The 454,700-nt window shown below is 74.2% G+C and carries 433 protein-coding genes, 5 tRNA genes and 3 pseudogenes (2 of these 441 cut by a window edge); 223 read left to right on the forward strand and 218 right to left on the reverse strand.

Features of this window, described 5'->3' with window-relative positions:
- A protein-coding gene (locus DMP15_RS02000; protein WP_337825386.1) for an acyltransferase family protein crosses the window boundary here: on the reverse strand, positions 1-510 show its start. 1,644 nt of this gene lie to the left of the window's left edge; only the first 510 of its 2,154 coding nucleotides appear in the window; the start codon lies at positions 508-510; its stop codon lies off the left edge, out of view.
- A 329-nt stretch (positions 511-839) separates the two neighbouring features.
- On the opposite strand from DMP15_RS02000, the gene DMP15_RS02005 reads away from it, so the two are divergent.
- Together DMP15_RS02005 and DMP15_RS02010 are read left to right on the forward strand one after the other, a co-directional pair.
- Entirely contained in the window at positions 840-4,064 is a 3,225-nt protein-coding gene (locus DMP15_RS02005; protein ID WP_337825387.1) for an arabinosyltransferase domain-containing protein, read from the forward strand.
- A gap of 55 nt (positions 4,065-4,119) precedes the next feature.
- Positions 4,120-6,024: a glycosyltransferase gene (locus tag DMP15_RS02010; RefSeq protein WP_337825388.1), complete on the forward strand. Its 1,905-nt coding sequence runs from the start codon at positions 4,120-4,122 to the stop codon at positions 6,022-6,024.
- A 109-nt stretch (positions 6,025-6,133) separates the two neighbouring features.
- Here DMP15_RS02010 and DMP15_RS02015 read toward each other — a convergent pair whose 3' ends face one another.
- From DMP15_RS02015 to DMP15_RS02030, 4 genes are all read right to left on the reverse strand, one after another.
- Positions 6,134-9,061: an arabinosyltransferase domain-containing protein gene (locus DMP15_RS02015; protein ID WP_337825389.1), complete on the reverse strand. Its 2,928-nt coding sequence runs from the start codon at positions 9,059-9,061 to the stop codon at positions 6,134-6,136.
- Complete coding sequence (locus tag DMP15_RS02020) at positions 9,058-11,061, reverse strand: glycosyltransferase (protein ID WP_073573801.1); 2,004 nt, start codon at positions 11,059-11,061, stop codon at positions 9,058-9,060. The genes DMP15_RS02015 and DMP15_RS02020 overlap by 4 nt, the downstream gene beginning before the upstream one ends.
- Before the next feature lie 181 nt (positions 11,062-11,242).
- On the reverse strand, positions 11,243-12,370 hold the full coding sequence (locus DMP15_RS02025) for an iron-containing alcohol dehydrogenase family protein (RefSeq protein ID WP_312888648.1): 1,128 nt from the start codon (positions 12,368-12,370) through the stop codon (positions 11,243-11,245).
- Positions 12,355-13,467, reverse strand: coding sequence for a mandelate racemase/muconate lactonizing enzyme family protein (locus DMP15_RS02030; protein ID WP_073573800.1), 1,113 nt, complete (start codon positions 13,465-13,467; stop codon positions 12,355-12,357). The genes DMP15_RS02025 and DMP15_RS02030 overlap by 16 nt, the downstream gene beginning before the upstream one ends.
- A 170-nt stretch (positions 13,468-13,637) precedes the next feature.
- On the opposite strand from DMP15_RS02030, the gene DMP15_RS02035 reads away from it, so the two are divergent.
- Entirely contained in the window at positions 13,638-14,420 is a 783-nt protein-coding gene (locus DMP15_RS02035) for an IclR family transcriptional regulator (RefSeq protein ID WP_073573799.1), read from the forward strand.
- 7 nt (positions 14,421-14,427) lie between these two features.
- Here DMP15_RS02035 and glf read toward each other — a convergent pair whose 3' ends face one another.
- Positions 14,428-15,654 (reverse strand): UDP-galactopyranose mutase, encoded by a 1,227-nt coding sequence (gene glf, locus DMP15_RS02040; RefSeq protein ID WP_073573798.1) that lies wholly within the window; start codon positions 15,652-15,654, stop codon positions 14,428-14,430.
- 109 nt (positions 15,655-15,763) lie between these two features.
- On the opposite strand from glf, the gene DMP15_RS02045 reads away from it, so the two are divergent.
- The 4 genes from DMP15_RS02045 (at position 15,764) to DMP15_RS02060 (ending at position 22,838) form a co-directional block, all read left to right on the forward strand.
- Positions 15,764-17,848: a DUF6541 family protein gene (locus DMP15_RS02045; protein ID WP_073573797.1), complete on the forward strand. Its 2,085-nt coding sequence runs from the start codon at positions 15,764-15,766 to the stop codon at positions 17,846-17,848.
- A gap of 134 nt (positions 17,849-17,982) precedes the next feature.
- Positions 17,983-20,199, forward strand: coding sequence for a DUF6541 family protein (locus DMP15_RS02050; RefSeq protein WP_337825390.1), 2,217 nt, complete (start codon positions 17,983-17,985; stop codon positions 20,197-20,199).
- 27 nt (positions 20,200-20,226) lie between these two features.
- Positions 20,227-20,991, forward strand: a complete 765-nt coding sequence (locus tag DMP15_RS02055) for a class I SAM-dependent methyltransferase (protein WP_337825391.1) — start codon at positions 20,227-20,229, stop codon at positions 20,989-20,991.
- A 2-nt stretch (positions 20,992-20,993) separates the two neighbouring features.
- Positions 20,994-22,838 carry an arabinofuranosyltransferase gene (locus tag DMP15_RS02060; RefSeq protein WP_337825392.1) on the forward strand — a complete coding sequence of 615 codons (1,845 nt, stop codon included), beginning with the start codon at positions 20,994-20,996 and terminating at the stop codon, positions 22,836-22,838.
- Positions 22,839-22,842: 4 nt separating this feature from the next.
- Here DMP15_RS02060 and DMP15_RS02065 read toward each other — a convergent pair whose 3' ends face one another.
- Entirely contained in the window at positions 22,843-23,238 is a 396-nt protein-coding gene (locus tag DMP15_RS02065; RefSeq protein ID WP_253067717.1) for a VOC family protein, read from the reverse strand.
- 118 nt (positions 23,239-23,356) lie between these two features.
- Between DMP15_RS02065 and DMP15_RS02070 the strand changes: the two genes are divergently transcribed.
- Entirely contained in the window at positions 23,357-24,919 is a 1,563-nt protein-coding gene (locus DMP15_RS02070; protein ID WP_083657992.1) for a hypothetical protein, read from the forward strand.
- Here the strand turns inward: DMP15_RS02070 and DMP15_RS02075 are convergent.
- Entirely contained in the window at positions 24,912-25,796 is an 885-nt protein-coding gene (locus DMP15_RS02075) for a glycosyltransferase (RefSeq protein WP_073573792.1), read from the reverse strand. The two genes, DMP15_RS02070 and DMP15_RS02075, sit on opposite strands and share 8 nt — an antisense overlap.
- Before the next feature lie 72 nt (positions 25,797-25,868).
- On the opposite strand from DMP15_RS02075, the gene DMP15_RS02080 reads away from it, so the two are divergent.
- Positions 25,869-26,936 carry a hypothetical protein gene (locus DMP15_RS02080; protein ID WP_073573791.1) on the forward strand — a complete coding sequence of 356 codons (1,068 nt, stop codon included), beginning with the start codon at positions 25,869-25,871 and terminating at the stop codon, positions 26,934-26,936.
- 9 nt (positions 26,937-26,945) lie between these two features.
- On the opposite strand, the gene DMP15_RS02085 is transcribed toward DMP15_RS02080, so the two are convergent.
- Genes DMP15_RS02085 through pseB form a run of 3 tightly spaced genes read right to left on the reverse strand, consistent with a single transcriptional unit; the run spans position 26,946 to position 30,473 of the window.
- Positions 26,946-28,346: a lipopolysaccharide biosynthesis protein gene (locus tag DMP15_RS02085; protein ID WP_337825393.1), complete on the reverse strand. Its 1,401-nt coding sequence runs from the start codon at positions 28,344-28,346 to the stop codon at positions 26,946-26,948.
- 13 nt (positions 28,347-28,359) lie between these two features.
- Positions 28,360-29,490: a DegT/DnrJ/EryC1/StrS family aminotransferase gene (locus DMP15_RS02090; protein WP_100879172.1), complete on the reverse strand. Its 1,131-nt coding sequence runs from the start codon at positions 29,488-29,490 to the stop codon at positions 28,360-28,362.
- Positions 29,490-30,473, reverse strand: coding sequence for a UDP-N-acetylglucosamine 4,6-dehydratase (inverting) (gene pseB, locus DMP15_RS02095; RefSeq protein WP_062399211.1), 984 nt, complete (start codon positions 30,471-30,473; stop codon positions 29,490-29,492). The genes DMP15_RS02090 and pseB overlap by 1 nt, the downstream gene beginning before the upstream one ends.
- A gap of 39 nt (positions 30,474-30,512) precedes the next feature.
- Here pseB and DMP15_RS02100 point away from each other — a divergent pair, with 39 nt between their 5' ends.
- From DMP15_RS02100 to DMP15_RS02145, 10 genes are all read left to right on the forward strand, one after another.
- Positions 30,513-31,277, forward strand: coding sequence for a cytidylyltransferase domain-containing protein (locus DMP15_RS02100; RefSeq protein ID WP_073573846.1), 765 nt, complete (start codon positions 30,513-30,515; stop codon positions 31,275-31,277).
- A 2-nt stretch (positions 31,278-31,279) separates the two neighbouring features.
- On the forward strand, positions 31,280-32,803 hold the full coding sequence (locus DMP15_RS02105) for a bifunctional UDP-2,4-diacetamido-2,4,6-trideoxy-beta-L-altropyranose hydrolase/GNAT family N-acetyltransferase (RefSeq protein ID WP_073573788.1): 1,524 nt from the start codon (positions 31,280-31,282) through the stop codon (positions 32,801-32,803).
- 70 nt (positions 32,804-32,873) lie between these two features.
- A complete protein-coding gene (locus tag DMP15_RS02110) occupies positions 32,874-33,455 on the forward strand; it encodes a biotin transporter BioY (protein ID WP_073573787.1) in 582 nt (193 codons plus the stop codon).
- A complete protein-coding gene (locus DMP15_RS02115; protein WP_073573786.1) occupies positions 33,452-34,774 on the forward strand; it encodes an AMP-binding enzyme in 1,323 nt (440 codons plus the stop codon). The genes DMP15_RS02110 and DMP15_RS02115 overlap by 4 nt, the downstream gene beginning before the upstream one ends.
- Entirely contained in the window at positions 34,771-35,898 is a 1,128-nt protein-coding gene (locus tag DMP15_RS02120; RefSeq protein ID WP_073573785.1) for a thiolase family protein, read from the forward strand. Before DMP15_RS02115 ends, DMP15_RS02120 begins: the two co-directional genes overlap by 4 nt.
- Complete coding sequence (locus DMP15_RS02125) at positions 35,895-36,572, forward strand: energy-coupling factor ABC transporter ATP-binding protein (protein WP_073573784.1); 678 nt, start codon at positions 35,895-35,897, stop codon at positions 36,570-36,572. The genes DMP15_RS02120 and DMP15_RS02125 overlap by 4 nt, the downstream gene beginning before the upstream one ends.
- Complete coding sequence (locus DMP15_RS02130; RefSeq protein WP_073573783.1) at positions 36,569-37,210, forward strand: energy-coupling factor transporter transmembrane component T family protein; 642 nt, start codon at positions 36,569-36,571, stop codon at positions 37,208-37,210. Before DMP15_RS02125 ends, DMP15_RS02130 begins: the two co-directional genes overlap by 4 nt.
- A 30-nt stretch (positions 37,211-37,240) precedes the next feature.
- Positions 37,241-37,489 (forward strand): type II toxin-antitoxin system Phd/YefM family antitoxin, encoded by a 249-nt coding sequence (locus DMP15_RS02135; RefSeq protein ID WP_073573782.1) that lies wholly within the window; start codon positions 37,241-37,243, stop codon positions 37,487-37,489.
- A complete protein-coding gene (locus tag DMP15_RS02140) occupies positions 37,473-37,856 on the forward strand; it encodes a type II toxin-antitoxin system VapC family toxin (RefSeq protein ID WP_073573781.1) in 384 nt (127 codons plus the stop codon). The genes DMP15_RS02135 and DMP15_RS02140 overlap by 17 nt, the downstream gene beginning before the upstream one ends.
- A gap of 13 nt (positions 37,857-37,869) precedes the next feature.
- Entirely contained in the window at positions 37,870-38,724 is an 855-nt protein-coding gene (locus DMP15_RS02145) for an alpha/beta fold hydrolase (protein ID WP_062399200.1), read from the forward strand.
- Here the strand turns inward: DMP15_RS02145 and DMP15_RS02150 are convergent.
- Positions 38,721-39,161 carry an RrF2 family transcriptional regulator gene (locus DMP15_RS02150; RefSeq protein WP_073573780.1) on the reverse strand — a complete coding sequence of 147 codons (441 nt, stop codon included), beginning with the start codon at positions 39,159-39,161 and terminating at the stop codon, positions 38,721-38,723. The genes DMP15_RS02145 and DMP15_RS02150 overlap by 4 nt on opposite strands.
- Before the next feature lie 164 nt (positions 39,162-39,325).
- Between DMP15_RS02150 and DMP15_RS02155 the strand changes: the two genes are divergently transcribed.
- On the forward strand, positions 39,326-40,450 hold the full coding sequence (locus DMP15_RS02155; RefSeq protein WP_073573779.1) for an oxidoreductase: 1,125 nt from the start codon (positions 39,326-39,328) through the stop codon (positions 40,448-40,450).
- A gap of 9 nt (positions 40,451-40,459) precedes the next feature.
- Here the strand turns inward: DMP15_RS02155 and pseI are convergent, their stop codons facing one another.
- Both pseI and DMP15_RS02165 read right to left on the reverse strand, forming a co-directional pair.
- Entirely contained in the window at positions 40,460-41,518 is a 1,059-nt protein-coding gene (pseI, locus tag DMP15_RS02160; protein ID WP_073573845.1) for a pseudaminic acid synthase, read from the reverse strand.
- Positions 41,519-41,528: 10 nt separating this feature from the next.
- The gene (locus DMP15_RS02165) at positions 41,529-42,530 is read right to left on the reverse strand and encodes a putative sugar O-methyltransferase (RefSeq protein WP_073573778.1); all 1,002 of its coding nucleotides are present in this window, start codon (positions 42,528-42,530) and stop codon (positions 41,529-41,531) included.
- Positions 42,531-42,659: 129 nt separating this feature from the next.
- On the opposite strand from DMP15_RS02165, the gene DMP15_RS02170 reads away from it, so the two are divergent.
- The 4 genes from DMP15_RS02170 to DMP15_RS02185 all read left to right on the forward strand — a co-directional run bounded on the left by DMP15_RS02170 (position 42,660) and on the right by DMP15_RS02185 (position 47,013).
- On the forward strand, positions 42,660-43,337 hold the full coding sequence (locus DMP15_RS02170) for a glycosyltransferase family 2 protein (RefSeq protein WP_083657989.1): 678 nt from the start codon (positions 42,660-42,662) through the stop codon (positions 43,335-43,337).
- A gap of 17 nt (positions 43,338-43,354) precedes the next feature.
- On the forward strand, positions 43,355-43,816 hold the full coding sequence (locus DMP15_RS02175) for a DUF2304 domain-containing protein (protein WP_304580010.1): 462 nt from the start codon (positions 43,355-43,357) through the stop codon (positions 43,814-43,816).
- Between the two features lie 196 nt (positions 43,817-44,012).
- The gene (locus tag DMP15_RS02180; protein WP_073573775.1) at positions 44,013-45,992 is read left to right on the forward strand and encodes a DUF6541 family protein; all 1,980 of its coding nucleotides are present in this window, start codon (positions 44,013-44,015) and stop codon (positions 45,990-45,992) included.
- 76 nt (positions 45,993-46,068) lie between these two features.
- Positions 46,069-47,013, forward strand: coding sequence for an NAD-dependent epimerase/dehydratase family protein (locus tag DMP15_RS02185; RefSeq protein WP_073573774.1), 945 nt, complete (start codon positions 46,069-46,071; stop codon positions 47,011-47,013).
- 69 nt (positions 47,014-47,082) lie between these two features.
- Here the strand turns inward: DMP15_RS02185 and DMP15_RS02190 are convergent, their stop codons facing one another.
- From DMP15_RS02190 to DMP15_RS02200, 3 genes are all read right to left on the reverse strand, one after another.
- The gene (locus DMP15_RS02190) at positions 47,083-48,156 is read right to left on the reverse strand and encodes a decaprenyl-phosphate phosphoribosyltransferase (protein WP_161152499.1); all 1,074 of its coding nucleotides are present in this window, start codon (positions 48,154-48,156) and stop codon (positions 47,083-47,085) included.
- A 4-nt stretch (positions 48,157-48,160) separates the two neighbouring features.
- On the reverse strand, positions 48,161-48,742 hold the full coding sequence (locus DMP15_RS02195; protein ID WP_301549059.1) for a phosphatase PAP2 family protein: 582 nt from the start codon (positions 48,740-48,742) through the stop codon (positions 48,161-48,163).
- 156 nt (positions 48,743-48,898) lie between these two features.
- Positions 48,899-49,738: an HAD hydrolase family protein gene (locus DMP15_RS02200; RefSeq protein WP_161152498.1), complete on the reverse strand. Its 840-nt coding sequence runs from the start codon at positions 49,736-49,738 to the stop codon at positions 48,899-48,901.
- Between the two features lie 66 nt (positions 49,739-49,804).
- On the opposite strand from DMP15_RS02200, the gene DMP15_RS02205 reads away from it, so the two are divergent.
- Positions 49,805-50,929, forward strand: coding sequence for a nucleotide disphospho-sugar-binding domain-containing protein (locus DMP15_RS02205; protein ID WP_073573771.1), 1,125 nt, complete (start codon positions 49,805-49,807; stop codon positions 50,927-50,929).
- A 20-nt stretch (positions 50,930-50,949) separates the two neighbouring features.
- On the opposite strand, the gene DMP15_RS02210 is transcribed toward DMP15_RS02205, so the two are convergent.
- Genes DMP15_RS02210 through DMP15_RS02220 form a run of 3 tightly spaced genes read right to left on the reverse strand, consistent with a single transcriptional unit; the run spans position 50,950 to position 53,389 of the window.
- Positions 50,950-51,402, reverse strand: coding sequence for a DUF350 domain-containing protein (locus DMP15_RS02210; protein ID WP_083474448.1), 453 nt, complete (start codon positions 51,400-51,402; stop codon positions 50,950-50,952).
- A 52-nt stretch (positions 51,403-51,454) separates the two neighbouring features.
- On the reverse strand, positions 51,455-52,621 hold the full coding sequence (locus DMP15_RS02215; protein ID WP_062399176.1) for a glutathionylspermidine synthase family protein: 1,167 nt from the start codon (positions 52,619-52,621) through the stop codon (positions 51,455-51,457).
- 3 nt (positions 52,622-52,624) lie between these two features.
- Entirely contained in the window at positions 52,625-53,389 is a 765-nt protein-coding gene (locus tag DMP15_RS02220) for a hypothetical protein (protein WP_202416630.1), read from the reverse strand.
- A 243-nt stretch (positions 53,390-53,632) separates the two neighbouring features.
- Here DMP15_RS02220 and DMP15_RS02225 point away from each other — a divergent pair, with 243 nt between their 5' ends.
- Both DMP15_RS02225 and DMP15_RS02230 read left to right on the forward strand, forming a co-directional pair.
- Positions 53,633-54,910, forward strand: a complete 1,278-nt coding sequence (locus DMP15_RS02225; RefSeq protein ID WP_157818400.1) for a septum formation family protein — start codon at positions 53,633-53,635, stop codon at positions 54,908-54,910.
- Between the two features lies 1 nt (position 54,911).
- Positions 54,912-55,262: a metallopeptidase family protein gene (locus DMP15_RS02230; RefSeq protein WP_208623007.1), complete on the forward strand. Its 351-nt coding sequence runs from the start codon at positions 54,912-54,914 to the stop codon at positions 55,260-55,262.
- Positions 55,263-55,265: 3 nt separating this feature from the next.
- On the opposite strand, the gene DMP15_RS02235 is transcribed toward DMP15_RS02230, so the two are convergent.
- The 3 genes from DMP15_RS02235 to DMP15_RS02245 are packed head-to-tail and all read right to left on the reverse strand — an operon-like array spanning position 55,266 to position 57,879.
- Positions 55,266-56,012, reverse strand: coding sequence for a histidine phosphatase family protein (locus DMP15_RS02235; RefSeq protein ID WP_157818399.1), 747 nt, complete (start codon positions 56,010-56,012; stop codon positions 55,266-55,268).
- Positions 56,009-56,956: a prephenate dehydratase gene (gene pheA / locus DMP15_RS02240; RefSeq protein WP_100879150.1), complete on the reverse strand. Its 948-nt coding sequence runs from the start codon at positions 56,954-56,956 to the stop codon at positions 56,009-56,011. Before pheA ends, DMP15_RS02235 begins: the two co-directional genes overlap by 4 nt.
- A 14-nt stretch (positions 56,957-56,970) precedes the next feature.
- Positions 56,971-57,879, reverse strand: a complete 909-nt coding sequence (locus DMP15_RS02245) for a hypothetical protein (protein ID WP_083657987.1) — start codon at positions 57,877-57,879, stop codon at positions 56,971-56,973.
- 129 nt (positions 57,880-58,008) lie between these two features.
- On the opposite strand from DMP15_RS02245, the gene DMP15_RS02250 reads away from it, so the two are divergent.
- Entirely contained in the window at positions 58,009-58,779 is a 771-nt protein-coding gene (locus tag DMP15_RS02250; protein ID WP_073573767.1) for a DUF2470 domain-containing protein, read from the forward strand.
- A 7-nt stretch (positions 58,780-58,786) separates the two neighbouring features.
- Here the strand turns inward: DMP15_RS02250 and DMP15_RS02255 are convergent, their stop codons facing one another.
- Both DMP15_RS02255 and DMP15_RS02260 read right to left on the reverse strand, forming a co-directional pair.
- Positions 58,787-59,110, reverse strand: coding sequence for a DUF3817 domain-containing protein (locus tag DMP15_RS02255; protein WP_073573766.1), 324 nt, complete (start codon positions 59,108-59,110; stop codon positions 58,787-58,789).
- The gene (locus DMP15_RS02260) at positions 59,107-59,685 is read right to left on the reverse strand and encodes a hypothetical protein (protein ID WP_337825394.1); all 579 of its coding nucleotides are present in this window, start codon (positions 59,683-59,685) and stop codon (positions 59,107-59,109) included. The genes DMP15_RS02255 and DMP15_RS02260 overlap by 4 nt, the downstream gene beginning before the upstream one ends.
- 174 nt (positions 59,686-59,859) lie before the next feature.
- On the opposite strand from DMP15_RS02260, the gene DMP15_RS02265 reads away from it, so the two are divergent.
- Both DMP15_RS02265 and DMP15_RS02270 read left to right on the forward strand, forming a co-directional pair.
- Positions 59,860-60,693: a CPBP family intramembrane glutamic endopeptidase gene (locus DMP15_RS02265; RefSeq protein WP_073573765.1), complete on the forward strand. Its 834-nt coding sequence runs from the start codon at positions 59,860-59,862 to the stop codon at positions 60,691-60,693.
- A gap of 107 nt (positions 60,694-60,800) precedes the next feature.
- Positions 60,801-61,337 (forward strand): ferritin, encoded by a 537-nt coding sequence (locus DMP15_RS02270; RefSeq protein ID WP_083657986.1) that lies wholly within the window; start codon positions 60,801-60,803, stop codon positions 61,335-61,337.
- A gap of 65 nt (positions 61,338-61,402) precedes the next feature.
- On the opposite strand, the gene DMP15_RS02275 is transcribed toward DMP15_RS02270, so the two are convergent.
- A complete protein-coding gene (locus DMP15_RS02275) occupies positions 61,403-62,332 on the reverse strand; it encodes a DUF5926 family protein (RefSeq protein WP_073573764.1) in 930 nt (309 codons plus the stop codon).
- Between the two features lie 21 nt (positions 62,333-62,353).
- Between DMP15_RS02275 and DMP15_RS02280 the strand changes: the two genes are divergently transcribed.
- From DMP15_RS02280 to DMP15_RS02290, 3 genes are all read left to right on the forward strand, one after another.
- Positions 62,354-63,592, forward strand: coding sequence for a cytochrome P450 (locus DMP15_RS02280; RefSeq protein WP_337825395.1), 1,239 nt, complete (start codon positions 62,354-62,356; stop codon positions 63,590-63,592).
- Positions 63,593-63,749: 157 nt separating this feature from the next.
- Positions 63,750-64,460 (forward strand): hypothetical protein, encoded by a 711-nt coding sequence (locus tag DMP15_RS02285; RefSeq protein WP_073573762.1) that lies wholly within the window; start codon positions 63,750-63,752, stop codon positions 64,458-64,460.
- Between the two features lie 152 nt (positions 64,461-64,612).
- Positions 64,613-65,044 (forward strand): hypothetical protein, encoded by a 432-nt coding sequence (locus tag DMP15_RS02290; RefSeq protein WP_073573761.1) that lies wholly within the window; start codon positions 64,613-64,615, stop codon positions 65,042-65,044.
- Positions 65,045-65,650: 606 nt separating this feature from the next.
- On the opposite strand, the gene DMP15_RS02295 is transcribed toward DMP15_RS02290, so the two are convergent.
- The 14 genes and pseudogenes from DMP15_RS02295 to DMP15_RS02360 form a co-directional block, all read right to left on the reverse strand.
- A complete protein-coding gene (locus tag DMP15_RS02295; protein WP_157818396.1) occupies positions 65,651-66,559 on the reverse strand; it encodes a DUF4328 domain-containing protein in 909 nt (302 codons plus the stop codon).
- Between the two features lie 123 nt (positions 66,560-66,682).
- Entirely contained in the window at positions 66,683-67,012 is a 330-nt protein-coding gene (locus DMP15_RS02300; protein WP_062399145.1) for a rhodanese-like domain-containing protein, read from the reverse strand.
- Between the two features lie 436 nt (positions 67,013-67,448).
- Positions 67,449-69,041 (reverse strand): annotated as a pseudogene (locus tag DMP15_RS02305) (solute symporter family protein); the annotation flags it as partial.
- Positions 69,038-69,379 carry a DUF485 domain-containing protein gene (locus DMP15_RS02310; RefSeq protein WP_100879141.1) on the reverse strand — a complete coding sequence of 114 codons (342 nt, stop codon included), beginning with the start codon at positions 69,377-69,379 and terminating at the stop codon, positions 69,038-69,040. The pseudogene DMP15_RS02305 and the gene DMP15_RS02310, both read right to left, overlap by 4 nt.
- 216 nt (positions 69,380-69,595) lie before the next feature.
- A complete protein-coding gene (locus DMP15_RS02315; RefSeq protein WP_161151579.1) occupies positions 69,596-71,353 on the reverse strand; it encodes a sodium/solute symporter in 1,758 nt (585 codons plus the stop codon).
- A complete protein-coding gene (locus DMP15_RS02320) occupies positions 71,350-73,764 on the reverse strand; it encodes a hypothetical protein (RefSeq protein WP_337825396.1) in 2,415 nt (804 codons plus the stop codon). Before DMP15_RS02320 ends, DMP15_RS02315 begins: the two co-directional genes overlap by 4 nt.
- Entirely contained in the window at positions 73,761-74,609 is an 849-nt protein-coding gene (locus DMP15_RS02325; protein ID WP_174525578.1) for a LytR/AlgR family response regulator transcription factor, read from the reverse strand. Before DMP15_RS02325 ends, DMP15_RS02320 begins: the two co-directional genes overlap by 4 nt.
- A 171-nt stretch (positions 74,610-74,780) precedes the next feature.
- The gene (locus DMP15_RS02330; RefSeq protein WP_073573836.1) at positions 74,781-75,668 is read right to left on the reverse strand and encodes a S49 family peptidase; all 888 of its coding nucleotides are present in this window, start codon (positions 75,666-75,668) and stop codon (positions 74,781-74,783) included.
- Positions 75,669-75,791: 123 nt separating this feature from the next.
- Positions 75,792-77,003 (reverse strand): sensor histidine kinase, encoded by a 1,212-nt coding sequence (locus DMP15_RS02335; RefSeq protein WP_238589740.1) that lies wholly within the window; start codon positions 77,001-77,003, stop codon positions 75,792-75,794.
- A gap of 32 nt (positions 77,004-77,035) precedes the next feature.
- Positions 77,036-77,914: a DNA-formamidopyrimidine glycosylase family protein gene (locus DMP15_RS02340; protein WP_100879139.1), complete on the reverse strand. Its 879-nt coding sequence runs from the start codon at positions 77,912-77,914 to the stop codon at positions 77,036-77,038.
- 8 nt (positions 77,915-77,922) lie between these two features.
- Complete coding sequence (locus tag DMP15_RS02345) at positions 77,923-78,318, reverse strand: hypothetical protein (RefSeq protein WP_301549056.1); 396 nt, start codon at positions 78,316-78,318, stop codon at positions 77,923-77,925.
- A gap of 152 nt (positions 78,319-78,470) precedes the next feature.
- Positions 78,471-79,031 carry a cupin domain-containing protein gene (locus DMP15_RS02350; RefSeq protein WP_100879138.1) on the reverse strand — a complete coding sequence of 187 codons (561 nt, stop codon included), beginning with the start codon at positions 79,029-79,031 and terminating at the stop codon, positions 78,471-78,473.
- A gap of 53 nt (positions 79,032-79,084) precedes the next feature.
- The gene (locus DMP15_RS02355) at positions 79,085-80,332 is read right to left on the reverse strand and encodes a cytochrome P450 (protein ID WP_253068946.1); all 1,248 of its coding nucleotides are present in this window, start codon (positions 80,330-80,332) and stop codon (positions 79,085-79,087) included.
- On the reverse strand, positions 80,329-80,610 hold the full coding sequence (locus DMP15_RS02360; protein ID WP_073573834.1) for a DUF4326 domain-containing protein: 282 nt from the start codon (positions 80,608-80,610) through the stop codon (positions 80,329-80,331). The genes DMP15_RS02355 and DMP15_RS02360 overlap by 4 nt, the downstream gene beginning before the upstream one ends.
- Before the next feature lie 124 nt (positions 80,611-80,734).
- Here DMP15_RS02360 and DMP15_RS02365 point away from each other — a divergent pair, with 124 nt between their 5' ends.
- Positions 80,735-81,220: a MarR family winged helix-turn-helix transcriptional regulator gene (locus tag DMP15_RS02365; RefSeq protein ID WP_073573755.1), complete on the forward strand. Its 486-nt coding sequence runs from the start codon at positions 80,735-80,737 to the stop codon at positions 81,218-81,220.
- Positions 81,221-81,222: 2 nt separating this feature from the next.
- On the forward strand, positions 81,223-84,036 hold the full coding sequence (locus DMP15_RS02370) for an MFS transporter (protein ID WP_337825397.1): 2,814 nt from the start codon (positions 81,223-81,225) through the stop codon (positions 84,034-84,036).
- A gap of 69 nt (positions 84,037-84,105) precedes the next feature.
- Here DMP15_RS02370 and DMP15_RS02375 read toward each other — a convergent pair whose 3' ends face one another.
- Both DMP15_RS02375 and DMP15_RS02380 read right to left on the reverse strand, forming a co-directional pair.
- Positions 84,106-85,914, reverse strand: a complete 1,809-nt coding sequence (locus DMP15_RS02375) for a gamma-glutamyltransferase family protein (RefSeq protein ID WP_073573753.1) — start codon at positions 85,912-85,914, stop codon at positions 84,106-84,108.
- Between the two features lie 39 nt (positions 85,915-85,953).
- Positions 85,954-87,681 (reverse strand): TM0106 family RecB-like putative nuclease, encoded by a 1,728-nt coding sequence (locus tag DMP15_RS02380; protein WP_337825398.1) that lies wholly within the window; start codon positions 87,679-87,681, stop codon positions 85,954-85,956.
- A gap of 156 nt (positions 87,682-87,837) precedes the next feature.
- Here DMP15_RS02380 and DMP15_RS02385 point away from each other — a divergent pair, with 156 nt between their 5' ends.
- Positions 87,838-88,725, forward strand: a complete 888-nt coding sequence (locus tag DMP15_RS02385) for a DUF6474 family protein (RefSeq protein ID WP_161152047.1) — start codon at positions 87,838-87,840, stop codon at positions 88,723-88,725.
- Between the two features lie 108 nt (positions 88,726-88,833).
- Here the strand turns inward: DMP15_RS02385 and DMP15_RS02390 are convergent, their stop codons facing one another.
- Genes DMP15_RS02390 through DMP15_RS02400 form a run of 3 tightly spaced genes read right to left on the reverse strand, consistent with a single transcriptional unit; the run spans position 88,834 to position 91,433 of the window.
- On the reverse strand, positions 88,834-90,237 hold the full coding sequence (locus tag DMP15_RS02390; RefSeq protein ID WP_161152048.1) for a dihydrolipoyl dehydrogenase family protein: 1,404 nt from the start codon (positions 90,235-90,237) through the stop codon (positions 88,834-88,836).
- Between the two features lie 53 nt (positions 90,238-90,290).
- On the reverse strand, positions 90,291-90,950 hold the full coding sequence (locus DMP15_RS02395; RefSeq protein WP_161152049.1) for an SDR family oxidoreductase: 660 nt from the start codon (positions 90,948-90,950) through the stop codon (positions 90,291-90,293).
- Positions 90,951-90,977: 27 nt separating this feature from the next.
- Positions 90,978-91,433, reverse strand: a complete 456-nt coding sequence (locus DMP15_RS02400) for a DUF4442 domain-containing protein (RefSeq protein ID WP_337825399.1) — start codon at positions 91,431-91,433, stop codon at positions 90,978-90,980.
- A gap of 188 nt (positions 91,434-91,621) precedes the next feature.
- On the opposite strand from DMP15_RS02400, the gene DMP15_RS02405 reads away from it, so the two are divergent.
- The 3 genes from DMP15_RS02405 (at position 91,622) to DMP15_RS02415 (ending at position 94,541) form a co-directional block, all read left to right on the forward strand.
- On the forward strand, positions 91,622-92,650 hold the full coding sequence (locus DMP15_RS02405; RefSeq protein ID WP_073573748.1) for an NAD(P)-dependent alcohol dehydrogenase: 1,029 nt from the start codon (positions 91,622-91,624) through the stop codon (positions 92,648-92,650).
- Between the two features lie 83 nt (positions 92,651-92,733).
- On the forward strand, positions 92,734-93,801 hold the full coding sequence (locus DMP15_RS02410; protein WP_073573747.1) for an amidohydrolase family protein: 1,068 nt from the start codon (positions 92,734-92,736) through the stop codon (positions 93,799-93,801).
- Complete coding sequence (locus DMP15_RS02415; protein WP_337825400.1) at positions 93,798-94,541, forward strand: iron-sulfur cluster assembly protein; 744 nt, start codon at positions 93,798-93,800, stop codon at positions 94,539-94,541. The genes DMP15_RS02410 and DMP15_RS02415 overlap by 4 nt, the downstream gene beginning before the upstream one ends.
- Positions 94,542-94,625: 84 nt before the next feature.
- Here DMP15_RS02415 and DMP15_RS02420 read toward each other — a convergent pair whose 3' ends face one another.
- From DMP15_RS02420 to DMP15_RS02440, 5 genes are read right to left on the reverse strand one after another with little or no spacing between them, the layout of a single operon-like run.
- Positions 94,626-95,378, reverse strand: a complete 753-nt coding sequence (locus DMP15_RS02420) for a class I SAM-dependent methyltransferase (protein ID WP_337825401.1) — start codon at positions 95,376-95,378, stop codon at positions 94,626-94,628.
- A gap of 32 nt (positions 95,379-95,410) precedes the next feature.
- Positions 95,411-95,752 (reverse strand): TfoX/Sxy family protein, encoded by a 342-nt coding sequence (locus DMP15_RS02425; RefSeq protein ID WP_161152569.1) that lies wholly within the window; start codon positions 95,750-95,752, stop codon positions 95,411-95,413.
- Positions 95,753-95,769: 17 nt separating this feature from the next.
- Positions 95,770-96,912, reverse strand: coding sequence for a 5-methyltetrahydropteroyltriglutamate--homocysteine S-methyltransferase (locus DMP15_RS02430; RefSeq protein WP_337825402.1), 1,143 nt, complete (start codon positions 96,910-96,912; stop codon positions 95,770-95,772).
- A gap of 60 nt (positions 96,913-96,972) precedes the next feature.
- A complete protein-coding gene (locus tag DMP15_RS02435) occupies positions 96,973-97,752 on the reverse strand; it encodes an enoyl-CoA hydratase/isomerase family protein (RefSeq protein ID WP_073573743.1) in 780 nt (259 codons plus the stop codon).
- Between the two features lie 18 nt (positions 97,753-97,770).
- Positions 97,771-98,553, reverse strand: coding sequence for an IclR family transcriptional regulator (locus DMP15_RS02440; RefSeq protein ID WP_073573742.1), 783 nt, complete (start codon positions 98,551-98,553; stop codon positions 97,771-97,773).
- 51 nt (positions 98,554-98,604) lie between these two features.
- On the opposite strand from DMP15_RS02440, the gene DMP15_RS02445 reads away from it, so the two are divergent.
- Positions 98,605-99,231 carry a uridine kinase gene (locus tag DMP15_RS02445; RefSeq protein ID WP_073573741.1) on the forward strand — a complete coding sequence of 209 codons (627 nt, stop codon included), beginning with the start codon at positions 98,605-98,607 and terminating at the stop codon, positions 99,229-99,231.
- A gap of 139 nt (positions 99,232-99,370) precedes the next feature.
- On the opposite strand, the gene DMP15_RS02450 is transcribed toward DMP15_RS02445, so the two are convergent.
- Positions 99,371-99,456 (reverse strand) — tRNA-Leu (locus tag DMP15_RS02450).
- 263 nt (positions 99,457-99,719) lie between these two features.
- Between DMP15_RS02450 and DMP15_RS02455 the strand changes: the two genes are divergently transcribed.
- The 10 genes from DMP15_RS02455 to DMP15_RS02500 all read left to right on the forward strand — a co-directional run bounded on the left by DMP15_RS02455 (position 99,720) and on the right by DMP15_RS02500 (position 111,478).
- Positions 99,720-101,051 (forward strand): DUF3662 and FHA domain-containing protein, encoded by a 1,332-nt coding sequence (locus DMP15_RS02455; RefSeq protein WP_161152737.1) that lies wholly within the window; start codon positions 99,720-99,722, stop codon positions 101,049-101,051.
- A gap of 112 nt (positions 101,052-101,163) precedes the next feature.
- Positions 101,164-101,637, forward strand: a complete 474-nt coding sequence (locus DMP15_RS02460) for an FHA domain-containing protein FhaB/FipA (protein ID WP_073573739.1) — start codon at positions 101,164-101,166, stop codon at positions 101,635-101,637.
- 134 nt (positions 101,638-101,771) lie between these two features.
- Positions 101,772-103,112 carry a protein phosphatase 2C domain-containing protein gene (locus DMP15_RS02465; protein ID WP_161152736.1) on the forward strand — a complete coding sequence of 447 codons (1,341 nt, stop codon included), beginning with the start codon at positions 101,772-101,774 and terminating at the stop codon, positions 103,110-103,112.
- Complete coding sequence (locus DMP15_RS02470) at positions 103,112-104,599, forward strand: FtsW/RodA/SpoVE family cell cycle protein (protein WP_161152735.1); 1,488 nt, start codon at positions 103,112-103,114, stop codon at positions 104,597-104,599. The genes DMP15_RS02465 and DMP15_RS02470 overlap by 1 nt, the downstream gene beginning before the upstream one ends.
- Positions 104,596-106,065 carry a peptidoglycan D,D-transpeptidase FtsI family protein gene (locus tag DMP15_RS02475; RefSeq protein ID WP_073573737.1) on the forward strand — a complete coding sequence of 490 codons (1,470 nt, stop codon included), beginning with the start codon at positions 104,596-104,598 and terminating at the stop codon, positions 106,063-106,065. Before DMP15_RS02470 ends, DMP15_RS02475 begins: the two co-directional genes overlap by 4 nt.
- Before the next feature lie 40 nt (positions 106,066-106,105).
- A complete protein-coding gene (locus DMP15_RS30265; RefSeq protein WP_376772591.1) occupies positions 106,106-107,854 on the forward strand; it encodes a serine/threonine-protein kinase in 1,749 nt (582 codons plus the stop codon).
- Positions 107,851-109,815: a Stk1 family PASTA domain-containing Ser/Thr kinase gene (gene pknB / locus DMP15_RS02485; protein WP_161152433.1), complete on the forward strand. Its 1,965-nt coding sequence runs from the start codon at positions 107,851-107,853 to the stop codon at positions 109,813-109,815. Before DMP15_RS30265 ends, pknB begins: the two co-directional genes overlap by 4 nt.
- Positions 109,816-109,835: 20 nt before the next feature.
- The gene (locus DMP15_RS02490) at positions 109,836-110,471 is read left to right on the forward strand and encodes an aminodeoxychorismate/anthranilate synthase component II (protein WP_073573735.1); all 636 of its coding nucleotides are present in this window, start codon (positions 109,836-109,838) and stop codon (positions 110,469-110,471) included.
- 207 nt (positions 110,472-110,678) lie between these two features.
- A complete protein-coding gene (crgA, locus tag DMP15_RS02495; protein WP_020626195.1) occupies positions 110,679-110,939 on the forward strand; it encodes a cell division protein CrgA in 261 nt (86 codons plus the stop codon).
- 101 nt (positions 110,940-111,040) lie between these two features.
- Positions 111,041-111,478: a PH domain-containing protein gene (locus tag DMP15_RS02500; protein ID WP_161152432.1), complete on the forward strand. Its 438-nt coding sequence runs from the start codon at positions 111,041-111,043 to the stop codon at positions 111,476-111,478.
- Positions 111,479-111,632: 154 nt separating this feature from the next.
- Here DMP15_RS02500 and DMP15_RS02505 read toward each other — a convergent pair whose 3' ends face one another.
- Complete coding sequence (locus tag DMP15_RS02505; RefSeq protein ID WP_337825403.1) at positions 111,633-112,745, reverse strand: rhomboid family intramembrane serine protease; 1,113 nt, start codon at positions 112,743-112,745, stop codon at positions 111,633-111,635.
- A 37-nt stretch (positions 112,746-112,782) separates the two neighbouring features.
- Positions 112,783-113,328, reverse strand: a complete 546-nt coding sequence (locus DMP15_RS02510) for a peptidylprolyl isomerase (RefSeq protein ID WP_062399093.1) — start codon at positions 113,326-113,328, stop codon at positions 112,783-112,785.
- Positions 113,329-113,371: 43 nt separating this feature from the next.
- Here DMP15_RS02510 and DMP15_RS02515 point away from each other — a divergent pair, with 43 nt between their 5' ends.
- Positions 113,372-113,776, forward strand: a complete 405-nt coding sequence (locus tag DMP15_RS02515) for a hypothetical protein (RefSeq protein WP_073573733.1) — start codon at positions 113,372-113,374, stop codon at positions 113,774-113,776.
- Positions 113,777-113,802: 26 nt separating this feature from the next.
- Here the strand turns inward: DMP15_RS02515 and DMP15_RS02520 are convergent, their stop codons facing one another.
- Positions 113,803-114,963, reverse strand: coding sequence for an alpha/beta fold hydrolase (locus tag DMP15_RS02520; protein WP_161151866.1), 1,161 nt, complete (start codon positions 114,961-114,963; stop codon positions 113,803-113,805).
- Positions 114,964-115,197: 234 nt separating this feature from the next.
- Between DMP15_RS02520 and DMP15_RS02525 the strand changes: the two genes are divergently transcribed.
- On the forward strand, positions 115,198-115,749 hold the full coding sequence (locus tag DMP15_RS02525) for a hypothetical protein (protein WP_161151867.1): 552 nt from the start codon (positions 115,198-115,200) through the stop codon (positions 115,747-115,749).
- Positions 115,750-115,848: 99 nt separating this feature from the next.
- On the opposite strand, the gene DMP15_RS02530 is transcribed toward DMP15_RS02525, so the two are convergent.
- From DMP15_RS02530 to DMP15_RS02555, 6 genes are all read right to left on the reverse strand, one after another.
- Complete coding sequence (locus DMP15_RS02530; RefSeq protein ID WP_062399087.1) at positions 115,849-116,409, reverse strand: GNAT family N-acetyltransferase; 561 nt, start codon at positions 116,407-116,409, stop codon at positions 115,849-115,851.
- Positions 116,410-116,471: 62 nt separating this feature from the next.
- Positions 116,472-117,230 carry a dihydrofolate reductase family protein gene (locus DMP15_RS02535; protein ID WP_161151874.1) on the reverse strand — a complete coding sequence of 253 codons (759 nt, stop codon included), beginning with the start codon at positions 117,228-117,230 and terminating at the stop codon, positions 116,472-116,474.
- A gap of 2 nt (positions 117,231-117,232) precedes the next feature.
- Complete coding sequence (folP, locus tag DMP15_RS02540; RefSeq protein ID WP_083657976.1) at positions 117,233-118,099, reverse strand: dihydropteroate synthase; 867 nt, start codon at positions 118,097-118,099, stop codon at positions 117,233-117,235.
- A gap of 87 nt (positions 118,100-118,186) precedes the next feature.
- Positions 118,187-119,188 (reverse strand): esterase/lipase family protein, encoded by a 1,002-nt coding sequence (locus DMP15_RS02545; protein ID WP_337825404.1) that lies wholly within the window; start codon positions 119,186-119,188, stop codon positions 118,187-118,189.
- A gap of 322 nt (positions 119,189-119,510) precedes the next feature.
- Positions 119,511-120,719 carry an acyl-CoA dehydrogenase family protein gene (locus DMP15_RS02550; protein ID WP_337825405.1) on the reverse strand — a complete coding sequence of 403 codons (1,209 nt, stop codon included), beginning with the start codon at positions 120,717-120,719 and terminating at the stop codon, positions 119,511-119,513.
- A 32-nt stretch (positions 120,720-120,751) separates the two neighbouring features.
- Positions 120,752-121,282, reverse strand: coding sequence for an SCP2 sterol-binding domain-containing protein (locus DMP15_RS02555; protein WP_062403970.1), 531 nt, complete (start codon positions 121,280-121,282; stop codon positions 120,752-120,754).
- 98 nt (positions 121,283-121,380) lie between these two features.
- Between DMP15_RS02555 and DMP15_RS02560 the strand changes: the two genes are divergently transcribed.
- The 3 genes from DMP15_RS02560 (at position 121,381) to DMP15_RS02570 (ending at position 123,257) form a co-directional block, all read left to right on the forward strand.
- On the forward strand, positions 121,381-121,986 hold the full coding sequence (locus tag DMP15_RS02560; RefSeq protein ID WP_337825406.1) for a TetR/AcrR family transcriptional regulator: 606 nt from the start codon (positions 121,381-121,383) through the stop codon (positions 121,984-121,986).
- Positions 121,987-122,390: 404 nt separating this feature from the next.
- Entirely contained in the window at positions 122,391-122,759 is a 369-nt protein-coding gene (locus DMP15_RS02565) for a hypothetical protein (protein WP_337825407.1), read from the forward strand.
- A gap of 111 nt (positions 122,760-122,870) precedes the next feature.
- Complete coding sequence (locus DMP15_RS02570; RefSeq protein WP_161151872.1) at positions 122,871-123,257, forward strand: hypothetical protein; 387 nt, start codon at positions 122,871-122,873, stop codon at positions 123,255-123,257.
- Positions 123,258-123,370: 113 nt separating this feature from the next.
- On the opposite strand, the gene DMP15_RS02575 is transcribed toward DMP15_RS02570, so the two are convergent.
- Both DMP15_RS02575 and deoC read right to left on the reverse strand, forming a co-directional pair.
- On the reverse strand, positions 123,371-125,056 hold the full coding sequence (locus DMP15_RS02575; protein ID WP_337825408.1) for a hypothetical protein: 1,686 nt from the start codon (positions 125,054-125,056) through the stop codon (positions 123,371-123,373).
- Between the two features lie 81 nt (positions 125,057-125,137).
- The gene (gene deoC, locus DMP15_RS02580) at positions 125,138-125,860 is read right to left on the reverse strand and encodes a deoxyribose-phosphate aldolase (RefSeq protein ID WP_161151802.1); all 723 of its coding nucleotides are present in this window, start codon (positions 125,858-125,860) and stop codon (positions 125,138-125,140) included.
- Between the two features lie 169 nt (positions 125,861-126,029).
- Between deoC and DMP15_RS02585 the strand changes: the two genes are divergently transcribed.
- A complete protein-coding gene (locus tag DMP15_RS02585) occupies positions 126,030-126,494 on the forward strand; it encodes an STAS domain-containing protein (RefSeq protein ID WP_337825409.1) in 465 nt (154 codons plus the stop codon).
- Here the strand turns inward: DMP15_RS02585 and DMP15_RS02590 are convergent.
- On the reverse strand, positions 126,470-127,918 hold the full coding sequence (locus DMP15_RS02590; RefSeq protein ID WP_073573722.1) for a flavin-containing monooxygenase: 1,449 nt from the start codon (positions 127,916-127,918) through the stop codon (positions 126,470-126,472). The genes DMP15_RS02585 and DMP15_RS02590 overlap by 25 nt on opposite strands.
- 151 nt (positions 127,919-128,069) lie before the next feature.
- Here DMP15_RS02590 and DMP15_RS02595 point away from each other — a divergent pair, with 151 nt between their 5' ends.
- Positions 128,070-128,255: a hypothetical protein gene (locus DMP15_RS02595; protein ID WP_337826667.1), complete on the forward strand. Its 186-nt coding sequence runs from the start codon at positions 128,070-128,072 to the stop codon at positions 128,253-128,255.
- A 62-nt stretch (positions 128,256-128,317) separates the two neighbouring features.
- On the forward strand, positions 128,318-128,512 hold the full coding sequence (locus DMP15_RS02600) for a hypothetical protein (RefSeq protein WP_073573721.1): 195 nt from the start codon (positions 128,318-128,320) through the stop codon (positions 128,510-128,512).
- A gap of 4 nt (positions 128,513-128,516) precedes the next feature.
- Here the strand turns inward: DMP15_RS02600 and DMP15_RS02605 are convergent, their stop codons facing one another.
- The 3 genes from DMP15_RS02605 to DMP15_RS02615 form a co-directional block, all read right to left on the reverse strand.
- The gene (locus tag DMP15_RS02605) at positions 128,517-130,223 is read right to left on the reverse strand and encodes an ATP-binding SpoIIE family protein phosphatase (protein WP_073573720.1); all 1,707 of its coding nucleotides are present in this window, start codon (positions 130,221-130,223) and stop codon (positions 128,517-128,519) included.
- Between the two features lie 84 nt (positions 130,224-130,307).
- Positions 130,308-131,474, reverse strand: coding sequence for an RNA polymerase sigma factor (locus DMP15_RS02610; RefSeq protein WP_217266841.1), 1,167 nt, complete (start codon positions 131,472-131,474; stop codon positions 130,308-130,310).
- Positions 131,471-131,878, reverse strand: a complete 408-nt coding sequence (locus tag DMP15_RS02615) for a YciI family protein (RefSeq protein WP_073573719.1) — start codon at positions 131,876-131,878, stop codon at positions 131,471-131,473. The genes DMP15_RS02610 and DMP15_RS02615 overlap by 4 nt, the downstream gene beginning before the upstream one ends.
- A gap of 122 nt (positions 131,879-132,000) precedes the next feature.
- Between DMP15_RS02615 and DMP15_RS02620 the strand changes: the two genes are divergently transcribed.
- Entirely contained in the window at positions 132,001-132,429 is a 429-nt protein-coding gene (locus tag DMP15_RS02620) for an SRPBCC family protein (RefSeq protein WP_100879109.1), read from the forward strand.
- 18 nt (positions 132,430-132,447) lie between these two features.
- Here DMP15_RS02620 and DMP15_RS02625 read toward each other — a convergent pair whose 3' ends face one another.
- Positions 132,448-133,332: a helix-turn-helix transcriptional regulator gene (locus DMP15_RS02625; protein WP_073573718.1), complete on the reverse strand. Its 885-nt coding sequence runs from the start codon at positions 133,330-133,332 to the stop codon at positions 132,448-132,450.
- A gap of 184 nt (positions 133,333-133,516) precedes the next feature.
- On the opposite strand from DMP15_RS02625, the gene DMP15_RS02630 reads away from it, so the two are divergent.
- Both DMP15_RS02630 and DMP15_RS02635 read left to right on the forward strand, forming a co-directional pair.
- A complete protein-coding gene (locus tag DMP15_RS02630) occupies positions 133,517-134,230 on the forward strand; it encodes a DUF3159 domain-containing protein (protein WP_083657975.1) in 714 nt (237 codons plus the stop codon).
- A gap of 42 nt (positions 134,231-134,272) precedes the next feature.
- Complete coding sequence (locus DMP15_RS02635; protein WP_073573717.1) at positions 134,273-135,265, forward strand: SDR family oxidoreductase; 993 nt, start codon at positions 134,273-134,275, stop codon at positions 135,263-135,265.
- Positions 135,266-135,553: 288 nt separating this feature from the next.
- Here the strand turns inward: DMP15_RS02635 and DMP15_RS02640 are convergent.
- From DMP15_RS02640 to dnaA, 11 genes are all read right to left on the reverse strand, one after another.
- A tRNA-Ala gene (locus DMP15_RS02640) sits at positions 135,554-135,629 on the reverse strand.
- Between the two features lie 36 nt (positions 135,630-135,665).
- Positions 135,666-135,776, reverse strand: coding sequence for a DLW-39 family protein (locus DMP15_RS02645; protein WP_208820446.1), 111 nt, complete (start codon positions 135,774-135,776; stop codon positions 135,666-135,668).
- Positions 135,777-135,816: 40 nt separating this feature from the next.
- Positions 135,817-135,890: transfer RNA gene (locus DMP15_RS02650), tRNA-Ile, on the reverse strand.
- Between the two features lie 95 nt (positions 135,891-135,985).
- Positions 135,986-136,708, reverse strand: a complete 723-nt coding sequence (locus DMP15_RS02655) for a DUF3566 domain-containing protein (protein WP_304580005.1) — start codon at positions 136,706-136,708, stop codon at positions 135,986-135,988.
- A 97-nt stretch (positions 136,709-136,805) separates the two neighbouring features.
- The gene (gene gyrA, locus DMP15_RS02660) at positions 136,806-139,316 is read right to left on the reverse strand and encodes a DNA gyrase subunit A (protein ID WP_073573716.1); all 2,511 of its coding nucleotides are present in this window, start codon (positions 139,314-139,316) and stop codon (positions 136,806-136,808) included.
- A 49-nt stretch (positions 139,317-139,365) separates the two neighbouring features.
- Positions 139,366-141,432, reverse strand: coding sequence for a DNA topoisomerase (ATP-hydrolyzing) subunit B (gene gyrB, locus DMP15_RS02665; RefSeq protein ID WP_073573715.1), 2,067 nt, complete (start codon positions 141,430-141,432; stop codon positions 139,366-139,368).
- A gap of 509 nt (positions 141,433-141,941) precedes the next feature.
- Positions 141,942-142,658, reverse strand: a complete 717-nt coding sequence (locus DMP15_RS02670) for a DUF721 domain-containing protein (protein ID WP_322789684.1) — start codon at positions 142,656-142,658, stop codon at positions 141,942-141,944.
- Between the two features lie 57 nt (positions 142,659-142,715).
- Complete coding sequence (recF, locus tag DMP15_RS02675) at positions 142,716-143,903, reverse strand: DNA replication/repair protein RecF (RefSeq protein WP_073573714.1); 1,188 nt, start codon at positions 143,901-143,903, stop codon at positions 142,716-142,718.
- A gap of 36 nt (positions 143,904-143,939) precedes the next feature.
- Positions 143,940-144,884, reverse strand: coding sequence for a phosphogluconate dehydrogenase (NAD(+)-dependent, decarboxylating) (gene gnd, locus DMP15_RS02680; RefSeq protein ID WP_073573713.1), 945 nt, complete (start codon positions 144,882-144,884; stop codon positions 143,940-143,942).
- A 116-nt stretch (positions 144,885-145,000) separates the two neighbouring features.
- Positions 145,001-146,155 (reverse strand): DNA polymerase III subunit beta, encoded by a 1,155-nt coding sequence (gene dnaN / locus DMP15_RS02685; RefSeq protein ID WP_073573712.1) that lies wholly within the window; start codon positions 146,153-146,155, stop codon positions 145,001-145,003.
- Positions 146,156-147,197: 1,042 nt separating this feature from the next.
- A complete protein-coding gene (gene dnaA, locus DMP15_RS02690; RefSeq protein ID WP_073573711.1) occupies positions 147,198-148,961 on the reverse strand; it encodes a chromosomal replication initiator protein DnaA in 1,764 nt (587 codons plus the stop codon).
- Positions 148,962-149,468: 507 nt separating this feature from the next.
- On the opposite strand from dnaA, the gene rpmH reads away from it, so the two are divergent.
- The 8 genes from rpmH to DMP15_RS02730 all read left to right on the forward strand — a co-directional run bounded on the left by rpmH (position 149,469) and on the right by DMP15_RS02730 (position 154,868).
- Entirely contained in the window at positions 149,469-149,606 is a 138-nt protein-coding gene (rpmH, locus tag DMP15_RS02695) for a 50S ribosomal protein L34 (RefSeq protein WP_020622600.1), read from the forward strand.
- A gap of 27 nt (positions 149,607-149,633) precedes the next feature.
- The gene (rnpA, locus tag DMP15_RS02700; protein ID WP_073573710.1) at positions 149,634-150,020 is read left to right on the forward strand and encodes a ribonuclease P protein component; all 387 of its coding nucleotides are present in this window, start codon (positions 149,634-149,636) and stop codon (positions 150,018-150,020) included.
- Between the two features lie 41 nt (positions 150,021-150,061).
- Positions 150,062-150,427: a membrane protein insertion efficiency factor YidD gene (gene yidD / locus DMP15_RS02705; RefSeq protein ID WP_073573709.1), complete on the forward strand. Its 366-nt coding sequence runs from the start codon at positions 150,062-150,064 to the stop codon at positions 150,425-150,427.
- Between the two features lie 40 nt (positions 150,428-150,467).
- Complete coding sequence (gene yidC / locus DMP15_RS02710) at positions 150,468-151,613, forward strand: membrane protein insertase YidC (RefSeq protein ID WP_073573708.1); 1,146 nt, start codon at positions 150,468-150,470, stop codon at positions 151,611-151,613.
- A 155-nt stretch (positions 151,614-151,768) separates the two neighbouring features.
- Positions 151,769-152,260 carry a Jag family protein gene (locus DMP15_RS02715; RefSeq protein ID WP_100880756.1) on the forward strand — a complete coding sequence of 164 codons (492 nt, stop codon included), beginning with the start codon at positions 151,769-151,771 and terminating at the stop codon, positions 152,258-152,260.
- The gene (gene rsmG / locus DMP15_RS02720; protein WP_062399027.1) at positions 152,257-152,931 is read left to right on the forward strand and encodes a 16S rRNA (guanine(527)-N(7))-methyltransferase RsmG; all 675 of its coding nucleotides are present in this window, start codon (positions 152,257-152,259) and stop codon (positions 152,929-152,931) included. The genes DMP15_RS02715 and rsmG overlap by 4 nt, the downstream gene beginning before the upstream one ends.
- A gap of 70 nt (positions 152,932-153,001) precedes the next feature.
- Entirely contained in the window at positions 153,002-153,895 is an 894-nt protein-coding gene (locus DMP15_RS02725) for a ParA family protein (RefSeq protein WP_100879102.1), read from the forward strand.
- Between the two features lies 1 nt (position 153,896).
- A complete protein-coding gene (locus DMP15_RS02730; protein WP_337825410.1) occupies positions 153,897-154,868 on the forward strand; it encodes a ParB/RepB/Spo0J family partition protein in 972 nt (323 codons plus the stop codon).
- Between the two features lie 2,436 nt (positions 154,869-157,304).
- Here the strand turns inward: DMP15_RS02730 and DMP15_RS02735 are convergent.
- Complete coding sequence (locus DMP15_RS02735) at positions 157,305-158,255, reverse strand: D-alanine--D-alanine ligase family protein (RefSeq protein WP_179761491.1); 951 nt, start codon at positions 158,253-158,255, stop codon at positions 157,305-157,307.
- Between the two features lie 89 nt (positions 158,256-158,344).
- Positions 158,345-159,715, reverse strand: coding sequence for an aminotransferase-like domain-containing protein (locus tag DMP15_RS02740; protein WP_237454203.1), 1,371 nt, complete (start codon positions 159,713-159,715; stop codon positions 158,345-158,347).
- Positions 159,716-159,987: 272 nt separating this feature from the next.
- Between DMP15_RS02740 and DMP15_RS02745 the strand changes: the two genes are divergently transcribed.
- Positions 159,988-160,677, forward strand: a complete 690-nt coding sequence (locus DMP15_RS02745) for a GNAT family N-acetyltransferase (protein ID WP_253068370.1) — start codon at positions 159,988-159,990, stop codon at positions 160,675-160,677.
- Between the two features lie 86 nt (positions 160,678-160,763).
- On the opposite strand, the gene DMP15_RS02750 is transcribed toward DMP15_RS02745, so the two are convergent.
- The 8 genes from DMP15_RS02750 to DMP15_RS02785 form a co-directional block, all read right to left on the reverse strand.
- Positions 160,764-161,924, reverse strand: coding sequence for an N-acetylmuramoyl-L-alanine amidase (locus DMP15_RS02750; RefSeq protein WP_073573702.1), 1,161 nt, complete (start codon positions 161,922-161,924; stop codon positions 160,764-160,766).
- Positions 161,925-162,126: 202 nt separating this feature from the next.
- On the reverse strand, positions 162,127-162,453 hold the full coding sequence (trxA, locus tag DMP15_RS02755; RefSeq protein ID WP_020622767.1) for a thioredoxin: 327 nt from the start codon (positions 162,451-162,453) through the stop codon (positions 162,127-162,129).
- A 50-nt stretch (positions 162,454-162,503) separates the two neighbouring features.
- Complete coding sequence (gene trxB, locus DMP15_RS02760; protein WP_253068369.1) at positions 162,504-163,517, reverse strand: thioredoxin-disulfide reductase; 1,014 nt, start codon at positions 163,515-163,517, stop codon at positions 162,504-162,506.
- 183 nt (positions 163,518-163,700) lie between these two features.
- Positions 163,701-164,228 (reverse strand): hypothetical protein, encoded by a 528-nt coding sequence (locus DMP15_RS02765; RefSeq protein WP_337825411.1) that lies wholly within the window; start codon positions 164,226-164,228, stop codon positions 163,701-163,703.
- A gap of 119 nt (positions 164,229-164,347) precedes the next feature.
- The gene (locus DMP15_RS02770) at positions 164,348-164,860 is read right to left on the reverse strand and encodes a sigma-70 family RNA polymerase sigma factor (RefSeq protein WP_337825412.1); all 513 of its coding nucleotides are present in this window, start codon (positions 164,858-164,860) and stop codon (positions 164,348-164,350) included.
- 77 nt (positions 164,861-164,937) lie between these two features.
- Positions 164,938-166,701 carry a protein kinase family protein gene (locus tag DMP15_RS02775; protein ID WP_337825413.1) on the reverse strand — a complete coding sequence of 588 codons (1,764 nt, stop codon included), beginning with the start codon at positions 166,699-166,701 and terminating at the stop codon, positions 164,938-164,940.
- 228 nt (positions 166,702-166,929) lie between these two features.
- A complete protein-coding gene (locus DMP15_RS02780; protein WP_337825414.1) occupies positions 166,930-169,218 on the reverse strand; it encodes a DUF6049 family protein in 2,289 nt (762 codons plus the stop codon).
- Positions 169,215-169,763: an NUDIX hydrolase gene (locus DMP15_RS02785; RefSeq protein ID WP_202417219.1), complete on the reverse strand. Its 549-nt coding sequence runs from the start codon at positions 169,761-169,763 to the stop codon at positions 169,215-169,217. Before DMP15_RS02785 ends, DMP15_RS02780 begins: the two co-directional genes overlap by 4 nt.
- A 196-nt stretch (positions 169,764-169,959) precedes the next feature.
- Here DMP15_RS02785 and DMP15_RS02790 point away from each other — a divergent pair, with 196 nt between their 5' ends.
- The 3 genes from DMP15_RS02790 (at position 169,960) to DMP15_RS02800 (ending at position 172,809) form a co-directional block, all read left to right on the forward strand.
- The gene (locus DMP15_RS02790; RefSeq protein ID WP_100879093.1) at positions 169,960-171,444 is read left to right on the forward strand and encodes a CCA tRNA nucleotidyltransferase; all 1,485 of its coding nucleotides are present in this window, start codon (positions 169,960-169,962) and stop codon (positions 171,442-171,444) included.
- Positions 171,445-171,585: 141 nt separating this feature from the next.
- A complete protein-coding gene (locus tag DMP15_RS02795; protein ID WP_073573695.1) occupies positions 171,586-172,182 on the forward strand; it encodes a YqgE/AlgH family protein in 597 nt (198 codons plus the stop codon).
- A gap of 117 nt (positions 172,183-172,299) precedes the next feature.
- A complete protein-coding gene (locus tag DMP15_RS02800) occupies positions 172,300-172,809 on the forward strand; it encodes a DUF427 domain-containing protein (RefSeq protein WP_337825415.1) in 510 nt (169 codons plus the stop codon).
- A gap of 35 nt (positions 172,810-172,844) precedes the next feature.
- On the opposite strand, the gene DMP15_RS02805 is transcribed toward DMP15_RS02800, so the two are convergent.
- A complete protein-coding gene (locus tag DMP15_RS02805; RefSeq protein WP_174565832.1) occupies positions 172,845-173,330 on the reverse strand; it encodes an SdpI family protein in 486 nt (161 codons plus the stop codon).
- A gap of 207 nt (positions 173,331-173,537) precedes the next feature.
- Between DMP15_RS02805 and leuS the strand changes: the two genes are divergently transcribed.
- Both leuS and DMP15_RS02815 read left to right on the forward strand, forming a co-directional pair.
- Positions 173,538-176,399, forward strand: a complete 2,862-nt coding sequence (gene leuS / locus DMP15_RS02810; RefSeq protein WP_337825416.1) for a leucine--tRNA ligase — start codon at positions 173,538-173,540, stop codon at positions 176,397-176,399.
- A 46-nt stretch (positions 176,400-176,445) separates the two neighbouring features.
- Positions 176,446-177,201 (forward strand): hypothetical protein, encoded by a 756-nt coding sequence (locus DMP15_RS02815; RefSeq protein ID WP_100879091.1) that lies wholly within the window; start codon positions 176,446-176,448, stop codon positions 177,199-177,201.
- A 153-nt stretch (positions 177,202-177,354) separates the two neighbouring features.
- Here DMP15_RS02815 and DMP15_RS02820 read toward each other — a convergent pair whose 3' ends face one another.
- The 6 genes and pseudogenes from DMP15_RS02820 to DMP15_RS02845 form a co-directional block, all read right to left on the reverse strand.
- The gene (locus DMP15_RS02820; protein WP_337825417.1) at positions 177,355-177,810 is read right to left on the reverse strand and encodes a HEPN domain-containing protein; all 456 of its coding nucleotides are present in this window, start codon (positions 177,808-177,810) and stop codon (positions 177,355-177,357) included.
- A complete protein-coding gene (locus DMP15_RS02825) occupies positions 177,807-178,562 on the reverse strand; it encodes a UPF0158 family protein (protein ID WP_073573691.1) in 756 nt (251 codons plus the stop codon). Before DMP15_RS02825 ends, DMP15_RS02820 begins: the two co-directional genes overlap by 4 nt.
- Before the next feature lie 50 nt (positions 178,563-178,612).
- Positions 178,613-178,852, reverse strand: coding sequence for a hypothetical protein (locus DMP15_RS02830; protein WP_253068613.1), 240 nt, complete (start codon positions 178,850-178,852; stop codon positions 178,613-178,615).
- Positions 178,853-178,939: 87 nt separating this feature from the next.
- A pseudogene (locus DMP15_RS02835) lies at positions 178,940-179,071 on the reverse strand (DUF1707 SHOCT-like domain-containing protein); the annotation flags it as partial.
- Between the two features lie 142 nt (positions 179,072-179,213).
- Positions 179,214-180,032: pseudogene (locus tag DMP15_RS02840) on the reverse strand (DMT family transporter); the annotation flags it as partial.
- Complete coding sequence (locus tag DMP15_RS02845) at positions 180,029-180,163, reverse strand: hypothetical protein (protein ID WP_255497419.1); 135 nt, start codon at positions 180,161-180,163, stop codon at positions 180,029-180,031. The gene DMP15_RS02845 and the pseudogene DMP15_RS02840, both read right to left, overlap by 4 nt.
- An 82-nt stretch (positions 180,164-180,245) precedes the next feature.
- Here DMP15_RS02845 and DMP15_RS02850 point away from each other — a divergent pair, with 82 nt between their 5' ends.
- Positions 180,246-181,160 (forward strand): LysR family transcriptional regulator, encoded by a 915-nt coding sequence (locus DMP15_RS02850; protein WP_073573689.1) that lies wholly within the window; start codon positions 180,246-180,248, stop codon positions 181,158-181,160.
- Here the strand turns inward: DMP15_RS02850 and DMP15_RS02855 are convergent.
- From DMP15_RS02855 to DMP15_RS02870, 4 genes are all read right to left on the reverse strand, one after another.
- Positions 181,129-181,848: an SDR family oxidoreductase gene (locus tag DMP15_RS02855; RefSeq protein ID WP_337825418.1), complete on the reverse strand. Its 720-nt coding sequence runs from the start codon at positions 181,846-181,848 to the stop codon at positions 181,129-181,131. The two genes, DMP15_RS02850 and DMP15_RS02855, sit on opposite strands and share 32 nt — an antisense overlap.
- Before the next feature lie 74 nt (positions 181,849-181,922).
- Positions 181,923-182,525, reverse strand: coding sequence for a C40 family peptidase (locus DMP15_RS02860; RefSeq protein ID WP_073573687.1), 603 nt, complete (start codon positions 182,523-182,525; stop codon positions 181,923-181,925).
- Between the two features lie 365 nt (positions 182,526-182,890).
- Positions 182,891-183,970 (reverse strand): inositol-3-phosphate synthase, encoded by a 1,080-nt coding sequence (locus DMP15_RS02865; RefSeq protein ID WP_073573686.1) that lies wholly within the window; start codon positions 183,968-183,970, stop codon positions 182,891-182,893.
- A 1-nt stretch (position 183,971) separates the two neighbouring features.
- Complete coding sequence (locus DMP15_RS02870) at positions 183,972-184,616, reverse strand: PadR family transcriptional regulator (protein ID WP_073573685.1); 645 nt, start codon at positions 184,614-184,616, stop codon at positions 183,972-183,974.
- A gap of 194 nt (positions 184,617-184,810) precedes the next feature.
- Here DMP15_RS02870 and DMP15_RS02875 point away from each other — a divergent pair, with 194 nt between their 5' ends.
- From DMP15_RS02875 to DMP15_RS02890, 4 genes are all read left to right on the forward strand, one after another.
- Entirely contained in the window at positions 184,811-185,206 is a 396-nt protein-coding gene (locus DMP15_RS02875; protein ID WP_073573684.1) for a DUF5318 family protein, read from the forward strand.
- Positions 185,207-185,500: 294 nt separating this feature from the next.
- The gene (locus DMP15_RS02880) at positions 185,501-187,930 is read left to right on the forward strand and encodes a transglycosylase domain-containing protein (protein WP_337825419.1); all 2,430 of its coding nucleotides are present in this window, start codon (positions 185,501-185,503) and stop codon (positions 187,928-187,930) included.
- Positions 187,931-188,061: 131 nt separating this feature from the next.
- Positions 188,062-189,663: a glycosyltransferase family 87 protein gene (locus DMP15_RS02885; RefSeq protein ID WP_337825420.1), complete on the forward strand. Its 1,602-nt coding sequence runs from the start codon at positions 188,062-188,064 to the stop codon at positions 189,661-189,663.
- Positions 189,664-189,797: 134 nt separating this feature from the next.
- Positions 189,798-190,475, forward strand: a complete 678-nt coding sequence (locus DMP15_RS02890; RefSeq protein ID WP_073576122.1) for an NUDIX hydrolase — start codon at positions 189,798-189,800, stop codon at positions 190,473-190,475.
- A 389-nt stretch (positions 190,476-190,864) separates the two neighbouring features.
- On the opposite strand, the gene DMP15_RS02895 is transcribed toward DMP15_RS02890, so the two are convergent.
- On the reverse strand, positions 190,865-191,632 hold the full coding sequence (locus DMP15_RS02895; protein ID WP_179761498.1) for a deoxyribonuclease IV: 768 nt from the start codon (positions 191,630-191,632) through the stop codon (positions 190,865-190,867).
- 505 nt (positions 191,633-192,137) lie between these two features.
- Between DMP15_RS02895 and rpsF the strand changes: the two genes are divergently transcribed.
- The 5 genes from rpsF to dnaB all read left to right on the forward strand — a co-directional run bounded on the left by rpsF (position 192,138) and on the right by dnaB (position 195,816).
- Positions 192,138-192,452 (forward strand): 30S ribosomal protein S6, encoded by a 315-nt coding sequence (gene rpsF, locus DMP15_RS02900; protein ID WP_073576120.1) that lies wholly within the window; start codon positions 192,138-192,140, stop codon positions 192,450-192,452.
- A gap of 11 nt (positions 192,453-192,463) precedes the next feature.
- Positions 192,464-193,012 (forward strand): single-stranded DNA-binding protein, encoded by a 549-nt coding sequence (locus DMP15_RS02905; RefSeq protein ID WP_073576119.1) that lies wholly within the window; start codon positions 192,464-192,466, stop codon positions 193,010-193,012.
- Positions 193,013-193,066: 54 nt separating this feature from the next.
- Entirely contained in the window at positions 193,067-193,303 is a 237-nt protein-coding gene (rpsR, locus tag DMP15_RS02910) for a 30S ribosomal protein S18 (protein WP_020623471.1), read from the forward strand.
- A 14-nt stretch (positions 193,304-193,317) separates the two neighbouring features.
- On the forward strand, positions 193,318-193,764 hold the full coding sequence (gene rplI / locus DMP15_RS02915; protein WP_073576118.1) for a 50S ribosomal protein L9: 447 nt from the start codon (positions 193,318-193,320) through the stop codon (positions 193,762-193,764).
- A gap of 642 nt (positions 193,765-194,406) precedes the next feature.
- Positions 194,407-195,816 carry a replicative DNA helicase gene (dnaB, locus tag DMP15_RS02920; RefSeq protein WP_062403954.1) on the forward strand — a complete coding sequence of 470 codons (1,410 nt, stop codon included), beginning with the start codon at positions 194,407-194,409 and terminating at the stop codon, positions 195,814-195,816.
- A gap of 102 nt (positions 195,817-195,918) precedes the next feature.
- On the opposite strand, the gene DMP15_RS02925 is transcribed toward dnaB, so the two are convergent.
- A complete protein-coding gene (locus tag DMP15_RS02925; protein WP_073576117.1) occupies positions 195,919-196,257 on the reverse strand; it encodes a DUF3040 domain-containing protein in 339 nt (112 codons plus the stop codon).
- A gap of 170 nt (positions 196,258-196,427) precedes the next feature.
- Positions 196,428-196,946 carry a dTDP-4-dehydrorhamnose 3,5-epimerase family protein gene (locus DMP15_RS02930; RefSeq protein ID WP_073576116.1) on the reverse strand — a complete coding sequence of 173 codons (519 nt, stop codon included), beginning with the start codon at positions 196,944-196,946 and terminating at the stop codon, positions 196,428-196,430.
- Positions 196,947-197,141: 195 nt separating this feature from the next.
- Between DMP15_RS02930 and DMP15_RS02935 the strand changes: the two genes are divergently transcribed.
- Positions 197,142-198,302 carry a class I SAM-dependent methyltransferase gene (locus tag DMP15_RS02935; protein ID WP_337825421.1) on the forward strand — a complete coding sequence of 387 codons (1,161 nt, stop codon included), beginning with the start codon at positions 197,142-197,144 and terminating at the stop codon, positions 198,300-198,302.
- A 64-nt stretch (positions 198,303-198,366) separates the two neighbouring features.
- The gene (locus DMP15_RS02940) at positions 198,367-198,729 is read left to right on the forward strand and encodes a BlaI/MecI/CopY family transcriptional regulator (protein ID WP_062398947.1); all 363 of its coding nucleotides are present in this window, start codon (positions 198,367-198,369) and stop codon (positions 198,727-198,729) included.
- A 49-nt stretch (positions 198,730-198,778) separates the two neighbouring features.
- Here the strand turns inward: DMP15_RS02940 and DMP15_RS02945 are convergent, their stop codons facing one another.
- Together DMP15_RS02945 and DMP15_RS02950 are read right to left on the reverse strand one after the other, a co-directional pair.
- Complete coding sequence (locus DMP15_RS02945; RefSeq protein ID WP_073576114.1) at positions 198,779-200,398, reverse strand: SDR family oxidoreductase; 1,620 nt, start codon at positions 200,396-200,398, stop codon at positions 198,779-198,781.
- A 44-nt stretch (positions 200,399-200,442) separates the two neighbouring features.
- Positions 200,443-201,888 carry an AI-2E family transporter gene (locus DMP15_RS02950; protein WP_083658712.1) on the reverse strand — a complete coding sequence of 482 codons (1,446 nt, stop codon included), beginning with the start codon at positions 201,886-201,888 and terminating at the stop codon, positions 200,443-200,445.
- Between the two features lie 541 nt (positions 201,889-202,429).
- On the opposite strand from DMP15_RS02950, the gene DMP15_RS02955 reads away from it, so the two are divergent.
- Together DMP15_RS02955 and DMP15_RS02960 are read left to right on the forward strand one after the other, a co-directional pair.
- Positions 202,430-202,906: a hypothetical protein gene (locus DMP15_RS02955; RefSeq protein WP_073576113.1), complete on the forward strand. Its 477-nt coding sequence runs from the start codon at positions 202,430-202,432 to the stop codon at positions 202,904-202,906.
- Positions 202,907-203,575: 669 nt separating this feature from the next.
- Complete coding sequence (locus DMP15_RS02960; protein ID WP_073576112.1) at positions 203,576-204,811, forward strand: D-arabinono-1,4-lactone oxidase; 1,236 nt, start codon at positions 203,576-203,578, stop codon at positions 204,809-204,811.
- Between the two features lie 15 nt (positions 204,812-204,826).
- Here DMP15_RS02960 and DMP15_RS02965 read toward each other — a convergent pair whose 3' ends face one another.
- Together DMP15_RS02965 and DMP15_RS02970 are read right to left on the reverse strand one after the other, a co-directional pair.
- Positions 204,827-206,152 carry an amidohydrolase family protein gene (locus tag DMP15_RS02965; RefSeq protein ID WP_337825422.1) on the reverse strand — a complete coding sequence of 442 codons (1,326 nt, stop codon included), beginning with the start codon at positions 206,150-206,152 and terminating at the stop codon, positions 204,827-204,829.
- 1 nt (position 206,153) lies between these two features.
- Positions 206,154-206,798, reverse strand: a complete 645-nt coding sequence (locus DMP15_RS02970) for an NYN domain-containing protein (RefSeq protein WP_073576110.1) — start codon at positions 206,796-206,798, stop codon at positions 206,154-206,156.
- Positions 206,799-206,865: 67 nt separating this feature from the next.
- Between DMP15_RS02970 and paaI the strand changes: the two genes are divergently transcribed.
- The gene (gene paaI, locus DMP15_RS02975; RefSeq protein ID WP_073576109.1) at positions 206,866-207,315 is read left to right on the forward strand and encodes a hydroxyphenylacetyl-CoA thioesterase PaaI; all 450 of its coding nucleotides are present in this window, start codon (positions 206,866-206,868) and stop codon (positions 207,313-207,315) included.
- A 7-nt stretch (positions 207,316-207,322) separates the two neighbouring features.
- Here the strand turns inward: paaI and DMP15_RS02980 are convergent, their stop codons facing one another.
- The 4 genes from DMP15_RS02980 to DMP15_RS02995 form a co-directional block, all read right to left on the reverse strand.
- Positions 207,323-208,414, reverse strand: coding sequence for a nitric oxide synthase oxygenase (locus DMP15_RS02980; protein WP_301549258.1), 1,092 nt, complete (start codon positions 208,412-208,414; stop codon positions 207,323-207,325).
- 817 nt (positions 208,415-209,231) lie between these two features.
- The gene (gene trmB, locus DMP15_RS02985) at positions 209,232-210,044 is read right to left on the reverse strand and encodes a tRNA (guanosine(46)-N7)-methyltransferase TrmB (protein WP_073576108.1); all 813 of its coding nucleotides are present in this window, start codon (positions 210,042-210,044) and stop codon (positions 209,232-209,234) included.
- The gene (locus tag DMP15_RS02990) at positions 210,037-211,035 is read right to left on the reverse strand and encodes a glycosyltransferase family 2 protein (RefSeq protein WP_202417942.1); all 999 of its coding nucleotides are present in this window, start codon (positions 211,033-211,035) and stop codon (positions 210,037-210,039) included. The genes trmB and DMP15_RS02990 overlap by 8 nt, the downstream gene beginning before the upstream one ends.
- Before the next feature lie 56 nt (positions 211,036-211,091).
- Positions 211,092-211,919, reverse strand: a complete 828-nt coding sequence (locus DMP15_RS02995; RefSeq protein ID WP_235975560.1) for a glycosyltransferase family 2 protein — start codon at positions 211,917-211,919, stop codon at positions 211,092-211,094.
- Between the two features lie 390 nt (positions 211,920-212,309).
- On the opposite strand from DMP15_RS02995, the gene DMP15_RS03000 reads away from it, so the two are divergent.
- Together DMP15_RS03000 and DMP15_RS03005 are read left to right on the forward strand one after the other, a co-directional pair.
- Positions 212,310-212,972: a hypothetical protein gene (locus DMP15_RS03000; RefSeq protein WP_073576106.1), complete on the forward strand. Its 663-nt coding sequence runs from the start codon at positions 212,310-212,312 to the stop codon at positions 212,970-212,972.
- Positions 212,962-213,240, forward strand: coding sequence for a DUF6802 family protein (locus DMP15_RS03005; RefSeq protein WP_073576105.1), 279 nt, complete (start codon positions 212,962-212,964; stop codon positions 213,238-213,240). The genes DMP15_RS03000 and DMP15_RS03005 overlap by 11 nt, the downstream gene beginning before the upstream one ends.
- An 8-nt stretch (positions 213,241-213,248) precedes the next feature.
- Here the strand turns inward: DMP15_RS03005 and DMP15_RS03010 are convergent, their stop codons facing one another.
- Positions 213,249-213,701 (reverse strand): hypothetical protein, encoded by a 453-nt coding sequence (locus tag DMP15_RS03010; RefSeq protein WP_073576104.1) that lies wholly within the window; start codon positions 213,699-213,701, stop codon positions 213,249-213,251.
- 88 nt (positions 213,702-213,789) lie between these two features.
- Positions 213,790-214,374 (reverse strand): TetR/AcrR family transcriptional regulator, encoded by a 585-nt coding sequence (locus tag DMP15_RS03015; protein WP_073576103.1) that lies wholly within the window; start codon positions 214,372-214,374, stop codon positions 213,790-213,792.
- A 148-nt stretch (positions 214,375-214,522) separates the two neighbouring features.
- Here DMP15_RS03015 and DMP15_RS03020 point away from each other — a divergent pair, with 148 nt between their 5' ends.
- From DMP15_RS03020 to DMP15_RS03045, 6 genes are all read left to right on the forward strand, one after another.
- Positions 214,523-216,142 carry an MFS transporter gene (locus tag DMP15_RS03020; RefSeq protein WP_083658710.1) on the forward strand — a complete coding sequence of 540 codons (1,620 nt, stop codon included), beginning with the start codon at positions 214,523-214,525 and terminating at the stop codon, positions 216,140-216,142.
- A gap of 204 nt (positions 216,143-216,346) precedes the next feature.
- A complete protein-coding gene (locus DMP15_RS03025) occupies positions 216,347-216,697 on the forward strand; it encodes a hypothetical protein (protein ID WP_073576155.1) in 351 nt (116 codons plus the stop codon).
- A 387-nt stretch (positions 216,698-217,084) separates the two neighbouring features.
- Positions 217,085-218,911 (forward strand): phosphoenolpyruvate carboxykinase (GTP), encoded by a 1,827-nt coding sequence (locus tag DMP15_RS03030; protein WP_062398923.1) that lies wholly within the window; start codon positions 217,085-217,087, stop codon positions 218,909-218,911.
- A gap of 250 nt (positions 218,912-219,161) precedes the next feature.
- Positions 219,162-221,345, forward strand: coding sequence for a carbon starvation CstA family protein (locus DMP15_RS03035; protein WP_202416704.1), 2,184 nt, complete (start codon positions 219,162-219,164; stop codon positions 221,343-221,345).
- The gene (locus DMP15_RS03040) at positions 221,342-221,521 is read left to right on the forward strand and encodes a YbdD/YjiX family protein (protein ID WP_073576102.1); all 180 of its coding nucleotides are present in this window, start codon (positions 221,342-221,344) and stop codon (positions 221,519-221,521) included. The genes DMP15_RS03035 and DMP15_RS03040 overlap by 4 nt, the downstream gene beginning before the upstream one ends.
- A 348-nt stretch (positions 221,522-221,869) precedes the next feature.
- Complete coding sequence (locus tag DMP15_RS03045; RefSeq protein WP_073576101.1) at positions 221,870-223,963, forward strand: hypothetical protein; 2,094 nt, start codon at positions 221,870-221,872, stop codon at positions 223,961-223,963.
- Between the two features lie 3 nt (positions 223,964-223,966).
- On the opposite strand, the gene DMP15_RS03050 is transcribed toward DMP15_RS03045, so the two are convergent.
- Positions 223,967-224,305, reverse strand: coding sequence for a DUF3024 domain-containing protein (locus DMP15_RS03050; RefSeq protein ID WP_073576100.1), 339 nt, complete (start codon positions 224,303-224,305; stop codon positions 223,967-223,969).
- A 122-nt stretch (positions 224,306-224,427) separates the two neighbouring features.
- Here DMP15_RS03050 and DMP15_RS03055 point away from each other — a divergent pair, with 122 nt between their 5' ends.
- From DMP15_RS03055 to DMP15_RS03070, 4 genes are read left to right on the forward strand one after another with little or no spacing between them, the layout of a single operon-like run.
- Positions 224,428-226,407, forward strand: coding sequence for a serine hydrolase domain-containing protein (locus DMP15_RS03055; protein WP_073576099.1), 1,980 nt, complete (start codon positions 224,428-224,430; stop codon positions 226,405-226,407).
- A 35-nt stretch (positions 226,408-226,442) separates the two neighbouring features.
- Positions 226,443-227,756, forward strand: a complete 1,314-nt coding sequence (locus tag DMP15_RS03060) for a sensor histidine kinase (protein ID WP_073576098.1) — start codon at positions 226,443-226,445, stop codon at positions 227,754-227,756.
- Positions 227,753-228,412: a response regulator transcription factor gene (locus DMP15_RS03065; RefSeq protein ID WP_100879076.1), complete on the forward strand. Its 660-nt coding sequence runs from the start codon at positions 227,753-227,755 to the stop codon at positions 228,410-228,412. Before DMP15_RS03060 ends, DMP15_RS03065 begins: the two co-directional genes overlap by 4 nt.
- Positions 228,413-228,438: 26 nt before the next feature.
- Positions 228,439-229,020: a peroxidase-related enzyme gene (locus tag DMP15_RS03070; RefSeq protein ID WP_073576096.1), complete on the forward strand. Its 582-nt coding sequence runs from the start codon at positions 228,439-228,441 to the stop codon at positions 229,018-229,020.
- Here DMP15_RS03070 and DMP15_RS03075 read toward each other — a convergent pair.
- From DMP15_RS03075 to DMP15_RS03085, 3 genes are read right to left on the reverse strand one after another with little or no spacing between them, the layout of a single operon-like run.
- Positions 229,017-229,778 (reverse strand): amino acid ABC transporter ATP-binding protein, encoded by a 762-nt coding sequence (locus DMP15_RS03075; RefSeq protein ID WP_301549049.1) that lies wholly within the window; start codon positions 229,776-229,778, stop codon positions 229,017-229,019. The genes DMP15_RS03070 and DMP15_RS03075 overlap by 4 nt on opposite strands.
- Positions 229,775-230,695, reverse strand: coding sequence for an amino acid ABC transporter permease (locus DMP15_RS03080; RefSeq protein WP_073576095.1), 921 nt, complete (start codon positions 230,693-230,695; stop codon positions 229,775-229,777). Before DMP15_RS03080 ends, DMP15_RS03075 begins: the two co-directional genes overlap by 4 nt.
- A complete protein-coding gene (locus DMP15_RS03085; protein ID WP_083658709.1) occupies positions 230,688-231,623 on the reverse strand; it encodes an ABC transporter substrate-binding protein in 936 nt (311 codons plus the stop codon). Before DMP15_RS03085 ends, DMP15_RS03080 begins: the two co-directional genes overlap by 8 nt.
- A 209-nt stretch (positions 231,624-231,832) precedes the next feature.
- Here DMP15_RS03085 and DMP15_RS03090 point away from each other — a divergent pair, with 209 nt between their 5' ends.
- From DMP15_RS03090 to DMP15_RS03110, 5 genes are all read left to right on the forward strand, one after another.
- On the forward strand, positions 231,833-232,198 hold the full coding sequence (locus tag DMP15_RS03090; RefSeq protein ID WP_073576094.1) for an antitoxin: 366 nt from the start codon (positions 231,833-231,835) through the stop codon (positions 232,196-232,198).
- A 227-nt stretch (positions 232,199-232,425) separates the two neighbouring features.
- Positions 232,426-233,640 carry a pyruvate dehydrogenase (acetyl-transferring) E1 component subunit alpha gene (pdhA, locus tag DMP15_RS03095; RefSeq protein ID WP_208623003.1) on the forward strand — a complete coding sequence of 405 codons (1,215 nt, stop codon included), beginning with the start codon at positions 232,426-232,428 and terminating at the stop codon, positions 233,638-233,640.
- Between the two features lie 15 nt (positions 233,641-233,655).
- Positions 233,656-234,621, forward strand: a complete 966-nt coding sequence (locus DMP15_RS03100; RefSeq protein WP_100880748.1) for an alpha-ketoacid dehydrogenase subunit beta — start codon at positions 233,656-233,658, stop codon at positions 234,619-234,621.
- A gap of 10 nt (positions 234,622-234,631) precedes the next feature.
- Positions 234,632-236,392, forward strand: coding sequence for a dihydrolipoamide acetyltransferase family protein (locus DMP15_RS03105; RefSeq protein ID WP_100879074.1), 1,761 nt, complete (start codon positions 234,632-234,634; stop codon positions 236,390-236,392).
- Between the two features lie 69 nt (positions 236,393-236,461).
- Positions 236,462-236,992 (forward strand): FxsA family protein, encoded by a 531-nt coding sequence (locus tag DMP15_RS03110; RefSeq protein ID WP_083658707.1) that lies wholly within the window; start codon positions 236,462-236,464, stop codon positions 236,990-236,992.
- Positions 236,993-237,163: 171 nt separating this feature from the next.
- On the opposite strand, the gene DMP15_RS03115 is transcribed toward DMP15_RS03110, so the two are convergent.
- The gene (locus tag DMP15_RS03115) at positions 237,164-237,343 is read right to left on the reverse strand and encodes a hypothetical protein (protein WP_179761509.1); all 180 of its coding nucleotides are present in this window, start codon (positions 237,341-237,343) and stop codon (positions 237,164-237,166) included.
- Between the two features lie 263 nt (positions 237,344-237,606).
- Between DMP15_RS03115 and DMP15_RS03120 the strand changes: the two genes are divergently transcribed.
- The 4 genes from DMP15_RS03120 (at position 237,607) to DMP15_RS03135 (ending at position 242,457) form a co-directional block, all read left to right on the forward strand.
- Positions 237,607-238,797: an ATP-binding protein gene (locus DMP15_RS03120; RefSeq protein ID WP_062398897.1), complete on the forward strand. Its 1,191-nt coding sequence runs from the start codon at positions 237,607-237,609 to the stop codon at positions 238,795-238,797.
- Between the two features lie 197 nt (positions 238,798-238,994).
- On the forward strand, positions 238,995-239,315 hold the full coding sequence (locus DMP15_RS03125; protein ID WP_043276256.1) for a GroES family chaperonin: 321 nt from the start codon (positions 238,995-238,997) through the stop codon (positions 239,313-239,315).
- 125 nt (positions 239,316-239,440) lie between these two features.
- Positions 239,441-241,936 (forward strand): VanW family protein, encoded by a 2,496-nt coding sequence (locus DMP15_RS03130; protein ID WP_208623002.1) that lies wholly within the window; start codon positions 239,441-239,443, stop codon positions 241,934-241,936.
- A gap of 95 nt (positions 241,937-242,031) precedes the next feature.
- On the forward strand, positions 242,032-242,457 hold the full coding sequence (locus tag DMP15_RS03135) for a CBS domain-containing protein (protein WP_073576089.1): 426 nt from the start codon (positions 242,032-242,034) through the stop codon (positions 242,455-242,457).
- A gap of 67 nt (positions 242,458-242,524) precedes the next feature.
- Here the strand turns inward: DMP15_RS03135 and DMP15_RS03140 are convergent, their stop codons facing one another.
- Positions 242,525-244,363 carry an acyl-CoA dehydrogenase gene (locus DMP15_RS03140; protein ID WP_073576088.1) on the reverse strand — a complete coding sequence of 613 codons (1,839 nt, stop codon included), beginning with the start codon at positions 244,361-244,363 and terminating at the stop codon, positions 242,525-242,527.
- A gap of 207 nt (positions 244,364-244,570) precedes the next feature.
- Between DMP15_RS03140 and DMP15_RS03145 the strand changes: the two genes are divergently transcribed.
- Together DMP15_RS03145 and DMP15_RS03150 are read left to right on the forward strand one after the other, a co-directional pair.
- A complete protein-coding gene (locus tag DMP15_RS03145; protein ID WP_139282846.1) occupies positions 244,571-245,797 on the forward strand; it encodes an N-acetylmuramoyl-L-alanine amidase in 1,227 nt (408 codons plus the stop codon).
- Positions 245,798-245,859: 62 nt separating this feature from the next.
- A complete protein-coding gene (locus DMP15_RS03150) occupies positions 245,860-247,047 on the forward strand; it encodes a class I SAM-dependent methyltransferase (RefSeq protein WP_073576086.1) in 1,188 nt (395 codons plus the stop codon).
- On the opposite strand, the gene DMP15_RS03155 is transcribed toward DMP15_RS03150, so the two are convergent.
- Positions 246,978-247,613, reverse strand: a complete 636-nt coding sequence (locus DMP15_RS03155; RefSeq protein WP_073576085.1) for a TetR/AcrR family transcriptional regulator — start codon at positions 247,611-247,613, stop codon at positions 246,978-246,980. The two genes, DMP15_RS03150 and DMP15_RS03155, sit on opposite strands and share 70 nt — an antisense overlap.
- A 117-nt stretch (positions 247,614-247,730) precedes the next feature.
- Between DMP15_RS03155 and DMP15_RS03160 the strand changes: the two genes are divergently transcribed.
- Positions 247,731-249,380, forward strand: a complete 1,650-nt coding sequence (locus tag DMP15_RS03160) for a GMC oxidoreductase (RefSeq protein ID WP_073576084.1) — start codon at positions 247,731-247,733, stop codon at positions 249,378-249,380.
- On the opposite strand, the gene DMP15_RS03165 is transcribed toward DMP15_RS03160, so the two are convergent.
- The gene (locus DMP15_RS03165) at positions 249,373-250,005 is read right to left on the reverse strand and encodes an IspD/TarI family cytidylyltransferase (protein WP_337825423.1); all 633 of its coding nucleotides are present in this window, start codon (positions 250,003-250,005) and stop codon (positions 249,373-249,375) included. The two genes, DMP15_RS03160 and DMP15_RS03165, sit on opposite strands and share 8 nt — an antisense overlap.
- A 106-nt stretch (positions 250,006-250,111) precedes the next feature.
- Between DMP15_RS03165 and DMP15_RS03170 the strand changes: the two genes are divergently transcribed.
- Entirely contained in the window at positions 250,112-252,712 is a 2,601-nt protein-coding gene (locus tag DMP15_RS03170) for a helix-turn-helix transcriptional regulator (RefSeq protein ID WP_083658705.1), read from the forward strand.
- 9 nt (positions 252,713-252,721) lie between these two features.
- Here DMP15_RS03170 and DMP15_RS03175 read toward each other — a convergent pair whose 3' ends face one another.
- Positions 252,722-253,513, reverse strand: a complete 792-nt coding sequence (locus DMP15_RS03175) for an SDR family NAD(P)-dependent oxidoreductase (RefSeq protein WP_073576083.1) — start codon at positions 253,511-253,513, stop codon at positions 252,722-252,724.
- Between the two features lie 145 nt (positions 253,514-253,658).
- Between DMP15_RS03175 and DMP15_RS03180 the strand changes: the two genes are divergently transcribed.
- Positions 253,659-254,108, forward strand: a complete 450-nt coding sequence (locus DMP15_RS03180) for a MarR family winged helix-turn-helix transcriptional regulator (protein ID WP_073576082.1) — start codon at positions 253,659-253,661, stop codon at positions 254,106-254,108.
- Positions 254,109-254,126: 18 nt separating this feature from the next.
- Here the strand turns inward: DMP15_RS03180 and DMP15_RS03185 are convergent, their stop codons facing one another.
- The 4 genes from DMP15_RS03185 to DMP15_RS03200 form a co-directional block, all read right to left on the reverse strand.
- A complete protein-coding gene (locus DMP15_RS03185; RefSeq protein WP_337825424.1) occupies positions 254,127-255,605 on the reverse strand; it encodes a dynamin family protein in 1,479 nt (492 codons plus the stop codon).
- Positions 255,602-257,431: a dynamin family protein gene (locus DMP15_RS03190; RefSeq protein ID WP_337825425.1), complete on the reverse strand. Its 1,830-nt coding sequence runs from the start codon at positions 257,429-257,431 to the stop codon at positions 255,602-255,604. The genes DMP15_RS03185 and DMP15_RS03190 overlap by 4 nt, the downstream gene beginning before the upstream one ends.
- Positions 257,432-257,597: 166 nt before the next feature.
- Positions 257,598-258,389 carry an IniB N-terminal domain-containing protein gene (locus DMP15_RS03195; protein ID WP_337825426.1) on the reverse strand — a complete coding sequence of 264 codons (792 nt, stop codon included), beginning with the start codon at positions 258,387-258,389 and terminating at the stop codon, positions 257,598-257,600.
- A 122-nt stretch (positions 258,390-258,511) separates the two neighbouring features.
- Positions 258,512-259,327: a hypothetical protein gene (locus DMP15_RS03200; protein ID WP_337825427.1), complete on the reverse strand. Its 816-nt coding sequence runs from the start codon at positions 259,325-259,327 to the stop codon at positions 258,512-258,514.
- A 241-nt stretch (positions 259,328-259,568) separates the two neighbouring features.
- Between DMP15_RS03200 and DMP15_RS03205 the strand changes: the two genes are divergently transcribed.
- The 10 genes from DMP15_RS03205 (at position 259,569) to DMP15_RS03250 (ending at position 268,196) form a co-directional block, all read left to right on the forward strand.
- A complete protein-coding gene (locus DMP15_RS03205; RefSeq protein WP_337825428.1) occupies positions 259,569-261,602 on the forward strand; it encodes an Hsp70 family protein in 2,034 nt (677 codons plus the stop codon).
- A gap of 284 nt (positions 261,603-261,886) precedes the next feature.
- Complete coding sequence (locus tag DMP15_RS03210; protein WP_139282844.1) at positions 261,887-262,219, forward strand: hypothetical protein; 333 nt, start codon at positions 261,887-261,889, stop codon at positions 262,217-262,219.
- A gap of 79 nt (positions 262,220-262,298) precedes the next feature.
- Complete coding sequence (locus DMP15_RS03215) at positions 262,299-263,111, forward strand: DMT family transporter (protein WP_139282843.1); 813 nt, start codon at positions 262,299-262,301, stop codon at positions 263,109-263,111.
- Between the two features lie 9 nt (positions 263,112-263,120).
- A complete protein-coding gene (locus DMP15_RS03220; RefSeq protein WP_337825429.1) occupies positions 263,121-263,843 on the forward strand; it encodes an alpha/beta fold hydrolase in 723 nt (240 codons plus the stop codon).
- A 43-nt stretch (positions 263,844-263,886) separates the two neighbouring features.
- Complete coding sequence (locus tag DMP15_RS03225) at positions 263,887-264,225, forward strand: MmcQ/YjbR family DNA-binding protein (protein ID WP_073576074.1); 339 nt, start codon at positions 263,887-263,889, stop codon at positions 264,223-264,225.
- 15 nt (positions 264,226-264,240) lie between these two features.
- Positions 264,241-265,194, forward strand: a complete 954-nt coding sequence (locus DMP15_RS03230; RefSeq protein WP_073576073.1) for a ketopantoate reductase family protein — start codon at positions 264,241-264,243, stop codon at positions 265,192-265,194.
- A complete protein-coding gene (locus tag DMP15_RS03235) occupies positions 265,191-265,835 on the forward strand; it encodes a maleylpyruvate isomerase N-terminal domain-containing protein (RefSeq protein WP_073576072.1) in 645 nt (214 codons plus the stop codon). Before DMP15_RS03230 ends, DMP15_RS03235 begins: the two co-directional genes overlap by 4 nt.
- A 264-nt stretch (positions 265,836-266,099) precedes the next feature.
- Positions 266,100-266,990: a hypothetical protein gene (locus tag DMP15_RS03240; RefSeq protein ID WP_337825430.1), complete on the forward strand. Its 891-nt coding sequence runs from the start codon at positions 266,100-266,102 to the stop codon at positions 266,988-266,990.
- A 144-nt stretch (positions 266,991-267,134) separates the two neighbouring features.
- On the forward strand, positions 267,135-267,767 hold the full coding sequence (locus DMP15_RS03245; RefSeq protein ID WP_100880745.1) for a pyridoxamine 5'-phosphate oxidase family protein: 633 nt from the start codon (positions 267,135-267,137) through the stop codon (positions 267,765-267,767).
- A gap of 54 nt (positions 267,768-267,821) precedes the next feature.
- Positions 267,822-268,196, forward strand: a complete 375-nt coding sequence (locus tag DMP15_RS03250; protein WP_073576068.1) for a hypothetical protein — start codon at positions 267,822-267,824, stop codon at positions 268,194-268,196.
- 207 nt (positions 268,197-268,403) lie between these two features.
- Here DMP15_RS03250 and DMP15_RS03255 read toward each other — a convergent pair.
- A tRNA-Gly gene (locus DMP15_RS03255) sits at positions 268,404-268,474 on the reverse strand.
- A gap of 163 nt (positions 268,475-268,637) precedes the next feature.
- On the opposite strand from DMP15_RS03255, the gene DMP15_RS03260 reads away from it, so the two are divergent.
- Genes DMP15_RS03260 through DMP15_RS03270 form a run of 3 tightly spaced genes read left to right on the forward strand, consistent with a single transcriptional unit; the run spans position 268,638 to position 271,635 of the window.
- Positions 268,638-269,819, forward strand: coding sequence for a UDP-N-acetylglucosamine 2-epimerase (locus DMP15_RS03260; RefSeq protein WP_073576067.1), 1,182 nt, complete (start codon positions 268,638-268,640; stop codon positions 269,817-269,819).
- A 26-nt stretch (positions 269,820-269,845) separates the two neighbouring features.
- On the forward strand, positions 269,846-270,430 hold the full coding sequence (dcd, locus tag DMP15_RS03265; RefSeq protein WP_062398841.1) for a dCTP deaminase: 585 nt from the start codon (positions 269,846-269,848) through the stop codon (positions 270,428-270,430).
- A 47-nt stretch (positions 270,431-270,477) separates the two neighbouring features.
- Complete coding sequence (locus DMP15_RS03270) at positions 270,478-271,635, forward strand: hypothetical protein (RefSeq protein ID WP_337825431.1); 1,158 nt, start codon at positions 270,478-270,480, stop codon at positions 271,633-271,635.
- Between the two features lie 60 nt (positions 271,636-271,695).
- Here the strand turns inward: DMP15_RS03270 and DMP15_RS03275 are convergent, their stop codons facing one another.
- On the reverse strand, positions 271,696-274,170 hold the full coding sequence (locus DMP15_RS03275; protein ID WP_179761527.1) for a heterodisulfide reductase-related iron-sulfur binding cluster: 2,475 nt from the start codon (positions 274,168-274,170) through the stop codon (positions 271,696-271,698).
- 512 nt (positions 274,171-274,682) lie between these two features.
- On the opposite strand from DMP15_RS03275, the gene DMP15_RS03280 reads away from it, so the two are divergent.
- Genes DMP15_RS03280 through DMP15_RS03310 form a run of 7 tightly spaced genes read left to right on the forward strand, consistent with a single transcriptional unit; the run spans position 274,683 to position 282,669 of the window.
- Positions 274,683-274,961 (forward strand): hypothetical protein, encoded by a 279-nt coding sequence (locus tag DMP15_RS03280; RefSeq protein WP_020622502.1) that lies wholly within the window; start codon positions 274,683-274,685, stop codon positions 274,959-274,961.
- A 3-nt stretch (positions 274,962-274,964) separates the two neighbouring features.
- On the forward strand, positions 274,965-275,654 hold the full coding sequence (locus DMP15_RS03285; protein ID WP_337825432.1) for a hypothetical protein: 690 nt from the start codon (positions 274,965-274,967) through the stop codon (positions 275,652-275,654).
- Positions 275,641-278,733 carry an ATP-binding protein gene (locus tag DMP15_RS03290; protein WP_337825433.1) on the forward strand — a complete coding sequence of 1,031 codons (3,093 nt, stop codon included), beginning with the start codon at positions 275,641-275,643 and terminating at the stop codon, positions 278,731-278,733. Before DMP15_RS03285 ends, DMP15_RS03290 begins: the two co-directional genes overlap by 14 nt.
- The gene (locus DMP15_RS03295; protein WP_073576063.1) at positions 278,730-280,637 is read left to right on the forward strand and encodes a hypothetical protein; all 1,908 of its coding nucleotides are present in this window, start codon (positions 278,730-278,732) and stop codon (positions 280,635-280,637) included. The genes DMP15_RS03290 and DMP15_RS03295 overlap by 4 nt, the downstream gene beginning before the upstream one ends.
- Entirely contained in the window at positions 280,627-281,223 is a 597-nt protein-coding gene (locus DMP15_RS03300; protein WP_062398831.1) for a hypothetical protein, read from the forward strand. The genes DMP15_RS03295 and DMP15_RS03300 overlap by 11 nt, the downstream gene beginning before the upstream one ends.
- Entirely contained in the window at positions 281,220-282,245 is a 1,026-nt protein-coding gene (locus DMP15_RS03305; RefSeq protein WP_073576062.1) for a C40 family peptidase, read from the forward strand. Before DMP15_RS03300 ends, DMP15_RS03305 begins: the two co-directional genes overlap by 4 nt.
- Before the next feature lie 28 nt (positions 282,246-282,273).
- On the forward strand, positions 282,274-282,669 hold the full coding sequence (locus tag DMP15_RS03310; protein ID WP_237454045.1) for a hypothetical protein: 396 nt from the start codon (positions 282,274-282,276) through the stop codon (positions 282,667-282,669).
- Between the two features lie 187 nt (positions 282,670-282,856).
- Here DMP15_RS03310 and DMP15_RS03315 read toward each other — a convergent pair whose 3' ends face one another.
- From DMP15_RS03315 to DMP15_RS03330, 4 genes are all read right to left on the reverse strand, one after another.
- On the reverse strand, positions 282,857-283,678 hold the full coding sequence (locus tag DMP15_RS03315) for an ESX secretion-associated protein EspG (RefSeq protein ID WP_337825434.1): 822 nt from the start codon (positions 283,676-283,678) through the stop codon (positions 282,857-282,859).
- A complete protein-coding gene (locus tag DMP15_RS03320; protein ID WP_337825435.1) occupies positions 283,675-285,036 on the reverse strand; it encodes a WXG100 family type VII secretion target in 1,362 nt (453 codons plus the stop codon). The genes DMP15_RS03315 and DMP15_RS03320 overlap by 4 nt, the downstream gene beginning before the upstream one ends.
- 25 nt (positions 285,037-285,061) lie before the next feature.
- Positions 285,062-285,397: a PE domain-containing protein gene (locus DMP15_RS03325; RefSeq protein WP_073576058.1), complete on the reverse strand. Its 336-nt coding sequence runs from the start codon at positions 285,395-285,397 to the stop codon at positions 285,062-285,064.
- A gap of 80 nt (positions 285,398-285,477) precedes the next feature.
- Positions 285,478-286,044 (reverse strand): DUF3558 family protein, encoded by a 567-nt coding sequence (locus DMP15_RS03330; RefSeq protein ID WP_073576057.1) that lies wholly within the window; start codon positions 286,042-286,044, stop codon positions 285,478-285,480.
- A gap of 253 nt (positions 286,045-286,297) precedes the next feature.
- Between DMP15_RS03330 and dnaK the strand changes: the two genes are divergently transcribed.
- The 4 genes from dnaK to DMP15_RS03350 all read left to right on the forward strand — a co-directional run bounded on the left by dnaK (position 286,298) and on the right by DMP15_RS03350 (position 290,676).
- Entirely contained in the window at positions 286,298-288,163 is a 1,866-nt protein-coding gene (dnaK, locus tag DMP15_RS03335) for a molecular chaperone DnaK (RefSeq protein ID WP_073576056.1), read from the forward strand.
- A gap of 38 nt (positions 288,164-288,201) precedes the next feature.
- Positions 288,202-288,900: a nucleotide exchange factor GrpE gene (gene grpE / locus DMP15_RS03340; protein ID WP_073576148.1), complete on the forward strand. Its 699-nt coding sequence runs from the start codon at positions 288,202-288,204 to the stop codon at positions 288,898-288,900.
- Positions 288,901-288,988: 88 nt separating this feature from the next.
- A complete protein-coding gene (gene dnaJ / locus DMP15_RS03345) occupies positions 288,989-290,215 on the forward strand; it encodes a molecular chaperone DnaJ (RefSeq protein WP_073576055.1) in 1,227 nt (408 codons plus the stop codon).
- A 5-nt stretch (positions 290,216-290,220) separates the two neighbouring features.
- Positions 290,221-290,676: a heat shock protein transcriptional repressor HspR gene (locus DMP15_RS03350; protein ID WP_304580136.1), complete on the forward strand. Its 456-nt coding sequence runs from the start codon at positions 290,221-290,223 to the stop codon at positions 290,674-290,676.
- A 29-nt stretch (positions 290,677-290,705) separates the two neighbouring features.
- On the opposite strand, the gene DMP15_RS03355 is transcribed toward DMP15_RS03350, so the two are convergent.
- Positions 290,706-291,896, reverse strand: a complete 1,191-nt coding sequence (locus DMP15_RS03355) for an MFS transporter (protein WP_237453792.1) — start codon at positions 291,894-291,896, stop codon at positions 290,706-290,708.
- A 267-nt stretch (positions 291,897-292,163) separates the two neighbouring features.
- Here DMP15_RS03355 and DMP15_RS03360 point away from each other — a divergent pair, with 267 nt between their 5' ends.
- The 4 genes from DMP15_RS03360 to DMP15_RS03375 all read left to right on the forward strand — a co-directional run bounded on the left by DMP15_RS03360 (position 292,164) and on the right by DMP15_RS03375 (position 296,379).
- The gene (locus DMP15_RS03360) at positions 292,164-293,720 is read left to right on the forward strand and encodes an ABC transporter substrate-binding protein (RefSeq protein ID WP_337825436.1); all 1,557 of its coding nucleotides are present in this window, start codon (positions 292,164-292,166) and stop codon (positions 293,718-293,720) included.
- Positions 293,717-294,658: an ABC transporter permease gene (locus DMP15_RS03365; protein WP_073576052.1), complete on the forward strand. Its 942-nt coding sequence runs from the start codon at positions 293,717-293,719 to the stop codon at positions 294,656-294,658. The genes DMP15_RS03360 and DMP15_RS03365 overlap by 4 nt, the downstream gene beginning before the upstream one ends.
- On the forward strand, positions 294,655-295,512 hold the full coding sequence (locus tag DMP15_RS03370; protein ID WP_073576051.1) for an ABC transporter permease: 858 nt from the start codon (positions 294,655-294,657) through the stop codon (positions 295,510-295,512). Before DMP15_RS03365 ends, DMP15_RS03370 begins: the two co-directional genes overlap by 4 nt.
- Positions 295,513-295,575: 63 nt before the next feature.
- Positions 295,576-296,379 (forward strand): TauD/TfdA family dioxygenase, encoded by an 804-nt coding sequence (locus DMP15_RS03375; protein WP_073576146.1) that lies wholly within the window; start codon positions 295,576-295,578, stop codon positions 296,377-296,379.
- 69 nt (positions 296,380-296,448) lie between these two features.
- Here DMP15_RS03375 and DMP15_RS03380 read toward each other — a convergent pair whose 3' ends face one another.
- Positions 296,449-297,621, reverse strand: coding sequence for a globin domain-containing protein (locus DMP15_RS03380; RefSeq protein WP_174565877.1), 1,173 nt, complete (start codon positions 297,619-297,621; stop codon positions 296,449-296,451).
- A gap of 315 nt (positions 297,622-297,936) precedes the next feature.
- On the opposite strand from DMP15_RS03380, the gene DMP15_RS03385 reads away from it, so the two are divergent.
- The 9 genes from DMP15_RS03385 (at position 297,937) to DMP15_RS03425 (ending at position 306,200) form a co-directional block, all read left to right on the forward strand.
- Positions 297,937-298,746: a pyridoxamine 5'-phosphate oxidase family protein gene (locus DMP15_RS03385; protein ID WP_073576050.1), complete on the forward strand. Its 810-nt coding sequence runs from the start codon at positions 297,937-297,939 to the stop codon at positions 298,744-298,746.
- A 12-nt stretch (positions 298,747-298,758) separates the two neighbouring features.
- A complete protein-coding gene (locus DMP15_RS03390) occupies positions 298,759-298,929 on the forward strand; it encodes a hypothetical protein (protein WP_161151954.1) in 171 nt (56 codons plus the stop codon).
- Positions 298,930-299,147: 218 nt separating this feature from the next.
- The gene (gene clpB / locus DMP15_RS03395; protein ID WP_073576049.1) at positions 299,148-301,781 is read left to right on the forward strand and encodes an ATP-dependent chaperone ClpB; all 2,634 of its coding nucleotides are present in this window, start codon (positions 299,148-299,150) and stop codon (positions 301,779-301,781) included.
- A 50-nt stretch (positions 301,782-301,831) separates the two neighbouring features.
- Positions 301,832-302,164, forward strand: coding sequence for a YbaB/EbfC family nucleoid-associated protein (locus DMP15_RS03400; RefSeq protein WP_073576048.1), 333 nt, complete (start codon positions 301,832-301,834; stop codon positions 302,162-302,164).
- Positions 302,161-302,499 (forward strand): type VII secretion target, encoded by a 339-nt coding sequence (locus DMP15_RS03405; RefSeq protein ID WP_073576047.1) that lies wholly within the window; start codon positions 302,161-302,163, stop codon positions 302,497-302,499. Before DMP15_RS03400 ends, DMP15_RS03405 begins: the two co-directional genes overlap by 4 nt.
- On the forward strand, positions 302,496-303,368 hold the full coding sequence (locus tag DMP15_RS03410) for a WXG100 family type VII secretion target (RefSeq protein WP_073576046.1): 873 nt from the start codon (positions 302,496-302,498) through the stop codon (positions 303,366-303,368). The genes DMP15_RS03405 and DMP15_RS03410 overlap by 4 nt, the downstream gene beginning before the upstream one ends.
- Before the next feature lie 81 nt (positions 303,369-303,449).
- On the forward strand, positions 303,450-304,097 hold the full coding sequence (locus DMP15_RS03415) for a hypothetical protein (protein WP_062403935.1): 648 nt from the start codon (positions 303,450-303,452) through the stop codon (positions 304,095-304,097).
- A 96-nt stretch (positions 304,098-304,193) separates the two neighbouring features.
- Complete coding sequence (locus tag DMP15_RS03420; RefSeq protein ID WP_100879036.1) at positions 304,194-305,162, forward strand: SDR family NAD(P)-dependent oxidoreductase; 969 nt, start codon at positions 304,194-304,196, stop codon at positions 305,160-305,162.
- 30 nt (positions 305,163-305,192) lie between these two features.
- Complete coding sequence (locus tag DMP15_RS03425; protein ID WP_100879035.1) at positions 305,193-306,200, forward strand: adenosine deaminase; 1,008 nt, start codon at positions 305,193-305,195, stop codon at positions 306,198-306,200.
- A 1-nt stretch (position 306,201) separates the two neighbouring features.
- On the opposite strand, the gene DMP15_RS03430 is transcribed toward DMP15_RS03425, so the two are convergent.
- A complete protein-coding gene (locus DMP15_RS03430; RefSeq protein ID WP_083658700.1) occupies positions 306,202-307,800 on the reverse strand; it encodes a flavin-containing monooxygenase in 1,599 nt (532 codons plus the stop codon).
- Positions 307,801-307,952: 152 nt separating this feature from the next.
- On the opposite strand from DMP15_RS03430, the gene DMP15_RS03435 reads away from it, so the two are divergent.
- Genes DMP15_RS03435 through DMP15_RS03445 form a run of 3 tightly spaced genes read left to right on the forward strand, consistent with a single transcriptional unit; the run spans position 307,953 to position 309,927 of the window.
- Positions 307,953-308,726, forward strand: coding sequence for an SDR family NAD(P)-dependent oxidoreductase (locus DMP15_RS03435; RefSeq protein WP_073576043.1), 774 nt, complete (start codon positions 307,953-307,955; stop codon positions 308,724-308,726).
- On the forward strand, positions 308,723-309,283 hold the full coding sequence (pyrE, locus tag DMP15_RS03440) for an orotate phosphoribosyltransferase (RefSeq protein ID WP_073576042.1): 561 nt from the start codon (positions 308,723-308,725) through the stop codon (positions 309,281-309,283). Before DMP15_RS03435 ends, pyrE begins: the two co-directional genes overlap by 4 nt.
- The gene (locus tag DMP15_RS03445) at positions 309,280-309,927 is read left to right on the forward strand and encodes a TrmH family RNA methyltransferase (RefSeq protein ID WP_337825437.1); all 648 of its coding nucleotides are present in this window, start codon (positions 309,280-309,282) and stop codon (positions 309,925-309,927) included. Before pyrE ends, DMP15_RS03445 begins: the two co-directional genes overlap by 4 nt.
- A gap of 47 nt (positions 309,928-309,974) precedes the next feature.
- On the opposite strand, the gene DMP15_RS03450 is transcribed toward DMP15_RS03445, so the two are convergent.
- The 3 genes from DMP15_RS03450 to DMP15_RS03460 form a co-directional block, all read right to left on the reverse strand.
- A complete protein-coding gene (locus tag DMP15_RS03450) occupies positions 309,975-310,961 on the reverse strand; it encodes a DedA family protein (RefSeq protein ID WP_337825438.1) in 987 nt (328 codons plus the stop codon).
- Positions 310,962-311,030: 69 nt separating this feature from the next.
- Positions 311,031-311,375, reverse strand: coding sequence for a hypothetical protein (locus DMP15_RS03455; protein ID WP_073576040.1), 345 nt, complete (start codon positions 311,373-311,375; stop codon positions 311,031-311,033).
- On the reverse strand, positions 311,372-312,058 hold the full coding sequence (locus DMP15_RS03460; protein WP_073576143.1) for an RNA polymerase sigma factor: 687 nt from the start codon (positions 312,056-312,058) through the stop codon (positions 311,372-311,374). The genes DMP15_RS03455 and DMP15_RS03460 overlap by 4 nt, the downstream gene beginning before the upstream one ends.
- 192 nt (positions 312,059-312,250) lie before the next feature.
- Between DMP15_RS03460 and fbaA the strand changes: the two genes are divergently transcribed.
- The 7 genes from fbaA (at position 312,251) to DMP15_RS03495 (ending at position 318,200) form a co-directional block, all read left to right on the forward strand.
- Positions 312,251-313,279 carry a class II fructose-bisphosphate aldolase gene (fbaA, locus tag DMP15_RS03465; RefSeq protein WP_073576039.1) on the forward strand — a complete coding sequence of 343 codons (1,029 nt, stop codon included), beginning with the start codon at positions 312,251-312,253 and terminating at the stop codon, positions 313,277-313,279.
- Between the two features lie 71 nt (positions 313,280-313,350).
- Entirely contained in the window at positions 313,351-313,764 is a 414-nt protein-coding gene (locus tag DMP15_RS03470) for a DUF3151 domain-containing protein (RefSeq protein WP_073576038.1), read from the forward strand.
- A 5-nt stretch (positions 313,765-313,769) separates the two neighbouring features.
- Positions 313,770-314,915 (forward strand): FUSC family protein, encoded by a 1,146-nt coding sequence (locus tag DMP15_RS03475; protein WP_304580134.1) that lies wholly within the window; start codon positions 313,770-313,772, stop codon positions 314,913-314,915.
- A 120-nt stretch (positions 314,916-315,035) separates the two neighbouring features.
- Positions 315,036-315,713, forward strand: a complete 678-nt coding sequence (locus DMP15_RS03480; RefSeq protein ID WP_073576037.1) for a lysophospholipid acyltransferase family protein — start codon at positions 315,036-315,038, stop codon at positions 315,711-315,713.
- A gap of 119 nt (positions 315,714-315,832) precedes the next feature.
- Positions 315,833-316,315 (forward strand): DUF3558 family protein, encoded by a 483-nt coding sequence (locus tag DMP15_RS03485; protein WP_337826668.1) that lies wholly within the window; start codon positions 315,833-315,835, stop codon positions 316,313-316,315.
- Between the two features lie 72 nt (positions 316,316-316,387).
- Entirely contained in the window at positions 316,388-316,765 is a 378-nt protein-coding gene (locus DMP15_RS03490; RefSeq protein WP_337825439.1) for a hypothetical protein, read from the forward strand.
- 10 nt (positions 316,766-316,775) lie between these two features.
- Positions 316,776-318,200 carry a WXG100 family type VII secretion target gene (locus tag DMP15_RS03495; protein WP_337825440.1) on the forward strand — a complete coding sequence of 475 codons (1,425 nt, stop codon included), beginning with the start codon at positions 316,776-316,778 and terminating at the stop codon, positions 318,198-318,200.
- Here the strand turns inward: DMP15_RS03495 and DMP15_RS03500 are convergent, their stop codons facing one another.
- Positions 318,201-318,782, reverse strand: coding sequence for a hypothetical protein (locus DMP15_RS03500; protein WP_301549044.1), 582 nt, complete (start codon positions 318,780-318,782; stop codon positions 318,201-318,203).
- A gap of 204 nt (positions 318,783-318,986) precedes the next feature.
- On the opposite strand from DMP15_RS03500, the gene DMP15_RS03505 reads away from it, so the two are divergent.
- On the forward strand, positions 318,987-320,261 hold the full coding sequence (locus tag DMP15_RS03505) for an adenylosuccinate synthase (RefSeq protein WP_073576033.1): 1,275 nt from the start codon (positions 318,987-318,989) through the stop codon (positions 320,259-320,261).
- Between the two features lie 18 nt (positions 320,262-320,279).
- Here DMP15_RS03505 and DMP15_RS03510 read toward each other — a convergent pair whose 3' ends face one another.
- From DMP15_RS03510 to nth, 5 genes are all read right to left on the reverse strand, one after another.
- Positions 320,280-321,476, reverse strand: coding sequence for an MFS transporter (locus DMP15_RS03510; RefSeq protein WP_073576032.1), 1,197 nt, complete (start codon positions 321,474-321,476; stop codon positions 320,280-320,282).
- Positions 321,477-321,546: 70 nt separating this feature from the next.
- A complete protein-coding gene (locus tag DMP15_RS03515; RefSeq protein WP_073576140.1) occupies positions 321,547-322,746 on the reverse strand; it encodes a MarP family serine protease in 1,200 nt (399 codons plus the stop codon).
- Positions 322,747-322,748: 2 nt separating this feature from the next.
- Positions 322,749-323,495 (reverse strand): NUDIX hydrolase, encoded by a 747-nt coding sequence (locus DMP15_RS03520; protein WP_167379074.1) that lies wholly within the window; start codon positions 323,493-323,495, stop codon positions 322,749-322,751.
- Positions 323,492-324,163: a TlpA family protein disulfide reductase gene (locus DMP15_RS03525; protein ID WP_208622998.1), complete on the reverse strand. Its 672-nt coding sequence runs from the start codon at positions 324,161-324,163 to the stop codon at positions 323,492-323,494. The genes DMP15_RS03520 and DMP15_RS03525 overlap by 4 nt, the downstream gene beginning before the upstream one ends.
- Complete coding sequence (gene nth, locus DMP15_RS03530) at positions 324,160-324,891, reverse strand: endonuclease III (protein WP_304580140.1); 732 nt, start codon at positions 324,889-324,891, stop codon at positions 324,160-324,162. Before nth ends, DMP15_RS03525 begins: the two co-directional genes overlap by 4 nt.
- A 352-nt stretch (positions 324,892-325,243) precedes the next feature.
- Between nth and DMP15_RS03535 the strand changes: the two genes are divergently transcribed.
- From DMP15_RS03535 to DMP15_RS03550, 4 genes are all read left to right on the forward strand, one after another.
- A complete protein-coding gene (locus tag DMP15_RS03535; RefSeq protein ID WP_043282623.1) occupies positions 325,244-325,492 on the forward strand; it encodes a hypothetical protein in 249 nt (82 codons plus the stop codon).
- Positions 325,493-325,654: 162 nt separating this feature from the next.
- Positions 325,655-326,329, forward strand: a complete 675-nt coding sequence (locus tag DMP15_RS03540; protein WP_020628211.1) for a Crp/Fnr family transcriptional regulator — start codon at positions 325,655-325,657, stop codon at positions 326,327-326,329.
- Between the two features lie 41 nt (positions 326,330-326,370).
- On the forward strand, positions 326,371-327,633 hold the full coding sequence (locus DMP15_RS03545) for an MFS transporter (RefSeq protein WP_073576031.1): 1,263 nt from the start codon (positions 326,371-326,373) through the stop codon (positions 327,631-327,633).
- The gene (locus DMP15_RS03550; protein WP_073576030.1) at positions 327,630-328,322 is read left to right on the forward strand and encodes an HD domain-containing protein; all 693 of its coding nucleotides are present in this window, start codon (positions 327,630-327,632) and stop codon (positions 328,320-328,322) included. The genes DMP15_RS03545 and DMP15_RS03550 overlap by 4 nt, the downstream gene beginning before the upstream one ends.
- Here DMP15_RS03550 and DMP15_RS03555 read toward each other — a convergent pair.
- From DMP15_RS03555 to DMP15_RS03575, 5 genes are all read right to left on the reverse strand, one after another.
- A complete protein-coding gene (locus DMP15_RS03555) occupies positions 328,319-329,071 on the reverse strand; it encodes an amino acid ABC transporter ATP-binding protein (RefSeq protein ID WP_073576029.1) in 753 nt (250 codons plus the stop codon). The genes DMP15_RS03550 and DMP15_RS03555 overlap by 4 nt on opposite strands.
- Positions 329,068-329,736, reverse strand: a complete 669-nt coding sequence (locus DMP15_RS03560; RefSeq protein ID WP_062398750.1) for an amino acid ABC transporter permease — start codon at positions 329,734-329,736, stop codon at positions 329,068-329,070. The genes DMP15_RS03555 and DMP15_RS03560 overlap by 4 nt, the downstream gene beginning before the upstream one ends.
- Positions 329,737-330,489 carry an amino acid ABC transporter substrate-binding protein gene (locus DMP15_RS03565; RefSeq protein ID WP_337825441.1) on the reverse strand — a complete coding sequence of 251 codons (753 nt, stop codon included), beginning with the start codon at positions 330,487-330,489 and terminating at the stop codon, positions 329,737-329,739.
- A gap of 107 nt (positions 330,490-330,596) precedes the next feature.
- On the reverse strand, positions 330,597-331,385 hold the full coding sequence (locus DMP15_RS03570) for an MBL fold metallo-hydrolase (RefSeq protein WP_100879021.1): 789 nt from the start codon (positions 331,383-331,385) through the stop codon (positions 330,597-330,599).
- Positions 331,382-332,188 carry an NUDIX hydrolase gene (locus DMP15_RS03575; RefSeq protein ID WP_083658696.1) on the reverse strand — a complete coding sequence of 269 codons (807 nt, stop codon included), beginning with the start codon at positions 332,186-332,188 and terminating at the stop codon, positions 331,382-331,384. The genes DMP15_RS03570 and DMP15_RS03575 overlap by 4 nt, the downstream gene beginning before the upstream one ends.
- Positions 332,189-332,240: 52 nt before the next feature.
- On the opposite strand from DMP15_RS03575, the gene DMP15_RS03580 reads away from it, so the two are divergent.
- Entirely contained in the window at positions 332,241-333,134 is an 894-nt protein-coding gene (locus DMP15_RS03580; protein WP_073576025.1) for a Gfo/Idh/MocA family protein, read from the forward strand.
- A 34-nt stretch (positions 333,135-333,168) separates the two neighbouring features.
- Here DMP15_RS03580 and DMP15_RS03585 read toward each other — a convergent pair whose 3' ends face one another.
- The 4 genes from DMP15_RS03585 to DMP15_RS03600 are packed head-to-tail and all read right to left on the reverse strand — an operon-like array spanning position 333,169 to position 337,382.
- Positions 333,169-336,168 carry a hypothetical protein gene (locus DMP15_RS03585; RefSeq protein ID WP_337825442.1) on the reverse strand — a complete coding sequence of 1,000 codons (3,000 nt, stop codon included), beginning with the start codon at positions 336,166-336,168 and terminating at the stop codon, positions 333,169-333,171.
- Positions 336,169-336,191: 23 nt separating this feature from the next.
- Positions 336,192-336,755 carry a hypothetical protein gene (locus DMP15_RS03590; protein WP_073576023.1) on the reverse strand — a complete coding sequence of 188 codons (564 nt, stop codon included), beginning with the start codon at positions 336,753-336,755 and terminating at the stop codon, positions 336,192-336,194.
- Between the two features lies 1 nt (position 336,756).
- On the reverse strand, positions 336,757-337,215 hold the full coding sequence (locus tag DMP15_RS03595) for a RidA family protein (RefSeq protein ID WP_073576022.1): 459 nt from the start codon (positions 337,213-337,215) through the stop codon (positions 336,757-336,759).
- Complete coding sequence (locus tag DMP15_RS03600; RefSeq protein WP_139282840.1) at positions 337,212-337,382, reverse strand: DUF4177 domain-containing protein; 171 nt, start codon at positions 337,380-337,382, stop codon at positions 337,212-337,214. The genes DMP15_RS03595 and DMP15_RS03600 overlap by 4 nt, the downstream gene beginning before the upstream one ends.
- 165 nt (positions 337,383-337,547) lie before the next feature.
- Between DMP15_RS03600 and DMP15_RS03605 the strand changes: the two genes are divergently transcribed.
- Both DMP15_RS03605 and DMP15_RS03610 read left to right on the forward strand, forming a co-directional pair.
- Positions 337,548-338,600, forward strand: a complete 1,053-nt coding sequence (locus DMP15_RS03605; protein WP_073576021.1) for an ArsA-related P-loop ATPase — start codon at positions 337,548-337,550, stop codon at positions 338,598-338,600.
- Positions 338,597-339,736, forward strand: a complete 1,140-nt coding sequence (locus DMP15_RS03610) for an ArsA family ATPase (RefSeq protein ID WP_100879014.1) — start codon at positions 338,597-338,599, stop codon at positions 339,734-339,736. The genes DMP15_RS03605 and DMP15_RS03610 overlap by 4 nt, the downstream gene beginning before the upstream one ends.
- A gap of 295 nt (positions 339,737-340,031) precedes the next feature.
- Here the strand turns inward: DMP15_RS03610 and DMP15_RS03615 are convergent, their stop codons facing one another.
- Both DMP15_RS03615 and DMP15_RS03620 read right to left on the reverse strand, forming a co-directional pair.
- Positions 340,032-340,709, reverse strand: a complete 678-nt coding sequence (locus tag DMP15_RS03615; RefSeq protein WP_253069165.1) for a class I SAM-dependent methyltransferase — start codon at positions 340,707-340,709, stop codon at positions 340,032-340,034.
- 18 nt (positions 340,710-340,727) lie between these two features.
- Positions 340,728-341,090 (reverse strand): WhiB family transcriptional regulator, encoded by a 363-nt coding sequence (locus tag DMP15_RS03620; RefSeq protein WP_083658695.1) that lies wholly within the window; start codon positions 341,088-341,090, stop codon positions 340,728-340,730.
- A gap of 155 nt (positions 341,091-341,245) precedes the next feature.
- On the opposite strand from DMP15_RS03620, the gene DMP15_RS03625 reads away from it, so the two are divergent.
- From DMP15_RS03625 to DMP15_RS03650, 6 genes are all read left to right on the forward strand, one after another.
- Positions 341,246-343,639 (forward strand): penicillin-binding protein, encoded by a 2,394-nt coding sequence (locus DMP15_RS03625; RefSeq protein WP_304580133.1) that lies wholly within the window; start codon positions 341,246-341,248, stop codon positions 343,637-343,639.
- A 95-nt stretch (positions 343,640-343,734) separates the two neighbouring features.
- Positions 343,735-344,460 carry a hypothetical protein gene (locus tag DMP15_RS03630; RefSeq protein ID WP_139282839.1) on the forward strand — a complete coding sequence of 242 codons (726 nt, stop codon included), beginning with the start codon at positions 343,735-343,737 and terminating at the stop codon, positions 344,458-344,460.
- A 127-nt stretch (positions 344,461-344,587) separates the two neighbouring features.
- Complete coding sequence (locus tag DMP15_RS03635) at positions 344,588-345,862, forward strand: MFS transporter (RefSeq protein ID WP_304580139.1); 1,275 nt, start codon at positions 344,588-344,590, stop codon at positions 345,860-345,862.
- Positions 345,859-347,010 carry a DNA polymerase III subunit delta' gene (locus tag DMP15_RS03640; protein WP_073576015.1) on the forward strand — a complete coding sequence of 384 codons (1,152 nt, stop codon included), beginning with the start codon at positions 345,859-345,861 and terminating at the stop codon, positions 347,008-347,010. Before DMP15_RS03635 ends, DMP15_RS03640 begins: the two co-directional genes overlap by 4 nt.
- Complete coding sequence (locus DMP15_RS03645) at positions 347,003-347,509, forward strand: 2'-5' RNA ligase family protein (RefSeq protein WP_337825443.1); 507 nt, start codon at positions 347,003-347,005, stop codon at positions 347,507-347,509. The genes DMP15_RS03640 and DMP15_RS03645 overlap by 8 nt, the downstream gene beginning before the upstream one ends.
- Positions 347,510-347,565: 56 nt before the next feature.
- Positions 347,566-347,639: transfer RNA gene (locus DMP15_RS03650), tRNA-Thr, on the forward strand.
- 265 nt (positions 347,640-347,904) lie between these two features.
- Here DMP15_RS03650 and DMP15_RS03655 read toward each other — a convergent pair.
- The 5 genes from DMP15_RS03655 to DMP15_RS03675 all read right to left on the reverse strand — a co-directional run bounded on the left by DMP15_RS03655 (position 347,905) and on the right by DMP15_RS03675 (position 353,534).
- Positions 347,905-348,978, reverse strand: a complete 1,074-nt coding sequence (locus DMP15_RS03655) for a CdaR family transcriptional regulator (RefSeq protein WP_073576013.1) — start codon at positions 348,976-348,978, stop codon at positions 347,905-347,907.
- 51 nt (positions 348,979-349,029) lie between these two features.
- Complete coding sequence (locus tag DMP15_RS03660; protein WP_174565876.1) at positions 349,030-349,992, reverse strand: alpha/beta hydrolase; 963 nt, start codon at positions 349,990-349,992, stop codon at positions 349,030-349,032.
- 85 nt (positions 349,993-350,077) lie between these two features.
- On the reverse strand, positions 350,078-351,253 hold the full coding sequence (locus DMP15_RS03665; RefSeq protein ID WP_073576012.1) for a serine hydrolase domain-containing protein: 1,176 nt from the start codon (positions 351,251-351,253) through the stop codon (positions 350,078-350,080).
- A gap of 408 nt (positions 351,254-351,661) precedes the next feature.
- Positions 351,662-351,841: a hypothetical protein gene (locus DMP15_RS03670; RefSeq protein WP_073576011.1), complete on the reverse strand. Its 180-nt coding sequence runs from the start codon at positions 351,839-351,841 to the stop codon at positions 351,662-351,664.
- A 106-nt stretch (positions 351,842-351,947) separates the two neighbouring features.
- Positions 351,948-353,534, reverse strand: coding sequence for an AMP-dependent synthetase/ligase (locus DMP15_RS03675; RefSeq protein ID WP_337825444.1), 1,587 nt, complete (start codon positions 353,532-353,534; stop codon positions 351,948-351,950).
- 109 nt (positions 353,535-353,643) lie between these two features.
- On the opposite strand from DMP15_RS03675, the gene DMP15_RS03680 reads away from it, so the two are divergent.
- Complete coding sequence (locus DMP15_RS03680) at positions 353,644-354,633, forward strand: NADP-dependent oxidoreductase (protein ID WP_202417518.1); 990 nt, start codon at positions 353,644-353,646, stop codon at positions 354,631-354,633.
- On the opposite strand, the gene DMP15_RS03685 is transcribed toward DMP15_RS03680, so the two are convergent.
- Positions 354,620-355,819 carry a PucR family transcriptional regulator gene (locus tag DMP15_RS03685; RefSeq protein ID WP_337825445.1) on the reverse strand — a complete coding sequence of 400 codons (1,200 nt, stop codon included), beginning with the start codon at positions 355,817-355,819 and terminating at the stop codon, positions 354,620-354,622. The genes DMP15_RS03680 and DMP15_RS03685 overlap by 14 nt on opposite strands.
- A gap of 109 nt (positions 355,820-355,928) precedes the next feature.
- Between DMP15_RS03685 and DMP15_RS03690 the strand changes: the two genes are divergently transcribed.
- Positions 355,929-356,945 (forward strand): polysaccharide deacetylase family protein, encoded by a 1,017-nt coding sequence (locus tag DMP15_RS03690; RefSeq protein ID WP_337825446.1) that lies wholly within the window; start codon positions 355,929-355,931, stop codon positions 356,943-356,945.
- On the forward strand, positions 356,942-357,712 hold the full coding sequence (locus DMP15_RS03695) for an SDR family oxidoreductase (RefSeq protein WP_337825447.1): 771 nt from the start codon (positions 356,942-356,944) through the stop codon (positions 357,710-357,712). Before DMP15_RS03690 ends, DMP15_RS03695 begins: the two co-directional genes overlap by 4 nt.
- A gap of 391 nt (positions 357,713-358,103) precedes the next feature.
- On the opposite strand, the gene DMP15_RS03700 is transcribed toward DMP15_RS03695, so the two are convergent.
- From DMP15_RS03700 to DMP15_RS03710, 3 genes are all read right to left on the reverse strand, one after another.
- Positions 358,104-358,571, reverse strand: coding sequence for a hypothetical protein (locus DMP15_RS03700; RefSeq protein ID WP_337825448.1), 468 nt, complete (start codon positions 358,569-358,571; stop codon positions 358,104-358,106).
- A 448-nt stretch (positions 358,572-359,019) separates the two neighbouring features.
- Positions 359,020-359,286, reverse strand: a complete 267-nt coding sequence (locus DMP15_RS03705; protein ID WP_073576004.1) for a metal-sensitive transcriptional regulator — start codon at positions 359,284-359,286, stop codon at positions 359,020-359,022.
- Between the two features lie 102 nt (positions 359,287-359,388).
- Positions 359,389-360,027, reverse strand: a complete 639-nt coding sequence (locus DMP15_RS03710) for a TetR/AcrR family transcriptional regulator (RefSeq protein ID WP_337825449.1) — start codon at positions 360,025-360,027, stop codon at positions 359,389-359,391.
- A gap of 101 nt (positions 360,028-360,128) precedes the next feature.
- On the opposite strand from DMP15_RS03710, the gene DMP15_RS03715 reads away from it, so the two are divergent.
- The 10 genes from DMP15_RS03715 (at position 360,129) to DMP15_RS03760 (ending at position 369,044) form a co-directional block, all read left to right on the forward strand.
- Positions 360,129-360,710: a hypothetical protein gene (locus DMP15_RS03715; protein ID WP_337825450.1), complete on the forward strand. Its 582-nt coding sequence runs from the start codon at positions 360,129-360,131 to the stop codon at positions 360,708-360,710.
- 290 nt (positions 360,711-361,000) lie between these two features.
- A complete protein-coding gene (locus DMP15_RS03720) occupies positions 361,001-361,375 on the forward strand; it encodes an ArsR/SmtB family transcription factor (protein ID WP_073576002.1) in 375 nt (124 codons plus the stop codon).
- Positions 361,376-361,406: 31 nt separating this feature from the next.
- Positions 361,407-362,840 (forward strand): substrate-binding protein, encoded by a 1,434-nt coding sequence (locus DMP15_RS03725; protein WP_100878994.1) that lies wholly within the window; start codon positions 361,407-361,409, stop codon positions 362,838-362,840.
- A 125-nt stretch (positions 362,841-362,965) separates the two neighbouring features.
- Positions 362,966-364,510: an amidase gene (locus DMP15_RS03730; RefSeq protein ID WP_337825451.1), complete on the forward strand. Its 1,545-nt coding sequence runs from the start codon at positions 362,966-362,968 to the stop codon at positions 364,508-364,510.
- Positions 364,507-365,211 (forward strand): nitrile hydratase subunit beta, encoded by a 705-nt coding sequence (nthB, locus tag DMP15_RS03735; protein ID WP_337825452.1) that lies wholly within the window; start codon positions 364,507-364,509, stop codon positions 365,209-365,211. Before DMP15_RS03730 ends, nthB begins: the two co-directional genes overlap by 4 nt.
- A gap of 3 nt (positions 365,212-365,214) precedes the next feature.
- Complete coding sequence (gene nthA / locus DMP15_RS03740; protein WP_100878991.1) at positions 365,215-365,847, forward strand: nitrile hydratase subunit alpha; 633 nt, start codon at positions 365,215-365,217, stop codon at positions 365,845-365,847.
- The gene (locus tag DMP15_RS03745) at positions 365,844-366,251 is read left to right on the forward strand and encodes a nitrile hydratase accessory protein (protein ID WP_062398650.1); all 408 of its coding nucleotides are present in this window, start codon (positions 365,844-365,846) and stop codon (positions 366,249-366,251) included. Before nthA ends, DMP15_RS03745 begins: the two co-directional genes overlap by 4 nt.
- Before the next feature lie 519 nt (positions 366,252-366,770).
- Entirely contained in the window at positions 366,771-367,718 is a 948-nt protein-coding gene (locus DMP15_RS03750; RefSeq protein ID WP_073575997.1) for a manganese catalase family protein, read from the forward strand.
- Positions 367,719-367,972: 254 nt separating this feature from the next.
- Positions 367,973-368,320, forward strand: a complete 348-nt coding sequence (locus tag DMP15_RS03755) for a hypothetical protein (RefSeq protein ID WP_062398646.1) — start codon at positions 367,973-367,975, stop codon at positions 368,318-368,320.
- Positions 368,321-368,648: 328 nt separating this feature from the next.
- Positions 368,649-369,044 (forward strand): hypothetical protein, encoded by a 396-nt coding sequence (locus DMP15_RS03760; protein WP_073575996.1) that lies wholly within the window; start codon positions 368,649-368,651, stop codon positions 369,042-369,044.
- A gap of 61 nt (positions 369,045-369,105) precedes the next feature.
- Here DMP15_RS03760 and DMP15_RS03765 read toward each other — a convergent pair whose 3' ends face one another.
- From DMP15_RS03765 to DMP15_RS03780, 4 genes are read right to left on the reverse strand one after another with little or no spacing between them, the layout of a single operon-like run.
- The gene (locus DMP15_RS03765; protein WP_217266902.1) at positions 369,106-369,570 is read right to left on the reverse strand and encodes an acyl-CoA thioesterase; all 465 of its coding nucleotides are present in this window, start codon (positions 369,568-369,570) and stop codon (positions 369,106-369,108) included.
- Positions 369,567-370,280: an alpha/beta hydrolase family protein gene (locus tag DMP15_RS03770; RefSeq protein WP_083658690.1), complete on the reverse strand. Its 714-nt coding sequence runs from the start codon at positions 370,278-370,280 to the stop codon at positions 369,567-369,569. Before DMP15_RS03770 ends, DMP15_RS03765 begins: the two co-directional genes overlap by 4 nt.
- Positions 370,281-370,300: 20 nt before the next feature.
- Positions 370,301-372,829 (reverse strand): cation-translocating P-type ATPase, encoded by a 2,529-nt coding sequence (locus tag DMP15_RS03775; RefSeq protein WP_337825453.1) that lies wholly within the window; start codon positions 372,827-372,829, stop codon positions 370,301-370,303.
- Between the two features lie 15 nt (positions 372,830-372,844).
- Positions 372,845-373,411, reverse strand: a complete 567-nt coding sequence (locus DMP15_RS03780; protein ID WP_139282838.1) for a Chromate resistance protein ChrB — start codon at positions 373,409-373,411, stop codon at positions 372,845-372,847.
- 85 nt (positions 373,412-373,496) lie between these two features.
- Between DMP15_RS03780 and DMP15_RS03785 the strand changes: the two genes are divergently transcribed.
- Together DMP15_RS03785 and DMP15_RS03790 are read left to right on the forward strand one after the other, a co-directional pair.
- A complete protein-coding gene (locus tag DMP15_RS03785; protein ID WP_073575993.1) occupies positions 373,497-374,471 on the forward strand; it encodes an aldo/keto reductase in 975 nt (324 codons plus the stop codon).
- A gap of 108 nt (positions 374,472-374,579) precedes the next feature.
- On the forward strand, positions 374,580-375,470 hold the full coding sequence (locus DMP15_RS03790) for a hypothetical protein (protein ID WP_337825454.1): 891 nt from the start codon (positions 374,580-374,582) through the stop codon (positions 375,468-375,470).
- A 66-nt stretch (positions 375,471-375,536) separates the two neighbouring features.
- Here DMP15_RS03790 and DMP15_RS03795 read toward each other — a convergent pair whose 3' ends face one another.
- The 11 genes from DMP15_RS03795 to DMP15_RS03845 form a co-directional block, all read right to left on the reverse strand.
- Complete coding sequence (locus DMP15_RS03795) at positions 375,537-376,136, reverse strand: alkaline shock response membrane anchor protein AmaP (RefSeq protein ID WP_179761582.1); 600 nt, start codon at positions 376,134-376,136, stop codon at positions 375,537-375,539.
- On the reverse strand, positions 376,136-376,681 hold the full coding sequence (locus DMP15_RS03800) for a DUF6286 domain-containing protein (protein WP_337825455.1): 546 nt from the start codon (positions 376,679-376,681) through the stop codon (positions 376,136-376,138). The genes DMP15_RS03795 and DMP15_RS03800 overlap by 1 nt, the downstream gene beginning before the upstream one ends.
- Positions 376,678-377,193, reverse strand: a complete 516-nt coding sequence (locus tag DMP15_RS03805; protein WP_337825456.1) for an Asp23/Gls24 family envelope stress response protein — start codon at positions 377,191-377,193, stop codon at positions 376,678-376,680. Before DMP15_RS03805 ends, DMP15_RS03800 begins: the two co-directional genes overlap by 4 nt.
- 5 nt (positions 377,194-377,198) lie before the next feature.
- A complete protein-coding gene (locus DMP15_RS03810) occupies positions 377,199-377,411 on the reverse strand; it encodes a hypothetical protein (RefSeq protein ID WP_062398628.1) in 213 nt (70 codons plus the stop codon).
- 67 nt (positions 377,412-377,478) lie between these two features.
- Positions 377,479-377,880: a hypothetical protein gene (locus DMP15_RS03815; protein WP_073575989.1), complete on the reverse strand. Its 402-nt coding sequence runs from the start codon at positions 377,878-377,880 to the stop codon at positions 377,479-377,481.
- Entirely contained in the window at positions 377,877-378,341 is a 465-nt protein-coding gene (locus tag DMP15_RS03820) for an Asp23/Gls24 family envelope stress response protein (RefSeq protein ID WP_073575988.1), read from the reverse strand. The genes DMP15_RS03815 and DMP15_RS03820 overlap by 4 nt, the downstream gene beginning before the upstream one ends.
- Before the next feature lie 278 nt (positions 378,342-378,619).
- Positions 378,620-379,093, reverse strand: coding sequence for a hypothetical protein (locus tag DMP15_RS03825; protein WP_100878979.1), 474 nt, complete (start codon positions 379,091-379,093; stop codon positions 378,620-378,622).
- Between the two features lie 109 nt (positions 379,094-379,202).
- Positions 379,203-380,018 carry a class I SAM-dependent methyltransferase gene (locus tag DMP15_RS03830; RefSeq protein ID WP_073575986.1) on the reverse strand — a complete coding sequence of 272 codons (816 nt, stop codon included), beginning with the start codon at positions 380,016-380,018 and terminating at the stop codon, positions 379,203-379,205.
- 106 nt (positions 380,019-380,124) lie between these two features.
- Positions 380,125-380,670, reverse strand: coding sequence for a L,D-transpeptidase (locus DMP15_RS03835; RefSeq protein ID WP_073575985.1), 546 nt, complete (start codon positions 380,668-380,670; stop codon positions 380,125-380,127).
- 316 nt (positions 380,671-380,986) lie between these two features.
- Positions 380,987-381,313, reverse strand: coding sequence for a putative quinol monooxygenase (locus DMP15_RS03840; RefSeq protein ID WP_337825457.1), 327 nt, complete (start codon positions 381,311-381,313; stop codon positions 380,987-380,989).
- 105 nt (positions 381,314-381,418) lie between these two features.
- Entirely contained in the window at positions 381,419-382,465 is a 1,047-nt protein-coding gene (locus DMP15_RS03845) for an NAD(P)-dependent alcohol dehydrogenase (protein ID WP_434094403.1), read from the reverse strand.
- Positions 382,466-382,694: 229 nt separating this feature from the next.
- Here DMP15_RS03845 and DMP15_RS03850 point away from each other — a divergent pair, with 229 nt between their 5' ends.
- The 7 genes from DMP15_RS03850 to DMP15_RS03880 all read left to right on the forward strand — a co-directional run bounded on the left by DMP15_RS03850 (position 382,695) and on the right by DMP15_RS03880 (position 387,093).
- Positions 382,695-383,804, forward strand: coding sequence for a hypothetical protein (locus tag DMP15_RS03850; RefSeq protein WP_073575982.1), 1,110 nt, complete (start codon positions 382,695-382,697; stop codon positions 383,802-383,804).
- 17 nt (positions 383,805-383,821) lie between these two features.
- Complete coding sequence (locus DMP15_RS03855; protein WP_179761587.1) at positions 383,822-384,349, forward strand: PadR family transcriptional regulator; 528 nt, start codon at positions 383,822-383,824, stop codon at positions 384,347-384,349.
- 56 nt (positions 384,350-384,405) lie between these two features.
- Positions 384,406-384,855, forward strand: coding sequence for a DUF1707 SHOCT-like domain-containing protein (locus DMP15_RS03860; protein ID WP_073575980.1), 450 nt, complete (start codon positions 384,406-384,408; stop codon positions 384,853-384,855).
- Positions 384,842-385,249, forward strand: a complete 408-nt coding sequence (locus DMP15_RS03865; protein ID WP_337825458.1) for a hypothetical protein — start codon at positions 384,842-384,844, stop codon at positions 385,247-385,249. Before DMP15_RS03860 ends, DMP15_RS03865 begins: the two co-directional genes overlap by 14 nt.
- A 31-nt stretch (positions 385,250-385,280) precedes the next feature.
- Positions 385,281-385,913 (forward strand): class I SAM-dependent DNA methyltransferase, encoded by a 633-nt coding sequence (locus DMP15_RS03870; protein WP_073575978.1) that lies wholly within the window; start codon positions 385,281-385,283, stop codon positions 385,911-385,913.
- A 14-nt stretch (positions 385,914-385,927) separates the two neighbouring features.
- Positions 385,928-386,311, forward strand: coding sequence for a hypothetical protein (locus DMP15_RS03875; protein ID WP_073575977.1), 384 nt, complete (start codon positions 385,928-385,930; stop codon positions 386,309-386,311).
- 377 nt (positions 386,312-386,688) lie between these two features.
- Positions 386,689-387,093 carry a transglycosylase family protein gene (locus DMP15_RS03880; protein ID WP_308292840.1) on the forward strand — a complete coding sequence of 135 codons (405 nt, stop codon included), beginning with the start codon at positions 386,689-386,691 and terminating at the stop codon, positions 387,091-387,093.
- Positions 387,094-387,149: 56 nt separating this feature from the next.
- On the opposite strand, the gene DMP15_RS03885 is transcribed toward DMP15_RS03880, so the two are convergent.
- The 4 genes from DMP15_RS03885 to DMP15_RS03900 form a co-directional block, all read right to left on the reverse strand.
- Positions 387,150-388,301 (reverse strand): acyl-CoA dehydrogenase family protein, encoded by a 1,152-nt coding sequence (locus DMP15_RS03885; RefSeq protein WP_337825459.1) that lies wholly within the window; start codon positions 388,299-388,301, stop codon positions 387,150-387,152.
- Complete coding sequence (locus DMP15_RS03890; RefSeq protein WP_337825460.1) at positions 388,298-389,308, reverse strand: TIGR03617 family F420-dependent LLM class oxidoreductase; 1,011 nt, start codon at positions 389,306-389,308, stop codon at positions 388,298-388,300. Before DMP15_RS03890 ends, DMP15_RS03885 begins: the two co-directional genes overlap by 4 nt.
- 1 nt (position 389,309) lies before the next feature.
- Positions 389,310-390,197 (reverse strand): alpha/beta hydrolase, encoded by an 888-nt coding sequence (locus DMP15_RS03895; protein ID WP_337825461.1) that lies wholly within the window; start codon positions 390,195-390,197, stop codon positions 389,310-389,312.
- Positions 390,198-390,262: 65 nt separating this feature from the next.
- Entirely contained in the window at positions 390,263-390,733 is a 471-nt protein-coding gene (locus tag DMP15_RS03900; RefSeq protein ID WP_073575973.1) for a MarR family winged helix-turn-helix transcriptional regulator, read from the reverse strand.
- A gap of 57 nt (positions 390,734-390,790) precedes the next feature.
- Here DMP15_RS03900 and DMP15_RS03905 point away from each other — a divergent pair, with 57 nt between their 5' ends.
- Entirely contained in the window at positions 390,791-391,642 is an 852-nt protein-coding gene (locus DMP15_RS03905) for an alpha/beta fold hydrolase (RefSeq protein WP_073575972.1), read from the forward strand.
- Here DMP15_RS03905 and DMP15_RS03910 read toward each other — a convergent pair.
- The gene (locus DMP15_RS03910; protein ID WP_100878966.1) at positions 391,632-392,240 is read right to left on the reverse strand and encodes a class I SAM-dependent methyltransferase; all 609 of its coding nucleotides are present in this window, start codon (positions 392,238-392,240) and stop codon (positions 391,632-391,634) included. The two genes, DMP15_RS03905 and DMP15_RS03910, sit on opposite strands and share 11 nt — an antisense overlap.
- Before the next feature lie 20 nt (positions 392,241-392,260).
- Between DMP15_RS03910 and DMP15_RS03915 the strand changes: the two genes are divergently transcribed.
- On the forward strand, positions 392,261-392,974 hold the full coding sequence (locus DMP15_RS03915; RefSeq protein ID WP_337825462.1) for an alpha/beta hydrolase: 714 nt from the start codon (positions 392,261-392,263) through the stop codon (positions 392,972-392,974).
- Here the strand turns inward: DMP15_RS03915 and DMP15_RS03920 are convergent, their stop codons facing one another.
- The 3 genes from DMP15_RS03920 to DMP15_RS03930 form a co-directional block, all read right to left on the reverse strand.
- Positions 392,975-393,892, reverse strand: coding sequence for an alpha/beta hydrolase (locus DMP15_RS03920; RefSeq protein WP_337825463.1), 918 nt, complete (start codon positions 393,890-393,892; stop codon positions 392,975-392,977).
- A gap of 220 nt (positions 393,893-394,112) precedes the next feature.
- Complete coding sequence (locus DMP15_RS03925; RefSeq protein WP_337825464.1) at positions 394,113-396,209, reverse strand: chorismate-binding protein; 2,097 nt, start codon at positions 396,207-396,209, stop codon at positions 394,113-394,115.
- A gap of 58 nt (positions 396,210-396,267) precedes the next feature.
- The gene (locus DMP15_RS03930) at positions 396,268-396,924 is read right to left on the reverse strand and encodes a nuclease-related domain-containing protein (RefSeq protein WP_073575967.1); all 657 of its coding nucleotides are present in this window, start codon (positions 396,922-396,924) and stop codon (positions 396,268-396,270) included.
- Between the two features lie 73 nt (positions 396,925-396,997).
- Between DMP15_RS03930 and DMP15_RS03935 the strand changes: the two genes are divergently transcribed.
- Positions 396,998-397,498 carry a J-domain-containing protein gene (locus DMP15_RS03935; protein WP_073575966.1) on the forward strand — a complete coding sequence of 167 codons (501 nt, stop codon included), beginning with the start codon at positions 396,998-397,000 and terminating at the stop codon, positions 397,496-397,498.
- Positions 397,499-397,552: 54 nt separating this feature from the next.
- Here the strand turns inward: DMP15_RS03935 and DMP15_RS03940 are convergent, their stop codons facing one another.
- Genes DMP15_RS03940 through DMP15_RS03955 form a run of 4 tightly spaced genes read right to left on the reverse strand, consistent with a single transcriptional unit; the run spans position 397,553 to position 399,450 of the window.
- Complete coding sequence (locus DMP15_RS03940) at positions 397,553-398,041, reverse strand: SRPBCC family protein (protein WP_073575965.1); 489 nt, start codon at positions 398,039-398,041, stop codon at positions 397,553-397,555.
- Entirely contained in the window at positions 398,031-398,357 is a 327-nt protein-coding gene (locus DMP15_RS03945) for an ArsR/SmtB family transcription factor (protein ID WP_073575964.1), read from the reverse strand. Before DMP15_RS03945 ends, DMP15_RS03940 begins: the two co-directional genes overlap by 11 nt.
- A 20-nt stretch (positions 398,358-398,377) precedes the next feature.
- A complete protein-coding gene (locus DMP15_RS03950) occupies positions 398,378-398,887 on the reverse strand; it encodes a hypothetical protein (RefSeq protein ID WP_337825465.1) in 510 nt (169 codons plus the stop codon).
- Entirely contained in the window at positions 398,884-399,450 is a 567-nt protein-coding gene (locus tag DMP15_RS03955) for a DUF1707 SHOCT-like domain-containing protein (RefSeq protein ID WP_083658687.1), read from the reverse strand. The genes DMP15_RS03950 and DMP15_RS03955 overlap by 4 nt, the downstream gene beginning before the upstream one ends.
- A 168-nt stretch (positions 399,451-399,618) precedes the next feature.
- On the opposite strand from DMP15_RS03955, the gene DMP15_RS03960 reads away from it, so the two are divergent.
- From DMP15_RS03960 to aroQ, 3 genes are read left to right on the forward strand one after another with little or no spacing between them, the layout of a single operon-like run.
- The gene (locus tag DMP15_RS03960; protein ID WP_337825466.1) at positions 399,619-400,992 is read left to right on the forward strand and encodes a sensor histidine kinase; all 1,374 of its coding nucleotides are present in this window, start codon (positions 399,619-399,621) and stop codon (positions 400,990-400,992) included.
- Positions 400,989-401,657: a response regulator transcription factor gene (locus tag DMP15_RS03965; RefSeq protein ID WP_073575961.1), complete on the forward strand. Its 669-nt coding sequence runs from the start codon at positions 400,989-400,991 to the stop codon at positions 401,655-401,657. Before DMP15_RS03960 ends, DMP15_RS03965 begins: the two co-directional genes overlap by 4 nt.
- A 4-nt stretch (positions 401,658-401,661) precedes the next feature.
- Positions 401,662-402,135: a type II 3-dehydroquinate dehydratase gene (gene aroQ, locus DMP15_RS03970; RefSeq protein WP_217266903.1), complete on the forward strand. Its 474-nt coding sequence runs from the start codon at positions 401,662-401,664 to the stop codon at positions 402,133-402,135.
- 139 nt (positions 402,136-402,274) lie between these two features.
- Here the strand turns inward: aroQ and DMP15_RS03975 are convergent, their stop codons facing one another.
- On the reverse strand, positions 402,275-402,685 hold the full coding sequence (locus DMP15_RS03975) for a VOC family protein (protein ID WP_073575959.1): 411 nt from the start codon (positions 402,683-402,685) through the stop codon (positions 402,275-402,277).
- A gap of 125 nt (positions 402,686-402,810) precedes the next feature.
- Between DMP15_RS03975 and DMP15_RS03980 the strand changes: the two genes are divergently transcribed.
- Positions 402,811-403,803: a Gfo/Idh/MocA family protein gene (locus DMP15_RS03980; RefSeq protein WP_073575958.1), complete on the forward strand. Its 993-nt coding sequence runs from the start codon at positions 402,811-402,813 to the stop codon at positions 403,801-403,803.
- A gap of 1,334 nt (positions 403,804-405,137) precedes the next feature.
- Positions 405,138-406,607: a peptide MFS transporter gene (locus tag DMP15_RS03985; protein WP_337825467.1), complete on the forward strand. Its 1,470-nt coding sequence runs from the start codon at positions 405,138-405,140 to the stop codon at positions 406,605-406,607.
- Positions 406,608-406,673: 66 nt separating this feature from the next.
- On the opposite strand, the gene DMP15_RS03990 is transcribed toward DMP15_RS03985, so the two are convergent.
- Together DMP15_RS03990 and DMP15_RS03995 are read right to left on the reverse strand one after the other, a co-directional pair.
- Complete coding sequence (locus DMP15_RS03990; protein ID WP_062398562.1) at positions 406,674-406,952, reverse strand: hypothetical protein; 279 nt, start codon at positions 406,950-406,952, stop codon at positions 406,674-406,676.
- Between the two features lie 553 nt (positions 406,953-407,505).
- Positions 407,506-408,369 (reverse strand): NmrA family NAD(P)-binding protein, encoded by an 864-nt coding sequence (locus DMP15_RS03995; protein WP_073576124.1) that lies wholly within the window; start codon positions 408,367-408,369, stop codon positions 407,506-407,508.
- Between the two features lie 134 nt (positions 408,370-408,503).
- On the opposite strand from DMP15_RS03995, the gene DMP15_RS04000 reads away from it, so the two are divergent.
- Complete coding sequence (locus DMP15_RS04000; RefSeq protein ID WP_083658715.1) at positions 408,504-409,511, forward strand: cupin domain-containing protein; 1,008 nt, start codon at positions 408,504-408,506, stop codon at positions 409,509-409,511.
- Positions 409,512-409,883: 372 nt separating this feature from the next.
- On the opposite strand, the gene sigJ is transcribed toward DMP15_RS04000, so the two are convergent.
- Both sigJ and DMP15_RS04010 read right to left on the reverse strand, forming a co-directional pair.
- Positions 409,884-410,750, reverse strand: coding sequence for an RNA polymerase sigma factor SigJ (gene sigJ / locus DMP15_RS04005; RefSeq protein WP_073575955.1), 867 nt, complete (start codon positions 410,748-410,750; stop codon positions 409,884-409,886).
- A 1-nt stretch (position 410,751) separates the two neighbouring features.
- Positions 410,752-411,798, reverse strand: a complete 1,047-nt coding sequence (locus tag DMP15_RS04010) for an FAD-dependent oxidoreductase (RefSeq protein WP_073575954.1) — start codon at positions 411,796-411,798, stop codon at positions 410,752-410,754.
- A gap of 107 nt (positions 411,799-411,905) precedes the next feature.
- Here DMP15_RS04010 and DMP15_RS04015 point away from each other — a divergent pair, with 107 nt between their 5' ends.
- Together DMP15_RS04015 and DMP15_RS04020 are read left to right on the forward strand one after the other, a co-directional pair.
- The gene (locus tag DMP15_RS04015; protein ID WP_073575953.1) at positions 411,906-412,643 is read left to right on the forward strand and encodes an SDR family oxidoreductase; all 738 of its coding nucleotides are present in this window, start codon (positions 411,906-411,908) and stop codon (positions 412,641-412,643) included.
- Between the two features lie 68 nt (positions 412,644-412,711).
- Positions 412,712-413,239 (forward strand): bifunctional nuclease family protein, encoded by a 528-nt coding sequence (locus DMP15_RS04020; protein ID WP_224401208.1) that lies wholly within the window; start codon positions 412,712-412,714, stop codon positions 413,237-413,239.
- Here DMP15_RS04020 and DMP15_RS04025 read toward each other — a convergent pair.
- The 5 genes from DMP15_RS04025 to DMP15_RS04045 form a co-directional block, all read right to left on the reverse strand.
- Positions 413,236-415,092 (reverse strand): ABC transporter ATP-binding protein, encoded by a 1,857-nt coding sequence (locus tag DMP15_RS04025; RefSeq protein ID WP_337825468.1) that lies wholly within the window; start codon positions 415,090-415,092, stop codon positions 413,236-413,238. The genes DMP15_RS04020 and DMP15_RS04025 overlap by 4 nt on opposite strands.
- 48 nt (positions 415,093-415,140) lie before the next feature.
- Positions 415,141-416,376 (reverse strand): multidrug effflux MFS transporter, encoded by a 1,236-nt coding sequence (locus DMP15_RS04030; RefSeq protein WP_073576819.1) that lies wholly within the window; start codon positions 416,374-416,376, stop codon positions 415,141-415,143.
- A gap of 102 nt (positions 416,377-416,478) precedes the next feature.
- Positions 416,479-418,800, reverse strand: a complete 2,322-nt coding sequence (locus tag DMP15_RS04035; protein WP_083658826.1) for an FdhF/YdeP family oxidoreductase — start codon at positions 418,798-418,800, stop codon at positions 416,479-416,481.
- A gap of 126 nt (positions 418,801-418,926) precedes the next feature.
- A complete protein-coding gene (locus DMP15_RS04040) occupies positions 418,927-419,409 on the reverse strand; it encodes a carboxymuconolactone decarboxylase family protein (RefSeq protein ID WP_073576936.1) in 483 nt (160 codons plus the stop codon).
- A gap of 53 nt (positions 419,410-419,462) precedes the next feature.
- Positions 419,463-419,933 carry an RrF2 family transcriptional regulator gene (locus tag DMP15_RS04045; protein WP_073576818.1) on the reverse strand — a complete coding sequence of 157 codons (471 nt, stop codon included), beginning with the start codon at positions 419,931-419,933 and terminating at the stop codon, positions 419,463-419,465.
- 199 nt (positions 419,934-420,132) lie between these two features.
- Here DMP15_RS04045 and DMP15_RS04050 point away from each other — a divergent pair, with 199 nt between their 5' ends.
- Entirely contained in the window at positions 420,133-420,318 is a 186-nt protein-coding gene (locus tag DMP15_RS04050) for a hypothetical protein (RefSeq protein ID WP_073576817.1), read from the forward strand.
- Positions 420,319-420,395: 77 nt separating this feature from the next.
- Here DMP15_RS04050 and DMP15_RS04055 read toward each other — a convergent pair whose 3' ends face one another.
- Complete coding sequence (locus tag DMP15_RS04055; RefSeq protein WP_073576816.1) at positions 420,396-422,381, reverse strand: acyl-CoA dehydrogenase family protein; 1,986 nt, start codon at positions 422,379-422,381, stop codon at positions 420,396-420,398.
- Positions 422,378-423,097, reverse strand: coding sequence for a TetR family transcriptional regulator (locus DMP15_RS04060; RefSeq protein WP_073576815.1), 720 nt, complete (start codon positions 423,095-423,097; stop codon positions 422,378-422,380). Before DMP15_RS04060 ends, DMP15_RS04055 begins: the two co-directional genes overlap by 4 nt.
- A gap of 136 nt (positions 423,098-423,233) precedes the next feature.
- Between DMP15_RS04060 and DMP15_RS04065 the strand changes: the two genes are divergently transcribed.
- Genes DMP15_RS04065 through DMP15_RS04075 form a run of 3 tightly spaced genes read left to right on the forward strand, consistent with a single transcriptional unit; the run spans position 423,234 to position 426,783 of the window.
- Positions 423,234-424,538 carry an acetyl-CoA C-acetyltransferase gene (locus DMP15_RS04065; RefSeq protein ID WP_073576814.1) on the forward strand — a complete coding sequence of 435 codons (1,305 nt, stop codon included), beginning with the start codon at positions 423,234-423,236 and terminating at the stop codon, positions 424,536-424,538.
- Complete coding sequence (locus DMP15_RS04070; protein WP_073576813.1) at positions 424,535-425,887, forward strand: 3-oxoacyl-ACP reductase; 1,353 nt, start codon at positions 424,535-424,537, stop codon at positions 425,885-425,887. Before DMP15_RS04065 ends, DMP15_RS04070 begins: the two co-directional genes overlap by 4 nt.
- Positions 425,887-426,783 (forward strand): MaoC family dehydratase, encoded by an 897-nt coding sequence (locus tag DMP15_RS04075; protein ID WP_073576812.1) that lies wholly within the window; start codon positions 425,887-425,889, stop codon positions 426,781-426,783. Before DMP15_RS04070 ends, DMP15_RS04075 begins: the two co-directional genes overlap by 1 nt.
- A 131-nt stretch (positions 426,784-426,914) precedes the next feature.
- Here DMP15_RS04075 and DMP15_RS04080 read toward each other — a convergent pair whose 3' ends face one another.
- Complete coding sequence (locus DMP15_RS04080; RefSeq protein ID WP_073576811.1) at positions 426,915-427,121, reverse strand: hypothetical protein; 207 nt, start codon at positions 427,119-427,121, stop codon at positions 426,915-426,917.
- Between the two features lie 26 nt (positions 427,122-427,147).
- On the opposite strand from DMP15_RS04080, the gene DMP15_RS04085 reads away from it, so the two are divergent.
- Positions 427,148-428,308, forward strand: coding sequence for a pyridoxal phosphate-dependent aminotransferase (locus DMP15_RS04085; protein ID WP_073576810.1), 1,161 nt, complete (start codon positions 427,148-427,150; stop codon positions 428,306-428,308).
- Between the two features lie 81 nt (positions 428,309-428,389).
- On the opposite strand, the gene DMP15_RS04090 is transcribed toward DMP15_RS04085, so the two are convergent.
- Complete coding sequence (locus tag DMP15_RS04090; RefSeq protein ID WP_073576809.1) at positions 428,390-429,064, reverse strand: VC0807 family protein; 675 nt, start codon at positions 429,062-429,064, stop codon at positions 428,390-428,392.
- A 161-nt stretch (positions 429,065-429,225) separates the two neighbouring features.
- Here DMP15_RS04090 and DMP15_RS04095 point away from each other — a divergent pair, with 161 nt between their 5' ends.
- Together DMP15_RS04095 and DMP15_RS04100 are read left to right on the forward strand one after the other, a co-directional pair.
- The gene (locus DMP15_RS04095; RefSeq protein WP_073576808.1) at positions 429,226-430,788 is read left to right on the forward strand and encodes an adenylate/guanylate cyclase domain-containing protein; all 1,563 of its coding nucleotides are present in this window, start codon (positions 429,226-429,228) and stop codon (positions 430,786-430,788) included.
- Positions 430,789-430,819: 31 nt separating this feature from the next.
- The gene (locus DMP15_RS04100) at positions 430,820-432,436 is read left to right on the forward strand and encodes an acyl-CoA synthetase (protein ID WP_073576807.1); all 1,617 of its coding nucleotides are present in this window, start codon (positions 430,820-430,822) and stop codon (positions 432,434-432,436) included.
- A 14-nt stretch (positions 432,437-432,450) separates the two neighbouring features.
- Here the strand turns inward: DMP15_RS04100 and DMP15_RS04105 are convergent, their stop codons facing one another.
- The 6 genes from DMP15_RS04105 to ppc form a co-directional block, all read right to left on the reverse strand.
- On the reverse strand, positions 432,451-433,131 hold the full coding sequence (locus tag DMP15_RS04105; RefSeq protein WP_337825469.1) for an SIMPL domain-containing protein: 681 nt from the start codon (positions 433,129-433,131) through the stop codon (positions 432,451-432,453).
- Entirely contained in the window at positions 433,128-435,131 is a 2,004-nt protein-coding gene (locus DMP15_RS04110; protein WP_083658825.1) for a prolyl oligopeptidase family serine peptidase, read from the reverse strand. Before DMP15_RS04110 ends, DMP15_RS04105 begins: the two co-directional genes overlap by 4 nt.
- Positions 435,132-435,145: 14 nt before the next feature.
- Complete coding sequence (locus tag DMP15_RS04115; protein ID WP_337825470.1) at positions 435,146-435,904, reverse strand: LamB/YcsF family protein; 759 nt, start codon at positions 435,902-435,904, stop codon at positions 435,146-435,148.
- Between the two features lie 368 nt (positions 435,905-436,272).
- On the reverse strand, positions 436,273-437,073 hold the full coding sequence (locus DMP15_RS04120; RefSeq protein WP_337825471.1) for an rRNA methyltransferase: 801 nt from the start codon (positions 437,071-437,073) through the stop codon (positions 436,273-436,275).
- A gap of 49 nt (positions 437,074-437,122) precedes the next feature.
- Positions 437,123-437,323 carry a hypothetical protein gene (locus DMP15_RS04125; protein ID WP_062398523.1) on the reverse strand — a complete coding sequence of 67 codons (201 nt, stop codon included), beginning with the start codon at positions 437,321-437,323 and terminating at the stop codon, positions 437,123-437,125.
- Between the two features lie 80 nt (positions 437,324-437,403).
- A complete protein-coding gene (ppc, locus tag DMP15_RS04130; RefSeq protein ID WP_337825472.1) occupies positions 437,404-440,172 on the reverse strand; it encodes a phosphoenolpyruvate carboxylase in 2,769 nt (922 codons plus the stop codon).
- Between the two features lie 207 nt (positions 440,173-440,379).
- Here ppc and DMP15_RS04135 point away from each other — a divergent pair, with 207 nt between their 5' ends.
- Positions 440,380-442,398 carry a beta-galactosidase gene (locus DMP15_RS04135; protein ID WP_337825473.1) on the forward strand — a complete coding sequence of 673 codons (2,019 nt, stop codon included), beginning with the start codon at positions 440,380-440,382 and terminating at the stop codon, positions 442,396-442,398.
- A 148-nt stretch (positions 442,399-442,546) separates the two neighbouring features.
- Here the strand turns inward: DMP15_RS04135 and DMP15_RS04140 are convergent, their stop codons facing one another.
- The 5 genes from DMP15_RS04140 to DMP15_RS04160 are packed head-to-tail and all read right to left on the reverse strand — an operon-like array spanning position 442,547 to position 446,544.
- On the reverse strand, positions 442,547-442,825 hold the full coding sequence (locus DMP15_RS04140; protein ID WP_062398519.1) for an HPr family phosphocarrier protein: 279 nt from the start codon (positions 442,823-442,825) through the stop codon (positions 442,547-442,549).
- Positions 442,826-442,851: 26 nt separating this feature from the next.
- A complete protein-coding gene (locus DMP15_RS04145; RefSeq protein WP_073576801.1) occupies positions 442,852-444,366 on the reverse strand; it encodes a PTS fructose transporter subunit IIC in 1,515 nt (504 codons plus the stop codon).
- Positions 444,363-444,812: a PTS sugar transporter subunit IIA gene (locus DMP15_RS04150; protein ID WP_062398515.1), complete on the reverse strand. Its 450-nt coding sequence runs from the start codon at positions 444,810-444,812 to the stop codon at positions 444,363-444,365. Before DMP15_RS04150 ends, DMP15_RS04145 begins: the two co-directional genes overlap by 4 nt.
- Complete coding sequence (pfkB, locus tag DMP15_RS04155) at positions 444,809-445,756, reverse strand: 1-phosphofructokinase (RefSeq protein WP_073576934.1); 948 nt, start codon at positions 445,754-445,756, stop codon at positions 444,809-444,811. Before pfkB ends, DMP15_RS04150 begins: the two co-directional genes overlap by 4 nt.
- 26 nt (positions 445,757-445,782) lie before the next feature.
- Positions 445,783-446,544 carry a DeoR/GlpR family DNA-binding transcription regulator gene (locus tag DMP15_RS04160; RefSeq protein WP_100878937.1) on the reverse strand — a complete coding sequence of 254 codons (762 nt, stop codon included), beginning with the start codon at positions 446,542-446,544 and terminating at the stop codon, positions 445,783-445,785.
- A gap of 98 nt (positions 446,545-446,642) precedes the next feature.
- On the opposite strand from DMP15_RS04160, the gene ptsP reads away from it, so the two are divergent.
- The 4 genes from ptsP (at position 446,643) to DMP15_RS04180 (ending at position 451,454) form a co-directional block, all read left to right on the forward strand.
- Positions 446,643-448,304, forward strand: a complete 1,662-nt coding sequence (gene ptsP / locus DMP15_RS04165) for a phosphoenolpyruvate--protein phosphotransferase (protein ID WP_337825474.1) — start codon at positions 446,643-446,645, stop codon at positions 448,302-448,304.
- Positions 448,305-448,505: 201 nt separating this feature from the next.
- Positions 448,506-450,140: a DICT sensory domain-containing protein gene (locus DMP15_RS04170; RefSeq protein ID WP_337825475.1), complete on the forward strand. Its 1,635-nt coding sequence runs from the start codon at positions 448,506-448,508 to the stop codon at positions 450,138-450,140.
- Between the two features lie 79 nt (positions 450,141-450,219).
- On the forward strand, positions 450,220-450,837 hold the full coding sequence (locus DMP15_RS04175; protein ID WP_251783550.1) for a ClpP family protease: 618 nt from the start codon (positions 450,220-450,222) through the stop codon (positions 450,835-450,837).
- 5 nt (positions 450,838-450,842) lie between these two features.
- Positions 450,843-451,454 (forward strand): ClpP family protease, encoded by a 612-nt coding sequence (locus DMP15_RS04180; protein ID WP_062403890.1) that lies wholly within the window; start codon positions 450,843-450,845, stop codon positions 451,452-451,454.
- A gap of 11 nt (positions 451,455-451,465) precedes the next feature.
- On the opposite strand, the gene DMP15_RS04185 is transcribed toward DMP15_RS04180, so the two are convergent.
- From DMP15_RS04185 to DMP15_RS04195, 3 genes are all read right to left on the reverse strand, one after another.
- Complete coding sequence (locus DMP15_RS04185) at positions 451,466-451,747, reverse strand: helix-turn-helix domain-containing protein (RefSeq protein ID WP_337825476.1); 282 nt, start codon at positions 451,745-451,747, stop codon at positions 451,466-451,468.
- Positions 451,748-451,818: 71 nt separating this feature from the next.
- Complete coding sequence (locus DMP15_RS04190) at positions 451,819-452,664, reverse strand: alpha/beta fold hydrolase (RefSeq protein WP_251783552.1); 846 nt, start codon at positions 452,662-452,664, stop codon at positions 451,819-451,821.
- A gap of 66 nt (positions 452,665-452,730) precedes the next feature.
- Positions 452,731-453,051 carry an ArsR/SmtB family transcription factor gene (locus DMP15_RS04195; RefSeq protein WP_062398503.1) on the reverse strand — a complete coding sequence of 107 codons (321 nt, stop codon included), beginning with the start codon at positions 453,049-453,051 and terminating at the stop codon, positions 452,731-452,733.
- Positions 453,052-453,151: 100 nt separating this feature from the next.
- On the opposite strand from DMP15_RS04195, the gene DMP15_RS04200 reads away from it, so the two are divergent.
- Positions 453,152-454,700: the 5' portion of a heavy metal translocating P-type ATPase gene (locus DMP15_RS04200; RefSeq protein WP_337825477.1), read on the forward strand. 383 nt of this gene lie beyond the right edge of the window; only the first 1,549 of its 1,932 coding nucleotides appear in the window; the start codon lies at positions 453,152-453,154; the stop codon falls past the right edge of the window.

Here is a 454,700-nt window from a genome sequence, read left to right on the forward strand (position 1 = left end):
GAATCCGAGCGCCAGCAGCGGGAACAGCAGGTACGCCAGCCACTCGGCGCTGATCGACCACGTCGGGCCGACCCAGGACGCGCCGTCGAGGTACTGCTCGTCCCACATCTGCACCAGGAACAGCTGCTCGAGCCACGCGCCGACGCCGATCGACGGCTGCACCGCCTGGTAGGCGACGTCGGTCGTCGACCCGAACAGCAGCCGCGCCACCAGCCACACGCCGAAGAGGTGGAACACCACCGCGTAGGCGGGCCACATCCGCGCCGCGCGGGCCCACACGAACCCGCCCGCGTCCCGGAGTCGGAGCCGCGGACCGAGCTGGTCGAGGTAGGTCCAGGCGATGACGAAGCCGCTGAGGACGAAGAACAGGTCGACGCCCAGCGCACCCTGTGTGATCAGCGGTCCGAGCCAACCGTTCACCGTCTCCACACCCGCCATCGGGGTGAAGTGGAAGTGGAACGCGACGACCCAGAGCGCGGCGACGATACGCAGCCCCGTCAGCGCGAGCACCTCACCGCCACCGTTGCCTCCACATCGGACGGACGAACCCCCCTGTCCGGGAGTGGTTCCGCCGGCGGCGGACGCGGCGGTGGCCGGGTCGTCGGCCGTCGCTCGCGAATCGGTGCAGATGCTCACACCGGGGCCAACGAGGCGAGATCACCACCGTCACCGGTGACACCCGAACAGTGCCCGAATGTCGCAGCTGATCACTCAACGTGATCGAAACCCGGAGTGACCGACCTTGAGACCCCGGGTGGGTGGACTACGCCGGACGGGTGGACGGTCGGGGTCACGGGGGGATCACAGTTGATCACCGGGTGGCGTCTAGCCTCGGTCGTGTGCTGACCGCCGACACGGAGGCGGATCCCCGTCCGGGATCCGGCCCCACCGACCGCCGGTCGCGTCCGACCGACCGCCTGCTCGCCGCCGCGCTGGGCCTGCTCTCGGCGGTGCTGGCGCTGGCGATCCCGTTCCTGCCGGTCGTGCAGAACACGGCGACCGTCAGCTGGCCGAACGCCACGACCGGCACCGCGCCGCTGAACGCCCCCCTGGTCGCGTACCGGCCGGAGAGCCTGACCGCGACGATCGGCTGCGACGCGATCCGCAGCCTCGACGACCGCGGGTCCGGCCGCGCGACCGTGCTGTCCACGACACCCACCGGCGCCCCGGACGGCGGCACGGTCGGGCTGCGCATCGCCGTCGCCGACGGGGTGGTCACCCTCGACAACCGCGGTCAGCGCATCGCCACCGCACCGCTGCCCCCGCCGGGCGCGCCCTGCGCGCTCACGTTCACCTCGGACTTCGACGCGACGACGGCGACCCTGGGCGGGGCCACGCTCTACGAGTTCGCCGGCGACGGCCGTCCGCAGCTCACCGGGATCCACTCCGACCTCGACGCGGCCCGCGACCCGATGGGCGGAACGAGCGTCCGGTTCGACACCGACAACCGCTACGACACCGACGCCTCGACGCTCAAGCTCGTCGCGGGCGGTGTCGCGATCGTCGCGCTGTTCGGCTCGCTGTTCTTCCTGCGCCGGATCGACGACGCCGACGCCCGCCGCGTCGTGCACGGCCGCCGGCTGGCGCGCCGGCTGCGCGGGCAGGACGACCTGCGCGACGCCGTCGTCGTCGGCGTGCTGGTCGTGTGGGCCCTCATCGGGTCGATGACCAGCGACGACGGCTACATCCTCGACATCTCCCGGGGCAACGACACCGCCGGCTACATCGGCAACTACCACCGCTGGTTCGACGTCCCCGAGGCACCGTTCGGCTGGTTCTACCAGCTGTACTCGCTGTGGAGCGGGGTCTCGGAGTCGGTGCTGTGGCTGCGCGTCCCGGCGCTGGCGATGGGCGTCGCGTCGTGGTTCCTGATCAGCCGGGCGCTGCTGCCGCGCCTCGGCACCCGGGTCCGGCGCAGCCGCTCCGCGGGCTGGGCCGCAGCCGGGGTGTTCCTGTGCTTCTGGCTGCCGTTCAACAACGGGCTCCGCCCGGAGACCGTCGTCGTGATCGCGGCGCTGGTGTCGTTCGTGATGCTGGAGCGCGCCCTGGCCACCCGGCGGCTGCTGCCGGTCGCGGGGGCACTCGTCGCGGGGGCGTTCGCCGTCGCGGCGACGCCGACCGGTCTCATCGCGCTGGCCCCGTTCCTGGCCGCGGCCCGGCCGCTGCTGCGGCTGTTCACCGAGCGGATCCGCACCACCGGGTGGGCCGCCACCCTCGGCCCGCTGCTCGCGGCCGGTCTGATCGTGCTCACCGCCGTCTTCGGCGACCAGACCCTCGCCACCGTCGCCGAGGCCACCCGGGTCCGCCAGGACATCGGCCCGAACCTGCCCTGGTACCAGGAGCTCGCCCGCTACGACCTGCTGTTCAGCGACAGCCGCGACGGCTCGCTGCAACGCCGCTTCCCGGTCCTCCTGCTGTGGCTGTGCATGATCGTCTCGACGATCGTGCTGCTGCGCCGCGGCCGCATCCCGGGCGCCGCGCTCGGGTTCTCCCGGCGACTGCTCACCAGCACCGCGCTGTCGTTCGCGGTGCTGGCCCTGACCCCCACGAAGTGGACGCACCACTTCGGCGCGTTCGCCGCGCTCGCCTCGGGCGTCGCGGCGCTGGCCGCGCTGGCGACGAGCACCGGTGTGCTGCGCTCGCGACGCAACCAGGCGCTGTTCCTCGGCGCGGTGCTCGCGGTGACCGGTCTGGCGTTCCGCGGCCCGAACACCTGGTGGTACGTCTCGAACTGGGGCGTGCCGTGGTTCGACAAGCCGGTGTCGGTCAGCGGGATCCAGGCGACGACGGTGCTGTTGGTCCTGGCGTTCCTGTCGCTCGTCGTCGCCGGGGTGGAGCACCTGCGCTCGACCTCCGGGGTGCCGCGCCCGGTCCGGCGGACCCTCGGGCGTCGGCGCGGCCGGATCGGGACCGTCCAGGCCGTCCGGCTCGGGTCGGCGCCGATCGCGGTGATCTGCGCGTTCATGGTGCTGTTCCAGGTCGCCTCCCTGGCCAAGGGCATGGAGAAGCAGGCGGGCTCCTACTCCCTGGGCGCCGACGTCCTGACCGACCCGACCGGGTCGCGCTGTGGGCTCGCCGGGCGCATCCAGGTCGAGACCGACCCGGCCGCGAACGTGCTGCCCGTCGCGCCGGAACCGGCCGGTGTCCCCGACCCCGGTCCCCTGGCCGAGGGCGTCACGCCCGACGGCCTGCCCCCGACCGGACCGGGGTCGCTGCGCGACAACAGCGGCGACGGCGACGACCGGCCCGGCGTCACCGGTACCGGCCCGCTGGGTGGGCCGGTCATGGGCAGCTGGTCGCCGGACCCGGAGAACGTCGGCGACTACCGCTCGGTGTGGCACGCGCTGCCCGCCGCGGCCCGCGACGGCTCCGCGCCGCTGGTGCTCGGCGTCGCCGGGACGATCGGCGGCGGCAACACCGTGACCCTGCAGTTCGCCCGCGACGGCGCGGTCGTCGACGAGATCGAGCCCGGTGGGGCCGTCAGCAGCACGTCGGACTACTCCGGCGGCGCATCGGGCGGCCAGGCGTGGCGGGACCTGCGCGTCGACCTGGCGGGCCGCCCGGCCGCCGACGCCGACCGGGTGCGGGTGATCGTGTCCGACCGCGGCATCGGGACCGGGTCGTGGGTCGCCGTCGCCCAGCCCCGGGTCCCGCGGCTGACCCCGCTGACCACGATCGCCGCCCGCGGCACCGCGTACCTGGACTGGGCGACGTCGTTCGTGCACCCCTGCGTGCAGCGCTTCGGCGTGCACCGGGGCATCGCCGACGTGCCGGTGTTCCGGATGCTCGCCGACCCGCAGCAGCGCACCGTCGCCGACGAGTGGGGCCGCAGCCGGTTCGGCGGCCCGCAGGGCTGGCTGCTCCGGACCGCCGCCCAGCGCTACGTCCCGACCTACCTGCCCGGTGCCTGGGACTTCGACTGGGGCCAGGTCCGGCTCGTCGAGCCCTACGACCCGCGGGCGGTCCCGGCCCCGGTACAGGAGGGCGACCGGACCCTGTGGGGCTGGCAGCAGGTCGGGCAGGCCGGGGCTCCGTCGCCGGACCCGACGCCGCTGCCGGGCTGAGGCCCCGGCAGACTCCGTGATGTCCGATCCGAGAAGTGAGGCGAGAGCGAGAGCCATGCTGGACACCGCCCGGCCCCTCCGCGGGGGCGAGCCCGCCCCGGCCGTCGACCCCGCCGGCGGGACCCGCCCCGGACGGCTGGTCGTGCAGCGTGGCCCCTTCACCGGGCCGACGCACCTGGTGCCCGAGGACCTCTACGCCGAGGTCCTGCGCGGCGCCGCCCGCCGCGAGCGGGACCTGATCGAGCTGGTCCCGGCCACCCACGTCACCACCAACACCTACTGGGGGCGGCTGCACGCCACCTACTGGCAGCGCTGGACCGCGGTGCCCGAGGTCCGGGTGACGCTGCGCGCCGCCGGCCGCGGCCGGGTGTGGCTGATGGCCTCGGACACCAACAAGGTCGCCCGTGCCGTCGCCACCACCGGGGTCGACGCCACCGGGAGCACCACGGTCGAGCTGACCGGGGCGATCGACCGCTTCGTCGACGGCGGCGGACTCTGGCTGGAGTTCGCGACCGACACCGGCACGCTGACCGTGTCCGACGTCGAGTGGACCGTCGCGGTGCCCCGCCCGCCGCGGCCCACCTCGATCACGATCTGCACCTACAACCGCGTCGAGGACTGCCTGAACACGCTGCAGGCGCTGCTCGACGACCCGGCCGCACTGGCCCGCGTCGGATGCGTCCGCGTGGTCGACCAGGGCAGCGACCCGTTGGAGTCGCGCGACCGGTTCGCGCAGCTGGCGGCCGCGTTCGGCGACCGGCTCGCCTACCAGCGCCAGCCCAATCTGGGCGGCGCGGGCGGCTTCACCCGCGGCCTGTACGAGGCGACCGCGGGCGACCCGGCCGACGACCACGACGTCCTGCTCATGGACGACGACGTGCTGCTCGACCCGGAGATCGTCGTCCGGCTGACCGGGTTCGCCGCCTGCACCACCGCGCCGACGATCGTCGGTGGGCAGATGCTGAACCTGCTGCACCCGGGGCACGTCCACATCACCGCCGAGTACGCCGAGCCCGAGAAGCTCCGCGTCGGCAGGCCCGTGCCCGGTGCACTGGAGGAGGGCTTCCTCCTCGGCCGCGACGAGCGGCTGCTGCCGATCGTGCAGGAGCAGCGGGTCGACACCGAGTACAACGGCTGGTGGTCCTGCCTGATCCCCGCACCGATCGTGCGGGCTATCGGCTATCCGCTGCCGCTGTTCTTCCAGTGGGACGACGTCGAGTTCGGCTACCGCGCCCGCGAGCGCGGCTTCGCCACGGTGTCGCTGCCCGGGGCCGGCGTGTGGCACGCCGACTTCGGCTGGAAGGACTGGGACGAGTGGCACCGCTACTTCAACCAGCGCAACGGCCTGATCACCGCCGCCCTGCGGACCGGCTTCGACCGGCGCACGGTGTCCGCGACGGTCGTCGAGCTGCTGGCCCAGTACCTGGTCGCGATGCAGTACGGGCTGGCCGCGACGCTGCTGACGGCGGTCGAGGACTTCCTGCGCGGCCCCTCGGTCCTCAACGACGGCTCCGCCTCCGCGGCGGCGGAGATCCGCCGGATCCGCGCCGCCTACCCCGAGACGACGGCCGTGCCGTTGGCGGAGGCCGGGCTCGACGTGCGCGAGTCCGTGGTGCGCCTCGCCGGGGGCAAGCCGTCGAAGATCGTGCGGACCTGGGTGAAGCGCGCCCTGCTGCAGGCCACCGGGCGGGTGCCGTTCCGTTCCGGGATGGTCCCGGCCGGTGAGGCGCACTGGTGGCACGTGTCGCTGTTCGAGCGCGCGATCGTCACCGACATGGCCGAGAACGGCGTCCGCATCCGGACCCGCGACCAGGAGCGGCTGCGCGAGCTCACCACCCGCGGGGTGCACACGGTGCGCCGGCTGTGGAACGAGGGGCCGCAGGTCGCCCGGGAGTGGAAGGCCGCGGAGCCGCGGCTCACCTCCCGCGAGACGTGGGCCCGCCTGTACGACGCGCGCTGACCCTCACCTGCTCCACCGCACCCACACCGCTCCGCGGCATCCACACCGCTCCGCGGTCGTCCACACCCGCTGCAGCCGGTGTGGACGGCCGGGAACGGGTGTGGACGCCTCAGCCCAGGAAGTCCCGTCCGGTGTAGTCCTTGTCGGCCAGGGTCGGCAGCCGCTCCCAGCCCCACCGTCGCTGCGTCCCGACGGTGAGGTCCCAGCCCTCGGTCGGGTGCTCATAGCGCACCCGCTCGACGTGCGCGGGCGCGAACATCGCGCGCCCGCCGGGCGGATCGAGCCGCGAGGGCAGCTCGTGGAAGGTCGCGGTGCGGCCGATCCCGGCGAGCGTCCCGCCGTTCGCCGGGAAGAACGCGGTGGCCTCGGTCGCGCCCTCCAGGTCGTCGCCGGTGCGCAGCCGCCACTGCGGGGCCTGCGCGATGCCGTGGCGCACCGCGATCTGGTCCTGGCAGGGCCACAGCACAGCCGAGGCCTGGTCGGCGAACACCGGGGCGTCGCCGAGCACCGTGCGGGCGGGCAGGTCGCGGGCGGGCCGCGGGGCGCCGACGGCGAGCCAGGTGTCGGGCCCGTCGATCCGGTCGTCCACGACGACCCGGACCCGGTCGGCGGGGCCGGGCAGGGTCACCGCCACGTCCCGCCAGTCGGCGACCTTCGTCCCCGGCAGGTCGACCGTGGCCGTGCCGGCGCCGGACTCGACCCGCACGGCCTGGTCGCCGCGCAGGTCCCCGGTGAGGGGCAGGCTCAGCCGGCTGGTCCCGGCCGGGACGGGGAACCAGCCGGCGTCGAGGGTGCCGGTGCCGGCGTCCTCGGTGTGCCAGACGGGGCCGGGGATCGACGGGCGGTCGGGCGGCGGGCCGTCCCGCATCACCCCGGTGAGGCGGGGCGGGTCACTCGGGAGCGCGGGTTTCGCGTCACCGGGGACGGTGACGGTCAGCGCGTCGGCCAGCCCGCAGCCGTCGCCGGTCAGCATGGCGAGGTTCATCGAGGCCACCGACGCGCCGGGGGCCTGTTGCACCGGGGCGACGACGAACACGGCGAGCATCAGCGCGACCCCGCCGGCCGTGGCGACGCGCAGCACCGCCCGGTCCGGCCGGGGCGCGCTCCCCCGCCGCCGGGCCCACCACAGCGCGGCGGCGACCACGAGCAGCCACAGCAGCGGGCTGCGCAGGTACAGCGGCCCGAGGTGCGGGGCGAGGACCTGCTGGTGGATCGGGGCGTCGACGACCGAGTGGTTCCCGAACGGCTGCCCCCAGTCGGAGAACGGGCGCCACAGGTTCGGGCCGGCGTAGATCACCGCGGCGACGACGCCGAGCACGGCCGTCCCCACCGCGACGAGCCGGGCCGGGGCGCGCCGCGGCAGCGGGCCGCGGGCGAGCGCGATGCCGAGCAGCAGCGTCGCGGGGGCGGCGACGGCGCCGAAGTGGTTGACCCACTTCGTCGGGCTGACGGCGACGGCGACGAGGCCGAGGGCGGTGGCGGCGAGCGCGAACCCGAGCGCCGAGCCGAGCGGGCCGCCGGTGCCGCGGCGCGTCGCGAGCCGCACCGCGCCCAGCGCGACGACGGCGACGGTCAGCAGGACCGGCAGGCGTCGTCCCCAGGTGCCCTGGTCGTCGGGGCCGAGGAGGTTGGCGTAGTGCACGAACTCCTGCCACCACTGGTACTGGAAGTAGTACCAGCGGTGCACGGCGACGGACTCGCGCACGTCGGCGAGGGTCTGGTCGGCCAGCCCGAGCGGCACGACCACGCTGGCGGCGGCGAACGCGACGGCGGCCGTCGCGAGCCGGGTGGCCCACGGCGCGTGCGCGAGGTGCCACCACACCAGCGGTAGCGCGAGCAGCAGCGGCATCGCGGCGACCAGCGCGGTCGGCGCGGTCGTCACCCCCACCACCGCGACGACGACGGCCGGCGCGAGCAGCCCGACCGCCCCGGTGCGGCGGGCGGCGGCGACGAGCAGCAGCACCCCGGCGGCGGCCGCGGTCCCGGCGGGCTCGGGGCGCAGCGCGATGCCGTAGGGCAGGAACCAGGCCAGGTGCGCGACGGCGAGCGCGGCGACCACCCCGGGCCGGACGCCGGCCCGGCCCGCGAGCGCGGCGAGGGTGTACCGCAGCAGCACCCAGGTCAGCAGACCCAGCACGACCGGCACCACACGCAGCGGCCCGAGGCCCCAGCCGACGAGGCTCCCCCACCACTGCAGCAGGTACTGGCTGGTCGCGAACGGCGCCTCGGTGACGTCGAACTGGTAGATCGCGTTGCCGATCGTCCCCGTCCGCGCGCCCTGGCGGGCCATCAGCGCGTACCAGGAGTCGTCGATGTTGAGCGGCCCGAGCACCGCCCAGGCGCAGCTCACGACCAGCACCACGAGGTCGGCCGGACCGGGGCGGACGGGCGCGTCGAACACCCGGCGGGTGCCGGTCCAGGTCCGCACGGCGACGGCGAGGGTGGCGGCCAGCGCGAGCAGGTGCGCGACGAGCAGCGCGACCTTCAGCAGCGACGGCGACGACGCGTAGCGCGCGTCGGTGTGCAGCGTGACCGCGAGCCCGGCCGCGGCGGGCCCGGTGACGTCGGTGGCGAGTTCGGCGACCTGCGGCGGTGCGATGTCGAGGCGCTCGGCGAGGATCGCGCCGTCGCGGGCGACGACGGTGCCCCCGTCCGCGGAGGTCACCTCGAGCACGCAGCCCGACCCGGCGGGCGCGGTGGCGAGCACCCGGTCGCCGGTGCGCAGCGTGAGCGTCCCGCCGGCCACGCTCGCGACGAAGCCCGGCGCGGTCACCGGGTTCTCCTCGGCGGCGGGCATCGTCCGCAGCACGTCGCCCTCGCCCAGGGCGGCCGCCGCGGCGCACGGGACGGTCGCGGAGAACTCCAGCGGCCGGTACGGCGAGAGCGGCAGCACCGTGCTCGCCGGTGCCTGTCCCGCCCGGGGCCAGGTGACGACCGGGTCCTCGGCGTCGACGGGGGCGATCGCGGCGGCGAGACCGAGCAGGCAGGTGACGACGCCGAGCAGGAGCAGCAGCGGCCCCCGGCGGGCGGGGCTCACTCGAAGATCTGCTTCCAACCGTCCTTGCCGGTCAGCACGGGCGCCGCCGCCCGGTAGCGGGCACGCAGTCCGTCCCAGTCCGCCGCGACGGCGCGGTGCAGCCGGAACGACTCCGCGACCATCTCCTTGAACATCGCCGGGTCACGACGGCGGAAGGTCACCCCGCGGCCGTCCGGGGTGGACACCGTCGCGGAGTCCAGGCCGGCCAGCACGAACCACTGGGCGTTCTTCCACGGCACGTTGCGCTGCGGGCGCTCGCGCAGCGCCGGGTCCGGGGTGCGCAGGTTGCGCAGCACCCCGCGGGCGAGCCCGACCGCGGCCTTCGCCCGGCCCACCGGGGGCTTCGGGAACAGCTGGGCGCCCAGCGCGTCGAGGTCGGCGAGCGGCACCTCGGTCGCGGAGTCGAGCGGGCGGCCGTCGTCGTACTGCGCCCGCAGGGCCCGGATCTCGTCGAGCACCACGGGCAGCTTCGGGAACAGCGCCTCGGGGCCCGCCAGGAAGTCGGTGAAGCCCTTGATCTGCAGCGCGACCGCCGAGTACTCCATGAGCATCAGGTGGCGCAGGGTCCGCTTGAAGGTCTCCTTCAGCATCGCGCGCGGGTCGTCGGGGCCGTGCAGGGCCGCGGCGACGAGCCGGTTCCGGTAGTGGAAGTACGCCTGCCAGTCCGAGGAGTCGTCCTTCTCGATGAAGGACATGTGCCAGATCGCGACGCCCGGAACGGTCGCGGTGCGGAACCCGGCGGCGCGGGCGCGCAGGCCGTACTCGGCGTCGTCCCACTTGATGAACAGCGGCAGCGGCAGCCCGAGCTGCTCCGCGGCCCGGCGCGGGATCAGGCACATCCACCAGGCGTTGTAGTCGACGTCGACGCGGCGGTGCAGCCAGCGGGTCTGGCGCAGGGTGCGGGCGGCGAGGTCGTGGTGGGCCTCGGTGTCCGGGGCGGGGCGCCACAGGAACTGGTTGCGGTCGACGACCTCGCCCATGGTGGACAGCTGCGAGCGCGCCTGCAGCGACAGCATCTGCCCGCCGACGAGCATCGGCTCGCGGGCGAACCGGCTGAACGCGATCGCGCGGAGCACCGACTCGGGCTCGAGCAGGATGTCGTCGTCCATGTAGAGGATCTGTTCGCAGTCGATCCCGCCCGCGTGCGGGCCGGTGCCGTGCAGGACCTCGTACATGATCCGGGCGTAGCCGCCGGAGCCGCCCAGGTTGGGCTGGTCGATGATCCGCAGCCGGTCCCCGAGCGCGGCCGCGGCCTGCTCGTAGCCGGCCTCGTCGCGGACCTTGCGGGTGCCCTGGTCGGGGAGGATCACCGCGGTGATCGCCTCGAGGACCTGCGGGTCGGAGCCGAGCGCGGTGAGCGTGGCGACGCAGTCGGCCGGGCGGTTGAACGTCGGCATCCCGACCACGACGGCCGCGCGGCCCGGCGCGTCGTGCGGGGCGTGCCAGCCGCCGCCGTGCAGGGTCAGGTCGGCGTCGTCGGTGGACAGGTCGAACCAGTACCAGCCGCCGTCCCCGAAGGGGCGCAGGTCCAGTTCCAGGGTGACCCGGCGGCGGCCCTCGACCACCTCACCGGCGACGACGATCTGCGACCCGTCGGCCTTGGTGCGGTAGACGTCGACGCGGCCGGAGCCCTCCAGGTCCAGGCGCAGCTCGATGCTGGTCAGCGTGGACCAGGCCCGCCAGTAGCCGGCGGCGAAGGCGTTGAAGTAGGCGCCGAAGGAGACCTCGGTGGCCGCGGGGACGGTGGCGCTGGTGCGGTCGAGGATGCGGGTGCGGCGGCCGCCGATGGTCGACACGGTCAGCGAGAGCGGACGCGCGTCCTCGTCGGCCAGCGGCTCGACCGGGGCGAGCGTGGTGCCGGGGCGCTCGTCGAGGTAGAGCGCGCGGACGGCGGTCGGGTCGGCGGGCCGGGGCAGGACCACCCGCTGCAGCAGCGTCTCGCCGCTGGTCGTCGCCGGAGTGGTGGGGGACACCTGACCTCGCTGGTCCGTCGTGGTCATCGCAGGAGCTGCCTCTGTCGTCGCGGGGGCGCGGGGGTCCCGGGCGGCGGCGCTGCCGGTCCGCCCGGGTCCGGGTGGAGTCGTGCGCGAGCGTAGCCGCGCGCGGTGCGGGAGCCGGGAGGCGGGCGGGCGCGGCGGGGAAGCGGTGTGGATCGTCCGGTTCCCGCCCCGGCTCTGCGCCCTACCAGGCCGCGTCGAGGATCTCCCGCACGTCGTCCTCGGTGGGGGTGCGCGGCGCGTTGGCCGTCACCGGGTCGACGACGGCGGCGGCCGCCAGCACCGGCAGCAGCCCCCGGTCCACGCCGAGCTCGTGCAGCGGGCGCCGGACGCGGATGCCCTCGACGAGCGCGGCGGTCCCGGCGACGGCGTCGGCGGTCCCCAGCGCGGCCCCGGCGCGGGCGTACGCCTCCGCCGCCGCGCCGGCGCTCCAGCGCATGACCTGCTCGTTCACCGACGCGAGCGCGACACCGTGCGGGGTGCCCGTGTGCGCGGTGACCGCGTGCGCGATGCCGTGGACCAGGCCCAGCCCGGACACGGTCAGCGCCTGGCCCGCCAGGTGCGCGCCCAGCAGCAGCTGCGCGCGGGCCTCCAGGTCGGTGCCGTCGTCGACGGCGACCGGCAGCCACCGGCCCACCAGGGCGACGGCCTGGGCGGCGGCGGCGTCGGAGACCGGGTTCGCGCCGCGGGAGGCGAGCGACTCGACGCCGTGGACGAGCGCGTCGAAGCCGGTGGCGGCCGTCGCCGCGGGCGGCAGGCCGACGGTCAGCTCCGGGTCGAGGACGGCGACGCGCGGCCGGACCGAGGCGTGGCCCAGGTAGACCTTGCGCTTGGCGCAGGTGTCCTCGACGACGCCGAACCCGTTGGTCTCCGCGCCCGTCCCGGCGGTGGTGGGGACCGCGATCAGCGGCAGCCCCGCGACGGGTGAGGACCACAGGTCGTCGGTCGCGCGGGCGCCGTGGTGGGTGGCGAGCAGCGCGATGCCCTTGGCCGCGTCGAGCACCGAGCCGCCGCCGATCGCGACGACCACACAGGAGCCGAACGCGCGCAGCGCCGTCGCGCCGTGCTCGACGGCCGTCGTCGACGGGTTGGGGCCGATCCCGTCGAACACCTCGGTCCACAGCCCGGCCGCGGTGAGGTCGCCGACGACCCGGTCGACGATGCCGGTGGCGCGCAGCCCGGCGTCGGTGACGACGAACGCCGCCGCCCGACCGAGGCCGTCGACCAGCGCGGGGACCCGGGCGACCGCGCCGGGACCGAACTCCAGGGCGCAGGTCGCCTCGACCGTGAACCCGTTCACCGGACCCGCCACCGTGAGATCGCCTCCTCGTCGAGGGTGAACCCGAGGCCGGGGGCGCTCGGGACCGCCAGCATGCCGTCGTCGCCGACGGTCAGGGGTTCGGCCAGCGGGAAGTCGCGACGCGCCGGGGTCCAGTCCGGCGGGTCGTAGGGGAACTCGAAGAACGGGCCGCCGCCGACGCCGGCGGAGACGTGCAGGTTCGCGAGCACGCCGATGCCGTTCGTCCAGCTGTGCGGGGTGAACGCGCGGTGGCGCAACAGGGCGAGCTCGGCGAGGGTGCGGACCCGGCTCATCCCGGCCGCGAGGACGACGTCGGGCTGGTGGACGTCGAGGACGTCGTCGTCGAGCAGGCGCAGCAGCTCACCGAACGAGCGCTGCATCTCCCCCGCGGCGATCCGCAGCCCGGGGTTGTCGGCACGCAGGGTGCGCATGCCGTCGGCATCGGCGTAGGGCAGCGGCTCCTCGACCCAGAAGACCCCCAGGTCGGCGAGTCGCCGGACGAGGCGCCGCGTCGCGGCGAGGTCGGTGGCGGGGGCGACGTCGCCGGCCATCCGCCACGCCTGGTTGAGATCCACCATGATCGCGAAGTCCTCGCCGAGCGCCTCCCGGACGGCCGCGACCGCGCCGATCCCCTCCTCGACCCGGTCCCGGTCGATCCGGATCTTGACCGCACGGAAGCCCTCCTCCGCGACCCGGTGCGCCACCTCGGCACGCTCCGCGGGCGGGCGCAGCACGCAGAACGACGCGTAGGCGGGCACCGCGTCGAACGTGCCGCCGAACAAGGTCGCGACGGGCAGCCCGGCGACCGTGCCGGCGAGGTCCCACAGGGCCGCCTCCAGCGGCCAGTAGTGGCCACCGTGCAGGGCACAGGTCTCGATGACGCGCACATGCCGGGCGATCGCAAGCGGATCGGTGCCGACGAACAGGTGCCGGTAGGCGTCGAAGCCGTCCATGGTGTCGCCGGAGCCGATGCCGACGACGCCGTCGTCGGTGTGGACGCGCACGATCGTCGCGTCGAACACGGTGCGGGGCTCGGGGTCCCAGGCGGCGCGCAGCGGCGGGTCGAGCGGCAGGCGCACCCGGTCCAGCGTGATGTCGGTGATCTTCATCGGGTCCGGGGTGGTGTCGGGAGCTGGTTCCGGCTCGGGGTGCGATCGGGGGCGGTGCACCCCGAGCCGGTTGGTCCCCGAATCTAGGAAGTCGCCACGGCCGCGGCCAGGGGCCACCGGGAATCGAGATCATCGTTGCGCTGAGGGCAACCGGGACTAGCGTCACCGGTGTGCACAACGGCTACGGGCTCGGCCGCGACGTCGCGCTGCTGGAGGCGCTCGCCTCGGACGAGGCCGGGCGCACCGACGGGCTGGGCGTCGCCGCGGTCGCGCGGCTGACCGGGCGGGAGAAGAGCCAGGTCTCGCGCGCGCTGCGGGCCCTCGCCGACGCCGGGCTCGTCGAGCGCGACGAGGACACACTCGTCTACCGCCTGGGGTGGCGGCTGTTCTCGCTCGCCGCGCGGGGCACGGGCGGCCGGCTGACGGCCGTCGCCGAGCCGGTGCTGCACCGGCTGGCCGCCGAGACCGAGGAGACCGTGCACCTGTGCGTGCTCCGCGACGACGCGCTGCTGACCGCGCGGACGGTGTCCGGGCACTCGTTCCGCACGACCGGCTGGGAGGGCAGGCGCGCGCCGCTGCCGTGCACGTCGGCGGGCCGGGTGCTGCTCTCCGACGCGACCCCCGACGAGCTGTTCGTGCGCTTCGGCGCGGTCGAGGACCTGGTGCCGGACTACCCGCGCTCCCGGGTCCGGACGGTCCCGCAGCTGTGGCAGGCGATCCAGGAGGCCGCCGAACGCGGCTGGGCGGTGTCCCACGAGGAGTTCGAACCCGGCGTGGCCGGGGTCTCCGCACCGGTGCGCGACTTCCGCGGCCGGGTCGTCGCGGCGCTCAACGTCTCGGGGCCGACCGCCCGGCTGGACGGCCGGTTCGACGAGACGGGTCGGGCGACGGCGGCCGCCGCGGCCGCGGTGTCGGCGGAGCTGGGGTGGACGCCGGGGCGTTCCGCCCCATGATCCGTGATCAGTCCTCGGCCTCGGTGCCCGACAGCGGGCGCCCCTCGGTGAAGTGCGGGACGAGGCGGTTCTCGTACATCGTCAGCGCCGACCCGATGGCCATGTGCATGTCGAGGTACTTGTAGGTCCCCAGCCGCCCGCCGAACAGCACACCCCGGTTCGCGGTCTCCTTGCGGGCCAGCTCGCGGTAGCGGTCCAGCTTCGCCCGGTCGTCGGGGGTGTTGATCGGATAGTACGGCTCGTCCCCGGACTCGGCGAAGCGCGAGTACTCCCGCACGATCACCGTCCTGTCCTTCGGGTAGTCCCGCTCGGGGTGCATGTGGCGGAACTCGAGGATCCGGGTGAAGGGAACCTCGGCGTCGTTGTAGTTGATCACCGAGGTGCCCTGGAAGTCGCCGGTCGGCTCGACCGACATCTCGAAGTCCAGGGTGCGCCAGCCCAGCTCGCCCTCGGCGTGGTCGAAGTAGCGGTCCAGCGGTCCGGTGTAGACGACCGGCACGTCGGCGGGCAGCTGCTCGCGCACCGCGAAGTAGTCGGTGTCGAGCACGACGTCGATGTTCTCGTGCGCCGCCATCCGCTCCAGCCAGGCGGTGTAGCCGTCGGTCGGCAGGCCCTCGTGGGTGTCGTTGAAGTAGCGGTTGTCGTAGGTGTAGCGGACCGGGAGCCGGGTGATGATCGAGGCGTCCAGCTCGGTGGGGTCGGTCTGCCACTGCTTGGCGGTGTAGCCCTTGACGAAGGCCTCGTAGAGCGGGCGTCCGACCAGCGAGATCGCCTTCTCCTCGAGGTTCGCGGCCTGCCCGGTCTCGACCTCCGCGGACTGCTCGGCGATCAGAGAGCGCGCCTCGTCGGGGGTGTGGGCCTTCCCGAAGAACTGGTTGATCAGCGCGAGGTTCATCGGGAACGCGTAGACCTGCTCGCCGACCCGGGCGAACACGCGGTGCTGGTAGTTCGTGAAGCTCGTGAACCGGTTGACATAGGCCCACACGCGCTCGTTCGAGGTGTGGAACAGGTGCGCGCCGTACCGGTGGATCTCGATCCCGGTCTCCGGCTCGGCCTCGGAGTAGGCGTTGCCGCCGATGTGGCTCCGGCGCTCCAGGACCAGGACGCGCTTCCCGAGGCCGTCGGCGACGCGCTCGGCCACGGTGAGTCCGAAGAACCCGGACCCGACGACGATCAGGTCGTAGCTGCTCAGGTCGTAACCGTTCAGGTCGGCACTGTCGACGCTCACGGCCATCGAGGGTAGGGCAGGCGTGATCCGGGGCACCCGGCGGCTTCGGTACCCTCGCAGGCAGGTCGGAGAAGCGGACGTATCCGGCACCGTCGTGGCCCGAGGAGAAAATGGCGTGAGCTGGCTGTCCGCCGTCCCCCTCGTGCTGCTGGCCGCTGCCTGGGTCACGCTCCCGGGGCTGGTCGTCGGCCTCGCCGCCGGCCTGCGCGGGATCGCCGCCTGGGGCGCCGCCCCGATGCTGTCGGTCGGCGTGATCGCCGGGTCCGCCGTCGGCGCGAGCATGCTCGGCGTGCCCTGGAGCGGGGCCGCACCGGTCACCGCGGCGGCCGCGTTCGCACTGCTCGTGGTGGGTGTGCGACGGCTGGTGCTGCGCCGCCCGCTGCTGCCGCGGCCCACCGTGGTGCGGGCCGCCGCCGGGGAGTCGGTCCGGACACTGCTCCGCGGCGGACCCGACCGGCGCTGGACCGGGCTCGCCGCGCTCGGTGGGCTGACGATCGCCGCGGTGCTGGGCCTGCGGGCCGTGCTGCGCGGGATGGACCGTCCCGACGCGCTGTCCCAGACCTTCGACGCGAACTTCCACTACAACGCCGTCGCCCGGATCCTCGGGACGCACGACGCGTCGTCGCTCACCGTCGGCGGCCTGGTCAACTCCCCCGGTTTCTACCCCGCGGCCTGGCACGACGTCGTCTCGCTGGTGGCGCCGCTGGCCACCGGGCCGGGCGGGATCGTCGTCGCGTCGAACGTGGTCGCGCTGGTCACCACGCTGCTGGTGTGGCCGCTGTCGGTGCTCTTCCTGGTCCGCACCCTGGTCGGGCGCTCGGCCGGTGCCGCGCTGGCCGCGCCGGTGCTCGCGCTCGGGTTCGTCGCGTTCCCGTGGACGCTGGTCACCTACGGCGCGCTGTGGCCGAACCTGCTGGGCGTCTCGCTGGTGCCGGCCGCGCTGGCCGCGACAGCGCTCGCCGCGCGGCCGGGTCTCGGGCCGGACCCGGTGTCGCCCGCCCGGCCGGGCCCGTACCCCCCGGGACGGGTGGCGCGCTGGTTCCCGGCGGGGGCCGCCGTCGTCGCGCTGGGGTTCGCGCACCCGAACGCGCTGTTCGGCGCCGTGGTCGTCGCGGTACCGCCGATCCTGTGGGGCCTCGCGGGCGCGGTGCGCCGCGGGCTGCGCGGCGGCGTGTGGCCCACGGTGCGCGCGGTCGTCGCGGTACCGGTCGTGCTCGCCGCGCTCGGCGGCGTCGCCTGGTTCATGTTCGTCTCCCCCGCCCTCGACGGGATCCGCGGCTACTACTGGGAGCCGGAGGTCTCGGTCACCGACGCCGTGTGGAACGCGGTGCTGCACAACCCCGAGGACAACGCCCCGGCCTGGTCGATCGCGGTCCTCACGGTGGCCGGGGCGGTGTGGGCGCTGCGCCGGGCCCGCACGTCCTGGCTGGTCCCGGCGCACCTGCTCGTCTGCACGCTCTACGTCGTCGGCGCCACCACGTGGTCCTCGGTGTGGACCGGGGTCTGGTACAACGACTCGCCCCGGATCGCCGCGCTCGTCCCGGTGACCGCGGCCCCGCTGGCCGCGCTCGGCCTGGTGGCGCTGTGCTCGCTGGCCCGCAGCCTCGCCTGCCTGGTCCGGGACCGCCTCACCCGGGCCGCGCCCGCCGTCGCCGGGCTGCCCCGGCCCCGGGCCGCGGTGCTCGTCGCGATCGGGGTGATCGCCGTCGTCGTCACCTCGGGCGGGCTCTACCAGCGCTCGCACATCGACTCGCTCGCCGCGATCTACCAGACCCCGGAGGAGGTGCTGGTCGGTCCGGAGCAGGCCCGCTTCCTGCGCGAGGCGGGCGACCTGCTGCCGTCGGACGCGGTGGTGGCGCAGAACCCGTGGGCCGGGACCGCGATGCTGTGGCCGCTCACCGACCGTCAGGTGCTGTTCCCGCACCTCACCGGGGTGTGGTCGCCGGACCAGCGGATCATCGCCGAGCGGCTGCGGGACGCCTCGAACGACCCGGCGGTCTGTGCGGCCGTCGCCGAGACCGGCACCGGCTACGTGATCACGGCGCCGCCCACGTTCTGGCAGCCCGACCCGCTGGCCACGCAGTGGCCGGGGCTCGACGACCTCGCCGACGCCGACGGGTTCGAGCTGCTCGCCCGCGACGGCGACAACGCGTTGTGGCGCATCACCGCCTGCGACGCGGGCCGGGTCGTCGGGTCCTGATCACCCGGTCGGGCACGGGACCGGCGGGGCCGTACGACCGCCGGTAGTCTCCGAGACCGGCCAGCGCCGGGGAATCGGGTCCGGTGGGTCGTCGACGGCTCCGGGTTCGGCGCCGGGAGAGGAGCGCGACCTCGATGGCCGGACCCACCTGGCTGTCCGCGCTGCCCACCGCACTCGTCGCGGTGTTCTGGGTGGTCGGGCCCGGTCTGCTCGTGCTGCGGGCGTGCGGGGTCCGCGGGATCACCGCCGGGGGCCTGTCCCCGCTGGTGTCGACCGCGGTCGTCTCGTCCTCGGCCGTGCTCGCGCCGCTCGTGGGGGTGCGCTGGGGGCCGTGGGTGCCGCTCGGCGTCGCGGTCGTGCTCGCGCTGCTCGGCGGGCTGTTCCGGGCCTTCGTCGCCCGCCGCCCGGCCGGCAGCGCGCTGCACCGGGGCTGGCGGACGGCGCTGCGGTCGTGGACCCCGGGCCGGCGGATCCGGGCCTCGCTGGCCCGCGTCCGCGCCCCGAGGGGCCGGTTCGCGAAGCGCCCCGAACCGATGACGACCGCGATGCCCCAGGTGTGGCGGACCTCCGCCCAGCGCGCGGGCACCGACGGCCGCCGGGCCGGGGTGGCCGCCGCGGCCGGTGTCGTCGTCGCCGCCGGGCTGGCGTGGTGGACGGTGGTGCTGGGGTTCGGCCCGGTGGACGCCCTGTCCTCGACCTACGACGGCGTCTTCCACTACAACGCCGTCGCCCACATCCTGCAGTCCGGCGACGCGTCGTCGCTGACGCTGGGGTCGCTGACGAACCCGTCGTCGGCGGTGGCGCTGTACCCGGCGGGCTGGCACGACCTCGTGTCGCTGGTCGCGATGCTGTCCGGCAGCGGGGTCCCGGTCGCCACCAATCTGACGGCCTGGGTCGTGGCGGGGGTGGTGTTCCCGCTGTCCGTGGCGGCGCTGAGCCGCCAGGTCATGGGCCCGTCGCCCGGTGCCGCCCTGGTCGCGCCGGTGCTGGCCACCGGGTTCACCGCCCTGCCGTGGGCGCTCATGTCGTTCGGGGTGCTGTGGCCGAACCTGCTCGGGGTGGCACTGCTGCCCGGGTACCTGACGTTGCTGCTGGCCGTCGTCGGGGTGGCCGAGCGCAGCGTGATCGGCGCGGGCGGTGCGGCGGCCACCCTGGTCCTGACCCTGCCCGCGCTCGGCCTCGCCCACCCGAACGCGCTGTTCAGCCTCGCGGTGCTCGGCCTGTTCCCGGTGCTGTGGGGCATCGGCGTGCTGGCCCGGCGACGGCTGCTCACCCGCCGGTTCTGGCAGCCGGTGCTGGCCACGGTCGGCGTCGCCGGGATCGTCGCCGCCGTCCTGTGGTTCATGACGGCCTCACCGCTGACCGCCGGCGTGCGCAGCTTCGACTGGCCCGCGATCACCGACGTGCCGACGGCGATCGGTCAGGTGCTGTTCAACTCCTCCAACGGCCGTCCCGACCTCGTCGTGCTGTCGGTGCTGGTCGTGATCGGCGCGGTGGCCGCGCTGCGGCACGTCGCGACGTCGTGGCTGGTTCCCGCGCACGTCGCCTCCGGCGCGCTGTACGTGCTGGCCGCGGCCGACGACGGCACGACCTCCGCCGCCCTCACCGGTGCCTGGTACAACGACTCCTACCGGCTGGCGGCGATGGTGCCCGTCACCGGGGCCGTGCTGGCCGTGGTCGGGCTGTGCGCCGTCGCGTCGGTCCTGCGCCACGTGCTGCTGCGGATCCCGCCCACCGCGGCGCCGGCCCGTCGGCGGGTGGTCGCGCCCGCGCTCGCGGCGGTGCTGCTCGCGGTGGTCGTCGCCACGACCGGCGGGATGTCGGTGGCGACGCACGCCGACGTCCTGGCCGGGCCGTACCAGCGGCCGTCGGACGCCATCCTCGAACCGGGGCAGCGCGAGTTCCTCGACGAGGTCGGGCGGATCGTCGGCCCCGACGACGTCGTGGCCGCGGACCCGTTCACCGGCAACTCCCTGCTGTTCCCGCTCACCGGGCGCCGGGTGCTGTTCCCGCACCTGATCGGGAACTGGACCCCGGAGCAGATCCTGCTGGCCACCCGGTTCCGCGACGTCGGGACCGACCCGACGATCTGCACGGCGGCCGCCGACCTCGGCGTCGACTGGCTCCTGACGGGGCCGATCACGTTCTGGCCGAGCCACGGGGGCGCCCGCTGGTACCCGGGGCTGCACGACATCGCGCCGGTGCCCGGGTTCGAGCTCGTCGCGACGGGCGGGGGCCAGGAGCTGTGGCGGCTCACCGCCTGCGCCCCGGGCGCGCCGGCGACCCCCGGGGCGCAGGCGTTCGCCCCGCCCGGTCCGGACGGTGCGCCCCCGTCCCCGTACGGTGGGTGACCCCCCGACGCCCTCGACGGAGACCACGTGACCGACCTCCCCGAGTACGAACGCTCCCTGCGCATGGTGGAGCGGCGGACGCTCGCCACCGGGTTCGCCCGGCAGATCGCGATCACCACCGAACCCTTCCTCGACCTGCCGTTCCGTGACGCACGGGTGGTCGATCTCGGCTGCGGCTACGGCTACACCGCACTGGAGCTCGCAGGTCTGTGCCGGGAGGTCGTCGGCATCGAGCCGAACGGTGCGCTGGCCGCCGAGGCGACCCGGCTGGCCGCCGAGGGCGGGGCCGACAACTTCACGTTACGTGTCCAGGGCATCGGCGAGTTCGGGCACGGCGACGACGCCGGCTCCTTCGACGTCGCCGTGCTCGACAACGTCCTGGAGCACCTCGACGACCAGCCCGACGCGCTGGAGCGGATCGCGTCCTGCCTGCGGCCCGGCGGCGTCGCCTACATCCTGGTGCCGAACCGGTGGTGGCCGATCGAGGCGCACTACGCGCTGCCGTTCCTGGCGTGGCTGCCGCTGCCGCTCGCGACCCGCTACCTGCGCTGGTCCGGGCGCGGCAGCGACTACACCGACGCCAGCTACGCCCCCAGCTACCTGCGGATGCGCCGGCTCCTCGCGCGCCGCCCCGACCTCGACGCCCGGTTCACCGTGCCCGGCGACGTCAGCCTGGCCGAGGGCGGCGGGTCGCGGCTGTACTCGCTGGGCGTCTCGGCGCTGCGCCGCTTCCCGGCGTTGTGGGCGATCTCGAAGGCGTTCCTCGTCGTCGCTGTGAAGAAGCAGCCCTGATCGTGGCGCGACGGCTCCTCGCCGCGGCCGACCTGGTCGTCGGCCCGGTCGTCGCCGTCGGGGTCGTCGCCGCGGGGCTGCTGCTCGCGGACCGGATCACGGTCCCGGCCGGGTCGAACGTCGGGCTGGCCCTCACCGCGACCGGTGGTGCGCTCGTCGCCGCGGTGCTGGCCGCCGCCGCGTGGAGCCGGTCGCCGCTCGTCGCCGCGCCGCTGTCGTGGGTGGGGCTGGCGGCCCTGCCCGCGCTGCCGCTCACGCTGTTCCTGGCGAACACCCCGCACTACCTGTTCGGGGTCGGCGGGGACCAGCAGTTCCGGGTCGCGTTCCTGACCCGGTTCGCGGACTCGGCGCGCCTCGCGGACTTCGCCTACGCCGACATGCCGCCGTACTACCCGGCCGCGTGGTTCTGGCTCGGCGGGCGGGCCGCGGCGCTGCTGGGTGTCGACGCCTGGGCGTTCCACAAGCCGTTCTCGATCGCGACGCTGGCGGTCACCGCCGTCCTGACCTACGCCCTGTGGGCACTGGTGACGTCCCGCCCGCGGGCGGTCGGGGCAGCCGTGGCGACCACCCTCGCCGGCTTCGTGACACTCGCCGCGTACTCGCCGTACTCCTGGCTGACCGCGGCGCTCGTCCCGCCGCTGGCCGTGCTCGGGCTGCGGCTGGTGCGCCGGAACGGCGGCTCGTGGGTCCGGACGGCGCTGCTCGTCGGTCTCGTCCTCGGGCTGGCCGCGGTCACCCACACCCAGATCCTGGTGTTCGCCGGGTTCGTGCTCACGGTGCTGGCCGTCGACGGCCTGGTGACGCGGACGACCCGGCCCGGGACGCTCGCCGTGACGATCGTCGTGGTCGTCGCCGCGGCACTGCCGACGGCCCTGGTGCACTGGTTGCCGTACCTGCTGGCCTCGGCCGGGCAGCCCACCTACAGCGCGGGCCAGCACTTCCTCGCCGAGGCGGGGTCGCGCTGGCCGCTGCCGATGCTGGAGGCGACCCCGGTCGGGGCGCTGTGCCTGCTGGGCACGGTGTGGATCGTGGCACGGTTCCGCACGGACCCGGTCGCGCGGGCGCTGGGCGTCACCGCTGCCTGCGGCTACGCCTGGTACCTGCTGTCGACGGCGGCGCTGGCGTTCGGCAGCACGCTGCTGGCGTTCCGCATCCAGCCGATCCTCACCGCGGCACTGGCCTGTGGTGCGGTCTGGGCGGTCGCCTCACTGGCCGGCGTCCTGCGCGACCGGGGCGTCCGTGCCGGGACCTGCGCGGCCGTGGCGACGGCGCTGGCCGCGGCGGTCGTCGTCGGGCAGGTGCAGTCCGTCCCGCAGGACTACGGGTGGACCGGGACGGCCCAGGACTACCGGCCCGACGGGACGCGGCCCGACGGCTCGCGGGACCCGGCGGACGCGAACGCCTGGCTCGGGGACCTGCGCAGCACGATCGACGGTCTGACCGGCCGTCCGCCGCGGGAGGTCGTCGTCGCGAGCGCGAACGCGACCCTGCTCAGCTACGTGCCGTACTTCGCGTTCCAGGCGTCGCAGCCGCAGTACGCGAACCCGCTCGCGGACTACCCGGCCCGCACCGACGAGGCCCGCCGCTGGGCGGCCGCGGCCGACCCGGGCCGGCTGCTCGACGCGCTGGACCGGGCCCCGGAGCGGGCACCGTCGGTGTTCGTGCTGGACCGGGCCGCGGACGGGACCCTGCGGCTGCCGCTGTCGCAGGACCGGTTCCCCGACCCGCGCCAGGGCGCCGAGCCCGCGGTGTTCGCCCCGCAGCTGTTCGACGACCCGGCCTGGCAGCGACGCGACGTCGGCCCCTACGCGGTGCTGGTCCGGGCCGGGGTGCCCCCGGTGCCCTGACGGCTCAGACCTCGACGACGGTGATCACGTTGCCGTCCGGGTCGCGGAGCATGAACAGTCGCGGCGCGCCGGGGGTGTCCTCGGTGGGCAGCGGCTCCATGTCCGCGACGAGCTCGGCCAGCCGGGCGTGCTCGGCGGCCAGGTCCGGGGTCTCGACACCGATGGCGCTGCCACCGGGCTCGTCGAACATCGGCGGGTTGAGCGCGAGCCGCGCGGTCGAGCCGGGCGGGGCGACCTCCAGCCAGCGGTACTCGTCGTTCTCGCCGAACCGGGTGTCGCCGCGGACCTCGAACCCGAGCACACGGGTGTAGAAGTCCAGGGCGGCGTCCTGGTCGGCGACGGTGAACATGACGACGCCGATGTTGTTCAGGGTGGTGGGGCGCTGCGTGGGTGTGCTCATGCCCGGTACGACCGCGGCGCGGGACGGAACTCATCGGTGCAGGCCACGACCCACGTCCGCGCGTGACTGTGACCGATTCGGGCCACGGCCCGACGCGGTTCGCGGAACACTGGCGGCCATGCTGCGCGCGCGCCGACAGGCTGCGGACCGCGGCCAGGACACGGGCCGGCTCTCCCCGGACCGCAGGATCCTCCTGGCCGCTGCCCTCGCGTCCCTGGCCGTCGGGGTGTGGGCGTGCTGGTCGGTGACCGTCGACGACGCCTACATCACCTACCGGTACAGCGCGAACCTCGCGCACGGGTTCGGGCCGGTCTGGAACCCGGGCCGGACTCCGGTGGAGGGTTTCACCAACTTCGCGTGGATGGTGTGGCACGCGCCGTGGGTGTGGCTCGGTGTACCGCTGCCGGTGGTGTCGAAGCTGACCGCCGCCGCCTGTGCGGCGGCGATCGTGTGGGTGCTCGTCACCGAGCCTCGCACCCGCAGCGGCGCCGTGGTGGCCGCGGGGAGCTTCGTGCTGTTCCTCCCGACCTGGGTCCACGTCGACGCCGGGCTGGAGACCGCACCCTTCGCGCTGGTCGTGCTGCGGGCCGTCGTCCTCGCCGCGCGGCTGCTGCGCGACCCGGACGTCGTGGTCAGTTCCTGGGAGATGCCGGCGTTGCTGCTGCTCGCGGGAACCCTCCGCCCCGACGGAGTCCTCGGCGTGGGCCCCGCGCTGCTGGTGTGGCTGTGGCTGCGCCGTTCCCGGAGGTCGACCTGGCTGTGGACCGCGGGGGGCGGCGCACTGGGCGCCGGCTACGTGGCCGCGCGATGGGCTTACTACGGCCATCCGCTGCCGAACACCTTCTACGTGAAGGTCGGGGTGGAGGCCACGACCGACGGCCGGTGGATCGAGCTGACAGCCGCGACCCTGCTGCCGTTGCTCGCGTTCGCAGTCGCCGCGTTGTTCCGGTCGCGCACCGCGGGCCCGGCCGCGCTGGTGCTGGCGAGCTGCACCGCGCTGTGGATCATCCCGGCCCTGTCCGCACCGGCGATGGACTACCTGTCCCGGTTCGCCTGGCACGGGTTCCCGCTGGTGTGCCTGGCCGCGGCGTGGGCGCTGGACACGGTCGACCTGCGCCGGGTCGCAGCCGGAGCGGCGGTGGTCGCCGTCGGTTGGACGACGGTTGCAGGCCTCCTCGCACCGGACGGCCCCAGCATGGTCAACTACGGGGACGACCTCCGGCGCGCGCACATCGCCGTCGGTCTCGCCCTGGCCGACACCGACCTGCCGGCAGACCGACGGACCGTCGCGGTGTCCGATGCCGGGGCCATCCCGTACTTCTCCGGATGGACCGCCACCGACTACATCGGCCTCAACGACGGACGGATCGCGCACGGCGCCGACCCGACCGGGGTCCTGCAGGCCGACGACCCGTCCGTGGTGGTCGTCACCAGTTCCTCGCCCAGGCCGCCGGCCGCGTCGTGGCGGACGGATCTGACTCCGGTCCTCGCCGGCCGCGAGCTCGTCGGCGTCGCGCAGATGCGCCCGGAATACTTCCAGCTCGTGTTCGCGACGCCGGACGTCGCCCCGCAGGTCCGGACGGCGCTGGACCGGCGCCTCGCCGAGGGCCGCGCGGTCACCGACGCCCGGCTCGACCCCGGCTACTCCCGCTGGCTGGAGCGGGTCCTCGGGCTCAGCTGAGGCCGAGGGCGTGCCCGGCCAGGGCGCGCAGCGCGGCTGCGTCGCGACGCAGCACCGAGCCGGGCAGCTGGACGGCGGCGTTGAGCCGCGACGACACGTGCGCCCGGGCGGCGCGGGCGGCCCGGGGCAGCCCCCGGGCGTCCATCCGGTCCGCCTCCGCCGCGAAGTAGCGGCGCTCCTCGGCGAACCGGTTCCCGGCGACCGCGCCCGACCCCGAGTCGCTGGAGCGGTGGCGCCGGTAGCGGAAGCAGACGTGATCGTCGACGACCATCGTGCCGCCGTCGGCGATCACCGCGACCGGCAGCGCCAGGTCGAACACGTCCGCGGACTCCGGCATCGCGACCCGCGCCACCGCGTCGGTCCGCCAGCACAGCGACGGGTTGTACAGCCAGTTCCCCCGCAGCAGGCTCACCAGCAGGTCCTCGCCACCGACCGGGCGCGGGCCCGACCCGGACGGTGCGAGCAGCGCCTTGACCCGGTCGGCGAGCGGGCGGACCGGGCGGTCGTCGGCGTCCATCACCGCGACGCCCGGCTGCACCACCGCGGCGTCCGGCCAGCGCTCGTGCAGCGCGAGGACGGTGTCGAGGTAGTCGGGCTCCATGAGGTCGTCGGCGCCCATCATCACGAAGTACGGCAGCTCGACCGCCTCGATGCAGTACCGGTTGTTCGGCTGCGCGCCAAGCCGCTCGGGGTTGCGGCGGTACCGGATCCGGTCGTCGCCCAGGCCCGCGAACCAGGGGCCGATCGTGTCGTCGGGGTAGCCGTCGTCGACGACGGTGAGCCGCCAGTCGGTACGGCGCTGGTCCTGGACGCTGCGGACCGCACGGCGCAGGAGCTCCGGGTCGCCGTAGAAGGGGAGCATCACGTCGACGGGCACGCACCCGACGGTAGCGAGGCGCCCCCTGGCTAGGATCACCCGGCCTCACCAGCGACGACCCGGAGCACGGCGATGGACATCCAGAACCACTACTACGGCCACTCGGCCGTCCTCGCCGCCTACGCCGGACTGTCCCGGCCCCGGCACATCGCCGGTCTGCTGCAGCACGGCTGGACCGCGGTCTCGCCCGTCGCCGCGCACTTCGCGGACTTCCCGAAGGTCGGCACCGACCCCCGGCAGCGACGTCTGCTGGTGTGGTCGCACGGCTGCCGCGGCTGGTCCCCCGCGGACGAGGACCGCACGACCACCCCGGTCGGCGCCCCGGTGCTCTACCTGGAGGCGCTGCTGCGCGCGCAGGGGTGGACGCCGTCGGAGCGGCTCGGGCCGGTGTTCGTCCCGTTCCACGGCACCCGGCTGGTCCGGGTGACCGGCGCGCACGCCGACCTGGCCCGTCAGGTCGCGAAGGTCGACGGCCCGTCGACGGTGTGCCTGCACCACGAGGACATGACCGACCCGGAGATCACCACGGCCTGGCGCGACGCCGGGCACACGCTGGTCACCGCCGGTCGGCGCGACGACCCGCACTTCCTGCTGCGGATCATGCACCTGGTCGGGAACGCGAGCCGGGTCTCGTCGAACCGGCTGTCGACGGCCGTGCTGTACGCGGCCGCCGTCGGCACCCCGGCCGCGGTGTGGGGGGACCCGCTGACGTTCGGGGCCCAGTCGTCGTCGGCGGTGGACGAGCTGCGCGCGACCTGGCCGGAGTTCCACACGGTCGATCCCACCGACGGGGCCCGCCCGGAGACCGGCGCCGCGGAGGCCGACGCCGCCGCGACCGCGCTGGCCCGCCGTGAGCTCGGCGCCGAGCACCTGCTCGACCCCGCTGCGCTGCGCTCCGTGCTCGGCTGGGGCCGCACCCCGGGCGTCGGGCCGGGTCTGCAGTACTACGCGGCGTCGCCGCTGGCGAAGGCCGCGATGGTGCTGGGGCTGACGAAGCGTTCCGAGGCCAGCACGCAGGCCATGTCGGCCGGCAGCTCGAACCCGCTGCTGTGGCTTCGTCACCCGCTGGCCGCGCTGCCGAAGCCGTTGCCGCGCGGTCTGCCCACGCCGGTCACGACCGAGGAGCCCCTCGACGCCTGACCACGCCGGTCAGGCCGGCCGGAAGATCCGGCGCACCAGCACCAGCAGCGCCACCCCGAGCAGCGCGGCCAGCACGAACCGCACCGACAGCCACAGGACGCCCTCGGACGGCAGCAGCACGCCGGCCCCGCACACGACGACGCCGACGGCCAGCGGCCCGGCCAGCACCGCCTCCCGCCAGCGGGTCGGCGACACCCTGCGACGCAGCAGCGACGTCCCGGCCGCCAGGGCCAGGTAGATCAGCGGGAACCCGGCGGCGACGGCGGTCAGCGACCCGGTCCGGGCGAGCAGCACCGCCGCGACCACCCCGAGCACCAGGCTGACCGGGCTCGCGAAGGCCAGCCCGCCGCTGCGCCCGGACGCGAACACCAGGTGCACGTTGGCCAGGTAGACGACGCTGACCACGGCGCCGAGCGTCGCGACCGCGGTGACCGGCACCAGCTGCTCGGGGGCGAACGAGGCCGGGGCGAGGATGCGCAGCAGGAACGGCGCGAGCAGCGCGACCCCACCGGCCAGGGCGGCGGTGACGACGCCGACGTCGCGGGCGGTGCGTTCCAGGGCGGCGCCGCGGGCCTCGGGCGGCGTCCGGTAGATCACCGGCGCCCAGGCGTTGTTCAACGCCGAGACGATCATGGCGGGGGCGGAGCCGAGCAGCAGCGCGATCTGCATGCGGCCGCCGTCGGCGATCCCGAAGTACCGGTTCACGATCAGCACGAGCGCGTTCTGCACCAGTAGCAGCGCGACCAGGTGCGGGACGGCGGGCAGCCCGATCCGCAGCGCCCGGCCGAAGTCGCCGCGTGCCGTCCGGGGGCGGCCGCCGCGCAGCGCAAGCACGAGCCCGGTCACCGCGGCGGCGAGGTAGCCGAGCAGCAGGCCGAACAGGTAGTCGTCGGCGTCGCTCGCCCGCCAGGCGACGAGCGCGAGCCCGGCGAGCGGGCCGCCGAGCGTCGCCACCCCGGACATGACCACGAACGGCACCGGCCGGTCCTGCACACGCAGGAACGCCTGGGCGTTGAGCACCACGACGAAACCGGCCGCGGCCAGCCCGGCGAAGACCAGCCCGGCCCGCCAGGGCACCGACAGCACCGGTCCGCTCCACCACGGCCCGGCCAGCACCGCGAGCACGACCACGACCAGCGACAATGCGCTGCCCTGCAGCACCAGCGCCCGCGCGCCGTCGGCGCCGGAGCTCTCCAGGATCCCGTGCCGGGTGATCGACGACGCCAGGCCGAACCCGACGACCATCGCGCCGACCTGCACCAGGATCAGCCCGACCGCGACGACGCCGTACTCGGCGTCGCCCAGCAGCCGGGTGACGAACGGCGTGACGACGACGTTCGCCAGGATCGGGGCGACGCTGCCCAGGGTGTAGAGCGAGCCGCGCCCGAGTACCTCCCGGCTGGCGTCCACGCTCACGTCTCCCTCACGCGGAGTGCCCGAAGAACTCCCGGACCAGGGCGGAGACCCGGTCCACGTCGGTGTCGGTGAGATCGGGGAACAGCGGCAGCGAGAGCTGCTGCGAGTAGTACTCCTCGGCGTTCGGGCACAGGCCGCGGCGGTAGCCGAGGTCGGCGAACACCGGGTGCCAGTAGGCGGGGATGTAGTTGACCTGCACCCCGATGCCCCGCTCGCGCAGGTGGTCGAACAGCGCGCGGCGGCGGCCGTCGAGCACGCGCAGCGGGTAGAGGTGCCAGGCGGGCTCGGCGCCGTCGCGGCGGACCGGGGTGCGGACCTCGGGCACGTCGGCGAGCGCGGCGTCGTAGCGGGCGTGGATCTCCCTGCGCCGCGCGGTGAACGCGGCCAGCCGCGTGAGCTGCGACGACCCGAGTGCGGCGAGCAGGTCGGGCAGCCGGTAGTTCAGCCCGAACGCGTGCACCTCCTGGTGCCACGGCCCCTCGTCGGGGAAACGCTGCGCGTCCCGGTCGCGGACGAGGCCGTGGTTGCGGAACGACCGGGCGCCCGCGACGAGGTCCGAGCTCGGGGACACGACCGCGCCGCCCTCCGCGGTGGTGAGGTTCTTGGTGGGGAAGAAGCTCAGCGTCGTCAGGTCGGCCAGGTCACCGACCGGGCGCCCGTGCCAGGTGCCGCCCACGGAGTGCGCGGCGTCCTCCAGCAGCAGGGCCCCTGCCTCGTGTGCCAGCGACCGCAGCGGTTCCGCGTCGATCGGGTGGCCCGCGTAGTCGACCCCGGCCACGACGGTGGTGTCCGGGGTGAGCGCGGCCTTCGCCGCGTCCGGGTCGAGGTTGCCGGTGTCGGGGCTGACGTCGGCGAAAACGACGTTCGCGCCGAGCAGCGCCGCGGCGCTCGCCGTCGCCACGAACGTCAGCGGGGCGACCACGACGTCCTGGCCGGGGCCGACCCCGGCCGCGGCGTAGGCGACGTGCAGCGCCGCGGTCCCGCTGGTCACGGCCACCGCGGGGTTCCCGCAGACCGCGGCGAGGTCGTCCTCGAACCGGGTCACGGCCGGGCCGGTGGTCAACCAGTCGGTCCCGAGGACCGCCGTGACCGCCTCGACGTCGGACGACGAGATCGACTGCCGGCCGTAGGGGAGCATCAGTCGAGCGCCTCGACCATCGCGCGCAGCTGCTCGGGCGAGAGCCACAGGTCGTTGGTGTCCGACCGGTACGCCTGCCCGTCCGGGACCGGCTCCCCGTCGGCCGGTGAGGTGTAGCCCCAGCCGGCGATGTAGGGCTCGACGACGTAGCGGTCGGCCAGCTTGAGGGTCCGTCGCGAGTCGTCGGCGGCGATCATCTCCTCGTGCAACTTCTCCCCCGGCCGGATCCCGATCTCGTGGGTCGCGGCGCCGGGGGCGATGGCCTCGGCGAGGTCGGTCATCCGCATCGACGGGATCCGCGGCACGTACAGCTCGCCACCCTGCATCGCGTCGAAGGAGTCGATGACGAACTGCACCGCGTCCGGCAGGGTGATCCAGAACCGGGTCATCCGCTTGTCGGTGATCGGCAGCGACTGCCCGTCCGCGGCGAGCTTCTTGAACAGCGGCACCACCGAGCCGCGGCTGCCGAGCACGTTGCCGTAGCGGACCACGGCGAACCGGGTCTCGTAGGCGGCGGCGTAGTGGTTCGCGCTCACGAACAGCCGGTCGGCGCACAGCTTGGTCGCGCCGTAGAGGTTGATCGGGCTCGACGCCTTGTCCGTCGACAGCGCGACGACCTTCTTCACCCCGGCGTCGATCGCGGCCTCGACGACGTTCTGCGAGCCCTCGACGTTGGTCCGGATGAACTCGAACGGGTTGTACTCGGCGGTGTCCACCTGCTTGAGCGCGGCCGCGTGCACCACGTAGTCGACGCCGTGCATCGCGCGGCGCAGGCGCGGCTGGTCCCGGACGTCACCGAGGAACCAGCGCAGCCGCGGGTCGTTCTCGAACAGCGAGCGGCACTCGTACTGCTTCAGCTCGTCACGCGAGAGGATCACCAGCCGCCGCGGCTCGTAGCGGTCGAGCAGGGTGCGGACGAAGGCCTTCCCGAAGGACCCCGTCCCGCCCGTGACCAGGACCGACGAGCCCTTGAGTACCGACATCACGCCTCCAGATCTGCGGAATTTCTTCCGCCCGGCATGATGGCACGCGCTCAACCGGACGAATCGAAGCAGGTACGGGTGCGGGTCAACGCGGTCATCCAGGCGCGGACGGGGTCGACGCGGCTCCCGGGCAAGGTGCTCACCGATCTCGGCGGCACACCGGTGCTCGACCGGGTGGTCGCGGCCGCCCGTGCCGCCGAGGGCGTCGACCGCGTGGTCGTCGCGACCTCGACCGCCGCGGGCGACGACGCCGTGGCCGAGCGGGCCGCGGCGCTCGGCGCCCCGGTGGTGCGCGGCTCCGAGGACGACGTGCTCGCCCGTTTCGTCCAGGCCGCCGACGAGCACCCCTGCGACGCCGTGGTGCGCCTGACCGCGGACTGCCCGCTGCTCGACCCGGCGCTGGTGTCGCTGGTCGCCGCGACCTGGCGGGACGCCCCGGACCACGACTACGTCGCGACCACCCTGGTGCGCACCCTGCCCCGTGGCCTCGACGTCGAGCTGGCGCGCACCGGTGCGCTGCGCGAGCTGGCCGGCACCGCGACCGGCTACGACCGGATCCACGTGACGTCGGGCCTCTACGGCGCCCCGGAGCGGTTCCGCTGCCTCGGGCTCGTCGTCGCCCCGGCGGCCGACGACCTGCGCGTCACCCTCGACACCGCCGACGACCTGCACGCCCTGCAGGGCCTGGTGGAGGCACTGGGCGGCCGGAGCGACTGGCGGTCGGTGGTGGCGGTGCTGCGGTCACGACCCGACCTGGTGGAGCGCAACGCGCACGTCCGCCAGAAGTCCCTCGCCGAGGGCTGACCGTGCGTCTGCTGCTGCGTTGCGACGCCGGACCGTCGACGGGGGTGGGGCACGCCGTCCGATGTGCCGCGGTCGCCGAGGCCGCGGTGCTGTCCGGGCACGAGGTGTCCTGGTCGGGACGGCTCGACGGGCTGGACTGGCTGTGGTCCGGGCTGGTCCGGGAGCCCGGACCCGTGCTGCCCCCGGCCGACACCGCCGGCGGACTCGCGGCACTGGCCCGTGAGCACCGGATCGACGCCGTGCACGTCGACCACTACCTGCTCGGCGACGACCTGCGGCCGGCCCTGCACGACGCCGGGGTCGTGCTGTCCACGGTGGAGGACTTCGCGACCGGCCGGCGTCCCGGCGACGTCGTGGTCGACCCCAACATGGGCGCCGGCGACCACCCCCGCCCCGACGACGGCTCCCCCGTCCTGCTCCGCGGCCCCGGCTACGCCCCGCTGCGGCTGGCGGCCCGCCGTGCCCGCACCCGGCGGGCCCTGCGCACCGCCGACGCCCCCGGCACTGGGCCGCCCCGCGTGCTGGTCGTCATGGGCGGAACCGACGCCGCCGGGCTGCTGCCCCGGGTGGTCACCGCCCTCGCCGCCGCGGACGCCCCCGCCGCGGTCGACGTCGTCGTCCCCGGTGGCCGGCCCCTCGACCTGCCCGCCGGCGGGCCCGCCACGTTCCGCGCCGTCCCGCCGCTGTCCGACCTGCCCGCCGCGATGGCCGAGGCCGACCTCGTCGTCAGCGCGGCCGGGACGACGGTGTGGGAGCTGTGCTGCGTGGGCGTCCCGATGGCGCTGGTCCGGGCCGCGGACAACCAGACCGAGGGCTACCGCACCGTCGTCGACGCCGGTGCCGCCGCCGGGCTGGGCGGGCCCGGGGACCTCGCCGACCCGGCCGGAGCCGCGACCGTGTTGCGCGCCCTGCTGACCGGCCCGGACGCCCGCGCCGCGCTCGCCGGCCGGGCCGCGACCGTCGTCGACGGCCAGGGCGCGGGCCGGGTCGTGGACGCCCTGGCCACCGCGGTGGGCACGTCCTCCGGCCGGGAGGCACGCGTCGCCGCCGAGGAGCGGGTGCTCGCCGGGGTGCTCCGCGCCCGCCCCGCCCGGGCGGGCGACGCCGAGCTGCTCCTGGCCTGGCGCAACGACCCCGGCACCCGGCGCTGGTCGCGCAGCCACGACGAGGTCGACCTCGCGACGCACCGCCGCTGGCTCGCCGGGTCGCTGGACCGCGACGACCGGCTGCTCCTGGTCGTCGACGACGCCCGCGGCCCGGTCGGCACCGTCCGCTGGGACCGCGCGGACGCCGCCTGGGAGGTGTCGATCACGGTCGCGCCGAAGCGCCGTGGGGAGGGTCTCGCCGGGCCGCTGCTGCGGGCCGGGGAGGACGCGCTGCGCGCCCGCACCGGCGCCGGGACCCCGGTGACCGCCGTCGTGCACACCGGCAACGACGCCTCGGCCCGGCTGTTCGCCCGGGCGGGCTACGGCGACCCCACCGGACCCGACGCGGACGGCTTCCGGACCCTGCACCGCGTGCTGTGACCGGGTCGGGTGTCGTGACGCAACCCGCACGGCACCCCTCCGGCACACCGATGTGACCTACCCTTCGCGCGTGTCCGGATCCCGTCCCGCGCTCCCCGCGGCCGACCTCGCCCGCGTGGTCGTGTTCGCCGCGTTCATCGCCGTCCTCGGGCTGTTCCCCGGCTTCGCCGGAGTGGCCGGGGTCCCGATCGTCCTGCAGAACGTCGGCCCGATCCTGGCCGGTGTGATCCTCGGGTGGCGGCTCGGCACGGCCTCGGTCGCGCTGCTGCTGGTGCTCACCGCGGTCGGGCTGCCGCTGCTGTCCGGCGGCCGCAACGGCGCCGCGTTCTTCGGCCCCAGCGGCGGGTTCCTCGTCGGCTGGCTGCTGTCCGCGCTGGTCGCGGGCCTGGTCGTGGCACGGTTCCGGTCGCGGTCGCTGCCCGTGCTGCTGCTCGCCTGTCTGGCCGGGCTGCTCGCCGACTACGTGATCGGCATGCCGTGGCTGGGCGTCTACATCGGCGATGTCACCGGCGGGATCGTGCAGTCCCTGGTCTTCGTGCCCGGTGACCTGATCAAGATCGTGCTGGCCGCGCTGATCGCGTCGCTGGTGCACCGGGCCCTGCCGGACCTGCTGCCGGTCCGCTCCGCGTCGTCCGAGCCCCGGGTCCGGTGAGCGGGGCGGAACGCGAGACCGCCGACGACGCGGCCGCGCCCGTCGTCCCCGCCCCCTGGCTCCCCCGCGGTCTCGCCGACGCCGTCGCCGCGGCCGGGGAGCGCCTCGCCCGGCTCGGGGTGCGGGCCGGGGAACGCGTCGTGCTCGACACCCCCACCCGGGCCCGCTGGGCGGTGCTGCCCTACCTGCTCGCCGCGGACCGGCTGGGCGCGGCGTCGCTGCTGGCCGACGCCGGCTGGACCGGCCGCGAACGCGACGCGGTGCTCGCCGACACCGCGCCGCACCACGTCGTCGGCACCGACGGCCGGGCCGCGACCGCCGACGGCGGAGCGCGGACGCCCGGGCTGTTCCTGCTCCCGACGACCTCGGGCAGCACCGGTGTCCCCACCGTGCTAGCCCGTGACCGGCGCTCCTGGCGGATCGGGTTCGACATCCTCGGTGCGCTGCCCGGACCGGTCCTCGTGCCGGGGCCGCCGTCCTCGACGCTGTACCTGTTCGGGGCGCTGCACGCGCTGCACCACGGTCTGGGCCTGGTCACCCGCGGCCGGCTCGACCCGACCGACCTGCCCGACGGCGGCTCGGTCCACCTCGTCCCCGCCCAGCTCAGCGCCCTGCTCGACGAGCGGGAGCGCCGCCCGGGCGGCCCCGCGCCACGGGTCGTGGTGTGCGGTGGCGCGCACGTCGCGCCGGGGATGCGGGAGCGGGTCGCGCGGCTGCTGCCCGGCACCACGCTGCTCGAGTACTACGGCTCGGCCGAGCACTCGCTGATCGCCACCCGCCGCGACGACGGCCCGCTGCGCCCGGTCGAGGACGTGCACCTCACCGTGCGCGACGACGTGCTGTGGGTGGACAGCCCGCAGTCGGTGCACGGCCGGTTCATCCGTGGCGCACTCCTCCCGGCCGGCCCCGGTCCGACGACCGTCGGCGACCGCGCCGAGCTCACCGACGACGGCGGCCTGACCGTCCTCGGCCGCGCCGCCACCACCATCTCCTCCGGCGGCACGCTGGTCGCCGCCGAGGAGGTCGAGCAGGTGCTGCGCGGCGTCGCGGGCGTCGGGGACGTCGTCGTCGCCGGGACCCCGCACGCGTCGCTGGGGATGGTGGTCACGGCGGTCGTCGAGGCCCGCGACGGTGTCCCGGACCGGCGGGCGCTGCGCGCCGCGGCGCGGGCCGGGCTGTCCCCGGCGAAGCGGCCGCGCCGCTGGCTGGTCACCCGGGCGTTGCCGCGGCTGGGCTCGGGCAAGCCCGCCCGCGCCGCCGTGGACGCCGCACTGCGCGACGGGACCCTCGACGCCGTCCCGCTCGGAGGGCCCGAGTGACCGGCCCCGGCGGCGACACCACGGCCGACACCCCGGTCGTCGTCGCCGCGCGGCGCACCCCGATCGGCACCGCGGGGGGCGCGCTGCGCGCGGTGACCGTCGACGCGCTCGCCGCGCCCGTCCTCGCCGCGCTGGCCGGGACCCTCGGCGGCCCGGTCGACGACGTGCTGCTCGGCAACGTCTTCGGCCCCGGCGGCAACCCGGCCCGGGTCGCGGCGCTCGCCGCCGGGCTCGGCGACGACGTGCCCGGCATGACCGTGGACCGGCAGTGCGCGAGCGGGCTGGCCGCGATCCTCACCGCCGCCGTGGGCATCCGTGCCGGGGACGGCACCGGCTACCTCGCCGGGGGCGCCGAGTCGCCGTCGACCGCGCCTGCGCGGACCTGGGCCGACGGCACCGTCTACACCCGCGCGCCGTTCGCCCCGGCCGGTCACCCGGACCCGGACATGGGGCCCGCCGCCGACGACGTCGCCACCCGGGCGGGCCTCTCCCGGGCGCGGCTCGACGCGTTCGCCGCCCGCAGCCACGCCCGCGCCGTCGACGCGCAGCGCTCCGGCCGCTTCGGCGACGAGCTGGTCCCGGTCGGTGCCGTGCTCACCGACGAGCGTCCCCGCGACCGCTTCACCCCCGAGCGGCTCGCCCGGTTCCGGCCCGCGTTCACCCCGGGTGGCGTGCACACCGCCGCGAACTCCTGCGGGGTGAACGACGGGGCCGCCGCCGTCGCGCTGGTGCCGGAGTGGCGACGCCGGGAGCTGGGCGTGCCCGGCCTCGCGCTGGTCTCGGCCGCCACCCGGGGCTGCTCCCCGGCCGACCTCGGTCTCGGCGCCGTCCCCGCCCTCGCCGCGCTCCGCGACCGGCCGAAGTCCCCGGACGCCGTCGAGTTCACCGAGGCGTTCGCCGGGCAGGCGCTGGCCTGCCTCGACGCGGCCGGGATCGACGAGCACCGGGTGAGCCCGGACGGCGGCGCGATCGCGCTCGGCCACCCCTGGGGCGCCTCCGGCGCGGTGCTGGTCGTGCGGCTGTTCCACCGGCTCGTCGTGCAGGGCCGCGGCGAGACCGGGATCGCGGCGCTGTCCTCCGGCGGCGGCCTCGGCGTCGCGACGAGCTGGCGGGTGGTCCGGTGATCGAGTTCGAGGCGGTCGGGCACCGCTACGGCGAGCGCACCGTCCTCGACGGCGTCACCCTCACCCTCGCCGAGCCCCGGGTCGCGCTGGTCGGCGCGAACGGCTCCGGCAAGTCCACGCTGGCCCGGACCGTGAACGGGCTCGTCGCACCGAGCTCGGGCAGCGTCCGCGTCGACGGCCGCGACCCCGCCCGCGACGGTGCCGCCGTCCGCCGCCGGGTCGGGTTCGTCTTCAGCGACCCCGACTCCCAGATCGTCATGCCAACCGCCGGTGAGGACGTCGCGTTCTCGCTGCGCCGGACCGTGCGCGACCGGGCCGAGCGCGCCCGGCTCGCCGCGGAGACGCTCGCCGGGTTCGGGCTGGGCGACCACGTCGAGCACCCCGCGCACCAGCTCTCCGGCGGGCAGAAGCAGCTGCTCGCGCTGGCCGCGGTGCTCGTGCTGGATCCGGACGTGCTGGTCTGCGACGAGCCGACCACCCTGCTCGACCTGCGCAACAAGCGCGCCTTCGCCGACCGGCTCGCCGGGCTGCGCCAGCAGGTCCTGCTCGCCACGCACGACCTGGACCTGCTGACGGGCTTCGACCGCGTCGTCGTCCTCGACGGCGGGCGGGTCGTCGCCGACGACGAGCCCGGTCCGGCCGTCGCGTACTACCGCAGGCTCTGCGGCTCGTGACCCCGCTGGGGCTCTACGCGCCCGGTGACAGCCTGCTGCACCGGGCGCCCGCCGGGCCGTCGCTGCTCGTGGTGCTGGCCCTCGCGGTCGGGGCGGTGCTCACCGAGGACCCGCGGGTGCTCGGCGGGCTGTGCCTGGCCGTCGCCGCCGGCTACCTGGTCGCCCGGATCCCGTGGCACCGGGCCCGGCCGGTGCTGCGCACGCTGGTGCTGCTGGCCGTGCTGCTCGGGGCGGTCCAGTGGTGGCTGCTCGGGCCGGAACGGACGCTGGTGATCGTGCTCCGGCTGGTCGCCGCGATGGGCGCGGCGACCCTGTTCACCCTCACCACCCGGGTGGACGACCTGGTCGGCGCCGTGGAGCGGAGACTCGGCCCGCTGCGCCGGTTCGGTCTCGCACCCGAACGCCTCGGCCTTCTCGTCGGGCTGACGGTGCAGTCGATCGGGACGCTGTCCGGCATCGCGGGGCAGGTCCGGGCCGCGGCGAAGGCGCGCGGGGCGGACCGCTCCCCGACGGCGTTCGCGGTGCCGTTCCTGGTACGGACGCTGCGACACGCGGACGCGCTCGGGGAGGCACTCGCCGCGCGCGGGTGGGGCGACGACGAACCCGACGACCGACCCGGATCCCGAAGGATGGACTAAGCTGGACCAGGTCCGACGGACGGAGGCACCGTGACCGCCGAGTTCAACATCCACGAGGCCAAGACCCACCTGTCCCGACTGCTGGAGCGCGTCGCCGCGGGCGAACAGATCGTCATCTCGCGCGCCGGCACGCCCGTGGCGGACCTGGTGCCGCACCAGCGCCGGACCGTGCGCCTGGGCGGGCTCCGCGACCGCGTCCGTTACGACGACGCCGACTTCGTGGGCGTCGACCAGGACATCCAGGCCATGTTCTACGGCGACGATGCTGCTCCTCGATAGCCAGGCCCTGCTGTGGGTCCTCACCGACAGCGAACGGCTCGGCCCGAAGGCGCGCGAGATCATCGGGACCGCGACCGCGGTCCACGTCTCGGCGGCATCGGTCTGGGAACTCACCATCAAGGCCATGCTGGGGAAGCTCGACGTCCCGGCCGGGCTCCCGGAGCTGCTGGAGGAGCAGGGGTTGGTCGTCCTGGACGTGACGGCCACCCACGCCGAGGGCCTGCGTGCCTTCCCCGAACTCGCCCGCCACGACCCGTTCGACCGGCTCATCACCGCCCAGGCGGACCAGGACGGCATGCGGCTGCTCACCGCGGACCGGGTACTGCTCGGGCTCGGACGGAGCTTCGTCGTCGACGCGACCCGCTGACCGGGAGGACCCGATGACCGCACTGCGCGACCATGTGATCCCCCGCCCCGAGGGCGACCTGCACGTCCACCTCGCGGGCGAGTCCGGCCCACCCGTGCTGCTGCTGTCCGGGGCCGGCCTCGACAACGCGCTGCTCAGCTGGCACCACCTGATCCCCGACCTCGCCCGCGACCACCGCGTCATCGCCCCCGACTGGCCGAAGCAGGGGCGCAGCCGGCCGTGGCGGGGCCGGGCCGGCCACGACGTGCTGCTCCGGACGGTCGTCGACGTGCTGGACGACCTCGGCGTCGAGCGTGCTGCGGTCGTCGGGCTCTCCCAGGGCGGCGCCCTCGCACTGGCCACCGCGATCGAGCACCCGGAGCGGGTGGAACGCGTGGTGGCGCTCGCTCCGGCCGGGACACTGAGCTTCCCGCCGGGGCTGCACCAGCTGTTGTGGCTGACCGCGCGGGTGCCGCTGCTCTCGCGGACCCTGCCGAACCTGGCGTTCCGGAGCCGGGCGGCGGTCACCGCGTTCACCCGGCGCGCCCTGTTCGGCGACGCAGGCCGCGTGGCCGACCTCGACGGGATCGTCGATCAGATCCTGGGCGAGGCCCGGGCCGGGAACGCGGGCAGCTCCGACTGGCAGAACGACTCGATCGGGTTCCGCCGGATGCGGGTCGACCTGCGCCCCCGGCTCCCGGAGATCCGCTGCCCCGCCCTGTTCGTGCAGGGCGACCGGGATGCGGGCGTCCCCGTCGCGACGACGCGCGCGGCGGCCGCGGCCGTCCCGGGCGCCCGGTTCGTGGTGCTGCCCGGCCGTGGCCACTGGTCCAACCGGGAGTCCCCGGACGAGGTGAACGCGCTGGTCAGGGAGTTCCTCGACGGTTAGGGCGCCGCGCGGTCCAGGCCCCGCATCTCGCGCAGCGCGTCGACGAGGGTCCGGCACCCCAGCGACTGCAGCACCGCCCCCTCCACCTCGACGGTCAGCCGGGCGAAGTACTCCGCGGCGTTCGTCGTCACCGGGCAGACGTGCTCGCTCTCCGGGCGGCACGCCCAGAGCGGCTTCTCCCCCACCGCGCAGCGGTAGATCTCGGCCAGGGTGATCTCCCCGGCCGGCCGGGCGAGCCGGGCACCCCCGCTGCGCCCCCTGCTGGACTCGACGAGGCCGTGCACCCCGAGCGGCACCAGCAGCTTGCGCACCACGCTGGCGTTCGTGCCGAGTGCCTCGGCGAGCCGTCCGGAGCTGACGGTCGGACTGTCGCCCTCGGCCGCGGCGGCGAGGTACAGCATCGCCTGCAGGGCACTGGAGAACCGGATGTCCAGCACGACCTCACCTCCCGTCCCGGGCCGCCAGCGTACCCGTCGCGCCCGAAAAGGTGGTGGTCACTGTTGCAGTTCACGGAGCCATATGTATCTTTGATCAGAACCATTTGACGCCTCCGCCCGGACCCGCCGACGTGCCTGGACGGCCCACCCCTCAGGAGTGCCTCGTGTCCACCCGCGCCGCACGGCTTCTCGGCCGCCCGTACACCCTCGGCTCCGCGGAGCTGCCCAACCGCATCGTCATGGCCCCGATGACCCGGGCGTTCTCCCCCGGCGGTGTCCCCGGCACCGACGTGGCGGCCTACTACGCGCGCCGTGCCGCCGCCGGTACCGGCCTGATCATCACCGAGGGCACCTACATCGACGACCCCTCCGCGGGCGACGTCGCCGCCGTCCCGCGCTTTCACGGCGAGGCGTCGCTGGCCGGGTGGGCGGACGTCGTCGAGGCGGTGCACGGGGCGGGTGGCCGGATCATGCCGCAGATCTGGCACGTCGGGATCACCCGCGAGGCCGGGAAGCCGCCGTTCCCCGAGGCGCCGTCGGTCGGCCCGTCCGGCATCGCGCTCGACGGCACCGAGGGCGCCGGCACCGCGCTGGACCTCGCCGGGATCGACCGGATCGTCGGCGCGTTCGCCGAGGCCGCGGCGCAGGCCGAGCGGATCGGTTTCGACGGTGTCGAGCTGCACGGCGCGCACGGCTACCTGATCGACGAGTTCCTGTGGGAGCGGACCAACCGCCGCACCGACGGCTACGCCGGCGGCGCCGCCGAGCGGGCCCGCTTCGCGGCCGAGATCGTCGCCGCCGTCCGCGAGCGCGTCGCCCCCGACTTCCCGGTCGTGTTCCGGTTCTCCCAGTGGAAGGCCGGTGCCTACGACGCGCAGCTCGCCCGGACCCCCGACGAGCTGGCCGACGTGCTGACCCCGCTCGCCGACGCCGGGGTGACCGCGTTCCACGCGTCCGGGCGCCGCTACTGGGAGCCGGAGTTCCCCGAGGCCGACGCCGAGCTGAACATCGCCGGGTGGACGCGCAAGGTCACCGGCCTGCCGACGATCACCGTCGGCTCGGTCGGCCTGGACCAGGTCTTCGCCCCGGAGATGTTCGTCGGCGGCGACGCGCACGCCGACGTCAGCGGCGTCGAGAAGCTCCTCGACCGGCTGGAGGACGACGAGTTCGACCTCGTCGCCGTCGGCCGGGCGCTGCTGGCCGACCCCGAGTGGGCCCGCAAGGTCCTCGACGGCCGCGAGTCCGAGCTGGTGCCCTTCACCAAGGCGGCACTGGGCACCCTGCACTGAGCGGGTCGCTCAGATCAGGTCCCAGGTCAGCGGGGTGCCGCGGGCGACGTCGCGGGTGAAGGTCCGGCCGAGCACGGTGCCGATCGTGTCGGTGTGCAGGCCACCGGCCGGACGGATCGACCGCACGTTGTCCGCGGTGACCTGCTCCCCCGCGGCGACGTCGGCGACCACCCACAGCGACCGGCGCAGCGCGAGGGTGTCGCGCTCGGACTCGCGCGGGCCGAACCGGGCAGGGCCCATCGCGCGTCGTGCCACGTCGGTCTCGGTGACCAGCGACGCCAGCTCGGCGGGCTCCAGGGAGAAGTCGGAGTCGACGCCGCCGTCGGCGCGCTGCAGCGTCACGTGCTTCTCGATCGCGACCGCGCCGAGCGCCACCGCGGCGACCGGCACCCCGATGCCCGGGGTGTGGTCGGACAGCCCGATCGGGACGCCGAACGCCTCGCGCAGCGCAGGGATCGTCTGCAGGTTCGCGTCGACCGGGTCCGCCGGGTACGAGGCGGTGCAGGCCAGAAGCACGATCTGCGTCGCACCGCCCTCCCGGGCGGCGGCGACGGCGGCGTCGATCTCGGCCAGCGTCGCCATCCCGGTGGAGATCACCATCGGCTTGCCGGTCGCGGCCATCGCCCGGATCAGCGGCAGGTCGACCAGCTCGGCCGAGGCCACCTTGTACGCCGGCGCGTCGACGGACTCCAGCAGCTCGATCGCCGTCGGGTCGAACGGCGAGGAGAACGGCACGAGCCCGTGCTCACGCGCCCGGGCGAACAGCGGCTCGTGCCACTCCCACGGCGTGTGCGCCTGTTCGTAGAGCTGGTACAGGTTCCGGCCGCCCCACAGACCGTGGTCGTCGCGGATCCGGAAGGCCGGACCGTCGGCGTCGATGGTGATCGTGTCGGCCCGGTAGGTCTGGAACTTCACCGCCTGCGCCCCGGTGCCGGCGATCGCGTCGACGATCTCCAGCGCCCGGTCCAGCGAGCCGTTGTGGTTGCCGGAGACCTCCGCGATGACGAACGGTCGCTCGCCGGGGCCCACGCGGTGGCCGCCGATCTCGATCGGGTCCGGGGTGCGCATGCGCGCCACCCTACGAGCGCCGCGCGAGCACCATCACCTCGGACACCGTGCCCTCGGAGTCCTGGCCGTAGAGCCCGGCGTCGGAGTCGACGAGCTCGAACCGGTCGAACATCTCCAGGTAGCGGTGGCGCAGCATGGGCTCCCGGACTCCTCGCTTGCCGGTCGGGGAGTTGCGCAGCAGCAGCCAGCGGGCGCCCAGGTCGGTGACCAGGCTCGCGTAGTTCGCGACGACGTCGGGCTCCATCTCCTGGAAGGAGATGAAGTTGGCGAACAGGTCGACGGTCCCAGTGAGCCGGGGCAGCTGCCAGGAGCAGAGCACCGTCGCCGGCTGCTCCAGCTCGTCGATCACGATCTTCTCGCGCTCGCGGGTGGCGGCGTAGTCCAGGACCTTCTCCGGCCCGAGCGCCTCGCGCAGGTAGTGCGTGGCGACGGCGGCGACCGGCGGGATGTCGACGTCGATGTAGCGCAGCCCGGGGTTGCCCGACAGCAGGATCTCGCCGAGCGTGCCGAACCCGCCGCCGATCTCCAGGACGGTCGAGACGTCGAGGTCCGGCACGGCGCGCTTGAGCATGACCAGCCCGCGCAGGTAGTTCAGCGACGACCGGCTGAACCGGCGGCCGTCGAACACCAGCTGCTCGGCCGGGGCGCCGGCGGCCGACTCGCTGAACCCGGCGAGCGACGGCGACCGGTCGACCGGGTCGAGGGCGGTCACCGTGGCGTGGTGGGCCCGGGCGACGGGCACCTGGTCGATCCGCTCGCGCAGCAGCGTCCCGGGGCCGCCCGCCAGACCGAAGGCCCGCGACAGGGCGGCCGCCGGGCGGGACACCGGCGCGTACTGCGGGGCGTAGAAGAACGTGGCCGAGGGGTGCCTGCGGAACTCCGCGAACCCGCGTTCGCGCAGGTCGGCGACCACCTTCTCCAGGCCGGTCCTCCAGAAGTCCGTCGGCCGGTACAGCTCCGGCGCGCTGTCCAGGTCGGCCAGCATCAGCTCGAGCAGCGTCCTCGGGTCCATGTGACGAACGGTACGGAACATCACCTTCGCCCCGATCGTGACCCACCGTCGCACGGCCCGGATCCCCGGACCGATAGCCTCTGCGGTGCGGCTGTGGACGGCCGCCGGTCAGTGACGAGGGAGTGGGACGTGGTCGCCGACACCGGCACCTGGGTGGTGGTCCCCGTGTACAACGAGGACACCGTCATCGCCGACGTCGTCGCGGAGATCCGCACGAGTTTCCCGAACGTCGTGTGCGTCGACGACGGCAGCCGGGACTCCTCCGCCGAACGCATCGCCGGCACCGAGGCGCACCTGGTGCGGCATCCGATCAACCTCGGGCAGGGCGCGTCGCTGCAGACCGGGATCGACTACGCACTCCGTTGCGGCGCCGAGCGGATCGTCACCTTCGACGCCGACGGCCAGCACGACGTCGCCGACGCCGTCCGGATGGCCGCGATCCTGCGCAGCGGCGAGGCCGACGTCGTCCTCGGGTCGCGCTTCCTGGAGTCGACCGAGCCGGTGCCGCCGCTCAAGCGGCTGGTGTTGCGCACCGTCGCGGCGCTGTCCCCGGCCAGCCGCAAGCTCAAGCTCACCGACGCCCACAACGGGCTGCGGGCCATGAACCGGGCGGTCGCCGAGGACCTGCGGATCACCATGAACGGGATGGCGCACGCGTCGGAGATCGTCGCGTCGCTGGCCCGGTCGTCGTGGCGGATCCGCGAGGTCCCGGTCACGATCCGCTACACCGAGTACTCACGATCCAAGGGCCAGTCGCTGTTCAACGGGGTGAACATCCTGTTCGACCTGTCGGTACGGCAGCGATGACCCAGGAGGCGAACACCGTGATCCTGCAGATCCTGCTCCTGGCCGCCGCGGTCGGCGCACTCGTCTACTTCGTGCGCAGCGGCCAGAGCGTCGGCGTGCGGGCGAGCAAGCGGATCGCCTTCGGCGCGTTCATCGTGCTGAACATCTATGCGGTCCTGCGCCCCGACGACCTGACCTACCTGGCCCGGGCGGTGGGCATCGGCCGTGGCACGGACCTGCTGGTCTACCTGCTCGTCGTCGCGTTCGTGTTCGGCATGCTGAACACCTACCTGCGGGACCGCGAGATCAGCCAGCACCTGACGAACCTGGCCCGCCAGATCGCCGTCCGGGACGCGGAGCTGACCCGGCGGGAGAACGACCTGGAGCAGCGGCTGACCGCGCTGGAGGGGCACGCGGCGACCGGGAACGGTCACCGGACACCTGTCGTGGAACCGGTCTCCGAGAATCTCGACGCCCCGACCCGGACGTCCGGGGGCTGATCCGATCCTCCGGCACGATGTGGTCACGAACTCCGGACGCGAGGCGTGGGGGCACGAGCCATTCGAGTGCCGCTCGTAAACTCCCGAGGATGCGGCACGGCATCGACGCCTCGGGCAGGGCACCCGGAACACCAGGGTCCCGCTCGTGAGTTGGCTCGAAGCCGTACCGGCGGCGTTGGTCGCCGTGGTGTGGTGTGTGGCGCCCGGTGTCGTGTGGCTCCGGGTGCTGGGCTGGCACGGCATCGCCTGCTGGGGTGGTGCACCGGTCGTCTCGGTCGCCCTGGTCGCGGTGACCGCAGTGGTCTCCGGTCGGCTCGGAGTGCCCTGGGGTCCACTGCCCGTCGTCGCGGCGACCGTGCTCGGAGCGGTCGTGCTGTTCGGTACCCGAGCAGCGATGCGACAGCGGCCCCGGAGTTCCGGCGGACCCGCGGCCCCGTCCCGGTATGTCGCATTCCTCCGTGGAGGGTCGGACGGACCGTGGTCACGCCCGGCCCTGCTCGCCGGACTCGTCGTCACCGTGGCACTCGGGTGGCTCACCGTGGTGCTGGCCTTCGGTCGGGTGGACGCGATCTCCCCCACCTATGACGCCGTGCACCACTACAGCGCCGTGGCACACATCTTGACCACGGGCGACGGTTCGTCGCTGACGCTCGGCGAGCTGACCAGTCCGGGTCGGCCGACGGGTTATCCCGCGGCCTGGCACGATCTCGTCGCGCTCGTGGTCCTCACATCGGGGGCATCGATCCCCGCCGCGTCGAACCTGATGGCGTTCGCAGCCGCTGCCGTCGTCTGGCCACTCGGATGCGCTCTGCTCACGCGCCAGGTCGCCGGCCCCCGCGCCGGGGTCCTGCTCGTCGCCCCTGTCCTGGCCACCGCATTCACGGCCATGCCCTGGCTGGTGATGACCTGGGGGGTCCTGTGGCCCAATCTCCTCGGTCTCGCCCTCGTGCCGGCCGCACTGGCCGCGGTGGTCGCCTTCGTGATGCCGGCGGACGACAGCGCGCTGAGCCGGTCCTCTGCGCTGCTCCTGGGGGCAGTCGCCGCGCCCGGCCTGAGTCTGGCCCATCCCAACGCGGTGATCAGCTTGCTCGTGCTCGGGCTGTCGCCGGTCGCGGTGGCCGCGATCGTCTCGGCCGTGCGGGCCGCACGGGCGGGAAAGCGGCTGCGGACTGTCGCCGGTCCTGTCGGCGCCGTCGCGCTCGCGGCGGGTGTTCTCTGGTTGCTCGCCTGGTCACCGTTCCTGGCGAGCGTCCGAGCCTTCGATTGGCCTGCGTCCATGGGGGCACACGATGCAGTGCTCGGCGTCCTGTGGAACGGGACGAACGGACGTCCCCCGCTCTACGTCGTCTCGGTTCTCGTACTGGTCGGTGGGGTCTTCGCACTGCGGCATGCGCGCACCGCCTGGCTCGTGCCCGCCCACCTGACCTCGGCCTTCCTGTACGTCCTCGCGATCGCGCGGGAGGGCGACGTGGTTACCGCTCTGACGGGCGCCTGGTACAACGACTCGTACCGGCTCGCCGCCATGGTCCCGATCACAGGTGTGCCGCTGGCGGCGATCGGGGTGACCGGCACGGTCAGCGGGCTGGTCGGGGTGTGGGCACGACGCGCCTCCCGACCGTCGGGTTCCCCCAACATGGTCACGGTGACAGCGGCAGCGGTCACCCTGACCGCGGCCGTCCTCGTGGTGGCGTCCGACGGGTTCCGGGTCGGGGTACACGCGTTCGTGGTCGCCGGGACGTATCAGCGTGAGGCCACCTGGATGCTCCAGCCCGGTCAGCGAGACTTCCTGGAAGCCGCCGGACGGGCGGTACCTGCCGGCGAGGTGGTGGCGGCGAACCCCTGGACCGGCAACGCCCTCGTCTACCCGTTGACCGGACGGGAGACGATGTTCCCCCACATGTCGGGCAACTGGACACCGGAGCAGAAGCTGATCCAGGAGCGGCTCCGTGACGCAGCCGTCGACCCGTCGGTGTGCAGGGCGGTGCGCGCGACCGATCTGAAGTACGCGATCGACGGTCCCGTGTCGTACTGGCCCTGGGACCGTCGTTCCCAGAGTTTCCCCGGCTTGACCGGCCTGGACCGTGCACCCGGGTTCGAGCCCGTCCTCTCCGGGGGCGGCAGCACGCTCTACCGGATCACCGCCTGCGGCGCGGGCCCTGCCCGCTCCACCGGCTGAGGCGCCCCGGGGCACCCGCGGTTACCGTGTGCGCGCAGCCGGGTGCACACACCGTCCGCCCCGGAGGAAGGCAGGTATGCGCGCACTCGTCACCGGTGGAGCCGGCTTCATCGGCTCCACCCTGGTCGAGTCCCTGCTCACCCGCGGCGACGACGTCCTCGTCGTCGACGACCTCTCCGCCGGGACCCGGGACAACCTCGCCCCGGGTGTCACGGTGGCCGAGTTCGACGTCCGCGACACCGCCGCGCTCACCGCGCTGGCCGCGGAGTACCGCCCGGACGCGGTGTTCCACCTGGCCGCCCAGATCGACGTACGCCGTTCGATGGCGGACCCGGTGCACGACGCCTCGGTCAACGTCCTCGGCACGCTGAGCGTGCTGCAGGCGGCCCGGGACGCGGGCGCGGGCGCGGTCGTCGTCTGCTCCACCGGCGGCGCCATCTACGGCGACGGCGCCCCCCTGCCGACGACCGAGGCGGAGCCGGCCGAGCCGGAGTCGCCGTACGGGATGAGCAAGCTCGCCGCGGAGCGCTACACCCGGTTCTTCGTGCGGGCGCACGGCCTCCCGGCGCTGGTGCTGCGCTTCGCGAACGTCTACGGGCCGCGCCAGCACCCGGCGGGCGGGGCCGGGGTCGTCTCGCTGTTCTGCGACCGGGCCCGCACCGGGCTGCGGCCGACCGTGTTCGGCGACGGCGGCCAGACCCGCGACTTCCTCTACGTCGGCGACGTCGCCCGGGCGGCGCTCGCCTCGGCCGACCGGCTCGCGGCCGGGGAACTGGCCGGCGAGGTGTTCAACGTCGGCACCGGAACCGAGTCCACGGTCGTCGAGCTGGCCGCGACGATCGGGGAGATCGCCGGGCTCGCCCCGGAGGCGTTCGCGCCGGAGTTCCTCCCGGCCCGGGCCGGGGAGCTGCGCCGCAGCTGCCTCGACCCGTCGCGCGGGATCGCCGCGCTCGGCCTGCCCGCGCCGACACCGCTCGCCGAGGGCCTCGCACACACCTGGGCCTGGCACACCGGGTGCTGACACGCCGGGCGCCGACACACCGCGGGCCCGGCCCCCGTGCGGGGAACCGGGCCCGGGTGGCGGCCGGCGTCAGCTGTAGACGGCCAGGGTGAGCATCGCGATCCAGGCCAGCGCCAGGACCTGCAGCGCCCGGTCGCCGAGCGCGATCTCCTCGGGCTCGCCGCCGGTGCCCCGGTCGACGTCCACCGAGTAGCGCAGCACCGCGATCACGAACGGCACGATCGACAGCACCGACCACACCGAGTTGTGGTCCTCGCGGATCTCGAACGCCCACAGCCCGTACATGACGATCATGACGGTGGCCGAGAGCGACCAGATGTAGCGCAGGTAGGACGCCGTGTAGTTCTCCAGCGACTTGCGGATCTTGGCCCCGGTGCGCTCGGCGAGGTTGATCTCCGCGTAGCGCTTGCCGGCGACCATGAACAGTGAGCCGAACCCGGTGACCAGCAGGAACCACTGCGACAGCGGGATGCCGGTGGCCACACCGCCGGCGATGGAGCGCATCAGGAAGCCGGAGGCGACGATGCAGATGTCGAGCACCGGCTGGTGCTTGAGCCACAGGCAGTAGGACAGCTGCACCGCCACGTAGACGGCGAGCACGATGATCAGCTGCCAGGTCACGGCGAACGACAGCGCGATCGCCCCGGCGAACAGCACGCCCGCCGCGACGAAGGCCAGCGGCACCGGGACGATGCCGGACGCGATCGGGCGGCGGCGCTTGGTCGGGTGCGCCCGGTCGGCCTCGACGTCGAGCGCGTCGTTGACCAGGTACACGCCGGACGCGGCCAGCGAGAACGCGACGAACGCGATCAGGCAGTCGATCAGGATCGGAACGTCGAACAGTTGGCCGCTGACGAACGGCGCGGCGAAGACCAGGACGTTCTTCACCCACTGGCGGGGGCGCATCGTCTTGAGCAGGCCGCGGGCGACCATCGCGGTGGTGCGCTCGGACGGGTCCATCGGCACGTGCGGGGCGTGCTCGGCGGCGACGGCGGCCGGGGCCGCGTCGGCCTCGTGGCCCTCGGGGGCGCCTGCGTCGTCGGGGGCGTCCGGGACGACGGGGGTCTGCGGGTCGGCGGCCCGGGCGACCTTCTCCTTCTCGGAGTCGTCGCGGTCGACCTTCGTGGGGTCGGTGCTGGTCATGCGCTCACCCTCCGGTGGTGGGGTTGCGTGAGATCACGCGACGCGCGGTACCGGCGACGGCCGCGCCGAGCGCGGTGCCGGTGGCGACGTCGGTCGGGTAGTGCACGCCGAGGACCAGGCGCGACAGCGCCATCAGGCCCACACCCGCCGCGGCCACCGGGCGGGAGCGCCTGCCCAGCAGGCCGCCGTAGAGCACGGCGGCGGCGGTGGTGGACGTGGCGTGCGAGGACGGGAAGCTCAGCCGGCTCGGGGTGCCCACCAGGACCCGGACCGCGGGGTGGTCGGGGCGGCGGCGCCGGACGACGCGCTTGATCCCGATCGAGGCGCCGTGCGCGAACGCGACGGCCGCGGCGGAGCCGAGCCACTCGCGCCGGCGGGGGCGGTCCAGCGCGGCACCCACGACGCCGATCGCCAGCCAGCCCGCGGCGTGCTCGCCGAACAGCGACATCCCGCGGGCGACCCGCACGGTGGTGTCGCCTCCGAGAGCGCCCTGCACGGACGCCAGCACGGCGACCTCGCCGGTGGGCGGGACGTCGGCGGGCGGTTGCGGACCGGAACGGTCCAGGGTGTCTGCCGTGTCAGCCACGGGTGGGGGCCTCCTGGCGCGGACGCTGGCACCCGGCTCGCGGGCGATGACAGCCGGTGATGGTACGCGCGGGCGGGGTCGTGGGCCGGGTCGGGGCGGCCCGTGGGACCGGGCATGACCGCTCGTCGACGGGCGGGTGAACAGCGCCGGGTGCGCTCAGAACCAGCGCTCCAGGATCTCGGCGAGCCCGTCGTGGGTGTGCGGTGCCGTCACCTCGTCGGCGAGCCCGACCAGGTCCGGGTGGGCGTTGCCCATCGCGACGCCGAGCCCGGCCCAGCGCAGCATCTCCCGGTCATTGGGCATGTCGCCGAACGCCACGGTGTCCGCCGCGGTCACCCCGAGACGGCGGGCGACCTCGGCCAGGCCGGTCGCCTTGGTGACCCCGGGGGCGGAGGCCTCCAGCAGCCCCGACGAGTGCGAGAACGTCAGGTCGGCCAGCCCGCCGGCCTTCGGTGCGAGCGCGTCCATCATCTGCTCGCTGGTCAGCTCCGGGGAGCGGATCAGCACCTTCGTCGCCGGGCGGCCGAGCAGGTCCTCGCGGCTGGTGGAGCCGCCGTCGTGCTCGCCCCAGGCGTGGACGTAGCCGGGGTCGGTGAGGAACTCGTCGACGATCCCCCGCGGGCCGCCGTCGCCCTCGGCGTTCCCGACGCGCTCGACACCGAACCCGCAGCCGGGGAACAGCTCCGCGGCGAGGCCGGCGAGCTCGCGGATCGTGGCGGGCTCCAGGGTGTGCGCGCCGAGCACGGCGTCGTCGGCGGCGTCGTAGAGCACCGCGCCGTTCGCGCACACGCACAGCCGCACCAGGCCCTCGGGCAGCCGCGCGAGCACCGGCGGGATCCAACGCGGCGGGCGGCCGGTGACCAGCACGAAGCCGGCGCCGGCGGCGACCGCCCGCTCCAGCACGGCGACGGTGCGCGGGGTGACCGCGCCGCCGTCGTCGAGGAGGGTCCCGTCGACGTCGGTGGCGACGAGCCGGGGCGCGTTCTCGACGATCACACCCAGAGCGTACGGAACCGCGCGGAGACCGCCCCCGGACGACCGCGTGGCGGTTACCCTCGAACGGTGCGCGTTCTGGTGGTGGCGGCCCCGCTGTCGGGGCACCTGACACCGCTGTTGCCGCTCGCCCACGCGCTCTGGGACTCCGGGCACGAGGTGCTGCTCGCCGGCGGGGGCGACGCGCACCCGCTCCCCGGGACGGACCCGCTGCCGTTCATCGACGTCGCCCGCAGCCTGCGGGTGGGCAGGCTGGCCGCGCGTTCGCTCGTCGCGCACCCGGTGACCGCACGGGCCGAGCTGGCCGGGCGCGGCGGCGACGCCGGGGTGCGCTCGCTGTTCGGCCCGGTGAACGAGGAGCTGACCGACGCGCTGGTGACCGTCGCCGAGCAGTGGCGGCCCGACGTCGTGGTGTACGAGCCCCTCGCGGTCGCGGGGGCGCTCGCGGCCGCCCGGCACGACGTCCCGGCGGTGCTGCACGAGAACGGCCTGCTCGACGGGTTCGCGCTGGTCCGCACGTTGCTGGACTCCCGCCCCCTGCAGCGTGCCCGGCTCCGGCACGGGCTGCGCGGGGTCCCGCCGCCGGCGATCGCGCTGACCATCGCCCCGTCGAGCCTCGTCGGGGCGCGCGACGCGCTGGCCGTGCGGCCGGGGCGGACCCGCGGCTCCGGCCGGTCCTCGCTGCCCGCCTGGCTGAGCGGCCCCTCGGTCCGCCCGCGGGTGCTGGTGCTGCGCGGCGGCGGACCGGTGCGCGGGGACCTGCAGTCCTCCGCGGTGCGCGCGCTGCAGGGCGTCCGCGCCGACGGCACGGACTGCGAGCTCGTGCTCGTCCGTCCCCCGGCGCGGCTGCTGCGCCACCACGGGCCGGGGGTGCGCACCGTCGGGCGGGTCCCGCTGGACGAGCTGCTGCCGGCCTGCGCGGCGGTGCTGCACGACGGCAGCGCCGCGCACGTGCTGGCCGCGCTCGCCGCGGGCGTCCCGCAGCTCGCGCTGCCCGGGCCCGGCGACCGGCGGCACAACGCCGAGCTGGTCGCCGCCCGCGGCGCCGGGCTGGGTGGCCCGTTCACCGCCGACACGCTGCGCAGGCTGCTGCACGACGGCGAACTCGCGGCCGCCGCCCGCGACGTCCGCGCCGAGATCGCCGCGATGCCGACGCCGCAGGCCAGGGTCGAGGTGCTGACCGCCCTGGCCTGAGCGGCGTCGGGACGGTGGGCCTAGAAGACGGCGACCGCGACGATCAGACCGAGCGCGACGTGCGCGGCCGCGACGACCTTCGCCACCGCCCGCGGCTCGTCGGACTGGATGACCTCGCCGATGTCGATGCCGGTCACCCACTCCAGCAGCCGCACCGCGGCGACCTGGGCGATGATCCCGATCAGACCGAACACCAGCGACGACACGACGCCCTGCAGCAGCGAGCCGTACGAGCCGTAGATCGCGGTGACGATGATGAACGCCATCGACAGCATCCCGGCCGAGGTGATCGTGACCGCGTTCGGCAGACCGCCGCGGACCATCGCCGGGAGCTTGCCGGGCGTGGTGAGGTCGATGGCCCAGAAGCCGACCAACATGAGCAGGGTGCCGATCACGGCGTAGAGCAGGATCGCGCCGACACCGCGGCCGAGGAAGCCCCAGTACGTGGCGTCGAACGCCTGGGCGAGGATCACGGGAGGTACCTCCGGGGAGCGGGGGTGTGCAGGAACCGGTGCAGGAACAGGGTCAGGACTCGGGGATGCGGTGCGGCACGAAGGCCGCGCCGTCGTCGGTGATCAGGCCGGCGGTCTCGCGGATGCCGAGCCCGGCGGCGGTGTCACCGACCAGCCAGGCGCCCAGGCAGGGACGGAACCCGTCGAATTCGGGCAGCGGGTCGAACATCTGGTAGACGAAGCCCTCGTCGCCGTAGACGCCGCCGGTCGCGGTCTCGTAGCCGGGGGCGACGATCTGGATGTTGGCGCCCTCGCGGCCCAGCAGGGGCTTGCGGACGTACTCGGTGAGGATGCCGGGGTTGCCGAGCGAGGCGGGCAGCAGGTTCGGGTGCCCGGGGTACATCTCCCACAGCACCGCGAGCAGCGCCTTGTTCGACAGCAGGGTCTTCCACAGCGGTTCGAGCCACAGCGTCTCGGGCAGGCTGCGGGTGACGTGCTTGCCGAACTCGTCCGACAGCATCCACTCCCACGGGTAGAGCTTGAACACCGTCGACATCGGAGCTTCCTCGAGGTCGACGAAGCGGTCCAGTGCGGAGTCCCAGCCGATGTCCTCGATGGACAGTCCGACGGTGTCGAGGCCCGCCTCGGCGGCGGTCTCCTGCAGGTAACCGACGGTGATGTGGTCCTCGCCGGTGGACTCGGCGCCGGACCAGGTGACGTGCACCTCCGACGACGGCAGCAGACCCTTCAGCTCGCCCCAGCGTTCGACGAGCTTCTCGTGCAGGGAGTTCCACTGGTCGTCGCCCGGGTGGACGTCGGACAGCCAGTGCCACTGCAGGATCGAGGCCTCCAGCAACGAGGTGGGGGTGTCCGCGTTGTACTCGAGCAGCTTGGCCGGGCCGGAGCCGTCGTAGCGCAGGTCGAAGCGGCCGTAGAGGTGCGGGTCCGAGCGGCGCCAGGACTGCGCGACCTGCTCCCAACACCACTCGGGCAGCGCGAAGTCCCGGAACCGCTCGGTGGTGACCACGTGGTCGACCGCCGACAGGCACATCGACTGGAGCACCTCGACGTCGGCCTCGAGGGACAGGACCTCGTCCATCTCGAAGACGTAGTGCACCGACTCGTCCCAGTAGGGCCGCTCGTTGCCCGAGCCGTCCCGGCCGGGGGTGCCGAAGGCGAGCCCCTGCTCGGCGACGGTGCGCTGCCAGTCCGGACGGGGGGTGCCGCGTTCGCGTCGCACGCCTCAGCTCCCGCTGGAGAAGCCGGAGCCGCCCGAGGACGACGACGACCCGCCGCCGACGCCGAGACCGCCGCGGGAGATCGTGCCGCTGCGGTTCGCCGAGCCGATGGTCGAGCCGGTCGTGCCGCTGCGGACCGTGGTGCCGCTCGGCGGCGGGGACACGTTCCCGCCGGTCGCGACCTGGCCGACGCCGCCGCTGCCGCCGTAGTTGTAGTGGTACTGCCGGCCGCCGCCGCCCAGGAAGATCGGGACGAAGGCGAAGCCGCCGCCCCCGTTGGACACCTGGCCCTGGCTCTGGGTGCCGCTGCAGTTTTCGTCCGGCACGACGACGCCCTGGTCGTCGACGCAGCGCGCCTCGACCGACTCGCTGCCGCCACCGGACCCGGCGTAGACGGCCGCGATCAGGGCGACGACGCCGACGGTCGCGCCGGCGCCGATCAGCACCCGCTTCGTGGTCTTGGAGCGGGCCTCCTTGAGCCGCACCGCCTCCCGGTCCGCGCGCAGCTTCTGCTCGCGGGCGCGCTTCTCGGCGAGCGTGGGCTCGCGCGGCGCGGTGCTGCCGTCCTGCTGCCGGATCCGGCCGCGCGGGGCCTCGGCGGGCTGCTCGGCGGGCGCGTTCGCCCACGGCGCCGTCGCCGGTCCGTCGGTCTGCGGTGTCGGCGTCGTCGACTGCGGCTCCGGTGTCGCGCCCCCCGGTGTCGCCCTCGGCGTACCGGCGGGCGGCGTGCTGTCGTCCGGGCCGCCGCCGGCGCGCGGTCCGTCGGTCATCGCTGGTCCCCCATCGTCACTCCCGTCCCCCGCGCGCACCGTACCGGGAGCGGCCGACGACCACCGGCCGTTCCCGGATGACGATTCGGCTGCGTTTCACCCACACCCGCCCGGACGAGTGGTCGCGGTACCCCGTCGCACCGGGCGGACCTGCACGTTCACAGCATCCGGCCGACCGACCGCCGCGCCGGGGCACCGGCCGGGTGAAGCCGGGCCGACCCCGGCTGCATGATGGGGGACGTCATGGATTCCCGCTCCTCCGCCGGCTCCGACCGGCCCGACGCGACCGGCCGCACCGCCGTCCACGCCGGGCAGGGGACCACCTCGGTGCTGTCCCGGCCGTCGGCCACGCCGGTGGCCCCGACCCGTCGGCGACGGTCGTCGGAGGCCTCCGGACGCGCGGGCGCAGGGCGGGGCGGGCTCCTCGGGGCCCGCCGGGTCGGGATCGGGATCCTGGTCGGCGCGGTGTTGATGCTGACCGTCGCGTCGGTCGACTCGCTGCTCGGTGCCGAGGTGCCCGTGCTGGGGTCGTTCGCGTCCTCCGGGGTGCCGAAGGTGGAGGAGCCCCCGCCGCTGCCGCCCCCACCGGACACCCCGGGCACCTGCCTGAACTGGACCCGGTCCGACGCGACCGACACCGCCGCCGTCGACTGCGCCCGGCCGCACCTGTTCGAGCAGGCGGGACGGGTCGCGCTGACCGACCAGCCGACGTTCCCGGCCGACGAGGCCTGGCAGAAGCTCGTCGCCGACCGCTGCACCCCGGTGGTCACCACGTACCTGAACGGCAAGTTCGACCCGGACGGGAAGTTCCGGGTGGGCGCGCTCAAGCCGTCGCAGCAGCGCTGGGACAGCGGCGACAAGGGCATGCGCTGCGGCCTGCAGATGGCCTCGCGCAGCGGGGAGATGTTCCCGATCACCGGCAAGGTCGCGGCTCAGGACCAGTCCGCGGTCCAGCCGGTGGGCACCTGCCTCGCCATCGACGGCCGCACCGTCGGCGACCCGACCGACTGCGCCGGGCCGCACGCCGTCGAGGCGGTCGGGCTGGTCGACCTGGGTACCGAGTTCACGGAGGACTGGCCGGCCATCGAGGACCAGGACAAGTTCCTCCAGCCCGCCTGCACCGACGCCGCGAACACGTTCGCCGGCAACGACCAGGTGATCGGCGCCAAGGGCCTCACCGTCTACTGGGGCAACCTCTCCGAGGAGTCCTGGAAGGCCGGCAGCCGCAAGGTCAACTGCAACATCGGCACCCTGCTGCCGGACAACAGCGGCTTCGCCTCGATCACCGGCTCGGTGAAGGGGAACCTGGTCGTCTCCGGGCAGCCCGCCGCCCCGGCACCGTCCGCGCCCGGTGCGCCCGCTCCGGACGGTGCCCCGGCCGACGGGTCGGCCACCCCGGCCCCCGGCTCGCAGGCCCCGGTCGAGCAGCCCGACGGCGAGCAGCCCGCCGCCCCCGACGGCGGCGCCGGACAGCCGGACCTCGACATCCCACCCGGCCTGCCCGGGCTGTCGGGCAACTGACGTGCCGGTGGCGATGCCCGCCGACCGGTTCGACGAGCTGGTCTGCGAGGCGCTCGACCTCGTGCCCGCCGAGCTCGCCGCGGCGATGGACAACGTCGTCGTGCTGGTCGAGCCGTGCCACCCCGACGAGCCGGACCTGCTCGGGCTCTACGAGGGCGTCGCGCTGACCGAGCGCACCGCGGACTACGCAGGCGAGCTGCCGGACCGGATCACCGTGTACCGCGACGCCGTCCTCGACTTCTGCGAGGACGAGGAGCAGGTCGTCGACGAGGTCGCGATCACCGTCGTCCACGAGATCGCGCACCACTTCGGCATCTCCGAGGAGAAGCTGCACGAGCTCGGCTGGGGCTGACCCCTACCGGTGGGTGGCGCGCCGCCCGCCGGGCATCGCGTCCCACAGCTCCGGGACCCAGCCGCCGGGGTCGCGACGCAGCACGACCCGGCCGGTGTTGGGGACCGGGCGCTCGCGGCCGTAGGTGACGTCGGGGTGGCCGGGTCCGGAGCCGTCGTGCCCGCCGAGCAGCGCCAGCGACAGGATCCGGATCGCCGCCCCGTGGCTGACGACGACGACCGCCCCCTCCGTCACGCCGGAGGTCACCGCGGCGAGGTCGGGCAGCGCCCGGCCCCACACGTCGCGGGCGGACTCGCCGCCGGGCATCGCGCGGTCGACGTCACCGTCCCACCAGGCCTCGAAGACCTCGTCGAACGCGGCGCGGGCGTCGTCGCCCTCCTGGCCCTCGAGGTCCCCGACGAACACCTCGTGCAGGCCCTGGAGCAGCTCCACCTCGCGTCCGAGCGCGCGGCCGATCGGGGCGGCGGTCTCCTGCGCCCGGGTCGCCCGTGACGCGTACAGGCCCTGCACGGGCCATCCGGCGAGTAGCCCGGCGACCTCCTCGGCCTGCGCGTGACCCAGCTCGTCCAGCCCGGGGCCCGGCAGCGCGGTGTCGAGGCGGTGCCGCACGTTCGACGGGGTGCGGCCGTGCCGGACCAGCACCAGGCGCAGCGCGCCGTCGTCCGGCGGGACCTGCGCGATCCGGGTGCCGGTGCCGACGGCCGCGAAGGAGGCGGCGCCGTCGTGCTCGTCGTCGGTCTGGTGGCTCACGTGTCGGCTCCCCGTCGGACCGCGGCGAGCCAGCGCTCGGACGCGGCGTAGTCGTCGGCGGTGGCGACACCGAGCGCCGCCACCGGGCTCCCCACCCCGGCCGCCGGGGCGTCCGGTGCGGGATCGGATCGCGGGAACGACCCGAGATAGATCAGCCGGTCGCAGCGACGGTGCAGTGCGGCCAGGGCCTCTCCCATCGCCGGGTCGGCGACGTGGCCCGAGCAGTCCAGGTGGAACCAGTACTCGGCGTGGCGGCCCTTCACCGGGCGGGACTCGATCCGGGTCAGGTCGATGCCGCGGACGGCGATCTCGGTGAGCAGGCCGAGCAGGGTGCCGGGGCGGTTCGTCGTCGTCGCGGCGAGGGTGGTGCGGTCCCAGCCGGTCGGCGCCGGCGGCGGGCCGGGGCGGGTCAGCAGCACGAAGCGGGTGACGGCGCCCGCGTTGTCGGCGATGTCGTCGGCCAGCACCTCCAGGCCGTGCTGCGTGGCTGCGAGCGGGGCGGCGACGGCGGCATCGACCTCACCCCTGGCGGCCTGGGCCGCGGCCTCCGCGGTGGAGGAGCTGACCCGGACCTCGGCGGCCGGCAGGTGCTCGGCGAGCCAGCCGCGGGTCTGGGCGATGCCGTGGCCGTGGGAGGCGACCGAGCGGATCGCGTCACCCGTGGTGCCCGGGCGGCCCATCAGGCAGAACCGGACCGCGATCCGGGCCTCACGGGCGATCACCAGCGGCGGATCGGCGACGAGCCCGTCGAGCACCGGCGGGACGGCGCCCTCGACGGTGTTCTCGATCGGCACGCAGCCGGCGTCGACGGAGCCGTCGCGGACCGCCGCCAGCACCGCGGGGGCGCCGGGCAGCGGCACGAGCTCCGCGCCACGCGACTCGGGCAGGGTCAGCAGGGCCTGCTCGGTGAACGTGGCGTGCGGCCCCAGGAATCCGATCCGCATCCGATCCGTCCTGATCAGTCCAGCAGTCCGAGGGCGACGAGGTCGGCGATCGGGACCGGCTCCGGGTCGACGCCGCAGCGCGGCAGGACGGTGCGGACCTGCTCGACGGCGGCCTCGGGCAGCTCGTCGAGCTCCCGGGCGAGCTTCTCGCCGTCGGTGCAGGCCAGGGCCTCCTCGGCCGGGTCGGGCGAGGCGCTGACCCCGGTCATCCGCGCGACGGCGGCGATCAGGTTCAGCAGGCCGTGGCGGCCGCGGGGCGTCGACGCGGACGGGTCCTCGCGGACGATCCGGTCGATGCCCTGGGCCGAGATCCCGCCGGTGCCGCTCTCCAGGCCCGCCAGCAGGAACTTGTGCACGTCGACGATCTCCGGCACGTCGGAGGCGCGCGGCCCGCCGAGCCGGATCTTCGGGGTGCAGCCGTGCTCGGCGACCCTGCGGACGGCGGCGAGCCAGGCGAGCGTGCCCTCCTCGTCCCCCTCGACGGGGCGGCGCGGCTCCACGACCGGGGTCACCTCGTCCGGCACGAACTCCGAGACGCGTTCGAGCCAGATGCCGTCGACGTCCGGCGGTGCGGCGCACTCGACGGTGCTCGGGGTGAGCAGGCTGGAGCGGGAGAACACGGTCGACAACGCCTTCGGCACCGCACCCAGCCCGGTGTCGACGACGAGGGCCAGCTCCGCCGGCCGGCTCGGCGCGGAACGGGCGAGCTCGGTGACGACGGCGGGCAGCTGCGACGCGGGGCAGACCAGCCGTCCGACGAGGCCTCCGTAGTGGCCGTCGCGGGCGGCGAGATAGCGCGACACGACGGCGTCGACGCCCGGTGCGACGGTCCTCGGCTGCAGCAGGCTGGTGTCATCGACCAGCGCAGCGAGCAGCGGACGGATCGGCCACGGGTCGGCTGAGGAACCCGAGGGCACGGTCATCACGCCGACAGACGCTAACGGTCGGGTCACGGCGCCCCCGCAGAGGGGGTTGCCCCCCCTGCGTCACAGGGCACTGGACAGGCGACACTGCCTACTGCTTAGGTAAGGGTTACCTAATCGGAGGTGAGAGTGGGAACGACCCGAGTGCGCCGCCCCCCGACGCCCGCCGTCGCCGAGCGAGCCCGCAGCCTCGTCACCCGTGGTGGCCGCGCGGCACTCGTCGGCACCGGCGAGCCGGAACCGTGTGCGCCGCTGATGCACCACACCTGGCCGGACGGCACGACCGACCTGCTGCTGCCCGACGACCACGTGCTCCGCGAGCGCGCCCGGCTCACCCTCGACGGGCTCCCGGTGATGCTCGAGCTGACCGGCAGCACGCCGGTGCCGCTCGACGAGCCGGTCCGGGAGCTGCTGTGGCTGGTCGGGACCCTGCAGGAGCCGGACCCGACGACCGGCCGGGAACGGGCGCTGCGGCTCGCCGAGAAGGCCCCGCACCCCAACCTCCTCGACGCCGGGCGCGGCGCCACCCTGCTGCGGCTGCACCCGTCGTCGGCGGTCTACTCCGACGCCGAGGGCTGCGCGCCGGTCTCGCCGACCGAGCTCGCGGCCGCCGAACCCGACCCGTTCTGCCGGGTCGAGCAGGTGTGGCTGGAGCACCTGGACCGGGCGCACCCGGAGATGCTGTGCGCGCTGCGCCGGCACCTGCCCGACGGGCTGGGGTTCACCGGCGGCCGGGTCCGCCCGGTCGGCGTGGACCGCTTCGGGCTCCGCGTGCGGGTGCCCACCGCGACCGGCACCCAGGACGTGCGGCTGGCGTTCTCCGCACCCGCGGACACGCCCGAGGAGCTGCAGCGCCGGTTCGCCGAGCTGGTGGGCTGCCCGGCGGCCGGGGGCCGCTGAGCCGGGCTCAGGGACCGGCGGGTGCCAGGTGCTCGGCCTGCACCTTCCGGGTCACCTTCCGCTCGGCGACGAACGACGCGACCGGGATGGTTCCCGCGGCCAGGATGACCACGGCGAACACCGGCTTCCACCGGCAGCGCTCGGCCAGGATCAGCGTGCACACGATGTAGATCATGTACAGGAAGCCGTGCACCATCCCGATCAGCGCGACCGGCCGCGGGTCGCCGAACAGGTACTTCGCCGGCATCGCGTAGAAGGTCAGCAGCAGCAGGCCGACGCCGGTGACCCAGGCGGAGACCCGGTAGGCCTTCAGAGCGGTCGCGACGGTCACGGGGTGGACTCCTCCCGGTGCCGGGCCGCCAGGCGGGCCAGCTCCTCGTTGTAGGCCCGCAGCTGCGGATCGGTGCTGCGGGGCGGGGCGGCGTTCGCCGGGCGGGACGTGAACGGCGACGGGCCGGCCGGGGGTGCCGGGACGGCGGGCTCGGCGGTCGACGTCGAGGCCGACGCAGCGGCCGGCTCCGAGGCCGACGCAGCGGCCGGTGTCGGGGCCGCGGCCGGGACGGTCCCCGCGACCGGCGTCCCCGACCCGGCGACGGGTGCCTCCGCAGCCGACGGCGCCCTGTCCGGCGCCCCCGCGGCCCCGCCGGGTCCGGCCGCGCCCGCCGCCCGCAGGTCGGCGATCTCCATGCTGAGGAAGCGCCACCACATGACGCCGAAGAAGACGGCGAACAGCGGCCACTGCAGGCCGTAGCCCACGTTGAGGGCCGAGCCCATCGCCGACCCCGCACGTCCCCACTGCCAGATGGCCAGCCAGGTGCAGGTGACCATCGCGCCGAGTGTGAGGACGTGCCAGACCATCCACCTCGGGGACAGCAGCAGCCGCATCACGCCGACCAGGGTACGCACCCCGGCATGGCGACGGCCGCGCCCCGACGAGCGCTCGGTCACTCGCCCGTCCGGTGGTCCCCCGACCGCCCGGTGGTCCCTCGCCCGCCCGATCGGATCACCTGCCCACGCCCCACCCGCAACCCCGCGACTCGGCCCGCGGAGCCCTCCGACACCCGGTGCGATGATCGGCCCATGACGAGCGGACCGGTCCCGGCACGACCGCGTGGGGCCCTGCGGGACTGGCTGAGCCCGGCGCCCCCGTCCTTCCCGGGCGTCGCCACCGACCCCCGCGAGCGACGGCTTATCGGCCTGGAGATCGCCGTCGTCCTGACCGTGACGCTGGGCCTGTCCGCGGTGCGCAGCGCGCTGTCGTTGCTCGAGGCCCTGCTGAACCCCGCCCCGCTGGCCGACCAGCAGGTCACCCTGAACGCGCCCGCGTCCACCGACGCCTGGATCGACCTCGCGTTCCAGCTGGTCCGCGCGCTGCAGCTGGCCGGATGGGGCGCGCTGGCCGCCTACCTGCTGCTGCGGGCGGGCATCGCGCTGCGCCGGGTCGGGCTCGACGGGCGGCGGCCGTGGCGCGACGCGGCGCACTCCGCGGGCCTGGCCGCGCTGATCGGCCTCCCCGGGCTGGGGCTCTACCTGGTCGGACGGCTCGCCGGGATCACCCCGGACGTCGCGCCCAGCACGCTGACCGACCAGTGGTGGCGGATCCCGGTGCTGGTGCTGTCCGCGGCGGCGAACTCCTGGGCGGAGGAGGTCGTCATGATCGGCTACCTGCTCACCCGGCTGCGGCGGTTCGGCTGGTCGGAGAACCGGTCGGCGTTCGCGGCCGCCGTCCTCCGCGGGTGCTACCACCTCTACCAGGGGATCGGCGCGTTCGTCGGCAACCTCGTCATGGGTCTGGTGTTCGCGCGCTACTGGCAGCGGACGAACCGGCTGTGGCCGCTCGTGGGCGCCCATCTGCTGATCGACGTCGTGGCGTTCGTGGGGTACGCACTGCTCGGTGGCGTGCTTCCGTTCTGACCCGGGAAAGCGGCCCTCACCAGCGGAAAGGTGACCCTGTCCAACTGAGACGGATACCCTTTCTGGAGCCGTTCCAGGAAACGTCGCCAGTCGCTAACCTGGAAGACATGACCGACGAATCGAAGTTCCACGCCCTGCTCCGCGACCAGGTCCGGAGCGAGTTCACCGCCGCCCAGCAGTACCTCGCGATCGCCGTCTGGCTCGACGACGCCGACCTCCCGCAGCTGGCCGCGCACTTCTACGCGCAGGCCGTCGAGGAGCGCAACCACGCGATGATGATGGTCCAGTACCAGCTGGACAACGACCTCACGGCAACCATCCCCTCGGTCGGCGAGGTGCAGAACGACTTCGCCTCGGTCGAGGAGCTGGTGCAGCTCGCGCTGACCCAGGAGAAGCAGGTCACCGAGCAGATCACCACGCTGGCCCGCACCGCCCGCGACGAGGACGACTACCTCGGCGAGCAGTTCCTGCAGTGGTTCCTGAAGGAGCAGGTGGAGGAGGTCGCCTCGATGACGACGCTGCTCACCATCGTGCGCCGCGCCGGCGACGACCTGTTCCACGTCGAGGACTTCGTGGCCCGCGAGCTCGCGCGCGGCGACGCCGCCGACGCGACCGCCCCGGCCGCCGCGGGCGGCGCCCTGTAGGAACCCCTCGTCGGTCCGACCCGGGCCCCGGCGCTCCTCGCGGGAGCGCCGGGGCCCGCGGCCGTCTAGCGCAGGGTGATCTGCTTGCCCGCGAGCACGTCGCGCGCCCGGTGCTCGGACTCGGTCAGCGGCGTGGCGTCCAGCCCGGCCACCGCCTCGTCGAGCCGCTTCGCGAACTCCGCGGCGGGACCCGCCCACTCCGAGGAGTGCATCTCCCGGTCGACGTCCCAGACCGGCACGAGCAGCCCGTGCGCCCGGAACGACCCGGCGTAGCGGGAACCCTCGCCCAGCTCCAGGCCGCCCTGGCCGGACAGCCGCGCCAGCGCCGCCATCAGCGTCGTCTCGTCCTCGGTCCGCACCCAGCGCACGTGCGCCTTGGACCCGGTGTCGACCCAGTACGCGCCACGCACGCCGTCGGCGGTGACCGCCTCGGTCGGCATGATCACCGAGTTGGCACGCTCCAGCATCGCCTGGGCCTCGGGGTCCGGGCTCTCCGACGGCAGCCACCACGCGAAGTCGGCGTGCACCGTCGGCTCCAGCGGTGTGCCGGGCTCCAGCACGTCCTGCAGCCGCTCGCCGGTGTGCCGCCCGGCGCCGACGACCGGCAGCGACGATCCCGGCTCGGCCGAGCGCGCCCAGGCGAGCGCCCCGGCCAGGTCGGCCGAGAGGTCCCCGGAGCGGGTCTGGACCTGCATGCCGAGCAGGACCTCGCCGTTGTCGCGGACGATCGCGGCGGACGCGCCCGGCAGCACCGAGGCCAGCGTGACCGAGCCGCCGGAGCGGACCGGGAGGGCCGCCGTCGCCGAGGGGAGGAACTCCCGCATGGCGACGAGGTCGGGCTCCGCCGCGAGGCCCTCGAACGGCCGGATGACGATCACGTCGTCACCGGCGCCGTGGCAGGCCTTGTACCGCTTGCCGGAGCCGCAGGGGCACGGCCGGCGCGGGTTGTCCCCCGCGTCGGCGGTGCTGGCACGGTTGCGCGTCTTCTTACCCATCGCCGGGCAAGGTAGCGGGTCGTGCATGTCTTCGATCCGGCCGACCCCGGTTTCCTCGCCGACCCCTACCCCGCCTACGCCGCCCTGCGCGCCGCCGGGCCGGTCCACGACCACCCCGGTCTGGGCGTCCCGGTCGCGGTGACGCACGCGGCCTGCTCCGCCGTGCTACGCGACCGCGGCCTGGGCCGCATCTGGTCCGACGCCGTGCCCGCGGCCGAGCTGGCCGCGTTCAACCTGCTGCACCGCAGCTCGCTGCTGGAGCGTGAGGGCGAGCCGCACACCCGGCTGCGACGCCTGGTGGCCTCGGCGTTCGCCCGTGGCCACACCGAGCGGCTGGCCCCGCTGGTGCGGGCGCGGGCCGGGGCCCTGGTGGACGACCTGGTGGCCCGCATCCGCGACGGCGTCCCCGCCGACCTGGTGGAGCTCGTCGCCGCACCGCTGCCGGTCGCCGTGATCGCCGACCTGCTCGGCGTGCCGGAGGACCGTCGGGCGCCGCTGCGGGACTGGTCCGACGCGATCGTGCGGATGTACGAGCCCGACCCCGGCGACGACGGCCGTCGCGCGGCCGAGCGGGCGTCGGCCGACTTCACGGCGCTGCTGCGGGAACTGGTCGACGAGCGCCGGTCCGGCCGCGCCGCCCCCGCCGGGGACACCGGCACGGGACCGGACCTGATCACCGACCTGCTCGCCGTCCGCGACGCCGGGTCGCCGTCCGTCCGGCTCGACGAGGACGAGCTCGTCGGCACCGCAGTGCTGCTCCTGATGGCCGGGCACGAGGCGACGGTCAACGTCGTCGGGAACGGCGTGCACGCCCTGCTACGGCACCCGGACCAGTGGCAGCGGCTGCTCGACGACCCCGGACTGGTCGGAACGGCCGTCGAGGAGCTGATCCGCTTCGACGCACCGCTGCAGCTGTTCGAGCGGACCGCCGTCGTCGACACCACGGTGGCCGGCCACCCGGTCCCGGCGGGCACCCGGATCGCGACGCTGCTCGGCGCGGCGGGGCGCGACCCGTCCGTCTTCGGCGACGACGCCGACCGCCTCGACGTCGGCCGCTCCCCCAACCCCCACCTGGGCTTCGGGGCCGGGGTGCACTACTGCCTGGGCGCCCCGCTGGCCCGGCTGGAGATCGCCGAGGTGCTGCGCGCACTGCTGGAACGCCTGCCCGACGCCGTCGTCGACGGCGCGCCGGCCCGGCGGCCACGGTTCGTCATGCGCGGCTGGGCGGAGCTGCGGCTGACCGCCCACACCGTCCGATGAACCGAATGCCGCAATGATCCGAGAGCCGAACGGTCCATTCCTGGGAGCCGTCGGCGAATTGTCGACGGCGCCGCGCAATCAGCGACGAAAAAGGGGCGTCAAGAACGACCGGAACCGACGTCGACGACCATCGGACGACATGGTGGAATCGACGACGATGGAATCGTGGTCGGAACTGCTGCGGACCGTTCTCGCCGTGCCGGGGACGGGGTACACCTGCGTCGCCGACCCCACCACGGGCGAGCTCGTCGCGGACGCCGGCGGGCGTGCCGTGCCCGGCCTCGCCGGGGTGCTCGGCTGGGGCGCCGCGCAGGTCGTCGCCGACGGACCGGTGTTCGAGGACGCGGTGATCACCACCCGGGAGGGCGACCACCATCTCCTGCGCGCGCTGCCCCGCGACGGCGCGGCCCCGCTGCTCGCCTACGCCCACCTCGACCGGTCCGGCAGCCCGGTCGCGCTCCTCCGGCGGGCACTGCGCCCACCCGCGACAGCCCCGGCACGGACGGATCCGCAGGTCGCAACGCCTGCTGTCGACCCGGCCGCAGCCCCGGCACGTCCGGTGATGCGGGCCCGACCGGCCGCGCCCGTGGTGTCGCCGCCCGGGCCCGCGGACACCGCACCGGCGACGATCGCGGTACCGAGGCCGTCGCCGGTACCGGACGCCGAGCGCACCCCGGGACCGGCCGTCCCGCTCCCCCGACGCGCGCCCGGCCCCGCCGAGCCGTCCGAGCCCCCTGCCGCGGCCGAGGGTGACGACGCGCACGCCGGAGCCGTCCCCGAGGGCGGCCGGTGGGCCGACGACCTGGGCACCATGGCTCGGATCCTCGCCGCGCTGCGCCGTCTGGACCCGTCGTCGACCACAGGGTGACGACGGGGTGTTGACGCTCCGGAATTGCGCGTTATCGTTGTCCGCCCCGGCGCCGTAAAGTACTGAGATCAATTTCCGCGGAATGCGGAACGGGATCGCGGCGCGGACTCCCCGAGATCGTCGCGGCGACTGCCGCGCGGAAGGCTCTTGAGATGAACAACATCGATCGTTCCCTGGACATGGCCGCCAACATCAAGGGCGCGTTCGCGGTCGCGATCGTCGACTTCGACAGCGGCATGACCCTGGGGTCGCGCGGGGGCAGCCCCGAGTTCGACCTCGACGTCGCCGCGCCCGGGAACTCCGAGGTCGTCCGGACCAAGCTCGAGGTCATGCAGAAGCTGGGGCTGCGCGAGAACATCGAGGACATCCTGATCACCCTCGACACCCAGTACCACCTGATCCGGATCATCCGCGGCACCGACGAGCAGCTGTTCTTCTACCTCGTGCTCAACCGCGCCCAGGCCAACCTGGCGATGGCCCGCCGCGACCTGCGCGTCATCGAGCAGCAGTTCGCCATGTCCTCGCCGCAGGCCGGTGCGCCGCAGCAGCAGGGCCAGGCGTTCTTCCCCGCCCAGCAGCGCTGAGGCCCCCGCGACCCACACGACCGATGGGACGTCACCGGCACGCCGTCGCCGTACGCACCGACGGGCTGGCCGCCGTACTGGGGCCGCTGTTCTTCGACCCGCGGATCCGCTCGGCGGCCCTGCTCGACGTGGACAGCGGGATGGTCCTCGACGTCTGCGGGCTCGACACCGCCGTCGGACGGACGGGCCGGGGCGTCCCCGCGGCCCACGACCACCGCGACGAGGTCCGCGGCGCGGCGCACGCCGAGCTCGTCCGGATCGCGCTGGCTCTCGCCCCGAACGCGGGCGGGCGGCTCGGGCTCGTCCTGGAGGCGGGACCGGACCGGCACGTGCTGCGCACCGTCGCCGACCCGCACGGCGGGCGGCTGGCCCTGTCGGTGGTCGTGCGCGGCCCCGACCGGGCCGTGCGGCGGGTCCGCAAGCTGCTGGAGGAGGTCTCCGACGCCGCGCTGACCGCGGGCCCGTCGACGGCGGTCCGCCCCGGCTCGGCGGGCTGGGCGGCCACGCCCGTCGCTCCCGCGCCGCCGCCGGCTCCCCCGACACCCGCACCGGCACCCCCACCGGTGGTGCGGCCGGACGCCCCCCGGGTGCCGGCTCCGCCCGGGTTCAGCCCGCCGGGTCCGCCGCCGTGGTCGGGACCCGTGCCGCCGTCGGCGCTGCCTGCGGGTCCGCCGCTCCCACCGGGACCGCCGGCTCCGCGCCGGCCGTACCCGCCGTCGCCGACACCAGCAGCTGCCGGGGACCCTGCGGCCGCGTCGCCAGCAGAGCGGTGAGCAGGCGGACGACCCGGATCGTGCGCCACGCCGTGACCGCGGCGAGCACGTCGGCCCAGGCGTGCAGGACGACCCCGTCGGCCAGCGCCTGGGTGCCGGTGCGGAACCGCCAGACCAGGACGACCGCGCCGAGGACCACGCACGCCGCCCACAGCGCCCACCAGACCAGCAGCTCCCGCGACGGCGACGGCCGCCGTTCCGGCGGCAGGTCCAGCGCGGCGTGCTCGGTCTCGGCCAGCAGCGAACCGGGCGCGACCAGGTTCCAGCCGGGCACCACCCAGCCCGCGACGACCCACCGGCGGCTTCGCCAGGCGCGCGTGCCCGCGCGGTCCGCGGCGGCCCGGTAGGTCCACAGGCTCCACGAGATCATCAGCACCCCGGCGGCGATCGTCGCCACCACCGAGGACCAGCCGCCGAACCACACCAGCGCGTCGGAGACGCCGACGGCCTCCGGGGACAACGCGTCGGACCGGCTGAACAGCAGGAGCACGTACCGCCACACCTCGGCGACGGCGGCGACCCCCGACACGACGACGACCACCCACAGCACGGGCACGAGCTGCGCGGCCAGCGCGCGGGCCCGGTCGACCGGCCGGAGCGGGCCCTCACCAGGGACCGGCGCGATCCGCCAGGGCCCCACCGGGAGGCCCCAGCGCGGGACGGCGCGGTAGCGGGGCGGGCCGGCGTAGCGGTCCCGCCGGGCCGTGGGCTCGGCGGCCGGCCCACCGGGCGTCGTCGCCACCCAGTCCAGGGCGGCCAGGTACCGGCCGCACCACGGGCAGAACGCACCCCCTCCGGGGGGCGCCGTCCGGCCGCAGCGCGGGCACGGCGGGCCCGGCCGTCGGGACGCCGGCGCGGACACGGGTCAGGCGATCCGGGGGGCGCTGCCGTCGTCGGTCACGACCGTGCGGCCCTGGGCGGCCCAGTCCTGCATGCCGCCCTCGACGTTCACCGCCGGGAAGCCCTGCTGGGCGAGGTAGGCGACGACCCGGGCCGACCGGCCACCGGAGCGGCAGACGACGTAGAGCGGGTCGTCGGTGGGGACCTCGCCCATCCGGCCGGCCAGCTCGGACATCGGCAGGTGACGGGCGTGCGGGGCGTGCCCTGCGGTCCACTCGTCGAGCTCGCGGACGTCCAGCATCGGGGCGTCGGCGGGGAGATCGGACACGCTCACGGCGGGAACCGGGTCGGACATGGCGCCATCCTGCCACGCCGCCCCGTCAACCCGCCGTGAGCGGCGCGGGTCAGCGGCCGTCGTCGCGGTAGAGCGACCCGTGCGGGATCGTCACCTCGTTCGGGTCCAGCGGCGGCTGGACGGCCCGGTATCCGCCGGTGCCCTGCGCGGGGCGGTACCCGCCGGTGCCCTGCGGCCCGGGCCTGCGCCCGGTCCCGAACAGGTCCGGACGCCCGTCGGCCCCGACCGCGGGCTGGGTGCCGGTCAGCCCGGTGTTGCCGAACAGCTCGCCGGCCTGGCGGCTGGTCTGCGGACGCTGCTGCCCCGGGTTCGGCCGGGGCTGCGGGCGCGGCTGCGAGCGGTGCCGACCGGAACCCTCGGCCCCGCGCCGGGGGATCCCGATGAGGTCCTCGGCGGGCACGGCGGTCGGCTTCGGCGCCTCCTTCGGCGCGGTGGTCGCGCGCACCGCACCGGCACCGGTGAGCGAGCGGACCTCCATCTCGGCGTAGCGGGCGGCGTTGAACCGTTCGCGGCCACCGAGGAAGGTGCCGATGATCCCCAGGGCGAAGGACACCGGGATCGACACCAGACCGGGGTTGGACAGCGGGAAGAACGCGAAGTCCGCGTTCGGCACCATCGAGGTCGGGGACCCGGACACGGCCGGGGAGATCACGATGAGGCCCACGCAGACGATCACTCCGCCGTAGATGCTGCACAGCGCGCCGGTCGTGTTGAACCGCTTCCAGAACAGCGAGAACAGGATGGTCGGCAGGTTCGCCGACGCGGCGACGGCGAACGCCAGCGCGACCAGGAAGGCGACGTTCTGGCCGTTGGCGACGATCCCGCCGCCGATCGCGACCAGGCCGATGACCAGCGCGGTCGTCCGGGCGACCTTCACCTCGGACTCCGGCGTCGCGTTGCCGCGGCGGAGCACGTTGGCGTAGACGTCGTGGGCGAACGAGGCCGACGCGGTGATCGTCAGACCGGCGACGACCGCGAGGATCGTCGCGAACGCCACCGCCGAGATGAGGCCGAGCATGATCTCGCCGCCGAGCGCGTAGGCCAGCAGCGGCGCGGCGTCGTTCTGGTTGGCGCGGGTGATCGTCCCCGGCGGCAGCAGCGCCGTCGCGCCGTAGCCGAGCACCAGCGTGAACAGGTAGAAGATGCCGATCAGCCAGATCGCCCAGACCACCGAGCGCCGGGCCTCCTTGGCCGAGGGCACCGTGTAGAAGCGCATCAGGATGTGCGGCAGGCCCGCGGTGCCGAGCACCAGCGCCAGCCCCAGCGAGATGAAGTCGATCTTGTTCGTGTACTGCAGGCCCGGGTTGAGGATGGCCTCGCCGCGCTCGGAGTTCTCGGTGGCCTGCTCCAGCACCGCGGACAGGTTGAACCCGTAGCGGCCCAGCACCCAGGTCGTCATGACCGCGGCGCCGGTGAGCAGCAGCCCGGCCTTGATGATCTGCACCCAGGTGGTGCCCTTCATGCCGCCGAACAGCACGTAGACGACCATCAGGCCGCCGACGACGACGATCACCAGCGCCTGCGACAGCGTGTCGGTCTTCGGGATCTGCAGCAGCAGCGAGATCAGCCCGCCGGCCCCGGCCATCTGCGCGATCAGGTAGAAGAGCGAGACGACCAGCGTCGAGGTCGCCGCGGCCGCGCGGACCGGGCGCTGGCGCATCCGGAACGCCAGGACGTCGCCCATCGTGAAGCGGCCGGTGTTGCGCAGCAGCTCCGCGACGAGCAGGAGCGCCATTAGCCAGCCGACGAGGAAGCCGATGGAGTAGAGGAAGCCGTCGTAGCCGTAGAGCGCGATGGCCCCGGCGATGCCGAGGAACGAGGCCGCGGACAGGAAGTCACCGGCGATCGCGGTGCCGTTCTGCGGGCCGGTGAACGCGTGGCCGCCGGTGTAGTAGTCGGCACGCGTGGCGTTCGTGCGGCTGACCCGCAGCACGATCATCAGGGTCACGATCACGAACAGCAGGAAGAACCCGAGGTTCGCGGCGACCGAGCCGACCGACTCGGCCTGGGCCAGTACCGACGTGGTCATGCGCGGACCTCCGCCTGCTCGACCCGGGCGCGCAGCTCGGCGGTCGGGCCGTCGATCTCACGCTCGGCGAACCGGACGTACAGGGTCGTGATCAGGAACGTGGAGACGAACTGGCCGAGGCCGACGAGCAGCCCGACCGTGATCGTCCCGACGACCCGGATGGACATGAAATCTGGGGCGTAGCTGGCGAGACCGACGTACGCGAGGTACCAGGCGAGGAAGATCGCGGTCATCGGGAACACGTAGCGCCGGAGTCGGCTGCGGTACGCCCGGAACTCGGGACTCGCCTGGATCTGCTGGTAGATCGTGCCGGCCGAGCGCTCTGCGGGGCTGCTCATGGCGCCGGTTCCTTTCGGGTCGTGCTGCGGGGAGCCGGGCCGCGTCGTGGCCGGGGGACCGCGGCGCGCCCCCGGGGGACACACTTCACCCGGAACAACGACGGGGTATCGCATCGGGGAACGTCGTTGCGTGCCGTTACCGACGAAGAACCCCGGTCCGGAGGAATCGACCCGTCCGAACGGTCACGCTGTGTAGACCCATTCGGGGGAGACCCGTCAGGCCCTGTCGTCCAATCGGTCCCGCATGAGACCCAGTCGTTCGGGTGCGTGCAGGCGCAGCAGCACCTGGCCGGCGTCGGCGGGGCGGCGCGCGCGGGTGAAGTTGGAGACCAGCGCCATCGTCGCGAACGCCAGCGGCACGCTGACGATCGCCGGCCGGTACAGCAGGACCCCGATCCAGCCGGCCGACGTGCCGAGCCCGGAGACGTCGGCGCCGGCCAGCGCGGCGACGACCGCCCCGGCCGACACCACCCCGCCGACGACGACCCCGGCGATCGCGCCGACGTCGGTCAGCCCGCGCCACCAGATGCCCAGCACCAGCAGCGGGCAGAACGTGGACGCGGCGACGGCGAACACGAGCGCGACGGCCTCGGCGAAGTTCAGGCCGGTCGGCACGAGCGCGACGACGGTCGGCGGCACCCCGGCGAGCACCGTCGCCAGCGGGAAGCGCCGGGTCATCCGGCCGTGGCGGGGCAGCACGTCGGTGGACACGACGCTGGCCAGGCTGACCAGCAGGCCCGACGCCGTCGACAGGAACGCGGCCCACGCCCCCGCGGCGACGAGGCCGCCCACCAGCGCACCGAGCAGCCCGCTGCCCAGGATCGCGGTCGGGAGCAGCAGCACCGCGGCGTCGGTGCGGCCGGTGACCAGCAGCTGCGGGGTGTAGACCCGCGACAGCACGCCGAGCAGGGTCACCAACAGGTAGAAGCCGCCCAGCATCGCCAGGACGAGTACGGCGCTGCGCCGGGCCGCCCGGCCGTCGGAGTTGGTGTAGAAGCGGCCGAGCACGTGCGGCAGGCCCATGGTCCCGAGGAACGTGGCGAGGATCAGGGAGTAGGTCGCGAGCAGCTGGTGCTGCTCGGAGCCGGTGAACGGGCGCAGCCAGCTCTCGTCGTCGGTGGGGGCGCCGCGGGTGACCGGTACCGGATCGCCCGCCGCGAAGCGCAGCTCGGTCCCGGCGGTGACCTCGTGGGTGGACCCGGCGACCCAGCGGAGCGGGCCGTCGACGGCCTGCCCGTCGACGGTGCCGCGGGCGACGACGTCGACGGCCAGCCGCGCCTCCAGTGTCACCGGCGTGCCGACCGAGACGGTCGTGGGCTCGCGGAACTCCGGCGGCTCGTCGCGGGCGAAGGTGTGGCCGTCGCCGAGCCACACGGCCAGGCCGATCACGGCGGGCACGGCGAGCGCGGTCAGCTTGAACCAGTACTGGAACGCCTGCACGAACGTCACCGACCGCATCCCGCCGAGCGCGACGGTGGCGACCACGATCACCCCGGCCGCGCCGGAGCCGATCCAGTCGGGCAGACCGGTGACGATGCCGACGGTCAGCCCGGCGCCCTGCAGCTGCGGCAGCAGGTAGAGCCAGCAGATGACGATGACGACGGCCGTGCACACCTTGCGCAGCACCGGCGAGGCGAGCCGGGCGTCGGCGAAGTCGGGGACGGTGTAGGCGCCCGACCGGCGCAGCGGCGCGGCGACGAACAGCAGCAGGAACAGGTAGCCGGCGGTGTAGCCGACGGCGTACCAGAGCGCGTCGACGCCCCGGACGAGGATCAGCCCCGCGATGCCGAGGAACGACGCCGCGGACAGGTACTCGCCGGAGATCGCGCCGGCGTTGAGCCGAGACGGCACCGACCGGGACGCGACGAGGAAGTCCGAGGTCAGCCGGGTCCGGTGGGCGACGGAGCCGATCACGGCGGACGCCACCGCCACCAGGACGATCGCGACCAGCGACAGGATCGCGGTCAGGCTCATCGATCGGCCACGTCGTCGGCGAAGTCCTGTTCCGCCGCCTCCGCGGAGCTCACGTACCACCAGCCCAGGCCGAGCAGGAACGGGTAGACGAGCACGCCGAGCAGCAGCCAGGGCAACCGGATGCCGAGCACCTCGACCTGACCGATCACCGGGACCGCGATGAACAGCGCGGGCAGCACGCCCAGCCCGATCAGCGCGACGACGCTGACCCGGAGCGCGAGCAGCAGCTGGGTGCGGACCAGTGAGTTGCGCAGCAGGGTGCCGACGGCGCCGGGGTCCTGCACGTCGGACAGCCCGCGCGAGGACTGCGCGGTCGAGCGGCGTTCGGAGAGCACGACGCGGACGCGCCCGGCGCCGGGCCCCGCGCCGTCGGCGTCGTCGAGCTCCTCGACGGCCGCGGGCGGGTCGGTCGGCTCCGCGGAGAACGGGCGCGGGCGGGCCCCGGTGTAGGGCGCTGCGGCGGCCGGGGCGAACGGCTCCGGACCGGGCTCGACCGAGGGCTCGGGAGCCGGGGCGACGACGTCGACCTCGGGGGCGCGCCAGATGACCTCGGTGCGTTCGAGGGGGCCGCCGCGCAACTCGTCGAGCTCCTCGTCGAGCTCGTCCTCGTCGGGGAGGTCGTCGTCCAGCTCGTCGTCGGCACGGTCGGCGGAGTCCGCGAGGCGGTACGGCACCGGTGCGACGGGGCCGCGCCGTCCCGCCGCGGACCAGCGGGTGGGGACCGGACCGGTCTCGGGGGACTCCTCGGGACGCGGCCGGTCGGCCGGTGCGACGACGGTCGTGTCCCCGGTCCCGGTACGGGCCGGGATCCCGGCGTCTGCCGTGCCGTGGGTGTCGGCCGTGTCCGGGCCGCGGGCCGTGTCGGTGCCGGTCGCACTGTCCGTGACGCCTGCCGTGCCGGTCGCGCCCGCGGTCCCGGGGGCGCCGGTCGTGTCGGTGGTGCCCGCCAGGAGCGCGCTGCGGTCGGGGGACCAGGTGTTCGACCACGACGTCGCGCCCGGGACTCGCTGGGGCAGACCGGAGCCGCCGCTCGAGGGGGGCCACTGCTTCCCGCTGTCGGCGACGCCCGGTGCCGGGGTCACCCCCGGGGCGGACGACCAGCCGTCGCCGGGGCGCACACCCTCCGGGGCGTAGGGATCCGGCACGAGGTTCGCACGGGTCCGGGCCGGGCGGGAGCGGGTGGGCTGGAGCGGCCGGACGTCGCTCTCACACGCGTCGGGGTCGTCGGGGGCGTCGGGGTCGTCGGGGGCGTCGGAGTCGCGGGCGTCCGGGTCGCGGACGTCGGGGGTGCGGACGTCGGGGGTGCGGACGTCGGGGGTGCGGACGTCGTCGCGCGGGGCGCCGTCGTGCCGGGTGTCGTCCTGCGGGCGCGGGTCGGCCGGGGCAAGGGCGGCGGGCGACGGCGCGGCGGCCCCGGCGGTCCCGGCCGGGTTCGCGACGCCACGGGCGGCCGCACCGCGGGGCGGGTCGCCGTGGTCGGGGGCCGGAGCGTCGTGGTGGTCGGGTTGCCCGCTGTCCCGCGGCCGCGTCCCGGCCGGGTCGACGCGGGCGTGCCGGCCGGTCCCCCCGGCCCGGTCCGCGACGCGACGGGCGATCTCGGCCTGGAGCCAGCCGGCGCCGCTGTCGTCGGCGGGTTCCTCGACCGCGCGGCGGGCCCGGCGGGCGGCGCGGCCCCCGGTCGCTGCGGTCGCGTCCCGGTCGCCGACGGTCCGGTCGCCGGACGTCGGGTCGACGGCGGGTGCAGGCGCGGCCGGAGCAGCACCCCCGGTGCGCGCAACGGCCGCCGCGGGCCCCGGTCCAGCGGTCGGTTCCGGGCGGGGGGTCGGCCGGGGGCCGGTTTCCGGCACGGAGCCGCCACCGGCGCGGCCGGACCCGGACCGCTCGGGGCCGGACGCACCGGTGACCGGCCGAGCCGAGCCGGAGGAGGACCCCGGAGCCGGACGGTCGGACGGGGTGCCACCGGCCTCCGGCCGCGCCGGCGCGGGCCGCCCCCGGTCGTCGGGCGCACCGGACCCCGGCACCGGGCCGTGCGGCAACGCGGCGGACGCTCCCCCGGACCCGGGCGCGCCGTACCCCTCGGCCGGCCGCGGGTGCGGACCGGACGCGAACGAGCCACGCGGCTGCGCCGGGATGGCGTTCCCGGACGGCTCCGGCGCGAGGGCGACACGGCGGTTGCGGTGCTCGAGCGCCGGGTTCCAGGCGTCGAGACCGGCGACGGCACCGTCGGGGTACGGGCGCGACCGTGCGGGGTCCGGACGCCCCTCGGGCGCGGCGGAGGCCTGGTCCGCTCGGGACCCGGCGGCCGTCGCGTCGGGTTCGGTGCCGGGCCGGTCGGACCCGTCGAGATCGTCCGCGGCCCGGTCGGACTGCGGACGCACCGACGGCGAGACGCCGCCGGTGGACCTGCTCACCTCTGGCTCCACGCCTGCTTGGTCGCGCGGACGAGGCGGTCCTTCAGCTCACGGGTGTGCCGACGGCTGACCGGCAGCTCCGCGGTCTCCGGGCCGGATCCGATGCGCACGACGTAGCCGGACCCGGCCAGCCGCAGCTCGGTGACCAGCGGCAGCGCCACCAGGAACGAGCGGTGGATGCGCACGAAGCCGGCGTCGCGCCAGCGGTCCTCGAGCACCGACAGCGGGATCCGGACGAGGTGACTGCCCTCGGTGGTGTGCAGCCGGGCGTAGTCGCCCTGCGCCTCGACGTAGCGTACGGCGGACCGCGGTACCAGCTTCGTGGTGCCGGCCAGCTCGACGGGGATGACCTCGTCGTCGCCGCCGGTCTCCTCGCGCACGGTCTCGACCGGCCCGCTGCGACGGGTCGACAGGATCCGGTCGAGTGCGGCGGAGAGGCGCTCGGTGCGCAGCGGCTTGAGGAGGTAGTCGATCGCACCGACGTCGTAGGCGTCGACCGCGCGGTCGTCGTGCGCGGTGACGAAGACGATCGCCGGCTGCACGGCCATGTTCTGCAGCACCCGGGCCAGCTCCAGGCCGTCGAGACCGGGCATGCGGATGTCGAGGAACACGGCGTCGATGTCGGTCTGCTCGGCGACGTCCGCGCCGCCCCCCGCGCCGGCTCCCGCGGCCGCCCCGGCCCGGCGGCCGTTCAGGATGCGCAGGGCCTCGGTGGACTCGCCGGCCTTGAGGACCGTCGCGACGCGCGGGTCCTCGTCGAGCAGGAAGGCCATCTCCTCGAGCGCGGGCTGCTCGTCGTCCACCGCGAGAACGACCAGTCCGCGAGTGGTGTCGTTGCTGTCCACGATCTCCTCATCCTGCTTCCGGGCCTGCGCCGGGAAGCCCATCCGCTCGATGATCGCCCGGCGCCGCGACCATGGTGACGTGCCGACGCGCGTGATGCCAGGGCACGAACCGGATCGGTGACCGGCCGGACACGGGGTGCAGCGCGGCCGTGGTACGCACGGTCACCGGTGTCACAGCCCGTAACGGGCCCACGCCGCCCGCGTCTCGAGGGCGGAGAACAGCTCGTGCCCGGCCCCGGCGATGCCGCCGGAGAGGCCGGCCCGGGCCGCGGACCCACCCGCGCCGAGGCGGGCGAGCAGCGGCCTGCGCTGCTCCACCGGGCGCTGCTCGGCGTCGGGGAAACGTTCGGTCAGGACGTCGTGGGCACCGCCGATGCCGTCCACCAGGCCCAGCTCGCGGGCCCGCTCACCCAGCCACACCTCGCCGTCGAACAGCTCGGTGTCGGTCGCGAGCCGGTCGCCACGCCGCTCGCGCACCCATCCGGTGAACCGGTCGTGCAGCTGTTCCTGCAGGCCGGTGAGCCAGGCGACGTCCTCGGACCGCTCGGGCAGGAACGGGTCCAGCCGCGACTTCGACCCGCCCGCGGTGTGCAGCCGCCGGGAGACACCCCACCGCTCGATCAGGCCGTCGAGCCCGAACCCGGCGCTGATCACGCCGATCGAGCCGACGATCGAGGTGGAGCAGGCGTAGATCTCGTCGGCGGCGCAGGCCAGCCAGTAGCCACCGGACGCGGCGACGTCCTCGCAGAACGCGAGCACCGGCACGTCCTTCTCCGCCGCCAGCGAGCGGATGCGGTCCCCTATCAGCTGGGACTGGGTCGGCGAGCCGCCCGGGGAGTTGATCACCAGTGCGACGGCGGCGAGCCGCTCGGGCGCGAACGCCCGTTCCAGCACCTTCTCCATCGAGGAGAGGTTCAGCACCTGCCGCGGTACCGGCGCGGCCTGGGCGCTGATGACGCCCTGCATCCGCACGACCGACACCACCGGAGGGCCGACCGACTCACCCAGCCTGCCGGGCAGACGGGAGGTCACCGCCGCGGGAATACGCAGGACGTCCATGCCGTCCCACCGTACGCGCGAGCACAGGGTGACGTGGTGTGACCGGATCGGCACAGCTCGCGACCACTCATGTCACCCGTACGGCCCAGCGGATCGCCGGAGGGTCCCACGGATGCCCGCCGGTCAGGCCCGGATGCCCGCCCGGAACTTCGGGACGCGCAGCGTGATCTTCATACCGGCGCCGATGTTGGTGTCGACGACGAGGCCGAAGTTGTCGCCGAAGGCCGAGCGCATGCGGTCGTCGACGTTGCCGAGGCCGACGTGCGCGCCGGAGAGGTGGGCGTCGTCGAGATCCTCGTTGAGCCGGGCCGGGTCCATGCCGACGCCGTCGTCCTCGACGACGATCACGCACTCCGACCCGGCGTTCTCCGCCCGGATGGTGACGGTGCCGCCGTTGGGCTTGCCGGACAACCCGTGCCGGACCGCGTTCTCCACCAGCGGCTGCAGCGCGAGGAAGGGCAGGACGACGTTCTGCACCTCCTGGTCGATCTGGAGCTTGATGTTGAGCCGGTTCCCGAAGCGGGCCTTCTCCAGCCGGACGTAGCGCTCGATGTTGTTCAGCTCGTCGAGCAGCGTCGTGTACTCACCGGCCGAGCGGAACGAGTACCGGGTGAAGTCGGCGAACTCGATGAGCAGCTCACGGGCGCGCGCCGGGTCGGTGCGGATGAACGAGGCGATCGTGGTGAGCGCGTTGTAGACGAAGTGCGGCGAGATCTGGGCGCGCAGGGCGCGGACCTCGGCGCGGTTGAGCCGCGCCCGGGAGTCGTCGAGCTCGGCGAGCTCCAGCTGGCTGGACACGTAGCGCGCGACCTCGCCGGTGGCCCGCAGCACCGGGGGACCCGCCGTCGACGGGGTGAGCGCGGCGAGCGTGCCGATGATGGTGCCGTCGCTCTCCAGCGGGACGACGACGATCCCCCGCACCTCGCAGCCGGGCTGGTTGCACTTGATGGAGGTGTGGCTCATCAGCTCCATCCGGCCGGTCCGGACGACCGTGTCGGCGAGCGTCTGCACGTCCTGCTGGTGCTGGTCGGCGGTGCCGTCCCAGCCCAGGACCGTCCCGCGGGAGTCGGTCATCGCCATCGCCGTGGTCTCCAGCAGCTGGCGCAGATACGGCAGCGCCTGCGACGCCGAGCGCGACGACAGCCCCTCGCGCAGCACCGGCGCGGCCAGCGCGACCGTGTGCAGCGCGGAGAACGTGGCCTTGGCCAGCGGCGAGACCATCGTGTTGCGCCGGTTGCGCTGCCACAGGAAGAAGAACACCGCGACCACGCCGACGACGACCGCCACCACGAGCAGCAGCGCCATGGACGGGGTGAGCGTGGTGGATCCGTCCACGACTGCGAGCACCCCCGTTCCCGCGCCCGCCACTAGCGCACCAACCGGGACAGGCGGCGGTCGGCGAGCGGTTTCCCCCCGGTCTGGCAGGTCGGACAGTACTGGAACGATCTCTCCGCGAACGACACCTCGCGCACGGTGTCGCCGCAGACCGGGCAGGGCAGTCCGGTGCGGGCGTGCACCCGCAGCCCCGAGCGCTTCTCCCCCTTGAGCTCCGCGGCACCCTGGCCGACCGAGCGGGCCACCGCGTCGGACAGCACGGCGTGCAGCGACTCGAACAGGGTGTCCCGGGCGGCGGCGTCGAGCCGGGACGCCGTGGCGTAGGGCGACAGGCGCGCGGTGTGCAGGATCTCGTCGGAGTAGGCGTTGCCGATGCCGGCGAGCGTGGACTGGTCGACCAGCAGCGTCTTGAGCCTGCGGTTGTCACCGTCGAGCAGCTCGTCGAGACCGGCCCGGCCCAGCTCCAGCGCGTCCGGCCCCAGCTTCGCGATGCCCGGGACCTGCGCCGGGTCCTCCACCAGGTACACGGCGAGCCGCTTCTGGGTGCCCTGCTCGGTGAGGTCGAAGCCCGGCCCGCCGACCTGGTCGAGGTGAACCCGCAGCTGCAACGGGCCGCGGCCCGGCTTGGGCGGGGTGACGCCCGCCGTGGTGTGCCAGCGCAGCCAGCCGGCCCGGGACAGGTGCGTGACCAGGTGCAGCGGGCCGGTGTCGGGGCGGTCGTCGAAGTCGACCGACAGGAACTTCCCGAACCGCGACGCCCCGGTCACCACCCGGCCCACCAGCGCCGACACCGGTGGGTCGAACGTCTTCAGCGCGCTCATCGAGGCCAGGTCCACCCGGGCCACCGGGCGGTACACGGCGTGCTCACGCAGGTGGTGGGCCAGGGCCTCCACCTCGGGCAGTTCGGGCACCGCGACTCCTAGTTGATCGGCTGCAGCGGGCTGTCCGCGTGGCCGGGCGTCGAGCGGTTCTTGAGGCTGCGCACGACCACCTTGGTCTCCTCGCGTGCGGTGGCGAGCCCGCGCACCATGCCCGTCCACTTCTCCGGGGGCAGGTCGTAGCCGCCCTGGGTCTTCGCGGTGATCGTGAACGGCCTGCGCAGCAGCCAGCGGAACGGGAAGAAACCCAGTCCGACGATGACGACGAGCCAGTAGAACCAGGGGAAGACCACCCCGCCGGGCACCCAGACGACGAGGACCAGCCAGAAGAACACCAGCGTGCCGAGGATCAGCACGACCGCGCCGTTACCCGCGTCGACGTCGTGCTCGAACTCGTCACCGACCGCCGGCGTGGTCCACTCGATCCGCCGGCTCACCTGCCATTCACGGTAGTCCGCCGCGATGACCGTCTTCGTCGTCAAGGTGTCCGCTCCCCTGCCCCGGTACCGCCCACGATGTTCCCACAGGGGGCCGACAGAACCGAGTACCCGCGCGCGGGCCACCCGGCGGTGCGGGGCCGCGCGGGGTCTCAGCAGGCGGGTTCGACGGGCTCGCGTTCGGGGGCGCCGGGGGCCAGCAGCTCCGAGCGGGTCAGCACGACCGGGTCCGGGCCGTCGTTGCGCAGCTCGTTGGGCCTGCCGTCCTCCAGGAAGAACGCCTCCCCCGGGCCGAACGGGCGCGGCTCGCAGGAGTCGGCGCGCTGCACGGTCACCGTGCCGGACCGCACGACGGTGATCACCGTGCCGGGGTGGCGGACCCAGCCGCTCGCCTGGCCCGGCTGCAGCACCTCGGTGCGCACGAGAAGCTCGGCGGGACCGGGCGTGGAGATGTCGACGGGGCGGTCCAGGCGGCCCACCGCGTCGGAACCCGCCTGGGCCGCGGTCACACCGGGAACCTCGGGGCCACCGGGGGCGGCCGCGGAGGTGGTCGGCGCCGCGGACCGGTCGGCCGGGACGATCTCGACGGTCGTCCCGTCGGAGGGTGCGGCGTCGGACTCGTGGCCGAGCTGCCCCGGCTGGGCACACCCCGCGAGCAGGGCGGCGGTCGCGACCAGCAGGGCCGGTCCGAGAAGGTGACGGGCGAGCGGCACGGGCGGTGTCCCTCCGGGCGCGATGCGTGATCGCACCGCACGCTAGTGGCCGATCACCACGCGAGCGGCAGCCGGGTCGTCCCGTTGATGAAGTTGGAGGTCAGCCGGCGCACCTCCCCGTCGAGCCGGGCCGGCGGCAGGCGCAGGAACGCGGCGAGGAAGGCCCGCATCTGCATCCGGGCGAAGTGCGCGCCCAGGCACAGGTGCGGCCCCTGCCCGAACGCCAGGTGCTCGTTCGGGGAGCGGGTGATGTCGACGGTGTCCGGGTCGGCGAAGCGGCGCTCGTCGCGGTGCGCCGAGCAGTGGTAGACGACGACCTTGTCCCCCGCCGCGATCTCCGCCCCGTTCAGGACGTGGTCGCGGGTGGCGGTCCGGCGGAACGTCAGCACCGGCGGGTGCCAGCGCAGGATCTCCTCGATCGCCGACGGCAGCAGACCCGGTTCCGCGCGCAGGCGGGTGTAGGCGTCGGGGTGCCCGACGAGCGCGAGCACCCCGCCCGGCAGCGCGCTGCGCACCGTGTCGTTGCCCGCGATGACCAGCAGGAAGAAGAACATGTGCAGCTCAGGGCCGGTGAGTGCGCGGCCGTCGACCTCGGCGTGCACCAGCGCGGTCATGACGTCGTCGTCGGGCTCGGCGCGCTTGCGCTCGGCGAGGGCGTCGGCGTAGCCGAACATGTCGGCCAGCGCGGCCGGGGAGCGCGGGTTCACCGGCGGACCCTCGGCCGCGTGGTCCGGGTCCTGGTAGCCGATCACCCGGTTCGTCCAGTGCAGCAGCATCGGGCGGTCCTCGACCGGCACGCCGAGCAGGTCGGACAGGTTCTGCAGCGGGAACTCGTCGGTGACCTGCCCGACGAGCTCGCAGCCGCCGTCGTCGCGCACGGCGTCCAGGAGCGCGTCGGCGCGGCGCTGCACCGTGGCGGCGAACCCCTCCAGCCGACGACGCGTGAACGCCCCGGTGACCAGCGTCCGCAGCCGGACCTGCTCCGGCGGGTCCATGTTGAGCACCATCCGGCGCAGGAACGGCAGGTCGGCCGGGTCGGGGTCGCGGATCTGCGTCGCCCCGAGCGACGACGAGTAGTCGGCCGGGCTGCGCAGGACGTGCCGGACGTCGTCGTAGCGGGTGACGGCCCAGAACCCGGGTCCGGCCGGCCACGGGCCGACGGCGTGCTCGTCCTGCCAGGAGACGGGCGCGGCGTCGCGCAGCAGCCGCAGCGCATCGTGCGGCACCCCGCGGGCGAACACGCGCGGGTCGAACACATCGGTGTCGATCTCGTCCGGGTCGACCCCATCGGGGCCGCTCACCGGTTCGCCACCTCGATCAGCGTGTCCGCGTGGCAGGGCACGTCCTCGGCGCACCAGCAGCACAGGTCCTTGCCCGCGAGTTCGACCCGGGCCCGTTCGACCAGGTCGGGGCGCTCGTCGAGCAGCCAGCGGCGGTGCGCGGCGATGGCCGGTGCCCGCCCCATCTCACGCACGTCGAAGGGGTTGCCCCACGGTCCGGGCCGGGTGACGAGCACCGCGCCGTCGGGTTTGCGCCACCCCTTCGTGCGACGCAGCCGGATCCGCTGTGGAGTGCTCACGAACCGCACCGTAATCAGGTGGCGCAGCTCACGGCCAATCGCTTTGCATTGCGCAACGCATCGGCGCATGCTTGCGCGAGTCAACTAGTTGCGTGATACATGCACTACCGAGAGGGGGTCCGCGATGAGCACCGCACACGCTGCCGCCGCCGAGCCCGCCGACGCCGACCTGGAGCTCGCCGACTCGATCGTCCGGGAGCTGTTCCTGCTGGTCCGCCAGGTGAAGCGGTCCGGTGAACGGCACCGCCCCGAGATGATCGTCGACATGGCCGCGTACCACGTGCTGGCCCATCTCCACTTCGGCGGCCCGCAACGGGCCGGCGAGGTCGCCGCCACCTTCCACTCCGACCCCTCCACGATCAGCCGACAGGTGTCCGGCCTGGTCAAGGCGGGTCTCATCGAGCGGCGCGCCGACCCCGGCGACGGGCGCGCCTCCCTCCTCGCCGCGACGGACGAGGGCGTCCGCGTGATCGAGACCGAGCGACGCCGTCGCGCGCACGTCATCGCCACCGTGCTGGCCGCGTGGAGCCCCGACGACCGGCAGGCCCTCACCGGACTGCTCGGCCGCTTCCTCGACGACTACCAGACCTTCGAAGCACAGGAGTCCTGAGAATGTCCACCGCTGCCGCCAGTGCGCAGCGCCCCGTCGCCACCTCCGGCGACGGCGAGCTGACGCACCGGCAGATCCTGACCGTCCTGGGTGGACTGATGCTGGGCATGTTCCTGGCCGCCCTGGACCAGACGGTCGTCTCGACCGCGATCCGCACCATCGCCGACGACCTGTCGGGCCTCAACCTGCAGGCGTGGGCGACGACGGCCTTCCTCATCACCAGCACCATCACCACGCCGCTGTACGGCAAGCTCTCCGACATCTTCGGCCGCAAGCCGCTGTTCATGACCGCGATCACGATCTTCCTGATCGGGTCCGTGGCCTGCACCCTGGCCTGGTCGATGTACTCCCTGGCCGCGTTCCGCGCGCTGCAGGGCCTCGGCGCCGGCGGCCTGATGTCGCTGGCGCTGACGATCCTCGGCGACATCGTGCCGCCGCGCGAACGTGCCCGGTACCAGGGCTTCTTCCTGGCCGTGTTCGGCACCTCGAGCGTGATCGGCCCGGTCATCGGCGGCCTGCTGTCCGGTGTGGACACCATCGTCGGCATCGACGGGTGGCGCTGGATCTTCCTGGTCAACGTGCCCATCGGGCTCGTCGCGCTGGTCGTCGTCCAGCGGGTGCTGAACATCCCGCACGTCCCGCGGCCCGCACGGATCGACTGGCCCGGCGCGCTGGCGCTGGCGCTGTGCCTGGTGCCGCTGCTGATCGTCGCCGAGCAGGGCCGCGAGTGGGGCTGGGGCTCCACCTCGTCGATCGTCTGCTACGTCATCGGTGGCGTCGGCCTGCTGCTGTTCCTGCTGGCCGAGCGTGCCTACGGCGACGCCGCGCTGCTGCCGCTGCGGCTGTTCCGCACCGGCATCTTCTCGCTGTCCGCGGTGCTCAACCTGCTCATCGGTATGGCGATGTTCGGCGGCATCGCGCTGCTGCCGCAGTTCCTGCAGATCGTGCACGGCGCGACGCCCATCGAGGCCGGCTTCATGATGCTGCCGCTGGTCGGCGGGATCATGGTCGCGTCGATCCTCTCCGGCCAGCTGACCTCCCGCACCGGCCGCTACAAGATCTTCCCGGTGATCGGCACCGCGTTCATCACGATCGCGATGGTGCTGCTGTGGCAGACCGTCACGCCGTCGATCCCGATCTGGCAGCTCGACCTGACCATGGCCCTGCTGGGTCTCGGCCTGGGTCTGTGCATGCAGACCCTCGTGCTCGCCGTGCAGAACGCGATGCCCGCCCGCGACATGGGTGTCACCACCTCCTCGGTGACGTTCTTCCGGCAGATGGGCGGCACGCTGGGCACCGCGATCTTCCTGTCGGTGGTGTTCTCCACCGCCGGCGACAAGATCGCCGACGCCATCCGCGCCGCGCTCGGCACGAGCTCGTTCCGGGCCGCGCTGACCGACCCCGCCGTCGCGGCCGACCCGGCCAACGCGCAGGTCGTCGGGGCGCTGCAGTCCGGTCAGGCCGGCGGCCTGTCCACCTCGGTGCTGGCCGACTCCTCCTTCCTGCAGCGGATCGACCCGCGGCTGGCCGCACCGTTCCAGGAGGGCTTCACCAGCGCGATGACGCTGGCGTTCTTCATCGCGGCCTGCGTGATCGCGGTGGCCTTCGTCCTGGTGCTGTTCGTCAAGGAGCTGCCGCTGCGCACCATGTCCGGTGCGCAGGCCGCCCGGGCCGAGGCCGCGGGCGAGGGTGCCGCCGCCGCGTCGGTCCCGACAGAGGCGCTCGGGACGGTCGCCCCGGCCCCCGCCCCGGCCGGGCGGGTCGACGGCGGTGGGCGCGGAGCGGACATCGCGCCGCCCACCACGCCGCTGCCCGTCGTCGCCCGGCAGGAGCCGCCGCACCCGGCGCCCCGGCCGAAGCCCCAGCCGCGTCCGCACAACGGCACCGTCGGTGACGCCGCCGCGGCCGCGGGCCTGGACCACCTGCACTCCACGGGCGGCGACGGCCCGGCCGTCACCGGACGGGTCCAGGGCGGCGCCGGCGCGCCGGTCCCCGGGGCGGTCGTCACCGTCACCCGGCTGTCCGGCGACCAGGTCGGTCGCACCACGACCGACGACGACGGCCACTACCGCATCGCCGTCGACCAGCCCGGACGCTTCCTGGTCGTCGCGGCCTCGTCGACGCTGCCGCCGCACGCCGCGACCGTCTCGGTCGGCACCGAGCCGGTCCGCCACGACGTGCGGCTGTCGGTCAGCAGCGGCATCCGCGGCACCGTGCTCGACGCCGCGGGCACCCCGCTGCCCGGGGTCACCGTCTCGCTGATCGACCACGGCGGCGACGTCGCCGCGGCAGGCCGATCCGGTGAGGGCGGCCGCTGGGCGCTCGACGGCGTCCCGGCCGGGCGCTACACGCTCACCGCCGCCGGCGAGGGCGTCGACCCGGTGGCGGTCGGCGTCGAGGTGCCCGGCTCCGGCACGGCGGTCCAGGACCTGCGGCTGCCGCAGCGCTCCCGGCTCACCGGCCGGGTCACCGCGGCGCCCGACGGGCACCCGGTGGCGCACGCACTGGCCACGCTGATCGACGCCGAGGGCGCCGTCGTCGGGTCGCGGCTGTCCGGCCCGGACGGGACCTTCGCGTTCGAGGGCCTGCCCGCGGGCAGCTACACCCTCGCGACCAGCGGCTACGCCCCGGTCGCGAACGTGGTCGCCCTCGAGCCGGGCCGGGTGACCCACTCCGACGTGGAGTTCCCGCTCCCGCTCGACGGGCAGGCGTCCAGGAACGGCGCCCCGTCCCCGACGGTCGACGGCAACGGGCTGCAGAACGGCCGGCACGTCCGGGAGGGCGAGCAGGGTCTGCGGGGCGAGGCGCACCGCTGACCCACCCGTCCGTGTTCCACGTGGAACGCCCCGGCTCCCCCGTCACGGGAGGGCCGGGGCGTTCGGCGTCTACAGCGCGATCGCCGCGCCCACCCCCGACCGCGGGTCGACCGCGGCGTGCAGCGTCCCCCGCCCGCCGCCGCCCGGGACGGCGACCCCGGTCCCGACCGCGCACATCCGGCCCAGGGCCCAGGCACCCGCGTCCTCCACGACGTGCCCGCGACGGGTCAGACCGGCGAGGGTGCCGGCCCCGAGCCGCGACTCGACGACGAGCCCGTGCGGCTCCCAGCCGCGCGGCGCGAAGGACGCGGGGAACGCCGTCGAGTGCCAGGTCGGCGCGTCGATCGCGGCCTGCAGGTCCAGCCCGCCGTGCATCAGTGCGAGCAGGAAGGCGAGCTGCCACTGGTCCTGCTGGTCCCCACCGGGCGTCCCGAAGGCGAGCGCGGGCTCGCCGTCGCGCAGCGCCAGCGACGGCGACAGCGTCGTGCGCGGCATCCGCCCGGGCGCCAGCGTGCTCGCGAGCCCCTCCTCCAGCCAGAACATCTGGCCGCGGGTGCCGAGGCAGAAGCCCAGCGCCGGGATCGTCGGTGACGACTGCAGCCAGCCCCCCGACGGCGTCACCGAGATCATGTTCCCGGCGGCGTCGACGACGTCGACGTGCACCGTGTCCCCGCGGGCGACGCCGTCCCGCGACACCGTCGGCTCGCCGGTGCCCGGCCCCTCCGTCCCGGAGCCGCGCCCGGCGCCCGGGGTCGCCGCGTAGTCCCCGATCCGCGGCGTGCGTCCGCCCGGCGCGCCGGGTCGCAGCCCGCCGTCCGAGGCCGGGCCGATCAGGCCCCGCCGGTCGTCGGTATAGGCGTCGGAGAGCAGGTCGGCGAGCAGGTCGGGGGTCGCGCCGTCGCCGTACCAGGCCTCCCGGTCGGCGAAGGCGAGCTTCGCGGCCTCGGCGGCGGCGTGCACCGTGTCGAGGGTCGCGACACCGCCGGGCAGCTCCAGGTCCAGGCCCGCCAGCAGCCGCAGCTGCTGCAGCAGGACCGGTCCCTGCGACCACGGGCCGCACTTCGCGACCGACCAGCCGGTCCCGGCGTCGGCGACGAGCGCGTCCTCGTAGTGCGCCGACCAGCCGGCCAGGTCGTCGGCGGTGAGCAGGCCGGTGTGGTCGCGCCCGGTCTCGTCCCGGACCGGGGTCGCGGCGAACCGGCCGATCTCCTCGGCGACGAACCCGCGGTACCAGGCGTCGCGGGCGGCGTCGATCCGCGCCTCCCGGCTCGGGCCGACGGCCTCGTCGAGCAGCCGGCGCCAGGTCGCGGCCAGCACGGGCAGCCGCACCAGCTCGCCCGCGGCGGGGACCCGACCGTCAGGCAGCCAGGTCGCCGCCGACGACGGCCAGTGCGTGCGGAAGTGGTCGGCGACCGTGCCGATGGCCGCGGGCACCCGCGGGACCAGCGGGAACCCGCCCGCGGCGTAGCCGAGCGCCGGTGCGAGGACATCGGCGAGCTCCCAGGTGCCGTGATCGCGGAGCAGGGTCAGCCAGCCCTCCCAGGCCCCGGGGACCGTCGCCGGGAGCAGGCCGGTGCCGGGGACGATCGTGAGGCCCAGGTCGCGCAGCCGGTCGGCCGTCGCGGCGGCCGGTGCCACGCCCTGGGCGCACAGCACCCGCGGGACGGGGTCGGCCGCGGTGACGAACACGGCGGGCAGCTCACCTCCCGGCCCGCACAGGTGCGGCTCGACCACCTGCAGCACGAACCCGCAGGCGACGGCGGCGTCGAAGGCGTTCCCGCCCCGCGCCAGCACCGTGGCCGCGGCGGCGGTGCCGAGATGGTGGGTGCTGCTGACCGCGCCGTGCGGCCCGATCCGGTCGTGTCCTCTAGGTGCCACGACCCGGATCCTCACACGCCCGCGTGTGACCCGCGGACCTCAGGCGAGGTCGCGCAGCTCGCTCACCAGCGGGACCTCCAGCACCCGGTCCGAGGACATCCACTCGCGCAGCGCGTGGGTGGCCAGCACGTCGTCGGTGTTGTAGCCCAGCAGCCGCTCCCGCTGGACCGGGTCGGGCTCGCCGCCGTCGAGCGCGACGGCGTCGCGGTACCAGCGCATGGAGTTCTCCCCACCCGCCTCCGGGTCCCGCCAGGAGAACCCGGCGGCGGGAGCGATCTTCTTCAGCCCCTTGCCCTGCGAGCACAGGAACCAGGTGGAGACCACGCCGTAGAGGTCCACCCAGCACGGGTCCGCGACGAACGCGCGCACCTCGGCCTCGGTCGGTACCCCGGGCATCCCGGCGAACCGCTGCGCCGAGGCGATCATCCAGCGGTTCTCGGCCTGCTCGTTGTAGCAGTAGGCGGCGAACGTGCGCCCGGACGCGAGCGTGGCGGCGCGCAGGCCCGCGAACCACGTCCAGAACTCCCCGAACGAGCGCCCCTCGTCGCGGGTGGGCAGCGGGTCCCAGGTCGCGAACGCCCGGTAGCCGGGCTCCGGGTCCCCGTCACGCGCACCGCCGGGCAGCGTCAGCAGCGCACCCCACAGGTAGGCCCCGGACTCGCCGAAGCTCTCCATGTCGACGTCGACCTCGACGTCGGCGCGAGTGACCGGCACCCGCGGCACCCGGCGGGCGACGGCGAGTCCCCGGCGGCGCGCACGGGCCAGCGCCACGAGGTCGGTGAACGGCGGCCCGGGCAGGGGGCCGGTCAGCTCGGCGGGCGGGTCCGCCGGGTCCAGCGCGGCCAGTCCCGCGACGGTCGCGACGCCCGACTCCCGCAGCAGCCGCGCCGTCTCGCCGTGGGCGACCAGGCTGACGTCGTCGACCTGCTCCAGCTCGGCCTCGCACGTCGGCCACCAGGGGCAGCGGCGGCACTCGGTGATCCGCGACGGCGCCGCGAGCGCGGGCCCGCCGGTCGCCGCGGCCCGGGCGACGGCGGCCCGGTCGGTGAACCGCGCGTCGTACTCCTCCAGCGTGGACCGGCCGCCGGGCCAGTGCCCGGCCCGCAGGTCGTGCCAGACGACCACGTCGGCGTCGAGCCCGATCACCCCGCCGAGCCGCGGGGCCGACTCCGGCGGCGCCCAGCCCGCGGCCTCGAGCAGCCGGGTCAGCTGGGCCAGGGCCAGCAGGTCGCGCGGCTGGGAGCGGACCTTGCGGTCCGGGTCGTGCCGGGCGCGCTGCGGCCACGGGTCGGTGACGGCGGTGGTGCGCGCGCCCTCACCCGGATCGGTGATCCGGCGGCGCACGACGAGCAGCGGGACGTAGCCCCCGGCGGGCGTGCGCACGAGCAGCTCCGCGGTGCCGCGCCGGTCGCCGTCGACAGGCAGTACCGCACCCCAGACCAGCGGTGCACCGGCCGCGACGAGCTCGGCCGTGCGCTCCGCCCGGGCCGCCCGCGGACCGGCGCCGGTCCCCGTCGGCCCGGCCATGCCGTCCGGCCAGGTACTCGCCCAGTCCGCACCCCAGGTGCGCGCGAGCAGCTCACCGATCCGCACCCGGTGCGCCGCCGCGTCGGCCCGTCGCTGTTCGATCGCCGGGTCCGGCAGCGCCCGCGGCCGTTCCGCCGCCGACGGGTCGTGGTCCAGGTGCACCCGGCGGCGGCACCCGCTCAGCGCCGCCGCGTCCAGCAGGACACGGGGTGCGGTACGCGGTCCGGTCGAGGTGCTCACGGCTCCCGAGGGTAGAGACCACCCCCGACAGGAACGGATCCGCGTGACGCCCCGTTCCCCCACCCGGGTGGTGTCGGTCCTGCGCGTGCGGTGGGCGGGGCCCTAGGCTGCGACGACACGGCGATCATCTGCCGAGCCGACCCGGGAGGACACGACATGGGACTGCTGCGCAGGAAGCCGAGCGCGGGCGAGCGCGCCGCGGCGGCGACCAGGGAGGCGGCGGTCGACGCGTCGGAACGGGTGCAGTCGGCCACGGTCCAGACCCTCGAGTACACCCGCGAGACCGCCGACAGGGCCGCCGAGAAGCTGCACCAGCGCGCGGTGAAGGCCCGGAAGAAGGCCGAGGCGGCGTCCCGGCGGGCGGAGAAGGCGGGCCGCCGGGCCGCGCGCAGCACGCGTCGCGCCGTCGGCGAGGGCACCGCCACCGCGAACAGCCTGCTGAGCTCGGCCGACCTCAAGGCCCGCTCGGCCGACCGGAAGGTCGCCAAGGCGGCGGCGAAGGCCGACGCGGGCGCCCGCAAGGCCGAGGCGAAGGCCGCGCGCGCCGCGGAGAAGGGCAGGCTCAAGAGCGAGAACCTGGCCGCCAAGCAGGCCGAGCGGGACCGCGCCGCCCGCGAGTGGAACGCCAAGAAGGTCCAGCGGTACCTGGGTGTGGCGAAGATCGTCGCGCCGCTGCTGGCGCCGTACGCGATGGCCGCGGCCGGGTCGCTGCGCCACCGCCTCGACGACCACCGGTCCCGCCGACTCGGCGTGTCCCCGGACGAGCTGGGCGGTTACTCCGGCCCCGGCGGACGGCTGCACGCACGGCTGTCCCGGATCGCGCGCACCATCACCGAGCTGCGCGAGGACGGGACCGTCGAGCGCGACCAGGCCGCGAAGCGGTTCGCCGACGAGACCGAGCCGCGGCTGCACGACCTCGCCGCCGCCGTCCGGGCCGCGGAGAACATGCCGGCCGCCCGCCGCAAGGCCGCGTACCGCACGGTGTCCGCCGACCTGGACCGCATCGAGGTCCGCCTGCTCGACCACCTGGGCGTCCGCTCCTGACCCGTCTCCGTGGGCCCGGCCCCGGGCCCACGGAGACGGTCGGCCCGCGCGGTACCGATGCACGCTCCGCCTGCGCTCCGCGCGGTACCGATGCGCGCTCCGCCTGCGCTACGCGCGGTAGGTCTCCAGCAGCCGCAGCCACACCTCGCTGATCGTGGGGAACGCGGGCACGGCGTGCCACAGCCGGGCCAGCGGCACCTCACCGACCACGGCGACCGTCGCCGCATGCAGCAGCTCGGCGACCCCGGGCCCGACGAACGTGACCCCGAGCAGCACCTCCCGCTGCGGGTCGACGACGGCGACCACCCGGCCGGACCAGTCGTCCGCGGTGAGCGAGGACCCGGCGACGGCGATGTCCATGTCGACCACCCGCACGTCGAGCCCCTCGGCGCGGGCGGCCGCGGCGGTCCGGCCCACCCAGGCGACCTCTGGATCGGTGAACACGACCTGGGGCACCGCGTGGTGGTCGGCGGTCGCCGCGTCCTCGCCCCAGGCGGCGTCGTCGAGCGGGCGGCCCGCGGCGCGTGCGGCGATCGCGTGCGCGGCGATCCGGGCCTGGTACTTGCCCTGGTGGGTGAGCGGGGCCCGCCCGTTGACGTCGCCGACGGCGTAGAGCCAGTCCCCCGCGGCGAGCCCCGAGTCGTCGACGACGATCTCGCCGCGCCGCCCGAGGCCCACCCCGGCCGAGCCGAGGTCGAGCCCGTCGGTGGCCGGACGGCGCCCGGTCGCGACGAGCAGCCGGTCCACCTCGACCTCGTCCCCGCCGCCGACCAGCACCGTCGCGTCCCCGTTCCGGCGCACCTCGTCCAGGCCGGTGCCCAGCCGCAGGTCGACGCCGGCCTCCCGCAGCCCGGCCGCGACACGCTCGGAGGCCTGCGGCTCCGCGCCCGGCAGCACCCGGTCGCCGTGGTTGAACAGCGTGACCTGCGCACCCAGCCGGGCGTGGGCCAGCGCCATCTCGCAGCCGACGACGCCGCCGCCGAGCACGCCGAGCCGGCGCGGGACCTCCCTCGCCGAGGTCGCCTCGCGCGAGCCCCAGTACTCGACCGTGTCCAGCCCCGCGACGTGCGGCACGACCGGCACGCTGCCGGTCGCGACGACGACGGCGTGGCGCGCGGTCACCACGGTCTCGGTGCCGTCGGCCGCGGTCACGACGACGCGCTTCTCCCCGGCCAACCGGCCCCGGCCACGCAGCACGGCGGCACCGGCGCCCTCGGCCCACCGCACCTGGCCGCTGTCGTCCCAGTCGGAGGTGAACGTCGTGCGGCGTTCGAGGACCTTCGCCGGGTCGAACTCGGCCCGCACGCCGGGCAGCCGCCGGGCGTCGGCGACGGCCTGCGGGGTGCGCAGCAACGCCTTCGACGGGATGCACGCCCAGTAGGAGCACTCCCCGCCGACCAGCTCGGCCTCCACCAGTGCGGCGGACAGGCCGGCGTCCACCGCGTAACCTGCAGCGTTCTCACCGACCGGGCCCGCCCCGATCACGACGACGTCGTGGCTCTGCTCGCTCATGGCACCGAGCTTCCCGCTCCGGGGCCGTTCCATGTCACCCCGGCGCCGGGGTGTCACCCCAGGGCGGCGACCGCGTCCCCCAGCTCGGTGTCGCCACCGCGCAGCTCGAGGGTCAGGCCTGCCGACTGCGGAGCCGTGAGCAGCGCGGCGACGGTCGCGGCGGTGTCGTCGCGGGTCACGTCGCCGTACTCCACCGGCGGCGGGGCCAGCACGACCCGGCCGGTGCCCGGGTCGTTCGTGAGCCTCCCCGGGCGCAGGATCGTCGCGTCGAGCCGGCCGTCGGCGCGGACCGCCTCCTCGGCGGCCTTCTTCGCGCGGATGTAAGCGGCCCAGACCTCGCCGCGCTCGGGGTCCGGCTCGGCGTCCACCCCGGTCGAGGAGATCAGCACGTAGCGGCGGATCCCGGCGGTCGCGGCGGCGTCGGCGAGCAGCACGGCGCCGTCGCGGTCGACGGTCTCCTTGCGCTCCACCCCGCTGCCCGGCCCGGCGCCCGCCGCGAAGACGACGGCGTCGGCGCCGGTCAGGTGCCCCGCGAGGTCCGTCGCGGAGATCTTCTCCAGGTCCGCCACGACCGGGCTCGCCCCGGTGGCCGCCACGTCGTCGGTGTGGTCGGGGTTGCGCACGATCGAGCGCACCGTGTGTCCCTGCCCCGTGAGCAGCGTGGACAGTCGCAGCGCGATCTGTCCGTGTCCTCCGGCGATCACCACGTCCATGCCGGCCACGCTAGGCCGGACGGCCGCTCACCGCCTGTTCGGCTTGAGCGTCCAGACGATCGTCATGGCCCCGGTCTGCGCACCCTGGGCGTCGGTGATGGTGACGTCGACGGCGAACTCCGGGCGCGTCCCGGCGTCGAGCTCGGCGAGCACCTCACCGGCCGGACGGGTCAGCACCGCCTCGGCGCGGAGGTCGCCCTTGGCGAGCTTGAGGTAGCGGATCTCGGACCGGACGACCAGCGGCACGGCCCGGTCCCCGGCCGAGGCGAACGCGGCCAGGCCGACCGCGCCGGAGGCGGTCTCGCCCAGTCCGAACATGACCGCGGCGTGCGGCCCGCCGACGTGGTTGTGCTGGTCGGACCGGTCGGGGAGGAACGCCTCGACCCGGTCGGTCGTGATCGACCCGAAGGTGATCCCGGCGGTGCCCACCCACGGCACCGCCTGCGTCATCGCGTCGGCCACCCAGCTCGCGTCATCAGCCATGACCCGACCCTACTCGCCGGTAACCTCATAGGAAAGCGACGCCCGGTTCCTCACGATTATCGCTGTGCGAGAACGAACCCCCTTGTCCGTCGTGCACAACGGGGTTGAGATCGGCGTGACAGCAGGCACACCAAGTCCCACCACCACGATGCGCAACGCCGCGCGTCCGAGGCTCGGAGGTACCGCCAGTGAAGGCCGTGCGGGTGCACGCGTACAAGCAGGACCCCCGGATCGACGACATCCCGGAACCGACGATCCAGGGTCCGCTCGACGTCATCGTCAAGATCGGCGGTGCCGGCGTGTGCCGCACCGACCTCCACATCATCGACGGGGACTGGGCCGACATCCAGAACCCCGACCTGCCGTACGTGATCGGCCACGAGAACGCGGGCTGGGTGCACGCGGTCGGCGACGGCGTCACGAACGTCGCGGTCGGCGACACCGTCATCCTGCACCCGCAGCCGTCGTGCGGGCTGTGCACCATGTGCCGCTACGGGCGCGACATGCAGTGCACCGGGGACGCGTTCTTCCCCGGCCTGTCGAACAACGACGGCGGCATGGCCGAGTACCTGCGCACCACCGCGCGGTCCTGCGTGAAGCTGAACCCGGACACCAACCCGGCCGACGTCGCCGCACTCGCCGATGCGGGCATCACGGCCTACCACGCGGTCCGCAAGGCGGTGCCGTTCCTGTATCCGGGCACCACCGCGGTCGTGCAGGGCGCGGGCGGGCTCGGTCACATCGGCATCCAGGCGCTCGCCGCGCTCACCGCCACCAAGATCATCGTCGTCGACAAGAACCCGGACGCGCTCGAGCTGGCGAAGCAGATCGGCGCGGAGGAGACCGTCGTCGCCGACGGGAACCAGGTCGAGGCCGTCCAGGAGCTCACCGGCGGCGGCGCCACGGTGGTCTTCGACTTCGTCGCCGAGCAGGGCGCGGAGAACGACGCCTGGGCGATGACCGGCCCGGCCGGCTACAACTTCGTCCTCGGCTACGGCGGCAACCTCTCCGCCCCCACCCTGGACTTCGTCGCCGGCGAGAAGAACATCATCGGCAACATCGTCGGCACCTACAACGACCTCGCCGAGCTCATGGTCCTGGCCCAGGCCGGGAAGGTCACGCTGCACACCGTCCAGTACAAGCTTGACCAGGCACTGGAGGCCCTGCACGACCTGGACGCGGGCAAGGTCCGCGGCCGGGCGATCCTCGTTCCGTGACCCAGTCATACGTACGTACAGGACGAACGTTCTTTCCCTGACCCACCACCGATCAGCAGAGCTGCTGACGCAGGAGGAACCACATGTACGAGAAGGACGGCGAGAAGTACTTCATCGTCGACTCCCACAGCCACTTCTGGGACGCCTCCCGGGAGAACTGGGTCGAGGGTCGCGAGCAGTACGCCAAGGGCTGGATCGACTGCTTCTACGGCTACCACCAGCTCGGCCCGCCCGAGACCCACTGGGACTGGGAGCACTACCTCAAGGTCTCGCAGGACGACTTCGAGCGCGACGTCTTCATCGAGGGCCACGTCGACTACTCGATCTTCCAGTCGACCTACCTCAAGGAGTGGTACAAGAACGGCTTCAACACCGCCGACCAGAACGCGGCGCTGCTGGAGAAGTGGGGCGACCGGATCATCGTCAACGGGCGCTTCGACCCGCGTGACGGCGACGAGGGCATGAAGCAGTTCGAGGCGGACTGCGCGAAGTACAAGCACAAGGGCGTGAAGCTCTACACCGCGGAGTGGAACGGCAGCTCCCGCGGCTTCAAGCTCACCGACCCGGAGTGCTACCGCTTCCTGGAGCGGGCCCAGGAGCTGGGCATCAAGAACGTCCACGTCCACAAGGGCCCGACGATCTGGCCGCTGGACAAGGACGCGTTCGACGTCGCCGACGTCGACCACGCGGCCACCGACTTCCAGGGCCTGAACTTCATCGTCGAGCACGTCGGCCTGCCGCGCATCGAGGACTTCTGCTTCATGGCGGTGCAGGAGCCCAACGTCTACGCCGGCCTGTCGGTCGTCGTCGGCGGCCTGATGCACGCCCGCCCGAAGTTCTTCGCCAAGGTGATGGGCGAGCTGCTGTTCTGGGTCGGCGAGGACAAGATGACCTTCGGCAGCGACTACAACATCTGGACGCCGAAGTGGCAGGTCGAGGGCCTGGTCGACTGGCAGATGCCCGACGACGACCAGTTCGCCGACTACCCGCGTCTCACCACCGCGTCGAAGAAGAAGATCCTCGGCCTCAACGCGGCGAAGCTCTACGACCTCGAGGTCCCGGCCGACTGCCGGCTGCCCGACACCACGGCCGACGAGGCCATGGCCCCGGGTGAGGAGCTCGTCGACAACAAGGCGGGGGCGCAGGCGTGACCCCGCGGCCTGCTGAGAGCCCGCTCCGGCAGGCCGTGTGGTCAGCGCTGGGGACGGTGCTCGACCCGGAGCTGGACGAGCCGATCACCGAGCTCGACTTCGTCGAGTCGTGGTCGGTCTCGCCCGCCGGTGAGGTCGTCGTCGGGCTCCGGCTGCCGACGTTCTTCTGCGCTCCGAACTTCTCGTTCCTGATGGTCGCCGACGCCTACGACGCGGTGACCGCGGTACCGGGAGTGACGAGGGCGGAGGTGACGCTGGCCGACCACCACGCCTCCGACGAGATCAACGGTGGGGTCGCGGCGCACGCCGGGTTCGTCAAGTCCTTCGAGGGCTCGATCAACGGGCAGGCCGCGGCCGAGCTCGACGAGCTGCGGCACACGTTCCTGGCCAAGGCCGCGCTGGCCGGCCAGGACCGGGTGGCCCGCCCGCTCGTCGACGCCGGCCGGGGACCCGACGAGCTGGCCGGGCTGACGCTCGGCGAGCTGGTCGGGACCGAGGCCGACACCGAGGAGCTGACCCGGATGCGGACCCGCCGCAGGGCGATCGGCCTGCCCGCCGGCGACGACGCACCGCTGCTGGTCCACTCCGACGGCACCGCGGTGACCGTCGAGCAGGTCCCGCTGCACCTGCGTCGCGCGCGGTTGCAGCGGGTCGGGATCGAGACCAACGGGGAGTACTGCAAGGGCCTGTTGAAGATCCGCTACGGCGACACGGCACCCGCCGCGGCCGCCGGGCACTGACACCGCACCACCACGACACGGGCCGCGCCCTCCACCCGGGGCGCGGCCCGTCCGCGTCCACTGTGGTCGCCGGCGGGGAGCGGATCAGCGCCCGGGCGGTGCGGCGTCCAGGACCCGGACGGTGTCGGTGAGGCGGTAGCCGTCCCCGTGCACGAAGGGGGCCAGGGCGGCGAGCAGGGCGGCGCGGACGGCGGCGGGGCCGGCGTGGCGTGCCGCGTGCCGCCCCGGCCCGGACGCGAGCACCCCGGCGACGAGGTCGTCCGGGTCGGGGTGCACCACCGGCACCCGGACGACGGCGACCTCCCGCACCACGAGCCCGGCCAGCTCCGCGAGCCGGGTCAGCCGCCGCGGGTCGGTCAGCGGGGGCGCACCGACGCCGCTGCGGTCGGGCCCGGGGTTGTTCTGCGGAGGCGCGGGCGCGGCCCCGGTGAGCGGGGCGAGCGCCGCGCCGATGACGGCGGCGTCGCACTCGTCGGGGGTGCCCCAGACCGTGGCCCGCACCGCGCCGCTCGGCGCGCACACCCGGCCCGCCCCGCGCAGCGCGAGCACCGGGTTCGGGAGGTGCTCCAGTACCTGCACCAGCGTGACCAGGTCGAACGCGTCATCGGCGAAGGGCAGCTCGTGGGCGTCGGCGACCCGCAGGTCCGCCCCGGGCGCGGCCCGCTCCGCCGCGGCGAGCGCGCGGGGTTCGGTGTCGACGCCGGTGGCGGCCAGCCCGGCGGCGGCCGCGTCGGCGAGCAGCCGCCCCGCCCCGCAGCCGACGTCCAGCAGCCGCGAGCCCGGGCCGGCACCCGCCAGGACACGGTCGAACAGCGGGGATGCGGCAGCGGTGCTCACGGCTCCGACGCTAGTCCGGCCCGGCGTCGCGGTCACCGCTTCGGTGGGAGTGTCTCCACGACGGCGACCGCCTCGGCGACCCAGCCGGCGAGCTCCGGGCCGTCGAGGTCGTCGACGTCGGGCTCGCCGGCCACCCACAGCCAGCCGGTCATCTCGCGGCCGCCCATCACCATCCGCTCGGTCCGCGGGCGCTCCAGCAGCTCCGCGGAGCGGTCCGCGGCCACCCGCACGAGCAGCCCGCCACGTCCGCTCGCGGCGACGGCCATGTGCCCGTCGACCAGGAAGGCGAGCCCGCCGAACATCGTCTTCTCGGTCACCGGCCGGTCCGCGAGCAGGCTGCGCAGACGGGCGGCGAGACCCTCGTCGTAGGCCACCCGGGCGAGTATGGCCCTCAGCGGCCCCAGACGTCCTCGGCGACCGAGACGATCAGCTCCAGCTTGCGCTTCTGGTCGTCGACGGTGAGCTCGTTGCCCTCGACGGTGGAGGAGAACCCGCACTGCGGCGACAGGCACAGCTGGTCCAGCGGCACGTACCGCGCCGCCTCGTCGATCCGGCGCTTGAGCGCGTCCGGGTCCTCCAGCGCCCCGGACTTGGTCGTGACCAGCCCGAGCACCACCTGCTTACCCTTCGGGACGAACCGCAGCGGGGCGAACCCACCGGAGCGCTCGTCGTCGAACTCGCAGAAGAAGCCGTCGACGCCCAGCGTGCCGAACAGCGCCTCGGCGACGTGGTCGTAGCCGCCCTCCGCGGCCCACGACGACCGGTAGTTGCCCCGGCACATGTGGGTGGTGACGTACATGTCCGACGGCCGGTCGGCGATCGCGGCGTTGATCTGGCGGATGTAGCGCAGGTGCTGGGTCTCCGGGTCGTCACCCTTCTCGGCCAGCTGCGCGCGGTGCGTCGGGTCGTTCAGGTAGGCCAGCGCGGTGTCGTCGAGCTGCAGGTAGCGGCAGCCGCGGTCGTACATCGCGCGGAGCTGGTCGGCGTAGGCGGTCGACAGGTCGGACCAGAACTCCTCGACGTCGGGGTAGACCTCGCTGGAGATGACCGACCGGCCGCCGCGGGCGTAGACCATGCTCGGCGAGGGGATCGTGAGCTTCGGGGTCGCCGTGGTGACCTGCGCGGCCAGGTACTCGAACGCCGAGGCGAAGACGGGTTCGTCGAGGTGCACCCGGCTGTCGACGGCCATCCCGGCGGAGGTGAAGTTGTTCTGGCCCGCCGCGTTGCGCATCGCGACCTCGACCCGGCCGGAGGTCTTCGTGACGCCGCCGAGGGCGTAGATGAAGTCCATGTGCCAGGAGGTGCGGCGGAACTCGCCGTCGGTGGCCGAGCGCATGCCGACCGACTCCTGCAGCGCGACGACGTCGGTGATCGCGGCGTCCTCGGCCGCGCGCAGGCCCGCGTCGTCGAGCTCGCCCGCGGTGTGCCGCTCCCGGGCGGCGAGCAGGGCGGGCGGCCGCAGCAGCGAGCCGACGTGGTCGGCCCGGAACGGCGGGACGGTGCGGACGAGCGACTCCACTGTCTTCTCCGGCATCGGGCGAACGTATCGCCGTGTCCGCATGTCCGCCGACGTCACTTCCGGAGAATGGAAGGTCTATCGCGCATGCCAGCGCGGGGACCGCTTCTCCCGGGCCGCAGCGGCACCCTCCGCCGCGTCCTCGGTGGTCGCGACGACCTTCCGCAGCGTCTCACCGAAGCGGATCGCCTCGGTGGTACCCATCTCCGGTCCGCGCACCGCCATCTCCTTGATCGCGCGCTGGGCGAGCGGCGCCCCCGCGGTGAGCCGCCGGGCGAGGTCCCGGGCGGCGTCGCCCAGCTCCTCGTGTGGCACGACCCACCCGGCGAGGCCGATCTCGTGCGCGCGCCGCGCGTCGATCGTCTCGCCGGTGAGCAGCAGTTCCATCGCGTACTGCCGGTCGATCATCCGGGGCAGCCGCAGCGCACCGACGATCGTCGGGACGCCCAGCCGGGCCTCCGGGAAGGAGAAGGTGGCGCGATCCGAGGCGATCACGAAGTCGCACCAGGTCAGCAGCGTGACGCCGTAGCCGACGGCGGGTCCGTTCACCGCGGCGACGATCGGCTTGAAGATCTCCCAGCCGCTCTCCAGCGAGTTCACCGTCGGCCGCTCGAAGAAGCTGCCCGGGAAGTCGCCCGCCGGGTTGCCGGTGGTCGAGCGCGTGTCCGCCCCGGCACAGAACGCAGGCCCCTCGCCGGTCACGATCGCGACCCACGCCTCCTCGTCGGTGCGGAAGCGGTCCCAGGCGGCGTTGATCGCGCGCCGCATGTCCCCGTCGATCGCATTGCGCTTCTCCGGGCGGTCGTAGGTGATCGTGACGACGTGTCCGTCGCGTTCGTAGCGCACCCCGTCGGCCATCGGATCATCCTGGCGGGCTCAGCCGGACGCGGCGACCCCCGGCGCCGCGGCCAGGTGCCGGGCCAGCGGCACCGCGGCCTCGCGCACCGCACGTTCGAGCTCCCAGCGGCGCCCGGTGAAGTCCGCCCGGCTGACGACGACCGACAGCGCGGACCCGCCGCCCGGGTGCGGCACCGCGACCGCGAGCCCGGCCCGGCCGCGGGCGTGCTCCTCCACCTCCACCGCGACCCCCGCCGAGCGGACCCGCAGCAGGTCGCGGTCGAGCAGCCGCCGGTCGGTGAGGGTGTGCGGGGTCAGCGGCGCCAGCGGCCCGTGCCCGACGCCGAGGACGTCGGCCAGCCGTCCGGGGTCGAGCCCGGCGAGCAGTGCCTTGCCCGGCGCGGTCGCGTGCGCGGGCAGCGGCTCCCCGGTCACCGCGCCCGGCCCCGGGTGCGCCGCACAGGTCTCGGTGTGGGCGACGACGACGTCGTCGGACCGCAGCACGGCCAGCACCACCGCCGCGCGGGCCGTGGTGTGCAGCTCGGCGAGCACCTCCCGGGCCGGGGCGGGCGGCACGATCGGGTCGGTCATCCCCCGGTACAGCCCGACGACGCGGTAGCCCAGCCCGTACCCGCGCTCGGCGTGCAGCCGGACCAGGTAGCCCTCCTCGACGAGCGTCCCCAGCAACCGGTAGGCCGTCGGTAACGGCAACTCCAGCCGGCGGGCGAGAGCCTTCGCGCTGACCCCGTCACCCGCCTCGGCGACCGCCTCGAGGACCCGCAGCGCTCGGCGCAGCACCGCTCCCGCGCCGTCGCCGACCATCCGCCTAGTGTCGCTGCGGGACCGAGGGCACGCCAGGACCGGGAGGACGACATGGCAGGGGCGTTCCGGCCCGTCGACCGGGCGGGGCTCGCGGCACACCTGGCGGAACGCGCCGGGGAGCCGTCGGGGCGGGTGCGCGTGCTCGTCGACGGCGCCCCGCCCGCGGCCCCGCTGGAGCTGGCCCGGGCGGTCGCGGAGCGGCTGCGCGCCGGCGGCCGACCGGCCCTGGCGGTGGACGCCGACGACTTCCTGCGACCGGCGTCGGTCCGCCTGGAGCTCGGCCGCACCGACCCGGACATGTTCCTCGACGGCTGGCTCGACGAGCCCGCGCTGCGCCGCGAGGTCCTCGCCCCGATGGGTCCCGGCGGCAGCGGCCTGGTGCTGCCCCGGCTGCGCGACACGGCGCGCGACCGTGCCTACCGCGACGAGCCGGTGCCGCTCGGGCCGGACGGGGTGGTGCTGCTCGCCGGCGGGCGGCTGCTGGGCCGGGGCCTGGCCGCCGAGCTGACCGTGCACCTGCGCGTCGGCGGGGCCGCGCTGCGCCGTCTGCTGCCCCCCGACGATGCCTGGACGGCCGCCGCGTACGGCCGCTACGAGAGCGAGGGCGACCCCGGTTCGTTCGCCGATGTGCTCGTGATGGCCGACCATCCCGACCGCCCGGCGCTGCGGGACGCCTGATCGGCGCACGGGGTCCGGGCACGGAGCGTGGCCGGAACCCGTAGAAACGACAAGCGAGACCGGATCGGGCTACACCCGGAACCGATCTCGCGATGGCGGTGGTGACCGCCGGAGGGGGAGAATCCCCGATGAGAGGAGATGGTGGGCGAGGAGGGAGTTGAACCCTCACGTCCTTTCGGACACACGGACCTGAACCGTGCGCGTCTGCCATTCCGCCACTCGCCCGAGCGACACGAGAAAGTTAGCACCCTGCTCGGCAGCCGTTCGCAGGGGGGTCCCCTGCCCGTCGATCACCAGCTGGAGGGGGTCGTGGCGGGTGGGGCACCGGGATGCGCCGCGGCTCCGGGCCGGGTAGATCGGAGGGGAGCACGTCGGTGGCACTGCGGGGCCGGTCGCCCGCTCGTGCCGGGCCCCGCCGTGCCCGGCGGATAACACAGATACGATCGGTCGCACATCACCGACACGCCGATGCGGATGGAGGAGATCTTTTGGGCCGCGTGGACCGCTTCGAGCGCCGACTTCAGGGGTTCGTGGGCGATGCCTTCGCGCGGGTCTTCGGGGGCAGTGTCGTCCCACAGGAAGTCGCACAGGCACTGCTGAGGGAAGCCGAGGACAACGTCGAGCAGCTCGCCGGAGGTCGCCAGCTGGCGCCCAACCGGTACACCGTTCTGCTCAGCCCCAGCGATCTCGACCGCATGGCGGGCGACGAGGACGGGGTCGTCCGATCCCTCTCGTCGCACGTGGCGAAGGAACTCACCGACCAGGGCTGGGACACCTACGGTGAGGTCGTAGTCTTTCTGGAGCGCTCCGAGGCGCTGCACACGGGACAATTCCGCACCCGCTCCGCTGTCGACCCCGACGCTTCCCGTCGGGCCGCCAACCGAGCACGCACCGCAGGAGAAGCACCCATGAGCCAGCAACCGGGCCACCCCGAGGAGAACGGGCAGTACGGATACGACCGGGGCGCACCCGGCGGGTACGGCCAGCAGACCTACGCGCCTCAGGGGTACGACCAGGAGCAGCAGGGCGGCTACGGCCAGCAGCAGGGCGGGTACGACCAGTACGGGCAGCAGCAGGGCGGCTACGGCCAGCCCGGCTACGACCAGTACGGCCAGCCCCAGCAGGGCTATGGCCAGCAGCCCGGGTACGACCAGCAGCAGCCCGGCTACGACCAGTACGGCCAGCAGCAGGGCGGCTACGGCCAGCAGCAGGGCTACGGCCAGCCCCCGCAGGGCGGCTACGACCAGTACGGCCAGCAGGGTTACGGCCAGCCGCAGCAGGGTGGCTACCCCCAGCAGGGCTACGAGCAGGGCTACGACGGCTACGGCCAGCCGCAGCAGGGTGGCTACGGCCAGCCCCAGGGCTACGCCCAGCCCGGCTATCCGCAGCAGGGTGGCTACGAGCAGGGCTACGACGGCGGCTACGGCCAGCAGCAGGGCTACGCCCAGCCGGGCTACCAGCAGGGCGGCTACGACCAGGGCTACGACGGCCAGGGGTACGGCGGCCAGGGCGGCTGGGGCGCTCCGGCGCAGCTGACCGCGATGCTGATCCTGGACGACGGGTCGAACCGCAACTACCAGCTGGCCGAGGGCACCCACGTCATCGGCCGCGGTCAGGACTCCCAGTTCCGGCTCCCGGACACCGGCGTGTCCCGCCGGCACCTGGAGGTCACCTGGGACGGCCAGGTCGCGACCCTGAACGACCTGGGCTCGACCAACGGCACCACGGTGAACAACTCCCCGGTGCAGTCCTGCCAGCTGACCGACGGCGACGTGATCCGCGTGGGTCACTCCAGCCTGGTGTTCCGCACCCAGGGCTGAGCCACACCCGCGGAGCGGAGTCCGCGCAGCGACAGCGGTGCGTCCCCGCCCGCCCGGTGATCCACCGGGCGGGCGGAGCGTGCAGGAACACGAGAAGGGCGAGTAGGACGACGTGCCGGAACTGGTACTGCAACTGACCCGGGGCGGCTTCCTCGCCCTCCTGTGGCTGTTCGTCCTGCTCGCACTCCAGGTGGTCCGCTCCGACCTCTACGCCGCGTCCGGTCTCCGGGCGGCCGCACCCGGCCGCGCGGGCGGGGGCCGGGCCGCCAGGGTCCGCGGCGGCGGCCGCGGCAAGGTGGCCCGCCAGCTGCTCGTCACCCAGGGTCCGCTGGCCGGCAGCCGTATCACCCTCGACTCCCGGCCGATCCTGATCGGCCGCGCCGACGACTCGACCCTCAAGCTCGACGACGACTACGCCTCCACCCGGCACGCACGCATCTCGCAGCAGGGTGACGACTGGTACGTCGAGGATCTCGGGTCGACGAACGGCACCTATCTGGAACGTAATAAGGTCACCGGGCCCACCCGGGTCCCGCTGGGGACACCGGTCCGCATCGGCAAGACGGTGATCGAGCTGCGATCGTGACGGACACGGACCGACCATGAGGTACCGACCGTGAGCCCGGCGCGACCGACCGCTCCCCCGGTGCCGCGGCCGTCCGACCGGTCCCGCGGCGCGGGATCCGCCCGACGTGCCCCGACCGAAGCCGGAGCCGCCCCGTGACACTGGTGCTGCGTTACTCGGCCCGCAGTGACCGCGGACTGGTCCGGCAGAACAACCAGGACGCCGTCTACGCGGGCCCCCGCCTGCTCGCCCTCGCCGACGGCATGGGCGGTCACGCCGCGGGCGAGGTCGCCTCGTCCCTGGTGATCTCCGCACTGGCCCCGCTCGACGACGACGTGCCCGGTGACGACCTGCTCGCCGAACTCCGCGAGGCGACCCACGACGGCAACGAGGCGATCTCCCGCCACGTCGCCGAGGCCCCCGACCTCGAGGGCATGGGGACCACCCTGACCGCGATCCTGTTCGCGGGCTCGCGCCTGGGCATGGTCCACGTCGGCGACTCGCGCTGCTACCTGCTGCGCGACGGCGAGCTCACCCAGATCACGAAGGACGACACGTTCGTCCAGTCGCTGATCGACGAGGGCCGGATCACCGAGGAGGAGGCGCACACGCACCCGCAGCGGTCGCTGCTGCTGCGCGCCATCACCGGGCAGGACGTCGACCCGTCGCTGTCGATCCGCGAGGCCCGCGCCGGGGACCGCTTCCTGCTGTGCTCCGACGGCCTGTCCGGCCCGGTCAGCGACGAGACACTGCACGACACGCTGACCGACTACGCCGACCCCCGCGAGTGCGCCGACCGCCTGATCGAGCTGGCGCTTCGCGGCGGCGGGCCGGACAACATCACGTGCATCGTGGCCGACGTGGTGGACGTCGACTACGCCGACGACGCCCCGATCATCGGGGGCTCCGCGGGCCGCAACCCGCGCGCCGGCGACGGCGACTACCGCCACGACGAGCGGACCCCGCACTCCTCGGCGCAGCGCGCGGCGGCCACCACGCTGCCCCGCACCGAGCCGGTACGGCTGGAGCCCGCCGCCGCGGAGGAGCCGCGCCGCCGGCGCGGCCTGCGCCCGGTGCTCGCCCTGCTGGGCGTGCTCGTGGTGCTCGTGGCGGGAGTGTTCGTCGCCCGGGCGCTGGTGCTGCAGCAGTACTACGTGGCCGTCGACCAGAACCAGGTCGCGATCTACCAGGGTGTACGCGGCAACGTGCTCGGTGTCCCGTTGCAACGGGTGGCGGAGTCCACCGACATCGGCCTCGACGACCTGCCGCAGGCGGTCCGCAGCCAGGTCACCGACGGCATCGTCTCCGACGAGGGCGAGACCGGTGCCCGGGAGACCGTCGACCGGCTGCGGGAGCGCATGCTCCCGCTCTGCTCCACGCTGACCCCGCCGCAGCCGCCCGCGGTCGTCCAGGTGCCCGGCGCCCCGCCGGTGACGACGACCCCGCTGCCGACCGCGACCCCCGAGCCGGGCCGGAACTGCCGGCTCGACGGCTGATGGCCACGGGCAGCTCCGCTGCGGAGCCGACCACGCCCACCGGCCGCGGCATCGAGCTGTTGATGCTGGGCCTGGCCGCCGTACTCACGACCGGTGCGCTGGTGCTGGTGGAGGCGAACCAGGAGCAGTCGCTGACGACCGACCTGTTGTGGGTGGGTCTGGCGTATCTCGTGCTGTTCGCGGGTGCGCACGTGGCGGTGCGCTTCCTGGCGCCCTACGCCGACCCGCTGATCCTGCCGTCGGTCGCGCTGCTCAACGGCATCGGCCTGGTGATGATCCACCGGCTCGACCTGGCCAAGGCCGCCCGCGCGGAGGCCACCGGGAGCCCGGTGCCGAGCGGGCTGATCGGCGCCCAGGTCACCTGGACCGTCGCCGGCCTGGCGTTGTTCGCGCTGGTGCTGTTCTTCCTCCGGGATCACCGCACACTGGCCCGCTACGGCTACACCGCGGGCTTCGTCGGCCTGGTCTTCCTGGCGATCCCGGCGTTCCTGCCGTCGTCGATCTCCGAGGTCAACGGCGCCAAGCTCTGGATCCGCATCCCCGGTGGCCCCGGCATCCAGCCCGGCGAGTTCTCCAAGATCCTGCTGATCATCTTCTTCGCGGCCTACCTGGTCCAGAAGCGCAACCTGCTCTCCACCGCGGGCCGCCGCTTCCTGGGTATGGAACTGCCCCGCGCCCGTGACCTGGCTCCGCTGCTCGTCGCCTGGGGGCTGTCGGTCGGCGTGCTCGTGCTCCAGCGCGACCTCGGCAGCTCGTTGCTGATCTTCGGCCTGGTCCTGGTCCTGCTCTACACCGCGACCGAACGCGTGTCGTGGATGGTGATCGGGCTGCTGGCGTTCTCCGGCGGTGCCGTCGTCGCCTACAACCTGTTCGACCACGTCCAGACCCGCGTGCGGATCTGGCTGGACCCGTTCGCCGACTTCAGCGGCGGCGGCTACCAGCTCGCGCAGGCGCTGTTCGGGCTCGGCACCGGCGGCGTCGGCGGGACCGGACTGGGTGCCGGACGGCCGGACATCGTGCCCTTCGCCGAGTCCGACTTCATCTTCTCCTCGCTCGGCGAGGAGCTCGGGCTGATCGGGCTGGCCGCGATCCTGCTGGTGTACCTGGTGCTCATCACCCGTGGGCTGCGGTCGGCGCTGGCCGTGCGCGACTCCTACGGCAAGCTGCTCGCGACCGGGCTGTCGTTCTCGGTGGCGCTGCAGATCTTCGTCGTCATCGGCGGGGTGACGAAGCTGATCCCGCTGACCGGTCTGACGCTGCCGTTCCTGTCCTACGGCGGCTCGTCGCTGCTGGCGAACTACGTGCTGGTGGCGATCCTGCTGCGGATCTCGCACGTGGCCAGGGCACCGCTCCCCGTCCGGCCCGCCAAGCCGCGGGCGCCGATCGCCGAGGCCAGCACCGAGCTCGTCCAGCGTCCCGGGACGGGCCGCTCCGACACCCGTGACGACAACCACGCCGACACCGCCGCCCAGAGGAGCGAGACGTGAACCGCCCGGTCCGCCGCGTGGCACTCGCCGTGATGGTGATGATCGTGGTCCTGCTCGGCAACATCACCTACGTGCAGGTGGTCATGGCCGGCCAGTACCGGGACGACTCCCGCAACCAGCGCTCGCAGATCGACGAGTACTCGCGTCAGCGCGGCCAGATCGTCGCCGGCGGGCAGGTCCTCGCGCAGAGCGTCGAGAGCGACGGTCGGCTGCGGTTCGCCCGCCAGTACCCGCAGGGCGAGATGTTCGCGCCGGTCACCGGCTTCCTGTCGACCGTGTACGGCAAGACCGCACTCGAGCGGTCCACCGACGAGGTGCTCAACGGCACCGACGACCGGCTGTTCGTGCGCAGGCTGTCGGACCTCATCACCGGCCGGGACCCGGCGGGCGGCAACGTGGTGACCACCATCGACCCCGAGGTGCAGCGCGCCGCCTACGACGGGCTGGCCTCCCGCGGGTACACCGGCGCCGTCGTCGCGCTGGTGCCGCAGACCGGGGAGATCCTGGCGATGGCCTCGACGCCGTCGTTCGACCCGAACCCGCTGGCCTCGCCGGACCCGGCGCAGCAGCAGGAGGCGTGGAAGCGCTACGGCGCCGCCGACCCGGACCCGATGACCAACCGGGCGATCAACGAGATCGAGCCGCCCGGCTCGACGTTCAAGCTCGTCACCACCGCGGCCGCCCTGCAGAACGGCTACACCCCGGACAGCCAGCTCACGGCCGCCCGCAACATCCAGCTGGCCGACTCCACGACCACCCTGGAGAACTACAACGGCTCGGCCTGCGGCGGCGGGGCGACGGCGTCGCTGCGCGAGGCGCTGGCTCGCTCCTGCAACACCGCGTTCGCCCAGCTCGGCGGCGAGCTCGGGCCGGACAAGCTCCGGGCCCAGGCCGAGGCGTTCGGCATCGGCCGCACCGACCTGCAGATCCCGATGCCGGTCACGGCGTCGCAGGTCGGCCCGATGTCCGACACCCCCTCGACCCAGCAGTCCGCGATCGGCCAGCGCGACGTCCGGCTGACCCCGATGCAGCTGGCGATGATCGGCGCCTCGATCGCCAACGGCGGCCAGACGATGGCCCCGCACCTGGTCAAGGAGATCCAGAGCCAGACCCTGGACGTCGTCGACACCACCGACCCGGACCGGATGTCGCGGTCGATGCCGGCCGACGTGGCCCGCACGATGACCGACCTGATGGTCGGCTCGGAGGAGCGGACCTCGGGCGGCGGCAAGATCACCGGCGTCCAGATCGCGTCGAAGACCGGTACCGCCGAGCACGGCACCGACCCGAAGAACACCCCGCCGCACGCCTGGTACGTGGCGTTCGCACCGGCCGACGACCCCAAGGTCGCGGTGGCGGTGCTCGTCGAGAACGGCGGCGACCGGGCGCTGGAGGCGACCGGTGGCTCGGTCGCGGCCCCGATCGGGCGGGCCGTGATCGCCGAGGCGCTGCGGGACGCCCAGTGAGCCCGCGGGACCCGGCCCGGCGCAGGTCCCCGGCGGCCCCGTGAGCGCCCTGTCGGCCGGGCAGCTGATCTCCGAGCGCTACCAGCTGGACCGGCGGATCGCGGTCGGCGGGATGGGCGAGGTATGGGAGGCCTCGGACACCCGGCTCGGGCGCAGCGTCGCGGTGAAGGTCCTCAAGGCGGAGCTCTCCGACGACCCGGAGTTCCTGCACCGGTTCCGCATCGAGGCCCGCACCGTCGCCTCGCTCGACCACGCCGGGATCGCCGCCGTGCACGACTACGGCGAGGACGACAGCTCCACCGGCGGCGGGCGCACCGCTTACCTGGTGATGGAGCTCGTCCGGGGTGAGCCGCTGTCGTCGCGGATCGGGCGCGGGCCCATCCCCGCCGACGAGGCGCTCGACATCCTCGAGCAGGCGGGCCGGGCGCTGTTCGCCGCGCACGAGCGCGGGTTCGTCCACCGCGACGTCAAGCCCGGCAACATCCTGCTGCGTACCGACGGCGTCGTGAAGCTGACCGACTTCGGCATCGCCAAGGCCGCCGACGCCGTCCCGGTGACCCGGTCCGGGATGGTCATGGGCACCGCCCACTACATCGCTCCGGAGCAGGCCTCCGGCGAGGAGGCCGGGCCGTCGGGCGACGTCTACTCGCTCGGGATCGTCGGCTACGAGTGCCTGGCCGGGGTGCGGCCGTTCCGCGCCGAGAGCGCGGTCGCGGTCGCGATGATGCAGGTCCGCGACGACCCGCCGCCGCTGCCGGACGAGATCCCCGAGCGGGTGCGCGAGCTGGTCTCCTCGGTGCTGGTCAAGGACCCCGAGCAGCGCTACGCCGACGGCGCCGAGTTCGCCGACGCCGTCGCCGCGGTCCGGCGCGGGCACCGGCCACCGCCGCCCGGCATCCCCGCCCCCGGCGGGTACGCACCCGACTTCCGCGGCGACGACGGCACCGGCTCGCGACACGCCCTGCAGGGGACCGGGCAGGGGACCGGCGACGACGGCCCGTCGGCGGGCGGTAGCGACACCGCCGACCGCGGCCCGCGCACCGGTGCCCCCGGCCCCGACGGCGCCCGCCGCACCGGACCGGACCAGGGTGTGTCCCGCCCCGTCACCGGTCCCCCCGGTGGCGCGCCGGGCCGGCCGCAGGGCCCGCGCACCCCGGGCGGCACGCCGTCCTGGTCCGGGCCGGTCCCGGTGCCCCCGGGCTCGCCGCCCTACGGTGCCCCGCTGCGGCCGCCGCGCACCGGGCCGCACAGCGGCGGTCTCCCGGGGGGCCGTCGTCCGGGCGGGCCGCCCACCGGCCCCGAGGTCCCGGGGCAGCAGCGTTCGGCGCCGACGCGTCCGCCGGTGCGCCGCAACGCCTCCGCCGACCGGATGCCCGAGCAGCATCCGTCCGGCCCGCTCGACCTGGGCCCGAAGCGTTCCGGACGGGCGAAGGCGTGGCTGGCCGCCCTGTTCGTGATCCTGACCCTCGCCGCCGTCCTGCTCGCGGTGATGATCTTGAAGGGCCTCTCGCCCGACGACATGCGGCCCGGGTCGCTCGGCGTCGCGCCCGGTACCGTGGCGACCGCGGCCGGCCCCTCGGCCGGGTCCACGGGACCGGCGGTCCCGGCGGAGCCGTTCGCCGTCCCCCGTGCCCAAGATCGACCGGAGGTGCCCGGTGATGTCCCGGTGATCCCACCGAACGGTCGCTCCGGCGCACATGTCGCCCGTACGGGACCGACCGTGAGCGCCGACCGGCATGATGAGCACGCCTCCGACGGACTCGATGAGTACGGGAATCTGAACCGATGACGACACCACGACTGCTCTCCGAGCGCTACGAGCTGGGCGACCCGCTCGGCTACGGCGGCATGTCCGAGGTCCACCGCGGCCTCGACACCCGGCTCGGCCGGGACGTGGCGGTCAAGGTGCTGCGCGCCGACCTGGCCCGCGACCCCCAGTTCCAGCTGCGCTTCCGCCGCGAGGCGCAGAACTCGGCGTCGCTGAACCACCCGGCGATCGTCGCGGTGTACGACACCGGCGAGGTCGAGTCCGAGTTCGGGCCGCTGCCCTACATCGTCATGGAGTTCGTCGACGGGCAGACGCTGCGCGAGATCGTCAAGACCACCGGCCCGATGACCCAGCAGCGGGTCGTCGAGGTGATGGCCGACGTCTGCGCCGCGCTCGACTTCTCGCACCGGCACAACATCATCCACCGCGACGTGAAGCCCGCGAACGTGATGATCAACGGCGTCGGCGCGGTCAAGGTCATGGACTTCGGCATCGCCCGTGCGCTGGGCGAGGGCCAGAACGTCACCCAGACCGCCGCCGTCATCGGCACGGCGCAGTACCTGTCTCCCGAGCAGGCGCGCGGCGAGGCCGTGGACGCCCGCTCGGACGTCTACGCCGCGGGCTGTGTGCTGTTCGAGCTCCTGACCGGCGAGCCGCCCTTCACCGGGGACACCCCCGTCGCGGTCGCCTACCAGCACGTGCGGGAGGACCCCCGGTCTCCGTCCGAGCTCAACCCGTCGGTGCCCCCGGCGCTCGACGCGGTGGTGCTCAAGGCGCTCAGCAAGAACCCGGCCAACCGCTACCAGTCGGCCGCCGAGATGCGAGCGGACCTGGTCCGCGTGCGCAACGGCGAGCCGGTACACGCGCCGCTGGTCATGAGCGAGCACGAGCGCACGCACATGATGGCCCACGACAGCGCGACCCAGGCCATGGCGACGCGCCGGCTCGACGCGGGCGGCCCGCCCACCGGCCGGCACACGATGCCGCCGCACCACCCCGACTACGCCGACGACGAGGGCCGCGGGGGGCGGCGCAAGGCCCTCCTGTGGGTCGCGGCGCTCGCGGTCATCGGCCTGCTCGGCTTCGTCGGCTTCCAGCTCTTCTCCTCCTCGGGCCCGGACCAGGTGTCGGTGCCCGACGTGCTCGGCCAGTCCCCGGACCAGGCACGGCAGACCATCACCCAGGCCGGGCTGCTGTTCTCCCAGCAGGACCAGCCGTCGGACGTCGCACAGGTCGGCAAGGTCGTCCGGACCGACCCCGGCGGCGGCAACCAGGTCGCCGAGAACAGCCGGGTGACGGTCTACGTCGGCAGCGGGCCCGCCCAGGTCACCGTGCCGAGCGTGGAGGGCCTGTCCCCGGACGAGGCCGAGGCCAAGCTCCGGGAGGCCGGCCTGCAGGTCGGCGGCCGCACCGAACGCGACACGAGTGACTCAGGCCAGGTCGGCAAGGTCATCACCTCCGACCCGGGGCCGGGCCAGCAGGTCTCGGGCAACACCGCGGTGTCGCTGGTGGTGGGTCGCAAGCAGCAGACCGTCGCCGTGCCGGACGTGGCGGGCCAGTCGGCCGACGCCGCCCGGGCGACGCTGCAGAACGCCGGCTTCCAGTCGATCTCCACGACCGAGGTCGACAGCGGCGGCTCGGCGGGCCAGGCGGTCGGCACGAACCCGTCGGCCGGGACCCGGGTCGCGCCCGACCAGACCATCACGATCCAGATCAGCCGTGGGAACCAGAACCAGGTGCCCAACGTCGTCGGCCAGCGCGTCGACAGCGCGATCAGCACGCTGCAGGAGGCGGGGCTGAGCCCGTCGATCCGCCAGGTCGACGTCTCGGACTCCTCGCAGAACGGCGTCGTGCTGCAGCAGAGCCCGTCCGGCGGGTCCGAGGCCTCGAGCGGCCAGACCGTCACCCTCACCGTCGGCAGCTACTCCGGTGACAGCAGCAGCGACGGTGAGAACGGCAGCAACGGCTTCCCGTTCAACTGACGATTTTCCCGGGAGGGACCGTGCGCGTACTCGTCGTCGACAACTACGACAGCTTCGTCTACAACCTGGTCCAGTATCTGGCCCAGCTCGGTGCCGACCCGGTGGTCCGGCGCAACGACGAGGTCGAGCTCGACGAGCTCGACGAGGTCGGCGCCGTGCTGGTCAGCCCCGGTCCGGGGACCCCGGAGCGGGCCGGTCGCAGCGTCGAGGTCATCCGCCGCGCCGCGGAGCGCGGCACGCCCCTGCTGGGCGTGTGCCTCGGCCACCAGGCGCTGGCCACCGCCTGGGGCGGGGTCGTCGAGCGCGCGCCCGAGCTGCTGCACGGCAAGACCTCGGAGGTCTTCCACGACGGCACCGGTGTGCTCACCGGGCTGTCGTCGCCGTTCACGGCCACCCGCTACCACTCGCTGACGATCGCGCCCGACGGCCTGCCGTCGGAGCTGGAGGCGACCGGCCACACCGAGACCGGCCTGATCATGGCCGTGCGGCACCGGGAGTTCCCGATCTCCGGCGTGCAGTTCCACCCGGAGTCCGTGCTGACCGAGGGCGGGCACCGGATGCTGGCGAACTGGCTGCGCCAGGCCGGCTACGACGTGCCGGAGGACCTGGTCGTACGGCTGTCCGACGAGATGGCCGGACTGGTCGCCGGGGTCTGATCCCCGGCCCCGCACCACCCGACGTCCCCGTGACGTGCGACGCCTGTGTCGCCGGTGCGACCCGGACGGCGAGGCGGTCACGCTACCGTGGTGGCGGATCTGTCCGGGTCGCCACGTCCCCCCGACCACGGTGCCCCGTCGCAGGTCCCGCCCCCGGCCGGCGCACCGGCCGGACCCGTGTCCGACTCCGACAGGCGATGAGGTCAGATGCCGAAGTCGAAGGTCCGCAAGAAGGCGGCCTACACCCCGCCCCCGGTCAGCCGCACCCCGCAGAAGGTCGCGGGACCGACACACCCGGCCTACATCGCCGTCATGGTCGCGATGTGGATCCTCGGCCTGGCCTGGCTGGTGATCAACTATTTGGCCGGTCCGTCCATCCCGTTCATGCTGGCGCTGGGCAACTGGAACTTCATCATTGGGTTCTCACTCATCGTGATCGGCCTGCTGATGACGATGCGGTGGCGCTGACCAGCGGAAACACACGGATGTGAGTTGTCCACCATGTGGATGAAGCTTGTGGACAACTTCACATGACCACACAGGGTGATCGACTTCGGTGGTCGACACCGGTGGGCGCGGTCGTCGTGCTCTGGGTGCTGGCGGTCGCCGCGACCGGCTGGTCGGTCGCGGTGCTCGTCTCCGGCGCGGACGCGGCGGGCGCGTTGGTCGCGGGCGTCGCGGCGCTGGGTCTCACCCTGGCCGCGGCATCGGGGACCCGTGCCCGGCCCCGGCTGGAGGCCGGCCCCGAGGGGCTGACCGTGCGCAGGCTGACCTGGACCCGGCACGTGCCCTGGGGGCGGGTGGACGACCTGCGGCTGCTGCGGACCCGCAGGCTGGGCCGCGAGTCGGTGCTGCTGGAACTGGAGCTGCGCGACGTCGACGACCGCGAGCGGCTCGTGATCCTCGGCCGGGCCGAGCTGGGCGCGGACCCGGTGGATGTGTTCGACGACCTCGCCGCCCTGCGCCCGGCCCACCGCCCCGGCGACCCGGGCCCGCCCGGGCTCTGACCCGCCACCCGCACCTCGGCGAGCACCGGATCGGCCACCGACGGCCCGGGTCGGCGGGCAGCCGCCGACATGCACCTCCGGGTCGTCCTGGCTCGGCGTCGAGAACCCCGAGCTGCACCTCGGCGCACGGGCCCGCGGTCGGGCCCGGCCTGCCTCAGACGCCGGCGACCGCGAGCAGGCCCGCGGCGCGCACCCCGATCAGTACCAGCGCCAGCACGGCCAGCCCGGAGACCGCCAGCAACTGGGTCCGCCTGCGCTGCGGGGATCCCGTCCCGAGGTGAACCAGCGCAGCGGTGACCGCGGCGCCGAAGACGAGCCCGCCGAGGTGCCCCTGCCAGGAGATCCCCTGGATGCTGAGGCTGATCACGGCGTTGATCGCGATGACGGCGACGACCTGCCCGGTCGGCAGCTTCAGCCGCCGCAGCAGGACGAACAGTGCCCCCATCAGCCCGAACACCGCACCGGAGGCGCCCGCGGTCGCCCCGACCGGGGAGCTGAAGAGCATGACCGCGGCCGCACCGCCGAGCATGGACACGCCGTACACGGCGACGAACCGGGCCCGGCCCAGGACCGTCTCGACCTCACGGCCGATGATCCACAGGGCGTACATGTTGAACGCCAGGTGCAGCGGGCCGATGTGCAGGAAGCCCGAGGTGATGATCCGCCAGTACTCGCCGTCGGCGACCAGGAGCGGGACGAGTCCCCCGGCGTCGAACAGCGGCGAGCGGAAGTTGGACATCACGCTGCCCGCCGTGACCGCGGTGAGCACGTAGACCACCACGTTGGCGACGATCAGACCGGGGACGATCACCGGCTTCCCGGTGCGGCTCGCACCGGCGACGTTGCGCCACCGCGGGGTCGTCCGCGCGCCCTCGGCGAGGCAGTCCACGCAGTGCTGGCCGACCGGGGCCGGCCGCAGGCAGTCGGGGCAGGCGGGCCGGTCGCAGCGCGAGCAGGCCAGCCCGGTGGGCCGGTCGGGGTGCCGGACGCAGACCGCGCCGGCACCGGACCCGGCCCCCGGGGCCCCACCGGGCGGTGGAGCACCGTGCGGGAGGCCGTGCGTGGCACCGCCGTCCGGGGCCCCGCCGAGTGCCGCGCCGGGACCGGCCCAGGGCGGACCGCCCGGCGCGCCCGGCGGCGGCCACTGGGGCTGCGGGTAGCCGGGCGGCGCCGGGTAGCGCGGCGTGCCCGCGGGGCCGGGGGAACCCGGCCCGCCCTCGGGCTCGCCGGGTGTCCCGGATCCGCTGTCGTCGGGTCGTCCGTTCACCACGGCCCGTCCACTCGGTGGTCGGAGACCTGCGGGGTCAGGACCGCTCGATCTCGATCTTCTCGATGACCACGTCGGTCAGCGGCCGGTCGGCCTGGCCGGTGGTGGTCTGGGCGATGGCGTCCACGACGGCCCGCGACTCGGCGTCGGCGACCTCACCGAAGATGGTGTGGCGCCGGTTCAGGTGCGGGGTGTTGCCCACCGTGATGAAGAACTGCGAGCCGTTGGTGCCCGGCCCGGCGTTGGCCATGGCCAGCAGGTAGGGCTTGTCGAACTTGAGGTCCGGGTGGAACTCGTCGCCGAACTGGTAGCCCGGGCCACCGCGACCGGTACCGGTCGGGTCGCCGCCCTGGATCATGAAGCCGCTGATCACCCGGTGGAAGATCGAACCGTCGTAGAACGGCCCGGAGTCGCCGCCGCTCGCGTTCGGGCCCGTGTAGTCCTTGCTGCCCTCCGCGAGGCCGACGAAGTTCGCGACCGTCTTCGGCGCGTGGTCGCCGAACAGCACGACGCGGACGACGCCCTCGGAGGTGTGCAGGACGGCCGTCGTGTTGGCGTTTCCTGGTTCCGTCACGGCTACCATCGTGCCAGTAAGCAGCCGCATCCGTGGGAAGCAGGTCCGGAACATGAGTGCCGAGAGGACGCGGGCCCGTGCCCGCAAGGATGCCGCCGAGGCCGTGCACACCTTCGCCGACGCCGGCCGGATCGCCGGTGGCGCGGTCGCCGACGCCGTGGCGGGAGGGGTCTCGTCCCGCCTGTCCGGCCTGTCCGACGTGGTGTCCGGCTCGGTGCACGACGCCCGCCACGCGCTGGCCGAGGTGGTCGAGCCGACCCCGGCGCGGGTGCGCCGGGCCCCGTGGATCGTGGCCGTCCTGCTGCTGACCGCGGCCGCGGTGTGGGGCTGGGCGACGGTCCTGCAGCGCGAGCGCGAGGTGGACCCGGGGACCCCGGTGCCGACGACCCCGCCGACCGACGACCAGATCCACGGCAAGCCGATCGGCCAGGGCCGGTCGCAGGCGAGCGGTCACTGACCCACGGCCGTCCCGGATCGGGCGGGTCAGGCCGGGCGCAGGGTCCGCAGGAAGCCGGTCACGGCGGCCTCGTAGCCGTCGGGATCGGCGTTCCAGCTGCCGGTGTGCTCGGTGCCGGAGAACTCCCGGTAGGTGACCGGCCAGCGGTGCCCGGGGGCGGTCGCGGCCAGGTCCCGGCTCAGCGTGACCGGCACGGCGGTGTCGGCGTCGCTGTGCAGGACGAGCGTCGGCGGGCGGACCGCGGGCGGGCGCCGGACCAGATCGAACCGGTCGAGGTCGATCCCGATCCGGCGCGCGGTGAACCGGGCCGCGACCCCGGCGAGGGTCGGCGGGAGACCGCGGTTGCGGGCCTGCCTGCGCAGCGTGCGACGCCAGTCGAGCAGCGGCGCGTCCCAGACCACGGCGTCGACGAGGTCGGCGTGCGGGGACCGGTCGAGGAACGCCCCGCCCACCGCGGCCCCCATCGACCAGCCGACCAGCACCAGCCGGCGCGCGCCGTGGACCAGGGCGTAGGCCGCGGCGGCGTCGATGTCGCGCCACTCGGTGTCGCCGAGGTGCGACCGCCCGTCCGGTGACTCCGGGGCGGTCCCGTCCCCGCGGTAGCTGACGACGAGCTGGGTCAGCCCGGCCGCGTGCAGCGCGGGCAGGATCCGCAGTGCCTCGCGCCGGGTCCCGCCTCGGCCGTGCACGCACAGCGCCCAGGTGTCCGGGTCACCGGCGTCCGGGGCGGGAATGCGCCAGGCCGGTGCGAGGCCGAGGTCGGTGGGCACCCGGACGTCGTCGAAGGGCAGCCCGCGGGCGGACGGGTCCGGGTCGAACGGGCCGGCGTCGAGCACCGCGGGGCCGGTCGCCGGGACCGGGCCGGCGCGCAGCTCCCGGACGACGGTGCGGCGCCCGCGGTCCAGGACCGGACCGACGACGGCGAGTCCGGCCGGGCCTCGCAGCCCCCAGACACCCGGCTGTGCGGACAGCCGGGTCCGCGCCAGCTCGACGGTGCCGTCCCCGGCGGTGACGACCCGCTCGGGCAGCCCCGGGTGCGGCGACGGGTGCAGCAGGATCGTCGAGTAGTGCCAGCCGATCGCGGCCGCGGCGGCGCCGCCCGCCCCGCCCAGGGCCCCGGCCAGCGCTCCCGCGACGGGCGCCGAACGACGGACGGAGTGGCGGACGGAGGAGCTCGGCGCGCGCACACACTCATCCTGCTCCCCCGCGTACGTGTGCCGCGAGTGGACCACCTGATGCCTGTTTGGAGTGACGAGAAGGCTCCGTACGTGCGAGCCCCCTCTCAGGTTGCCACTCGTACGAGTGAAGATCGCCGCCGAGTGACTGCGGAACGCAACCGACCGCTGGGGGTCTCGTTGTCCCCCGGCGAGGGTCGTCCGTCGGCCCTCAGCTTCCCCGCTCCCCCTTGGAAGGACGTGCGCATGACCCCGCTCGCCCGTACCGCCCTGCGGCTGTCCCTCGCCGGCGCCGGCATCGCCGCGCTCGGCGCCGGTGTCGTCGGCCAGGCCTCGGCCGCCGAACTGCCCGAGGCACCCGACGCCCCGGACACCTCCGCCCTGCCGTCCTACGAGGACGGCACCCTGTCGAACGACGCGAACAGCGTTTCCTTCGGCGAGCTGCAGACCCCGCACGGCGAGACCTCCGGTCTGCCGGAGCTGCCGTCGGCCGACGCGCTCCCCGGCCTGCCGAGCACCGACGCGCTCCCCTCGGCCGACTCCCTGCCGAGCACCGACGCGCTCCCCTCGGCGGACTCGCTGCCGGGCGCGGAGGACCTCTCCACCGCCTCGCTGCAGTCCGCGGACGCGCCCGAGGTCCCCTCCGCTCCGGACGCGCCCGAGCTCCCCTCGGCCGACGACGCTCCCGAGCTCCCCTCCGCGGACGACGTCGACCTCCCGTCGGCCGACGACGCCGGCGCGCTGCCCGTGTTCGAGGTCCCGGGCGTGATGTACATCGAGGCTCCGACCGTCTCCTGACGGCGGACCGACGAGCGCCGGACCCCCGACCGGCGCTCGCGACGTCGCCCGTCCGGTGTCCCCACGACCGGGGCACCGGACGGGCGACCGCGAACGGGGTCAGGGCCGGCCGTGCCGCGGACGCGGCGGCGGCGCGGGCACCACCGGCGCGCGGACGAGGAGCTCGTAGCGGTCGAAGGACCCCTCGTCGTCGACGACGTGGCGCAGGAACCGGAACCCGGCCCGTCGCGCGACCCCGACCGATGCGGTGTTCTGCGGGTCGACGTCGATCGAGATCCATCGCACGTCACCCCGTTCGCCCAGGTAGCGGGCGGCGAGCCGGACCGCGCGCGTCGCGAGGCCGCGACGGCGGTACGCCGCGTAGACGCCGTAGGACAGACCGGCCCGGTCCCCCGCGGGATCCAGGTCGACGTCGATGGTCCCGGCGAGGACGGCGCCGCCGTCGACCCGGATGCCGAAGCTCAGCTTCGGCCCGTCGTCGGCCCAGCGTTCGATCGCACGGCGGACGTGGGCGCGGGCGGTAGCCGGGGTCGCGGGTGCGCCACCGAGCCAGCGGACGATCTCGGCGTCCTCACCCGCGAGGTGGGCCGTCACGTCGTCCCAGCCGAGCGGACTGAGGACGACGACGCCGTCCGCCAGCATGTTCGAGGGACGCGACACGGCACCATCCTGCCCCAACCGTCGCCGTGCGTGATCGGGACCTCCCCCTCCGGGGTTCCCCGTCAGGACGACGGCGCCTCGCGCACCCGGTAGCGCATGAGGAGCGTGTCGTCCCCCGTGACGACGCTGACGAGCTCGAGACGCGCGGGGTCCATGCCCGCGCCGCGGGCGATCCGGCCTGCCTCGCCGGAGACCAGGAACGGCGCGAGGGTCAGTCGCAGCTCGTCGACCAGGCCCGCCTCGGCCAGACTGCCGAACAGCGCGGGCCCGCCCATGCAGTTGATCCGGCGCAGCCCCCGCTCCCCCAGCGCGGCGACGGCGACGGCGAGATCGACCGACTCGTCGCCGGTGAGCACGACCTCGGCGCCGGCGTCGGCCCACCGGCCGCGCAGGTCCGCGGGGACCGACTCGCAGGTGAGCACGATCGTGGGGACCACGGTGTCGGTCAGCACCGGCGCCGACGGGTCGAGCGACTTCCCCGACGAGGTGACGACCGCCGTCGACGGCAACTCCGACAGCCCGAAGCGGCGGCGCCGGTCGTCCATCCGGTCGTTGTGCTTGACGCCGGTGAACCCCTCGGCGGCGGCCGTCCCGGCCGCGACGAGCACGACGTCGGCCAGGTCGGTCCCCAGGTCCAGCACCGCGCGGTCGGGCGGGGTGGACAGCCCGGCCGAGCTGCCCGCGACCTCGACGGCGCCGTCGGCGCTGGACACGAAGTTGACCGACAGCCGGAGGCGGTCGTCCGGGTAGGCGTAGAGCCGTTCGAGCTGCTCGGTCGACAGCGGTCCGGCGTCGGCCGCCGGGAAGATCTGGTGGATCATGCTCACGCGAGCAGTCTCACCGCCCGCGACGGGTTCCGCTCGCCGCGGACGGTGGCGACCATCTCGCAGGTCTCGCGGGTGGCCCGGGCCTGGTGGGCGCGCACCATGGCGACGCCGCGGTCCGCGGCCAGCGCCGTCGCGGCGAGGGTGCCGGTCAGCCGCTCCTCCAGCGGCACGGCCAGGGACTCACCGACGACGGTCTTGTTCGACATCGCCAGCAGCACCGGCCAGCCGGTCGCGACCATCTCGTCGATGCCGCGCAGGACCTGGAGGCTGTGCAACGTGTTCTTGGAGAAGTCGATCGCCGGGTCGATGAGGATCCCCCCGGCGGGCACGCCCGCGGCGACGGCCTTCTCGGCGAGCGCGACGGTCTGGTCGATGACGCTGCGGAGCACGTCGGCGTAGCGGGGCCGGTGCGGCTCGGTGCGCGGGGTGACGTGGTCGGTGTGGGCGCTGACGTAGCCGGCGCCGTACCGGGCGGCGACGTCGAGGATCGCCCCGTCGGCGGCGGCCCAGTTGTCGTTGACCAGGTCGGCCCCGGCGGCGCAGACGGCGTCGGCGGGCCCGGCGCGGAAGGTGTCGACCGAGATCGCGACGTCGGGGAACGTGTGGCGCGCCCACTCCACGGTCGGCACGACCCGGTCGATCTCCTCCTGCTCGGTGACCTCGGTGCCCGGACTGGCCGGGACGCCGCCGATGTCGATGACGTCGGCACCCTCCCGGACGACCGCGGTGATCCGGTCCCGGGCGGCCTGCTCGGCGAAGGTGACGCCGTGGTCGTAGAACGAGTCGGGGGTCCGGTTCACGATCGCCATGACCATCGCCCGGTCCCGGTTCCAGGTACGTCCACGGAACGTCACGCTCGGCACGTGGTCTCCTCACAGCACGGTCCGGGCCCGCTGCAGGACCCGGTGGGATCCCCATCCTCCCCGGGCCCCCGCGGGCACGCCCACCGGTCACCCGCGGGCGTAGTCCCGCAGGGGCGGCTCGACGGCCACCCGCGGCTCGGTCGCGATGCTGGTCGCGACCTGCCCCAGCAGCCGCACCTCGTTCGCCGGGAGCTGCGTCCGGTCGACGGCGGGCATGACGTCGGCCAGGCAGACGGCGCGGTCGATCCGGCCCGCGTCGGCGGGGCCGTCGTGGTGCAGCGCGTCGGCGACGACGGCGTACCCGACCGGGTCGGTGCTGCCCATGGTCAGGTGCTCGGCGACGTGCACCGGGCAGAGCGACTGGACGGGGATGTTCGCGATCCGGCCCGCGCCGTCGCGACGCAGCTCCGAGCTCGCCGCGGGCGGCAGGTTCGGGACCACGACCTCGTCGGTCACGGTGTAGACGACGGTGTAGTCGATCCCGGCGAACGTCTCCGGTCCGTCGTTGAGTGCGGCGAGGAGCCGGGAGCCGGTCTGCTGCTGCCAGAACGCGGGGACACAGCCGGGTCCGCAGACCGGGTAGGCGTCGAGCGTGCCGTGGTTCGACGGGTCGATCCCGATCATGTCGGTGACCATGCCGCGGGTGTCCGGCCAGTACTTCAGCGCCCAGCGCGGGACCATGCCGCCCTGGCTGAACCCGACGACGGAGATCGGGCCGCCGGCCTCGTCGTGCATGGTGCGGATCGCGTGGACGACGTGCTCGGCCGCGACCTGGATGTCCCCGGTCGCGTGCGCGGGCAGCTGCACGAGGCAGTGGGCCCGGCCCTCCTGCGCGAAGGCGCGCGCGTAGTTCCAGTCGAAGTTGACGTCGGGGTCCAGCGTCGTCCCCGGCACCAGCAGGACCGGGGCGCCCGCGGAACGGGCGAGGTCGCCGTGGCAGGTGAGGCTCTCGTCCAGGCCGGGCGCGGTGAGCGCGGGCCCGGGGTCGGCGGCGCGCTCCGGGGAGGCCGCCGCCACCCCCGCGACGCCGGTCAGGCAGGCCGCGGTGACGGCCAGCGCGAGCAGGGTGGACGTCGTCGTCCGTGCCATGCCTTCCCCCGTTGTCGATCTTCCTGATCAGTGAACGAGGGCGGCGGCCTGCGGTGACGCGTTCTCGTCGGTTCGACGACGACCGGGTGCGCCTCGGACGGACGGAACGCGGTGCCGGTGGTCACCGGATCCCGCGCCAGGTCGGTGTCGTCGGCACGACCGGAACCTGAGAACCAGGTCTCGCCCCGGCGCGGAACCCGGACGGGTGACAGCACTGCCGGGCGGCCGGCCGTCCCGCTGTGGGCGGTCGGGCCTCCGGCCGCGGTACGACCCGCCGGGCGGGACCGGTCCGCCGACCGTCGCAGCCGACCGGCCGCCGGGGTCACGCCAGGTGCTTCCCGGAGATCGCGCGGGCGATGACGAGCTGCTGGATCTGCTCGGTGCCCTCGAAGATGTCGTAGATCTTCGAGTCGCGGTGCATCCGCTCCACCGGGTGCTCGCGCGAGTAGCCCGCACCGCCGAGGATCTGGATGGCGCGCTCGGTGGCCCACACGGCGACCCGGCCGGCCTTGAGCTTGGACATCGACCCCTCGCCCGCGGTGAACGGGACGTTGTTGCGGCCCATCCACGCGGCCCGGTGCACGAGCAGCCGGGCGGCGTCGATCTCGGTCTTCATGTCCGCGAGCATGAACGAGATCGACTGGTTCTCGATGATCGGACGGCCGAAGGCGACGCGGTCCTTGGCGTACTCCAGCGCGTACTCGTAGGCGGCGCGGGCGATGCCGATCGCCTGCGAGCCGACCGTCGGGCGGGACAGCTCGAAGGTCTGCATCGCGGCCGAGCCCTTCGACCTCTCCCCCGACCGGGCGCGGGCGAGCCGCTCGTCGAGCTTCTCCTTGCCGCCGAGCAGGCAGGAGCCGGGGAGCTTCACGTCGTCGAGGAACACGTCCGCGGTGTGCGACGCGCGCAGACCCATCTTCTTGATCTTGCGGGTGGACTCCAGGCCGGGGGTGTTCGGCGGGACGGCGAACGCGGCCTGGCCCTTGCTGCCCAGGTCTGCGTCGACGACGGCCTGCACCACGTGGATGTTCGCGATGCCGCCGTTGGTGGCCCAGGCCTTCTGGCCGGTCAGGGTCCACTCGTCCTTCGCCTCGTCGTAGACGGCGCGGGTGCGCATCGCCGAGACGTCGGAGCCGGCCTCGGGCTCGGACGAGCAGAACGCGCCGACCTGCGGCTCGGAGGCATCGCCGTAGCACTGCGGGATGAACTCGACCATCTGCTCGGGCGTGCCGGAGGCGAAGATGCCGGCCACCGCGAGGGTGGTGCCGAAGATCGCCATGCCGATGCCGCCGTCGCCCCAGAAGAGCTCCTCGTTGACCAGCGGCATGGAGAGCCCTGTCTCGTCACCCCAGAAGGAGGCGAGGGTCTCGAAGTTGTAGAGCTCGATCTTCGCGGCCTCCTGCAGGATCGGCCACGGGGTCTCCTCGCGCTCGTCCCACTCGGCGGCGGCCGGACGTACGACGTCGGCGGCGAAGCCGTGCACCCACTCCTGCAGCTCGCGGTGTTCCTCGGACAGTTCGAAGGAAGTCATCTCAGCTCTCCGCTGTTCGGTCGCGGTTCTCGTCAGGCGGACGGGATCTGGAACATCTTCTGCAGGGCGGTCGCGAAGCCGACGTCGCCGGAGACCTTGAGCTTGCGCGTCATGAACAGGGTCACCGGGTTGGCGTTGTTCGTGGCGACCTTCAGGAACTCGGTACCCGGCATGGTCAGCGCGGTCCGGGCGTCCTCGTCGGTGCCCTCGGTGACGGTGCAGGTCCCGTTCTGCAGCACGGTCTGGAAGCTGTCGGTCGTCGAGCCGTCCTTGATGTGCCAGTGCACGACCTGCCGGTTCCCGGAGGCACCCTTCGACGAGTAGAACTCACTCATCCGGCCGAAGATCGCCTCCAGCACCGGCCGGCGGACCTCGGACGACATCACGGTCGCCAGCTGCTGCTTCGACGCGGTCTTGACCAGGCGGGCGAACAGCGACGGGTCGACGTCCTTCGCGTTCCCGTCACGCAGGGCCGTGCCGAGGGTGGAGATCAGCTGCTCGTCGGACAGGGACTTGGGGTCGACGCTGCGACCCAGCTCGTTGATGTCGACCGTGTCGGCCATCGCTCGCTCCACCTCGCCGTGGTTCACACAAGTGTCCGGTACTCGCCGTACCGGCTCGGACGGGGCGTACTTTACGCAGCAGTAGCTAAGCTGTCGAGATGGCACCCCCACCCCGCCGCAGGCTCCCGCCCGCACAGCGCGAGAAGCAGGTCCTCGACGCGGCGGTGCGCGTGTTCTCCCGGGACGGGTTCCACGACGCGTCGATGGACGCCGTCGCCGACGAGGCGGGGCTGTCGAAGCCGATGGTCTACACGCACGGCGGGGGCTCGAAAGAGGAACTGCTGCGGCGGTGCATCCGCCGCGAGTCCGACCGGCTGCTGGAGTCGGTCTCCGGCGCCGCAGCCGGGGCACCGGCCGACGCCGAGGTGCGCCTGCACCGCGGCCTCCGGGCGTTCTTCGCCAGCGTGACCATCCACCGCGACGGCTGGTCGGTGCTCTACCGCCAGGCCCGCACCGGGGCACTCGCGGACGAGGTGCACACGGCGCGCACCCGCATCGTCGACCGGGTGGCACAGCTGCTGGCCGCCGAGCTGGTCGCCCCCGAGGGGATCGACCCGGCGACGGTCACCACCCCGATCGCGGCGGCGCTGGCGGGTGCGGCCGAGGGTCTGGCCGACTGGGCCGGCGACGGCGGGGACCCCGACGACCTCGCCTCGACGCTGATGGCGCTGGTGTGGCCGGGGCTGGCCCTGCTGCGCTCCTAGTCCCTTCCGCCGGGAAATCGATCACCGTGCAATCGATCACCGGGTCGCGATTGTCACCATAATAGAGGGAAATCGATCCGTAACCCCGCCGTGTCCACGTGCAACGGCATTCGCGCGCGTTGTTCGGAGTGCGCGTACAGGCCGGATGTCACTCGAATGAGTGATGTCGCCGATTCACCGTTCCGGCAGCTCAGAGCCAAGCCACCTATTGTCCGAGGGTGTCGGGATCGCTACGTGCAACACATCATCAGCGGTTCACCGAGACGGGTGTCGATGACGTCACCCGGTGTCGGCGCGCATTCCGGGAGAACGCCGGTTACCTTTCTCCGCAGTACGTCCTCGAATTCCGGGGCGTGCAGTCGACAGCAGTGAACATGAAGGGAACGCATTCCATGCGTCAGTCCGTGCGTACTCTGGCCGCCACCGCCATCGCCGTCCCGATGACCCTCGGTGCGGCCGGGATGGCCTTCGCCGACGACACCGTCGATCAGGGCCAGGCTTCCGAGGCCACCGCATCGTCCGAGCAGGGTGCCGCCACCGAGCAGGGCAACAGCTCGTTCGCCCCGGTCACCCAGGCGAACCCGGCGCTGAACGTGAGCGACGTCCTCGGCCTGAGCGACTTCGCCAACGAGGACTACGACGGCGGTGAGGGGTCCGGACAGCAGATCGTCCAGGACAACTCGATCGACTCCTCGAACGAGCAGGGCAACAAGGCCTCCACCGAGCAGGCCCAGAAGACCGTCGTCGAGCAGATCGCCGGCCTCGCGGGCTGATCCGCCGCCGTCCCCGGCCGCCGGGCACAACCCACCGCTCCGGCGCCGACCGCCCGTGCCGGCCCCTACGACCGGGTCGGCCGGGCTCCTTCCCCGAGAGGATCGTCCCCCATGCGCAAGTTCTTCCGCATCGCCACCGCCGCGGCGCTCGCCGTCCCCATGACCATCGGTGCAGCCGGCATGGCCTTCGCCGACCACGAGCGCGGCGACCGCAGCGAGACCAGCACCCAGGAGACCGCGGGTTCGGCCACCGGCACCCAGTCGTCGGAGAGCACCCAGGGCAACGCCAACGGCGCCCCGGTGACCCAGGCGAACCCGGCGGCGAACGTCGACGGCATCGCCTCGCTGAGCGACTTCGCGAACGAGGACGTCCGCGGCGGCTCCGGCCAGGAGATCGTGCAGGACAACTCGATCGACTCGTCGAACGAGCAGGGCAACAAGGCCTCCTCCGAGCAGGCCCAGAAGACCGTCCTGGACCAGGTCGCCGACCAGTCCTGAGACACCCGAGGTCCGGGGGCACAGCCCGGCTTCTCCGGCGAACGGCCGGTCCGCAGACGGCGGGCCGGCTCGTTCGTGTGTCCGGGCCGCGGCTGCCGGCCGAGTGGTGGCGCTCAGCCCTCCGTCGCCGGACGGGTGACCAGGCGCCGGGTGCGGTCCGGCAGCCGGTCGACGATGCGGCCGATCCGCTCGGTGGTGCCCTGCAGCGGTGCGAGCGCGTCGGCCAGCACCCCGATCTGCCGGTCGAGCGCGTCGATCCGAGCCGCGACCGACCGCAGGTCCGGGGCGACGGCGGTCAGCTGGCTCGCGGCCTGCGCGAGGTTGACGTCCAGCGCGGCCAGCCGCGGGGTGCCGTCCGCGTCGGCGTCCGCGACGGCCGCGGCGATCCGCCGGACGGCGCCCTGGTCGCCGGTGGCGGAGGCCAGCGTCGCAAGGTCCTCCCGCACGGTGGCGAGCACCCGCAGCGGCTCCACCGCGCCCGCGAGGGCGGCGAGGTCGCCGGGGGTGCGGGCCAGCTCCTGCAGCGGTCCGACCGCCTCGGCGAGCCGCGCGAGGTCGGCCCGGGTCGCGGCCAGCTCGTGCACCGCGGGTACGGCGCCGGTCAGGCTCTCCAGGTGCTCGCGGGCCGAGGCCAGCTCCCGCAGCGGCTCGACGGCGCCGGCGAGCTGCGCCAGGTCGGCGCGGGTGGCGGCGAGCTCCTGGAGCGGGGCGACGGCGTCGGCGAGGCGCTGCAGCGAGGTGACCGCCCCGGCCAGCGCGGCCAGGTCGCCCGCCGCGGGGGCCAGCTCGCGCAGCGGCGCCGCGGCACCGGCCAGCTCGTGCAGGTCGTCCCGGACCGCGGCCAGCTCGGACAAGGGACCGACGGCCGCGCCGAGCTCCCGCAGCGACTCCACGGCGCCGGCCAGCTCCGACAACGGACCCACGGCGGTGCTGAGCTCGCGCAGCGGCTCGACGGCCGTGCCCAGCTCGCGCAGCGGCTCGACCGCCGTGCCCAGCTCGGTCAGCGGACCGACGGCGGTGGCGAGCTCCCGCAGCGCCTCGACCGCGCCGGCGAGTTCCGACAACGGACCGACGGCCGCGGCCAGCTCCCGCAGCGCCTCGACGGCCCCCGCCAGGTCCTGCAGCGACGCCACCGCCCCGCTCAGCTCCCGCAGCGGCCCGACCGCGGCGGCGAGCTCGTGCAGGTCGCCCCGCACCGCGGCCAGCTCCCGCAGGTCCTCCCGCATCCCCGCCAGCTCGTGCAGGTCCCCGCGCACCGCAGCCAGCTCGTGCAGGTCCCCGCGCACCGCAGCCAGCTCGTGCAGGTCCTCCCGGACCCCGGCCAGCTCGTGCAGGTCGTCCCGGACCCCGGCCAGCTCGTGCAAGTCGTCGCGCACGCCGGCCAGGTGGTGCAGGTCCTCGCGCAGCCCGGCGAGCTGGTGCAGGTCGTCGCGGGCACCGGCCAGCTCGCGCAGTGGTCCGGCGGCCCCGGCCAGCTCGACCACGGCCGCGGTCAGACGGTCGATCCGCTCGACGGCCACCGGGTCGTCCCACAGCGTCACGACCCGGCCGAGCACGTCGTCGAGCACCGGGGCGAGGCCGGTCAGGGCGGCGTCGACACCGGCGATGCGCCGCGGCAGCGCGGCGACGTCGGCCGCGACCGACGGCATCGCCTCGACCGCGCGCGGGGCCTCGGCCAGCCAGCCGGGCAGCCGGCGGCCGATCTCCACGGCCGCGCCGACCGTGCCGAGGGCGGCGCCGATCAGGGTCCCGGTGACGCCCGCGGGCGACCAGGAGCTCGGGAGGGGCTGCTTCGCCATCGGTCTCCTCCGGGGCTCACGGGAACGTGCTCGGGTCAGCTTCGCAGATCCGGCGGCCCGGTGTACCGCTCGGTAGCCCCCTCAGTACGACGCGTCGTCCACCCGGGCCGCGGCGTCGGCTCCGGCGTCGCGGGCCGCGGCGTCGTCGAGAATCGTGGCCGTACCGCTGGTGCCGAAGCGGGTGACGCCCGCGGCGTGGAAGGCCAGCACGGTGTCGAGGTCCCGGACCCCGCCGGAGGCCTTGACCTGCACCTGCGGTCCGACGGTGGCGCGCATGAGCGCGAGGTGCTCGGGCGTGGCACCGCCGCCGGCGAAGCCGGTGGAGGTCTTCACGAACGCCGCGCCCGCCGACTCGGCGACCCGGCAGCCGGCGACCACCTCGTCGTCGGACAGCAGCGCGGTCTCCAGGATCACCTTCACGACGCGGCCGTCGGCGGCCCCGACGACGGCGGCGATGTCGGCCTCGACATCGTCGGTCAGGCCGCTCCGCAGCCGGCCGACGTTCAGCACCATGTCCAGCTCGGCGGCACCGTCGGCGATCGCCTGCCGCGCCTCGGCGACCTTGGCCGCGGTGCTGGTCGTGCCGTGCGGGAAGCCGATCACGGTGCCGACGGCGACGCCGGTCCCCGCGAGCCGGGCGGCAGCGTGCGCGACGTCGGACGGGCGTACGCACACGCTGAAGATGCGGTAGCGGGCGGCGAGGTCGAGCTGGGCGTCGACCTCGGTGCGGGTCAGCTCGGGCTTGAGGATCGCGTGGTCGATCATCCCGGCGATCGCGGCGGCGGAGAGGGTCGTAGCGCTCACGGTGGTCCTTCGGGTCCCGGCGGGAGGATCGCCCCCGCGGGTGGTCGGCGGTCGGGTGCGAAGGCTACGCGCCCGGGGCGCCACCGATCAGCACATGCGGTGACGGCCACCCGCTGCAATGCTGCTCGGACGTACCGGAGATCCCGGTGGCCGAAGGGGGTTCCCGACCATGGCGGACGACGACCGCTCCATGCCGGATGCCGCGCAGGCCGCCGCTCCCGGGCCGACGCTGCGCTTCGAGCAGTCCAGCCACCCGGCGGGCGCCACCGTGCTGCACGCGATCGGCTCCATCGACGACGACACCTCCCCCGACCTGTGGGTCGAGATGGGCATCTGGTCCGAGGCGGGTCCCGAACTCATCCTCGACCTGACCGGCGTGGACTTCCTGGGGACGGCGGGGCTGAACTCGCTGCTCCAGTCGCGCGACATGCTGGGCGCCGAGGGCAAACGGCTCCGGGTGTACTGCGGTTCGAGCCGTCCCGCCCGACGCGCACTCCAGGTGACCGGCGCGATGGACCTGTTCGACGTCGTCGACCGGATCCCCGAGGAACCGGCCTCGTCGCGGAACATGCTGTTCGGCGTACCGGACCCGGACGTCCGCCTGGACGGTCAGCGCCGCTCGAACGACGGGTAGCCCGCGGCGGCCTCGTCGTCGCAGGCGCGTAGTACGCCCGCGACCCCGCCGGGCACCGCGTAGGGCGCGACCGGCTCCGCCGCGCACGACAGCGCCTCGATCGTCGACAGGCCGTCGGCGTCGAGGGCGCCGATCGCCCGGTCGACCCACTCGACCTGCCCCTGCAGGCAGGCCGCGTCGTTGCCGTACCCGAGGGTCGGCGCCAGCGGCGCGAACAGGTTCGGGAAGCCGGGGTGCGCCATCCCGAACAGGCCCGGCCCGGTGCCGAGCAGCCGCCCGTCGCGGCCGACGACGTCGATCCCGGCCCGGGTCGCGCCCGTGTCGAACCCGGTGGCCAGCACGATCGCGTCCAGCCCGACGACGGTCCCGTCGGCCAGCCCGATCCCCTCCGGCCGGATCCGCGTGAGCGGGTTCCGGGCGACGGGGAGCACCTCGACGTCGTCGCGGTGGAAGCTCTCCAGCCAGCCCTGGTCGGTCGCGACGGGGCGCAGACCGTAGTCGTCGCCCTCCGGGACCAGCGCCGCCGCGAGGTGGTCGTCGCCCAGCCGCGCCCGCATCCGGTCCCGGACGACGGCGGCCGCCGCGGCCCGCAGTGCCGGGTCGGACGCGAGCCCGGCGAGCCGGGCCGGGTGCAGCGCCAGCGGGTCCTCGTCGTGGACCGTCCCCAGACTGTGGAGTCCTCTGTGGACAGAAGGGTGTCCGGTGCCGGACGGTGTGGACCGGACCGCCTCGCGCATCGCGGGCAACCGGTCGCGGTAGGCCGCGCGCTCCGGCCAGCCGAACATCGGGTTGGCCGCAGGCAGCACGAAACGCGGGGTCCGGGCCAGGACGGTGAGCCGGCCGACCCGCCCGGCCAGGGCCGGGACCAGCTGGACCGCGCTCGGCCCGCAGCCGACGACGCCGACCCGCAGCCCGTCGAGCTTGGGTCCCCTGGCCGGCCACGCTCCGGTGTGGACGACCGGCCCGGTGAAGTCCGACCGGCCGGGGACGGCGTCGGTGCGGGGTGCGGTGAACGACCCCGTGCAGCGGACCACGAACCGCGCAGACAGCTCGTCGTCGCCGGCGCGGACCCGCCAGCGACCGCCGTCCCAGCGGGCGGCGGTGACCGGTGTGGACAGTCGCAGGTCGCGGTGCAGGTCGAGCCGGTCGGCGACGAACCGCAGCCAGCGCAGCACCTCGTAGCCGGCCGGGAAGCGCTCGCTCCAGCCCCAGTCGCGGTACAGCTCGTCGGAGAACAGGTACTGGTAGGCCGCACCCTCGGTGTCGATGCGGGCACCCGGGAAACGCTGGTGGTGCCACACCCCGCCGGGCTCGGGCGCGGCGTCGACACAGGTCACGCGCAGACCGCGCCGGCGCAACAGGTGCAGCGCGTACAGACCCGCGACCCCGGCACCGACGACCACGACGTCGTGCCCGTCCTCCACCGGCCCAGCGTGGCCGACCCGGGACGTCGCCGGGCCGACCTGTCTCAGATCGACACGCGGCGCCCGGTGGGCGAGGCTGGGTCCGTGGTGTCCGGCGGGATGCGGTAGCGGCGGTGGAGGCGGTCCTCCTCAGTTCGGCGGTCTCGTACTGCTGCTCGTCGGCGCCGAGCTGCTCGTCCGGTCCGGCAGCAGGCTCGCCACCCGGCTGAGCCTGTCCCCGATGGTCATCGGGCTGACGGTCGTCTCGGTCGGCACGAGCCTGCCCGAGCTCGCGATCGGCATCGACGCGGCACGCTCGGGCAGCCCGGGCATCGCCACCGGCGACATCGTCGGCTAGGCAGCCGATCTGACCTGGTTGGTCCTCACCCGGGGTGTGAGCGGGTGTCGCACACTGGGCGCATGACAGCATCCGACGACGCATGGTCCTGGCCCGACGCGACGACCGCGGCGCACGACCTCGCCGCGCACCTGGAGGACGCCGCCCGTGCCCTGCGCGACGGTCGCGCGGAGGTCCGCCGGTCCGCGACCGGTACCGCCTCCGACGGTCACCGGCAGCTGGAGGTCGACCTGACCTGGCGCGAGGACGCGTCCTAGGGGGTCAGCGCGCGGCGAGCTCGGCCCACACCCGCTTGCCGCGGCCCTGGGTGTCACAGCCCCAGGCCTGCGTGACGGCCTCGACGAGCTGCAGGCCGCGCCCACGCGCCGCCCGCAGGTCGAGCGGCTGGAGCAGCGGGCTGCCCGCACCCTCGTCGTCGACCTCGATCCGCAGGGCGTCCCGGCCCCGGACCAGGGTCAGGCGGAACGCGGTACGGGCGTGGTCGACGACGTTCGCGACGAGCTCCTCGATGACCAGCATCGCATCGGCGAGGGTGCCGGGGGCGAGGTCCCAGCCGACGAGGACGCGTTCCGCGGAACGCCGCGTCTCCCGGCCGACCCCGGCGTGCGGGACGTGCTCGGTGACGACCCGGTCGACGTCGCCGGTGCCGGGCTCCTCGACCTGCACGACGACCACCCCGGCGTCGTCGCTGAGGTGACCGCCGCAGTGCGCGAGGGCGGCCTCGGTGAGGGCGCGCGCGATCGTATCGGCGTCGGCGCCCGGGTCGAGCGAGGCCAGCGTGCGCCGGGCGCCCTCCTCCCCCAGCTGCTCCCAGTGCCCGCGCACGTGCGCCTCGGTGATGCCGTCGGTGTAGAGCACCAGGCTGTCGCCCGCGGCGAGGATGACGGCCGCGTCGGCCACCATCGGGGTGGTGCCGATGCCGAGGACCAGCCCGCCGCCGCCGTGGAACTCCGCGGTGCCGTCGGCCCGTCGCACGAGGACGGGCGGGTGACCGGCCGAGGCGAGGTCGGCGTGCCAGGTGTCGGAGGGGCCGCGGCGCAGCGACGCGAGCGCGGCGGTGACGAAGCTGATGCGGCCGTCGAACCAGACGTGCAGGACGTCGTTGACGGTGCGGAGCACGGCGGCCGGGTCGTTGTCGACGTGCGCGGCGGTGCGGGTGGCCGAGCGGGCCAGCGCGGTCGTCCGGGCGGCGCCGGCACCCTTGCCCTGGACGTCGCCGATCACCACGGCGACGCCGTCCGGGGTGGGGACGGCGTCGTAGAAGTCGCCCATGACGTCCACTCCGGAGCCGCCGGGCAGGAAGCGGGCCGCGATGTCGACCCCGGGCAGCCGCGGGGGCTGCGCCGGCAGCAGCGACTCCTGCAGCGTCCGGGCCAGCGTCTCGATCTCGGCCGCGTCGCGGGCGGCGGCGAACGCCTGCCGCTCGGTCTCGCGCAGGGCCAGACGCAGCGCGATCTCGCCCTCGACGGCGTCGGCCAGGGTGCGGATCGTCTCGCGGTGCAGCGGGGTCCACTCACGGACGACCACGTCCATCGCGCAGAGGTTGCCCACGACCTGGCCCGCGGGGTCGCGCACCGGCACGCCGAGCCAGGCGGCCGCACCGAAGTCGGTCATCAGCGAGAGGTCGCGCAGCCGTGGGTCGGCCCGCACGTCACCGGCGCAGATCTCCTCGCCCGACTCGATGACGACCTTGCACCCGCTGTCCTCGACGGGCGCCGACCAGACGCCGTCCGGCCCGACGATCTGCGCGGGCTCGGGCGTGCCCTTGAGGAAGGTCCGGACCTCGTCGACGACGGTCAGCATGACCGCCGGGGTGCCGAGGACCACCGAGACCAGCCGGGTCAGGCGGTTGAACGCCTCGTCCGGCCCGGTGTCCAGCAGCCGGGTGGCCTGGACCGCGGCCAGCCGTACCGGCGACGTCAGCGGCGACGGTGCCGCGACCGCAACGGGATCCGACACCAGGCTCATTCGCGTGATCCTCGCACCGCTGCGCGCCGGCGTCCTGTCGGTGTGCCGCGGAGGCCGGGTGATCGTCAATTGTGACGATGCGGTTCAGCCCACTGATCCGGTGTGGAGACGGGCGGCACACCGGGTCAGGTGGTCCCGTTCGGCCGCGGAGGACGCCAGTGCCGCGGCCTCGACGTAGAGACGCGCGGCCGTGGCCCGCTCCCCCGCTCGTTCGTGCAGGTGGGCGCTGACCGCGGTCCAGCGGGGCAGCGCCGGGTCGAGATCGGCGAGAGCCGCCAGCCCGGCCCGTGGCCCGTCGGCCTCCCCGACGGCGACGGCCCGGTTCAGCCGGGCGACCGGGCTGCCGGTGAGCCGGACCAGCTCGTCGTACCACTCGACGATCTGGGGCCAGTCGGTCTCCCCGGCGACCGGCGCGTCGGCGTGCAGGGCGGCGACGGCCGCCTGGGCCTGGAACTCCCCCAGCCGGTCGCGGGCCAGCGCGGCCTGCAGCAGCGCCACCCCCTCGGTGATCAGCGCGGTGTCCCAGCGGCCGCGGTCCTGCTCGACCAGCGGCACCAGCTCGCCGCCCGGTCCGGTGCGGGCGGCGCGGCGGGCGTGGTGCAGCAGCATCAGCGCGAGCAGGCCCGCGACCTCGGGATGGTCGACCGACGCCGCGAGGCGCCGGGTCAGCCGGATCGCCTCGGCGGCGAGGTCGACGTCGCCGGAGTAGCCCTCGTTGAACACCAGGTAGAGCACCCGCAGGACGGTCGCGACGTCGCCGGGGCGGTCGAACCGCACCCCCGCGACGGTGCGCTTGGCACGGCTGATCCGCTGCGCCATCGTCGCCTCGGGCACCAGGTAGGCCGCGGCGATCTGCCGGGTGGTGAGCCCGCCGACCGCGCGCAGGGTGAGCGCGACCGCCGACGACGACGACAGCGACGGGTGCGCGCACAGGAAGTACAGCTCGAGCGCGTCGTCGCGGTCCGGCGCCGGGCCGGGCGCCGGCTCGGCCCCGGCCCGTTCCTCCCGGCCACGACGCGCGGTCTCCGACCGGGTGGCGTCGAGGAAGCGGCGCCAGGCCACCGTCACGAGCCAGCCCTTCGGGTCCCGCGGCGGGTCCACGGGCCAGGTCCGCAGGGCCTCGGTGAGCGCGTCCTGCACGGCGTCCTCGGCCGCCGCGAAGCCCGCACCGCGACGGCCGAGGATCCCCAGTACCTCCGGGACGAGGCCGCGCAGCAGCGCGGCGTCGGCACCGGCCACCTCGCCGCTCACTCGGTGACGGTCGGCCGGGCCTCGAGGAACGGCCGCAGCTCGATCCACTCGTGGATCGGCTCCCCACCGGCGCCGGGGGCCGCCGACAGCCCACCGGTCAGCTCGACGGCCCGCTCGTAGCTGTCGACGTCGATGATCATCCAGCCGGCGACGAGGTCCTTGGTCTCCGCGAACGGACCGTCGGTGACCGGCGGGCGGCCCTCGCCGTCGTAGCGGACGAAGGTGCCCTCCGGCGCCAGCGCCTGGGCGTCGACGAACTCGCCGGTCTCCTTCAGGGACTCGGCGAAGTCCTGCATGAAGCGGATGTGCGCGGTGACCTCCTCGGGAGCCCAGCGGTCCATCGGGACGTCGTTCTTCGGGGCCGGGGCGCCGCGGTAGTGCTTGAGCAGCAGGTACTTGGCCATGGTGGGTCTCCTCGGTGCTCGTCGCGGCCCATCCTGGCCGCGTTCACCCCGGGGACGGAACCGGACGCGCGTTCTCGACATGTCCGCTCGATTTTTCTTCTACCCGTCAGTAAGTTCCGCACATGATCAGAGCGACGTCCGTCCGCACCGTGTCCGCGACGCCCGAGACGGTGTGGTCGGTGCTGTCCGACCACGAGGGCATGTCGGCGTGGGCGCCGGGCCTGAAGGTGGCCGTGACGCGGGCCGGGACGCCGGAGCCCAACGGTGTCGGTACCGTCCGCAAGGTCGGCATCGGCTCGCCCGGTCCGATCGTCGAGGAGGTCACCGCGTTCGAGCCGGGGCGACGCCTCGGGTACCGCGCGCTGGCCGGTGTGCCGCTGAAGAACTACCGCGGCGAGGTCACGCTGCGCCCGGTCGGCACCGGTACCGAGATCACCTACGCGGTCGAGGCCGACAAGCGGCTGCCGGCGGGCGAGACGCTGCTCGCGAAGGGACTGTCGAAGGTGCTGCTGTCCGGCCTGGTCCGCGGGGTCGGCGCCGGTCCGCGCTGACCGGCCCGCCTTCTCGGGTCAGGTCTCGTCCGGCCGCGGGCCGGCCGGCTCGCCGTGCCGGTACCAGGCGGCGGACGGTGCCCCGATGACCGAGAGCAGCTGCAGCTTCTCGTGGGTCTCACTGCCCGGGACGGCGGTGTAGACCAGCAGCAGGTGGGACTGATCGGGGTCGAGCAGCGTCTGGCAGTGCAGCTCCAGTGCGCCGACCTCGGGGTGGAGGAGGCGTTTGACGTCGTCGGTCCGGACGCGGACCTCGTGGGAGTCCCAGAGCGCGCGGAACTCCTCGTTCTCCGGGTACAGGAGGTCGGCGAGGTGGGCCGCGCGGGATCCCGGGCCGCGCCGGGCCGCGACCGCGCGCAGGCCGGAGACGTAGCGCCGCGACAGGAACGCGTGGTCCTCCTGCGGGTAGAGCAGACGGGCGTCGGGATCGGTGAACCAGCGGTAGCCGATGCTCCGCGACGGGCCGGTGAACCCGGTGGTGTCGCCGGTCAACGCGACCCCCAGTGAGGTCTGGCGCAGCGTCTCCCCGAGCTCGGTGACGATCTCGGCGGGCGTGTCGACGAGGCGGTCGAGGATGCGCAGCAGGCCGGGACCGATGTGCTCGCTGGTCGCGCCCCGGGCGGGCGGATGCTGCCCGGCGAGGCGGAACAGGTGGTCGCGCTCGTCGAGCGAGAGGTGCAGCCCCTGGGCGATCGCGGCGACCATCTGCTCCGACGGCCGCGGGCCACGCTCCCGTTCGAGGCGCGCGTAGTAGTCGGTCGACATGTGGCACAGCGCCGCGGCCTCCTCGCGGCGCAGGCCGCTGGTACGACGGCGCTGCCCCCGCGGCAGCCCCACGTCCTCCGGTTGCAGTACCTCACGGCGCCGCCGCAGGAACTGGGCCAAGCCCACCCGGTCGATCATCCGTACCGCCTCTCGGTCGCCTCCGTCCGTTCCTACCGGGACACACGGCGCGGAGCCACGGACCGTCGATCCGCCCCACCCGGTCGGGGCCGCACGGTCCAGGGGCGGATCGGGAGGTCGTGGTTGTGGGCCGACGGAAGGGTGAACGTGGTCGGCACACGGCCACCGACCCGAGGAGCCCACCGTGCCGAACGATCTCTTCCCGCTCGACCCGACCTCCACCGTGCCGCCGGGCCGCCCGGAGGAGCACCGCACCGGCGAGCCGACCCGGGCCGAGGGTGCCGCCACGCTCTCCGCGGCGATGCGGACCAGCCTGGACCGCTCCGGCGGCGCCGTGGGGATCCTCCTCGCCGCCACGCCCGCCGTCGCCTTCGTGGCGGCCGACGCGGCGGGCGGGCTGACCTGGGCGTTCATCGCGCTCGCCGTCGCCGCGCCGGTGACGTTCGGGGTGCGCCTGGCCCGCCGGGAGTCGCTGCGGGCCGCCGTCGTCGGTCTGGCGGTGGCCGGCGTGTGCGCCGCCGTCGCCGCGTTCTCCGGCGAGGCCCGGGCGTTCTTCCTGCTCCCCACCCTGATCCCGGCCGCACTCGGCGTGCTGTTCCTCGGCTCGGTCCTCGTCCGCCGCCCGGTGACCGGGACCCTGTTCAACCGGCTGGTCGGCGGCCCCGAGGACTGGCGCAGGCACCCCCGGCTGATCCGCGTCTACACCGTCAGCACGCTGGCCGGCGTCGTGCTCCACGCGCTCAACCTCACCCTGCGCGCCGTGGCCTACCTCGCGGACCAGCCCGCCGTCCTGGCCGCGCTCGGCGTCGCCGCCGTACCGGCCTTCGCCGCACTCGCCGCGGGCACTCTCGTCGCCGCCCGCCGCGCGACCGGCCCCCGCGTCGCCACCGCCGCCTGACGACCGCCCGGCCTCGAACACCGCACCCACCAGGGAGACACCATGTCCCGCACCCGCGACATCACCATCGGCGACCTCACCGGCCGGCTCGCCGTCGTCACCGGCGCCAGCGACGGCATCGGGCTCGGTATCGCCACCCGGCTCGCCGCCGCAGGAGCCGAGATCGTGCTGCCCGTCCGCAACCGGCGCAAGGGCGAGGCGGCGGCCGACGCGATCCGCACCCGGGCCCCCGGCGCGACCGTGTCCCTGCGCGAGCTCGACCTGTCGTCGTTGGGCTCCGTCGCCGCGCTCGGCGTCATGCTGCGGGGCGAGGGCCGCCCGATCCACATCCTGGTCAACAACGCCGGCGTCATGACCCCGCCCCGGCGGGCGACGACCGTCGACGGCTTCGAGCTGCAGTTCGGCACCAACCACCTCGGTCACGTGGCCCTCGTCGCGCACCTGCTTCCGCTGCTGCGCGCCGGCCGGGCACGGGTGACCTCCCAGCTCAGCGTCGCCGCGCGCCGCGGCCGGATCGCCTGGGACGACCTCCAGGCGCAGGTCGGCTACGGCAACGGCATGGCCGCCTACGCCCGGTCGAAGATCGCGTTCGGGCTGTTCGCCCTCGAGCTCGACCGCCGCAGCCGCGCCGGGCGCTGGGGCGTCACCAGCAACGTGTCCCACCCCGGGATCGCCCCGACCAGCCTGCTCGCCGCGCGTGCCGAGGTCGGTCGCGAGCAGCCCGCGCGGGGACGACGGGTGATCGGCGCGCTCTCGGCCCGCGGCCTCCTCGTCGGGACCGCGCAGAGCGCCGGGCTGCCCGCGCTCTACGCCGCGACCTCCCCGGACGCACACGGTGGGCGGTTCTACGGGCCCGCCGGGTTCGGGGGTCTGGGTGGTGCGCCCGCCGAGCTGGGCCTCTACCGGCCCCTGCGCAGCACCGACGACGCCGAGCGCATCTGGCGCGTCTCGCAGGAGCTCACCGGGGTCTCGTTCGACACCACGGACGCCGCAGCGACCGAGGACACGGTCGTCCTGCACCGCGACGCCCGGTGAGCGCGACGGGTCGGGCCCCGGCGGCGGGCCGGTGAAGTACCGCCATCCCGGGTGACGGGTGCGGGTCGGCTCGCGGAGTCGGTCGCCCACCCGCACCACGGCCCGCAGCCACCGGTACGGGGGCGGCCCGCGGAGCGTCGTGTTCCACGTGGAACAGCGGGGCACCCGGGAGAACGGCAGGTGGTGGGTGATCGACCGCCGAGGCTCCGTCACAGTGGTGACACGAGCCGTCCGGCAGGTCGCCCGACCACCGGCACCGACGGAACGTGCGGAGAAGTGCGTGTCAGCTGGTGGAGACAAGGGGAATCGAACCCCTAACCCCCGCCTTGCAAAGGCGGTGCTCTGCCAATTGAGCTATGTCCCCTGGTGGGTCCCGATCACGGTACCCCGGGAGGCGGGGTCAGCGGGTGGTGGCCTCGTGCCACAGGTCGTCGGAGCCGACGCCGCGGAAGCGGGACCAGCCGAAGTACGCAGCGCCGGCGGCGACGGCCAGCACGAACAGCTTCTTCATCGCAGGTCTCCTCGCGAGTGACTGTCGGAGGGGGAAGGTGTGGGCCTAGCTGGATTTGAACCAGCGACCTCATCGTTATCAGCGATGCGCTCTAACCAACTGAGCTATAGGCCCGTGCAACAGGAGAAACACTACCGCACGGGGTCGAGCGGGTTACGAGGGGGTCCCCCTCCGCCCGACCCCGTGCGGGGTGCGTGACGACGCTCCGGTCAGTCCCGCTCGGAGAGCGTGACCTCGATGCCGCCGACCAGGTCGGCGGCCACGTTGTAGACGAACGCGACCACGGTGATGGCCACCGCGAACAGCAGGCTGTTCACCGCGCCGACGACGGCGGCGAGCCCGAAGACCCGGCCGACGCTGATCAGCGAGCCCCCGGTCTCCTGCTGCGAGGTGACCAGGTCGGCGTACGTGCCGTTGAGCCGGTCCCAGACGCCCATCCCGCCGAGCACGCCGTAGAGGACGCCCGCGGCGACCATCCACACCAGCCACAGCACGACGGCCAGCGCCAGGGCCATCTTCAGTACCGACCACGGGTCGAGCCGCTTGAGCTGCAGCAGCGCCTGGCGCGGGGGCCGGTTGCGGACCGACGCTCGCGGCGTGTCCGCCGGGGCCGTGCCGTTCTCGCGCTGCTCCGGGTCGCGGACGGCGGTCGTCGCGCCGGACGCACCTGCGCCGGGGGCGGTCATGAACGCGGTCGGGGCCTCGCTCAGCAGCGAGTCCGCGACCGAGCCGCCGTCGCGGTCGTCATGGGTGTCGGGCACCCGGCGCCACGGGGGCGGCGAGGCCCCGGCCGGGTCGGCCGCGGGCTCGGCGTCGTCGCGCGGGCCGGGGACGTGGTCGGCCGGGGCCGCCGTCGTCGACGGGTCGTGGTCGGCGTCGGTGGCGACGGTGCGGGCCTCGTCCTGCGACGGGGTGCGGTCGTCGGTGCTCACGAGTGGGAGCTCTCCTCGCTGGTCGTCGCTCGGTACTGCTCCGGTCCCACGGCGTGTACCGGGTGGCCGGCCCTGCGGGCCGGCCACCCGACGTGCACTACGCCTGCTGGCCCGGGTCCTCCTCGGTCTCCTCCGCGTTGCGGGCGACGGCCAGCAGCGTGGAGCTCTCGCCCAGGTTCATCAGGCGGACTCCCTTCGTCTGCCGGCCGGCCTTCCGCACCTCGCGGGCGGAGGTCCGGATGACCCCGCCGGTGGAGGTGATCGCGTACAGCTCGTCGTCGATGCCGACGATGAGCGCACCGACCAGCGTGCCACGGCGACGGTCGTACTGGAGGGTCAACACTCCCTTCCCGCCACGGCCCTGAACGGGGTAGTCCTCGATCGGGGTGCGCTTGGCGTAGCCACCGGTGGTGGCGACGAGCAGGTAGGTGTCGGAGCGGATCACGCCGAGGGCCAGCAGCTTGTCGCCCTCGTTGAACCGCATCCCCAGGACGCCGGAGGTGGCGCGGCCCATCGGGCGCAGCGCGTCGTCGGACGCGGTGAACCGGATGGACTGGCCCTCGGCGGACACGAGGAGCAGATCGTCGTCACCCGAACAGAGGACGGCGCCGACCAGCTCGTCGTCGTCGCGCAGGTTGATGCCGATGAGGCCGCCGGCCCGGTTGGAGTCGAAGTCGGTCAGGCGCGACTTCTTCACCAGGCCGTTGCGGGTGGCCAGGACCAGGTACGGCCGCGCCGAGTAGTCCTTGATCTGCATGACCTGGGCGATCTCCTCCTCCGGCTGCAGGGCCAGGAGGTTCGCCAGGTGCTGGCCGCGCGCGGTGCGGTTGGCCTCGGGCAGCTCGTAGGCCTTGAGCCGGTAGACCCGCCCGCGGTTGGTGAAGAACAGCATCCAGTCGTGCGTGGAGCACACGAAGAAGTGGTTGACGATGTCGTCCTGCTTCAGCTGCGCCCCCTGCACGCCCTTCCCGCCGCGCTTCTGGGCGCGGTACAGGTCGGTCTTCGTGCGCTTGGCGTAGCCGGTGCGGGTGATCGTGACGACCACGTCCTCGACCGCGATCAGGTCCTCGTCGGTGACGTCGCCGTCGTAGCCGACGATCCGGGTGCGACGGTCGTCGCCGTGGGCCTCGACCAGCTCGGCCAGCTCGTCGCGGACGATCTGCCGCTGGCGCTCCGGACGGGCCAGGATGTCCTGGTAGTCCGCGATCTCGCGCTCGATCTCGGCGAGCTCGTCGACGATCTTCTGGCGCTCCAGCGCGGCCAGGCGCCGCAGCTGCATGTCCAGGATCGCCTGGGCCTGGATGTCGTCGACGTCGAGCAGGTCGATCAGGCCGGCCCGGGCGACGTCGACCGTGGCCGACGCCCGGATCAGGGCGATGACCTCGTCGAGCGCGTCCAGCGCCTTGACCAGACCACGCAGGATGTGGGCCCGCTCCTCGGCCTTGCGGAGCCGGTAGCGGGTCCGCCGGACGATGACCTCGATCTGGTGCCGGACGTAGTGCCGGATCATCTGGTCGAGGCGCAGGGTGCGCGGCACGCCGTCGACGATCGACAGCATGTTCACACCGAAGCTGTGCTGCAGCTGGGTGTGCTTGTACAGGTTGTTCAGCACGACCTTGGCGACCGCGTCGCGCTTGAGCGTGACCACGATCCGCATGCCGATACGGTCCGAGGACTCGTCGACGATCTCGGAGATCCCGGCGATCTTGCCGTCGCGGACCATGCCCGCGATCGACTCGATCAGGTTGTCCGGGTTGACCATGTAGGGCAGCTCGGTGACGACCAGGGTGGTGCGACCCTTGGCGTCCTCCTCGACCTCGACGACGGCCCGCATCCGGACCGAGCCGCGCCCGGTCCGGTAGGCGGACTCGATGCCGTCGCGCCCGACGATGAGGCCGTGGGTCGGGAAGTCCGGCCCCTTGATGCGCTCCATGAGCGCTTCGAGCAGCTCGTCGTCGGTGGCGTCGGGGTTCTCCAGGCACCAGGCGACGCCGGCGCCGACCTCGCGCAGGTTGTGCGGCGGGATGTTCGTCGCCATGCCGACCGCGATGCCGGAGCTGCCGTTGATGAGGAGGTTCGGCACCCGCGACGGCAGGACGACCGGTTCCTGGGTCTTGCCGTCGTAGTTGTCCAGGTAGTCGACGGTCTCCTCGTCGATGTCCTGGAGCATCGCCATCGCCAGCGGCGAGAGCCGGCACTCGGTGTACCGCATGGCCGCGGCCGGGTCGTTGCCGCGCGACCCGAAGTTTCCCTGTCCCTGGATCAGCGGGTAGCGCATCGACCAGGGCTGGGCCAGCCGCACGAGGGCGTCGTAGATCGCCGAGTCGCCGTGCGGGTGGTAGTTGCCCATGACGTCGCCGACGACGCGGGCGCACTTGACCGGGGCGCGGTCGGGCCGGAAGCCGTTCTCCCCCATCGAGTAGAGGACGCGGCGGTGGACCGGCTTCAGACCGTCCTCCACCAGCGGCAGCGCCCGCCCGACGATCACGCTCATCGCGTAGTCGATGTACGAGCGCTGCATCTCCTGCTGGATGTCGACCGGTTCGACCCGGCCCCCACCCTCTCCGCCGCCTGCCGCGGGGGCGGCGGGGTCGATCGTGTCCGTCACGAAGTCTCCTCGTGCGTGTTCATACGTGCGTCTGGATCAGATGTGTGGATCAGACGTCCAGGAAGCGCACGTCCTTGGCGTTGCGGGTGATGAAGGACCGGCGGGACTCGACGTCCTCACCCATCAGCACCGAGAACAGCTCGTCGGCGGTGGCGGCGTCGTCCAGGCTCACCTGCAGCAGCAGCCGGTTCGTCGGGTCCATCGTGGTCTCCCACAGCTCCTTGGCGTCCATCTCGCCGAGACCCTTGTAGCGCTGCACGCCCTGGTCCTTGGGGAGCTTCTTGCCCGCGGCCCGGCCGGCCTCGATCAGGCCGTCGCGCTCGCGGTCGGAGTAGGCGTACTCCGGCTCGGCCCCGCGACCGGACCACTTGAGCTTGTACAGCGGCGGCTGCGCCAGGAACACGTGCCCGTTCTCGATCAGCGGGCGCATGAAGCGGAACAGCAGCGTGAGCAGCAGCGTCCGGATGTGCTGGCCGTCGACGTCGGCGTCGGCCATCAGCACCAGCTTGTGGTACCGCAGCTTGGCCAGGTCGAAGTCGTCGTGGATGCCGGTGCCCATCGCGGTGATGATCGACTGGACCTCGGTGTTCTTGAGGACGCGGTCGATCCGGGCCTTCTCGACGTTGATGATCTTGCCGCGGATCGGCAGGATCGCCTGGTGCATCGAGTCGCGGCCGGCCTTCGCCGAGCCGCCCGCGGAGTCACCCTCGACGATGTAGAGCTCGCAGCTCTCCGGGTCGCGCGAGCGGCAGTCCGACAGCTTGCCGGGCAGACCGCCGATGTCGCCGGCGCTCTTGCGCCGCACGAGCTCGCGGGCACGGCGCGCGGCCAGGCGGGCCTGGGCCGAGGAGACCGCCTTGGTGACGATCGTCTTCGCCTCGGTGGGGTTGCGCTCGAACCAGTCGGCCAGCCACTCGTTCGACACGCGCTGGACGAACGACTTGACCTCGGTGTTGCCGAGTTTGGTCTTGGTCTGGCCCTCGAACTGCGGCTCGGAGACCTTGACCGAGACGATCGCCGCGAGGCCCTCGCGGATGTCGTCGCCGGACAGCGCCGGGTCCTTCTCCTTGATGAGCTTCTTGTCGCGCGCGTACTTGTTGACCGTCGCGGTCAGCGCGTGGCGGAAGCCCTCCTCGTGGGTGCCGCCCTCGTGCGTGTTGATCGTGTTCGCGAAGGTGTAGACCGACTCGGAGTAGCCCGAGTTCCACTGCATCGCGACCTCGACCTGGTGGCCGGGGCCCTCGCCGGTGTAGCTGACGATCTTGCGGTGGATCGGGTCCTTCGACTTGTTCAGGTGCGCGACGAAGTCCTCCAGCCCGTTCGGGTAGTGGAAGACGTACTCCTTGGGCTTGGCCACGTAGCCCTCGGCGTCGGGCTCGGCGTCCGCGTCGATCTCCGGGACGGGCGCCTCGATCGGGTTGCCGTCGGAGTCGACCGCGTCCGACGACGGGACACCCGCCGGCTTCTCCGGCCGCCGCTCGTCGCGCAGGACCATGGTGAGGCCCTTGTTCAGGAACGTCTGCTCCTGCAGCCGGCGACGGATCGTCTCCAGCGTGTAGCTGGTCGTCTCGAAGATCTTCGGATCGGCCCAGTAGGTGATCGTGGTGCCGGTGTCGGACTTCTTCGTGGTGCCGGCCTCGACGAGCTCGCCGGGCACGGCGTACTCGTAGTGCTGGCGCCAGATCTGGCCGTCGCGGCGGACCTCGACGTCGAGCGCGGTGGACAGCGCGTTCACGACCGAGACGCCGACACCGTGCAGACCACCGGACACGGCGTAGGACTTGTCGTCGAACTTGCCGCCGGCATGCAGGCTGGTGAGGACGACCTCGAGGGTCGGCTTCTTCTCCACCGGGTGCATCTCGACGGGGATGCCGCGGCCGTCGTCCTCGACGCGGATGCCGCCGTCGGACTGCAGGGTCACGACGACCTTCGTGGCGTGACCGGCCATCGCCTCGTCGACCGAGTTGTCCACCACCTCCCAGATCAGGTGGTGCAGACCCCGCTCACCGGTCGAGCCGATGTACATGCCGGGCCGCTTGCGGACCGCCTCCAGGCCCTTGAGGACCGTGATGGACGACGCGCCGTAGGCGTTGTTCGCTGCCTTGTCGGAAGCCACGGGTAGCTGCTTCTCCTCGCCACGTGAACCGCCCGCGCGACGCGCGCACCACCGGTGCGACGACGACGAAACGGTTCCACCGACCGGGCGCTCTGGTCATGTCTTGGGGAGCCACCCGGGAAACACCTGTCGATCCTACCCGTCGGGACCGACGGAAAGGCGGGAAGGACCCACCCAGAAGCGTCACAGACGGGCGAACGGCGTCCGGTGCGGGATCGAACGTGCCCCTGCGGGGTCGAGCGGACCGGCGGCCGTGTCATCCCGCGCTCACCGCCGACGAGAGGCACGGGGCCGGTGGGGTGCGGCTCCTCACCCGATCCGGCCCTTCACGGCCCCCGGGGCGACGTGACGCGCCCACAACGTGCACCCCGGCGCCCACCACCCGTTCGGCGGCACCCGCCCACCTGCCCGGTGCCCCCAGGGGAACTTTCGTGGCTTAGAGCGCTACGAGGGTTCCCCTGGGAGCACGCCGGGGCGGTGCCCGGGCGGAGCGGGAGGCAGGGCGCGGGTCAGCCGTAGGTGTCGCGGGGGCCGCGGCCGCGGACGTGCCGCGGACCGTGCCGCCAGCTCGGCCCGCTCGGCCCGACGACCCGGATCCGGCGCACGACGTCCGGCCCGACCGCGGCGGCGAGCCGGGTCAGCAGCTGACGCTGCAGGGTCCGCAGCTGGGTGGCCCACGCCGTGGACTCGGCCTGCAGGGTCAGCTCGCCGTCGCGCAGCGAGACCGGTGTGCAGTGGTCGGCGACGTCCGGCCCGACCAGCTGCGGCCACCGGCCGAGGACGGTCGCGTCGGTCAGCCGGTTCGACCAGCCGCGGTCCACCGACACCCGCGACACCAGACGTCCGAACGGCTGCGGGTCCCGGTCGTCGGGCCCCGCCCCCGACCAGCGACGACGACGCCCCCGCCCGGAGACCACGCGCAGCTTGGGCCGGTCGGCCCGGGCCCGCTCCTCGGCCTTGCGGGCCGACGCCTCGCGGGCCGCGCGCAGCGCCTCGCGCGCGAGGTCGGCTCCGCGCAGGTTCGCGCGGTCGCCGGCGAGCAGGTCACCCTGCTCCCCCGGGACACCGCCGCCCGGGACGTCCCCGCCCGTGACCGCGTCGTGACCGGGACCGGTGTCGCGTCCGTCCCCAGGCTCGGCGCCGTCGGTGCCCGGTCCCCGGCGTCCTGTCCTCCGGTTTCCGGTTCCGGAACGGCGTCCGTCCCCCGGTGCTCCTGAGTTATCCACAGCATCCACAGCCTTGTCCCCAGAATGCCGTGACACGTTCGAGACCTGACGGGGCGATCACGCGGGCACCTCGCCGTCGCGGCTCACCGTCCGGTCGCCGACGGCGAACCGGACCCCGTCGAGCTCCGCGGGCACGTCCTCGGCCACCGCGGCGGTCACCAGGACCTGCTCCGCGCCGGCCACCAGGCCGGCCAGCGCACGGCGGCGGGCCGAGTCCAGCTCGGCGAAGACGTCGTCCAGCACGAGGACCGGCTCGACGTCGTCGGCGTGCAGCAGGCGGTAGGACGCCAGCCGCAGCGCCAGCGCGAACGCCCAGGACTCGCCGTGGCTGGCGTAGCCCTTCGCCGGTCCCTCGCCCAGGGCGAGGTCCAGCTCGTCGCGGTGCGGGCCGACCAGGCAGACCCCGCGTTCGACCTCCTGGGACCGCACCTCGGCCAGCCGGTCGAGCAGCAGCGCCTCCAGGTCCCCGGTCGACGACGGCAGCTCCGCGACCCCCGCCGTCCCGAGGCTGGACCGGTAGTCCAGGCCGATCGGGTCCGACGACGGCGCGATCGCCGCGAACGCCTCGCGGGCGTAGGGCGCCAGCGCGACGACGAGCTCGCGCCGCCCGGCCAGCAGCGCCGCGCCGGTACGGGCGAGATGCCCGTCCCAGACCTCCAGCGTCGCCAGGTCGTCGGGCAGTTCAGGGTCCGCGGCCACCGGCGCCCGGGACCGGCCGCGGGCCCCGCGCAGTGCCGGCTTCGCGGACTTCAGCAGGGCCGAGCGCTGGCGCAGGACCTTGTCGTAGTCGGCGCGCACGCCGGCGTAGCGCGGGAACCGCGCGACGAGCAGCTCGTCGAGGAAACGCCGGCGCTCCGACGGGTCGCCCCGCACCAGGGCCAGGTCCTCCGGCGCGAACAGCACGCTGCGCAGGATCCCCAGGATGTCGCGCGGCCGCGAGACCGGTGAGCGGTTGACCCGCGCCCGGTTCTGCTTCCCGTTGTTGATCTCCAACTCGACGCCGAGTTTCCGTCCGTGGTGGTGCACCTCACCGCGGACGACGGCCTGCTCGGCCCCGCGCCGGATCAGCGGCGTGTCGGAGGAGACCCGGTGCGAGCCGAGGGTGGCGAGGTAGCCGATCCCCTCGACCAGGTTGGTCTTGCCGACGCCGTTGGACCCGACCAGCACGGTCACGCCGGGGTCGAGCTCCAGCTCGGCCTCCGGCCAGGACCGGAAGTCGGTGACCGAGAACCGCCTGAGGTACACCGCCTGGTCACCCTTCCCGTCCGGCTCGGCGCCGGGTCACTGCTGCGTCGAACCGCCGCCGGACGACGGTCCCGCCTTGTCGCCCGGGGCACCGGCCGGCCCGGACTTCTTCACCGCGTGCCCACCGAACTGCTGGCGCAGCGCGGCGACGGCCTTCATCGCGGACGACTCGGCCTGCCGGGAGGAGAACCGGGCGAACAGCGCCGCGGAGATGACCGGCAGCGGCACCGCGTGCGCGATGGCCTCCTCGATGGTCCAGCGGCCCTCGCCGGAGTCGTCCACCCAGCCCTCGAGCTGGTCGAGACGGGGGTCCTCCTTGAGCGCGTCGACCAGCAGGTCGAGCAGCCAGGAACGGACGACGGTGCCGCGCGACCAGGCCTGGATGACCCCGGGCACGTCGGTGATCAGCTCGCTGGCCTCCATCAGCTCGAAGCCCTCGGCGTAGGCCTGCATGAGGCCGTACTCGATGCCGTTGTGGACCATCTTCGCGAAGTGGCCCGCGCCCACCGGCCCGGCGTGCGCGAACCCCTCCTCGCGCACGCCCTCGGGGCGCAGCGCGTCGAAGATCGGCATGGCGCGCTCGATGTGCTCGGGCTCGCCGCCCGCCATCAGGCCGTAGCCGTTGTCCTTGCCCCAGATCCCGCCGGAGACGCCGCAGTCGACGTAGCCGATGCCGTGCGCGTCGAGCAGCGCGGCGTTGGGCTGGTCGTCGGTGTAGCGGGAGTTGCCGCCGTCGATGACCAGGTCACCGGGCTCCAGCGTGGTGGCCAGCGTGGCGACGGTGTTCCGGGTCGGCTCGCCGGAGGGCACCATGACCCACACGACGCGCGGCGCGGCCAGCGCACCGGCGAGCTCCGCGAGCGAGGCCACGTCGCTGACATCCGGGCGGGGGTCGTAGCCGACCACCTCGTGCCCGGCGGCCCGCAGCCGCTCCCGCATGTTGCCGCCCATGCGGCCGAGTCCGATCATGCCGATCTGCACGGCAGTGGCCCCCTTCGCGTCCGTGCCGCCGGCATGCCCGCAGGGCACCGGTGGCCCTCGTCGATCACACCGCGGACGAGTCTTCCCCCTCGCCGGGACGTCCGCCCGGCGGGGGGTCAGCCGGGCAGCCGGACCGGCATCAGCAGGTGCAGGTAGCCGGACTTCTCCGGCGACGGAGCCTCGCCGGCGTCGTCGGTGGCGGGCTTGGGCACCGGGCGGACCAGCGCGGGCCGGTTCGGCGTGGTGAAAGTCAGCTGGGCGCGGTCGGTGTGCAGCGCGCCGAGGGCGTCGAGCAGGTAGCCCGGGTTGAACGCGATCGTCAGCGGACTGCCGTCGAGCGCGCAGGGCAGCTCCTCCTCGGCGGACCCGACGTCGTCGCCACCGGCGGCCAGGCGCAGCCCGTCCTCGCCGAACTCCATCCGGATCTGGGCGACCCGGTCCGCGACGAGCGAGACACGCTTGATCGCCTCGACCAGCAGCGCCACGTCGAGTTCGACCGCGGTGGTGTGCTCGGCCGGGATCAGCTGGCGGAAGCGGGGGAACTCGGCGTCGAGCAGCCGACTGGTGGAGCGGCGGCCGCCGCCGGTGAGCCCGAGCATCCCGTCCCCGGCCGACAGCGCGATCTCCACGGTGCCGGACCCGGCGAGGGTCTTGGCGACCTCGGCGAGGGTCTTGGCCGGGATCAGCACCGCGGTCGAGATCGAGGCGTCCTCCGGGGACCACTCGAGCTCGCGGACGGCGAGCCGGAACCGGTCGGTGGCCGCGAGCGTCAGCTGCGAGCCCTCGATCTCGAGCCGGATGCCGGTCAGCATCGGCAGCGTGTCGTCCCGCCCGGACGCGACGGCGACCTGGGCGACGGCGCCGGCGAGCGCGTCGGCGGCGACCGACCCGGCGCGCTGCGGCATGTCGGGCAGCTGCGGGTAGTCCTCGACCGGCATCGTCGGGAGGCTGAACCGGGAGTTGCCGCAGTTGATCGTGGCGCGGGAGCCGTCGACGGTCAGGTCGACCGGCTTGGACGGGAGCGCCCGGGTGATGTCGGCCAGCAGCCGCCCGGAGACGAGCGTGCGGCCCGGCTCCCCGACCGTCGCGTCGAGCTCGACGCGCGCCGAGGTCTCGTAGTCGAAGCCGGAGACGGTCAGCTTCTCGCCGGACTCGCCGTCGGACTGGATGAGGACCCCGCCGAGCACGGGCACCGGCGGACGAGCCGGGAGGCTGCGCGCCACCCAGGCGGCCGCGTCCGCGAGGACGTCGCGTTCGACCCGGAACTTCATCTGGAGACCTTCCCCGGTAGCGCCCGGCTCGGACCACGGCGCGGGGCCGGGTCGTCGACGGGACGGCGGTGCGGCGGCGGGCCGGTTCGTCCTCCGGGTCCGGCCGGCGCCGTGGCCCGGAGGGGCTGCGGAGCGGAGTGGCCGGAACGGGATCGGAAGCCGGGGTTCGCCGGGACGCTCACGGTAGAGCCTCGCCCCGACAGTTTCCACGCCACCCCGGTGCCCGTTCGGTGTCCCCGTCCGTGACCCCCGTCCGGGGGTCGGTCCACACAGGTGTTCTTGGGAAGAAGAGATAGAGAGAGACAAACCGTCGTAGTACTAAGTCCTGTGCACAGTGTGGATGGAGCGCATCCTCGCTGGTCAGCAGGCCGCGTCGGCTGGGGATGCGGCGGTGGGGGCACCCGTTGACAGGTCGGTGGAGCGGTGGACCGACGGCGTCGACCCCCATCCGTCCCCGGTTCATCCCGGGTTCACCACAGAGTTGTCCACGGATCCCGGGCGATCCGTCCACGGGGCTGCGACGATCCATCCACAGAGTTGTCCCCAGATGTGGGTGGAAACGTGGTGGATCGTGGACCCAGGGTGATGGCGGGCACACGCCGTTCGGCACTCCCGCGTTGCACGATGAACCCACAGACGTCCCACCCGTCACAGGAATGTCGACGGAGCGTCACCAGCGGGTGAGCGCAAGCGATCACCGGGACGAGTGGTGAAGCGCCGAGTGCCCACTACCGGACGACGAACGGGAGTGGTGGGACCGACACGCGGGTGACGCCACGCCGGACCCGATCGGCACCACGCCGGACGGTCCCGGTGTCCCGGGCGTCCGCGGCGGCGGGGGTGCCGATCACCCGGGGACGGCCCGCAACGCGCCGCAGCGGTGATCTGGGGGCCGTGGCCCCTGTGGGTTGCACGGGATCGGTCCCGGTGCGCGCGGTGACCGCCGAGAACGCGTCCTGCCTGGTCACGGTGGGGCCTGCCGGAGCTGTGGAGAAGCGGTGCGACCGGTGGACAACCCGCCTCGGCGGGCCACCGGCGAAGGTCAGTGCCGGGCGCGCAGTTTGATCCGCGCGGTCAGCTCCTGCACCTGTTCGAAGGTCTTCCGCCGGAGCGAGATCTCGTTGCGGATCTTCTTGTCGGCGTGCATGACGGTCGTGTGGTCCCGGCCGCCGAAGGTCTGCCCGATGCGCGGCAGCGACAGGTCGGTCAGCTCGCGGCACAGGTACATGGCGATCTGGCGGGCCTGGGCGAGCGCCTTCGTCTTGCCGGGCCCGGACAGCTCGTCGAGCGTGAGGCCGAAGAACTCGGCGGTGACCGCCATGATCGTCGGCGCGGTGATCTCCGAGGCCGCGGAGTCCGGGATCAGGTCGCGCAGCACGATCTCGGCGAGCTGGGTGTCGACGGCCTGCCGGTTCAGCGACGCGAACGCCGTGACCCGGATCAGCGCGCCCTCGAGCTCGCGGATGTTGCGCTCGATCCGCTCCGCGATGAACTCCAGGACCTCACCGGGGACGGCGAGCCGGTCCTGCGCGGCCTTCTTCCGCAGGATCGCGATCCGCGTCTCCAGCTCGGGCGGCTGGATGTCGGTGATCAGACCCCACTCGAACCGCGTGCGCATCCGGTCCTCGAGGGTCTCGAGGCGCTTGGGCGGCCGGTCGGAGGAGACGACGATCTGCTTGTTCGCGTTGTGGAGGGTGTTGAAGGTGTGGAAGAACTCCTCCTGCGTCCCCTCCTTGCCCTCCAGGAACTGGATGTCGTCGACCAGCAGCACGTCGACGTCCCGGTAGCGGCGCTGGAAGGCGACCTTGCGGTCGTCGCGCAGGGAGTTGATGAAGTCGTTCGTGAACTCCTCGGTACTGACGTACCGGACCCGCATCCCGGGGAACAGCCGCTGGGCGTAGTGCCCGACGGCGTGCAGCAGGTGGGTCTTGCCCAGCCCGGACTCGCCCCAGATGAACAGCGGGTTGTACGCCCGCGCCGGCGCCTCGGCCACCGCGACCGCGGCGGCGTGGCTGAACCGGTTCGAGGCACCGATGACGAAGGTGTCGAAGGTGTAGCGCTCGTTGAGCCGGGTCTGCGACCGCGGCGCGACCGGGTCGCCCGCCTGCGGCGCGGTGTAGGCCGGCCACGAGGTCTGGCCCTCGCGCGAGCCCGGCTCCGGACGCCCGGTGGGCTGCGGCGCCCACCCCCCGGACGACGACGGCGCCGGCTCGGCCGACCAGCCGCGGTCGATGCCCGACGGGCCGGCGTCGTCGCGGCGGGCCCCGTCGGCGAAGCCGTTGCCGTACCCGCCGTCGACGCCCGCCTGCGGCCCGGTGTCCGGACCGGCGCCGTCGGCGGGGGCGTGCTCGCGCGCGGGGCGGTCGTGTGCGGGACGGGTGCCGTGGTCCCCGTCGGCCGACGCGGCCGGGTCGTCGCCGGCCCGGTCACCGGTGCCGGTGTCGCGGACGCTGTCCCCCGCGGTGACGCCGCGGTGCATGCCGAACCCGGGCGGGTCGGGGACCTCGGTGCCGCCGGACGCCGCGGAGGCGTCGACGACGACGGCGAGGTTGACCGCCACACCGAGGTGGCGGCCGAGGGCGTCGCTGATCGGCCTGCGCAGGATCCGCTCGATGGCGTCCTTCGCGAACTCGCTCGGCGCGGCGAGCAGTGCGGTGCCGTCGAGCAGGCCGAGGGGACGGGTCAGGCGCAGGAACGCGCGCTGCTGCGGGGAGAGGGCGGGTGTGCCGGACTCGGCCGACGCGCCGGAGAGATCGGCGATGACCCGGTTCCAGACCGCGCCGAGATCGCCCGGCTGATCGGTCATCCGCGTTTCCCCCTCCCGATCGACCGCCGCCGGCGGTCTGCTCCCCCCGGAGCACTGGCGATGAGCCGTCCGGACACGAGGACTCGGCCTCGGGGGCGATGTATCCCCAGAGTTGTCCACACTTGTGCGTAAAGGTACGCAGCAGGTCCCGGCCGACGCGCATCGGGGCACCGGCCGTCGGTCGTGTGGAGGTCTCGGTCGGGGTGCGGGCGGTCGTTACTCCCGCGCCGGTCCCGGGCGGGGTCGGCGACGCTAGCAGCAGCCGTCGTGGCGGGCGTCCGGCGGGGTCGCGGCGCCCGGTGGGGGCGGTTTGACCCCCTCGAAACGCGCTGCGTACCCTTGACGACCGGACACCTGGTCGGATGGGCGTGTCGCGCCCGTCGAACGCGGCTCCCCGCATCTGTCGTTGTGGAGCGTCGTGTGGCCGGTGGCCCGCGAACCCGAGCCAGTGACCGTAGACATCTCGGCGTCGCAGGACGCCTGCGAACCGCCGACCAGGAGCCGACCGTGAGCAAGCGTACTTTCCAGCCGAACAACCGCCGCCGGGCCAAGACGCACGGCTTCCGGCTGCGCATGCGCACCCGCGCCGGCCGCGCGATCCTCGCCGCGCGCCGTCGCAAGGGGCGCGGCAACCTCTCGGCCTGACGGCCGGCGCCCCCACCGGCCCGCGCCGTGCTGCCGGCACACGCCCGGCTCACCCGCCGGCCCGAGTTCGCCTCGACGATCAGGCGCGGACGACGTGCCGGCCGGTCGAGGCTGGTGGTGCATCTCGACCTGACCCGCCCCGGCGGCGTGCCCGAGCACGCCTCGCCGAGGGCGGGTTTCGTCGTGAGCAAGGCCGTCGGCAACGCCGTGGCCCGGCACCGGGTCTCCCGGCGGCTGCGCCATCTGGTCGCGGACCGTCTGGCGGCGCTGCCCGCCGGCGCGGCACTCGTCGTCCGTGCGTTGCCGCCCGCTGGTGAGGCCTCGTCCGCCGAGCTGGCGGCCGACCTCGACTCCGCACTGCGCGCGGCGCAGCGGCCGCGCCGTCCGCGCCCGGCCGCGGACGGCCCGCGATGAGCACGACACACGACGCGGCCCCGACGGGTGAGGAGGCTCCGATGGACGACGGAGAGCTCCCCGGCGCACGGCCCGGTGTCGGCGCGCGGGCCGCGATGGCCGCGGTGCGCTGGTACCAGGTGTGGATCTCCCCGAACCTGATGCCGAGCTGCCGGTTCCACCCGAGCTGCAGCGCGTACTCGGTCGAGGCGTTCCGCGAGCACGGCTTCGTGCGCGGTCTCGGCCTCACCGTGTGGCGGTTGCTGAAGTGTGCCCCGTGGCACCCTGGCGGGTGGGATCCGGTGCCGCCGCGCCGGCGGCGCAGCGACGGGGTCCCGCGCAGCGGCACCGAACCCGATCCCGGGCCGGAGCAGACGTCCACCGACCCGCCCCGGACCGAAGGCCTCTCACGCGGTACGGACCGCTGACCCGCGGGCCCCGCCCGAGACCACGAGGAGCAACGCAGCAGTGCTGGACTTCATCTACTACCCCGTCAGCTGGATCATGTGGGTCTGGCACAAGGTCTTCGGCTTCGTCCTGGGCGACGACAACGGGTTCGCCTGGGCGCTGTCGGTCGTCTTCCTCGTCTTCACGCTGCGCGTCATCCTCTACAAGCCGTTCGTCGTGCAGGTCCGCTCCATGCGCAAGATGCAGGAGATGGCCCCGGAGATGCAGAAGCTCCGGAAGAAGTACGCGAACGACCGCCAGAAGCTCGCCACGGAGATGCAGAAGCTCCAGCAGCAGAACGGCGCCAACCCGCTCATGGGCTGTTTGCCGATCCTGGTGCAGATCCCGGTGTTCATCGGTCTGTTCCACGTGCTGCGCGAGTTCAAGCCGGGCAAGACGGAGAACTACGTCTTCAACGCGGCCGAGAACGCCTCGTTCGTCGACTCGAGCCTGTTCGGCGCGAAGCTGGGCTCGGCCGTCTGGCCGCTGCAGAACACCGCGTCCGTCGCCGAGCTCGGTGGCAACCTGGTCTCGCAGTGGATCGTGATGATCCCGCTGATGATCGCGGCCGGCATCTTCACCCACATCACCGCGCGCCACTCGGTCGCCCGCCAGCAGGCGCAGATCGCCGCCGGCACCGTCGCGGCGAACCCGCAGGCCGAGATCATGCAGAAGCTGATGCTCTACGTGTTCCCGATCGGTGTCGTCGTCGGTGCGCCGTTCCTGCCGCTCGCGGTCCTCTTCTACTGGGTCGCCAACAACCTGTGGACCCTCGGCCAGCAGTACGTCGTCTACCGCAAGATCGACGCCGAGGAGTCGGACAAGGCCGAGAAGGCCACCGAGTCCGCCAAGGCCCGCGCCCCCCGCCCCGGCCAGAAGCCGCTCCGCGACGCCCGTCTCGGCTCCGCCGAGGACGTCCGCGAGATCGCCGACGAGCCGATCCAGCCGGCCGAGGAGGAGGCCGCCGAGGCGGCGTCCGAGACCCGCGCCACCGGATCCGACGGTGCCTCCGCCGACACCGGCACGTCCCCCGGCGGGCAGCGCAACGGCACGGCCCGCAACGGGAACGGCAACGGTTCCGGTAACGGCAACGGCCAGAAGAAGCCCGGGGCGAAGCCGGTGCAGAAGCGTCCGGGGGCGAAGGCCCGGCGCGGCAAGCGTCGCTGACCGTCCCACCGCACCACCCCGACAGACCCCGGCGCGCCCCGCCGGCCCCGGCGGACCCCACCGCCGCGCGGGCCCGGGCGCGACGGACCGCGAACCGTTGACGAGAGGAGTTGCGCGTGCCCACCACCGCCAAGGAGCCCGCCGAGGGGCCGGACGTGCAGGACAAGCCGTCCGGCGAGAGCCTGCTGATCCAGGAGGGCGACGTCGCAGGTGACTACCTGGAGCGCCTGCTGGACATCCTCGACTACGACGGCGACATCGACCTCGATGTCGAGGGCGGCCGCGCCATCGTCAGCATCGAGGGCGCCGAGGACGACGCCGACCTGCAGAAGCTCGTCGGCGACAAGGGGTCGGTGCTGGAGAGCCTGCAGGAGCTGGCCCGCCTGGCCGTCCAGCAGCAGCTGGGCAGCCGCAGCCGGCTGATGCTCGACATCGCGGGCTGGCGGCGGCACCGCCGCGACGAGCTCACCGAGCTCGGCCTGGAGACCGCCCAGGAGGTCAAGACCAGCGGCGAGTCCGCCCGGCTGCGACCGATGACGCCGTTCGAGCGCAAGGTCGTGCACGACGCCGTCGCCACCGTGAAGGGCGTCGTCTCCGAGAGCGAGGGCGAGGAGCCGCGTCGCCAGGTCGTGGTCCACAAGAAGTGACCACCTCCCCCATCCCGACCCCGGAGGTCGCGGAGAAGGTCTTCGGCGACCGGACCGGGCTGGCCGTCCGCTACGTCGAGCACCTCGCGACCTCCGGGATCGAGCGCGGGCTGATCGGCCCGCGCGAGCGGGACCGGCTGTGGGACCGGCACGTGCTGAACTGTGCGGTCCTCGGTGAGGTCGTGCCCGCCGACGCCCGGGTCGCCGACGTCGGCTCCGGTGCCGGGCTCCCCGGGATCCCGCTCGCCCTGGCCCGGCCGGACCTGCGGATCGTGCTGATCGAGCCGCTGGCCCGCCGGGTGGAGTGGCTGGACGAGGTGCTGGGCGACCTCGGCCTGGACATCGTCGTCGAACGGGGGCGTGCCGAGGAGAAGCCCGTTCTGCGACGATGGGAGGGGGCCGACGTCGTCACCGCCCGGGCCGTCGGACCGCTGGCCCGGCTCGCGGGCATCTGCCTGCCGCTGCTGCGGCAGGGGGGTGCGATGCTGGTGCTGAAGGGCGCCTCCGCCCCGGACGAGATCGCCCGCGACGCCGCAGCGGTCCGTGCGCTCGGAGGGGGCGAGCCCCGGATCCACGAGACCGGAGCCGGTGTGGTCGATCCGCTGACCACGGTGGTCGAGATCCCGCGGACCGGCGCGCCCCGCCGCAACCGGAGGAAGGAACGGCGATGATGGGTGCCGGAGCGCCGTTTCACGTGAAACACCGACCGGGCACGAACCGTCCAGGAAGCGAGGGTCGCGCATGAGTGCCGGATGGACCCCCATCGCGGACGAGGCCGAGCGGGCCGCACGCGTCCTGCACCCCGACCGGCACGGCATGCCCCGCCCGGCCGCGCGCCGTGTCATGGGCGTCGCGAACCAGAAGGGCGGGGTCGGGAAGACGACCAGCACGGTCAACCTCGCCGCGGGCCTGGCCCTGCACGGCATCCGGGTACTGGTGATCGACCTCGACCCGCAGGGCAACGCGTCCACCGCACTCGGCGTCGAGCACCGCACCGGCACGCCGTCGGTGTACGAGGTGATGCTCGGCGAGATCCCCCTCGAGGAGGCCGTCGCGGTCAGCACCGCGTCGCCGAACCTGCTCTGCCTGCCCGCCACGATCGACCTGGCCGGCGCCGAGATCGAGCTCGTCAGCATGGTCGCCCGGGAGTCCCGGCTGGCCCAGGCGCTGAACGACGAGACGCTGTCCCGGCTCGACGTCGACTACGTGCTCATCGACTGCCCGCCGTCGCTGGGGCTGCTGACGGTCAACGCGCTCGTCGCGGCGTCCGAGGTGCTCATCCCGATCCAGTGCGAGTACTACGCGCTGGAGGGGCTCGGGCAGCTGCTGTCCAACATCGACCTCGTCCGGTCGCACCTGAACACCTCGCTGCACGTGTCGACCATCCTGCTGACCATGTACGACGGCCGCACCAAGCTCGCCGACCAGGTCACCTCCGAGGTCCGCCAGCACTTCGGTCCGACAGCGCTGCGCACGGTCATCCCGCGCAGCGTGAAGGTCTCCGAGGCCCCCGGCTACAGCCAGACCGTGCTCGCCTATGACCCCGGCTCCCGCGGTGCGATGAGCTACATCGACGCGGCCCGGGAGATCGCCGAGCACGGGGCGAGCGGCGCCTACCGCCCGGACGGTCGCTGAAATGGCCGAGCGCAAGGGTGGACTGGGCCGCGGTCTCGCCGCGCTCATCCCCACCGGCCCGTCGGAGTCCGGTGACCGGCCCGGGAACAGCGGGCCCGGCGCACCCCTGCACCGCCCGGCTCCGGCCGTCCGGCGCGACGACCACGAGCCCGAGACCCCGGTCGTCGACGGCGGCGCGGAGTACCGCGAGATCCCGCTGCGGCGGATCGTGCCCAACCCCAAGCAGCCGCGGACCCAGTTCGACGACGACCAGCTCGCCGAGCTGGAGCACTCGATCCGTGAGTTCGGGCTGCTGCAGCCGATCGTGGTCCGCCGGGCCGGTGTCGACTACGAGCTGATCATGGGCGAGCGCCGGTGGCGTGCGGCCCAGCGCGCCGGGCTGCAGACGCTGCCCGCGATCGTCCGGCACACCGCCGACGACGTGATGCTCCGCGACGCGCTCCTGGAGAACATCCACCGCGTCCAGCTCAACCCCCTCGAGGAGGCGGCCGCCTACGAGCAGCTGCTCGCCGAGTTCGGCGTCACCCACTCCGAGCTCGCCGACCGGCTCGGCCGCAGCCGGCCCGTCGTCACCAACATGATCCGGCTGCTGAAGCTGCCGGTGTCGGTGCAGCGCCGGGTCGCCGCCGGCGTGCTGTCGGCCGGGCACGCGCGCGCCCTGCTCGGTCTCGAGGACGCCGGGCAACAGGAGGATCTCGCCACCCGCATCGTCGCGGAGGGCATGTCGGTCCGCGCGACCGAGGAGGCCGTCGTGCTGGCGCGGCACTCGGGACCTCCGCAGGAACGCCGGGTCCGCCGTCGCGGCGATCAGCGCCCGGAGTTCGTCGAGCGCGCCGACCGGCTGGCCGACATGTTCGACACCCGCGTGAAGGTCGAGATGGGTCAGCGCAAGGGCCGCATCGTGGTCGAGTTCGGATCGGTGGAGGACCTCGACCGGATCACCGGGCTGATGGGGATCAGCGAGCGCGACTGACCGGACACCACTCCCCTTCCCCGACGGCCGTCGTCCCCGTGGACGGCGGCCGTCGGTCTGTCCGGGCACGGGGGTGGCTGCGTGGTGTGACGCGCTGGACGGCTTCTGAGGGCGCCCTCAGACGGCCTCTGAGCCTTCGGATGCGTGGCAGGTTGGTGGGGAGGCCGGGGCGGGTCTCAGTAGCCGTGTGGGGCCGCTGAGCCGTTGGATCTGCCCGATTGGTCGCTTTTCTCGGCATGTCGATCGGTGCCGGGGTGCGTACTGGCCGGAACACGCCTGATCAGTCGTACGTATGTCTGAACTCGCCCGGCATCGATGGTGGTCGCGCGTGGATCGGCTCGTGGTGGGTCCCGGGCGACGGTCGTACGGAGTGCTCGTCGGCCGGGCTCGGCCGACGAGCGGGACGGGGCGTGCGCCCCGGGGTCGCGTGGCTCGTGCGGAGCTGGGGCCCGCGGCTCTCCCCGGCGGTCTTGGTACGGCAGGTGATCGGGTCCGCGGCGGACGGCGTCGATGTTTCACGTGGAACAGCGACGGAGGTCGTGGCGGGCGTCGGGCAGCGCGTCGGGCTCGGTCTCGTGAGCGGGTGGCCTGCGGATGCCGCAGCTCCGGGGTGCTCCGCCCACGCTGCGGGATCAGCCGCGTCGCGATCCCGTACGCGCCGCACGGACACGGCGACCGGGTCGAGCTCTCCTCCCGCCGAGGGCGGCCTGGGCGGTGCGGGCCTCGTCGCCTGGCGGGACGGAGGACCTCGTCGCCGTGTACCGGGTGCGCGCGACGCCGACCCGTGCGCCTCCGCGGCGCTGTGGGGCTCGTCCGAGGTGGCAGCCGGAAGCACCCGGTGGGATCGCCGCACCTCGGCGTCCCCGGTGGAGTCCGGCCGGTGTCGCCGTCCGGTGACCGTGTCGGGGACGCCCGGCCCGGATGCGCCGACCCGGTGTGCGGCGGCCGGTATCCGGGATGACCCCGCGTGCCGCGGCGTTGAAGCCGGCCACTGCGTCCGGCCCACAGGCGGCAGGTCCACCGATGCCCGGCCCAGGAGCGCTCGCCCGGGATCGCCCGGCCCAGGAGTGCCCGGCGGCCTGCGAGTGCTCGGCGCGGGAGAGCCCGGCGGCCTGCGAGTGCTCGGCGCGGGAGTGCTCGGCCCGCCGGCACGACTCCGGGGCGCGAACCCGGACGCGGCCCGGGCCGTGCGGGACCGGACAGTGCGGGACCGGACAGTGCGGGACCGGACAGTGCGGGACCGGACAGTGCGGGACCGGACAGTGCGGGACCGGACAGTGCGGGACCGGACAGTGCGGGACCGGACAGTGCGGGACCGGACAGTGCGGGACCGGACGGCGCAGAGCGGGGCGACCCACTGCGACAGACTCGGGCGCACACCGAGCGGCTCCGACCCCGCCCGCCCGACCGATCCGACCGGCGTCGCGTGCGTGTGTTTCACGTGGAACACCCCGACGCCCCGGGATGGCCCGGTGCTCACCGACGCCGAGCTCGCCGCTCGCACCGACCGCGCCGTCGACACCGCGGTGTCCGCCGCGCGGGACCACGGCTACCGCCCCGGCACCCCCCGCGTCCTGCACGACCTGTTCTCGGTCGTCGTCGCACTGGAGCCGGAGCCGGTCGTGGTGCGTGTCCCCACCGGCCTCCCGCCCGGCCTCGATCCGGCGGGACAGGCGGAGCAGCAGCGGCGCGAGATCGCGGTCTCCCGATGGGTGTCGGACGCCGGGCACCCGTGGTCCGGCCCGCACACCCCGCGACCCGTCGCCGCCGGGGGCCTGTCCCTCACCTTCCGGGAGCGCCGGACCGTCCGTCGGCCCCGGACGGCCCGCCCGACGCCGGTGCGAGCGGCGCGACGGTCGCCCGGCTGCACACCGCGCTACGACCGTGTCCGGTCGAGCTGGACTGGATCCACCCACTCGACGACTCGGTCACGGCGATGCGCGACGCGCTGCGGCACGACACCACCCACGTCTCCCCCACCGACCGCGACCGCGCGCTGCGGGAGTGGGCGACGATCCTCCCGGTGCTCGGCGACGAGGCGGGTTGCGCCGACCGGTTCCCCGGCACACGCCCGCAGCCGGTGCACGGGGATTCGCCGGCCTGCAACGTCCTGCGGACCCCGGACGGTCCGTACGACGCCGACCTCGAACACGTCTGCGTCGGACCGGTCGAGTGGGACCTGACCTTCGCCGGTCCGGAGGTCGTCGCCGCCTACGAGCGGGCGGCCGACCGCCCCGTCGATGCCGAGCTGCTCGCTCTCTGCGCGGCGGCCCGTGCAGCTCGTCGCCTGCGTCGCGATGGTCCCGCAGCAACCAGGTCTCGGGGACGGGGTGAGCCCGCTCCTGGAGGTGTGGCGGGCTCCCGAGCCCTGGGGCGGTGTGCTCGGCTGATGTTCCACGTGGAACCACGCCGCTGTGGTTTCACGTGGAACACCGCTCAGTCCTGTCGGGCCGCCGCGCGCTCGACGAGCGCCAGGTACACCGTCGCGAGGTCGGAACCGTCCGCGGACACCGCGGTCGGGAGCAGCGAGGTGTCGGTCAGGCCCGGCGACACGTTCATCTCCAGGACGTGCACGTGACCGTCGGCGTCGACGATCGCGTCGGTGCGCGACACGTCGCGCATCCCCAGCAGCCGGTGTGCGGCCAGGGCGGTGTCGGCCAGCGCGTCCAGCACGTCCGACGGCAGCCGCGCCGGGCAGTGGAACGTGGCCGCACCGGGTGTGTAGCGGGACGTGTAGTCGTAGAACCCGGACGGCACCTCCACCTCCACCGGCGGCAGCGCGCGGGGCTCCTCCCCGTCGTGGACGACCGACACTGCGACCTCGGTCCCGGCGACGAACCGTTCGACGAGCACCGTCTCGGCGTAGGCGAAGCAGCTGACCATCGCGGCCGGCAGGTCCGCCGCGTTCCGGACCACCTGCACACCGAGCGCCGAGCCGCCCTGGTCCGGCTTCAGCACCAGCGGCAGCCCGAGGCGCTCGACGATCGCACCGAGCACGCCCTGCGCGCCCAGCTCACGGAAGGTCGAGTGTGGCAGCGCGACCCAGTCCGGCGTCGAGAGGCCCGCGCGGACGAGTTCGGTCTTCACGCTCGGCTTGTCCCACGCCCGCCGGCACGCCCCGGATGGCGTCCCCACGAAGGGGATGCCCAGCAGTTCCAGCACCTGCTGCACGGCGCCGTTCTCCCCCTCGCCCCCGTGCAGCGCGACGGCGACCGCGTCCGGCCGGTCGGTCGACAGCCGCTCCAGCAGGCGCGCGTCGACGTCCCACTCGCGGACGTCGACACCGTTCGCGCGCAGCGCACCCGCCAGTCGACGACCGGATCGCAGGGACACCTCACGCTCGTGGGACAGGCCTCCGGCCAGCACGGCCACCGTTCGATCGCTCACGCGGGCATTCTGCGCCATGAACGGGAACGCCCCGGACCGGGAGCCGGTCCGGGGCGTTCCACGTGAAACATCGCCGTCGTCGGACGGCGTCAGGTCGTGTCCGGCGACGGGCTCTGGGTGCCCCGGGTCAGCTCGGGGCGGACCGGTGTCCCGAACGTCCGCACGACCTCCATCTCGGCCTCCAGCACCGCCGCCAGCCGCCGCACGCCCTCGGTGATGCGCTCGGGCGTCGGGAAGCAGAACGACAGCCTCAGCTGCCGGCTGCCGAAACCGTCGGCGTAGAAGCCGGTGCCGGACGCGTACGCGACCCGCGCGGTGACCGCGCGGGGCAGCATCGCCTTCGTGTCGACGCCTTCCGGCACGGTCAGCCACACGAAGAACCCGCCGTCGGGGACGTTCCAGGTGCAGCCCTCGGGCAGGTACGTCTCCAGCGCGGCGAGCATCGCGTCGCGGCGCTCGCGGTAGTTCTCGCTGAACGTCTTGATCTGGCTGCGCCAGTCGTGGTGCGACAGGTAGCGCGACACCAACATCTGCGTGAACGACGGCGGGCACAGCGTCGCCGACTCCGCGGCCAGCACCAGCCGGTCCCGCACCAGCGGCGGTACCAGCGCCCAGCCCACCCGCAGCCCGGACGCGAACGTCTTCGAGAACGACCCCAGGTACAGCACGTCCGGGTCGTACGAGCGCAGCGCCGGGTGCACCTCGCCGTCGAACCCGAGCATCCCGTAGGGGTTGTCCTCGACGACCATCACGCCGTAGCGGCGGCACAGCTCCAGGATCCGCGGGCGCCGCTCGTGCGCCAGCGTCACGCCGGCCGGGTTGTGGAAGTTCGGGATCGTGTACAGGAACTTCGGGACGATCCCCCGCCGTGCCAGCGACTCCAGCGCCTCGTGCAGCAGCTCCGGGACTAGTCCGTGCTCGTCCATCGCGACGTGCACGACCCGCGCCTGGTAGGCGGCGAAGCTGCCCAGCGCGCCGACGTAGGACGGTCCCTCGGCCAGGACGACGTCGCCGGGGTCGACGAAGATCCGGGTCAGCAGGTCGAGGGCCATCTGCGAGCCGACGGTGACGACGACGTCGTTCGGGTCGGCCTCGATGCCCTCCTCCCGCATGACCTCGCAGATCTGCTCGCGCAGCTGCGGGACACCCTGGGCGGAGCCGTACTGCAGCGCGGACATGCCGTCCACGTCGACGAGCTCGGCCACCTCACGGGCGAGGGACTGCAGCGGCAGCGCCGCCAGGTTCGGCATGCCACCGGCCAGCGAGACGACCTCGGGACGGCTCGCGACGGCGAACAGGGCCCGGATCTCCGACGCCGTCATCCCGGCGGTACGGGTCGCGAAGCGCTCGGTGGGGGCGAGCGGGACCACGGCCCCCTCCCCTGCCGCCGCTGCCTGCGCGGCCGCCGCGGCCGCGGAACGGCGGACGTCGGGCTGCTGCGGGCGGTCGGGCAGGGTCATCGCGTGCTCCTCTGCGAGGGGAAAAGGCTCGCCGAGTGTAACCGCGACGGGTGATCGGCCCGCCCTTCGTCGTGACGTTCGTACCGGTGGGCCCTCTCGGGGTGACGGGATCGCGAGAATCCACCTAGTCTCGGGCTGCGCGGGGTCACCGGACCCGGGGGCAGCCAGGGGGACGGTTGCTCCGGCGCCGGGGTCGGGACCACGCCCCGGACGGGCCGGGCCGTGCAGCAGCGCGTGCATCGCGCGACGACGACATCCGGAGGTCGGATTCCGTGTCCTGGCACGTTGCCGCGCTCAACCTCGACAACCTCGGCGATCTACCGAAGCGGTGTCGCAACTGCGTCTACTGGGAGCTCTCGCCGCAGCTCGCCGACCAGACCGAGGGGTACGGCACGACCGACCTGGAGAAAGAGGCCTGGCTGTCGGAGGTGCTCCTCGAGTGGGGCTCCTGCGGCCGGGTCGTCTACGTCGGCGGTGCCCCCGCGGGGTACGTGCTGTTCGCGCCGCCGGCGTCGGTCCCCCGTGCCACCGAGATGCCGACCGGACCGGTCAGCGCCGACGCCGTCCTGCTGACCACGATGCAGGTGGCCCCGGAGTTCGCCGGCGAGGGACTGGGCCGGGCGCTCGCCCAGGCCGTCGTGAAGGACCTGACCCGACGCGGGGTGAAGGCCGTGGAGGCGTTCGGCGACGCGCGTCCCGGCACCGAGTCCGACTGCGTCGTCCCGGCGGACTTCCTCCGCTCGGTCGGATTCAAGACCGTCCGCCCGCACCACCGCTGGCCGCGGCTGCGGATGGAGCTGCGCTCGGGTCTGGAGTGGAAGTCCGACGTTGAGGCCGCGCTCGAACAGCTGTTCAACACGGTGACCATCCCGATGCAGACCGCGGCGCCGCGCCCGACGGCGACACCGGCCCGCGCGGGGTCCTGCCAGCTCTCGTTCGTGCCGCCCGCAGAGACGATCTGAGGGCGCTCTGAGCGGGCCGTGGGCGGCCTCGGTGGCCCGGCCCCGGGTGAGGGGGCCGGGCGGGGCACTGCGGGCCGTGACGGGCCTCAGACGGCCCGGATCTCGTCCCTCGCGTACTCGCGGGCCAGCACGTCGTTGAAGGTGAACGTGCCGGTGGGCTGGTCGTCCTGCCCGAGCAGGTACAGCCGTTTGACGGCGACGAGGATGCCCTCCGCGACGACGTCGCGGAAGCCCGGGTCGAGCAGCTTGCGGCGGTCCCCGAGGTGGGTCAGATACCCGACCTCGACGCGGACGGCCGGCATCCGGGTACGGCGCACGAGTTCCCAGGTGCACGTCTGACTGCGGCAGTCGAGCATCGAGGTCCGGGTGAGCAGCTCGCGCTGGATCAGCCCGGCGAGCGCCTCGCCGACGTTCGACGTGGTGCCCGACCCGTTGCCGAAGTAGTAGGTCGCCAGACCCTGCGCGTGCGGGCTGAAGCTCGCGTCGGTGTGCAGCGACACGACCATGTCGGCACCGACGTCGTTGGCGAACTGCGCGCGCTCGGTGTCCGGCGGGTTGCCGTTCTCCGGGCGGGAGAGCAGTGCCTCCATGCCGGTGGCCGACATGCGGCCGACGACCCGGCGGGCGAGGTCCCACATCAGGTCGGCCTCGGTGACCCCGCCGACGTCGACACCGCGGTCGTGCCCGCCGTGCCCCGGGTCGATGACGATGCGCTTGCCGCGCATCCGCGGGCCGGCCCGGCGCAGCAGCTCCTGCTCGCGCATGAGGTGCGGACGCCCGCCGGTGACCTTGCGGCCGAGCTGGCGCAGCGCGCGCAGCGTCTCCGGGCCGCAGACACCGTCGGGGGTCATGCCGTAGTCACGCTGGAAGCGGATCAGGGCCTGCTCGGTCTGCTGGTCGAACAACCCGCTCGGCCGGCCCGGGTTGTACCCGAGCTCGAGCAGGCGTTCCTGCAGGTGGGCGACGTCGTCGCCGGTGGTGGGGGTGGAGAGCGTGAACGACAGCATCCGGTCGCCCAGGCTCCAGCCCGCCTCCCGCAGCGCGCGGGCGGTGTCCGGTCCGACGATGCCGTCGGTGATCAGGCCACGGCCCTGCTGGAACATGCGGACGGCGCGGTCCACGCCGTCGTCGAACATGTCCTGGGCGCGCGAGCCCGGCGGAACCGCCGGGAGCAGACCGAGCTGTCCCAGCGTCGTCCGGATCTCGCGTACGGCCGGACCGCAGTCCCCGCGCCGGAGCAGCTGCATGCACCCCTCGCTCGCAGTCGTGAGGCGCCGTGCGACGCCCGTGATCGGTCGGTTTCGCCCGGTGACCGGACGCGTGCCGGACTCATTGTGCCCTGCCCCGCCCCCGGAGGAGTGCAGCGGGGCGGATACGCGCGTGTCCCGGTTGTGATCAACCGGGACACGCAGCGTTATCTCCGTGCGCTATACGGCGCACGGACAGTGATCAGATGTGGTCGGCGAGATCGGCGAGGAGTGCCGCCTTCGGCTTCGCGCCCACGATCTGCTTCACCGGCTTGCCGCCGGAGAACAGGATCATCGTCGGGACCGACATGACCTGGTAGTCGCGGGCGACCTCCGGGTTGGCGTCGATGTCGAGCTTGGCGACGGTCAGCTTCTCGGAGTTCTCACCGGCGATCTCGTCGAGCACCGGGGCGACCATCTTGCACGGGCCGCACCAGGTGGCCCAGAAGTCGACCAGGACGGGCTTGTCGCTCTTCAGGACGTCCTGGTCGAACGAGCTGCTGGTGACGTCGACGGTGTTGTTGCCCATGGGGTTCTCCTTCGGTCGCGGATGCGGGTCTGTCGGGTGCCGGTGGGCGGTCAGTGCGCGGCGTCGGCCACGGCGGCCGCCGGGGCGGTCTCCTCCGAGCCGTAGCCGCCGCCGGCCAGCTCGGGGCTGACCTCGTGGCCGGCCAGCCAGCGCTCGGCGTCGATCGCGGCCGAGCAGCCGGAGCCCGCGGCGGTGATCGCCTGGCGGTAGGTGTGGTCGACGAGGTCGCCACAGGCGAAGACGCCCGGGACGTTCGTGTAGGTGGTACGTCCGTCCACCTGCACGTAGCCCTCGTCGTCGACGTCGACCTGGCCCGCCACCAGCGCGCTGCGCGGGTCGTGGCCGATCGCGACGAACATGCCGGTGACGTCGAGCGTGCTGGTCTCACCGGTCACGGTGTCGCGCAGCTGCAGCTGCCTCACCGAGCCCTCGCCGGTCACCTCGGTGACCTCGGAGTTGGTGCGCCAGCGCATCTTCGGGTCGTTCTGCGCCCGCTCGTACATGATCTTCGAGGCGCGGAACTCGTCCCGACGGTGGATGACCGTGACGGTCTCGGCGAAGCGGGTGAGGAACGTGGCCTCCTCCATCGCCGAGTCGCCGCCGCCGATGACGGCGATGTTCTGGTCCCGGAAGAAGAACCCGTCGCAGGTGGCGCACGAGCTGACGCCGCGGCCGAGGAGCTCCTGCTCGCCGGGGACGTGCAGGTAGCGCGGGGCGGCACCCATCGCGAGGATCACGGCGCGGGCCCGGAAGGTCTCCTTGCCGACCCGCACCTCCTTGACGTCGCCGTCGAGCTTCACCTCGTCGACGTCCTGCGGGCGCAGGTCCGCACCGAAGCGCTCCGCCTGGCCCCGCATCTGCTGCATGAGCTCGGGGCCCATGATCCCCTCGGTGAAGCCCGGGTAGTTCTCCACCTCGGTCGTGGTCATCAGGGCGCCGCCGAACTGGCTGCCCTCGAACACGAGCGGGGCGAGCTGGGCCCGCGCGGCGTACACCGCAGCGGTGTAGCCGGCCGGCCCGGACCCGATGATGATCAGGTTGTGCACCGTGTCGTCGGTGGTCACCGGTACCGATCCCTCCTGGCGCGCCCGGGCGACGGGCGCGATGACGGGGCCTGCGGGTGCCGGCCCGGGTGGCCGGCTCCTGCGTCGTGGCTGCCGTATGGCTCGAACGCGATCCTAGACACGGGCATTCCCGCTCGTCGGTGCCGCCGGACGTGACCCGGGCGTCGCCGGTGCCCGGCCCGGTCAGCCGGTGGTGGTCTCGGCGAGCACGCGCGCGGTGCCCGGCCCGCAGTCCGGCGGTACGGCGACGAGGCGGTAGCGGCCCCGTTCCGGTCCGCCGAGGACGAGCAGGACCGCCGGGCGGCCGTCGACGGAGTGCGGGCGGGCCGTCAGGAACGGAGCATCCGGTCGCGGGTCGCCCGCGGCCGCGAGGCACGCGCGGACCCGGGCGGGGTCGTCGAGCGCGCCGACGGGGACGTCCGCACCGGCGGCCGCGGACCGGAGCTCCTCCGGGGCGGTCCCGGCGATCGGGACGACGACCGGTGCGGTGGGCACGAGGGTGGCGAGCCCGACCCCGGCGACCACGAGTGCCGCCGCGCCGACGGCGAGCGCACGCCACGGGGTCCGGCGGCCCGGCGGCGGGCCGCCGGCCGCCGGAGCCTCGCCCCGCTCCGGTCCGGGATCCGCTCGCGCCACTTCCGCGGCGAGCCGCGCCCGCATCCGCACGGCCACGTCGTGCGGCATCGCCGCCGGACCGAGCTCCCGGGCCACCCGCGTCCCGACCTCGGCGAAGTGTTCTTCGTCGACATGACATGAAGCAGCTGGACGGTGGTTGTCGTCGTTCCGACGAGTGCTCTCTGACGAATTGTCGTCGGATGGGTGAGAACTACTCATCCCTCGTCCTCCCGCAACACGGGGGCCAGCCGGGCCCGCGCACGGGCCCGGCGGCTCTTCACCGTCCCCGGCGCCACCGCCAGCATGTCCGCCGCCTCCGCGACGCCGTAGCCGAGCCCGTCCACGAGCACCAGAGCGGCCCGCTGGTCCACCGGCAGCAGGGCCAGCGCGTCGGAGACGGCGAGCCGCACGACGAGCCCGCCCGCGTGGTCCCGGGCCGCGACGACCGTCTCCAGGGCCCGCAGCCGGTCCCGTCGCCGCCCGGCCGCGCGGAGCCGGTCGACGCAGTCGTTCACGAGGATCCGGTGCAGCCACGTCCCCGTCGCGGCGTCACCGCGGAACCCGGGCGAGCGGAGCGCGGACAGGAACGCCTCCTGCACCGCGTCCTCGGCCTCGGTCCGGTCGCCGAGCATCCGCAGGGCCACCGACCAGAGCCGGTCGGCGTACCTGCGGAACATCTCGTCCAGGTCGGGCGGGGCCCGGTCCGGGATCCGGTCGACGGTCGTCACCCGCGCACGGTAGGCAGCGCCGGGCGGTGCTCACGGGCGTTGCCGGGCCGGTCCGTCGCGATCGCGAACGGTGCGGCTCAGGGTGCGGTGCGGCGGAACCCGATGTCGTCGATCCGGGTCTGGTTGTCCGGCCCGAGGTTCGTGATCCACAGGAGCACGTGCTGGGTGGGGCGTCCCGGGTCGAGGCCGACCGTCGTCCGTCCCGAGGACAGGGTGACGGTGTCGAGCAGCGTCGTCTCCGCCGGCGTCGGCTCGGCCGACGGGGCCGAGCGGACCTCCACGACCGCGCCCGCGGTCGGCGAGTCGATGGTGAGCCCGGTGAGCGGCTCGGCGGCGTCGAACGAGGCCAGCACGCCGATCCCGGGCTTGAGCGCCGGGAAGGGCTGGAAGTAGCGGCTCGTCGTCCACACGGTGGAGGGGTCGCCGTCGACGACGTTGCCGACGGTGCCGGCGTTGTCCGCGTCGCCGACCGGGTCGAACACCGTCGCCGACACGTCCGGCACCGCGGTACCCGTCCCGGACGACGCGGCCGGGGCCGCAGGGGCGGGTACCTGCTGCTGCACCGGGGCGCTCGCCGCGGGCGGGACGACCACCGGCGGGGTGCCGCCGCCGCCGAACAGCATGCCCAGCTGCACGGCGACGTACCCGAGCACGATCAGTACGCCGACGGCCAGCACCCCGAGACCGATCCGCAGGTTGCGGCGGCGCCGGGGGTCGTTGCGGGTGTCGGGCAGCCGGTCGGAGTCCTGCCACACGTCGTCGGGCTCGGCGGGCGCGCCGTCGTGCACCGGCGGGAAGAAGGCCTGGTCGGCGTCCTCGGCGACGACGTCGGCCAGCATCCGGTGCATCGCCGCGGCGGTGTGCACCCGGCTGACGCCGTCGCCCTGGCCGAGCGCACCGCTGCACAGCGTGTCGAGCTCGAGGGGCACCCCGGGCCGCAGCTGCGACGCGGGCCGCAGCCGGCCCGCGGGCGTGCGGTCGGCGGCGACGAGCCCGGCCCGGGCGGCGTCGGACACCGACAGCGGCCAGCGCCGGGTGAGCAGGCAGTAGAGGATCCCGCCGAGCCCGCGGACGTCGTCGGCGGCGGACACCGACGGGCGCGGGAGCAGGAACGCCAGCATGGCGCGCCCGTCCGGGGTGATCCGGACGCGCTGCGGGTGGTCGCAGCCGAGGACCAGGCCCTGCTGGTGGGCCTCGGTGGCGGCGGCCGACAGGGTCTCGACGGCCTTGGCGGCCCGCTGCGCGCGGACCGGGCCCTCGGCGACGGTCTCGGCCAGCGAACGCCCGGGCACCCACTCGGCGACGGCGGCGCCCAGCACGTCGGCCGGCAGGCCGTGCGTGCCCGGAGCCAGTACGTCGAGCAGCCGGGCGCTGCCGGAGTGCTCGAAGCAGCCCGAGCGCAGGGCACGCACGATCATCTCGCCGGCGCGGGCGGTGCCCTCCGGGTCGTCGGAACGGTCGTCGGCGGGGAGCCTGCGCAGCAGCGTGACGCCGACCGGGCGGCGCAGCACGGTGTCCTCGGCGCGCCAGAACTCCGCCCCGGCGGCCGGGTCGGACCCGATCCGCTGACGGAGCACGTAGCGCTCGGTGAGCGGCGAGCCCGCGGTCGTGCCCGCGGTCTCGCGGACGGGCGGGATGCGCTCGGTGGGCCGGGCCTGGGCCGGCACCGCGGGCACGGCGGCCGTCGGCTGCTCGTCGGCGGGTACTCCGGCGGTCCCGGGTGCGTCGGCGGTCGCCGTGGCGTCGGTGGGGTCGAGCGACGGGTGCGGACGGGGGGTCGCGTCGTCCTCGACGGGGTGGGGGCCGGTCCGGGCAGTGCGCTCGCCGATCTGCCCGCTCAACGGCCTCGCCCTCCCCTGGCGCTCGGTGTCGTGTCCGGCGTCAGCCTACGGCACTCGGTCGGATGTGGACGAGCCGAGAACACGCCCCGGATCCGTCTCCCCTGTCTTCGGAGACGGGGGACATCGGTTTGCCTCCCCGCCCTCCGGATTCGCCGGAAAGCACCTGTGATGCGACGAGCGGTCAATACCGGACGGCGAACGACAGCCGTGTTCCTTGTCTCCCCCGGCTCAAGAGCCGTGGACGCGTCCGGACGGCGCCGGTCCCGGTGGCACGGGGACGTCCGGGGGCGTGCCGGGCCCTGACCCGGGGCCGGGCCCGGGGCCACCGGACGGCCCGGCTGCGGCGGCCGGACGCAGCCGGCGCAGCACCCGCCGGACCACCAGGACCACGAGGACACCGCCGGCGATCGCGGTCAGCCAGACCGTGACCGTCCCGTAGACCGTCGACCGCACCCGTAGCCGGGTGTCCGGGCCGAGCGCGACGCCGTCGGGGGTGAGCAGGCCCGCGTCGACGCTGAACACCCCGGAGCGGGTGACCTGGGCGCTGACCCGCACCTGGACGCGGCCGCGCGGCGGGACCGCCTGCACCTCGATCGGGGCGACCCGCAGCCCGGTGGTACTCGACAGCACCACCCGCACGTTCATCGTCACCGGCAGCCCGTTGGCGACGGTGATCAGCAGCGGTGCGTCGCTGGTTCCGAGCGAGTACGGGCTGGGCGGCTCCACCACACGCACCGACGCGCGGATCTCGGCGATCCGGTCGGCGACGACGGTCTCCTCCCGCTCGGCGCGGGCCGGGTCGCCCCGCCACCACGACGACACCGCCCGCAGCGTGCCGGTCACCAGCGGGTCGAACACGTCGGCGGGGCTGGCCCCGACCCCGGTGCGGGCCTCGGCCGCGGCCCGTAGCGCCTCGATCGTCCGGACCTGGTCGGCCACCCCGGACACGACCGTCCCCGGGATCTCCGCGCCGCCGGCCTGCGGTGGGTAGAACAGCTGCGTCCCGCCCGCCTGCACGGCGCCGTCGATGAGGGTGGACAGGCCGGTCGGGGCGATCCGGCCGTCGTCGATCAGCGAGGTCAGGGCGGTCAGCACCCCGGCGGCGGCCGGCCCGTCCGCGGCCCAGCGGTGCGGCGGTGCGACGACCAGCGGGCCGCCGGCGTCCCCGGACCGGAACGCGAGCGCCCCGGCGAGGTCCTGGCCGGCGAGCCCGCCCACGTCCCCCTCCTGCACCTCGACGCCCGCGGGTCCGGTCGCGGCCTCGGTGAGCAGCGGGTCGGTGAGCAGCGCGGAGTCGTCGCCGTCGCGGCCGGTGCCGTCGGAGCCGCCGACGCGCACCCGGCCGGAGGCCGCCGTGCCGGTCACCCCGTCGGCGGAGAGCAGCAGCCGGGTCCCGCCGCCGAGGGCGTCCAGCGTCGCCTCGTCGACGACGCCGTCGGCGGGCCACACGACGCCGTCGAGGGCCGTGGTCCCCAGCTCGGTGGACAGGGTCCGGCGGCCGCGGTCCAGCGCGGTCCGGGCGAGGTCGGCCCGGCCGCCGCGGACCAGGGCGACGAGGTCGGCGTCCGACGGCGGCAGCGCGATCACGCAGGTCCCGCGCGCGGCGGCGGTCAGCGCCGCGAGCCACTGGCCCGCCGCCTCCGCGCCGCGGCCGGGCACGGACTCGTCGGGGCCGGTGACGACGCCGTAGCCGTCGCGCATGGCGGCCGCGGTGGCGACGAGCTCGGGGTCGATCGCCAGGCAGAGCGCGGCCCGGGTCGGGGACCCGGCGGGCGCGGCCGAGCCCAGCGCCTCGACCAGGCCGCGCAGCCGGCCGCCGTCGGCGAAGGAGGTCGCGAGGTCGTCGTCGGTCAGCAGCGGCGGCTCGCCGGGCAGCGGCGGGACGCGGCGCGGGGCGTCGGTGATCGGGTACAGCATCGTCACCGGCGCGGCGGCGACCGGCGACGACGGCGGCGCGGCCCCCGGCAGCGACGACACCGGCAGCATCGTCCGGACCCCGGCCAGCCGCGACGGCGTGCCGTCGACGGTCCCGTTGAGGTTCACCAGCAGCGGGTAGGTGCCCGGGCCGGGGAGCGCCAGCGTCGACTGCGGGGGCCCCGTGAGCGGGACGGCGTAGCGGAACGGGACCGACGCGCCCGGCGCGAGCGGGCCGAGGTCGGCGAACGGCGGCGTCGCGTCGTCGACCGCGGCCTCCCCGGCCAGCGCGGCCCGCAGCGCCGCCTCACCGGCGAGCACCGGCCCGCGCTGCACCCGGACGGCCAGGTCGTCGACGATCCCCGGGCCGGTGTTGGTGACGGTCCCGGTGACGACCAGCTCGTCCGGCCCCGCCGACGTGACCACCCGCGGGGTCATCGTGCCGACGTCGAGCCGGACCGGGGCGACGGGCTGCTGGGCCGGTTGCTGCGCCGGGCGGTCCCGGGCGGCGGCCTGCGGGGCGCCCGCCGGGAACGCCGCAGGCAGGAGCAGTGCCACCACCGCGGTGAGCACGATCGCGACCAGGGCCGCGACCCGGCTCACGCCGTCTCCTCCAGCAGGTTGGCCGCGTGCCGGATCAGCCGACGCTCGTCGGCGTAGGCGAGGCGGCCCTCGAGCTCGTCGAGCGGCACCCAGGCCACCTCGGAGACCTCGACGTCCTCGTCGCAGAGCTCGCCGCCGAGTGCGCGCATCAGGTAGTGGTGGACCGTCTTGTGGACGCGCCGGTCCTCGGCGACGAACCAGAAGTCGATGGTGCCCAGGGGAGCCAGCACCTCACCGATGATGCCGGTCTCCTCCTGCACCTCGCGCACCGCGGCCTGCTCCGCGGTCTCACCGGCCTCGATGTGGCCCTTCGGGAGCGACCACAGCAGCCTGCCCCGGCGGTCCAGCCGGCCGATCAGCGCGGCGGCGCCGGTCTCGGGGTGCACGACGAGCCCACCGGCGGACGTCTCGTCCACCGTGCGCAGCCGGCGACGGCGGTCCGGGGACCGGTCGGCGCGCCCGGCACGGCCGGCGCGTGCGCTCCGGCCCTCACGGCCGGGTTCCGCGCCGCGCCCTGCCGAGGAGCGGCCGCGGGAGGTGGACATGTGGCGATGGTAACGAGGAGGTGGCTCGAAGGGGGGTCGACGAGCCGCCCGCGGCCGTGGCGTCACCCGGTCGCCCTGCCGTCGATCAGCGGTCGAGCGGTACGGAGTGACCGGAGGACCCGTGCCCACCGGCCGGGCGCGTTGCCTAGACTGGCCCGTCGTGTCCTCGTCGTCCCCGTCCTCCACCGCCCGACAGGTGACCCGGCCGACCCGACCTCCGGCCGGATCCGTCCCGGACCCGGACGAGCTGCAGCGAGCACAGGAGAACGCCGTGGTCGCACTGCTCGACGTCCCGGCCGTCGCCGACGAGCTGGCCGCCCGTTTCGCCGCCCGCGGTCACCTGCTCTACCTCGTCGGCGGCAGCGTCCGCGACGCGGTGCTGCGCGGCACCGGCGCGTCGACCCGGGACTCCGGGGACCTCGACTTCACCACCGACGCCCGCCCCGAGCAGATCCTCGCGATCGTGCGCGGCTGGGCCGAGGCCGTCTGGGACACCGGGATCGCGTTCGGGACCGTCGGGCTGCGCCGCGACGGGCAGACCCTCGAGGTGACGACCTTCCGTGCCGACACCTACGACGGCACCTCCCGCAACCCCGAGGTCCGCTTCGGCGACACCGTCGAGGGCGACCTGGTGCGCCGCGACTTCACGGTCAACGCGATGGCGGTCGAGCTGACCGGGTCGCACCGCCGCTTCGTCGACCCGCACGGCGGGTTCGCCGCGCTGGCCCAGGGTGTCCTGGACACCCCGGACACCCCGGAGCGCTCCTTCTCCGACGACCCGCTGCGGATGCTGCGTGCCGCCCGCTTCGTCTCCCAGCTCGGGTTCACCCCCGCCGCGCGGGTCACCGCCGCGATGACGGCGATGGCCGACGAGCTGACCCGGATCACCGCCGAGCGGGTGCAGGCCGAGTTCACCAAGCTGATGATCGGCGACCACCCGCGGCGCGGCCTGGAGCTGCTCTGCGACACCGGCCTGGCCCGGCACGTCGTCCCCGAGGTCCCGGCGATGCAGCTGGAGACCGACGAGCACATGCAGCACAAGGACGTCTACACCCACTCGCTCGTCGTGATGGAGCAGGCGATCGAGCGTGAGACCGACGGGCCGGACCTCACGCTCCGCCTGGCCGCGCTGCTGCACGACATCGGCAAGCCGGCGACCCGGCGCAAGGAGCCGGACGGGCGGGTCTCGTTCCATCACCACGAGGTGGTCGGGGCGAAGATGACCCGCAAGCGGCTGCGTGCGCTCAAGTACCCGAAGGCCCTGGTCGACGACGTGTGCCAGCTCGTCTACCTGCACCTGCGGTTCCACGGCTACGGCAAGGGCGAGTGGACCGACTCTGCCGTGCGCCGCTACGTCGCCGACGCCGGCCCGCTGCTGGAGCGCCTGCACCGGCTGGTGCGCTCGGACTGCACCACCCGCAACCGGCGCCGGGCCTCGGCCCTGCAGCGCAACTACGACGGGCTGGAGGACCGGATCGCCGAGCTGCGCAAGCAGGAGGAGCTCGACGCGATCCGCCCCGACCTCGACGGCAACCGGATCATGGAGCTGCTGGGCATCCCGCCGGGCCCGGCGGTCGGGAAGGCCTACCGGCACATGCTGGCGCTGCGGATGGAGCAGGGGCCGATGGACGCCGAGCAGGCCGAGGTCGCCCTGCGGGCCTGGGCGGCCGAGAACCTCTGAGCTGCACGAGCGTCCCGTACATACGTACACACTGATGTACGTTCGTATTGTACGAACGTATGGACGATCATGTCCGGTGTACGACGATGCGGCGAACGGGTGGCGGCATCGCGTCCGTGCCGGAGGTGCGAACATGGACCCGTGCGGGAACACCGCGCCACGCGAGGCGCCGCTCTTCCCCCGGTCACACCGGGGAGTCTGCTCGTCGCCGCCCCCGGTCTGGGCGACCCGAACTTCTCGCGGACGGTCGTCTACATGATCGAGCACCGTCCGCAGGGCAGCCTCGGGGTCGTGCTCAACCGGCCGGGCCAGGCGGCCGTACGGGACGTGCTCCCGCGGTGGGCCGGGCTCACCAGCGACCCCGGGACCATGTTCGTCGGCGGTCCGGTCGAGGCGCGCACCGCGCTCTGCCTGGCCGCCCTGCGGACCGGGGAGACCGGCCGCGGGCTCGGTGGGCTGATGCCGGTCCGGCCACCGGTGCAGCTGGTCGACCTCGACTCCGACCCGGCTCCGCTCGCGCAGCGGCTGCGCGGCCTGCGGATCTTCGCCGGGTACTCCGGCTGGGACGCGGGCCAGCTGGGCGGCGAGATCGCCCGGGGAGACTGGTACGTCGTCCCCGGCCTGCCCGACGACCTGCTGACCACCGTCTACGACCAGCTGTGGGAACGGGTGCTGCGCCGCCAGGGCGTCCCGCTGGCGCTGCTCGCCACGTTCCCGCGGGATCCCGCCTGGAACTGAATCCCCGCGGGCGGACGTGTCTTCCCGATCGTCGGCTACGACGGGTTCGACCACGCCAGGGCCGGTACCGCGCCGCGACCGTGCCCGGGGGCCGCTGACCGGCCTACCGTGGGGGTCGTGCTGTTCGACCGTCGTCCCCAGCCCGATCCCGTCGGCCCCGGGCAGGAGTCGGTGTGGGACTACCCGCGCCCGCCCCGGGCGGAGCGGGTGCCCCGCCGCGCGGAGCTGTGGCACGGCGGGACGCTCGTCGCCGCGTCGGACGACCTCGTCCGGGTGCTGGAGACCAGCCACCCGCCGACCTGGTATCTGCCCCGCGCCGCCTTCACCGACGGCGTGCTGGTGCCCGGTGAGCACCGCACGTTCTGCGAGTGGAAGGGCGTCGCCCACTACTGCGACGTGCGTGTCCCCGGCGTGCCGCCGCTGACCGACGTCGCCTGGTGGTACCCGCGCCCGGATGCGCGCTACCCGGAGCTGACCGACCGGGTCGCGGTCTACGTGGCGCCGTTCGAGCGGATCACCCTGGACGGGGAGACGGTCCGCCCGCAGCCCGGCGGGTTCTACGGCGGCTGGGTCACCGACGAGGTCGTCGGCCCGTTCAAGGGCGGGCCGGGCTCCCGCGGCTGGTAGCCCGGGGCCGGGGCCCGCGGACCGGGCCCCGCAGGTCAGGCCTCGCGGGTGAGCCCGGTGCGGGCCCCGGGCTCCGAGCCCGGCTCGGTGCCGGTCGCGTCGCGGCAGCCCGCGACCAGGTCGCAGCCGGCGCAGACGCCGCCGCAGCTCGGGGCCGCGGCCTGCGCGGCGATCGCCGCGGCCGCGGCCCGGGCCCCGACCGCGCCCCCGAGTCCGGCGAGCACGACCGTCCCGACCAGCGCGATCGCACCCAGCACCCACGGGGCGGCGCCGGTCCGGTCCAGGACCAGCAGCACCGTCCCGCCGACCAGGGCGATCGCCCCCGCGGCGCCGACCGGCGGCGCGGCCACCCGGTTGGCGATCGCGAACGCGTCGGCGGTCCGCAGGCTGTCCGCGGTGCGGACGCCGGCGAAGCGGTTGCGCGGCAGCCGGCCGGTCGCCCCCAGCACGGCGAGGACGACGAGGACCACCCCGGCCAGCAGGAGCAGGGCGGCGAGGAGCAGGCGGAGCGTCGTGGGCACGTGACCAGGGTAGAACCCGGGGGAACGGGGATGCCCGCCCCGGCTACCCTGGTCACATGTGCACGGCCCGCCGACTTCCCGGCGCGGCGTCGTAGCCACAACACGGCGCCGCGACGGCCCCTCCTGCGTGATGCGCACGAGGGGCCGCGACGTGTTCCGGGCCCCGAGTCGGGCCGTCACGACAGGCATCCCCGAGGTGAGACGGACATGAGCACCGAGACCACGACCGCGTCCGAGCAGCGCGCGGACCGACCGGCGTACCGCTACGACGCCGAGATGGCCGCCCGGATCGAGCGGAAGTGGCAGGACTTCTGGGAGACCGAGCAGACCTTCCACGCCCCCGACCCGGGGCAGCCCGGCTCGGAGAAGCCGAAGGTCTACCTGATGGACATGTTCCCCTACCCCTCCGGGGCGGGGCTGCACGTCGGGCACCCGCTGGGCTTCATCGGCACCGACGTGCTGGGCCGCTACCTGCGGATGAACGGCCACAACGTGCTGCACCCGATGGGCTTCGACGCCTTCGGGCTGCCCGCCGAGCAGTACGCCGTCCAGACCGGGACGCACCCGCGGACGACGACCGAGGCCAACATCGCCCGCTACCGGCAGCAGCTGCGCCAGCTGGGCCTGGGCCACGACCCGCGTCGCTCGGTGTCCACCACCGACATCGGGTTCTACCGCTGGACCCAGTGGATCTTCCGCGAGATCTTCGAGTCCTGGTACGACACCGACGCCGACCGCGCCCGCCCGATCTCCGAGCTGCGCGCCGAGTTCGAGGCCGGCACCCGTCCGACCCCCGACGGCCGACCCTGGGCCGAGCTGTCCGAGGCCGACCGGCGCGCCGCCGTCGACGGGTACCGGTTGGCCTACATCTCCGAGGCGCCGGTCAACTGGTGCCCCGGCCTGGGCACCGTGCTGGCGAACGAGGAGGTCACCCCCGAGGGACGCTCCGAGCGCGGCAACTTCCCCGTCTTCCGCCGCAACCTGAAGCAGTGGATGATGCGGATCACCGCCTACGCCGACCGGCTGGCCGACGACCTGGACCGGGTCGACTGGCCGGAGTCGGTCAAGGCGATGCAGCGCAACTGGATCGGCCGCTCCGAGGGTGCTCGCGTGCGCTTCGCGGTGCCGGGCTCGGACGCGTCGATCGAGGTCTTCACGACCCGCCCGGACACCCTGTTCGGCGCCACCTACATGGTGCTGGCGCCCGAGCACCCGCTGGTCTCCTCGCTGGTCCCGCAGCAGTGGCCGGCCGGTACCGACGCGCGCTGGACCGGCGGTGCCGCGACGCCGGCCGAGGCCGTCGAGGCGTATCGGGCCGAGGCCGCGCGCAAGTCCGAGCTGGACCGCCAGGAGAACAAGGACAAGACCGGTGTGTTCACCGGCGCGTACGCCACCAACCCGGTGAACGGCGCGGCCGTCCCGGTGTTCGTCGCCGACTACGTGCTGATGGGCTACGGCACCGGCGCGATCATGGCGGTGCCCGCCGAGGACACCCGGGACTGGGACTTCGCGGCCGCGTTCGGGCTGCCGCACGTGCGCACGGTGCAGCCGCCGCCGGACTGGGACGGCGGCGCGTACACCGGCGACGGCCCGACCATCAACTCCGCGAACGACGAGATCAGCCTGGACGGGCTGGGCGTCGACGAGGCCAAGCGCACGATCATCGACTGGCTGGCCGCGAAGGGCGCCGGCGAGGGCGTCGTGCAGTACAAGCTGCGCGACTGGCTGTTCTCCCGGCAGCGCTACTGGGGCGAGCCGTTCCCGGTCGTCTGGGACGAGCACGGCCCGATCGCGCTGCCCGAGGACCAGCTGCCCGTCGTCCTGCCCGACGTCGACGACTACTCGCCCAAGACCTACGCCCCGGACGATGCGAACTCCGAGCCGGAGCCGCCGCTGTCCCGGGCGCACGAGTGGGTGGCCGTCGAGCTGGACCTGGGTGACGGCCCGAAGCAGTACCGCCGCGAGACGAACACGATGCCGCAGTGGGCCGGGTCGTGCTGGTACTACCTGCGCTACCTGGACCCGGAGAACACCGAGCGGTTCGTCTCCGCCGAGGCCGAGAAGTACTGGATCGGCAAGGACGCGGCCCGGTCGGTCGCCGATCCGGGCGGCGTGGACCTGTACGTCGGCGGCGTCGAGCACGCCGTGCTGCACCTGCTGTACTCGCGGTTCTGGCACAAGGTCCTGTTCGACCTGGGCCACGTGAGCAGCGAGGAGCCGTTCCGGAAGCTGTTCAACCAGGGCTACATCCAGGCCTGGGCCTACACCGACGCCCGCGGGACCTACGTGCCCGCGGAGGAGGTCGTCGAGGTCGTCGGCGAGGACGGCACGAGCGCCGGTTTCACGTGGAACGGGCAGCCCGTCACCCGGGAGTACGGGAAGATGGGCAAGTCGCTGAAGAACGTCGTGACGCCCGACGACATGTGCGACCGCTACGGCGCCGACACCTTCCGGCTGTACGAGATGTACACCGGCCCGATGGACGCCTCGCGTCCGTGGTCGACGCGGGACGTCGTCGGCCCGCAGCGGTTCCTGCAGCGGGTGTGGCGCAACCTGGTCGACGAGGGCACCGGAGCGGTGACCGTCGTCGAGGACGCGCCGTCGGAGGAGATCCTGCGGTCGCTGCACAAGGCGATCGCCGGTGTCCGCGAGGACTTCCCGGCGCTGCACTACAACACCGCCGCCGCGAAGCTGATCGAGCTGAACAACGCGCTGACCAAGCGTGGGGCGCCGGTGGAGCGCGAGGTCGCGGAGGCGCTGGTGCTGATGCTGGCGCCACTGGCCCCGCACATCGCCGAGGAGCTGTGGCAGAAGCTGGGGCACGAGGACACGCTGACCTACGCGCCGTTCCCGGTCGCCGACGAGCGCTACCTGGTGGCGGACACCGTCGAGTACCCGATCCAGGTCAACGGCAAGGTCCGCTCGCGGGTCACCGTCGCCGCCGACGCCGCCCAGGAGGACATCCGGGCGGCCGCACTGGCCGACGAGAAGGTCGTCGCCGCGCTGGACGGGGCCGAGCCGAAGAAGGTCATCGTCGTGCCGGGGCGCCTGGTCAACGTCGTCCGGTAGGGAACGCAGGCGACCTCCTGCCCGTTGAGCGGGCAGGAGGTCCGTCATGAGCGCAGTCCTGACCCTGATCGTCGTCCTGGCCGTCGTCGCGGCCGTCGTGTGGCTGGTACGGCGGCACAACGCGGACTCCGCCGCCGCTCTGGCGGACGCCCAGGCCGAGTCCCGGCGCTGGGTGGAGCGCCTCGGCGGCCAGGTCCTGGCCCTGACCGGGACCGACGACCCGAGCCGTCAGGCGCTGGCCGACGCCGCCGAGCGCTACACCGCCGCGGGCTCGCAGATGGAGCAGGCGCACACGGCCGCGCAGTGCCGTCAGGTCACCGAGACCGCCTACGAGGGTCTCTACTACATCCGCGCCGCACGCACGGCGATGGGCATGGACCCCGGGCCCGAGCTGCCGCCGCTGCCGGGCCAGTCCCGCGCCGGTGAGGTCACCGAGGACCGCGAGGTCGAGGTGGAGGGCCGCAGTCTGGGCGCGTCGCCGCAGCCGACCGACCGGAACAGCCATTACTACCCCGGCGGGACCGTCGCCGGGCGTCCGGTGCCGCGCGGCTGGTACTCCGAGCCGTGGTGGAAGCCGGCACTCGTCGCCGGGGCCTGGGGCGTCGGTTCGGCGCTGCTGTTCACCTCGCTGTTCAGCGGGATGGCCGGCGCCGACCAGGCCGCCTACGCCGACGGGGCCGCCCTCGACGACCCGGGCTTCGACGGCGGTGCCGACGGCGGCTTCGACGGCGCCGACCAGGGCGGCTTCGAGGGTGGGGGCCTGTTCGACAACGACTCCGACTTCGGCGGGGACTTCTTCTGACCCGCGCGCCGTAACGGCCGGCCCCCGGGCGGCATCCCCTCGTCCGAGCGACCAGCCCGTGGTCGGACGGCGAGAGGGGCCACGTCATGACGTACCACCTGCAGGCGGCGCGCGGGGGTTCTCCGACTTCCGGGGGCGCGCCCGGCGGGCCGGTCAGGCGCGGGACCCGCGCCTGACCGGCTTCTCCGGCCGCCGGGTCGCCCCGGTCCCCGGGTCCGGCGGCCCGGACAGGGCCGGCTCGGCGAGCCAGGCCTCCACGGCGTCGAGCACGAACGCGGCGTCGTCGAGGGCCGCACGCGCCTCCGTCGCCGGGGCGGTCACGTCCGAGTGGTCGGCCAGCGCCCGCCGGTTGTAGAGCGACCGGAGCAGCCGCCCGGCCCGCGGGTCCAGCGACCGTTCCCGCACCACCCGGCGCACGAACGCGCTGACCACCTCGGAGTGCTCGGCGCGGGTCTCCCCCAGCACCAGCAGCGCGGTCTCGGCGGCCCGGAACGCGGCGTGGAACGCGCGGGAGACCGCGGCGTCGCCGAAGCCGTTCTCGGCCAGCACCCGGGCCCCGCCCAGCTCGACCCGGGCCCGGGCGATCCCGCCGTGCACCCGCCGGGTCACCGGATCCGCACCGCCTCGGCGCGGGCACGCACGACCGTCGGGTCGGCGGCGCGGACGAGTTCGCCCTGGCCGACCGGCAGCACGCTGATCGTCAGCCCGGTCCGCCGGGTGTGCTGCCACAGCACGTCGTCCATCGCGCGGACCTCCTCCCAGGGCAGGATCGGGAAACCGTCGTCGTCGAGGACCACGAGCAGGTCGATCGCGGACTCGACCGAGCCCTCCCCGCTCGCCCAGGACCCGAACAGCAGCACCTGGCGCAGCCGGGGGCCGTAGAGCAGACCCAGGTCGTCGGCGACGGCGGCGGGCACGTCGTCGTTGGACGGGTCCGGATCGGGGTGGCGGGCCCTGAGCCGCTCGCCGTCGTCGGCGCCGATCAGGCCGGCCGCGACCAGCCAGTCCGCCGCGCGCCTGCGGGAACGGGCGTCGCGGAAGCGGTACCACTGGTCACGGACCTCGGGGAACTCGAACAGCGTGTTCTTGAACCGGCGGAACGCGCCCCGGCCGTCGATCGCGCGGTCCAGCAGCGCCGCGGCCCGCCGGTGCTGCACGCCCGCGGTGAAGTCGGACATGTCCCGGTAGGATTCCCGGCTGGTCACCGGCCGGATCTCCACCCAGTCCGGACCGGGCCGGCCGTCGCCGGACACGCCGTGCACCTCGGCGTCGGCCGGGTCGAGGTACCAGGTGACCTCCGGCGTGCGGTCCTCGAGCGCGTCCGCGAGCGCGGACAGGTCGAGGCGGGCGGGGTCGAGCACGGGGCGACTCTATGCCCGGTCCGGTGCGCGTGGCAGCCGCCGCGGGACCCTCAGCCGTCCTCCTTCTCCCCGGAGCCGAAGAGGAAGTGCGCGACGAGGACCGCCCCCCAGATCCCGATCGGGAAGATCGGCCAGAAGAACGGGAGGCCCTCCCCGTCGGAGGACGAGGCGAACGCGGTGACCACCCAGATGCCGGTCAGGACGACCGAGGTGCCGGCCCACGAGCGCCACTCGGTGAGGTGCTCACGCCTCGCCTCGGCCTTCTCCACCTGCGCCGTCTCGGCACGCACCGACGGCAGCGTCGTGCGTTCCACCGCGGGCAGGTCGGTGACCAGCCGGTCGAGGTCCGCGCGGACGGTCGCCGCGTAGGCCTGCTGCAACCGCTCGTCGTATTCGGTCAGCGACAGCCGGCCCTCGTCGTGCGCCAGCTTCAGCCGTTCCGCGGTCTCGCTGCGGTCGGCGTCCGACACCCGCATCACGGACCGCTCGTCGTCCCTGGACTCCCCCATGCCCGTCGAGCGTAGCGACGGGGAGGGACACGGGGGTCTGTCGTTCGGACGATCCGCGCCCCCGGGGCGGGGCCGAACGGGTGGCGACCGCGACGCCGACGAGGCACAGCAGACCGCCGGCGAGCGCGGCCGGTGCCGGCACCTCCCCGAGCAGTGCCCAGGACAGTCCGACCACCACCGGCGGGATCGCGTACGTGGTGGCGGCCAGCCGGCCCGCGGTCGTGCGGGTCAGTGCGTATCCCCAGGTCAGGAACGCGACTCCGGTCGGGAACACCCCCAGGTAGACGACGCCGGCGATGGCCGTCGGCGGTGCAGTGGCGAGCGCGGCGACCAGCGACGGCAGGAACGGCAGCAGCGCGACGGCCCCGGCGACGGCGCCCGTCCAGGTCATCGTCAGGGCGTCGACCCGGGGCAGCAGCCGCTTCTGTGCGACGGCCGCGCCCGCGTAGACCAGTGCGGCGAGCAGCCCCAGCAGCACCCCGGACAGGTCGGCGCCCCCGGCCGACGACGCCGCCGCGATGAGCACCACCCCGGCGAACGCGACGGCCATCCCGGCCAGCAGCCGTGCCGGGAATCCCTCGCCGAGCAGGAGCCCGGCGAGCACGGCGACGACCACCGGTGCCACGTTCACCAGCAACGCGGTGGTGCCCGCGTCGAGGTGCCGCTCGGCCGCGTTCAGCGCGAGGTTGTAGACGCCGAACCAGGCCGCGCCCCAGATCACGACCGCCGCCAGCAACCGTCCGCGGGGCAGGGGTGGGCCGGGGCTGCGTCTGCGGGCGCGGACCACGGTCACGATCGCGGTCAGGGTCAGGGCCCCGACCAACATCCGTCCCAGGGCCAGCGCGCCCGGCGACAGGTCGTGGCCGACGGCGCGGATGCCCACGAAGGCCGAGGCCCAGAGCACGACGGTGGTGGCCGCGGCGGCGAGCGGCAGCAGTCCCGGCCGGGTCGCGGCGCTCACAGGGTGGGCCGGCGGGTGTCGTAGCCGGTGCGGACGGGCAACCGTCGCGGTCGTTCCCGGAACAACCGGTACAGCGCAGCGAGGGTGGCGGGGGTGGTGAGGGCGAGCAGTCCCAGGTTCACGGTGGTCATGGAGCCATCGTCGGACCACTCACGGTTCAGCACCAGCGACATGTTCTACCTCTGGATTCAGTTCTGCTGTACGTTTGTCCGCGTGCTCGACGCTCACCGTCTGATGATCTTCCGGTCGGTCGTGGCCGGTGGGTCGGTGCAGTCCGCCGCCGCCAACCTGGGGTACACGCCCTCGGCGGTGAGCCAGCACGTCACCGCGCTCGCCCGGGAGACCGGCCTGGTGCTGTTCGAACGGGTGGGGCGCGGGCTGCGGCCGACCGCGGCCGGGCTCCTGCTGGCCGAACAGGCCGACGCGGTGCTGGCCCGGCTCGGTGAGGCCCAGGTGCTCGTCGAGGATCTGCGCACGGGACGCACCGGGTCGCTGGCGGTGGCCTACTTCGCCTCCGTCGGGTCCGCCTGGATGCCGCGGGTGGTGCGCAGGCTGACCGCCGGTTTCCCGGGGGTCCGGCTCGACCTGGCCCTGCGTGAGTGGCTGCCCGACGACCCGGCCGACCGGTCGGACCTGCAGATCGCCGTCGAACGACCGGAATTCGAGGCCTGGCCCGGGTTCTCGGTGCACCACCTGCTCGACGACCCCTACGTCGTGGTGGTGCCCGAGGGGCACCCGCTGGCCGGGGCGGAGCAGGTCGACCTGGCGGAGCTGGCCGGACAGCGGTGGGTGGACAACGACTTCGCCCGCGGGTGGTGCCGGCGCAACCTGGTCGAGGCCTGCGCCGCCGCCGGGTTCCGCCCGCCGTTCCACGTCGAGGCCCACGACTACCGCACGGCGTTGGCCTTCGTCGCCGCCGGCATCGGCGTCACCGTGCTCCCCCGGCTCGGCGCCGTCGACCTGCCGGCCGGGACCTGTGCGGTGCCGGTCGTGCGGCCCACGCCGGTGCGGACGATCCTGGCGGTGGTCCGGGACGCCGCGGCGGCGGCGCCACCGTTGCTGGCGGCCCTCGACGAGCTCCGCGAGCAGTCGGCGCTCAGCCCTGCGGGCGCACCACGATCTCGGTGAGGTGGGCGTCGCGGGTCGCGGTCAGCGCAGCCAGGATCGCGGCACCGACCGACTCGGGGCGCAGGAACCGCGAGCCGTCATACTCGCCGCCCTCGTGGGCGACGACCCGCTCCTGCATGGCGGTGTCCACTCGGCCCGGGTGCACCGAGGTGACCCGGATGCCGTGCCCGGACTCCTCCGCGCGCAGGGCGTCGCCGAACGCGCGCAGTGCGAACTTGCTCGCCGCGTAGGACCCCCAGCCCGCGCGGGCGGTGAGCCCGGACCCGGAGTTGACGAGCACGACGTCGGCACCGGTGTCGGCGCCCGCCGCGCGCAGTGCGGGCAGCAGCAGCCGGGTCGTCTCGGCGACCGCGACGACGTTGACGTCGAACTGGTGGCGCCAGGTCTGCGCGGTGGTCTCCGCGACGGTGCCCAGCTCCCCGACCCCGGCCGAGTGGACCAGCGCGTCGAGCCGGTCGATGCCGTCGAGGGCCGCGGCCAGCGCGTCGTCGTCGGTGAGCTCGACCGCCACGGTGCGGACCGCGACCGGGCCCGCTTCGGTCAGCTCACCGGCCAGGGTCGCCAGCCGCTTCTCGTCCCGGCCGCCCAGGACCAGGTCGTAGCGCGGCGCGAGCAGCCGGGCGGTGGCGGCGCCGATGCCCCGGGAGGCACCGGTGATCAGGGCGAGCGGGCGGCGGGGAGCGGTCACCCGATGAACCTACGACGACCGGCCCCGTCCTGCGCGAGGACGGGGCCGGTCGTCGTACCGGGGAGCGTGCGCGCTCAGACGCGGCGGGCCGAGTTGAACGGCATCCGGTCGATGTCGGAGATCTTCACCGGCTGACCGCTGGTGGAGGCGTGCACGATCTGGCCGTCGCCGATGTAGATGCCGACGTGGCTGACCGGGCTGTAGAAGAACACCAGGTCGCCGGGCTTGAGGTTCGACTTGGACACCTTGGTGCCCACCTGGGCCTGGGCCCGGCTGGTGCGGGGCAGGTCCTTGCCCGCCTTGTCGAACGCGTAGCTGACCAGGCCGGAGCAGTCGAAGGCGCTCGGACCGGTGGCACCCCAGCGGTAGGGCTTGCCGAGCTGGGCCATCGCGGTGGCCATCGCACCGCTGCGCGCGGCGGCGGCCTGTGCGGCCGGGGCCGCGGCCTGCGCGGCGGACGAGACCGACATCGCGGCCGGGTTCGCGCCGAGCGCCGGCAGGACGTTCGCGGCCGGGGCGACGTCACGGGTCACGGTCTCCGCGGCGGGTGCCGCGGATGCGGTGGCGTCCGTGGGAGCCGCGGTGGCGGCGGGGAGCACGGACAGAACAGCGGCCGCGGCGGCGGTGGTGGCCACGACGGCGACGCGGAGCGCCGGAGCGGAATGACGCTGGGGCACGGTGGGGTCCTCGGGATGTTGCACCACCGGAGGAGCGGTCGGGGCGGGACCCGTGGGCGCCGGTACGAAGGGGGAGTTCCGGTGGGGACACCGACGGCACTCACGACCCGCCCGCGTCGTCGCCCGGCGGTGACCCTGCACCCCTCACCCCGGATGGGCGGTGGTCGCGCAAGGCCGGACCGCACATTACGAACAGATATCGCGCAAATAAATGACGCAGGGCACATTCATTGCATGACTGCGCTCACGACGAATAACGAGAACATTCCGGATCGGTAATGTCGTCTTCCGGAACGTCTCCGGTACGGCAGCGGCCCGGGGATGACCTGCACGGTCGTCCCCGGGCCGTTGTACCGAGAAACGGATCAGCTGTCGATCTCGCCCCGGATGAACGCCTCGACCTTGTCGCGGGCCTCGGAGTCGCGGTACTGCTCCGGCGGCGACTTCATGAAGTAGCTCGACGCCGACAGGATCGGTCCGCCGATGCCGCGGTCCTTCGCGATCTTGGCCGCCCGCACCGCGTCGATGATGATGCCCGCGGAGTTCGGGGAGTCCCAGACCTCGAGCTTGTACTCCAGGTTCAGCGGGACGTCACCGAACGCGCGGCCCTCGAGCCGGACGTAGGCCCACTTGCGGTCGTCCAGCCAGGACACGTAGTCCGACGGGCCGATGTGCACGTTGCCCTTGCCCATGTCCCGGTCCACCTGCGAGGTGACGGCCTGGGTCTTGGAGACCTTCTTGGACTCCAGCCGCTCGAGCTCCTTCATGTTCAGGAAGTCCATGTTCCCGCCCACGTTGAGCTGCATCGTGCGGTCCAGCTGCACGCCGCGGTCCTCGAACAGCTTCGCCAGCACCCGGTGGGTGATGGTCGCGCCGACCTGGGACTTGATGTCGTCGCCGACGATCGGGACGCCGGCGGCGCGGAACTTCTCCGCCCACTCCGGGTCCGAGGCGATGAACACCGGCAGCGCGTTGACGAACGCGACGCCCGCATCCAGCGCGGCCTGCGCGTAGAACCGGTCGGCGTCCTCGCTGCCCACCGGCAGGTAGGACACCAGCACGTCGGCCCCGGTGTCGCGCAGCGCCTGTACGACGTCGACGGGCTCGCCGTCGGCCTCGGTGATGGTCTCCCGGTAGAAGCGGCCGAGACCGTCGAGGGTCGGCCCGCGCTGCACGGTCACCCCGAGCGGCGGCACGTCCGCGATCTTGACCGTGTTGTTCTCGCTGGCCGAGATCGCGTCGGCGAGATCCTGACCGACCTTCTTCGCGTCGACGTCGAACGCGGCCACGAAGGTCACGTCCCGGACGTGGTACCCGCCGAAGTCGACGTGCATCAGGCCGGGGACCTGGGTCGACGGATCGGCGTCCGCGTAGTAGTGAACCCCCTGGACCAGCGACGCCGCGCAGTTGCCCACGCCGACGACCGCCACCCGAACCTGGCTCATGTCAGGCTCCTCCTGTTGTCTCGTCCTGTCGTACCCCGCCGGTCGCGGGCCGGGATGGCCCGCCGCCGGGGAAGGTCCTCTCGTCGCGGCCGTCCGCGGCACCCTGCTCGGCCCGTTCGGTCGCGATCAGCTCGTTCAGCCAGCACACCTCGCGCTCGGAGCACTCCAGCCCGAGCCGGTGCAGCTCGCGGGTGTAGCGGTCGACCCCCTCGCAGGGCCTGCCGAGCGCGGTGCGCAGACCGTCCCGGCGTTCCTCGACGGCCCGTCTGCGGCCCTCCAGGATCCGGATCCTGGTCTCCGCCGGTGTCCGCGCGAAGAACGCCAGGTGCACGTCGAAGCTTCCGTCCTCCCACGCCTGGGGGCCGGCCTCGGCGAGCATGGCCGCGAACCGGTCCTGGCCCGCCGGGGTGATGCGGTAGACCCGCCTGCCCCGTCGCAGCCGTCCCGGAGCGCGTCCGTACTGATCACCCGCCTCGTCGGTGGTCTCGGCGATCGACCCGGCCCGGAGCAGCCGGCGCAGGGCCGGGTACAACGAGCCGTAGGAGAACGCGCGGAAGCCGCCGAGCCTGCGGCCGAGCTGCTTGCGCAGCTCGTACCCGTGCAGCGGACCGTCCTGGAGCAGGCCGAGGACCGCGAAGTCCAGCATCGCGACCTCCTCCGTGCGGACCGCCGACCGGTCATCCTATCGGTCCGATACATCGATCCGTCCCCTCCATGATCGTCGTCACAGGTGGTCGCGGACCGGACGAGTACCCCGACCAGGGACGGAACGGTCGTGTCCGCAGGGGCCCGTGCGGGACGGCGATGGGTCCGCGGGTCCGTCCCGCGTACCCTGGTCGGGTGCTCAGCCCGCGACAGGTGGTGGACTACGCCCTGCAGCGCCGTGCTCTGCTGGCCGACGTCCGGGCCGGCCGGGTCGGACGTGAGGAGGTGTGCGATGCGGGTGCCTACCTGCTCCGCGCCGCGCGCTTCCACGGCACGTCCGCCGGTCGGGCCTGTCCGGTCTGCCGCCACGAGGAGCTCGCCCAGGTCTCGTGGGTGTTCGGCGAGAGCCTGCGCCACGTCTCCGGCTCGGCCCGCTCCGCGGCGGACCTCGAGCAGCTCGCGGCACAGGTCGCCGACTTCTCCGTGCACGTCGTCGAGGTGTGCACCGAGTGCCGTTGGAACCACCTGGTCCGCTCGTTCGTCCTCGGCACCGGCCGCCCCCGCCGCGGCCGGCGGAGTGCGGGTGGCTGAGTCCGATGGCACCCTGCCCGACGAGCACGACCACCCGGACCGCGCGCACCGCGCCGGTCCGCTGCCGGATCCCCTCCGCCCCGGGCACCCCCGGCCCGGGCCGCTGCGGATCCGGTCCACCGCATCCCACGGAGCCGCCCGGTGAACGACGAGCGTGACCCCCGGCGCACCCCGCCGCCGCCCCCGCCCCCGCCCCCCGGTCCTCCGCGGTCCCGTCCCCCGATGCCCCCGCCGGCACCCCGACCGGGCGTGGGCCCCCGTCCCCCGATGCCCCCGCCCCCCGGTCGTCCACCGGTGGGCGGCCGTCCCGCACCCGCGGGGCCGCCGCCGCGCCCGGTCCCCCAGTCCCCTCCGCCGCTGCTGACCCACGACGACTCCGGGGTCGGCCACTTCGACCCCGTCGTCCGGCCCGCCCAGGCCGGTCCGCGCACGGCCGTCCCGCAGCGCACCGGCCCTCCGCCGGCCCGCGGTGCCGCGGCGGCCGCGGCGGCACCGGCCACGGCCGCCCGTCGTGGCGGCGGTGGCGGCCGCCCGCCCGGACCGCCCGGTCGTCCCGACGGTCGCGGTCCCGGGGACGGCGGTGACGGGCGGAAGAAGCCCGGCCGTCGTCGCCGGCTCCGGCGCTGGGTGATCGGGCTCGCCGCGTTCGCGGTGATCGGCCCGCTCGTCGCGTTCGCGATCGGCTGGCTGGTGTTCCCGGTCCCCAACGCCGACGACATCGCCGTCACCCAGGTAGCGACCTTCACCTACACCGACGGCGCCCCGCTGGCGACGGTCCGGCCGGACAACGTCAACCGGATCAGCGTCGACCTGTCCCAGGTGCCGGTGCCGGTCCAGCAGGCCGTGCTGTCCGCGGAGGACCGCACGTTCTTCTCCAACCCCGGCTTCGACATCACCGGCATCGCGCGGGCGGTGATCAACCAGCTCTCCGGCGGGATCGGCGGCGGCTCGACGATCACCCAGCAGTACATCAAGGTGACCACCGGCAACGACCAGTACTCGCTGTTCCGCAAGTTCCGCGAGGTCGTGCTGGCCGCGAAGATGTCCAAGGAGATGACCAAGGAGCAGATCCTCGGCAACTACCTGAACGCGATCTACCTGGGTCGCGGCGCCTACGGCATCCAGGCCGCCAGCCAGGCGTACTTCGGGAAGAACGTCCAGGACCTGAACGCCTCCGAGGGCGCGATGATCGCCGGGCTGATCCAGTCGCCGTCGCGCTGGGACCCGGCGAAGAACCTCGAGATGTCCCAGCAGCGGTGGAACTTCGTGCTCGACGGCATGGTCGCCCAGGGCTGGATGACGCAGGCCGACCGGGCGCAGCAGAGGTTCCCGCAGTGGCGCGAGGCCTCCACGGCCGAGGGCGGTGGCATCCCCGGCGACGACAAGGGCCACATCTACAACGCGGCCCGCGCCGAGCTGGAGAAGCTCGGGATCTCCGAGACCGAGATCAACACCCAGGGTCTGACGGTCACCACGACGATCGACCCGAAGGCCCAGGAGGACGCGGCGACGGCCGTCGAGAAGATCATGGACGGCCAGCCCGGCAACCTGCGGTCCTCGCTGGTGTCGGTGAACCCGAAGACCGGCGCGATCATCGCCTACTTCGGCGGGGAGAACGGTGTCGGCCTCGACTACGCCTCGGTGCTCAAGCAGCCCGGCTCGTCGTTCAAGCCGTTCGTGCTCGCGGCGGCGCTGCAGGCGAACCCGCCGGTCGGTCTCGGCACGATCTACGACGGCTCCTCCCCCCAGGAGCTCGCCGGCACCACGGTCACCAACTCCGAGGGCGTCAGCTGCGGCCGGTGCTCGGTGAAGGAGGCCATGACCAAGTCGATCAACACGGTCTTCTACCGGATGGGCCTCGACGTCGGCCCGCAGCGGGTCGCCGACGCCGCGCACCAGGCCGGCATCCCCGCCGACCTGCTGCCGAACCCCACCGGCGGCATCTCGCTGGGTGACCGCGAGGTCCACCCCGAGGACATGGCCGCCGCCTACGGCACGTTCGCGGCCGACGGCATGAAGCGCGACCCGTTCCTGATCGCGAAGGTCACCGCCAGCGACGGTCGGGTCATCTACGACCGCGGCAGCACCGACAACGGCCAGCAGGTCATGCCGGCCGAGGTCGCCCGCAACGTCACCGAGTCCATGACCGACGTCGCGAGCTCGTCGCGGATCGGGCTGGACGGGCGTCCGGTCGCCGCGAAGACCGGCACCGTGCAGAGCAGCGTCCAGGGCCAGAACAACGACGCCTGGACCGTCGGCTACACACCGTCGGTGTCCACCGCGGTGTGGGTCGGCACCGACGACAACACCCCGATCAAGAACTCCGCGGGCCGCCCGGTCTACGGGCGGATGCTGCCCGGCTCGATCTGGCAGTCGTTCATGAACGACGTGCTGCAGGGGACGCCGGTGGAGCAGTTCTCCGACTTCGAGCCGATCGGCCAGGCTCCGGCCCGGGCCGTCTCGAACGACTCCGGGCAGGGCGACGACCAGCAGACGACCACCACCCAGGAGCCCGGCGACAGCCGCGACAACGGCGACCGCGGCGACCGCGGGGACCGGGGTGACCGCGGGAACCGCGGCGACCGGGGTGACTCCTCGGGCGACGGCTCCGGGGACGGGGCCGGCGACGACAGCAGCGGCGACCCCGGCAGCGACGGCAACAGCGACGGTCCGCCCGGCTCCGACGCGGGCCGGGACCGTCCCGGCCGCGGGGGCGACAACTGACCGCAGGCGGCCGGCCCGGAGCCGCACCGCCCGCCCCCCACGACGCGCCGGGGGCGGGCGTCCGGGACCGGGAGGTCCCGACCTGGACCGAGCCGCTGGCGCGCGCCGCCAGCCGGGTCGTCGGAGGCCCGATGGGTCGGCACGCACTCGTCGGACGGTCGCGCTGGTGGACCCCGCTGCGGGTGGTGCTGCTGCTCGCCGTCGTCGTGCTGGCGCTGGGCTGGCTGGGCAAGGCGGCCTGTCTGCAGCAGTACCGCACCCCGGACGGTGCGCTCGCGCTGGACTGGCGCAACGACCGTCAGTACGTCGCGATGTGCTACTCCGACACCGTCCCGCTCTACGGGCTGGAAGGTCTCGCCGACGACGCAGTCCCCTACCGCGACGCCTGGTTCGAGACCGCCGCCGACGGCTCCCGCACCGCCCGGTACATGGAGTACCCGGTCGTCACCGGGATGTTCCAGTACCTCAATGCGCAGCTGACCGACGGCTGGCAGTGGCTGGCCGAGCGGCTGCCGTTGCCGACCGCGCTCGACGTCGTCGTCTACTTCGACGTCACCGCGATCTGGCTGGCCATGGCCTGGCTGGTGGTGGTGTGGGCGGTGCTGATGCTCCGCCCGGAACGTCCGTGGGACGCCGCGTTGGTCGCGCTGTCCCCGCTGGTGGCGGTGCACGCGTTCACCAACTTCGACACGCTCACCGTCGCGCTCGCGACCGGGGCGCTGCTCGCGCTGCGCCGGGACCGGCCGGTCTGGGCCGGGGTGTTGCTCGGGATCGGCGGCGCGGCGAAGCTCTACCCGCTGCTGCTCCTGCTGCCGGTGCTGCTCGTCGGCTGGCGACGCCGCGCCGACGGCGGCCTCCCGCGTGCCGCGTGGACGATCGGTGCCGCGGTCCTCGCCTGGGTGGCGGTGAACCTCCCGGTCGCGCTGGCCTGGCCGCGCGGCTGGGTCGAGTTCTTCCTGCTCAACCGCACGCGCCCGGCCGACCCGGACTCGATCTGGTACTCGCTGTACTGGTTCACCGGCTGGTCCGGCTTCGACGGACCGCTCGGCGACGGGCAGTCCCCCACCGTGCTCAACACCGTCACCGCGGTGCTCATGGTGCTGGCGTTCGCCGCGATCGCCTGGTTCGCGCTGCGCGCGCCGCGCCCGCCCGCGGTCGCCGAGCTGGCCTTCCTGACGGTCTCGGCGTTCCTGCTGGTCAACAAGGTGTGGAGCCCGCAGTACTCGCTGTGGCTGGTCCCGCTCGCGGTGCTCGCCCTGCCACGCTGGCGGCTGCTGCTGGCGTGGATGGTCGTCGACGCGCTGGTCTGGGTGCCGCGGATGTTCCAGTACCTCGGCGTCGCGAACAAGGGGCTGCCGCCGGAGCCGTTCCTGGTGACCGTGCTGGTCCGCGACGCCGTGGTGGTCGCGCTGTGCGTGCTCGTCGTCCGGCAGATCCTGCGGCCCGGCACCGACCCCGGCCGGGACCCGGAGCCCGTGTGGCCGGTCGGCCCGCGGGTCTCCCGGTCCGGCATGCCCGCCGCGACGGCCTCCGCGTCGGCCGTGCCCGCACGGGGCGGGCGACGGCGGAGGGACGGCGGCGGCCCCGGCCCCACCGGTTCCGTCGGCACGCCCCGGTCCGGCGACGCGGCCGGTTCCGCGGGCTCCGGCCGCGCCGGTCGCTCCGATCGCGCGGCCGCACCCGAACCGTGGCCGTCCCGGGCGGCTCGCCCCCGGCGCGACCCCGCGGACTGAACTGCGGCTGCCCCTCGCGCCGCCGCATGTGTCCCGCCGGTCGCCGCACAGGGTGTGGTGGCGCCGCAGCGGGTGTGACGAGTGCGGCGGCGACGGAACCTGTGCGGCACCCGGGCGGGTGCGACGATCGGGGCATGGCCGACGACGTGGTGGTCCCGGAACCGGTGCAGCGCCAGCTGCGGGAGCGTGTCGAGGCGGCGCTGGCGACGCTCCCCCCGGCCGAGCGCCGGGCCGCGTCGGAGGCGGACCGGGCGGGGAAGCGGGCCGCCGCCGTCACCCTGACGCTGCTGCCGGTCCCCGGTGCCACCGGCGACGGCCGTCTCGCCGACGAGGTCGCGTTCGTCCTGACCCGGCGCGCCCGGTCGCTGCGGGCGCACTCCGGCCAGTGGGCCCTTCCGGGCGGACGGCTCGACCCGGGTGAGACCGCCGAGCAGGCGGGGCGCCGCGAGGTGTCCGAGGAGATCGGGCTCGAGCTCGGCCCGGACCGCGTGCTCGGTCTGCTCGACGACTACCCGACCCGTTCCGGCTACGTCATCACCCCGGTCGTGCTGTGGGGCGGCGGCGCGGGCGAGCCGACGCCCAACCCGGACGAGGTCGCCGAGCTGCACCGCCCGCCGCTGGCCGAGATCGACCACGAGCCCCGGTTCCTCACGATCCCCGAGTCCGACGCCCCGGTGATCCAGGTGCCGCTGTTCGACCGCTACGTCCACGCCCCCACCGGGGCGGTGCTCCACCAGTTCCGCGAGGTCGTCCTGCACGGGCGCGCGACCCGGGTCGCGCACCTGGAGCAGCCGGTCTTCGCCTGGCGCTGAGGACTCCCGGAACCGGGTCTCGGGCGCGGACGGGCCCGCCGAACACGCCCTCCGGGTCGACGCGGCGCTTCAGCGTGGCCGGCCGGCGCCGGGTGTCGTCGTCCCGGTACGGGCACCTGGTGCAGCTGCCGCGGACCCGGCTGCGGACGCGCTCCGGGCACCGGGTGGTGGCGCACGCGTCGCCGCTGGCCGGGCCGGACGGGGCCTCGGGAAAGGTCGTCGTGACGATCGAGGAGGCCCGCCCGCCGGAGATCGTCCCGCTGGCCACCGCGTCCGCAGCAGGCGCGAGCTCACCGCCCGGGTCTACGTCGACCAGTACGCCCCGCGGCTGCAGATCAGGGCGGGGCTCACGCCGTCCGGCTGGCTCGCCGGTACCGCCTGAGGCCTCCTCAGGTGTGCTCCCGCAGGAACGCGATGTCGCGGGCCTGTCCCTCGGCCGGGGTCTCCACCACGACCGGTGCCCCCGCCGCCGCGACGACGGCGGCCAGCTCGTCCGGCGGGATCGTCCCGTCGTCGATGTTGGCGTGCCGGTCGCGGGCGGAGTCGAACGCGTCGCGCGAGTTGTTCAGGTGGATCAGGTCGATCCGCCCGGTGATCCCCCGGACCCGCTCGACGATCCCGGCCAGCTCCTCGCCACCGGCGAAGGCGTGACAGGTGTCCAGGCAGAACCCGACGCCGAACTCGCCCACCGCGTCCCACAGCCGGCCCAGCGCGTCGAACCGGCGGGCCATGGCGTTGTCCCCGCCCGCGGTGTTCTCGATCAGGACGGGCACGTCGAAGCCGTGCTCCCCGGCCTGGCGCTCGACGAACTTGCGCCAGTTGTCGATCCCGGCGGCCGGGTCGTCGTCCTTCGTGACGTGGCCGCCGTGCACGACCAGGCCGAACGCGCCGACCTCGGCCGCCCCGGCCAGGTGCTGCTGCACGATCTTGCGGCTCGGGATGCGGATCCGGTTGTTCGTGGACGCGACGTTCGCGGTGTAAGGCGCGTGCACCACCACCGCGACGTCCGACGCGGCCAGCTCCGCCGCCCGTGGGTGCGGCGGCGGCTTCTTCCAGCCCTGCGGGTCGGACAGGAACAGCTGGATCACCTCGGCGCCGACCTCGGCGGCCGCGGCCAGGGGGTCCTCGGCGTCGCGGACGTGTGCTCCGATCTGCATACGGGCACGGTAGCGAGGACCCCCGACAGCCGTGGGCCGCCGGGCAGGCGTCGGTGATCGAGAATTTCACCGGGCCGCCCTCCACCGAGGTCACGGTCACCCGGGCCGGCAGCTGCTCGCCGCCGACGGTGAGGGTGCAGGTCTGCACCGCGCCGCGCCGCCGACGAGCAGCCCGCCGCCGGTGTGTTCCTGAGTCCGGACAGGATCCGGGCGTGGCTGCGGACGTGGGTGGTGCCGGACACGAGCTCTCCCCGTGGTCGTCGGCGCCCGCGGACCGGGCACCCGTACGACGACCAGCGTCTCCGCGGGCACGACCCGAACCCGTCCCGGCGATCCGGGGAGCCGCGTACCCGCAGGTCGTGGCCGGAACGGCCGTTGCTAGCCTGTACCGGCATCCCCACGGCTCCCGCGCATCCGCCGGAAACTGTCGGGGTGCACTGAGAACCTCCTGTCACGGCCGTCCGGGCCGTGACCGTTTCGAGTCCATAGGAGGTGAGTGGTTCTCATGCGTCATTACGAGGTCATGGTCATCCTCGACGGCGGCCTGGACGAGCGCACTGTGCAGCCGTCCCTGGAGCAGTTCCTCACCGTCGTGAAGAACGACGGCGGATCGATCGAGAAGATCGAGGTCTGGGGCAAGCGCCGCCTGGCCTACGAGATCAAGAAGCAGGGCGAGGCCATCTACGCGGTCCTCGACATCACCGCCGAGCCGGCCACCGTCACCGAGCTGGACCGCCAGCTGGGTCTGAACGAGTCCGTGCTGCGCACCAAGGTCCTGCGCAAGGACGTCACCCGCACGCCGGCGCCCGCCGCCGGCTGATTGGAGCCGTCATGGCCGGCGAGACCGTCATCACCGTCGTGGGCAACCTGACGGCGGATCCCGAGCTGCGGTTCACCCCGTCCGGCGCCGCGGTCGCCAACTTCACCGTGGCGTCCACCCCGCGTACCTTTGACCGCCAGTCCGGCGAGTGGAAGGACGGCGAGGCACTCTTCCTGCGCTGCAACATCTGGCGCCAGGCGGCGGAGAACGTCGCCGAGTCCCTGACCCGCGGCGCGCGCGTCGTGGTCCAGGGTCGCCTGCGCCAGCGGTCGTTCGAGACCAAGGAAGGCGAGAAGCGCACCGTCGTGGAGATGGAGGTCGACGAGGTCGGCCCGTCCCTGCGCTACGCGACCGCCAAGGTCAACAAGGTCAGCCGGGGCGGAGGTTCCGGTGGCTTCGGTGGCGGCGGCGGTGGCTACGACGGTGGCGGCGGCGGTGGCGCCCGACAGGGCGGCGGTTCCGGCGGTGGAGGCAACTCCGGCGGCGGCTATGACGACCCCTGGGGTTCGGCCCCGCCCGCGGGCAGTGGCGCCGCGTCCGACGACGAGCCCCCCTTCTGATCCACGTACCTCTCCGTCCGTGACGGGCGGAGGACGATCTCCAGGAGCACCACCATGGCCAAGGCCATCGTGCGCAAGCCGAAGAAGAAGGTCTGCGCTTTCTGCAAGGACAAGGCCCAGCTGATCGACTACAAGGACACCGGTCTGCTGCGGAAGTTCATCTCCGACCGCGGCAAGATCCGTGCCCGTCGGGTCTCCGGCAACTGCCGGCAGCACCAGCGGGACGTCGCCGTCGCGGTGAAGAACTCCCGTGAGGTCGCCCTGCTGCCGTACACCTCGACCGCTCGCTGAGGAAGGGGAGACACATGAAGCTCATCCTCAACGCCGACGTCCCGAACCTGGGTGCCCCGGGTGACATCGTCGAGGTCAAGGACGGCTACGGTCGCAACTACCTGCTGCCGCGCAAGCTCGCGGTCGTCGCCACCCGTGGCGCCGAGAAGCAGGTCGAGCAGATCCGCCGGGCCCAGAAGACCCGCGAGATCCGCGACCTGGGCCACGCCCAGCAGGTCGACTCGCAGCTGCGCAACATCAACGTGACCGTGTCGGCCAAGGCCGGCGACACCGGCCGCTTGTTCGGATCGATCACGCCGGCCCAGGTCGTCGACGCCGTCAAGGCGGCAGGCGGCCCGCTGCTGGACAAGCGCAGCATCGACGTCCCGGGTCACCTCAAGACCCTGGGCAAGCACCAGGTGCAGGTCCGCCTGCACCCGGAGGTCACCACCGAGCTGCCGATCGCGGTCGTCGCGAGCTGAGCGGTCCGGTGGTCGCACGACCACCGACAGTGAACAGGGCGGTGTCCGGAGCCACGTGCTCCGGGCACCGCCCTGTCGTCTGTCCGGGACCGTCCCGAACGGGCGCCGCACACACGGTCCGCAGTCCCGGATGGACGATCGACACCGATCGGACGACCCCGGACGGGATGTCTTGTCACGCAGCCGACACGCCGTCCGGTGACGCTCCACTCGTCGGGCGGGCTTGTGGACGCGCCGGGCGGCGAACGGCCCGCCGGGCGCTCCGACACGCCCGCACGGGGGCGTGCGACGACACGCCAGAGCAAAGTTGTCCACAGCTGTGAACATGCCTGTGACCAGGAAAGACTGCCCGATCCTGTGCGCTGTCCCCAAGTTGTCCCCAGCACGGTCCCGGGACGGGCGGCATCCGTGCACAGTTCATCCCCAGATCGATCACCAGGGCGGTTCGCCAGGCGCCGTCCGGCCGACCTACTGTCGTCGTACCGGGACGCGAGCGCCGTGTCCCGCGGGCCGCGTCCGTCGCGGCCCGTCGGGCACCGGGCCGGCCGGTAGATCACCGACGACGGTCGCGGGTGGGCAGGACGCACCACTCGCGCGTCGAACGTGCGTTCGGTACTGTGTCCACCGGGGGTGACGCTGCGTATGGCTCTGACGGACGATCGTCCCGGCAACAAGCCCCGTGCGGTCCGTGACGGCGAGAAGGCCTCCGGACCGGGCGAGGGTGCGACGTTCGACCGTCAGCCCCCGCAGGACCTCACGGCCGAGCAGTCCGTGCTCGGCGGGATGCTGCTGAGCAAGGACGCGATCGCCGACGTCGTGGAGGTGCTGCAGCCGGAGGACTTCTACCGGCCCGCCCACCAGACCGTCTACGAGACGATCCTGGACCTCTACAGCCGCGGCGAACCCGCCGACGCGGTCACCGTCTCGGCGGAGCTGCAGCGGCGCGGTGAGCTCGTCCGCCTCGGCGGCGCGCCCTACCTGCACACCCTGATCGCGACCGTGCCGACGGCGGCGAACGCGGCGTACTACGCCGAGATCGTGGGCGAGAAGGCGGTCCTGCGACGGCTGGTCGAGGCCGGCACCCGGATCGTGCAGCTGGGCTACCACGGCGCCGACGGCGGCGACGTCGACGACGCGGTGGACCGCGCCCAGGCCGCGGTCTACGAGGTCACCGAGCGCACCACCACCGAGGACTACACGGTGCTGGAGGAGCTCCTCCAGCCCACGATGGACGAGATCGACGCGATCGCCTCCCGGGGCGGCCAGTCCACGGGTGTGCCGACCGGCTTCGCCGACCTCGACCAGGTCACCAACGGTCTGCACCCGGGCCAGATGGTCGTCGTCGCGGCTCGGCCGGGTCTGGGCAAGTCGACCCTGGGGCTGGACTTCGCCCGCTCCTGCTCCATCAAGAACGGCATGACCAGCGCGTTCTTCTCGCTGGAGATGAGCAAGTCCGAGATCGTCATGCGTCTGCTGTCCGCGGAGGCCCGGATCCGGCTGGCCGACATGCGCGCCGGCCGGATGTCGGACGAGGACTGGACGCGGATGGCGCGGCGGATGTCGGAGATCTCCGAGGCGCCCCTCTACATCGACGACTCGCCGAACCTGACGCTGATGGAGATCCGGGCCAAGGCGCGCCGGATGAAGCAGCGCTACGACCTGAAGCTGATCATCCTGGACTACCTGCAGCTGATGACCTCGGGCCGCAAGGTCGAGTCCCGTCAGCAGGAGGTCTCGGAGTTCTCCCGGCAGATCAAGCTGCTGGCCAAGGAGCTCGAGGTCCCGGTGGTGGCGATGAGCCAGCTGAACCGTGGTCCCGAGCAGCGCACCGACAAGCGGCCGATGCTGTCCGACCTGCGTGAGTCCGGCTCGATCGAGCAGGACGCGGACATGGTGGTGCTGCTGCACCGCCCCGACGCGTTCGAGCAGGACGACCCGCGCGCCGGTGAGGCCGACCTGATCCTGGCCAAGCACCGTAACGGCCCGACCACGACGATCACCGTCGCCCACCAGCTGCACTACAGCCGGTTCTCCGACCTCGCCCACGGCTGAGGCGGCCGGTCGCGCGCCACGGCCACGCCGTCCGTCCGGTGCGACACCGGTCGCTGGATGGCCACCGTCCGGGGCGGCACCGCGCGGTGCGGGGGTGGCGGGTCAGGCGGTTCCGGGGTGCGCCTGCGGTCCGGTGGTGGCCGCGACGGCCAGGGCGAGGCCGGCCACGAGGATCCCCGCGACGACGACCGGCACGCTCACCAGCACGGCACCGAGCAGCAGCACGACCAGCGCGGTCCCCAGCAGCATCGTCGGGAACGGGCCGGAGCCGTGCACGGTGCGCCGGTCGCGGGCGAAGCCGGCGAGCAGTCGTCCACCGTGGCGGGCCGGGGCGCGCAGTGCGGTGTTCAGCGCGGAGAACCGGCGGACCAGTCGCGGGTCGGTCAGCCGCAGCTGCACCTCGATCTCGTGCAGTCGACGGTTCTCGCGCTCGCTCAGCACCTCGGCAACCCCTCGTGTCCACGTCCCGGCAGACACGGTCGTGCCGCCGTCCGGCGCGGGGCGTCGTCGATCCGGCCTGGTGACGACGTTACGTGACCGATTCGTGATCTCGCCGACCGGGCCGACCGGCTCACATGCGCCCGTCCTCACACCGGGGACGGCGCCCGGGGTCACCAGAGGGAGACGCGGTCCCGGCGGGGGCCCGCGGGAGCCCCGAGGCGGGCGGTCAGCGCGGCCCAGGAGCGTGCCGTGCCCGGTGTCCGGGCCGGCCGGGGGCGGAGCCAGCGGACCGCCAGGTCCGGGTCGTCCGGGTCGACGTCGAAGCGTTCCCGGCGCGGGAGCCGGGTGGCGCTGCGCAGCTCGACGACGGTCCCGCTCGCGACGGACTGGACGCCGTAGAGGCAGCCCGGCGGGACGAGCAGTCGCTGCGGGCCCTCGAGCAGCGCGACGGCGAGCCGGCCGAAGGTGTCGGCGTCCGGCCGGGCGTCGATGACGACGGCGTAGCCGCTGCCGCGGGGGACGCCGAGCAGCACCGCGTCGCCGGGATGGCCGAACAGGCCGAGCACGGCGTCGCGGGCCGGGCGGCGCCGTCGTCGCACGGTGAAGGCGGTGAGGTCCGGGCCGGATGTGTCGGCGACGGTCGGATCGAGCAGCAGCGCGCCGGGCACCACGGTTCGTACGACGTCCACTCGACCTCCCTCGGGTCCGGTCACCGCGTGCGACGGGAGCGCGGTGGGCTGCGGTTGGGGTACCGGAGACGACAACGAGCGGACCCGGTCCCGGTGACGCTGCGCGAGTCCACGTTGCTCTGATCGGGTTCACAGCGGGCTTTCAGCCCCCGTATCTACTATCGGGCCTAGTACTGATGCGACGAGGGGTGGCGCATGACCGACGACCCGACGCCGGGTACCCGGTGCCGTGCCTGTGGCGGTGCCGCGGGCACGGTCGTGCTCGACCTGGGCGAGCAGCCGCCGTGGGACCGGATGCCCGCGCGGGACGCCCCGCTGCCCGACCCGGCGGCCCCGCTGCGCATGTGGCTGTGCGCCGGCTGCGGTCTCGCCCAGCTGCAGACCGATGCCGCGGTCGCCGAGGAGCTGCACGGCGTCGAACCGCGGGCGATGACCGAACAGAGCGACCGCTCGGTCGGCCAGCTCGCCCGCGCCGGGCTGGTCCGCCCGGGCGGCCGGGTCGCGGAGTTCGGCAGCCCGCACGGCGGCTCGTGGCTCCCGCGGCTGACCGGGCGCGGCATGGCGGCGCTCGATGCGGACGCGGTGTCCGCGGCCGGGCGGGCCGACCTCGTCGTCGACTTCTACGGGCTGCTGCACGAGCCCGACCAGGCCGATGCGCTCGCCCGGCGGGTCGCGCTGCTCGCCCCCGGCGGCACGCTCGCGCTCCAGCTGCTGTCGCTGGGCACCGTGCTGCGTGACGACCAGTGGTTCGACCTGCGCCACGGCCACTACGGCTACTGGTCGCTGCCCGCCCTGGACGCCGCACTGCGCCGGCACGGCCTGGGCGTGCATCGGGCGTGGTGGTACCCGCTGTCCGGTGGGACCGTGCTGGTCACCGCCCGGGCCGGCGCCGAGCCCGACGCCGGGACCCGCCGCCTCGTCGACGAGGAACGCGCCCTCGCCGTCACCGAGCCGTCCGGGTTCGCCCGGCTGCAGGCGGCCGCCGACGACACCCACCTGCTGCTCGACTGGCTGGTCGCCGAGCGGGCGGCCGGACGCACCGTCGCCGCCTACGGCGCGGCGTCCCGCGCGGTGCCGCTGGTGTGCCGCGCCGGGCTGGACGCGTCGCTGCTGGCCGCCGTCGGGGACGCCTCGCCGGCCAAGCAGGGACACCGCATGCCGGGCAGCGACGTGCCCGTCGTGTCCCCCGACGAGCTCGCCGGCCTGCACCCGGACCGTGTCCTGCTGTTCCTGCCCGAACTCCTCGACGAGGTCCGCGCCGCGCTGCCCCAGGTGGAGGCCTCGGGTGGTCGCTGGGTGGTGCTCGGCCCGGGACCGCGTGCGGTGGAGCCCGTGTCCGCACTGTCCGGCTGCTGATCCGACGGCCCACCGACCGGGGGAGCATGGGGGGTTGCGGTTACCCTCGGATCCGGGAGGCAACATGCGTGGTCGACTCGGCGAGCTCGAGGCCGCCGTGATGGACGTGCTGTGGGGCGACGCGGGACCGTGCCGGGTGCGCGACGTCCGCGCCCGCCTGGCCCCGGCCCGTCCGCTGGCGTACACGACCGTCATGACGGTGCTCGACAACCTGCACCGCAAGGGCTGGGTGCAGCGGGAGCTGGACGGTCGCGCCTACCTCTACACGCCGGCCGCGAGCCGCGAGGAGGAGACCGCGCGCGCCCTGCGCGACCTGCTCGACGGCCCCGGCGACACCGAGGCCGTGCTCCTGCACTTCGCGCGCTCGGTGTCCGAGCGCGAGTCCGCCGTGCTGCTCGCCGCCCTCTCGGGCCCCGATCGCGGCTGACGCCGCCGCCCGGGCCACCGTGGTCGGGGGAGCGCCGACCCGGAGGCGGTCAGGCCGCCCGGTCGCGGTGCGACCGGGACCGCAGCCATGCCGGACGGCGGCTCGCCGGGGCGGGGACGTCGCCGTCGCGCTCGGCGGTGCGGGTGATGTTGCGGACCATCCCGCCGAAGACGATCCCGTGGAACGGCGCGACCGACCACCAGTACAGGTAGCCGGGGAGGCCGTGCGGGATGAACACCGCCCGCTGGTGGTAGGTCGACCCGCCCGGACGCGGGCGCACCGACATCTCCAGCCAGGCCCGGCCGGGCACCTTCATCTCCGCGCGCAGCCGCAGCAGCCCCTCCCCGGGGTCGCGGTCGCTGCCGGCCGGGCGGGCCCCGCCGGGCTCGACCATCCGCTCCACCCGCCACCAGTCCAGCGCGTCGCCGGTGCGCAGGTCGTGCGGGTCGCGACGGCCGCGGGAGAGCCCGACGCCGCCGACCGCGCGGTCCATCCAGCCGCGCACCGACCAGGCCAGCGGGAACGAGTACCAGCCGCGCTCCCCGCCGATGCCCTCGACGACCGTCCACAGCCGTTCCGGGGTGGCGGCGCAGGCCTGCTCGCGCTCGTCGAGGTAGACGTCGCCACCGGCCCACTCCGGGTCGCTGGGCAGCGGGTCGGACGGCACGTTCGCCACCGTCGCGCCCGACCAGCGGGTCTCGACCTCGCCGTCGGTGATGCGGGACAGGGCCAGCTCGACGGCGCGGTCGTAGCCGATCAGCCCGCCCGGCGGGTCGGGGATGCGGGCCTTGATGTCGTCCTCGGAGCAGACGACCTCGTGGACCAGGGACTCGATCAGCGGCTTCGCGATCGACTTCGGGACGGGCGTGACGACGTTGATCCAGTGCGCGGACAACGACGGCGACAGCACCGGCACCGGCAGCACCCGGCGCCGGGACAGGCCGGCGACGCGGGCGTAGCGCTGCATCATCTCGTAGTAGGTGAGGACCTCGGGGCCGCCGATGTCGAAGGTCCGGTTCAGCTCGGCGGCCGGCGCGTCGATCTCCGCGACCCGGATCAGGTAGCGCAGCACGTCGCGCACCGCGATCGGCTGGATCCGGTTGTGCACCCAGCGCGGGGTGACCATCAGCGGGAGCCGCTGGGTCAGGTAGCGCAGCATCTCGAAGCTGGCCGAGCCGGAGCCGAGGATCACCGCGGCCTGCAGCACGACCGTCGGTACCCCGGAGCGCAGCAGGGTCTCGCCCACCTCCACCCGCGACGCCAGGTGGGCCGAGAGCTTCCCGGCCCCGGTGTCCGGGTGCAGACCACCCAGGTAGACGATCCGCTTCACGCCGGCCGCGCGCGCCGCCTCCCCGAGTATCAGCGCGGCCCGCCGGTCGGTGGCGGCGAAGTCGGAGTCCGACAGCGAGTGCACGAGGAAGTAGACGACGTCGACGTCCTCGCAGGCCGCGCGGACGCTGTCCGGGTCCAGCAGGTCGCCCTGCACGATCTCGGCGTCGGCGGCCCACGGCACGTCGGCGAGCTTGTCCGGGTTGCGGACCAGGCAGCGCACGTGGACCGGGCCCGTGGACGGGTCCGGGACGAGGTCGGGCTCCGGACCGTGGCCCAGCAGCCGGGGCGCGAGCCGCCCACCGATGTAGCCGGTCGCACCCGTCACGAGATAACGCACGGCGCGATCGTCCCACCGCAGGCACTGCGCGGCAGGGCGTGCGCTCAGCCCGGCAGGGCGGGCGGCGGGTTCGCCTCGCGCGGGCGCAGCGGGTCCACCGCCCGCGGCGCGACCTCGCGCGACGCGACCAGGGACCGCACCGCGGCGGTCAGTACGGCCAGCAGCGGGACGGCGAGCAGCGCGCCGGCGATCCCGGCGACGACCACCCCGACCGCGACGCCGAGCGCGACCGCCAGCGGGTGCAGCCGGACGGCCCGGCCCATCAGCACCGGCTGGAGCACGTGGCTCTCCAGCTGCTGCACCGCCAGCACGACACCGAGCACGATCAGCGCGGTCACCGGTCCCTCGGTGGCCAGCGCGACCAGCACCGCGACGGCGCCGGTCAGCACCGCCCCGATGATCGGCACGAACGCACCGAGGAACACCAGCGCGGCCAGCGGCAGCACGAACGGCACACCCGTCGCCCACAGGCCCAGGCCGATCCCGATGGCGTCGACGATCGCGACCAGCACCGTCGCCCGTACGTAGCCGACGAGCGAGGCGAACGCCCGGCGGGCGGCGACGTCGACCCGCGAGCGCCGGGCCCGCGGGGCGAGCAGCCGGACGAACCCCCAGATGCGGCGGCCGTCGTGGAGCATGAAGATCAACGCGAAGAGGCAGAGCGCGAACCCGGCGAGGATCTCCCCGACGGTCGCGGCGGTCGTCACCGCGCCGGAGGTCAGCGTCTGCTGGTTGTCGCGCACCGCCTGCAGCACCTGGTCGCCGAGCACGCCGACGTCGATCCGGAACGGCGTCGCGTCGGCGAGCCCCTGCAGCGAGCCGACGTTGTCGGTGACCTCCGCCACCACCTGGGACGTGCCGTCGACCAGGGTGCTGACGACGGCGGTCAGCAGCCCCCCGAGCGCGGCCAGACCACCGACCATCACCAGCGCCGTCGCGATGCCGCGGGGCACCCGCCGCTCGTGCAGCCACCGGACCAGCGGGGCGAGCAGTGCGGACAGCAGTACCGCGATCGCCACCGGGACGACCACGACCCGCAGCTCGATCACGAGGAAGACGAGCAGCGCGAATCCGGCGGCGATGACGAGCATCCGGGCACAGGCCTCGGAGGCGATCCGCAGCGGGCGCGGGATCTCCGCCCGCGGTGACGGGCGGGGGCGCGCCCCGGCGGCCCGCGCCGCGGGGTCCGCGACGTGCGGCCCGGTCCGCTCGCCGGCGCCGCGATGGTGGTCGGTGGTGTCGTCGAGGAGGGGCTCGGTGTCGTCGTGCGGGGCGGGGGTGGCCCGGTGGGCGCCGGCCCCGGGATCGGCGGGCCGCGGGGCGACCACACGTGCGTGCCCGGCGCCGGAGTCCTCGTCCGCGGCGTGCGCCGGTTCCGCGTGGTGCCCGTCCGCGGACGCGCGCCCGCGAAGGGCAGGGTCGTCGTCGTGCCGTGGGCGCGGGATGCCGCTCCCGGCAGGAGCGGCGGACCGCCCGGTCCGCTCCGTCATGGGACGACGGTAGGGCGGATCGGCCGGGGTGGCGCGGTGCACGCAACGGTGACGGCCCGGCCCCCGAGCACTGCACCCCGGACGGCCCAGCGCCGGAACGGACGGAGCAGTGCTGACAGCCATTCGTGACTTTCCGTCGAACTACACCCGTGTAGTCGACACTCCGTGGGCCGCACCGGCACGAAGGAGTGGCGATGTGGTGACGCACCGCCGCATGGTGGTCGCGACGTGCCGGATCGTGGTCACCTGGGCCGAGGCGAGGACCCGTCGCCGAGGGCTTCCGACGGGCCGGACTCCGAACCGACGTCACCGACTGCTCCAGGAGGAGGCCGGGTGAACACGCTCCGTAGACAACACGGAGAGTCCTGGACCGGTCACGCCACTCGTACGAGGGGACCTCGCAACCAGAACTGTCACCCCCGTTTCCCCTCTCGTGTGTCACCCGTTGACCGGGTGAGTGGGCCGAACGGCGGTACCGGGTGTACGCGATACGGACCAGGCCGTGGGTCCCCACATGTCAGGCGAGCAGGAGGTACGGCGGGTGTACGAGTTCGACAGCGCTGCGGGTGGCCTCGAGTCGTCGATCCGGGCGCGACGCGCCGCGCAGGAGAGCTGGCCGTTCCCCGGCCGGCACGAGTCGCACGACGAGATCCAGGAGGAGACCCCGATCTTCCACGCCCTCACCGTCGGGGGCTGGCGGGACGGCCGGCGGAGCGGGAGCGCCGGCAACGCCGTGCGCCGCGTCCACCGCGGCACCGTCCGCACGACCCGCCGCGGTGGCGCGGTCCGGCCGACCGGGGACACGGTCGCCGCGTTCCACGCCGAGGTCGCACCGGTCCCGGCGCAGCCGCTCGGCCACGCGCCGCAGGAGCAGGACGACGGCGCCTGGAACACACCGGGCGACGCCGCCATGGTGATGCTGCGCCGTCGTCGCGACGCCGAGCGCGCCGCGGACCGGGCCGCGATCGCCGATCTGCTGGGCGGTGCCGGGCGGCACCGGCTGACCCGCACGGCCTGAGCGGCGTCCGAGCGACCGGACGGGTATCCGGCCCGGTCGCTCCGCCGGCACGGGCGGCGCGGTACGGCCGTTCGGCACCCTTTCGGGACCGGATCGGTACGCGAGGCAACCACGACACCCCCGGAGCGTCCCGGGGAGTAACCGCACGCCACAGGCGTACGGCCGCACGGCAGGACCGGTGGGGACCGGGAGCGCCGAGGATGCACCAGAACATCCCGCGGACACACCTTGGGACCGCGGGATGAGGTGACGACCGGCTGGGGAGCTGGGTCGTCAGCACGCAAGGCGAGGGCCGGGGCGATGGTCGGAGGGAGCCGACCACCGCACCCGGCCCTCGCGCGTGCGGAGGCCACCGGCGTGGCGCGCGCGACACCGGTGACGCCGTCGGCGCCGACCGGAGCCGTGGGGAGCGCGGTTCCGGGCAGGGCGACGGGGCCGAGTGCGGGACATCCTCGTCCCGGACTCGCGTGGCGACATGATCGCCACGGAGTGTGACCGTATCGGGCGGCCGTCCGGGTCACAAGAGGGCATTCGCTGCATGTTTCGCCGTCCCGTCCGGCACACCCGCCACCACGTTCACCGCCGTCCCACCGGACGGCCGTACGACGCGCCGCGACGCGTACTCGAATCGTTCCGCACGGTGACCCTCGGCGTTCTACCCTGCGAGGGATGAGCACCGATCCCGCCGCGACCGGCCCCCGGCGCACCGACCGCCCGCTCGACGAGGCCGGCGTCGTGACGGCCGTGCGACGGGCCGCGGAACGGGGCGCCACCGTCCGCCCCACCGGTGCCGGCGGCCGCGCCCCGGGACCCCTCGTCCGGACCGATGACGTACTACTCGACGTGTCCGCGCTGACCGGCGTCGTCGAGATCGGCGAGGACACCGTGCGGGTGCGGGCCGGGGAGACCGTCGCGGACCTCTGCGTCGCCCTCGCCGCCGCCGGCCGGGCGCTGGCCACCGTGCCCGACGCGCCCCGCGCCACCATCGGCGGCGCCACCGGGCTGGGCATGTACGGCGGCGCCCCCGCGGAGGGCTCGCTGTCCGGCCAGGTCCGGGCCGTCCGGTTGGTCGACGGCCGAGGCACGGTCCGCGACGTCACCGGACCCGACCTCGACGCCGCCCGCTGCGGGCTCGGCGCACTGGGCATCGCGACCGCGCTGGAGCTCCGCACCGTCCCGCTCACGCGGCTGCAGGTGCACGAGCGCGCCGTCGGCATCGACGAGGTGCTCGGCGAGGACCTGCTCGGCGAGCACGCCTGGACCGAGTGCGACATCGCGGTCAGCCCGTCGGCGCACGCCGGGTCCGCGGTGCTGCGCTGGGCCGAGCCGGGGCCCGAGGCGACCGGTCCGGTCGAGCGCGCCGGCTGGGGGCAGGCGGTGTCGCGGCTGGCGTCGTCGTGGTGGTCCTCCGGGGTGGGGCTGCGGTCCGGGTGGCCGCCGCCGCAGCGCTGGGCGCCCGGCACGGCCGGGCCGCCGCACGAGGTACTGCCGGACCCGCAGCCGTGGGACCCGGACCTGTCCGAGTGGGCTGTGCCGCGTGCCGCGCTCGGGACGGTCCTGCGCGAGCTGGGGGCCGCCGTCGCCGCGCGGGGGCGGGAGCTGCGTCCCGTGCGGGTGCGCACCGGACGGGCCGAGACCGGTCTGCTGCACCCGGCGTCCGGTCGGGACACCGCCTACCTGCGGCTGCGGACCCGCGGACCGGCGGAGGAGCCGGTCCGCCGGCTCGCGGGCGCGGTCTGCGAGGACGCCGACGGGCGGCCTTGCTGGACCACCCGGCACGCCTGGGGGCCGGACGAGCTCGCCGTCGCCTACCCGGGGTGGGAGGCGTTCCGCGCCGTCCGCGATCGGTTCGACCCCGACCGCCGCTTCACCGACCCGCACCTCGCGGCCGTACTCGGCCGCTGACGGGCGCGGGACCGCTCAGACCTGCCCGCGCAGCCGCGCCGAGATCGACCGCACCGCGGCGAGTGACGCCCGGCGGTCGGCCCGGGTCGGCTCACCGGCGTCGATGACCTGCTCGCCGCCCACCCACACGTCGTGGACCAGGCGGGAGCCGCCTGCCCACACCAGGTTCGACACGAGCTGCGCGTCGTCCGACGGCGCGACGAACGCGGAGTCGTCGGTGTCGACGTGCACCACGTCCGCCCGCCGCCCGGCCTCCAGCGCGCCGAGGTCGTCGCGGCCGATAGCGTGCGCGGCGTCCGCGGTGCCCATGAGCAGCACGTCGGCGGCGGTGAGGGCGGCGGCGTCGTCGGCCCCGACCCGTGCCATCAGCCCGGCGAGCCGCGCCTGGTGCCAGAGGTCCAGGTCGTCGCAGGAGGCGGGACCGTCGGTGCCCAGACCCACCCGGACCCCGGCCCGGCGCAGGTCCAGCAGCCGGGCGGTGCCCGCCGCGAGCTTCGCGTTCGAGCCGGGACAGTGCGCGACGGCGACGCCGTGCCGGGCGTAGACGGCGATGTCGTCGTCGGACAGGTGGACCGAGTGCGCGGCCAGCACCCGCCCGCCGAGCGCGCCGCCCGCGTCGAGCATCGCCGGGACGGAGCCGTGGGCCTCGCGCACGTGGGCGTCCTCGCCGCGGGACTCCGCGACGTGGGTGTGCACCAGCGCGCCGCGCTCGCGGGCGGCCGCGGCGACCGACTCCAGCGCACCCGACGGCAGCGTGTAGGCCGAGTGCGGGCCGTAGCCCAGCTCGATCCGGCCGTCGTCGTCGGGGACCAGGCCATGGGCGTCGATCCGGGCGGAGACGTCGTCGCGCATCTGCTCCCAGGTCCCGAGCCGGTCCCAGCCGGGCGCGGCGATGATCCCCGGGGTGAGCACGGCCCGCGAGCCCGCGGTGCGGACGGCGTCGGCCAGGGCGTCGGTGAAGAAGTACATCTCGACGCTGGTGGTGCAGCCGGTCCGCAGCAGGTCCAGGCAGCCCGCGAGCATCCCGGCGTGGACGTCCTGTTCGGTCAGCAGGCCCTCCGCGGGCCACATGACCTCGGTCAGCCACGGCATCAGCGGCAGGTCGCCGCCCATCCCGCGCAGCAGCGACATGGGGGTGTGGCAGTGCGTGTTGACCATGCCGGGCATGAGCAGCCCGGGCAGCGGCCGCACCACGGCGTCGGTCGCCGGCGCGTCGGAGGCCGTGCCGAAGAACGCGATCCGGCCGGTGTCGTCGACGTCGAGGACCGCGTCACGCACGACCGGGAAGCCGGGCGTGCAGGGCAGCGCGACCGGGGCGGTGAGCCGCTGGAGGACCGCCATGTCAGCGGCGGTCGAGCAGCGAGCGCAGCGACCGGAACGGCGGCAGCCAGGCGCCCTCGTCGGGCAGGGTCTCCAGCGAGACGCGCGGCAGCGGCTCGCGGAACACGCCGTCGATGTCCTCGAGGTCGAGGAACGACAGCGTCTCCGAGGCCAGCGCGAACCCGGCGTACTCGCGGAAGCCGATCACCGTGACGTCGGTTCCGACCTCGATGAGCTTCTCCAGCGGCTCCCGGAACGCCCGCCCGTCCCCCGAGGCGACGACGACGTGGCGCAGCCTGCCCTCGGCCGAGCGCATGCCGATGTGGGCGAGCATGTCGTCGTCGACGTCGGAGTCCTCGCTGGTCTTCGGCTTGGCGAAGACGGCGAAACCCACGTTGCGCAGGGCCTCGACCCAGGGCCGGACGATATCGATGCTGCCCGGGGCGACGTTGGTGAACACACACGCCTCGGCCTCGGCCTCGGGGCCGGCGAGGTCGAGCAGCCAGCGGCCGACGGCGTCGAACCGCGGACGGTAGGCCGAGGTGGGGCGGGCGCCGAGCAGCGAACCGAGGCTCATGTCCATGTTGGGCGCGTCCCACACCAGCAGCACGCGCTCCTGCGGGCCCGTCGGAACGCCGCGTCCGTGTTGCCCCGTCCCGCTGCTCATGCCGGGGAGCCTAGCCGCCGTCGCCCCGCCCGCCCGGCCCGGCGCCCACGCGGGTGAGACTGTCCCCATGGAGAACCCACCGACCGGGCCGGAGCAGCTCGCCACCCGGACCGCCGAGATCATGCGCGACGGCGACCGGGCGAGCCGTGCGGCGGGGGTCGACGTCGTCGCGGTCACCCCCGGACGGGCGACGGCGACCATGACCGTCCGTCCCGACCAGGTCAACGGGCACGGGGTCTGCCACGGCGGCTACCTGTTCCTGTTCGCCGACACCGCGATGGCCTACGCCAGCAACTCCCACGGCGTCTCCGCCCTGGCCAGCGGCGCGGACATCGCGTTCCTGCGCCCGGCGCACGAGGGCGACGTCCTCACCGCCGAGGCGGTCGAGCGGGCCGCGAGCGGCCGGTCCGGGCTCTACGACGTCACCGTCCGCGCCGACGACGGGACGGTCGTCGCCGAGTTCCGGGGCCGCACCCGGCAGGTGCCGGGCCTGAGCCCGGTCACCGCCCGGCCCTGAACGGCCCTCAGCCCTGGTCGTCGCGGGGCCGCAGCCCGTGCGGCTCCAGGAACGCCGGCCGCAGATCCGGGTCGGGCTCGTCGTAGTAGCGGTGGAAGACCGGGGTCTGCGAGCCCGACATCGGCGGCACGATCCAGCTCCAGTCGGCCGGGCAGCGCCGTCCCGCGGCCTCCTCCTTCGCCAGGAAGGTCATGAACCGCTCGGCCTCGCTGTGGTGGTCGGCCATGGTGACGCCGTCGGCGTCGAAGGAGTAGGTGACCGCGCGGACCAGCTCGACCATCGCCCGGTCCCGCCACATCGTGCGCACCGACCGGGTGTCGAGCCCGAGCCGTTTCGCGATCTCGGGCAGCAGGTCGTAGCGGTCGGTGTCGGCGAGGTTGCGGGCGCCGACCTCGGTGTCGAGGTACCAGCCGTTGAACGGGGCGGCCGGGTACACGACCCCGCCGATCTCCAGCGGCATGTTGCTGATGGCGGGCACCGAGTGCCAGCGCAGCCCGAGCCGGGCGAACCAGGGGTGCTCGGGGTGGCGCAGCGGGACCTCGTGCACGGCGTCCGGCGGGACGTCGAACAGCCGGGACCGCCCGTCCGGGCCGGTGATCAGCAGCGGCAGCACGTCGAACCGGCCCGCCGGCTGCGGTCGCGGCCACCCCATCCCGACGACGTGGTCGGTGAAGTCGGCCTGCCCCGGGTCGCCGGTGACGGTGCCGTCGGGGTTGCGGTGCCCGGCGTAGCGGACGAGCTGGTCGTTACGGATCCGCGGGCCGGGACGCCCCGGGGCGTCCGGCGCGAACACCGTCATCGTCGAACGGATCTTCCCGCCGCGGGTGGCGGCGCGCAGGTGCCCGACGCTCTCCTGCGCGATGTCGGCCGGGTCGTTCAGGTGGCGCAGGTCGCGGACCTGCAGCGACTGCCAGTACAGGCGCCCGATGCAGCGCGCGGAGTTCCGCCAGGCCACCCGGGTGCCGAAGACCAGCTCGTGCGTGGTGTGGGTGTAGGTGCCGACCCGGTCGATCTCGGCGCGGACCTGGCGCAGCCGCTCCGGCAGCGGGACGCCCGGCTCGGTCTCGGCGTACACCTGGCGCAGGAACTCCTCGGCCACGGCCGGGTCGACGGGGGCGGGGTCCCGCTCGTCGGCGACGCCGGGGGGCGGCGGGTGTCCGCCGGAGCGTCCGTGCCCGGTGACCGGGCAGCCACCGGTGGCCTCTGCCGGGGGCGCGGTGCGGCTCCCGGCCGACGGCGCGCCACGGCCCTCCACCGGCCGTGCGGTGCGGTTCTCCGCCGGGGGCGCGACGCGGACGACCGCGGTCGCGGCGCCCGGGCCGTCGACCCGGTTGAGGACGTGCTCGCGGCTCCCCGCGGCCGGGCGCTGCGATCCCGGGGCCGGGGTGGTTCCGGAGCCGGGGGTGGTTCCGGGGGCCTGGGCCGTTCCCGGGACCGGGGTCGCGACGGTCATGCGCTCCGGCAGTGGCGTCGCGACCGTGGCCTGCTCGGCCGGGGCCTGCGGGTCCCGCAGCGGCCCGGACCCGCCCGGCCCCTGCTCCCGCGGCTGCCCCTGTTCCCGCGACGGGCCCTGCTCCCGTGGCGGAGCCTGCCGCACCCGCGACCGGTCGACGACGGTCGTCGTCTCCACCCCGGGCCGCGCCACGGCGGTGGTGGCCTGCACGGGGCCCTCGACCGGACCGACCAGCGGGACCATCGACACCGACCGGCCGGACCGCTCCGCGCCGGACTCCCCGGACACCGGGCCGGGCCCCTGACCCGGACCCGACGGGGCGCCCGGCGGCGGGCCCGTCATCGGGCGGGGCGTCGGGCTCGGCCGGAAGCCGGGCGGTCGGTCGACCGGCCGCTTCGGTGCCGCGGGGGCGGGGTGCGAGTTCTTGCCGTGCTCCACCGTCGTCACGGGCGTCCTTCGGGGGTCACTCGGGTGGGGATCCGGATCGGGGGTGCTCCCGACCGTAGTCGGTCACTCTCCGTGTGTCACCGGTGCCGGGGGCGTGGTCGGCGACGTACAGCAGGTCACGAACCGGTCGTCCCTCCAGCCGGGCCCGGTCCTCGAACTTGGTGACCGGACGCCACGACGGACGGTCCTGCCAGCCGTCCGGACGGAGCGGGAAGTGGTCGTCCGGGCGCAGCGACGGCTCCGCGGAGACCACCCGGCGCATCTGCTCGGCGTAGTGCGGCCAGTCGGTGGCCAGGTGGAGCAGCCCGCCCGGGCGCAGCCGTGACGCCGCCAGAGCGGCGAACTCCGGCTGGATCAACCGGCGCTTGTGGTGGCGCCGCTTGGGCCACGGGTCGGGGAAGAAGATGCGCAGCCCGTCCAGCGACGCGGGCGGGACGACCCGGCTCAGGAGCTCGACGGCGTCGCCGCGCAACAGCCGCTGGTTGGTCAGGCCGCCCTGCTCGATCCGCATGAGCAGCTGGGCCAGGCCGGGCTCGAAGACCTCGACGGCCACGTGGTCGATCCCCGGCTCGGCCGTCGCGAGCGACGCCGTCGTCTCGCCCATGCCGGACCCGATCTCCAGCACGAGCGGCGCGGTCCGGCCGAACATCGCCGCCGGGTCCCAGACCCCTGCCGCCACGACGTCGTCGACCTCGGAACCCCACGTCGACCACAGCCGGTCCCAGGCGGACTGCTGGCCCTCGGAGAGCCGGACACGCTGGTGGACGTAGGAGCGGATCCGGGTGTCGTGCGGGTGCGGGGTCTCCGGGGCGGTGGCCCGGTCAGGCACCGGTGTTCCGGCCCGCGGGCAGCCGCACGTGGGCGGTCGCGCCGGGCAGCCGGCCGCGGACGTAGCCGGCGGCGGTGACGCCGAAGCAGGCGACGATCGCGGCGGCGGACGCGGCGTTGCGCTCCTTCGCCTCGCGGATCACGCCCGCGGGCAGCACCTTCATCGTGTAGCTGCTCTCGGTGGACAGCGAGTCCCCGGTCCCGACGACCTTGGACACGGCGGCCTTGGAGATGCCCTCGGCCCAGCCGCGGCGCAGCAGGTAGCGCCAGGAGACGCGGTCGTCGGACACCCGGTGGTCGACGGCGGCGCGCGGCTCGAACAGGATGCGCGGGTTCCGGCCGTCGGCGACGTAGGCCTGCCGGGCCCGGATGCAGAGCTCGGTCTCCTCGCAGCCCAGCGGGTTCTTGCCGATCCGGCCCATGTCCTCGGCGAACCCGCCGACGCGGGTGAACACCTCGGCGCGCAGGGACATGTTGCAGCCCATGAGGTTGCGCATCTCGGCACGCTCGGTGGGCTGGCCGGTGTAGGTGCAGCCGACGACCCAGTCGAGCTCACCGGTGGCGTTCGGGTCCCCGGGAGCGGCACCGGGCAGCGTCCGCGGACGCCCGTCGGGCCACTTCGGGTGCGCGACCCCGCCGACGCCGATGACGTCCGGGTCCTCGTACGGGGCGAGGAGCGCGTGCAGCCAGCCGGGGCGGGCCGCGGCGTCGTCGTCGAGGAAGACGACGACCTCACCGGAGGCCAGCTCGACCGCGGTGTTGCGGGCGCCGGACAGGCCCTGCTTCTTGTCGTTCGCGACGACGACCACCCCGAGCGGCCCGAACTCGCGTTCGGCCCGCTCGCGCAGGCGTTCGTTATGGTCGACGACGACGATCGTCTCCAGCGGGGTCACGTCCTGGTCGAGGACCGAGTCGACGGCGGCCTTGATGTCGAACCAGCGCTTCTCGGTGTAGACGCAGACGACCACGGTGGCGGTCGGCAGGGCGCTCACGTGCAATCGCTCCTCATGGGGCTGCGGACCGGCGGGGGCGGCCGGTGGGAGCAGCGTCAGCGGGCGTAGCCGGACGCCTTGCGGCGCTGCTCCATGCGACGGTGCTCGGCCATCAGGGTACGCAGCACGCGCGTGCCGTCGGCGAAGGTCCGCAGGTTGGTCTCGCCGAACATGCGCTCGCGCTCGACCGACGGCACCTCGGTGATCGTCAGGTCGGCGGCCGCGACGCGGCAGTTGAGCACGGTCTCGATCTCGAAACCGTCGCCCCAGAGCATCGAGCCGTCCTCGGGCTGCGGCGCGGCCGGGTCCGGGAGCTCGAGCTGCGGGAGCAGGTCGGCCCAGAAGGCGTTGTAGCCGTAGCAGAGGTCGGAGTACCGCGTGCCGAACAGCCGGTTCGCGACGGTGTTCAGGCCGGCGTTGCCGGACTTGCGCAGCAGCGTGATGTCGTCCGAGCCGCCGCCCTTGCAGAACCGGCTGCCCTTGGCGAAGTCGGCGCCCTTGACCAGCGCGTTCACGAAGGCCGGGATCTCGTTCGGGTCGGCCGAGCCGTCGGCGTCGAACATGACGATGACGTCACCGGTCGCGGCGGTGAAGCCGCAGGCCATCGCGTTGCCCTTGCCCTTGCGGGTCTGGGTGATGACGCGCGCCCAGGGCAGCGTGCGCCGCGCGACGGCGACCGTGTTGTCGGTCGAGTTGCCGTCGACCACGATGACCTCGTGCACGGCCGGGCGCACCGCGGCGATGGCCGGCAGCACGATCTCGAGGTTCCGGGCCTCGTTGCGGGTCGGCACGATGACCGAGACCGCCGGGTTCGCGCTACGGCGCGGAGCCGGGCGGGGCCGCGGGCGACGGAAGCCCTCGGGTCCCTCCGGCTGCGGCGCCAGCGGAGCGCGCCCGCCGGGTCGGGCAGGGCTCGCCGGGAACGGCGACTGTCCGGCACCGGCACCGTTCTGACGCCCGGGGCGCGCAGGAGCGCTGGCCTCGGGCGTGACGGTCGGGCGGGCGGGCGTAACGGCGCTCACACTTCCTCCATACAGGTCCGCTTACTCGTCCAACGACGCGATCACGGTCCGGTTGCGGTTCTGGTGTCGGGCGTCTTCGGTATTGCCCGATCAGTGGACGTCCCTGGAGCCCGTGGGGTTGCCCCGGTCGGTTGATTCGTCCGTGTCCACGCTGCGGTTCAGCCTTGCCCATGAGAAAGGACGACGATCACCCGGGTCCGCTGCGCAGTCCTACGGATCCACCCGGGAGCGGTCCCTCCGAGACTGTCCGGCATGGACCGGGAACCGCTGTCGGGCAGCATCGGACCGCCGCTGCGCACCGCGCTCGACCAGGCCCGCGCCGATCTTCTGGCGACGTTGTCGGTGCAGGTCGACGGCCTGACGGCGGACGCGGCCCGGCGCGCGGGGCGGGCCGGCGACGTCCGGTGGTGGACGGCCGCGCTCGACGGCCCCGCCCGCACCCTCGACGACACCTGGGCGCGCCGCAGCGGACCGGTCCTGCGCCGCCGTGCGGCCGCAGCCGCACTGCGGCATCACGGCGCGCGCGTGACGCATGTCACTCACGTTCCGTCACCGTCGTGTTGCGGGGCTCTCGTCGCCGCGGCGGGCCGGGTGCTCGCCGTCGCACCGGGCCGGGAACGCGGGGCGTGGTCGGTGTCGGTCCTGTCCGGATCGGCGGTGTGGGTGGCGTCGGTCCTCGCGGCCGGCGCCCGGGTGCTCCCGGCCGGGGGTCCCGGGGTGCTGCCCGCTCTCGCGGGGCTCGTCCTGCTGGTGGGTGCGCTCGTCGCGGCCCGGGTGCGGGTGGCCCGCTCCGCCCGGGACCGTGCGCTGGCCCGGCGGGTGCGCGACGCGGTGCTGCTCGCCGCGGACCACGAGCTGCTGCGCCGGATCTCCGACGCCGACCGCGGGCTGCCGGAGGCGTCCCGTGCGTGCTGAGCCGCCGGTACCGGCCGGGAGCACGGCCCTGGCGGGTGCGGTGGTCGCCGCGGCGCTGCCCGTCCCCTGGTGGGTGCGGGTGCCGCGGGCCCGCTCCGGCGTCGTGGGGTCGGTCCCGGTGTCCGGGCCCGCCGCCCGCGACGCCGACGGCGACGGCGTGGCGGAGACGCTCGTCGTCGACACGGGACGGGGTCCGGAGTTCTGGACCGACCTCGACGGCGACGGTCTCGCCGACGCGGTGACCGGCCTGCCCGGAGGCCCCGGTTGAGCCCTGGGTCAGTCCTCCGGCTGGTCGGCGGGGGTGCGGCCCTCGCTGTCGGTGTTCGCGCCGCGCCGGAACCGGCCGACGCCGCGGCGCTGCTCGGCGATGGAGCGGTCGATGTCCGCGGACACCTTCTGCTGGCGGCGCCGCTCGCGGATGCGCAGCAGCACGAGCATCGAGACGCCATAGGCGATCCCGACGATCAGCAGCACGGCTCCGATCTTGAACACGATCTGCTGCACGCCGGTGATGCTCTCGATGTCGATCACCGAGATCATGCCGAGGACGCCGAGGGTCAGCAGGTGGAACAGCACCACCAGCAGCCGGTTGATGGAGTGCGACGTCTCCGTGTTCTGGAAGACGTCCTCCAGGAACGGCTGTCCGGTGCGCAGCAGGATCTGGCCCACGACGACCGTGATCGCCACTCCGACCACGACCAGTGCGAGATAGCCGCCGGTTCCCTCCACAGTGGGCCCCTCCCCGTGCGTGTGCAGGGTTGGAGACTACCCCGCGCGACCGGTTCGACGCGCTCTGCGCGCGATGTGTTCATCCGTTTCAGGAACGGGCGGCGAGCAGCTCCCGCAGTGTGTCGAGCAGCTCGTCGGTCGACACCCCGCCGGTGAGCGGTGCGCCGGTCAGGGTGCGCAGGTAGAGGCCGTCCCCGACGAGCTGCACCAGCCAGGCCACGACCGGGTCGTGGATCTCCTCGCCGAGCGCGGCGAGCCCGTCGGCGTCGACGTCGGCCAGCGCGCTCCGTGCGGCCTCCCCGGAGGTGGTGCCGTCGGCGATGCGCAGGGTGGCGAGGTAGGTGCGGGTCAGCCCGACCGGCGAGGTGTTGCCCGGCATCGAGGTGCGCAGATAGTAGGCCACGGTGCCCGCCGTGTCCGAGCGCATGAGCTCGGCGTCCCGGGCGCTGCGTTCGCGCAGCCGCTCCAGCAGGCCGCCGACCAGCGACTCCTTGGAGTTGAAGTGGTAGAGCAGCCCGCCCTTGGACACCTCGGCCGCCGCCGCCACCGCGTCGAGGGTGGCGCCACCGGGCCCCTGCTCGATCAGCAGCGTCTCGTACGCGTCGAGGACCCGGTCGCGGGCCGAGCCCGGTCCCCGTGTCCCCGCGTTCCGTCGTTCGGAGTGGGACGCCATGGGCGAAGCCTAGTGCCCGTGCCCCGCCTCACAGCCCCGGCCGGGAATGGACTGTACCGTCTGGACGGTATAAAGATGTACCGTCCGGACGGTAAAGCTGCGTCCGGATCCGGGCACCACGGGACGACGAGCACGAGGGAGAACGGCGATGGCACGGCCGGAGGTCGGCGCAGGGGGCGCGGCGATGGACACGGGCGGGCCGGACGTGGCGCCGCGGCCCGGGCCGCGCGCCTGGCTCGCGCTCGCGGTGCTCGCCATCCCCACGCTGCTGGTATCGATCGACAACACGGTGCTCGGCGTGGCGCTGCCGGAGCTCTCGGCCGCGCTCCGCCCGGACGCGGCGACGCTGCTGTGGGTCGTCGACGTCTACCCGTTGGTGCTCGCCGGGCTGCTGGTCACCATGGGCACCCTCGGCGACCGGATCGGCCGCCGCAGGTTGCTGATGATCGGTGTCGCCGGTTTCGGTGCGGTCTCGCTGCTCGCCGCGTTCGCCACCTCGGCCGCCCAGCTCGTCGCGGCGCGCGCCCTGCTCGGCGTGTTCGGCGCGATGCTGATGCCCTCCACGCTGGCGCTGCTGCGGTCGGTGTTCCTCGACCGGACCCACCGCAGACTCGCGCTGGCGATCTGGGCGACCGGGTTCGCCGCGGGCGCGGCGCTCGGCCCGATCGTCGGCGGGCTGCTGCTCGAGCACTTCTGGTGGGGCTCGATCTTCGTGATGAGCGTGCCGCCGATGGCGCTGCTGCTCGTCGTCGCGCCGCTGGTGGTGCCCGAGTCGCGGGAGACCGAGCCGGGCCGGCTCGACCTGGTCGGCGTGGTGCTGTCGCTGCTGACGATGGGACCGCTGGTCCTGGCCCTCAAGCTGGCCGGGTCCGCGGGCGGGGTGACCCCCGCCGTCGTCGCGTCGGTGCTGGTGGGTGTCGGCTCCGGGGCCGCGTTCGTCACCCACTACCGGCGACGCGTGCGGCGCGGCCTGGACCCGCTGATCGACCTGGAGCTGTTCGCCCGCCCCGTGCTCCGGCACAGCGCGCTGGCCAACGCCACCACCATGTTCGGGCTCACCGGGCTGCTGTTCTTCTCCGCCCAGTACCTCCAGCTGGTCGTCGGGTACTCGCCGCTGCAGGCGGGCCTGCTCCTGCTGCCGGGCTTCGTGGTGACGGTCGTGGCCGGGCTCGCCGCCGCGCGGCTGGCCCGCCGGTTCGCGCTGCACCAGCTCGTCGCGACCGGGCTCGCGCTCGTCCTGACCGGCTACGTGGTCTGCCTGTTCCTGCAGGTGGACTCGGCCGTCGTGCTGCTGATGACGGCCGCGGTGCTGATCGGCGCGGGGATCGGGCTGTCCGAGACCGTCACCAACGACGCGATCCTCGCCGCCGCCCCGCCGGAGAAGGCCGGCGCCGCGGCCGCGGTCTCCGAGACCGCCTACGAGGTCGGTGCGGTGCTCGGCACCGCGCTGGTCGGCGGGGTGCTGTCCGCGGTGTACCGGGCGGGTGTCGTGCTCCCCTACGGGACGCCGTCCTCGGCCGGAGAGACCCTCGGCGGGGCTGCGGACGTCGCGACGACGATGCCCGCCGACACCGCGGCGGCCCTGCTGGCCTCCGCGCGGGAGGCGTTCGTGCACGGGGTGGACGTCGCGTCCGGGGTGGCGGCGGTCGCCGTCGCGGTGGTGCTGGTGACGGCCGGGCTCGGCCTGCGCCGCGCGCACCGGGACGTCCTGGCGGCCGGTGCCTCCGCGGTGGACTCCGACGCCGGACACGCGGTCGCCCGCCGCTGACCGCTTGTCGCGGGGTGTGAGCGCCGGGTGACCACCCGTGACGGTCACGGGTGACCGTCCGGCCGCCCGGACGGGTGGTTCCGGCGACGCGCGGCCCCGTCGGACGCTCGTTCGGCGGATCCGGTGTGCCCCGGCTGGTTCACTACGGCTCGTCCGCGGCGACCGGTGCCGGTCGCCGGTGCCGACTCCACACGGGAGACAGCCGTGCCGTACGAGGTGGTCAGCGCCTACACCCTGGTGCTCGGGGAGCACCCCGGTGATTCCGTGGACGGCGCCGGGAATCCCGGCGCCGAGGACCACGACGTCGTCCCGGGCCGCCCGGAGGTCTCGGTCCACACCACCGCCGAGGACGCCTGGCGCGCGCTCGACGCCGGCGTCCGTGAGCGCTGCGGGATGCGGCCCCGGCCGCGCCGGCGGATCGACCCGGACGCCGTCGTCCGGCTCGCCGACGCCTGGCGGGCCGGCGACCCCGGCACGCGCTACTGGCAGGTGACCGCGCACCGTCTCCCGATCATGGTTCCGGAGCTCGCGCGCGCCGTCGCCGCGGTGCGCTGACCGCTTCCGTTCCTGAAAACCCTAAGTGGGTTCCGAGAATGCGTTGAAACGGTCGCTTCCGGCCTGCGGGTGAATTTCCACGGCGCTTCTCCCGGAATGTGCCCGCCGATGTCACAGATCGTCCCCGAATCGGTCACCGGGAACAGGTTGCGTTCGTGTGACATGCCTGTCACCTGGGCGGACATCGCCGTCGTCCGTCGGCTACTGGATCGATTTACATGATCGGTGCTGTGCCTGACCTCTCAACTCCACCCATGGGTGGCGCACTATTTCGCAGGTAGCCTCGGAATCCACCTTTTCCCGTCTGGGCCCGTCACCGACTCCGGTCGCGGGCCCGTCGTAGTTCCCCCGGTGACGGGCCGGGGCCGGCGAGGAGAACAGGACGACATGACTGCAGCGACCGTTCCGGGCACCGACAAGGCACCGACCACCAACCAGGGCGTCGCGGCCTGGGTCCAGGAGATCGCCGAGCTGACCGCCCCGGACCGCGTCGTGTGGTGCGACGGTTCGGACGAGGAGTGGACCCGGCTCACCGACCAGCTGGTCGAGCAGGGCACCATCGTGCGGCTCGACCCGGAGAAGAAGCCGAACTCCTTCTACGCCGCGTCCGACGCCGGCGACGTCGCCCGCGTCGAGGAGCGGACCTTCATCTGTACCGAGACCGAGCGCGGTGCCGGGCCGACCAACAACTGGGTCGCGCCCGCCGAGATGAAGCGGACGATGACCGAGCTGTACCGCGGCAGCATGAAGGGCCGGACCCTCTACGTGGTCCCGTTCTGCATGGGCCCGACCGACGCCGAGGACCCGAAGCTGGGCGTCGAGATCACCGACTCCGAGTACGTCGTGATCTCCATGAAGATCATGACCCGGATGGGCGCGCACATCCTGCCGCTGCTCGACGAGGCCGGTGACCGCTGGGTCAAGGCCCTGCACTCGATCGGTGCCCCCCTGGCCGAGGGTCAGGCGGACGTCCCGTGGCCGCACAACGAGGACAAGTACATCAGCCACTTCCCGGAGACCCGGGAGATCTGGAGCTACGGCTCCGGCTACGGCGGCAACGCCCTGCTGGGCAAGAAGTGCTACGCGCTGCGCATCGCCTCGGCCATGGCGCACGACGAGGGCTGGCTCGCCGAGCACATGCTGATCCTCAAGCTGATCAGCCCGGAGGAGAAGGCCTACTACGTCGCCGCCGCCTTCCCGAGCGCCTGCGGCAAGACCAACCTCGCGATGCTGCAGCCGACCGTGCCCGGCTGGCGCGCCGAGACCGTCGGCGACGACATCGCCTGGATGAAGTTCGGCGAGGACGGCCGGCTCTACGCCACCAACCCCGAGTTCGGGTTCTTCGGCGTCGCGCCGGGCACCAACTGGAAGACCAACCCGAACGCCATGCGCACCATCGAGGCCGGGAACGCGCTGTTCACCAACGTCGCGCTGACCGACGACGGCGACGTGTGGTGGGAGGACCTCGAGGGCGACCCCCAGCACCTGACGGACTGGAAGGGCAACGACTGGACGCCCGACTCGGGCGTCAAGGCCGCACACCCCAACTCCCGCTACACCGTGCCGATCGACCAGTGCCCGGTCGTCGCCCCGGAGTGGAACGACCCCAACGGCGTGCCGATCTCGGCGATCCTGTTCGGCGGCCGTCGCAAGACCACCGTCCCGCTGGTCACCGAGGCCCGCAGCTGGCAGCACGGCACCTTCATGGGCGCGACCATGTCCTCGGAGAAGACCGCGGCCGCGGCCGGCACCGTCGGTGAGGTCCGCCGCGACCCGATGGCGATGCTGCCGTTCCTCGGTTACAACGTCGGCGACTACTTCGCCCACTGGGTCGCCACCGGCAAGGGCGCGGACGCGGACAAGCTGCCGAAGATCTTCTACGTCAACTGGTTCCGCCGCGGCGAGGACGGCCGCTTCCTGTGGCCCGGTTTCGGTGAGAACAGCCGCGTCCTGAAGTGGTGCATCGAGCGCCTGGAGGGCAAGGCCGCCGCCGTCGACACCCCCATCGGGTTCGTGCCGACCGCCGACCAGCTCGACCTCGACGGCGTCGACGCCGAGCGCTCCGACGTCGAGGCCTCGCTGGCCGTCGACGTCGAGGAGTGGAAGGCCGAGATCCCGCTGATCGAGGAGTGGTTCGCCACGATCGGCGAGGACAACCTCCCGACCTCGATCCGCGACGAGTTCGAGGCCCTGAAGCAGCGCCTCGGCGCCTGACCCACCGCGGCCCCGGCCGCGCGGGACCCACGGAGCCCCCGTACACCGCCCGGTGTGCGGGGGCTCCGTGCTGCGTGCCGACCACACCGGAGTCGCCCCGTCCGCCGCCCCCGCGGACGGGACCCCGGGTCGAGACTCGGTAACGGCGGTCCCACGACCGGTGACAGCGAACGTTGCTCGACGTAACGTGCCCGACCGGGTCGACTCCACGACGGCGTCGGTCACGCACGGTGCACGAGCAGGGGGCGGCATGGTCACGACGGAGCGGCCGGGAGAGCCAGGGGCCGGGGGGACGGGCACGGCCCGTCGTCGCGACCCGAAGCAGATCGCGATCTGGGTCGCGGTGGCGGTGGTGGGGGCGATCGCCTGGTCGATCGTCGCGTTCACCCGCGGCGAGGAGATCTCCGCGGCCTGGCTGGTGTTCGCCGCGGTCGCCTCCTACGCGATCGCCTACCGCTTCTACTCCCGCTTCATCGCCCACCGCGCGCTGCGCGTGGACGACACCCGTGCCACCCCGGCCGAGCGCCTCGACGACGGGCAGGACTTCCAGCCCACCGACCGCCGGGTGCTGTTCGGCCACCACTTCGCGGCCATCGCCGGTGCGGGCCCGCTGGTCGGTCCGGTGCTCGCGGCGCAGATGGGCTACCTGCCCGGCACGATCTGGATCATCGTCGGCGTCGTGTTCGCGGGCGCGGTCCAGGACATGGTCACGCTGTTCTTCTCCACCCGTCGCAGCGGGCGCAGCCTCGGCCAGATGGCGCGCGAGGAGATCGGGCCGGTCGGCGGTACGGCGGCCATCGTCGCCGTCCTCGCGATCATGGTGATCCTGCTGGCGGTGCTGGCGCTGGTCGTCGTGCAGGCCCTGGCCGACTCGCCGTGGGGCACGTTCTCGCTCGCGATGACGATCCCGATCGCCCTGTTCATGGGCTTCTACCTGCGCTACCTGCGACCGGGGAAGATCATCGAGGTCTCGGTGGTCGGCGTCGCGCTGATGCTGCTGGCCATCGTCGGCGGCGGCTGGGTGCAGAACTCGTCCTGGGGCGAGGTCTTCCACCTGACCGCGAACCAGCTGACCCTCGCGCTGGTGGTCTACGGCTTCGCCGCCTCGGTGCTGCCGGTCTGGATGCTGCTCGCGCCGCGCGACTACCTGTCGTCGTTCATGAAGGTCGGCGTGGTCGTGCTGCTCGCGGCCTCGATCCTGCTGGCCTGGCCGTCGCTGCAGATGGACGCGCTGACCCGGTTCGCCTCCGACGGGCAGGGCCCGGTCGCGGCGGGCTCGCTGTTCCCGTTCGTCTTCATCACCATCGCCTGCGGTGCGCTGTCCGGGTTCCACGCCCTGGTCGCCTCGGGCACGACGCCGAAGCTGATCCAGAAGGAGTCCCAGATCCGGGTCATCGGCTACGGCGCGATGCTCACCGAGTCCTTCGTCGCGATCATGGCGCTGGCCGCGGCCTGCATCCTCGACCCCGGCCTCTACTTCGCGATGAACATGCCCGCGACGGTGCTCGGGCCGACGGTCGAGTCCGCCTCCGCCGCGGTGCAGCAGATCGGGTTCACGATCTCCCCCGCCGACCTGACCGCGGCCGCGCAGGCCGTGGAGGAGCAGACCCTGGTCGGGCGCTCCGGCGGGGCGCCGACGCTGGCCGTCGGACTGTCGACGGTGTTCTCCCAGGTCTTCGGCGGCGACGCGATGCGGGCCTTCTGGTACCACTTCGCGATCATGTTCGAGGCGCTGTTCATCCTCACCACGGTGGACGCCGGCACCCGCGTCGGGCGCTTCATCCTGCAGGACACGGTCGGCAACGTCTGGCCGCGCTTCCGCGACACGGGCTGGCGCCCGGGTGCCTGGATCTGCAGCGCGGTCATCGTCGGGGCCTGGGGCTACCTGCTCTACGCCGGCGTCAACGACCCGCTGGGCGGGATCTACCAGCTCTTCCCGCTCTTCGGCATCGCGAACCAGCTGCTCGCGGCGGTCGCGCTGGCCGTCTGCACGACGCTGCTGATCCGCACCGGCCGGGCCCGCTACGCACCGATCACGCTCGTGCCGCTGGTGTTCGACGCCGTCGTCACGCTGACCGCGAGCTACCAGAAGATCTTCTCCGACAACCCCAAGCTCGGCTTCTGGGCCCAGCGCGACCAGTACCAGGCCGCGCTCGACGCCGGGAAGACCAGCCTGGGCACCGCCACGACCGTCGAGGCGATGCAGAAGGTCGTCGTGAACACGACCGTCGACACCGTGCTCACCGCGCTGTTCGCGGTGCTCATCGTCATCGTGCTGGCCGACTCGGTCCGGGTGTGGGTCGCCGCGCTGCGCGGACGCCCGCTGCCCGGCGGCTCCGAGGACCCGTACGTCGAGTCCCGGATCCAGGCGCCGGCCGGACTCGTCGCCACCCGCGAGGAGCGCGAGCTCGCGCGGGCCGGGGGCTCCGGATGAGCCGGGTCCGGGCGTTCTGGACGTTCCTGCGCGAGCTCGCCGGGGAGCGCGACTACGAGCGGTACCTCGCCCATCGGGCGGCCCACCATCCGGGTGCCCCGGTGCTGGGCGAGCGCGAGTTCTGGCGGGAGCGGACCGACCGTCAGGACCGCGTCCCGTCCGCCCGCTGCTGTTGACTCGGGCATTTCACTCCGATGGAGCAGTGCCCGGACGAACTCGCTAACCCACTGTGGATGGCAAAGGGTGCTGAGGGGGGCGTCGCTGCACGGTGTCGACGAGATCGGCCCAGCGTGGCGCCCCAGCAGGTAGCCTGTCGCGGGGAGCCGGGGCCGTCCGAGTGGACGAACCCGCACCCGCCGTGTGCCCCGAAAGGGACCCGGCTCCGTCGCTCCTCGTGACGGTGGCCGACCGGTCCCGGCCGGAAAGTCGCGGCGGAGGCGGAACACCGGGCCGTCCACGGCGATACACACCGTGAACGTCGTCCCCGGGGCGACGACACAGGTACGGCGGAGGTGTGAGGCGAGATGCTGGACGTCCGGGTGTCCGAGGACACGGACATCGACGCGCTCGTCGCGTTCGTCGAACGGCTGGCGTCGGCCGGCCGCGGCGGAGCGGCACCGCGGACGGCGGCGGCGCGGATCACGGGCGACGTGCGCGCCGGCCGGGTGCCCGCCGGTCTGCGGACCCTGTCGACCGCGCTGGGGGCCGCGGCCCCGCCGCGCCCCGAGGAGGACCCCGCCCACCCGTCGACGTTGCTCGGCGTGGTGGCCGAGGAGCCGCTCGTCGTGCTCTCCGACACCAGCCCCGGCGAGCTCGCCAGGGCGCTGGCCGAGCTGACCGGCTACGGCATGCGCGTCCTGCTGACCGGTGCGCCCGCCGAGCGCGTCGCCGCGGTGCACGACGCGCTGCCGGCGAGCGTCGCGGGCCGCGTCGCCACGTCGTTCCCGGAGCTGCCGGTCCCCGAGCTGCAGCGGCTGCGCCGCCTGCTCGCCCGGGTCGGCGCCGACCGCAACGCCCGGCGCGGCCAGCAGCTCCCCGACGTCGACGGCATGCCCGACCCGGCCGACGTCGCGGGCTGCTGCGAGCGGGCCGGACGGGTCGTGGCCGGGGCCGAGACCGGTGAGGCCCGGATCGTCCCCGGCCTGCTGCGCGACCTCGACGCCGACCGGCGCGGCGCCGTCACCCAGGTCGCCCGCTGCGTGCTGCGCTCGCTGGAGACCATCGCCGCGGCCCCGGACGCCGACCGGCTGCGCGAGGTCGTCGGCCGCCTGGTCCACCAGGGCCTGCGCGCCGAGTTCGAGGCGCTCCAGGGGCACTCCGCCCGCCAGCGCGACGACCGCGCCCGCTACGCCGCAGGCCCCGCGATCGAGATCGTGGAGCCGCTGCCCCAGGGCGGCGCCGACGTGATCCGCCGCTACCTGGACTTCCTCGACTCCGGCGGCCGGACCCGGTCCTACTTCCGCCCGCAGGAGCAGAAGGACGCCGAGCCGCACCTGCGCCGCTTCCGCGTCGCCGGTGAGGCCCCGCAGAACCACGACCACGTGGTCGCGATCGTCCACCACCTCGACCTGACCCGCCGCGACGACGAGATCGCGCGGCTGTGCTCGATGCTGGGGCTGCCGATCCCGCGGGACCCCTCCGAGCTGCCCGCGCTCACCGACACCCTGGACCGGGTGGCGGCGACCGCACGGTCGGTCGGCGCGCTCCGCCACGACGTGCTGTTCCTGCAGCAGGACTCCCCGGTCTCGGTGCCGGACCTGGCCGCCGCGGAGCGGGTCGCCCGCGCGATCGTCGACTACGACGAGCACGGCGACCCCGCCGAGGCCGCCGACGAGCTGGAGCGCCTGGCCGCCACCTGCGCCGACCGGGTGCCCGACGGGGCACGGGCCCCGGAGCACGAGGCCGTCGTCGCGGCGCTGCGGGCGCACGACCCGCAGGCCTACACCGACGCGTGCGAGGAGCTCGACCGCGCCCGGCGCGAGGTCGCCGACCGGGACGAGCTGGACCGGCTGCTCGGCGAGCTCGCCGGGACCCACCCACAGCTCGCCGAGACCTGGGCGGCCGACGCCGGCCGCGGCGTCCCGGGCTTCGGCCTGGTCGTCTCCGAGCCCGTCGACGACGTCCTCGGCACGCTGCCCCCGGCGGACACCGCCGACCTGGTGGTCGTGCTGGGTGCGGGTGCGATGCAGGCCGACGGGCTGCTGCTGACCGCGGCGGCGCCGCGGATGCTCGCCGTCGTCGGGGACGAGCCGCGGGCAGCCTCGTCCGGGACGACCCTGCTCGAGGTGCTGAACCAGGCCTCGGCGCGGTTCCTGCGCGGCACCGGGGACCGCACCGCCGCCGTGCGGCCGGACCCCGCGGTCCCGGTCGTCCCGCCGCTGTCGTCGGTGCCCGCCGCCCGTACGGCCGCGGAGGCACCGGAGGTCCCGGTCGCCGTCCCGGCGCAGGCCGGACCGGTCACCGCCCACGAGGCGGTCGAGACGCCGGTGCCCGCACCGCGCCCGGCCCCGCGCGGGTCGGACACGGCGCCGCGCGACGACGAGCCGTCCCGCCCGTCGACGCCGTCGGCCATGGCCCCGGGCCCGCGCCCGGCCGTCACGGGCGGTCGGGAGGACTGAGCGTCAGCTGCTCGCGCGGATCCCGTCGGCGACCTGCGCGAGCAGCACGAACGGGTCGGTGTCCGGCGGTCCCGCCGGCTGCCAGCGCTGCCCCGAGCCGGGGTCGGCGACGCGGTACAGCGTCCAGCTGCCCGGCCCGGGGTCGTCGGCCCGCAGCTGCGCCAGCGCCGTCGACGACCACGCCGTACCCAGTTCCGGGAACGCGGGCGGCCGGCGGTCGAGGATCGTGACGGTGCTGCCGGCCGTGGTGTAGGCGATCCGGCGCCGGTCGCTCTCGCCGTCGGGTACCTGCTCGGTGCACCAGGTCGCGAGCTGCGTGCGGACCTGCTCCGGGACTCCCATGGCGCGACATGGTCCCCGATGGGGCCTCGCGCGGGGAAGGGCGGCCTCCGTCGGAGGTCGTAGGCCGCAGTGCCGACCCGCGCCCGATGTGCCGGGGACGCGTTCCGGCGAGGCTCGACGGCATGATCACCGCATGCCGGACCGGCGGCCCGCCCCGCCGCGGCCCCGCCGCCGTCGCCCTGCTCGTCGTGCTGGTCGCGGCCCTGGTCGGCGGCTGCGGGTCCCCGGCCGCGCCGGCTCCGGACCCGGCCCCGCGGGCGGCCGTCCCGACCGCTCCGCTCGGCCCCGCCGACGTCGGCGCCTGGCTGGACGGCCTCGTCCCCGCCGCGCTCGACCGGACCGGGATCGCCGGGGCCGCGGTCACCGTCGTCCGCGACGGGCAGGTCCTCGCCACCCGCGGCTACGGCTCGGCCGGGCCGGGCAGACCCGTCGACCCCGACCGGACGCTGTTCCGGGTCGGGTCGGTGTCGAAGGTGGCCACCGCGGTCGCCGTGCTGCAGCTCGCCGACCGCGGCCTGGTCGACCTCGACGCCGACGTCCGCCGCTACCTCGACATCGACGTGCCGATGCCCCGAGGCCCGGTGACCCTGCGGAACCTGCTGAGCCACACCGCGGGCTTCGAGGAGCAGATCCGCGGCCTCATCCGCGCCGCGCCGGGCGGCCCGTCGCTGCGGGAGTTCCTCGCCACCGACCCACCCGAGCAGGTCGGCACCCCCGGCACCGTGCCGTCGTACTCCAACTACGGCTACGGCCTGGCCGGGTACGTCGTCGAGCGGGTCACCGGGGAGCCCTTCGAGCGCTACGTGCAGCGCGAGGTGCTCGACCGTGCCGGCATGACGACCGCGACCTTCGACCAGCCGCTGCCCGCGGCCGCCGCCGGGGCGATGTCGGAGGGCTACACCAGCGTCGACGCCCCGCCGGCACCGTTCGAGTTCGTCAGCCCGGCCCCGGCCGGGTCGCTCAGCGCGTCGGCCACCGACATGGGCCGGTTCGCCTCGGCCCTGCTCGGCGCGCCCGGTTCGACCCCACTGCTCTCCCCCGCCGCGTGGGCGCTGATGCAGCGTCCGGCGCTGGGCCCGGACACCCTCGGCGCGCTCGCCGACGGGCCGCGGATGGCACCCGGCCTGTTCGACGAGAGCCGCAACGGCCACCTCGTCCTCGGCCACGGCGGCGACACCCAGTGGTTCCACTCGCACCTGCAGTTGTATCCGGCCGAGCGGATCGGCGTGTTCGTCACGACGAACAGCAGCGGGCGTGGCGGCGCGGACACGCTGGAGCTGCGGCGCGCGGTGACCGAGGGGTTCACCGACCGCTACCTGCCCGGCACGGCGGGCCCGGCGCCCGCCCCGGACGCCGGCACCCCGGCCCGGGCCGCCGCGATCGCGGGCACCTACGAGTCGGCGCGCCGGTCGGCGAGCACCTTCATGGGCGCGATGAACCTGATGGGGCAGATGCGGGTGGCGGCCCGTCCGGACGGCACGCTGCTGGTCTCCCCCGCCCCGAACGACGTCCGTCCGGCCGCCTACGCCGAGGTCCGGCCCGGGCTGTGGCGGGAGGTCGGCGGCCAGCGGCTGCTGACCGTGCGCACCGACGCCGACGGCCGGGTCACCGCGCTGGGCCACGACGCGGCGTTCACCGAGCTGCCGGTCGGCCCGCTGCGCGACGCGGCGCTGCTCGGCACGGTGCTGGCCGGTTCGGTCGTGGTGCTGCTCGGCGCGCTGGTCGCCTGGCCCGCGGGGGCGCTGTGGCGGCGCCGGTACGGCGTCGTCGTCGCGGCCCGGCCGCGGACCGACCGGGTCCTGCACGGCCTCACCCGGGCGGCGGCGGTGGCCGCGCTCGTCGCGCTCGCGGGCTGGGTGGTCTCGGTGCTCGCGATCGCGTCGCTGGGCGACGTGCCGCTCCCGGTCCTGCGCGGGCTCCAGGTGCTCCAGTGGATCGGGCTGGCGGGCGTGCCCGTCGCGGCGGCCGGGGTGGTCACCGCGCTGCGCGCCCGGGCCGGCGGGTGGCCGGTGACCGGCCGGGTGCTGCTGCTGGTCGCGCTGACCGGCGTCGCGGTGGTGGCGGTCGTGGCGGGCCTGCTGCTGCCGAGCCTCACCTACTGAGCCCTACGATCACCCCACCCGAGGCCGGAGACCCCATGCACCCGCACCCCGAACCGCCGCCCCGCACGGGCGCGGACCGGCTCGACGCCCGGCTCACCGCGCTCGGCCTGGCCGGACCGCGACGCCGCGACGCCGCGCTGGCCGTGCTCGTCGCGGCCGGGACGCTCGCGGTGGTCACCCCGGTGGTACTGGCACCGGGCCCGGCCGCGGAGCTGGGCCTGGCGCCGGGCACGGCGGCGCTGGCCCTGGGGGTGGTGACCGTGCAGAACCTGCTGCTGGCGCTGCGCCGCACCGCCCCGGCGGTCTGCCTGGCGCTGACGGTCGGCCTGGAGCTGGTGAACGTCGTCCTGCTGCCGGTGGGTGCGGCCCTGCGGGGCCCGGCGACAGCGGTCGCGGCCGGCACCTGCGGGTCCCGGCTCCCGACGCGACGGGCCGGTGTCCTGGTCGGCGCGGCGGCGGTCGTCGAGACCACCGTGGTGCTCACCGGGATCGCGGTGCGACCGTCCGACAGTGCGCTGCTCGGCGCGGCCGGGCTGGTCGTCGCCCAGGTGCTGTCGGCGGTCCTGGTCTACGGCGGCCCGCTGCTGCTGGGCGTGTACCTGCGGACCCGGCGTCGCTACGCCGAGCTCGACCGGGTGCACACCGCCGGTGTCGTCGCGGCGTACCGGGAACGGGCGGACGCCGCCGTCGCCCGGGAGCGGGCGCGGATGGCCCGCGAGCTGCACGACGTCGCCGCGCACCACCTGTCGGCGATGGTCGTGCAGGCCGCGGTGGTCGAGCGGCTGGTGGACCGGGACCCGGACGAGGCGCGCCGGACGGCGTCCCGGCTGCGGGAGCAGGGTCGCCGCACCCTGCACGACCTGCGTCTGGTCGTCGGAGCGTTGCGGGAGCCGGGGGCGGGCGGCGCCGAGGCCGACGCCCCGGTCCCCGGTCTCGCCGAGCTCGACGGGCTCGTGGAACAGGCCCGGGAGCTGGGCGGGCCGGTGGAGCTGGTCCGGCGCGGGGACCCGGGCGAGCCGTCCCCGGTCGCCGACGTCACCTGCTACCGGGTGGTGCAGGAGGCACTGGCCAACGCCCGTGAGCACGCCGCCGGCGCCCCGGTCCGGGTGACCGTGACCCACGCCGACGGCCGGGTCGCCGTCGAGGTGGTGAACGGCCCCGCGCGCGGTACCCCGCCGGAGTCCGGCAGCGCGCCGGGCACCCGGGGGTTCGGGCTGGCCGGGATGCGTGAGCGGGCACAGCTGGTCGGCGGGACGTTCGAGGCGGGCCGGACCGGCGACGACGGCTGGCGGGTCCGCCTGGTCGTCCCGCACGATCCCGGCCCGGAGACCGGAGGGGGACGCGCGTGATCAGGGTGGTGCTGGCCGACGACCAGGCGGTGGTCCGGGCCGGGTTCCGGATGTTCCTGGAGCTGGCCGGTGACGTCGAGGTCGTCGGCGAGGCGTCGAGCGGGCCGGAGGCCGTCGCTCTGGTGCGCGCACACCGGCCCGACGTCGTCTGCATGGACGTCCGGATGCCCGGTGGCAACGGGCTCGTCGCGACCCGGGAGATCACCGGCCTCGACGACCCGGTCCCGGCTGTCCTCGTCGTCACCACCTTCGACCTCGACGACTACGTGTTCGGCGCGCTGGAGGCGGGCGCGAGCGGGTTCGTCCTGAAGGACACCCACCCCGACGACCTCGTCGACGCCGTCCGCCGACTCGCCCGCGGCGACGGGCTGATCGACCAGACCGTCACCCGCCGGGTGATCGCCGAGTTCGCGCGTCGCCGCCCCGCCCCGGACGCTGCGCCCGACGGCGGGGTCGCCCCGCTGACCCCGCGCGAGACCGAGATCGTGCAGATGCTGGCCCGCGGGCTGTCCAACGCCGAGATCGCCGACGAGCTGGTCGTCGAGACGTCCACGGTCAAGTCGCACCTGGGCCGGGCGATGGCGAAGATCGGGACCCGGGACCGGCTGCAGACCGTGGTGTGGGCCTACCGGACCGGCGTCGCCGCTCCCGGCTGACGGCCCGGACGGCTAGCGTCCGCGTCATGGCACAGCACGAGGTGAGCAGGTTCGGGCACGTCGACCCCGACGGGCTCCCGCCGGACCTGGCGGAGCGGATCGGCGCGATCGCGGAGCGGTCGGGGTTCGTCCCGAACGTGTTCCGCGCACTGGGGCGGCGCCCGCGGGAGCTGCGGGCGTTCCTGGACTACCACGACGCGCTGATGGACTCCGACGACGGACTGTCCAAGGCCGAGCGCGAACTGGTCGTCGTCGCCACCTCGGGGGCGAACAACTGCACCTACTGCGTCGTCGCGCACGGCGCGATCCTCCGGGTCCGCTACAAGGACCCGGAGATCGCCGACCGCGTCGCGACCAACCCCTACGCCGTGGAGCTGTCGGAGCGCGAGCGCGCGATCGTCGACCTCGCCCTGCTGGTCGCCCGGAACTCCGAGGCCCTCACCGAGGCCGACCTCGACGACGCCCGCGCCGCGGGGCTGTCCGAGGACGAGATCTGGGACGTCGGCGCGATCACCGCGCTGTTCGCGATGTCGAACCGGCTCGCGCACCTGACCGCGCTGCGCCCCAACCCGGAGTTCTTCCTGATGGGGCGCATCCCCCGCGGCTAGAGCACCTTCGACAGGAACGCGCGGGTGCGCTCCTCCTGCGGGTCGGAGAGCACCGCGCGCGGGTCGCCCGACTCGACGATCCGGCCGTCGTCCATGAACACCAGCGCGTCGCCGACCTCGCGGGCGAAGCCGATCTCGTGGGTCACGACGATCATCGTCATGCCCTCGCGGGCCAGCTCGCGCATCACGTCGAGCACCTCGCCGACCAGCTCCGGGTCGAGCGCCGAGGTCGGCTCGTCGAACAGCATCAGCTTGGGCCGCATGGCCAGCGCCCTGGCGATCGCGACCCGCTGCTGCTGCCCGCCGGACAGCTGCGCGGGGTAGGCGTCGGCGCGGTCGCCGAGCCCGACCCGGGTGAGCAGCTCGACGGCCCGCTCGCGCGCGGCCGCCCGGGACTCGCGGCGCACGACGACCGGCGCCTCCATCACGTTCTCCGCCGCGGTGCGGTGCGGGAACAGGTTGAACCGCTGGAACACCATGCCGACCTCGCGGCGCTGCCTGCCGAGCGCGGAGTCACGGAGCCGGTAGAGCCGCCCGTTCTCCTCGCGCAGCCCCATCAGCTCGCCGTCGACCCACAGCCGTCCGGTGTCGATGGTCTCCAGGTGGTTGATGCAGCGCAGCAGGGTCGACTTGCCCGAGCCCGACGGCCCGATCACGCAGCAGACCTGCCCGGGCTCGACGACGAGGTCGACGCCGCGGAGCACCTCGACGTCGCCGAAGCTCTTGCCGACCGTCTCGGCGCGGACCATCGGGGTCACGAGGTCTTCCCTCCCGTCCGGAACGAGAACAGCCGCACCAGCGGGGTCGCCTCGGTGACGGCACCGGCGACTCCGCGGCCGTAGCGACGTTCGATGACCCGCTGACCGGCGGTGAGCAGCGAGGTCAGCAGCAGGTACCAGGCCGCGGCCACGATGAGCAGCGGGATGGTCTGGAAGTTCGTCGAGTAGATCCGCTGCACCGAGGTGAGCAGGTCGGTGTAGCCGATGACGACGACCAGCGACGTCGTCTTCAGCATGCCGATCGTCTCGTTGCCGGTCGGCGGGATGATCACCCGCATCGCCTGCGGCAGGACGACCCGGCGCAGGGTCTGCGCGCGGGTCATGCCCAGCGCCCCGGCGGCCTCGCTCTGGCCCTGGTCGACCGACTGGATGCCCCCGCGCACGATCTCGGCCATGTAGGCGGCCTCGTTCAGCCCGAGGCCCAGCAGACACGCCAGGAACGGCGTGATCAGCGAGTTCGTGTCGAACACGACGAACTCCGGGCCGAACGGGATGCCGAGCGACAGGTTCGGGTAGAGCGAGGACAGGAAGCTCCAGAACAGCAGCTGCGCGATCAGCGGGGTGCCGCGGAACAGCCACAGGTAGACCCCGGACACCCCGGACAGCACCGGGTTCGGCGACAGCCGCATGACCGCCAGCCCGATCCCGCCGACGATGCCGATCAGCATCGACAGCACGGTCAGGACGAGGGTGTTCGCGAGCCCGTTCAGCACCGGTGCGGCGAACAGGTACTCCGCGACGACCGGCCAGCCGAAGTTCTCGTTGGTCAGCAGCGAGTTGACCAGCATCGCGCCCAGGACGGCGAGCACCGCGATCGCGACCCACCGTCCGGGATGCCGGACTCCGATCGCGTCGCGGGGCTCGGGTCGGGCGCCGGTGGTCGCCGGCTCAGCCACCGTTCACCGAGGAGGTGGGGATCGCGCCGTTCGCGACGTTCCACTTGTCGAGGATCTGCCGGTAGGTGCCGTCGTCGATCAGCGACTGGACCGCACCCTGCACGGCCTGGGCGTACTGGCCGTCGTTCTTCTTGAGCGCGATGCCGTACGGCGCGGTGTCGTAGGGCTGCCCGACGACCTCGACCGTGCCGTTCGTGGTGGTCTGCGCGTAGGCGGCGACCGGGGAGTCGGCGAGCATCGCGACGATCCGGTTCGAGTTCAGCGCGAGCGTCACGTCGGTCTGGGCCTGCAGCTCGGTGATCTGGATGGCCGGCTTGCCCTCCGCGGTGCATGCGGCGTTGCGGGCCTGCACGTCCTCGACCTGCACGGTGCCCTGCTGGACGCCGATCGCCCTGCCGCAGAGGTCGTTCGGATCGACGCCGTCCGGGTTGCCCCTGCGGGTGGCGAGGCTGGTGCCCGCGGAGAAGTAGCCGACCATGTCGAGCACCTGCGTGCGCTCGTCGTTGATGGTGAACGACGAGATGCCGGCCTCGTAGCGGCCGCCGGTGATGCCCGGGATGATCCCGGAGAACTGGCTCTGCTCGAACCTCGCGGTCAGCCCCAGCTTCTGGGCGATCGCGGTGCCGAGGTCGACGTCCATCCCGACGATCGTGGTGCCGTCGGGCGCGGTGAACTCGTTCGGCGGGTAGGTCGGGTCGGTGCCGACGACCCACGTGCCGTCCTGCCGCACCTCGGCCGGCACCATCGCCGCGAGCCGGTCGTCCTTGGCGACGGCCGGGATCGGCGCATCGGTGCCGGTGGCCTCGGCGGAGCCGCCTCCCCCGCTGCCGTCGCCGCCGGCGCCACAGCCGGTCAGGACCAGTGCGGTCAGTGCGGACAGTGCGATCCCGGTCAGGGAGCGGACGCTGCGGGTCCTCGCGGTCGTCATGCGGTTGCCTTCCAGGTGAGGCGGGGTCGAACGGCGGGGATCCTGCCACCTGTCGACGGGTCACCGCCGTGCGCACGGCCGATCCGTTACGTGGTCGTCGCACGCCGGTGGAACGCCGCGCCGGTCCGTGCCCGTTCGCCTACTGTTGGTACGACGACCCAGCGCCGCGGTCCGACGCGGTGCCGCATTCGTCACGGAGGTCCTCGACGATGTCGCTGTTCCGCAGACTCACCGTTCTGGCAGGAGCGGTCGAGGCCGCCCGCCGCTACGCCCGGTCCAACCCGGACAAGGCGGGCAAGGCCCTCGACTCCGCCGCCCAGTTCGTCGACAAGCAGACCAAGGGCAAGTACACGAACCAGATCGCCGGCGCCGCCCGCAAGGCGAAGGACGCGGCGGGCATCCCGCAGCCCGGCTACGGCTACGGCGCGCCGGGCACCACCCCGCCCGCCCCGGGCCGCCCCGCCGCCGGGAACCCGCCGTACCCGGCGGGGGGTGCGGACGCGCCGACGCAGCGCACCCCACAGCAGCCCCCGGCGTTCCCGCCGCCGGACCCGGAGCGCCCGCACGGCGCCTGACCGGCTCCCGCGACGGTCCCGGCCGGGTGCCGGGACCGTCGTCTGTGGACGTCCGACGGTCCGTCGTCCACCCGTCGACCTGCGGGGCACCGGTTCTCCTCGGGGCCGGTGACGTGCCAGGATCGGCGGTGACGCGCCTGCGCGTCCCGGGGCCCGCACCACCCGCACGGGCCCGGAGCCGACGCTCCCGGGCGTGACCCCGCCCGGTGCGACCGAGGAGGTCTGCCGTGGACGAACCCCAGGCGTGGATACCGACCGACCCGCGGTCGCGGCCCAGCCACGACCAGGTCGTCGCCGGGCTGAAGGGCGTCGACGAGGGCGGACCGGAGCTCGTCCAGCTGCTCACCCCCGAGGGCGAGCGGGTGCCCGACGAGCGCTTCGACCGCTACGCCGCCGACATCACCGCCGAGGACCTGCGGTCGCTCTACCGGGACCTCGTCCTGGTCCGGCGGGCCGACCGCGAGGGCAACTCCCTGCAGCGCCAGGGCGAACTCGGCCTCTGGGTGCCGCTGCTCGGCCAGGAGGCCGCGCAGGTCGGCTCCGGCCGCGCGCTCGCACCCGAGGACATGTGCTTCCCCAGCTACCGCGAGCACGGCGTCGCCTGGTGCCGTGGGGTCGACCCGACCGAGCTGCTCGGCATCTTCCGCGGCACCGACCACGGCAGCTGGGACCCGGTCGCGACCCGGTTCCACCCGTACACGATCGTCATCGGCAACCAGTGCCTCAACGCCGCCGGCTACGCGATGGGCCAGCGCTTCGAGTCGAAGGTCGGCGGCAGCGCCGCCGGTGTCGGCACCGCCGACGGTGACACCGGAGAGGCCACCATCTGCTACTTCGGCGACGGCGCCACCAGCCAGGGCGACGTCCACGAGGGCTTCGTCTGGGCCGCCGCCTACGACGCGCCGCTGGTTTTCTTCTGCCAGAACAACCAGTGGGCGATCTCGGTGCCGGCCGAGCGCCAGACCCGGGTGCCGCTCTACCAGCGCGCCCGCGGCTACGGCTTCCCCGGCGTCCGGGTGGACGGCAACGACGTCCTCGCCTGCCTCGCCGTCACCCGCTGGGCGCTCGACGAGTGCCGCACCGGCAACGGCCCGGTGCTGATCGAGGCGTTCACCTACCGGATGGACTCCCACACCACCTCCGACGACGCGACCCGCTACCGGCTCGCCGACGAGGTCGAACTGTGGAAGCTCAAGGACCCGATCGAGCGGGTGCGGGTGCACCTGGCCCGGCGGCACGGCGTCGGTGCCGACTTCTTCGACGCCGTCGAGGCCGAGGCGGACGCGCTGGGCGAGCGGATGCGGGCGTTCTGCCGGGCGATGCCCCAGCCGGGTCCGGAGCGGATGTTCTCCCAGGTCTACGCCGAGGCGTCGCCGACGGTGGAGCGCCAGCGCGAGGAGTTCCTGGCCTACCACGCGTCGTTCGCGGACCAGGAGGGCTGAGCTGTGCCGACCACGATGGCGAAGGCGCTCAACGACGGCCTGCGTGCCGCGATGGAGCGCGACCCCAAGGTGCTGGTCATGGGTGAGGACGTCGGCCGGCTCGGCGGTGTCTTCCGCATCACCGACGGGCTGCAGAAGGACTTCGGCGAGCAGCGCGTGCTCGACACCCCGCTGTCGGAGTCCGGGATCATCGGCGCCGCGATCGGGCTCGCGGTGCGCGGGTTCCGGCCGGTCTGCGAGATCCAGTTCGACGGGTTCGTCTTCCCCGGCTACGACCAGATCGTGTCCCAGCTGGCGAAGCTGCGGTACCGGACGCAGGGCCGGGTGCCGGTGCCGGTCGTCGTCCGGATCCCCTACGGCGGCGGGATCGGTGCCGTCGAGCACCACTCCGAGTCGCCCGAGTCGCTGTTCGCGCACGTCGCGGGCCTGAAGGTGGTCACCTGCTCGACCCCGTCGGACGCGCACTGGATGATCCAGCAGGCCATCCTCTCCGACGACCCGGTGATCTTCTTCGAGCCGAAGCGCCGGTACTGGGAGAAGGGCGGGCTCGACGGCGCCGACCTGGCGTCGGCGTACCCGCTGCACGCGTCGCGGGTGGTGCGGACGGGCTCGGCGCTGACCGTCGCCACCTACGGGCCGATGGTGAAGACCTGCCTCGACGCGGCCGCCGCGGCCGCCGAGGAGGGCCGCGAACTCGAGGTGGTCGACCTGCGGTCGCTGTCCCCGCTCGACCTCGGCCCGGTCGCGGACTCGGTGCGCCGCACCGGACGGCTGGTCGTGGTGTCCGAGGCGCCCGCGGAGTCGTCGGTGACCTCCGAGGTCGCCGCCCGGATCCAGCAGGAGTGCTTCTTCTCGCTGGAGGCGCCGGTGCTCCGCGTGACCGGTTTCGACACGCCCTACCCGCCGTCGCGGCTGGAGGACGAGTACCTGCCGGACCTGGACCGGGTGCTCGACGCCGTCGATCGTTGCCTGGCCTGGTGAGGAGGAGCACATGCGTGAGCACTTCACGCTGCCCGACGTCGGCGAGGGGCTGACCGAGGCCGAGATCATCACCTGGCGGGTGGCGCCCGGGGACACGGTCGCGGTGAACGACGTGATCGTGGAGATCGAGACGGCGAAGGCGGCCGTGGAGCTGCCCTCGCCGTGGGCCGGGACGGTCGGGGAGCTGCTGGCCGAACCGGGCGCGACCGTCGCTGTGGGGACGCCGATCATCGCGATCGACACCGGTGGGACCGCGCCCGACGCCGGCGCCGACACCGGCGCGAAGATCGGTGAGGCGGGCAGGGACGGACGGATCGCGACGCTCGTCGGGTACGGGCCGCGGCAGGGCTCCGCCCGGCGACGGCCCCGGCGCGAGCCTACCGCCTCCGCTGCGCCGGCCGGGTCCGTCGCTGCGGGGGACCCCGTCGCCGGGGGCCCGGACGCCTCGGGGCCGGGTGCGGCCCCCGTCCCGTCGCCCCAGCAGTCGCTCGGGTCGCCCGAGCAGGCCGCTCCCGGGACGTCCACCGGAGCCGACCCGGGAGCCGGGGGCTCCGACGGGCAGACCGGGGGCTCCGACGGCCGGGCCGGGGGCGACGCGGTCGGACCGCGTGCCGCCCAGGTCCCGCTCGCTCCGCCGCCGGTCCGGCTGCTCGCACGGGAGCTGGGCGTCGACCTGCGGGCGGTGACGGGGACCGGGCGGGACGGCCGGATCACCCGGGAGGACGTGCACGCCGCCGCGTCGGGTGCCGGGCTCACGGGTGCCGAGCTCACGGGTGCCGGGCTCACGGGTGCCGGGAACGGCGCTGCGGCCGACGGCCGGGGCGCCGGAGCGGGCGCTGCCGGCACGTCCGCCGGGTCGCCGGTCGCCGGGGGTCTCGCCGCGGGGGGTGCCGCTGCCGGGAGTCTCGCCGGCGCCGCGACCTCGGGTGCCGCGCCGGACGGCTCGGGCCCCGGCGACCCGGGGCTCGCCGCCGGGCCGGGCACCGCCGCCGGGCCGGGCACCGCCGCCGGGCCGGGCACCGCGGCCGGGCCGGGCACCGCGGCCGGACCGGGCACGACCACCGCCCGGCCCACCGAGGACCGGCGTGAGCCCATCCGCGGCGTCCGCAAGGCCACCGCCGCGGCGATGGTCGCGAGCGCGTTCACCGCGCCACACGTCACCGAGTTCCTCGACGTCGACGTCACCGAGATGATGGCCCTGCGCGACCGGCTGCGGGCCTCGCGCGAGTTCGCCGGGGTCAAGCTGACCCCGCTGGCGTTCGTCGCGAAGGCCGCCTGCCTCGCCGCCGCGCGGACCCCGGCGGCCAACGCCGGCTGGGACGAGCGCGCCGGCGAGATCGTCTACTACGCCCGCGTCCAGCTCGGCATCGCCGCCGCGACGCCGCGTGGGCTCGTCGTCCCCAAGATCCGCGACGCGGACACACTCACCCTGCGCGGCATGGCCGACGCGCTCACGACGCTCACCGACACCGCCCGGGCGGGCCGGACCGCCCCGGCCGACCTGGTCGGGGGCACGTTCACGATCACCAACGTCGGCGTGCTCGGCGTCGACACCGGGACGCCGATCATCAACCCCGGCGAGGCCGCGATCCTCGCGGTGGGGTCGATCAAGCCCGCCCCCTGGGTCGTCGACGGCGAGCTGGCCGTGCGCACCGTGTGCCGGCTGGCGCTGTCGTTCGACCACCGCCTCGTCGACGGGGCCGAGGGCTCGCGATTCCTCGCCGACGTCGGCGCGCTGCTGCACGACCCCGGGGTCGCCTTCACCTGGTGACCTGGGGAGATCATCCGAGGGCCCGGGGGATCGATCCGGGGAATTCGGGCGATCCGGGAGCAGAACGGCATGCCCGTGCGTTGTACGGGCATGCCGTTCGTGCTGCTCTACGTCGTGCTCGAGATCGTCGCGCTCGCCGGGCTGATCGCGTGGATCGGACTGGGCTGGACCCTGCTGGTCCTGCTCGCCGGGTCCGTGGTCGGACTCCTGCTCGCCCGCCGGGAGGGCGTCCGCGCCGCCCGCGCGCTCGCCACCGCCGTGCAGCGCGGGAAGCTGGCGCACGAGGAGGCGACCGACGGGCTGCTCGTCGCCGCCGGTGGCATCCTCATCTTCCTGCCGGGCCTGATCACCGATGTGCTCGGTCTCGCCCTGGTGTTCCCCCCGACGCGGGCCCTGGTCCGGCGTCGCATGGTGAACGCCGCCGAGCGGGCCGCACCGAGCCTGCGCACCGCACGGATCCGCTACGGCGCCACCGTGGTCGAGGGGGAGACCGTGACCGAGCCGCGCTCGGCGACCGCGTACCCGCGCATCACCGGACCTGCCGCGGGCACCGGCCCGGTCGTCGACGGCGAGGTCGTGGACGGCCCCGACCGCACCTGACCCGTCACCGGGCCTCGCGATACGTGGACGCCCGGCGCACCCCGCACGCGGTCTCCGCACCCCGTGCGGAGGCTGCGACGGCGGCACCAGGGGTGCGACGGCCGGGCGCGGCAGATCCAGGACCGGGTGGTGGACGGCGGGAGCGTTCGGGGGTCGCCCCCGCCGTCCTTCTCACCAGCCGGGGCGCGCTCCTGCGAGCAGGCTGCGCAGGCTCTCCAGCCGTCGGCGACGCAGCGTGATCGGCTTCATCCGCAGCGTCGAGTGATGCATCCGGTCGGCGCGGTGCCGTCCGCGGTGTCGGCCCACAGCGCTCTCCTCCCGGGCGTAGTCACGTGCGACGGGGTGGTGCACGCCTCAGAGTGTTGCTGGTCAACCGCGGTCGCGGAAGGTCACCGGGCGCGGGCCACCGGATCGTGACGACAGCGCCGGCGTTCCTCGGCCCCGCTCGCACGGTGCGTTCGCGGCGGACCGCACGGGCGATGCCGGAACCGGCCCGGACGGGCATCGCGACCACGCTGGGTGACCGACGTCGTCGCTGGGCCGCCCGGGTGGCGGGGCCGCGACACGCCGTCGTCGTCTACGGAATTCCGAAGAGCGGCGGATACCGTCCTCGCATGGACCCGGTGCGCAACCCGTTCGCCCCCGGCGCCGGGCAGCGCCCGCCGGAGCTGGCCGGCCGGGACCGCGAGGTGGACGCCTTCGAGATCGTCCTGGAGCGGGTCGCCCGCGGTCGCCCGGAGCGGAGCCTGGTGCTCACCGGGCTGCGCGGCGTCGGCAAGACGGTGCTGCTCGGCGAGCTGCGCTCGATGGCGATGCACGCCGGCTGGGGCGCCGGGAAGATCGAGGCCCGCCCGGACGCCGACCTGCGCCGTCCGCTGTCCGCGGCGCTGCACCGCGCGATCCGCGACCTCGCCGTCCGGCACCGGGCCCCCGAGCGCATCGACGAGGTGCTGGGCGTGCTCAAGGCGTTCGCGCTGCGGTCGTCGCCGGAGGGCACGAAGCTGCGGGAGCGCTGGCAGCCCGGCATCGACGTCCCGGTGAAGAACGGGCGCGCGGACTCCGGGGACATCGAGATCGACCTCGTCGAGCTGTTCACCGAGGTCGCGGAGCTGGCCCAGGACGTCGGCTCCGGCATCGCGCTGCTGATCGACGAGATGCAGGACCTGCGGCCCGAGGACGTCTCCGCGCTCTGCGCCGCCTGCCACGAGCTGTCCCAGGCCCGGGTGCCGCTCGTCGTCGTCGGGGCGGGGCTGCCGCACCTGCCCGCCGTGCTGTCGGCGTCGAAGTCCTACTCGGAGCGGTTGTTCAAGTACTCACGGATCGACCGGCTGGACCGCAAGGACGCCGACTTCGCGCTGATCGCCCCGGCCGAGCGCGAGGAGGCGACCTTCGACCAGGAGGCCCTCGACGACCTCTACGTCCGCTCGGGCGGTTACCCCTACTTCGTGCAGGCCTACGGCAAGGCCGCGTGGGACGCCGCACCGACCAGCCCGATCGGCGTGAAGGACGTCGAGATGGCCGCCCCCGAGGCCGAGGCCGAGCTCGCGGTCGGCTTCTTCGGCTCGCGCTTCGAGCGGGCGACGCCGGCGGAGCGCGAGTACCTGCGGGCGATGGCCGAGCTGACCGACGGGGAGGACCACCCCGTCGAGACGTCGCTGGTGGCCAAGCACCTGGACCGGCGCGCGTCGTCGCTGTCCCCGGCGCGCGACAGCCTGCTCAAGAAGGGCCTGGTGTTCTCCGCCCAGCGCGGCCAGATCGCCTTCACCGTGCCGCACTTCGGGCGGTACCTGCTCGCCAACACCTGAGCCCCCGCTGCTCCGGACGAGTGAAAACTGTTTGCGGTGTAACAGGTCCTCGGGTCGGCGCGAAACCCCTGCTGAGCCCCGCGGCGCCACCCGACCCCCGACTCGGTAGCGCCGCGGGGCGTTCCACGTTCGGGGCATGCTCTCGCTTGCGCCGGGCGCCGCCGGGGGCGTCAGGGGTCACCCGTAGCATCGGCCCGGTGGCCGAGCCCAAACTCGAGATCCAGATGCTCCATGACCGGGTCATGATCAAGAGGGTCGAGGGTTCCGGCGAGCGACGGAGCTCGGCCGGAATCGTGATCCCGGCAACCGCACAGGTCGCCAAGCGTCTGGTCTGGGGAGAGGTGGTCGGGGTGGGACAGCACGTGCGCACGGTGAAGGCCGGCGACCGCGTCCTGCTCGCCCCGGAGGACCAGTACGAGGTCGAGATCGCCGGCGTCGGGCACCTGGTCATGCGTGAGCGGGACCTGCACGCGGTGGCCTCCGAGGCCACCCAGCACGGGACCGGTCTCTACCTCTGACCCCCCGGGTCGCGCCGGTCCGCACGGACCCGCGGCCCACCCGGTTCGACAGCGGTGTCGACACAGTCGACGACGCCGGTCGCGATGACAGAGTCGATGGCAGTGCGGAAAGGAAGTCCCACGTCATGCCCGAGCGCCCTCCCTCGTCCGACGACGCGGACGAGCAGCCGGTGACGTCCGCGCCGGAGCCGGGAGACCCGCAGAACGGCGACGCCGCCGGTGCCGGTCGCCCCGTGATGCCCGCCCGCCGTCCCTCGCCCGGCCCCGCCGCCGCCCCCGCCGCGCCGCAGGGAACTCCCGCGCCGCAGGGCGCCACCGAGGTCTCCGCCGCCGAGTCCGGTCCCGCCGACCCGGCCGAGGCCGCCGAGCAGGCGCCGCCGGAGTCCCCCGCGGCCCGCACCGTCGTCGGGCAGGCGACCACCGCGGACGGTCCGGCCGCGCCTGCGTCCGCCCCGCACCAGCAGCCCCCCGCGCCGCAGCGGCCGGACGCCGGTGCCCCGCAGCAGCCCGGGACCCCGCCCCGCCCGGAGTCCGGCACGGCCGCCCCGCAGCCGTCCGGCGGCGCCCCGACGCCCGCGGGTCCCGCCGCGTCGCAGCCCGGCCCCCGGCCGGCCGGTGCGCCGGACGCGACCCGCCCGGTCCCCGCCGCCCCCGAGGGGCAGGACCAGGACACCGTCCGCGTCGCTCCGCTCAGCGAGCAGCGCACCCAGATCCTGCCCCGGGTCACCCCGGCCGCGGCCGCGACGCCGCCCGCGGGCGGCGCCGCCGAGCAGACCGCCCGCATCCACACCGGCGGCCCGGCTGCGGGCACCGCGGTCCTCGGTGCCGGTGCGTTCGGCGCCGCGGGAGCGACCGGTCCGGATGGGCCGGGAGGCCCCGGTGGGCCCGGCGGCCCCGGTGGTGGGGACGGCGACGGGCACGGCGACGGCGAGGGCGGTGACGGCCCGCAGCGCAAGCGCCCGGTCGGACTGATCGTCGCGGCCGCCGCGCTCGGTGTGCTCGTCCTCGGCTACGTCGGCGACCTCGCGCTGAGCTCCGGCAGCGTGCCGCGCGGCGTCGTCGTCGCCGGTCAGCAGATCGGCGGCATGTCGCGCGCCCAGGCCACCGAGACGCTGCAGGCCGCGATCGAGCCCCGCTCCTCCGCGCCGGTGCCGGTCCAGGCCGGTGAGGTCAGCTCCGAGATCGACCCGAAGGCCGCGGGCCTGCAGGTCGACTACGCGCGCACTCTCGACGAGGCGGGCGAGCAGCCGCTGAACCCGATCACCCGGATCTCCTCGTTCTTCACCACCCGCGAGGTCGGGGTGGTCAACTCCGCCGACGACCGCGCCGTGCGCACCGCGCTGGAGCAGATGGCCCCGCTGGTCATGAAGGAGCCCAAGGAGGGCTCGGTCGAGTGGCAGGGAGTCACCCCGACCCCGGTCGCGCCGGAGCCCGGCCAGCAGCTCGACGTCGACGCGGCCGTCGGCGTCGTCGAGGAGCAGTGGGCCTCCGGCGAGCCGGTGCAGCTCCCGCTGATCGTCGAGCAGGCCGTCACGACCCCGGCCGACGTGCAGAAGGCCATCGACGAGGTCGCCAAGCCCGCCGTCGCCGGCCCGCTGACGATCACCGGTGAGGGTGCGAACGCGACCATCACCCCGGAGGACATCACGACCGCGCTCCGCTTCACCGCGGACCCGGAGGGGCCCGTGAAGCTGAAGCCGGTGATCGCGAACAAGACCCTCGAGGACATCGCGCAGCCGCAGCTGGCGAGCACCGAGAAGCCCGGCGTCGACGCCCAGCTCGACTTCGCCGCGACGCCGCCGCGGGTCGTCCCGTCGCAGGACGGGCGCGGCATCGACTACGACGCCACCTTCGCGAACGTGCTGCCCATCCTCACCGGCCAGGGCGAGCGCACGGTCGCGGCGGTCTACGCGAACAAGCCGGCCGAGATCACCACGGCCGACCTGGAGTCGCTGGGCAACGCCACCGAGATCTCGACGTTCACCACCGGCGGGTTCGCCGCCGACTCGGGGCAGAACATCAAGCGCGCCGCCGAGGCCATCAACGGCCAGATCGTGCAGCCCGGCGAGACGTTCAGCCTCAACGGCGTCAGCAACCCCCGCAACGCCGCCAACGGCTACGTCGAGGCCGGCATCATCGAGGACGGCCACCCGGCGCGCGGCGTCGGCGGCGGTGTCTCCCAGCTCGCGACGACGCTGTACAACGCGTCGTACTTCGCCGGCATGACCGACATCGAGCACAAGGAGCACAGCTACTACATCAGCCGCTACCCGGTGGCCCGCGAGGCGACGGTCTTCAACGACCTCATCGACGTCAAGTTCCGCAACGACGGCCCGACCCCGGTGCTGATCCGCACGGCGTGGACGCCCAGCAACGTCACCGTCTCGTTCATCGGGCAGAAGATGTACGAGGTCACCTCGGCGACCGGGCCGCGGACGAACCCGACCCAGCCGCAGGTCGTCAACATCCCGGCCGGCCAGCCGTGCAGCGCCAGCAAGGGCTCTCCCGGCTTCACCGCGACCGACACCCGGACCATGCGCAATGTGCAGACCGGGGAGACGACCAGCAAGACGCGGACGGTCAAGTACAACCCTCAGCCGATCGTGCAGTGCGGCGGCTGATCCGGTGATCGTCCCCGTCAGGGGATGACGAGAGCCAGGTCACATTCGTACCCTGATCCCTCCAGCCGTCGGACAGCGAGGGATCGGGGTACCCCATGCGCATCGCGGACGTTCTGAGGAGCAAGGGCAGCGCGGTCAGCACCGTGGCGCCGGAGGACTCGATGGGCGAGGTGCTGCGCGCGATCGCCGAGCGGAACCTCGGCGCACTGCCCGTCGTCGACGGGGACCGGCTGGTCGGCATCGTCTCCGAGCGGGACGTGGTGCGCCGGCTGCACAGCCACGGCGCCGCGCTGCTCGACGCGCGGGTGGCCGAGGTGATGACCACCGAGGTGGTCACCTGCTCGCCCGACGACGGCGTCGGCGACCTCGCCCGGATCATGACCGACCGCCGGGTGCGGCACCTGCCGGTGATCGTCGACGGGGCGCTGGCCGGGATCGTGTCCATCGGCGACCTGGTCAAGGCCCGGATGGACATGCTGGAGCAGGAACGCGAACAGCTGGAGAGCTACATCGCGCAGTAGGGGCACGACGAGGAAGGGCCCCGGGCGGGGAGTCCGCGCCCGGGGCCCTTCGTCATCGCCGACCGGATCAGAACGAGGCCTCGTCGAGCTCCATGAGTTCGTTGTCGGCGTTCGCGATGATCGCCTTGTCCGAGGTCAGGCGGGGCAGCACGGACTTCGCGAAGAAGGTCGCGACGCCGACCTTGCCCTCGTAGAAGGCCCGGTCCTTCGCGGAGACGCCGTCGGTGCCCAGTGCGGCGAGCGCGACGGTGGCCTGGCGCAGCAGCAGCCAGCCGACGAGCAGGTCGCCGACCGCCATCAACAGCCGCACGGTGTGCTGGCCGACCTTGTACAGCTCGGTGACGTCCTTGGTGGAGCCGTACAGGTAGCCGGTCAGCGTGCCGAGCATCCCCTGCACGTCGGTCAGCGCGGTGCGCAGGAGCTCGCGCTCCTCCTTGAGCCGGCCGTTGCCCGCGTCGGAGTCGATGAACGCCTGGACCTCGCCCGCGACGTGCGCGAGCGCCTGGCCGTTGTCCCGGACGATCTTGCGGAACAGGAAGTCCTGGGACTGGATCGCGGTGGTGCCCTCGTAGAGGGAGTCGATCTTGGCGTCCCGGATGTACTGCTCGATCGGGTAGTCCTGCAGGAAGCCCGACCCGCCCAGGGTCTGCAGCGACTGCACGAGCTGCTCGGTGGCGCGCTCGGAGCCGACGCCCTTGACGATCGGCAGGAGCAGGTCGTTGACCTTCTCCGCGAGCTCGGTGCTGATCCCGCTGCCCTCGTCGCCGAGGCGCACCCTGTCCTGGAAGGTCGCGGTGTAGATGTAGACGGCGCGCATGCCCTCGGCGTACGCCTTCTGCAGCATCAGGCTGCGGCGGACGTCCGGGTGGTGGGTGATCGTGACCCGCGGCGCGGTCTTGTCGGTCATCTTCGTCAGGTCCGCGCCCTGGACGCGCTCCTTGGCGAACTCGAGCGCGTTCAGGTAGCCGGTCGACAGGGTGCCGATGGCCTTGGTGCCGACCATCATCCGGGCGTACTCGATGACCTGGAACATCTGGGCGATGCCGTCGTGCACGTCGCCGAGCAGCCAGCCGACGGCCGGGGTGCCGTGCGCCCCGAAGGTCAGCTCGCAGGTCGTGGAGGCCTTGAGGCCCATCTTGTGCTCGACGTTGGTCACGAAGGCGCCGTTGCGCTCGCCCGGCTCGCCGGTCCCGCTGTCGAAGTGGAACTTCGGCACCAGGAACAGCGACAGGCCCTTGGTGCCCGGCTTCCCGCCCTCGGGGCGGGCCAGCACCAGGTGCATGATGTTCTCGGTGAAGTCCTGCTCGGCCGAGGTGATGAAGCGCTTCACACCCTCGATGTGCCAGGTGCCGTCGTCCTGCTGGATCGCCTTGGTGCGGCCGGCGCCGACGTCGGAGCCCGCGTCCGGCTCGGTCAGCACCATGGTGGCGCCCCAGCCGCGGTCGATCATCAGCTGGGCCCAGCGCTTCTGCTCCTCGTTGCCGTTCTTGTAGAGGATCGAGGCGAAGTTCGGGCCGGCCATGTACATGAAGATGGCCGGGTTGGAGCCGCACATCAGCTCGGCGGCGGCCCACTGCACGGACGGCGGGATGCCCATGCCGCCCAGCTCGTTCGGCAGGCCGAGGCGCCACCACTCGCCGTCCCAGAGGACCTTGTAGGCGTCCTTGAGCTCCTGCGGGGTGGTGACCGTGTGGTCCTCGGGGTGGAAGACCGGCGGGTTGCGGTCGATCGTGGCGTAGTGCTCGGCGAGCGGGCCGGTGCAGACGGTCGACAGCTCCGACAGCACGCCCTTGGCGGTGTCGACGTCGACGTCCTCGAAGGGTCCCGTCCCGAGGTGGTCCTGTACCTCGAACACCTCGAAGAGGTTGAACTCGAGGTCGCGCACGTTGCTCTTGTAGTGGCCCATCCGTCCTTCACCGCCGTTCGTGCCAGGGCCGATCGACTTACCGGCCGGTAACTGACTCCAGAGTATTACCGACCGGTAACAAGAGCAAGGTGCAGCTGCGTCGTCAGGGACCGCCCACCCGTGTGACGCGCTCGACCGGCGCGCCCGCGCCGTCCTTTTCCCGTGAACCGAGAGAATGCGGAGTCGCACGGGACGGATGTGGCGTGTGTGACGGAGGCGGTGCCGGCGGTGCCGCCGAAGGGGGCAGCAGCGATGGGCGAGCCGGGACAGAGCTGGAGCCGCCGCGGGCTGCTGGTCGGGGGTGCGGTCGCCGGCGCGGGCCTGGTCCTGCCCGGCCGGGCGTTCGCCGGACCGCCGCCGACCACCGACCCCGCTCCGCCCGCCACGGGTCCGGTGCCCGGCCCGTCGGCCGTCCCGGGGCCGGACGGCATGCCCGGCCCGGCCGGTGCCGGTCCGCTGGCCGAGGGCGTGCCGGTCCCCTACATCGCGCGCTGCTTCGAGTGGGGCGCGCGCAAGCCGAAGTTCCCGCCGAAGGTCTGGGACCGGCGCCCGATCCGGATCCTGGTGCACCACACGGCCGGGGCGAACACGAACGACTACAGCGTCGGCGCCGCGCACCGGATGGCCAGGGCGATCCAGAACTACCACATGGACCGCAACGGCTGGCTCGACTCGGGGCAGCACTTCACGATCTCGCGCGGCGGGCACGTGATGGAGGGCAGGCTCTGGAGCCTCGGCGAGCTCAACGGGGGCCGCCGCGTCGTCGAGGGGGCGCACTCGCCCGGTCAGAACGTCATCGCGATCGGCATCGAGAACGAGGGCACCTACATGGGGGTCGACCCGACCCCGGCGCTGTGGAACTCGCTGCGCGTCACCTGCGCCTACATCTGCCTGCGCTACGGCATCGCCCCGACCGAGCTCTACGGCCACCGCGACTACCGCAACACCCTCTGCCCGGGTGACCGTCTCTACGCCGCGCTGCCCCGGCTGCGCCGCGAGGTGGCGGGGCTGCTGGGCAGGCGGCTCTCGCGCACCGAGTCGACCAAGGCGAGCTGGCCGCTGCTGCGCACCGGCGATCGCGGCCCGATGGTCGAGGCGGCCCAGTACCTGCTGCGCGACGCCGGGTCGCTGACCGGTAAGCCCGACGGCCGGTTCGACGACCGCACCGCGGCCGCGGTGAGCGAGTTCCAGCGCGCGCACCGCGCCGACGACGTCAACGGCCTGCTCGGCGGGGAGACCTGGCCGGAGCTGGCCCGCACGGTGCGCGCGGGCACCGAGGACGACGCCGCCCGTGCCGTCGAGGTGCTCGCGGCGGCACGACGGGTGGAGAGCGTGCCCGACGTCGTCGACCACCCGCAGTGGCAGAAGCTGCTCGGGACCTCCGGCAGCGCCGTCCCGGACGCGCAGGACCCGCAGGGCGTGCTGAACCGCTGAGGGCCCGGTCCCGGGCGGAGCGTGCGCACGGACGGGTGACGGCCTGCCGCTAGTCTCGCCCGGTGCTGAACCGCTGCCCCGCGTGCGACGCGCCCGCGAGCGACCCGTTCTTCTCCGCGACCGGGCTGCCGGTGCACGGCACCGCGGTGCTTCCCGACCCGGTCTCGGCGCGTTCCGTGGCCACCGGTGACCAGGTGCTCGTGCTGTGCGAGCGCTGCGGGCTGGTGTTCAACCGCGACTTCGACCCGGGGCTGCTCGACTACACCGGCGACCACGAGGAGTCCCAGCACCACTCCCCCCGCTTCGCCGCCTACGCCGCGGAGGTCACCGCGGACTGGGTGGCGCGGTTCGGGCTGGCCGGGCGGCACGTCGTCGAGGTGGGGTGCGGGTCCGGTGACTTCGCCGCCGAGCTGCTCGGCGCCGGCGTCGGCCGGGTGACCGGGATCGACCCGCACTTCGTGCCGCAGCGGGTCCGCCCGGAGCTGGCGGACCGGCTCACCGCCGTCCCCGCGGAGTTCGCGCGTGACCAGGTCGAGCCGGACACCGCCGCCCTGGTCTGCCGGCACACCCTGGAGCACATCCCCGACCTCGCCGTCTTCGGCGCGGAGCTGTACGCCGGGCTGCGTCGCGGCGGCGGCCGGGCGCTGCTCGCCGAGGTGCCCGACCTGGGCCGGATCCTCGACGAGGGCGCCTTCTGGGACCTGCAGTACGAGCACTGCTCCTACTTCACCCCGGCGACCATGCGGACGTTCCTGACCGGGGTCGGCTTCTCCGACCCGCAGGTGCGGCTGACCTACGCCGACCAGTACGTCGTCGCCGAGGCGGGGCCGGACGGGACGCCGGGCGCGCCCGAGCTGGAGCCGCACCTGCGCGAGGCGCTGCGCAGCGCCTGCCGGGACTTCGCGACCCGGGTGTCGGACCAGGTCGGACGGTGGCGGGAGTGGCTCGGCGGCCGGGCCGCGACCGGCGACGAGGTGGTCGTCTGGGGTGGCGGGGCGAAGGGGCTGACCTTCCTCAACGTCGTCGAGGGCGGGGCGGAGGGGACCGGCGCGGTCGGCGCGGTCGTCGACATCAACCCCGGCCTGCAGGGGCGCTTCATGGGCGGGCTCGGTCTGCCGATCCGCGCCCCGAAGGACCTGCTGGACTCGCCCCCGCGGTCGGTGCTGCTGATGAACCCGGTCTACACCGGCGAGGTGCGCGCCACGCTCGACGAGCTGGGGCTCGGGTCGACGGAGCTGCTCGCGGTCTGACCGGCCGGGGCCGGCCGCAGCGCGCGGACGGCCCGGACGAGCTCCGCGCGGGCCGCGGCGGCGTCGTCGATGCCGGTACCGGTCAGCACCAGCGTGCCCGCGAGCAGCAGCCGGGCGGTGCGGCGCGCCTCGCCGGTGAGGTCGTCGCCGCAGACCCGGTCGAACCGCTCCTGGAAGTCGGCGACGACCGAGTCCCGGATCCGGCGCGCGTCCGGGTCGTGGCCGAGGAACACCGACCGCAGCGCGGTGTCGAGGTCGCCGCCGCCGTCGAGGGCGGCGACCAGACCGTCGACGTAGCCGGCGAGGCGCTCCTCGACCGGCAGGTCCGCGGCGGGCTCGGCGCCCGGTGCGCTGCGCAGGTGGGCGAGGAACACCGCGGCGAGCAGGTGCTCCTTCGAGGCGAACACCTTGTACGCGGTGGCCGCGGACAGCCCCGCCCGGCGCGCGACCCGGCGCACGGTCAACGTCGCGGCGCCGCTGTCGGCGAGCTCCTCGGCCCCGGCCGTGAGCAGCCGGTCCCGGGTCGCCGGCGCGACCTCGCTCCGCCGGGAGAATGCTCCGTCCACCGGGCCCAGCCTAGCCGTCGACCGCCCCGGTCCCGGGGCGCCGGGCGGTGCCGCTACCGTGATCGACTACGGGTGGACAGGTGTCCAGTCGGGTGTCTTTCCGAGAGGAGCTCCCCGATGCGCTCGATCAGCCGCAGGTCGGTCCTGCTGGGTGCTGCCGGCGTCGCCGGGCTGGGGGTCCTCGGCGCGGGCACCGCGGTCGCCGCCGCGCCCTCCCGGGTGCGCGTGACCCGGGAGGAGCGTCGGGTGGTCGTCGTCGGCTCCGGGTTCGGCGGCGGCGTCACGGCGCTGCGCCTGGCCGAGGCCGGTGTGGACGTGCTCGTCCTCGAACGCGGACGGCGGTGGGTCACCGGGCCGGACGCCGAGACCTTCCCCCGGGTGACGACGAACCCCGACCGCAGGCTGTTCTGGCTCGACACGGTCGCCGACCCCCTGGACGGACCGCCGAACCCGCTGTCGGTGCTGCTGGGGCGCCCCACCGCGAGCACCCCGGGCGCCGTGCCGCTGTCCCCCGGCCGGTACACCGGGCTGCTGGAGCGTGTCGGCGGCAACGGGATGGACGCGTTCTGCGCGGCCGGCGTCGGCGGGGGCTCGCTGCTCTACCAGGGGATGACGCTCCAGCCCTCGGCCGAGGTGTTCGCCGCGACGATGCCCCGCGAGCTGGAGTACGAGGTGCTCGCCCGCGAGCACTACCCGCGGGTCGCCCGGATGCTCCGCCTGGCCACCGCCCCGGACGAGCTGATCGACTCGCCGACGTACCGCGCCCCGCGGGTCTTCCGCGACCGGGCGGAGGCCGCCGGCTACGAGGTCGAGAAGATCCCGATGCCGATCGACTGGGACTACGCGCTGGCCGAGCTGCGCGGCGAGATGACGCCCGCCTACACGAACGGCGACGCCGCGTTCGGCGTGAACAACGGCGGCAAGCACACCGTCGACGTCACCTACCTCGCCGCCGCCGAGGCGACCGGGCGGGTCACGGTCGCCCCGTTGCACCAGGTCACCGACGTCGTCCGCGCGGCCGACGGGCGCTGGGAGACGCACGTCGACCGGATCGACGAGACCGGCACCGTGCTCGAGAAGAAGATCATCACTACCCCGGCGCTGGTGCTCGCGGCGGGCACCCAGAACACCAACCGGCTGCTGCTGCGGGCCCGCGCGCACGACACGGTCCCGGACCTGCCCGACGCGCTCGGCGAGAACTGGGGCACCAACGGCGACCGGATCTGCACCTGGAACTCCCTGGTCGAGGACTTCGGTGCGACCCAGGGCGGCCCGGTGGTGTTCGGGACGAAGGACTGGGCGGACCCGGCCACGGCCAACACCGTCATCCAGGCGTCGCTGCCGCCGCTGCCGCTCGGCCTCGGCCGCACCACGACGATGCTCGTCGGCTACGGCGTCAGCGCCGGCCGCGGCCGGATGGGCTGGGACCCGGTCCGGCAGGAGGGCGTCGTCGACTGGCCGCTCGACGGCGACGCCACCCTGACCGCGCGCATCCACGAGCGGATGGGGCGCATCACCGGGGTGCGGGGCACCTTCCTCGACACCACCTACGCGGTGCCGACCACCTGGCACCCGCTGGGCGGGGCCTGCATCGGCACGGTCTGCGACGTGGCGGGCCGGGTGCGGGGCCAGCGCGGCCTCTACGTGCTCGACGGGTCGCTGATGCCCGGTACGACGGCCGCCTGCAACCCGTCGATGACGATCGCCGCCGTCGTCGAACGGGCCACCGACGACCTGGTCGCCCAGGACGTCGGCACGCTCATCTGACCAGGCGCCGGACGACGGCCAGGTCCTCCAGGGTTGCGACGTGCAGGTTCGCCGGGTCCCCCGGCACCGTCACCACGCGGTGGCCGAGCGCGGCGAGCATCCCGGAGTTCTCCACCGGCCGGGGCGCGTCGGCGTGCGCGGCACGCAGCACGTCCGCGCGGAACGCCTGCGGCGACTGCGTGACCACCGCGTCCTGCTTGGGGAGGGTGTCGACGACGACGCCGTCGCGCACCCGCTGCACCACCTCGAGCAGCGGGACCACCGGCACCGCCCCGTCGGCGCCCGCCCGCACGGCCTCGACCACCTCGGTGAAGATCCGGTCGGCGGCGAGCGGGTGCGCCGGGTCGGCGAGGACCAGGACCCCCGCCTCGGCGGGCACGACGGCCAGCCCGGCCCGCAGGGACTCCGACTGGTGGTCCCCGCCGACGGCGAGCGCGTCGACGGGCTCGCCGTCCCAGCCCACCCCGGACGGCAGCACCAGCGCGACCCGGTCACAGGTGCGCCGGGCGGCGGCGACGGTGTGGTCGACCAGCCGGGACCCGGCCAGCTCGTCGAGCTGCTTCAGCCGGCCGTAACGGAGCCCCCGGCCGCCCGCCAGCACGATCGCCCACACGTGGTCACGCACTCCGGTGATCCTGCCGGGTCCGGCGGGGGAACCGGACACCGCACCCGATAGCCTCGGCCGTCCCCGATCGGGCGACCCGATCGGGCGACGGGAGGGGCGGACGAGGATGGCGGCACCGACGACGTCCCCCACGCCCGCCGCGTCGACCGGCCCGCTCGCCGGGGCCCCCGCCGCGGTCGCGCTGGTCCGGGCCGTCGCCGAGGAGCCGGACGCACCGCGCCTGGTGGCCGTCACCGGCCCCGCCGGTGCGGGCAAGTCGACCGTGCTGCGCGAGCTGGTCCGGGTGTGGACCGAGGCCGGCGCCGGGCAGGACGTGACGGTCGTCGACGACGCCCACGAGCTCGGCGACGACGAGCTCGCCGACCTGCGCGGGCGCGCGGGCCGCCCGGGCGCCCGGCTGGTCGTCGCGTTCCGTCCGTGGCCGCGCGGCCGCGCGCTGGCCCGGCTCGGCGCGACGCTGGCCGCCGCCGCGCCGCCGCTGGTCCTGGGCGCGCTCGACGCCGCCGGGATCGCCGCCCGGGCCGCCCGCGTCGCCGGGGTCCGGATCTCCGACGAGGCCGTCCGGGTCGTCGCCGAGCGCACCGCCGGGGCCCCCGTGCTGGTCGACCGGCTGCTCGCCCACGGACGGGTCGGCGGTCCGGTGCCGCCGCAGCTCGCCGAGCAGATCGGCTACGCCGTCGACGCCGAGGACCCGCGGGTGGTCGAGCTGGTCACCGCGCTCGCGCTCGGCGCCCCCGTCGACGGCGAGGTGCTCGTCCCGCTGCTCGGGATCTCCGACGCGGCCGGCATCGGCGTCGGCGCCGAGGTCGCCGAGCTCGACGAGCTGTCCGGCCGGGCCGTCGCCGCCGGGCTCTGCACCCCCGACGGGCGGGTCGTGCCGCTGGTCGCCGAGGCGATCCGCACCCGGGTCGCGCCGGCCCGGCGGGCCGAGCTGCGCCGCCACCTCGCCGAGATCGAGCTCGACCGTGGCGGGAGCGTGCTCGCCGTCGCCCGCACCCTGCGCGGGTCCGGGGCCACCGGGGAGCGCGCCGCCGCGGTGTTCCGGGCCGCCGCGGCCGAGGCGGGCCGCGCGGAGAGCCCGGATGCGGTCCGGTTCTACGCCGAGGCCGTCGCCGCGGGGACGCCCCCGCTGACCGTCGCCGCGCACCGCGCGCAGGCCCACCTGGTCGCCGGGGACCTCGACGGCGCGCTCGGGCACGCGGACTCGGTGCTGTCCGCGACCGACGCCGTCGAGGCCGAGGACGCCGTCCGCGCCGGGTCGGTCGCGGCCGCCGTCCTCGCCCGGCGGGGGCTGCTGGCACGCAGCGCCGAGCTGTACCGGTGGACCGCGGCGGTGTCCGGGGAGCGCCCGCCCGCGGCGGCCGTGCCCGTGCTGATCGGGACCGGGGCGCTGGAGGAGGCCCGCGCCGTCGTGGGGGTCGACGGCGACGGTTCCGGGTTCGTCGCCGGCCGCGCGCCCACCCTCGTGGACGGCGCCGACGACCTCACCGCCCGCGGCATGCTCGACTCGGTCGAGGGCTCCCCGACCGCCGCGCTGTCCGGCCTGGCCCGCGCCGCCGGTCTGCTGGAGGCCGCGCACGGCGCCGCGCTGCTGCCCGACACCCCGGCCGCGCTGGCCGCGCTGGTGGCCGTGCACACCGGGGAGTTCGACGTCGCCGCGTCCGTGCTGGACCGCGCCCTGCGGACCGGGCTCGGCGGGGCGCCCGCCCGGGCCCGGCACCGGCTGCTGCTCGGCTGGATCGCGCTGCTGCGCGGCGCGACCGGCCCGGCGTCGGAGCGGCTCGCCGCTGTCGACGCGGGCGACGACCCCCTCGAACCGCGTGACGAGTTCCTCGCCGCCGCGCTGCAGGTCGCGATCGCCCGCCGCCAGTCCGACCTCGGGGCCCTGATGCGGTCCTGGACGCGGGCGCGGCAGGCGATCGTCCGGCACCCGGTCGACCTCTACGTGCTGCAGCCGCTCGGGGAGCTGGTGACCGCGGCGTCGCGGCTGCGGGAGGAGAGCTGGGTGGCCCCGCACCTCGCCGAGGCCGACGCGCTGCTCGACCGGCTCGGCCGGCCCGCGCTGTGGGCCGCCCCGCTGCACTGGGCGCGGCTGCAGGCCGCGGTGCTCACCGACGACGTCGAGGCCGCCCGCGCCCGCTCCGACGAGCTGCAGAGCGCCGCCTGCGGCAGCCGCTTCGCCCACGCCATGGCGACGGCGGCCCCGCACTGGGTGGGCGTGCTGGAGGACCGGGTCGACGCGGCCGAGGTCGAGGCCGCCGCCCGCGGGCTGCACGCCGTCGGCCTGTCCTTCGACGGCGGTCGCCTCGCCGGGCAGGCGGCACTGCGGACCGGGGACCGGCGCGCGGTGTCCGCCCTGCTGGCCTGCGCGCGGGCGCTGCAGGCGGCGGGGACGGACCTGCGCCAGGGGACCCTCCCGCCCCTCGCGGAGGAGCTCGGCCCGGTCACGGAGGAGCCCGCCGCCGCGGCCCCGGCGCCCGTCGAGGCCGCCCCGGAACCGTCCGGGTCGGGTCTGCTGTCCGAGCGCGAGCTGGAGGTCGCCGAGCTCGTCGTGCAGGGGCGCACCCAGCGCGAGATCGGTGAGGCGCTGTTCATCTCGGCGAAGACCGTCGAGCACCACGTGGCCCGGATGCGTCAGCGTCTCGGGGTGGGCGGCCGCAGCGAGCTGCTCGACGAGCTCCGCCGGATCCTGGGCGACCGCGGCTGACCCGCCCGGTCAGGGCAGGATCGAGTCGACGTAGCCGCCGTCCACGCGGACCGCGGCCCCGGTCGTGGCGGAGGCCAGCGGCGACGCCAGGTAGGTCACCATGTGGGCGATCTCCTCGGGCTCGATCAGCCGCTGGATCAGCGACTGGGGCCGGTGGGTGCGCATGAACTCGCGCTGCGCCTCGTCCCAGGGCAGGGCCGGGTCCACCAGCTGGTACACGAAGTCCTCGACGCCCGCGGTGTGCGTCGGTCCGGCGATCACCGAGTTGACGGTGACCCCGCTGCCGGCCGCCTCCTTGGCGAACCCGCGGGACAGCGCGAGCAGCGCCGTCTTGGACACGCCGTAGTGGATCATCTCGGCCGGGATGACGACCGCGGAGTCGCTGGCGATGTTCTGGATGCGGCCCCAGCCGCGGTCGCGCATGCCGGGCAGGTAGGTCCGGATGAGGCGGGCCGCGGTCAGGACGTTGACCTCGAAGTAGCGGCGCCAGTCGTCGTCGGTGATGGTGAGGGCTTCCTGGGCACCGAAGATGCCCAGGTTGTTGACCAGGACGTCGACCTCGGGCAGCTCCGTCGCGAGGGTCGCGGTGCCCTCGTCGGTGGTGACGTCGGCTGCCACGCCGACGACCTCTCCGCCGGACTCGTCGCGCACCCGGGCGACGGCCGCGTCGACCCGTTCCGCGGTCCGGCCGTTGACCGCGACCCGGGCGCCCGCGCGGGCGAGGTCGACGGCGATGGCGAGTCCGATGCCCTGGGTGGAGCCGGTGACGAGGGCGGTCCGGCCGGTGAGGTCGAGGTGCATGGCTTCTCTCCAGGAGTCGGGGTGGCCGTCTCGTATCGTGGTGTCGGCACGTGCAACAGTCGGCGCACGCTGATAGTTGCACACGCTGGTTATTGCCGACGCCGACAACGTAGCACCGTCACCCGGTCCGAAGGGGAGGCACGCCATGTCGCTCGACGACGACGCGGTCGAGACGCGGGCGCGGGGGTGGCGCACCCTGGCCGCCCTGCACGCCCGGTTGCAGGACGACCTTGAGCGGGCGTTGCAGCGCTCCTACGGGCTGTCGGTGGTGGAGTACACCGTGCTCGACGCGCTGGCCCGCCAGGACGGCTTCCACCTGCGGATGGCCCAACTCTCGTCGGTGGTGGTGCTCAGCCAGTCGGCGACGACCCGGCTGGTCGGCAGGCTGGAGGACCGGGGGCTGCTGCAGCGGTACCTGTGCCCCACCGATCGCCGCGGGGTCTACACCGAGCTCACCGAGCAGGGGCGCCGGCTCCTGGAGAGCGCCCGTCCGGGCCACGACCGGGCGTTGGAACAGGCGCTGGTCGACGCGGCGACACGCCCTGAGCTGGCCCCGCTGGTCGCGGCGTTGCACGCCCTCGACGCGACGACCTGATCCCTCGGCTCTGATCCCTCAGTGGTGCGCGTGCGTGCGGGACGCCTCGGCGAGCAGTCCCTCGCAGGACCGCACCACGATCCGCGCGGCCTCCGCCGACGCCCGCCCGGTCAGCGGGCTCTCCGCCCGCCGCCTCCAGCGGCGCAGCGCCTCGGAGGCGGCGTCGTGGACCTCGCGCGGACCCGCGGCACCGTCGAGCCCGAGCCGGGCCGCCGCCGATCCGCCCTCACCGCCGAGCAGCCGTTCGGCGTCGGCGAGTGCCTCGGGCGGGAACACGATCTTGCCGGCGCGCAGGTCGGCCAGCGCCCGTAGCTCGACGAACTCGTGCGCCCCGGCCAGGATCCGCTCCACCTCGGCACGCAGCGCGGCCGTCGCCGGGCGGGGCTCGCGGGTCAGCACAAGGTCGACGGCGAGCAGCGCGGAGCGGGCTTTGAGCAGGTCGCGGCGCTCGGAGAACTGGGTGTCGAGCACCGAGCGCAGCTCGTCGAGACCGGAGCGGCGCACCAGGTCGTCGGCCAGCGCGGTCGGGTCTTTCACGCCCTGCCGGATCAGCGTCGTCCCGAGCCGGACCCCGAAGAGGCCGAACCGCTCCAGCAGCGCGATCCGGGTGGCGGAGTCGGGCCGGTCGAGCTCGGTGCGCCCGAAGCGGTCGGCCGAGAGCAGCAGCGCCTCGACGTCGCCCCGCGGGAGCGCGGCCAGCTCGGTGAGCGCGACGTACTCGTCCTGCCGCATGGTGCGGGCGGTCTCGGCGAGCAGCCCGGCGACGGCGACGACGGTCTGGCACAGCCCCCGCAGCTTGTCGTCGCCGCGGTAGCGCCGTGCGATCCGTCGCGCGGAGATCAGCGCGTCGAGCCGGCCGACGCCGATCTCGTCGGCGCGGGACAGCACCGCGATGGTGTTCACGGGGGTCGCGCGGGCGACGCCGCGGTCGTGGAAGGCCTCCAGGAACCGCACGTCACCGGCGTGCAGGTGACGCATCAGGTAGACGACGGCGTCGGCGGGCGACGGCGTGTCCTCCGGCGTCAGGAACTCCCCGGCCCGGCCGGCCGCGTCGGCGGTCAGGGACCCGATGCCGGGGGTGTCGATGAGGTTGGTGCGCCGCAGGTGCTGCGACGGCCAGTCGACGTGCAGCCGGTCGACGTCCTTCACCCGGGCGTCCTGCAGGTCGATCTGCAGCGCGCCGTCGCGCCGGGCCAGGGTGAGGGGGCGGTCCGCGCCGGAGCGCAGGTACATCCGTACGCCCGGGGCGGGCGCGTCGGCGTACCAGGTGACGATGCGGGTGCACTCGCCCGCGTCGGTGGGGGCGATCCGTTCGCCGACCAGGGCGTTGAGCAGTGTGGACTTGCCGGCCTTGACCTTGCCGGCGATCGCGACGCGCAGCGGCTCGTCGAACCGGTCGAGGTGGTGGCGCAGCCAGCCCGCCGCCTGCGGCGAGTCGCCGTAGACGTCGAGCGTGCGGCGCAGCAGCGCCCGGGTCTGCTCGGTCAGTGCGCTCACGCGGACCCCCCGGTGCCCACGGCGGCGGCCAGCGCCCTGGCCCGCTCGGCGAGGCCGGTGACCCGCTCCAGCTCGGCTTCCAGGTCTGCGACACGCTGCTGCCGCTCGGCGTCGTCCTTCAGGGCGGTCTGCGCAGCTGCCACGGACTCCTTCAGTGCCTCGGACAGCTCGTCGGCGATGGTGGTGAAGTGGTCGCGAAGGTCGCGCTGGATGCGCCGCAGGTTGTCGCGGGAGTCCTTGCCGACCTGGAAGGTGACCTCGTCGATGTGGCGGCGCACCGCGTTCTTCGACTCGGCCTGGCGCCGTTGCTTCATGCGCTTCTTCTCGTCGCGCACGGTCTTGGCGCCGAACAGCAGACCGGCGCCGACCGAGACCGGGTTGAGGAGGAAGAAGCCGGCGAAGGTGGAGGCCAGACCGAACATGAGCAGACCGCCGTACCCGCCGCGGGCGCCGACGAACAGCTTCTGCCCGATGCCGAACTTCTCGTCCGCGGGCATCTCCAGCGGGTCGACCAGGCCGGCCACCGAGCCGCCCGCGACCCGCAGCTCGGGCAGGGTCACGTCGACGGCCTCGGCGAAGTGCTCGGCGACCTGCTCGGCCAGCCAGCGGGCCCGCTCGGTCGTCCAGACGAAGTTCTGCGCGACGGCGTGGGCCACCTGCTTGTGGAACCACTCGGCGAACTGTTCCCAGATGTCGGCCGGGTCGGCGTCCTCGAGCAGCTGCTCGGCGTCGCGGGAGACCGCGCGCAGCCGGTCGCGCAGGTCGTACTCGATGTCGGCGATCAGGTCGGCGACGCCGTCGGTGAGCGTGGTCTGCCAGCGGGCGGACCGCTGGCGCAGGCCGTCGACGCGCGACCGGGCGGCCTCCAGCTCGCGGGCGAGCTGACCGGCCTTCTCCGGGTCGTTCTGCGACATCAGCTCGGCCCGCATCGTGGCCTCGAGGGCCTGGCAGGTGACGAGCACGTCCTGGCTGGTGGAGCGGCGGTCCAGGTCGTCGGCGGCGCCGACGACGCGGCGCAGCAGGAAGCTGGTGAGCGCCTGGAAGCCGGACTCGGCGATGAGGTCGAGGTCCTGGGTGCGGGCCGCGTGCAGCCGCAGCGCGGAGGAGACCGGCAGCAGCTCGGCGTCGATCCGGGCGGTGCGCAGGTGGCCCTGGTCGAGGTCGACGATGCGGCGCCAGTGCGGGTACAGGTCGGTCTTGGTGACGATGCAGGCGACGTTCGGGCAGAGCTTGCGGGCGGCCTGCAGGAACTCCAGCTCGGGGGCGGTGTACTCCTGGCTGGCGTCGGAGACCAGCAGGACCGCGTCCGCGGTGGGCAGGGCCGACATCGTCGCGGCGCCGTGCGCGGACCCGAGGCCGCCGACGCCGGGGGTGTCGACGAGCGCCAGCCCGCTCTGCAGGAGCTTGCGGGGCAGCGTGACCTCGGCGCGGGTGAGGTGGGCCCGGTTGCCCGGGTTGCCGGCCTCGGAGACGTGCTCGGCGAGCTGGTCGAGCCCGACGACGGTCCGCTCGGCCTGCTCGGTCGGCGCGCCCCCGGGGTCGGGTGCCTCGCGCACCAGGGTCACCGAGGTCTCCTCGCCGTAGCGCACGAGCGTCGGCACGGCGGTGGCGATGTCGTCGTCGACGGGGCACACGGTGGCGTTGACCAGCGCGTTGACCAGCTGGCTCTTGCCCTGCTTGAACTCGCCGACGACCAGCACCCGCACGACCGGGTCGGTCAGCCGCGCCTTCGCCTGCTGTAGCCGAGGGGCCAGGTCGGGGCGGTCGTAGGCGGTGACCGCCTTGAGGGCCAGGTCGACGAGCGCGACCGCCTCCGGCACCGCCACGACCGCTTCCCCCCGTCGCTCCGCGGATGGTGCCCCACACCACCCGTCACGTTCCCGTCATGGATACACGAACGACGACGGCCCCGGTCACCCACGGGTGGGTGGCCGGGGCCGGCCGGTCCGGGCGGAGGAACCGTACTGATCCGCCCGGAGCAGCGCTACCGGATCAGAGGGCCACGTCGGCGCTGACGTCGTTGTGCGACAGGACGTCGGTGTGGCTGTGGTCGTCGACGTGCGACTCGGTGTACTCGCTGTTGTCCGTGTTGTACGAGTCGTCGATGTCGACCGAGGAGTGCGACTCGTTGTGGGTCTTGTTGAACGAGTCGGTCGCGTCGTTCGAACCGGTGGCCTCGTCGCCCAGGGAGACCGCCCCGCCCTTGTCGGCGGAGATGTCGCCGGTGTTGTAGGCCGAGCCGGAGCCGAACGAGGTGGTGTTGTCGTCACCGGAGACGACCTGGTTGTCGTCGCCGACCACGTTGTGGTCGCCGGTGGTGACCGGGGCGTTGTTGTCGCCGCCGACGGCCACGGCGCCGTCACCGGAGGCGACGGTGGTCGTGGTGTCGATGGTCTGGTCGAAGTCGCCGCCACCGGTGTCGATGTTCTGGTTCACCGAGTTGTCGATGATGGTGTCGCGGTCGTCGATGTTGGTGGTGTAGTGGTTGTTGGTCACGTACTTGTCGATGTACTTGACCGGGTCCTCGCCGTGGTGGACGGGCGGCGGGGGCGGGGTGTGGTGGCCGTGACCGCCGTGGCCGCCGCCGGTGTTGTAGTCACGGTCGAAGGACACGTCGTCGTTGTCCTGGGCCAGGACGAGCGCGTCCCGGACGTCGTCGGCGGAGACCTCGGACAGGCCGCACTGGGCGAGCATGCCGTGCGGGTCCTCCTTGAACTCGGCCAGGGCCTTCGGGTCCTTGAGCAGGTCCAGGATGAACTGGATCAGCGACTTCTCGACGGACATGACGTTCTCCTCATGGGGTGCCGCCGGGCTCGGGCGCGCGGCGGAGGGTTCGGGTGGTGCGGGGGTGGTGACCGGGCCGGGGTCGGGGGCGGCCCGGCCCGGTCACCGGGCGGTGCGGTGGGTCAGCCGACGGACAGGTCGACGTCGTTGTGCGAGGCGATGTCGGTGTGGCTGTGGTCGTCCACCGACGTGTGGGTCTCGGTGCTGGAGTCGGTGTTGTACGAGTCGTCGATGTCGACGGAGGAGTGCGACTCGTTGTGGGTCGTGTTGAAGGACCCGTCGGCGTCGTGCGAGCCGGTCGCGTCGCCGCCCAGGGAGACCGCGCCACCCTTGCTCGCGGAGATGTCGCCGGTCTTGTAGGCGGAGCCCTCGCCGAAGGCGGTGGTGTTGCCGTTGCCGGCCACGACCTGGTTGTCCTCGCCCACCACGTTGCCGTTGCCGGTGGTGACCGGGGCGTTGTTGTCGCCGCCGACGGCCACCGCGCCGTCACCGGAGGCGGTGGTCGACCGGATGTCGATGTCCTGGTCGAAGTCGCCACCGTGGGTGTCGACGTTCTGGTTCACCGAGTTGTCGACGACGACGTCGCGGTCGTCGATGTTCTCGGTGTGCCACACGTCCTTGACGTGGACGTTCTCGTGGGAGGCGGCGGCCTTGTGGCCGTGGTCGCCGTGGTCGCCCTTGCCCTCGTTCCAGCCCCAGCCGCCCTTGCCCGAGTCCCAGCCGAAGCCGGTGTCGTAGTGGCGGTCGAAGGACACGGTGTCGTTGTCCTGGGCGATGACGATCGCGTCGCGGATGTCCTCCGGCGACAGCTCCGACAGGCCGTAGTAGTGCAGGACCGCGTTCGGGTCCTTCTGGAACCAGTCCTGGACCTTGATGCTCTCGGAGCTGTTGCCGAGCAGCAGCTTGATGAACTCGACGAGGGAGAGGTGCTGCGCCATGACGGCCTCCGGTGACTCGGGGGTGACCGGTCCGTCGGCGACGACCGGTGATGACGAGAAAGCTAGGGGTGCCGCCGGATCCGGCCATCGGGGATCGCTCCGGGTCCGTGGGGGGGCCGTTAGGGGATCGGTCCCCAACCTCGAACTGCTGCGCCGCACGGGCTAACACCGGGGCGGCCCCCGTCGATGGGTTTCGGAGAGGACCACGCCGGCGTGCCGGTTCGACGAGGGGGGAGCAGTGATGTCGTACCTGCTCGGGATCGACCTGGGGGCGACCTCGGTGACCGCGGCCGTGCTGCGCACGGGCGGTGCCGCGGAGCCCGTGCGGCTGGGGGGCCGCGACGGGAGCGACGTGCTCCCGGCGGTGCTCGTCGCGACGCCCGGGGGTGACCTGCTGTGCGGTGAGCCCGCCCGTCGCCGGGCCCCGGCCGAGCCGGACCGCGTCGCACGCGGCTTCCTCGACCGGGTCGGGGACCCGACCCCGCTGTCGCTGGGCGGCTACGCCTACGCGGCCGAGGACCTGTGCGCCCGGCTGGTGCGTGTCCTGGTCGACGAGGTGTCCACCCGGCACGGCGGCCCGCCGTCGCGGATCGGGGTCACCTGCCCGGTGGGCTGGGGCCGCCACAAGCGCGACCTGCTGGCCGCCGCACTGCGTCGCCGCGGGCTGACCGTCTCCCTGGTGACCGCGCCGCAGGCCGTCGCGCTCGCCCACCGCGCCGTCGTGCCGGCCGGGGGGCCGCTCGCCGTCGTCGACCTGGGGGGCAACGGGACCACCGCGACCGTACTGGCCGCGGCCGCACCCGGGGTGCTGCCCGACGCCGTCGGCCGCACGCTGAGCTGCCGGACCGGTGGCGCCGACGTCGACGACGCGGTGTTCGCCTTCGTCCGGTCCTCCTCCCCGGCCACGGCCGCCGCGTTCGACGCGCTCGACCCCGACGACCCGCGGACCGTCGCCGCTCTGACCGCCCTGCGGGACGAGTGCCGCGCCGCCAAGCAGCTGCTGTCCCGGGACACCGTCGCGACCGTCCGGGTGGAGATGCCCGGCCTGCTGACCGCGGTGAGGATCCACCGCTCCGACCTCGACGAGCTCACCCGCCCGCTGCTCGAGCCGGTCGCCGACCTGGTGCAGGACGTCGTCGCCGCCGCCCCCGACGCCGAGGTGCTGCTCGCCGGCGGTGCCGCGCGGATGCCGGTCGTGGTGCAGGCGGTCTCGGCGGCACTGGGCCGCCCGGTCGCCGTCGTCGCGGACCCGGTGGCCGACGCCGCCCGCGGTGCCGCACTGGCCGTCGCACCGGGGGCCGGGACCTCCTGGCCCGGTGTGCGGATGGCACCGCTGACCGGTGTCCCCGCGCCCCGCGAGCCCGTCGACCCGGCCGGGCGCAGCCCGTGGGGTCGGCCCGGGCCGGAGGCCACCGAGCGCACCGACCGCACCGGCACGACCGACCGCAACGCGCCGGCGTGGCCGACCCGCGGCGAGCGGGAGCGGACCCCGCGGACCGAGCAGCCGGCCGCCACGGCCGTCGCGCTGCTCGACCCGGAGCCGCAGACCGGCCCGCTGACCGCGGTCCCCCGCCCCCGTACGGCGCCGCCCCCCGCCCCCGCACGGACCTCGGTCCTCGGGGCCGGACAGCTGCCCGCGCCGTCCGCCGTCCGCCCGGAGCGGCCCGCCCCGGACACCCTGGTCACCCGGGACGCCCCGGCCACCGCCCGTCGCGCCACGATCACCCGGCAGCGCCTGGTGGTCGGTGCCGGTGGTCTCGCCGGTGCCGCCGCCATCGCGGGTGCGCTGCTGTTCTGGCCCACGACGAGCCCCGGGATCGGTGAGCTGAGCGCGGCCCCCGTGCTGAGCTCACCGGCCGTCGCGCCGGCCCCGGTCGCCCCGGGCGCCGCCCCGGCCGCCGGCGTCGCCGCCGGTCCGGCCGCGGGCGCCCCCGTGGGCGGGAGGCACGCCGCCGCCGGTGGCGCCGGTGCCTCGGGTGGCGCGGCCACCGGGGGTACGGCGGCCCGCCCCGCCGCCGGTGCCGCCGCTCCGGTCGCGGCCGTCCCCCCGGCTCCCGCTCCGGTGGCTCCGGTTCCGGCGCCGACGACCCCGGTGAAGCCGACCACCCCGGCGCCGACGACCCCGGCGAAGGAGGGCTCGACCAGCACCCCGCCGGTCACGACGCCTCCGGTCACCACCCCGCCCGCCACCGACCCGACCACCCCGGTCCCGGACCCGACGACCACGGCCCCCGCGCCGACGTCGACCACCCCGGCCGCGGGTGCGGCTGCGTGATCATCCTGTCGGACAGGGAATCCACCGCCGATCACCCTCTGCGCTGCGACGACAGCGCCGAGTGACCCCCACCCCGTCCCGCCCGGACCCCGGGGCGGGATGATTCGGACCGCCGGGCCGGCGTGGACACGGGAGCCCCCACGCCGGCTCGGCCCCATGCACCTTGCGATACGGCCGTGCCCGAAGGTGTGACCACCACCGCGTCGCGTCGCCCCTGTCCACCCCCTCCGACGTGGTAAAACACTGGTCGTCCCGGTTCGGGCACGGTGTGAGAGGGGCGCGTGGTGACGCGGTTGGCGGGGGCGGTCATCGGCATGGCGGCGGGTGCATTGGTGCTCGCATATGTCGTGGTGGGCTGGCCCATCCTGGTGGTCGGAGGGCCGCTGCTGGTGGGGGTGGCCCTCACGGTCGGCATCCTTGCCCTCACCGAGCGCCCGCGGGCCCTGCTGGCGCAGCGCCGTGCGACCCAGGGCGGCACGTCCCCCTGGCAGGCCGCCGCCGGTACACGTGACGAGCAGCCCGGCAGCGGGCTGATGAGCGGCTTCTTCGAGATGCCTGCGGCGCTGCCCGAGCAGCGGCCCGCTCCGTCGGACGCCCGCCCGGCCGGCACCCGATAGCGGTACGTCACAATCGGCCGGTGTCGATCACCCCGCATGCCGCCCGTGCCCTGACCCGGGCCCGCCTGTGCTGATCGGCATGCTCTTCGCGGTGTTCGCGATGCTCTGCAGCACCGTCGCCGCCATCCTCCAGGCCGACGCGGCCGACCAGGGCGGGCGCACCAGCGCCGTCCTGGCCCGCCCCCGGTTCCTCGGCGGGATCGCGATGGACATCGTCACCTGGCTCTGCATGGTCGTCGCGCTGCAGTTCATCCCCATCTTCGCGGTGCAGGCGACGCTCGCCGGGGCCATCGCGATGACCGCCCTGTACGCCCGCTACTTCCGCGGCGAGTGGCTGCGGCCGGTGCACCGGCTCGCCATCGGCGCCAGCATGCTCGGGCTCGCGTTCGTCGCCGGCAGCGCGGGGACCGAGCGCAAGCAGGCCCTGACCGGCCACGGCACGACCGTCGCCGTCCTGATCGCGGCGCTCGTCGCGATCATGGGGGTGACGCTGGCGATCGCGAACTCGACCAAGCCGTGGCCGTCGGCGGTGCTCGCCGGGCTCGGGCTGGGCGGCGGCTCGGTCTGCATCCGCGCGATGCACGTCTCCGACGGTGTGGACCTGGGGAGCCTGCTGCGCGAGCCGCTCGTGTACATCCTGGTCGGGATGGCCCTGACCGGCCTGTACAACTACGCCCGCGCGCTGCAGCTCGGCGACGTCTCCACGGTCACCGCGCTGTACATGGTCACCCAGGTTGTCGTGCCCGGTCTGGTCGGCATCACCCTGCTCGACGACACCGTCCGCCCCGGTCTGTGGTGGCTGCTGCTGCTCGGGCTGGCACTCGTCGTGTACGGCACCTCGATCCTGGCGCGGCGCCGTCCGGAGAAGCGGACTCCCCCGCGAGTGGCCTAGTTTCGGGCCATGCCCTCCTTCGAGCGCCCCGGTGTGACCCTGCACTACGAGGAGCACGGCACGGGGTTCCCGGTCCTGCTGCTGGCGCCGGGCGGCATGAACTCGACGATCGCGGCCTGGGGCAACGCCCCCTGGGACCCGGTCACCCACCTCGCGCAGCGGTACCGCGTCATCGCGATGGACCAGCGCAACGCCGGGTCCTCGGTCGCCGAGGTCCACGGCAGCGACGGCTGGGACACCTACACCGCCGACCAGCTCGCCCTGCTCGACCACCTCGGCGTCGACGAGTGCGCGGTGCTCGGTATGTGCATCGGGGGTGCCTTCATCGCGAACCTGCTGGTCACCGCGCCGCAACGCGTCCGGGCCGCGGTCGCGCTGCAGCCCATCGGCCGCGCCGACAACCAGCACCTGTTCGAGGGGAAGTTCGACGAGTGGCGCGCCGGGATCGAGGCCGACCACCCCGGGGTCCCCGACGACGACTGGGCCGCGTTCCGCACGAACATGTGGGGCGGCGGCGGGATGCTGTACTCCGTCCCCGACGAGGCGCTCGCCCACATCGCGACGCCGTGGCTGGTGCTGATGGGGATCGACGACTTCCACCCGGAGCCCGTGTCGCGCCGTCTCGCCGGGCTCGCGCCGGGCGCGGAGCTGGTCGAGCAGTGGAAGGTCGAGCCGCACGTCGCCGACGGCCGCGCCGCCGTCGACCGGTTCCTCGCGGCCCACCTGGTCTGATTCCTCCACGACGGGCAGCGCCCGCCGCGGGCACCATGGCCCCATGCCGAGCTGGGACGACGTGGTGCGGATCGGGTCCGGGCTGCCGGAGGTCGAGGAGTCGACCTGGTACCGGACGCCGTCGTTGAAGGTCCGTGGCACGGGCTTCGCCCGGCTGCGCACCGAGGCCGAGGGCGGGCTGGTGCTGATGTGCTCGCTCGAGGAGAAGGAGGCGCTGCTCGCGTCGGGCGACCCGGCGTACTTCACGACCCCGCACTACGACGGCCACGGCTCGATCCTCGTCGACCTCGACCGGGTCGACGCGGGGCAGCTCGCTGAGCTCGTCGAGGAGGCGTGGCGGCGGAAGGCCCCGCCGTCGGTCGTGCGCCGGCGTGACGGCTGAGCCACCATCGTCGTCGTGCGCTATGTGGTGATCGGGGCAGGGGCCGTCGGCGGGACGATCGCGGCGCGACTCCACGCGGCCGGGCGGGAGGTCGTGGTCGTCGCCCGGGGCGCGCACCTCGACGCGATCCGCGAGCGCGGGCTGCGCCTCGACACCCCGGACGGGTCGACCACCCATCCGGTGGAGGCCGTGGGCACGGTCGGCGAGGCCCGGCCCACCCCCGACGATGTCGCGATCCTCGCCGTGAAGTCGCAGGACACCCCGCCGCCACTGGCCGCGCTGCTCGAGGCGGCCCCCGGCATCACCGTGGTGTGCGCGCAGAACGGCGTCGCCAACGAGCGGCTCGCCGCCCGCCGCACGGACCGGGTGCAGGCGATGCTGGTGATCCTGCCCGCCGAGCACTACGAGCCGGGGGTGGTCGTCGCGTCGTCGTCGCCGGTCCCCGGCGTGCTCGACGTCGGCCGGTTCCCCTCCGGTGTCGACGCCACCACGGAGGCGATCGTCGCCGACCTCACCGCGGCCGGGTTCTCCTCCCACGCCGACCCGGACGTGATGGCCGCGAAGTACGGCAAGCTGCTCACTAACCTGGCCAACGCCGTCGACGCGGTCTGCGGGCTCGACGACCCCGACGCGCCCCGCCTCGTCGAGGCCGTGACCGCGGAGGGCCGCGCCGTCCTGGACGCGGCCGGGATCACCGCCCGGACCGGCGACGACGACCGCGTCCGCCGGGAGGGCACCATCACCGAGCGGCCGGTCGCAGGGGCGACGCGACGGGGCTCGTCGTCGTGGCAGAGCCTGCAGCGCGGGACCGGCTCCATCGAGGCCCGCTACCTCAACGGCGAGATCGTGGCCCTGGGCGCGGCGCACCGGATCGCGACCCCGGTCAACACCGAGCTGATGCGGGTGGCCGAGGAGATGGCCGCGGCCGGGGAGCAGCCGGCGTCGCGGTCCGGTGCGGACCTGCTGTGACGGCCTATCCGCTCGACGTGGCGCGCCCGGCGTTCCTCGCCGCGCTCGACGGGCTGTCCGCGTTGCTCGACCACGTCGACGACACCGACCTGCACGCCCGCAGCCGCTGTCACGGCTGGCTCGCCGCGGACGTCCTCGCGCACCTGCACCTGGGCCTGGTCGAGATGCTCGCCGGGTTCCCCGCCCGCACCGACCGGCCCGCCGACGCCGACCTCGCGACCTACTGGACCGCGTTTCCCGGGCCCGAGCTGCCGGGCTGGGCGCACGAGCGCTTCGCCCGCGCCGTCGCCGCGGCCTACGCCCGCCCGACCGGGCAGATCGTCCACGTCGCGATGACGCTGCGCGGCCTGCGCCGGCTCGTCGCGGACCTGGACGGGCCGTACCGGCTGGAGTTCCAGGGGCACGTCCTCGACGTCGGGGACTTCGTCGGCACCTGGGTCGTCGAGGTCGTGGTGCACCACCTGGACATGACCGTCGCGTTGCCGGACGCGCCGGCCCCGCCCGCGTCGGGGCTCGCGGTGGTGCGGGAGACGGTGACCCGGCTGGCCGGTCCCGACGTCGTCGCGGGGTGGGGGGACGACACCGCCCTCGCACTCGCCGCCACCGGGCGGGAGCCGGGGATGACGCCCGTCCTGGGTTAGTAGGTGATGCTGACGGGCCCGTCCTCCAGCTGTGCGCGGGAGAACGGCACGCGGCCATGTCCCCCACGTCCCCGCGACGGCGGGCCCCCGGTGCGCCCACGACGCCCTCCTGTCGGGCCGGTGGGCTGCTCCGTTTCGCTCCGTCATCACAAGAGATGAAGTGCGCCGTTCGGACCAAGATCATTGATAACGACAGGGTGTCGCGTGCGATGAGCAGGCAACACGGTCGGACGGATCCGGCCGCCGTCGTCGGGGAGGGTCGTCATGGTGGAGCGGTGCCGGTGCGGGGCGGAGCTGCTGGGCTCGCTGCACTTCTGCGTGGGGTGCGGACGGCCGCGGGTGCAGGCGCTCGTCCCCCGGCCGCGGACCGGGGCGGTGCCGGTCGGCGCCGGGGCCCGGGCGCCACAGGGACGGACCGCCGGGCAGCACCCGTCGGCGGCGCAGTACCGCCCCGCCGACCGGTACCGCCCCGCCGCGCCGGCGTCGGCCCCGTCGGCCTGGGCCGGCCCGCAGTCGACCGGCTACGCGCCGGGCTGGGGCGCCCCGGCCGGGTGGGGTCCGGCGGCGCCCGCCCCGTCGCGGACGCCGTGGGTCGTCGCCTCGCTGGTGCTGGTGACGCTGCTGCTGGCGGGGGCGGCGCTGCTCGTCCTGCGCCCCGACCTGCTCCCCGGCACCGCGCCCACCGTGACCCCGGCGGCCGCCCCGGTGCCGGTGGTGGTCGCCCCGGCCGCGGCACCGGTCGTGATCCCGCCGACCACCTACGTGCCGGGCTACAGCCCGTCGCCGACGACGTCGCTCACCGAGCAGGCCGCCGCCGACAGCCCGCGCGTCGCCGCGACGGCCGGCTACTGGGTCCCGCAGCTGTCCTCCAAGCGCGCCGGCACCAGCGACGGCGGCATCACCTACGACGAGCAGGGCATCCTCGACCACTACCGCGGCCTCGCCGCGCAGTACCCGGGCGCCGCGCTGGTCTGGTCCGGCGACTGGCCGGTCTTCCGCAACAGCGACTACTGGGTCGTGGTCGTCGCCCAGCCCTTCACCACCGCGGCCGGCGCGAACGCCTGGTGCGACGCCCAGGGCTTCGGCTCCGACGACTGCTTCGCCAAGAAGATCTCCTGGAGCGACGGCCCCCAGGGATCGACGGTGCACCGGTGAACGCGCCGTACGCGCCGCGTCAGCGGACGCCGCTGCCGGACGGGCCTGTCCTGTTGCCGTGGCGGGCGTGGGCGCTGCCCGTCGTCGGACGTCCGTGACCGGAATCCACTCGGCCCCGCCCGCGTCCGCGCCTACCGTCGACCCATGACCTCCGACGCGCACGGCACCGAGATCCGTACCCTCGCCGAGCTGCAGGGGATCACCGGGCAGCCCATCGCGCCCGCGCTGGCGAAGGAACGCGACCACCTCGTGGACGTGCACCGCGCCTGGCTGGCGGCGTCCCGGTTCCTGCTGCTGGCGACGTCGGGCCGCGACGGCACCTGCGACGTCTCGCCGAAGGGTGACCCGGCCGGTTTCGTGCACGTCGTCGACAACCGCACGGTCGCGATTCCCGAGCGTCCCGGCAACGGCCGCGTCGACGGCTGGCGCAACGTCCTGGAGAATCCGCACGTCGGCGTGATCCTCCTGGTGCCGGGCCGCAACGACACGCTGCGCATCAACGGCCGGGCCCGGCTCGTCCGGGACGCGCCGTACTTCGACGAGCTCGCTGTGAAGGGCCGCCGGCCGCTGCTCGCCTGCGAGGTCGCGATCGACCAGATCTACTTCCACTGTCCCAAGGCGTTCCTGCGCTCCGAGCTGTGGGTGACGACGAGCTGGCCCGAGCCGGACGCGCTGCCCTCCACCGCGCAGCTCGCCAAGCGGCTCGCCCGTCCCGACGAGCCACTGGAGAAGATCGAGGAGTACTACGGTGCCGGCTACGCGGCCCGGCTCTACTGAGGGTCGCGCAGGTTACATCGAAACCGCAGGTCAGACCCTGCACAATGGGGAGACGTGACACCCCCCGTACCGCCGCTGCGGCGGTCCCTGCGCGCCCTGCTGTCCGCCGTCCTCACCGCGCTCGCGATCCCGGTCGTGCTCGCGGCGGGTGCTGCGCTGCCACCTGCCGCGGTGGTCGTGGGGATCGTGCTGGCGGTGGTCGTCGCCGGGGTGGCCCGCACGCTGTCCTGGGTGGCCGGGGAGCCGATCGGCGAGCGGGCGACGGCGCTGGCCGTGGCCAGCGGCCTCGGCGCGGGGACCGCGGCGATCGCGCTGGGCGTGGTCGCGGTGTTCGCCGGCCCCGCTGTGTTGGTGCTCGTCCCGTTGCTCACCGGGGCCGGGGTCGCGACCTGGTGGGTCGCCCGCCGGGACGTACCGCCCGCGCTCTGACTCCATGATCACCGGTTGTGGAGTCCGGAGTGCACTCCACGGCCCCCGCGCTCCACAAACGGTGATCATGAGGCCGCACGGCGACTGCCACACGCCACCGGTCACGGACCGTCGTCGCACGGAATGGCACGAGAGACTGTTCCCCGGAGACGACGAAGGCCCAGGCTCGGCGGGAAACCTGCCGCTGACCTGGGCCTTCGTGTTCTGAGCGGATGACGGGAATCGAACCCGCGTATTCAGCTTGGGAAGCTGATGTTCTACCATTGAACTACATCCGCATGGCGTGAGATCACCCTAGCACCACGATCCGCGTACCTGTCACGGACCTCCCCTGCCCGGTCGTCGCACGATCCGACCACCGGGCGCGCGTGTCTCGACCCGGCCGCCCGGTCCGCGCACACTCGTCACCGTCGGTCAGACCTCGGCCGGAAGGCGACTGCGATGACGGTGTTCGACCCGACGTCGGGCGACGTGTCCGGGTTCCCCCCGGACCACGAGCACGACGTCCTGCTCATCGCCGGCAGCCGTCCCGAGGTCGCCCGGCTCGCCCCGGTCGCCGGGGCCGTCGCGGCGGCGGACCGCATCCGTGGGATCACCGTCGCCACCGGGCCGGACCCGATGTCCGTCCACGAGGCGTTCGAGGCACTCGGTGTCCCCACCGACATCACGATCCTGCTGCCGCTGGAGACCGGGCCCGGCATGGCCGACGTCGCCGCGGCGCTGTTCACCCGGCTCGACCAGCTGCTCGTCGACCAGGACCCGTCCGCGGTGCTGGTGCACGGTGGTGGGCTGGCGGCCGAGGTCGCGGCGACGGTCGCGTTCTGGCGGCGGATCCCGATCGTGCACATGCAGGCCGGCATGGGTACCGACGACCTGTTGTGCCCGTTCCCGCAGGAGGCGCACCGGCGGGTCATCGGCCAGCTCGCGTCGCTGTTCCTCACCACCAGCGGCTCCGCGCTGGGCAGCCCGCTCGGCCCGAACGTGCTGACGATCGGCGACACGATCAACTCGCTGCCCGGCCCCCGGCACCAGGGCTGTGTCGACGCGCTGGAGCGGATGCACGACCAGCACCGCAGGCTGATCGTCGTCGACCTGGCGAGGGCCTCGTCGTCGCCGGTCCTGCGTGGGATCGCGGACCTGCTGGAGCGGTACCCGCGGATCGAGATCGTGCTGTTCGGCGCGCTCGCCGCGGGGGAGGCGGCGCAGTCGCTCGGGACCCACCCGCGGGTGACGGTCGTGGCCGAGCCGGCGCTGCCCGACCAGCTGGCCGTGCTCACCGCGGCGACCGTCCTGGTGAGCGACGACCACGAGCTCGTGGTCGACGCACCGGGTCTCGGTACCCTCGCGGTCCTGGTCGACGGGCCGAACGTGCCGCAGCCCGGCGACTCGATCCGCAGCATCGCCGCGCACGACGCGGCCGCCGCCGTGGCGCAGGTGCTCGACGGCGACCACGGGCGCCGCGCCGCCGCGTCGGACGGGTTCGAGGCCGCCCGCGCAGAGCAGGCCGTCGCCTGGATGTTCGGGCTGACCCGCTCGCCGCAGCTGCCCGACGACCTCGTCGGCGGCGGCCGGCACAGCCCCGGTGAGGTGGAGTCGGACTCCGAGGAGTCCTCCGAGGCGTGACCGGGGGCCCTGGATAGGGTGTCGGCGTGCTGCTCTCCGACGGTGACCTGCGCAAGGACATCGAGTCCGGCCGGCTCGTGCTCGACCCGTGGGACGTCGAGATGCTCCAGCCGTCCAGTGTCGACGTCCGGCTGGACCGGTACTTCCGCGTCTTCCAGAACTCGCGCTACACCCACATCGACCCCGCCCAGCAGCAGGACGAGCTGACGACCCCGGTGGAGACACCGGACGGCGAGTCGTTCGTGCTGCACCCCGGCGAGTTCGTGCTGGGCTCCACGTTCGAGCGGGTCGGGCTGCCCGACGACCTGGCCGGACGCCTGGAGGGCAAGAGCTCGCTCGGCCGTCTGGGTCTGCTGACCCACTCCACCGCCGGGTTCATCGATCCGGGCTTCACCGGCCACATCACCCTCGAGCTGTCCAACGTGGCGAACCTGCCGATCACGCTGTGGCCGGGGATGAAGATCGGGCAGCTGTGCCTCTTCCGGCTGTCCAGTCCGGCCGAACGGCCCTACGGCACCGAGGGCGTCGGGTCGCGCTACCAGGGGCAGCGGGGCCCGACGCCGTCGCGCGCGTTCCGCAACTTCCACCGCACCGACACCCGGCGGGCCTGAGCTCGTCGTCGCCGTCGGGGGTGACGGCGTCGCTACGCTGGGCGGTGATGGACGCCGACCGCAGCTCCCCGGACCCGTGGGCCACCGGCCGCCGTCGGAGTGGCCGCCCCGACCGCGGCGTCCGCCGCGCCACCCCACCCCGGTACGACGACGCCGCTCCCGACCCGACCGGGCGTGGCGTCCCCACCCCCGGCACACCCGCGCCCGGCGCCGCCGGCGAGACCGCGGCCGGTGAGGGCGCGGGCCGTTCCGAGCCCGCCACCCCGCCGGACCCCGGTACCGAGCTCGTCGTGTCCCCCGTGGCCCCCCCGGAACCCGACCCCGGCTCACGCGCCCTCACCCGCCGGCCCGCACCCGACCCCGCGGACCCGCCACAGGCGGACCGCGGGACGGCGGAACGGGACCCCTGGGCCCCGTGGCGCCGCCTGCGCCCCCGCACCGTCCGCGGTGCCACCGCGCTCGGTCTCGCGGGTGCCGCGATCCTGCTCCTGCCCTTCCTCGACGACCCGGGCCGCTGGTGGGTCCCGGTCGGCCTCGGGTTCGGCACCCTGGTCCTGCTGGCCCTGCTGCGGCTGGACCGGCTGCTTCAGGGGTGGGCACCGCACGTCGCCGGGGTCGTGCTCGTCGCGGCCCTGGTGAACGGCACCCGGGAGAACCCGTGGGCGTGGGCGCTGGCCCTGTCGGTGGGGGTGATCGTCGCCGGAGCGCTGCTGCTGCCGCGCTGGACGGTGCTCGCCGCCGGCGTGGTGCTCCTGGCGGTGTCCGGGGTCGGCTACTCGTTCCGCTCGGCCGAGATCCGGCAGGACCAGGCCCGCGTCGACGCGCAGGCCGGCGCGCAGTTCCGCACCGACCTCGGCGTCGCCCGCCCGCAGCTCGCGCTCGTCTCGCTGGACACCGGGGTCGCCTCGTCGAACCCGGCCCGCGTCTGCCGGCTCGTCCAACCCGCCGCGCTCGACCAGCTCCGCGCCGCGACGGGTGCGGCGGGCTGCGAGGACGCCGTCGCCGTCCTGCACGGGCGGATGCCCGCGGGGGCACAGGTCACCGTCCCGGACCGGCGTCCGGACCCGGAGGTGGCGGTCGGCTCCACCACCGCCGTCGACGCCTGCGGCTCGGCGTGGGGCGCGGCCGCACCGCAGCTCGGCCGCGTCGTCCTCACCCGCACCACCGCGACGACGTTCCAGGTCAGCTCCTTCACTCCCTGCTGACCCGCACACGACGACGGCCGGGCACCCCCTGCGGGGTACCCGGCCGTCGTCGGTGGTGGGTCAGTTCTCGTTCGAGCGCTCCGGTGTCGCCTCCTCCGGCGACGACCCGTTGCTCGACCCGTTCGCCGTGCCGTTCCCCGACGACGCCGGGGTGCCGGTGCTCGACGCGCCGTCCGAGCCGGCCGGGGTCGGGTCCTGCTTCGCGGCCTCGTCGGCCACCTCGGCGGCCGGGGTGGCGGTCCCCGGGGCGTCGGTGGTCGGCGCGCTCTGGCCCTCGGTCTCGGGCTGCGGCTCCGGCGCGGTGTCGGCAGGGGCGTCGCCCCGCTTCACCGCGGTGAGCAGCATCTGCGAGACGTCCTGGACCTGCACGGCCTCACCGGCGGTCTGGTTCACGCCGTCGGTCATCATCGTGCGGCAGAACGGGCAGCCGACCGCCAGCGTGCCGGACGGCTCCGAGCCGCCACCGGCCTCGGTGAGGGTCTCGGCGGCCTCCTCGGCGCGGGTGAAGTTGATGCGCTTGCCGATGCGCTCCTCCATCCACATCCGGGCGCCACCGGCACCGCAGCACATCGACCGGTCGCCGTGCCGCGGCATCTCGGTGAGCGTGGTCGTTCCGGCCGCTCCGGTCGCGTTGATCAGCGCGCGGGGCTCCTCGTAGACCTCGTTGTGCCGCCCGAGGTAGCAGGGGTCGTGGTAGGTGACCGGGCCGGTCTCCTCGCCCGCCGGGGCCGACACCGGGACCAGCTTCTTGTCCCGCACCAGCTTGTTGAGCAGCTGGGTGTGGTGCACGACCTCGTAGTGCCCGTCGAGCTGGGGGTACTCCCGGCCCAGGGTGTTGAGGCAGTGCGGGCAGGTCGTGACGATCTTGCGGGTGCCGGCCTCGCGGCCCTCGAACACGGTGTTGAGGGTCTCGACGTTCTGCTGGGCGAGCATCTGGAACACGAACTCGTTGCCCGAGCGGCGCGCGGGGTCACCGGTGCAGGTCTCCCCCGAGCCGAGAACGGCGAAGTTCACCCCGGCGCGGTGCAGCAGCTCCGCGGTGGCCCGGACGGTCTTCTTCTGGCCGTCGTCGAACGCGCCGGCGCAGCCGATCCAGAACAGGTACTCGGTCTCGGCGTCCAGCTCGCTCTCGACGACCGGGACCTCGAAGTCGAGGCCCTTGGTCCACTCGAGGCGGTCCTTGGCGTTCTGGCCCCAGGGGTTGCCCTTGTTCTCCAGGTTCTTGAACAGCGAGTTGAGCTCGGTGGGGAACTCGGTCTCGATGAGGACCTGGTAGCGGCGCATGTCGATGATGTGGTCGACGTGCTCGATGTCGACCGGGCACTGCTCGACGCACGCGCCGCAGGTGGTGCAGGACCACAGGATGTCGGGGTCGATGACTCCGAGGACGTCCTCACCGCCGACCAGCGGCCGGCCCGCGGCCTCCAGGGCGTCGACCGGGATGGCCTTGAGCCGCTCCTCGGCGCCCTCGCCGGTGATGCCGACCTCGTCGCCCGCCATGTCGCGGCTGCCGCCGGCGAGCAGGTAGGGGGCCTTCTCGTAGGCGTGGTCGCGCAGGGCGTTGACCAGCAGCTTCGGCGACAGCGGCTTCTCGGTGTTCCAGGCCGGGCACTGCGACTGGCAGCGCCCGCACTCGGTGCAGGTGGTGAAGTCGAGCAGGCCCTTCCAGGTGAAGTCCTCGACCTTGCCGACGCCGAAGGTGTCGGTGTCGGGGTCGGCCTCCTCCAGGTCCAGCGGCTTGCCGTTCGACATCATCGGCCGGGTCGCGCCGAGGGCCTTGTAGCCGTCGTCGTTGCGCTTGAAGTAGATGTTCGGGAACGCGGTGAACCGGTGCCAGGCCACACCCATCGTCGGGGTGAGCGCGATGACGATCAGCCAGACCGTCGCGGACAGCACCTTCACCGCGGCGAAGACGGTGACCAGCGTGGTCGAGGCGGGCAGGACCGCGGACAGCGCGTAGGAGACCGGGGCGGACCAGACCGGCACGTCGAACGCGCCCAGGGAGATCTTCGCGCCGCGCACCACCAGGATGCCCAGGCCCTCGAGGAACACGATCGCCTCGACGAAGTAGGCGCGGCCCATGTTCGAGCCGTAGAACCGCGACATCCGGCCCTGCCGGTTCGGGTTGTTCGCCTGGCGGATGACGATCAGCGCGGCGATGCCGACGACCGTGCCGACGCCGAGGATCTCGACGAACAGCGAGTACACCGACCACTGCCCGATCAGCGGCAGGTGGAAGGTCGGGTTCCAGACCTCGACGAAGGCCTCGATCAGCGCCAGGAACAGGCCGCCGAAGCCGACCATGACCAGCCAGTGGACGATGCCCACCTTGGTCCACTTGAGCATCCTGGTGTGACCCAGGGTCTCCTTGAGCATCGTCGCGAACCGCGGCCCGAACGGGCCGGTGCGCGTCGGGTCGGACTCACCGAGCCGGATGATCTTCACCATCCGGGTCACGGTCATCGCGACGAGGGCCACGGCGACGATCGCCGACAGCACGGTGACGATGCCGAGCGTGTACTGCACCCAGGTCATCTGGAGGAACCTCCCTGTTGAACACCCAGCGGTCCCTGCCGGAGCGTGGTGCTGCCGTGACGGATCGGGACGGGAAACGATGAACCGGTCCGGTGGCGCGCGTCGGCGAGGGCGCGGTCGGGGGCGCACGGATTACCGTGCCGCCGGGACCGGGCGGGCCTCTCCATCGCAGTGCCTCCTCGGACCTCGTCGCCGCACTGGTGTGGTGGGGTGCGACGACGGTCGGGCGAAGGGTAGTGCGCCCGGCCTGGGGTCGCCCGACCCCGTCATGGTCGGGTCGTGCTTGTTACCGAACAGTAGCCAAGGACGACCATGACATCTCGGACCGGGGGCGGTCCTGCGGGGAGACACGAGTCACGCCCGATCGGCGCTGGTCCGACCGTGTCGACCCGATCGCGCAGCGTGGCGCACCCGTGGGCCGGGTGGCTCAGCCCCTAGGATCCCGTACGGGTCTCGTGGTCTACTCGCCTGCGGGAGCGACCGGGACAAGCGGACTGCCGCAAGGAGGAGCTGTGAAGACCTCGTACGAGGCGATCCAGCTGGTACTCGCCCAGGGCGGACAGCTGACCACGGTCAACCTCCGCGACTGGATCACGAACAACATCGTGCCGCTGATCCTGCTCGCGATCGCCGTCATCCTGCTGTGGATCGGTGGTCGTGGTGACAACGCCGGCGTGGCCCGGCGCAGCATCGGACTGCTGGTGGGTCTGATCGCACTGGGCATCGCCGTGACCGGCAGCGGTCCGGCCATCGGACAGGCGCTGGCCAACCTGCTCGTGACCCCGGGCTGATCCGTGCTCGTTCGCACGGACGACGAGGTCTACCGCGTCGACGCCGTCTGGCTCGGGCCGCCACGGGCAACCTTTCCCTGGCGCGCCCGCTACGTCAGCTACGGCGTCGGACTCCTCGTCATGATGCTGATCATGTTCGTCCAGCGCCGGCTCGGTATCGGCCTGGACTTCTTCTCCGTGGCCTGGGCGCTCGTCGGCACCGTCGCGATCACCCGCCTGCTCGGTAAGAAGATCGACTACGAGCGGCCGCTGGGTCAGGTCCTCGGCCAGTTCTGGGCCGAGGTGACCGGGCCGCGGGCCGGTCGGAAGGCCGCGGGCGGCTCGGTCCGCGCGGGGCACGTCCGCGTCCACACCACCCGTGCCCACCCCGGTGTCCCGTCGGCCGGTGGCCGGACCCCCGCGCTGTCCACCGCGCAGCCCACCCGGATCGACGCCGCGCGGACGCGGCCGCCGGTCACCGTGGACGCCGCCGTGGACACGCCCGCCACCACCGCCACGGTGGTCCCGGGGCTCGAGGCGCCGGTCGCCGCACCCGCGCGCGTGGTCCCGCCCCTGCCGGAGCCGGGCAGCGCACCGCGCCGGAGCCGTTTCCGCCGGGCCCGCGGCGGTGGCAGCGGTCGCGGCGCGAGCGTGCCCGCGCGCACCCCCCGTCCCGACCCGTGGCGCCGGAGTGGCCACCGTGGCCGCACCTGAGCGGACCCCCCGGCCGAAGGCCCGGCGCGGCCGGGCCCGTGCCGGCGAGGGCGGTTCGGACTACACCCCGTCGATCGCGCTGCGCTCGATCGACGGGCACATCACGCGTACCAACGGGCAGGTCATGGCCTGGTACCGGCTCGCGGCGCAGGCGTGGAGCTTCCGCAGCGACAACCAGCGCGAGGTCCTGATCCGCCAGATCGCCGCGCAGCTCGGCGAGCTGCAGGGGCGCTGGCTGCACCTGCGCGTCACCACCCGGCCCTACCCGGTGCACATGTGGGCGGAGTCGTTCGATCAGAACGCGATCGGCCGCATGCCCGACGTGCCCGGCGCCCTGGGCTGGGACGGGTTCCTGGAGGGCGAGCAGCGCCACCTGATGGGGCTGTCGATGGCCGACAAGGAGGTCTTCCTCGGCATCGAGGTCTCCGGCCGCGGGCTGATCGACCGCTGGGTGGAGCGCGCCGCGCCCGTCCTGGACCGCCTCGTGCCGTCCGCGGTCAAGGCCGAGCTCGCCGCGCTGGAGACCGAGATCAACCACCTGGACGTGCTCGTCGCCGGGTCCGGTCTCGACGCCGTCCCCGCGAGCGCGGAGGACATGGCCTGGCTGATGCACCGCTCGGTCGCCCTCGGGCTGCCCGCCCCGCGCGGGCTGTCCTCGGTGCCGCGCGGGGTGTCGACCTGGGAGCCGGAGGACCTCGCCGCGTTCACCGAGGGCGTCGACCTGCACCAGGAGCCGTACGCGCCGACGGTGCAGGTCGTCGGGCGGATGCGCAGCCAGACCGTCACCCGCAACGTCGCGGTGCTGAGCGTCGGGCTGATGGAGGGGCTGCGGATCCCCGAGATCGACGACCCGTGGATGCAGCACTCCGACCGGCTGCCGTTCCCGGTGGAGTGGTCCGCGCGGATCTACGTGCGCCGCCCGGAGGACGTCACCGGCGAGCTGCAGCGCCAGATGGGCAAGGTGCGCAGCCAGATCCGGCACTACACCCACGACCACGACCTCGACCCGCCCATGTCGCTCGCGCGGCAGGCCGACCGGGTCCTGGAGGTCGAGGACGAGCTCACCACCGGGCTCACCCAGCTCAACACCCGTCTCTACGGCTGGTGGCGGATCGCCGTGTCGGGCCGTGACGAGGCCGAGGCCACCACCCGCGCCCAGCAGGTCGTCGACCTGTACCGGCCCAAGGTGCAGATCGAGCACCCCGAGGCGCAGTACCGCTACGCTCGCGAGTTCATCCCCGGCGAGCCGCTGGCCGCGACGGCCTACCGGCGACGCGGGTCGGTCACCTGGGCGGCCGCCGCGGTCCCGGCCGCGACGGCCAGTGTCGGCGACCGCCGCGGGATCATGCTCGGCGAGACCTGCACCGCGACCCGCCGCCCGGTCGCCTGGGACCCGTGGCTGGCCCAGGAGGTCCGACGCGCCTCCGGCCTCACCGCGATCGTCGGCGGCCTGGGCTCGGGCAAGTCGTTCCTCACCGGGCTGGTCGTCTACAAGACGCTGCGCGCCGGGGCCCGCTGGACGGTGCTCGACCCGTCCGGCCCGCTGGCCGAGCTGACCCGGCTGCCGGAGCTGGCGCCGTTCTCCCGGCACATCAACCTGCTCCGCGCCGACCCCGGCATCCTCAACCCGTACCGGGTGGTCGCCGAGCCGCGGCCGGACCACTTCCTCGACGACGAGGACCCCGAGCGCGCCTGGAAGCGGGAGCGCTCGCTGGCCGCGGCCACCCGCCGTCGGCTGGTGCTCGACGTGCTGTCCGGGCTGCTGCCCTACGAGATCGCCCGCCAGCCGCACACCCGGATCGTGCTGCTCCGCGCGGTCCGCGAGGTCGGCGGCTCGCCCGACCGGCACCCCGGCATGGTCATCGACGCGCTGCGCCGGCACGCCGGTGAGGGCGAGGACCACGCCGGCGTCGTCGCGGACTTCCTCGACGAGCGGCGCGAGCTGCCGCAGGCCGCGCTGCTGTTCCCCGACGAGACCCGCGCCGACCCCTGGCAGGCCGACCGCGACTACCGGCTCACCGTGCTGACGATGCAGGGACTGTCGCTGCCGCGCCCGGGCAGCCCGCGCGAGGAGTGGACCGACAACGAGTCGCTCGGCGTCGAGCTGCTGAACCTGGCGTCCTGGCTGACCCAGCGCACGATCTACGACGCCGACCGCAACCTGCGCAAGGGCGTCGCGCTCGACGAGACGCACTTCCTGTCCCAGGTGCCGACCGGCAAGGTGCTCATCGACCGCCTCGCCCGCGACTCCCGCAAGTTCAACGTCCGCGCCCTGTTCGCCTCCCAGCTGGCCGGTGACCTGCTGCGGGTCTCGGGCTTCGCGTCGCTGGTCAACGCCGTGTTCGTCGGCCGGACCGACGACGAGGAGGCTCAGTCCGAGGCGCTGCGGCTGCTGCGCGTGCCCACCGACGTCGGCTACGAGGAGATGCTCGGGACCCTGTCCCCGCGCCCCCGCCACGACGACCGGCCCGACGACGCGCCCCGCCAGTTCGTCTTCGCCGACGGCCACGGCGGGGTGGAGAAGGTCCGCATCGACCTGGAGGCGCCGCACCTGGAGCACGTCCGCGAGGCGCTCGACACCAACCCCGACGCCGCCCGCGTCGTCGCCCCGCGCCCGCCGGGTGGCCCGGCGATCACCGCACCCGGGCATCCCGAGATGAGCGCACCCGACGAGCCGAGCCCGCTGCCCGCCCGGCGCGCCCCGGCCCCCGTGGTGCTGCCCGACCTCGACGGCGACGAGATCGACCTGCGTACCGACACCCGGATCGGCCCCGGCGACGACGACCCGGTCCTGGCCGGCGGGATCCGTGCCGGTGGGGTGCAGGTCGTGTCGGTCGCCGCGACCGACGCCGCCGTCGGCCGCGCGGAGCTCTACGACGACGAGCAGCTCGACCTGCTCGACGAGCTCGACGACGACTGGGTGGTCGACGAGCCCGCCCCCGCGGACGGCACCGCCCCCGCGGACGGCACCGCCTCCACGGACGGCACCGCCCCCGCGAACGGCACCGGCCCGTCGAACGGGACGGCGGCCACGAACGGCCACCCCGCGGCCGCTCCCCCCGACGGGGACGGACGGTGACGGCGGGCCTCGACCCGTCCGGCGGCGCAGGCGTCTGGGTCGTCCTGGGCGTGCTGCTCGCGGCCGTCGTCGTGTCGGTGCGGAAGACCCGCCGCCGCACGCCGCAGACGCCCGGGGTGACCCGCCGCCGTCGTCGGCGGACGGCGGTCCTGGTGGTCACCGCGATCGCCGGCGGCACGCTGCTGCTCGGCTCGCCGGCCATGGCGCAGGCGCTGGACTGCAAGTCCCCGCCGGAACCGGACCGCCCCGGCACCGGGCTGGTCGGCTCGCTGGACCGGCCCTCGGCGCTGCACGGGGAGGCCGGCAGCGTCTACGAGGAGGTCGGCTACGCCGGTCTCGTCTGGCACAACTACGACCTGGGCTGCGCCACGTCGGGCGTGCTGAACCCGTCGGTCACCACCGACACATGGCTGGGCAACCAGGTCTTCAACCTGGCGAAGCTGACCGTCGGCGGGGTGAACTGGGCGCACTACCTCATCGCCGACGGCGGGTCGCTGTTCGCGCCGCTCGACCAGGTCATCACCACCGCGACCCGGGCGATGTACGAGACCGTGTTCACCACCTGGGTGGGCCTCGGCCTGCTCGGGTTCGCGATCATCGTGCTGCTGCTGGCGATGCGCGGGGAGCTCGCGCGCCAGGCCCAGCGCACCGGCATCGCCGTACTCGCGCTGATGCTCGGATCCGCCGCCTACCTCGCACCGGTCGACTGGTCCCGTGCCGCGGACAACCTGCTGCTCGACGGCGTCACGCAGATGCAGGAGGGCTTCCTCGGCCAGGTCGGGCTGGGCACCCGCGACACGCTCCCGACGGTGCTCGTCGACCAGGTCGCCTACCAGAACTGGCTGCGCGGCACGTTCGGCGCGCCGGACGTCCCGCAGGCCCAGGAGCTGGGCCGGGACCTGCTGCGGGCGCAGGCGTTCACCATCGACGAGATCGACCAGGGCCAGGACACGTCCGAGACGGCGGAGCGCAAGAAGGGCGAGTACGCCGCGCTCGCCGACCGCATGGGGGACCGCTACCCGTACTTCACCGGGGCCTCCGGCAGCCGGATCGGGGCCGGGACGCTCGCGCTGATCCAGGCCGCGTGCATCGCGCTGTTCCAGCTGCTGTCCAAGGTCCTGGTGCTGGTCGCACTGCTGGTCATCCGGCTGATGGTGGTGACGGCGCCGGCGATCGCCGTCGTCGCGCTGCTGAAACCGGACGTCATCCCGGCGATCCTGCGCATCGGCGGCGCCGCGATCGTGAACACGCTCGTCGTCGGGGCGCTGGCCGGGCTGCACGCGCTGCTGGTCGTGTCGCTGTTCGCCCCCGGGTCCGGGGTCGACCTGTGGCTCGCGCTGCTGGTCACCGGCGTGGTCACGCTCGTGCTGTGGGCGGTCGCGCGGCCGTTCCGGCGGCTGGTGTCGATGGTGACACTGACTCGTGAGCAGTTCGGCGGGATCGTCCCCGGCATCAACGGCGGCCCGGTGTCGCGGGTGTGGAACCGGATGCGCGGCCCGAACGACGCCGACGAGCGCCAGTCCCGCTGGTGGTCCGAGCGCGGCGGCCCCGGCGGGTCCGGCGACCCGGGTGCGGCGCGACCGGAGGCCGAGACCGCGGCCGGGCCGGGGGCCCGGGTCCGTCGTCGCGCGGCACCGGACGTGTCCTCGCCCCAGGCGGCCCGGATCGCCGAGCCGCGCCGCGGGGCGCTGCCGGTCGGGGCGACCGGGCGGCCCGACACCGGGTTCGGTACGCGGGTCGACCCCGGCGAGGTCGACGACCGCTCCATCTACCGCCGCGACGACGCGGGGCCCCGCCGCCCCGGCGATCCGACCCCGGTGACCCCGGAGCTCGTCGACGGCGTGCCCGTCTACAAGATCTACCGCCCGCGGGCGGCCCGCACCGGCGGCGACCGTGCCGATTAGGTCCTCCCGCGGCCGCGCCGGCGCCTACCGCGCGGTGTGGCAGTGGCCGCTGCGCTCCCCCGCCCGGCTCGCCGTGACGGTGGTGGTCCTGGGCGGGCTCGTGTTCGGACTGGTCTCGCTCGGCGGTTCCGGCGGGGCGGCGTCCGGCGGCCTGATCGCCGGGGGCGGCTCCGGCGGCAACCGGTGGGACAGCGGGTCGTCCGGCGTCTCCGCGACGCCCACCCCGACGCTGCTGCCGCCGGTGCCCGAGCTGACGCCCGAGGCACTGCCGGTGTCGCAGGCCCCACGGCAGGCGCTGGAGACGGCGCGCGTGTGGGCGGCGGCCTGGGTGAACCACCCCGACGGGATGACCTCCCAGCAGTGGGTCGCCGGGCTGCGGCCGTACACGACCGACGAGTTCCTCGGCGTGCTCGCGGGCGTCGACCCGTCGAACGTGCCCGCCTCCCGGGTCACCGGGCCCGCGACCCCGACCCGGGTCGCGCCGAAGAGCATCGAGGTCACCGTGCCGACCGACACGCTGACCCTGCGGATCCTGGTCGTCGACACCGAGGCGGGCTGGAAGGTGTCCCGCTACGACCGGGCATGAGCACCCCGCTGACGCGTGCGCTGCGGCCGCTGCGGCTGCTGCTGCCGTTCCTCGCGATCGGGATGGCGCTGGTGCTGTTCCTGACCGTCGGCTTCCTCGCGTTCAGCCCCAACCTCGGGGGCGGCCGGTCGAACGCGGCCTGGTGCGACACCGGGATCTCGACCGCGACGGTCGGCCGTGGCGGCGGGGGAGCCACCTTCGAGACGCTGTCCGACGAGCAGAGGCAGAACGCCGCCGCGATCATCTCGGTCGCCAAGGACATGCAGCTCCCGCCGAAGGCGTGGCTGATCGCGCTGGCCACCGCGATGCAGGAGTCGACGCTCCGCAACATCGACTACGGGGACCGGGACTCGCTCGGGCTGTTCCAGCAGCGGCCGTCGCAGGGGTGGGGCACCCCCGCCCAGGTCACCGACCCCGCCTACAGCAGCCGGATCTTCTACGAACGGCTGATGGAGGTGCCGGGCTGGGACTCGATGCCGGTCACCAAGGCCGCGCAGACCGTGCAGCGCTCGGCCTTCCCCGACGCCTACGCCAAGTGGGAGGGCCTGGCCGCGTCGCTGGTCGAGAACATCGGCGATGTCGCCAACCCGACGGGCTGTGCCCCCGGCACGACCGGCGCGCTGCCCCCGGGTGTCGCCGGGGCCGCGATCGGCTTCGCGCTCGGCGAGCTCGGCAAGCCCTACGTGTGGGGCGCGACCGGACCGGACTCCTGGGACTGCTCCAGCCTGCTGCAGGCGTCGTACCGGGCGGCCGGCGTCACGATCCCGCGGGTGTCGCGCGACCAGTACAACTCCGGCGGCCACCTGCCGGTCCGGGACATGCAGCCGGGCGACTTCCTCTTCTACGCCCACGACACCTCGGACCCGACCACGATCTACCACGTGATGATGTACCTGGGCGACGGCAGGATGGTCGAGGCACCGAACCGCAACTTCCCCGTCCGCGTGCAGCCGGTGTCGTGGGAGTTCGGCGATCTCGTCCCGCTCGCCACCCGGCCGGGGACCACGCCGAACCCCGCCTGAGCGGGGTCGAGGCGCCATCATGAGAGGCATGCGCTCCCCGCTCTCGGACTATCTCGACTCCGCGGCGCCCGGTGCCTGCCCGGACCACCTCGTCGTGCCGCGGTCACTGGCCCAGTCGATGCCGCTGCGCTGGCAGCAGGTCTTCGTCGGGCTGCTCGCCGACCTGCACGACGCCTACCCCGGCGTCGACTGGCCGGAGTACGCCGTGTCCGCGGTGCGGGCCGAACCGTTGACCGAGCTCGACGACGCCCAGCTCGCCACACACGGCTACGTCACCGAGCTGGGGCCCGACGGCGACCTCGAGTACCGCGACGCCGACGACCGCGTCGTCCCCGGGTCGCTGCCCGTCCGGGTGGAGGTGCCCGACACCGTGCCGCCGGCGTCGGCGGGGCAGGTGCCGCGGGGGACCGTCGTCCTGCGCTGACCGCGCCCCCGCTCGTCGCTTCACTGCGCGCGCCGGTCGGGCCCGGCCCGGTGCGCGGGGGCGTCGCCGAGATGCACCACAGCGGGAATCGTCGATCTCCACGGCCCGCTGAGCTGCATCTCGGCGTGCGGCAGGGACACCTCCCCTGCGGAATCCGCTCACCCGGTGAGCGAGTTCCGGCCACCTCTCACCAGGCCCGGTGCGTCCCGACCGGCGCGCGACGGCGCTGCGCCTCGTCGGCGAGCCGGTCCAGCTCGCGGACCAGGTACGCGGCGTCGGCCGGGCCGGCGTGCACGACGGCGTCGTCGGGGAGCGGGCCGCCGACGACGTCCGGGGTCGGGCGCCGCTGCACGTAGCAGCCGTCCGCGGTGGCGTGCACCAGCAGGACCCCCGGCGCGCGGCACGGGTCGGGTCCCTTCCGGCCGGCGCCGAGCTGGGCGACGCCCTCGACCTGCCCCATCCGCCGCAGCATCTCGGCCTCGGCCGCGCTGCAGCCCCGCCGCAGGAGCTCGTGGACGAGCCGGTCGGCGTCGCCGTCGGCGCGCTCGGCGGCCTCGCCCAGCACCGCGACGGGGATCCGCACCCCGGCCCCGGGGCCGGGCACGACCTCGCCGAGCAGCTCGACCAGGACGGCCGACGCGTCGTCGGGCGGGACGCGGAGCAGCGCGACGTCGTCGCCGATCCGGGTGGCCAGCACCGCGTGCCCGGCCCGCCGCGCGACCAGCGCCCGCTGCCACGACGGCGGTGCGACCACGAGGTCGTGCTGGAACTCCGGTGCGACGACCGTGCGCAGGTCGCCGACCAGGTGCTGCTCGAACGCGGTGCCGGTGAACAGGCCGCGCGCGGCGAGGGTGTCGAGACACCCCTGCACGACACGGGCCCGCTCGACGTCGGTGAACCCCGGGCTGAGCAGCTCCAGGACCGCGGGGTTGCGACCGAGGTCGAGCAGGTCCCGGGCGACGTCGAACTCGGCGGCGGTGAGGACGGTGGCGCGGTTCCAGTCGATCATCGGTGGGGCTCCTCGGGGGCCAGGACGGCGTCGGTCGCGGCGATCTCGATGTCGAACACCTCATCGGTGGGGACGACGTAGCGGTTGCGGTGGTCCCGGGTGTCGCGGCTGCCCGCGCCGCCGGCCATCGGGCCGTAGCCGCCGGGGGCGCCGCCGCGTCCGGTGGTCTCGCCGGGGCGGGCGGACCAGGCCGCCTCGGCGGTCCGGACACCGGGACCGAACGGCTCGTACGGTCGTCCGCCACCGGATCCCGTGCCGCCGGGGAGGCGGTCGCCGTACCCGGGACCACGGGCCGACGGCGGGAGGAGCGGCTGGGCCCGGGTCCGTTCGCCGAACCGGTGCCCGAGGTCGACGCGGGTGGCGAGCGGGTCGGGACCCGGTGTCGTCGTCGGGTACGGGCCCGGGGGCGCCGCCGGCCGGTACGGGTCCGGGGCGGGCGTGGCCGGCGGGTCGAGATGCTGGGGTGCGACGACGTCGACCGGCCCGGGAAGCCCGGTGCCCCGGTCCCGGTCGGCCACGCCGTCGCCGGTGGTCCCGGGACCACCGGGCCCCGCGGTTCTCCCGACGTCCGGCGTGCCGGGGCCCGATCCGACGAATCCCGATCCGTCGGTCCCCGGCCCGCCGGGAGCACCGACGCCGTCCGGTCCGGGACGTGCCCCGCCGCCCGGCTGATCCGGGGCGCCGGCTCCCGGACCGCTTCCGCCGAGAGGGGCGGCTCCGCCGCCGGCCCCGACACCGGCCGGGCCGGGACCGCCGGCCCCGGCCGGGCCCGGTGCCGGACCTCCCGCACCGGTGGACGTCGAGGCCGACGCCGGGTCGACGGTGCGGAAGCGATCGTCGATCGCGGACGCCGTGTCGAGATGCTCCTGGAGGGCGCGGTCGGCCTCCTCGCTGTGCCGCTGGTCGCGTTCGAGCGAGGTGACGTAGTCGGCGACGGTGGCGCTCAGCCCGGTCAACGGCGTGCTCGCCAGCAGGTGGAGGGTGCGGACGCCGCTGGTGAAGATGCCCGGCGGGGTGGGGTCCAGAGCGGCGATGGCGGCCTGGGTGCGGTCGAACGACTGCCCGTAGGCGTCCAGCTGGGTCGCGCCGTTCGCGGTGACGGGGGCGGTGCACAGCATCGAGGTGGTGATGCCGTCGAGGGACTGCTGAGCGACGGCCGCGGCGGGGCCCTGCCAGGAGATGCCCAGCTCGGCCATGCGCTTCCGGGCCTCGTCCGATGCGGAGCGCAGCTCGGCGTCCGCGGTGCGGAGTGCGGGTGCGGCGTCGGCGACCGCCGTCGAGCCGGGTTTCCCGACCACCCAGGCGTACTTCTCCTGGAGGGACCTGGCAGCGAAGTTGAAGCCCTGTGAGAACGCCATCGTCTGTCCTGGAGTACCGCGGGTCTCAGATCGTGAACGAACGAGCGATGGCGTCCTCGCCGAGCTCGAAGACGACCGCAGTCGCTCGGAGTCGTCGAACCGCTTCCTCCAACTCGGTCTGATGCTGCGCGTGCGTCGCGATCGTCCGCTCGAACCTGTCCTGGAACGCCGGTGTCGCGACTCCCGAGATCGGGTCGTCCCCGCAGGGACCGACCCGTGTCCTCTGCGCGCTGCGGAGAGATTCTCGAATGGCGATGATCTGGGCGGACAGGGCGCGACCTACCTCGAGCACGTTGTCCGGCGAGATCTGGCTCATCAAGGCGTCCGACGAGCCCACGGTCCCTCGCTGGGTCTGTTCCACGGCCGGAACGTAGGTGCGCCAGCTCCCGGAGACAGCGGTTTCCGCAGCGCTCGTCGCGATTGCGAAGTCGCGGAGTCGGATCAGCGATGGATGAGCGAGGGCAGAGCGGCAGCGGCCACGGCGCGGGCCCTCGTGCACAGGTCGCGGTCGGTGGTTCCGGAACGCTGGAGGTTCGACGACGTCGCCATGGCCTGTGCTCGCAACGACGTCGCGTCGTCGATGTCGACACCCACCTCGCACGAGGGGTACGAGCTCGACGGATACACGGTCTCGGCGGCGCGGTATCCCGACACGTCGACCGGTGCCGTTCCCGGAACGGACAGGAGCTGAGACGTCGGAACCGGGATGAACTGCAGGTTGACGTCGACCCCCGCCGGGTCTGTGCCCAGGTATCCGCAGGTCGGGGCAGGACGACCTCCGATCGTCGCGTCGTCGACCTTGCCGGCCCCCAGATCGAGGTCCGAGCGCTGTGCGGTGTCGAGCAGCTCGCACGGATGGCGTCCGCTCACATCGATGGCGGCCGGGCGCGCGGGCACGGTGGGGTCCGCTACGAGACCTGGCGGCTGCGGCATGCAGGAGGTGAGCCCGACGATCACAGCGGCGCCCACGACGCCGAGGGCCGTGCGACGCGCAGCCGGTACGAGCACGGTGATCCTCCGTCGACGATCGAGCGGCCACAGGCTAGCCCGCCCCACCCCCCGTCGACGGCCGTTCGGACCACCCGCGAACGTCGTGGATAAAAGTTGAGTCCCTCGGGAACAAGTCTTCCGGGTCCCTCGTTGACCCCCATGAGAGCAAGTTGAGCAGGACCCACTCAAGGGCGATGCGCGAGGCGCTCCCCGGCCTGGTACAACTTGAGCCGGACGCACTCACACCCCACACATCTCGGAGGCAGTCACCATGGCTCGTACGGTCGGTATCGACCTCGGGACCACCAACTCCGTCGTCGCCGTCCTCGAGGGTGGCGAGCCGACGGTGATCGCGAACTCGGAGGGTGCCCGCACCACTCCGTCGATCGTCGCGTTCGCGCGCAACGGCGAGGTCCTCACCGGTCAGTCGGCGAAGAACCAGGCGGTCACCAACTCCGACCGCACGTTCCGCTCGGTCAAGCGTCACATCGGCACCGACTGGAAGACGTCGGAGATCGACGGCAAGACCTTCGCGGCGCAGGAGATCAGCGCCCGCGTCCTGCAGAAGCTGAAGCGGGACGCCGAGGCCTACCTGGGCGACGAGGTCACCGACGCCGTCATCACGGTGCCCGCGTACTTCGAGGACGCACAGCGCCAGGCGACCAAGGAGGCCGGCCAGATCGCCGGTCTGAACGTGCTCCGGATCGTCAACGAGCCGACCGCGGCCGCGCTGGCCTACGGCCTCGACAAGGGCGACAAGGAGCAGACCATCCTGGTCTTCGACCTGGGTGGCGGCACGTTCGACGTGTCCCTGCTGGAGATCGCCGAGGGCGTCGTCGAGGTCAAGGCCACCAACGGCGACAACCACCTCGGTGGCGACGACTGGGACGAGCGGATCGTCAGCTGGCTCGTCGACAAGTTCAAGTCCTCCCAGGGCATCGACCTGACCAAGGACAAGATGGCGATGCAGCGGCTCCGTGAGGCCGCGGAGAAGGCGAAGATCGAGCTGTCCAGCTCCTCGTCGACCAGCATCAACCTGCCCTACATCACGGTCGACTCGGACAAGAACCCGCTGTTCCTGGACGAGACGCTGTCCCGCGCGGAGTTCCAGCGGATCACCCAGGACCTCCTGGACCGCACCCGCAACCCGTTCAACCAGGTCATCAAGGACGCCGGCATCTCGGTGAACCAGATCGACCACGTCGTCCTCGTCGGTGGCTCCACCCGGATGCCCGCCGTCACCGAGCTCGTCAAGGAGCTGACCGGCGGCAAGGAGCCGAACAAGGGCGTCAACCCGGACGAGGTCGTCGCCGCCGGTGCCGCGCTGCAGGCCGGTGTGCTCCGCGGTGAGGTCAAGGACGTCCTGCTGCTCGACGTCACCCCGCTGTCCCTGGGCATCGAGACCAAGGGCGGCGTCATGACCAAGCTGATCGAGAAGAACACCACGATCCCGACCAAGCGCTCGGAGATCTTCTCCACCGCGGACGACAACCAGCCGTCGGTGCAGATCCAGGTCTTCCAGGGCGAGCGCGAGATCGCCGCGTACAACAAGAAGCTCGGCATGTTCGAGCTGACCGGCATCGCGCCGGCGCCGCGCGGTGTCCCGCAGATCGAGGTCTCCTTCGACATCGACGCCAACGGCATCGTCAACGTGTCCGCCAAGGACATGGGCACCGGCAAGAGCCAGGAGATGACGATCACCGGCGGTTCGGCGCTGTCCAAGGACGACATCGACCGCATGGTCAAGGAGGCCGAGGCGCACGCCGAGGAGGACGCCAAGCGTCGCGAGGAGGCGGAGACCCGCAACCAGGCGGAGACCCTCGTCTACCAGACGGAGAAGTTCGTCAAGGAGAACGACGAGAAGCTCCCCTCCGACGTCAAGGACGCGGTGAACGCCGCCCTGGGTGAGACCCAGGAGGCGCTGAAGGGCACCGACCACGAGGCGATCAAGTCCTCGATGGAGAAGCTCGCCACCGAGTCCCAGAAGATGGGGTCCGCCCTGTACTCCCAGCCCGGTGCCGAGGGCGCCGCGGGGGCCGCCGGTGGTGCTGCGGACGGTGCCGCGTCCGACGCGCAGGACGACGTCGTCGACGCCGAGATCGTGGACGACGACAAGGACGCCAAGGGCGACAAGTGACGGCCGGCGGCCATCCACGGGACGACAGGACGGTCGACATGGCAGACGAGCAGAAGCAGGAGGAGCCGGTGACCTTCCGGGACCGCCGCAAGGTGGACCCGGAGACCGGCGAGGCCCGTCCGGCGACGGACGGTGCGGACACGACCGGGGCCGCCGACACGGCGGCCCCGGCCGGGGACGGCGAGCAGGTCGCGGGCCCGGCCGACGGGGAGGACCCGGAGGTCGAGAAGCTGCGGGCCGAGGTCGCCGAGCGCACCGCGGACCTGCAGCGGGTCAGCGCCGAGTACGCCAACTACCGGCGCCGGGCCGACCGTGACCGCGAGCAGACCCGGGTCGACGCCAAGGTCTCCGTGGCGAGCGACCTGCTGGTCGTGCTCGACGACTTCGAGCGCGCCGAGCAGCACGGCGACCTCACCGGGCCGTTCAAGTCGGCGGCCGACAAGGTCACCGGGGTGCTCTCCAAGCTCGGCCTCGAGCCCTTCGGGGCCGAGGGCGAGGCGTTCGACCCGTCGCTGCACGAGGCCGTGCAGCACGAGCCGGCCGAGGGCTCCGGCCCCACGGTCACCGTGCTGTCCACGGTCCTGCGCCGCGGCTACCGGATCGCCGACCGGGTGCTCCGCCCCGCGATGGTGACCGTGCAGGACCGCCCGGAGGCCGAGGTCTCCGAGCAGGCCCGGGCCGATGCCGCCGACGGCGGCGCGGACGCCGGCGACGGCGAGCCGCAGAACCCCGCCTGACCAGGGCGGACAGGGACGTGACCGCGCGGTGCGGCGGGAGGCGACGAGTCTCCCGCCGCACCGCGGGTCTGATCGGGAAGGAGGCGGAGTGACCCAGCGCGACTGGATCGAGAAGGACTTCTACCGCGAGCTGGGCGTCTCCTCGACGGCGTCCCAGGACGAGATCAAGAAGGCGTACCGCAAGCTCGCCCGCGAGCTGCACCCGGACGCGAACCCCGGTGACGAGAAGGCCGAGGCCCGCTTCAAGTCGGTCTCCGAGGCCTACGGCGTGCTGGGCGACGAGTCCAAGCGCAAGGAGTACGACGAGACCCGCGCGATGTTCGCGGGCGGCGGCGGCTTCGGCGGGTTCGGCACCGGCGGTGGCTTCCCCGGTGGTGCGCGTCCCGGTGGCGCCGGCCAGGGCGGCTTCGACATCAACGACCTGTTCGGCCAGGCCGGCCGTTCCGGCGGTGCCGGGGCCGGCGACTTCAGCGACATCCTCGGCGACATCTTCGGCCGCACCGCGCGGAACAACGCCGGCGGTGCGGGCGGGTACGGCACGGCCGGTGCCCGCCGCGGTCAGGACGTCGAGAGCAGCCTGACCATCTCCTTCGACGACGCGGTGCGCGGCGCGACGGTGCCGATCAAGCTGTCCTCGCCGGGGCGCTGCGAGCGCTGCGGCGGCACCGGGTCCCGGCCCGGCAGCACCCCGCGCACCTGCCCGACCTGCTCCGGTCAGGGTCTGGTGAACCGCAGCCAGGGCGCGTTCTCGTTCTCCGAGCCGTGCCGCGACTGCCGCGGGACCGGCCGCATCATCGACGACCCGTGCCCCGAGTGCCACGGCGACGGCGTGTCCACCCGGACCCGGTCGCTGACGGTGCGGGTCCCCGCCGGCGTCGACGACGGGCAGAAGGTCCGGCTCGCGGGCCAGGGCGAGCCCGGTCGCGGCGGCGCACCCGCCGGTGACCTCTACGTCACGGTCTCGGTCACCCCGCACCGGATCTTCGGGCGGTCGTCGAAGAACTCCGACGACCTGACCCTCACCGTGCCGGTGACCTTCCCCGAGCTGGCTCTGGGTGCGACCCTGACGGTGCCGACGCTCGACAGCACCGTCTCGCTGCGGATCCCGCCGGGGACCGCCAGCGGCCGGACGTTCCGGGTGTCGGGGCGTGGGGTCGAGCGCAGGAACGGGAAGAAGGGCAATCTGCTGGTCACCGTCGAGGTGGCGGTGCCGCAGAAGCTGGACGAGGCGGCCACCAGTGCGCTGGAGGCCTATGCCGAGGCGACGTCGTCGTTCGACCCGCGGGCCGATCTGCTCGGTAGCACCAGGAGGTGATGGCGGTGGCCGGACGACGCACCCCCCGGGACGGGGAGGAAGCGCTGACCGTCGACGTCGCACACGACAGCCCGGTGTTCGTCATCTCGGTCGCCGCGCAGCTGTCCGGCCTGCACGCCCAGACCCTGCGCAGCTACGACCGGATCGGCCTGGTCAGCCCGGGCCGGTCCGCGGGCGGCGGGCGTCGCTACTCCCAGCGCGACATCGCGCTGCTGCGCGAGGTGCAGCGGCTCTCCCAGGAGGAGGGCGTGAACCTCGCGGGCGTCAAGCGGATCATCGAGCTGGAACAGATGGTCGACGAGCTCTCGGCACGGCTCGAGGAGGCCACCGCCGAGCTCGACGCGGTCCGTGCCGCCGCCGCGCAGGCCACGGCGGCGGTGCACCGCTCCTACCGGCGCGACCTCGTGCCGGTGGACCGGCGCCAGGCCGTCGTGCGCTGGCGCCCCGCAGACGACGGCTGAGTCCCCCGGGCGGTGCGGGCCCGGACCGCTCAGGCCGCCGTCAGGACCCCGCGGCGGGCCAGCAGCCCGAGCACCACGGCGCCCAGTAGCGGGACCGCGGCCAGCACCGCGAACGGCAGCGCCGGCGGGAACGAGGGGTCCAGCAGCGCGCCGACGCCCGTCGAGCCGACGAGCACCATCAGCCCGCCGAACGAGGCCAGCACCCCGAAGTGGGCGCCCAGCCTGCGCTCCCCGGCCAGCCGGGGCACCAGGTCCTGCGCGACCGGCACGGCGAACATCTCGCCGAAGGTCAGCAGCAGCACCATCAGCACCGCGGGTGCGAGCGCCCACCACCCCGGCAGGCCCGGCAGCAGCCGTGCCACCGCGACGACGGTGAACGACGCGGCCATCAGGCAGAACCCGAGCACCACCGAGCGGCCGGCCCCGATCCGGTGGCCCCACGTCGTCACCCGCATCTGCAGGCAGATGACCAGCACCGACATCAGCACGAACAGGAAGCCCAGTGCCGCGGTGCGGCCGACGCGCTCCAGCTCGTCGGGCAGCGCCAGGTACAGCTGGTTGTAGGACAGCAGCCAGCCCGAGTAGCCGGCCGCGAACAGCATGAAGCGACGGTTGCCCAGCACCTCGCCCCAGCCCGCGAGCATCGGCCGTCCGGCCTGCTCGGCCTCCCGCCACGGCAGCCACCGCCAGTGCGCCAGCCCCACCACCACGAAGCCGACGGCGGCGACCAGGCAGGCCAGCTGGAAGTCGACCAGCATGAGCGCGGTGCCGACCAGCGGCCCGGTGACCGTCCCGACTTGACCGGCGACGGCGAACATCGCGAACACCTCGGTCCGTGGCGGGCCCTCCCCGGCGCGTTCCCGCTCCCCGGCCTCCCGCGCCAGCGACGACTCGACGGCCGGCGAGAACAGGGCCGCCGCGAACCCGGTCAGCAGCGCCCCGCCGATGACCGCGGGCAGCGTGCCGGCGGCCCCGAGGAGGATGAATCCGGTCACGCGCAGCGCACACCCGGCGAGCACGACCGGCTTCGCACCGAACCGATCGGTCAGGGTCCCGCCGATCACGAACAGCCCCTGCTGGCTGAACGTCCGCAGCCCCAGCACCAGCCCGACGGCCGCCGCGGCGAGCCCGAGGTCCTCGGCCAGGTGCGTGGCCAGGTAGGGCAGCACCATGTAGAAGCCCACGTTGAAGGCCAGCTGGGTGCTGATCAGCAGTTTCATGACCGGCGGGAGCCCGCTGAAGTGCGCCCATCGACCGACGCGGAGCGGAGCCGCGGGACGCGGGTCCGACTCGGGATCGGCGGGGCGGCGGAGCAGACTGCGGAGCACCACGAAGTGGTACCAGGTCGCCCTCTGCAGTCGCGACTCGATGGCAGTAACGACATATGCGCATGCATGAAGATACTTGACCGTGTGTACAGGCTTACCGAAGATCTTCCGGGCGCCGGGTGACACACGGTCGAGGGGCGCCGGAGAGGACAGGTCGCCATGCCCGCCGCGTGCGCCGTCGTAGCACCCCGTCGTTCCCGGTTGCGGGTCGCCGTCGCCGTGGCGGTGAGCGCCGCGGTCCTCACCGCGTGCGGTGGCAGCGGCGGCGGGAGCGGCCGGGTCGTCCCGGATGGGCAGGCCACGATCGCGATGGCCTTCGGCCCGTCGGCCGGTTACGGGGTGGACACCGACGACGCGTTCGTCGTCTCCCAGCTGGGTGTGACCGAGTCCCTGGTGGCGTCCGGGCCGGACGGCCGGCCGCGACCCGCATTGGCGACCGCGTGGGCCCAGCAGTCCGACCCGCGGACCTGGCGGTTCGAGCTGCGCCCCGGCGTGACCTTCCAGAACGGCGAGCCGCTCACCGGGCAGGCCGCCGCGACCGCCCTGAACTGGGTGGCCGGCGTCGCCGCGCCGCCGCGCGCGGTGCGCGGGATCGGCCTGCAGGCTGCCGCGGACGGCGCGGACGCCGTGCGCGTCACGACGACGAAGCCCGACCCGATCCTGCCGCTGCGGCTGTCCAGCGCGAACACCGCGATCCTGGCGCCGTCGGCGTACCGGGCCACCCCGCCGTCGGTCCAGCAGACCGGGACCGGCCCGATGACGATCACCCAGGCGAACGGCGCCCAGTCGGTGACCCTCGTCCGCAACGACCGCTACTGGGGCGAGCGCCCGCAGCTGGCCGGGGTCACCGCGAACTTCGTGCCCGACCCGGCCGCCCGCGCCCTGGCGCTGCGGGCCGGCGACGCCGACATCGCCCAGGAGCTCCCCGAGGCCAGCGCCCTGGAGTTCACCGGCGACGAGTACGTGAACCAGACCGTCGCCGCGCCCCGGACGGCGTCGCTGATCCTCAACCAGTCCCGCAAGCCCTTCGCCGACATCCGGGTGCGTCAGGCCGTCGCGGCCGCGGTGGACCGCACCGCGCTCGGTGAGCAGGCCCTCGCCGGGTCGGCGATCCCGGCCTCGGAGCTGTTCGGCCCGGCGGTGGCGTGGGGCTCGCAGGACGCCCCGCCGCCCGCCGACCCCGCGCGCGCCCGGCAGCTGCTGACCGAGGCCGGCTACGGCCCGGACAACCCGCTGCGGATCGAGCTGGGTGCCTACGGCGCCCGCCCCGAGCTCCCGACGCTGGTCACCGCCGTCCAGGAGATGCTCCGCGGGGCCGGCATCGAGGCCACCGTCCGCATCGGCGACTACGACGCCCGCGAGCCGCAGCTGCTCGCCGGTGACTTCGACATGTACCTGCTCTCGCGCAGCTACCTGCTCGACGTGCCGGACGCCGGCGCCACGCTGGCCACCGACTACACCTGCCAGGGCTCCTACAACCTCAACCACTACTGCTCGCCGGAGTTCGACGCCCTGCTCGCCCCGCTGGCCACCGAGACCGACCCGGCCGCACGTCAGAAGGTCTTCACCGAGGCCGCGGCGAAGCTGACCGCCGACGTCGTCGGGGTCCCGCTGGTGCACACCAACGCGAACGGTGTCGGGCACCGGGTCACCGGCTACACCGTCGACCCGCTGGCCAAGTCGCTCGTCGTCCCCGGGCTGGCGACGACGGAGTGACCGCACTCGTCGCGCGCAGGCTGCTGGCGCTACCGCTGGTCGCCGTGGCCGCGGCGGTGCTGGTGTTCCTGCTCCCGCGGTTCTCCGGCCAGGACACCGCGCTCGCGATCCTGCGCAGCCGGACCGGGGAGTCCGACCCGGACCCGGCGGTGCTGGCCGCGCTGCGGGAGGAGTACGGCCTCGACGGCTCCTGGTGGGACCAGTTCACCGGCTGGGCCGGCGCGCTGCTGCGCGGCGACCTCGGGATCTCCTGGACCAGCCGTACTCCCGTCTCGGGCCTGCTCTGGCCCGCTCTCGGGGTCTCGCTGACCCTCGCCGTCGCCGCGCTGATGCTCGCGGCCCTGGTGGGCATCCCTCTCGGGGTGCGCGCCGCGCGCCGTCCCGGCGGCCGGCTCGACCGGGTCCTGACCACCGGCTCGGTGCTGGGCGTCGCGATCCCCGAGTTCGTGCTCGGGACGGCGCTGGTGCTCGCCTTCGCCGTCACCGTGCCGGTGCTGCCCGCGACCGGCTGGGGCGGGGTCGACCAGGCCGTGCTGCCGGTGGTCACGCTCGCCGCGTTCCCCGCCGCGCTCGCCGCCCAGCTCGTGCGCGCCGAGACCCTCGACGCGCTGGCCCGCCCGCACGTCGCCGTCGCGCGGTCCAAGGGCATCAGCGACGGACGGGTGCTGTGGCGCCACGGCGGCCGCCTGGCCCTGACCTCGGTGACCTCGCTGTCCGGGCTGTTCCTCGGCGGGTTGCTCGGCGGCTCGGTCGTGGTCGAGGTGCTGTTCGCGATCCCCGGCCTGGGTCGCCTGCTCTACGACGCCGTGCTGGGCCAGGACCTGCCGGTCGTGCAGGCCGGGCTGCTCGCGATCGTGCTGGTCGCCGCCGTCGCCGGGATCCTCGCCGAGCTGCTCGCGCTCGCGCTGGACCCGGTCGCCCGGGGCGCCGTCCGGTGACCGCGTCGGCACTGGCCCGCCCGGCGGGCGCACGCGCGCGCGTCGCCCGGCGCTCGACGTGGTGGCAGGCGGGGGCGCTGGTCCTGCTCGGGGTGCTCGTCGTGGTCGCCCTGCTGCCGCTCGACCCGGTCGCCAACGACCTGTCCCACCGCTTCGCCGGGCCGTCGGCCGCGCACCCGCTCGGCACCGACCAGCTCGGCCGCGACGTGCTCGCCCGGCTCGCCGTCGGCGCCCGGCTCTCGGTCGGGTTCACCCTGGTCGCACTCGCACTGTGCGCGGGGATCGGGACGGTGCTGGGCGTGCTCGCCGCCTGGTGCGGACGGGCGGTCGGGCAGCTGTTCCAGCGCACCATCGATGTGCTCGTCGCGATCCCGGCGGTGCTGATCGGGCTCGTGGTGGTCGCCGCGTCCGGCGGGGCGCCGGGCGTGTGGTCGCTGCTGGTGGCGATCGTCGTCGCCGGGTGGACGCCGTTCGCCCGGCTCACCTACCAGCTCGTGGTCCGCGAACGCGCCCGCGAGTACGTCGAGGGCGCCGTCGCCGTCGGCGCCGGGCCGCTGCGGATCGCGTTCCGGCACGTCCTGCCGAACCTCGCCCGGCCGCTGCTGTCGCACCTGTGCCTGCGGTTCGCGAACGTCCTGCTGACCGTGGCCGGGCTGTCGTTCCTCGGGCTCGGTCCGCAGCCGCCCACCCCGGAGTGGGGGGCGATGCTCGCCGACGGGCGGCAGTTCCTGTTCAACGCCCCGCAGCTCGTCCTGCTGCCCGCGCTGGCCGTCGTCGGTACGGCGCTGCTCGTCACCTCGCTGGGCCGCGGGCTGGAACGCCGGTGGACGACCGGTCCGACCGGACAGTTCTGACATCGCCTCGTTCCTGCCAGACTGCTGCGAGTACGGATGAACGGCAGGAGGTACGTCGTGGCGATGACCGGAACCGACGGACGGCGCAGGGGCGAGGCGCGACCGGAGCTCAAGAGCCTGGTGGACGAGACCGGGGTCGTGCCCCGCGCGGCGGCGCTCGGCGAGGCCCGGGAGGTGCTGGCCCGCGACGGCGTCGTCCGGATCCCCGGTGCCGGCCCGGACCCGGAGGCGATGGTCGTCGCCGCGGCCACCCTGCTCGGCGGGCGGCTGCGCGAGCTGTTCGGCATCCGGCCGCAGGGCGGGACCGACTCGCCGGTCCTCGGCCTGCACAACGACGGCGCGTTCCTCGAGGCCGACGTGCACGGCCGCACCGTGCGGCTGCGCGACCCCGACGAGGACTTCCTGTTCATGCACTGCACCTCCCCGGCGCCGTCCGGGGGCGACTCGGTGCTGGTCGACGGCTATGCGCTCGCCGAGCGGATCGCCGCGGAGCACCCGTCGCTGCACGGGTTCCTGACCGGTTGCGACGTGGACTTCTTCGGCAGCCGGACGAACCCGCCGCGCGGTGTGCCGCCGACCCCGCTGCTGCGCCGGATGATCGAGCACACCCGTGGTGGCCGGCGTGCCGTCCGAGCGAGCGACTACGCGCTGCCGGTGCCGCGCGAGCCGTACTGGGACACCCACCTCGCGCTCATCGAGTCCTACGCCGACGTGCTCGCCACCGCGTTCGAGGCCGCACCGCGGTTCCGGCTGGAGAGCGGGGACCTGCTGGTCCTCGACAACTACCGCTTCCTGCACGGGCGCGACGCGTTCACCGGCAGCCGGGAGCTGCACGTGCTGTCGGTGCGCACCACCGAGGCCTTCTGACCGGCCCTCGCGACGACGACGGCCGCCCTCCCGGTGCGGGAGGGCGGCCGTCGTGGCGTACGGGCCTGCTCAGTCCATCGTGAACGGGTCGTAGGTGATGCGGTCGAGCGGCGTGCCCGCGACCAGCATCCGCGACACCGTGGAGCGGATCATCGACGGCGACCCGCAGACCAGGACGTCGTGGTCGCTCCAGGCGCCGAACCGGGTCACGACGTCGGCCAGGGTGCCGGTCTCGGCCCCGGACGGCTCGTCCTCGTACTCGACGACCGGGATGACGTCGAGCCACGGGTAGTTGTAGGACAGCTTGCGCAGCGAGGTGAAGTCGTACAGGTCGTCCCACGTGCGGCCGCCGACGAACACCTGGGTGCGCGGCGGCTGGGGGCGCCGGCCGACCTCGTCGAGCAGCGCCTTCATCGGGGCGACGCCGGTGCCGCCGGCCACCATCAGCAGCTCGCGACGGGTGTTCTGCGGGACGGCCATCCGGCCCATCGGCGGGCCGATCCGCCAGGTCTCGCCGACCCGGCTGTGCGCGACGATCGCGCGGCTGACCCAGCCGCCCTCGACCGCGCGGACGTGGAACTGGATCGTCCCGTCGCGACGCGGCGCGTTGGCCGGGGACAGGTAGCGCCACAGCCGCGGTCGGTGCGGTGTCTCCACCGAGACGTACTGGCCGGCCTGGTAGGGCACCGGCTGGTCGGTCGCGACGGTGACCACGGCCAGGTCCCAGCCGATCCGGCGGTGCTCGACGACCCGGCCCAGCCACGACGCGGGCCCGCGCTCGGCCGCGGCGGCCTGCTGCATCGCGTCCGCGACGATCCCGTACGCGCCGGTCCAGGCCTTCTCGATCTCCGGGGTCCAGTTCTCGCCCGCGAACGTGGCGATCGCCGAGAGCAGCGCCACGCCGACCGCGTCGTAGTGCTGGGACAGCACGCCGAACTTGCGGTGGTCGCGGCCGAGCTGCTGCAGGAACGGGACGAGGTCGTCGGGCTGGTCGACCATCTGCACCACGTGCACGAGGGCGCGCAGCAGCCGGCTGCGCTGCACCTCCATGTTCACGGGGAACAGGTCACGCGTCTCGGGCGCCTGACTGAACAGCGTGGCGTAGAAGTGCTTGCCGATGTCCTCGGCCTGCGACTCGACGAGGGCGAAGCTGGTCCGGATGAGCTCGACGGTGCGGTCCGCCTCCGAGGCGGGGCGTCGCGGCGGGGCGACGTCGCCGGCGATCAGCTGGTCAGCAGTCATGCCTGGCGGACACTCTCCTCGGTCGTGCTCCGTGCCGCGGTGACACCGGGCGTCGCCGCCCGCGTTCCGCCGGTTAGGGTACGCGAGAGACTCCATCCGCCGGAACGGCGTACGCCGACCGACTCACCAGTGTGTGGTGAGCGGGTACGCATTGTCACTCATCATCCGTTCGGGGACGGCGGTCACTCGTCATGGCGTGGGTGGCGCCGTGGTCAGGATAGCGCCCATCGCGCGGAATGCCGACGTGGCGGTGTCTCGGGCCGGTCGGAGCCGTGATCGTTTGGTCCTGGCCGCGCCGGATGGCACGGTTGTCCTGTGCCGTTGCGAATCCCCGCCGTCGTCCTGCCCGGACGGGACCGTCCGGCCACGCCGCCGGTGGTCGTCCCCGCGCCCCCGGAGCGCGGCGTGTCCGACGCCCCGCAGGTCCCGGACGGGCCGCACCGGCCCGGCTCCGCGGGTGAGCACACGTTGCAGGCCGAGGTGGGCAGCTCCGCCCGTGCCGGCCGGTTCTACGACGACCAGCTCCGCGACCGGCTGCTGCCGCGGATGATCGAGTTCGTCGGACGGATGGAGATGGCCTTCGTCGCGACGTCCGACGCGCACGGCGAGTGCGACAGCTCGCTGCGGGCCGGCCCGCCCGGTTTCCTGCACGTGCTGGACCCGTACACGCTGGCCTACCCCGAGTACCGGGGCAACGGCGTGTACGCCAGCCTCGGCAACCTGGTGGAGAACCCGCACGTCGGGATGCTGATGGTCGACTTCACCGAGTCGCTGATCGGGCTGCACGTCAACGGCCGGGCCCGGATCATGGACGACGACGCCTTCCGCACCACCTACCCCGGGCACGCGCGCGACCACGCCGCCGGCCGCCGCGCCGAGCGCTGGGTGGTGGTGGACGTGGAGGAGGCCTACATCCACTGCCGCAAGCACATCCCGCGGATGGAGCGGGTGACGCAGCGGCGCGCCTGGGGGACCGACGACCCGGCCCGCAAGGGCGGCGACTTCTTCGGCGCCAAGGGGACCGAGCCGCGGGTGCCGCGGCCCTCCCGGCGCCGGTTCCCGAGCACGACGCACCTCGGCGCGGGGGCCTCGCGGACGCTCCGGCGCCGCCCGCACGGCCGCTGACCTGGGCGACGGTTGCGCACCAGCTCGGCCGACGCCCTGGCGCAGGCGCCGATCGCCGGCTCGAACATCGACCAGGCCGGCGACTGCAGTGACTTCCTGAACGACAACGTCCGGGACAACCTGAACGGCGACGTCAGCGACAACGACAACCGCATCACGGTGATCGACGACAGCGAGCGCTGATCGTCGCACCCGATCCACCCGCGGCTCGTCCGGATCACTCCGGGCGGGCCGCTGTCGTTCCCGGCAACTTTCCGGTCTTGAGTGGAATGGACTCAACTTTTCTGCGGTTGACCCTGTCGAGAGGCGCACCGGCCGGGCAGACTGTGGAGCAGCGGCCCGGGGTGCCGCTCCCCATCCACAGACCATCGACCTCAGAAGGACCGGGAGGAACGCGGAGCATGGACTCCTTCAACCCCACCACCCGTACCCAGCAGGCCATCTCCGCCGCCGTCCAGGCCGCGACGCTGGCCGGGAACCCCGACGTCGGGCCCACCCACCTGCTGGGTGCCCTGCTGGCCCAGGGCGACGGCATCGCCGCGCCGCTGCTGGCCGCCGTCGGGGCGGACGCGGCCGCCGTCCGATCCGAGCTGACCGCGCTGGGCGACCGGCTGCCGTCGGCGTCGGGGTCGTCGGTGAGCGCACCGCAGCTGTCCCGGGACGCACTGGCCGCGATCACCGCGGCGCAGCAGCTCGCCACCGAGATGGGCGACGAGTACGTCTCCACCGAGCACCTGCTCGTCGGGCTCGCGCGGTCCGGGGGCCCGGTCGCCCAGCTGCTGCAGCGCCACGGCGCCACGCCGGACGCGCTGCGCGAGGCGTTCGGCAAGGTCCGCGGCTCGGCCAGGGTGACCAGCCCGGACCCCGAGGGCAGCTACCAGGCCCTGGAGAAGTACGGCCAGGACCTGACCGCCCGGGCGCGCGAGGGTGAGCTCGACCCGGTCATCGGCCGGGACACCGAGATCCGCCGCGTCGTCCAGGTGCTGTCGCGGCGCACCAAGAACAACCCGGTGCTGATCGGGGAGCCGGGCGTCGGCAAGACCGCGATCGTCGAGGGCCTGGCCCAGCGCATCGTGGCCGGTGACGTCCCCGAGTCGCTGCGCGGCAAGCGCGTCGTCTCCCTCGACCTGGGGTCGATGGTGGCCGGTGCGAAGTACCGCGGCGAGTTCGAGGAGCGTCTCAAGGCCGTCCTGAAGGAGATCACCGACTCCGCGGGCGAGGTCGTCACCTTCATCGACGAGCTGCACACGATCGTCGGTGCGGGCGCGTCCGGCGAGGGCGCGATGGACGCCGGCAACATGATCAAGCCGATGCTCGCCCGCGGTGAGCTGCGGATGGTCGGCGCGACCACGCTCGACGAGTACCGCCAGCACATCGAGAAGGACCCGGCGCTGGAGCGCCGCTTCCAGCAGGTGCTGGTCGGCGAGCCGTCCGTCGAGGACACCGTCGGCATCCTGCGCGGGCTCAAGGAGCGCTACGAGGTGCACCACGGCGTCCGCATCACCGACGCCGCCCTGGTCGCCGCGGCCGCCCTGTCGGACCGCTACATCACCGCCCGGTTCCTCCCGGACAAGGCCATCGACCTCGTCGACGAGGCCGCCTCCCGGCTCCGGATGGAGATCGACTCGCGCCCGGTGGAGATCGACACCGTGGAGCGGGCCGTCCGCCGCCTGGAGATCGAGGAGATGGCGCTCGACAAGGAGGTCGACGCGGCGTCGAAGGACCGACTGGTGGCCCTGCGCGCCGAGCTGGCCGAGAAGCGCGAGGAGCTGGCCGCGCTGACCGCGCGCTGGCAGAACGAGAAGAGCGCCATCGACGTCACCCGCGAGCTCAAGGAGCAGCTGGAGCAGCTGCGCGGCGAGTCCGAGCGGGCCGAGCGCGACGGCGACCTGGGCCGGGCCGCGGAGCTGCGCTACGGGCGCATCCCGCAGCTGGAGAAGGAGCTCGCCGCCGCCACCGAGACGGTCGAGCGGGCCGAGGACGTGATGCTGAAGGAGGAGGTCGGTCCGGACGACGTCGCCGACGTCGTCAGCTCCTGGACCGGCGTGCCGGCCGGCCGGATGCTGGAGGGTGAGACCGCCAAGCTCCTGCGCATGGAGGACGAGCTCGGCCACCGGGTCGTCGGCCAGGCCGAGGCCGTGCGCGTGGTGTCCGACGCGGTGCGCCGGGCGCGTGCCGGCGTCGCGGACGAGAACCGGCCGACCGGCTCGTTCCTGTTCCTCGGGCCCACCGGCGTCGGCAAGACCGAGCTGGCCAAGGCGCTCGCGGAGTTCCTGTTCGACGACGAGCGGGCGATGATCCGCATCGACATGAGCGAGTACTCCGAGAAGCACTCGGTGGCCCGCCTCGTCGGTGCCCCTCCCGGCTACGTCGGCTACGACCAGGGCGGTCAGCTCACCGAGGCGGTGCGGCGGCGGCCCTACAGCGTCGTGCTGCTCGACGAGGTCGAGAAGGCCCACCCGGACGTCTTCGACACGCTCCTGCAGGTGCTCGACGACGGCCGTCTCACCGACGGCCAGGGCCGGACGGTGGACTTCCGCAGCACGATCCTGGTGCTGACGTCCAACCTGGGCAGCCAGGCCATCGCCGACCCGTCCCTGGACGAGAAGGGGCGCACGGACGCCGTCATGGCGGTCGTCCGGTCGCACTTCAAGCCGGAATTCCTCAACCGGCTCGACGACGTCGTGGTCTTCCACGCGCTGTCGACCGAGGAGCTGACCCACATCGTCGACATCCAGGTCGGGGTGCTGGGGCGCCGGCTGGCCAAGCGGCGGCTGTCGCTGGAGGTCTCCGACGCGGCCCGCGAGTGGCTCGCCATGAACGGGTTCGACCCCGTCTACGGCGCGCGCCCGCTGCGCAGGCTGGTGCAGTCCGCGATCGGCGACCAGCTCGCCCGCGAGCTGCTGTCCGGCGGCGTCCGCGAGGGCGACACGGTCCGGGTCGACCTGGACCCGTCGGCCGACGGCGGGACCGGCGGCCTGGTCGTGGGCAAGGCGGTCGGGGCGGCCGACCCGGCGGTCACGATCGCGAACTGATCCACCGGTTCGCCCGTGGGCCCCGGCGGTGCACGTCATCGTCGGGGCCCATGGAGCACTTCACCGCCGAGCAGCCGAACGCCGGGCGGACCTGGCTGGACGAGTACCGCACCCGTATCGAGTCGATCCGGGTCCGGGCCGAGCAGGCCCGGGACCGGGTCGCGACGGTGACCGCGACCGCACGCACCCGCGACGGTGCGGTCGTGGTCACCGTCGACGCGTCCGGGATGCTGACCGACCTGCGGCTCGGGGTGCGGGCCGAGGAGCTGCCGCGGGCCCGGCTCGCCGAGACGGTGCTGCGGCTGAGCCGGGAGGCCGCGCTGGACTCGGCCGCGCAGGTGGAGCGGATCATGGCGCCGCTCACGGCGGAGGGCGGGCAGTGACCTCCCCGGGCTTCCGCGTCGTCCCCGACAGGGTCTCGGCCCGTGCCGACGTCCTCGACGGTGCGGGCTCCGCCGTCGCCGGGATGCGGCCCTCCCGGGCCGAGCTCGACACCGGCGCCTACGGCGTCATCGGGGAGTTCTTCTCGGCCGACGCCACCGCGGCCATGCGGGCCGGGGTCGAGGCGCTGGATGTCCTCTCCGCGAGCCTGCACGACCTGGCGGCCTCCGCCCGGAAGGCCGTCGCGGCCTACCTCGACACCGAGCTCCGGACGGCCGCCACGTTCCTCGACGTCGACCCCGCTCCCGCCCCGGCCCCGGTCGACGGGGACCGGTGACGGCCCCGGTGGACGTCGAGGGGCCGGGTCCCCTCGACGGGGCGGGCGTGTTCTCCTCGATCGAGGACGTCGGGAAGGCGGCCGGGGCACAGGACGGCGCCGGCGTCGCTGTCGCCGCCACCGTGGCCGGGCTCGACGCGCTCGGCATGGTCACCGACCCGTTGCAGGAGCTCGGGACGGCCGGGGTCGGATGGGCGATCGAGCACTTCGCCTTCCTGAGCGAGCCCCTCGACCGGCTCTGCGGGGACCCCCGGCAGATCGAGGCCCGGGCGCAGGACTGGCACCAGATCTCCCGCGAGCTGGCCACCCTCCTGCCGGAGATCGAGACCGTCCTGGCGGCCCCGGACGCCTGGACCGGGACCGCGGGGGACGCGTTCCACGGGGCCGCCGTGACCCGGGGCGAGGCCGTGCGACGACTCTCCGAGACCGCCCACGGCGTCGCCGACGTCGTGCTGACCTCGGCGTCCGTCGTCGGCACCGAGCGGGCGATCGTGCGCGACCTGATCGCCGAGTTCGTCGTGTGGCTGGTCCCGAAGCTGCTCGCGTGGACTGCGGGCGCGGCCGTCACCGCGGGGGTCGCCGCCCCGGTCGGCATCGCCGTCCTCGTCCTCGACGCCGTCGACCTCTCCCACACGGTCGTCCGCCGGGTCGAGGAGGTCGTCGGCCTGCTGGAGAAGGCGAGCGCGGTCGCACACAGGCTGGAGGACACCATGCGGACCGGTCTGCTGCCCGGGATCGCGACGTCGCCGGCGCGGGAGGCCGTCGAGCAGACGGTGACCCGGGGGCAGGACGCCGTGCTGGAGTACGGCAAGAACGACGCCGCCCGCCGGGCGACGGCAGCGGAGTGGGACGAGCCGGCCGCCGGCTGAGTCTCCGTGCACGACGAACGTGCACGTCCGGAGCCGTGGCGTTACCACTCCACGGGGCCCGTCGGGACTACGCTGCCCGGCATGTCGGTCTGGTTCGTCATCGCCCTCGTCGCGATCGTCGTCGGTGTCGGTCTGCTGCTGTTCGACCGGTTCCGCGGGGGCGCGACGCGGGACCGCCGTCGCTGGGCGTCCATGCGGGAGTGGGAGTACCTCGAGTCCGATCCCGTCCTGCCCAGCCGCTGGCGCTACGGGACGATCCACCAGGGCGGCCCCGGTGTGGCCCGCAACCTGGTCTCGGGCGACGTCCCCACCCCGGACGGCCCGCGCAAGGCCTACGCGTTCGACCACGAGCAGGCCGGCCGCATCAGCTCGGTGCTCTGCGCGGTGCAGGTGCACGAGTCGCTGCCCGCCGCCGTCGAGCTGCGGCTGCCCTCGGCCCCGCTGCCCGACGACGCCGGTCTCGACCTGCTCGAGCCGGTCGGTGAGCGCTACGCCTTCGTCAGCGACGCCGACGCCGTCCGCCCGCTGCTGACCCCGCGCGTCGCCGACGCCAGCGACGCGGTCGGCGAGGACGTCGAGCTCCTCTGGGCCGAGGACGCCTGGGTGCTGGCCGCCGCGCCCGTCGGCATCTCCGCCGATCGGATGCAGGACCTGCTCGCCGATCTGGCGGAGGTGGCCACCGCTCTGGAGGAGGGGCTGCACGCCCGTCGTCCCGCGATCGAGTCCTGATCTGCGGGTATCTACGCAGCGTTGATCCACCGCAACGCGATGTGACCACCCGAACGCGTTAAGCCGAACGGGTACCGCTAGCCTGATCGTGTGGCTATGGCTCTCATCACCGGCGGCGGTACGGGTCTCGGCGCGGCTCTGGCCGACCGACTGGCCGCGCGCGGACTCGACCTCCTGCTCGTCACCCGCGACCCCGAGCGGGTCGCCCCCACCGCCCGGGAGCTCGCCGTCCGGTACGGGATCCGCGCCGACGTCCTCCTCGCGGACCTCGGCACCCGGCACGGCCTGTTCCGGCTCGAGGCCTTCCTCGCCGGTCCGGAGGCCCCGGCCGTCGACGTGCTGGTGCACGACGCGCTCGCCGACGCGGCCGTCGCCGCACCGGACGCCGGGCGGGCGAGCGTCGACCTCGGCATGACGGCGACGATGCGCCTCACCCACGCCGCGCTGCCCGGCATGCTGCGTCGCGGCACCGGCGGGATCGTCGCGATCGGCGGGAACGAGCGGTCGGCCACGTGGGCGGTCTCGTTCGTCACCTCGCTCGCCCCGACCCTGACCGGCGACGTGCACGTCGTCGCCGTTCGCGGCGACGACCGGCCGGAGTGGACCGCCGACGCCGCCGACGCGGTGCTCGACGACCTCGACGCCGGCCTCGTCGTGAGCGCCCCGCAGAGCGGCCCGGCCCGTCCGGGCCCGGCCCGGCGCGCCGTCGCCGCGGGCGTCCGTGCGGCCCGGCGCGGCGCCGAGCTGTTCGCCGACGCGACCTGGGAGCCCACCGTCGCGGCGGCCGTCGCCACCCCGGCCGCTGCGATCCCGGCCGCCCCGTCCGCCACGCCCGAGGAGCTGCTCGGCGGTGCCGGGCACCGGGAGCCGTCCCGGCTGCCGGACCTGCCCTCCCGCCCGGGCGCGGGGCGCGCCGTCGTCGCCGCCGGGGACTGCGGGCGGCACTGGGCGGCCGGTCCGGTGCGCACCGCGGCGCAGCGCGCCCGCGCGAGCGCCGCGGCCCGTGACCGCTCCCGTGGCCACCAGGTCTCGGCCTACATGACGTCGACGGTCACCAGCTCCTGACCGCGCGGGGCGGCACGGGATGATGTCCCGGTGACGACCACCGGGACCCCGCCGCTGCCGAAGGCCGAGCTGCACCTGCACATCGAGGGCACGCTCGAACCCGAGACCGTGTTCGAGCTGGCCCGGCGGCACGACGTCGCGCTGCCGTACGCCTCGGTGGAGGAGCTGCGGGCGGCCTACGACTTCACCGACCTGCAGTCCTTCCTGGACGTGTACTACGCCAACATGGCCGTCCTGCGGACCCGCGACGACTTCGCCGCGCTCGCGTCGGCGTACCTGCGGACCTGCCCGGAGCAGGGGGTCCGGCACGTCGAGATGTTCTTCGACCCTCAGGCGCACACCGCTCGCGGCGTCGCGATCGGCGACGTGATCGGCGGGCTCACCGACGCGATCGAGCACCACGCCGACGACGTCTCCGCCGGGCTGATCCTCTGTTTCCTGCGCGACCGGTCGGCCGCCGAGGCGGAGGGGACCCTGCGGGCGGCGGAGCCGTACCTGGACCGGATCGTCGGGGTCGGGCTCGACTCGGCCGAGGTCGGGCACCCGCCGTCGAAGTTCACCTCGGTGTTCGAGCGGGCCCGCGGGCTGGGTCTCAAGCCGGTCGCGCACGCGGGGGAGGAGGGCCCGGCGGGCTACGTGACCGAGGCCCTCGACGAGCTGGGCGTGCTGCGCGTCGACCACGGCATCCGCGCGATCGAGGACGACGCCCTCGTCGCCCGCCTGGTCCGTGACCGCACCCCGCTGACGGTCTGCCCGCTGTCCAACGTCCGGCTCGCCTGCGTCCCCGGCATCGGGCTGCACCCGCTGCCGGAGATGCTCGCGGCGGGGCTGAACGTGTCGGTGCACTCCGACGACCCCGCCTACTTCGGCGGCTACGCCGACGCGAACTACGCCGCGGTCCGCGAGGGCCTCGGCTTCACCGACGACCAGCTCCGCACGCTGGCCGCCAACTCGATCACCTCGTCGTTCCTCGACGACGAGGCCGTGCAGCGCCTGCTCGGCGAGGTCGCCGACTGGTGGGCCGCGGCCCGCGGGTGAGTCAGGCCGTCGCGGCGAGCCGGACCGGGCGCAACGGGTGCAGCGGGTGCCCGGCACCGGTCCGTCCCCGCTCGACGTCGAACGGCGACAGCCGGAACCGGCGGGTCCGCAGCTGGTACTCCGCGGTGTTGGCCGGCCACATGACGACGTTGACGCCCTCGTCGTTCTGGTAGTAGCTCGCGCAGCCGCCGGTCTCGTACACGGTGCGCGCCGAGCGGCGCCGGATCCGCCGCGTCCAGCGCTCCTCGACGGCGGGCTTCACGTCGAGCGCGCGGATGCCCTCGGCCGCCATCCGGCACACGGCGTCGGCGACGTAGCGGGCCTGGGCCTCGGAGAACAGCAGCGTCGAGCTGGCCCCGCTGGTCGCGTTCGGACCCTGCATGAGGAACAGGTTCGGGAAGCCGGGGTAGCTCATCCCCAGGTAGGCGCGCGGGTAGGCGCCCCAGTGGTCGTGCAGGGACCTGCCGTGGGCGTCGTGGATGCGGCGCGCGATCGGGGCCGTCGCGCCGACCTCGAACCCGGTGGTCAGCACGATCGCGTCGACCTCTGCGCGGCTTCCGTCGCCGGAGACGACGGTCCGCCCCTCGACCCGGGCGAGCCCACCGGTGTGCAGCGTCGTGTTCGGCGCGCTCATCGCGGGCAGATAGTCGTTCGAGACCAGCGGCCGCTTGCAGGCGTAGTCGAAGTCGGGGGTCAGCCGCGCGCGCAGCTGCGGGTCGGGCGTCTGGGCGGCGAGATGCCTGCGGCCGACCCGGGTGAGTGTCTCGCGCAGCAGCCGCGAGCGACGGGTCGCGGCGAGCAGCTCGGCGCCGACGTAGATGACGTCGAACTGCATCCGGCACAGCAGCGGGTTCGCCGCCAGCGCGCGACGGGTGCGCTCGCCGACGGGCCGCTCGGGCTTGGGCAGGATCCAGGCCGGGGTGCGCTGCAGGACGTGCAGCTCGGTGACGCGCGGCTGCAGCTCGGGGACGAGCTGGATCGCCGTCGCCCCCGTCCCGACGACGGCGACGCGCCGGTCGGCGAGCTCGGCGTCGTGGTCCCAGCGGGCGGAGTGGAACACCGGGCCGGGGAAGTCCGCGAGGCCCTCCACGTCGGGCAGCTTCGGGTCGGCGACCAGCCCGGCCGCGCTGACCAGGACGTCCGCGGTGAACTCACCGGACGGTGTCGCGATCCGCCAGCGGGCGTCCGCGGGGTCCCAGCGGGCGGAGAGCACGTCGGCGTCGAAGCGGACGTGGTCGAGCAGGCCGGTCGAGTGGGCCAGGCGCCGGGCGTAGTCCTGCACCTCGTGGCCGGGCGCGTAGAGGTCGCTCCAGTCCGGGTTGGTCATGGCACGCAGCTGGTACAGCGGCGACGGCGTGTCGACGCCGACACCGGGGTAGGTGTTGTCGCGCCACACCCCGCCGACGTCGTCCGCCCGCTCCAGCAGGACGAAGTCGTGCACACCCCGCCGCAGCAGGGCCAGGCCCACGGCGAGTCCGGTGAACCCCGCCCCCACGACGGCGACCCTCGAATGACGGGGCGACGGGCCGCTCGGCACGTCGGCGGCGCCGGGGGAAGCGGGATCGACCGGCCGCTGGATCGGCAGCGCCTCGGACGTCATGGTCTCGACGGTAAAGGCTTCATGGTGCACCGGCACGCGAGAGCGGCCCGTCTCACGAGGTCGTCGCACACCCCTGTCGCACGGGTCACACCCGACCCGTCGGTAACCGTCGCGCCTGCGCCGGTCGGGTGCGGACGCACTACGCTCCCCGCGTGCCCTCCGTCATGATCACGGGCGCGTCGTCGGGGATCGGGGCCGCGTTCGCCGATCGGCTCGCCGCCGACGGCCGCGACCTCGTGCTCGTGGCGCGCGACGCCGACCGCCTCCAGACCGCCGCGCAGCGCTACCGCGACCTCGGCGTCGCCGTCGAGGTGCTGCCCGCCGACCTGTCGGACCCGGACCAGCGGGCCCGGGTCGTGCGCCGCCTCGCCGACCCCGACCTCGCGCCGGTCGACCTGCTCGTCAACAACGCCGGGCTCGCGCTGGGCGCCTCCTTCCTCGAGAACGACGCCGCCGACCTGGCCCGCCAGCTGCAGGTGAACGTGGCCGCCGTGCTGGAGCTGACCCGGGCCGCGCTGCCCGGGATGGTCGACCGCGGCACCGGCGCGGTGCTGAACGTCGCGAGCGTCGCGGGCTTCCTGGCCGGGCGCGGCTCCACCTACCCGGCCGACAAGGCCTGGGTCATCTCCTTCACCGAGGGCGTCGCGGCGTCGCTGCAGGGCACCGGGGTGCGCGCGATGGTGCTGTGCCCCGGCTACGTGCGCACCGAGTTCCACGAGCGGGCCGGCATCGACGTCGGCGCCCGCCGCGGCCCGCTGTGGCTGGAGGCCTCCCAGGTCGTCGACGAGGCACTCGCCGACCTCGACCGGGGCCGGGTCGTCTCCGTGCCCTCCAGGCAGTACAAGGCGATCGTGGGGGTGACCGGGGTGCTGCCCCGGAGCCTGCTGCGACGCATCACGGCGACGTTCGACAGGGATCGCACATGAGCTCCGCACACACCGACCGCTCCCGCCTCGCCGCGCTGGTCCGGGAGATCGCCGTCGTCCACGAGCGGGTCACGCTCTCCTCCGGCGCGGAGGCCGACTACTACATCGACCTGCGCCGCGTCACGCTGCACCACGAGGCGTCCCCGCTGATCGGACGGCTGCTGCGCGAGCTCACCACGGACTGGACCTACCGATCGGTCGGCGGGCTGACGCTCGGCGCGGACCCGGTCGCGACGGCGGTGCTGCACGCGGCGGCGGCCGAGCCGGACACCGACCCGGTCGACGCCTTCGTCGTCCGCAAGGAGACCAAGAAGCACGGCATGCAGCGGCTCATCGAGGGCCCGGACATCACCGGCCGCCCGGTGCTGGTCGTCGAGGACACCTCCACCACCGGCGGCTCGGTCCTGACCGCGGTCCGGTCGGTGCTCCAGGCCGGCGCCGACGTCGTCGGGGTGTGCACCGTCGTCGACCGTGACACCGGCGCCCGGCAGGCCGTCGAGGCCGAGGGCGTGCCGTACCGCGCGCTGCTGGGGCTGGCGGACCTGCAGCTGGGATGAGCGAGCCCGGGCCCAGCGAGTGGTCGGTCCCCGGCCAGGTCGGGGTCGGCCCGTGGGCCGGGCCGTGGCCGCAGGGCGACCGGTGGGACCCGGAGCTGCTGGAGCACGGTGACCGGCGCAACGTCGTCGACCGCTACCGCTACTGGCGCCGCGAAGCCGTCGCGGCGGACCTGGCAGGCCGGGCGCACCCGTTCCACGTGGCGATCGAGAATCTCGGGCACGACCACAACATCGGCACGGTGGTGCGCACGGCGAACGCCTTCGGGGTCGCCGGCGTGCACATCGTCGGGCGACGCCGGTGGAACCGCCGCGGCGCGATGGTCACCGACCGCTACCTGCGGCTGCACCACCACGCCGACTCGCACGGTCTCGTCGCGTTCGCCCGGGAGCACGGCCTGGCCGTGGTCGCGGTGGACAACGTCGCGGGCGCGGTCCGGCTGGAGTCCACGTCGCTGCCGCGGGACTGCGTGCTCGTGTTCGGCGCCGAGGGCCCCGGGCTGTCACCGGAGCTGCGCGACGCCGCGGACCTGGTCGTGTCGATCGCTCAGTTCGGCTCGACGCGCTCGGTCAACGCCGGGGTGGCCTCGGGGATCGTGATGCACGCATGGATCCGCGAGCACGCGGACCTGTCCGACGCCTGGTGATCAGCACGTTTCCGCCCCGGGCAGGGCGGAAACGTGCTGATCGATGCTCAGTTGCCGTGCCGGGGCGGCATGGTGGGGCGACCGGTGGTGTGGCGGTACGGCGGCTCCGTGCCGTCCTGTGGGCCGGGGCCGGGGCCGTGCGGCGGCACCGCGCCACCGTGCCGTGGTGCGGTCCCGCCGTGCTGCGGGGCACGACCGGGCTGGACGAACGTCGTCTGCCCGTCCCGGGGGCGTCCGGCCCGCGGCGCCGGGCCGCTCCCGACGGCCGGCATCTGCATGGTGACCGCGGCCGGGTCGTCGTCGGCGGAGCGGCCGGTGACGGTGGCGGCGGCCGCACCGGTCGCGGCGCCCGCGACGCCGTCGACCGGGCCGGCGGGGCCCCCGCGCCTGGACGCGGCCCGCGCCCGCAGCACCTCGAACACGATCGGCAGCACCGAGATCAACACGATCGCGATGAGGATCAGGTCGATGTGCTCACGGACGAACGCGAACTGGCCGAGGAAGTAGCCCAGCACCGTCACGCCCGCCGCCCACGCGACGCCGCCGATCAGCGAGTACGTCAGGTAGCGCTTCGGGTCCATCCGCGCGACGCCGGCGCTCACGGTGATGAAGGTCCGCACGATCGGCACGAAGCGGCCGAGGACGATGGCCCGGTTGCCGTACTTCTCGAAGAACTCGTGGGTCTTCTCGACGTGCTGGGGGTTGAACAGCTTCGACTTCGGCTTGTCGAAGATCGCCGGGCCGGCGCGGTAGCCGATGCCGTAGCCGACGGCGTTGCCGGCGAAGGCGGACACCACCAGTACCAGGCAGACCAGCCACAGCGGCACGTCGATCGCGCCCTGCGCGACGAACAGGCCCGCGGTGAACAGCAGCGAGTCGCCGGGGAGGAAGAACCCGAGCAGCAGCCCGCACTCCGCGAAGATGATCGCAGCGACGCCCACCAGGGCCCACGGACCCAGGGACTCGATGATCACCGCCGGGTCGAGCCAGTCGGGACCGAGGGCGAGCGTCTGCGTCGCGGCGAGAACCGTCACGTCGAGAAACGGTACCGGCCGGGCGATGTGGATCGACGTGGCCGTCGCTGTGGGGGTGCTGTGAGCGGCTCAGCCGAGGGCGGGCAGCGCCCCCGGCAGGAGCACCGAGACCAGCGCGAGACCCCCGCCGAGCAGGGCGCCGAGGAGCAGCGCGATCACCGCGGCCCAGACGATCTGGCCGGTCGCCGACCGGGCAGGCTCCGGTGCCGGGGCCTGCTGCGGCCGGCGCTGCGGGGGCGGCCCGGGACGCGGGACCGGCGGCGGGAGCCGGCCGGGGACGCGTGGCGGCACGGGGGCCGGGCCCGCCGCGGGACGCTGCGGCATCGGGCGCCCGCGGGCCTGCGCCTGCAGCGCTTCGCCGATCCGGCGGGCGGCGTCGTCGTGGCCGGGCTGCGGCGGCTGGGGGCCGGTCATCGCAGCTCCCCCGGACGCCGGACGGCCTCGGTACCGGCGCGCTCGGCCATGATCCGGGCGACGGCGTCGAGCGCGCGGCTGGCGGTCGACTTCACCGTGCCCCGGCTCATCCCGGCGGCCTCGGAGATCTCGGACTCGGTCAGCCCGCCGTAGTAGCGCAGGACGAGCACCTCGCGCTGGCGCGGCGGGAGCTGGCCCAGTGCGTCGACGACCGACTGGTGCTCGGCCGACAGCATGGCCAGCGACTCCGCGGAGCGGGCGTTCGCCGCGTGCGGCGGCACGTACTCGCGTGCCGTGCGACGGCGCCGCAGCACCGACCGGGACCCGTTCACCACGGCCGCACGCAGGTAGGCGACGGCGGCCGTCTCGTCCCGCAGGCCGGTCCAGTGCCGGTGCAGCCCGGTGAACGCCTCCTGCACCACGTCCTCCGCGGTGGCCGGGATGTCCACCAGCAGCATCGCGAGGCGCACGAGGCGCAGGCGGTGGTCGCGGTAGAGGTCGGCCAGCGTCAGCGATGTCTCCGGGCCCTGCCGGGCCCCGGAACCACCCGGCCCGTCGACCGGGGCCGACGTGCCCGGGGCGAACGGGTGCGGCCCGGTGCCCGCGGGCGCCGGTCGGCTGTCGATGGCGCGCAACCGGCCCAGCGTCCGGTCGACGGCGTTCTCGGCGCGCTCCTCCTCCACGCCCACCACACTAGCGACCACCACCGACAGGCTCCGCAGCATTACCCGGTGCACCGGGCGACGGCGTCGCCCGCGGTGAGACCAGGCCCATTCCGACGATGGCTCCCCCTTCCCCGCGGGTACGTGATACTCACCCGGAGACAAGGAGCGCTGCGCGGAGCAGCGACCGCCGACGACGAGGAGGCAGGCCCCGTGCCCATCGCCACGCCCGAGATCTACAACCAGATGCTGGACAACGCCAAGAGCGGCGAGTTCGCCTACCCGGCGATCAACGTGACCAGCACCGAGACCCTCAACGCGGCGCTGCGCGGGTTCGCGGAGGCAGGCTCCGACGGCATCGTGCAGGTCTCGACCGGTGGCGCGGAGTTCCTGTCCGGCACCCGGGTCAAGGACATGGTCACCGGTTCGGTCGGCCTCGCCGAGTTCGCGCACGTCGTCGCGGACAAGTACCCGGTCAACATCGCGCTGCACACCGACCACTGCCCCAAGGACAAGCTGGACTCGTTCGTGCGTCCGCTGATCGCGGTCAGCCAGGAGCGCGTGGACAAGGGGCAGAACCCGCTGTTCCAGTCGCACATGTGGGACGGCTCCGCGGTCGAGCTCGAGGAGAACCTGAAGATCGCGGCCGAGCTGCTGGAGCAGGCGGCCAAGGCGAAGATCATCCTCGAGGTCGAGATCGGCGTCGTCGGCGGCGAGGAGGACGGTGTCGCGAACGACATCAACGACAAGCTCTACACCGCCCCCGGCGACTACGAGCGCACCGTCGAGGTCCTCGGCTCCGGCGACAAGGGCCGCTACCTGCTGGCCGCGACCTTCGGCAACGTGCACGGCGTCTACAAGCCCGGCAACGTCAAGCTCCGCCCGGAGATCCTCAAGCAGGGCCAGGAGGTGGCCGTGCAGAAGCTGGGGCTCGACGCCGGCGCCAAGCCGTTCGACCTGGTCTTCCACGGCGGGTCCGGCTCGCTGCTCGAGGAGATCCACGAGGCGCTGGGCTACGGCGTCGTGAAGATGAACGTCGACACCGACACCCAGTACGCCTTCACCCGGCCGATCGTGTCGCACATGTTCGCCAACTACGACGGCGTGCTCAAGATCGACGGCGAGGTCGGCAACAAGAAGGTCTACGACCCGCGCTCGTACCTGAAGAAGGCCGAGGTCGGGATGAGCGAGCGCGTCGTCGAGGCGTGCGAGTCGCTGAAGTCCGCCGGCAAGGCCCTCTGAGTCCTCCTCCGGATCCACGTCGTGTGCCCACCGGTTGGCGACGACCGGTGGGCGCGCGCCAGGATGGCGGCATGAGTCTGCACGGCAACCTGCTCGAGCCCGACGACACGCGCCTCCCGGTCGACCCCGCCGCGGCGGACCTGACCGCGGGCAAGGACCCGTCGGAGGTGGCGGCGGGGTCGCCGTCGTCGTCGATCGCCTGGGCGGTGCTCGCCGAGCGCGCCCTCGACGCCGGGGAGAGCGTCGCCGCCTACGCCTACGCCCGCACCGGCTACCACCGCGGCCTGGACCAGCTGCGCCGCAACGGCTGGAAGGGCTTCGGTCCGGTGCCGTGGTCGCACGAGCCGAACCAGGGCTTCCTGCGGTCGTGCGGCGCGCTGCTGCGCGCCGCCACGGCGATCGGGGAGGCCCCCGAGGTCGAGCGCCTGCGCACCCTGATCAACGACTCGGACCCGGAGGCGCTCGCCGCCCTCGGCGTGTCCTGACGCCGGTGGCCGCGTGGGACCGGGTCCGCTCACGCGGCCGGGCCGGAGCCCGGCGCGTCCGCGCGTCGTGGCTGCCGATCCTGCAGTGCTCCATGGCCGCCGGCCTCGCCCTCTGGGTGGCCGGTGACCTGGTCGGTCACACACGGCCGTTCTTCGCGCCGATCGCGGCGGTGCTCAGCCTGGGCATGTCGCTGAACTCGCGGCTGCGCCGCACGGCCGAACTCGTCGTCGGGGTGAGCATCGGCGTGCTCGTCGGCGACCTGCTGATCGCGCAGATCGGCGGCGGACTCTGGCAGCTGGTGCTCGTCGTCGCGCTCGCGCTGGTCATCGCGGTGTTCACCGACGGCGGGACCCTGTTCGTCAACCAGGCCGCGGTGTCCGCGGTGCTGGTGACGACGCTGCTCCCGCCCACCGAGACCGGTGGGATCGACCGCTGCATCGACGCCCTGATCGGCGGCCTCGCCGGGATCCTGGTCGCCGCGGTCATCCCCGCGCATCCGGTCCGGATCGTGCGCCGGGTCGCCCGCCGGGTGCTCGACGACCTCGTCACCGTGCTCACCGAGATCGCGACGGCGCTGCGCGAGGGCGACCGGGAGAGCGCGTCGCGGGCGCTGGCCCGGGCCCGCGACACCCAGGCCGTCATCGACGAGCTGCGCACGGCGGTCAGCTCCGCGGGCGAGGTCGTGACGGTCTCACCGATGCACCGGCCGCGCCGGGCCATGCTGCGCCGCTACCGGACGCTCGCCGAGCGGGCCGACTACGCCCACCGCAACGCCCGGGTGCTCGCCCGGCGCGCGATGACCGCGATCGAGGACGGCGAACCGCTCCCGCCCGGTCTGCCGGACGCGATCACCGAGCTCGCCGCCTCCGTCGAGGCGCTGATCGGGGAGCTCGGGCAGGACGGCGACCGCGAGAAGGCGCGCGGCCCGATCCTGGAGGCCGTGCAGCACGCACCGGTCCTCGCCGACCCCGGTGCGGTCGTCGCCCGGCCGGCGGAGGGGCAGCCGGCCGCGGCGCCCGCGGTCTCGGCGCCCGTGCTGGTCGCGCAGGTCCGCTCGATCGCCGTCGACCTGCTGCAGGCGACCGGGATGACCCGCAGCGAGGCGCTGCGTGCGTTGCGCGGGCAGCTCACCGATCCGCACGGGGACTGAACGGGCGGAAGGGCTTCCGTCACGGGCCGGTCACGGAGCAGAATCGGGCCTCGTTCGGCGCCGGGACGTCGGTCCCCCCTGCACGGAGTTGTGGACGTCGCTCACTGATCGGGGTTCACGGTGCAGCTGTTCATCCGCTACGTCCTCGCGCCACTCGTCCGGCTCGTGTGGCGGCCCCGCGTGCGCGGCGCGGACCGCATCCCGGCCACCGGGCCGGTGATCCTCGCGGCGAACCACCGCGCGGCCGTCGACACGGCGTTCATCCCGCTCGTCGCCCCGCGCAGGGTCGCCTTCCTCGGCAAGGCCGAGTACTTCACCGGCCGTGGTCTGCGCGGACGCCTGATGGCCGCGTTCCTGGGGGCGCTCGGCTACATCCCGGTCGACCGGTCCAACGCCCGCGCCGGCCTCGCCGCGCTCGCCGCGGGGCGCAAGGTCCTGGAGCGCGGCGGTGCGTTCGGCATCTACCCGGAGGGCACGCGCTCCCTCGACGGCAAGCTGCACCGCGGGCACACCGGCGTCGCGTCGCTGGCATTGTCGACGGGCGCGGTCGTCGTGCCCGTCGGCCTGATCGGGACCGAGCGCGTGCAGCCGGTCGGACGGCTGATCCCGCGCCTGGCCCGGGTCGAGATCCGCTTCGGGCGGCCGCTGGAGTTCAGCCGCTACGAGGGGCTGGGGGGCGCTCCGGCGATCCGGCGCGCGGTCACCGACGAGATCATGGACGCCATCGCGGACCTGTCCGGGCAGATCTATGTGGACAGTTACCACCGGCGCCCGGACGACTCCGCCGCCGCGGCCTGACCGGAACGGGTCCGGTGGCGACGACGACGGGCTAGCCTGCTGCGGTCCTGTTCCTGTCCGGGGGAGCGTCGCCGGTGGTCCGACTCGTTGTCGTCCTGCTGCTCGTGTGCGGGGTGGTCGTGGGGTGTGGGGCTGCGGAGCCGGAGGGGCCGTTTCCGCCGCGGCCGGCGGAGATCGACGTGGCGAACGTCGACCCGTGTGTCGCGATGACACCTGAACTGCGCCAGCAATGGGGAGTCGAAGGGGACGAGCCTTCGACCGTCACTCTCGCGGACGGTCCGAGCCGGGTGTGTGGATGGGGGAACTACGAGACCATCGACAACTACGCGGTGCAGACGATCCAGACGCCGGCGGCGAAGATCGCGACAGCGAGCGGCGCCGTCATCACCGCTGTCGATGGATTCGGTGCCGTGCGCATGGTCGAGCGCAGAGGTAGCTCCGACCTCTGCGAGCTCTACTTGGACATTGCTGACGCCGCGAGTGTCCGTGTTCAGGTAGATGATTTCGGTGGGGCGAGGCAATCTGGCAGACCTTCGGATGCCGCCTGCGATCGGGCCGAGACCTTGGCGCGGGCCTTCCTGTCGACTGCTCGCGAGGACTGACAGATTCGCAGACGCGAACAAGAATGCCCGATCTGAGATCGGTCACGGTTCTTCCTGCCTAGTCTGCGCCGCATGTCGACGTCGGCGCACACGCCTCGGGGATCCGTCAGCGACGTCCTCATGCTGCAGGTCAACGCCGATAACATCATCGTCGTCTACCAGCAGATGGACGACCACCTTCGGCAGATGCAGGCCGGCCGTCGAGTCAGGGGCAACCTTCGGAATGTCCCTGCATGCGCTGACGATCCGGTGTCTCTCGATGCAGTCGTCGTCTTCCAGCCGAAGATCAATAGCCTGGTCGACGTGCACGAGCGTTATGTGGACGAGGTACGAGACGCGCGTGACCGATTGAAACAAGCGGCGCAGGAGTACGGGCTGATTGAGGACGAGAACGCGGCAACCCTGCAACCCACCACTCCGCCGTACAACGGCCCGCTGCTCGAGCGTTAGGGATCCGAGCATGCCTCTCCCCCGCTGCTACAACTACGAAGCGTTCGACATCGCGACCAAGGCGGCCTGGATCCTCGGCAAACCCGGTGCCGAGGCCACCCGCCAGACCTCCGACGGTCTCCGCAAGCTCGTCGACGACATGGCGACCACCAAGCAGACCCTCGACCGCGGCATGGCCGATCTCGGCATCTCGTGGCAGGGCCCCGCCGCCCGGGCCGCCCAGGAGTCCCTGGACCGCACCGCGACCGGCGTCGACGGCACCGCGAACGTCGCCCGGAACGGCGCCGACCGCATGCTCGACCACGGCAGCGCGTTCGAGCGCATGCGCAACCAGGTCCGGTTCATGGACCCGGCCGAGTTCTCCTGGATCCAGCGCGCGGGCGACAACATCAGCGAGGCCTGGCAGTCCCTCCGGGGCAGGGGCGCCGACCACGTGACCATCGCCGAGCACAACCAGATCAACGACGAGGTCGCGAACCGGGCGCTCCAGAAGTACGAGTCCGAGACCTCCGCGATCGACGACCGCTTCACCACCGAGGCGGCCGCCGCGCCCCCGCCCGCGACATCTCCGGGCGCGACGCCGGGGCCCGGCGGTGCGCCGGGACCGCAGCCCGGCGTCTCCGTCGCGCCGGGTGGAGGCGGACTTCCCGGCCCGACACCGGGACCGGCCGGAGTCGGGCTTCCCCCGGTCGGGTCGGCCTCGCAGCCGGTGTCGGCGCCCACCGGCCCGTCGGGCGGCGGCGGTGCGGGCGGCGGCCCCGGCGGTGGCGCGGGTGGCGGCGCCGGAGGCGGTGGCGGGCCCTCGCCCGTCGTCCCGCTGCCGAGCGGACCGGCGTCCTCGGGCGCCGGTGGAGGCGGTACCGGGGCGCAGGGCTCCCGCATCCCGCCCGCTCCGGACCGCGTTCGGACCCCGATTCCGGCTCCGACGCCGGACGCCGCCCGGGCCCGCGAGGACCTCGCGCGCCGCTTCGGCGATCAGGCACGTCGGCAGCAGCTCGTCCGCCCCCGCACCGAGACCGGCCCCGCCCCGCAGACCCGCCCCGGCAGCGGGACCGGGTCGTATGGAGCCGGTTCCGGAGCGGGCCGCGGCGCCGTCGGCTCCCCGTTCGGCGAGTCCCGCGGCACCGCGCGGCTGCCGGGCGCGGCGACCGAACCGCACGGACCCGGCGGTCGTGGCGGGGCCGGGACGGCGTGGGGCACCGAGCCCCGCACCCCCGGGCCGCGGAGCGCCGGCGCGCCCGAGCCGTGGACCGGCGCCAAGGCGGCGGAGGCTCGCGGCGGGGCCGGCTACGGCCCGATGGCCGGCGGCGTCCCGGGCGGTCGCGGCGAGACCCGGGACCACCGCAACCGCTACGTCGTCCCCACCGACGAGGTGTTCGACGTCGGGATCACCGCGACCGACGCGGTGCTCGCGCCCGAGGACCCCGGGCGTTGATCAGCCCGGCAGCACCGGCCGCCACGGCTCGGTGTGCCGGTACCAGGCCCACCGCTTGATCTCCCGCGGGTGCGCGACGCCGTCGCGGACGGGCGTCGCACCCGTCGTCCCGATCTGGATCGCCCGCCCGGTCGTGCCGGTCACCCCGCGGCCCGCCCGCACGTGCACGCCCTCGGGCCCCGCGTCGACGACGAGCAGCTTCACGCGGCCGTGCAGCACGCGCGTCGCGTCGCAGTAGGCCTCGCCGTAGAGGTCGGGGATCTCCCCGCGGCCAGCGAGGACGCCCCCATTGTCGTCGCGCACCAGCGGCATCTCGCGTGCGGTGCCGGACCGGGCGAGGGCGACGGCGTCGTCGAACCGGGTCGGGAGGCCCCAGTTCGCGGCGGCCCGCGACCGCCGGGACACCGGCAGGTAGGCGACCTCGGTCGCGAGCGCGTCCCGCCGGAGCAGCCGGAGGAGCACGGCGGCGAGGTCCGCGTCGTCACCGTGGACGATCAGTCGCGGCACCGGGAGCAGGACGTCGACCTCCGCCTTCCCGGGGCGCGGGCCCACGGTGACCGAACGCACCGCGGGATCGGACACCAGCGACGACGGTGGGCGTTCACGTCGCGCGCCGGGCCGGATACCGTGGAAGGGAAGCCGGTGACGCCGCTGCGGCAGGCAGTCGAGGAGAACCGCTTCGGGATCGGTCGGAACCACTGATCGAGTACCCTCCTCGCCGCGGAAACCGGAAATCACGCCCGGTCCCGCGACCGTGACGAGCGTGTGTGAACTGGAGTCTCTTACATGCCCGCAATCGTGTTGATCGGCGCCCAGTGGGGCGACGAGGGCAAGGGCAAGGCGACCGACCTGCTGGGCGGGCAGTTCGGCTGGGTCGTCCGCTACCAGGGCGGCAACAACGCCGGGCACACCGTCGTCACGCCGGACGGCCGCGACTTCGCGCTGAAGCTCATCCCGTCCGGGATCCTGTCCCCGGGCGTGAAGAACGTGATCGGCAACGGGGTCGTCGTGAACCCCGAGGCGCTGATCGAGGAGAAGGCCGGGCTGGAGCGGCGCGGCGTCGACACCTCCGGCCTGCTGATCTCGGCCGACTCGCACCTGATCATGCCGTACCACGTGGCGATCGACCGGGTCACCGAGCGCTACCTGGGCAAGGCCAAGATCGGCACGACCGGCCGCGGCATCGGTCCCGCCTACCAGGACAAGGTGGCCCGGGTCGGCGTCCGCGCCGCGGACCTGCTCGACGAGAAGATCCTGCACCAGAAGGTGGAGGCCGCCCTCGAGCTGAAGAACCAGATCCTGGTCAAGGTCTACAACCGGCGCGCGCTGGACTTCAACGAGGTCGTCGACACCGTCCTGGAGCAGTCGAAGGAGTTCGCCGACAAGATCGTCGACACCCGGCTGCTGCTGAACGAGGCCCTGGAGCGCGGTGAGACGCTGCTGCTCGAGGGCTCGCAGGGCACCCTGCTCGACGTCGACCACGGCACCTACCCCTTCGTGACCAGCTCGAACCCGACCGCGGGCGGCGCGTCGGTCGGTTCCGGCATCGGCCCGAACAAGATCACCCGGGTGATCGGGATCCTGAAGGCCTACACGACCCGCGTCGGCTCCGGTCCGTTCCCGACCGAGCTGCACGACGAGATGGGCGAGTTCCTGCGCAAGACCGGCGGCGAGGTCGGTGTGAACACCGGCCGTGCGCGGCGCTGCGGCTGGTTCGACGCCGTCATCGGGCGCTACGCGGTGCGGGTCAACGGCATCACCGACCTCTTCCTGACCAAGCTGGACGTGCTGTCGGGACTGGAGTCGGTGCCGATCTGCGTCGGCTACGAGGTCGACGGCCACCGCGTCGACGAGATGCCGATGACCCAGACCGGTTTCCACCACGCCGTCCCGGTCTACGAGGAGATGCCCGGCTGGGTCGAGGACCTCTCCGGTGCCCGCACCTGGGAGGACCTGCCCCCCGCCGCGCGGGCCTACGTGCAGCGGATCGAGGAGCTCACCGGCGCGCCGGTGTCCGCGATCGGCGTCGGCCCCGGGCGGGACCAGACGATCACCCGCTGACCGGCTGCGCCGGCGGCGTCACGACGACCGCCGGCGTTCGTCGCGGACCGGTGTCACCAGGATCGCGGCCAACGGTGCCGCGGCGGCGATCGCGAACGCCGCCGCGTAGCCGGTCGCGCCGACCAGGGCGCCGAGCGCGGCCGGGACCACCGATGCGACGGCGTTCTGGCCGGTGTTCTGCACCCCCAGCGCGCGCCCCGACCAGGCGGGTCCGGCGATCTCGGCGGTGCTGGTGAACGCCAGCCCGTTCGGGGCGACCGTCACCACCGCCCCGACGGCGAGCATCGTCACTGCCAGCCATCCGGCGACGGCGTCGCCGAGCGCGAACAGCAGCAGCACCGCGGCCGCGGCGGCCGCGACCTGGCGCATCGGGCGCAGCCGGGACCCGACCCGGTCCGACCAGACCCCGGTCGCGATCCGACCGACCGCCCCGGCGATCTGCCCACCGGCGACGAACGCGCCCGCCGCCGCCACGTGCCACCCCTGCTCGCGGACCAGGTACTCGGTCGCGAACGACGCCACCGCGAACTGCGAGACCACCAGCAGTGCACTCGCGCCGTGCACCCGCCACAGGACCGACGTCCCGTAGGGGGAGCGCTCCGGCTCGGCCCCCGCGGGCCGCGGCGCCCGGGGCGGGTCCGGCGCCAGCGTCGCGACCAGCACCGACGCGACGACGCACAGCACCGCGGGCACCAGCAGCGCCCGGAACGGCCCGACGGCTGCGGCCAGGGTCGGCAGCGTCAGCCCGGCCACGGCGACGCCCAGCGGCTGGGACGTCTGCCGGATCCCCATCGCGGTGCCGCGCTCGTGCGCGGCGAACCAGCCCATCACCATCCGGCCGCTGGCGGCGAACACCGACGCCGCGCCCGCGCCGCCCAGGCCGAGCAGCACCAGCAGCAGCGGTCCGGGCCCGATCGGCAGCAGCGCCGCACCCGCGACGGCCGCCGCGCACAGCGCGAGCCCGACCGTCATCACCCCGCGTTCGCCGGACCGGTCGGCGGCGGCGCCCCACAGCACCAGCGTGCACAGCAGACCGACCGTCGGTGCGCCGACGTAGGCGCCGACCTGGGCCAGCGAGAGCCCCTCCGTGTCGCGTAGCAGCGGCACCACGAACGGCAGCCCGTAGACGAACGAGCAGGCCGCGGTCTGGGCGAACACCCCGACGGCCAGCACCAGCCAGCGACGGCGGGTACGGGTCACGTCGACGGAGGTCATGTACCCACGCTAAGCATCTGTCCCACGATCCGGCCATTCGTTCCCGGATCGTGGGACGGAGTGCGGTGGGTCAGGAGGCGCAGTTCCCGGTGTCGGCGGGGGACGACGCGCCGCTCGCGGCCACGTTCAGCGCCTGCCCGACCTGCTCGGCCGTCAGCACGAAACCGGTCTCGGTGTCGTCCAGCGCGGCGCCGAACACGACGCCGACCACCCGCCCGTCGGGGGTGATCATCGGGCCGCCGGAGTTGCCGGAGCGCACCACCGCGCGGACGGTGTAGACGTCGCGCAGCACGCTGCCCTGCTCGTAGATGTCCGGGCCGCGCAGCCGGATCCGCTCGCGGATCTTGCCCGGGGTGACCGTGTACGGGCCGTCCAGCGGGTAGCCCAGGATGATCACGTCGTCGCCGACGCGGGCGGGGTCCGGGCTGAACTGCAGCGGCTGCTCCTCGAGGTCGGGCACGTCGAGCACGGCCACGTCGACCTCGGGGTCGTAGTGGACGACCTGGGCGTCGAGCTGGCGGGCCCGGCCGCTGGATGTCGTCACCTCGACGGTGGTGCTCGACGTCCCGGCGACGACGTGGGCGTTGGTCATCACCCGCTGCGGGGCGACGACGAACCCGGTCCCCTCCAGGGCGCGACGGCAGGACGGGGCGCGCCCGCGGACCTTCAGCACCCGGTCGCGGACCTCGGTGACCACCGGGGACTGCGCGAGCGCGGAGTCCGGCGGGCCGACCGCGGCGACCGGCGTCCGCGAGAACGGGCTGACGACGTCGGGGAAGCCGGAGTCGTCGAGGAGCTGGCGCAGCTCGGCCGGGAGCTTGCGCGCCGCGTCCGGCATCACGTCGTCCACGCCGGCGAGCACCCGCGAGTCGCGCAGGCCGCTGGTCAGGGTGGAGAAGCTCGTCGAGGACAGCGGCAGCGCGATCAGCCAGGCCGCCACCACCACCGCGACCGCCTGCACACCGGCACCCAGCGTCGAGTCGACCCTGAGGGTGCCCTCGCCGCGGATCCGGTCGCGGATGAACCGTCCGAGGTAGACGCCCGTCGCCTCACCGAGCGCGACGAGCAGCACCACCACGCCGATCCCGAGCAGCACCTTCCCCTGCTGGGACTCCACCTGCCCGGCCAGCAACGGGGCGAGCCGCAGCCCGAGCACCGCGCCGGTCAGTACGCCGGCGAACGACAGCAGCGCCACCGCGACCCCGTGCCGCCAGCCGGACGCCGCGGCCAGCAGAGCGAGGATCACGACGACGACGTCGACCCAGCTGATGCTCACCGGTCCACCACGCCGTGGTCGTCCACCCGGCCTCCTTCCGGTTCGTTCCGCCGGGCGCGGGCCCAGGCGTCGTCGAGATCGAGGACCCGGCCGGCGTCCCAGGGACGCTCCCAGCCGGAACGCTGCAGCAGTGCGGACAGCAGGCCCGCGGTGAAACCCCAGACCATCAGGCCCGCGGCGTCGAAGGCGGGGCCGGTGTGGCCACTGGGGCCGCGCACGGTGAACCGGTTCGCCGGGTCGGTCAGGACCTCCACCGGGACCCGGACGACCCGGGCGACCTCGGCGGTGTCGACCACCCGTACCGGAGACGGCGACGCCCAGTGCGCCAGCACCGGGGTCACCAGGAACCCGGTGGGCGGGATGAACAGGTCCGGCAGGAGGGCCAGCGGTACCACCCCGGACGGGTCCAGTCCGGTCTCCTCCCGGGCCTCCCGCAGCGCGGCGTGCACCGGGCCGGTGTCGGTCGGGTCGAGCCGCCCACCGGGGAAGGCGACCTGCCCGGCGTGCGAGCGCAGCGTCGCCGCGCGCTCGGTGAGCAGCACGTCCGGCCCGCCCGACTCCCCGTCGGTGAACAGCATCAGCACCGACGCCCGGCGCGGCTCGCCGTTGTCGGGCTGCAGCCGTCGCCAGCCGAACCAGGCCGGGTCCAGGCCCAGCGCCCCGTCGACGAGCGGGCGCAGCGACGCCGGCGCCGCCGCGGGGTCGGGGTCGGGCACCTGCGGCACGCCCGCCTGCGCGGTCACCGGAACCGCTCCACGGCGGCCGCGACGTCGTCGGCGGTGCGGAACGGGACGGGCGGGTCCACCATCGCGACGCCACCGTCCGCGCGGGTCACGTAGCTGACCGGGAGCAGCGGCGGGGTGTCCAGCGCGCGGCGCACGGCCCGCTGCGGGTCGGTCACGGCCGGCAGGGTGACCCCCAGCTGCGCGGACAGGGCCAGCGCGGCCACCGGGTCGTCCTGCACGTCGACGGTGAGCACCGGCAGTGCGCCGGGACGCTGTGCGTAGGCCTGCAGCGCGGGCAGCTCGTCGCGGCACGGCACGCACCACGACGCCCAGAAGTTGACCAGCGTCGGACGCCCGGTCAGAGCCGCGCCCAGGTCGGTACTGCCGTCGGCGCCCAGGCACGGCACGGTGATCCCGGCGAGCGGACCGGCCGGGGTGCGGCCGGACGGGGCGGGGCACGGTGCCAGCCGGGCCGAGGCCCGCGCGGCGGCCAGTGCCTGCGGGTCCGCGGCGGCGAGGTCGGTCTCGGGCCGGTCGGCCGGGGCGGCGCTCGCCGCGGGCCCGGCGCCGCCGCTCCCGCCGGGGGCGGGGCCCGAGGGCCACAGCGCCCAGACCGCGATCGCCACCAGGACGACGACGACCACGGTCGAGACGATCTCGGAGCGGGAGGCGCCTGTCCGGGTCACCGGCCGTCCCCGGGCGGCCCCGCGATCCCCGCGAGTGCGAGCAGGTGGTCCCGCTCCGGGCCCTTGACCAGCGCCGCGGCCTCGCCCGGGTCGGTGGGGCCGAGCCCGAAGGCGGGACAGTCCGCCGCGAGTGTGCAGGCGCCGCAGGCCGGCTTGCGCGCATGGCAGACCCGGCGGCCGTGGAAGATCACGTGGTGGGACACGATCGTCCAGTCCCGCCGCGGGACGAGCTCGCCGATCGCGTGCTCGACCTTGACGGGGTCCTCCTCGGTCGTCCAGCCCCAGCGGCGGACCAGGCGTCCGAAGTGGGTGTCGACGGTGATCCCGGGGACGCCGAACGCGTTGCCGAGGATGACGTTCGCGGTCTTGCGCCCGATGCCGGGCAGCTTCACCAGCTCGTCCAGCGTCGACGGCAGCTCCCCGCCGTGCCGCTCGACGACGGCGGCGCCCAGCCCGGTCAGCGACGTCGCCTTGTTCCGGTAGAAGCCGGTGGAGCGGATCAGTTCCTCGAGCTCCGTCCGGTCGGCGCCCGCGTAGTCCGCGGCGGTGGGGTACCGGGCGAACAGCGCGGGGGTGACCTGGTTGACCCGCTCGTCGGTGCACTGCGCGGACAGGATCGTCGCGACGGCGAGGTCCAGCGGGGTGGTGAAGTCCAGCTCGCAGTGCGCGTGCGGATAGGCCTCCGCCAGCGACCGGAGGATGCGGTTGACCCGGCGCGCTCGCCCGATCGGGCTCTCCCCGGCCGCGACGCGCGCGGCCAGACCGGCGGCGGCGCGGGGGGTGGGCCGCGACGCCCGCGACGGCCGTCCGGCGGAGGTGCTCACGTGACCGAGCGTACGGGTGGGCACCGACAGTCGTGTCACGGTGTCGCGCCGTGCACCGCTCGCCGCCGGGCGCCGTCCGGTCCACGCCGGGTGGTGTTCGACCGGCCGGCGCGGCGACGCGTCCGACGAGCGGTGCGCGCACCCGGCCGGGTGTGCGCCGAACGGGCTACGAGGTCACGGTCGCGTCACGAAGACGGCGACGCGGCCACCCCCGACCGGCCGGGCTGCGAACCCGTACGGGAGGATCGGAGTTGCCATGACTGCCTGGTTGAGCGTTCTCGTCCCGCTGCTCGTGATGTTCTTCGCGCTCGGTATGGAGCGCGTGGAGTCCCGCATGCGGGAGTCCACCGTGCGCCAGGACGAGCTGGACGAGATGCTCGAACAGCCGCGTCCGGACGAGGTCCGTGCCCTGTTCCGGTCCGGCACGGGCCGCGCGCTGGAGCTGTTCCGGCTGCGTAACCGGCGCCGCCGGGGGGCTCGTCGGAGCCAGGTCCCGTCGGCCTGACAAGATCGCGTACGGGTGCGTGACAGCGCCCCGCGACGAATCGGACCCGATCGGATGTCAATCCGATCGGGCCAGTGGTGCGCACGTGTGTGGCGAAGACCTCTACACTGACGCGCCGACGACCCGCCGTGACGATACGGCCGGTGAACGAGGAGCATTGCAGTGGACGAGGTTCTGATCCGGGCAGGGATCTTCCAAGGTGTGGAGCCCCAGGCCGCCGAGGCGCTGGCCGAAGCTCTGGAGACTGCCGAGTTCTCCCGCGGGCAGGTCATCTTCTCCGAAGGTGAGCCCGGTGACCGCCTCTACATCGTGTCGGGCGGGAAGGTGAAGCTCGGCCGGAAGTCCCCCGACGGCCGGGAGAACCTGCTCATGGTGGCCGGCCCGTCGGACATGTTCGGCGAGCTGTCGATCTTCGACCCGGGCCCGCGCACGTCGTCGGCGACCGCGGTCACCGAGGTGCGCTGCTACACCATGGACCGCAGCGCGCTGCGGGAGTGGATCGGCAAGCGTCCGGAGATCGCCGAGCAGCTGCTGCGCGTGCTGGCCCGTCGCCTGCGCCGCACCAACAACATGCTCGCCGACCTGATCTTCACCGACGTGCCGGGCCGTGTGGCGAAGTCGCTCCTGCAGCTCGCGCGCCAGTTCGGCTCCCAGGAGTCGGGGCTGTTGCGGGTCACCCACGACCTCACGCAGGAGGAGATCGCCCAGCTCGTCGGCGCCTCCCGCGAGACCGTGAACAAGGCGCTCGCCGACTTCGCGCACCGTGGCTGGCTGCGTCTCGAGGGCAAGAGCGTGCTGATCCTGGAGCCGGAGCGGCTCGCGCGGCGCGCGCGCTGAATTCTCTGGTACGGGCGTCCCAGATCATGTGATGCTGGGGCGTGCCCGCCGCTCTCTCCGACTACCGCGCCGCCCTGGGCACCCCCGGGGCGGCCGCGCCGGTCTGTGCCTCCGTCCTCGGTCGGTTCCCGATCGCGATGCACAGTCTCGCCACGCTGCTCTACGTCCGTGAGGTCCACGGCTCCTACGCCGTCGCCGGAGCGGTCTCCGCGGCGCTGCTGGTCGGGACCGCGGTCGGCACGGTCGTGCAGGGGCGGGTGCTGGACCGGCTGGGCCCGACCCGGCCGATGCTGGTGCTCGTCGCGGTCTACCTGCTGTGCGTCACCGGGCTGGTGCTGAGCATCGAGTACCGGGCGGCGCTGCCGCTCACCGTCGCGGTCGCGGTCGTCACCGGGCTCGCGACGCCGGCGTTCGAGGGATCGTCGCGGGCGCTGTGGTCGGACCTGACCCCGCCCGGGCCGCGCCGCGAGGCCGCCTACACCTACGAGGCGATCAGCCTCGAGATCTTCTTCATCATGGGTCCCGCGCTGGCCGCGGTGCTGGTGGTGGCGACGCCGTGGCCGGGCACCGCGCTCGTCGTCGCGGCGACCGCGGAGATCGTCGGTACCACCTGGTTCGCGCTGACCGCCGCCGTACGACGCCGCTCGGCCCGCATCCGCGCCGAGCGCGCCGACGGGTCGCTGCCGGTCGAGGCCGGGCTGCTCGGGGTGTTCCGGCGCCCCGGGCTGCGGACGGTGGCGCTGGCGTCGCTCGGGTTCGGGCTGGTGGCGGGGACCGCCGAGGTCGGCGTGATCGCCGCGACCGCGTTCGCCGGCTCGCCCGCCGCCGGCGGGGTCCTGCTCTCGCTCTGGTCGGTGGTCTCGGTGCTGACCGGGGTGCTCTACGGGATGCGGCCCTGGCCGCGGCCGTTGCATCTGCGGCTGCCGGTCCTGCTCGCCGGCTTCGCCGTCCTGGTGACGGCGATGGGGCTCGTCTCCCCGCTCGGCTCGCTGGTGCTGCTGGCCGTGGTGATGATGGTCGCCGGCGCGCTGATCACCCCGCAGGTCACCGCGCACTCCCTCGGCGTCGAGCAGACCGCTCCGGCGGGGTCGGCGACCGAGGCGTTCAACTGGATGGTGATGGCCGCGGTGCTCGGGGTCTCGGTCGGGCAGGCCCTGTCCGGCGTCATGATCGACCTCGTCGGGCCGGGCGGATACGCGACGGGCGGCGCCCTGGGGCTGCTCGTCGCGGGGCTGCTGTGGCTGCGCCGCGGATCGGTCGCCGACACCGAGCCCCGCGTCGTCGCGGCCGGGAGCCGGGCGTGAGCGGCGCCGGGGAGCTGCGGCGGCTGCGCGACGTCGTCGCCGGCGACATGGCCGGCGCGGACGTCGCGCACGATCTCGGGCACCTCGACCGGGTCGCCGGGCTGTCGGCCCGGCTCGCGGTGCGGGAGGGCCTGGACGGGTTCGTCGCCGCCGTCGCCGCCTATGTGCACGACCACCACCGGGCCGCCGAGGCCCGGCTCGGCCGCGTCGTCGCCCCCGCGGAGGTCCGCGACGACGCCCGGGACGCGCTGCGTCGCGGCGGGGTCGCCGAGCAGCTGTGGGACCCGGTGCTCGACGCCGTCGAGGCCACCGGCCGGTACTCCTTCTCCGCGGCGGTGTCGGCGCCCACGGCGGACCGGATCGCGGCCTGCCTGCACGACGCCGACATGCTCGACGCGATGGGCGCCACCGGCATCGCCCGCGCGTTCGCCTACGGCGGCGCGATCGGCGAGCCCCTGTGGGACCCGGACGCGGGCGTCGCGACCGACGGCTACCGGTCCGGGCCGACCGGCTCGGTCGTCGCCCACTTCCACGAGAAGCTGCTGCGGCTGCGCGGCGAGCTGCGCACCGCCGCCGGCCGCGAGATGGGCGAGCGGCGGCACGCGGCCCTGGAGGAGTTCCTGCGCCGGTTCCGTGAGGAGTGGGTCGACGCCCACGGCGACTCCGACGGCGCCCCGCCCGGGGTCTAGATCGGGTCGAGGATCCGCTTCAGGAACTGCCGGGTGCGGGGTCGTTCCGGCTCGACCAGCACCCGCGACGGCGGACCGGACTCGGCCACCACCCCGCCGTCGACGAAGAGGACCTGGTCGGCGACCTGCTGGGCGAAGCGGATCTCGTGGGTGACGATGACCATCGTCCGGCCCGCCGTCGCCAGGTCCTTGATGACCCGCAGGACGTCGCCGACGAGCTCGGGGTCCAGCGCCGAGGTGGGCTCGTCGAACAGCATCAGCTGCGGGTCGAGGGCCAGCGCGCGGGCGATCCCGACGCGCTGCTGCTGGCCGCCGGAGAGCTGGTACGGGTACTGGTCGGCCTTCTCGGCCAGCCCCACCTGGTCCAGCAGCCGCCGGGCGTCGGCGGTCGCGTCGGCCCGGGGGCGCCGCTGCACGATCACCGGGCCCTCGATGACGTTCTCCAGGACGGTGCGGTGCGGGAACAGGTTGTGCGACTGGAACACCATCGCGGTCCGGGACCGGAACCGGGCCAGCGTGGACCGGTCGACGGGGGCGCCGAAGTCGACGGCCAGGTCGCCGATGGTGATCACCCCGGCGTCGGCCCGGTCCAGCGCGTTCAGGGCACGCAGCACCGTCGTCTTGCCCGAACCGGACGGCCCGATCACCGCGGTGACGGTCCCGGCCGGGACGTCGAACCCGATGTCGCGCAGGACCTCCAGCGTCCCGAAGGACTTCCGCAGGCCCCGGACGGTCAGCAGGTCGCTCATCGCGCCACGTACCTCTCCAGCCGCGTCTCCACCCGTACCTGCACGGACGAGAGGATCAGGCAGACGATCCAGTAGTACACCGCGGCCACGCCGTAGAGGGCGAAGAAGTCGAACGTCGGCGCCGCGGCCAGCTGGGCGACCCGCAGCAGCTCGGTCACCAGGATGGTCGAGGCCAGCGAGGTGTCCTTGACCAGCGAGATCAGCGTGTTCGACAGCGGTGGGACGGCGGTGCGCGCGGCCTGGGGGAGGATCACGCGTCGCAGCGTCGTCGGGTACCCCATGCCGATGGTCTGCGCGGCCTCCCACTGTCCCTTCGGGATGGACAGGATCGCCGCCCGGATGACCTCGGCCGCGTAGCCGCCGACGTTGAGGCTGAACGCGATCACCGCGGACGGGAACGGGTCGATCACCAGCCCGAGCTGCGGGAGCGCGTAGAACACGATGAACAGCTGGACCAGCAGCGGCGTGCCGCGCACCACCGAGATGTAGGCGCGGGCCAGCCAGGACAGCGGTCTGATCGAGGAGATCCGGGCCAGCGCCAGCAACAGGGCCAGGACCAGCCCGATGACGAAGCTGATCGCCGTCAGCGGGATGGTCATCGTGACCGTCGCCCTCAGCATCGGCCACAGGTTGCGGCCGATCAGCTCCCAGGTGGCGGGATCCATCTACTTCCCGCTGACGTCGCTGCCGAAGTACTTCTCGGACAGCTGCGTCAGCGTGCCGTCGGCCCGCAGCTCGGCCAGCGCCCGGTCCACGTCGGGCATCAGGCCGCTGTCCTTGCGGGCGGCGAAGGCCTGCTCGCTGGTGTCCCCGGTGGTGCCGGCGACCTTGATGCCCGTGTCCCCGGTCGACTTCTCGTACTCCCCGACGGCGAGGTTGTCGTTGACGGTGGCGTCGACCCGGCCGTCCTTGACGAGCTGGACGGCCTGCACGAAGCCCTCCACCGCCTCGACGTTCGCGCCGGCGCCGCGGGCGACCTCGGCCCAGTTGCTGGTCGCGGACTGCGCGGTGGTGCGGCCCCGCAGGTCGGCGAGGGTCCGGATCGCGGTGTCGTCGGCGCGGGTGACGATCACGCCCTCGGACACGGTGTAGGGGGTCGAGAGGTCGTACCTCGCCTTCCGCTCGTCGTTGACGGTGACCTGGTTGGCGACCAGGTCGATCCGCTGCGACTCCAGCGCGGCGAAGATCGAGTCCCACGGGGTCTGGACGAACTCGACCTCCTTGCCCAGCTTGGCGCCGACCGCACGGGCGACCTCGACGTCGTAGCCGGTCAGCTGCCCGTCGGGGCCCTGGAAGCTGAAGGGGCTGTAGGTCCCCTCGGTGCCGACGCGCAGCGTGTCGGACCCGCCGCTGCTGCAGCCGACGAGGGTGGTGAGGGCCAGCAGCGCGGCGGCCAGGGCCAGGATCGTGCGACGCACGGGGTCTCCTTCGGGCGGAACGGGGCCGACGGACGGCGATGCCCCGTCGGGATGCGGGGACCCTAGGCCGGTCGGTCGTGTCGGTTCAACGCTCCGTGCGGTCCCGTTCATCCACGCAGGTGATCCAGCTGTGCGCGCACGGACAGCTCGGCGGCGTCCCACAGCGAGGTGTCGACGTCGGCGTAGACGATCTCGACGACGTCGCGTGCCGAGGCGTCGGGACCGAGCCGCTCCAGCGCGGCCCGCACCTGCTCCAGCCGCTGCTCGCGGTGGGCGAGGTAGTGCCGCGCGGTGTCGGCGGCGTCCGGGAGCTCCGGACCGTGCCCGGGGAGGACCGGGGTGCCCGCGGGCAGCTCCGCGATCCGGCGCAGCGAGTCCAGGTAGGGCCCGAGGGTGCCGTCGGGGTGGGCGATGACGGTGGTGCCGCGGCCGAGCACGGTGTCGCCGGAGAGCAGCGCGACGCCGTCGGAGCCGGGGCCGCGCAGCAGCAGCGACACCGAGTCCGAGGTGTGGCCGGGGGTGGTCAGCACCTCCAGTTCGACCCCGCCACCGGCGACGACGGCGCCGTCGACCAGCGGGGTGGTCCCCGACGCCAGCGACGGGTCCGCGGCGAACACGGGTGCCCCGGTCAGCTCGACGAACCGGCCGATCCCGCCGGCGTGGTCGTGGTGGCGGTGGGTCAGGACCACCGCGGCCACCGGCGTGCCGTCGGCCAGCGCCTCCAGGTGCGTGCCGTCGTCCTCACCCGGGTCGACGACGATCCGGTCGTGCGCGTCCGAGGCCGCGAGGACCCAGGTGTTGGTGCCCTCCAAGGTCATCGGGCCGGGGTTGTCCTGCAGCAGCACCGACGCCAGCGGGTGCGCGGCGCGCAGGGCGCCGTAGAGCGGGTGGCTCACCGGGTCGTCTCCTCGTAGATCCAGTCGGGGTCGCCGGGCAGGGTGATCGTGACGACCCTGCCCTCGCGCCGCACCTCGGGGGTGATCGGCTCGATGTCGCGCGCCGCGGCGGCGGCCAGCACCTCGCCCGCGCTGTCGTGCCGGTGCAGCTCCTGCAGGGTCCGCAGAGTGGGCGGCATCAGCTCGAGGTCGCCGTCGTCGTAGCCGGACAGGGCCTCGGCCGGGCTCCACCAGCGCGCCTCGACGGCCTCGGTGGTGGCGTCGTCGGCGACCTGGCCGTCCGGCACGCGGGCGACGAGGAACGCGGTGTCGTAGCGCTTCGGGTTGCGCGGCGGGGTGATCCAGCGGGACCACGGGACCAGCAGGTCCGCGCGCAGCTCCAGGTCGTGCGCCGCGAGCAGCCCCGGCAGCGTGATCCGGCGGGCGACGAGGTCGTCCCGCCAGGTCGCGGCGGCGTCCAGCCGGCCGGGCTCGGTGCCGGCGGGGGCGGCCAGCAGCACGCCGCACTCCTCGAACGTCTCGCGGACGGCGGCCGTCACCAGCGCGGCGGCCAGGTCCGCGGGCTGGGCCAGCCGGGCACCGAACCGTTCCGGCTCCGGTCCGCGCCATCGGGCGGGGTCCGGCTCGTCACCGGCGGAGACCCCGCCGCCGGGGAACACGGTCATGCCGCCGGCGAACGCCATCCCGGCCACCCGCCGCTGCAGGAAGACCTGCAGGTCACCGGTGCCCGGCTCGTCGCGGACCAGCAGGACGGTCGCGGCGGCCCTCGGCTCGACCGGCTGCGCTGCCGGATCATCGCTCATGGCCGCCGACCCTAGGTCATGATCGGGGCCGGTCGGCGGTGAGAATGCCCGCATGCGTATCGGACTGCTCGGCGCCGGGCCGTGGGCGCGCCAGGTGCACGCCCCCGCCATCGCGGCGCATCCCCGCTGGTCGGCGGCCGGGGTGTGGGCGCGACGGCCGGAGGCGGCCGCCGGGATCGCCGCGGTCTCCGGTGGTCCGGTGCACGCCTCGGTCGAGGACCTGCTCGACGCGTGCGACGCCGTCGCGTTCGCCGTCCCGCCCGCCGTGCAGGCCGAGCTGCTGGAGCGGGTGGTGGCCGCCGGGAAGCACGTCGTGCTGGAGAAGCCGCTCGCCGCGGACCTGCCCGCCGCGGAACGGGCCGCCGCCGCGGTCGCGGCCTCGGGCGTCCGGTCGGTGACGATGCTGACCCTGCGGTTCGACCCGGCGATCCGGGCCTGGCTCGACGCGGTCCCGGCCGGCGCCGGCGGTCCCGGGACGACCGCGACCGCCCGCTGGCTGTCCGGGGCGCTGCTCGGCGGGCCGTTCGCGGCGTCGTCGTGGCGGGCCGAGCACGGGGCGCTGCTCGACGTCGGCCCGCACGTCGTGGACCTGCTCGACGCGGCGCTGGGACCGGTCGTCGACGTCGACCACGCCCACCGCGACGAGCCCGACCTGTGGCGGATCGGCCTCGTCCACGACGGCGGCGCCCGCAGCTCGGTGGTGCTGTCGCTGCGTGTCCCGGTGGATCCGACCGAGTTCGAGGTGGCGCTGGTCGGCGGGCTCGGGGAGGACGGCCGCGGCCGGTACGTGCTCGACCGTCGCCCGGCCGACGCGGTCGCCTGTTTCGGCGCGCTGCTCGACGACCTCGCCGACGCGATCGACTCCGGCGCCGACCTCCCGGTGGACGCCGCACGGGCGCTGCACCTGCAGCGGGTGATCGACCGGATCGTGCGCGCGGTCGGCTGATCCTCCGCACCGGCCGCCGGGCCCGGCCGGGATCTCAGCCCCGGTCGGTGCGGGCGGTGCCGTTGCGCGGGGTCGGTTCGCCGCCGTTCTCGCGGGCGGCGAGCTCCTCGTGGAGGCGCTGCAGCAGGTCCTGTTCGGTGGGGGTGAGCCGGTCGGCCAGGCCCCCGGCGGGGCGGGGTCGCGGCCGCGGCCTCGGCGCGGGTGCGTCCGCGGGCCCCGTCGTGGGGTCCTCCGCCGGACCCGGCGCGGGGTGCTGCGTCGCCCGTGCGGCGGGCTCCGTTGCGGGGGCGACGACGTCGGCCGGTTCCGTGGGGTCCTCCACGGTGCCGTCCCACCCGGTGGTGTCCCGCTCGGTGGCGTCCCACTCGTCCGGCTCGTCGTCGGTGAGCAGGAGGTGCCGGGGGCGGCGCTCCCCGTCGGCCGGGGCCGGGGGTGTCGGGGCGCGCAGGATCGGGACGCCCGGAGGTGGGGTGGGGGCCTCGTCGACGGGGTCGGCCTCGTCGGCCGGGGGCCGGGGGCCGGTGGGCCCGGTTCCGGCCGGTCCGGTGCCTGCGGGGCGGTCGAGTCCGGCCCGGATGTCCGGAGCCGGTCCGGCGTGGGCCGGGTCCGCCGGGACGTCCTCCGTGGCCGGTGCGGCTCCGTTCGTCTCGGCCCCGGCGGGCGACGTGCCGACGTGGTTCCGGTCGGATCCGGGCCCCGGGTGTGCCGGCCCGGCGGTGGGGCGGGCCGGGTCGTCGCCGGTGGTCACACGGTGGGCGGGATGCGCCGCGCCGTCGCGGCGGTCGTCGTCGACGGTCACGGTGGCGGTCGCGGCGGGGACGACGTGCGGCGTGCCCGGGACGGTCTCCTCGATGTCGCTCCGGTCGGTCCGCGCCGCGGTCTCCGGCGGCGGGATCTCCCCGGCCCAGGCACCGGAGGCCCAGTCGGCGAGCCAGGACGCCTCGTCGGGTCCCGGTGCCGCGGGCGGCCCGACGGGCGGACGCCCGACGACCGGACCGGGCCCGCCGCCCGCGGGCGCGCGGCCCTCCCCGGCCCGCCTGCGGAGCGGCACGCCGAGGTCGCGCGGGGCCGCCCGGGGGCCGATCGGGGCCGGGTCCGCGGGGACGACCGGCGGGACGGACGCGGCCGGGGACACCCCGGCCGCGGGCGGCGACGAGGTGGCCGGGTGCGCCGGGATCCCGGGAGGTGCGGGGGCGACCGGCGGTGGGGCCGGTTCGTCGGAGGGGCCCGACGGCCGCCCGGCCGGCGTCGTGGCGGGCCCGGCCGGACGCCGCTCCGGCGGCCCCGCCACCGGCCCGCGGACCGCGATCGTGGGGTGCGCGCCGTTCGCGTCGGGGAGGTGGCCGTTGCCGGCGGTTCCGGGGCCGGCGACGAACCGGTGCCGGGGGACCTCGCCGACCCCGCTCGGCGGGGTCGGGTCCGGGCTGTCGCCCTCCGGGGGAGAGTCGAACCAGTCGCCCGCGGAGGCCTCCCGCAGCGCCCGGATCGGCGGCGACGGCCGCGGCGCCGGATGCGCCGTGTCCTGCCCCTCGACGGGTGCCGCGACGTGTCGGGCCGCGGAGCCGCGTGGCCCGGCCGGGCCGGGACCGGCGCCGTCCTGCGTGCCGGTTCCCGGGACCGGAGCGGCCCTGTCGGACGTGTCGGTGCCTGGACCGGGAGCGGCCCGGTCGGGGGTTCCGGTCTCCGGGGTGGGAGTGGCCGGATCGGCAGTGCCGGCCCCCGGGCCGGGAGCGGCCTCGTCGGAGATGCCGATCTCCGGGGACGATCCGGTCGCGCCGGATGCGCTCGCCGGGGAGCCGGACCCGGTGGCGTCCTCGCCCGGGACGTGGCCGGTTCCGGTGGAGGAGGCCTCCGCGGCCGGGTCCGGCCCGGCTCCGGACGTGGCTGCGCCCGGGGCCCGGTCCGGTCCGATGTCGGGTGCGGCCGCTCCCGGGGACGGGGCTGTCGCGGCGACCCCCTCCGTCGTCGGCTCCGGGGCGACCCGGCCGGGCCGGTCCTCCGGGTCCGGGGTCTCCGTGACGGGGCTCCCGGCGAGTGGCGCGGGGCGGTCGATGCGCACCGGTGCGGGCGGTGGGTCCGAGGCGGGGACGTCCGTGTCGACGGAGGAGTCGACGGTGACGTCGCCGGGGGAGCTGTCGGTGCGGTGCCCGGCCGGTGCGTCCTCGACGGCGTCGGGTCCGGGGACCGCCGTGATCCCGTCCCCGTCGGGCCGCGGGGCCGGGGGCGTCGCCGAGGACAGGAGCCCGACCCGGTCGGAGGGCCGGTCGTCGGGAACCCGGTCGGCCGGCGGGCCGGACGTGTCGTCGTCCGCAACCCCGCCCCCGCCCCCGGGTTCCACCAGGGGGGACCGGGACGTGTCGGGGGCGGGCCGTGGTGCGTCGCCGGGGAGGGATGCCGACCCGTCCTCCCGGGACGGAGCGGCGGCGTCGTCGCGGGACGGAGCGGCGGCGTCGGAGACCGGAGTGGCGGGGAGCGGACGCGCGACCTCCCGGGCGGCGCGGTGATAGCCGGGGTCCGGGCCGTCGTCGCCGACCTCGACCGACACGACCAGTCCGGCCCGGGCCAGCGCCGACTGGGCCTGGTAGGTCAGGACCTCGGGTGCGCCGTGCGACCCGGTGCGGGCCAGCAGCACCGGCTGCGGCAGCGGACCGGGGGCGGTACCGGCGGGCGTCGTGCGCCAGGCCAGCGTCCAGCCCGACTCCGGGACCGGGACTCCGGCGAGCGCGGCCGCGACCGCCTCCGCGGCACCGGGCGGGCCGTCGCCGTCGAACCGGTGCGGACCGGTGGCGACGTCCGCGGCGGGCGGCAGGCAGGCGTCGGCGTCGGGCTGAACCCGGCGGGCTGCGGCCTCGGCGACCAGCTCGGAGCGCACCGCGTGCGGCAGCACCACCCGTCCCGCGACGAGCTCGGCGACCAGCAGCTCCAGCGCGTGCCCCTCCTCGCCGACGGCGACGAGCTCGCGTCCGGTGGCGAGCAGGTCGTCGTCCACCCGGCCGGCCAGTTCCCGCAGCAAGCGGTACGTGGGGTCGGACATGGGGCCTCCTTCGCGGTCCCGCGTCAGCCGGTGGGGACCGGCTCGCGGCTCCACAACGACGCCGCCGCGGTGCACGCGGCCTCGTGGTACTCGGTCGGGGCGTCGCCGGTGAGGGCCTCGACGCGCGGGACACGGTCACCGTGGACGCGCAGCAGCCGTGCGACCGCGGCGGCGAGCAGGTGCGGCCGCTGCGCGTCACGCACGAGCAGCACGCGGGCGCCGTCGTCGCGCACGGCCAGCAGCAGCGCGGACGCCTCGTCGCGCACGACCGACAGCGCCGACCACGCGGCGAGGTCCGGCTCGCCCGCCGTGAACGCGGGCGGGGCGGGCGGCGTGCCGGGCAGCACCGCCTCGACCAGGCGCCGCGACGGCGCGTCCGGCCCGACGACCTCCGCGAGCAGCGTGCGCTCGTGCCCGGTCAGCCCGATCCGGTGCCGCAGCAGCGTGCGCGGCAGGACCGCGCCCAGCGCCGCGGTGTCCCCGGCGGCCAGCCAGTCGCGCAGCCGCCAGAGCAGCTCGTCGGGGAACCGGCCGGCGAGCCGCAGCAGCAGCTCGTGACCGGCCGGGACCCCGGCGAGCCGATCCATGTCAGCCGCCGACCTCGACCGTCAGCTCCACCTCGACCGGCACGTCCAGCGGCAGCACCGCGACGCCGACGGCCGACCGGGCGTGTGCCCCGGCCTCGCCGAACACCTCGCCGAGCAGGTCCGACGCGCCGTTGATCACGCCGGGCTGGCCGGAGAACGAGGGGTCCGACGCGACGAACCCGACGACCTTCACGACGCCGGTGACGCTGTCGAGGCCGACCAGCCCGTCGATCGCGGCGAGCGCGTTCAGCGTGCAGATCCGGGCCAGGTCGTACGCCTGCTCGGCGGTGACCGTGGCCCCGACCTTGCCGGTCGCGGCGACCTTCCCGTCCACGAACGGGACCTGCCCGGCGGTGAACACGAGGTTCCCGCTGCGCCGGGCCGGGATGTAGGCGCCGGCCGGTGCGGCCACCGCGGGCAGGGTCAGCCCCAGCTCTTTCAGCCGGGCGAGTGCGCTCACTGCTGCACCGGCCGCTTGAAGAACGCCACCAGCTGCTCGGCGTTCGCGCCGCTCGTCACCGTGACCAGTTCCCAGCCGTCCTGGCCGAAGTTGTCCAGGATCGCCTTGGTGTTGTGGATCAGCAGGGGGGCGGTCAGGTATTCCCACTTCACGACCGGGGAGCTCATGGGCGGGACTGTAACCCGGGCACCCGACGCCGAACCGTCGTGGCGCGACGGATGGCCGTCCCCCTGCGACGGACGCCCACCGCCGGAGCGCGGGACGCGCCCCGTCCGTTGTGGGACGCACCTCGCCGACGGGCCGCTGTCGGTGGGCGCTCGTACGCTGGATCCGTGACCACGACCGTCCGGCCCGAGCCCGGAACCCGCCCCGACCCGTGGCCCGACGCGCTCTCCCGCGCGCGGTTCCACGTGGTGTCCGGCAAGGGGGGCACCGGCAAGACCACCGTGGCCGCCGCCCTCGCGCTGGCCCTCGCCGGCGGCGGGAAGCGGGTGCTGCTCGTCGAGGTGGAAGGTCGCCAGGGCATCGCCCAGGTCTTCGACACCGCCCCGCTGCCGTACGAGGAGCGCCGGATCGCCGTCGCGCCCGGCGGGGGCGAGGTGCGGGCGCTGGCCGTCGACGCCGAGGCCGCCCTGCTGGAGTACTTCGAGATGTTCTACCGGCTGGGTGTGGCCGGGCGGACGCTGCGCCGGATGGGCGCGATCGAGTTCGCGACGACGCTCGCCCCCGGCCTGCGTGACGTGCTGCTCACCGGCAAGGCCAAGGAGTGCGTCACCCGCACGGAGTCCGACGGTCTCCCCGCCTATGACGCGGTGGTCCTCGACGCGCCGCCCACCGGCCGTCTCGTGTCGTTCCTCGACGTCACCAGGGCGATGGCCGACCTGGCCAAGGCCGGGCCGATCCACGGGCAGGCCAAGGGCGTCGAGGCGCTCATCCACTCCCCGCTCACCGCGGTGCACCTGGTCACGCTGCTGTCGGACCTGCCCGTCACCGAGACGCTCGACGCCGCCGCCGAGCTCGACGCCGCCGGGATCCCGCTGGGCTCGGTCGTGGTGAACCGGATGCGCGAGCAGTGGTTGCCCGACCGCTCGGTCACCGCCGCCGCGGGCGGGCGGGTCGACGCGACCCGGATCCGCAACGGCCTGCAGAGCGCCGGGATCGAGCTGGCCCCCACCGAGATCGACGGCCTGGTCGCCGAGACCGTGGAGCACGCCGTCGCCGTCGAGGGGGAGACCGCCGCGCTGCGCCGCCTGGAGACCGAGCCGACCCCGCCGCTGCCGCGGCTCACGCTGCCCGCGCTGCTCGGCGGGGTGGACCTCGGCTCGCTCTACGAGCTGGCCGAGTCGATGACCGCGCAGGGTGTGCACCTGGAGGCCCGCCGATGACCGCCCCGCTGGACGTGGACGCCCTGATCGACGACCCGGGCACCCGGGTCATCGTGTGCTGCGGCTCGGGTGGCGTCGGCAAGACGACCACCTCCGCCGCGCTCGCGGTGCGCGCCGCCGAGCGCGGTCGTCAGGTCGTCGTGCTCACCATCGACCCGGCGCGCCGCCTGGCCCAGGCCCTCGGGGTGGACGAGCTGTCCAACGACCCCGCCCCGGTGAAGGCCGTCGACGGCGAACTCGCCGCGATGATGCTGGACATGCGCCGCACCTTCGACGAGATGGTGGAGTCGCACGCCCCGCCCGAACGGGCGCAGAAGATCATCGAGAACCCCTTCTACCAGACGATCTCCTCCTCCTTCTCCGGGACGCAGGAGTACATGGCGATGGAGAAGCTGGGCCAGCTGGCCGGTGCCGGGACGTGGGACCTCGTCGTCGTCGACACGCCGCCGTCGCGCTCGGCGCTGGACTTCCTCGACGCCCCGCAGCGCATGTCCCGCTTCCTCGACGGACGCATGATCCGGCTGCTCGCCGCGCCCGCCCGGGCCGGTGGCCGCGGGCTGCGCCGGATCGTCGAGGCCGGGTTCGGGTTGTTCGCCAAGGCCGTCGGGTCGATCATCGGCGGGCAGATGCTGCAGGACGCGTCGGCGTTCGTACAGGCCTTCGACACCTTGTTCGGCGGGTTCGCCGAGCGGGCCGAGAAGACCTACGCGCTGCTGCGCTCGGAGGGGACGGCGTTCCTCGTCGTCGCCGCGCCGGAGCCGGACGCGCTGCGCGAGGCGGCGTACTTCACCGAGCGGCTGTCGTCGGAGGACATGCCGCTGGCCGGGCTCGTGCTGAACCGGACCCACCCGGTGCTCGCGCCGGTCTCCGCGGCGCGTGCGCGGGCCGCGGCCGAGCAGGTCGGCGGGCCGGGGTCGCAGATCGCGGCCGCGGTGCTGCGGCTGCACGCCGACCGCGTCGACCTGCACGAACGGGAGGAGCACCTGCTCACCCGGTTCTCCGCCGCCCACCCCGGCGTGTCGGTGACGCGGGTCCCCGCGCTGGCCGGCGACATCGCCGACCTCGACGGGCTGCGCCGGGTCGGCGCGCTGCTGGCCGGCGAGGCCGAGACCGGCGCCGCGGCGACGGCGGGCTGAGGCTCAGGACACGCCGAGCGCCGCCCGCAGCCGGGCCGACCGGGGCGCGAACACCTCGAGCACCCCGACCGCGCGCAGGGCCGGCAGCAGATCCCGCAGGTGCGCGGCCAGACCGGCCTCGGCCGGGTCCCCTGCGGGCAGCGCCTCCAGCGACCGGGCCGTCGCGACGAACGCGGCGACCGTCCTCGTGCGTACCTGCGCTCCACCCAGCTCCTCCAGTCGGCGCTGGACCGTGCGGAGGCCGACCGGTCCTCGACGGTCTCGTCGAGGGCCTGCGCGATCCCGGTCGCTGACCTCAGGGCATCGAGAAGAAGATCATCGGGTTGCGTGAGGTCCCGCGGACGCCGGTGATCCCCAGCTCGGCCCGGACGGCGTCGAGCGCGCGCAGGTTCCGCGGCGCCGCCGCGCGCGAGGAGGTGAACCAGCCGGTGCCGCTGCGTTCCAGGTGCCGCAGCACCTCGGACCCCTCGGTGAACGGGCGCGCCCGGGGCAGGTGGAACACGTCGTGCACGCTGGTCGGGGTGCCCGTCGCGATCCGCCCGAACAGGTGCTCCAGGTACCAGCGGGCGAAGCGGCGCCCGTGGTCGGCGTCCACGAAGAGGTAGCCCGTGTCGGCCGGGACCTTCTCGACGGTCTCGCGCAGGTCCCCGCGGTGGAACGTCCAGCGCCCGGTCGACAGCTCCTCGGGCACGGTGCCGCACACGTGGTCGACCAGGTCGAACGACTGCAGGTGACCGGACCCGTTGTCGCGCAGCGCGGACAGGATCCAGGTGGTGGACCAGCCGTAGTAGGTGCCGACCTCCACCACCTGCGACGGCCGGTGGTGGCGCAGCAGCAGGTAGGTCAGCTCGGCCTCGACGTCGTCGAGCTGCGGGGTGATCGTGCCGTCGGCGAGGAGTTCCCGCTGCCGGTCGATCACCATGGCGAGGTCGTCGGCGTGCGTCCGGTAGAGGCCGGCCAGGAACTCGAGCACGCGCCTGACGCTATCGGGTCAGGCGCTCCTGCTGCGTCCGGCGTAGTGGTCGGAGCGCGCTCGCCCGAGCAGCGCGGCCCAGTCGCGCACGTCCGGGCGCCGGCGCAGGAGCGCGCGGCGCTCCCGCTCGGTCATCCCGCCCCACACGCCGAACTCGACCCGGTGGTCCAGGGCGTGTGCCAGGCACTCGGTGCGGACCGGGCAGGACAGGCAGAACTCGCGGGCCTCGCGCTGGTCGGCACCGGTGACGAACAGGTTCTCGGCGTCGGAGGTGCGGCAGCGTGCGGCCGAGCGCCAGTTCCAGACCGCGGTGCAGGCGCGGACGACGACGGCGGGGCGCAGGCGGGGCCTGCCGGTGACGGGACGCAGGGTGTCGAGCATCTGGTCGCCTCTCGGGCCGGGGCGGGCCCGGTGGCCCGCGACGTGATGCCTCGATCCTGGGACGCGGAGGGTGCCCGGGTCAGCGCGCAAAACTACGCAACCTGGGGACACGAGCCTGACCGTGTCCTGACCTCCCGGCCCGTAGGCTTGTCCCTGTGAGGTTCCCCCGGCGTCTGCTCCGCCCGCTCGGCGTCCTCGCCGGCCTGTGCGTCCTGCTCGGTGTGGTCACGGCGGGCATGGCCTTCCCGCTGGTCGGCGGCCTCGGCGTGCTGTCCAACGAGGCGGGTGACAGCGTCACGTCGAGCTCGGCGGACCTGGTCGGCACCCGCCCGCCGCTGACGACGACGCTCACCGACTCCGACGGCCGCCCGATCGCCTACCTGTTCGACCAGAACCGCACCGAGGTCACGAACGACCAGATCTCGACCGCGATGAAGGGCGCGATGCTGGCGATCGAGGACCGCCGGTTCTACGAGCACGACGGCGTCGACTGGCAGGGCACGCTGCGCGCGGTCGTCGCGAACTCGGCGTCCGGCGACGTCGTCCAGGGTGCCTCGACGATCACCCAGCAGTACGTCAAGAACTACATGCTCTACGTCGACGCGACGAGTGAGGCCGAGCGGCTCAAGGCCACCGAGCAGACCCCGGCCCGCAAGCTCAAGGAGGCGCGGATCGCCCTGCAGCTGGAGCGCCAGCTGTCCAAGGACGAGATCCTCAACCGCTACCTCAACATCGTCTTCCTGGGCAACGGGTCCTACGGCGTCGCCGCCGGGGCGCGCACCTACTTCAACACCACGCCGGACAAGCTGACCGTCCCGCAGGCCGCGATGCTCGCCGGGATGGTCCGCTCGACCACCCAGTTCGACCCGGTGCAGAACCCGCAGACCGCGCTGCAGCGGCGCAACGTCGTCATCGACCAGATGCGCCAGCAGCAGATGATCGACGACGCCCAGGCGAAGCAGGCGATGGCCGCTCCGCTCGGCGTCGCGAACCCGCTGGTCCGCGTGCCGAACGGCTGCAACGGCGCCGGCGACATGGGCTTCTTCTGCAAGTACGTGACGCAGTACCTCACCGAGGCCGGCTTCACCGAGGAGCAGATCCAGCGCGGCGGCTACACCATCCGCACCACCCTGGACCGCCGCGCGATGACCGAGGTCAAGCGCTCCCTGGACAAGGAGGTGCCGCCGGACACCCCCAACGTCGCGAACGTGATGTCGCTGGTCCAGCCCGGCCAGGACAAGCACCGCGTGCTCGCGATGGGGTCGAGCCGCACGTTCGGTCTGAACGCCGACGCCGAGGAGACCAGCTACGGCCTGCCGTACCAGCCGGTCAACCTCGGGGCCGGGTCCACGTACAAGATCTTCACCGCGGCCACCGCGCTGGAGAAGGGCCTCGGCATCAACTACTCGATGCAGGTGCCGCCCTCGGGCTACGCCTCCCCGATCTACGTCGACGGCAGCGGGCGCCCCGTCCCGGTCGCGAACGCCGGCAACTACCCCGGCCGGATGAGCCTGACCGACGCGCTCGCGCAGTCGCCGAACACCGCGTTCATCAAGCTCGAGGAGTTCACCGGGGTGCCGGACGTGGTCGACATGGCCGTCCGCCTCGGCATGAAGTCCCTGGCCACGACGCCGTTCGTCGACCCGGGCACCGGCAAGCGCACCGACCGCTCGATCGCCGAGGTGATCAAGGACCAGCGGCTCGCGTCGTTCACGCTCGGCGTCACCCCGACGTCGGTGCTGGAGCTGGCCAACGTCGGCGCCACCCTGTTCTCCCAGGGCAGGTGGTGCCCGCCGACGCCGATCGACTCGATCACCGATGCCGAGGGCAAGCCCGTCCCGATCACCGAGGAGCCCTGCCAGCAGGCCGTCGAGCCCGCCCTGGCGAACACCCTCGTCACCGGCCTGAGCAAGGACGACATCGCCGGCACCTCCGCCGCCGCCGCGAAGGCCGCCGGCTGGACCCGGCCGATGGCGGGCAAGACCGGGACGACCCAGCAGCACAAGTCGGCCGCGTTCATGGGCGCGATCCCGGAGATGGCCGGAGCGGTCATCACCTTCGACAACTCCAACCGCCCGCAACCCCTCTGCGACGGCGGCGGCGCCCCCTTCGCCTGCGGGAACGGCAACATCTTCGGCGGCAAGACCCCGGCCCGGACGTGGTACGGCGCGGTGACCCCGCTGGTGGCGAACACCCCGCCGACGCCCCTGCCCGCGACCGACCCCCGCTACCTCGACGGCGGCGCCGAGTCCCGCATCCCGGACGTCGTCGGCCGGTCGGTCGGCGCCGCCCGCGGTGAGCTGGAGGGCGCCGGCTGGCAGGTCACCACCCGCACCGTCGACAACAACGCTCCGGAGGGGACGGTCGTCGGGCAGGAGCCCCGCGGCGCCGCGCTCCCGGGTGAGCAGGTGACCTTGCAGGTCAGCAGTGGGTCGGTGCCGGCCCCGCCGCCGCCCCCGGGCACCCCGACGCCCGGCCCGGCCCCGGGGCAGGACGGCGGCCCGCCGGCGGACCGTCCCGACGGGAACCGGCCGCCCGACGGCGGGTGACGCTCCGTCCGGCCGGGTCACCCGGCCGGGCGGCACCGCGCGCCATACCCCGTCGGAACGAGGCATCACCGCTGGTCGCGGCCTAGCATGCCGTCATGGCCGTGCGGTGGAGGAGCAGGCGTCCCGCGCCGGCGCCCGCCGACGACGGGCGCTGGGGCGTGGCGCGGCTGGTCGCCGAGCGCGAGGCGGATCGGCTCGCCCGGGAGCGGGGTGACCGCCCCGCGGGTTCCGCCGTGTCACGGCCCGTGTCCGACGGGATCCGGCCCGCGTCCGGCGTGGAGCAGGGGCCCGGTGCCCCGGCTGCCCGCCCGGCCGCTGTGGACGGCACCGCCGCCCCCGAGCGGGTCGCCCCCGTGGAGGCCCCCGACCCCGACCCGTCGGCGGAGGAGGAGCGGCCCGCTGCGCGCGAGCCCGACATCGACGGCCCCACCCAGCGGACCCTGACCGCGGTCCGGCGCCGCAGGCCCGGCCCCGCCGCCATCCCCACCCCGGACGACGACGCGGGCGACCCGGTCCCCGGCCCCCGCCGCCCGGTGACGCCCACCCCGTCGTCGCCGGTCCCGCCCGCGCCCCGGCGGTCGCCGACCGGCCCGGTGCCCCGGCTGCCCGCCCCGCGTCGCCCCCGCGCGGACGGCGACGAGCCCGTCGGCACGGTCTACCGGCCGCCCGCGGTGTCCGCCCGGCCCCCGGTCGACCTCGACAACGGCCTGCTCGGCTTCTCGCGGCTGACCCGCGGCCGGGTCGGGGCCCGGGTGTTCACGATCGTCTTCGTCCTGATCTACCTGGTGATCCTCGTCCAGACGCTGTCCACCATCGTCTGAGGCAGCGCGTCCGCTGTCGGTCGCCCGGTCTAGCCTGAAGATCCGCACGCCGTGCCGGGTGAGGAGGAGGTGAGCCGCGATCACGACCCCGTCGTCGACGTCGCACCGCCTGACGTCGGTCCTCGCGATCCCCGCCTTCCGCAGGCTCTGGTCGGTCACCGCGGTCACCGCGACCGGCGAGTGGCTGGCGCTGCTGGCGCTCACGTCGCTGGCCACCCACCTCACCGCGGGCGCCGGGTTCACCGCGCAGAGCTTCGCGCTCGGGGGCGTCGTCGCGACCAAACTGGTGCCGTCGCTGCTGTTCGGGCCGCTCGCCGGGGTGCTCGCCGACCGCTTCGACCGGCGCAAGGTCATGGTGACCTGTGACCTCACGAAGTTCGTGCTGCTGCTGTCGATCCCGTTCGTCGGGCAGCTGTGGTGGCTGCTGGTCGTGACCCTGCTCCTCGAGCTGTGCACCATGTTCTGGATCCCGGCGAAGGACGCGGCGGTCCCGAACCTGCTGCGCAGCCCGGCCCAGATGGAGAGTGCGGCGCAGCTGAGCCTGCTGGTGACCTACGGCGTCGCCGTCGTCGGGGGTGCGGGGCTCTTCGCGCTGGTCAGCAAGGTCGGCCCGCTGTTCGGCGCGGACCAGGCGACCACCGTCTACGCGGCGCTGTGCGTCAACGGGTTCGCGTTCCTGGTCTCGGCGCTGGTCGTGTACTTCGCGATCCCGGAGATCTCCGGCCGGGCCACCGAGGCCGAGCGGCGGCACGCCCCGCCGTCGATGCTGTTCCTGCTGCGCGACGGCTACACCTTCGTCGTCCGCACCCCCCTCGTGCGCGGGCTGGTCGTCGGGATCATCGGCGCGTTCACCGCGGGCGGCGCCGTGATCGCGACGGCCAAGCTCTACGCGTCGAGCCTCGGCGGCGGGGATGCGGCGTACTCGATCCTGTTCGCGTCGGTGTTCGCCGGTCTCGCCGCGGGCATGGCCGTCGGTCCGGTGCTGGCCCGGCGGGTGCCGCACCGGCGGCTGTTCGGCAGCGCGATCATCGGGGCCGGGGGGTCGTTGGTCGTCGTGGCGGTGGCGGTGCACCTGTTCATGGCGATCGCCGCGGTGCTGTGCGTGGGTGCGTTCGCCGGGGTCGCGTTCCTGACCGGGCTCACGGTCATCGGCACCGAGGTCGCCGACGGGATCCGTGGTCGGGTCAACGCGTTCGTCCAGTCCCTGGTGCGGCTGGTGCTGCTGGGGGCGATGTCGGTGGTGCCGGTCGTCGTCGGCGTCGTGGCGACGCGGACGGTGACCGTGGGCGACACCGCGCTGCTGGTCGACGGCACACGGTTCGTCCTCGCCGGCGGGGGCGTCCTGGCGGCGGTGGTCGGCGTCGTCGCGCGCCGGCAGATGACGGAGGAGGGGGCGTCGTGAGCGTGTGGGACGACGTGGTGGGCCAGCCCGCCGCCGTCGCCGAGCTGGACGGGGCGGCGTCGGACCCGACGGCGATGACCCACGCCTGGCTGTTCACCGGCCCGCCCGGCTCCGGCCGGTCGAACGCCGCACGCGCCTTCGCGGCCGCGCTGCAGTGCCGCTACCACGGCTGCGGCGAGTGCGCGGCCTGCCGGACCGTCATGGCGGGCACCCACTCCGACGTCCGCGAGATCGTCCCCGAGGGGCTGTCCATCTCGGTCGCCGAGATGCGCTCGCTCGTCCAGCTCGCCGCCCGGAAGCCCGCCACCGGGACCTGGCAGATCGTGATCATCGCCGACGCCGACCGGCTCACCGAGGGCGCGTCGAACGCGCTGCTCAAGGCGGTCGAGGAGCCGGCGCCCGAGACGGTGTTCCTGCTGTGCGCGCCGTCGGACCACCCCGACGACGTGCCCGTCACCATCCGGTCGCGCTGCCGGATGGTGCACCTGCGCAGTCCGGCGCCCGAGGCCGTCGCCGGGGTGCTGCGCGACCGCGACGGCATCGACCCGGACCAGGCGCAGTGGGCGGCGTCGGTGTGCGGCGGCCACGTCGGCCGCGCGCGGCGCCTCGCCCGCGACCCGCAGGCCCGCGCCCGGCGCGAGGAGATCCTCGGCGTGCCCACGAAGCTCCGCCGCCTCGGCGACGCGTTCTTCCACGCCGACGTGCTGATCCGCGCGGCCGAGGCCGAGGCCGACGAGCTGCGGTCCTCCCGCGACGAGTCCGAGCGCGAGGAGCTGGCCGTCGCGATGGGCGCCGGCGGCACGGGCAAGGGCGCCGCGTCGGCGGCGCGCTCGGCGAAGGCGGCCGAGCGGGACCTGGAGAAGCGCCAGAAGAGCCGGGCCACCCGGACCCAGCGGGACGCGCTCGACCGCGCCCTGGTCGACCTCGCCGGCTTCTACCGGGACGCGATCGTCGCCGCGACCGGCGCGACGGTGCCGCTGACCAACCCGGACCGCGACCGCGAGATCAGGGTCGCCGCCGCCGAGTGGGGCCCGGAGTCGAGCCTGCGTCGCCTGGAGGCGGTGCTCGCCTGCCGCGACGCGCTGGAGCAGAACGTGAAGCCGCGGATCGCCGTCGAGGCCATGATGACGGCCCTGCACCGTGGATGACCGGCCGCTGATCCTCACGGCCCTGCTCGACGACGCCACGCAGGCCCGGTTCGACGACCTGCGCGAACGGCACTTCCCGGCCGGGCGCAACCACCTCGCCGCGCACCTGACCCTGTTCCACGCCCTGCCCGGCGACGCCGCCGCCGAACTCGCCACCGACCTCACCGCCGCGACCGACCGCGCCCCGATGACCGCCCGCGTCACCGGCCTGCGGCTCCTCGGCCGCGGGGTCGCGTTCACCCTCGACTGCCCCGAGCTGACCGCGCTGCGCCGCGGCGTCGCCGAGCGGTGGCGGCCGCGCCTCACCCGGCAGGACGCCGGGAAGGCCGACCTGCACGTGACCGTCCAGAACAAGGTCACCCCGGCCGCGGCCCGGGCGCTGCACGACGACCTGGCCGCCGGGTTCACCCCGTGGGACGCCGGCGTCCCCGGCCTCGCGCTCTGGCGTTACGACGGCGGGCCGTGGGAGCCGGGGCCGCGTTTCCCCTTCTCCGGATGACCGGTGGGGGCTTGTGAGGGGGCGGGAGCGCGGTCGCTACACTTGCTTCGCACCACGCCGCCTTAGCTCAGTCGGTTAGAGCGACGCACTCGTAATGCGTAGGTCTGGGGTTCGACTCCCCAAGGCGGCTCGTTTTCGCAGGTCAGATCGCGCTTATGGATCTTTCCTGTCCGCTTTCGTGGCTCGTGGCCTCTCTCAGGCGGGTTCTTGCCGGTCAGCTGCCTGCGACGTGGCCTCCACGCGTGTGTGCGTCGGTCGGGTGCACCTCCTTGCTCATGGTTCTCTGTCCACAGCGGGCGCGGCTGTCCGACATTGATCGTTGCTTCCGATCGTCGGCGGTGATCACCGACATCGGTGGGACGGCGGAGCCACCCACACCGTCGTCGGGCGCTTCGTTATCGGAGTGGGGTGGGCGACGACGGTGTGGTCGGGGCGGGGAGGTCCAGAACGCGGGAGTGGCGTAGTCGCCAGACCAGTGAAGCGAGTCCGAATCGGGTTCGTCCGATGCCGTTGTCGAGGGGGTCGTAACCCAGTTCGGCGATGATCGTGTCGAGCCGGGTCTGCAACGTGCTGTGGTGGACTCCGGCGTTCCGCGCCGCCTGGCGTACGGAGCTGGTTCGCACGAGTGCGTCGACGGTGACCGAACCCCACGGGTGGGACATGATCGCGTCCAGGGAGTCGACGTCGGGCAGGTCGCTGTCCAGGGGGAGGTCGGCGAGTAGGCCGACCAGGCCGCCGTAGTCGTCGGCGAGGACCGACGGTGCGACCTCGGGATCGCACAGACGCAGGGCGACCACCGCCGTGCGGAACGACCTGTGCAGGTGGTCGACGTCGGTGGCCGGCCCGGTTCCGATCGGCCGTGCCGGGACGGGCGCGTGGTCGTGGGGTACGACCAGGGCGTGGATCGATCCGTAGGGGGTCGCGACGACGTCCTCGGCGCCGGACGGGTGCTCGTCCCACACCGCGAACAACGGCGCCGCGATGACGCGGTATCGCGCGGTGGACACGAGATTGAGTCGGGCCGCGGCAAGACGGCGGGTCTCGGTCGGGACGGTCGGGTCGAGCAGCAGGCCGAGATCGCGGCGGCCGTCGATCTCTCGTCGGCCTCCTCCGAGGCGGATGCGGACGGCCAGCGCGAGGCGTTCGAGGACGATCGCGTCGTTCGCATGCGGCTCGCCGTCGCGCTCGATCCACACGGTCAACCCCTCGGCCGTGATGGCCGAGCAGCTCCCTGGCGTCGGCTGCCCGTCGTCGGGGGCCACGATCTCGCCGCGCGGGCTGACCCGGAGCGACCGCGGGGGGAGATCGCTCTGGTAGCCGGCGTTGCACCCGGAGAGGGAGGCGGCCGCACTCAGCAGTGCTCGGGTGTTGACGTTGCCGATGATCAGTTCGTCGAAGCAGGCGATGACCCGCAGACCGAGGCTCGCCTGCGGGTCGAGCGCCGAGATCCGACCGAGGAGTTCTTGCACGGGCGCCTCCCGACGACTGGTGGGTGCAGTCTAGTGGCGTGGGTCACCGGATCAGTCCGCGAGGATCTTCTCGACCCAGGTGTCCCGCGTCCGGACCATGCCTCGGGCGACGACGGTGTGCGGGGCGAAGATGTCGAACGCGTGGAACCCGCCGGACCAGACGTGCAGCTCGGCGTCGCCACCGGCGGTCCAGAGGCCGTCGGCGTAGGCGATCGCCTCGTCGCGGAAGATCTCGGCGGCGCCGACGTCGATGAAGGCGGGCGGGAGCCGGGACAGGTCCGTCGCCCGGGCCGGGGCCGCGTACGGGGAGACGTCCGGCCCACCGCGCGCCTCGCCGAGCAGCGCGGACCAGCCGGTCTCGTTGCTGACGCGGTCCCAGACCCCGACGCCGTCGAACTGGCCGGTGGAGGCGGTGACGCCGCGGTCGTCGAGCATCGGGTAGTCGAGGACCTGGCCGCACAGGGCTGGGCCGTCGCGATCCCGCGCCGCGAGCGCCATCCCGGCCGCGAGCCCACCACCAGAACTGGCCCCGGCCACCATGAGCCGGTCGTGGCGGATGCCCAACTGCCCAGCCGTCGCCGCCGCCCACTCCAGCGCGGCGTAGCAGTCCTCTCTGGGGAAGGGGTCCGGGAACTCCGGCGCGAGCCGGTACTCGACGGCGACCAGGACTGCGCCGAGGTTGTCGACCCAGTCGAGCACCAGGTCAGCTCCACTGAAGCGGTCGCCGAACATCAGCCCACCGGAGTGGACGAAGACGATGCCGGGCCGGGGGGAGCCGGCTCGGGTGGGGCGCAGCACCGACACCTGGATCGGCTCGCCTCGATGACCGGCGATCGTGTGCTCGCTGCGTGTGATCGCGCGTCCCCGCAGGGTGTCGTCGATCGGCGGGGAGGCATAAGACCGCCGCATGAACGCGATCAGGTTCGGGGTGATGGTCGGCGGGAACACACCACCGACCACGGCGAGGCCGGCCTTCAGCTCCGGGTCGAACTCCGGCCGGGCTCTGGACGACACAGGCTCCTCCGACAGGGTGCGGCGGCAAGGCGACGACGACCGCCGCGACGCTGCCGGCGAGTGCAGCGTCGCGGCGGGTCGGCGATCACAGCGAAGCGTAGAGGGCGGCCTCGAAATCCCCGTAGAGCTTCCACGCCTCGTGCTCGGTGATGAACGGCAGCGAGTTCGTGTAGATCGACGCACAGATGCCGGTTGTGCGGTCGATGAAGAAATGGGTGTTGAACAGCCCGGCCCACGCGCCCGTCCCGGCCCGCCGGGCGCCGGGGACGTCCTGGGTGTTGATCAGCAGCCCGTAGCCCCACGTCCACCCTTCACCGAGCTTCAGCGTGTCGGTGATCGGAGCGTCTGCCGTCCTGATCTCCGTCGGCATCGGAGCGCCGTCGAGCTGGTCGGTGAACGCCGCGTCCACGGTCTCCCGGCTCAGGATCCGTACACCGTCCAGCTCACCGCCGCGCAGCAACGCCCTCTCGAAGCGGATGTAGTCACGCGGGGTCGAGTGCAGACCGTGGCCACCCGCCCACCACTGCGGGTCGTCGGGCAAGACGTTGCCCGCCGAGATCCACTTGCCGTCCTCGCCCTTGACGTGCACGGGCGTCTTGTTCGCCTGACGTGCCTCGTCGAGAGCGAACATCGTGTCGTCCATGCCGAGCGGACCGGTGATGTTCTCCTTGATCACCACGTCGAGGGTCGAGCCGGCGACGGCTTCGATGACGCGGCCGAGCCAGTCGGTGTTGATGCCGTACTCGAACTTCGTGCCGGGGTCGGCGACCAGTGGCGCCTTGAACGCGGCCATATCTCCTGGCACCACGTTGGGGATGCCGGTGACCTGCTCGTACTTGACCAGGTCCTCGTTCCAGAACCAGTACGTCAGTCCCGAGGTGTGGGTGATCAGCTGCTTGACGGTGGCCTTCGACTTCGGTGCGCGTAGGCGCGGGGTGTCACCGTCGAAGCCGTCGAGGACCTGCAGCTCGGCGAAGTCGGGAACGTAGCGCTCGACCGGGGCCGAGAGATCGAGTTCACCGCGCTCCACCTGCTGCAGCGCGGCCACGGTGGCGATCATCTTGGTCATCGACATGATGCGGAAATGGGTCGACGTCGACACAGGCTTCGCACCGGCGTCGTCGAGCCGAACTCCGGCGGCCCCCTCGTAGAACACGCCGTCGACGTCCGCGGCGATCGCGGCCACGTGCGGTACGGCACCGGCGTCCACTGCCCCCTGCAGCACCTGGTCGATGCGGGATCCTTCAATGTTCTTCGACACGGAACCTCCGTTGGCTCAGATCTGGTCGCCGATGCCCGATAGGCCTGCGGGACGCCTTCCGACGACGGTCTCGAGTGTGGTCGGAACCACATCAGTTGGTAACCGACGGCGCGACGAGAATCTCGACCTGTCGCCCGCCATGTGGCGGTCCGGCGCCGGCCGGCAGGTCGACCACGGCCGACCACAGGGACGCGGGGTCCCGGTCCGGCGAGAACTCGATTCCGTGTGGCCTCCTTCATGGCCTCCAACGCAGGCGCACGGAGGTGTGCGGTGCGCACGATGAACCGCGCGACGTGCACGAACGGACTCGGCGAGGACGGTGTGTCCGGTGACACGAGTTCTCGTAACGCGTAGGTCTGGGGTTCGACTCCCCAAGGCGGCTCTGTTCACACAGCGCACCGGCCTCATCTACAGGCTGTCGGAATACCCGTGAAGGGCGTTGCGGCACGGCACGAGGCTCCACGACGGCCAGCCCCCGTCGAGATCGCGGACGATCACGTTGAGCCGGTCCCGCCACGGGGCGAGGTAGGCGACCGAGGTGCCGTCCGGTGAGATCCGCGCGCCGATGCGGGCGGGTGGTGCGGACACCGTCCAGTCGAATCCGTGTCGTCGCGGCCGGGTCGAGTCGACCCGGTGTGAGGTTCGACCGGCCGCCGGCCGGCACCGGTCGACCGGCGGCCGTACCGGAGCCGGGTCAGACCCGATTCGCCCCACCGTCGGCGTAGAGCTCGTCGACGACGGCGCGGTGGCTCCGCTCGACTGCCGCACGCCGCAGTTTGAGCGTCGGGGTGAGCTCGCCGGAGTCACCGGTCCAGGCGCGCGGCAGGACGGCGTGGGCCCGGACCCGCTCGGCCTTGCCGAGCTTCCGGTTCGCGGAGTCGAGCTCCGCCTCGAGCAGCGTGCGGGTCCGTGGGTCGGCGACGACCTGCTCGGGAGCACCGTGCAGCCCGTGGAGGGCGAGCTCGGTGAAATCGGGCACGACGAGGGCGACGAGGAAGGGCCGTCCGTCGCCGACGACGAGGACCTGGTCGACCAGGGACGACTCCGCGAGGATGTCCTCGATCCGGCTGGGCGAGATGTTCTCCCCGCCCGCGGTGACGATGAGGTCCTTCTTGCGGCCCGTGACCCTGAGGAACCCGCCCCGCCACTCCCCCAGGTCCCCGGTCCGGAACCACCCGTCGGTGAACGAGTCCGCCGTGGCCTGCGGATCGCCGCGGTAGCCGCGGGCGAGGTGGGGTCCGTGCACGAGGATCTCGCCGTCGTCGTCGATTCGGACGGCGGTGCCGGGGAGCGGGCGGCCGACCGTCCCGGCCCGGTCCCGGTAGGCGTCGCCCGGCCCGGTGTAGGTCGCGACGGCGGTGGTCTCGCTCAGACCCCAGAGGTCGTGCAGGGGGAGCCCGACCGAGGCGAAGAACTCGTGGGTCGAGGTCGGTAGCGGCGCCGACCCCGTGATCAGCCACTGCGCGCCGTCGAGCCCGAACCGGGGGGCCAGCTGCTCCTGGCCGGCGCCGTCGCGGAGCAGGTCGCGCATCTGCCGTTCGATGCGCTGCCAGATCCGGGGCACCGAGGTGAACAGCCGCGGCCGGACCTGCCGGAGGACGTCGAACAGCGTGGCCGGGTCGGCCACGGTCGTCACGCTCGTGCCGCCGACCAGCGCGGCGTAATGGCCGATCACCCGGTCGACGATGTGCGCGTGGGGGAGGTAGGAGACCGTCGCGCCGCCCTCCAGCCCGACGACGGAGTCCAGGGCGCGGAGCTGGAAGACGATCGCTGCGTGGGTGAGCTCCACGCCCTTGGGCCTCCCGGTCGTCCCCGAGGTGAAGATCAGGGTCGCGACGTCGTCCGGATCCGGCTCGTGGGGGACGAACGCGGGATCGGCCGGCAGCCGGTCCAGCTCGTCGACGGTGACGACCGGGACACCGGCCGGGACGTGGCCCGCCCGCAGCAGGTCGGGATCGGCGACCAGCAGCCGGGCGCCCGCCCGGGCGACGAGCTCGGCGGACTCCGGAGGGGGTGCGGTGACGTACAGGGAGAACGGTGTCGCGCCGGCCATCAGCGCCGCGAGGTCGCTGAGCTGCCACTCCGGCCGGTTCCCGACCAGGAGCGCGACGGTGTCGCCCGGGCGGACCCCGAGGGCACTGAACGCGGACGCGAGCCGGACCGCCCGCCCGGCGTACTCGCGCCGGGTCCAGTGCACCGCGCCGTCGCCCGAGCGGAGTGCGACGGCGTCCGGATCGGCGGTCACGTGGGCGTCGAAGGCGGAGAGCAGGGTGTCCGGCATCCACCGGACGCTAGGTACGCCGGGATCGTCCGCCCAGATGCCCGGGCACCACCGCACGGTGGTGCCCGGCACCATGGCCGGCTCCCGGTGTCGCCCCCAGCCTGGGGAGGTGCCTCATTCCGTCGTTCTCGCCCAGCGGCCCCACGGCCGGATCCGGAGCTCCGACTTCGCGCAGGTCGACGTCGACCGACGGCCCTGTCCCGAGGGTGGGGTCCGGGCACGGACCCGCCACCTCAGCATCGACCCGGCCATCCGCGGCTGGCTCGACGACCGCCCGAGCTACCTCCCGCCGGTCGGGGTGGGCGAGGTCGTCCGCTCGCTCGGTATCGCCGTGGTCGAGGAGTCCCGGCATCCGGGCCTCGCTCCGGGGGACGTGCTCCGCGGGTTCACCGGCTGGCAGGAGGAGGTGCTGATCGAGGACCCGCAGCGGTGGGACCGGCTCCCCGACGCCTCGACCGCACGGCTGGGCGTCCTCGGTATGACGGGCCTGACGGCGTGGGTGGGCATGGGGGACATCTGCGCGCCGCGTGCGGGGGAGACGGTGTTCGTGTCCGCCGCCGCCGGCGCGGTCGGTTCGACCGCGGTCCAGCTGGCCCGGCTCGCAGGGGCGCGCGTCGTCGCGAGTGCGGGCGGCCCGCGCAAGTGCGCGCTGCTCACCGGCACCCTCGGTGTCGACGCGGTCGTCGACCACCGGGCCGACGACTGGGCGGACCAGCTCCGCGACGCGACCCCGGACGGGGTGGACGCGGTGTTCGAGAACGTCGGCGGACCGCTGATGGAGGCCGTCCTGGACCGGATGAACAACGGGGGCCGGATGGCGCTGTGCGGCCTGATCGCCGGGTACAACGACGTCGTCCGGCCCCCGGGGCCGCGGAACTTCGGCCTGCTGGTGACCAAGCGCATCCGGGCCGAGGGGTTCATCGTGGTCGATCACGCCGACCGTGCGGCGCAGTGCGAGGCCGAGCTCGGAGCGCAGGTCGAGGCGGGCAGGCTGCGTGCGTTCGAGACGGTGGTGGAGGGCTTCGACAACGTCGTCGGGACGTTCGTCGACTCCTTCGGCGGCGACCACGTGGGGAAACTGGTGGTCAGCCTCGGGTGAGGGGCGCGAGCTCGACCGCGACCCGCAGCACCGCGGACCTCGGATCCACCGGCACCGGGAGCAGCGCCGCGACCCGTTCGAGCCGCTTCACGACGGTGTTGGGGTGCACGGTGAGCCTGCGGGCCGTGCGGGTCGGGCTGCCCAGCTCGGCCAGCCAGATCCGCAGGGTCTGCAGGAGCTCGGTGTGGGCGGGGTCGGCGAGAGGGCCGAGCAGGGCTCCCGCCCAGGGCGCGGCGAGATCGGGGTCACCGTCGGCCAGGGCCAGCACCACGACGTCGTCGAACCGGACCAGCGGGCCGTCGACCCGGTGCGTGGCGAGCCGGTGTGCCTGCGCCGCCTCCCGGTGCGAGGCACGGAACCCGGCGATCCCCCGGTGCAGGCTGCCGAGGGCCAGCCGTAGTCCCGACGTGCCGGACGTCCAGTCCTCGACCTCGCCACCGGAGAACCAGCCGTGGACGGCCGTGGGGCCGTCCGGGACCGCGACGAGCTGACGGGGACGGGCGAGGGCGCGCAGCCGGGCGACCGCACTGTCGAGCTCGGCGGAGGTGGCGTGCGGACCCCAGATCACGAAGGCGGTGTGGGTGTCCGCGAAGCGGTAGCCCAGGCGCGCCTCGGCCGCTCCGGCCTCCGCGGTTCCCGCGAGCACGTCGGCGAGCACCGCCCGGAGGTCGGAGGCGTCGCGCTGACGCAGGAGCTCGCGCTCCTGGACGTAGGCCGCGGTCGCGGAGGCGCAGGCGGTGCGCAGGTAGCGGAAGAGCCGGTCCAGCACGGTCTCGAGGGCGTCGGCCCTGCGGGCGTCGGGCACGGCGGTCTCGCGCAGGTGCGCCGCGAAGGTCGCGACGATCACGTCCGCGGCGGCGTCGTAGGCGAGGACCAGGTCGGCCAGGTCGGTCCCGGCCCTGGCCCGGCGGCGGGCCCAGCGTTCCGCAGGCCGGCCCAGCTGTATCCGCACCCCGGGCGTCGCCGACCGTGCCGCATCCCGCAGCAGCGGCACGTGGGAGTCCAGGGCCTCGCGGAGCAGACGACGGTCCGTGTCGTCGCGCGCCACCGCGGGCGTGGCGGCGACGACGGCGTCGTACATGTCCTCGACGATGCGGGCGGTGCACTGGTCGAGCCAGGTGACGAACTCCGCGGCAGGTGGGTGCGACGGCGTCGTCGGCCCGGCTCCGGTCCCGGAGCTCGGCATGGGCGCATCGTAGGGCCGTCCGCGGCCCACCCGGGTGTGCCGGGACCACACCGGGCGGTGTGCGCCGGACGGGTCGCGGGGGTCCGGCGGCGCCCCCCACGCTCGACCCATGACCGACACCACCGCGCTCAGCGACGAGAGCGGACGCGCGCAGGAGCCGCTGCGGCTCGCCGTCACGCTCGACGACCCGTTCATGTGGAGAGGCGCCGGCTTCCCTGCCGGCTACGACCCCGACGTCGTGCTCGGCCGGCTGTGCGACGCGTTCGAGCGGTACCGGGTCCCGGAGGTGTACGCGTTCACCTCCACCGCGCCGGTCGAGGACCACCCGCAGTGGCTCTCGGCGCTCGACCGCTGGACCGCGCGCGGCCACCACGTCGCGGCGCACACCCACTCGCACGCCAGTCTCAACTGGACCGACGTCCCGTCCTACGTCGCCGATCTCGACCGCAACCTCGAGCTGCTCGAACCGTGGCTGGCGAAGGCTCCCACCCGGTACTTCCGCTACGCCTTCGACATGTGGGGCGACACGCGGGACAAGACCGACCGGGTGCAGACCCACCTCGCCCGTCGTGGCCTCCTGCCCGCACCGATCACCCACTGGTTCTACGACGTGCAGTTCCTCGTGGCCTACCTGCGCACCCTGAGCACCGGCGACACCGAGGCCGCGGCCTGGGTGCGACGCCGGTTCGCCGAGACGGCGGTAGACGCGCTCCTCAACCAGGCCGCTGCCGCCCGGGAGGTCTTCGGACGGCAGCCCGCGCACATCGCGCTCGTCCACGGCACCCCGATCGCCGCCGACGCCTACGCCGAGGTCCTCGCCGGCTACGCGGCCGCCGGCGTCCGGTTCATCACGCTGGAGGAGGCGATGAGCGACCCGGCGAACCAGATCGTGCCCCCGACGGTGACCCGGTACTTCCGCAACTCCACGCAGAAGTGGGCCGAGCACGCGGGGATCGGCGTCGCCGACACGCCGCCACGCATCCTGAACGACGTGCAGCGCTGCTGCCCGGTCGAGGGGATGACCGAGTCCGATCTGCTCGGCCCGGCCCTCGTCGCCGCGGCCCTGGCCGTCGGCTCCGAGCCGGTGGCGACCGACCTGGACTGGAACCCGGCGGTGGACGCATGACGGACCTGTTCGACGTCACCGGCCGGACGGTCGTCGTCACCGGCGGGACCCGGGGCATCGGTGCGATGGTCGCCGAGGGTCTGCTCGACGCCGGGGCCCGGGTCCTGGTGACCTCCCGCAAGGCCGACGCGTGCCGGGCGGCGGGCGAACGGCTCGGCTGCCCCGCGGTGCCCGCGGACGTGAGTACGCCCGAGGGGATCGCCGCCGTGCGCGACGGCGTGGACACGGAGTTCGGCGGGTCCCTCGACGTGCTGGTCAACAACGCGGGCGTGAGCTGGGGCGCCCCGCTCGACACCTTTCCCCGCAAGGGATGGGACCGCGTGCTGAGCACCAACGTCGTCGGCCTGTTCGAGCTCACCACGGCGCTGCTGCCGGCGCTGCGCCGCGCGGCGAGCGCCGAGCACCCGGCACGGGTGGTGAACATCGGCTCGGTCGACGGGCTGCGGGTACCGGTGTTCGAGAACTACTCCTACTCGGCGAGCAAGGCCGCGGTGCACATGATGACCCGCCATCTCGCCGCCGTCCTCGCGCCCGATCGGGTACTCGTCAACGCGGTCGCACCGGGTGCGTTCCCGAGTGACATGACGGCCGCGGCGCTCGCGTCGGATTCCGGTCGGGCGCTGCTGGAGAAGGCCGTTCCGCTCCGGCGGCTCGGCTCCGCGGACGACATCGTCGGCGCCATCCGCTACCTCGCCTCGCCCGCCGCGTCGTACGTCACCGGCGTCGTCCTGCCGGTGGACGGTGGTATCGCGGGGTGCAGCGCCTGACAGCGGCACTGACGAGGCGAGTCCACGGGGGTGACCGGGCCGACGTGCGCAGCGGCCTGACGGCACGGATCAGCACACGGGGACGGGGCGCAGGGCCCTGGCCAGCTCCACGATGTCGCCGCGGCCCGGTCGCGCGGCCCACCGGCCGCGGACGGTGAGGCAGTGGCGCGCCGCCCGGTCCCGCAGGGCCTGCCCGTACGAGCCGGCCCGGTCCGCACCCGAGGTCCGGGTCGGTCCGGTGCACCGCCGCACCACGTCGATGTCCGTGGGGTCGGGGCCGGCCCGCCAGCGCGCCGGATCGAGCAGCTGCAGCGACCCGGGGGGTGGTCGACCTCGAGGGACTCCCCGCTCGGCAGGTCGTCGACGAGGGTGGCCCGCGGTGCGGGGCGCATCACCGGTCCCCAGTCAGCGCCGCGTGTGCCGAGCGGAGGACGTAGACCAGGGCGGACGTGCCGGCGAACACGGCGACCAGCAGGAGCCAGGCCGTGGCGTAGGGCTGCTGGTCGAAGCCCGTCGCCGCCAGATGAGTCTCCTCGCCCTGGCGGATGATGCCGGGCAGGAAGACGAGCAGCGTGAGCCCGGACGCCAGGAGCGGCAACCGGACGTGGTTGACGAGCGGGATCCGTCCGTGGCGGTGCAGCCGTCCGGAGACGGTGGTCAGTGCGCGGTCCACTGCGGAGTAGAGCGGGAACAGGACGACGTCGTGCACGAGGGCCACCCCGACGAACCAGACGAGGATGCGGAGCGCAGAGGGGTCGTCGAGCAGCAGCAGCGCTGCGTAGCCGGCCACGGCGAAGCCTGCGACGAGGAGGAGCAGGTGGCCCGGCCCGGCACCGTAGACGCTCGTGAAGCGCGTCATCAGGCCTCCCGGAAGTCGATGGAGCGGACCCATTTCGTGCAGTGCACGCCGGGGGTGGAGGGGGGTGGCCAACGGCCCGGCCACCGGCCCTCGGACTCGTCCTGATCCCGGTCGTGCTGGCGAAGCTGTGGTCGGTCCTGCCGGCCCTGTTCGTGTTCCCGCCGGTCCGCAGCGCTCCGCCAGGCGGTGCACGCGGTCCGGACGGCGATCGAGGCCGAGGCGCTCGTCGACGGCTGAGCGGCGCCGGGGCCACTCGGGCGACGAGCGCGGGGGAGGCGGCGTCGCCAGGCGCCGCCGCCGGCCGGGAGCTCGCAGCCCCCGCCCGTCCCGGTGCCGCGCCGCGGCATGTGGGCATCCGCGGCGACCAGGTGCGAAGGGCCGGTCCGGCTCGATGGACAGGCGAATCGTCGGTACGGCGGGGGACGGGGGCATGCGTGCTCGGCCGGGGTCAGGCGAGCGACAGGAACAGGCGCTCCATCTCGGCCATGTCGACCGACTGCTCGCCCTCGGCGCTCTCGGTCACGCACTGCCGGAGCCCGGTGGCGATGATCTTGAAGCCGGCCTTGTCGAGGGCGCGGGACGCCGCCGCCAGCTGGGTCACGACGTCCTTGCAGTCGCGGCCGTCCTCGATCATGCGGATGACGCCGGCGATCTGACCCTCCACGCGACGCAGGCGGCTGACCACGTCGGTGAGTTCTGTGGCTTTGACCTGCATGGAGGCTCCCTCGTCTCGTGCCGGCCCGCGGGCGGCGTGGTCCCTGTGTGGACCACGGTACCCCCAGGGGTACCCCGGCGGATGTGATGCCGGCACAGGTGCTCAGTGCAGCAGCGTGAGCAGTCCTTCGAGTCCGCGGTGGAACGCGTCGCCGACGTGGGTCGTCCCGTCGATGTCGGCGCCGGACATCGCCCCGTCGCGCATCATCAGGAAGTGCTGGGCCGCGTGGTCCGGCCGCCCGCGTCGCGGCGAGGAGCCGAAGACCTGCGCGAACAGGTCGGTGAGGGTGGCGACGTACCAGGCGCGGTGCTCGGCGACGACCCGGCGGACGGGGTCCTCGGGATCGGGGAACTCGGCGGCGGCCTTCAGGAACGCGCATCCCCGGAATTCCGGCCGGGACAGGTCGTCGACCAGGGCGGTGCCGATCGCGCGGACGGCGCCGTCCGGGGTGGCCGCGGACCCGGCGGCCTCCTGCAGGGCGGCGCGGGTGTGGGCGTCGACGCCGCGCAGGTAGGCGACGACGAGCGCCTCCTTCGACGGGAAGTGCCGGTAGAACGTGGCGCGCGTCGTCGGGGTCTCGGCGACGATCCGCTCGACCCCGACCGCCCGGATGCCCTCGCGGTAGAACAGCCCGCCGGCTGTCGCGAGCAGCCGCTCACGCGCCTCGGAGCGTCCCGGCCCGGTCGACGCCGGGGTAGTGCCGGTGCTGTCCGCGGTGGTGTCGGACGTCGTGCGGATCACCTGTGCAGGTTAGCAGAAAGAACGATCGGTCTTGCAGATCGTGACGCCCACTGCCATGCTCGACATAGCAAGGAAGAACGGTCTTTCTACTTGGAGGCGTCATGGCAGGCACCCACACCACCGACCGGACGGCGAACGGTCCGCCCTCCGCGCAGGGCGACGCGCCCGCCCTGCGGCGGCTCTACCTGGTGCGTTCCGGGTTCGCGTCGGTCTGGGCGGTCCTGCTGTTCCTGAACGCGTCGGACATCGGCCCGTCGACCGCGGCGCTGCTCGTGCTCTACCCGCTGTTCGACGTGGCCGCCGCCGTGGTCGACGCCCGCTCGTCCCGGGCGACCGGGGCGGCCCCGGGCCTGTACGTCAACGTCGTCCTGAGTGCGCTCGCCGCGGCCGGACTCGCCGTCGCCCTCGCCTCGGGCGTGCCGGCGGTGCTGCGGGTGTGGGGCGCCTGGGCGGTCGTCGCGGGGATCGTGCAGCTCGTCGTCGCGCTGCGGCGCCGACGGCTGGGCGGGCAGGGCGCGATGATCGCCAGCGGGTCCCTGTCGGTGGTCGCGGGCACCTCGTTCGTCGTCATGGCGTCGGGCGCGGGGGCGTCGCTGTCGGGTGTCGCCGGCTACGCCCTGCTCGGCGGCGTCTTCTTCCTCGCCTCGGCGCTGCGGCTCGGCCGCGTGGCGGGGAGTCGCTGACCGGGTCCCCGGCGACCACGACGTCGAGCGGGCCGGAGCCGACGAGGAGAACCGTCGGTGTGTCTGATGCCGACGACCGGGACGACCCGGTCGCTCTCGGTCGTCCCGGCCGTCGGCGGGCTGCTGGTCCTGCGCCGGACGCGGACGCCCGCCGCCTGATCCGCCCGGTGCGCCCGGGCTGCCGTCGGTCCGCCCCGGCCTGTGCGCGGAGGAGGCCGTCGGGGCGCTGGTGACGCCCGCGTGACGGTGTCACACCCGACGAACGGGCCGTCCGCGTTAGACTCGGCATCATGTCATCGGATCCTGACGCGTCGGCCGGGGCCGTCCGGGACGCCGGCCCCGCCTTCGACGCGCTCGCCGATCCCGTCCGCCGCCGCATCCTGGCCGTGCTCTCCGAGCACGACGAGGTCAGCGCGGGCGACCTGGCCGACCACATCACCTCGGTCGGCCGCACGGCCGTCTCCACCCATCTGCGGGTGCTCCGCGTCGCGGGGCTCATCACCGAGCGCCGTTCCGGCCGGTACCGCTACTACTCCATCGAGCCCGGTGGTGCGGCCGCCGACGTCATTGCGCTGCTGCGCACCCTGTTCCAGTCCTCGCTCGGCGAGGTGGGCTCCGCCGTGGAGAGCCGTCCCGCGACGGACCGGGAGGGCGCGACCGGATGACCGGACCCTCCGTGCCGGGAGACTGACCCCCATGGGGACGATCGCGCTCGCGGTGGAGGAGTTCGTCGCCGCCGACCCGGCGGTCGTCTTCGGACGTTTCGGGCGCGACTCCGGCGCAGGCTGGCTGTTCGGTGCGGCGTGCGACCGGGTCGCGGTGGGCGAGCCGGTCACCCTGCGGGCGCCCATCGCCGGCGGGCCGCCGGTCGACGTGCTCGGCCGGATCAGCGAGCTCCGCGGACCGCGCACCATCACGATCACCCACGACCAGCCCTGGCGGGGCCGCATCCGGCTGCGGTTCACCCCCGCACCCGGCGGCACCCGGATCCGGCTCGACGCCGGGATCGACGAGCGCGGTCTGGAGTGGCTGATGCGCCGGCGCGGTCACCCGGTCCGCGACCACGCCGTCACGGGGCCGCGCATCGGGGTCCTCACCAGCCGGTCCGGCTCGGGTGGGCTGTTCGCCTCGGCGGTGGCGAACGTGGCCACGCTCGCCGTCGAGGAGATCAACGCGGCGGGCGGGGTCGGCGGCAGGCCGGTGGACCTGCTGGAGGCCGACGACGCCACCGACCCCGGCACCGGGGCGCTGGAGGCGCTGCGGCTGGCCCGGGCCGGCTGCCGGACGATCTTCCTGACGACGACGTCGGCCACCTACCACGCCGTGTCGACCGCCCTGACCGGCCGCGACGTGCTCGTCGTGCACACCAACATGAACGAGGGCGGCGGCGAGTCCCGGCTGCGGATCCGGCTGGGCGAGCGGCCCGCGACCCAGCTCGTGACGGCGGCGGGACCGGTCATGCGGGCAGCCGGTGGACGTCGCTGGTTCCTGGCGGGCAACGACTACGTGTGGCCCCGTGCGGTCAACGCCGCCGCGCGGGAGGTGCTCCCGGCGCACGGCGCGGTGCTGGTCGGCGAGGGCTACGCCACGCTCGGGGCCCGGGACTTCGCCCCGCTGGTCGAGCGGATCGCCGCCTCGGGCGCCGACATCGTGCTCAACACGTTCGTGGGCGCCGACGCCGCCGCGTTCGAGCGTCAGTGCCACGCAATGGGTCTGCGCGACCGGACCGTCAGCCTCGGCCCCGCGATGGACGAGGCCACCCTGGAGCGGATCGGACTGCACGCTTCCCAGGGGATCCACGGTGTCTCCGGCTACTTCCAGCACCTGCAGACCGAGCGCAACGGGTCGCTCCTGAAGCGCTACCGGGCCCGCTTCGGCCAGTGGGCGGCGCCGCTGTCGTCGTTGTCGGAGTCGATGTTCGAGGCGATCCACGTGTGGGCCGCCGCGGCCCGCGCCGTCCGCTCGACCGAGCCGGTGCCCGTCGCCGACGAGATCCGGTCCGGCCGCTACGACCTCCCGCGGGGCACCCTGGCGCTCGACGGCCACCACCACGTCGAGCAGCCGCTGCACCTCGCGGCCGCCCGCGGCGCGACCTTCGGCTCGATGAACGACAGCGAGGGACGGTCGTGAATACGCGCGTGTAACAGAGGTGGGACGAGTGTGTCAGACCTCGTGTCAATGCGTCTGTATTGATTGACATGTGCAGACATGAACTCTAGCTTTCTCGCATCCCCCGATGTGAGGAGCACCACCTGATGGCGATTCCACCCCCTGATGCCGCTCGTCTGGCGGCGTTGAACGAGCACTACGCGTTCGGTCTGTCCGAGGCGGAGTTGGCCGAGTTCGGTCCGGCGGTGGCTGCGACGCTGGCGTCCTCGGAGCGGGTCGAGGAGCTCTATCGGGCGTCGGCGCCGCAGGCCCCGCAGCGGGAGTGGTCCGAGCCGGCGGACAACCCGCTGGGTGGCTGGTACGTGACCACGTCGGTGACCGCTGCGGCGGAGGGCCCGTTGGCCGGGCGGACCGTGGCGCTCAAGGACAACATCGCGTTGGCCGGGGTCCCGATGACCAACGGGTCGGCCACGGTGGAGGGCTTCGTGCCCTCCCGTGACGCGACGGTCGCGACTCGGCTGCTGGCCGCCGGGGCGACGATCACCGGTAAGGCGATGTGTGAGGACCTGTGTTTCTCCGGGGGCAGTTTCACCTCCCGGCCGTGGCCGGTGGGCAACCCCTGGGACCCGACCCGTATCTCGGGTGGGTCCTCGTCGGGTAGTGCGGCGCTGGTCGGGTCCGGGGCGGTCGACATGGCCGTGGGTGGTGACCAGGGCGGCTCGATCCGTATGCCGTCGGCGTTCTCGGGCACGGTCGGGCACAAGCCCACCCACGGCCTGGTGCCCTACACCGGTGCGTTCCCCATCGAGGCCACGATCGACCATCTGGGCCCGATCACCCGCACGGTGTCCGACGCCGCACTGATGCTGGGTGTGATCGCCGGGGTGGACGGGCTCGATGTGCGTCAGCCCACCGAGCTCGAGCCGGTCGACTACCTGGCTGCCTTGGAGCGGTCGGCAGGCGGGTTGCGGGTCGGGATCGTGACCGAGGGCTTCGCCCGCCCGGAGAGCGACCCGGCCGTGGACGAGGCCGTGCGTGCGGCGATCGGGACGCTGACCGATGCGGGTCTGGTCGCCGAGGAGGTCTCGATCCCCTGGCACCTGGACGCGATGGCGGTCTGGAACGTCATCGGGACCGAGGGAGCCGCGCACCAGATGATCGACGGCAACGCCTACGGCATGAACTACCCGGGTCTCTACGACCCGGAGCTGATCGCGCACTACCACCGCGGGCGTCACGCCCGCGGGTCGGAGCTGTCCAAGACCGTCAAGCTCGTCGGCCTCTCGGGTGGTTACACCTTCGCCCACGCGGGAGGTGCCTACTACGGGATGGCCCGCAACCTGGCCTTCGAGGTGCGAGCGGCCTACGACGCGGCCCTGACCGGCTACGACGTGCTGGTCATGCCGACCGTGCCCTACACCGCGCCCGAGCTGCTCGGGCTCGACGCCGATCTGGACAGCTACCTGCCGACCGCGCTGGGGATGATCGGCAACTGTGCCCCGTTCGACGTGTCCGGGCACCCGGCCGCGTCGGTCCCGGCCGGGCTCGTGAACGGGCTCCCGACCGGTCTGATGATCGTGGGCCGGCGATTCGACGACGCGACCGTGTTGCGGGTCGCGCACACCTTCGAGCAGGCCGTCGGCGGCTTCCCCGCTCCGCCTGCCCTCACCACCGTGGGAGGACGGCAGTGAACGGAGTCTTCGATCTCGGCGGCACCGACGGGCTGGGCAAGGTCGAGAACGACCACATGTCCGAGCCCGTGTTCCGTGCCGACTGGGAGAAGCGCGCCTTCTCCATGTTCGCGCAGAGCGCCCGCGCCGGGCTGTTCAACGTGGACCAGTTCCGGCACGGCATCGAGAAGATGGACCCTGCCGAGTACCTGATCTCGAACTACTACGAGCACTGGGTCCACACGGTCGAGCACTACGCCGAGGCCGCGGGCGTGCTGGACCCGGCCGAGCTGGAGGCGCGGACCCGGCACTACCTGGAGAACCCCGACGCCCCGCTGCCCGAGCGGGCGACCGACACCGAGATCGTCGAGTTCGTCGACTGGGCGGTCACCAACGGGTTCCCGGCCCACCGCGAGTCGGACAAGGTCGCGCACTTCTCCGTCGGCGACGAAGTCGTCATCTCCTCCGAGAGCCCCTACGGCCACACCCGCCGGGCCCGCTACATCCGCGGCCGCCGCGGCGTGATCAGCGCGGCCCACGGCACCTACCTCTACCCCGACACCGCCGGCAACGGGCTCGGCGACTGCCCCGAGCACCTCTACACCGTCCGCTTCGACGCCACCGAGCTGTGGGGCGCCGAGTACGCGGACCCGAACGGCGTCAACTACTTCGACGTGTGGGAGCCGTACCTCTCGCCCGTCCCTGCCACCCAGGGAGCCTGACCCATGACCGCGAAGCCCACCGACACCCCGCTCCGCACGCAGGAGGAGATCACCGCCCGGGTCAAGGCCCTGGAGTCGCTGCTGATCGAGAAGGGCGTGATGACCACCGCGGCGGTCGACCGCCTCGCCGAGGTCTACGAGAACGAGGTCGGCCCGCAGCTGGGGGCGAAGGTCGTCGCCAAGGCGTGGACCGACCCGGAGTTCAAGGCGCGCCTGCTGGAGGACGCCTCCGCCGCCTGCCGCGAGCTCGGGGTCGGCGGCCTGCAGGGCGAGGAGATGGTCGCCGTCGAGAACACCGACGACGTCCACCACGTCATCGTCTGCACGCTGTGCTCGTGCTACCCGTGGCCGGTGCTCGGGCTGCCCCCGAACTGGTACAAGGCGCCGCCGTTCCGTGCCCGCATCGTGCGTGAGCCCCGGAAGGTGCTGGCCGAGGACTTCGACCTGCCGCTGCCGGACAGCGTCGAGATCCGGGTGTGGGACTCCAGCTCCGAGCTGCGGTACTGGGTGCTGCCACAGCGCCCGGCCGGCAGCGAGCACCTCTCCGAGGACGAGCTGGCCGCGCTGGTCACCCGGGACTCGATGATCGGCGTCGGCACGGCGAAGCCGGTCGTCACCCAGGCGGCACGCGGATGAGCGCCGGGGTCCGGACGGACGCCACCGAGCTGGGCGACGCCCGCCGCCGGATCGAGAAGCTCGTCTGCGACATGCCCGGGGCGGACAAGCCGTTCACCGAGCCGTGGGAGCTGCGGGCCTTCGCCATGGCGGTCGCCGCGTACCACGAGGGCCACTACGAGTGGAGCGAGTTCCAGCTCTCCCTGGTCGAGGCGATCAAGGCCTGGGAGAACGGCGACGGCGGCGAGCCCTGGAGCTACTACCAGCACTGGCTGGACGCGCTCGAGCACACGCTCGCCGCGAGCGGGGCCCTGTCCGACTCCGTCGCGCTCGACGACCGCACCCGCCAGGTGCTGGCCACGCCGCGCAACGCGAACCACCACGAGGCACGACGCGAGCCGGTCGCGATCGACCCGGCCCGCTGAACGACGCGTGCGGGACCGGTCCGCGCTCCCCGCGGGCCGGTCCCGCACGTCCTTCCCGACACCCCGATCGGAGGCGGCGCCGTGGACCTGCTGGTCGACCTGGCCGAACGCGCGGTGCTCCGGCACGGCCTCGCCACCGCCGCCACGATCGACCGCTGGTAGGACCACCACGCCGACGAGGTCGGCCCCCGCGCCGTGCCCGTGCGGTCGCCCGGATCCGGACCGGCACGGGGCGGCCGGACACCGCGGACGCGGCGCACCACGATCCGGTCGGACTCGGCCCGCGTCCACCACCTGGTCGTGCCGGGTGCGTCGGCGGTGCACATACGCACCCGGCCGACCTGGAGGGACGTGTCAGCCGGGCGGCGCTCCGGGGGCTCGCTCCCGCCCGGCGTCCCGGGGAGCGCGCGGGTGTGGACCCACGGGGTCCGGGTAGGCCGGGTCCGACGGCTTCAACCCCGCAGGCCGTGTCCACGACCCCCGGAGGGGGTCGCACCCCACAGCCACGAGGTGTCACCCGTGTTCCTGCATGTCCAGCGACTGTTGAACGAGATCGTCCCCGACGAGCCCGACCCCGCCGCGGCGAATGCGCTGCAGGAGGGGCTGGGCGGCCAGTTCGGCGAGATGCGCACGATGATGCAGTACCTGTTCCAGAGCTTCAACTTCCGCGGTCCGGACGGGAAACCCTTCCGTGACCTGCTCTACGGCGTCGGCACCGAGGAGATCGGGCACGTCGAGCTGATCGCCACCACGATCGCCCGGCTCACCGACGGCTCGCCCCGCTACCAGGGCAGCGCGACCGACGACATGGACACGCCCGGTGCAGGCGGGGCGACCCCGCTGAGCGCGGCCCTGACCGAGGGCAACATCCACCACTACCTGGTGGGGGCCCAGGGGGCACTGCCGGTCGACGCGCAGGGTGACCCGTGGACGGGCAAGTACGTCTACGACAGCGGCAACCTGCCGCTCAACCTGCTCTACAACCTCATGCTCGAGTCGACCGGCCGGCTGCAGAAGTGCCGGCTCTACGAGATGACGGCGAACAAGACGGCGCGCTCGACGATCGCGTACCTGATCGTGCGCGACCAGGCCCACGAGAACGCCTACGCCAAGGCGCTCGAGGCGCTCGGGGTCAACTGGAACACGTTGCTGCCGATCCCGAAGACGAACGCCGAGAAGTTCCCCGAGGTGGCGACGCTGCTGGAGCAGGGTCTGCAGAGCAAGCAGTACACGTTCAGCCTCGACCAGCTCTCCGAGGCCGGGAAGCTCTACCGCGGTCCGTCGCCGTCGAACGACGGGACGACGCTGTCGACCGCGCAGGCGCCCGACGGCGTCCCGATGGACATCGCCGTCGAGCGGCCCGAGGAGTTCGGACCGGGACTCGACCCGGAGCTGCTGGCGATGGTCCAGGCCGTCGCCGAGATGGAGGCCGACGAGCCCGCAGGTCAGTGGGGTCGCGTCGGCTGACGCACGTCCGAGCAGACGGGGCGGGGCCGGGCGCGGTTCCGCCCCGTCGTCGTGCAGAATCGCCGACTCGGCGACGACACCATATCGTGTGAATATCTGACGCTCGGTGATTGTTCCCCACGATGGTGTTCTGAGCTTGATGGGCACCTTTCCCGCCATTACGGTTCTTCTCAGCCGGTTCGGGCTCCCCCCTTTGTCGTCGGGCCGGCACGTGCCCGGATCCGAATGGATCCGTGACTCACCAGGAGAAGACTGTGCAGAAGAAGAAGGCCGGTTTCGTCGCCGCCGTGTCCGCCGTTGCCCTGATCGGCCTGTCGCCGCTGGCGTTCGCCGGCTCGGACAGCGTCATCGACAAGGACGCCAAGGGCCTCGTCGCGGGTGCCAACGGCAACAACGCCCAGGTCCCGGTCCAGGCGTGCAACAACAACGTGCCGGTCAACGTCCTGGGTGTCCAGGTTCCGGTCGAGGACGCCGCTGCGGGCAACGGCCTGACCGGTGCCGCCGGCATCGCGGGCAAGGGCAAGGCCGTGTCGGGCGACTCCGCCACCGACCAGTCCGACACCTGCGGCCAGGAGGCCGGCGCGGGCGACTCGGTCAACTGACCGACTCCTCGTCGCTGACGTGCCCCGGGACCCTCGCGGTCCCGGGGCACGTCCGTGTCCGGGGCAGGGTCGCATGACCACCCGCCGTGGTCGTCGTCGCCGGTCCCGGTGCGGCTCCGGGTGGTTCGCCCCGATCGCATTCGACCCGATCGTGGGAGTATCCGAACGGAAAGTAATTCGGCCACCCGATGGTGGTAGAGGAATTGTTCGGGCTCTCCCGCGCAGCTAGATTCGCAGCCAGTCGGCACGGGCTCCCCCTTTTTTGTCAGCGTGCCGTCATGGAACGGGGCCTTCACCACGGCCCTGACACCTCATCAGGAGAAGAACTGTGCTGAAGAAGGCCGGAATCATCGTCGCGGCGTCCGCCGCGTCCCTGCTCGCCGTCTCCCCGCTGGCCTTCGCCGGCGACTACGCGGGCGACTCCGCCAAGGACGGCAAGCACCACGGCAACCACGAGTCGGGCCACATCGACAAGGACGCGAAGGGCCTGCTCGCGGGTGGCCTGAGCGGCAACAACGTCAACGTGCCGATCCAGGTCTGCAACAACAACATCCCGGTCAACGTGCTGGGCGTGCAGGTCCCGGTCGAGGACGCGAACCTCCTGAGCGGCGTCACCGGCGCCCTCGGCCTGGGTGGCAAGGCCAAGGCGGTCTCCGGCGACTCGGCCACCGACCAGTCCGACAGCTGCGGCCAGACCTCCGGCGCGGGCGACTCGGTCAACTGACCTCCCCGTACCTCGACGTGCCCCGGGACCGTGTGGTCCCGGGGCACCGTCGTGTCCGGGGTCAGCCGCCGGCCCGGCGCGCCTCGCGACGCCTGCGCGCCTCGTCCCGGCGACGGCGCTCGGTGTCGGTCGACGGGACCAGCTCCGGGACCGGGACCGGACGCCGGTGCTCGTCCATCGCGACCATCGTGAAGTAGCAGCTGTTGGCATGCCGCTGGGTCCGCTCGGTGATGTTCTCCGTGGTGACCCGGATGCCGATCTCCATCGAGCTGCGCCCGGTGTCGTTCACCGACGCCAGGAAGGTCACGAGCTCGCCGATGTAGATCGGTTCGCGGAAGCGGACCCGGTCGACCGAGAGCGTCACGACGTAGGTCCCGGCCCAGCGGCTCGCACAGGAGAACGCGACCTGGTCGAGCAGCTTCAGGATCGCACCGCCGTGGACGTTGCCGGAGAAGTTCGCCATGTCCGGGGTCATCAGCACGGTCATCGTGAGCTGGTGGCGGGGCAGGCCACCGGGCGCGGTCACGTCGCCGCCGCCAGGATCTCCCGGGTCACCGTCTCCCAGGCCGCCGACAGCGGGTCGACCACCGCGAAGTGGTCGCAGCCGGGCAGCTCGACCAGCCGCACCGACGGGTGCCGGCCGGCGTAGGAGCGGGAGACGCCCAGCGGGACGCGGTCGTCGGCGTCGCCGTGCACGATCGTCACCGGCCCGGGCGGGGTCGGGCCCGCCGCCGGATCCAGGTCGGTGCGCCCGGCCGCCGGGCCGCCGAGGTAGGCGCGGACCGCGCCGTCGCCGAGGTGCTCCGCGTCGGCCAGTGCCAGGTCCGCGACCGGGGCGAGCGGCACCGTCGCCCGCAGCAGCGACGGCTCGACGGCCGCGGCGTGCAGTACCAGGTGCCCGCCCGCGGAGTGCCCCACCGCGACGACCGGCCCGGCGACGGCGCGGGCGGCCCGCAGACCGGCGAGCACGTCGGCGACCGTCGCGTCCGGGTCGCCGGGCACCCGGCGGTACTCCAGCGAGGCCACCGGCAGCCCCAGCGCGTTCAGTGCGGCCGCCATCGACCGCAGGTGCGTCCGGTCGATCGGGGGCCGCCAGAACCCGCCGTGCACCAGCACGACCAGCGGGCGGCCGGGCCCGCCGTCCGGCCACAGGTCCATGACCTGGTCGGGGTCGTCGCCGACGGCGACGGTGCGGGGCGGCTCGGGGGCCGGGCGGGACAGGACCGATCCGTTCACGACCGGTGGTCTAGCACGGATCACCCCGCCGGGCGTGCCGTGGCGGCCCGCCGTCGCCCGACCTTGCGCAGCTCCAGCACCGCGACCGCGGCCACCGGCACCAGCACCGCCGCCGTCCACTGCGGACCGGTCAGCGGGGTGAGCCGCAGCGTCTCCCGCAGCACCGGCACGGTCGTGACCACCCACACCGCCACGGCGGTCACCACCGTCCACCACGGCAGGAACCGGTTCGCGAACAGCCCCGCCCGCAGCACCGGCGTCCGCTCGGTACGCATCACCCAGGCCAGCGCCAGGTGCCCGGACAGCCAGCCCACGAACGCGACCGTCTGCGAGGCGGTCACCAGGTACAGCCCGCCGACGGCGACGAACAACGCCGCCGCCCCCGCGGCGAGGTCGCCGAGCAGGGCCCGGTCCAGGAAGCGTGCACCCGGGGCGCGCGGTGGGCGGGTCATGGCGTCGCGCTCGGCGGGTTCCGCGGCGAAGGTCGCGCTCCCCGCGATGTCCATGAACATCTCCAGCACCACGATCTGGATCGGGGTGAACGGTACGGCCATCCCGGTGAGCACCCCGGCGGCGACGGTCGCGACCAGCCCGGCCTTGCAGGCCAGGTAGTAGGCGACGCCCTTGCGCAGGTTCCCGTGCAGCGTGCGGCCCTCGTGCAGGGCCCGGGTGAGGGTGGAGACGTCGTCGTCGGCCAGGACCAGTCCGGCCGCCTCGCGCGCCACATCGGTACCCGACGAGCCCATGGCCACGCCGACGTCGGCCCGGGCGAGCGCGGGGGCGTCGTTCACGCCGTCCCCGGTCACCGCCACCACCTCCCCGCCGGCCTGCAGCGCCGTGACCAGGCGCAGCTTGTGCGCGGGCGAGACACGGGCGAACACCGGCGTCGACGCGACGGCGGCGGCCAGCGTCGCGTCGTCGAGACCGTCGAGGTCGCGGCCGGTCAGCACCGGGTCCGGGTCGATCCCGACCTCCGCGGCGACGGCCCGGGCGCAGGCGGGGTGGTCGCCGGTCACCATCACCACCCGCACCCCGGCCCGCCGCGCGGCGGCGACGGCCTCGGCGGCGCCCGGGCGCGGCGGGTCGGACAGCGCCACGACCCCCGCGAGGACGAGGTCGCGCTCGGCGTCGCCGACCGTCGCCGGGACCTGCGACGCCGGCCTGCTCGCCACCGCGATCACCCGCAGGCCGCGGGCGGCGAGCGCGGCGACCCGGCCCGCGGTCTCCGGCGACGGCGCCGCGCAGCGGGCCAGCACCGACTCCGGCGAGCCGGTGGTCACCACCGTGGCGGTGCCGGACGCGCCGGCGGGCAGGACGACCGTCATCGTCTCCCGGCCGGGGTCGAACGGGAACCGGGCGACCGGTTCGGCGGGCGTCGGCAGGCCCCGGTCGCGGGCCGCGACGAGGAACGCGACGTCGGTCGGGTCACCGGACCAGCCGCCGTCGGGCTCGGGGGCGGTCTCGGTGCAGGCCGCGCCGAGGCCCAGCAGGGTGTCGTCGTCGACGCCCGGGGCCGGTTCGACCCGCGCGACGGCCATCCGGTTGCAGGTGAGCGTGCCGGTCTTGTCGGTGGCGAGCACCGTCACCAGCCCGAGGGCCTCCGCCGCGCGCAGCCGCCGGACCAGCCCGCGCCGCCGCGACAGCCGGTACGCGCCGAGCCCGAGCACCAGGCTGACGATGATCGGCAGCTCCTCCGGGACCGTCGCGAAGGCCAGGGTGAGCCCGGTCAGCACCATCTCCCGCCACGGCCGCCCGGTCAGCACGCCGACCAGCGGGACGAGCACGCTGAACGCGATCGCCAGTGTCGCGAGGCTGCCGGCGAGCTCGCGCATGGCCTGCTGGAGCGCGGTCCGGGGCGGCCGCGCGGCGGCGACGAGCCCGGTGAGTGTGCCCAGCTCGGTGGCCGTCCCCGTCGCGACGACGACGCCGCGGGCCCACCCGGCGACGACCGTCGTCCCGGCGAACACCAGGTTCGTCCGCTCGGCCAGCGCGGTGTCGCCGGAGAGCACCCGGGCGGCATCCTTGGGGGCGGCGACGGGTTCCCCGGTGAGGGTCGACTCGTCGACGCGCAGCCCCCAGGTCTCGACCAGGCGCAGGTCGGCGGGCACCCGCGAGCCCGCGGCCAGCGGCACGAGGTCGCCGGGCACGATGTCGTCGACCCCGACCGAGACGGTGCTCCCGTCGCGCACCACCGGCGTCGTCGGGGCGGTGAGCTCGCCGAGCGAGGCGATGACCGACTTCGCGCGGAACTCGGCGAACACCTCGACACCGACGACCGCCGCGATGATCACGACGACGGCGACGGTGTCGTCGAGCCGCCCCCAGACGCCGTAGAGCACCGCGATCGCCGCGAGCAGCAGCATCATCGGCTCGGTGACCTCGTCGGCGAGCACCCGCAGGAAGGTGACCCGACGCGGGACGACCCACCGGTTGGGACCGTGCCGCCCCCGCCGCGCCGCGGCCTCGGCGCCGGTGAGGCCCCGCAGTGCGTCCGTACCGAGGCCGTCGACCACGGCCGCGCCGGTCGTGGCGTGCGCCCCGCCGCTCACGGGCTGCCCACCGGGTCAGTCCGTACGCGGTGGCAGGTCGGGGGCCACGCCCTCGGCGCGGTAGACGGCGGCAGTGAACGCGTCGAGCGCGCGCCGGCAGCGGTCCAGGAGGGCCTCGGCGTCCTTGCCGCGCTCGTCGGGGAAGAAATCCCGGGACGAGATCGTGGCCAGCCAGCGGGTGAGCCGCTCCAGGTCCTGCTCGTTCTCCTCCAGCTCGGCGAAGGAGTAGTTGTCCCGGGCGGACTCCTTCTCCAGCTCCGCCAGCAGCGCGTCGCCGCGCTCGGTGAACTCACCGAACTCCTTGCCGCGCTCGGCGCGGATCCGGGCGACGATGCCGTCGTCGCTGGTCCCGGCGGCGACGTCGAGCGCGTACGCGGTCCCGCCGGACTCGCGGACGTAGGCCGCGAGCCCCTCCAGGAACGTGCGGTGCTCGTCGGTCGCCGGCAGCACCCACGCGCCGTTCTGCAGGCCGACCGCGCCCGCGGCGCGGGCCCGGCGCCACAGCGTGACCCGGGGGCTCGAGGGGGAGGCGGGCAGCTGCGCGAGCAGTAGGACCCAGCCACCGGACGGCGCGTCGGTCATGCTCAGGACGGTACCGGCCGGCACCGGCATGCAACAGGTGTTTCGTCGGGTGCGGCGCCGCCGTCGGGTGCGGCAGGCTGGGGCCATGCCCGCCCCCGCCCACCGCCTCGGCCTCGGCCTGGCCGCGATCGCCCGCCCCGCCTACATCACCTCCGGCCGCGCCGGCGAGCTCGGCGACGACCGCGACGTCGCCACCCTGCGCGACCGCTCCCGCGCACTGCTCGACGCCGCGTACGCCGCGGGCGTCCGCTACCTCGACGTCGCCCGCTCCTACGGCCGCGCCGAGGAGTTCCTCGCCGGCTGGCTCGCCGACCGGCCCGGGGTCACCGGCGGTGAGGACCCCGTCGAGATCGGCTCGAAGTGGGGCTACCGCTACGTGGGCGGGTGGCGGACCGACGCCGACACCCACGAGGTCAAGGACCACTCGCTCGACGCCTTCACCGAGCAGTACGCGCTGAGCCGCGAGCTGCTCGGCGACCACCTCGGGACCTACCACGTGCACTCCGCGACGCTCGACACCGGCGTCCTCGACGACGGGCGCGTCCACCGCGCGATGGCTCACCTGCGCGACCGGGGGATCCGGGTCGGCATCTCCACCTCCGGCCCCGCCCAGGCCGACGCGGTGCGCCGGGCGCTGGACGTCCGGGTGGACGGCGAGCCGCTGTTCACCTCGTTCCAGAGCACCTGGAATCCGCTCGAACCCTCGGTGGGCCCGGCGCTGGCCGAGGCCGCCGACGCCGGGGCCCGGGTGATCGTGAAGGAGGTCTTCGCGAACGGCAGGCTCGCCCCCGGCGGCGAGGACGGCACCGAGGGTGCCCGCGCGGCGGCGGCGCTGGCGGCACGCACGGGGGTGCCGCTGGACCGGATCGCCGTCGCCGCGGCGCTGGCGAACCCGTGGGCGTGGCGGGTGCTCCTCGGCCCGGTCGGGACCGACCAGCTCGCGTCGAACCTCGCGGGCGCGGAGCTCACGCTGCCCGCGGACGCGGCCGAGGAGCTCACCGCGCTGGCCGAACCGGCCGAGCACTACTGGGCCACCCGCTCCGCGCGCCCCTGGAGCTGACCCCGCGTTTCCCGGCGGACATACGCTCGTTTACCTTCCAGCCACCTGGCGGTCGGAGTCGACGTCGTCCACCGATGCCGCCCGGCCGCGTGGTGAGGAGGAGGGGACATGACCGCCCAGGACCATCTCGCCCAGGGCCACGGCGCCCAGGGCCGCGGCGCGCACAGCGCCGACGACGACCCGGCCACGGTCGTCATCCCGCGCTACGCCGAGGACGCCGGGGCCGGTCCGCGGCCCGCGGCGGCGCCCGGGGCCGCGAGCCCGTCCCGCGCGGAGCCGTCGCCCGAGGCCCAGGCCGCCGCGCCCGGCGCACCGCACCTGGCGCTGCTGCGTCGCGGGCCGGTCGTCGGCACCGCCGCCGCGATCGTCGCCGTGCTGGCGCTGGCCCACTACGGCGCCGCCGTCTACGGCATCGGGCGGCCCGGCTTCGAGATCCCCGCCCCGATCCGGCTGGGCACCGAGCTGAACATCTCGACCTGGTTCAGCTCGGCGATGCACCTGACCAACGCGGCGCTGCTCGCGCTGATCGCGGCGAACTCGGTGCGCCGCGAGCGGTGGCGCTGGATCCTGCTCAGCCTGTCCTGCGCGGTCGTCGCGATGGACGAGACCGCGGCCAACCACGAGCAGGTCGGCTGGATCATCCACACCACGTTCGGCACGAGCGGCTTCCTGACCTACGCCTGGATCATCCCGGCGGTGGTGCTCGTCGCGGTCGTCGCGGCGCTGTGCCTGCCGATGGTGCTGCGTCGGCCGGGGGCCTGGCTCGTCGTCGCCGGGGCGGCGGTGTTCCTGCTCGGCGCGGTCGGGCTGGAGTCGGGCGGTGGGGCCCTGTTCGAGCAGACCGGTGACGTGCAGTCCTTCGCCTACAACGTCCTGGCCGGGACCGAGGAGACCTTCGAGATGGCCGGTCTGGTCATCGCGATGGCCGGGCTGCTGCGTATGGCGGGCGGTAGCGGCCTGCGGATCGCCGGCGCCGGGTTCGTCGACCGGTCCCGCTGACCCACCCGCACACGACGACGGGGCCCCGGTGATCCGGGGCCCCGTCGTCGTGCGTCCGTGCGGTGTTCAGCCCACCCGCGAGTGCTCCTTCTCCTCGGCCAGGCGCAGCACCAGATCGGCGCGCCCGGACTCGATGTCCAGTGCGGACCGCAGCCGCGGCAGCGCGTGGTCGGTGATCCGGGTGCGCAGCGCGGCGAGGTCGGCACCGTCGTCCGCGGTCACGTCCAGGTGGATCTCCGGACGGCGGCGGTCCCCGACGAGCGCGGCGGCGGCGCGCTGGACGCCGTCGTAGCTCTCGATGTCGGCGGCCAGTGCGTCCGCGGCGTGGTCGGAGTGGATCCGGGTCGTCCCGGCGTCCCGGCCCGCCACCTGCGCGGACGGCAGTGTCCACGCCGAGGTGCGCGGCCTGCGCCGGGCCTGGGCGAGCAGCCAGCGCAGCGCCAGCAACCCGACCACGACGGCGACGGCGAGGGTCACCCACGGCGCCCACTCGGGCAGCGTGAGACCGGCGGGCAACAGCGGGACCGACGGGTCGATCCCGGGAAGCACCTGGCGCAGGACGCCCGTGCCGAACAGCAGCCCGAACACGCCCGCGGCGAGCAGGACGAGCCCGATCAGGAACAGCAGGGTCCGGTTGAGCCGGGCCGGTGGGGTCGCGCTGGCCATCACGCCTCCTGCTGCTTCGTGCCGGTCACGGACACCGTGACCTTCGGGCTGCGGGCCGGTCCGACGGCGTCGAGCCGTTGCGCGACCGCGCTGCGGACCCGGTCGCGCAGGTCCGCACGCTCGCCGAACGCGGCGTGCGCGGTGACGGCGGCGCGACGCCCGGTGCTCTTCACCGACGCCTTGGTGATGCCGTCGACACCGGTGGCGGCGTCGGCCAGCGTCCGGTTCAGGCTGCGCCGGGTGATGCCGGAGTCGAGGTGCTCGGTACCGCCGGCCGGGGTCAGCGGGAACACGGTGGGGGTGCCGGGACGCAGTGCGACCACGACGAGCACCAGCCCGACCAGCGCGACCAGACCGGACACGACGAGCACGGGCACGTCGGCACCGGTGAACCCGGCGATGCTGGACCCGAGCACGCCGAAGTCGACGATCGGCTGCTGCCCGAGGAGCAGCTGCACGACCGCGACGGCGACGACGACGCAGAGCGCGAGCAGGACCAACGCCACGATGCCCGCGGCGAGGGACTTGCGGGGGCGGCGGATCATTCGAGCTCCCTCGCGGCCGGCCGGGCGGCGCCCGGGAGGGTGAGTGCGGTGACGACGACGTCGACCCGCGCGACGGACAACCCGGTCAGCGCCTCGACCTGCCGCACGACGTGCGCGCGGGCGCGGTCGCAGACCGCGGCCACCCGGGACGGGTAGGCGACGGAGATCCGCGCGTCGATCCGGGTCGACTGCCCGGAGACGGTCGCCTCGACGCGGGGGTGGCCGCCGGAGTCGTCGCGGCCGAGCATCCGCCCGACCGTGCCGGTGGTGCCACCGACACCCTCGGTCTCCTCCAGGGCCCCGAGCGCGATCTTCTGTACGACCTGGTCGGCGACGTCGACCCGGCCGCGGTCCTCCGGGGCCGTGCCGCCGGAGCCGTCGGCACCCGCGGAGCCGGTGCCGGTGTCGATCGTGCGGGTCGGGGTGTCGTCCGGCGGGGGAGGGGCGAGGCGGGTGGCCCGGATCGTGTCCGGGTCCCCGGTCGCCGTCCCCGTCGGCTCGACGGTGCTCACCGGGTTCACCGGACCTTGTCGCGGCCGCGCCCGGACAGCCCCGACCGCTCGGAGAGCTCGGACAGGTCGAGGTCGCCGTCGAGCCAGCGGCCGACGGCGAGGCCGATCGCGCCGAGGATCAGGGCGAGGACGAACCCGCCGAAGCCGCCGACGATGCCGGCGATGGCCAGGAGGAGGCCGGCGATCAGGCCGATCTGGGTGTTCGTGGACAGGGACATCACAGTCACGTCCTTCGAGACGAGGAGGTACCGGACGTCCGGGGATGTGGGCGGGCGTCCGGGCGGGTCAGGGGGTGGCCGCGGGAGGGACCGGGAGCTCGCCGGTGGCGGGTGCCGAGTCGGACGGCCGGATCGGCGTCGATTCGGTGGGGCCGGCGTAGTCGCCGACCACCACGTCCACCCGCGCGCCCCCGACGACCGGGAGCAGTGCGGTGCGGACCTGGCGGTCGATCTCGGCCACGGAGGCCGGGTAGCGGCCGACCACGTGCACCTCGACGGCCGGGGCCGTGGGGTCCACGCGGATGCCGCTCACCCGGCGTCCGGGCAGGTAGGTGGCGATCTCACCGAACCGGCCGCCGTGCAGCTGTGCGACGCCGGGGCAACCCAGCACCGCGTCGGCGATCCGGTCGGTGTCGACCGCACCCGTGGCGACGATCCCGTCGCCGTCCGCGGCGACGCGGGCGCTCACGCCACCCGCGAGGTGGACTCGATCTTCTTCGGCTCCTCGTCCTTGCCGTCGTCCTCGGACGGCAGGTGGACGTCGTCGACCGAGATGTTGACCTCGACGACCTCGAGTCCGGTCATCCGCTCCAGGGCGGAGATGACGTTGCGGCGGACGGCCTTCGCCAGGTCGGCGATGGAGACGCCGTACTCGACGACGACGTTGATGTCGACGGCGGCCTGCTTCTCGCCGACCTCGACCGACACACCCTGCGAGGCGTTGGTGGTGCCACCCGGGATGCGCTCGCGCAGCGCGCCGAACGCGCGGGCCGCGCCGCCGCCGAGGGCGTAGATGCCGCTGACCTCGCGGGCCGCCAGACCGGCGATCTTCGAGACGACCGTCTCGGCGATGCGGGTGCTGCCGTGCTCGGACTGCAGGGCGGACGGGGTGCCGGTGACGGCCGGGGTCTTGGTCTCGGTGGTGCTCATGTGCGCCTCCAGGTCGTGGCCCGGTATCGGGCCTCACAGTGGCCGGATCGGGGGGCCGGTTCGTTCCGGTGGTGCCCCGTCGATCCGCTCGACACACATAGGAGGTCCCGGGGCGGCACATCCTCACGGGCGACTTCACGTGGTCTTCGTCACACCGCGGTCGGGCTGCGGGCCGCTGACCTGGGTTGGAACCCTGTGACCTGCGACGGGAGGTCCGGGCGGGAGATCGGGCCGACCGGTTTGCGATCACCCGATCAGATGATCATCGGACGTGGCGCTCAGCCGGGCGGGAGGCCGATCGTCCAGCCGGTGACATCGCGCAGTGCCACCTGCCAGCAGGCCGGCTCGACGTAGTTCGGCCCGCCGGCGGCGGTCGGGACCACGAGCGCGTCGGTGAAGTAGATCCAGTGGATGTCCTTCACCGGGATGTCCCGGCCGGGGTGCTCGTCGCCGCGGCCGTCGGCCATGTCGTCGAACATGTCGGCCATCGACGCCGCGGACTCGTTGCCCGGGTCGCCCGCGGTGAGCCGGCGCAGCTGGTCCCCGAGCCCGCGCAGCCAGGCCGAGGGGTGCACGGCGTTGCCGAACACGAGCCCGGCCGGTGTGGCGACGGTGAGCGGGACGCTGTTGCGCTCGTCGCGGTAGGCGATCGACAGCACCGCCTGCAGGTAGCTCGGTGCGCTCAGCTCGGGGATCGTGACCACGCGCTGCGCATCGGCCATTCCGGCGGGTCCGTCGGCGTCGACCGTCATGACTCCGGACGGTAACCAGGAACCGCCCGGTCACGACAGGTCCACGTCGACCTGACGAGAACGACCGGACGGTCCAACGCTCGCACCGCCACCCGGCCCAGCCGACCCCTCAGGAACGGCGTGCGCGCGCTGCGACGCCCGGCTCCGGGCGGCGTGGGGACGGCACCGCCACCTCGGGCCGGACCACGACGTCGAACCGGGCCCCGGCGCGGTCGGGGCCGACGCCGTCGACGGTCTCGTGCGCCCGGCCCGTCAGTCCGCGGGCGGCCGCCGCGGCGGCGAGCGCCTCGTGTACCCGGTCGGCCGTCCCGGCCTGTCCGAACGCCCCGCGGTAGTGGTAGGCGAGCAGCACCCCGCCCGGCCGGAGGCGGTCCAGCAGGGCGGCCAGGCCGACCTGCAGCGTGACCGTCTCCCAGTAGTAGAGGACGTCGGAGCAGACGATCAGGTCGAAGTCGCCCTCGGGCATCTCGTGCGGGAGCGTGCGGCGGACGAAGGTCCCCGACGGCACCCGGGCGGCGGCCCGCTGGACCGCGGCCGAGCAGATGTCGACCCCGAGCAGTGCCGCGGTGTGCCCGGCGAGACGGACCGCCAGGTCACCCTCGCCGCAGCCGACCTCCAGCACCCGGTCGAAGCGGCGGCCGGCGAGCGCATCCATGACGGTGCCGTACTTCTGCTGCTCGTAGGCCGACAGCCCGATCGAGTACGGGTCCGGGCTGCGGTAGAGCCGGTCGTGCGTGCGCCGGCCCCAGCCCGGCTGCCACAGCCAGGTCTGGCCGGTCCAGCGCGGGTCGCGCTCGTCGCGGCCGAGCCGGGCCAGGCCGCGCACCGGGACCGCGGCGGCACGCGCGCCGCCGCTCAGGGAGAGCCGCGCGATCCGCCGGGCGTGGTCGAGCGGCGTGCGGCGGGCGGTTCGGCTCGCGGCCATCGGGCGCTCCCGGGGACGGACGGGTGATACGTCCGGTGTGTCGCCGGACGACCATCTCCGCGTTACGCCGGATGCCCGAGCACTCCCCGATGCGGTGACTCCGCGCTCACTGCCCCTGACGGGCCGCGGTCTCCTCGGAGGCCTTCACGACCTGCACCTGGTCGCCGATCTGCAGGTAGTCGAAGTACGCCTTGGCCTCGTCCGGCGGGACGTGGATGCAGCCGGCCGAGGAGCGGTTCGGGTCGCCGCTGTGGAAGGCGATGCCGCCGTCGTTGAAGAACACCGACCAGGGCATCGGGGCCGGGTCGCCGTTCGGCAGCCGCGACTCCTCGCTCTTGTGGGTCGCGTCCTTGCGGTAGACGCGCAGGGAGTGGCCGACCGGGGTCTCCTGGCCGTTGCCGCCGGAGGAGATGCCGATCGGGCCACGGACGACCTTGCCGTCCTGGATGAGCCAGGACTTCTGCGAGTCCAGGTCGACGCAGGCCTTGGCGGTGATCGAGCACGGGGTGCCCGGGACGAGCGGCTGTGCGCGCGCCTGCTCGGCGGCGGGGGATCCGGCCAGTGCCGTCCCGGCGACGGCGACACCCGCGATGGTGGCCAGTCCGAGGCCCAGTGCGACGAGGCGGCGGGGCCGCTGCCGGACGGTGTCCATGGGGTGCTCCTGTTCGTCCGCGTCGCTCGGGGAGGCGACGCCACGTGATCGTTCCGTCACCGTGGGAGACGCGCGGGGAGCGCCCGGGTTGCGTGACGAAAAGCTCTGCCGTGCGCGGCCAGTCTGCACCCCGGCGCCGACCGGCCGGGACGCGGTGCGCTCCCGTCCCGATCACCCGGAAGGACCGTCTCGGTTCCGATGTCCGGTCCGCCCGGCTCCGTCCGTCCGGCGCAGCCGGGGCACCTGCTCACGGCAGCGGTGGACGCGACGATGCCGGCGCCCCGTGGGGTCGCCGGCATCGTCGGGAGGGAGGGGGTCAGTGCGGGGTGACCTCGCCCATCTCGACCCAGGCGTCCTTGCCGTCCTCGCTCTGGAAGTTGATGAGCGGCTTCTCCGTCATGACCGAGCCCATGAAGTCGAAGAACTTCTGCGCGTGGTCGGTCTTGACGTGCGCGTCGCCGGCCGCGCTGTCCTTGAAGACCTCCACGATCACGAACTCGTTCTGCTTCTCGTAGTTCTCGTGGTAGTCGAAGGAGATGTTGCCCGGCTCGGAGTTCACGTCCTTCTTGTACTGCGAGATGCCGGACAGCCACTCCTCGCGCTTGTCCGGGCGGATCTGGGCCTTGAGCACGATGAGGATCACGTGAGCCTCCGGTTCACTTCTGGTCGGCAACGTCGCCGGGATCTTTCCACGGATCGCCGCACCGCGGGCGTCTCGAAGTGCGACGCCGCGGGCTTGACGATCCCCTCAGCGGAAGGTCGCGGTGTCGATCACGAAGCGGTAGCGCACGTCGCCCCGCACGACCCGCTCCCAGGCCTCGTCGACCTGGTCGCAGGAGATCGTCTCGATGTCGGCGCCGAGGCCGTGCTCGGCGCAGAAGTCCAGCATCTCCTGGGTCTCGCGGATGCCACCGATCTTCGAGCCGGACAGGCTCTTGCGGCCTGCGACCAGTGAGAACCCGTGGTAGGACAGCTTCTCCTCGGGCACGCCGACGTTGACCATCGAGCCGTCGAGCTTCAGCAGCCCGAGGTAGTCGTCGACCGGGATCACCGCGGCGACGGTGTTGACGATCAGGTCGAAGGATCCGGCCAGCTCGGTGAAGGTGGACTCGTCCTCGGTCGCGTAGTAGTGCGCTGCCCCGAGCCGCTTGCCGTCCTGCTCCTTGGACAGCGTGCGGGAGAGCACCGTGACCTCGGCGCCCATCGCCGCGGCGATCTTCACGCCCATGTGGCCGAGACCGCCCATGCCGACGATCGCCACCTTCTTCCCGGGGCCCGCGCCCCAGTGGTGGAGCGGGGAGTAGAGGGTGATGCCGGCACAGAGCAGCGGCGCGGCGACGTCGAGCTCGACGCCGTCCGGGATGCGCAGCACGTAGTTCTCGTCGACGACGATCTGCGTGGAGTAGCCGCCGTAGGTGGGCTCGCCGTCGTACTCCTTCGCGTTGTAGGTCTGCACCTCGCCCTCGAGGCAGTACTGCTCCTCGCCGGCCCTGCAGTTCTCGCACTCGCGGCAGGAGTCGACGAAGCAGCCGACGCCGACGGTGTCGCCCACGGCGTAGCGGGTCACGTCGTCGCCGACCGCGGAGACGACGCCGGCGATCTCGTGGCCGGGGACCATCGGGTAGATGCCCTCGCCCCACTCGTCGCGGGCCTGGTGGATGTCGGAGTGGCAGATCCCGGCGTACCGGATGTCGATGACGACGTCGTGCGGCTTCGGGTCGCGACGGGTCACGGTCCCGCGCTCGAACGGCTTGTTCGGGCCGGCGGTGGTCATGGCGGGCACGGTCGTGGGCACGTTTCCTCCTGGTCGGCGTCGCGTGTGGACGTCGTGTCTGGGGTGGCCGGGCTCCGGTGCCGCGGCGGGGACGGGCGGCCGTCGTGCAGCCGCATCGCCATGTGGCTACCCGTTGATGGTTGTGCACAATGCGTCGGCGGGCTGTGGTTCACGTCTCCCACCCGCGGAGGAGCGCAGGATCCGTCGGAGGAGGGATCCGCGACCGCGCCACCGTCCCTACCGTCGTGTCATGACCGGGACGAGGGGGGACGCCGCGGTGCGGCGGGAGGACGGTGTGGACGGTGCCGCCGCGACGACGGCGGTGCCGACGACGCCGCGGCCGTGGTGGAGCCGGGTGGGCTGGGTGCTGCACGCGCTGCTGCGGTTCGTCCTGATCATGGTCATGCAGGCCTACGTGTGGTCGAAGCTCAACCTGACCCAGATGGGCCGGGCCGACTACTCCGACGCGCTGGCCATGACCGGCGAGAAGAGCCCGATGGGCCTGCTGTGGGGGCTCATGGCCTACTCCCCGGTGATCCAGTTCCTCGCCGGGTTCGCCGAGCTCGTCGTCGTGCTGCTGCTGGTGTTCCGGCGCACGGCGTGGATCGGTGGCCTGCTCGGCACCGTCGCGCTCGGCACCGTCTTCCTGCTGAACATGACCTACGACGTGCCGGTCAAGCAGATCGCCCTGGCCCTGACGGTCGGGTTCGCGCTCGTCGCGGCCCCGGAGCTGCCGCGGGTGGTGCGGTTCCTGGCCGGGCGCCCGACGGCCGCGACCGAGGGGGCCCCGCGGCTGCTGCCGTGGCCGAGGGTCCGCCGGGTCACCCGGTGGCTCGTCCCGGTGCTCGGGCTGGTCCTGGTCGCCGCGCAGGGCGTGCTGTTCCAGCAGTTCCAGCCCGCCCTCCAGCGGGGTGACCTCGCGCTCGCCGGGGTCTACCGGGTGGTGGAGGACCCCACGGCTCCGGCCGCGCGGCTCGCCGACGACCGGCGCTGGCAGCACGTGGCCGTCGGGCAGTGGACCTACGTCGGGCCGTCGGTCCCGCTCCCCGGCTACCCGCAGTCCGGGTCCGCCGGGATCGCGATCCGGCTCGCCGACAGCACGTTCGTCCGCGGGACGTGGCGGCCCGTGGGGGACCGGACGATCCGGGTCGAGTGGAACCCGCCGCAGTCCGGGGCCGCCCCGATGTTCGAGCCCGCCGTCCGGACGGTCGAACTCACCTGGGCGGTCCGGCCCGACGGCCGGGTGGAGCTGGCCGGGGACGGGCAGCGGCTCGTGCTGGAGAGCGATCCGGAGCTGCGCTTCCTCTACGACCGCGGCTTCTCCTGGGCGGAGGGCAACGGGGCGGCCGTCAACCGCTGAGGCTCTACGCTGGCCCGATGCTTCCGCGGCTGGGTCTCGCCGAATGGGTGGTGCTGGCCGTGGCCGGTGAGCGTCCGGTGCACGGTTTCGCCGTCGCCGCGCTCACCGCGGCCGACGGCGAGCTGGGCCGGGTCTGGCAGATCCCGCGCCCGGTCGTCTACCGGGCCATCGGCAGGCTGGTCGACGCCGGCCTGATCACCGCCGAGGCCGTCGAGACGAAGGGCGGCCCGCCCCGCACCCTCTACGCCGCCACCCCGACCGGTCGCGGCCACGTCGAGGTCTGGCTGAACACCCCGGTCCCGCACGTGCGGGACCTGCGGTCGGAGTTCCTGCTGAAGCTGGCGGTGCTGCACCGGCACGGCCAGGATGCGACCGCGCTGGTCGACGCCCAGCGTCGCGAGCTGGCCCCGATCGTCGCGGCGCTGCGGGCCGAGCAGGACCGGGCCGGACGGGCGGGGGACGGCGCCGACGAGTTCGACCGGATGCTGGCCGCCTGGCGGCGCACCTCGGCGGAGGCGGCGCTGGCCTTCCTCGACGAGCTCTGACTTGTGCCCCAGGCACGGATAGCGGATAGTATCGGTATCCGATCAGGAGGGTGGTCATGATGGACGTACGCATCGGTGACGCCGAGCGGGAGCGCGCACTGGAGCGGCTCGGCAGGCACGTGGGGGACGGGCGGCTCGACCTCGCCGAGTTCTCCACCCGCAGCGAGCAGGTGACCGCGGCGCGTACGGCGTCGGAGCTCGCCGCGGTCGAGGCGGACCTGCCCCGGCTGCCGCGACCCGCCGACCCGGAGCGTGAGCGCCGGGTCCGCCGGACCGTCCTGGCTGCGACCTGGGGGCCGTGGGCGCTGACCGCGGTGGTCGTCCTGACGGTCTGGGCCGCCGTCGCGCTCGGCGGGGGCGGGGGCTACTTCTGGCCGATCTGGGTCATCGGGCCGTGGGGTGCGGTGCTCGCGCTCGGCACGCTCACCGGTCGCTCGGTCGCCGGTCCGTGCGGGCGGGCGAGAACCGGCGCGGAACGGGTACACCGGGTACATGCGCCGTCGTGACCTGACCTGGATCCCCCGCCTGCTGGGCGCCGCCACCGCCGCCTACGGCGCGGCCGTCGCCGCGAAGCCGGACGTGCTGCTGTCGCCGACGAAGCTGTCCGGCGGCGGCCGGACCCCGTCCGCGGGGACCGCGCTGCTCGCGCGGGCGGTCGGCGGGCGGGACCTCGCGTCCGGCCTGGCCATGGCGCTGGCTCCGGCCGGCACCCCGCTCAAGGCCGCCGTCGCGGTGCGGGTCGGCGCCGACATCGTCGACCTCGTGGTGCTGGGCTCCCAGCTCCCCGACCGTGACGCCCGGGAGAAGGCGACCATGGTCGCCGCCGGCTGGGGCGCGCTGTGCGCGCTCTCGCTGCTTGCCGCCGACCCGCCGCGCCGGGGGTTGCTCGGGCGCGCATGACAGCCCGCGGGCCGTCCACCATGATCGGGCGATGGCCACGAGCACCGGGGGCGACCCCCACCTGGAACGCGCCTACTCGCTGAGCGGCCCGGCCGACGCCCGGGCCCTCTACGACGAGTGGGCCCCCACCTACGACGCCGACCTCACCGGCGAGGCCCAGGGCTACGTCGCGCCCGCGGTCACCGCAGACGCCGTCGTCGCGGCCGCGGGCCCCGGCGGGGAGATCCTCGACGCCGGTTGCGGCACGGGGCTGGTCGGCGTCGCGCTCCGCGAGCGCGGCGCGACCACCGTCGACGGGATCGACCTGTCGACCGGGATGCTGGAGCGGGCCCGCGCCACCGGCGCCTACCGGGACCTGCGCGAGGCCGACCTCACCGCCGCGCTGGTGCTGCCCGACGACTCCTACGACGTCGTCGTCTGCGTCGGGACGCTCACCCACGCCCACGTCGGGCCCTCGGCGCTGGCGGAGTTCACCCGGGTCGTGCGGCCGGGCGGCTACCTGGTCGCGACCGTCCTCGACGACGTTTGGGAGTCCGGGGGCTACCGTGCCGAGGTCGACCGGCTCGCCGCCGCCGACGTGTTCGAGGCCGTCTCGATCGAGGTCGCGCCCTACCGGTCCGGGCAGCAGGTCGACTGCCGCCTCCTGGTGCTGCGGGTGCGGTAGGTGAGGATGGGCCCATGAGCGACGACCGCGGCCCGGTGACCGGGCGCCGGATCCTGACCGTGCTGCTGGTGCTCGCCGCCGCCGTGCACGTCCGGCTCGCGTTCGGCGCCGTGGGACCGGTCCTGGCCGGGCTGGACGGGCTCGTCGCCGCGGCCGCCGTCGTGTCGCTGCTCCTGCTGCTGCGCCGGGCCGACGGCCCGGCGCTGCTCGCCTGTGCCGTCGCCGGCGGGCTCGGTGTCGCGCTGTTCCTCGTGCCCGGGCTCCTCGCCGTCGCGCAGGGGGTGAACTGGACCGCCTGGCTCGACGCGTGGGCGTTCGGCGGTCTGCTGCTCGACGCGATGGTCGTGCGGATCGCGGTGTTCACCCTGCGCCGGGCCGAGGGCGCGCCGCGCCGCTGATGCCGGTGGAACATCTCCGGATCGAAAGCATCGGCCTGGTTCCTGTCTGTTCCGTGATCGTGAAAATGCGCTCCTGAGCTGGGACGACGTACCCGACCGTTATCTCCGTGTGATACGTCACCGGTCGCCCGCTTGACCTGATCTCGGCCGGTCGGCGACCTTCGTGGTCGCTCCGGTCCACACGGCCGGGGCACGCACCGAAGCGCCGGAACCGCCACGCCACCACGGCCCCGTCCCGCGGTCCCCGGCCAGTCGACCTGCACGGACCGAGACGGGGCCGCGGGCCGCGAGTCCCCTCGCGACGACACCGGCACAGCGCTCCCCGCGCGACCGGCCCGCCCGGAAAGCCGTGGGTCCGGACCTCAGGTGATCACACAATGAGCAGCACGCGCATGTCCATCCGTGGGCGTTTCGTCGGATCTCTCGTCGCCGGTGTCCTGGCGTTCGGCGCTCCGCTCGCCCTCGCCGGGCCCGCGACGGCCGCCCCCGAGACCTCCGCCGCGGTCGCCCCCGCCGCCGTCGCGGTCCCCACGCAGTCCGTCGCGACCTCGACGTGGGACAAGCTCGCCCAGTGCGAGTCCAGCGGGGACTGGAACACCAACACCGGCAACGGCTTCTCCGGCGGCCTGCAGTTCACGCCGTCCACCTGGAAGGCCTTCGGCGGGTCGGGCAAGGCGCACAACGCCAGCAAGTCCGAGCAGATCCGCGTCGCCGAGAACGTCCTGGACGCCCAGGGCTGGAAGGCGTGGCCGGCCTGCTCCAAGAAGCTGGGCCTGCGGTAGTACGCGGCACGTACGGCGGCCGGTGACCCGGGCGGGTCACCGGCCGCCGTCGTGTGTCAGTAGCTGCGGGGCAGCCCGAGCACGTGCTCGGCGACGTGGGTGAGCGCCATCTCCTGCGGCAGCGGTGCCAGGCGCATCAGGCGGGCCTCGGTGAAGTAGCGGCTCACGTCGTACTCGGTGGCGTAGCCGAACCCGCCGAGGGTCTGCACCGCCCGGTCCGCGGCGAAGAACGCGGCCTCGGCGGCCAGGAACTTCGCGGTGTTGGCCTGCTCGCCGCACGCCTCGCCCGCGTCGTAGCGGGCGGCGGCGTCGGCGATCACCAGCGCCGCCGCGTGCAGCCGCATGTGCGCCTCGGCCAGCGGGAACGCGATGCCCTGGTTCTGCCCGATCGGCCGCCCGAACACGGTGCGCTCCTTCGCGTAGGCGACGGCGGCGGCCAGCGCGGCCCGCCCGGTGCCCAGCGCCTCGGCGGCGATCAGGATCCGTTCCGGGTTGAGCCCGTCGAGGATCAGCCGGAAGCCGCGGCCCTCCTCGCCGACCAGGTCGGCGGCGTCGACGGGCAGGTCGTCGTAGACGACCTCGCAGGACACGACCGCGTTGCGGCCCAGTTTGTCGATCGGGGTGATCGTGACCTCGGGGCGCTGCAGGTCGGCGAGCAGCAGCGACAGCCCGTCGGTCCGCCGCGCGACCTGCTCGCGTGGGGTGGTGCGCACCAGCAGCAGGACCTTGTCGCAGAACGGCGCCTTCGACGTCCACACCTTGCGCCCGCGGACCAGGTACCGGTCGCCGTCGCGGCGGGCGGTCGTGGTGATCGCGGTGGTGTCGAGGCCCGCGTCCGGCTCGGTGACGCCGAACGCGACCTGCAGCGACCCGTCGGCGACCCGGGGCAGGTAGCGCCGCCGCATCTCCTCCGAGCCGTGCCGGACGACCGGGTTCATCCCGAACACCGACAGGTGGATCGCCGACGCCCCGTTCATCGCCGCCCCGGACGCGGCGACCTCCTCCATCACCGCGGCGGCCTCGGAGATCCCGGCGCCCCCGCCGCCGTAGGCCTCGGGGACGGCGACGCCGATCCAGCCGCCGGCGGCCATCGCGTCGTGGAACTCCTGCGGGAACCGGTGCTCACGGTCGCAGGTGCGCCAGTACTCCGCCCCGAAACCGGAGCAGACCGCGCGGACACCCTCCCGGATCTCCGGATGCGTGCTCACGCCGCGCGCAGCCGGGTGGCGACGTCGAGCACCAGGGTGGGGTCGGCGTCGTAGGGGGTGTTGAGCGAGACCCGGTCGACGAGGCCGCGGTAGCGGTCCGCGATCCCGGACGCCACCCCGGCCGGGTCGCCCGCGACGGCGAACAGGGCCAGCAGGTCGTCGTCGACCAGGCCGGTCATCTCGTCCCAGGCCTGCCGTCGCGACAGTCCGTTGAGCTCGTCGGCGAGCGCGCCGTGGCCGTGGTGCTCCAGCACCGGCCTGTACGGCGGGGTGGAGGCGTAGAAGGCGATCTGGCGTCGCACCCCGGCCTCGGCGACGGCCCGGGCCTCGGCGTCGGCGCCCAGGACCGCGAAGACCGGCAGGCACACGTCGAAGCCGGTGAGGTCGTCGCGGCCGCGTCCGCGGCGCAGCGCGGGCAGCGTCACCTCCGCCAGGTACGACGGAGAGGTCAGCGAGTGCGCCAGCAGGCCGTCGGTGACCCGGCCCGCGACCTCGGTCATCCGCTCGCCGACCGCGGCCAGCATCACCGGCGGGATCCCGTGCGGGTTCGGACCCGGTGAGAAGAACTCGGTCATCAGGGTGTGGGAGTAGAACTCGCCGCGGTGATGCAGCCGGCCCCCGGTGGCCCAGGCGTCGAAGATCGCCCGCAGGGCGGAGACGAAGTCCTCCATCCGGGCCGCGGGGCGGCTCCACGGCATCCCGAACCGGCGCTCGATGTGCGGGCGGACCTGCGAGCCGAGCCCCAGGTCGAACCGGCCGCCGGAGAGCAGCTGCACGTCGTTGGCCTGGTAGGCCAGCGTCATCGGGTTGCGGGCGAAGGCGACCGCGATCGCCGACTGCAACCGGATCCGGCTGGTCGCTCGGGCGGCCAGCGCCAGCGACACGAACGCGTCGTGCGAGGTCTCGGGGACCGACAGGGCGTCGTAGCCCTCGGCCTCCGCGGCGACGGCCGCCGCCTCGGTCTCGAGCGGGGAGGCGGAGAAGCCGCCGGTGGTGTCGACGCGCACCTCAGGCACCCCGCTGCTCGGGGACGACACGGTCGAGCCAGGACAGCAGGTCCGCGACGATCTCCTCGCGGTTGGTCTCGTTGAACACCTCGTGCCGGGCACCCGGCCAGATCGTCAGCGTGACGTCGTGCAGCCCGGCCTCGGCGTAGCGCTCGGTCAGCGGCCGCACCAGGGCCAGCCCGGCGTTGACCGGGTCCTCGTCCCCGACGACGACGTACACCGGCAGCCCGCCCGCGATCCGCTTCAGCGTGGCGACCTCGCCGAGCGGCCGGGCGGCGGCGAACATCGCCTGCGTGCCGGGCAGGTCGAGACCGAAGCCGCAGCGGGCGTCGGCGACGTAGGCGTCGACCTGCGCGGGGTCGCGGCTGAGCCACTCGAAACCGGTGCGCTGCTCGAACGGCGCGTTGAACGACGACAGGTCCAGTGGCGCGGACAGGTCCAGGCCCTGCTCCATCAGGTCGAGCAACGCGGTGCCGGACAGCACGACCGCGTCCGGCGGCGTCCCGTCGGCGACGAGGGACTGCTGCACGGCGAACGAGCCCATGCTGTGACCGAGCAGCACCAGCGGGGCGCCCGGGTGCTCGGCGCGGGCGTGCGCGGACAGCAGCCCGATGTCGCCGACCAGCTGCTCCCAGCCGTCGTCGCCGAGGACGCCGAAGTTCTCGGGCCCGCCCGCGGTGGCTCCGTGACCGCGGTGGTCCTGGGCGTAGACGGCGAAGCCGCGGGCGGTCAGCGCCTCGGCGAGGGCGATGTAGCGCAGGGCGTGCTCGCCCATGCCGTGGGTGATCTGGACGATCCCGCGCACCGGGTCGTCCGCGGCAGCGGGGAGCCAGCGGTAGGCGGTGACGGCGGCGCCGTCGCGGCCGGAGAAGGTGAACGTGTCGGACATGCGTGGGCACCGCCAGTGGTGGGGGGTCGATCTCGGTCGGATCGTGCGCCACCGGGCCGAGGGGGTCAATGCCCGGGTTCGATCTCCGGTTCGATCTCGGTCAGGTCGGCGACCATCGCGGCGAGTACCCGCAGCGTCGCGTCGACGTCGGCGGGGTCGAGGTGTCCGGCGACCGCGCGCAGCCGCGCGTGCTCCCGTCCGACGACCTCGTCGATCACCGCGCGCCCGGCCGGCGTCGGCACGATCAGGGGGGACCGCCGGTGCCGCGGGTTGTCCGCCCGCTCGACGAGCCCGGCGGCCAGCGCGTCGTCGACCATCCGCTGCACGAACTGCCGGCTGAGCGACTGCGACCGCCCGATCCCGGGCACGGTCATCGGGCCGTGCCGCCGGAGCTGGTCGAGCACCGCGCGCACGCCTGCCGAGACCCGGTTGTCCGGCGCGGACTCCTCGACCTCGCGCAGCACCCGCCGGTAGAGGGGGCCCACGAGTACGTAGACCTCGGCCAGCTTCTCGGCGGTGTCGTCGATGTCGGGCACCCTCCGAGTATGACACCTGGGTTGTCATGATGCCCGAATGATGACACCTTGGTTGTCATGACGCTTGCCCTCGCCCAGGTCACCGTCCCGACGTTCCTGCCCGTGGAGGACGGCCGGATCGCCTACCGCGACACCGGCCCGCACCCGGACGGGCGCCCGCCGCTGGTGTTGCTGCACGGGGGCGCCGTCGACGGACGGATGTGGTCGCGTCAGATCGGGCCGCTGTCCGCCCGGCACCGGGTCGTGGTGCCGGACGCCCGCGGGCACGGCGCGTCGTCGACGCCCGGCCCGCAGGGCCACCGGCCGCACACCGACCTCGCCGCGCTGCTGGAGCACCTCGACGCCGGGCCGGTCGCGCTCGTCGGACTGTCGATGGGGGCGCGGGTCGCGTTCGACACCGCGCTGGAACGCCCGGACCTCGTCGACCGGGTCGTGCTGTGCGGCGCCGGCGCGGGCGAGCCGGTGTGGACCGACCCGTGGACGGTCGACACCATGGCGCGCTGGGAGCAGGCGCGCCTGGACCTCGACGCCGAGCGCTGGGTCCGGGTGTTCCTGGAGTTCGTGCCCGGCCCGTTCCGCACGGAGGCCGACGTGGACCCGGCCGTTGTCGCCGAGATCCGGCTGATGGCGGTCGACCTGCTGTCCCACCACCTGCCCGCGGACCCGGCCGCGCCCCCGGGCCCGATCGGCTTCCTCGACGACGCCGTCGAGCGCGCCGGCGCGTTCCCGGTGCCGCTGCTCGGTCTCGTCGGCGCCCTCGATTCCGACGACCACCGGCGGATCGTCGCCGACACGGTCGCCGCCGTCCCGGACGGCAGCCCCGGCGAGATCGGTGGGACCGCGCACTACCCGAACATGGAGCGTCCGCCGGAGTTCGAGCGGGCGGTGCTGGACTTCGTCAGCCGGTAGGGGTGCGGGCCCACACCGCGTACAGCGGGTCCCCGGGTGCGCCGCAGTCACGGGCCGCCGGGGTGTCGAACGCGCCGCTGCGCCGGAAGTACTCGCCGACGATCGCGACCCGCGTCCTGTCGTCTGAGGCGAGCCAGCCGCGGACCGCCTTGGTCGGGAAGCAGCGGTTCGAGAACGTGGCGGCGAACACCCCGCCCGGCACCAGCACCCGTCCCACCTCGGCGAACACCGCGACCGGGTCGGTCAGGTAGTCGACCGAGACGGTGCAGACGCAGGCGTCGAACGCGGCGTCGGCGAAGGGGAGCACCGGGTCGGCGTTGAGGTCGTGGCGGACGGCCTCGTGGGCCATCTCGTTGGCGGCGAGCTCGGCCCGGTTCATGCCCAGCACGGTCAGGTGCTCCGGGCGGTGCGGCAGGTGCGACACCCACGACGACATCAGGTCCAGCACCCGGCCGGTGGTGCCGATCTCGTCGTAGAACGCCGACGCGGCGGCGATCGCGCCCTCGTCGATGTGCTGGACGAAGCGCGGGGGCAGGTAGAACTCGCGGTCGTCGACTTGGTCGGCGCGGTCGAAGAAGCCGTCGGGGAAATCGCTCATCGTCGTGGAAGTCTGCCGTCATGACGACGTTCGTGCTGGTCCACGGCGCCTGGGGCGGCGCCCACTCCTTCCACCTGGTGCGTCCGCTGCTGCGCGCGGCCGGCCACGACGTGGTGACGCCCGCGCTCACCGGCATCGGGGAGCGCTCGCACCTGGCCGGGCCGTGGATCGACCTGTCCGTCCATGTGCGCGACGTGGTCGACGCCGTGCTCTACGAGGACCTGCGCGACATCGTCCTGCTCGGGTTCTCCTACGGCGGCATGGTCGTCACCGGGGCGCTCGACGAGATCGGCGACCGGGTCCGCGAGCTGGTCTACCTCGACGCGTTCGTCCCCGCCGACGGCGAGTCCGCGCTGGACCTGGCGCCCGGCCTCGCCGGCGCGGTGCCGGCGCCGGGCGCACCGGGGCTGGGGTCGTCGTGGCTGGTCCCGGGCCCGGAGCGGCACTACGACGACCCGGCCGAGGCCGCGTGGTCGGCGCCGCGGCGCTCCCCGCAGCCGGTCCGCACGTTCACCGAGCCGGTGCGGCTGTCCCGGCCGCTGGAGCAGTGGTCGTGCGGCCGGACGTTCGTGCGGGCCACCCGGGAGGACGTCGCGGGCGGGGCGTTCACCGCGGCCGCCCACCGTGCCCGGACCTCCGACGCCTGGCGCTACGCCGAGATCGACACCCACCACCTGGTGCCGCAGAACCGGCCCCGCGAGCTGGTCGCGCTGCTGCTGGACCTGGCCGGGTGATCAGCTGCCGAGCGCGCCGCGCAGCCAGGCGACCGAGCGCCCGGTGAAGTCGTCGGCGATCGCGACGCCCTTGCCCCAGCCGTCGAAGCCGTGCGGGGCGCCGGGGACGACGTCGAGCTCGACCGGCACCCCGGCCTCGCGCAGCCGCCGCGCGTAGGTGATGTCCTCGTCGTGGAACAGGTCGACGTCGCCGACGCCGATCCACGCGGGCGGCAACCCGGACAGGTCGGCGCGACGGGCGGGCACCGCATACGGGGCGGGCTCGCCGGTCCCGGGCGGGCGCCCCAGGTAGGCGCGCCAGCCGACCTCGTTGTTGCGGTTGTTCCACACCCGGTGCGGGGGCCGGTCGAGCTCGCGACGGGCGGCGGTGCGGTCGTCGAGCATCGGGTAGACCAGCCACTGCGCGACCGGCTGCGGTCCGCCCTCGTCGTGCAGGCGCTGGACCAGCGCGGCGGCCAGGCAGCCCCCGGCGCTCGCCCCGCCGACGGCGATCCGCGCCGGGTCGACCTCCAGCCGGCCGGCGGCGTCCTGCAGCCAGGTCCAGCCGTCGTGGCAGTCGTCGAGCGCGGCCGGGAACGGGTCACCGGGCGCGAGCCGGTAGTCCACCGAGACGACGACGATCCCCAGGTCCGCGGCGAGCTCGCCGCACCGCACGTCGTCGATCATGGGGGAGCCCAGGACGAGGCCGCCGCCGTGGAACCACAGCAGCGCCGCGGGGGTCGTGCGGTGGTCGGGGACGTGCACGCGCAGCAGCGGCGGGCCCGGGTGGGTGGTGGACCGGACCCCGTCGACGGTGGCGGGCCTGCCGCGCCGGGACAGCCGCTGCAGCAGGCGCAGCAGCCGGGGGCGGTGCAGCGGGATCGGCGGGACCCACCGCAGGGGGCGACGCAGCTCGGCGGCGATCCGGTCGGTGCTCACGACCCGATCCTGCCGGTGCGTGCCGACCTCGCACACCTCGAGGACCTCGCGCCGTCTGTACGGGCTGCGAGGTGCGGGGAACCGGTGCGTGGTCGTGCGGTCCGTGGCCGACGGGGCGCTGACGGTCGCGCCGCCGGTCGCGGTTCCGCGGCCCGGTGCCGGGCGGGGACCGCGGGGCGGCACCGGCGGTTGCCCGGGGGTGTGGTGGCGCGACAACCGGTCAGCGCGACAGCGCCGCGGCGAGACGGCGGGTCAGCGGGTCCGGGGCGGTCCAGGCGGCGACGGTGTGGCCGCCGTCCTCGATCCGGCGCACCCACTGCACCCCGCGCAGCGCGTTGACCAGCAGGAACCCGTCGGCCCCGGTGAGCGCGGCCAGGGGCAGCGGGGCGATCCGCACGGCGCCGGGGCCCAGCAGGTCGAGCAGCGCGCGGCGGCCGGTGCCGGGCAGGATGCGGCCGTCGAGCGGGGGGACCCACAGCCGCCCCCGGTGCACGGCGGCGACGGCGGAACGCGTCGTCTCCAGCACCAGGCCCGCCGGGTCGCACAGCAGCGGCGAACCGTCCCCGCCCTCGGCCTCGTGGGCGTCGAGCCAGCGGCGGTCGACGAACTTGTGGGACTCGCCGTCGGTGCCGCGCCGGACGACGGCGACCACCCCGCCCTGCGCGTCGAGCGGGACCGGTCCGGGCCAGGGGACCGCGCGCACGGTGACCCGCGACGGGTCGTCCGGCGTCGCCTCGACCCGGACCCGGTGGTGCCCGGCCACCCCCGCGACGGCCGCGGCGACGTCGGTCTCGACCCGCGCGTCGAGGGGGCGGCCGGTGACCGCGAGGTAGGAGCGGCGCAGCCGGGCGGCGTGCTCGCCGACCCGGCGGGCCCGGCCGTCGACGCAGGCCAGCGTCTCGAACAGGCCCGCGGCCCGGTCGGCGGGCCGGGCGACGGGCGGCCGGACCGGCCGGGGCGGGCCGTCCAGCGCGGCCAGGACCGGGGCGGCCTTGGTCAGGACCTCGCCGAACTCCTCCGCCGGGTCGGAGTCGACGGTGATGCCCCCACCGACGCCGAGCCGGCCGCTTCGGCTGCCGTCGGGCCCGGCGGGGCCGAGGTCGAGGGTGCGGATCGCGACGTTCAGCTCCAGTCCGGCCAGCGGGCTCACCCCGCCGACGGCGCCGGTGAACAGCCCACGGTCGCCGTCCTCGCAGTCGGCGATCACCTCGCAGGCCCGGATCTTCGGCGCGCCGGTGACCGAGCCCGGCGGGAACGTGGCGATGAGCAGGTCGGCGTCGGTGACGTCGTCGCGCAGCGTCGCGTGCACCCGCGACACCAGGTGCCACACCCCCGGATGCGGTTCGACGGCGAGCAGCCGCCCCGGCCGCACCCCGCCGGGCCGTGCGACCCGGGCCAGGTCGTTGCGCATCAGGTCGACGATCATCACGTTCTCGGCCGCGTCCTTCACCGAGGCGCCGAGTCGCGCGCGTTCGGCCTCGTCGGCGTCGCCACCGGTGCGCGGCCGGGTGCCCTTGATCGGCGCGGTGGTGACCCGGTCCCCGGCACGGTGCAGGAACAGCTCCGGGCTCGCGCCCACCGCGGCCCGCTCCGGCGTCACGACGAGCGCGGCGCGGGCCGGTGCGACCGGCTCGACCAGCCGGGCCCACGCCTCGTGCGGGTCGCCGTCGAGCCGCACCTCCAGCCGGGTCGCGATGTTGGCCTGGAAGATCTCGCCGCGACGGATCTCGGTGACGCACCGCTCGACCGCGGCCAGGTGCGCGTCGCGGTCGGGCCACCGGGTGACCGCGATCCGGGCCGTCCGGTCCGGCGCCGGGCGGGCGAGGTCGGCGCACAGCTGCGTGTACCGGCGCTCGGCCGAGCCGGTGTCGGGGTGCACCGCACCGGGGTGGTCCGGCAGGCCCGGTAGCGGGGCTCCGCCGGCGACCAGCGCCTCGAACCACCAGCGCTCGCCGTCGTGCCGCAGCACGTCGCGGTACCAGGACAGCACCGCCGTCGGCCGCACACCGGGCGGGGCATGGTCCAGGAGCCCGAACCAGCCGCCTCCGACGGCCCCGGCGGTCCCGGCGCCCGGACTGGCCGCCGGGCCCGCGGACCGTGGCGGCGCGTCCAGCACGGCGAACGGGTCGGCCCCGTCCGGTGCGGTGAGCACCGGCTCGGTGGCGACCAGTGCCCCCCACGACCAGCTCCCGCCGAAGGCGACCAGCCGCGGCCGGTGGGCGAGCCGGCGCACCGCCGCCGCCACCCCGGACGGTGCGACACCGTCCGGGACCGGGACACGGTGCAGCCCGGTCCGGGCCGGGGCGGTCGAGGTCACCGGGAGAGCATGCTGATCCGGCCCCGCGCGGGGAAGGCGCCGTGACCGGGCGCACGCCTCACCCCCAGCTCCCCGGGCGCCGGGCGACGGCGTGGATCCGCTCCACCTCCCGCGGGCCGAGCACCGGGGTCAGCCCGCGCAGGGCGTACACCAGCGCGCCCTCGGTGGCGACCACGACGTCGTCGGGCCAGCGGCGCACCCGGAGCGGGGCCCCGACCAGCGCGATCACCGGGCGGACCGGCGTCGACGCGGCGGCGGCCCCGAGCCGGGGGAGCAACAGCTCGCGGACCCGCTGCGCCTCGGCCCGGGCCCGCGGCACCGCGTCCGTGGCCGTCCCCGCGACGACCAGCCGATCGCCGTCGAGGAGCAGGGAGCGGCCGCGGTGGTGGCGGGTGCCGACGACGCAGATGCCGGGTGGCCCGATCAGGACGTGGTCGAGGTCGGCGGCGCCGCCGTCGAGCGGGACCGAGTGCAGGACCTGCCACGCCGCGGGCCTGCCGAGCAGCCGGTCCCGGCGGGTCCGCCCGGTCAGCGCGGTCAGCAGGTGCGCGGTGCGCTGCTCGCCGTCGGCGCCGAGGCGCCAGTTGCGGTCGGGGAATCCCGCCCTCCGCTGCTGCGCGGCGACGTGCCCCACCCGCCGGCCGGGGTAGTGGCGCGCCAGGTCCAGCGCGCGGGAACGGTCGGTGGTGGGGGGCGTCGCGGGTGTCGTCGTCATGGCGCGGAGTGTGCACCCGACCACCGACAGGAAACGGCGCTCGCCGGTAACCTCGCGACGGGGTGGTGCAGCCATGAACGGTGTGGACCCGCGGTTCGAGTCACCGGTCGACCGGACGATCCGGGAGGCCGTCGAGCGGGGCGACTTCGACGACCTGCCCGGCAAGGGCAAACCGTTGCCCGGGGCGGGACGGATCGGCCCGGTCGACGAGAACTGGTGGATCCGCGGCTACCTGGAGCGGGAGGGCGTCCCGGGCGACGCGATGCTGCCGCCGTCGCTCCAGCTGCGCAGGGAGCTGGACCGGATCGACGAGACCGTCACCCGCTTCGTCGACGAGCGCCGCGTGCGCGAGCACGTCGAGGAGGTCAACTCCCGGGTCGTCGACCACATGCGCCATCCGATGGGCCCGCGCGTGCCGATCCGCAGGCTCGACGCCGACGAGGTCGTCGCGCGCTGGCACGCGGCCCGGGAGCGGCGGCGGGCCGCCGCCCGGCCCGCCGCGCCGCCGCCCGCCACCGCGGAGACCGCGCCGGGGTCCCGCCGTGGCTGGTGGGCACGACTGTTCGGCCGCTGAGCCGTCGGGCCCCTCGCCCCGGAGACCACCGGGGCGACAGGTCCTCGCGCGGACTCACCGGGCGGGCGTCGCCGGTGTCCGTGGCGCGAAGTGACCGGGGGAGGCCAGCGGCCGGTCGGTCTCCAGCAGCGTCTTGAGCGCGGACAGGATCGCGGGCCAGCCCTCGCCCACGTCGCGGGCGTCCTGCGCGCCCTGCTCGTCGTCGGTGAAACCGGTGTGGACGACCTGCAGCTTCACCGCCTCCTCGCCGAACGGGGAGAGCGTGAACTCGACGACGGTCGGCGGCCGTCCCGCGGCCTGTTCCGCCGGCCCGGTGAAGGTGTAGGACAGCCGGTGCGGCGGCTCGACGGCGAGGATCTCGCCGATGAAGTCGTCGCGGTCGGGGTGGACCGCCTCCAGCGGGCTCCCGACCCGCCAGTTCGAGGTCAGCTCCGCGCCGCCCCAGTACTGCATGGTGAACGCAGGCGTGGTCAGCGCCCGGAACACCTGCTCGGCGGTGCTGCGGATGTAGGTCGTGTAGACGAACCTGCGCTCACTGCTCATCGTGCTCCTCCAGCGCCGCGCGCAGGGCGGTGACCGCCTGCACCCGGCTGCGCTCGAACTTCCCGATCCACCGGTCGTGGATCTCCTGGATGGGGACCGGGTCGAGGTGGTGGAGCTTCTCCCGGCCGCGACGCAGGGTCGTCACCAGCCCGGCCGCCTCCAGCTGAGCGAGGTGCTTGGACACGGCCTGCCGGCTCATGTCCAGTCCCTCGCACAGCGCGCCGAGCGTCGACTCGCCCTGCTCGTGCAACCGGTCGAGGATGCGCCGTCGCGTCGGGTCCGCGAGTGCGCGGAAGACGGCGTCCACGTCGGTCACGCGGCCAATTATGCAACCAATCAGTTGCCTGCCAACCGCTGCCGGGACAGTCGTCCGCCGGGCTTCTCCACCGACAGCACCGTCGCGCCCAGCAGCATCACCTGGTGCAGCACCGACGCCGCGACCAGCAGCGGCAGGACCGACCGGTCCCCGGCCGCGGCGGCGTCGACCCACCCGGTGGTGAGCGCGACCGACGAGACGATCACCGCCAGCGCCAGCACGGTCTTCGCGACGACCCAGCGGTACCGGAACAGCCCCCACGCCGTTCCGAGGCCGAGGGCCGCCCCGCTGAGGACGGTGCCGACGGCGAGGAACGGGATCATCCCGTTCCCGACGGTGCCCATCACCGCGACGGCGAACCCGGCGTCGCGGCCCCGCAGCAGCACCGCCACGGGCAGCACCAGCATCACCAGCGACGCGCCGGTCCAGGCCACCGCGACCAGCACGTGCACCGTCCGCAGCGCGGCCCGCGGGCGCCGGGCGAGCCGCCGTGGTGCGGTCCGTCCGGCCCGCTCGGCGACGGCGGTCACCGCAGCTCCTCGGGCAGCTCCTCGTCCGGCGACGCCTCGCGCTCGGCCCGCCGGGAGTGCACGAACAGGATCAGGCCCAGCCAGAACGCCGGCCCGATCGGGACGAACAGCGGCGCCGGGCCGAGCACAGCGCCCAGGACCAGCAGGAGCAGCACAGCGACGGTCACCCCGGCGTGGATCCGCAGGTTGCGCTGCGCGCGGGGGGTGAGCGGACCGCGCCGGGGGCGACGCGGCCGCGGCGGGCGGGGCAGCCCGGCGAGCAGCGGGACGAGCTCGTCGCGGGTGCGGGCGGCGTAGGCGGCGGCCTGCCGCTCGTCGGACTCGGCGAGGGTCAGGCGCCCCTCGGCGGCGGCCGTCCGCAGCCGGGCGGTGACGTACTCGCGCTCGGCGTCCGAGGCGAGCACGGCGTCGGACCGGGGCGGGAGACCGCCTGCGGTCGTCGCCGTGGGCGCGGTCGCGGCCGGGATCGCGTCGGCCGGGGTCGGGGTGGCGGGGGACGGTGTGGCCGGTGCCGGGGCGGTGGCCGGTCCGGGTGCGGGACGGGTGTCCGGAGTCGCTGTCATGACGGCCAGCGTCGTGGTGCCGGGGGGTCGCGCGCGTCCGTCCGCGGTCGCCGATCCCGCTGCCGCCCCCGGGGAAGGAGCGGCCGCCCCTGTACTCCCGCGGGTGTACGGCACCGGTCACCGTCCGGACGACGACCGCTGTCGGTGCCCCGGTCTACGGTGTCCCGCGTGCCCGCCGACCGACGTCCGAGGTGGGGCGGGATCGCGCGGATCATCGTCCCCGCGCTGGTCGCCGGCCTGTTCACCGTGGGCGGGACGGCGTTCTACGCCGTCCGCAGCGCGCAGTACCCGGACCCGGACGCGACGGCACTCCCGCTCGACGGGCTCGCCGCCGCACTGCTCGCGATGGGGCCGGTCGCGCTGCTGTTCCGGCACCTGAACCGGGTCGTGGCGCTCGCGGTGTGCGCGGCCGCGGTCGTCGTCTACCTGGGCCTGGGGTACCCGCCGATCGGGCCGCTCGGGTTCGCGTTCGCCGTGGCGCTGGTGTCGGCGGTCGCCGCGGGGCGCCACCACCGCGCGCTCGCGGTGGTGGCCGTCGCGTCGGCCGTGCTGACCGGGTGGCTGCTCGTGACCGGGCGGCCGATCCCGTGGCCGGCGACCGCGCCGGTCCTGGCCTGGCTGGCGGCGCTCGTCGCGGGCGGCGCCCTCTGGCGGGTCCGGCGCGAGCGCACGGCGCAGGCCCGGCGGGCCGCCGAGGCCGAGCGTCGGCGCAGCGCCGACGCCGAGCGGCTGCGCATCGCCCAGGAGCTGCACGACGTACTGGGCCACCACGTCTCCCTGATCAACGTGCAGGCCGGGGTCGCGCTCTACCTGATGGACGACGACCCGGAGCAGGCCCGCAGCGCGCTCACCGAGATCAAGCGGGCCAGCCGCGACCTGCTGCGCGAGATGCGCTCCACCCTCGGCGTGCTGCGTGGGGTCGACGAGCAGGCCCCGCGGGCGCCCACCCCCGGCCTGGACCGGCTCGACGCGCTGCTCGACGAGGTGCGCGCCGCGGGGCTGCCGGTGCGCCGCGGCACCGGGGGGACCCCGCGACCGTTGCCGACCGGGGTCGACCTGGCGGCGTACCGGATCGTGCAGGAGTCGCTGACCAACACGCGTCGGCACGCCGGGGCCGGCGGCGCGGTGGTCACCCTGCGCTTCGGCGACGACGCGCTGGACCTGACCGTCGACGACGACGGTGCCGGCCCGGCGCCCGGCGCGGTGGACGGCACGGGGCTGACCGGCATGCGCGAGCGTGCGCGCTCGGTCGGCGGGACCCTGGAGGCGGGGCCGGGCCCGGAGCGGGGCTTCCGGGTGCGCGCCCACCTGCCCGCGCCGCCGGCCGACCCTGCCGCCCCGGACCCTGCCGCCCCGGACCCTGCCGCCCCGGACCCTGTGGCCCCGGGCTCCGCCGCCCCGGGCTCCGCCCCGGCCGGGCGCTCCCCCGCGGAACCCGCTCCGGCCGACCCGACCGGACGGGCCGGGGCCCCCGGGGCGACCGACCGCCCCGGGCGGGCCCACGTCCCCGACCGCCCCGCGAACCCGGGAGCCGACACGTGATCCGCGTCCTGCTCGCCGACGACCAGGCGCTCGTCCGCTCCGGGTTCCGCGCCCTGCTCGGCTCCCAGCCCGACCTGGACGTGGTCGCCGAGGCCGCCGACGGCGCACAGGCCGTCACCGCGGCCCGCGAGCATCACCCGGACGTCGTCCTCATGGACATCCGCATGCCCGGCACCGACGGCATCACCGCGACCCGGGAGATCACCGACGACCCGGACCTCGCCGACACCCGGGTGGTCGTCCTGACCACCTTCACCGACGACTCCTACGTCTTCGACGCGATCCGCGGCGGCGCCAGCGGGTTCCTGGTCAAGGACTCCGAACCGGCCGACCTCATCCACGCCATCCGGGTCGTCCACAGCGGGGAGGCCCTGCTCGCCCCGGCGGTCACCCGCACCCTGATCGCCGAGTTCGCGGCGCGCTCCCGCGGCGGCCCCGACGGCGCGGTCCGGCTCGGCGAGCTCACCGACCGCGAGCGGGAGGTCCTCGCCGAGGTCGCGGCCGGGCTGTCCAACGACGAGATCGCCGCCCGCCTGCACATGAGCCCGACGACGGCGAAGACCCACGTCAGCCGCACGATGACCAAGCTCGGTGCCCGGGACCGCGCGCAGCTGGTCGTGCTGGCCTACGAGTCGGGCCTGGTCCGCCCCGGCTGGCGCGGCTGAGAGGATCGCGGGCGTGACCACCGTCTTCGTGTTCAACGGCCCGAACCTCAACCTGCTCGGGACCCGCAAGCCGGAGGTGTACGGGACGACCGTGCTCACCGACGTCGAGGCGCTGTGCCGGGAGTCGGCCGCCGCGCACCACCTCGAGCTGGACTTCCGCCAGACCAACCACGAGGGCGTCCTCGTCGACTGGATCCACGAGGCCGGCGCCGCGGTGAAGCGCGCCGACGCGGTCGGCCTGATCCTCAACGCCGCCGCCTACACCCACACCTCGGTCGCGCTGCACGACGCGATCGAGGGCGCCGAGCTCCCCACGGTCGAGGTGCACATCTCCAACGTGCACGGCCGCGAGACCTTCCGGCACCACTCGTTCGTCTCGCCGGTGGCGGCCGGGATCGTCGTCGGATTCGGCGTCGACGGCTACGCGCTCGCCATCGACGGGCTGGTCCGCAAGGTGCGCCCGCTGCGCGCCGTCTGAACCGCCCGTCGCCGCTGTGCTGCCCGGCCGGTGCGCCGCCGGATCCTGCGCCGTCCGACCGGACGCCGACCGGGGCCGGCGCCGATCGGCCCGGTCCGTCGCCGCACCCCTCGGACGGCGGTGACGGACCGGGCGGGGATCACTCCCCGGCGAGGGCCGCGGCGTCCATCCAGACGAACTCGAGGTGGTGGCCGTCCGGGTCGTCGATGCCGCGGCCGTACATGAAGCCGTGGTCCTCGGTCTTGCCGGACAGCGTCCCGCCCGCGGCCAGACCGGCGTCGATCAGCCGGTCGACGTCGTCGCGGCTCTCGACGCCGAAGGCGTTGATGACCTCGCGAGCGGTCCGCGGGTCGGCGACACCGGGCTGCTCGGTGAACTCCCGGAACCGGTCCTCCGCCATCACCATGACGACGATCGCGTCGCTGACGACGAACGAGGCGGTGCGCTCGTCGGAGAACTGCTCGTTCAGGGTGAAGCCGAGCGCGGAGTAGAACGCCTTCGCGGCGTCCAGGTCGCTGACCGGCAGGTTCACGAAGATCATGTTCGGCATCGGGGGCTCCTATGGACGGTGGCGCCGGGGTCCCGGTGCCGTTCGAAGGGGTGGACCGGGGGCGGTGACCGGACTCATCGGTCGTGCGCCGGGAACTTCGGCCGGGCTCCGGGCAGGATCGGGGCATGACCGTGAAGTGGGGAATCATCGGGCCCGGCCGCATCGCCGACGCCGTCGCACCGGACTTCGCACACGTGCCCGGCGCCGAGCTCGTCGCCGTCGCGTCGCGTTCCGCGGAACGCGGTGCCGACTTCGCCCGCCGGCACGGCGTCGACCGGGTGCACACCGGCTACCGCGCGATCCTCGACGACCCGGACGTCGACGTCCTCTACGTCGCCACCCCGCATCCGCAGCACCGCGCGATCGCGCTGGCCGCGATCGAGGCGGGCAAGGCCCTGATGATCGAGAAGGCGTTCACGGTCAGCTCCGTCGCGACCCGCGAGATCGCCGCCGCCGCCCGCAACCGCGGCGTGTTCGTGATGGAGGCGATGTGGACGCGGTTCTTCCCGGCCGTCGTCCGGCTGCGCGAGCTCGTCGCCGAGGGCGCGATCGGGGAGGTCCGCTCCGTGCAGGCCGATCTCGGCGTGCGCAACCGCTCCGGGGCCGACGACCGGTTCTTCTCCCCGGAGCTCGGCGGCGGCGCCCTGTTCGACCTCGGCGTCTACGTGGTCTCCTTCGCCCAGATGCTGCTCGGCAGTCCGGGCACGGTCGCGGCGAGCGGTGCGCTGACGCCGTCCGGTGTGGACCTGGAGGAGTCGATCCTGCTCGGCTGGCCCGACGGCCGCAGCGCCGCACTGCAGGTCAGCCTGCAGTGCGCGATGCCCGGCTCGGCCCGGGTGATCGGCACCGAGGGCTGGATCGAGGTGCCGCCGCGCTTCCACCACCCGGACCGGATCGTGGTGCGCCGGCACGGCGCCGACCCCGAGGAGATCGTGCTGCCGGCCACCGGGCGCGGCTACGCGCACGAGATCGAGGAGGTGACCCGCCGGGTCGCGGCGGGAGAGACGGAGAGCCCGGTCATGCCGCTGGCCGACACCGTCGCCGTCCAGGACGTGATGGCCGCGGTCGCCGACCGGGTCGGGATGGTCCCGGAGGAGGGACCGGCGGAGCTCAGGTGATCCGCTGACCAGCATGTGGACGGAATCCTGTCGGTCCATTCACGGTGACATCGATGTCATTCAATAGAAAAACACAGATTCATTCGATGGTGTCCCAGCGGGTCTCGTGATTGCGGGTCGACATGGTGGGCCCCTAGCGTCGGGGGCGAGTCGTCGTCGAGGTGAAAGTGGTTGCCATGGCTCCCGTCCATTTCTTCCTTGCATTTGACTCGTCGTGCGGTCGCTGCGCCAGGATCAGTGAAGTAGTCTCGAACGAGATTGCGTCAGAGATCGAAGTCATGCCGCTCGCGGATCCGATGGTCAGGGACCTGCGAAGCGCGTTCTACGGCAGGAATCCCCCATGGAGACCGACTCTCATCCAGGTCGATGAAGAAGGGGTTCGGTGTCATATCGGCGCCGGGATGGCGGCGACTCTGACTCGTCTTCTTGGATTTCGTCGTGCCGGGCGAGTTGTTCTTGCCCTCGGTGAGCGAACGAGTCGCCGCTCTGATCAGGCCGGCCTGTCCAGAGCAGGCTTCCTCAGGGCCGCCTGTGTAGGCGGAGCGGTAGCGGTGACGGCCGTGGCCTCGCCGAGACTGATCAACTCGACGGCGGGTGCTCCTGTTCGCCGACTTGCAGCCGGCACCACCGCACTGCACTCCGCCGGATACCACGATCTCCCGTCCGGCTACCTCTCCGGTGCAATGGATCGCCTCGCGGTCGATTCCGACTTCCGACTGCTGATGACGCGCGCTGGAATGGACTCGTTCACCTTTCAGCCCGTGGCGGTGCAGGGGGCACGTCATAGGCTCCGAGGCGGTGGAGAGATGACGGTGACTGCGCTCGCGGCGGACGACGCCCGTGTGCTAGTAGCGCGAGAATTCTCAGGAGTTCAGGGTGCGGGGCATCGAGATTATGCGATGTGGCAGAAGCAGGGCAATGACGTCCTCGTGATGAAAGCGATGGCGGTGAGCGGGGCTGGGCTCGTTGAACTGCATCCGGCAGAAGTGCAGGGAAAGTGTGGAACGTGTAGTACGACAACGATGTACGACGGGCCCGGGTGTGGTGCGATCGACCTCAAGGTGTGTGCGGGGTGCGCCAGCTGTGCCTCGTGCAAGAATGCAAAAGGAAAAGCAGGCTATATCGCCTGTGCGGCGTGCATCGCGGGCTGCGCCGCAACAGTCGACGGCTGTTGCACGAAGCCGATCACGGTCTGCATGCCGTGCAAGGCTGTGCCATGACCGGGTAGCGCCGGCGGCGTACCCGCGGCGGTGGTAGGGGACCTCGGGGGGCTGTGAGGCATCAGTCGGGTGTTCGATCTTTACCTGATGAAACTCCGAGGGTAGACCGGGCGGGTGTCCGACACCACGACCAACCCTCAGCGCCGGGAGAGGACCTTTCTCGGTCACCCCGTTCAGCTCGCGACGCTCTTCGGCGTCGAGATGTTCGAGCGGTTCTCCTTCTACGGCATGCAGGCGATCCTGCTGTACTACATGTACTACGAGGTCACCGCCGGTGGCCTCGGCTACGACCAGGGAGTCGCGGCCGGAGTCGTCGGAGCCTACGGCGGAACCGTCTACCTCTCGACGATCCTCGCCGCGTGGCTCGGCGATCGGCTGTTCGGTCCGGAGCATGTCCTCTTCGGCAGCGCGGTGGCGGTCATGGCCGGGCACATCGCTCTGGCGCTCCTGCCGGGCGGAGCAGGGCTGGCCTGTGGTCTCGTCCTCGTCGCGCTCGGCAGCGGCGGGATCAAGGCGAACGCGTCGACGATCGTCGCGATGCTCTACGGCGAGGGTGACGACCGCCGCGACGCCGGGTTCTCGATCTTCTATCTGGGCGTCAACATCGGCGCTCTGCTCGGACAGATCCTCACCCCGGTCGTGCAGACCCGTGCGGAGAGCTTCCACATCGGGTTCGGTCTCGCCGCGCTCGGCATGGCGATCGGTCTGGCCCAGTACGCGTTCTTCCGCCGGAGCCTTCCGGCGGAGGGCAAGCTCCCGCCCAACCCGCTCCCGGCCTCGCAGCGGACCCGCGCCGGGCTGATCGGCGCGGCCGTCGTCGTCGTGCTGCTGGTCCTCACGGTCACCGGGGTGATCACGGCGGGTCGCCTGGACTACATCGTCACCGGGGTCGTCGCGGTCGCCACGATCGCCTACTTCTCCGTGATGCTGACCAGCTCCAGGGTGAACCGGGTCGAGCGCCGCCGTGTGCTGGCCTTCCTGCCGATGTGGGTCGCCAGCGCTGTCTTCTGGGCGATCTTCCAGCAGATCTTCACCGTACTGACGATCTACGCGGACGAACGACTGAACCGCTCGGTATTCGGTCTGTTCGAGATCCCGGCCGGCTCCGTCCAGGCGATCGAACCACTGTTCGTCGTGCTGCTGGCCGGAGTGTTCGCCGCGGTGTGGACCAAGCTCGGCCCGCGTCAGCCGGCGTCGCCGGCGAAGATGGCGCTCGGCACGATCATCATCGGTGTCGGCTTCCTGTTGTTCGTGCCACTGGCCGGTACCGGGGCCAACGGCACCCCGATGCTGGCCGTCGCCGGGATCCTGCTGGTGTTCTGCATCGGAGAGCTCTTCACCTCTCCAGTCGGTCAATCGCTGTCGACGAAGCTGGCTCCGGCCGCGTTCCGCACCCAGATGGTGGCCCTGTTCTTCCTGTCGGTCTCGATGGGATCGGTGCTCGCCGGAGTCCTGGCCGACTTCTACAGCGAGGAGAACGAAGCCGCGTACTTCGGCATCACCGGGGCCGCTGCGATCGTCGTCGGCATCGTGGTGCTCGTGCTCGTGCCGAAGCTGAAGGTCCTGATGGAGGGCGTCCGCTAGGCCCCGGTCGAACACCGGTTCGATCCGTCCCCAGCTGTGCACACACCTGTGGACAACTCCGGTGGATCACCGACGACGGGTGCGCCGGATCGTCGGTGAGTCCATCGTGTCGCCGGCCATCTCCCGGGCGATCCGCACGACGTGCGCGCGGACGTCCGGGGGCTGGTCGGCGATCCGCATCGCCAGCATCTCCAGCACCGAGGCCAGCCCGAACGCGATCTCGGGGCGGCTGAGCCCGGCGTAGCGCGCCTGCACGGCCTCGTGCCGCAGCGCGGCCGCGGCGGCGAGCACCGTCTCGCGGTCGGTGCGCAGGGCGGCCAGCCGCCGTCGTTCGTGGGTGTTCATGCTCCCCCGGTCGTCGCTGCGGAGCCGTCGCGGGCGACGGCCGGTCCGCACCCGGGGGAGCGGGCGCGGCGACCAGCGTGCCCCGCCCGCCCCGGCAGGCGCCAGGCGGGTCCCCGAGATGTCGCACACACGTTCGACTCAGAGCAGCAGCAGGACCACACCGAGTGCCGAGAACGCCCCCCCGGAGGTGGTTCGCGACGCTCCACCGCGGGGCGAACGCGGCCCAGTCGCCGTCGCGTTCCAGGGCGTTGTTGAGCGGGATGTTCACCGCGGCGGTCACGGCGAAGCCGGCCAGCACCGCGACCCCGCCCGCGATCCGCAGGGGCTGCCCGCCGAGCGCCCCGGCCACCGTCACCGCGCCGGCGAGCAGTGCGGTGCCGGCGAACAGTCCCGAACACCGGGTTCACGATCACCCGGTTCACCCCGCGCATCACCGTGACCGCCTCCGCGGCGGGGCGACGACGCAGGGCGGGGAGCACTGCGACCGAGAACGCCAGGTAGACCCCGCCGAGCAGGCCCGCCCCGGTGAGAGCGGCTCCGTCGAGGACGCCGGTCATCCCGCCACCCCCGCCGCCCACTCCTCGACGGTCAGCACGCCGTCGGCGGCGCCCCGCGGGCCGTGCGCCCGGACCCGGCCCTCGTTGAACGCCCGGTTCATCGCGACGTGCAGCCGCGCCCCGTCGGCGGACAGTCCGGCCCCGCGCAGCAGCCGCTCCATCTCCCCGTCGGGGACGCGCACGTAGGCCAGGTCCGGCAGGCCCAACGCGGGCCCGAGCGCGGCGACGACGTCGGGCACCGTCCGGTCCGCCGCACCCTGCACCTCCACGACGTCCGGTGCGTCCGGGTCGAGCAGGGCCGCGGCGGCGGCCCGGCCGACGTCGCGGGTGGCGGCCATCGGCAGCGCGACGTCCGGGTCGACCGAGTCGGCGTGCACCCCGTGCGCCCGCATGGCGTCGGCCGACCACAGGAACGATTCCAGGAACAGGCCCGGCCGGACCCGGGTGACGTACGCGTCGAGCGTCGCCAGCCGGGCCTCCTGGTCGTGCAGGCTGCCCAGGTACCCGGTCGCGGCAAGGCCGGGGCCGCCCGGGACCTCCGCCCCGAGCGAGCTCAGCGCGACGACCCGGGTCACGGCCGCGTCCCGCAGCGCGGCGACGACCGACTCCCCGAGCCGAGCCTGGTGGGCGGCGTGGTCGGGTGCGGTGACGTCGAACGGCAGCAGGACGAACGCGGCGGCCGCGCCGTCGAACGCCCGGCGCAGGAACGCCCGGTCGCCCAGGTCGCCGGGCCACGGCCGCACCCCCGGCGCGGCGACGGCCGGGCGGCGCGCGACGGCGCGGACGTCCACCCCGGCCGCGGTCAGCTCCCGGACGACCTGCGATCCCACGTTCCCGGTCGCACCCAGCACGGTGATCATGTCGAACCCCTCTCGTCGGTGTCCGTCCACGATCACCGCCATCGGCCGGACGCAGAATGGCTGTGGATCCACAACTGGTGCTTATTCGTCCACAGGTGGGGATGAGCTGTGGACGGACTGTCATGCTGTGCACCGTGTCCACCGCGCCGCCGTTCCCGGCCGCCGACCCGCTCGGGGAGGCGCTGCACGTGCTGCGGATGGACGGCGTCTTCTACTGCCGCTCCGAGCTCGGCGAGCCGTGGGGGATGACGCTGCCGCCGACGCCGGGCTGCCTCTGGTTCCACGTCGTCACCTCCGGCGGGTGCCGGCTCACCGTCGACGGCGCCGGCGGCCGGGACGGGGCCGGGGACGGAGCCGACCGCGAGCTGCGCCCCGGCGAGCTCGTCGTCGTGCCGCGGGGGACCGGGCACGCGCTGCGCAGTGCGCCCGGTGTGTCCGCCCCGGACATCCGGTCGATCCCGCACCCGATGCTCGACGGGCGCTACGCCCTGCTCCGGCACGGCGGCGAGGGTCCGGTGACCCGGATGGTGTGCGGCGCGGTCCGGTTCTCCCACCCCGCCGCGGGCGACCTCGTCGCGAGCCTGCCCGACCTCGTCCGGGTCGAGCCGTCGCCGATCGGGGACCGGGTGCAGGACACGCTGCGGCTGCTGGCCGCGGAGGTCGAGCACGGCGGCCCCGGCAGTGACGCGGTGATCACCCGGCTGGCCGACGTGCTGGTCCTGCAGGCGGTGCGCGGCCGGCTGCAGGCCGACGCGGCCACCCGTACCGGCTGGCTCGGCGCGCTCGCCGACGACCGGATCGGCCGCGCGCTCGCCGCGGTGCACCGCGAGCCGGAGCGGGACTGGACCGTCGCCGCGCTCGCCGCGACGGCGGCCATGTCGCGGTCGGCGTTCTCCGCCCGGTTCACCGAGCTCGTCGGCGAGTCCGCGATGGGCTACGTGACCCGGTGGCGGATGCACGCCGCCGCCGAGTTCCTGTCAGGGGGGAGTGGGACGGTGGCACAGGCGGCCCACCGGTTCGGTTACCGGTCCGAGGCGGCGTTCGCACGGGCCTTCTCGCGGGTCGTCGGGGAGCCCGCCGGACGGGTGCGCCGGCACGGGCTCGCGGGCACGGCCGACGCCCTCGCCGCCTTCCGAAGCTGACTCCGGGCCCTCGCACACACGTTCGACACAGGGCTGCTACGCTGCGACGACGCGACCGGGAGAGGAGTAGCGCATCAGGTCGATCGTCCCGTATCCGGATCTCTCGCGACCGTTCTAGACGGCGGTATGCGACGGCATGCTCGTGTGTCGATGCTGTCGTATGACGGTGTCTAGTGTGCGTGCGAGAAAGCGGTACAGAGGCGGATCGACGATCGATGTACTCGTCTGCGCTTCTCTCGGAGCGATCCGAGACAGGGCTAGAGGGTGCTACGCGCGCCTGCTCGCTCGGGTGGTCTGCGCTTCTCTAGCGTGCGCGCGAGACGGCCGGAGAGAGCCCGAGGCGCCGTCGGCCTGCGCCCCGGGCCCGGGTGTTCACAGGTGGGCGAGCTTCTCCGGGTTGCGCACCGCGTAGACCGCGGTGACCAGGTCGGCCCCGTCCACCTCGGACACCTCGACGAGCACGACGCTGTCGACGCCGTCCGGCCCGCGCACCACCACCGCGGGGAGCCCGTTGAACTCCGCGGCGCCGGTCAGCGCGCCCGGCAGCGGCCGCGCCGCCAGCCCGACGAGGAACCGGGCGACCTTCTCCGCCCCGCGGATCGGGCGCCGGGCCGCCGACACCGCGCCGCCACCGTCGGCGAGCGAGACGACCTCGGGGGCCAGCAACGCGGTCAGCGCCGCGACGTCGCCGCCCAGCGCCGCCCCGACGAACGCCTCCGCCACCCGCCGGGCCCGGTCCGGGGGCACGGTGAAGCGCGGCCGGCGGGCCCGCACGTGCTCGCGCGCCCGGTGCGCGATCTGCCGGACCGTGGAGACCGGGCGCCCGGTCGCGGCGGCGATCTCGTCGTAGCCGGTGCCGAAGGCCTCCCGCAGCACGAACACCGCACGCTCCTCCGGGGCGAGGGTCTCCAGCACGAGCAGCATCGCGACGGTCACGTCATCGGTGCGCAGGGCGCGGTCGGCGGCGCCGTCGTCGCCGGTCGGCAGCGGGTCGGGTAGCCACGGTCCGGGGTAGGTCTCCCGGGCCCGGGCGACGGTGCGCAGCCGGTTCAGCGCCTGCCGCGACACCACCCGCGCCAGGTACGCCCGCGGATTCCCCACCTCGTCGTGCGCCGTGGCCGACCAGCGCAGCCAGCTGTCCTGCAGCACGTCCTCGGCATCGGCGACGCTCCCGAGGATCTCGTAGGCGACGGCGAACAGCAGGCCGCGGTGGCGGTCGAACTCGGCGAGCGGGTCCACCTCAGGCCACCCGCCCCCGGGCCCGGCGCAGCGCGTAGCGGCACACCTGCTCCTTCACCACGGCCGCCGCGCCGCCGCCGAGCGCGACCGGCCGGGGCACGTCGTGGCGGTCCACGAGCTGGATCAGCGCGGCGTCCGGCCCGAGCGCCAGGCACTGCGCGGCGTAGGACACCGAGGCCGCCGGTGCGGGGCGTCCGCGCAGGCCCGCGAGCACGGTGCGCGCCGCGGCGACCCCGAGCGGGAGGGCGGCCTGGCAGCTCGCGCGGACCAGCCCGACCTCCGGTGGGGCGGCGACGGCGTCGCCCGCGCCGACGATCCGGGCGTCGCCGGTGCAGGTGAGCGTGGCGTCGGTGCGCAGGCGGCCGTCGTCGTCGACGGGCAGGCCGGAGTCCCGGGCCAGCCCCGGGACCGCGGGCGTCGTGGTCCACACGACCAGGCCGGCGCCGAGCGCGGCCGGGTCGGTCACCGTGACGCCCTCGCCGACCTCCACCCCCAGCGACGCCAGCCGGGCGCGGACCCGGTCCCGGCTGCGGGCGGGCAGCTCCGCGGCGACCGGGCCCGCGGACAGCAGCCGCACGCGCAGGCCGGGCCGGGCGGCGGCGAGCTCGGTGGCCGTCTCCAGCCCGGTCAGCCCCGCCCCGACGACGGCGACGACCGCCCCGTCGGGCAGGGCCGCGGCGGCGTCGTGCACCCGGCGGGCGCTCTCCAGGGTGTCCACCCGCAGCGCGCCGTCCGGGGCCGTCCCCGCCCCGCTGCCGACCGCGTACACGAGCCGATCGAACCGCAGCACGTCGCCGTCGTCGAGGGTCGCCGTGCCGTCCCCGATCCGGGTGACCCGCGCCGCGCGGGTGCGGACCCGCCGGTGCAGGACCTCGCGCAGCGGGACCGTCGCCGCCCCGGTGCCCGCGGCGAGCCGGTGCAGCCGCACCCGCTCGACGAACTCCTCCCGCGGGTCGACGACCGTGACCGCCGCCCCGCCTGCCGCGATCCGGTTCGCCGCCGCGACCCCCGCGTACCCCGCTCCGACCACCAGCACCGTCGCGTCCATGTCGCTCTCCTCCCGTGTGTGCGCTGTCGGGATACCGACACCGCACGGGGCCAGCCGCGTGACGATCTGTGTCCGGGGTCACGGACGGCGCGTGGCAGGGTGGGCCCATGAGCGGTGTGGCGGTGGTGACCGGGGCCGGGTCGGGCATCGGCGAGGCGGTGACCCGCGGCCTGCTCGACGCCGGCTGGCGGGTCGCACTGGCCGGGCGCCGGCGCGAGCCCCTGACCAGGGCCGCGGCGGGACGCGACGGGACGCTCACCGTCCCCACCGACGTCACCGATCCCAGGTCGGTCGACGCCCTGTTCGCCGCGGTGCACGAGCGCTGGGGCCGGGTCGACCTGCTGGTCAACAACGCCGGCACGTTCGGCGCGGGCGGCACCGTCGACGAGATCTCCGTCGAGGACTGGGACGCGGCCGTCGCGGTCAACCTCACCGGCTCGTTCCTCTGCGCCCGCGCCGCGTTCGCGGCGATGCGCCACCAGGACCCGCAGGGCGGGCGGATCATCAACAACGGCTCGATCTCCGCGCACGTCCCCCGGCCGGGCAGCGCGCCCTACACCGCCACCAAGCACGCGATCACCGGGCTGACCAAGTCGCTCTCGCTCGACGGCCGCGGGTTCGGCATCGCCTGCGGTCAGATCGACATCGGCAACGCCGCCACCGAGATGACCGCGGGCATCGCGACCGGCGCGAGGCAGGCCGACGGTTCGATGCGTCCGGAGGCCACCTTCGACGTCCGGCACGTCGCCGACGCCGTCGTCTACATGGCCGGGCTGCCGCCGGAGGCGAACGTGCAGTTCCTGACCGTCGCGGCGACGACGATGCCCTGGCTCGCCCGGGGCTGAGGGGGCGTCTCTTTCTGAGACTTCCGTCACCTGCCGTCACGGGGGACACTGTGCGAATGACTCGGAGGATGCACGTCCTTCGCCTGATCGTGCATGCCCGGTCACGCCAGCCGGTGCTGCTGCTCGGCGAGGCCGACGGCGACCGCTGCGTACCGGTGTTCCTACGGCCGCCGCAGGCCGAGGTCATCGCCGTGGGCCCGCGCGACGACGAGGGCACCCCGCTCACCCAGGACGTGCTGCTCCCGGTCGTGGAGGCGCTGGGCCGCACCCTGGAGCAGGTCGAGATCTCCGACCTCGTCGACGGTGTCTACACCGCCGAGCTGGTCTTCGACGGCGGCACCCGGCTGGCCGTGCGCCCGTCGGACGCATTGTCGCTGGCCGTCCGGGAGGGGTTGCCGATCGGGATGGCCGAGCACGTGCTCGACGAGGTCGGCCAGGCCGTCGACGACGTCCTGCCCCCCGACGGCGACGACACCACCGGCGCCGCCGCGCAGGCCCGCGCGGCCACCGCCGGCCCGGCGGACGTCCCGCCGGAGCAGCAGATGCAGGAGTTCCGCGAGTTCATCGACGAGGTGTCGCCGGAGGACTTCCGCTAGGCCGCGGCCGGCGCCCCGGCCCACAGCTCGGCGTAGCGCCCGCCCCGGGCCAGCAGCCCGGTGTGGTCCCCGCGCTCGACGATCCGGCCCTGTTCGAGCACGAGGATCTCGTCGGCGTGGCGGACGGTGGACAGCCGGTGTGCGATGACGAGTGCGGTCCGCCCGTCCAGCGCCTCGGCCAGCGCCGCCTGCACCGCGGCCTCCGAGGTGGTGTCCAGGCTGGCCGTGGCCTCGTCCAGGACCACGATCCGCGGCCGGGCCAGCAGCACCCGCGCGATCGTCATCCGCTGGCGCTCCCCGCCGGACAGCCGGTACCCCCGCTCCCCGACGACGGTCGCGAGCCCGTCCGGCAGGGCCGCCACCAGGCCGTCGAGCCGGGCCCGGCGCAGCGCCGCCCACAGCTCGGCGTCCGTGGCCTCCGGTGCCCCGATCCGCAGATTCGCCGCCACCGTGTCGTGCAGCAGGTGCCCGTCCTGGGTCACGAACCCGACCGCGCGGTGCACCGAGGCGGTCGTCAGCTCGCGCACGTCCACCCCGCCGATCCGGACCGCGCCGTCGCCGACGTCGTAGAGCCGGGCGAGCAGCTGGGCGACCGTGGACTTCCCGGCCCCCGACGACCCGACGACCGCCACCACGGCGCCGGGCGGGGCGCTGAACGACACCTCGTGCAGCACCTGCTCCCCGCCGCGGGTGTCGAGCGTCGCCACCTCCTCCAGCGACGCCAGCGACACCTGCTCGGCGGTCGGGTAGGCGAACGACACCCGGTCGAACTCGACGCCGACCGGCCCGTCGGGCACCGGGCACGCCCCCGGGGCGTCGGTGATCATCGGCTCCAGGTCGAGGACCTCGAGCACCCGCTCGAAGCTGACCAGCACCGTCATGATCTCCATCCGGGCGCCGGCCAGCGCGGTCAGCGGCTGGTAGAGCCGGGTCAGCAGCAGCGCGAGCGCCACGACGTTCCCCGCCGACAGCGCCCCGGCCAGCGCGAACCCGCCCCCGACCCCGTAGACGACGGCGACGGCCAGCGACGACGCGAGCGTCAGCGCCGTCACGAACGTCCACTGCAGCATCGCCGATCGCACCCCGATCGCGCGGACCCGGTCGGCCCGCTCGGCGAACTCCGCGGACTCGCGCTCCGGGCGGCCGAACAGCGTGATCAGGGTGGCGCCGGGCGCGGAGAACCGTTCGGTCATCCGGGTGCTCATCGCCGCGTTGTGGTCCGCGGCCGCCCGCTCCAGTGCGGCGAGCCGCCGCCCCATCAGCCGGGCCGGGACCAGGAACGCCGGCAGCAGCAGCGTCACCAGCAGGGTCACCGGCCAGGAGATCACCAGCATCGCGGCGAGGGTCAGCACCAGTACGACGACGTTGGACACCACTCCGGCGAGGGTGTCGGAGAACGCCCGCTGCGCCCCGAGCACGTCGGAGTTCAGCCGCGACACCAGGGCGCCGGTGCGGGTGCGGGTGAAGAACGCGACCGGCATCCGCTGCACGTGGTCGAACACGGTGGTCCGGAGCTGGTGGATCAGGCTCTCGCCGAGGTTCGCCGAGTACCAGCGGGTCAGCATCGACAGCGCCGCCTCGACCAGCGCGACGGCCGCCATCAGCCCGGCCAGCAGCGCGAGCACCGAGAGCCGCTCGCCGCGGGTCACCGCGTCGGTGGCCCGCCCGGCCAGCAGCGGCACCGCCACCGTCAGCACGGCGGCGACGGTGCTCACGGCGAGGAACGCCGCGATCCGCCGCCGGTGCGGCCGGGCGAAGTCCAGGATCCGGTGGGCCGTCTCCCCGGCCGGGCGGGTGCGCCTGCCGGGCTCGGTGCTCGCGTTGCGCAGGGCCGTCCAGGTGCTCGCGTCCATGGTGCCCGACGCTATGACCTGAAGCTGACTTCAGGTCAAACACAGCCCTCACGCGGCCGCGAGCTCGGGCTCCTCGTTCAGGTCCGGCAGCGTCCACGGCCGTGCGACGGCGACCAGCGCGATCCCGGCGAGCGCGATCGCGCCGAACATGGCGGTGCCCATCGCGGCCGCGTCGTTGCCGAGCAGTCCGACCACGGGCGAGGTCGCGGCGCCGATCCCGAACTGCAGCGACCCCAGCAGCGCCGACGCCGTCCCGGCGGACTCGCCGTGCCGGGCCAGGGCCAGCGCGGGCGCGTTCGGCAGGACGAAGCCACAGGCCAGCAGCAGTGCCCACACCCCGGCGAGCACGGCGGGCAGGCCGCCGGTGCCGGTCACGGTGAGCACGGCCAGCACGAGCCCGACGAGCACCCCGGCGGCGACGGCGGTCGACATCACCTGGCGGGGCTCGAAGCGGCGCAGCACCACCGGGTTGAGCTGGGTGCCGACGACCAGCCAGATCGCGCCGGCGCCGAAGGCGATGCCGAACGTCTGCTGGTCCATCCCGAACTGCTGCTGGTAGACGTACGCGGCGCCGGAGACATAGCTGAACAGCGCGCCCATCGCGAGCCCGGCGACGAGCACCAGCCCGACGAAGGTCCGGTCGCCCAGCAGCCCGCCATAGGTCCGCAGGGTGGGGCCGAACCGGGCCGACCGGCGTCGGGAGACCGGGAGGGTCTCGGGCAGCCCCGAGGTGACCACGGCCAGCATGACCAGGCCGTAGCCGGCCAGGAACAGGAAGACCCCGCGCCAGGAGACCCAGTTGAGCAGGGCGGCGCCGAGAGTCGGGGCGAGCACCGGGAAGGCGCCCATCACCAGGATCAGCCGCGAGAGCATGGTCGCCGCGGCCCGGCCGGTGAACAGGTCGCGCACCACGGCGAGGCCGATCACCGCGCCCGCCGAGGCGCCGACGCCCTGCAGCACCCGCAGCACCGCCAGCACCTCGATGCTCGGGGCGAGGGCGACCAGCGCGGAGGCCAGCACGTGCACGGCGGTGCCGGCGAGCAGGAGCCTGCGACGGCCGTAGGCGTCGGACAGCGGGCCGATCACCAGCTGGCCGAGCGCGAGACCGGCGAGTGTGCCGGTCAGCGTCAGCTGCACGACCGGCTCGGACGCGGCGAGGTCGCGTCCGACGTCCGGCAGCGCGGGCAGGTAGGTGTCGATCGTCAGTGGACCGAGCGCGATCAACGCGCCCAGGATCAGCGCGATCCGTAACCGGCTCGGCGCGGTGACTGCAGTGGTGGTCACTCGGACGTCCCCCCCTCGTGTGGCCGAACGGTGCAACCTCACGAGGGGTGACGCCGATTCCGTCCGGAGATCACCGGACGGGTGAGCGCGCTCACACGTCGATCACCGGGTGGCGGGCTCCAGCCGGACCTGCACCCACTTCGAGGTCGGGCAGCGCGAGCCGTCCGCGTACGACTCGAGCGGGATCAGCGGGTTCGTCTCCGGGTAGTACGCGGCGATGCAGCCCTTCGGCGTCGAGTACGACACCAGCCGGAAGTCGTCCGCGCGCCGCTCGCTGCCGTCGGTCCACTCGCTGACCAGATTCACCCGGTCGCCGTCGGCGAAGCCCAGCTCACGCAGGTCGGCGTCGGAGATGAACACGACCCGGCGGCCGGAGTGGATGCCGCGGTAGCGGTCGTCCAGGCCGTAGATCGTGGTGTTGAACTGGTCGTGGCTACGCAGGCTCTGCAGGACCAGGCGCCCCTCGGGGAGCGTCAGCACCTCCAGTGGGCTGACGGTGAACTCCGCCTTGCCCGACGCCGTCGGGAAGGTGCGGCTGTCCCGCGGCGGGTGGGCGAGGGTGAACCCGCCGGAGCGGGCGACCTTCTCGGTGTAGGCCTCACAGCCCGGGACGACCCGGCCGATCCGGTCGCGGATGCGGTCGTAGTCGGCCGCGAACTCGGCCCACGGGACGAGGTGGTCCGCGCCGAGGGTGGCCCGCGCGATCCCGCACAGGATGTCGACCTCGGAACGCAGCAGCTCACCGGCCGGCTCGGAGCGGCCGTGCGAGGCGTGCACCGCCGACATCGAGTCCTCGACGGTGACCCGCTGGGCCCGGCCGCCGGTCAGGTCCTTCTCGGTGCGGCCCAGCGCGGGCAGGATCAGCGCGTCGGTCCCGGCGACGACGTGCGACCGGTTCAGCTTGGTCGAGATCTGGACGGTCAGCGCGCAGCGCTCCAGCGCCGGCTCGGTGACGCCGGTGTCCGACATCGCCTGGGAGAAGTTGCCGCCCAGGCCGACGAACACGCTCGCCCGCCCGTCGGCCATCGCCTGCACGGCCGCGACCGAGTCGTGGCCGTGCTCGCGGGGCGGCTCGAAGCCGAACTCGTCGCGGATCGCGTCGAGGAAGCTGTCCGCGACCCGCTCCCAGATGCCCATCGTGCGGTCGCCCTGCACGTTCGAGTGGCCACGGACCGGGCACAGGCCCGCGCCCGGCTTGCCGATCATGCCCTGGAGCAGGGCGACGTTCACCATCTCCTTGATGGTGGCGACGGCGTTGCGGTGCTGGGTGATGCCCATCGCCCAGCAGTTCACGATCCGCTTCGAGGTCGCGAGCATCTCCGCGGCCTTCTCGATCTCGCCCCAGGTGAGCCCGGTCGCGGCGACGACGGCGTCGCGGTCCAGGTCCTTCACGTGCGCGGCGTAGGCCTCGAAGCCGTTCGTGTGCCGCTCGATGAAGTCGCGGTCCAGCACGTTGCCCGGGTTGCGGTCCTCGGCGGCGAGCAGGAGGTGCCCGAACGCCTGCCACAGCGCGAGGTCGCCGTTGCTGCGGATCTGCAGGAACTCGTCGGCCAGGTGGGTGCCGATGCCGGACATGCCGCGCGGGGTCTGCGGGTTGTCGAACTTGAACAGCCCGGCCTCGGGCAGCGGGTTGACCGCGAGGATCCGCGCGCCGTTCTTCTTGGCCGTCTCCAGCGCCGACAGCATGCGCGGGTGGTTGGTGCCCGGGTTCTGTCCGGAGATGACGATCAGGTCGGCGTCGTGCAGATCCTGCAGCGAGACCGACCCCTTGCCGACGCCGATCGCCTCGGCCAGGCCGACCGAGGTCGACTCGTGGCACATGTTGGAGCAGTCGGGCAGGTTGTTCGTGCCGTAGGCGCGGGCGAACAGCTGGTAGACGAACGCGGCCTCGTTCGAGGCCCGGCCGGAGGTGTAGAACAGCGCCTCGTCCGGGCTCGACAGGGCGCGCAGGTGGGTCCCGACCAGGTCGAACGCGTCGTCCCACGAGATGGGCTCGTAGTGCGTGCCGCCGGCCCGGCGGACCATCGGGTGGGTCAGCCTGCCCTGGCTCTCCAGCCAGTGCGCGCTGCGGTCACGCAGGTCGGCGATGGAGTGCTCGGCGAAGAACTCCGGGGTGACCCGGCGGCGGTCGCCCTCCCAGGACACGGCCTTCGCGCCGTTCTCGCAGAACTCGGCGGTGTGCCGCTCGCCCGGGGCCGGGTCCGGCCAGGCACAGCTCATGCAGTCGAAGCCGTCGACCTGGTTCATCGTGAGCAGGTTCTTGGCGGTCTTCACCACGCCCTGTTCGGCGAGGGAGCGCTTCATGGAGATCGCAACAGCCTTCGCCCCGGCGGCGGAGGTCTTCCGCTCCGAGACGCGCAGATCGGACTCCTCGGTGTCGACCGGGGGGTGGATCGGGGCGCTGTTGACCGGGGTGGGGGACACGGGCACCTCATCTGGAACACGACGACGGCGGAACGGGGCAGATCACCCACGCGTACGGGGCACGGGAACGATGTTGCCCCAGCGTGCGACGCCGTGCCCAGCCGGTCCGCCGTTGCGCGGGGAAGGTCACGGACGTCCCGCGGCCGCAGCGCGCCGGTGGCTTCCCGCGATCTGCCGGGTGGCGACGCTGATCCGGTTCCAGGCGTTGATCGTCGCGACCGTGGTGACCAGCAGGGTCAGGGCCCGCTCGTCGAACACCGCGGCGGCCTCGTCCCACACCGCGTCCGGGACGGCATCGGGTCGGTCGGCCAGCCGGGTCACCTCCTCGGTGAGGGCCAGCGCGGCCCGCTCCTGGCGGGTGAACCACGGGGCCTCCCGCCAGGCGGCCACGGAGAACAGGCGCTCGACGGCCTCGCCGGAGTCCAGTGCGTCGTGCGAGTGCATGTCCACGCAGAAGCCGCAGCCGTTGATCTGCGACGCCCGCAGTCGTACGAGCTCCTGCACGGTGCGGGGGAGGACGGCGTCGTCGCGGGTGGAGGCCTCCAGCGCCGTCAGGGCGCGGTAGCCGTCCGGGACGTGGCGGTAGGGCCGGGAGATGCGCGGTTCCATGACGGTCCCCTTCGGGTCGGTGGCGTTCGTGGACGGTGTCGTGGGTGGTGCGATCACGGTGCGAGCGCGGCCCGGACGTGCTGCGGCGCGTCCGGGGCGGTGCGGACGACGTCCGCGGCGACCTCGGCGAGCGAGCGGCCGGCCAGCTCGCGGCGCCAGGCGAGCTCGGCCGAGCGCATGGACAGCGAGATCGCGCAGTGGCCGGAGTAGTCGAGCGACGGGTCCCCGCCCGGCGCCGCGCCGAGGATCGAGGTGCAGCGGAACGCGTCCTCCGGTCCCTCGACCGCGACGACGACGTCGAGCAGGGACACCTCGTCCGCGGGCCGGGCGAGCCGGAACCCGCCCCGTGGGCCGGGCACGGACTCGCACACCCCGGCCCGGACCAAGGCCTGGAGCTGCTTGTTGAGGTACGCGGGCGGGAGGTCGTAGAACCCGGCGAGCCGGGCGCCGGGGACGGCGTCGCCGACCCAGGCCAGGTTCAGGCAGCAGTGCAGCGCCCACTCGACGCCCTGTCCCATCCGCATGATCTGGACACTAAATATCCAGGATATTTGTTGTCCAGGTTTTACTGGTGATCACCGTCTCCGTCGTTGTGTCCGACAGATGACGGCACACGTATCGATGTAAGCGGTCGGTTACAGGTACCGCCGGAACCTGGAAATCGGAGGCTCCGGTCTCCCACCCTCGGGGCGTACGGAAGCTCCCCCGAAGGAAGGGACCACCATGGACAAGCGTCGTATCGCCGGTCTGGCCACCGCGGCCGTGGCCGCCCCGCTGGTGATGCTGGGTCTCACCGGTACCGCCAACGCCGCCGAGATCACCCCGATCGCCGAGGTCGTCGACGGCACCGTCGCCGACCTGTCGTCGACCATCGGTGCGGTCGTCGACGCCCTGGGCTTCGAGGCCTGACCCACGCCCGACGACGGACGGCCGGCCCCGGATCTCCGGGGCCGGCCGTCCGTCGTGGCCGGGACGTGTGGTCCGGGTCAGCCCGTCTCGACCTGGTCGGTGAGCGGCTCGGCCGGACGGCCGGGGGCCGGGGCCCACGCCTCGTCGTCGAGCATCGGGCAGGCCAGCCACTCGTCCGGGACGCCGAAGCCGTCGACCAGGGTCCGGGCGTGCGGACGCAGCTCGGCGCACAGTCCGTTGACCAGCGGACGGATCGAGCGGGACTCGGCCGCGGTGAGCCGGCCGGTCTCCAGGTACCAGGCCCGCTCGCGGTCGATCACGGTGAGCACGTGCAGGTCGTAGACCCGCTCCAGCAGCGCGCGCACCGCGGGGTCGTCGACGGTCACGAGCTTGTCCGCGAACGACGCCTCCACCAGCGTGTCCACGTGCGCGCGGGCCGCGGTGAGCAGCAGGTCCTGCGCGGAGTTGAAGACGGCGAACTCGTCGTTGCCCGTGCGCATGGCCGGGGCCAGGTTGCGGATCGCGGCGGCCAGGGTGTCCTCGCGACGGACGGCCAGCAGCTCCCGGCGGCGCGTGCGGTCGGTCAGGTCGATCCCGCGGAACGGGAGCCGCCGGGTGAGCGACGCGGCCCCGGTCCGCTCGGCCAGTACCCCGGCGAGCTGACGGCCGAGCAGCGGCGCGATCTCGAGCGGGTTGCCCTTCTTGATCGTGCGGCCGTAGTCCGACAGCAGCTCCTTGGCCAGCAGCTGGAGCAGGACCGTGTTGTCGCCCTCGAACGTGGTGAACACGTCGGTGTCCGCCTTGAGGGCGGGCAGCAGGTTCTCCTCCAGGTAGCCCGCGCCGCCGCAGGCCTCCCGGCAGGTCTGGATGGTGTGCGTGGCGTGCCAGGTCGCGATCGCCTTGATCCCGGCGGCGGACTGCTCCAGCGTGCGCTGCTCGCGTGCGCCGACCGGTCCGGCGCCCGGGGCCTGGATGTCGTGCATCCGCTGGACCAGGTCGTCCTGGGTGAAGTGCAGGGCGAACGTCGTCGCCAGCGCGGGCAGCAGCTTCTGCTGGTGGGCGAGGTAGTCGAGGACGGCGATCTCCTCGCCGGTCGCCGGGTTGGCGAACTGGCGACGGCGCTCGCCGAAGCGCACGGCCAGGGTGAGCGCCTTCTCGGTCGCCGCGCCGGCGCCGCCCGCCACCGAGATACGGCCGCGGACCAGCGTGCCGAGCATGGAGAAGAACCGCGCCGTCTCGTTCTCGATCGACGACGAGTACGTCCCGTCCGGGGCGACGTCGGCGAAGCGGTTGAGCAGGTTCTCCCGCGGGATGCGGACGTGGTCGAAGGCCAGCCGTCCGTTGTCGACGCCGTTGAGGCCGGCCTTGCGGCCGTCGTCGCCGATCTGCACGCCGGGCAGGGCCCTGCCGTCGCTGTCGCGCAGCGGCACGAGGAAGGCGTGCACGCCGGGCTTCTCGTCGCCGGTGATCAGCTGGGCGAACACGACCGCCATCCGGCCGTCCCGCGCGGCGTTGCCGATGTACTCCTTGCGGGCCTGCGGGTACGGGGTGTGGACGACGAACTCGCCCGCCTCCCGGTCGTAGGTCGCGGTGGTGTGCAGGTGCTGGACGTCCGAGCCGTGCCCGGTCTCGGTCATCGCGAAGCAGCCGAGCAGCTCGCCGTCGATGATCTTGCGGAGGTACTGCTCGTGGTGCCGCTCGGTGCCGAGCACCTGGACCGCGCCGCCGAACAGTCCCCACTGCACACCGGCCTTGACCAGTAGCGACAGGTCTCCGTAGGCGAGCATCGCGAACGCGGCGACGACCCCGCCGACGTCGCCCTGGCCGCCGACCGAGGGGTCGAACCCGGTGTGCGGGCGGCCCGAGGAGGTCAGGAACTTCAGCGAGTCGGTGATCCACTCGCGGTACTGCGCCGAGGTCAGGTCGGGGTCCGCGCGCATCTCGGCGTTGGCTGCCAGCTGTTCGCGGGTCTCCTGCCGGGCCCGGGCCCAGCGCCCGTCGACGACGGTGCGGAGCGCCTCGGCGGGGACGGCGTCGGGGCTCGGAAGGGTGCTGCGGGTCATGGCTGAACCTCCTGCTGCACGTGCGATGCCAGGCCGGACAGTCCGGACCAGGCCAGGTCGGTGAGATGGGTGGCGATCCGCTCGCGGGGGGTGCCGTCGGGGCGGGCGAGCCAGTCGTCGGCCGCCCCCCGGACGAGGCCGACGATCGCGTGGCCCCAGATGCGGGCCGCGGCCCGCGGGTCGGTGCCGGTCCCCGTCGGGGTGCCGAGGTTGCCGGCGATGACCACCGCCACCTCGTCGCCGATCACGGTCACGAGGTCGTTGACCGGGTCGCTCGTCCCGGTACGGCCGCTGTCGGCGGTGGGGGCGCGCCGGGTGGTGCCCTGGGTGAGCAGTGGTCGCTGTACCACGAACCGGTACAGCTCCGGGTCGATCTCGATCAGCCTGAGGTAGGCGTCGATCCCGGCCGCGACGGCCTCCCGCGGCCCGCGGCCCGCGTCGGACAGGGCATCGGCGGTGGCCCGCCGGACCTCGGCCAGCAGGACGCCGGCCACCGACTCGCAGATCGCGGTGTAGAGGCCGGCCCGGTCGCCGAAGTGCCGGTAGATCACGGTCTTGCTGGTCCCGGCGGACGCAGCGATCTCATCCATCCCGATGCCGGCGCCGTGCCGGCGGATGGCCCCGATCGCGGACCCGACGAGTGCCACCCGCCGCTGCTCGCGGTGGGCGTCCCATCGGCTGTCGCGTCTGTCCCGTCCGGCCTTCACGAAACCCATAGTACCGTGTACCTTGAGTACCGGCTACCCCGTGGTAACGACGAACCACGAGCTGATGCTCCGCCCGCCCGGAGCCGCGTGCAGCGCGGCGACCCGATCGGGTGGGGCGGGACCCGATCCAGGAGGGACGACCCCCATGCCAGCCAGCACCCGGCGCGCCGCCGTCATCGGCGGCAACCGCATCCCGTTCGCGCGGGCCAACGGTGCCTACGCCTCCGCCTCGAACCTCGACATGCTCACCACCACGCTCGACGGTCTGGTGGCCCGCTTCGGGCTGGCGGGCGAGCGTCTGGGCGAGGTCGTGGCCGGCGCCGTGCTCAAGCACTCCCGCGACTTCAACCTCACCCGCGAGGCGGTCCTCGGCTCCCGGCTGAGCCCGGCCACCGCGGCCTACGACGTGCAGCAGGCCTGCGGGACCGGGCTGGAGGCGACGATCGCCGTCGCCAACAAGATCGCGCTCGGCCAGATCGAGTCCGGCGTCGCCGGCGGTGTGGACACCGCGTCCGACGCCCCGATCGCGCTGAACGACGACCTGCGTCGCGTACTGGTCAGGCTCAACGCCGCGAAGACGGCGGTGGACCGGCTCAAGCTGGTCGGGCAGCTGCGGCCGGGCCAGATCGTCCCGGACATCCCGGAGAACTCCGAGCCGCGCACCGGCCTGTCGATGGGCGAGCACGCGGCGCGCACCGCGCTGGAGTGGGGCATCGGCCGCACCGAGCAGGACGAGCTGACCGCGCGCAGCCACCACAACCTGGCCGCCGCCTACGACCGCGGCTTCTTCGACGACCTCGTCACGCCCTACCTGAAGCTGACCCGCGACAACAACCTGCGCGCGGACTCCTCGGTGGAGAAACTCGCGAAGCTCAAGCCGGTCTTCGGGAAGGGCCCGGACGCCACGATGACGGCGGGCAACTCGACCCCGCTGACCGACGGCGCCGCGCTCGTCCTGCTCGGCTCCGACGAGTGGGCCGCCGAGCACAAGCTGCCGGTGCTGGCCCACGTCGTCGACGCCGAGACCTCGGCCGTGGACTACGTGCACGGCCCGGACGGGCTGCTCACCGCGCCGGTGTTCGCCGTCCCGCGGATGCTCGAGCGCAACGGCCTGTCCCTGCAGGACTTCGACCTGTACGAGATCCACGAGGCGTTCGCCTCGGTCGTGCTCGTGCAGCGCAAGGCCTGGGAGGACCCGCGCTTCTGCAAGGAGCGCCTGGGCCTCGACGCGCCGCTGGGCGCCGTCGACGACGCGAAGCTCAACGTCGCGGGCTCCTCGCTCGCCGCGGGGCACCCGTTCGCCGCGACCGGCGGGCGGATCGTCGCCACCCTGGCGAAGCTCCTGCGGGAGAAGGCCGACACGGAGAAGAAGGACCAGCGCGGCCTGATCTCGATCTGCGCCGCGGGCGGCCAGGGCGTCGTCGCGATCCTGGAGGCGAAGAAGGCATGAGCGACCTGCTCGCGACCCTGTCCAACACCGGCATCGCCAAGCAGCTGGGGCTGCCCACGGTGCCGACGCTGCGCCGGCACCGCCCCGGGGACCCGCTGCTGGCCGGCCCGGTACTCGTCGCGTCGGTCGGCGAGTCACGCTTCGCGAAGGCCGTCACCGCGTTCGTCGAGGAGCAGGGGGTCCCCGCGCTCACGGCGGTCGGTGAGGACCGGCTGCACGGCGTCGTCGTCGACCTGTCGGGAGCGCGGACGCTGGCCGACCTCGCCGCCGCCCAGCAGATCCTCACCCCCGCGGTGAAGCGGCTCGGGCCCTCGGGCCGGGTGCTGCTGATCGGCGCCGAGCCCGCCGAGGCGTCCGGGGCCGAGGCGGCCGCCGTCGCCCAGTCGCTCGACGGCCTGGTCCGCTCGATCGGCAAGGAGCTGCGGTTCGGCGCGACGGCGAACCTGCTCGTCGTCGCCGCCGACGTCACCCCGGCCGCGATCGACTCCTCGGTCCGGTTCTTCCTCTCCGCCCGCTCGGCCTACGTCGACGGGCAGGTCGCCCACGTGGCCGCTCCGGTGGGGCAGCCACGCGAGCCGGGCGAGGTCGACGACCCGCGCGCCGAGGAGCAGCCGCTCGCCGGGCGCGTCGCGGTGGTCACCGGGGCGGCACGGGGCATCGGCGCGGCCATCGCCGACACCCTCGCCCGCGACGGGGCGAGCATCGTCGCCGTCGACATCCCGGCGGCCGGGGAGGGCCTGGCCCGCACCGCGAACCGCACCGGCGGCACCGCGCTGCAGCTGGACATCACCGCGTCGGACGCGGCGGACCGGCTGCTCTCGCACCTCGCCGACCGGCACGACGGCGTCGACATCGTGGTGCACAACGCGGGCATCACCCGCGACAAGCTGCTCGCGAACATGACCGAGGACCGGTGGAACTCGGTGCTCGCGGTCAACCTGGGCGCCCAGCTGACGATCAACGAGGCGCTGCTGGCGAAGGGCTCCCCGCTGCACGAGGCCGGCCGCGTGGTCTGCGTGTCGTCGCAGTCGGGCATCGCGGGCAACCGCGGCCAGACCAACTACGCCGCCTCCAAGGCCGGCGTGATCGGCATGGTCCGGGCGCTCGCCCCGCGGTTCGCCGAGCGCGGCGCGACGATCAACGCCGTCGCACCCGGGTTCATCGAGACCGACATGACCGCGACGATGCCCGTCGCCACCCGCGAGGGCGGCCGCCGGATCAACTCGCTCAAGCAGGGCGGGCTGCCGGTCGACGTCGCCGAGGCCATCGGCTGGTTCGGCCGCGCCGAGTCCGGCGGGCTCAACGGGCAGGTCGTGCGGGTCTGCGGCCAGTCGATGCTGGGGGCCTGATGACCGTGGCCGAGGACCGGAAGGTCACCGAGCTGCCCGGCCCGCCGTCGCTGGGGCCGTACTACGCCTCCGCGGCCGCCCGGGCGGCGCTGCCCGGCGGCTCCGGCCGGTCGCTGCCCGCGACCGAGCTGGTCCGCCGCGGCGTCACCGTCGAGCAGCGGCACCTCGCCGACTATGCCCGGGTCTGCGGGTTGCGGATCGGCAACGCGCTGCCGGTGACCTACCCGCACATGCTGACCTTCCCGCTGCAGGTCGTGCTGATGGCCGGCCGGTCGTTCCCGCTGCCGCTGCCCGGACTGGTGCACATCGCCAACCGGATCACCGTGCACCGGGCGATCTCCCCGACCGAGACGCTCGACGTCCGGGTGTGGGCCGAGCGGTTCACCCGCCACCCCAAGGGTGCGCAGGTGGATCTGATCGGCGAGGTCTCCGCGGGCGGGGAGACCGTCTGGGAGGGCCGCAGCACCTACCTGGCCCGCGGGGCGACGGCCCCGGACGGCCCGGAGGGCGGCGACGGCACGGCCGACATCGCCGAGCCGCCGGTGCCCACCGGTCCGGCGAACGCGCTGTGGCGGGTCCCGGGCGACATCGGGCGCCGTTACGCGGCCGTCTCCGGTGACGTGAACCCGATCCACCTGCACCCGCTCACCGCGAAGGCGATGGGCTTCCCGCGGGCGATCGCGCACGGCATGTGGACCGCGGCGCACGCCGCCGCGGCGCTGGAGGGCCGGGTCCCCGACGCCTGCACCTACGACGTCGTGTTCCGCAAGCCGGTGCTGCTCCCGGCGAGGACCGAGCTCGTGACCGAGCAGGCCGCAGGCGGCGCGTGGGGACTGGCCCTGCGCAGCGTCAAGGACGCGCACAAGCTCCACCTGGTCGGCCGCATCGGCGGGTAGACCTGACGCATGGACGAGGAACGACCCCGACCGGGTGGGCAGGTCTGCTCACCCGGTCGGGTGATTCTGGATCGGTCCACAGGCCGGTACAGCAACGTTCTCCCGATGACGGACGTCTTCCTCTGTGTCCATCATTCGTCATCCGACATCCGTGAGGAGGCCATGCGATGAACGAGGACATCTCGATCGAGACCGACGAGCAGCACGACGACGAGTCCCACATCGTCCGCGGACTCGACTAGGTTCGGGCGGAGGAGCTCGTCCCGGCGCGGTGGAACCCACCGGCGTCCGCGGACCGGCACGGGTTCGCGCAGACCCTCGATCAGGAGCTGCGCCACCCGCCCACCCGGATAGTGTCGGGCCCATGCTGGTCGAGCGCATGCGCCCGTTCACCTCGACGATCTTCACCGAGATCTCCCGCCTCGCGGTCGAGACCGGTGCGATCAACCTCGGCCAGGGCTTCCCGGACACCGACGGTCCGGCCTCCCTGCTCGCCGACGCCGCCGCCAACATCACCGAGCGCGGCCTGAACCAGTATCCGCCCGGCCCGGGCGTACCCGCGCTGCGCGAGGCCGTCGCCGCGCACCAGCGCCGCTGGTACGGCCTCGAGGTCGACCCGGCCGACGTCGTGGTCACGACGGGGGCGACCGAGGCGATCGCCGCGACCCTGCTCGGGCTCTGCGGCCCCGGCGACGAGGTCGTCGCCTTCGAGCCCGCCTACGACTCCTACGCCGCCGCCGTCGCGCTGGCCGGTGCCACGCTGCGGACCGTGCCGCTGCTCCCGCCCGACTTCGGCTTCGACGACGACGCGCTGGCCGGCGCGTTCTCCGACCGCACCCGGGTGGTGCTGGTCAACACCCCGCACAACCCGACCGGCGCCGTGCTCACCCGCGACCAGCTGACCCGGGTCGGGGAGCTCGCCGTCGCGCACGACGCCGTCGTCGTCACCGACGAGGTGTACGAGCACATGGTCTTCGACGACGCCCGGCACGTGCCGATGGCGTCGCTGCCCGGACTCGCCGACCGCACCCTCACGATCTCCTCGGCGGGCAAGACGTTCTCGGTGACCGGCTGGAAGGTCGGCTGGGTGCACGGCCCGCCGGAGCTCGTCGCCGCGCCGCGGGCGGTCAAGCAGTTCCTCACCTTCCACGGCGGCGCCCCGCTGCAGCCCGCCGTCGCGCACGCGCTGGCCCTGGGCGACGACTTCTACACCGGCCTCACCGCGGACCTGGCCCGCAAGCGGGACCTGCTGTCCGCCGGGCTGCGGGCGGCCGGGTTCGACGTGCTCACCCCTCGCGGGACGTACTTCGTGGTCGCCGACCCGCGCCCCCTCGGGTTCGACGACGGCGTCGACCTGGCGTGGAAGCTGCCCGGGCTGTGCGGGGTCGCCGCCGTCCCGGTGTCGGTGTTCTGCCCGTCGCCCGACGCGGCGCGGGCGTACCGGCCGTTCGTGCGGTTCGCGTTCTGCAAGCGCGACGACGTGCTGGAGAAGGCGGCCGGGCGGCTCGCGGGGCTGCGTGCGTGACCGCGGTGCCGGGCCCGGGCGCGAGCCGGGTGTCGGTCGTCGTCGGCGCCGACCGGGGGCGGCTGCGGGACCTGCTGGAGGTCACCGGCCCGCCCGCGCCGCCCGCCTCACGCTGACCACCAGCAGCGCGGACAGGCCCGTCCACACCACGATCGACTGCACCGACAGGATCGGCAACGCCACCACCGGTGCCAGCGTGTAGGCCAGGGTGATCCGCAGGGTCGCCTCCAGCGTCATCACGCACGCGGCGACGCCCGTCGCGCGGCGCAGCGTCCGGCGGAACACCGGGTTGGCCGCCCACTGGCGCTCCATCAGCTCCGGCAGGTCGGGGCGCTGGGCACTGCCGAAGAACCGGCACACGTGGAACACCAGCGGCCGGCGCCCGACCACCAGCGACCCGGCGAGCAGCAGCCCGAACGCGACGCTCTGGATCGCGTCGCGGGCCACGGCGAACCGGGCGTCGCCGCTGAGCAGCGACGTCGCCAGACCGGCCGCGATGGTGACCAGCACGATCACCCCGACCGGGTTGAGCCTGCGGTGCCGCACCGCCTGCACCAGCACGTTCAGCGCGGGCGGCAGCGCGGACCAGGCCAGCGCCGCGACGTCGGACATGCCCTGCCCGGTCAGCACGACGTAGACGAGGTAGGGCAGCGCCGCGTCCACCAGCAGCGAGCCCACGGTCTGCCGCAGCACGGCGCCGCGGCCCGTGGGGGCGGTGGCCGACGGTGCGGCCGTCGGTGTGGTGGTCGGGGCCATCGGTGCCTCCGGAGTACGGCGGATCGGACCCGACGACGGTCCCGCGCGCGGACCCCCTCCCGGATCCACCCGGGGACCGACCCCGGGTGGAGATCGGCTCTCCACCCACCGGTCCCGATCTCCGGCGGCCCGGCTCACTCGATCGGCCTAGACTCCGGCCCATGGATGCGCAGCGACCCGCGACGCGGCCGGGCCGTCAGGTCGTCGGGCTGCCGGTACGGGCCCTGCTCGCCCTCGTCGTGGCGTCGGCGAACGTCATCGGCGCGGCCGTGGTGCTGGTCATCGCGGCCTTCGTGCTGCCGCGTGAGCAGCTGCTCGACGCCGTCGAGATCCGTCTGGTCAACCTCGTCGTGCTCGGGATCTACCTGCTCGTCGCCGTCCCGGTCGGGATCTGGTTCGGCCGCCGGAAGCTGACCCTGCGCCGCTCCTCGCGGGATCCGCAGGCCGACGAGCGAGCGCTGGTCCTGCGGGCGCCCGCCCGCATCTCGTCGATGGTCGCGCTGCTGTGGATGGTGGCCGCGGTCCTGTTCTGCTTCCTGAACCTGCGCTACTCCGGCCGGCTGGGCTTCTCGGTCACCGCCACCGTGCTGATCGGCGGCGTGACCACGTCGTCGCTGTCCTACCTGCTGGTCGAGCGGATGCTGCGCCGTGCCGCGGCCCGGGTGCTGTCCGGACGGCCGCCGAAGCGGCGTCGCCTGGTCACCGGGGTCATGCTGCGCTCGGTCGGGTTCTGGGCGCTCGGCACCGCGGTCCCGATCTCCGGGATCATGCTGGCCGGGCTCGTCGCGCTGGTGTTCGGCGACTCCTCACCCACCCAGCTCGCGGTCACCATGCTCGCGCTGGGCGGCACGGCGATCGGGGTCGGGCTGATCACGACGCTCGGGGCCGCCCGCGCCATCGCCGACCCCGTGCTGGCCGTGCGCCGCGCGCTGGCCCGGGTGCAGGACGGCGACCTCGACGTCCGCCTGCCCGTCTACGACAACACCGAGCTCGGCCAGCTCCAGGCCGGGACGAACAGCATGGTCGAGGGCCTGCGCGAGCGGGAGCGGATCCGCGACCTGTTCGGCCGCCACGTCGGTCGCGACGTCGCCGAGGCCGCCTCGGCGCGCGGCGACGGCATCCGGCTCGGCGGCGAGGTGCGCCCGGTCGCCGTGCTGTTCGTCGACCTCGTCGGTTCGACGACGATGGCCGCCCGCCGCCCGCCGGAGGAGGTCGTGGCGGTGCTGAACCGCTTCTTCGGGGTGGTCGTCGAGTGCGTCGAGCAGGCCGGCGGGTGGATCAACAAGTTCGAGGGCGACGCCGCGCTCGCGGTCTTCGGTGCCCCGCTCGACCTCGACGACGCCCCCGGCGCCGCGCTGAGCGCCGCCCGCTGCCTGGGCGCCCGCCTGGCCGAGGAGATGCCCGAGGCCGAGGCCGGGATCGGCGTGTCCGCGGGCGACGCCGTGGCCGGCAACATCGGGGACCCGCGCCGCTACGAGTACACCGTGATCGGCGACCCGGTGAACGAGGCCGCCCGGCTCACCGAGCTGGCGAAGTCCGTGCCGGGGATGGTCGTCGCGTCCGCGCGGGCCGTCGACGCCGCCGGTGCGGAGGCTGCGCGGTGGCGGGCCGGGGAGTCGGTGACGCTGCGCGGACGGGACGAGCCGACCGGCGTCTGCGTGCCGGCCGAGCACGCCCAGGACACCGCCGCGCCCGTCGGATCCGGGGAGAACAGTCGTACGTGACTGTGGGGGTGTCCTCGGGCAGGATGCCGCCATGGGCAACGGCGCTACCGGGTTCAGTGAGCAGACCGCCGCGGCGATCCAGCGGGCGCGACGGCACTCGCTCGGGGACCTCCTGCACCGCACGGCCGTCCGGTATCCGGGCAAGACCGCGGTCGTCGACGGCGACACCCGCTGGACGTTCGCCGAGTTCGACGCGGCGGTGAACCGGTGCGCCGCCGCCCTGGCGGAGCAGGGGCTGGCCAAGGGCGACCGGCTCGCGCTGCTCTCGCACAACTGCCGCCAGTTCGCGGTGCTCGTCTACGCCACCGCGCGGCTCGGCGTCGTACTCGTGCCGATCAACTTCATGCTGAACGCCGAGGAGATCGCGTTCATCCTCGACCACTCCGGGGCGACGGCGTTCGTCGTCGAGGACGCGCTGGCCGCCACCGGGGAGAAGGCGCTCGCGCAGTCGTCGGAGCCGGCGTCGGTCCGGGCCCGGATCGGGCTGTCCGGGCAGGCGCCGACCGGGGACTGGGCCGACCTGGACGCCTGGATCGGCGGCGACGGCGACCCCGGCGAGCCCGACGTGCACATCGCCGACGACGACCCGCTGCGTCTCATGTACACCTCCGGCACCGAGTCCCGGCCCAAGGGCGTCATGCTGCCGAGCCGGTCGCTGATCAGCCAGTACGTGTCGTGCGTCGTCGACGGGGGCATGGAGCACGACGACGTCGAGCTGCACTCGCTGCCGCTCTACCACTGCGCGCAGCTGGACTGCTTCCTGTCCGTCGACGTCTACCTGGGCGCCACCAGCATCATCCTCCCGTCGCCGGACCCGGCCCGGCTGCTGGAGACCATCGAGCGGGAGAGGGTCACCAAGCTCTTCTGCCCGCCGACGGTGTGGATCTCGCTGCTGCGCCACCCGGACTTCGACACCCGGGACCTGTCGAGCCTGCGCAAGGGCTACTACGGCGCCGCGGCCATGCCGGTCGAGGTGCTGCAGGAGCTGTCCCGGCGACTGCCGGAGGTGCGGCTGTGGAACTTCTACGGCCAGACCGAGACCTCGCCGCTGGCGACCCTGCTGGGTCCGGACGAGCAGCTCAGCCACGCCGGGTCGGCCGGGCGGGCGTCGCTGAACGTCGAGACCCGGGTCGTCGACGACGCCGGGAACGAGGTCCCGCCGGGTGAGGTCGGCGAGATCGTGCACCGCAGCCCGCACGTGACGCTGGGGTACTACGAGAACGAGGAGAAGACCGCCGAGGCGTTCGCCGGGGGCTGGTTCCACTCCGGCGACCTGGGCGTGATGACGGCCGACGGGTACCTGTCCGTCGTCGACCGCAAGAAGGACATGATCAAGACCGGTGGGGAGAACGTGGCCTCCCGCGAGGTGGAGGAGGCGCTCTACCTGCTCGACGGGGTCGCCGAGGTCGCCGTGTTCGGCGTCAGCCACCCGCACTGGATCGAGGCCGTCACCGCGGTCGTCGTCCCGAAGCAGGGGGTGACGCTGACCCGCGAGCAGGTCGACGCGCACGCGAAGGACAAGCTCGCCGGCTACAAGCGGCCCAAGTACGTCGTGTTCGCCGACGCCCTCCCCAAGAACCCCAGCGGCAAGATCCTCAAGCGGGAGCTGCGCACCGAGCACGGCGAGATCGCCGCCCGGGAGGGCTGAGCCCGGCCCGGGCGTCAGCAGCCCGGCCGGACCACGAACTCGGCCTCCACCTCGGCCCGGACGGTGATGTCGTCCGGGGCGAGCAGCGTCCCGAGCCCGCCGTCGGCGGACTCGGCGCCCCAGCCGCCGGGCGCGCTGACGGCCCGGGCGCTCATCGCGACCGCCCGGGTGCCGAGCATCCCGGTGTCGGCGACCGAGCGCGGGGCGACGGTGCCCAGGTCCAGGGCGTCGGCGTAGTCCTGGGCGCGTTCGACGGCCTGGCGCAGCGCGTCCTGCCGGGCCGCGCGCTCGACCCCGCGGCGGTGGTCGCGGGCCAGGTCCCAGGTGATCCCCTGGACCTGCGCACCGGTGAACCGGCCCACACCGGACAGCCACGCGCCGAGCCGGGCGACGTCGTCGAACTCCACCGACACCGACACCGACGCGTGGTGCACCGGCGGCTGCGGGCGCCCCTCGAAGGAGGGCTGCTCGACCCAGCTGCGGGCCTGGTCGACGACGTAGCGCCGGACCGGCCCGGCGTCGGGGTCGTGCAGGCCGCGCACGTCGGCGACGAGCGCCGCGGTGCCGCGCTCGACCTCCGCCCGCACCGGGGCGGCCTCGGGCCCCTGCGCCTCCACGACGACGAGCGCGGTGCCGCGCTCGGCGGGCACCTGCCGCTCGTGCTCGCCCCGCACCCTGATCACGACGTCGCTCATGCCAGCTTCTCCCACAGGAATCCGTAGGCCAGTGCGGCCATCCTCGCGGCCTGCGCGTTGTCCGCGGCGCCGCCGTGCCCGCCCTCGATGTTCTCGTAGTAGGCCACCTCGTGGCCGGCGGCCTCCAGCGCGGCGGTGAACTTGCGGGCGTGGCCGGGGTGCACCCGGTCGTCGCGGGTGGAGGTCAGCAGGATCGTCGGCGGGTAGTCGGCCGTGTCGTCGATCAGGTGGTACGGCGAGAACGTCCGGATGAACTCCCAGTCGTCGGTGTCCGGGTCGCCGTACTCGGCCATCCAGGAGGCACCGGCGAGCAGGTAGCTGTAGCGCTTCATGTCCAGCAGCGGCACCTGGATGACCACCGCGCCGAACAGCTCCGGGTAGCGGACCAGCATGTTCCCGGCCATCAGGCCGCCGTTGCTGCCGCCCTGCACGGCGAGGTGAGCCCGCGAGGTGACGCCGCGGTCAATCAGGTCCCGGGCGACGGCGGCCATGTCCTCGTAGGCCCGCGGCCGCTTCTCGCGCAGCGCCGCCCGGTGCCAGCGCGGCCCGTACTCGCCGCCGCCGCGCAGGTTCGCGACCGCGTACACCCCGCCGCGCTCCAGCCAGGACCGGCCCGTGCCACCGGAGTAGCCGGGGGTCATGGGGATCTCGAAGCCGCCGTAGCCGTAGAGCAGGGTGGGGGCGGAGCCGTCGAAGGGCAGGTCGTTGCGCCGGACCAGGAAGTACGGGACCCGGGTGCCGTCCTCGCTGGACACGAAGTGCTGCTCGATGACGTGGCGGGACGCGTCGAAGAACGCGGGCGCGCTGCGCAGCGGGCGGGGCTGTTCGCCGACCGTCGCGATCGACAGCGTCGACGGGGTCAGGTAGTCGGTGACGATCAGCCAGACGTCGTCGCTCTCGTCGGCGTCGACCGCGGCGACGGTGACGCTGCCGAACTCCGGTGCCCCGGTGAACGGCGCGCGGGTCCAGCCCTGCTCGCCCGGGGTGAGCACGACGAGCCGGTCGACGACGTGTTCCAGCACGTCGAGCACGAGGTGGTGGCGGGTCCAGGCGTACCCGGCGAGCGAGGAGGAGTCGGTGGGCTCGAACAGCACCTCCCACGAGGGGGCGCCGGCCAGGACGTCGTCGAAGCGGGCGGCGAGCAGGGAGCCCGCGGTGAACGAGCCCCAGTCCTCGCGCAGCTCGACGGTGCACCACTCGCGGTGCACGTCGGTCATCGCGGAGTCCGGTACGTCGATCTTGGTGAGGGTCCCGTCCGCGCCGATCAGGTGGAGCTCGTCGGCGTAGAAGGCCAGCGCCCGGCGCAGGAAGTCCCGCTCGAAGCCGGGGGTGTGGTCACGGAACGCCGAGATGCTGAGGTCGGTCTCCTCGCCGGCGTAGACCAGCTCGGCGGACTCCAGGGCCTCGCCGCGGCGCAGCCGCCGCACCGTACGCGGGTAGCCCGAGGTCGTCATGGTGCCCGGACCGAGGTCGGTCGACAGGTAGACGGTGTCGCGGTCGATCCAGCTCATCCCGCCCTTCGCCTCGGGACGGGAGAACCCGCCGTCGACGAAGCTGCGGGTCGGGAGGTCGAACTCGCGCGTGACGTCGGCGTCGGCGCCACCGCGGGACAGGTCGACCAGCGCGCGGTCGAGGTCCGGGCGCAGGAAACGGGCACCGTGCCAGACCCAGTTCTCGCCCTCGGCCGCGTTGAGCGCGTCGACGTCGAGCAGCACCTCCCACTCGGTGTCGGCGCTCCGGTAGGACTCCGGGGTGGTGCGCCGCCACAGGCCGCGCGGGTGCTGCTCGTCGGTCCAGAAGTTGTAGTAGTGCCCGCCGCGGGCGGTGACGAACGGGATCCGGTCGCGGGAGTCGAGGACCTCGCGGATCCCCGACTCCAGCTCGGCGAACAGCGGGGTGCCGGTCAGCCGCGCCTCGGTGCGGGCGTTGCGCTGCGACACCCATTCCAGGGCCTCGGTGCCGGTGACGTCCTCGAGCCAGGCGTGCGGGTCGTTCGTCATGACCCGATCATCGCTCACACGAACGGTGCGACGGCGATCCCGGCCCGGGCGAGCTCGTCACGGACCCGTCGGGCGGTCGTGACGGCGCCGGGGGAGTCGCCGTGCAGGCAGGCGGACTCGGCACGGACCGCGACGTCGCTGCCGTCGACCGCGCGCACCGTCCCCGTCCCGACCACGCGGACGAGCCGTTCGGCCGCCTCCGCGGGGTCGTCGAGCAGCGCACCCGGTTCGCCGCGCGGCACGAGCCCGCCCTCACCGGTGTAGCCGCGGTCGACGAAGAACTCGCCCACCGCGCGCAGCCCGGCCCGCTCGGCCTCCGCGAGCAGCGCGGACCCGGCCAGCCCGAGCACCGGCAGCGACGGGTCGTACGCCCGCACCGCCCGGACCACCGCGCGCGCCTGCGCGGTGTGCGTCCGTGTGGCGTTGTAGAGCGCGCCGTGCGGCTTGACGTAGCGGACCCGGATACCCGCGGCACGGCACAGGGCCTCGAGGCCGCCGATCTGGTAGAGCACGTCGTCGGTCAGCGCGTCGGGCTCGATGTCGAGGAACCGGCGCCCGAATCCGCGCAGGTCCGGGTACGACACCTGCGCCCCGACGACGACCCCCGCCCCGGCCGCCCCCGTGGTCGTGACCCGCAGCGTCGAGGGGTCCCCGGCGTGGAACCCGCACGCGACGTTCGCCGAGGTGACGAGCCCGAGCATCGCCTCGTCGTCGCCGAGGGTCCACCGGCCCCAGGACTCACCGAGGTCGGCGTTCAGGTCGATCGTGCTCACGGGCGTGTCCTCGGTGTCGGCGTCGGTGTCCGTGTCGGTCCGGGACCCAGTGTGACCGGTATCGGCTCGCCCGGAGATCGGAGCTCATGGGCCCCGCCCGCCCCGGGGGCACGGCAGGGTGCTGGTTCTCCGGATTCGCTTACCCGGTAAGCGAATCCGGAGAAGAGGGGTGCCCGTGCACTCGGTCCCTGCCGGCGCGGAGGCGCGTCGTCGCCCCGACGGCATGCCCCTGTTCTGCGGGAGAGAGTTCCTCCCGTGAAGGGTTCTGCGGGGATCGGGCCTCCCCGGAACCGAGAGGCCGGGGCGAGGCACCGGCGGGGATCGATCGACCCTGCCCCGGCGCGAGGGTGGCGAGCAGCCCTGCCCCGTCAGCCCTCGTGCAGTGCGCCCGCCCGCACCAGGACGGCGGCCCGGTGCCCCACGCGGACCCGCTCGAGGGGCCGGGCCCCGCCCGGCAGCGGCACCGTCCGCCCACGCCCGACGGCCACGACCACGGCGTCCGGGCGGAGCGCGGTCGCGACCGCGCGCAGGAACTCGACCCCGGGGTCCTGGTCGTCGGCGGCGGCGCGGACGGGCCCGGCGTCGGGGGCCGGGGTGCTGGCCGCGCCGCCGGGCCGGGTGGGGGAGGCGGCCCATGTCGTCCGGTGCCCGTGCGGCAGATCGGCCAGGACCAGGTCCGGGCCGGTCCCGTACGGACCCGCCCCGGCCAGAGCGTTACGCACGGCGGCGGTGTCGCGGGCGTCGGCGAGGGTGACGGACCAGGCCGGGGTACTCGCCGGGACCAGGGCCCGGGCGGCGGTCGCGGCGTCGGCGTAGGACGGCTTGTCGTGCCGGGCCGCGAGGGCCTCGAGGTCCGCGGCGCGGGCGGTGAGGCCGCCCGGGTCGAGCAGGGCGAGGTTGCGCCGGGCCAGGTCGAGCGGCTCGGGGTCGGCGTCGGTGCCCACCAACCGCGCGAGGCCGGGGACGAGCAGGCCCAGCACGGCGAGTGTCACCCCGGCGCCGCAGCACGGGTCCCACACGGTGAGCGGGACGTCGGCGGGCAGGTGGACGCGGGCGCGGCCGGCGAGCTCGACGGTCAGTCGTACCGGGAGGGTCGGGCGGCCCGGCGCCGACGCCAGCACCGCGTCGAGCGCCGCGTGGTTCGCGGCCGGGGCGTGGCGGTACTGCACCCGGGCAGTCCAGCAGCCCGCGGCCGCACCGGTTCCGGCGGGTGGCCGGTCAGCGGGTGCGGCGGTGCAGCCAGAACGCCACACCGCCGACCAGCAGCGCGACGACCACCAGCGCGCCGACGATCTGCGGGCCCGCGGTCCCGGCCAGGTAGCTGAGCGGGAGCCCGGCCAGCGCGATGATCAGCACCCAGGCGACCACCCGGCGGGTCGCGGGGCCCTCCGGGCCGGGTGTGTTCCGATCGTGCTCCATGTCCGGAACGTACCGGTCGGGCGCCGCGGCGGTGCCGCCCCGGGTCCGGTCCCGCGTCCGGCCCGGCCCGGTACCGGGGCTCAGCCGGTGTTCTTCATCCCGGCCGCGATCCCGTTGATCGTCAGCAGCAGGGCGCGCTCCAGGTCGGGATCCGGGTCGTCGCCCGCGGCCCGGCGCTGGGCGAGCAGCTCGACCTGCAGGTGGTGCAGCGGCTCGAGGTAGGTGTCGCGCACCGACAGCGTGCCCCGCAGCACCGGGTGCCGGGCGAGCAGCTGGTCCTCCCCGGTCACCGCGAGCAGCTCGCGGCGGGTCAGTTCGTGCTCGGCCCGGATCTGCGCGAACAGCCCCTGCTGCTCCGGCTCCACCAGGGTCGCGACGTAGTTCGACGCGATCCGCAGGTCGGTCTTCGCCAGCGTCATCTCGACGTTGCCGATCAGGTTCCGGAAGAACGCCCACTCCCGCATCTCGGCGAGCTCGTCGGCGTAGCCGGCCTCGCGGGCGGCCTTCAGACCCGAGCCCAGGCCGTACCAGCCGGGCACGACCATCCGGGTCTGCGTCCAGCCGAACACCCACGGGATCGCCCGCAGGTCGTCCAGCGTCGGCTCGCCCTGTCCCGGCCGCTTCGACGGCCGCGACCCCACGTTGAGCCGCCCCAGCTCCTCCACCGGCGTCGCCGCGGTGAAGAACAGCGGCAGGCCCGGGTCGTCGACGAGCGTCCGGTAGGTCGCGGTGGCCGCCTCGGAGACGCAGTCCATGACCTCGTCCCACCGCCTCAGGGTCTCGGCCGGCCAGCGCGACGCCTGGTGCAGCAGCGACGCGTCCAGCATCGACGCCAGCAGGATCTCCAGGTTGTCGTGCGCCAGGCTGGGCAGCGAGTACTTGTCGGAGATGACCTCGCCCTGCTCGGTGAGCTTCATCGTGGCGTCGACCGACCCGAACGGCGCCGACGCGATGGCCTCACCGGCCGGACCGCCACCGCGCCCGACCGACCCGCCGCGGCCGTGGAACAGCCGCAGCCGAACCCCGTGCTCGGCGGCCACGTCGCGCAGCTGGCGCTGCGCCCGGTGGATCTGCCACTGCGACGCGGTGATCCCTGCGCCCTTGTTGGAGTCGGAGTACCCCAGCATGATCTCCTGCAGGTCACCGCGGTTGCGGACCTGCTGCCGGTACCCCGGGTCCGACAACAGCCCCTCCAGCAGCTCCCCGGCCCGGGACAGCTCCTCCACGGTCTCGAACAGCGGCACGAGGTCGATCGAAGAACGCGGGTCGTCGCCGATCTCGACCATGTACGCCTCGCGGGCCAGCACGGCGACGGCGAGCAAGTCGTCGACGTCGCGGGCCATCGAGACGATGTAGGTCCGCACGACCTCGTCGCCGAACTCGTGCTGCAGCGCGTGCACCGTGTCGAACAGGTCCAGCACCGGCGCGGCGGCCTCGGGCACGCCGTAGTGGCGGCGGAGCAGCGGCCGCTTGCTGCGCAGCTCCGCCGAGAGCAGCTCCCGGCGCTCGTCGCGGGTCAGCTCGGCGTAGGGCTTCTCCAGCTCGCCGAGCCCGTCGAACACCGCGCCGAGCGCGTCGTGGTGCTTCTGCGAGTGCTCGCGCACGTCCATCTCGACCAGGTGCAGGCCCAGCGCGCGGGCCGAGCGGATCGCCCGGGCCAGGGTGCCGCCGGCGATCCGGGCGCCGTGGTGGCCGCGCAGCGACCGGTCGACGACCAGCAGGTCCTCCAGGTAGCCGGCCGACCCCAGGTAGTCGACGCCCGGCTCGTGCGCGGCGCCGGCCGCGATCCGCCGGCGGGTGTTCTCCAGCCGGGCCGCGACGTAGGACAGCTTGAGCCGGTACGGCTCGTGCGCGTTGAGCCGGATGTAGCGGTCGTGCACCGCGGGCAGTGCGCGGCGGTCCCGGGCCAGCGAGCCGCGCAGCTCCTCCGACACCCCCATCACCCGCGTCGACACCGACAGCTCGAAGACCAGCTTCTCCACCAGCGCGGTGTGGATCCGGATCGCCCGGTCGGCGTTCAGCTCCAGCACTTCGCGGGTCACCGCGGGGGTGACGTTGGGGTTGCCGTCGCGGTCGCCGCCGACCCACGACCCCAGTACGAGCGGACGCGCGTCGTCGGGGATCTCCAGCCCCGCCTCGGCGGCCTCCCGGGCGAACTCGCCCAGCAGGTCGGGGACGGTCCGCTCGCCGAGCCGGGCCGCGAACCAGGCGACGTTGCGGGCCTCGTCGATCACCATCGGCTTGCCGGGGCGGATGTCGTCGGTCTGCCAGAGCAGGTCGACCAGCGCGGCGAGCTCCTCGTCGGGCGCCCGGTCGTCGAGGGCGTCGACGATCCGGCGCAGGATGCCCAGCACCGACTGCCGGGTCGACTCGGTCGGGTGCGCGGTGAACACCGGGCGCAGCTCGGCCCGGGCCAGTACGTCGGCGACCTCGTCCGGGTCGGCCTCGGTGGCCAGGCGGCGCAGCACCGTCCGCAGCGGTCGCGCATCGACCGGTCGTAGTTCCCGCAGCTCACGGGACCGGTGCAGCTGCTCGGCGACGTTGGCCAGCTGGAAGTACTGGGAGAACGCCCGCGCCAGCAGTACCGCGGTGCCGGTGTCGATCCCGTCGAGCAGGGCCGCGACGACGTCCGGCCCGGCCTCGCCGCGCGCCGAGTCCCGGGCCGCCCGGCGCACCTGCTCGACCAGCTCCAGGACCTCGGGACCGGACTCGTCGGACAGCGTCCGCCCGAGCATCGTCGACAACCGCCGGATGTCGGCGCGCAGCGCCTTCTGCTCGCTCTCGCTGACGACGCCCGAGTGCGCGGTCAGCGAGTCGGGGGCGAGGGCGGTGGTCTCCGAGGGGCTCACGCAGGCTCTCCGGTTCTCCGCGCGGTGGCGCGGGTCGGGACGGGCCGCTCGCGTCGTCGGGAACGGGGTTCGGGCAGCGGCATCGTCCCCCGCCGGCGCGGGGCGGGGCCATCGCTGGCGCCGCCCGTAACCCCGGGGAAACCTGATCCGCACGAACTCGGACACATCCGCACGACATCGCACATCATCGCGGGCCACACTGGGCGCATGACCCGCTGGTTGCGTCGCACCCCCGGTGCCTCCCGTCCCCGCATCGAGTTCGGGGCCGACTACAACCCCGAGCAGTGGCCGCGCGCGGTGTGGGAGTCCGACGTCGCGCTCATGCGCGAGGCAGGCGTGACGGTCGCGACCGTGGGCGTCTTCTCCTGGGCGCTGCTCCAGCCCGCGCCGGACCGCTGGGACCTCGGGTGGCTCGACGACGTGCTGGACCTGCTGCACGCGGGCGGGATCGCCGTCGACCTCGCGACGGGCACGGCGTCACCCCCGCCGTGGCTGCATCACCGGCACCCGGAGATCCTCGCCGTCGACGCCGACGGCCGGACCCTGGCGCCGGGCGGGCGCCAGCACCACCGCCCGACCTCCCCGGTGTTCCGCCGCCACGCCCTCGCTCTGGTCGAGCGGCTCGCCCGCCGCTACGGCGACCACCCCGCGCTCGCCGCCTGGCACGTGTCCAACGAGCTGGGCTGCCACGACGTCCACGACCACTCCGACGACGCCCAGGTCGCGTTCCGGGCCTGGCTGCAGCGCCGCTACGGCGACCTCGACCGGCTCAACCACGCCTGGGGCACCGCGTTCTGGTCCCAGCACTACGGCGACTGGGACGAGATCGGCACCCCGCGCCGCACCGGCCCGGGCACCCACCCGAACCCGACCCAGCAGCTCGACTTCGCCCGCTTCTCCTCCGACGCCCTGCTCGACCACCTGCGCGCGGAGCGGGACCTGCTGCGCGCACTCACCCCGGACGTGCCCGTGACCACCAACTTCATGGTGATGGGCGAGACCAGCGGCATGGACTACGCGACCTGGGCGCCCGAGGTCGACATCGTCGCCAACGACCACTACGTGTTCCCCGGTCCGGACGCCCGCGACGAGCTGTCGTTCTCGGCCAACCTCACCGGCAACCTCGCCTGCGGGCACCCGTGGTGGCTGATGGAGCACTCGACGTCGGCGGTGAACTGGCAGCCGGTCAACCGCGCCAAGCGCCCCGGGGAGCTCGCCCGCGACGCGCTCACCCACCTCGCGCACGGCGCCGACGCGCTCTGCTTCTTCCAGTGGCGCCAGTCCGCGGCGGGCGCGGAGAAGTTCCACTCGGCGATGGTGCCGCACGCCGGTCCGGCCTCGGCGCTGTTCCGCGACGTCACCGCGCTCGGGGCGACACTGCGCGACCTGGCCCCGGTCGCCGGGGCGCGGCGGGTCCCCGCGCCGGCCGCGGTGCTGTGGGACTGGCCGTCGTGGTGGGCGGCCGAGCAGGCGTTCACCCCGACCACCGAGCTGCGCTACAAGGCCGAGGCACTCGGCTGGTACCGGGCGTTCCTCGACGCCGGGGTGCGGGCCGACGTCACGTCCGCCGACGCGGACCTGTCCGGCTACGGGCTGGTCGTCGCCCCGGTGCTGCACGTGGTCGGCCCGGACCGGGCGGCCGCGCTGACCGCCTACGTCGGGGCCGGTGGGCACCTGGTCACCACCTACTTCTCCGGCACCGTCGACGACGACGCGCACGCCGTCCTCGGTGGCTACCCGGGCGCGCTGCGCGACCTGCTGGGCATCCGGGTCGAGGAGTTCGCGCCGCTCGACCCGGGCGCCGTCGTCGAGCTCGACGACGGCTCCACCGGTGACCTGTGGAGCGAGGCCGTGCAGGTGGTGGACCCGGCCGTCGAGGTGCTCGCCCGCTGGACCGGCGGCGGTACCGACCCGGCCGCGGGGGACCTCGCCGGGCTGCCCGCGGTGACCCGCCGCCCGGTCGGGGACGGGTCGGCGACCTACGTCCCGACCCGCCTCGCCGACCGCGCCCCGCTGCTGCGACGTCTGCTGGCCGCCGCCGGGATCGCCCCCGAGCTGCCCGGCGAGCTGGTGGGCCGGGTGGAGCTGGTCCGCCGCGACGGCTTCCGGTTCGTCGTCAACCGGACCGACGCCCCCGCCGACCTGGGGCCCCTCGGCGCGGCGGAGGTGCTCGCCGGCCCGGCAGGCACCCTGCCCCCGCGCGGGGTGACCGTCCTGCGGGACTGAGCTGCGGGATCGAGCCGCACGTCTCCGCCCCCGGGAGGGCGGAAACGTGCATCTCGGCAGCGGCGGCAGGATCGGGGTGCGGACGGCCGGACGCCCCGCCGCGCGGGAGGCGCGGCGGGGCGTCGGGGTCGTACCGGGTGACGTGGGGTCAGCTCGCGTCGAGGTCCTGCTCCAGCAGCTCGGCCAGGGCCGCGACGGCGGCCTCGCCCTGCTCGTCGTCGGAGGAGGTCAGCACGACCTCCTCGCCGGACTTCACTCCCAGGCCCATCACCGACAGGATCGAGGCGGCGTCGACCGGGCCACGCTCGCCGTCGGCGGTCCCGATCCTCACCTTGACCCCCTGCTCCTTGGCGGCGGTCACGAACAGGTTGGCGGGGCGGGCGTGCAGCCCGACCGACGAACCGACCTTCACACGGCGCTCGGCCATGGTGGGTGCTCCTTCTCTCGGGTGGGTCAGCCCGCGACCGGCGCGGCGGCCGGGGCGGTGGCGGTCTGCTCGGCGGCGGCCGGAGCCGGGGTGCGGCGGGCCGACTTCAGGCCGACGACCAGGGCGGCGGAGACCAGGGTGCCCGCGATGATCGCCAGCAGGTAGGCGAACGGGTTGCCGATCAGCGGGACCACGAAGATGCCGCCGTGCGGGGCCCGCAGGGTCGCGCCGAAGGCCATCGACAGCGAACCGGCGACCGCGGAGCCCGCCATCAGCGACGGGATGACCCGCAGCGGGTCGGCCGCGGCGAACGGGATCGCGCCCTCGGTGATGAAGGAGGCGCCCAGCAGCCAGGCGGCCCGGCCGTTCTCCTGCTCGACCTTGGTGAACAGGTTCTTGCGGACGGCGGTGGCCAGGGCCAGCGCCAGCGGCGGCGTCATGCCCGCGGCCATCACCGCGGCCATGATCATCAGCGCGGTCTCCGAACCGGTGGACAGCCCGGCGACGGCGAAGGCGTAGGCGGCCTTGTTGACCGGGCCGCCCATGTCGAAGGCCATCATCAGGCCGAGCAGCGCGCCGAGCAGGATCGCGTTGGTGCCGGACAGGCCGTTGAGCCAGTTGGTCAGGCCGGTCGTGGCCGCCGCGAGCGGCGTGCCGACGACCAGGAACATGATCGCGCCGACGACCGCGGTGCCGATCAGCGGCAGCACCAGCACCGGCATGATCCCGGCCAGGGCGCGGGGCGGCTGCCACAACTTGAGGCCGTAGACGACCGCACCGGCGAGCAGACCGGCGACCAGGCCGCCGAGGAACCCCGCCTGGGTCTGGACGGCGATCATGCCGCCGACGAAGCCGGGCACCAGGGCCGGGCGGTCGGCGATGGCGTAGGCGATGAAGCCGGCCAGGACCGGGACCAGGAAGCCGAACGCCAGGCCACCGACCTGGAAGAACAGCGCGGCCCAGGACTGCAGTGCACCCGGGTCGAACGCGACCGAGGCGACGCCGTCGTCACCGAAGGAGACGACGTCGGGCGCCTCGGTGATCTGGTAGCCGCCGAGCGCGAAGCCCAGCGCGATCAGCAGACCGCCGGCGGCGACGAACGGGATGACGTAGGAGACGCCGGTCATCAGCCAGCCGCGCAGGCGCGACCCGAAGCCGGAGCCGAAGTTCTTGGTGTCCATCTCCGCGCCGTCGCGCTGGGCCGGGGCCGCCGCGGCGGCCGTGCCCTTCGGCTGGGCGGTGGCCTTGGCGACGGCCTGCTCGATCAGGCCCGGCGCGCCGCCGATGGCCTTCTTGACCGGCGAGGTCACCGTGGGCAGGTGCGCGAAGCGCTCCTTGTCCCGGACCTCGACGTCGGCGGCGAGGATGATGGCCTCGGCCTCGTCGAGCTGGGCCTGGGTGAACGGCGTCGAGCCGGCCGAGCCCTGGGTCTCGACCACGATCTCGTGGCCCGACTCCTCGGCGGCGACCTCGAGGGCCTCGGCGGCCATGTAGGTGTGCGCGATGCCCGTGGGGCACGCGGTGACGGCGAGGAGCTTCATGCTCCCACCTCCTGCTGGATGAAGGTCGCGACGGCGGCCGGGTCGGTGGCGTTGCGGAGCTCGTTCTTGAACGAGGCACGGACCAGGCGACGGGCCAGCGCGGCGAGCACCGTCATGTGGTCGGTGTTCCCGCCCTCGGGGGCGGCGATCATGAAGATGAGGTCGGCGGGGCCGTCCTCGGCGCCGAAGTCGACACCCGACGGCGCCCGGCCGAAGGCCAGGGTCGGCTCGGTGACGGCCGCGGAGCGGCAGTGCGGGATGCCGATGCCGCCCTCCAGGCCGGTCGGCATCTGGGCCTCGCGGGCCTCGATGTCGGCGAGGAACCGGTCGAGATCGGTGACCCGGCCGGCCTTCACCAGGCGCTCGGCGAGCGCGGTGACGGCGGTCTTCCGGTCGGCCGACGGCACGTCGAGGTCGACCAGATCAGCGGTGATCAGGGCAGTCATGCGGCATCTCCGGTGAGGGCGAGGGTGACGTCCGGCGTGGGGGCCAGTTCGACGTCGTCGATTCGGATGTCGGCCGGACCCGGCGTGGCGGAACCGGGCAGTCGGCAGGCGGCGGCGCCGTAGGCCACGGCCTGCCGCAGGGCGTCGGGTCCCTCCCCACCCGCGGCCAGGAACCCGGCCAGGGTGGAGTCACCGGCGCCCACCGTGCTGAGCACGGTGATCGGAGGGGTCCGGGCGTGGTACTCGCCGGACCGGTCGACCAGCAGGGCACCACCGGCACCCAGGCTGACCAGGACCGCGCCGATCCCGCGGGCACGCAGCTCGCGGGCGGCCAGCAGCACGTCGCCGAGGCTGCCCAGGGGGCGCCCGACGAGCTCGGCCAGCTCGGCGTGGTTGGGCTTCACGAGGTCGGGGGCCGCCGCGACGGCGTGGTGCAGCGGCGCGTCCGAGGTGTCGATCGCGACCTTCAGGCCGGGACGGCGGCAGCGCCGGGTCAGCTCGGCGTGGAAGTCGTCGCCGACCCCCGGGGGGAGTGACCCGCAGCTGACCAGCCAGGTGGCGCCGGCGCCGAGGGCGCAGGCGCGCTGGAACAGCGCCTCGACCTCGTCGGCGGACAGTCGCGGGCCCGGCTCGTTGATCTTGGTGGTGACGCCGTCCGGCTCGACCAGGGTGATGTTGACCCGGGTGGCCTCGGCGACGGGGACGGCGACGGTCGTGACGTCGGTCGGCTCCAGCAGCGCCGCGAGGCGCTCACCGGGGGTGGCGCCCGACGGCATCAGGGCCACCGCCCGGTGCCCGGCCGAGGCCAGCGCACGGGCGACGTTGACGCCCTTGCCGCCGGGGTCGACCCGGACGGACCCGGCGCGGTGCACCTCGCCGCGCACCAGGTGCGGCAGCGCGATCGTCCGGTCCAGGCTCGGGTTCGGGGTGACCGTCACGAACATGGGCGGGGTCGGGAGCGTGCGGGGGGTCATGCGCGTACCACCTTCGGGCCGGCGGCCTCCAACTCGGCGGCGTCCGCCGGGTCGAGGCCGGTGTCGGTGATCAGCGTGTCGACCTCGGCCAGCGTGCCGAAGCGGACGAACTGGTCGGAGCCGAACTTGCTGGCGTCGGCGAGGACGACGGTGCGGCGGGCGGCGCGCAGCATCGCCCGCTTGGTCGCCCCCTCGCCGGTGTCGGGTGTGGTGAGGCCGCGCGCCACGGAGAAGCCGTTGGTCCCGATGAAGGCGACGTCGATCGTGAGACCGGCCAGCACCTCGGTGCCCCAGTCGTCGACGGTGGCGAGCGTCGTCCCGCGGACCCGGCCGCCGAGCAGCCGCAGGTCCACGTTCGGGCGCCCGGCCAGCGAGGACGCGATCGGCAGCGAGTTGGTGACGACGGTGACGTCGCGCTCGCGGGGCAGGGTGCTCGCGAGCCGGGAGGTCGTGGTCCCGGCGTCGAGCAGGACGGTCGCGGCGGTGCCCAGCTCGGCGAGGGCGGCCTTGGCGATCCGCTCCTTCTCCGCGCCGAACTGGCTGTCGCGCTGGCCGACCCCGGGCTCGAAGTTCAGCAGGTCCGACGGGATCGCCCCGCCGTGCACCCGCCGGACGAGGGCCTGGCGCTCCAGTGCCCCGAGGTCCCGGCGGATGGTCTCGGGGGTGACATCGAGCTCCTCGGCGACAGCGGCCACGTCGACCCGGCCCCGGTCCCGGGTCCGGTCGAGCAGCCACTGCTGACGCTCCGCTGCGTACATCTTTGTTCGCTCCCGCTTCGATGCTTGCTTGTGTCTGAGTATGTGGGTTTTACTGTGTTTGTCAACGGGTCACGTCGAAGTAACCGCGGGAGCCACTCATGCCGAGCACGATCGCCCTCACCGGAATCCCCGCCAGCCCCGGCCGCGCCGGCGGCCGCGTCGTCCGCGTCGCCGAGCCGCCGGGCGAGCCGGCCGCCGGCCCCGCCCCGGCCGACGCCGCCGCCGAGGCCGCGCGGATCGCGCCGGCCGTGGAGCTGGTGTCGCAGCGCCTGACCGCGCGCGCCGCGACCGTCACCGGCGACGCCCGCGAGGTGCTGGAGGCGACCGTGACGATGGTCGGCGACCCGGCGCTGCTGGAGAGCGCGCAGGCGCTGGTCACCGAGCAGGGGCGGCCCGCCGCGCGCGCGGTGTGGGAGGCCGCGAACTCCTTCGCCGAGATGCTGTCGTCGATGGGCGGCTACATGGCCGAGCGCGCCCGCGACATCCACGACGTGCGCGACCGGATCGTCGCGGAGCTGCTGGGGCTGCCCGCGCCGGGCGTCGCCGACCTGGACGCGCCCGCCGTGCTCGTCGCGACCGACCTGGCCCCGGCCGACACCGCCGGGCTGAAGCCGGGCGTCGCGCTCGCCCTGGTCACCGAGCAGGGCGGCCCGACCAGCCACACCGCGATCCTCGCGCGTTCGCTGGGGATCCCCGCGGTCGTCGGCTGCGCGGGTGCGACCCGGATCGCCGAGGGCGCCGCGCTGACCGTCGACGGCGGCACCGGTGAGGTCGTCGAGGTCGCCACCCTCGACGAGGCCACCGCGTTCGCCGCCGCCGCCTCGGTCACCGCCGAGTGGGACGGCGTCGGCCGCACCGCCGACGGCCGTGTCGTGCCGGTCCTGGCCAATGTCGGCGACGGCCCCGGCGCGGCGAAGGCCGCGGAGGCCCGGGCCGAGGGGGTCGGCCTGTTCCGCACCGAGCTCGCGTTCCTCTCCGCGGCCGAGGAGCCGACCGAGGCCGCCCAGCGCGAGGTCTACACCGCGGTGCTGTCCGCGTTCGCCGGCAAGCCGGTCACCGCCCGCACCCTCGACGCCGGCGCGGACAAGCCGCTGCCGTTCCTGTCGCTCGACGGCGAGCCCAACCCGGCGCTGGGCGTGCGCGGCCTGCGGATCGCCCGCGTCCCCGGCAACGGCGACGGCGTGCTGGAGCGCCAGCTCGCCGCGCTCGCCGCCGCGGCGAAGGAGACCGGCGTCGCGCTCAAGGTGATGGCGCCGATGGTCGCCACCGCCGAGGAGGCGCGCTGGTTCGTGCAGCGCTGCCGGGCGCACGGCATCTCCCAGGCCGGCGTGATGATCGAGATCCCGGCCGCGGTGCTCACCGCCGACGAGATCATGGCCGAGGTCGACTTCGTCTCGGTCGGCACCAACGACCTGGCCCAGTACCTGTTCGCCGCGGACCGCCAGTCCGGGCCGGTGGCCGCGCTCAACGACCCGTGGCAGCCGGCGCTGCTGCGGCTGATCGGGCTGCTCGGCGAGGCGTCGGCGCGCACCGGCACCCCGGTCGGGGTGTGCGGTGAGGCCGCGGCCGACCCGGGGCTCGCCGCGGTGCTGGTGGGGCTCGGCGTCGCGAGCCTGTCGATGGGCTCGGGTGCGCTCGCCGCGGTCGGGGCGAACCTGGCCGGGCTGACGGTGGAGCAGTGCCGGGAGCGGGCCCGCGCGGCCTGCGCCGCGGCCGACCCGATCGCGGCCCGCCGGGCCGTCGCCGCCCTCGACGGCTGATCGCCGTTCGTCGCGTTCGTCCTCCCGCTCGGCTGCGCGGTGGGCGGACCGGCGGTCGTCACACCGCTGGTCGCAGTGACCTGTGGCCCCACCGGACGTACCCGGCCACCGGTTGCCCTCGGCGACCCGCGGTTGTTGGGTCGACACACGGCGTGATCCTGTGTCGCGAACCGGGCGCCGTCCGACGACCGGAGGTCACCCATGTCCGAGGGACCGCTTGCCCACGCCGTCCGGGTGGCCTCGGAGCAGGCCTACGTCGACGGGCTGTCCGAGGGCCGCCGCGAGGCCTGGGAGCGGGCCTCGGGCGCGCGCCCGGAGCCGGCGTCGAAGCGGCTGCTCGTGCACCTGTCGCACTCCATCGAGCGCGCGGTGATGTCCGGGCCGCGGGAGGACCCGACGGTCGTCGTCGCGCTGTTCCAGCAGCTGCGCTTCTTCGACCGCGAGCGCGAGGTCTACGCGCGGATGGCCCAGGCCGGGATGCACGTCGTCGTCGCGTTCGCCGACGGCGGGGTGCACGACGTGCCGGACGGGGTCCACCTCGTGGTGCTGGACCCGGACGAGCCGCTGGCGTCGGAGTGGAGCGTGGTCGCGCTCGGGTCCGGGGCGGGTGCGTTCCTGGTCGCGACCGACAAGTACGCCCGCGACCCGCGGGAGCAGGGCGAGGCCGGGCGGGTGTTCCTCGGCCGCTGGGGCTACGCCCGCGCCCAGGCCGGGACCGAGCTCGCGCGGCTGCGGTTCGCGCTGGGGGATCGGCTGCCGGCCTCGGTGCGGCGCACGGTCGACGAGCTGCTCGGCTCCTCGATGCCGACCGGCGGCGACCCGGCGGCCTCGGCGGGCACCACCGGCGAGGCCTGGGCGACGACCTCGCTCAACCACATGATCGACCGGCTGCTGTCGGCCCGGGCCGGCACCCGTGAGCTGCGGTCCCAGCTGGCCGACGCCCAGCGTGCCGCGGCCGCCCGTGCCGCCGCCGCGGTCGACCCGGCGAGCGGTCTGCCCACCGCCGAGGCCCTGGACCGCTTCGCCGGTCCGGCGGGGCCGGAGACGCTGCCCGTCGGCGTCGCGCTGTTCGACCTGCCCGGCCTCGACGGCTCCGTCGTGCACGACGACGACCGCGCCGCCTGGTTCGCCGCCCACCAGGTCGCGGCGGCGATGACCCAGCCGCTCGGCCCGGTCGACGCGGCCCTGCGGCTGTCCGAGCGCGAGTTCGCGCTGGTCGTGCCGGGTGCCTCGGACCGGCATCTGGCCGGGCTCTGCGACCGGGTCGGCGAGCGCCTGGCGCTGGCCTCACAGGGCTGGCCGGGCATCGCGCTGGCCGGGCGGGTCGCGTTCGCGGTCACGAGGACCCGGCCGCTGCCGCTGGCGGACCTGCGCGCGGCGCTGGCCCACCTGCCCGAGGAGCCGGGTGACGCCGGCCCGGTCGACGCCGGCCGGAACCCGGCCGGGGACCGCATCGTCGTCGCCGCGACCGGGCGGGAGGGCGTCGGGCCGCGGCCGTCCCCGGAGCCGTCGGCCGCGGCCCGGCACCGCGGTCCCGACGACGTCGCACCGCGCCCGCGCCCGGCCGCGAACGGCGGCGGGATCGGCGACCCGGTCGCGCCCCCGCCCGACGCGCACGCCCCGCCGCCGCGACCCGCGCCGGCCCCGCCGCCGTCGCGGCCCCGGCCCTACCTCGACGCGTCCTCGACCGGCCCGCAGCCGGTCACCGGTGAGGCGGCCGCCGACCCGCGGGCCGCGGCGCAGGAGGCGCTGCGCCGCCTGGTCCAGGGCGACCGGGGTGCCGACTACGACGTGTTCGCCGACCGGCACCGCGACAACGGCGGTCACCCCGGCTGACCGGCGCGTTCGCCCTGGGCGGAGCTGCCCTGGGCAGAACCGGGCGCGGACCGGGCCGTCCCCCGGCCACGGTGGGGTCATGAGCGACTCACCGCGCACCCCGCGCTTCGACGACCGCGCCCGCCGCGACCTCTACGACCAGCGCGTCGTGGTGCTCGACGGCCCCCTCGACGACGATAACGGCACCCTGCTCGCCACCCAGGTCGTGGCACTGGCCGCCCGTGACCCGGACGCCGACATCGCCTTCTGGATCCACTCGCCCGGTGGGTCGGTGCCGGCGATGCTGGCGCTGCGGGACCTGTTCCGGCTGGTGCCCTGCGACGTCTCGACGCTCGTGCTCGGCATCGCCTACAGCGCCGGGCAGTTCCTGCTCTCGGCGGGCACCCCGGGCAAGCGCCGCGCGCTGCCGCACTCGCGGGTGCTGATGCACCAGGGCTCGTCGGGGATCGGTGGGACGGCCGTCGACATCGAGCTGCAGGCCGACGACCTGCGCCACACCCGCGACACCGTGCTCGGCCTCATCGCCCGGGACACCGGGCAGCCGGTGGACCGGATCTTCACCGACTCGCTGCACGACCGCTGGTACTCCGCGGCTGAGGCGCTCGACTACGGCTTCGTCGACGCCGTCGTCGACCGGTTCGACCAGGTGGTGCCGCGCCGCGGTGCCGTCCCGACCGGCTTCGGCGTGGGGCGGTGACGGCGGTGAGCACCTACACGATCCCGAACGTCATCGCCCGCACCCCGGGCGGCGAGCGGGTCCTCGACGTCTACTCCCACCTGCTCACCGAGCGGGTCGTCTACCTGGGCACCGAGATCGACGCGGGTGTGGCGAACGCGTTGATCGCCCAGCTGCTGTTCCTGGAGGCCGACGACCCCGACCGGGAGGTGCAGCTCTACGTCAACTGCGGGGGCGGCGACCCCAGCGCGATGCTCGGCATCTACGACACGCTGCGCCACGTCCGCTGCCCGGTCGCGACGACGTGTGTCGGCCAGGCCGTCTCGGTGGGTGCGGTGCTGCTCGCCGCCGGGACCGAGGGCCGTCGCGGCGCGCTGCCGCACGCCCGGGTCGTGCTGCACCAGCCGGCGGCGCAGGGCCGCGGGTCCATCCCGGACCTGATCCTGCAGGCCGACGAGCTGGTCCGGATCCGCGCCGACATCGAGGAGATCCTGGCCCGGCACACCGGGCAGACCGTCGAGCGGCTGCGCGCCGACACCGACCACGACCGCGTGTTCACCGCGTCCGCGGCCCGGGACTACGGCCTGCTCGACACCGTGCTCGAACCGCAGCCGCCGCGCACCCGCGAGCGTCGCTGAGCGGCGCCGGGTCAGGCCGCCAGCGCGTAGGCGCACTGCGGCCCGCGCACCCGCGGCGCCGTCGCGAGACCGTCGGCGACGCCACGGGTCAGCGCGGCCAGGTCGGTCCCGAGCGCCCCGGCGACGGCGGCGATCATCTCGCTGGAGGGCTCCTTGCGGCCCCGCTCCACCTCCGAGAGGTACTGCGGGGACACCCCGGCGCGCCCGGCCGTCGCGTGCAGGGTCTCACCGCGGGCGTGCCGCCGTCGTCGCAGCTCACGGCCGAGTGCGTGCCGCCAGAGGGGTTCGCTCATGGGGGCACGGTAGGGCCCGGCGGGGGCCGCGGTCCCCGGGTTCCGCCCACAGCGGAACCCGGGGCGGGCGCTCAGGCCTTCAGGAAGTCGAGCAGCGCGGCGTTGAACTCGTCCGGGTGGGTGGCGTTGAGGCCGTGCGGGCCACCCTCGATCAGCACGAGCTGAGCGCCCTCGATCGCCTCGTGCGAGCGCTTGCCGGAGACCTCGAAGGGGACGATGGCGTCGGCGTCGCCGTGGACGACCAGGGTCGGGACGCCGGCGTCGGAGACCTTCTGCACGTCGTCGCGGAAGTCGGTGCGTCCGAACGCGGTGATGCAGTCCAGGGTGCCCTTCGGCGACGCGAACTCGGCGATCGCGCGGTGGTAGGCACGGTTCGGCTCGCTGATCAGGTCGGTCCGGTCGCCCGCGGCGAAGAAGTTCGACGTGAACTCCTCCAGGAAGGCGATCCGGTCACCGGTGACGCCGCCCTGGAACTGCTCGATGGTGGCGTCGTCGAGACCGCCGTCGGGGTTGTCGTCGGACCGGTAGAGGTACGGCGGCACGGCGGCGGCCAGCACGGCGCGGGCGACCCGGTCGGTGCCGTGCTTCGCGATGTAGCGGACGACCTCGCCGCCGCCCATCGAGAACCCGACGAGGGTGGCCTCGCGCAGGTCGAGGTGCACGAGCAGGGCGTGCAGGTCGTCCGCGAAGGTGTCGTAGTCGTAGCCGTCCCAGGGCTGGGAGGACTGACCGAAGCCGCGACGGTCGTAGGTCACGACCCGGTGGCCGGCGTCGACCAGCGCGGGGACCTGCTTCTCCCAGGACCTCCCCGACAGCGGCCAGCCGTGGATCAGCACGACGGGGGCGCCGGAGCCCTGGTCGGTGTAGTGCAGCTCGACCGGGCTGCCGTTCTCGGTACCGATGCTGAGCTGGGGCATGGGGGTGCACTCCTCCGGGAAGATCGGTTGTGTCCTCCCGATCCGCGTACCCGCCCCGCCGCGGACCTACCCGTCGACGACCGTGCCCTGCCCGAGCATCCGCTCCAGCACGGCGCGGACGGTCGCGTCCTCCACGGTGTAGTACACGTAGGTCCCCTCGCGCCGGTTCTCGACCAGGCCCGACAGCCGCAGCTTCGACAGGTGCTGGCTCACCGCGGTGGGGGCGGCGCCGACCAGGTCGGCGAGGCACGCCACCGAGGACTCGCCCTGCAGCAGCGCCCAGAGGATCTTGACCCGGGTCGGGTCGGAGAGCATGCGCATCGCGTCCGCCACCCGGCGGACCTCGTCCTCGGGCGGCATCGCGAAGCCGTGGATGGACTCGTGCACGACGCCGAGGATACCTGCGTGACTGCGCGGATGGTCCACCGTCTCAGCATGTGGATGGCTGACTGCGTATCTTCGTGAATGCGCAGGTACGGTTCCACGCATGCGATCCGCTCTGACCCTCCCCGAGGTCCGCTGGGCCGGGGCCTCCCTGCTGGCCTTCCTGGCGGCGCTCGGGGCCGACCTGCTCGGCGCGCCGTCCGCGATGGTCGTCGGCCTGTACCTGGCCTGCTACGTCCTCGGCGGCTGGGAGCCCGCGCTCGAGGGCCTGCGTGCGCTCGGGGAGAAGCGGCTCGACGTCGACCTGCTGATGATCGTCGCCGCGGTGGCCGCGGCCGCGATCGGGCAGTGGTTCGACGGCGGCCTGCTCATCGTCATCTTCGCGACCTCCGGGGCGTTGGAATCGGTCATGACCGCCCGCACCCGGGCCAGCATCGACGCCCTGCTGGACCTCGCCCCGGAGACCGCCACCGTCGTCGACGAGGACGGCACCGAGCGTGTCGTCCCCGCCGCCGGGCTCGTCGCGGGACAGGCGGTGCTGGTGCGTCCGGGCGAGCGGGTCCCCGGTGACGGCACCGTGCTCGGCGGGGTCTCGGAGGTCGACACCTCCGCGCTGACCGGTGAGCCGGTCCCGGCCCGTACCGGGCCGGGCGACCCGGTCCTCGCGGGCACCGTCAACGGCACCGGGGTGCTGCGGGTCCGGGTCTCGCGCGACGCCGCGGACACCGTCGTCGCGGGGGTCGCCGCGCAGGTCGAGCGGGCCGCCGAGACCAAGGCGGGCCGCCAGCTGTTCATCGAGCGCGTCGAGCAGCGCTACTCGGTGCTGGTCGTCGCGGGGACGGTGCTGCTGCTCGCGGTACCGCTGCTGCTCGGTGCCCCGTTCACCGAGATGCTGCTGCGCGCGATCGTCTTCATGATCGTGGCCTCGCCGTGCGCGATCGTGCTCGCGACGATGCCGCCGCTGCTCGCCGCGGTCGCGGTGTCCGGCCGGCGCGGGACGCTGGTCAAGGACGTCACCGTGCTGGAGGCGCTCGCCGAGGTCGACACCGTGGTGCTCGACAAGACCGGCACGCTGACCTCCGGCCGGCCGCAGGTGGTGTCGGTGACCCCGCTCGGGTCCCGTCGCGCCGACGAGCTGCTCGCCCTGGCCGGGGCCGCCGAGGCCGGCAGCGAGCACGTACTGGGCCGGGCGGTGCGCGCGCACGCCCTGGAGCGCGGCCTGCACCTGCCCCAGGCCGAGGGGTTCACCGCGGTCCCGGGCGAGGGTGTGCGGGCGGTCGTCGGCGGGCGGACCGTCGCCGTCGGGCGCCCGGAGCTCGCCGGTGACGTGGAGGTCCCCGGGGTCGCCGCGCTGCAGGAGGTGGGGCGGACCGCCGTCGTCGTGCTGGTGGACGGCGAGCCCGCCGGGGTGGTCGGGCTGTCCGACGAGCCGCGTCCGGGTGCCGCGACCGCGCTGGCCGCGCTGCGCCGCGAGGTCGGCGGCGACCCGCAGGTCCTCACCGGCGACGCCGAGCGCCCGGCCCGGGTGCTCGCCGACCGGCTCGGCCTGACCCGGGTGCGGGCCGGGCTGCTGCCCGACGGCAAGGTCGAGGTCGTCCGCGCCGAGCAGGCCCGGGGCCGCCGGGTGCTCGCCGCGGGCGACGGCATCAACG

The organism is Pseudonocardia sp. UM4_GMWB1 (assembly GCF_017312155.1).
Classification (GTDB): Bacteria; Actinomycetota; Actinomycetes; order Mycobacteriales; family Pseudonocardiaceae; genus Pseudonocardia; species Pseudonocardia alni.

What these genes read in the sequence shown, in the direction of transcription:
- DMP15_RS02545 (WP_337825404.1), bottom strand. Translation starts at nt 119,188, where the DNA reads ATGGCACGGACGACGACGTCCACCCTGCTCGCGCTGGCCGTCACCGCG.
- DMP15_RS04060 (WP_073576815.1), bottom strand. Translation starts at nt 423,097, where the DNA reads ATGGGTTTCGTGAAGGCCGGACGGGACAGACGCGACAGCCGATGGGAC.
- DMP15_RS03085 (WP_083658709.1), bottom strand. Translation starts at nt 231,623, where the DNA reads ATGACGACCGCGAGGACCCGCAGCGTCCGCTCCCTGACCGGGATCGCA.
- DMP15_RS03555 (WP_073576029.1), bottom strand. Translation starts at nt 329,071, where the DNA reads ATGAGCGACCTGCTGACCGTCCGGGGCCTGCGGAAGTCCTTCGGGACG.
- DMP15_RS02395 (WP_161152049.1), bottom strand. Translation starts at nt 90,950, where the DNA reads ATGGACGTGGTGATCGCCGGAGGACACGGACAGATCGCGCTGCGACTG.
- DMP15_RS02185 (WP_073573774.1), top strand. Translation starts at nt 46,069, where the DNA reads ATGCGCGCACTCGTCACCGGTGGAGCCGGCTTCATCGGCTCCACCCTG.
- DMP15_RS03305 (WP_073576062.1), top strand. Translation starts at nt 281,220, where the DNA reads ATGAGCACCCCGCTGACGCGTGCGCTGCGGCCGCTGCGGCTGCTGCTG.
- crgA (WP_020626195.1), top strand. Translation starts at nt 110,679, where the DNA reads ATGCCGAAGTCGAAGGTCCGCAAGAAGGCGGCCTACACCCCGCCCCCG.
- DMP15_RS02740 (WP_237454203.1), bottom strand. Translation starts at nt 159,715, where the DNA reads ATGACCCTGCCCGACCGCCCGCAGCAGCCCGACGTCCGCCGTTCCGCG.
- DMP15_RS04010 (WP_073575954.1), bottom strand. Translation starts at nt 411,798, where the DNA reads ATGGACGCGACGGTGCTGGTGGTCGGAGCGGGGTACGCGGGGGTCGCG.
- DMP15_RS03260 (WP_073576067.1), top strand. Translation starts at nt 268,638, where the DNA reads ATGACGGTGTTCGACCCGACGTCGGGCGACGTGTCCGGGTTCCCCCCG.
- glf (WP_073573798.1), bottom strand. Translation starts at nt 15,654, where the DNA reads ATGGCCGTGAGCGTCGACAGTGCCGACCTGAACGGTTACGACCTGAGC.
- DMP15_RS02645 (WP_208820446.1), bottom strand. Translation starts at nt 135,776, where the DNA reads ATGAAGAAGCTGTTCGTGCTGGCCGTCGCCGCCGGCGCTGCGTACTTC.
- DMP15_RS03170 (WP_083658705.1), top strand. Translation starts at nt 250,112, where the DNA reads ATGGCGGCACCGACGACGTCCCCCACGCCCGCCGCGTCGACCGGCCCG.
- DMP15_RS04045 (WP_073576818.1), bottom strand. Translation starts at nt 419,933, where the DNA reads ATGCGGATGGGACAGGGCGTCGAGTGGGCGCTGCACTGCTGCCTGAAC.
- DMP15_RS03220 (WP_337825429.1), top strand. Translation starts at nt 263,121, where the DNA reads ATGCCCTCCTTCGAGCGCCCCGGTGTGACCCTGCACTACGAGGAGCAC.
- DMP15_RS03855 (WP_179761587.1), top strand. Translation starts at nt 383,822, where the DNA reads ATGCTTCCGCGGCTGGGTCTCGCCGAATGGGTGGTGCTGGCCGTGGCC.
- DMP15_RS02100 (WP_073573846.1), top strand. Translation starts at nt 30,513, where the DNA reads ATGGCACGCGCTCAACCGGACGAATCGAAGCAGGTACGGGTGCGGGTC.
- DMP15_RS03825 (WP_100878979.1), bottom strand. Translation starts at nt 379,093, where the DNA reads ATGACGGTCGACGCCGACGGACCCGCCGGAATGGCCGATGCGCAGCGC.
- DMP15_RS02300 (WP_062399145.1), bottom strand. Translation starts at nt 67,012, where the DNA reads ATGTCCGACCCGGTTCCCGCCGTGAGCGTGTCCGATCTCCCCGCCGAC.
- DMP15_RS02065 (WP_253067717.1), bottom strand. Translation starts at nt 23,238, where the DNA reads ATGAGCACACCCACGCAGCGCCCCACCACCCTGAACAACATCGGCGTC.
- DMP15_RS02585 (WP_337825409.1), top strand. Translation starts at nt 126,030, where the DNA reads ATGGCGGACGACGACCGCTCCATGCCGGATGCCGCGCAGGCCGCCGCT.
- DMP15_RS02785 (WP_202417219.1), bottom strand. Translation starts at nt 169,763, where the DNA reads ATGTCCACCTCCCGCGGCCGCTCCTCGGCAGGGCGCGGCGCGGAACCC.
- DMP15_RS02020 (WP_073573801.1), bottom strand. Translation starts at nt 11,061, where the DNA reads ATGACCACGACGGACCAGCGAGGTCAGGTGTCCCCCACCACTCCGGCG.
- DMP15_RS03800 (WP_337825455.1), bottom strand. Translation starts at nt 376,681, where the DNA reads ATGATCCGCCGCCCCCGCAAGTCCCTCGCCGCGGGCATCGTGGCGTTG.
- DMP15_RS02445 (WP_073573741.1), top strand. Translation starts at nt 98,605, where the DNA reads ATGGCAGGGGCGTTCCGGCCCGTCGACCGGGCGGGGCTCGCGGCACAC.
- DMP15_RS04190 (WP_251783552.1), bottom strand. Translation starts at nt 452,664, where the DNA reads ATGCCCCAGCTCAGCATCGGTACCGAGAACGGCAGCCCGGTCGAGCTG.
- DMP15_RS03820 (WP_073575988.1), bottom strand. Translation starts at nt 378,341, where the DNA reads ATGAGCACCACCGAGACCAAGACCCCGGCCGTCACCGGCACCCCGTCC.
- DMP15_RS03135 (WP_073576089.1), top strand. Translation starts at nt 242,032, where the DNA reads ATGCGCATCGCGGACGTTCTGAGGAGCAAGGGCAGCGCGGTCAGCACC.
- DMP15_RS03270 (WP_337825431.1), top strand. Translation starts at nt 270,478, where the DNA reads ATGGACGCCGACCGCAGCTCCCCGGACCCGTGGGCCACCGGCCGCCGT.
- DMP15_RS03725 (WP_100878994.1), top strand. Translation starts at nt 361,407, where the DNA reads ATGGGGACGATCGCGCTCGCGGTGGAGGAGTTCGTCGCCGCCGACCCG.
- DMP15_RS02895 (WP_179761498.1), bottom strand. Translation starts at nt 191,632, where the DNA reads ATGCAGATCGGAGCACACGTCCGCGACGCCGAGGACCCCCTGGCCGCG.
- DMP15_RS02090 (WP_100879172.1), bottom strand. Translation starts at nt 29,490, where the DNA reads ATGCTCCCCTACGGCCGGCAGTCGATCTCGTCGTCCGACGTCGAGGCG.
- DMP15_RS03870 (WP_073575978.1), top strand. Translation starts at nt 385,281, where the DNA reads ATGGCCACGAGCACCGGGGGCGACCCCCACCTGGAACGCGCCTACTCG.
- DMP15_RS02600 (WP_073573721.1), top strand. Translation starts at nt 128,318, where the DNA reads ATGACAGCATCCGACGACGCATGGTCCTGGCCCGACGCGACGACCGCG.
- DMP15_RS04135 (WP_337825473.1), top strand. Translation starts at nt 440,380, where the DNA reads ATGACCCGCTGGTTGCGTCGCACCCCCGGTGCCTCCCGTCCCCGCATC.
- DMP15_RS03445 (WP_337825437.1), top strand. Translation starts at nt 309,280, where the DNA reads ATGAGCGAGCCCGGGCCCAGCGAGTGGTCGGTCCCCGGCCAGGTCGGG.
- DMP15_RS02510 (WP_062399093.1), bottom strand. Translation starts at nt 113,328, where the DNA reads ATGGTAGCCGTGACGGAACCAGGAAACGCCAACACGACGGCCGTCCTG.
- DMP15_RS03895 (WP_337825461.1), bottom strand. Translation starts at nt 390,197, where the DNA reads ATGTCCGACACGTTCACCTTCTCCGGCCGCGACGGCGCCGCCGTCACC.
- DMP15_RS04110 (WP_083658825.1), bottom strand. Translation starts at nt 435,131, where the DNA reads ATGACGAACGACCCGCACGCCTGGCTCGAGGACGTCACCGGCACCGAG.
- DMP15_RS02960 (WP_073576112.1), top strand. Translation starts at nt 203,576, where the DNA reads ATGAGCACCGATCCCGCCGCGACCGGCCCCCGGCGCACCGACCGCCCG.
- DMP15_RS03995 (WP_073576124.1), bottom strand. Translation starts at nt 408,369, where the DNA reads ATGATCACCGTGCTGGGTGCGACCGGGAACGTGGGATCGCAGGTCGTC.
- DMP15_RS02080 (WP_073573791.1), top strand. Translation starts at nt 25,869, where the DNA reads ATGGACATCCAGAACCACTACTACGGCCACTCGGCCGTCCTCGCCGCC.
- DMP15_RS03240 (WP_337825430.1), top strand. Translation starts at nt 266,100, where the DNA reads ATGGTGGAGCGGTGCCGGTGCGGGGCGGAGCTGCTGGGCTCGCTGCAC.
- DMP15_RS03905 (WP_073575972.1), top strand. Translation starts at nt 390,791, where the DNA reads ATGACGCTTGCCCTCGCCCAGGTCACCGTCCCGACGTTCCTGCCCGTG.
- DMP15_RS02190 (WP_161152499.1), bottom strand. Translation starts at nt 48,156, where the DNA reads ATGACCAGCACCGACCCCACGAAGGTCGACCGCGACGACTCCGAGAAG.
- DMP15_RS02430 (WP_337825402.1), bottom strand. Translation starts at nt 96,912, where the DNA reads ATGCCGGAGAAGACAGTGGAGTCGCTCGTCCGCACCGTCCCGCCGTTC.
- DMP15_RS02400 (WP_337825399.1), bottom strand. Translation starts at nt 91,433, where the DNA reads ATGGCTGATGACGCGAGCTGGGTGGCCGACGCGATGACGCAGGCGGTG.
- DMP15_RS02950 (WP_083658712.1), bottom strand. Translation starts at nt 201,888, where the DNA reads ATGACGGAGCGGACCGGGCGGTCCGCCGCTCCTGCCGGGAGCGGCATC.
- DMP15_RS03035 (WP_202416704.1), top strand. Translation starts at nt 219,162, where the DNA reads ATGGTCACGACGGAGCGGCCGGGAGAGCCAGGGGCCGGGGGGACGGGC.
- DMP15_RS02220 (WP_202416630.1), bottom strand. Translation starts at nt 53,389, where the DNA reads ATGACCGACGGACCGCGCGCCGGCGGCGGCCCGGACGACAGCACGCCG.
- DMP15_RS03455 (WP_073576040.1), bottom strand. Translation starts at nt 311,375, where the DNA reads ATGACCGGCCCCCAGCCGCCGCAGCCCGGCCACGACGACGCCGCCCGC.
- DMP15_RS03830 (WP_073575986.1), bottom strand. Translation starts at nt 380,018, where the DNA reads ATGGCCGCGAGCCGAACCGCCCGCCGCACGCCGCTCGACCACGCCCGG.
- DMP15_RS02730 (WP_337825410.1), top strand. Translation starts at nt 153,897, where the DNA reads ATGGCCGAGCGCAAGGGTGGACTGGGCCGCGGTCTCGCCGCGCTCATC.
- DMP15_RS02330 (WP_073573836.1), bottom strand. Translation starts at nt 75,668, where the DNA reads ATGGACGTCCTGCGTATTCCCGCGGCGGTGACCTCCCGTCTGCCCGGC.
- DMP15_RS03015 (WP_073576103.1), bottom strand. Translation starts at nt 214,374, where the DNA reads ATGGCGTCCCACTCCGAACGACGGAACGCGGGGACACGGGGACCGGGC.
- dnaA (WP_073573711.1), bottom strand. Translation starts at nt 148,961, where the DNA reads ATGACCGATCAGCCGGGCGATCTCGGCGCGGTCTGGAACCGGGTCATC.
- DMP15_RS03100 (WP_100880748.1), top strand. Translation starts at nt 233,656, where the DNA reads ATGGCGAAGGCGCTCAACGACGGCCTGCGTGCCGCGATGGAGCGCGAC.
- DMP15_RS02030 (WP_073573800.1), bottom strand. Translation starts at nt 13,467, where the DNA reads ATGAAGATCACCGACATCACGCTGGACCGGGTGCGCCTGCCGCTCGAC.
- DMP15_RS03590 (WP_073576023.1), bottom strand. Translation starts at nt 336,755, where the DNA reads ATGGATCGGCTCGCCGGGGTCCCGGCCGGTCACGAGCTGCTGCTGCGG.
- paaI (WP_073576109.1), top strand. Translation starts at nt 206,866, where the DNA reads ATGGAGAACCCACCGACCGGGCCGGAGCAGCTCGCCACCCGGACCGCC.
- DMP15_RS03715 (WP_337825450.1), top strand. Translation starts at nt 360,129, where the DNA reads ATGGCAGGCACCCACACCACCGACCGGACGGCGAACGGTCCGCCCTCC.
- DMP15_RS02555 (WP_062403970.1), bottom strand. Translation starts at nt 121,282, where the DNA reads ATGGCCGACACGGTCGACATCAACGAGCTGGGTCGCAGCGTCGACCCC.
- DMP15_RS02560 (WP_337825406.1), top strand. Translation starts at nt 121,381, where the DNA reads ATGGCACCCCCACCCCGCCGCAGGCTCCCGCCCGCACAGCGCGAGAAG.
- rplI (WP_073576118.1), top strand. Translation starts at nt 193,318, where the DNA reads ATGAAGCTCATCCTCAACGCCGACGTCCCGAACCTGGGTGCCCCGGGT.
- DMP15_RS02725 (WP_100879102.1), top strand. Translation starts at nt 153,002, where the DNA reads ATGAGTGCCGGATGGACCCCCATCGCGGACGAGGCCGAGCGGGCCGCA.
- DMP15_RS02935 (WP_337825421.1), top strand. Translation starts at nt 197,142, where the DNA reads ATGACCGACGACCCGACGCCGGGTACCCGGTGCCGTGCCTGTGGCGGT.
- DMP15_RS03865 (WP_337825458.1), top strand. Translation starts at nt 384,842, where the DNA reads ATGCGCCGTCGTGACCTGACCTGGATCCCCCGCCTGCTGGGCGCCGCC.
- DMP15_RS03610 (WP_100879014.1), top strand. Translation starts at nt 338,597, where the DNA reads ATGACCGCCCCGCTGGACGTGGACGCCCTGATCGACGACCCGGGCACC.
- DMP15_RS03790 (WP_337825454.1), top strand. Translation starts at nt 374,580, where the DNA reads ATGACCGCCCAGGACCATCTCGCCCAGGGCCACGGCGCCCAGGGCCGC.
- DMP15_RS03140 (WP_073576088.1), bottom strand. Translation starts at nt 244,363, where the DNA reads ATGGGCCACTACAAGAGCAACGTGCGCGACCTCGAGTTCAACCTCTTC.
- DMP15_RS03430 (WP_083658700.1), bottom strand. Translation starts at nt 307,800, where the DNA reads ATGACGTCCGAGGCGCTGCCGATCCAGCGGCCGGTCGATCCCGCTTCC.
- DMP15_RS02885 (WP_337825420.1), top strand. Translation starts at nt 188,062, where the DNA reads ATGGGTCGGCACGCACTCGTCGGACGGTCGCGCTGGTGGACCCCGCTG.
- DMP15_RS04040 (WP_073576936.1), bottom strand. Translation starts at nt 419,409, where the DNA reads ATGGAACCGCGCATCTCCCGGCCCTACCGCCACGTCCCGGACGGCTAC.
- DMP15_RS04065 (WP_073576814.1), top strand. Translation starts at nt 423,234, where the DNA reads ATGCCAGCCAGCACCCGGCGCGCCGCCGTCATCGGCGGCAACCGCATC.
- DMP15_RS02275 (WP_073573764.1), bottom strand. Translation starts at nt 62,332, where the DNA reads ATGGGTAAGAAGACGCGCAACCGTGCCAGCACCGCCGACGCGGGGGAC.
- DMP15_RS02365 (WP_073573755.1), top strand. Translation starts at nt 80,735, where the DNA reads ATGAGCACCGCACACGCTGCCGCCGCCGAGCCCGCCGACGCCGACCTG.
- DMP15_RS04145 (WP_073576801.1), bottom strand. Translation starts at nt 444,366, where the DNA reads ATGAAGCTCCTCGCCGTCACCGCGTGCCCCACGGGCATCGCGCACACC.
- DMP15_RS02535 (WP_161151874.1), bottom strand. Translation starts at nt 117,230, where the DNA reads ATGATCCACCAGATCTTCCCGGCGGCCGACGCCGGACCGCTGTCGACC.
- DMP15_RS04175 (WP_251783550.1), top strand. Translation starts at nt 450,220, where the DNA reads ATGAGCGACTCACCGCGCACCCCGCGCTTCGACGACCGCGCCCGCCGC.
- DMP15_RS03575 (WP_083658696.1), bottom strand. Translation starts at nt 332,188, where the DNA reads ATGAGCGATGATCCGGCAGCGCAGCCGGTCGAGCCGAGGGCCGCCGCG.
- pseB (WP_062399211.1), bottom strand. Translation starts at nt 30,473, where the DNA reads ATGTCGGTACTCAAGGGCTCGTCGGTCCTGGTCACGGGCGGGACGGGG.
- pseI (WP_073573845.1), bottom strand. Translation starts at nt 41,518, where the DNA reads ATGCGCACCCCGGACCCGATCGAGATCGGCGGCCACCGCGTGGGCCCC.
- DMP15_RS04150 (WP_062398515.1), bottom strand. Translation starts at nt 444,812, where the DNA reads ATGACTGCCCTGATCACCGCTGATCTGGTCGACCTCGACGTGCCGTCG.
- DMP15_RS02385 (WP_161152047.1), top strand. Translation starts at nt 87,838, where the DNA reads ATGGGACTGCTGCGCAGGAAGCCGAGCGCGGGCGAGCGCGCCGCGGCG.
- DMP15_RS03215 (WP_139282843.1), top strand. Translation starts at nt 262,299, where the DNA reads ATGCTCTTCGCGGTGTTCGCGATGCTCTGCAGCACCGTCGCCGCCATC.
- DMP15_RS03580 (WP_073576025.1), top strand. Translation starts at nt 332,241, where the DNA reads ATGCGTATCGGACTGCTCGGCGCCGGGCCGTGGGCGCGCCAGGTGCAC.
- DMP15_RS03355 (WP_237453792.1), bottom strand. Translation starts at nt 291,896, where the DNA reads ATGAAACTGCTGATCAGCACCCAGCTGGCCTTCAACGTGGGCTTCTAC.
- DMP15_RS03205 (WP_337825428.1), top strand. Translation starts at nt 259,569, where the DNA reads ATGTCGTACCTGCTCGGGATCGACCTGGGGGCGACCTCGGTGACCGCG.
- DMP15_RS02815 (WP_100879091.1), top strand. Translation starts at nt 176,446, where the DNA reads ATGAGCGCAGTCCTGACCCTGATCGTCGTCCTGGCCGTCGTCGCGGCC.
- DMP15_RS04025 (WP_337825468.1), bottom strand. Translation starts at nt 415,092, where the DNA reads ATGGACGCGAGCACCTGGACGGCCCTGCGCAACGCGAGCACCGAGCCC.
- DMP15_RS02245 (WP_083657987.1), bottom strand. Translation starts at nt 57,879, where the DNA reads ATGACCGTGCCCTCGGGTTCCTCAGCCGACCCGTGGCCGATCCGTCCG.
- DMP15_RS03375 (WP_073576146.1), top strand. Translation starts at nt 295,576, where the DNA reads ATGACCGGAACCGACGGACGGCGCAGGGGCGAGGCGCGACCGGAGCTC.
- DMP15_RS03380 (WP_174565877.1), bottom strand. Translation starts at nt 297,621, where the DNA reads ATGACTGCTGACCAGCTGATCGCCGGCGACGTCGCCCCGCCGCGACGC.
- DMP15_RS03245 (WP_100880745.1), top strand. Translation starts at nt 267,135, where the DNA reads ATGACCTCCGACGCGCACGGCACCGAGATCCGTACCCTCGCCGAGCTG.
- DMP15_RS03585 (WP_337825442.1), bottom strand. Translation starts at nt 336,168, where the DNA reads ATGTCCGACCCCACGTACCGCTTGCTGCGGGAACTGGCCGGCCGGGTG.
- DMP15_RS02285 (WP_073573762.1), top strand. Translation starts at nt 63,750, where the DNA reads ATGGAATCGTGGTCGGAACTGCTGCGGACCGTTCTCGCCGTGCCGGGG.
- DMP15_RS03535 (WP_043282623.1), top strand. Translation starts at nt 325,244, where the DNA reads ATGACTGCCTGGTTGAGCGTTCTCGTCCCGCTGCTCGTGATGTTCTTC.
- DMP15_RS02225 (WP_157818400.1), top strand. Translation starts at nt 53,633, where the DNA reads ATGGATTCCCGCTCCTCCGCCGGCTCCGACCGGCCCGACGCGACCGGC.
- DMP15_RS02605 (WP_073573720.1), bottom strand. Translation starts at nt 130,223, where the DNA reads ATGAGCCTGGTGTCGGATCCCGTTGCGGTCGCGGCACCGTCGCCGCTG.
- DMP15_RS03935 (WP_073575966.1), top strand. Translation starts at nt 396,998, where the DNA reads ATGAACGGTGTGGACCCGCGGTTCGAGTCACCGGTCGACCGGACGATC.
- DMP15_RS03040 (WP_073576102.1), top strand. Translation starts at nt 221,342, where the DNA reads ATGAGCCGGGTCCGGGCGTTCTGGACGTTCCTGCGCGAGCTCGCCGGG.
- DMP15_RS02620 (WP_100879109.1), top strand. Translation starts at nt 132,001, where the DNA reads ATGATCAGAGCGACGTCCGTCCGCACCGTGTCCGCGACGCCCGAGACG.
- DMP15_RS03795 (WP_179761582.1), bottom strand. Translation starts at nt 376,136, where the DNA reads ATGGCCAGCGCGACCCCACCGGCCCGGCTCAACCGGACCCTGCTGTTC.
- DMP15_RS03495 (WP_337825440.1), top strand. Translation starts at nt 316,776, where the DNA reads ATGCCTCTCCCCCGCTGCTACAACTACGAAGCGTTCGACATCGCGACC.
- DMP15_RS02515 (WP_073573733.1), top strand. Translation starts at nt 113,372, where the DNA reads ATGAGTGCCGAGAGGACGCGGGCCCGTGCCCGCAAGGATGCCGCCGAG.
- DMP15_RS04075 (WP_073576812.1), top strand. Translation starts at nt 425,887, where the DNA reads ATGACCGTGGCCGAGGACCGGAAGGTCACCGAGCTGCCCGGCCCGCCG.
- DMP15_RS02550 (WP_337825405.1), bottom strand. Translation starts at nt 120,719, where the DNA reads ATGACTTCCTTCGAACTGTCCGAGGAACACCGCGAGCTGCAGGAGTGG.
- DMP15_RS03880 (WP_308292840.1), top strand. Translation starts at nt 386,689, where the DNA reads ATGAGCAGCACGCGCATGTCCATCCGTGGGCGTTTCGTCGGATCTCTC.
- DMP15_RS02970 (WP_073576110.1), bottom strand. Translation starts at nt 206,798, where the DNA reads ATGAGCAGCGGGACGGGGCAACACGGACGCGGCGTTCCGACGGGCCCG.
- DMP15_RS03690 (WP_337825446.1), top strand. Translation starts at nt 355,929, where the DNA reads ATGACCGACACCACCGCGCTCAGCGACGAGAGCGGACGCGCGCAGGAG.
- DMP15_RS02050 (WP_337825390.1), top strand. Translation starts at nt 17,983, where the DNA reads ATGGCCGGACCCACCTGGCTGTCCGCGCTGCCCACCGCACTCGTCGCG.
- DMP15_RS03275 (WP_179761527.1), bottom strand. Translation starts at nt 274,170, where the DNA reads ATGACCTGGGTGCAGTACACGCTCGGCATCGTCACCGTGCTGTCGGCG.
- DMP15_RS03810 (WP_062398628.1), bottom strand. Translation starts at nt 377,411, where the DNA reads ATGTCCCTGTCCACGAACACCCAGATCGGCCTGATCGCCGGCCTCCTC.
- DMP15_RS03705 (WP_073576004.1), bottom strand. Translation starts at nt 359,286, where the DNA reads ATGCAGGTCAAAGCCACAGAACTCACCGACGTGGTCAGCCGCCTGCGT.
- DMP15_RS03915 (WP_337825462.1), top strand. Translation starts at nt 392,261, where the DNA reads ATGACGACGTTCGTGCTGGTCCACGGCGCCTGGGGCGGCGCCCACTCC.
- DMP15_RS03685 (WP_337825445.1), bottom strand. Translation starts at nt 355,819, where the DNA reads ATGCCGAGCTCCGGGACCGGAGCCGGGCCGACGACGCCGTCGCACCCA.
- DMP15_RS02905 (WP_073576119.1), top strand. Translation starts at nt 192,464, where the DNA reads ATGGCCGGCGAGACCGTCATCACCGTCGTGGGCAACCTGACGGCGGAT.
- DMP15_RS03105 (WP_100879074.1), top strand. Translation starts at nt 234,632, where the DNA reads ATGCGTGAGCACTTCACGCTGCCCGACGTCGGCGAGGGGCTGACCGAG.
- pheA (WP_100879150.1), bottom strand. Translation starts at nt 56,956, where the DNA reads ATGCGGATCGGATTCCTGGGGCCGCACGCCACGTTCACCGAGCAGGCC.
- DMP15_RS03730 (WP_337825451.1), top strand. Translation starts at nt 362,966, where the DNA reads ATGGCGATTCCACCCCCTGATGCCGCTCGTCTGGCGGCGTTGAACGAG.
- DMP15_RS02140 (WP_073573781.1), top strand. Translation starts at nt 37,473, where the DNA reads ATGCTGCTCCTCGATAGCCAGGCCCTGCTGTGGGTCCTCACCGACAGC.
- DMP15_RS04070 (WP_073576813.1), top strand. Translation starts at nt 424,535, where the DNA reads ATGAGCGACCTGCTCGCGACCCTGTCCAACACCGGCATCGCCAAGCAG.
- DMP15_RS04100 (WP_073576807.1), top strand. Translation starts at nt 430,820, where the DNA reads ATGGGCAACGGCGCTACCGGGTTCAGTGAGCAGACCGCCGCGGCGATC.
- DMP15_RS04015 (WP_073575953.1), top strand. Translation starts at nt 411,906, where the DNA reads ATGAGCGGTGTGGCGGTGGTGACCGGGGCCGGGTCGGGCATCGGCGAG.
- DMP15_RS03490 (WP_337825439.1), top strand. Translation starts at nt 316,388, where the DNA reads ATGTCGACGTCGGCGCACACGCCTCGGGGATCCGTCAGCGACGTCCTC.
- rpsF (WP_073576120.1), top strand. Translation starts at nt 192,138, where the DNA reads ATGCGTCATTACGAGGTCATGGTCATCCTCGACGGCGGCCTGGACGAG.
- DMP15_RS04170 (WP_337825475.1), top strand. Translation starts at nt 448,506, where the DNA reads ATGTCCGAGGGACCGCTTGCCCACGCCGTCCGGGTGGCCTCGGAGCAG.
- pknB (WP_161152433.1), top strand. Translation starts at nt 107,851, where the DNA reads ATGACGACACCACGACTGCTCTCCGAGCGCTACGAGCTGGGCGACCCG.
- leuS (WP_337825416.1), top strand. Translation starts at nt 173,538, where the DNA reads ATGAGCACCGAGACCACGACCGCGTCCGAGCAGCGCGCGGACCGACCG.
- DMP15_RS04090 (WP_073576809.1), bottom strand. Translation starts at nt 429,064, where the DNA reads ATGGCCCCGACCACCACACCGACGGCCGCACCGTCGGCCACCGCCCCC.
- DMP15_RS03160 (WP_073576084.1), top strand. Translation starts at nt 247,731, where the DNA reads ATGCGCTCGATCAGCCGCAGGTCGGTCCTGCTGGGTGCTGCCGGCGTC.
- DMP15_RS04185 (WP_337825476.1), bottom strand. Translation starts at nt 451,747, where the DNA reads ATGAGCGAACCCCTCTGGCGGCACGCACTCGGCCGTGAGCTGCGACGA.
- DMP15_RS03745 (WP_062398650.1), top strand. Translation starts at nt 365,844, where the DNA reads ATGAGCGCCGGGGTCCGGACGGACGCCACCGAGCTGGGCGACGCCCGC.
- dnaN (WP_073573712.1), bottom strand. Translation starts at nt 146,155, where the DNA reads ATGAAGTTCCGGGTCGAACGCGACGTCCTCGCGGACGCGGCCGCCTGG.
- DMP15_RS02435 (WP_073573743.1), bottom strand. Translation starts at nt 97,752, where the DNA reads ATGGCCGACGGGGTGCGCTACGAACGCGACGGACACGTCGTCACGATC.
- DMP15_RS02390 (WP_161152048.1), bottom strand. Translation starts at nt 90,237, where the DNA reads ATGAGCGAGCAGAGCCACGACGTCGTCGTGATCGGGGCGGGCCCGGTC.
- DMP15_RS03975 (WP_073575959.1), bottom strand. Translation starts at nt 402,685, where the DNA reads ATGCCGAACATGATCTTCGTGAACCTGCCGGTCAGCGACCTGGACGCC.
- DMP15_RS02870 (WP_073573685.1), bottom strand. Translation starts at nt 184,616, where the DNA reads ATGCTGGACTTCGCGGTCCTCGGCCTGCTCCAGGACGGTCCGCTGCAC.
- DMP15_RS03505 (WP_073576033.1), top strand. Translation starts at nt 318,987, where the DNA reads ATGCCCGCAATCGTGTTGATCGGCGCCCAGTGGGGCGACGAGGGCAAG.
- DMP15_RS02270 (WP_083657986.1), top strand. Translation starts at nt 60,801, where the DNA reads ATGACCGACGAATCGAAGTTCCACGCCCTGCTCCGCGACCAGGTCCGG.
- DMP15_RS03850 (WP_073575982.1), top strand. Translation starts at nt 382,695, where the DNA reads ATGACCGGGACGAGGGGGGACGCCGCGGTGCGGCGGGAGGACGGTGTG.
- DMP15_RS02615 (WP_073573719.1), bottom strand. Translation starts at nt 131,878, where the DNA reads ATGGCCAAGTACCTGCTGCTCAAGCACTACCGCGGCGCCCCGGCCCCG.
- DMP15_RS04085 (WP_073576810.1), top strand. Translation starts at nt 427,148, where the DNA reads ATGCTGGTCGAGCGCATGCGCCCGTTCACCTCGACGATCTTCACCGAG.
- DMP15_RS03045 (WP_073576101.1), top strand. Translation starts at nt 221,870, where the DNA reads ATGCTGGACGTCCGGGTGTCCGAGGACACGGACATCGACGCGCTCGTC.
- DMP15_RS03120 (WP_062398897.1), top strand. Translation starts at nt 237,607, where the DNA reads ATGGACCCGGTGCGCAACCCGTTCGCCCCCGGCGCCGGGCAGCGCCCG.
- rpsR (WP_020623471.1), top strand. Translation starts at nt 193,067, where the DNA reads ATGGCCAAGGCCATCGTGCGCAAGCCGAAGAAGAAGGTCTGCGCTTTC.
- DMP15_RS03875 (WP_073575977.1), top strand. Translation starts at nt 385,928, where the DNA reads ATGAGCGACGACCGCGGCCCGGTGACCGGGCGCCGGATCCTGACCGTG.
- DMP15_RS03560 (WP_062398750.1), bottom strand. Translation starts at nt 329,736, where the DNA reads ATGGATCCCGCCACCTGGGAGCTGATCGGCCGCAACCTGTGGCCGATG.
- clpB (WP_073576049.1), top strand. Translation starts at nt 299,148, where the DNA reads ATGGACTCCTTCAACCCCACCACCCGTACCCAGCAGGCCATCTCCGCC.
- DMP15_RS02070 (WP_083657992.1), top strand. Translation starts at nt 23,357, where the DNA reads ATGCTGCGCGCGCGCCGACAGGCTGCGGACCGCGGCCAGGACACGGGC.
- DMP15_RS02750 (WP_073573702.1), bottom strand. Translation starts at nt 161,924, where the DNA reads ATGCAGCTGCTCCGGCGCGGGGACTGCGGTCCGGCCGTACGCGAGATC.
- DMP15_RS03310 (WP_237454045.1), top strand. Translation starts at nt 282,274, where the DNA reads ATGCGCTCCCCGCTCTCGGACTATCTCGACTCCGCGGCGCCCGGTGCC.
- DMP15_RS03675 (WP_337825444.1), bottom strand. Translation starts at nt 353,534, where the DNA reads ATGCCGGACACCCTGCTCTCCGCCTTCGACGCCCACGTGACCGCCGAT.
- DMP15_RS03020 (WP_083658710.1), top strand. Translation starts at nt 214,523, where the DNA reads ATGGCACGGCCGGAGGTCGGCGCAGGGGGCGCGGCGATGGACACGGGC.
- DMP15_RS03110 (WP_083658707.1), top strand. Translation starts at nt 236,462, where the DNA reads ATGCCCGTGCGTTGTACGGGCATGCCGTTCGTGCTGCTCTACGTCGTG.
- DMP15_RS03225 (WP_073576074.1), top strand. Translation starts at nt 263,887, where the DNA reads ATGCCGAGCTGGGACGACGTGGTGCGGATCGGGTCCGGGCTGCCGGAG.
- DMP15_RS04020 (WP_224401208.1), top strand. Translation starts at nt 412,712, where the DNA reads ATGCACGTCCTTCGCCTGATCGTGCATGCCCGGTCACGCCAGCCGGTG.
- DMP15_RS03980 (WP_073575958.1), top strand. Translation starts at nt 402,811, where the DNA reads ATGACCGTGAAGTGGGGAATCATCGGGCCCGGCCGCATCGCCGACGCC.
- DMP15_RS03940 (WP_073575965.1), bottom strand. Translation starts at nt 398,041, where the DNA reads ATGAGCAGTGAGCGCAGGTTCGTCTACACGACCTACATCCGCAGCACC.
- DMP15_RS02310 (WP_100879141.1), bottom strand. Translation starts at nt 69,379, where the DNA reads ATGAGCAGCCCCGCAGAGCGCTCGGCCGGCACGATCTACCAGCAGATC.
- DMP15_RS02315 (WP_161151579.1), bottom strand. Translation starts at nt 71,353, where the DNA reads ATGAGCCTGACCGCGATCCTGTCGCTGGTCGCGATCGTCCTGGTGGCG.
- trxA (WP_020622767.1), bottom strand. Translation starts at nt 162,453, where the DNA reads ATGGGCAACAACACCGTCGACGTCACCAGCAGCTCGTTCGACCAGGAC.
- DMP15_RS02570 (WP_161151872.1), top strand. Translation starts at nt 122,871, where the DNA reads ATGCGCAAGTTCTTCCGCATCGCCACCGCCGCGGCGCTCGCCGTCCCC.
- grpE (WP_073576148.1), top strand. Translation starts at nt 288,202, where the DNA reads ATGGCAGACGAGCAGAAGCAGGAGGAGCCGGTGACCTTCCGGGACCGC.
- DMP15_RS02145 (WP_062399200.1), top strand. Translation starts at nt 37,870, where the DNA reads ATGACCGCACTGCGCGACCATGTGATCCCCCGCCCCGAGGGCGACCTG.
- DMP15_RS03195 (WP_337825426.1), bottom strand. Translation starts at nt 258,389, where the DNA reads ATGTCCGTCGAGAAGTCGCTGATCCAGTTCATCCTGGACCTGCTCAAG.
- ptsP (WP_337825474.1), top strand. Translation starts at nt 446,643, where the DNA reads ATGCCGAGCACGATCGCCCTCACCGGAATCCCCGCCAGCCCCGGCCGC.
- DMP15_RS03070 (WP_073576096.1), top strand. Translation starts at nt 228,439, where the DNA reads ATGGCACAGCACGAGGTGAGCAGGTTCGGGCACGTCGACCCCGACGGG.
- pyrE (WP_073576042.1), top strand. Translation starts at nt 308,723, where the DNA reads ATGAGCTCCGCACACACCGACCGCTCCCGCCTCGCCGCGCTGGTCCGG.
- DMP15_RS04095 (WP_073576808.1), top strand. Translation starts at nt 429,226, where the DNA reads ATGGATGCGCAGCGACCCGCGACGCGGCCGGGCCGTCAGGTCGTCGGG.
- DMP15_RS03030 (WP_062398923.1), top strand. Translation starts at nt 217,085, where the DNA reads ATGACTGCAGCGACCGTTCCGGGCACCGACAAGGCACCGACCACCAAC.
- DMP15_RS02890 (WP_073576122.1), top strand. Translation starts at nt 189,798, where the DNA reads ATGGCCGACGACGTGGTGGTCCCGGAACCGGTGCAGCGCCAGCTGCGG.
- DMP15_RS03060 (WP_073576098.1), top strand. Translation starts at nt 226,443, where the DNA reads ATGCACCCGCACCCCGAACCGCCGCCCCGCACGGGCGCGGACCGGCTC.
- DMP15_RS03600 (WP_139282840.1), bottom strand. Translation starts at nt 337,382, where the DNA reads ATGAGCTCCCCGGTCGTGAAGTGGGAATACCTGACCGCCCCCCTGCTG.
- DMP15_RS03315 (WP_337825434.1), bottom strand. Translation starts at nt 283,678, where the DNA reads ATGATCGACTGGAACCGCGCCACCGTCCTCACCGCCGCCGAGTTCGAC.
- DMP15_RS02575 (WP_337825408.1), bottom strand. Translation starts at nt 125,056, where the DNA reads ATGGCGAAGCAGCCCCTCCCGAGCTCCTGGTCGCCCGCGGGCGTCACC.
- DMP15_RS03320 (WP_337825435.1), bottom strand. Translation starts at nt 285,036, where the DNA reads ATGGCGTTCTCACAGGGCTTCAACTTCGCTGCCAGGTCCCTCCAGGAG.
- DMP15_RS02525 (WP_161151867.1), top strand. Translation starts at nt 115,198, where the DNA reads ATGACCCCGCTCGCCCGTACCGCCCTGCGGCTGTCCCTCGCCGGCGCC.
- DMP15_RS03910 (WP_100878966.1), bottom strand. Translation starts at nt 392,240, where the DNA reads ATGAGCGATTTCCCCGACGGCTTCTTCGACCGCGCCGACCAAGTCGAC.
- DMP15_RS03415 (WP_062403935.1), top strand. Translation starts at nt 303,450, where the DNA reads ATGTCGGTCTGGTTCGTCATCGCCCTCGTCGCGATCGTCGTCGGTGTC.
- DMP15_RS02370 (WP_337825397.1), top strand. Translation starts at nt 81,223, where the DNA reads ATGTCCACCGCTGCCGCCAGTGCGCAGCGCCCCGTCGCCACCTCCGGC.
- DMP15_RS03835 (WP_073575985.1), bottom strand. Translation starts at nt 380,670, where the DNA reads ATGGACACCGTCCGGCAGCGGCCCCGCCGCCTCGTCGCACTGGGCCTC.
- DMP15_RS03055 (WP_073576099.1), top strand. Translation starts at nt 224,428, where the DNA reads ATGATCACCGCATGCCGGACCGGCGGCCCGCCCCGCCGCGGCCCCGCC.
- DMP15_RS02290 (WP_073573761.1), top strand. Translation starts at nt 64,613, where the DNA reads ATGAACAACATCGATCGTTCCCTGGACATGGCCGCCAACATCAAGGGC.
- DMP15_RS03000 (WP_073576106.1), top strand. Translation starts at nt 212,310, where the DNA reads ATGGACCGGGAACCGCTGTCGGGCAGCATCGGACCGCCGCTGCGCACC.
- DMP15_RS03990 (WP_062398562.1), bottom strand. Translation starts at nt 406,952, where the DNA reads ATGAACACCCACGAACGACGGCGGCTGGCCGCCCTGCGCACCGACCGC.
- DMP15_RS03620 (WP_083658695.1), bottom strand. Translation starts at nt 341,090, where the DNA reads ATGCTCGACACCCTGCGTCCCGTCACCGGCAGGCCCCGCCTGCGCCCC.
- DMP15_RS03200 (WP_337825427.1), bottom strand. Translation starts at nt 259,327, where the DNA reads ATGGCGCAGCACCTCTCCCTCGTCGAGTTCATCAAGCTGCTGCTCGGC.
- DMP15_RS04055 (WP_073576816.1), bottom strand. Translation starts at nt 422,381, where the DNA reads ATGACCCGCAGCACCCTTCCGAGCCCCGACGCCGTCCCCGCCGAGGCG.
- DMP15_RS02470 (WP_161152735.1), top strand. Translation starts at nt 103,112, where the DNA reads ATGGCCACGGGCAGCTCCGCTGCGGAGCCGACCACGCCCACCGGCCGC.
- DMP15_RS03400 (WP_073576048.1), top strand. Translation starts at nt 301,832, where the DNA reads ATGGAGCACTTCACCGCCGAGCAGCCGAACGCCGGGCGGACCTGGCTG.
- DMP15_RS04160 (WP_100878937.1), bottom strand. Translation starts at nt 446,544, where the DNA reads ATGTACGCAGCGGAGCGTCAGCAGTGGCTGCTCGACCGGACCCGGGAC.
- DMP15_RS04140 (WP_062398519.1), bottom strand. Translation starts at nt 442,825, where the DNA reads ATGGCCGAGCGCCGTGTGAAGGTCGGTTCGTCGGTCGGGCTGCACGCC.
- yidD (WP_073573709.1), top strand. Translation starts at nt 150,062, where the DNA reads ATGGACGACGGAGAGCTCCCCGGCGCACGGCCCGGTGTCGGCGCGCGG.
- DMP15_RS03700 (WP_337825448.1), bottom strand. Translation starts at nt 358,571, where the DNA reads ATGACGCGCTTCACGAGCGTCTACGGTGCCGGGCCGGGCCACCTGCTC.
- DMP15_RS02845 (WP_255497419.1), bottom strand. Translation starts at nt 180,163, where the DNA reads ATGACCACCGTGAACCTGGGACTGCTCGCCCTCACCACCCCCGCCACC.
- DMP15_RS02635 (WP_073573717.1), top strand. Translation starts at nt 134,273, where the DNA reads ATGTCCCGCACCCGCGACATCACCATCGGCGACCTCACCGGCCGGCTC.
- DMP15_RS03470 (WP_073576038.1), top strand. Translation starts at nt 313,351, where the DNA reads ATGAGTCTGCACGGCAACCTGCTCGAGCCCGACGACACGCGCCTCCCG.
- DMP15_RS03630 (WP_139282839.1), top strand. Translation starts at nt 343,735, where the DNA reads ATGGCCGTGCGGTGGAGGAGCAGGCGTCCCGCGCCGGCGCCCGCCGAC.
- DMP15_RS03695 (WP_337825447.1), top strand. Translation starts at nt 356,942, where the DNA reads ATGACGGACCTGTTCGACGTCACCGGCCGGACGGTCGTCGTCACCGGC.
- DMP15_RS02965 (WP_337825422.1), bottom strand. Translation starts at nt 206,152, where the DNA reads ATGGCGGTCCTCCAGCGGCTCACCGCCCCGGTCGCGCTGCCCTGCACG.
- DMP15_RS02625 (WP_073573718.1), bottom strand. Translation starts at nt 133,332, where the DNA reads ATGATCGACCGGGTGGGCTTGGCCCAGTTCCTGCGGCGGCGCCGTGAG.
- DMP15_RS02940 (WP_062398947.1), top strand. Translation starts at nt 198,367, where the DNA reads ATGCGTGGTCGACTCGGCGAGCTCGAGGCCGCCGTGATGGACGTGCTG.
- DMP15_RS02440 (WP_073573742.1), bottom strand. Translation starts at nt 98,553, where the DNA reads ATGGTCGGCGACGGCGCGGGAGCGGTGCTGCGCCGAGCGCTGCGGGTC.
- DMP15_RS03050 (WP_073576100.1), bottom strand. Translation starts at nt 224,305, where the DNA reads ATGGGAGTCCCGGAGCAGGTCCGCACGCAGCTCGCGACCTGGTGCACC.
- DMP15_RS03175 (WP_073576083.1), bottom strand. Translation starts at nt 253,513, where the DNA reads ATGCACCTCGACCTCACCGGCCGGACCGCCCTCGTCACCGGCTCCACC.
- dnaK (WP_073576056.1), top strand. Translation starts at nt 286,298, where the DNA reads ATGGCTCGTACGGTCGGTATCGACCTCGGGACCACCAACTCCGTCGTC.
- DMP15_RS03930 (WP_073575967.1), bottom strand. Translation starts at nt 396,924, where the DNA reads ATGACGACGACACCCGCGACGCCCCCCACCACCGACCGTTCCCGCGCG.
- DMP15_RS04105 (WP_337825469.1), bottom strand. Translation starts at nt 433,131, where the DNA reads ATGAGCGACGTCGTGATCAGGGTGCGGGGCGAGCACGAGCGGCAGGTG.
- DMP15_RS03090 (WP_073576094.1), top strand. Translation starts at nt 231,833, where the DNA reads ATGTCGCTGTTCCGCAGACTCACCGTTCTGGCAGGAGCGGTCGAGGCC.
- DMP15_RS04050 (WP_073576817.1), top strand. Translation starts at nt 420,133, where the DNA reads ATGGACAAGCGTCGTATCGCCGGTCTGGCCACCGCGGCCGTGGCCGCC.
- DMP15_RS03955 (WP_083658687.1), bottom strand. Translation starts at nt 399,450, where the DNA reads ATGACAGCGACTCCGGACACCCGTCCCGCACCCGGACCGGCCACCGCC.
- DMP15_RS02265 (WP_073573765.1), top strand. Translation starts at nt 59,860, where the DNA reads ATGACGAGCGGACCGGTCCCGGCACGACCGCGTGGGGCCCTGCGGGAC.
- pfkB (WP_073576934.1), bottom strand. Translation starts at nt 445,756, where the DNA reads ATGTTCGTGACGGTCACCCCGAACCCGAGCCTGGACCGGACGATCGCG.
- DMP15_RS03510 (WP_073576032.1), bottom strand. Translation starts at nt 321,476, where the DNA reads ATGACCTCCGTCGACGTGACCCGTACCCGCCGTCGCTGGCTGGTGCTG.
- DMP15_RS02410 (WP_073573747.1), top strand. Translation starts at nt 92,734, where the DNA reads ATGTACGAGAAGGACGGCGAGAAGTACTTCATCGTCGACTCCCACAGC.
- dnaB (WP_062403954.1), top strand. Translation starts at nt 194,407, where the DNA reads ATGGCTCTGACGGACGATCGTCCCGGCAACAAGCCCCGTGCGGTCCGT.
- DMP15_RS03180 (WP_073576082.1), top strand. Translation starts at nt 253,659, where the DNA reads ATGTCGCTCGACGACGACGCGGTCGAGACGCGGGCGCGGGGGTGGCGC.
- DMP15_RS03130 (WP_208623002.1), top strand. Translation starts at nt 239,441, where the DNA reads ATGCCCGAGCGCCCTCCCTCGTCCGACGACGCGGACGAGCAGCCGGTG.
- DMP15_RS02865 (WP_073573686.1), bottom strand. Translation starts at nt 183,970, where the DNA reads ATGAGCCAGGTTCGGGTGGCGGTCGTCGGCGTGGGCAACTGCGCGGCG.
- DMP15_RS03785 (WP_073575993.1), top strand. Translation starts at nt 373,497, where the DNA reads ATGCCCGCCCCCGCCCACCGCCTCGGCCTCGGCCTGGCCGCGATCGCC.
- DMP15_RS02010 (WP_337825388.1), top strand. Translation starts at nt 4,120, where the DNA reads ATGCTGGACACCGCCCGGCCCCTCCGCGGGGGCGAGCCCGCCCCGGCC.
- DMP15_RS03860 (WP_073575980.1), top strand. Translation starts at nt 384,406, where the DNA reads ATGATGGACGTACGCATCGGTGACGCCGAGCGGGAGCGCGCACTGGAG.
- DMP15_RS03720 (WP_073576002.1), top strand. Translation starts at nt 361,001, where the DNA reads ATGTCATCGGATCCTGACGCGTCGGCCGGGGCCGTCCGGGACGCCGGC.
- DMP15_RS04125 (WP_062398523.1), bottom strand. Translation starts at nt 437,323, where the DNA reads ATGGAGCACGATCGGAACACACCCGGCCCGGAGGGCCCCGCGACCCGC.
- DMP15_RS03780 (WP_139282838.1), bottom strand. Translation starts at nt 373,411, where the DNA reads ATGACCGACGCGCCGTCCGGTGGCTGGGTCCTACTGCTCGCGCAGCTG.
- DMP15_RS02165 (WP_073573778.1), bottom strand. Translation starts at nt 42,530, where the DNA reads ATGGACCCGAGGACGCTGCTCGAGCTGATGCTGGCCGACCTGGACAGC.
- nthA (WP_100878991.1), top strand. Translation starts at nt 365,215, where the DNA reads ATGACCGCGAAGCCCACCGACACCCCGCTCCGCACGCAGGAGGAGATC.
- DMP15_RS03420 (WP_100879036.1), top strand. Translation starts at nt 304,194, where the DNA reads ATGGCTCTCATCACCGGCGGCGGTACGGGTCTCGGCGCGGCTCTGGCC.
- DMP15_RS03360 (WP_337825436.1), top strand. Translation starts at nt 292,164, where the DNA reads ATGCCCGCCGCGTGCGCCGTCGTAGCACCCCGTCGTTCCCGGTTGCGG.